Consider the following 461373-nt stretch of genomic DNA (forward strand, 5'->3'; position numbering starts at 1 on the left):
CCGAACGGCATCAGTGTCATTTCCGCCTTCAATCCGGGAGATGTGATCACGAAATCGCCGCAATGGGAAACGCTGAAGCCGTCCATGGACCAAATCAACGACGTATGGAAGCAGGCGATCTTCGCCAAGTCGGACGATGCGGCCCTGAAGGTAATCAACGACCTTCGCGAGCAAATCAAGAACACCGGTTACGATGACGCCATGAAGTATGTAAACGAAGAACTGAAAGGGAAAGAAGTCGTCAAATTGTCGATGCCTAACTAAAGGAGGGTTCACCCTTGAGCAGCCGATTGGGAAGCAAGGGGCCGGAGTGGACGGGATTTCAGGAATCCCGTCCTTACGGGCCGAAGTATGATCTCCGCACGGATTTCGTTATGGTCTACGGCATATCGGATGATTTGCCGGAGCGCATTCAAGGCTGGAAGCAGGCAGGATACACGATTCATCTGATGACCGGCGTATCTTGGGGGGAGTACCAGGATTATTTGTACGGCCGCTTCGACGGGCGCAATCACTGGGATGAAGCCCAGGTCAACCGGGCGGGGGATCAGGTAAGCCACGGCAAGGACGTCCCGTACATGGTGCCGACCGTCTCGTTTGCCGAGTATTTGGCGACCCATATCAAGAAGGCGATCGACAGCGGCGTGGAGGCCATCCATATGGAGGAGCCGGAATTCTGGGCGGCTTCGGGTTACTCTGAAGCCTTCAAGCGGGAGTGGCGGAACTACTACGGTGAGGATTGGATTCCTCCGCACTCGTCGCCTGACGCCCAATACCGCGCATCCAAGCTGAAAGCGTATGTGTACTACCGGACGCTGGACCGGATCTGCAGCCAGATGAAGGAGTATGCGCTTGTTCACTATGGACGCACAGTCCGCTTCTATGTCCCGACGCACAGCCTGATCAACTACACCCAGTGGCGGATCATCAGCCCGGAAGCGCTGCTCGTGAACATGCCGGCCTGCGACGGCTTCATCGCCCAGATCTGGACGGGTACTGCACGGACCGCAAACGTCTATAAGGGTGTCCGTAAGGAACGTACTTTCGAAACGGCATTCCTGGAGTATGGCGTCATGCAAGAGCTGACCCGCGGCACAGGCCGCGAAATGTGGTTCCTCCACGACCCGATCGAGGACAATCCGCGCTATACGTGGAGGGATTACGCGTACAATTACCGCTCGACCGTCGTGGCTTCGCTGCTGCATCCGGGCGTTTCCCAATACGAGGTATGCCCTTGGCCTTGGCGGGTGTTTGAACTAGGGTATCCGAAAGAGGGCGGCAGCGGCAAGGAAGTCATCCCGGCAGGCTATAAAACGTCCCTGCTTACCGTCATGAACGTGCTGCGGGACATTCACCGGTATGACGGGGATGTGCAGGAAGGCAAGGCGACGACCGGCGTCGGCGTACTGCTGGCGAACTCCGCGATGTATCAGCGGGGAGACGTCGATCCGGACGAAGACGGACGCAAACAGGAGTTTAAGTACGACGGCACCTCAGGTGCGGAGGAGCTGAGCGAAGCGCAGCAGGAGCTGCTGGATTGGTCCGCCTTTTACGGGATGGCTCTGCCACTCGTCAAAGCCGGCATTCCGCTGCGGCCGGTCCAGCTGGACAATATCCTGACCTTTCCGGGATATTTGGCGGATTACCGCGTGCTGCTGCTGAGCTACGAGCTGATGAAGCCGGAGCATCCCGGTATTCACCAGGTTCTCGGGCAGTGGGTCCGCGAGGGAGGCGTATTGATCTATTACGGCGACGGGAGCGATCCATTCCACAACGTGCAGGAATGGTGGAACCGCGACGCCGGCCGCGCCTATGACCGGCCGGAAGAGCATCTGTTCGAGTCGATGGGGCTGGGGCGTAACCCGGGCGAAGGAGAGCACCGGGTCGGCGATGGGGCCGTGCTGTACTACCGGCAGCATCCTGCGGAATTGTCCCGCTCGGATGCAGGCGCCGAGCAGGTGCGGAGCAGCGTGCGTCAGGCGCTTCAGTTCCGCGGGGAGCAGGACGCGTACCTTGAGAGCGGCCTGCTTCACATCCGGCGCGGTCCGTATGTGATCGCGCATGCGCTCGACGAGCGCGATGCCGCGGAGCCGGCGGCACAGCTCGATGGGGCGTTCGTCGATCTCTTTGATCCGGAGCTGCCCGTGCTGAGCCGCGTGGAATTTCAGCCCGGTGATGACCGCCTTCTGTATGATCTGGACCATCCAGCGGCACAGTTGCAGGACCAGCCGGTCATTCTTGTCAGCGCATCCCGGATTCGCGGGGAGCAGTACCTCGAAGGCAAGCTGACATTCGTCTCCGAGTCCCCTTCCGAAATGACGGTCAGCACGCGTATTCGCGTTCCGGCTGAACCGTCGGCAGTGACGGCAGGGGGACAGCCGGCAGCCTGTGCCTATGATCCCGGTTCAAAAACGGTCTTGATCCGATACCCCGGCGTACCGGAAGGGATTGAGATCGCGGTGAAATGGGCGGAATAAGCTGATCTGCAAGTTTTTCTGATGAGATTGTGAAGAAAACCGGTGGAACTCCTTGGTTCCACCGGTTTTTTGGTCCTATTGCTGTCTCGGTCATCAACTCTGGAGTTCTGGTATCGAGGCAACCGCTTGCGTCAGCCCTTCAAAATCGATCAAAAATTTTTATCGGGATGTTCTCGGCTTGTCCCGGCTTGTCCATCGGTTTGAAGACATCCTCTAATTTGTGTTAGAATCATCATATATGAATTTTTCACAAGAGGGGGGATAGGATGGCAGCATGGATGAATAGACTTCGGATGATGTTCATTGTCGTTCTGGGTGTCATTCAGATGGCAACCTTTCCCGTTTCCCTGGAAGAAGAAGTGTTTACCTCCCCTGCAAGTTCGACGGAAACCGAGACGGTGTACAGCCGGATCGATCCTCCAAGCAAACCGATGGTACGGAAAACGCCAACCCTCATGCAGAGACTGATCATGCTGGCGTCAGCGCTTCCTCTCTGTTTTGTGCTGCCGCTGCTGCTTGTGCTGCGTATTCCGAAACCGCGGCTACCCTTTGTTCCGTGTGTTTTTCTCCGTAAAAAATATTTACTGCTGCTTCCGATAAAATTTACCTCGAGTTACGTGGCTTAATCTCCTTCCTGAATAGACGGTTCCTTATTGGCATGCGCCGGGGCATTCTCGCACCTGGACTGTAAAAAAGCCGATTAGCGGAACGGTTCGTTTCGTGTACCCAAAAATGGATGAAAGACCGCAGGATGGCTTGGCTCTGTGATAGCCGCTGTTCGCTGCGTGTGGCAATGCCGTTGTTCTGGCCTTTGAGGTATGAAGGGCGTTATTTCAATTTTAGTATTTTTGTCACGATTTATCGTTGAATCGTTTGTTTTTTCTGCAACGTCTGGATTTAGCATGAAAGTAAATCGGTTAGGCATATTTCGTTGTTTTTTTATGGTGGATCAGCCTGGCTTTTTGGGCTTTGATGCAGTGCTGGATTTGCTGCGGATTGCAATGGCTTTGATGGCAAGTTGTACACCTTTGTTACGGCAGCATTTAGTCTGAGGGTGTTTTGTTGCGTTGCCTCGCGCTTTTTCGAAAAACGTGGCATTCTGCCATTTGCATCAACCCAATAATATGTGAAATGTTTCTCAAATATAAACATGTAATTACAGGAGGCTATTCTCATGGATATTCGTGAGTCTGTATTGCCCGGAATCGGGATGAAATATGTAATGGATACCGCCAGCGGCGACCGGATGGTCGTGGTCATTCATGATGACGGCCGGCGTGAGCTGTACCATTTTTCGTACGAGGATTTGGACCAAAGCATCTCGATGGTGACCCTGGAAGATCCGGAGGCACGGCAGCTGGCCGCTCTTGTCGGCGGTATGACGTACAAACCGAAACAGCTCGAACGGGTGGAAATGGCGTTTGACGAGCTGACGATCGAGTGGTACCGGATCGAGCCGCATTATGGATGCACGGGAAAAACGATCGGTGAGCTGAACATCCGGCAAAATGCCGGGGTTTCGGTGATCGCGCTGCTGGATAAACGTAACGGCAAACAAGTGAATCCCGGTCCGGAAGCCGTGCTGAACGCGGAGGCGACGGTTGTCGCCATCGGAGAACGGGAGCAGCAAAAGCGGTTCAAACAAATTCTGATGAACGGAAGCGGGTGAAAGGATGGAGCATTTGGTATTTGAAATTGGTTTAGCGCTAGTCCTCATTGCACTGGGGGGACTGATCTCGGCAAAGCTGCGGTTTTCGGTGATCCCGTTCTATATCCTGATCGGCATGGCGGTAGGTCCGCATGCGATGGAGCTGTGGCATTTCGATTTCCGGTTTATCGACAGCGCGCCGTTTATCGATTTTATGGGCCGGATCGGCGTTTTGTTCCTGCTGTTCTACCTCGGGCTCGAATTCTCCGTCGGCCGGCTGATCAAGTCGGGACGGTCGATCGCCGTAGGCGGTTCAATATATATCGGCATTAATTTTACGCTTGGGCTGATGCTCGGATTTTTCAGCGGGTTTCCGCTCGCCGAGACGCTGATTATCGCGGGAATTACGACGATTTCGTCCAGCGCGATCGTAGCGAAGGTGCTGGTGGACCTGAAACGGACCGCCAATGCCGAAACCGAAATGATTCTCGGCATCATCATGTTCGAGGACGTCTTCCTCGCTGTGTATATCTCGATTCTGTCCGGGTTTGTGCTCAGCGATTCCAGCTCGATCGGCGGCGTGCTGCTGTCGGCACTCGTGTCGCTCGGATTTATGCTTGCCGTCATCATTCTCGGGCGCAAAGCGGTGCCTTATCTGAACAAATGGCTGCGGATTCGTTCCAACGAGCTGTTTGCCCTGGTTATTTTCGGCGCGCTGTTTCTGGTCGCCGGCTTTTCCGAAACGATCCACGTGGCCGAGGCGATCGGGGCGCTGCTTGTCGGGCTGGTGCTGGCTGAAACGGAACACGCGAAGCGGATCGAGCATTTGATCATGCCGTTCCGGGATTTTTTCGGGGCGATCTTTTTCTTCAGCTTCGGCCTGTCCATTGATCCGATGTCCTTGGGCGGAAGTGCCATATGGCTTGCGCTGGCAGCGGTCATTGTGACGCTGATCGGGAACTTTAGTGCAGGCATGCTGGCCGGGCGGACGGCTTCGCTGTCTCCCAAAGCATCGGCCAACATCGGGCTGACGATCGTCTCGCGGGGCGAATTTTCGATCATTATGGCGAACCTGGGCAAAGATGGAGGTCTGATGGAAATCCTCCAGCCGTTCTCGGCGATCTACGTTCTGATTCTGGCCATCCTGGGTCCGCTGCTGACCAAGCAGTCGAAATCGATTTTTACCTTCTTGAACCGCTGGATCAAATTTAAGGACCGAAAACCGGGGATTCAGAAGGAAGAGGCGCTGTAAAAAGCCGAAAGAATGCTGCAAGGCTAGTTCCATTGTTCGCAATGGTGAAGTGGCTGGATAAGACTAACGAATGTTTGGGTAAATGCGATCCCATCCAATGGACTTCCATTTCAGTTTAGGGAGGGAAGGTTATGCATGATCCGATCAAGCAGGCCGTATGGTCATGAGAAAAACATTTGGAGTTTCGAGCAGAAACAGCAAGCATGCCATCTTCAAATCGGTGATCGGCGGCATCGCCGCCTCGGTCGGCGTGGAGCTGTTTCTGCATCCGCACGAGCTGATCGCCGGCGGCGTCACCGGCATTTCCGGCCTGGTGTCGTTTCACACCGATAATCATTTCGGGATGCTGCTGGTGCTGTTCAATTTGCCGCTGCTGTTCTTTTATTCACTTCTGGGCCGAAAAAAAATATTGCTCCAGGTGCTCCCGGGGCTGCTTGCATTTGCAGGGTCGGCGTTCCTGCTGGCGCCGCTGCCAGCCGTCAGCGGCGAGCCGGTCATTGCCGCGCTGGCAGGCGGCCTGTGCCTTGGCTTCGGCGGCGGGCTGGCCGTCAAATCGGGCGGCCTGCTGGACGCGCTCGGCCTTGAAAAAACCGACCGCATCCGATCGGCCGGGATTCAGGCGGGCACCCGCCCGGCCATCTCCGTGGAGCGGCTGCTATTGCTCTGCCACGCCCTGGTGCTGGTCACCGCCGGCGCGGCTTTGGGATGGGAGCGGACGCTGTACTCCGCGTTCGCCTGCCTGGCGGCGTATGAAACCGCCGGGATCGTCATTTTCGGGTTTCGCCGATTGGCCGGCGTGACAACGGCCAATCCCCGGCAGGTGGAAGCCGAAATGAAAAGCCGGCTGCGGCTTGAAGGACTCGCGTGGAATGATGTCGTGAACGGCCATGACCGTGCTCGTGAGATGGATTGTGACAGCGACTACGCGCGGGTTTCCGCTCAGACGCAATTGATGTACCGTGTGCATCTGCTGGATGTGCCGCGCTTCAAGGCGGCAGTTCGCAAAGCCGATCCGCAGGCGGAGATCGTATGGGTGGAGCGGTCCGTAATGAAGCAGGAATAAGGCAGGAATGAAGCAGGAATACAGCAGGAAAAGCAGGAATGCAGCAGGAATGAAGAAAGGTTGAGTGGCAAGGGGCATAATGCCTCGAAGTCTCTGAAATTTACTCTTGTTTGGCAAAACAGAGCATTATAAGCTAACTAGTTGCAGAAGTGCATGCGTAAGTGCAGTTCATTTTCGGTGAAACGGCCGCAAGCCAGTGAATCGGAAATGAACTGCACTTTTTCCGTTGTTCGCCAAAGCAGACTTTTTTACTGCAAATAATTGCTCTTTGCTGTTTTTTGCATCTATTGATGAATGGGGCGGAAGTAGTGATCACAAAATAGCTGTTACTTTTACGCCCTATACGGCACTGATGACACCAGGCACACTGTGCTTATTTTTCCGTACCGCGCCTGCATTTTATGCCACCTGCAAAAATTATCCAATCAAAAACTTTTGAAAGCGCTATTGTCAAACGCAAAGTGATGTGTTACTTTATGTGTGTAACCGGTTCCACATTTCGAGGTGATAATTTCAGATGGTAACGATTAAAGATGTAGCACGCCATGCAGGGGTTTCGGTTGCGACCGTATCCCGGTGCATTAATGAAACAGGATACGTACACGCCGATACACGCAAGAAAGTGGAAGACGCGGTTCGAGCGTTGAATTATGCGCCAAACGAGGTTGCAAGATCATTATACAAACGCAAGTCGAGGCTGATCGGACTTTTGCTGCCTGACATTACGAACCCCTATTTCCCGCAGTTGGCGCGGGGCGTGGAGGACGGCATGCAGGCTAACGAATTCCGCATCATTTTCGGCAACAGTGACGAGAACGAGCAGAAGGAACAGGAGTACATCCAGACCTTCATTCAAAATAACGTGGTCGGCGTCATCTCTTCAACCAACCGTCCGGACTCGGATATATACGCCAAGCTGAACATCCCGGTCGTGTTTCTGGACCGGACGTCCAGCGACAGCCCGTCGGTGTACTCGGACGGACGCAAGGGCGGACGGCTGGCTGCCCAGGAAATGATCGCCCGCGGCAGCAAGCGGATCACGGTCCTGCGCGGACCCGTACATATCCGTCCCGCCCAGGACCGGTTCCAAGGCGCCGTGGAGGTACTTGAGGAAGCGGGGATCGTTTACAACATCATTCAAACTTCGTCCTTTTCCTTTGCGGAAGCGGAAAGCTGGGCCAAAGAGCTGTTCGCCAAGCATCTCGACACCGACGGGGTCATCGCCAGCAACGATATCGTGGCGACCGCCGTTTTGCATGAGGCTCAGCGTCTCGGCAAGCGGGTGCCGGAGGATGTGCAGGTGATCGGTTTTGACGATATCCCGCTCAGCAGCCTGCTCTCCCCGTCGCTGTCAACGATCCGGCAGCCGGCATACGACATGGGCAAGGAAGCGGCGCTGCTGCTGATCCGCCTGATCGAGCAGGGAACAGTGGACAATCGAAATATACAACTGCCCGTATCTTTTGTAGAGCGGGATACGACCAGAAAGGTGGATTAAGATGGCTAACATTTGCGTAATCGGAAGCTGTTCAATGGACCTGGTGGTGACATCGTCCAAACGTCCGGGAGCGGGAGAGACCGTTCTCGGGGAGAGCTTTAAAACCGTGCCTGGAGGCAAAGGAGCCAACCAGGCCGTTGCGGCCGCCCGCCTCGGGGCGAAAGTCAGCATGATCGGCCGGGTGGGAGACGACCACTTTAGCGAAACCATTTTGAACAATTTCCGAGCGAATCAAGTTTCTGTAGACTATGTGGAACCGGTTACAGGTATGGAAAGCGGTACGGCACACATTGTGCTAGCCGAAGGTGACAACAGTATCGTTTTTGTCAAAGCGGCGAACGACGAAGTCACGCCGGCCTATATCGACCAGGCTGTTCAAGCGATCACCGCGGCCGATATGGTGCTGATCCAGCAGGAAATTCCCGAAGAAACGGTGGAGCACGTAAGCCGGATCTGTGCCGAGCGCGGGGTCCCGCTGCTGCTGAATCCGGCGCCGGCGCGTCCGGTCAAGGACGAAGTGATCGAGAACGCGGCGTACATCACGCCGAATCAGCACGAAGCTGCGATCATGTTCGGCGAAGGCAGGGTATCCGAAGCGCTGCGCCGGTATCCGAACAAGCTGTTCATTACCGAAGGCAGCAGCGGGGTACGTTATTTTGACGGACAGGAAGAGGTTGTGATTCCTTCCTATAAAGTCGAAGCCGTCGATACGACCGGCGCCGGAGACACCTTTAACGCCGCTTTTGCCGTGGCGCTGGCTGAAGGCAAGCCCATTGCGGACAGTGTCCGGTTCGCCAACCGTGCTGCTTCGCTGTCGGTCATGAAGTTCGGCGCGCAGGGCGGCATGCCAATGCGTCAAGAAGTGGAGGAGAACCTGTAATGAAAAAACATGGGATGCTGAACAGTCACATTGCCAAAGTCCTCGCCGACCTCGGCCATACCGACACGATCGTCGTGGCCGATGTGGGCCTTCCCATCCCCGAAGGGGTCACCAAAATCGACCTCGCCCTGAAGCTTGGGAATCCGAGCTTTGAGGAGGTCGTGAGTTCCATCGCGGAGGACATGGAAATCGAAAAGGTCATCGTCGCCGCGGAAATGAAAACGGATAACCCAGAAGCGCAAGCTTACATTGACCATACATTTGCGGATTGCCTGATTGAGAACGTGCCTCACGAACAGTTTAAAGCTTTGACCCGCACAGCCAAGGCGGTCATCCGGACCGGAGAAGCCAAGCCGTTCGCCAACTGCATTCTGCAATCCGGCGTCCATTTTGGATAAAGAGGAGGAACCCTTATGCACATACAAATGCAAGGCATTTATAAATCCTTTGGCACCAACCACGTGCTGAGCGGTGTGGATTTTGAGCTTCGGGAAGGCGAAGTTCACGCCTTGATGGGGGAGAACGGCGCTGGCAAGTCCACCCTGATGAACATTCTCATCGGTCTGCATCAGCGGGATGAGGGCGTCATCCGGATCGATGGCAAGAAGACGTATTTTCCAAACCCGAAGGAAGCGGAAAAAGCGGGCATCGCTTTTATCCACCAGGAATTGAACATTTGGCCTGATATGACCGTCATTGAAAACCTGTTTATCGGCAAGGAAATGACCACGAAGTGGGGACTGCTCAGCACCAAACAAATGAAAACGCTGGCAAAGGCCCAATTCGACAAGCTGTCGGTAGACATCCCCTTCCAGCGTGAAGCCGGGGAGTGCTCGGTAGGCCAGCAGCAGATGATCGAGATCGCCAAGGCGCTCATGACCGACGCCAAAGTCATCGTCATGGACGAGCCGACGGCCGCGCTGACCGAGCGGGAGATCCGCAAACTGTTCGACGCCATTGCCGCCTTGAAAAAGGAAGGCGTTTCCATCGTCTATATTTCGCACCGGATGGAAGAAATATTTGAAATCTGCGACCGGATCACCGTCATGCGCGACGGGAAAACAGTGGATACGAAGGACATTCCGCATACCAACTTTGACGAGGTCGTGAAAAAAATGGTCGGCCGCGAGCTGACCGAGCGTTACCCGCACCGGAACCCTTCGCCCGGCGATGTGGTGCTCGAAGTGAAGAACGCCACCCGCAAGGGATTGTTCGAGAACGTCAGCTTCCAGGTGCGTTCCGGCGAGATTGTCGGCTTCTCCGGCCTGATGGGTTCGGGGCGGACCGAGATCATGCGCGCCCTGTTCGGGCTCGATCACTTGGACAGCGGGGAAATATGGATTAAGGGCAAAAAAGCCCATATCCGCAAGCCTGACGATGCGGTCAAACGCGGCATCGGCTTTATTACCGAGGACCGGAAGGATGAAGGGCTGCTGCTCGATTTTTCGATCCGGGAAAATATGGTGCTGCCAAGCTTGTCCGGCTTTACGTCCAAAGGCTTTATCAACGGGAAACGGGAAAAAGACTTCGTCGACCTGCTGGTCAAACGGCTGCAGATCAAAACGCAGTCTGCTGAAACCGCAGCAGGCGACCTGTCCGGCGGTAACCAGCAAAAGGTGGTCATCGCCAAATGGGTTGGCATCGGTCCGAAAGTGCTTATCCTGGACGAGCCAACGCGCGGGGTCGACGTCGGGGCGAAGCGCGAAATTTATCAACTGATGAACGAATTAACCGAACGCGGCGTTGCGATTATTATGGTTTCCTCCGAGCTGCCCGAGGTGCTGGGCATGAGCGACAGGATCCTGGTCGTCCATGAAGGCGAAATCAGCGGGGAACTGAGCAGCGAAGAAGCCACGCAGGAAAAAATAATGACGTTAGCAACAGGGGGACAGTAACATGACAACCATTCAAGACGCTAAAAAGCCAAAAGGCTTCCAACTATCGCAAGTGACGCAAAAGCTGGGCCCGCTGCTGGGGCTGATCATTCTGATCATTATCGTATCGGTGCTGAATCCAAGCTTTTTGGAACCGCTTAACATTCTGAACCTGCTCCGCCAGGTGTCGATCAACGCGCTTATCGCGTTTGGCATGACCTTCGTCATCTTGACAGGCGGCATCGATTTGTCCGTCGGTTCGATTCTCGCATTGTCCAGTGCGTTTGTTGCCAATATGCTGGTGTCAGGCTTTGATCCGATCCTGGCGATCATTATCGGCTGTCTTCTCGGCGGCGTGATGGGTATGGTGAACGGCCTGCTCATTACAAAAGGTAAAATGGCGCCGTTTATTGCTACATTGGCGACCATGACGGTATTCAGAGGCTTGACGATGGTGTACACGGACGGTAACCCGATTACAGGACTTGGCGACAGCCGGCTGTTCCAGTTGTTCGGGCGCGGATACGAGCTCGGTATCCCGGTACCGGCGATCACCATGATCATTACGTTTGTCATTCTGTGGGTCATTCTTAATAAAACGCCATTTGGCCGTAAAACCTATGCCATTGGCGGTAACGAAAAAGCATCGATCGTATCCGGTATCAAGGTACCGCGCGTAAAAATCATGATCTATTCCCTGGCAGGACTGCTGTCGGCTCTGGCCGGCGCCATCCTGACCTCCCGCCTGAACTCGGCACAGCCGACGGCGGGTACATCCTACGAGCTTGACGCCATCGCGGCGGTCGTCCTTGGCGGCACGAGCTTGTCCGGCGGACGCGGACGCATCGTCGGCACCCTGATCGGCGCGCTTATCATCGGTACACTGAACAACGGTCTGAATTTGCTCGGCGTTTCTTCCTTTTACCAAATGGTCGTCAAAGGGATCGTCATTCTGATCGCCGTCCTGATCGACCGGAAGAAATCCGCATAAGAAGGAGTAGATCATCATGAAAAAATTAACGTTAATTGCAGCTGCACTCTTGTTGATTCTGACCACAGGCTGTTCGCTGGAACCGCCTGAATGGGCCAAGCCCAAAACGGGCGGCGACATTAAGGAAATGAAAATCGGTTTGTCCGTCTCCACGCTCAACAACCCGTTCTTCGTCTCGCTGAAGGACGGCGTGGTGGCCGAAGCCAAGAAGCAGGGCATGGAAACGATCGTCGTCGACGCCCAGAACGACTCGGCCAAGCAGAGCAATGACGTGGACGACCTGATCCAAAAAGGGGTCAACGTGCTCCTGATCAACCCGACAGATTCCGCCGCAATTTCTACTGTCGTGCAGAACGCCAACGATTTGGGGATTCCGGTTATTACGTTGGACCGTTCTTCAGACAAAGGGGACGTCAAAGCGCTGGTTGCATCGGATAACGTCAAGGGCGGCAAAATGGCGGCCGAATACATCGTGAAGATGCTCGGCAAAGGCGCCAAAGTCATCGAGCTGGAAGGCGTGCCGGGGGCATCCGCAACCCGCGAACGCGGCAAAGGCTTCCACGAAGTGGCCGACACCGATTTGAACGTCATTGCCAAGCAGGCGGCCGATTTTGACCGGACCAAAGGTCTGAACGTCATGGAAAACCTGCTGCAGGGCAACCCGGACGTGCAAGCCGTCTTCGCCCACAACGACGAGATGGCGCTCGGCGCGATCGAAGCGATCCAAAGCTCCGGCAAAAATATCCCGGTCATCGGGTTCGACGGCAACGAGGACGCGCTGAACTCGATCAAAGCCGGCAAGCTGACCGCCACTGTGGCGCAGCAGCCTGAGCTGATCGGCCAGATGGCCGTGCAGGCGGCGAAGGACGTGCTGCAGGGCAAAACGGTCGACAAGTCGATCCCGGCTCCGCTGAAGCTGGTGACGAAGGATCAGCAGTAAGATCGCAGTTAAGCGGTAACGAATAAACAGGTCAGTAAAGGAACAGATTTTTATATTCAAATGATAGAACAAAGCATCTGAGAATGGTGCTGCCCCTCAGTCTGTCTTACGCCAATGCTGCGTAGGAAGGACGGGGCTTTTTTTATGCTCAACGATTGCTCTAGGCTCAGTAGGCATGAAATTTGGGAGGACGATAGAAAGGCAGCAACTGCCGCCGACATTATATCAGCATGGCACAGAGTGCACTCCGCGAACCGGAACGGAGATATCAGCGTATCTGCACCATTTGGTTTAATGACTCTTCCGTGCGGTTTGGGTTACCCATGGGCTAACGCTGAGGTAACACGGCAAAAGCACACCAATGCGGGCGATGTCACATATTCTATCAGGAATACATCCTCCAAATGAGGTGCATACAGTGAAGCAGCTGGAGAAGTTATTGAAAAAAACGGCCGTCAGCCGTCCGAGTAAAACAACAAGTCGTCAGATCGTCGTGTTCAAAACGCAGCAGGATTACCGGCAGTGCCTTGATATACTCAACGCAAATGGAATCAAACCGGTGAAGGCCGTGGACGGCCACCGGCTGATCTGCTGCCATTTTCACCGCTCCACGGATATGGACAAAATAAAACAGCATCCCTGCGTCGCCTATGTCCAGCGGGACGCGAAAGTGAAGGCGCACGCGATCAAGCCAGCTGCCGCCGCCAAACGCGGCGGTGTGAACAAGGCCACCAAGAAAAGCGCATTGGTGGACACGGCCAAAATTCCCTGGAATGTCAGCCGGGTGAAGTCGCCCGAGCTGTGGAACCGGACGATGGGCCGAGGAGTAAAGGTGGCCATCATCGACACGGGCATCGCCAAACATCCGGATCTGTGTATCGCGGGCGGTGTAAATACGATTACCGGCGGATCGTTTCAGGATGACAACGGCCACGGCACGCATGTGGCCGGCATCGCGGCAGCCACCGGACGGCAAAAAATTTTCGGCAATGCGCCCAAAGTCAAGCTGTTCGCCGTGAAGGTGTTGGACCAAAACGGAAACGGCTTTGTTTCCGACATTGTGGAAGGGATCGACTGGTGCCTCAAACGGGGAATCAAAGTGATGAACATGAGCTTCGGGCTGACCGGATCCGGCAATAACAAGGCGCTGCAGGACGCCATTAAACGGGCAGCCAAGCAAGGGGCCGTCATTTCGGCGTCCGCGGGAAACGAGGGGACGATGTTCAGCCCGCTGATCGACGCCCCGGCCCGCTACCCCGAGACCATCGCCGTTGCTGCGACGGATCGAGCGAACCGGGTCGCCGATTTTTCGAGCCGGGGGAACGGCATTTCTGTCGCGGCGCCGGGCGTCAATATTTTATCAACATTGCCCGGAGGAACGTATGGCAAGATGTCGGGAACTTCGATGTCGGCTCCTCATGTGACGGGGGGAGCCGCATTGTTAAGGGCGCTGTTCCCAAGGATGAGGCCGGCCGAAATTAAGCGCCGTTTTGAAGCCAGTGCGCTTCAGATTCCGGGAGGCAGACAGGCGGTAGGCGCCGGACTGCTGCAGGTCGCACCCGCGGCGGCCATACCCGCGGGGGTTGCTTCAGGGAGCCGGTTCCCAAGCAAGACGCGACGCTTGAAGAAGGCGAGGTCGGCGTCCCGGCCGAAGCTGTTTATCCCTTCCGGACGGAGCAAACGGTAAGAAGGAGCAGGCGAGATGCCTGCTCCTTTTTCATGGATAGCCCGGGGGTTGGATGAATGGTTCATCCACCATTGGATTGCCGCAGCGGCACGGTGGACAGCAGGGGAGTCCAGAATGGATAGGCTTTTGGGTTTTATTTATGGTCAAGCCCTATAGATGGTTGGGGCAGGCAATGTGCTTTTTGGATCATGGGTAAAGGCAGACTTTATTTGAAAAATATGGTATATAGTAAGGGATGGAGCTGTGAAAGGAGCAGTGGAATGGAAACTAGTAAATACCGGATCCTCTATGTATGTTCCATGACCGCGGGGCTGATGCTCCTTCTCTCGGGACTGGCACTCTGGATACCCAGAACGACGAGATCGGATACGCCCGATGCGTATTATATTGTATGGTACTGCCTGAAACTTCTCCTTCCCGCCGCAGGCTTATTGCTGATGGTAATCGGGTCCTTCGTTTATTCTGCTTACAAGGACTTATACCGGGAGATTCGGGAACTAAAAGACCAGGTCCGATCGCTGGAGAAAAAAGTATCCAGTTAAAATAGAGACGGCGGGCAGAAGGTTTACGAGAAAATCCCTTTACCCAGCCCCTGACTCAAAAACAAGGAGGAGTGCATTTTGCGATTGATAATTGCAACGTTCCTGTTTGTCTTCCTGCTGACCGGCTGCAGCGAAGCCAAGAAACAAGCAGCAGGGGGATCGGAAGATTGGCAGCAGAGCCCCTCGTTTAGGATTTCCAAATCTGGACCTGATGGGAATCCGGTGCCATACGGGCTCAAGGGAAGCAAAGACAGATTTGCCATCGTAGATGGCTTAGTACAGGCGAATTCGAACAACAAGCAGCTCCTCCACTTTTGGGGTGACACGCCGGAAGAAACCGGTCGGCTGCTGGATAAAGAAGTGAAAGTCATCGGGACCAGCCGGGAGACGGGAGAGCAGGTGACGGCTTTTGAAGGGAAGACGCAAATCCAGAATGACGATCCTGTGAAGGAGCCGCGGGAGTACGTCGAATCTGTTGGCTATCTGAATCTGCCGGCCAAAGGATTATGGAAGCTGGACGCCTACATCGACGGGAAAGCAAGTGGAAGCATCGTCATCGAGGTACATGACAAGCCCGGGCAGCAGTGACCCGTGGCTCCACACCTCTTCAAAACCAAGATATAATCTTTCATTCTACTTGAAAGGCAGCGGTATAAAACGGGTATATTTTTATTTTCCATTGTGCTCCCGCGCGCTATATGAGTAAATGAAATAGCCGTTTAGGCACGAAAGACCAAAACAAATTCCGATACGACAAGCTGCGGAGGAGATTGCTTATTAAAACGTTATTCCAATATAATTGGCAGGTTCGTGAAGATTGGTTCCGCTGGTGCCAGAACGTACCGGAGGAGGAGCTGCTTCGCACGCGTACAGGCGGAGTGGGCGGTATTCTGCACACCCTGTTTCATATCGTCGATGTGGAATGGAGCTGGGTTCGCTGCCTGCAGGGGAAGCCTGATTTTCAGGAGAGCTTCGATGGGTACCGCAGTCTGGACAAGGTGCTGAAACTGCAGGAATCGTTCAAGCCTGAAGTGGAGGAGTTTGTTTACTCCTGGAATGATGCTTGGGAATACAACGTATTCCGCGATGTCCATCCGGACGGCCACCCTGTTGAGGACCGATGGGGCGAAGTGGTCCGGCATATGATCGCTCATGAGATTCACCATGTCGGGCAGCTGTCCATCTGGTCCAGGGAACTCGGGATCAAGCCTGTCTCCGCCAATTTGATCGGCCGGGGCTTGATGAATCGTCAAGTATAACTGCCGCTTTCAACAAACTATGGATCCCTCGTCACCATCCGTTATAATAGGATGAGAACGTACATTCGGATGGAGGGGACTTAATGAAAAGCTTTCTGGTGTTATTAGGGAATAAACAAACCGGAAGTCTCTGCACGGATTTATTAGAGCAGCATGTTCAGCACCTTGAGGCGATGAGCCGGTTAGGCTGTCTGCGGTTATGCGGACCTTTTACAGACGGGGCCGGTGCGGTGATGGTCTTCAGCGGACGCAGCGCCGAAGAGGTTGAGGACTGGGTTAAACAGGATCCTTTTATTAAGGAGCGTTACTATGGTTCCTACGACATCAAGGAATTTACGGAAGCGAACGAGTCAAACCGCTGGCTGATGGGTGAGCCAGAGGCGTGACAAGCAAGCTGGAGAGTGTGCGGGCAAACCGTGTTTCTATCCGCGTATGACGGTAGAATTCACGGTTTTTTCGTGTTTTGGGGAATTGGATGAGCCTAAACAACGTCTCCAGGGTATGTGGAGCAGAAGCTGATTCTGTCCTTAGGGATAGCCCGGGGTAGCCAATATTCTTATCGGAGGACCGCGGCAAATATCGGTGCAAATACGGGGCATATCCGGTATACTGCTTGTTATGAAGGAGGATGAAACCGATGGGCTACACGGACGAGGTGTCGAAGGAACTGTACAGTTACCTTCCCCCTCTCACCAAGAAAGACGATTTCGACGAGTTTTGGGAGACGACCATCAGGCAGGCCAAGGAGGTTCCGCTGGACCCGGAGCGTACGCTGATCGAATACCCGGCGCGGTATGTGAAGGTATACGACGTTTCGTATTGCGGAATGGATGAGACGAGAATTTACGGCTGGCTGATCGTTCCCGCTTTTGACAACAAAGAGAAATATCCCTGCCTGATCCATTACCATGGCTTTACCGGCAGCAGGGGCAAGCCTTCCGAGCTGATGCACTGGGTAATGATGGGGATGGCCGTATTGTCGGTAGACTGCCGTGACCAAGGCGGACGGACCGGCAACAGCGCTTCATACTCGCACGGGTATGTGGCGAACGTGGCCAGCAAAGGCGTACATAACAAATGGGAATATTATTACCGGTATGCATACATGGATGCGCTGAAGGCGATCGATTTTGCCTGCGCTCAAGCGGATATCGATGCTTCAAAAATCGTGATCGAGGGCGGCAGCCAAGGCGGTGCGCTCGGGACGGCGGTATCCGCCCTGGACGACCGTCCTGTGCTGGCGATGGTTGACGTGCCGAGCAACAGCAATCTCGTCTGCCGGATCGAAGGCAACCACGGGGCTTTTGCTGCGGTAGCCGAGTACTTAAACCGCCACCCGGAGCAGACGGATCTTGTGATGGACAACCTGAGCTATTTTGACACGATGAATATGGCCGATCGTATCGCATGCCGGGTATTAGCCAGCGTTGGACTCAAGGACGAAACCTGCCCGCCCCAGATGTATTTCGCGACATATAACCGGATCCAAAGCGACAAGGACATCGTCATCTATCCTTTCAACGGACATGAAGGCGGCGGGGCTGGCCAGACCGAGGTTAAGCTGCAGTATTTGCGGAAGCATTACCCGGAGTGGTTCACGGAATAGCATAACTTCGCATTGACCAGGAACGTATGTTCCGGTATGATGATTTCAAGACAGCATGCGGATTGAACACAGAGCCAATGAATTCCATCCTGGAAGGGGAAAGCAAAATGAGCAGCGGTACCGCATTATTGGTCATTGACGTGCAGGAAGGCATGTTCGTACCGGAGTATCCCGTTTTCGACGGCGAAGCTTTGTTGGACAAGATCCAAGGTCTTATCACGGAGGCGCGCTCAAGCGATGTACCTGTCGTGTACATTCAGCATAACGAAGAACCGGGCGAGCAGCTGGAGCCGAACAGCTTTGCATGGCAGATCCAGTCCCGAATCGCTCCTGCCAAAGGGGAGATCGTCGTGCAGAAATTTACGCCCGACGGGTTTCATGAGACGGACCTGCAGGAGAAGCTGTCGTCACTTGGTGTAAAGAGGCTGATCGTGTCCGGAATTCAAACCGACATGTGCGTTGAAGCAACCAGCAAGCGCGCGGGACAGCTGGGCTACGAGGTGGTGGTCGTTGAAGACGCGCACACGACGTATGACCAAGGCGGCAGGACCGCCCGGGAGATTATTGAGGAATACAACGGGATGTTCCGAGATTTTGCGAAGGTTCAGCCAGCGGCAGCCATTACGTTCTAAGGAAGTCCAGATCCCGGCTGGAATGAAACAGTCAGCACTCATAATGTTTAGTGTATGGTTGGGAAGGAGCCCACGTTGATCGTAACGGGGCTCTTTTTTTTCTGTTGCGGCGCATGAATAGTGGGGAGGGAAACCTCCAGCTTTCCTGATCGGATGCCGTGGATCACAGTTTTTATAGTTAAAAACTATTAGATCTATATTATTTATATATTAGAACTATAACAGTCCTTTGTGTAAGCTTAATCAGAACCTAATCATCCGGTTAAAAGGAGGCGGCAGCAAATGAATAATGAGCCGATGACCCGGCGTACCGAATTATCCGGCAAACTGACGAATGTTCTTCAGGCCAGAACGCTGGCATTATCGCATCCCATCCTGCAAGGAATGTTAACGAAGGGCATGTCGGTCCTGGATGTTGGATGCGGCACGGGAGCCATTACCCGCGGCATCGCGGAAGCCGTAGGTCCAGAAGGCAGCGTAGTCGGGGTGGATCAAAACCCCCGTTTGATTAAGCAGGCGCAGCAAACGCATGGAAAAGTTGCCGGATTGTCGTTTACGGAAGGGGATATATATTCGCTTGATGAAGCTATAGAGGGTTGTCCTGGGTTTGATATCGTCACCTGCTCAAGGCTCATGGTATGGCTCCCCGATCCATTGACGGCGCTCAAGGCTATGGTAAAAGTGATAAAGCCTGGCGGAAGGATCGTCATTGCCGATTATAACCACGAAAAAATCGCCTGGTCGCCGCAGCCGCCTGCCAGCATGCTCGTGTTCTATTCCGCATATCTGAACTGGCGGGAGGGTGCCGGCCTGAACAACCGGATTGCGGACGATCTCCCGGACTTATTGCAGCAGGCAGGACTTGCACAGATCAAGGACACGCCCTGCCATGAAGAGGTGCGGCGTGATGATCCCGATTATGCGCAGCGGTCTGGCCTGTGGGCGGATACCGCTTCCAGCCGGGGGCCGCAAATGGAGCGGGATGGATTCATAACACGCGAGGAATATGAACGGGCGGAGCGGGAGTACCGCCACTGGGTTCAGTCTGAGGCAGAGTCCATAACGATGTACATGCTTACCGTCGTTGGCGTCAAGCCTTAGGATCCGATACGGCTTTGCCTGCGGCAAAGAAAGGACCCCGGAACGTGAGCAGCGACAGAATGCGTGCCATCTCTGCCGGCGTTTCCTGTCTTCCGCTCATCAGCCACTGCTGGATAATGCCGAGATGGGCGGAAGACACATAGGACAGGAAGTATTCGGCAGGGACCTGCAGGTTCTCTTTGCGGATCAGCGGCGATAAATTTTTCTCCAGCAGATTTTTCCGGAACATCGCTTTCAGCTGCGATTGGAAAGACACGTCGCCCTTTGGCCCCAATATGGCTTTGAGAAAAGCCGCATGCTCCTCGATGTATTCGAACACGGTAACGATCAGGGAGACCGAAATGCCGGTTTCCCGGTACGTTTCCAGATCCTCTGAGGTCGCCTTTGTAATGATTGCGATGATCCCCTCAATCACTTCGGCTTCGCTCTGCTCGAGCAGGTCGAATTTGTCACGGTAATGCAAATAAAACGTTCCCCGGTTAATATTCGCCCGAGTCGTAATATCCTTTACAGATACGGCTTCAAAGCCCTTCTCCTCAATCAGCTCCGTCAGCGCATCGCGGATGACCAGCCGCGTCCGCACGATCCGCCGGTCTGTGTTCCCGTCCATGTGATCACTCCTTGAATCCGAGGTAGACACTTTACAAGAATGTGTCGAGTAATGCGCACATTCCGGATTATTGTTTATTGAACCATCTATGCGCTCTTATTATAATGAGTTTGCCCGAGATAATCAACGCGATGTTCATTATCTTGAACAAACTATAAAGGCATAGGAGTGATACGTGAAATGACTTTGATGAAGCAAAAGCTGGTGTGGGTGCTGCCGCTGATCGTAGCCGCCGTTATATTTGTGTTTAGTTTGGCGATGATTCCGACGATTAATCCGACCCCGGTCCGGCTGCCGATCGCATTGGTCAGCGAGGACCAAGGCGTAACGCTGCCGAACGGAACCGCGACGAATATGGGAGAAACGCTGACCGGTATGATCAAACAGCAGACTTCATCCAAGGCATCAGCAGATGGACCGGCGATTGAATGGGTTCATGTAAACACGGAAAAGGAAGCGATGTCCGGTTTGGATGAACAGAAATATTATGCCGCGCTGGTCGTTCCGGCCGATTTCAGCCAGAATCAAGCGACGCTGCTCACGGAAAAACCGGTGCAGCCTCAGCTGCGCATTTACGTGAACCAAGGCATGAGCGCTTCGGCTTCCACCATGGCCGGTCAGGTGCTGAACCAAATCGTCGACACAATGAATGCGAAGATCCGCGCTGACCTGCTGGCTGCAGCCGGTAAGCAGAGCGGCAAGGTTACGGTGCAGCAGGCATCCGTGCTGGCGGCACCTATTGCGAAGGACGTAAAAAATGTCCATGAGACAGGCACCCATACGGCGAACGGCAACGCACCGGTGTCGTTATTCCAGCCGATCTGGATGGGCAGCATCTTAGGCGGGGTTATGTTCTATCTCGTCATCAGCAAGCTGAACTTTGCCTACCGCCGATCTCTGCTCGCTGCCCGAGTAGTCCAGACCGTCGCGGGAGCTGTTCTGGCACTCATTGCCGGGTTCGGCCTGACCTGGTTTGCCGGGAGCTGGGGACTCCATATTCCGGATGGAACGGCTACAGCGATATTTTTGTCACTATGCTACTTTGCCTTCTTCCTGATGATCTCCGCCGTACTGTCCTGGGCAGGGCTCAAGTCGATGGTGCTGTTTGTCCTGCTGCTCTTCTTCGGGGCTCCCCTGCTGAGCCTTCCTGCCGAGATGATGGGATCGTTCTACCGCGACTACGTGTTCCCTTGGCTGCCGATGCGGTTTATGGTGGAAGGGCTGCGTGAAATGTTCTTCTTCGGCCGGGGCCTGGATTGGAATCATTCGACAGCCGTGTTAACCGGTATTGCCACGGTTAGTCTGGTTGTTCTGCTTGGCTCGGCTCTCAAGGTTCGGCAAAACCGGCAAACAGTAAGAGGTACCGTCGAGACGCAGACCGTGGAGGCGTAATGAAGGCGACCCATGCCAACATCGCGCTCAACCTGCTAAATAGTTTTGCGCTGAAGAAGTACCGTAAATTATAATGAGGCGTAGAGAACCGCTAACCGTTTGAAGAACGGCGGCGAACAGGTGCAGGAGGAAAACGCATTGAAGCTCGAACGCATCATATCGATGATTTACATGTTGCTGAATCACGAAATTATTACCGCGTCGTCGCTGGCTGAGAAGTACAACGTTTCGCAGCGGACCATATACCGGGATATCGATGTCATCTGCGCGGCTGGCATTCCAGTGGTGTCCTACCAAGGGGTCAAAGGCGGTTTCGGCATTATCAAGGATTATAAAATGGAAAAAAGCCTGCTCGGATCGTATGACGTCGGGTCGCTCGTGACGCTGCTCTCCAGCATGTCGACCGTGTTCGAGGACGAAAAGGCGGCCGAAACGATTCAAAAGCTGAAGACGATCCAGCACGAAAAGGATTCGCCGGTGTTGTCGATGAATCTAGCGAGCCGGCAGCTGTATAATGACTCTCTGCGGCTGCTGCGGGCGGCAATCACGGAATGCTGTGTCGTGCGCTTCAAATATATCAACGCCAGAAACGAGAAGACCGAGCGCGTCGTGGAGCCGGTGCGGCTGATTTACGAGTACGACGTCTGGTACCTGTTCGCCTACTGCCGGGACCGCCAGGATTACCGGAAATTCCGGCTGTCCCGGATGGCCGATCTGCAGGCGATGGGTGAGCATTTTACGAAGCATAAGCATGCGGCCCCCGAGGAAGTGACGTTTAAGCAGCTGCATAACCAAGGAAACCCGGTGCATGCGGTAATTCATTTTTCCGCCGACTGCCTGGCGAGAGCCATGGATTATTTCTATGGAGCGGAGAAAACGTATCTCGACGACGGTTCGTTCCTGCTTAGCATTACCCTGGAGCATATGGAGCGAACGCAGTGGCTCATCCCGATGCTGCTCAGCTTCGGCGACGGTGCCGAGGTGAAGGAGCCCCCGGAGCTTCGGGAAGCTGTCCACGCCAAATTAAAAAAAATGATTCGGAAATACTCAGAAGTATGACATACAGTTGTCATACTTTTTTGTTTACACTCAGAATCGGTTACAGAGAAATCAGAAATTTAAAGGAGTGTTTGAGAACGTGAAACCTGCACAAAAAAGCAGTCTTCCGGTCGTCATCGCCGGCCTGCTGCTGGGCATCCTGATGGCCTCGATGGATAACACCATCGTCGCCACGGCCATGGGAAATATCGTGGGCGAGCTCGGCGGCATGGATAAGTTTGTATGGGTCACCTCGGCCTACATGGTGGCGGAAATGGCCGGGATGCCGATCTTCGGAAAGCTGTCGGATATGTACGGCCGCAAAAAGTTTTTTGTCTTCGGGATTATTCTGTTCATGCTGGGGTCCGCGCTGTGCGGCACGGCGACCACGATCACGGAACTGGCCTTGTACCGGGCGGTGCAGGGTATTGGCGGCGGAGCGCTGGTCCCGATCGCGTTTACGATCATGTTCGATGCGGTCCCGCTGGAGAAGCGCGGCAGCCTCGGCGGTTTGTTCGGCGCCGTGTTCGGCATGTCCAGCATTTTCGGACCGCTTCTCGGGGCGTACATAACGGATCATATCGCCTGGGAGTGGATTTTCTACATCAACCTGCCGCTGGGCGTCATCGCCTTCATCATGGTGGCGTTTTTCTACAAGGAGTCGCATGAGCATTCCAAGCAGCCGATCGACTGGTTCGGCGCCTTTACGCTGCTGGGAGCGGTCATCTGCCTCATGTTCGCCCTGGAGCTGGGCGGCAAGGAAATCGCCTGGGATTCCTGGGAGATCCTCTCCTTGTTCGGAGGATTCGCGGTGCTGCTGATCGCCTTCCTGTATGCCGAGACCAAAGCGAAAGAGCCGGTTATTTCGTTCGGATTGTTTAAAAACCGGCTGTACGCTACCAGCGTCCTGGTCGGCCTGTTCAGCGGCGCGGCGTTTATTGCGGCTTCGGTGTACATTCCGATTTTTATCCAAGGTGTGCTGGGCGGTTCGGCCACCAATTCAGGGCTGGTGCTGCTGCCGATGATGGTCGGCTCGGTCGTCACGGCGACGCTGGGCGGCAGTCTGATGAACAAAATGCCGTACCGGAACATTTTGATTCCGACGCTGCTGTTATTCCTGGTCGGCACGGCCTTGGTCGCCACCTTATCGGTAAACTCGACCCGGCTGATCGTGACGATCTATATGATTCTGATCGGACTTGGAATCGGCGCGTCATTTTCGGTGCTCGGAAACGCCGCCATTCATGGCCTGGACTACCGGCAAAGGGGAACGGCCAGCTCGACGCTGAACTTCCTGCGCTCGCTCGGCATGACGATCGGGATCACGACCTTCGGATTGATTCAGAGCCATTCGTTTACACGTGAAATGACGAAAGGGTTCGGCTCTGCGGGGGCTGGCGCAGCAAACGCAGGAGGAGCCGCGGCAATGCCGGCTGGGCTCGACATCAAGGACCCGCATGCGCTGCTGGCTCCGGAGACACGCGCGCTCATTCCGCCTGAAGTGCTGCATAACATTTCCGAGATGCTCGCCTCTTCGATCGTTCAGACGTTCGCATGGGCCTGCGTACCTGCGATTCTGGCCCTGCTTGCGGCACTGTTTATGGGCAGCAAGAAGCTGGATCATACGGCGGAGGTTGCTCCTGCAGGCGGCGAAGGGAAGGAATATTCTCCGGTTCACTAAGTAAAAAATTGAGCTAAGATCACCGCGGCTGCAATCTGGAGGCATCATGGATGCCCTGGACTGCAGCTTTTTTTTGGGAGTGCAGAATGGTTAGGGGTTAGGTGTTTACCAATCCCTAATTGACGCAGCTGCTGTACCTCCATACAATGAAGCTGAGATCTTACCTCGGAAGGGAAACGAAGAGCATGTTTAAAATCAGCGCTTTTGCCAAAATGAGCGGGATATCGATCAAAACGCTGCGTTATTACGATGAGCTGGGGATTCTGAAACCGTCCGCTGTGGACGAGAGTTCCGGCTATCGGTATTATTCCGCCGATCAGCTGCTGACGGTCGAACGCATCCGCGCTTTTAAAGAGCTTGGGCTGACGCTGGAGCAGATCGCTCCGCTGCTTCAAGAGGAGGGAACGCCCGGTACGGCTGCGGATACGCTCGCCATGAAGCGGGCTGATCTGGAGACCGCCATCCACGAAGCACAGCGTCAGCTAAAAGAAATCGACCGGAGAATGCAGCGGCTGGAACAAGTCGGGGCGGCCGCGGTGGATGGACCCGAAGCCGTAACGCTCCGTGAGCTGCAGCCGCAATGGGCCGCTTCGGTCAGGGATACGGTCCCGCGGCAGGACCTCTGCCTGCTGGTTAATGAGGTCAGGGACTATGTCATGGCTGGCGGCTGCGGAACAGCGGATGGACCGCTGATTCTTCTCTGGCATGACGCAGGCGGGGACGGCGAAAGGGAAGTCATTGACATTGAGGTGGCATTTCCGCTGGAGGAACCGACTCCGGAGCGCGGGCGCGTCCGCATCGTAGAGCTGCCCGGCTGTGAAACCGCCGCATCCCTGATTCATGACTGCAACCCCTATGCCGCCCACTGTCCTGCAGCAGCGCATGTCGTGGCATGGGCCGCATCGCAGGGATATGAACCGTTACCCGGTGAACCGGTCCGTGAGGTCTATATTGCCGCCGAACAAGATATGTACGGAAAATTCCGCAGGTCGGAAGTAATCCTCCCGCTGCGCGGTACTCTGAGCCCTTGATTCGTTATTTTTGGACGAAGGCTCACTCCAGGTGTTGACTCTCCCCTTAAGGGGAGGGTGTACAGTGGGTTTACAAACCACAGAAGAGAAGAAGGAGTGAGCAGGGATGAAAAGATTGGAAGGGAAAACAGCTCTCGTGACCGGAGGAAGCCGGGGGATAGGAAGGGGCATTGCACTGCGTCTTGCCTCTGAAGGTGCGCTTGTTGCGGTCCACTACGGCAGCCGCAGGGATGCAGCGGACGAGGTCGTACAGATGATTGAGGAACAGGGAGGCCAGGCGTTTGCCATTGGTGCCGATCTTCAGGACATTCAAGGTGTCCATCGTCTGCTTGAATCACTCGATGCCGAACTGACCCGGCGGACAGGCAGCCGCCAGTATGACATTCTGGTGAACAATGCCGGCATCGGAACATCGAAAACGATGGAAGAAACAACAGAGGCAGACTTCGACGAGGTGTTTGCTGTGAATGTGAAAGCGCCGTTCTTTCTCGTGCAGCAGTCTATGGATCGGCTGCGGGACGGAGGACGGATTATCAATATTTCTTCAGGCGTGACCCGAATCGCATTTCCGCATATCATGTCCTACAACATGACCAAGGGGGCGGTGAACACCTTTACGCTGCACCTTGCGAAGCTGCTGGGTCCTCGCAGCATTACCGTCAACGCTGTGCTGCCGGGCATTATCGACACCGATGTGAACGCCTCTTGGCTGAACACGCCGGAAGCCCGTCAGGGAGCGGCCGAAATGTCCGCTCTTGGACGAATCGGAGAGGCCGCGGACGTCGCGGATGCTGTCGCTTTCCTGGCTTCGCCGGACGGCCGCTGGGTGACGGGGCAAATGCTCGATGCGACCGGAGGTTCGCATTTATAAAGTCACCACCTCCTGATACTTACTAACCTGAATGGTTAACACCAAAATGGCTAAACCGAAAAAGAAACAAGCGGCTAACTAATCCAGCTGCTTGTTTCTTTTCGGCAATTTTTATCCATAGCATTATCCGGGAAATCCGGTCCAGGTACAGTTGCCCTCTCAGCAATTATTGAAGCCCGGTATCAACGCCTTCAATTTTCCCTGTCCAACCGATAACTTTACCCCTGATTCTGTCTTTGGCGATTGGACCGCTCTGAATACTGTTGTTGTAATTTCTCCACCATAGGTCACCAAGAAGGAAATAGCGGCCGGCTGGCAAATGTACCTTTTTCATATTCACAGCTTTTTCAGGCTCCAGCTTGCCGCCTAGATCAAACGATTCATTGCCGTAGAAGGCGCCAAGCTTTCGGTCATCAATCATGATTTGACCCTTCTTGATTTGCACGGTTTCCCCCGGTAATCCGATCACTCGGACGACATCGTATGCCAAATTTCTCATTCGATCGATATCTTCCCGAGATGCGCCCGTTTCGAAATAAACAACGTCACCACGCATAATTTCATGTGTTTGATAATAGTCCGGGTCTACAACCAATTGCGAACGATATGAATACTGTTTTTTATAAACCATTCCATCCGATTCTAAAGCATAAATAATTTGATTACCTTCCAACTGACTTATAACGGGCAGATCATATTCAGTAACTTCATCAACAATAGGTGGTGGGGCTTTACATCCTGATACGAGCAAAATGGATGCCAGCATTCCCGCAATAACCGCCATTCTTGTCCTCATATGATTCCTCCTTGCCACCTTCCCTATGAAGTTATAACGTCAGGTACAACTTTGAGGTTACGCATGATCCATTTCATCTTATAAAAAAAGCAATCCATCCACAAAATTCCTGTGGATGGATTGCTTTGATTTTATATGCGTTTCACCGCAATTACAGCAGCCACGCGCCCAGCAGGCCGCTGATTAGTCCGGTCACGATGACCGCGCCGAACACGAACAGCAGCACTTTACGCGGGAACGACTTGGCCACGATCAGCATGGACGGCAGGCTGACTGCCGGGAGCGTCACGAGGAGCGCAGCGGCTGGGCCCGAACCGACGCCCAGGGACAGAAAGGACTGGATGATCGGAATTTCGGCAGCCGTCGGAATGACGAACAGCGTTCCGACGACGGCGAACAGGATAATAGCAGCGATCCCGCCACCTACCCATACCGGGAACAGGGTGGACTGGAAAGCACCCAGCAGCAGGACGGCAATCAGGTATGCCGGAACGACGCTGAGAATCATCAAGCCGAGGCTCTTGGCCCAGCGGACCAGGAAAGGTCCGCGGTCCGTTTCCTTGACAGCCGCTGCTTCTTCCAGCGGTTCTGGCACTTCGGAGGAACCGGCAAAGCGGTTCGCGAAGTAGCTCACGCCGAACGTCAGGGCCAGTCCCAGAACAATGCGCAGCAGTGTGAATTTCCAGGACAGCACGAAAGCCATGAAGATAAGCGTTGCCGGATTCAGCAGCGGGTTGCCGAGCCAGAAAGCAAGCGCCGCCCCGACGGACACGTTGCGCTTGCGCAGGCCGCTCGCAATCGGGGCGGCACAGCAGGTGCACATCATGCCGGGCAGGGAGGCGACCCCGCCGATCAGGGTGCTCTTAAACGTCGTTTTGCCAAGCAGCTTATACAGCCACTGGACGGGCAGCAGCACCTGGACCAGCGAACCAAGCACAATGCCGAGAACGGCCGCTTTCCACACCGACTTGAAGTACGTCTCCGCATAGGAAACCGCCGAGTGCCAGGAAGGCGCCGATCCGCCTGCTCCAAGAATGGACGATCCGATGCTGTGCTCGGCTGCGGCTTTAAATGCTTTTTGATAGTACGGCCACCATTTGACATAAGACAAGCCGATGGCGGCGATGAGAATAAACAGAACCACAAGCCAAATCGTCTTTCTGTGATTCTGGCGATGAATATTTGGACTAGCGGGTGACATGGTGATCTATCCTCCAAGCGTATTTAAAATGTGAGATGAAGCAATTCCTGCAAATCAACCTAAGTTGCAAGCAATCCATTATATCATAAAACAGGACAAAACGGGGTAAAGGTCCGTGGGTTAGCCGGGACGGAGGTCACATTTATCATTCAAAAATGGAACAAGAGAAGGATGTGGACTGTTTTTGCTGAATTATTGTTCCAGGAGAAAAAAGAAGAATTTTATCGAAAAAAGTAAGTTTTATGAGTATGCTGAGGGCATGCTTATCGGCGACATTGGACTAACGGGGGGAGAGCATGAAGCTGCAGTCTGCGGGAAAAGCATCGCGATGGTACGTGTATCAGAAAATCGTCATCGTTTTTATTTTATTTTTGCTTCCGCTCATTTCGATGAATATTTGGCTTAACTATAAGGGGATGTCCATCACCAAGGATGCGATTTTGAACTCATCTTTGGCAGGTGCTTCCTTCTACAGCAAGCAGCTCGATAAAGAAATGTACTTTATCCGAAACCTGCAGCTCCAGCTGTTAAATGACAAAGATCTGCAGAAGCTCAGCTTCCGCGGCAGCATGCTGGAAAATTATGAAGAGGTGGAGCTGATCGATCAGGTCCGGGACCGGCTTGCGACACTGACCGTTTCCAGCGAATATGTAGTGAATGCGGGCGTGTACGTCGAAGCCATCGGCAAAACGATTTCCACGGACTCGGGTGTGACCAATACGCCCAATGAGGAACTGAAGCTGATCTCGTCGCTCATGGCCGTTACGCCCAAACCATCGTTCTATAGGAGCGGAAGCCGGATTTTTTTCATCGAAACGGAAAATAACGGCGCGGTCTGGTCCTATATCGAGATTTCCAGACCCAAGCTGCTGGAGGCTTTGAGGGAAATCGCCAATTTGTATCCGCAATCCGAAGTGCTGCTCGGGGATAAAGAGGCGGGGACCGTGCTGACGACAGCGCAGGAGCAGGGGGAGTCCGCTGCGGTTTTGGGGCTTTTTGATGATGAAAGCCTGCATAATTCAAACTCTCCCGAGATGCGGAAGATGCACGGCGTGAACTATTTTATTACACCCAATGACGTCAGTTCGCTGCATTTATCGCTCATCATGTATGTGAATCAAAATGAGATCACGCGCCCGTTGAGCCAATTTATTACATGGTTCTACACCCTGTTTATCATCGCGATCATCGTGATGATCCTGTACTCTTTTTCCGTCAATCTCATGATCCACAGGCCCTTATCCAAACTGGTCAAGGCGTTTCATATGATTGAGACCGACAATTTGAACATTATGATCGAATCCAAAACGAAGGATGAGTTCCATTACGTCTTCAACAGCTTTAACAATATGGCGCGCAAGCTCAAAAATTCGATCGAGGATAACTATGAGCAAAAAATAGCGCTGCAGCGCTCCCAGCTGAAGCAGCTTCAATCCCAGATCAATCCGCATTTTCTGTACAACAGCTTTTTTAATATTTACATGATGTGCAAGGTAGGCGATTCGGACAGCGCTGCTGAGCTCTCCCAGCGTCTCGGCAGCTATTACCAGTACATTACGAGAAGCGGTGCGGACGAGGTGCCATTCGATAAAGAGTACCGTCACGCGCTCGATTATTGCGATATTCAGTGCATCCGTTTTTCCAATCGGGTACATTTCGAATACGAGGAGCAGACGGATGTCCCCGCTACAATCACGGTGCCTCGGCTGATCATTCAGCCGATCGTGGAAAATGTGTTTGAGCACGCCTTTGAAGACGGCATGATGGAGGGAAAGGTCTACATCCGGACGGAATACCGGGAAGGGAAACTGTGCGTGACGGTCGAAGATAACGGGAATTTGGCTACCGATGCCATGATCGAACAGTTGAACACCAAGCTCGCCAGGGATTCAAAATCGATCGAGAACACGGGTTTGATCAACGTCAATAATCGCCTCAAGCTCAAGTACGGGCCGGAGAGCGGCTTAACGGCGTCAAGAAGCATGCATGGCGGCTTAAAAATCAACCTGACCATTATACCAGAGACATAAAAGGAGGCAGCATCATGTACCGATTGTTGATCGTGGATGACGAGCCGGTTATCGTAAACGGGCTGATTCAGCTTTTTCAGGAAAATACAGAATTCGAACTCGATGTATGTAAAGCCTATTCAGCCGCGCAGGCGCTGAGCATCGCCAAAAAGATGAAGCTCGACATTTTGGTCAGTGATATCCGGATGCCCCAAAAAACCGGACTGCAGCTGGTCGACGAAATTGCTTATTATTGGCCGCACTGCAGAATCATTTTTCTGACCGGTTACAGCGAATTCGATTACGTGCAGGCTGCGCTGCGGAAGAGTGCGGACAATTACATATTAAAAACCGAGGGGATCGACCCGATTTTTCGGGCCGTTGGGGAAGCCTGCCATAAGCTTGACGAGGAGAACAGCCGCAGAATCCGGGAAGAAAAGGCCAGCATGCATTTTCAAATCGCCGCTCCCGTCTTGAAAAATGAACGCATCAGAAGAATGCTGAAGGGGGAACCTGCAGCCTCGCTTCTGGCCGATCCCCGGTACGAGGAGCTGGATTTCCGGCTGAACGCGGAAGAATCGGCATTTGTAGTCATCGGCAGGATCGACAACCCGGAGGATTTGAAACCGCAGGAAGCGCTGGAATCCGTGCAAAGGGCGTTTCATAATAACCTGCCTGACTCGATCACCTGTGAGTCCTCCATATCGGATGAACATATCGTTGTGTGGCTGCTTCAGCCGCAGGCGGAACTGCTCGGCCGTTTCCTTCACCCTGATCCGGAGGCACAGGCTTGGAAAGGATTCATGGCGTATATGAAGGGGATCCTGGAACTGGTGCAAAATGAATGTGAAGGCCTGCTTGGCGCATCCGTGTCATTCGGCGTTTCCGGCGATTTGAGCAAGGGCTGGGTGACGATCCGCGACCAATACAGCGCGCTGCTTAGTGCACTGGAGTCCCGAGTCTCGTTCGGCCACAAGATGATCGTGATTGATATTGAGCAGGCCCATCAACCATTTTCGCCGGACTCCGGGCAAATGAAGCAGGAAGACATGAAATCCTGGGTGATCAACCAGATTCAGAGCTTCATCCAGCACCATCTGTCCGGTGATGTGTCCCTGACCGCGATCGCGGAGCATGTCCATTTCAATCCGTCTTACTTGTCGCGCTACTACAAACAGATGACCGGTCAAAATTTGCAGGATTACATCCAGTCGAAAAAACTGGAATGCGCGCTTCACCTGATGCAGCACACCAATCTGAAGTTAATCGAAATCGCTGCCCGGGTCGGCTTCGATTCGCATTCCTATTTTACGACCTTTTTCAAGAAAAAGATGGGGGTTTCTCCCCAGGAATACCGAAACTCCAAATAGGTAAAAAAAGTGAAAGCAAAGTAAAAAACTCAAAATTGATAGCGCTTTCCTTCGGAATCTATAATGATGACGTGAAGCGATAACAAGATGACAGCATACAAAGGGGGAAGGCCATCAATATGAAATTACACAAGCCATGGAAATTGCTTTTGCTCGCCACGATTTCTCTTTCGTTATTCACGGCATGCTCGAGCAAGGGGAACGATTCGTCGGCAACCTCAGCCGCAGACCCGGCAGCCAAGGAAGAAACCAAGAGCACAGACGCACCGCCCGAGCCGCTTGGCAAATACCCTGAAACGGTAACTGTAACGGAGGTGCTGGGGTATAACCCGCCAGAGGACCCGCGGACACCGAAAGGCATTACGCCTGACCAAAATGCTTACCTCAAAGATTTGAAAGACATGTTAAACATCGAGGTCAAGTACAAATGGACCGTTCCATCCAGCCAATTCGAGCAAAAATTCTCGCTCGCGATGGCTTCAGCCGACCTGCCGGACATTATGGAGCTGGACCAGAAAAACTTCGAAAAGCTGAAGAAGCAGGGCATGCTCGCTGATTTGACCGCAGCTTACAACGATTACGCTTCGCCGGAATTGAAGAAATACATGGAGTCCGACGGCGGCTTCGCGATGAAGACATTCTCCGAAGACGGTAAGCTGCTCGGTATCCCTGCATTCGAAGACCCGTTTCTGTCAACGCAGCTGCTATGGCTTCGTAAAGACTGGCTCGATAACCTGAAGCTGCAGCCGCCTGCGACGATGGATGACCTGGATAAGGTTGCGAAGGCATTTGTTGAGAACGACCCGGACCAAAACGGACAAAACGATACATACGGCGTATCGCTGCAAAAAAATTTGTTCTTCTGGGCTTATGATCTGCGAGGCTTCTTTAACGGCTTCGGGGCGTATCCGTCGATTGGCGACAATCAATCCGCCTGGATCAAGGACAGCAGCGGCAAGCTGATTCCCGGCTTGATTCAACCGGAAGTGAAGAATGCGCTTGGCAAGCTGCAATCCTGGTATAAAGACGGCATTTTGGACAAAGAGTTCGCTTTGAAGGACGAAAACAAGGCTGTCGAAGACATTACAGCAGGTAAAGTCGGCATCGTCTACGGGGAATGGTGGTATCCGAACTATCCGCTGAACCTGAACGTGGACAAGGATCCGAAGGCAGAGTGGATCGCCATTCAAATTCCGGGTCTGGACGGTCCGGGCAAATCGCTGGTGCCTAAGATCCGGAGCGGAAAAGTGTATGCCGTCAACAAGAAAATGAAAAATCCGGAAGCTGCCATCAAAATGATCAACTTCTACATCGAAAAAGGCAAAAAGAAATACATGGAACAAAACAAAGCGGAAAACGGATACGTCTATAACTGGTTTAATCCGCGGATTTATAACCCGGCCCAGATCGATACGATCTACACGGAAGTCAACAAGGCACTCGATGCGAAGCAGACCGAAATTACGCTGGATGACGAGAACTACAAAAATGTGGCCGATGTGTTCAAAGCAGCCCAGGATTACCTTGCAGGCAACACGGCTAACGCTTCCAAAGGCGTAAACTGGGGCCAATACTTCAGCCGCGCGGCGAAAGACGGCGGTTGGGGGATGACACGGAAGATCAAGGAAAGCGGAGCTTTCGTGAACAACGAGTTCTTCGGATTGCCGACGGAAACGCAGGTCGAAAAGGGCGCCCAGCTCGATAAGCTGATGCAGGAAGCGTTTACGAAGATCATTTTGGGCGGATCCCTGGACGATTTCGACAAGTTCGTTCAGAGCTGGAAATCCCTTGGCGGCGATCAAATTACCAAAGAGGTTAACGACTGGTACAGTCAGCAGGCTGCGAAATAATTCGATTTGCGATTGCCGCTAGCAATCCTGAAATGAAGTGAAACGGGAGGAGGAGCCTGCTTTAGTTCTGGCGATTCCTCCTGTTTACGATTGAACGGGGAGGTCCATCTGTGAGAACGCTGAAAAAGGAATATATCCTTCATCTCATGCTGCTGCCCGGCGTTATCGTGACGCTGATTTATGCCTACGGCCCCATGGCCGGTCTCGTCATGGCTTTCCAGCAGTTTGAGCCGCTGTCCGGCTTTTTTCATTCGAAGTTCGTTGGTTTTGACAATTTCAAATATGTATTTGCCATGCCTGATTTCAAGCAGGTGCTGTGGAATACAATCGTGATCGCAGTCATTAAAATGGTGTTGTTTCTGCTTGTTCCGCTAATTCTGGCATTGCTGCTGAATGAAGTCACCAAGCGGTGGTTTTCCCGCTTTATCCAATCGGCCGTATTTCTGCCCTTTTTTCTGTCCTGGACCGTTCTAGGCGGTGTCATTATCGAGCTGTTTTCCCTTAGTGGACCTGTTAACGGACTGCTGACGGGAATGGGGCTGAAGCCAATTATGTTCATGCTGGATAACGAGTGGTTTCGCGGGATCGTGATCGGGTCCGACGTCTGGAAAGGGATGGGCTATAACATGATCGTCATGCTCGCCGCCATTACTGGAATCAATGCCACGCTGTACGAAGCGGCCGAGGTTGACGGTGCGGGAAGATGGAAGCAGATGATTCACATTACGCTGCCGGGAATGGCGCCGATTTTAATATTACTCGGAGTCCTCAGCCTTGGCGGGATTTTGAACGCCGGATTTGAGCAAATTCTGATCATGTATAACCCGACCGTGTATGAGGGAGCGGATATCATCGATACGTTCGTATACCGGCTTGGTATGTTCAGTCAGCAATTCGGACCTGCCGCCGCCGTCGGACTGTTTAAATCCGCGATATCTTTGGTTTTGGTGTCGCTAACTTATTACGCGGCTTACAAATACAACAATTATCGCATTTTTTAAGCTGGAGGCAGAGAGATGCACAAACCAACTTTGAGCAGAAAAATGTTCGTCATTTTCAATTCGGCGCTGCTGACGGCGATTACGCTTCTTGGCATTATTCCGTTTATCCACCTTCTGTCCGTGTCCCTCAGTTCGAATACGGCGGCGATGGCCGGCGAGGTCAAACTGTGGCCGGTCGGCTTCAACTTTGACGCATACCGGTACCTTGGGCAAAAGGTAGAGTTTTTCCGTTCGCTTGGGGTTTCGATTGAGCGGGTAGCGCTCGGCACAGCGGTCAACATGTTCCTGTGCTTTATTTCGGCTTATCCGCTATCCAAGTCGGTAGACCAGTTTAAGTATCGGACGGTCTATGTCTGGTTCTTTGCGATTACGATGTTTTTCGGCGGAGGTCTTATTCCTACGTATATCATCGTGAAAAATACAGGTTTGATCGATTCCATCTGGGCGCTGATTTTGCCGGGTGCGCTGAACGTATGGAACATGGTGCTGATGCTGAATTTCTTCCGCACCATTCCGCGGGAGCTGGATGAGGCGGCAACGATCGACGGCGCGGGACACTGGAGAATTTTATGGCGGATCTATTTGCCGGTCTCTTTACCTTCGATCGCGACCATCGGTCTGTTTACGATCGTAGGCCACTGGAACTCCTGGTTCGACGGCATCTTATATTTGAATTCGCCGGAGAAATACCCGCTGCAGACCTATTTGTCCACGCTCATTATGTCGATCAATTCCCAAATGACGTCCGTTTCCATTGAACAAATCAAAGCGATGGAAAATTTGAGCGAGAAAACGCTGCAGACGGCGCAGATTTTTATGGGGGCACTGCCGATCATGGTCGTATATCCGTTCCTGCAAAAATACTTCGTCAAAGGGATGACGGTCGGAAGCGTCAAGGAATAACGAAAGGGGGAAGAAGACGTGAAAAAAGTGAAGGTTGCCTTGATCGGAGCGGGTCTGCGCGGCATCAATTACCTGGAATACGCGCTGTCGCATCCGCATGAGCTTGAGGTGGTTGCCGTGGCGGAGCCGGTCAAGGAACGGAGGGAAAACTTTCAGGCGAGGCACGGGCTGGAGGAGTCGATGTGCTTTGAGCATTGGGACGATCTGTTCCAAGCTCCGAAGATGGCCGACGCCGTGCTGATCTGTACCCAGGATCAACAGCATTTCGAGCCGACCATGCAGGCGCTGCAGGCGGGCTATCACGTGCTGCTGGAAAAACCGATGTCACCCGATCCCGGGGAATGCATCCGGATGGGGGAGATGGCTTCACAAGCCGGACTTGTGTTTTCCATCTGTCATGTCCTCCGGTATACGCCGTTTTTCCAGACGCTGAAAAGCTTGCTGGCAGATGGGGCGATCGGGCGGCTGATGTCGATCCAGCATAATGAGAATGTGGGGTACTGGCATCAAGCGCACAGCTTTGTCAGAGGGAATTGGCGCCGCAAGGAGGACTCCAGTCCGATGATTCTGGCCAAGTCCTGCCATGACCTGGATATTCTGCTGTGGCTTGCCGGTGCGGACTGCGTCAAAGTATCTTCCTTCGGCACGCTCAGCCATTTTACGGCATCCGAAGCGCCTGAAGGAGCTCCGCTCCGCTGCCTGGACGGCTGTCCGGTCGCGGATGAATGCCTCTATTATGCGCCTGATCAATATTTAACCGAGGATACGAACTGGCCGACGTCGGCCATCAGTGACGACATGAGCTTCGAAGCCCGTTACAAAGCGCTGCAGGAAGGGCCATACGGCAGATGCGTATATCACTGCGATAACAACGTCGTCGACCATCAGGTCGTGAATCTCGAGTTTGAGGGCGGTATCACGGCTGCGTTTACGATGAGCGCATTTACAAGAGACGTCAGCCGCACGATCAAGCTGATGGGCACGACCGGGGAGATCCGCGGAGCGATGGAGAAAAACGAAATCGAAATCATTCACTTCGGCAGCGGCAAAGTCGAACGGATTACGTTCGGGGACATGGGCGGCCATGTGGGCCATGGCGGCGGTGATATGAAGCTGATGAGCGATTTCCTCAAGCTGGTACGGGCGGACGCCAAGGCTCAAGGCCTTACATCTGCAGACCATTCCGTCCAGAGCCATCTGATGGCGTTCGCCGCTGAAGAGTCCAGAATCGCGGGTGAGGTCATCCGTTTGAAGGAGTTCGAACAGCGTTACGCCGTCCGCGAGCCATCAGTTTAATACGATACCTTCAACCTAACCACAGGAGGAACTTATGTCTACGTTTCGATATTCGGGATCTGCTTTTTATATGAATGATGAGCCGGTTCAAATTTTGTCGGGAGCGATTCACTACTTCCGTGTCGTACCGGAGTATTGGGAGGACCGGCTCATCAAACTGAAAGCCTGCGGTTTGAACACCGTGGAAACGTATGTGCCGTGGAATTTGCATGAACCGCAGAAAGGGGAGTTCCAGTTTGAAGGCATCGCTGATTTGGTGAAGTTTATCGAACTGGCTGGCAACCTCGGACTTTATGTTATCGTTCGGCCGTCACCGTATATCTGCGCGGAATGGGAATTCGGGGGACTGCCTTCCTGGCTGCTGGCGGATTCGGATATGCGCCTGCGCTGTTACCATCAGCCGTTCCTCGACCATGTCGATGATTATTATGATGTGCTCTTTCCTAAGCTGAAGCCTCTGCTCTGTACCCAGGGAGGCCCGGTGATCGCGCTGCAAATCGAAAACGAATACGGGAGTTACGGCAACGACAAGCAGTACCTGAACTATTTGAAAAACGCGATGATCAGCCGAGGGATGGACGTGCTTCTGTTTACTTCGGATGGTCCGGAAGACGCCATGCTCCAGGGCGGGATGGTGGAAGACGTCCTGGCAACGGTCAATTTCGGCTCCCGCGCCAGGGAATCCTTCGAGAAGCTGCGGGAGTATCAGCCGGATGCGCCGGTCATGTGCATGGAATTCTGGGACGGCTGGTTTGACCACTGGCGTGAGGAGCATCATACTCGTCCGGCGGAAGACGCTGCTTTTGTTCTGGATGAAATGCTGAGCCTGGGAGCCTCCGTTAACTTTTATATGTTCCATGGGGGCACGAATTTCGGCTTCTGGAGCGGAGCCAACGGCCATACGGAAGATAGCTATGAGCCAACGGTCACCAGCTACGATTATGATGCGCTGTTAAACGAAAACGGTGAGCCGACGGACAAATATTTTGCCGTTCGTGACATCATCGCAAAGTATAAGCCGCTTGCAGCGGACGGGCTGCCGGACCCCATCGCCAAGAAAGCATACGGTAAAGTGGCAATGACGGAGCTTGCTCCCTTGGCCGGCAATCTGGACCGAATTTCGGCGGCGGTACGCTCTCCCTATCCCGAACCGATGGAGAAGCTCGGCCAGAACTACGGTTTTATTCAGTACAGCACGTTGATCCCCGGCCCGAGGCCTAAGGAGGAGCTGTTCGTTCAGGACCTGCGCGACCGCGCTCTGGTCTATCTGAACGGGGAACTTGCCGGGACATTGGACCGCAGCGAGCCCGATACGAAAATCGAGTTCGCGGTTCCGCCGGGCGGCGTCCAGCTTACGCTGCTCGTGGAAAATATGGGCCGGATCAATTATGGCCCGTACATGAAAGACAGGAAGGGGATTACCGAGGGCGTGCGGCACGGAAGGCAGTTTTTATCGGACTGGACGACGTACCCGCTGCCGTTAACCGACTTGTCCGGTCTCGATTATCACGCGCTGCAGCCGCAGCAAGGCCCTGCCTTTTACCGTGGGCAGCTGCAGGTTCACGAACGGGCAGACACCTTTCTGAGCTTGAACGGCTGGACCAAAGGCGTCGTATTTATCAACGGCTTCAACCTGGGCCGGTATTGGAACATCGGGCCGCAAAAAACGCTGTATGTGCCGGGGCCGCTGCTGCGGGAGGGTGACAATGAAATTGTCATTTTCGAATTATACGGTACGGAGCTGCCGGAAATTGATTTTGGTGAGCAGCCGGATTTAGGATAGCCGCTATATGGGGCTGGAACCCGCTCTTTGCAACTCTAAGCTTGATCATTGATCAGGCTTAGAGTTTTTTTGCGTTGAGCCGGCCCTATGGATGAATTCCAAAGCGTAAGATCCCCCGATGCATCCACCACCGGATCCATGAGGTAAAGAAAGTGAAAGGTTTGTAAAGATCGAGAAATGGATGCGCTTTCTTTCGGGCTTTATAATGATATAACACGTCAAAGATTAAAGGCGATGTTGATTACAGCATGATAAAAAAATAGGCTGGCGAGGGATGCATATGGTTAAAATCATTCATCATTTTGGCAGTCCCAAATGGCTGTTTACGGCCGGATTGTTGGTCTTAGGTTCCGTGATCGTTATATTCACCGCGGGGTCCGGGTTTTCCAAGACGAGGCATCACGCTGAGGTGATCGCGACGGTTAATGGTGTACCCGTTCATATCAACGAATTCCGCAGAGCCATCACTGCAAATAAAGCTGGAGTTATCAGCTATTTTTATGAAAAATATGGCGCCGAGCCGTCGCCGGCGTTTTGGACCACGTCCTACGGAGGAGAATTTCCGCTGGAGATGATCAAAAAAAGATCGCTGGAAACGAGCGTGAACATCAAGATCCAGCAAATCATTGCGCAGGAGCAGGGAGTGCTGGGGGATATCGATGAGGACAATTTTGTACAATCCCTTCAGCGTGAGAATAAGAGAAGGCAAAAAGCGATCCGCGATCATCAGGTTGTTTTCGGACCGGCTTCTTATAGTGAGGAAGCTTATTTTGAATACGTCATGACAAACGCAATCGTATCCGTCAAAAACCATCTGATGGAGCAGGATTGGAAGCCCGATGAACAGCAGCTGAAGCTGTTTTACGAGTCTCGGAAAAGCGCGGTAACGAAGGATCAGGCATTTGACGCTGTGAAAGACCAAGTAGTCAAAGACTACATCGACTATAAATACGAGGGCTATGTCCGTGAACGCATCTCCGAAGCAAAGGTCGTCGTGAACCAGGGATCATACGATTCGTTTCAAATGTAACGATGTAACGCCTAATGGGCTTTACATACATGATAAAACGAAAGGATGATGCTTTTTGAGGAAATGGGGAGGTAAAGTGTTCTGCATGACTTTGATTGTCTCCATGGTATGTTCTTTCTTCACCGCTTTGCCGCAGGCCGCGATGGCATCCGGCACGACTTATTACGTAGACAGTACAGGAGGGGACGACGGGAATAACGGAACAAGCGAAGGTTCTGCCTGGAAGACATTGGACAAAGTCAATGCGACCACCTTTTCCCCGGGGGACAAGATTCTGTTTAAAGCCGGGGAAAGCTGGAATGGCAGGCTGTGGCCCAAAGGCTCGGGCGAAGAGGGAAGTCCCATCATCATTGATAGGTATGGGGAAGGCAGCAAGCCGTTAATCGCCGGCGTGACGTCAGAGCTGGAAGCGGTCTTGTTGAAAAATCAGCAGTATTGGGAGATCAACAACCTGGAAGTGACGAACAGCTCCCCACTGCCATTTGACAGGGACTGGGAAAACCCGCGCGGGCAGCGGCGGGGCGTCTACATCTTAAACGAAGAAGCGGGATTGTTGCACCATATTCATATCAAAAATTTAAATATTCATGATGTAGATGGTTCTTATACGACTCGATCCGGCGGAATTATTTTCGACTCGGTCGGGTCAACGACGCCCAGCGCTTTTGACGACGTCCTGATTGACGGTAATATGCTGACGGACGTCGATGCCTATGGCATTTACATCGGTTCCAACTGCATCTTGCGTAACGGAATGGGCGATTTATGGCCATGGGTGCCGAAGCCTTACGGGCCTTGGACGCCTTCGACTCGTGTGAAAATATCCAACAACACCGTCCTCAGAGCCGCAACGGGAGGAATTGCCTGGAACGTAACCGATGGAGCGGTTGTCGAGCGAAATACGGTAGGGCAGGCTACATATTTGGCGACCAATGCTTCCATTTGGTGGGCTTATTCGGACAACAATTTGGTCCAATTCAACGAATCTTTTGCCAGCGTCAACGGCGCTGAAGACGGTCACGGCTTTGACGTGGACGCAGGAAACATCGGTTCGCTCGTCCAGTACAACTACAGCCATGATAACGCGGGCGGATTTATGCTGTTTGTAAACGATACGTATGACACGATCAATACGGTCGTAAGGTATAACATCAGCCAGAATGATCGAAAAAGTATTTTCCGGTACAGCGGATCAATCGATAACGTGTATAACTACAATAATACGGTTTACGTCGGCAAATCATCCGGCAACCCGGTCATGAGCGATTATTTCACCAAGGCTTCCGGCGCTCCGCGCAACATCAAAAATTATAACAATGTCTATTACAGCTTAGGGGATAAAGGCTGGGATTTGAGGGGGCAAACGTTCGATTATAACGCGTATTACGGCGGGAACACGCTCGTTCAGGCCGATGCCCATGGGGTAACCGGCGATCCGAAATTTGCGAACCCCGGCAGCGGAGCGGAAGGGATGAATACCGTCGACGGCTATAAGCTGCTGGCCAATTCTCCTTTGATCGGTGCAGGCATTCGCATCAATGAAAACGGAGGCAGGGACTACTTCGGCAATCCGTTATACAATGAGGCTCCGGATATCGGCGCACACGAATACGAAGGCAGCGTGCCTCCCGCCGGTTCTATGCCTGATCCCATCGACGTCGTTCAGATCCGGCCGGTCAGCACGCCTGTCGATGACTTGGCTCCGCAGGCTGACGCAAGCACGACATTTCGTTCGTCGTCTTCACAGCCGATTGAGAATATCAACGATAAGTTTTATGATACCGCATGGTCTACCGAGGCTTCGCCTTCTTTTCCGGGATATATCACGCTTGACTTTGGCGGTCAAACCATTTCTGCCAATCAATTGAAGATCAATACGAGATTCGGGCAGGAATCGGGAATAACGGACTTCGATCTGGAATACGACAACGGTTCAGGATGGGTGCCTATCCGGACGAATATTCATCTGTCCTGGGATTTGAATAATGGCTCCAATGAGATCAAATCCATAGAGTTTCCGCTCACCCGTTTTTCCAAGATCCGAATGAAGGTGCATGGAGGAAATGCGCTGTCCGGCAGGATCACGCTGAACGAACTGGAACTATATAACAATCCGGATTTATCCAAAGACATGGTCACCACGTCCTTCCCTACTGGAGCGGGCACGATCACAAACATTATCGACAACAATTTGAACTCGGCATGGGGAAGTGACGTCAACATAACCTTCCCGGGATATATTACGCTCGATTACGGGCAGGATCCGGTACCTGTCAACAAGGTCACGTTGGTTACCTTTTTCGGCATAGGTCAAGGGATTACCAAGTTTGACGTGGAGTATTACGACGGCAGCGGCTGGCTAACCGCATTGCCTGGTGCATCGGTCGAATGGAAACTCAACGACAGCACCAAAGAAAGCCAAACCGTTACGTTTCCAACCATTTATGCTAATAAACTGCGGCTGAAAGTGAATGATGCGAACCGGGTATGGGGCAATATCGCGCTGAATGAGCTTATCGTTGAGCATACCCCTGAACATGTACCCGTCACCGGTATTTCGATCGACCGGCAGGAGATCGTTTTTAATGCGTCTTCCAATCGCAGTGCAGCACTGCAGGCTGCCGTTAGTCCCAGCAACGCGACCAATAAAAAAGTCATCTGGAGTACCGATGATGATCAAGTGGTTGAGGTAGACGCTGAAGGACGGGTGAAGGCAGTAGGGGAGGGGAAAGCTGTTATTACGGCAACGACGGAAGATGGAAGATATCAGGCTGCGAGCCAAATAACCGTCGATTGGACAGCTCCCGAAATCAGGCTCGGCCCTGTAGCTACATCTGATTTAACCACGGGAACATTCCAACCGAGATTTGAAATATCGGATCAATGGACCGGTGTCGACAACGCGAAAACGGAAGTCCTGCTGGATGGAAAAATTCTGACGGATTTAAGCGACACGCCAATGTACGAGCTGGCGTTAGGAGCACACACGTTCACCGTGAAAGCCAGCGATTTGGCGGGGAATACCAGCGCAAAGTCCGTTGATTTTGAAGTGAAAACAAGCAGCGCAGCTCTTGAGGAATTGGTTCAGCGTTTCGCAGAAGCCGGCTGGATTGACAACCAAGGGATTGCGAATAGCTTGCTGAAAAAGCTGCAGAATCAACATGTAAGCAGCTTTATCCATGAAGTCAACGCTCAAAAGGGTAAACATGTATCCGCCGACGCTGCGGAGTACCTGCTTCGCGATGCGGAATCGCTTCTTCATGAATAGAAGTCGTCATCTAACCTTTGAAGGGAGAGTTAATCATGAAAAAACACTTCATCACATCGATCGTCAGTCTGCTGATCGTATCCTTGTTTTCAACGAGCGCCATGGCGGCTGGTCACGGGAATGGCAAGGAAATTCGCACAACCGTGATGTCGTACAACATACATCATGGCGTCGGTTTGGATGAACAGCTTAGCCTGAAACGAATTGCGGATGTGATCCGGGACTCCGGCGCGGAGATCGTTGGCCTTCAGGAAGTGGACCGGTTTTTCGGAGAGCGGAGCGACTTTCAGGACCAAGCCAAGGAATTAGCAGGCTTGCTCGGCTATCACTACGCGTATGGTGCCAATCTGGATTGAGAACCGGCGGAAGGCCAGACGAACAACCGTCAATATGGAACTGCTATTCTGAGCAAGTATCCGATCCTCCGCTCTGACAATGTGCTGCTCAGCAGCTTCGGTGATGAGCAGCGCGGCGTCCTGCATGCGGTGGTCAATTTACGGGGAGTTCATGTGGATGTGTATAATACGCATCTGGGACTCGATGCCGCAAGCCGGAAGGCGCAGGTGCAGGAAATCGTTAACCTGGCTTCCACGGTGAAGGGACCAAAACTTCTCACGGGCGATTTTAATGCAGAACCTGACAGTCCGGAGTTTCAGGCTCTGTTAGCCAGCAAATTATTCGTCAACAGCTTTCAAGGCGTTGAAAATGCCTATACGTTTCCGGCCGACGAACCGTCCGAAACGATCGATTACATCGTAACGTCCCCTGAAGTTCAGCATTCGAATCCACGAGTGATCGCTACGGAAGCTTCAGACCACCGGCCGATCGCTGTCGGCGTCGTGTTCAAGCGATAATGGCCCCCGTGATATGCTTGCTTATAAAAAGCGTGAAAACCCGCCCGAATGGGCGGGTTTTCCATTTTTCATTTGCCAAGGGTTCTTTTGGCAAAGTTCCGTAGTCTATCGGGACCGGCATCAGACTTCCTTTTCCATAAGTACAGGCAAGCCTGTCAGCTTTTGATCGCCCCGGCTGCGATGTCGGAAATAAACTGCTTGCTGACGAACAGGAACAATATGATGAGCGGAATGACCGCGAGCAGCGTCCCCGCGATGACCATCGCATAATCGGTCACATAAATTCCGTTCAGGGAGGAAAGCGCCACCTGCAGCGTAAATTTACGCTCGTCGTTTAGAATGATCAGCGGCCAGAGGTAATCGTTCCAGGAACCGATGAAGGTGAACGCTCCCAGGAATGACAGCGCCGGACGAAGGATTGGAATCGCGACATTCCAATAGAGCCGGAAGAAGCCGCAGCCGTCGATCCGGCCGGCATCCAGCAGTTCGGATGGAACGGATTCCTCCGCGTACTGGCGGATCCAGAAAATACCGAAGGCGTTGGCCATGCCGGGAATGATCAGCGCCTTGAAGGAGCCTACCCACCCGAACTTCGCCATGATGACGAAGGATGGAACGAGCGAGAGCTGCGACGGCGCCATCATCGTGGCGAGCAGCAGGACGAACAGCCACTTTTTGCCGGGAAATTTGAATTTCGCAAACGTAAAGCCTGCAAGGGAATCAAAGAACAGGACCAGCAAGGTGCTGCAGCAGGCCACAAATAGCGTGTTGAGAAACGCGCCGAAGAAATCGATGTTCTGAAACACCCGCGTCACATTGCTGATAAACTGCGTCCCGAACCAGAACTTGGGCGGGAAGCTGTAGATTTCCGCAGTCGTACGCGTGGCCATAACGGCCAGCCAGTAAAAAGGAAAGATGGAAACGATGAGTCCGACGATCAATCCGAAATACAGCAGGATAGAAGACTTCCTTTTAACCATGCGTATCACCCCGTTTATTCATCTTTGGCACCGCCGCCCTGAACTACCCGCCAGTTGAAGATCGAGAAGAGGGCAATCAATATGAACATGCCCCAGCCGACGGCAGAGCCGTAGCCGAAGTAATTGTTCACGAATGCCTCGCGGTACAGGTAGAGAACGATCGTCAGACCTCCGCCGCTGACGCCGCCGTCGTTGCCGACGAGCACCTGCGATTCGGTGAAGATCTGCATGCCTCCGATGGTTGAAGTAATGACGGTAAAAAGAATGATAGGCCGTAAATTCGGGATCGTGATGCGGAAGAAGGACTGGATGCCGGTGGCTCCGTCAATTTTGGCGGCCTCATAGAGGACCGTAGGTATGCTCTGGAGTCCCGCCAAATAAATGATGGCATTGTAACCGACCCAGCGCCAAATGACCATGATGGATACGGCCAGCTGGATGCCCCAGGTTTTGTTCAGCCATTCCACGGGGGAAATCCCGAACAGGGACAGGAAATAATTCAAAAGTCCGTAGTTGTTGGAGAATACGGTACTGAACACAATCGCCACTGCAACGAGTGAAGTGACGTTCGGCAGAAAGTAACCGATCCGGAAAAAGGTACGGAACCGCACGAACGACGCATTCAGCAAAAATGCAATGATGAGCGCGAAGAACAACATCGGAATGGTCGAATAAATCCAGATCAAAAGCGTGTTGCCGACCGCCTTCCAAAATTCCGGATCGGTGACCATGAACTGATAATTGTTCAGACCGTTAAAGGTCATCACGCCGATGCCGTCCCACTTTTGGAAAGAAAGATACATCGAGAACAGGATCGGGAACAAGCCGAAGACGGCAAACAAAATATAGAAAGGGGAGATGGCCAGGTATTCTTTCCGGTGCTTCCATATTTCAGACCCCAATCCCCGCTTCCGCTCCGGCACCTGCATGGAGCTGCCGGGATCGAATTGAGTTCGCTTCTGTAATGGTTGACCCATAAGACTCTACCTCCATTGTCGGGATGGTATGACCGTTTAACGCAGCAGCTCCTTTTTCACTCTGGATAGTGCATCTTCCCATGCTTTATCCGGGTTTTTGCCTTGAAGGGCGACCGATGACAGCTCGCGGCTCACGATCCCGTTCAGGTTGGCGTATTTCGTCCCGAAATAGGAGGGCTTCACGTTGCGCGCGGACTCCGTAAAAATTTCACCGGTAGCCTGGCCGCCGAAAAAGTCCTCTTTCTGCTTCATGACGTCCGAATCGAGTGCCTTGGAGGCGGATGGGAACAGGTTGAGTTCCTTGAAGCTGGTCACCTGGTTTTCGGGATTCAGGAGCCATCTCATCACCTCGAAGGATTCTTTCGGGTATTTGCTCGTTTTCATAATGGCGAGGAAGGAGCCGCCGTTGTTGCCGTCTCCGCCTGGGGCTCTTGCGACGCGCCACTTGCCCGCCGTATCCGGGGCCGCGTCCATCAGGATTTGCTTCGCCCATACCGCGCTCACGAAGGAAGCGATCTTGCCGTTGTTCATCGCGGCGTTCCACTCGGAGGAGAACGTGCTGGCATTGGCGAGCAGCCCCATTTGGGAGGCTTTGACCGCCAGGTCCCATGCCTTTTTCATGGAAGAGGAAGGATCCTCGCCGATGAAATTTTCATTTTTATCAAAATAAATTTTATCCGACTGCGCGTTGACCTGGGTGTAGACTTGGCCGATGTTGTCGAGCAGCTTCACCTTGCCGCCGAGCGCCTTCTGCAGCTTCTCGCCTGCGGCAAAATAGTCCTCCCAAGTGCCCATCATTTGATGAACCTCTTCCGGATCGGTCGGGAGCCCCGCTTGCTCGAACAGGTCCGCACGGTAAAACAATGCGGTTGGGCCCGTGTCGATCGGCATGGCGATCATTTGGCCCTTCGGCGTAACCCCGAGCTGCCATTTCCAATCGAGGTAGTCTCCTTCGATGTCCTTCGCTCCGAGATCGTACAGGTTGTAGAAACGGTCGGCGCTTGGGAACAGCTCGGTAACCCAGTCGTTAAAGGCGACGATATCCGGACCGCCGCTGCCAGCAGCGAGCGTCGTTTTCAGCTTGGATTTGAAGTCGCCCCCGATTTTTTGGGCGTTGATGCGAATTCCCGGAAACTGCTTCTGGACCGCGTTGATCAAATTATCGTCCAGACTCCGGTTCCAGTACCAAAGAGTAAGCGTTTTCACTTTGCTATTAGATGAAGACCCGCTAGAACATCCGCTAACCATGAAAGCAACAAGCAATAAACACGTTAATAAGATTCGGTATTTTGCCATCGTTTTCGGCCTCCCATCGCGGCTATATGGTACTGCAACAGCATCATCACTCCTTTAAATCCCTAAAATGTGTCCGTTCTACGAACATTATAAACGCTTACATCTCATTTTGGAACCGCTTGCTTAAAATAAGAAAGTCGTAGGACATCGCCCCCGCGCCATATATTGAATATGGGTTTATCAGTTGAAGGGAGGGAGTCCGCCACTGTCAGTCTGCAGCCTATATCGCCGTTATGCCGCGGCAGCACTCGTTCTAGTTCTGTCCTTTTGCTGGATGTTTCCGGCCGGGGCCGAGGCAAAAATTGCCTCGCAAGACCTCATTATCGTCAATAAAAAGACGAATAAACTGGCATATTTTAGCAGCGGAAAATTGGTTAAGGAGTTCAGGGTGGCGACGGGCAAGTCGCCAGAGTTGACGCCGGAAGGAACGTTCGAAATCGTCAACAAGATCAAAAACCGTCCCTATTACAAGGAAAAGATCCCGGGAGGCGATCCCCGCAATCCGCTCGGTGACCGTTGGATCGGCCTCAATGTCAATGGGACGATGGGGACGACGTACGCCATCCACGGCAACAGCAACAAAAACTCGATCGGAAAGTACGTCAGCGCGGGATGCATCCGCATGTACAATGACGAGATTCACTGGCTGTTCGAGCAGGTACCCCTGCATACGATGGCTATTATAACAACCTCCAGCCAAAGTTTTGAAACGATCGCCCAAAATCACGGCTATGCAGTGGGCGTGCAGTCGTTTGACGGTAATCTGGTAGTGAATGGAAGGGAAGCTCAGCTGAAGCAGGATTTGATCATGGTCGATTCCCGCATCTACATTCCGCTCCGCGCCTGCTTCGAGCTGCTGGGCGGGACGGTTGAATGGAACGCCAGTACCCAAACGGTGACGGTCTACACGGGAAATCGCAAGATTACCCATAAGGCGCTCTCCGGTAAGGCTGTCGTGAACGGCAAAACGGTAAACATCACCGCCTCCCGGTTCCAGGGAAATTCACTGATGCTTCCGCTTCGCAACATGTCGGAAATATCCGGTTACTCGGTCGTGTGGGACGGAGCCTCCAATACGGTGAACCTAACAACGGGCAAATAAGCCCGAGCCGCGCGCATGCGCGGCTTTTTTTGCGCGGTTAGCCTGGAAAAAACAGGGTTGGAACTGCCTGCCGGGGTGTGTATGATGGAAAGGCACGGAAGCGGCCGCCGCGTAAGTCCGGCCATTGGAGGACAAAACATACGAAAGAGGTGTGCGTGATGGATAGCGTAATCGAAATTGTGGATTATTCGCCGGAATGGGCGGAAGGGTTCGCCCTGGAGAAAGAACGGCTGTCCGGAATAGCGGGCTTGGATGCGGTCGTGTTCGAGCATGTCGGCAGCACGGCCATTCCCGGCCAGCAGGCCAAGCCAGTGGTCGATATGTTCGTCGGCGTGAATCCGTTCCGTCCGGCTGCTTATTACAATGATCTGTTGGATCCGGCCAACTATTCTTACGTGGAGACCGGGATGCGTGGAAGGCATTTATTTGCCAAATCGACAGAGGGGATCTGGACGCACAATGTTCATCTGATGCCCTATGACGAACAGTTCCATACCCGCAATGAAATTCTGCTCCGCGATTACTTGCGCCGCCATCCGGAGCTCGTTGAGGAGTACGGAGCTATTAAAAAGCAGGCAGCCCGAAGCGCTGAATCGATGAATGCTTACACCCGGGCCAAAACGGCATTTATTCAATCGGTCGTCGATGCGGCCAGAGAGGAGAAGGGGCTTCCCCTGGAAGACGTATGGGAGGAATAAGCAGCCTGCTTACGCCCGGACGGCCCGATGAATGATATGGACAAGTTCGCTGCTGTAGGTCTCCAGGTCGACCCTGCCGATGACCGCCGGGTTCAGCATATATTCCCCGATCGCGCCTTGAATCATGTTGGACATGACGGAAAGGTGAAAGTCCCCGAAAACGCCCTGCTCCTGACCCTCACGCAGGATAGTCCCTAATGTCTGCAGCAGAGGGTCTTCCTCCTCCTCATCAAGCTTGTAATACGGGACGTTATCAGGTGTCCTTGCATTAAACACGATTTCGACCAAAGCCGTGTTGTGGGCGGGATGCGTTCCCTGATACGCCAAACTGGCAGTGATGAACGCGCTGAGCTTCTCCTGCGGGGTGCCTGCCTGCTTGACCCGTTCCAAAATATAAGACGTTGACTGCTCCACCAGCTTCATCAGCAGATGATTCATCAAATCCTGTTTGTCGGAAAAATGATACGAGATCAAGGCCGTGCTGATGCCCGCGCGTTTGGCGATTTGGGACAAACTCGCGCTGACGTAGCCGATTTCGTCCAGGGTGCGGATGGCAGCTTCCATGATCTGCTCCCTTCTCGCTTCGGCGATAAACGATGATTTTCCTTGCGTTTTGGTTTCTTCCTTCATGTAATCTCCTTCAGTCATTCTTTGTTCTTGTTATCCATTTTACTGAGCGAACCGAGCAATCCGAGCGCAATGACGATGACGGGAATCATCAGGTTCTTGGGATTGGTAAACAAATGCTCCAGCAAGGGCAGCGCTTTTCCCTGAAACAAACCGAAGACCGCGCGGCTGGCCGCAATGACCAGATTGGACATCAGCATGAGCGGGACAAGAGATAACCCACCCTTTAGCCAATGCCAAGCGGATTTCCGGCCAAGCAGAAATAACAGGGCGGAAATCAGACACAACAATCCGATCAACAGCGTAAATGCAGGCCGTATCCATTCATACCATGGAACATCTGCAATATTCAACATTTCGTGACCTCTAAACCAAGTATACCAAAGAGCTGCCGTGCCGAGAAACAGGCTGACGAGCGGCATGATTCTTGCCAGCCAGTCCGGAAATACCTCCGTTTCCTGAGGGGATGGATCTGTCTGATCTTTCATTGTAAGACTCCTCCATTTCTGAAAATTGATCATTTAATCAAAAAACTGATTGAATGATCAAATCCTATCATAGCAAACTGGAGGAAGTCAATCCGCGTCGGCCCACATGCAAAAAAACGTGCCAGGATAAAATTCCGGGCACGCTTTTTGACGATTAGCGGTTTCGGGACGTATTGGTGGATGTGCCCCCGATATATCGGAAAACGAGCACGCTTCCTCCCAGGCACAAAATGCCTGTCAGCAGCAAGGAGCTCATGACGCCATGGGACAAATCGGGGGCTGCGGCCATGAGGACGCCGGGCAGCGCCACTCCCAGCGTAGCGCCGAGCTGACGGAAGGCATTCAGCGCGCCGGAAGCCGTTCCCGTCTTGCCCTGCGGCGCTGCACTCATCACCACGGAGACGAGCGGCGGCAGGATGAATGAGATGCCGCAGCCGATCAGCAGCAGCGAGATCCCGGTGGGGATATATCCTGTATCTGCAGGAAGGAAAGCCTGGATCAGCATTCCGGTGCATGCCAGGATAAATCCTGTACCGATGGTGCGCGCTGCTCCATACCGGCTGATCAGCCTGCTCATCAGCATGGGATTCACCGCCATGGGGAGCGTCAGCGCAAGAAATGCCAGGCCTGTCCCCATAGCTGAATAACGGTGGAGCTGCTGGAAATACAGCGTCATGACAAACAGCACGTCGGAAAGGCCGAAATTAATAAGCAATCCGGCCGCTAATCCGGTCACGAGCACCCGGCTTTTGAACAAGGACAGGGGCAGCATCGGCGAATGGCTTCGCTTTTCGATCCAGACGAACAAGCCGATCAGCAGGGCGGCGGCGGCAAACAGAACAAGAATGACGGGTGATCCCCACCCGAGGTCTTCGCTTTCCATAAAAGCGCTCGTCAGTGCCGCCACGCCCAGCAGGCCGGTAAGCTGACCGGCCCGATCCATGCCGGACGGTGCGGGTTTCCGGGCTGAAAAGTCCACGTTCGCCCGCGTCCACAGCCAGCTGAGGATGCCAACGGGGATATTCAGCAGAAAAATGCTCTGCCACCCCAGGGTGTCGACCAGAATGCCGCCGATGATCGGACCGGCGGCAAGAGCCAAGCCCGACACGGCTGCCCAAATGCCGAGCGCCTTGGCCCGGCGGGCGGGGTCCGTAAAGGTCTCCGCAATGATCGTCAGGGAAGACGGCAGCAGTGCCGCTCCGCCGACGCCGAGCAGCGCCCGGAAGCCGATCAGCCAGCCGATAGCAGGCGAAACGGCGCAGAGGACCGAAGCCAGCATAAACAGGACAATCCCGCCCAAGAAAACACGGGCTGCCCCCCATCGATCAGCCAGCGCACCCATGCCCAGCAGCATACTGGCAAATACCATCGTATACGCGCCCGTTACCCAGCTCATTCCGTTGAGTCCGCCGCCCAGCGCATCCCGGATGGCCGGGAGCGCGACCGTGACGACCGTCGTGTCCAGCAGCACGATAAAGTAGCCGAGGGACAGCCCTGCAAGCAGCCAGGAAGACCGGTTTCTTTGGTTGGCCGGCTTGGTCCCGGCCGTGATGGATGTTCCATTCATTCCATAAACCCCTCCAATGATCTTTTTCAAACCCATCGATGTGTTGTATAGTGTATATTCAGAAGAAACGGGGATGAAGAGAGCGGTTTATCCTAGGAGTGGTTCTCCTAGGTATCGGTCATCTTGCCCACTTCGGATAGAAAATGGAGGGTCTTTATATGGAGACAACGCATCAGCGTACGAGCCAGCTTGCCGAATTTTTGCAGACCCGGCGGGCCCGTCTGACTCCGGAACAGGCGGGTCTCCCCGGCGGAGGGAGACGAAGAACGCCCGGCCTTCGGCGGGCGGAAGTGGCGCTGCTTGCTGGCGTAAGTGTCGATTGGTACACGTGGCTTGAACAGGGAAGGGACATCTCTGTGTCCACTCAGGTGCTCGAGAGCATCGCCAGGGCGCTGCAGCTGGATGAGAATGAAACGAAGCATCTGTTCCTGCTGGCTTCGAGACTTCTGCCGTTTCATTATCAGCAGCCGGAAATGGCGATCAGCCCGCTCCTGCAGACGTTCCTGGACGAACAGGGGGAACACCCGGCGTTTGTGGCCAATTCCCGCTGGGATATCGTCGGCTGGAACAGGGCGGCACGGCTCGTGTTCGGCGATTATGAGCAGATGACGGTCAGGGAGCGGAACTCGGTTTGGAGAATGTTCGTTTCTCCCTATACGAAGGAGCTTCTGGGCGAGGGCTGGGAGAAGAACGCCCGGCTCCGGCTCGCCCAGTTTCGTGCGGGATACGGACTCAATGTCGAGGATCCATGGTGGAGCGGGATGATTGAAGATTTGAACAAGGAAAGCGAGGAATTCAGGGCATGGTGGCCCCAGCATGATGTGCTGAACGTCAAGGAAGGCCGGAAAAAAATCTACCATCCGCGCGTGGGGCTGCTTGAATTCAGCCATATTACGTTCCAGGTGGAGGATTCTTATGATCTTCGTGCCACGGTGAACCTGCCTTACAATGACGAGACCATACAGAGAATGAAACAGCTGCTTCAATAAAGAGCAAAAGGCAGAAACCCACGTGGTTTCTGCCTTTTTTTGCTGAGTAGGTCCAATATTTCGCCCCCTCCCGTAACTAGCGGCTCTGCGCTGGAATATGATCGTATAGGACGTAATTCAATTGCGGCGGCTGGCGGGCTGGATTCCTGCCGGAAGCCTGACAGGAGGCGAGGACGGTCGAAAAGCATCTGCTTATTTACGATGTCGACTGGTGGATCCTGGGCAAGACGGCCAAAATCATTCAACAGCATCATCCCTGCCTGGATATCATGTCCGCCAAACAACTGGAGGAGAGCATCGGGAGCAGAGGCAGCGAGGCGCTGAACCGGGAATATTCCCGCATCTCCGCCATGTGCCTGGGCCTGGCGGCATTTGCCATCTTTAAGCATATCCGGATCGATTCATCCGCTGCGGTCTCCTATTATTATTTCAGCAAAAATTACGACACGTTCCGTGAATGGGCTGACAAGCCGGAACCCGATCCCGATTTTCTGCGCCTGGTGATTGCCCGCATCGGCTCGATCGGGGCGATGAATCTGAAGCTGACCGAGTGCCTCGCAGCGATGGCACCGGCTGCTTCCGTCCGCCATATCGGACACTTTGTCGACCATGCGCTGTTCCATCCCGTTTCTTCGGACGGGGAGCCCTTGGAGCAGGAAGGCCGGCCGCTCGTCATCGGGTGGGCGGGAGATCCGGGAAAGGCATCCAAACGTTATGCGGCTCTGTATGAGCCGATCAAAAGTCATTTTGCCGGCCGGCCGGAAGTGCGCTTCGTTGAAACGGCCGGAGCGTATGCGCACGAAGAGATGCCGCGCTTCTATCGGGATATTGACCTGCTTCTGATCACGTCGGCGAATGAAGGGGGCGGAGCGACGGCGCTTGAGGCTTTTGCCAGCGGCAAACCGGTGTTGTCCACCAACGTCGGATACGTAAAGGAAGCAGCCCATCCCAGCGGGCATCATTTCATTTTGGACCGTGACGATCCCGGGGCATTTATCCAGGCCATTGACGGCTGCCTGCAGGAAAGATCGCGTTTGAGGGAAATCGGGCGTCTGTGCAGAACGGAAATCGAAGCGCACTGGACCATCGAAGCGGGCGTGAAACGCTGGCTTGGCGTCTTGTTCGGAATTTAGGAGGTGACGACCCACATGGGCACATCAAACTGGCAGAACCTGTCTTATTGCGTGGAACTCATCCGGCAGGCGGCTCCGTCCAGCGTTCTTGACATCGGGGTCGGGTTCGGCCGGTGGGGCATGCTCTGCAGGGAATTTCTCGACGTCTGGCAGGGGCGTGTCTTTCGTGAGCAGTGGCAGACGAGGATCGAGGGGGTCGAAGTTTTTCCGAAAAATGTGGACGACTATCATCCATACTTTTACAACCATATATATATTGGGGATGCCTACGAACTGATGATGAAACGGCAGCTTGGAGTCTATGATCTGATTATTGTAGGCGATGTCCTTGAGCATTTTGAGAAGGAGCGAGGGATCTGGCTGCTTGAAGCCTGTCTGAAGCAATGCCGCAGCCTGCTCTTGAACGTTCCGATTGGGCCTGATTGGCCGCAGGGCGCCGAATACGGCAACGAATACGAAACCCATCTCAGCGTTTGGACGGAAGAGGAGCTGGACCTTTATCCAACCGCCTCTAAGCACATGTTCAAGGATTATATCCAGCGTGACTTTGCCACCTATTTATTCCAGGGCGCACAGCCGCACGGATAAAAGTCGGGGGTTTTGGTCAATATCAACACCGAATGGGGGAAGCGCCAAATGACGGGGCATGGTGCTGGCAGAGATTACGTAGTTACTGAAATCCCTGTGGAGCTGCTGTTCACCGAATTGGATGTCCGGTCGGCCCGTACCGACCATCTGATCGAATCATTTACAGACCGTTGGTACGAACACCATCTTCAGTACGCGGACATTTCCATCATGCGGTTCGTTCCGCACCGCGAGCTATACCGCTACTTTGCCGAGGAGCCGGGCGCCGCACCGGATGCTTACCTGGATTGGTATGAGCAGATTCACGTGACACGGGGAATAACGCCGTTGATGGCCCAAAAAGAGCTGCTGAACCAAAGACGGCTGGAATACGACAATATGCAGTCTGAGCTCCGCAGCGGACCGGACTTTTTTTTCGATCATCCGGTCAAAGCGAAATGGAATCCGGCCGGATATTTCAACGTTTTGGACGGACATCACAGGGCTTGTTTTTTGTACTGCCTCGGCTTTCGGAGGATTCCGGTCCGACTCCCGCTGCAGGATTATACGGTCTGGCTTCACTCCGCGGCAGCGGCTGAGGTCGAGCAAACGATGAAGGACCAGCAGCGAACGCTGATTTACACGCCGATTTTGAATCCACGGTTTTACGATATGCACAGTGAGCGGGACGAAACGTATCCAACGAGGCTTGACCACATTGCCCGGTTTTTGGGGCCAGGGAAGCTGAAAGGGCGGAGCGTCCTGGACATCGGCTGCAACATCGGTTACTATGCCCGGCATTTTGTCAGAGAAGGGGCGGACGTCACCGGGGTGGAACCGGATCCGGATCACCATACCCTCCTCCACAAGCTGAACGCGATGGAGCGGACGGCATTTTCCGTCATAACGGAGCGTTTTGAAGAAACCGAAGCCGTGCAGCAATATGATATCGGACTGCTGCTGACCGTTTTTTATCACATGATGAAAGATCCGGAAGCTTGCAGGCGGTTTCTTGCCCAGCTGGACCGGAGCGTCTGCGGTCTGCTCTTCTGGGAATCCGGGGATGCCATTGAATCGGAGAAGAAGCTGCTGATAGAGAATACCGGTTTTAAGCATTATGAAAAGCTGGCGGATACGTTCGGCACGGGAAAATACCGGGAACTCGGTGTTTTTCGAAAAGCATAGACCGGCAGCCGGTTAATCTATCGGAAGCGGAGGTGAAATGTGAATGCATGACGAATTGTCCGTTCTGATTCCATACCAGCCGGACGGCGGGCCGAGGGATGAGGCGCTGTCCTTTGTCCTTCGGTTTTACAAGCATATTCTGCCCTCGGCGGATATTTGCATCGGGGAGATCGGCGCGGACGAACCTTTCAGCAGATCCAGGGCGATCAACCGGGCAGCATCCCGGGCAAGCGGCAGCATCTTCATCATTGCCGACGGTGATATCGTCTACGACCCGCAGCTGGTGGCCGATTCGGTCCGCTGGATTGAACAGGGGCGGTGGGTGATTCCGTTCAGCCGGATCAACCGGCTGACGCAGCGTATCTCCCGGTTGGTCATAGAGGGAGAAGCCATCTGGCCCCTGGATACCGAACCGGATACCAGGGAAGAACATGCCGCCTTTTTCGTCGGGGGATTAAATATTGTCGGCCGGGGCGCATTTGAACGGATTGGCGGTTACGATGAGCGTTTCATCGGCTGGGGCGGCGAGGACGAGGCTTTTGCTTATACGATGGATACACTGGTGGGCGAGCATATCCGTCTCGACGGACTGATGTACCATTTCTGGCATCCTTTTGTTGGTCCGCAGGGCAACCCCCATTATGAGCATAATTACAGGCTTTTTGAACGATACAGAGCTGCCCGGGGAGATAAGGAGTCGATGAACGATCTGATTCGGGAAAAGCAGGCGGGTAAGCCCTGATTGTAAGACGTTCCGCCGCAATACGGCTAGCATGGGATGAACAGGAAAGGAAGGAGCAGAACCTATGACATTATCGGTCATTGTCCCGATCCTGAACGAAGAGACATTTGTCCCTTTGTATTTGGAGAGCGTGGCAGCCTTTGCCGATGAAATCATTATCGTGGATGGGGGAAGCACGGACGGTAGCCTGGAGCATATTGCCCGGCTTGAAACGAAGTATCCGATCCGGCTGTTTACGATGCCGCAGACAGGTCTTCCCTATACCGAGGACTGGAACGAATCGGAAGTGCGGAACTTTTTGATCGGTCAGGCCACCGGGGATTGGATTATGAACCTCGATATCGATGAAATCATGGACGACGGGTTCCGGGACGTGCTGCCTGAGCTGATGGCGAACACCGCCGTTGATGTCTATCAATTTCCGTTTGTGAACTTTTGGAGGGATACGAACACGATTCGGGTCAATAGTCCAGGGGATGAGCGCTGGTCCAATGACATCACACGGATGTGGCGGGCCGGCAAAGGCATCCGTTACCGGGACGAGAAGCATCACTGCACTTTGGAAGCGGCCGGCGGAGCCAGCATTTGGAACGTTCCGCGCGCCCGGGCCGACGTTAACGTATACCATTACCACTATGCGATTGGCAAGCGGATCAAATATAACGACAACCGCAGAGGAGATGTCAATCTGCTGAACAATGAAGGGGAACCGGACTGGAATTACAGCCATAAGGAGTACCAAATTGCCACGGTCCCTTTTCAAGGAAAGCATCCGTCCGTCATTCAGCGCTATTTGGAACAGTTGAATGGCTAATGGTTAGAGCATTCCAAACCTTTGAAGCATGAAAAGAACTAAAGCCCTCACGTCCGAACCGGGAATGATCCGGGGTCCGGGTGAGGGCTTTATCGTGACATTCCATGTACCGCAAAACGAATGGTTCAGCCATTGTACCTAGGCCTATCATGCAAACGACTGCTGAACAAATCGGGACACTTCAGGCTCTTCGTACAGCTGAACTTCCGGCAATTTGGAGGCAAGCGGCCCGAACTGACCTGCATGGTAGCATTTCCCATCTGCCGCATAACGATCGGCATGAATCTCTTCGAACACCTGCTGCGACCCGCAATAAACGGCTAAATCGAAGCTGAATTGGCTGAACAAATCGATACGGTTGGTCAAATACAGCCGGGGGCCGGCCTTGCGGATGCCGACGACGGGATGCTGAAGATATGTCAGCGTGTAGACAATCACGGTGCAATCGTCCCTTTGGGCCAACTGCTTCACCAGCTGCTGCCATCTTGCAGATTCGTCGCTCCATGACAGTTCTCCAAGCACCAGCACACGTTTTTCCCCTGAATGGAGAGCATCGGCCGCTTCCCGGACTTCTTCTGGGGTTACGGACAGGTTAAAGGGGTTCAGCGGACCTTTGGGCAGCTGCCACGACTTGTTCCATTTTGCTTCATAATAATGTTTATTTCGTTCCCAGAGCGATTGATATTCCTGGCTTTTCAGCTTCTTGATCGTTGCGCTGCCGTGATGGTACACAAAGGCGTCTTCAACGATCACCATCCGGTAGCCCGCTTGCTTGACCCGTTCACAGTAATCGTCGTCTTCAAACATTCCGATGCCGTAATGGCGGTCCAGCGGCCCGATCTCTTCAAATGCGCTGCGCCGGATGGCCACACAGAAAAATCCGAGCAGTCCGGTTTCGCGGGTGCGTCCGCGGTAATTTTCATAAAACTCCTGCAGCCAGCCGGGATCCGCCCCTTGTACGGGGTCACCGATAAAAAAGTCAAGCGCCTGATCATTCCCTACGTGGTTGGACATCGGTCCGGTCATGGCGATATCGCGGTGTTCCTGCAACGGCCGGATCAGCTTGGGAACCCAGGTCGAGTCGGGGACAATCGTATCGTTATTAAGGAGAATCAGATATTCACCGGTGGCACAGCTTGCTCCCAATGAGTTACCCTCGGCAAACCCCAGATTGATGGGTGAAAAGACGGTCTGCACCGGTTTCTGCGCCAACGCCGCAAGCTGCGCACGGGTCTGATCGGTGGAGCCGTTGTCGACTACAATGATCTCCATGTTCGGATAGGCGTCTTTCCGAAGCAGGCTGTTCAGACACTGCCTTGTGAACGACCAGTTGTTATGGGTCACGATGACGATGCTGACCTTCGGAAAAATATGCTGCACAATGGCCCGATGCAGCATTTCGTAACGATGCCCCCACGTATTGCTCATGGCAAATTTACGCCGAAATCTCGCGGCTTCCGGCTGCGCCGCCTCGATGCTGAGCGTCCGCTCCACCGCCGCCTCGAACGCTCCGGGGGAATCCGCGATTTCCACCATGTCCGAGGCGATTTCGGTCAGCTCGGGCAAAGGGGTGGAAACCACCGGCTTGCCCGCCGCCAAATATTCATAGAGCTTGACGGGGTTTGTCGCCTGGGTCAAATTGTTCTGGACGAACGGAATGATCGCGCAGTCAAACCGGTGAAGATAGCCTGGAAGCTCCTCATAGGGCTTCTCCCCGAGCAGCAGGACGTTCGGCAGCTGTTCCACCCCGGAGGTCTCGCAGCCGAACGTATGGCCGATTAAGGCAAAGGTCCATTCCGGCCTGTTTCGGGCCATAGCTTCAATCAAGCCGATATCAAACCAATCCGAGATCGCGCCGTAATAGCCGATCACCGGGCCGGTAATGCTGCTGAGTTCTGCGGGGGCGCTGCCCGCCCAGCCGGCGAAATGACTGACATCAGCAGCGTTGCGCACCAGAATCGATGAGGGATTCAGCTCACGGACGCGCTGATGGAGCACTTGCGAGGAAGTGAGCACCACATTTGCTTTTTGGATCAGCAGGTCTTCCTGATGAATAACGTCGGCATGATTGGTCGAAAACCCGGCATGATCGTCCATGCAGTCATACATGATGTTGTGCCGGTTCATCGCTGTAACAAGCGGAGTCCAAAACGGAAGGTCGACGATGGATACATACGAGGTGACCGCAAATTTGGCAAGGACATGCTCCAGTGACCATTTTAAATATTGGATATCCAAATCGTCCATTTGGTCCTGGTACAAGTTTAAACGTCTATGGGCACAGAGGGTCACCAGCCATACGTTCCGGTCCACCTTTTTGAATTTGACATAGCGGCAGACTTCATCCCTGGCGGCACGCTCCTCCGAAATGGAGACGACGTCCGTCGTTATATAAAAAACGCGGTGACCCCGTGCGGCAAACTGCCGGGACAACTGCTGCGGACGCTGCCAGCGGAAATCCCAGTCAATAACGGGAAACCGGATGATGTCATAGGGTACCGCCGAATCCGGGCCGGATTTTGCTGTACGAAGATCCTGTAAAGGCTCCATTGCAGTAGGCACTGAGATTGGCAAGCGAGGGGGCGAATACGCCCCGAGGTGCTGCCCTGGAAAAGGCTCCATCGGCAGAGAATCGCGCGGTGAAGCAAGCGCGGTTATACGCGGGTCGAGGGCACGTTTTGGCTTGACTGAATGATTGCTTTTTGGTTTATCGGCCGCGGAGGCAGACAATGGGCGGGATGCCTTCCTGGATCGGTTCCTCGGTTTGTTCAAGCGTTATTCTCCTCCCTAACGATTGTCTATGTACAAAATATGTGCCGGGTCAACTTTACGTTTGGGTATATCACCATATGAGCTGATCATTTTTAGGAGAATTGCCCGGGTAAAGGCTTACCGCTGGGCATTTTGATCAACTTCCACTTGGCCTGGTCCCCATCGTTATCTACCTACATATTGTACCAATGACTATAAAGGAGGTAGGTCAAGTGAAATTGGTATTCATGAAAAAACATGCGAAGGATTATGGAAAACATGTCCATCACAAAAAGAAGCGTCATCACCATAAGAAAAAAACGGGTACTCTTCTGAAAGTGATCCATGATATCAAGCACCGGCTGTTAAAACTGAAGCAGCAGTTCGAGAGCGTTGCAGGCACCGTGGCGGAGCTTTCGGCCCGGGTAAGCACGCTGGAGCAGCAGGTCGCCACCCTGAACAGCCGCTTGGGCATCGGTCCAGGACCGGCACCAGGACCGGGACCAGGGCCGACACCAGGGCCGGCGCCAGGTCCAGCACCAGGACCAGGACCAGCGCCGGGTACTGGACCTACAGGCATCGTGGCCTTGCTCACACCGCGGATTAATACGCGAGTCACGCTGGAAACGCCGGTAGGAACCATATTCGGCACCTTGATTCTGATTGGCGAAGACTATGTCCAGGTTCTTGAACCGGATGGAAGCAACGTATTGATACCGTTCCGCAGCTTGTTGGCCGTTTCATAAACCTTAGTAACTTCAGGAGGGAAAACATATGAATTTTGAGGAAGCACTTGCCGTTTTTACCGGGAGACACGTCGAGGTGCTGCAACCCAATCAGTTTATACAGGGCACCCTGGTTTCTTCATCAGGCGGTATACTTGCCGTGGATACGGTGAGTACTAATTATATCCCAACGACGCAGCGCGTAAATATTTCCACGAACAGCGTGGCGCTGGTCCGCATCCTGCCTCAGTAAACAATCATGGTCTCGGTGCAGTCCCATTGTCCCCGGCGTTCATCCAGCTCTGCCATTCCGGGTAATGATCTACATGGCGGTGCGTAATGCTGTGCAGCCGGATTCGCCGATGGTACAGCGCCCTATTGACACACAAAAATTCGGCGGACCCCGACATTCTGGCGAGGATTTCGATGTCTTCGTACAGACGGCCGCCGAACGGGGAATCCGTGTTCCAGCCGGACAACGATCTAAGCTTGGCTGTATTGAACATCCGCGGGGCAATGGGAATGCCGGCTTCGATTACACGGGCTGTAGAGAAAGGATGAACGGCGGTGCGTACACCCTGATAGATCAGCTGCTTGTTTTTCCGTTCCTCCCATTGAACGTGATCGGCATATATAACGCCTGCTTGCCTGTGCAGGCTAGCCTTGCTGTATAACTGTTCCAGGCAGTCGGGGGACAGCCAGTCGTCGGCATCGAGCTCGAGCAGCCAGCTTCCTTTCGCCATGGACAATCCCGAATTCAGAGCATGGGCCTTTCCCGAATTGCGCTCCAGCCGGCAGGTTCGGATGCGTTGGTCCGGATACAGCGATTCCAAGATATGCTCCGTATGATCGGTCGACCCGTCATCGATGATTAAGAGCTCCCAATCGGACAGCGTTTGTGCCATGACCGAACGGACAGCCCAAGGAATATAATCGGCATCATTATAAGTACATAACAGAATGGTTACCAGCGGCACTTTATGTGACGCGTCCGTCCTCGGCTCAACCTGGATCGGTGCAGCGAGCAGCGGACGCAGCAGCTCCCATTCCTCACGCTTTTTTTGCCAGGGTAACGGGGAGGAGACAGCCGGAACCACCGGACAATTGCGGGTAGAAGTCCAGGTGAAAGCGGCGTTAAGCTGGTATTGTTTGTCTAACAGGATGTAGGATTCGAAAGGCAGCAGCGCTGTTTCCGTGAAACCTGGTGAAGGCAGTGCCATGACAGCGTCCGTTCGCCAGATCAGCGGGCCTCTTGGCGACTGAAATCGTTCGCGTCCGCCCTCATCTGGGGTTGTGGGGCTGAAGAGGCAGCCGGCCGACGATTCGGGAAGATGGCAAAGCTCTGTGCGCAGGAAGGCATCCATGCCCGGGAGCAGCCGCTCCCCCGCGTGCAGCGTCAGAAAGTAGGGCTCTTGGTACGAGGCAAGCTCCTGGTTCATCCGGGAACCGAGGCTGCCATGTTCCAGCACGACGACATTCGAATCAGGGAGCTCCTGCTGTACGGAACAGGCGGTTGATTGTGCGTGGCGCAGGTGGAGGGAAGGCAGAATGAAGACGAGCATGGCAGGCTCCTTTCCCAAATCCGTCGTTAACATAGCGTATGTAACAATGGCCCAAGTGACACTGCGAAATTGATAAATCGGCCTGGCCGAAGGAAGAGCCGTAACGAAGAAGCGCAAAGAAGAAGCGTAAAGAAGAGGCGTAATGAGGAAGCGTTAAGAAGACGGCCGCAGGTACGCAAAGCAGCCGCGGGGGATCCCGCGGCTGCTGCGTATGTCGGCTTATTGCCTTAACGGTTGTCGATTTTCTCGGGATACAGATCGTGGTTGATCATGCGCTGCTCCGCCCACTGCTCATACTTGGTGCCCGGGCGTCCGTAATTGCAGTACGGATCGATTGAAATGCCGCCCCGCGGCGTGAATTTCCCCCATACCTCAATATAGCGCGGATCCATCAGCTTGATCAGATCGTTCATAATAATGTTCATGCAGTCTTCATGGAAGTCCCCATGATTCCGGAAGCTGAACAGGTACAGCTTCAGCGACTTGCTCTCGACCATTTTCTGGTCGGGAATGTAGCTGATATGAAGCGTGGCGAAATCGGGTTGTCCCGTGATCGGGCACAGGCTGGTAAACTCGGGAAAATTAAATTTAACGAAATAATCGCGGTAGGCATGCTTGTTATCAAAGCTCTCGAGCAGCTCAGGGTCATATTGGAACACATACTTGGTCCCCTGGTTGCCGAGAAGCGTCAAATCCTTCATTTCGTGCGGCTGTCTTCCAGACATATCGTCATTCCTCCTGGATCGTTTCTAATTTGTTCAATAGGAAAATGTTTTCAGCTGCCATCCGCCCGAATCTGCGAGCTTAAGGCTGCTGCAGATTTGGTCAAACGCCGCGCTTATTTCCCCACACCAGCGCGTGAAGCTGAGGCAGCACGCGGACCGCGTTCAGCTCGGGGGAAGCGACAACGGCGTCGATGAGCCGCTCATAGCGGGTGAGCAGGTCGGCGGCATGGCCCGCGATATCCATCCGCTTTAGGTCGGGGTTGCCGACCTGAAGATACATCGGCACCTGCGGGTACCGGGCATGGACTTTGGCGGCATAGGCCAGATCGGCATCGTCAAAGACGACGACTTTCAAGCTGTACGCATATTCGGCCGGTCTGGCCGCAAGCCGGGTCACGATGCTGTCCAGCATCTCCCAGTCGGTCTCCATTCCGGAGCTCGGCGGCTTCGGCGACAGCGTGACTTCGTGAATGTCGTCGAGCCAATCCTGCCAGCGGGAGCCCTGGGTTTCGACGGCGATCCGGATCCCTTTGCTTTCCAGCAGGCTCACAAGCGAGCCAAGCTGGGGCAGCAGAGCCGGATTGCCGCCGGACAGGGTGACGTGGGAGAAGCGCTCGCCACCGATCCGCTGAAGCTCCTCCCAGATGTCGCCGGCGCTCATTTGGCGGATGTCCGCTTTGGCACTGCCGTCCCATGTAAATGCGGAGTCGCACCAGGAGCAGCGGTAATCGCAGCCCGCCGTGCGCACGAACATCGTCTTCTGGCCGATGACCATGCCTTCGCCCTGAACCGTTGGGCCGAAAATTTCAAGCACGGGAATATTCATTCGTACATCCACTCCCGTCTCGCCTCGGCATAACTCGTCGGCGTTTCGAACAGACGGACGAATTCGGTCCGGCCGCCTTCGATTCGGTAATCCCCGCAGTTAAGCGCCTCTTCCATCCGCTCAAACAGCCAAACGACTATATTCTCGGCGGTCGTATTCATCGGAGGCAGCGTTTCGTTCAAATAGCGGTGGTCCAAGGAAGGTTCGATCCGCTCCTTCCAGATTAGCTTGATCAGGCCGAAATCGGCGGTAATGCCGACCTCGTCCGGATAGGCGCTGATCCCAAAAACGGCTTTATACGTATGGCCGTGCAAGTTTTTGCATTTGCCTTCATAGGCATGCAGGTGGTGCGCGGCGTCGAAGGTAAACTCTTTGCTGACAAGCACCCTCTTATGATGATAACGCAGGTCGGATGCCTGGATGTCTTCCCCCAGCTTTTGCAGCCGGTCCACGATGCGGAATTCGCCGGGAGTCTTGGTCATGGCTGCAGCGCCTCCGACTTGGATTGAAGGTATTTATCAAGACCAGCCTTGCGCAGCCGGCAGGCAGGGCATTCGCCGCACCCGTCGCCGATGATGCCGTTATAGCAGGTCAGCGTGCGTTCGCGCACAAACGGGAAGGCGCCCAGATCGTCGGCAAGCTTCCAGGTTTCCGCTTTGTCGAGCCACATCAGCGGCGTATGGATGACAAAGTCGTAGTCCATGGCGAGGTTCAGCGTCACGTTCAGGGACTTGACGAAAGCATCCCGGCAGTCGGGGTAACCGCTGAAGTCCGTTTCGCATACGCCGGTGACCAGATGTCTGGCGCCGGATTGCTTGCCCAGCACAGCGGCGAAGCTCAGGAACAGATGGTTCCGGCCATCCACGAACGTGCTGGGAAGCTCGCCTTCCTCCTGCGTGATTTCAATGTCGCTTCGCGTCAGCGCGTTCGGGGCGAGCTGATTCAGCAGGCTCATGTCCAGCACGGTGTTCTTCACGCCGAGCTCCGCGGCGATCGACTGCGCGCATTCGATTTCAAGCCGGTGGCGCTGACCGTAGTCGAACGTAACCGTTTCGACTTCCTTGAACTGCCGGAGCGCCCAGAACAGGCAGGTCGTACTGTCTTGGCCGCCGCTGAACACGACGACTGCTTTTTCGTTTTTGAGCATAAAAAAACCTCTCCTTCATGATGTGGTCCGGAAGGGTAGGGCTGGAAAGCACCCGATCTCCGGCAGAAGAGAGAGGATTCTTGAACTGATCCGTAAAAAAACAAGCCCGGTCTTTATGGCCAAAGAGGGCAGTCTTAGTTTTTTATAGAGGGAGTTCGCGAACCTCTCCCGCGCGGGACGCGCGGATTTTCTTCAATTAAGCGCAGAGTGCTGCGCCGGACTATTATATCATATCTTTGCGGATAAGGGAGTTTTGGATTTCAACATTCTCGCTGCTGACCTTTTTACGGAACTGGCTCGGCGAAATGTTCTTGTACTGCTTGAACTGCTGGATAAAGTAGCTTGAGCTCGAAAATCCCGTCTCCTGGGCGATTTCCGTCATGGTCATCTCGGTGGTCAGAAGCAGCTTCTCCGCCTCGGTAATCCGAATGTAGTTCAAATAATTGGTAAACGTTTTGCCCATGATCGCTTTGAAGCGGCGCGAAAAATAGCTGTAGCTCAGGTTGCAGATCCGCGCGGCGGCCTGGGCGTTGATGTCAAAGCGGTAGTTGTCGTCGATGTACTCGAACACTTTCTGCAGCATCTGGATGTCCATCTCCTTTAAGGAGTGGGCAACATCCCAATGGAGGCCGAGGTTTTTCGATTCGCGCAAAAACCACAGGAAGAGCCTGCAGATCAGCGTTCGGACCGCGAGCTCGAAGCCGTAAGACCGGTTCGTGAATTCGTCATAAATTTCGCGCACCAGATCCGGGACGACCGTATCCTTGATTTCGGATTCGGCGAACATCCGCTGATTGTTCGATTCCGCCATCGTAAACGGCAGCACGTACTTCGATTCGAATACGGTTCTGGATGTCGAGTACAAAATTTCAGGATCGAATTTAATGACAATATAAGAGACCAGCTCCCCATCCAGCGCATAGATGGAGTGGGTTTCATGCGAGTGGATCACGATCAGATCGCCTTTGCTCAGGGTATGGGACTCTCCTCCCAGGAACACCTTGGCTTTTCCCGTAAGAAAATAAAGTATCTCGATATACATGTGCCAGTGGGCGTGAACGATCCAGCGGCTGCCGGCGCTTTGATGGATCATGCATTCGTACGGATAGTGGATCGTCCCGATGGATGGGCGGTTCGACTCAAAATAAGGCTCGGTCATTTTCGCACGCTCCCGTTATACAATGACAAATATTTAATATATTAGAATAGGTTCATTGTATAACTTCTCGAGGGATTTTGGTATCGTTACTTTGTATCAACGGAAGGGGTGCAAAGGATGGAAAAGGTGGCATTGCAGTTATATTCAATCAAGGAACTGACAGGAACTGATTTTCTCGGGACGCTCCGGAAGGTTGCGGAGATCGGCTACGATGGCGTCGAGTTCGCAGGTTATTTCAATACTTCCGCCTCGGATCTGAAGAAAGCGCTGGACGAGTATGGCCTGCAGGCGGCCGGCAGCCATATCGGCGTATCCGAGCTGACGGATCACCTGGATCGGACGATCGAGTATTCGCAGGAAATTAATAGCGCTTACATCATCTGTCCCGGTCTTCCGGAGGAAATGAGAAACAGCGCTGACAGCTACAAGCGTACTGCGGAGCTGTTCAACCGCATCGGCGAACGCTGCAAGCAGAGCGGTATCCGCTTCGGTTACCACAATCACGGCATTGAATTTGAGAAATTCGATGGCGAATACGGGCTGGACCTGCTGGTGAACAATACGGACCCTGATCATCTGTTCATCGAGCTGGATACATATTGGGCGGAGCACGCCGGACTGCGCTCGGTGGACTTTATCAACAAATACAAAGAGCGCTGCGCCATTCTGCACATCAAGGATATGAAGAGCCTGGAGGACAAGCGGAATACGGAAATCGGTTCCGGCATCATGGATTTCCGTGCCATTACGGCGGCAGGCAAGCAGTACGGCGTCAACTGGTTTACGGTCGAGCAGGAGGAATATGAAATTCCGCAGCTGGACAGCATCGGCCAGAGCCTGAAGTATTTACGGGAAATTTTGTAATTCTGGTACAATCCCATTTTATATATGAAAAGGAGAATGAGTCATGGCGCAAAATACCGATAGAGTATTGAAGGTAGCAATCGTTGGTTGTGGAGGCATCGCCAACGGCAAGCACATCCCGAACCTGGTTAACCAGAAAAACGTAGAGCTGGTGGCTTTTTGCGACATCATCGAAGAGCGTGCCATCGAGTCCGCCCGTAAAATCGGCAAAGAGGATACGATCAAAATTTACACCGACTACAAAGAACTGCTGAAGGATGAGAGCATTGACGTCGTGCATGTGTGCACACCGAACAAATCGCACTCCTTTATTACGATCGACGCCCTCGAAGCAGGCAAACACGTGATGTGTGAAAAGCCGATGGCCAAGACAGCCAAAGAGGCAAGAGCGATGGTCGAAACCGCCAAGCGGACCGGCAAGAAGCTCACGATCGGCTATGACAACCGCTATCGTCCGGATTCCCTGACTCTCAAGCAAATTTGCGAAAGAGGCGACCTCGGCGACATTTACTTTGCGAAAGCGCATGCGATCCGCAGACGCGCCGTGCCGACATGGGGCGTGTTCCTGAACGAGGATGAGCAGGGAGGCGGACCGCTGATCGATATCGGTACGCACGCGCTGGACCTGACGCTCTGGCTGATGAACAATTACAAAGTAAAGAGCGTCAAAGGCAACGTGTACTACAAGCTTGGCGACAAGGAAAGCCCTGCCAACGCTTTTGGCCCATGGAACCCGGAAGAATTTAATGTGGAAGACTCCGCGTTTGGCTTTATTACGATGGAGAACGGCGCAACCGTCATTCTGGAAGCGAGCTGGGCGCTCAACACGCTTGACGTGGGCGAAGCTCAGGCTTCCCTGTCCGGTACGGAAGGCGGCGCGGACATGAAGGACGGCCTGCGCATCAACGGTGAGGACCTTGGCGTGCTGTATACGAAGAAGCCGGAGCTGAAGACAGGCGGAGTCGCCTACTTCGCAGGCAATTCTGAGAGCCAAGCCGGAAGAGAATGCCGTCTCTGGATCGAGAGCATTCTGAACGATACCGAGCCGATGGTCAAACCTGAACAGGCGCTGGTCGTAACGGAAGTTCTGGAGGCCATTTACGAGTCGGCCCGTACCGGCAAAACGGTATATTTCGACGACCAGCTTGTCACGGCCGAAGGATAAACTTAAATCAATTTGTATCTGAAAACCGCCTGGCGGTGTATACTGCACCCCAATTGTTAGAGCTATGCTAACAGTTGGGGTGCAGTTTTTTTATGATGACAAAAATTGCTTGCATTAAAAACGAGTTTTAAAAGGATCCGAGTCGATTCACCTCCTGATTCAAAAACAGCCCGGTTGTAAAACTTCAAATGTGAAACCTACTTCGCCCCCACACTCCCCAGGGTCAACACATTCGTCTTGCTGTCAAATTGAACGGTAATTCTTTCATTAGGGAAAAACCCAAAGAAACTAATATTTTGAATCGGAAGTCGTACTAAGTTTCCGGGCGGATCATCTTCGAAACTTTCAATAACAAGCAGTAACCTTTTTACTGTGATGAAACGTTCAGCAGGGAGACGAACTCCATTTAAGCCATTTAAAGATATCTCTGGACCGCTTTCCTCGCCAGTCGATAAAAGCATAAAGCATTGCTGTTTTTTTGGCACTTGACAGGATACAGTCTCCTCACGCTTTAAAGTCAACCACAATAGATTCACACGACAATCGCAAGGGAGAGCACGGTATGCCATTAATTAACTGCACGGCGATACGACAAAGAGGCTGGCTTAGTTACTTAGCTCCAACACTTCCCAGCGTCATTGTATTCGTTTTACTGTCAAATTGAACGGTGATTCTTTCATTTAATTGAAAACCGAATAAGGCTATATCTCTATTGTTAAGCCTCAGCAAATTTCCAGGCGGATCATCTTCAAACGAATCCCTCGTGAGGATTAATTTTTTGGATATACCGCCCCTCTTTACTGTTATGGATTTACCTTCTGGCAAGTTAATACCTCGTAGTTCAAAATTAACAGAGACCTCACGGGTTTCGGTTCCGATCGATATAAGCATCGCTGTAGTTTTTGCAGTCGCCATTTTTCATCCTCCCGCTCAAATACATTCTAGTGATCCGTTTCAGTTTATTCATAGGACAGAATTCCGCCACGGCTAACTCAACCTGCTGCGTACTGCAAGAAGAGGCACCTGCTGCGTACTACAAAAAGAGGCACCTGCGGTGTAAAGCAAGACGTAAATAAGTACACATCGTAAAGGAATTGCTAATTTGCCACACATTCTACGAAGCGTGCTGATCATTTTGCGGATCATCCCCAATCCGTACATGGGTAAAAATTGTTGATCAAATTGTGTACAAATGCTAGAAGCTATTAAAAAATAGGAAAAATTGGCCGAATAGTAATAATGAATGTTTGTTTTTCGTAGGAGGTTCATCCTAAAGAAAATGATGAATTAGGGAAAATGTACTAGATTTCGCTTCTTTATTTGGTATCAGAAGCTGCTGTAAGCAGACCTGGTGATTACGAATGGAGCAAAGTGCTCAGGAGGGCTTGATGATCAGACTGTATATGCTTGGGATCAAGAACGTTTCTGCGGCGCATTTCGATCATTTTATGAAACGGGTCTCTCCCGAACGAACCAGACAAGTACGACGAATCAGAAACAGGAGGGATGCTGTAAGAAGCCTGTTCGGCGAGGTCATGGTGCGCTGGGCGGTGAACCAAGTAAAGCCTGCTGCCGCCTTTTCCAAGCGATGGACACGCAGCGAATTCGGCAAACCGGCCTTTGCAGACGAACCGGATATTCACTTTAATCTTTCCCATTCCGGAGATTGGGTGGTAGCCGCCCTCGGCCCGTCTGAACTTGGAGTGGATGTCGAGCAGGTGCTCCCTGTGAACCCGGAAATGGCTGAATCATGTTTTTCACCCGCTGAAATCGGACTGCTTCAACACTTGACCGAAGAAGAGCGGCTGAACCGGTTTTATGACATCTGGACGCTCAAAGAAAGCTATATCAAGTGCATCGGCAGAGGATTAAGTCAGCCGCTGGACTCATTTACGATCACGGTTCGTCCGGACGGAAAAATTGAGTACAGCGGTCCCGACATTGAAGCACGCAATTATCAGTTTATGCTGATCCCGATGGAAGGACCATATAAGCTCGCGGTCTGTACGAAAGCAAAGGGGTCGATCGAAATTTACACGCCGGAAATGGATCAACTGTTGAATATGAAAATGTTTGCAGATTAATTTCTGAAATGAATGGAAATATCCATGAAAATTATGGTAGACTAGGTTTGCGAAATGAACAATTTATAGTTACTAATTATTTATTAGTTTCTATAAAAATGTACATGTAAAATCCATAGGCAAAACTGCTGAAAAGCAGTGACGCAAAGCTATAGGGACTACTTCCGAAACGGGATATGTCAGCCAGTTGCAGATGACTTGGTGAGCTGTGGTTTGCATTCCCATAGGTTGCTATTTTTTTGCCCAGAACATGCTGTTTTCGCCACGGGGAGGTGTGATTCGTACAAAACCAAGATCGTTTCTAGTATGGCCAGATGGATGGTTGCCAGCAAGATTACATAATAGAGATAGACCAAAGGAGAGAAACGAGAATGAGCAAGTCTCAGCAATTTTTCAAGAAGTGGCGGTTTAAAAATTTAAGTATTGTAAGCAGAAGTATGCTGCTGACCAGTCTTTATATCTTCATCACCGGGGCTGTCGTCATTGGCGCAAGCTTTTATATTCAGGGCACCGTCCTGACCCAGCAGCTGCAGTCGGATTCCGGTAAAACGATGGATGCCCTGGTGAAGAGTGTATCGGTACAAGATGTCGAGCAGGCTAAGAATGTAAAGGATCCCAACGCCGCTGTCCAGCAAAAGCTAACGGGTATCTTTGATGAGCTGTCCCGTACGCATCCGAATATTGCCCAAGGGTATATTTTCGGGCCGGAGCTCGAAGGAGGCAATCAAACCTCGATTATTTCGATGCCGTCGGCTGTGCTGGAAATGTTCGCCAAAGATAATTTGCATCTGGGCGACCTGTACGAGCAGCCTAAAATTCATGCCGATGCCGTCCGCGAAATGCTGAAAACGAAAAAACTGGTGTTTACCAAAGCATATACAGATAACTATGGTACATGGATCACGGTCCTGTATCCGTTCCAGGATGCAGGCGGCAACATCTTCGCCTACATGGGCATCGACGTGGATGCCAGCCTGGTCGCTACCGGTCAGAATGATCTGCTGCGCAACACGCTGTTCGCCCTGCTGATTACGCTGGTAATCGTACTGGCGCTACAATATTACACGAACAGACGGACGTTTGCCCCGATCAAATCGCTTATGACGGCGCTGGACAAGCTCAGCAAAGGCGATTTTACCGTACAGCTGAAGGCTGGCGACGATGAGCTTGGGCAGGTTAACGCCAAATTCAACACGATGGTGAACCAAATCAACGAGCTGGTAGGGACGATTAAAAAAGTATCGGAGCAGTCGGCGGAGCAATCGAAGTTCCTGTTCTCGGCTGTGGAGAACAATAACAAAAACTCGTTGGCCATTACGAAAAATATTGAACAAATGTCCGAGCGGGTTGCACTGCAGAGCACATCCATCACGGAGAGCGTCGTTTCGCTGGAGGAAATTTCGTCAGGCGTCAACACGATTGCCGGCAATACGTCCGAGCTGTCGGACATTTCGATGCAGATGAAGGATCAGTCGGAAAAAGGAAACGAGAACGTTGAGCAGGTTATCGAGCAGATGAATTCGATCAACCACTCGGTTAAAAATTCCGTGGACATTATTGAGAAGCTGCAGGTCCGTTCCCAGGAAATCGGCCAAATTGTCCAGGTCATTACGGAGATTGCTTCCCAGACCAATCTGCTGTCCCTGAACGCAAGCATCGAAGCGGCGCGGGCCGGCGAGGAAGGCCGGGGATTTGCCGTGGTAGCCGATGAGGTCAAAAAATTGTCCGAAGAGTCCAGAAGATCCGCCACGCAGATTATCGAGCTGATCCGCTTCATTCAGGATGAGACCGCACTGGCCGTCGAGGCCATCAGCGAAGGCGAGCAGAACGTCGCCAAAGGGATTGAGGTCGTTAAGGAAACCGGCTCCCTGTTTAAAGGCATGATGATCGCGACCGATTCGGTTACGAGCCAAATTCAGGAGGTTTCTGCTGCGACGCAGCAGATGGTTGCCGAAACCGAGCAAATAACGGCTTCCATTAAACAGCTTGCGGAGCTGGCGGAGAAAAACTCGGCCGTATCCAGCGAGATCAAGACGAGTGCCCAGGAGCAGCAGGCTTCCTTTGACAGAATTTATGATTCCGCCAATCAGATGAACCAAGTGGCTGACCAATTGGAAACCTTAGTCGACAAATTGCGGGTGTAATCATGAAGGAGCTGAACATTTTGAACACAACATCGATAAGCGAGCGCAGCAAGGCATACTGGTCCCAGGAACTCGAGCTTCCTCTGCCCGGACTCAATCTCTACACGGATGAGCCGGTGCGGGAAATTCAACCCGATTTGCTGCGGATCACGGAAACGCTGGATTTGGGACCGGAAGAGGCTGCTGAACTGAGCCGGCTGGGCAACCCTCGTGCCTGGTGGCTGGCTGGTTACGCGGTGTTCCTGTACAGGATGAGCGCCGATCAGGATTTGCTGCTTGGCGTGGTGAGCCGGCAAGGAGAACTGCTGCCGCTTCGCGCAGCGATCAGCGGACAAGATACGTTCCGGCAGGTCTATGCGCGGATCGAAGCCAAGCTGGGAGAGCTGGACGCCGCGGATTTGAGTCTGCAGGAGCTTGAAGAAATGATAGGCCAGCCACTCGCCTATCAAGCGGTGTACGGCGAGGTTCATGAGAGCCGTCCGGCTTGGCTGGGCTGGAACGTTCAGGCGAAATCCGGTCGTTGGACGATGAGCATCGCCTATACGCGCCAGCTGTTCCGGGAACAGACCGTGCGCAAGTTCAGCAGGCATTACGCTCAAATCGTTCGCGGTGCGCTGCGGAACGCGGATCTGGAAATCAGCCGCCTGCCTTTTCTGCTGGAGGAGGATCGGGCCGCTTATACTGCTTTGAATGATACGCAGATGGACCTTCCGGAACAGCCGACGATCGTCCGGATGATGGCTTCCACTGTAGCGAAGTATCCGGACCGGATCGCCGTCACTCAAGATGGGCAGCAGTTAACCTACAAGCAGCTTGACCGGCAGTCTAACCAGATTGCGAACATGCTGCTGTCCAAAGGGCTGCAAAAAGGGCAGTTCGTGCCTATTTTCATGAAACGGAGCCTCGAAACGATTGTTTGCATGCTCGGCGTTATTAAGGCAGGCGGGGCTTACATTCCGCTGGATCCTTCCCATCCGGATGAAAGAAATGCCTATATTATTGCTGACACGCAAACCGGGATGATCCTGACACATGCTGAATATGTGGACCGTCTGGAAACGCTGCTTGCCGGTTTCGACAGGAAGCCGGAAATTCTCCCATTGGGAGAACAGGCGGACTCCTATCCGGAAGAAGCATCCCCGGTTGCCATTGAGCCGGATGATCTGGCCTATATCATTTATACGTCCGGTTCCACAGGCAAGCCGAAAGGAGCCCTGATCGCTCATCAAGGCGTCGTCAACTTGGCGGAGTCCACGCGCAGGGAGATGGATCTGACCGAGGAGGACGTGATTCTTCAGTACTCCACCTTCAGCTTTGATGCGTCGGTCTATGACATTTTCGGATCGCTGGCCTGCGGCAGCCGGCTGCATCTGCTCACCGATGAGGAGCGTTTCTCCATCGACGCCTTCACCGCGGCGGTGGTGGAGCAGCAGGCGACGCGCGTCGCCATTCTGCCGACCGTTTTCTTCAACCAGCTTGCAGCCCATTTGCCTGAAGAGGATGCGCCCAAATACGGGAACATCAAGAGCATCATCGTCGGTGGCGAGGCGTTGTCGGGAGAGGCCGTACGCATGCTGCAGAAAAAGCTGCAGGTTCCGATCGTCAATCTTTACGGTCCCACCGAGATAACGGCGGTGGCAACCTCCCATATCGTCGACTATCCGGTTCCGGACGATCTGACGACAGTATGTATCGGAACGCCGCTGAGCAATTATGAATTGTACATTGTCAGCGAGCACGACGAGCTGTGCCCGATCGGAGTTACCGGCGAGCTCCTGATCAGCTCCGTCGGCGTGGGCAAGGGGTATTTGAACCAGCCCGAAAAAACGAAGGAAGCCTTCATCACCGATCCGATTACGCCGGAGTCGGGCAAGAAATTTTACCGTTCGGGCGATATGGTCCGCCTTCTTCCGAGCGGACTGGTGGAGTATCGGGGGAGAAAGGATGCCCAGGTAAAAATTCGGGGCTTCCGGATCGAGATCGGAGAGATCGAGGACAATCTGGCAAAGCATGAGTCCGTCAAGGATATCGCTGTCATTCCAAGAACCGAAGCGGACGGAACCAAAGTGCTCGCTGCCTTTTATACGTCAAATGACGGGCAGCCGGTTGCTTCCAAGGACCTCGCCCAATTTTTAGGCCAAAAGGTGCCCGGCTACATGGTTCCCAAATATATGTGCTTCGTGGATCAAATGCCGCTGTCACCGACAGGGAAAATCGACCGCAAAAAGCTGGCGGCCTTCGAGATCGTGCCGGAAGAGGACGATTCGCCGTATGAAGCCCCGGTCACGGCCATTCAAAAGGAAGTGGCCGCTGCCTGGGAGAAAGCGCTTGGCCAGACGAGAATCGGCATCCACGACGATTTCTTTGAAATCGGCGGCTACTCTTTGAAAATATTGGAGATCCTGGTGCTGCTCAAGCCGAATTATCCGCAGCTGAAGATCAACGATTTCTTCGTCTACCCGACGATTGCCGCATTGGCCGGCCGGATCGAAGTGCTGGCCCATGAAGCGTCCACAGCCGAGGAGGCATTCGGTGAGGACGTTCCGCTGCAGGATTTGGCGGAGTTTCCGCTCAGCTTTTACCCTCAGGATCCTGCCGAAGGGCGGGTATACACGCAGGAGAACATTTTGCTGACCGGCGCGACCGGCTACCTTGGCTCTCACCTGCTGTACGAGCTGCTTCGCCAATCGAAAGCTTCGATTTATTGTCTCGTTCGTCCATCCGGCGTGCAGGAGCCTTATGCCCGGCTGGAACAGACGATGGTCGGATATTTCGGGAATGAAGTCAAACGTCTGATGGACAATCGGGTCATCGCTGTGCAGGGCGATCTGGAACAGGAGCATTTAGGATTGAGCGAGGAAGTTCGGGACATGCTGGCAGATCGCCTGGACTCCATCCTCCATTGCGGTGCGGAAGTCAAGCATTTTGGGGAAGCGGACTATTTTGCCAGGGTCAACGTGGACAGTACGAACCGTCTGCTGGCATTGGCCAAATCCAAACCGGGCGTTCGGTTCCATTTCATCTCAACGCTCGGCATCCCGGAAGATTTGGCGCTAAACGGCCAATGGGCTTCGATCACGGCCGGTTCCGGTTATGACGAAGCCTACGTCGAGAACGTCTATACCAACAGCAAGCTTGCTGCCGAGAAACTCGTCGTGCAAGCCGGCCGGGAAGGCCTTGCTGCTTCCGTGTATCGTGTAGGCAATCTGTCCTGCCGGTCGGATAACGGCTTATTCCAGAATAACATCGACAACAATGCGTTTTACCGCATGCTTAAGGCGATGCTGCTGCTTAAAAAGGCGCCTGATGTGCGCTGGGAAGTCGATATGACGCCGATCAATTACGCGGGAGAAGCCATTACCGCCTTGGCGCTTCAGGATGCGACCATAGGACGGATGTTTCATATCTGCAACCCGGTCACGGTATCGTATCGAGACATGGTGCGGTTCTTCCAGGCATACGGTTATACGATCGACTTGACCGATTGGAAGGAATACGAGCAGTGGCTTCTCGATCCGAAGCAGGCCAAGGACCAGGCGGGTCTGGAGCTGGCCATGGCGCAGCTGGAGGGGGACGGTGCGAAAAACTCCAATTACCGCTACGCATGCCCGCAGACACTCGAGTACCTCGAGGGGACCGGGGTCCAGTGTGCTCAGCCGGATGAGGCTTATTTCCGCAAGCTGATCGCTCATGCCGTCAAGGTGGAGTATTTTGAGCAGCCCGAATAGTCGGGAGAATTGTTATCATTGCGATAATCCCTTGGGGCTGTAATGCGGCCAACGGATCGTCATGAACCTGGCAAGGAAAGAAAAAGGTTAGAACGTGTTCGAAATAAAGACAGAAACGGACGAAGGCGAATAATAAAGCCGGAGCCGTATGAGGAGCTCGAGTTTTGCAAGGCAGGGTGGGCATGGTATTGTGCAATCTGCGACCGCAGGACATAGCAGACAAAAGCGAGATCTCGTATCCTATAGCGCGACAATCAATACACCAGCAATGTTAACAGCAATACACCAGCAATTCGCGAGCAATACACGAGTAATTCACCAGTAATTCATCAGCAAGAGCAAGCTTTAGAAATGAGCAAAAGGGTTGGGGAAGAACCGGACCAGGAATCGCATGGATAAAAGCAAAAGCATGACCAGGAGCAAGACCAAAAGTACGACCCAGGTCCGCGGAATAATAATAAGTAACAATAATAGAAAGACAATAGCTATACGACTGTGAAATTGAAATGAATGAACGGTACAAGAGCAATACAGAAAGACAGATAAGGAACAACAATCTGCGGGACTTAAGCCATACTAAGGGGATTTGCGGAACTTTGCGGGCTCTTTCGGCAAAATGATATTTCCAGTCACATTAGTACTCCTAGTCATACCACTCATCCTTTCTCATGTTTGCTGAATATTGAAATCGAACGACATGATGCCGTTCGATTTTTTTTTTTGCAATCTCTTGAACCTTACGCTGCGTAATGTTTTATATTAGAGCTACCGGTACAAGTCTTCGCGAAGCAAGGGGATGATTATGAACACGCAGTGGAAGGTCGGGGAGCTGGCAGCCATGACGGGACTGACGATCCGAACGTTAAGGTACTACGATCAAATCGGTTTGTTTTCTCCGTCCGGGCATACCGAATCCGGTCACCGGATCTATAACGGGCATGATTTGGCCAAATTGCAGCAAATATTGTCTCTGAAAGAGCTGGGATTGTCGCTGGATGAGGTCAAGGAAATCGTGGACGGGAACGAATTCAGCCCGCTCGACATTGTCCGGATCCAGATGGACCGCCTGAGAAGTACCATCCGGTTGCAGCAGCGGCTCCTGCAGGAGCTGGAAAACGTATCGGCTCTTCTGCAGCATGACCAAACGTTGACGGTCCATGAGTTTACCGCGCTGCTTGAAGTGATGAAGAAGAGCAAGGAAAAGTTCTTTTTGGAAAAACGGACAAGCATGGAGCGCAGCCTCGACCGGCTCGGGGAGGCGCTTGGGGAAAATCAGCCGGATCCAATGAATAGGAACAATCCAGGGAGGCCATGACCATGAATAACGAACGATCTGTCATTCACGAAACATTTGTTATTGAACGCAATTATCAAGCAGCGCCGGCGAAGGTGTTTTCGGCCTGGTCCGATCCCGAACTGAAGTCAGCCTGGTTTCCGAAAGCCGACAGCTTCGAGTTTAGGGTAGGGGGGCGCGAAGTCAATGCCGGCGGGCCTCCGGATGGGCCGGTGTTTACCTTTGATGCCGTCTACCAGGAGATCGCAGAGAACGAGCGGATCGTCTATACGTATACGTTGGACCAAGGCGACAGCCGCATGTCCATCTCGGTCGTGTCGGTGCAGTTCCAGGCGTCGGGGCAGGGAACAAGATTGATTTATACCGAGCATGGTGCGTTTCTCGACGGACTGGATACAGCCTCGATGCGCGAGCACGGGACCAAGATTATGCTGGATAAGCTGGGTGAAGTCGTAGCTGAGTAGCCCGGTCAAGGTGGTCATTGCAAGATGCAGTACTGCATTCAGATACAACGAGGTCGCCTCAGGGATCCTGAGGCGCCTTTTTTGCATTGAAGGGTCGGTCTTCAGTTCAGTTAGAAGTGTCACCGTGCAGAAAAAATCGAATGCATACCGCATGGACTCTGCTATCATATAGATGATGAGGCTTTATACATACAAAAGGAGGGGATTCCATGAACCGAAACGAAGCGTGCAGGGTCGTACCCTTAGGGGAATCGGCGGTTGTGGTGCACCTTGGCGGCACGGTCAGCGAAGATTTGAACCGTGAGGTTCAGGCGCTGACCCGCAGCATAGAGGCAAATCCCTTTCCAGGGTTTGTCGAATGTGTTCCGGCGTTTACGAGCGTGACTGTATTTTATGATCCCTTCAAGCTTGATTTACCGCTGCACGAGACCGGCCGGATGGATTATGTGCAGTCCCTTTTGGAGACTTATATGGCGGACATCCAGGGAACGCCCGAAGCGGAGCCGGTGGTGATCGACATCCCGGTATGCTATGGCGGCGGGTTTGGCCCGGACATAGAAGAAGTTGCCTCCATTAACAACCTGACCACTCAGGATGTGGTCCGCATCCATACAGCACAAACCTATTTGGTCTATGCGGTGGGGTTTGCTCCCGGGTTCCCTTATTTGGGCGGGCTCGACGAACGGATCGCCGCGCCGCGTAAACCGTCGCCGCGGCTTGCCATTCCGGCCGGGTCGGTCGGAATCGCGGGGACGCAGACGGGAATCTACCCGGTGGAAACCCCGGGCGGCTGGCAGATCATCGGCCGGACGCCGCTTCCCCTGTTCAGGCCGGATCAGGATCCGCCCGCGCTCCTGCGGGGAGGGAAATATATCCGGTTCCGTCAGATTGACACGGCGGAATACGAGCGGATCAAGGGGGCGCAAGCATGAGCATAACGGTCATAAAACCCGGTTTGATGGCGACGATCCAGGACTTGGGAAGAGCCGGCTACGGCAAGTACGGGATCATCGTCTCAGGGCCCATGGACCGCTTTGCGCACCGGACGGCCAATTGGCTGGTGGGCAACGATGAGGGCGATGCCCTCATCGAGGTGACCTGGTCGGGGATGTCCGTCCGCATGGAGCGGGAGATGTGGGTAGCCCTGACCGGAGGGGATTTTTCGCCGCAGATGGACGGTGTGCCGGTTCCGATGTGGAGACCCGTCTTCGTCCGGAAGGGCAGTACACTCACATTCACTGGGCCGAGGGCAGGCTGCCGGACGTACCTGGCCGTTGCGGGAGGCATCGATGTGCCCGAGGTTCTTGGCAGCCGCAGCACGTATATCCGTGCCGGGATCGGCGGCATGAAGGGAAGGGCGCTGAAGACAGGGGACATCATTCCAATAAGGACCGGCAATGGCCGGTTACGGCATCCATCCACAAAGGGAACGCAGCCTTTTGATGCGGTGAGGTGGGCGATTCCGGCCTCGGAAAGGCCCGCTTACTGCGAGCACCCTTACGTCCGGATCGTCCGCGGGCCGCAATTTGGCGATTTCGACGATGTGAGCCGGCGCGCGCTGCTTGATCATGATTTCCGGGTTACGCCCCAATCGGACCGGATGGGGTACCGGCTGGAAGGTCCGCGGCTGCAGCTTCACCGCCCCCAGGAATACACATCGGAAGGTGTGACGATGGGGACCGTGCAGGTACCATCCGATGGGCAGCCGATCATTCTGATGGCCGACCGCCAGACGCTCGGCGGCTATCCGAAGATCGCCCAGGTTGCCGGTGCGGACCTGCCGGTGGTTGCGCAGACACCGCCCGGTTCAACCCTCCGCTTCAGGGAAATCAGTCAGACGGAAGCGGAACAATTATGGATGGATCAGGGCATACGGTTAAGGCGGCTTGCCCGGATGATTGCCCTTAAATTAAAGGAGGACGGATGGCTTGATGGGTTGGATTGACTTGAACTGCGATATGGGAGAAGGATTCGGCGTATACCGGATCGGGGCCGACGAAGAGCTGATGGGGGAAATTACGTCCGCCAACATCGCCTGCGGGTACCACGCCGGCGATCCCTCCGTCATGCGGAAGACGGTGAAGCTGGCTTTAAGCCGCGGGGTCGCCATCGGCGCGCATCCCGGTTTGCCGGATCTGGCCGGCTTCGGGAGAAGAAGCATGGATATTTCGCCGGAAGAGGCCATGGATTTGGTGACGTACCAAATCGGCGCACTCCAGGCGATTGCCAAACAGGAAGGCGGGCGCCTTCATCATGTCAAACCGCACGGCGCCCTGTACAACATGGCTGCGGTCTCAGCTCCCCTGGCGGATGCAATCGCCGAAGCTGTCTGCCGCACGGACGAGTCCCTGATTCTCTACGGCCTGGCAGGCAGCGAGATGCTGGCTGCTGGGGCAAGGTACGGGCTCACAACGGCCAGCGAAGTATTCGCCGACCGTACGTATCAGCCCGACGGCACGCTGACGCCCCGCAGGCTGCCTCACGCGCTCATCACGGACACCGATCAGGCGGTTCGGCAGGTGATCCGCATGGTGAAGGAAGGCAGGGTAACTTCCGCGGACGGAGCGGAGGTGAGCATTCAGGCTGACACAGTCTGCCTTCATGGCGACGGCGAGCATGCCACAGCCTTTGCCAGGGAGCTTCGGGCGCGCCTGGAAGCGGAAGGCATTGGAGTCAAGCCTGCAGGAGTATGACCCTGTTATCAATAAAACCAAAAAAGACAGTCCGTCAGGCCTTTATGCCTGATCCGGACTGTCTTTTTGTGGTTCCGCCGCATGATTCAGCATGAGGCCCAGCTGCCTCACGTAAGGTCTCAGCTCGTCGACGGAATCCAGAAAGTTCGTATACACCCGGACCAAAGTCGCGTTCGGTTTATCCTGTTCCAGCTCCCTCCGAAGCAGGTCGATCACTTCCAACAGCTCTTTCTGAATCCGCTCCGGCTGCGGCAGCTCTTGGACCTTTTGGGCAAAATACTGCAGAAACTCACCCAGGTTCGCCCGCCGGGTCGGAAGGTCCACCGGGTTGATGTCGTTAAAATAGGCGCTCGACACCTTGAGAATCGGGACCGGCTCCTTATCGATCATGTCGCGGATAACCGCGTCCATCCGGTCTACGCAAAACCGGGCCAGTTCCGCCATCGGGCAGGCGATGGCGGTTTGGACGGCATGGGATAAATATTCCCGCGACATGCCGCGGTAGATCGCCACGATATCCCCAAGATAAGGGGAGATGGAATCGCCGTATGCTTCGTAGAAGCAGTCGCGGTGCCACGTCAGAAACGCGGCGCGCTTTTTTTTCCATTCCACCTGGAAGTTTTCGTTAGCGGTGATCGGCAGCTCTTTGAACTCGCTCGTAAAAAAGTGGTTTTCCAGCATGTATTGAAGCTGAAACTCGATCTTGCGCCGCAAAATTTCCTTCGGCGGGTCCCCCGCCAGCCGCAGCGAGCGATCCAGCTCCCGGGCTTGCTCGAACATCGTCCGGTGGACGAAGGTGAATACGCCGGTAAAAAGGTCCTCTTTCGAAGGAAACACTTTATAAATGCTGCCCTTGGCCATGCTGCATGCTTCCGCAATGTCCTGCATGGAGGCGGCGAAATATCCTTTTTCTTTAAAAATACGCATTGCCGTATTGATGATCTGCTGCTTTTTGATTTGCTCCATCCTTACCACCCCTACACATTTTGACATGATGTCCGCTAAGGGTCAACAAAGGAATTGACACAAAAAACTCGAAAGTCATATAATGAACTAGCGAGTTTTATGCGGAAGTTTAAGTTGACAGGAGGTGAGCCAAAGCAAAATGCTTTGGCGTGAAGTATGAAAATTTCGGATCAGATCGAAATGCTGGAACTGTCCCTTCCTATGGGCGATCGGGAGATGGTGATTCATCCTGTAGTCATCCGGGATAAGGATTCTTATGTATTGGTAGACACGGGGATGCCGGGCTGCTACGAAAAAATCGTGGAGCTCATCTCTCAGGCTGGGATCGACCCTGCCGCCCCTCACTCCATTATTCTTACCCACCAGGATATCGACCATGTGGGCAGCCTGCCTCAATTTAAGGGCGAGGGCGTGGAGGTATACGCACATGCGGAAGACCAGCCCTACATCGACGGACTCAAACCAATGATTAAATTTAGCGGGGAACGTAAAAAGGGACTGCTTGAGTCGCTGCCGGCCCAATTAGCTGAAGCCTTTGAGGCGACCTTTTCCGGAAAGGTGACCAATGTGACCCGCCTTCTTGCCGATGGCGAGAAGCTGCCTTTTGGCGGGGGACTGACCGTCATTTATACACCGGGCCATACTCCAGGGCATATCAGCTTGTATCACGAGCCGAGCAAAACATTGATTACCGGTGACGCCATGGTCATTAACAACGGCGAACTGCAGGGACCGAATCCGCCGGTGACGCCGAATATGGACGAAGCGATGCAATCGCTCACCAAATTCAAAGCCTATCCGATCGAAAACGTCATCTGCTATCATGGCGGTCTGTACCAAGGGGATGCCGGGGCGCGAATCGCTGAACTGACTGAGAGCCTGTAATGACAGACACCGCAAGCTTGAACAACAGCCGTTTGAGGAACAACAAATGGCTGCGGTTTTTGGTGACCTGCGTGTTTGCCGTCATCGGCGGATTCATCTTCCAATGGATCCATATGCCGATACCATGGCTGCTGGGCTCCATGGTTTTTGTCATGATCGGCTCCAAGCTGTTTAAAGGCGTTTCTTTCTTTTGGCCGGGGCAGGTGCGCAATACGGGGATGATCATCATCGGTTATACGATGGGATTATCCTTCACCATGTCCACACTGAAGCAGATCGGGCATCAGCTGCCGACGATGGTCCTGTTTACGGCGCTGCTGCTGGTCGTTGCTGCGGCAATCGCCTTTATGATCGCTTTTCTGTCGGGAATCCCGTTTCCTACGGTGCTGATGGGCAGCATTCCCGGGGGGCTGAGCCAAATGATCACGCTGGCGGAGGAAGTGGAGGGAATCGATTTGACGGTCGTGACCTTCCTTCAGGTGTCGCGGCTGATCATGATTATTTTCTGTGTGCCCCTTTTGATCTTCAGCCCGCTGTTCCATACCTCGGGATCGCATGCATCAGGAGCCGCAGCTGCGGCGACATCGGCCGATTGGTCCGCCTTGTTTCCGCATATTTGGCTTTTCGCGGTGGTATGCGTCGTATTTGCCTTGGTGGGCAAACGGATCAAATTTCCGACAGCCTTTCTGCTGGGGCCGATGATCGGCACCATCCTGCTCAATTTATCAGGATATGAGGGACATTCGCTCCCGCCGGTGGTCCTGAGCCTCTCGCAGCTCATGATGGGCGGCTATATCGGATTGCTTCTCAAACCGGAAAATTTGAAGCACAAAGTGAAAATCATATTGCTCGCCATATTGAGCGGTGTTGTGCTGATCGCATGCTCCCTCGGGCTCAGCGTGCTGCTGACCAAGTTTCACGCGATTACGGAAGTCACGTCATTTCTCAGCCTTTCGCCAGGCGGCATGGATCAGATGGCGCTGATCGCCAAGGAAGTGAACGGGGACCTGTCGGTCGTCACCTGTTACCAGCTGTTCCGGACCCTGTTTATCTTTTTCGCCGTACCGCCGCTGCTCAGGCTGATCTTCAGATCGATGCTTAAAGGGAAAAAATTGGCCAACAGGCCGATGTGATCTATCAACACGCAACCTACATGTTTTATCTATTCAACCAGCCATCGCATTTCAGCCTTGGCTGTTTTTTTGTATCTTTATGCCGCCAGCCGGCGCTGCGCCAGCTAACCCTGCGAATGCGGCTGTGTTATGCTTTTGCTGCTGCCGAATATCTTCTATACTATAATCATTATCGGGCTGACCTATTTGGGAGGAACAAAGCGCATGAGCATTTCACATGAATCGAGTGACAAGCCCGTCCAGGTATTTCCGTGCCTGACGGCGGTTTCGCATGAGGAGTGGCGGGAGTCCGGCCCGTTTATCCGTCGATTTAGCGCCAAATCGCGAATATTCCACCGGGATGATGCGGCGGCATACGGTATGTTCCTTCTCAGTGGAACCGCGAGGATCACGGTGATTGGCGAAAATGGCTCCGAATCCGTCATCAACCTGCTGACGGCGGGAGAAATTTGCTCACTCTTGGTGCTGAGCGGTCTAAGCGGGCGCGAGTATCCCGGTGAACTGACTGCCGAGACCGAAGTGGAAGTACTGTTTGTGCGGAAAAGCAGCTTTATGCATTGGGTACAGGAGTACGAGTCTATTCGCGCCACGGTGTTCGGCGGGCTGCTTGACGGCATGCTTCGCATGGTGGAACGGACGCAGCAGCGCCAGACCCTCCCGCTTGACAACCGCCTTGCCGGAGCGCTGCTGCGGATGACGGGCGGGGAGGCGCCGACGGTGCGGATCACTCATCAGGAGCTGGCCGAAGAGGTCGGGTCGGTTCGCGAAGTCGTGACAAGGGCACTTGCCCGGTTTCAGCGGAAAGGGTGGATCGAGACCAGCCGGGGAACGGTCCGTATTTTGCAGCGCGAGCTGCTGGAAGAGGAGTTTGGTGACCTGGTCACAGAGGAATCCGGAGCTTCCTGCTAAAGTGGGTTCATGCATCTCATGCATAGAAGATCCATGAGGAGGAATATCCATGACCAACCTGCTAATGACCGGGGACAAAGCCCCGCTCTTCCAATCGATCGACCAGCACGGCGATCCGGTTTCGCTGGACCAATTCCGCGGCGGCAAGGTGCTGCTGTCGTTCTTTCGTAATGCGGCATGCGCTATGTGCAATTTACGCGTTCATCAAATGATCCAGAGGTACCCCGACTGGCGTCGCGAGGGGCTTCAAGTCATCGCGTTTTTTGAATCGCCGGAAGCGAATCTGCAGAAGTATGTAGGCGCGCAGCAGGCACCTTTTTCGCTCATTGCCGATCCGAATGCCGACATCTATAGCCTGTACGGAGTCGAATCGTCGGAATCCAAGACGGAAGCTACATTAGCGCTGCCGAATGTTCATGAACTGGCAGATGAAGCGGCGGCGGCCGGTTTCCCGCTTACGCCTGAAGAGGGGGCCAATTTCCACCGCATTCCGGCCGAGTTTCTGATCGATGAAGAGGGGATCGTAAGGACCGCATATTACGGAAAGCTGATTACCGATCACCTTCCTTTCGAATGGGTGGACCGGTTCGCAGCATCCTCCCCGGAGGAGGCACTTATGAAGCCAGAGAATCGGTCACGCTAAAAGCCGCTGAAATGAGGCGAGACAATCCCTTACCATTGTATAGATTGCTTGGGACCCAAACAGTCATAGCAGGAATTTCCTTGCTTTGGCTGTTTTTATTTTCGTTTTCTCTAAATATTCCTTTGTGGTAGTATTTGGTCAGGAGGCATGAAGATGAACACGACAACTTTGACTGCGCTTGCCGAGCCTAACCGGCTGCATATTATCGAGCTCATTCGCGACCGTGGCCCCCTGACCATTGGAGATATCGCGAATCGGCTTGAACTCAATCAGCCCCAGACATCCAAGCATGTCCGGGTTCTTCACGAGGCCGGCCTCGTTGAAGTGCAGCCTGCCGCCAACCGGCGAATCATTAAGCTGCGTACCGAACCATTTCAAGAGCTGGACCACTGGATTGAGTCTTTCCGATCGATGTGGGATGACCGTTTGGACCGCCTGGATGAATACCTGCGGGATATCCAGGGGCGAGATTCATCGGAATGAGCGATATGAATCCATCATATGAACCGCAAAAAAACATCGCGATATCGTGATGTTTTTTCTTTTGCTTCAAGTTGAACCCCTTTTAAGACTGCATGGATGCCCCTAATTCTTCCAAGTCATGTTTTAACCACTCCATAAAACGGCGGGAGACCTGCGAATGGGTCTTTTCCTTGCGCTGGATGACGCCAAGATAGACAGGGCCGTGATCCGGCAGATCGAAGTCAAGAATCGCGATATTGTCCTTCCGGAAGGCCGGCTCGTTCATGAACGAAAAGTTGAGCCCAATGGTCACGGCGCCATGATTCATGCACGCCCTGAAGATCAGATCCCGGTTATTGGTGGTGAAGAGCACGTCTACCGGGCCATAAAGTGACTGAAAGTCGTCCATATACCACTTCACATAATCGTCGTTATAGAGGACGACGGTCTGCTGTCTTAATTCTTCAGGACCCACCGCGGGCTTCTGGGCGAGCGGCGACGCGCTGCTGATACCGGCGACCATATGCACAGGGAGCAGCCGTTCGAAGGCGAGTCCGGTGCGTTCGATCAACCGGTTTTTGAACAAAATGATGAGTCCGAGATCGCTTTTGTCCTGGTTCACATCGTCAATGATGTCCTGCGAGCCTTTTTCCACGATCTCCAGCTTCACGTCCGGAAACTTCTTTTTAAATTCGATCACGACACGCTCAAGAAGAGACATAGGGCTTGGGATGGTCGCCACCCGCAGCCGGCCCTTGACCGTACCCGAAAATCCGCGGGCGGCCTCCAGCAGATCTTCATATTTCTCCAGCGTTTCATACGCTTTTTTGATAATGATTTTGCCTTCGGGAGTCAGAGTGACTCCGGATTTGGACCTGGTAAAAATACTGATCCCCCACTCCGATTCCAGACTGGTAATGGCTTGGCTGACCGCTGAAATCGTCACGTGAAGCTGCTCGGCCGCTTTGGAAATCGAACCGGCCCGCGCCACCTCCACCAAGTACTCCAGCTTTTCCGTATTCATGAAGCATCGTCCTTTGATCTTTAAGTTTTTCTTAAGCAAAATTCAATAGGTTTAAATTTTGATGAATCTCAAGACATGTTAACATAATGATGTGAGATACGAAAGGAAGGGATTCATGATGAGACTCGAAGGAAAAGTTGCACTGATTACAGGCGCAGGCGCCGGGATCGGCAAGACGACGGCTCTCCGCTTTGCGGAAGAAGGCGCCAAAGTCGTCGTTACCGATATTGATCTCGACAGCGCCAAGCAGACGGCTGCGGAAATCACGCAGGCCGGCGGCGAAGCTGCAGCATTCCGTCATGATGTCAGCAATGAAGACGAATGGAAAGAAATTGCGAATGCCGCGGTTCAGCAGTTTGGCCGCATCGATATTTTGTTCAACAATGCCGGCATTTATTTCATCAAGCCGCTGGCCGACATCGAACTGGCGGAATGGAACCGGATGATGGCGATCAACGTGACCGGCGTTTTCCTTGGGATGAAGCACGTGATGCCGCTCATGGCCAAACAAAAGGGTGGTTCCGTCATTAACGCATCCTCAATTGCGGGGCTGACGGGGGCATCCGGCCATATCGCTTACGGAGCTTCGAAAGGTGCGGTCCGGACGATGACCAAGGACGCCGCGATCGAATACGCAGCCGCAGGCGTTCGGGTGAACTCGATCCATCCGGCCTACATCAACACCGCCATGGGCGCTTACGCGTCGGAGGTGAGCCAAATGTCCGAAGCCGAACTGGGTAAAAAGGTAGCGCCGATGGGCCGTTTCGGTACGGTGGAGGAAGTAGCGAATCTGGTGGTATTCCTGGCATCGGACGAGTCGTCGTATTCCACGGGATCCGAATTTGTCATCGACGGCGGGGCAACGGCTATCTAAGAGTCTGTACATTAAAGTGAATTCATAGGAGCGTGTTTAATCATGAAATTTGATTCCAAAGTAGCGATTGTTACCGGCGGCGCCAGCGGCATCGGGGAAGCGACGGTACGGATGTTTGCTTCCGAAGGGGCGAAGGTCGTTATCGCCGATTTTTCGGACAGGGGCCAGACTCTCTCAGAGGAGCTGAACGCACAGGGATACGATACGCTGTTTGTCAAAACAGACGTCACGCAAGAAGCCGAGGTGCAGCGAATGGTCGAGCAGACGGTCGCCAAGTTCGGCAAGCTGGACATCCTGTTCGCCAACGCGGGTATCGCCAAGGACGGACCGGCGGACCGGTTATCGTCGGACAGCTGGCAGCGGACGATCGACATTAACCTGACGGGTGTATTTTTAAGCGATAAATATGCGATCCAGCAGATGCTGTCCCAAGGCACGGGCGGGGCGATCGTGAACTGCGGATCCATTCACAGCCATGTAGGCAAGGCGGGTGTCACGGCTTATGCGTCCGCCAAGGGCGGGGTGAAGCTGTTGACCCAGTCAATGGCAGCCGATTATGCCGCCAAGGGCATCCGGATCAATGCGGTGTGCCCGGGATATATCGACACGCCGCTCATTCAGGGCAGGGACGAAGCCATTACCGCACATCTGACCGCCCTTCATCCGATGGGACGGCTCGGCAAGCCGGAGGAAGTCGCCAAAGCCGTGATGTTCCTGGCGAGCGAGGATGCTTCCTTCATCACTGGTGCCAGCTTGCTGGTCGACGGGGGATACACGGCGGTATAAGAAGAGTACCTGCTGGGCATGATAGAGTACTAAACCGATACAGCGCAGAATATGGAGTAGGGTCAACCCCCTAATGCTCCTGTTCTGCGCTTTTTTGTATTTAACGATGCCTGAATTCTATTGAATATGTAAAAGAATTTCGCTCATCAACTTGATCACAACGGGTAAGACCGGGTGGGAGTTTTCGATTTTGCTGGTCGGAAATGCCGTGTTTTGGTGGACCCGGTTATTTTTTAAGCGGAAAACAGAGTAAATATCGTGAGCGGCAGAAGGTGAACCAAGTTCTGCTATAGAAATTAGCTGTATGGCTGATATTCCGATGCTTGCACGAAGCGGCATGGATATGCGCAGCACTAAAACAGCAGGGAGGTAGCTCGTTGTGACTAACCATCCATCGCAGACGCCGGAAATTCAGGCTTATCTGGACCGGATCGGATTCCAAGGCAAGCTGGACAATGGGGCGGACACGCTGGCGGAACTGCAGCACTGCCATATTTACAGCGTTCCCTATGAAAATTTGGATATATTAAACGGTGTGCCCCTATCGCTAGACATTCCGGACCTATATGACAAAATTGTCGTGCGCCGGCGCGGCGGATACTGCTTTGAGCTCAATGCGCTGTTTGGCTGGCTGCTGGGCGAACTGGGATTTCCCGTGACCCACTATTTCGCCAGATTTTGGCGCGATGAGGATAACCTGCCCCCGAAGCGCAGGCATCATGTGCTTCAGGTCGAAGCCGAAGGAGCACGGTATTTATGCGATGTCGGGGTAGGCGGAAATGTTCCCGGCAGGCCTGTGCTGATCAAGGAGCATCTGGAACAGCCGCAGGGAACCGAATGTTATCGCCTGGACCGGGATCCGTTCTTCGGCTGGCAGCTGATGGAACGGAAAGGGGAGGATTGGCGGCTCATTTATTCTTTTGCCGAAGAGCCCCAGCTGCCGCGGGATTATGAGATGGCCTCCTTCTGGTGCGAGCATGCTCCGGAATCGATTTTCAGACAGGGTCCGATGGTGTTTATCCGCACGCCGGAAGGGCGAAACACGGTCGCTGGCGACGAGTTCAGGATCTTCGCCGGTAAGGAGGTGCGCATTCTCACTCCCCGGACACCGGAAGAGAAGCGGGAAGCGTTCAGGCAGTATTTTGGCATTGTCCTCCCTGAATAAAATGACTGCTGCTTCCATCAAGATTAGGCGTGGACAGCAGCATCATAATGAAAAGTGCCGTTTCCCTTCGGAAGGGATAACGGCACTTTTTTTACGGTTGGCGGTACAGACTAAAATACGCTCCGGACTAACCCGCCGTCGATCCGCAGCGCGGCCCCGTTGATCGCAGAGGAGAGTGGGCTGCTGATAAATGTGACGAGGTGAGCAATTTCCTCCGGCCGGATCAACCGCTGAATGATCGAGGTCGGCCGGTTTTCCCGCATGAAGCGCTGCTCCGCCTCCCCGATCGTTAACGATTCTCCCGGATACAGGGTATCGAGCATTGTCTCAACCCCCTCGGTCAGAGTGGAGCCGGGCATCACGGTATTAACCGTCACGTTCGTGCCCTTGGTCAGCTCGGCAAGGCTGCGGGAGATCGAAAGCTGCATCGTCTTGGTGGCGCTGTAATGCGCCATCTCCTGCGACGGCATGACGGCGGCTTCGCTGGCAATGAAAATAATTCTTCCGCGGTCCTGCTGCATCATGCGTTTCAGATAATGCCGGCTCAAGCGGACACCGCTCATAATGTTGACCTCAAAGAAGCGGAACCATTCCTCATCCGGGATATCGAAAAATTCGGCCGGCTCAAAAATGCCCAGATTGTTCACCACGATATCGACATCCGGATGCTGTTCCATCATGGTGAGACAGCCTTGTTCCGTTCCCAGATCGGCGACTGCGGGAACGAGTTCGGCTCCGGTATGCCGCCCCCGGATTTCTTCGATCGTTTCGTGGACCTTGTCTTCACGGCGGCCGTTAATCAGAACTTTGGCCCCTTCTGCGGCCAGTGAAGACGCGATAGCCTTGCCGATGCCGGAAGTGGAACCGGTGACAAGCGCGGTTTGTCCAGATAGCTGAAGCTCCATAATGATAACCTCCTCCATAAGAATCCCCAAATAGGATCCCTATAATTTAATCTTTTATACCACTAGTTTCCAGTTCTTCATTCTAACTGTCAAGCCTGCCGCGCATCAAAGGTTCAAAACTTCAGACATCCGTCACTTGCCAGCCGAAACCGAGGCGTTGTTTGCCTTGAGCGGAGTAACGTTTCTAGCAGAATGGCTTTGATCTATGAAAAAATGGGTCTCTTACCAGGAACACATCGATCGTGAGTTTACTATATATATCAATATCAGATAGAAGCAATCTGACAGATAACGGTTTACTCAGAAAGGAGGATCCGCCATTTTCAGATCAACCGGCATGTCCCGCAAAGAAACAATATTGTGGTTTTTCCGCGATCAAGAGGGCAGAATCCAGCTGTTCTGGCGCATTGTGCTCGGCTGGCTGGCGTTTGTGGCCGGGCTGGGTCTGGCCGTGGCCGCTGCAACGGTTGCAGGCTCTTATGGTTTTCCCACTTTGGCCCTGCAGGTGATTCTCGCCGTCGTAACCACAGGCATAAGCGTGCCCCTGATTTATTTGCTGAGGCGGTATGCCGACAGACGGCCATGGAGCGGCCTCGGGCTAAGTTCTCCGCCGTCTGGCCTGCCGTACTTTCTCCTTGGGGCAGTTTTCCTGGCGCTCCTTACCGCAGCCTCTTTGCTGATCGGCAGCGCCTTAGGCTGGCTCGAAGTCGTCGCTTTGCATCTTCCCGTGCCTACGCTGTTTGCGATTTTGATCAATACGGCCATCGCCTTTTTCTATGAGGCTTTTCCCGAAGAGATTTCCTTCCGCGGCTATTTGTTCCGCAATTTGAACACGCGGTTCCCGCGCTGGATCGCTCTGCTGATGCAGGTCGCCCTGTTTGTGCTTGCACCGGTCGCTCTCACCGCAATCATGGTAGCTGCTGGGATTGCCACATGGGATCAAATTACGTCAGACTATATCATCAACTTAATTGCCTTCGGCACGCTGCTGCAAATGTGCCGTATTCTATCAGGCAATCTATGGATGAACATCGGCTTCCACGTGGCATGGCTCGAAATGGTCCGGTACGTCGTCGTTCCGTCTTCTTCGGCGCTCATCGAGGTGCAGTACAACTCTCCGCTCGGCGCATACCTGGTCAATATCGGCTCGGTCGTCATCGGTATCATCGTGCTGCTTACCTGGTCGCTACGCAAGAAAAACAGAGTGGACTGGAACCGCATCGAGCCGGAAGACGCTAAGCAGGTAAGTTAAGTACAAGCATAATCCGGAAAGAAAAACCGATGGAAGGCGGGCTCTGTGGGAGCCCGCTTTTGTCATTCGTGCAGAACGGTGTAGACGTGCGGTATTGTGAGCAATCAGGGGGAATGGCGGGCTGGGAGGATTCCGGGCATGGTTTTCCCGTACATTTCCACCGTTTTCCTGCCTTGTGCGCTCCTTTTGGCTGAGAATATAATCAGCTTATTACACGACATATCGAAGAAGGAGAAGTCATGGGAATATGGGTGCGTGAACGGTCGTTTTACAGCATGTTTATCCGGTTAACCGTGCTGATCGGACTGCAAAATATCATTACGCTTGGCGTCAACTTGTCGGATAATCTGCTGCTTGGAGGATACAGTGAATCCGCGCTGTCCGGGGTTGCGCTTGCCAACCAGATCCAGTTTATTTTGCATATGCTGGTCATGGGCGCGGCCGAAGGGCTGGTCATCCTGTCCTCCCGAAATTGGGGCGCTAAAAATATAGACGCCATCAAACGATCCTCCAGCATTGGGATGCGGATCGCCCTGGCTGTAAGCGCGATCATGTGGGCGGTCGTTTTTTTCTTCCCGCACGGCTGCCTGTCGCTGTTTACGAACGAGCAGAACGTGATCGCTGAAGGGGCGAAGTATTTAAAGATTATTTGTTTTTCGTACATATTTTTTGCGGTGACCAACATTTTGCTGGCGGCGCTCCGCAGCGTCGAGGTCGTGCGGATCGGCTTTCTCGTTTCGCTGTCCACTTTGATCATTAATGTGTGCCTGAATTACCTGCTGATTTATGGCCACCTGGGCTTCCCCCGCCTTGGGGTGAGCGGTTCGGCCATCGCCACACTGACCGCCAGAGTGATCGAATGCGTGATCGTCCTCACCTTCGTGAAGAAGTTCGATCAGCGGATTCGCTTTAGGCTGAAAGATTTTTACAGCATCGACAAGTCTCTGTTCAAGCAGTATCTGCGAATCGGTTCGCCTGTGCTGATGGCCAACCTGCTGTGGGCCGTATCGATGGGAGCGCAGACCGCCATCCTGGGGCATATGGGTGAGGCGGCGATCGCCGCCAACAGCGTGGCAAACACCATTTTTCAGCTGGTCACGGTCATTACTTACGCATCGGCCAGCGCAACGGCGGTCATTATCGGCAAGACGATCGGGGAAGGGAATACGGGAAAGGTCATATCCTACAGCAAAACGCTGCAGCTGCTGTACTTGATCATCGGCGTGCTGACCGCGGTCCTGCTGTTTGCCGTGAAGGACGTCGTCCTCGATCTGTATGCAATATCAGAGAGCTCCAAAACGCTGGCCCTGCAGTTCATGACCATTCTGTCGGTGACGGTCGTCGGTACGGCATACCAGATGCCTGCCTTGACCGGCATTGTCCGCAGCGGAGGAGACACCAAGTTCGTCCTGTACAACGACTTCATTTTCATGTGGCTGATCGTGCTGCCGGCTTCGGCGTTGTGTGCGTTTGTGTTTGATCTGTCGCCAGTTATTACGTTTATGTGCCTCAAATGCGATCAAATCCTGAAATGCTTTGTTGCGATCGTAAAAGTGAACAGGTACCGCTGGATCCGGGTGTTCGACGAGCGGGGCGGGAAGCCGAAGGACGCCGGCGGCAATGTCGCGACCTGATGCAGGATGATCACCATCCGGCGGCGGTCTGAATGAAAGGAGCGATTCGCTTAAGATGATATGGGACTGCGCGATCATCGGCGGAGGACCCGCCGGACTGAATGCCGCGTTGGTGCTGGGGCGCTCCCGCAGGACGGCGGCGCTGATCGATAATGACCAGCCGCGAAACCGGGTCACACGGGTATCACATGGCTATCTGACGCGGGACGGCGTCAGCCCCGAACAATTCCGAAGCTTGGCATATGAGGAGATCGGGAGGTATCCTACCGTTCGCCGGTTCATGGCAACGGCTCTGGAGGTGAATGCGGCCCGCGGTGCTTTCCGCGTTATCACTTCGATGCGGGAAGAAGTGTGGGCCAGAACGCTGATTCTGGCTACCGGGCTGCACGAAACGCTGCCCCGCATTCCCGGCCTGGAGCCGCTGTATGGAAAAAGCATCTTTAATTGCGTTTATTGCGACGGCTATGAGCTGCAGGACCGGCCATTGTTTGTGCTGTCGGATCAGCCGGGACTGTATCACTTCGTCAAGACGGTTCACCATTGGAGCCGGGATTTAATCGTCCTGACAAACGGCAAGCCTGTTCTGACATCCGGGGAAAAGGAAAGGCTCCAGGTCAAGGGGTTGCCTGTTGTGGAGGAGCCGATTCATTCGTTCAGGGGAGACGGGGGGCAGTTAACGGAAGTTGTATTTCACAGCGGTGCATTCGTACCGCGAGCTGGAGGATTTATCGTACCCCATTGGTCGCAGAAGGCTCCCTTCGCGGCGCAGCTGGGCTGCCGGCCCGATGGAGCGGGCGGCATTGCCGTGGATGAACTGGGCAGAACGAGCGTGAAGGGGGTGTACGCTGCTGGCGATACCGCCCGTTTCGGGCCTTCGCAGCTGATCATTGCTGCAGGTCAGGGGAGCAAAGCCGCCATGGCAGTGAATGCGGATCTGATCGATGAGGAGTTTTGATGGGAACGATGCTCGCTGCAGAACCAAGCTCAGCATCTATAAAATCGTACATCGTATCCGTTCCACGGGCCATATTCCCGGTTTCTACTTGGGAATACGGCCTTTTTTAGTATGGATGATCCAACCGATCAAGCAATTGATCCGCCACCTTTCGCTCGTCCTCGGACAGGCTGCCGGTTTGCTTCAACTGTTCCAGTTTCCCTTTAACCTGCGCGGTATCCTGATAACTTAGTCCATAAGCCAGATGGAATACTACGGACTCGATTTGAGATGGAGTTTCCAATCCTGCGACTGCTTCAATGAACTTAACCGGTTCCCGCGTGTACAGCTCGGCCAGGATAGCGTCATAACTCTCGGTAAGCGCGCCATCCGTGCCGTTCTCCCCCCTGATGATGTTAGGATAATCTTCGGTTTCGATCTTATCCAATTGTTTATAGAGATACTCAACGGTCTCAAGCGACTTTTGGCCGCTGATCCGGTTATACGTCGTCCAATTGATCCCCGCGATTTGCCGCATCATTTGAGCCACTTTCTCCTCATCGCCAATGTCTGTCCGGGAATAGATTTCGTACAGCGCTTTTTCCGCGGAGATCTTTCCGCCTCCTTTCGGAATGACGGCCGCTTGCGGGGAACCGTCCGTCCCGGATTGACCGGCCGAATCGTCGGAAGGCTGCTGCCCGGAAGTGCTGGAGCTGCTTGGCGCAGACCCTGTAGCAACGTGATTTGAATCCGAAAAATCGGCACAGGCGCTGAGTGAGCCGCACAGTATCGCACACACGGCAAACAACGCAAATTTGTGGTTCATCCGAAATCTCAACCCTTTCTTGTTTATCTGGATACATATTCCAGACGTTATAAAGGGATAAAAGTTGCTGGGGACCGGTCGAATTAACAAATTTATACAGCGGAGGATGAGAAAATTATCGTAGAGGCATCCGTCAGAAAGGCCTTTTGACAACCCATCTTCCATAGTCAGAAACCAAGCATTACTTACGAACTATCTTCATCTGCTATAATTAGGTCTAATGATGCGTTAAGGAGGCCGCCCTAGTATGGCGAATTCAGTTTTTGAGCTGCTCGAGATCGATGACAGCCTTCCGTTTGACGTATCCCTGCACAGTGTGAATTACGTGCCCAGCCACTGGCATAACAGCGTTGAGATCATTTTTGTGCTGCGGGGAACGCTTGAGGTTTCGATTGACACGGTCAGCCATACGCTCAAGGAAGGGGATGTGCTGCTGATTAACCAGCATCATGTCCATGAAGTCATTGGGCTGGACATGAACATTATTGCCACCTACCAAATTCCAACCGCTTATTTGAAAGAACATATCGCAGGTTTTGAGGGCTTTTCCTTTGCATTTCAGGCCAGTAAGGCCGGGCCGGAATCCCGCGATGCCGTTTCCCGGCTGCGCCGGCTGCTTGCCGAGATGGTCCAGCTCAAATACAAGCAGACAGAGACGTACGAATTGGAGATGCAGGCCGCGATGCTTGGCGTTCTTTCCATCCTGGTCAAGCAGTTCAAGGTTCCGCTGTCCGAAGGCGGTATCAGTGAGCGGTACATGGACCGGATGCTGCGGATTATTACGTATATCGATAACCATTACCGCGAGCCCATCACCCTTCAGTCCATAGCGGATCGTGAGTTTCTGTCCGTGCCTTATTTATCGAAATTTTTCAGCGAAAATATCGGACTGAATTTTCAGGCTTATCTGACCAGCATTCGGTTAAAAAATGCCGTCGAGGATCTGCTGCGCCAAGAGGAAATCCCCATTGCCGACTTGGCCATGTCTCACGGTTTTCCGAACGCCAAGTCGTTCTATTCCGCGTTTAAGAACAGATACCATGTGACGCCGAACGAATATCGGAAACAGTACCGGCCGGAGCCGGGAAAGAAGAAGGAAAAATCGACTTCGAATTATATGGAGTTCAATCAATCCAGCGCACTCGGGATTATCAATCAATACCTGGAGCGGGGCGGATCGCCGGGCGACAGGGAGGTGCATTCGCTGGAAACGCTCACCCGCCAGGTGGATGCGGCCGTGAGGACCCAGGCGATATCGCATACGTGGAAAAACTTGATCACGATCGGCAAAGCCAAGGAAGGACTTCATGCCGACGTTCAGCGGCAGCTCCGTTACGTTCAGGAGCGGTGTCCGTTTCGCTTTTTGCGTTTTCACGGCATTTTTGATGACGGCATGATGGTTTACAACGAGAGGGAGGACGGGCAGCCCGCCTACAATTTCCGGCTCGTCGACCAATTATTTGATTTTCTGCTCTCCATTCATCTGAAGCCGTTTGTTGAGCTGGGGTTTATGCCGTCCGCGCTCGCGGCGGATCCGGAGAAAGGGCTCTATTTTCGCAGAAGCTATACAAGCCCGCCAAAGTCACTCGACACCTGGTGCGAGCTCATTGACCGCTTTATCCGGCACTGCATGAACCGGTACGGTCCGGCAGAGGTCGAGAGCTGGATGTTCGAATTTTGGAATGAGCCGGAGCTCGAGGTGTACTGGCCGGGAACGGATGAGGAGTACTTCGAGTTGTATTCAAGAACTTTCCATACGATGAAGAACATTTCGCGGAATCTGCGGATCGGGGCGCCAGGGCGGATTATAACGCTTCGCTCCAACTTGTTCAGCGAGCGGTTTTTTGCCTTTTGCCGGGAGCGGGATTGCCTGCCCGATTTTATCCCGTGCCATTTCTATCCGCATGAAAATCTCGAGGGCTTCTTCGAGCCGGATGAAGAACAAAGCGAGCTGCGCAAACTGGAGCCGTACCGCATCCTGCTGGAGGAGTTTCGGGGCATTTCGCCGAACCCGGATTATTTACGGGACATGCTGACCCGGGAGAAGCAGCTTCTTGAAAAGGAAGGCCTGTCGGACCGCGAGATATACCTGACAGAATTCAATTCCACGGCATTTCACAGGGAGCTGACCAACGATACGCTGTACAAGGCGGCATACATCGCGAAAAATGTGATCGATAATCTCGACCGGATTCAGGGCTTCGGCTACTGGGTGCTCAGCGACAATATCGAAGAAACGTCGGCATCCCCTGCGTTGTTCCACGGCGGGCTGGGTCTGATCGCCCAATACGGGATTCCGAAGCCGGCTATGTATGCCTACGAGCTGCTGGCCAAGCTGGGGGATCAGCTTATTGAACGGGGCGAAGGGTATATTGTGACCAAGAGCGCGAATGCCTATCAGATTCTGTGCTACAATTACTGCCATTTTGATGACCTGTATGCCCTGGGGGATACTTCGTTCGTAACACCGACCAGCCGGTACAGCGGGTTCAAAAACGAGAGAACCGTCAAGCTGGAATTCCAGCTGGATGGAATAGACAGCGGCAGGTATAAAATCGTCCGCCGATCCTTGAACCGGTCGAGCGGGAGCAGCTTTGACGTGTGGGTGGAAATGGGTGCACCGACTATCATGACCGGGGAGGATCTGCATTACATCAAGCAGAGATCAGAGCCCAGCCGCCATATCACCCACGTCGATGTGGAGAACCGCCATATGACCTGTACATTTACCATGGAACCGCACGCTGTCGAGCTCGTCGAGCTGATTCCGGTCATTTAACGCGGTGGTTATGTCAATTTTTAACCTGAATTTTCGTGGTGTGAAGTGAAACGCTTACAAACGAATTAAAAATGGCCATAAAAGACTGCAAACCGCCGCCTCTCCTGAGCTGGGCGGTTTGTTTTATAATTGGTTTGTAAACGTTTTCAACCAATGAGGAGGTCAACCCATTATGGCTAAAGCAAAAATTATCGGTCAAACGATCACGCCATTCAAACGGCTCACTTTCGGTATCATGTTCGGATATGCCTGCATGATGCTGGCTCTCATGACACCTGCAACGCTTCTATTAACTTTTAAAATGGTCGAAATCGATCCGAACGGCTATACCTCCTCCTACGGTTTGGTATCCGGGATTGGCGCCTTCTTTGCCCTGATCGGCAACCCGCTCGGCGGAGCGATCAGCGACCGGACCAACATCTCCTTCGGCCGCCGGCGCACATGGATTCTGCTCGGCCCGCTGTTTGGCTGTGCCGCACTGCTGTGGGTCGGAATGTCCACGCAGATCTGGCAGATCATTATCGGCTGGGCGATCGCCCAATTGTTCTACAACTTCGGCATGGCCGCGTACACAGCGCTGATTCCCGATCAGGTGAAGGAAGAGAAGCAAGGAACGATCTCCGGGCTGCTGGGTACCGTGTTACCGGTAGCTATGGCGCTGGGCATGGTGCTGATGACGGCCATGACGGACGCCTCCTCGACGACGAAATGGAGCCTGCTTGCGGCGATCGGGATCGTGGGGCCTATCATCAGCCTGTTTATTATCCAGGACGGAAAAGTGCAGATCGAACATATGGCACAGGAAAAGATGACGCTTGGCGAAAAGCTGAGCAGAGTCTACCCAAACCCGCGAAAATTTCCGGCGTTCAGCTGGGCGGTCGTGTCCAAGTTTCTGTTAATGATGGGGTACTGCAGCAGCTTGTACCTGACCGTTATGCTGGTTAACCGCATGGGCTATAGTGAAAGCGCTGCAACCGCAGCCGTGGCTACCATCAACATCGTGTCCATGGTGGCGATGGCGGTCACGAGTATTTTTGGCGGGGTCTTATCCGATAAGTTCCGTAAGCAAAAGCCGTTCCTGTATATCTCGGCACTCATTATTATTGCAGCCATTCTCATCTATGCCTTTATCGCGCATAACACGGCATTTATCGTAGCATCCGCCGTGATGGGACTCGGGTTCGGCTGTTTCACAGCGGTCGATATGGCGCTGGTTTCGCGAATCCTTCCGAACAAGGAAGACGCGGCCAAAGACTTTGGCATTATGAACGTAGCCAACGCGCTGCCGCAGTCGATCGTGCCGGCCATCGCACCGCTGCTGCTGAACATCGGAGGCTGGTCCTTCTTTTATATCGTGCTTGCGGTCTGCGTCGTGGCCGGGGTAGCCGCGCTCAAGCCGCTGCCTGAAGTCGGGGAGCACGCCGGTGAAAGTAATCCAACGAATCTGGAAATGGGGAGAAGCGTATCATGAAACGTAATCTGACAGACATCATCTCTCAAATGACCTTAGAAGAAAAAGCCAGCTTATGCTCGGGGCTGAATATGTGGCAGACCAAACCGGTTGAGCGCCTCGGCATTCCGTCCATTGTGATGACGGACGGTCCGCACGGCCTGCGCAAGCAGGCCAACCCCGGGGACATGTCGAGCAAGACGGTGCCGGCTACCTGCTTCCCAAGCGGAGCGGGTCTGGCCTCTTCCTGGGACCGCGAGCTGATCCGCGAGGTCGGCGCCGCGATCGGCGAGGAGTGCCAGCAGGAGGACGTGCAAATTATCCTCGGGCCTGCGGTCAATATTAAGCGGTCACCGCTATGCGGCAGAAACTTCGAATATTTCTCAGAAGATCCGTTTCTGTCCTCGGAAATGGGTGCGAGCCATGTGAAAGGCGTCCAAAGCCAAGGCGTCGGAACGTCGGTGAAGCATTTTGCGGCCAACAATCAGGAGACACTGCGCAATTCGATTAACGCTGTGGTCGACGAGCGGACGCTGAACGAAATTTACCTGCGCAGCTTTGAGGGCCCTATTATCGAAGGTGATGCCTGGACCGTGATGTGCGCCTATAACCAGGTGAACGGCGATTACTGCTCGGAGAACGATTACCTTCTGAACCAGGTGCTGAAGCAACGATGGGGCCACGGCGGATTGGTCATGACCGATTGGGGCGCCATCAACGAACGGGTGAAGGGACTAAAGGCCGGACTGGAGCTGGAAATGCCTTATGTTGGTCCGGAGCATGACCGGATGATTGTGGAGGCAGTTCAATCCGGAGAACTGGAAGAGGCCGTGCTGGATGAGGCGGTTCGCCGTCTGCTCACTGTCATATTTAAAGGATACGACGGTAAAAAGGAAGGCTTCACCTACGATGCGGAAGTCCATCACCAACTGGCCCGGCGCGCGGCCGCGGACTGTATGGTTCTCTTAAAGAATGAGGGAAGCCTGCTTCCGCTGAAGCCGGAGCAATCGGTCGCCGTCATCGGCGCATTCGCCAAGCATCCGCGATACCAGGGCGGCGGCAGCTCGCACATTACTCCGACCCGGATGGACGCTCCGTTCGATGCAATTGCGGGAATGTCTGCTGACTGTGCGTTTGCCCCGGGCTATCTGCTCAAAGGCGGCGAGGCCGACGACAGCTTGATCGAAGAAGCTGTGAAGCTGGCGCAAAGCAAAGACGTGGCCGTCATCTTTGCCGGCCTGCCGGATTCGTTCGAATCCGAAGGCGTAGACCGCACACGGCTGGATATGCCTTCCTCGCACATCCGCCTGATCGAGGCGGTCGCGGCGGCGCAGCCCAACACGGTTGTCGTACTGTCCAACGGATCGCCGGTGACGATGCCTTGGCTTCCGCAAGTCCAAGCGGTGCTGGAAGGCTATCTGGGCGGGCAGGCGACGGGAAGCGCAGCGGCCGACGTGCTGTACGGGAAGGTGAACCCAAGCGGCAAGCTGGCAGAGACGTTTCCCGTTCGGCTGGAACAGACGCCGGCGTTCCTGAATTTCCCGGGGGGCAAGAGCGAAGTGACGTACGGGGAAGGCTTGTTCGTAGGCTACCGGTATTATGAAGCGAAAAAAGAGGAGCCGCTTTTCCCGTTCGGTTACGGTCTTAGTTACACAACCTTTGCTTATGAGGATATCCGGGCTGACCGAACGTCTATGAAGGATACCGACACTGTCAACGTGTCTGTTACCGTTCGCAACACCGGTACGGTGGCGGGCAAGGAAATCGTGCAGCTGTACGTCAAGCCGCTGGAGAGCCATGTCGTCAGACCGGTCAAGGAGCTGAAGGGGTTTGCCAAAGTTCATCTGCAGCCGGGTGAAGCGAAGACGGTCCATTTTGTGCTGGATCAACGGGCTTTTGCCTACTTCAATACCGATATTCATGACTGGTTTGCCGAATCCGGCGCTTACGACATCGTTGCAGGTCCATCATCGGCGGATACGCCCCTGTCCGTCACCCTGAGCCTGGAATCGACCGGGATTCCATTCCGCAAAGTGGGGCGCAACACCAAGTTCTACGAGCTGATGGCCATTCCCGAAACGGCTGCGTTTGCCAAAGAAGCGATGGAGGGCAGCCTGGAGCGACTGAAACAGATGGGAGCTATGTTTGCAGAGAGCATGGGCGACGACGGAATCGCCGAGCTGTTCGAGGCCGTGGTGAAGTGGCGGAAGTATGACGCCCTGCGCTCGCTGTCCGGTATGATGGGCGGGGGAACGTCGGAAGCGGATTTATCGAAAATCATCGACGATCTGAACACCAAGCTGAAACTGAATTCGTAATTCCGATGATGGAGTGGAGGAAAGAGAACATGTCGAATATAAAAGCTGCGCTAAATATAGAAGAAATTCGTTATGTGAACAATCCCGATGGGCCGACGCTGGGCTATTCGGCTGCCTCGGGCGTAAAGATCCTGGAACAGGACGGCCTTTATTTCAAGGACCTGAGCAGGGACGGCCAACTGGATCCTTATGAGGATTGGAGGCTGTCGCCTGTAGAGCGGGCGAAAGATCTGGCGTCCAAGATGACGACCGAGCAAATAGCCGGTCTGATGCTGTACAGCCGGCATCAGGCGGTGCCTGCGGCGAGCGGAGGCTGGTTCTCCGCAACCTACGGAGGCAAATCCTTTGAAGAGAGCGGCGTCAAGCCATGGGAGCTGACCGATGAACAGCTTCATTTTCTGGCACAGGATCACGTGCGGCATATTCTGGTCACCACTGTGGAGAGCCCGGAGACCGCTGCCAAGTGGAACAATCGGGTGCAGGCGTTTGCCGAAGGACATGGCCTCGGCATCCCGGCCAACAACAGCTCCGATCCGCGGCACGGCTCCGATTCCAGTTCGGAATTTAACGCAGGCTCCGGCGGCGCCATCTCCATGTGGCCGGAAACCTTGGGCCTGGCGGCGACCTTCGAACCGGAGGTGACGCGGAGATTCGGGGAGATTGCCTCGAAGGAATACCGGGCATTAGGTTTGTCGACGGCGTTGTCCCCGCAGATCGATATCGCCACCGACCCGCGCTGGTTCCGCTTCAACGGAACGTTCGGGGAAGATTCGGCACTGGCGGCCGATATGGCCCGGGCGTACGTCGACGGCTTTCAGACTTCGGAGGGAGAACGCGAAATTCTGGAAGGCTGGGGCTATGACAGCGTCAACGCCATGGTGAAGCATTGGCCGGGGGGCGGATCCGGTGAAGGCGGCAGAGACGCCCATTTCGGCTGCGGCAAGTATGCGGTCTATCCCGGGAATAATTTCGGCGAGCATCTGATCCCGTTTACAGAAGGCGCCTTCAAGCTGTCCGGGAAGACGGGCAAAGCCTCGGCCGTCATGCCGTATTACACCATTTCCACGAACCAGGATACCGTGAACGGCGAAAATGTAGGCAATTCCTATAACGCCTGGTTGATCGGAGATCTTCTGCGCGATCAGTACGGATACGATGGCGTTGTGTGCACCGATTGGATGATTACGGCCGACGAGTCCCCTGCCAAGGATTCTTTCCTCAGCGGCAAGCCGTGGGGCGTGGAGGAACTGACCGTCGGTGAACGGCATTACAAGCTGCTGATGGCCGGGGTGGACCAGTTCGGCGGCAACAACGAAATCGGACCGGTGCTGGAAGCCTACGAAATCGGGGTGCGCGAGCACGGAGAAGACTGGATGCGGCAGCGGTTCGAGCAGTCCGCCGTCCGGCTTCTGGTCAATATGTTCCGGCTCGGATTGTTCGAGAATCCGTATCTTGACCCGGATACGAGCGCCCGAGTTGTCGGAAACGCCGAATTTATGCGCGAGGGGTATGAGGCCCAGCTGAAGTCTGTGGTGCTGCTGAAAAATAAAAATGCGGTGCTGCCGCTGAAGGCCGGGAAAAAGGTATATATTCCGAAGCGCTATACGCCGGCCGGAACCGACTGGTTTGGCAACCAAACCCCGGAGAAGCTGGAGTATCCGGTCAGTCTGGAGCTGGTATCCAGATATTTTACGGTGACGGATCAACCGGATGAGGCGGACTTTGGCCTGGTCTTCATCGCCTCCCCGAAATCGGGCTTCGGTTACAGCCAGGAGGACGCGGAGCAGGGAGGGAACGGGTATGTACCGATCAGCCTGCAGTACCGGACTTATACAGCCAAGCATGCACGGGAAGTGAGCCTGGCTGGCGATCCGCGTCCGGAAGACGTGCTGAATCGTTCTTATCAGGGGAAAAGCGTTACGCCTCAAAATACGACAGATCTGGACGCGGTGCTGGACACCCGGAAGGCGATGAAAGGCAAGCCGGTCATCGTGTCGATGCTGCTCTCGAATCCAGCGGTGGTAAACGAATTCGAGTCCGAAGCGGATGCGATTGTAGCCGATTTTGGCGTTCAGGCGCAGGTGATCATGGAGATCCTGACTGGCAGTGCTGAGCCTTCGGGTCTGCTGCCGATGCAGATGCCGGCCCATATGCGTACGGTTGAGGAGCAGCTTGAGGATGTGGCTCACGATATGGAATGCCATGTGGACACTGATGGCAACACGTACGGTTTTGGCTTTGGTTTGAATTGGGGCGGCGTTATCGAAGACGAGCGCACGCGGAAATACCGGAAGCGTTGAACATTGAGAGGGATCGTCAACAAATATAATAGTAGAATCCCTCTCGCAAAAAGAATAGATATCACGAAAAGCACACAATAGCTAAGGATCGCCCGCTGATAAAGCGGGCCTTTTTTTCGGACCTTCAACGCGATCGTCCGTTGGCACAGAGGCACCCCGCAATAGTTGCTTAATTAGACTCTGGTGTATGCTTTCCGTGTCTTTATAAAGTTTAGCTATATTTATTTTTGGCGTTGAGGCGGCCGGAATTCTCTGCTACAATTCCAAGCAGAAAGGCGGTCGATCTCGATGGCAAATCAATTTGCCAGTATGCCAAGCGGCTCATGCAAAGCCTATTCATAGGGCGAACCTTTGCATGGGCGGACGATCAGTTTAACAGTTCGCCCTCAGGACGTTTTATTGGATGGGCTTTGCACCTTATTTTTTCATTTTAAATAATAAGGGAGTTGAATGCATTGACCAATCCATGGATAAACAAACGTCAGCATCTCATCAATCTTCAAACACAGGTCCAGCGGCTGCTGGATGAACTTGCGAAAGACGATATCGGTGCAGGATTCCAAGCCGTAGCCTACTGGCATGGTGAACTGGTGGTGAATGCTTTTTCAGGCAGCGCCGATGCCTTAGGACAAAACCCCGTCCATCCGGATACGCTCTTCGTGATGCAGTCCTGCTCCAAAGGTGTGATTTCAACGGCGATTCATATTCTCGCCGAGCAGGGCAAGCTGGCGTATGATGAGCGGATTTCTCATTACTGGCCCGAGTTCGGGGCGAATGGGAAGGAACAGATTACGCTCCGCCAGGTCCTGACTCATACGGCAGGAGTTCCTTTGATGCCTGCGCACGCGGATATGCAGCTGGTGACCAACTGGCAGGCGATGGTGCACGAGATGGAACAGTTACAACCTATCTGGGAACCTGGCACCAAGGCAGGTTATCACGGCTTGACCTTTGGATGGATTCTAGGGGAAACGGCCGCCAGAGCGGATGGCCGGGCGATTGGCCAGATCATTCAGGACGAGATCTGCAAGCCATTAGGAATGGAGAGGGATCTGTATTTAGGTGCTCCGGCGGAAGCGGAAACCCGGATCGCCGAAATTAGCGGCGAAGCCGTACCTATCGCTTCCATGCCTGATGACATGCTGTTCAAGAGGGTGCTGCCTCCGGCTCTGGTTCCGGTTGCCAATCCGGAGTGGAACTCGGCTTGCTTCCATTCGGCAGCCGTACCAGCCGTCAATGCCGTTGCGAATGCTCAGGCGTTGGCGCGCATGTATGCTTCACTGATTGGCGAGGGCGTGGACGGCAGACGCCTGCTCAAGCCGGCCACCATAACCGAGGCAGCACAGCTGCAATTTGAAGGGACCGACGAAGTTGCGCTCGCTCCCGTTCGGTTGGGGCTGGGCTACTCGCTTAGCCAAGACGGTGATGCCATGGGCGGCAGCCGAGGGGCTTTCGGTTATGCCGGATTGGGCGGCATGATCGGATACGCCGATCCGTCGAACAGCCTTACCGTGGCGGTGCTGTGCAACCGGATGAAGGTTGGGCGGGGAGACCGGTCTCCGGATCGGCTGGTAACGGATCTGATCCGCGAGAAACTTTGTCATACGTAAATTGAATTTTATTCCTTCGTTTGGAGGGCCCGGCTTGTTTCACGGTCGGGCCTTTTATATCATCTAACAGCGGTTTCAAGAGGAATAATCGGCACGAAGCCACTTTATCAGCAAAGCTGATAAAACCTATAAGATCATTCTAATTGACCGTTCCCCCCTGCTGTGATAGGTTCAAGAGAGAAAATATGAGTAATCTACTAGGAATTATCACTAATGCATGCTACGCGAGGTGGATATTTGTTGGAACTTCAAGTAACGAACAGCCCTTTTAACCAAGAGCAGGTCGAGCTGCTCAACCGTCTGCTGCCCACATTAACCGATGCCCAGCGCATCTGGTTGAGCGGATATATCGCAGCGGCCGCCGTAACGGGTAGCGCAGTGCTGGGAACCGCCCCTATTGCGGCTGCCGCAAATGCGCCGGCTGCGTCTCCGGTAAGCACGGCACCGGCTGCACCGAAAGAGGTTACCGTCCTGTACGGGTCGCAGACCGGCAATTGCGGGTCTCTGGCCAAGAAGGTGACCAAGAGACTGCAGGATCAGGGCTTTGAGGTCAAGCTTTCTTCGATGAGCGATTTTAAACCGAACGGATTGAAAAAGGTGGAAAACCTGCTGATTCTGGTCAGCACGCATGGCGAAGGGGATCCGCCGGACAACGCCATTTCTTTTTATGAGTTTCTGCACAGCAAGCGGGCGCCGCAGCTTGAAGGCATGCCGTTCTCTGTACTGGCGCTTGGAGACACCTCCTATGAGTTCTTCTGCCAGACAGGCAAGGATTTTGACAAGCGGCTGGAAGAACTGGGCGGCAAGCGGCTCGTTCCGCGCGTCGATTGCGACGTGGACTTCGACGAACCGGCGGCGGAATGGATCAACAGCGTAGCCAGTGCGTTTGCCGAGCTTGCCGGAGCAGGAGCCGGAGCTGCACCGCAGGCCGTGCCTGTCACGGCAGATTCGCTGCTCGCATCCGCGGAATCGGAATATTCCAGAACCAATCCGTTCCAGGCCGAGGTTCTGGAGAATATCAACCTGAACGGCCGCGGTTCCGACCGCGAAACCCGGCACTTGGAAATTTCGCTGGAGGGATCGAATCTGGAGTATGAACCCGGAGACAGTCTGGGCATCTATCCGGAAAACCATCCGCGGCTTGTCGACGAATTGATCGAGGCGATGGGCTGGTCCGGCGAAGAATCCGTTCCGGTTAACAAAAACGGCGATGAGGCTACGCTGCGCGAGGCGCTGCTCCACCATTATGAAATCACGGTGCTCACCAAGCCTTTGCTGGAAAAGACAGCCGCGCTCATTTCTAACGGTGCTTTGAACGAACTGCTCGCATCGGGTCATGATGAGCTGAGAGCCTACATCGAGGAACGTGATTTGCTCGATCTGGTGCAGGATTATTCCCTGAAGGGCATCCCGGCCAGGGAATTCGTAGCCATTTTGCGCAAAATTCCGGCCCGTCTGTATTCGATCGCCAGCAGCCTGAAGGCGTCGCCGGACGAGGTGCATGTAACGGTCCGAACCGTCCGCTACGAGAACCGCGGAAGAGAGCGGTACGGCGTCTGCTCCGTACAGTTGGCTGAACGAAGCGAACCCGGATCGGCTTTGCCGGTCTATATCCAGCATAATCCGAACTTTAAGCTTCCGCAAAATCCGGATACCCCGATCATCATGATCGGCCCGGGCACAGGCGTCGCTCCATTCCGCGCATTTTTGAGCGAGCGGGAAGAGACCGGAGCCGAAGGCAAGAGCTGGCTGTTTTACGGCGACCAGCACTTCGCGACCGACTTCCTGTACCAGATCGAATGGCAGCGCTGGCTCAAGGACGGCGTCCTGACGCGCATGGACGTGGCATTCTCGCGCGATTCTGATCAGAAGGTTTACGTCCAGCACCGCATGCTGGAGAAGAGCCGGGAACTGTATCAGTGGCTGCAGGAAGGCGCTGTGGTATATGTGTGCGGCGACGAGAAACGAATGGCCCATGACGTCCATTCCACGCTGATTACGATCCTTGAACAGGAAGGCGGTCTCAGTCCTGAGGAAGCTGCCGAATATATGATTCGCATGCAGCAGGAGAAACGTTACCAGCGGGATGTCTATTAAGCGCATCCTATAGGCAAGCGAGAAGGAGAGAGCAAACATGTCTGATAACAATTTGATGTCACCAAACAGCGCGCCCCACAGCGATGTGGAGGATATCAAACGCAGAAGCAACTATTTGCGGGGAAGCCTGGTGGATACGCTGAAGGATCCGATCACCGGGTCGATCCCCGAAGACGATAACCGGCTGATGAAGCATCACGGCAGCTACATGCAGGATGACCGGGACCTGCGCAACGAACGGCAGAAGCAGAAGCTTGAGCCGGCTTACCAGTTTATGCTCCGGGTGCGCGCGTCGGGCGGCGTGGTTACCCCGCAGCAGTGGCTGATGATGGACCGGATTTCCCAGAAGTACGGGAACGGGACGATCCGCCTGACGACACGCCAGTCGTTTCAGTTGCACGGGGTGCTGAAGTGGAACCTCAAGAATACGATCCGCGAGGTGAACGAATCGCTGCTCAGCACGCTGGCCGCCTGCGGCGACGTGAACCGGAACGTCATGTGCAATCCGAATCCGTACGAGTCGGAGATTCATTCGGAAGTGTACGACTGGGCCCGTAAGCTGAGTGCCCATTTGGATCCGCGGAGCCGGGCCTATTATGAGATCTGGCTTGACGAAGAAAAGGTGGTGGACAGCCACGATCATGACGTGGAACAGGAGCCGATCTACGGTCCGGTATACCTGCCGCGTAAGTTCAAGATCGGCATGGCGATCCCGCCTTCCAACGATGTCGACGTATTTTCGCAGGACCTCGGGTTGATCGCCATTGTAGAGGACGGACGTCTGGCCGGATTCAACGTTTCGGTTGGCGGCGGCATGGGGATGACACACGGCGATCCGGCCACGTACCCGCAGGTAGGGCAGGTCATCGGATTCTGCACGCCGGAGCAGGTGATTGATCTGGCAGAGAAAACCGTGACGATCCAACGCGACTACGGCGACCGTTCCGTGCGGAAACATGCGCGCTTCAAGTATACGATTGACGACCGCGGCATCGACTGGTTTATCCAGGAGCTGACCGCGCGTCTCGGTTGGGAGCTGGAACCGGCAAGACCGTTCCATTTCGATAGCAACGGCGACCGGTACGGCTGGGTCAAAGGCAGCAACGGTAAGTGGCATTTGACCCTCTTTATCCAGAACGGACGGATTAAAGATGAAGAAGGGTATGAGCTGATGACCGGCTTGCGCGAAATCGCCAAGGTTCATACGGGGGATTTCCGGCTGACACCGAACCAGAATCTGATCATCGGCAGCGTGAGCAGCCAGAAAAAGAAGAAGATCACCGAATTGGTGCAGCAGTACGGTCTGACCGACGGCATCCATTATTCGGCGCTGCGCCGTAATTCGATGGCGTGCGTGGCCCTGCCGACCTGCGGTCTGGCAATGGCTGAATCCGAACGCTACCTTCCAACGCTGCTCGGCAAAATCGAGCCGATCCTGGAGGAAGCGGGGCTCCGTGAAGAAGAAATCGTCATCCGGATGACAGGCTGCCCGAACGGCTGCGCAAGACCGGCCCTGGCGGAAATCGCCTTTATCGGCAAGGCGCCGGGCAAATACAACATGTACCTCGGCGGCGGATTTGCCGGAGAACGGCTCAACAAGCTCTACAAGGAAAATATCGGCGAGGCCGAAATTTTGGATTCCCTGAAGCAGATTATATTCCATTATGCCAAGGAACGCCGGGACGGCGAGCATTTCGGCGATTTTACCATCCGCGCCGGTTATGTGAAGGAAGTCCGCTCGGGACAATTCTTCCACGCCTGATGGCATAAGCAGCCGAATCGGCAGTGGCTCGGTACGCCGCGGGCGGTCATAACGGCAGCGCAAAAAAGTGCAGTCCCCAGCGGACTGCACTTTTTTGCTGTATATAAACTCATAGATTGATCACGGCGACAGTGAGCACTGCCGTCATGCTGCCGACGAAGCTGCCGACCAGGCAGTCCGAAGGGTAGTGCAGTCCGAGATAAATCCGGGAAATACAGACGATGAGTGCCATAACAAGCAGCAGGACGGCGACCCAAGAGCCCATAAACAGAAACGGCGTAATGATGGAAAAGATGGCCGTCGAATGCCCGGATGGGAACGAGGGGTCCTTCAGCGGGTTTTTGCCAACCCTAACGCCTTCGAGGGCGAGGTAGGGGCGAATCCGCTGGACCTTGCGTTTAATCAGGGTTGTAATCAAAAAGCTGATGGCCAGCGCGGCAAAGCTCTGCAGACTCGTCGTCCGCCACGGCTCGGGAGCAAACAACGCTACCGACAGCGTCAGGGTGATCGTAAACAGCGCGCCGCCCAGGTGAGTCAGCATGCGCAGCATAGCATGGAGCATGGTCGGATTCTGAGTGCGGTTAATCCAGTGGAATACGCGCCGGTCCCAGCCGTGCGCCTGCTCCATATAACGGGTGATGATCATGCATCGGTCCTCCTCAAAAATGTGTTTTTTGCATCGAATGGTCGTCAGCTTCCGAAGCTGAACCCTATTGCCTCATTGCCTCGAATGAACCTTGGTACGCTTGCGCCATTTCAGGTAAACGTAAACGGCCAGAATGGCGAACACGGCGGCCACGACGTATTTCAAAAAATGCTCCGTCCAGGTCAAGACCAGCTGCCACTGATTGCCGAAAATGTAACCGATCCCGACAAAGACGGTAACCCAGAGCGCGGATCCCGTGTAGGCGTACAAGGCGAAGGTGCGATAAGGGACGCGGATGATCCCTGTAAAGTAGCCGATAAACTGCCTGACTCCCGGAATGAAATAACTGAACAGCAGCAGCTTGTTGCCGTATTTGTGATATACCCTGGCGGTCTTTTCCACATGCTCCGGTTTGAGAAACAGCCATTTCCCGTAGCGCTCAATCAGCGGCTGACCCAGCTTGTACCCTAGCACGTAAGTAACCGTCAGCCCGACGATGGAGCCGAGGTAGGCGGCACCTAGAGCCGGAAGCAGGTCCAGTACGCCTTTATAAGACAAATACCCGGTGTAGGTAAGCGTCGTATTGCCTGGCGGGATCGGCAAGGCGATGGCATCTAGCGGAAGTCCGAGAAGCAGGACCCAATATCCGTACTGTCCGAACAGCCGCTCGATATATCCCAGCACATCCATAAGAATCTCCTTATCGTGATTGTAGTTGTGCTTTCCATTTTAATTAGCAAAGATTAAGAACGGATGAACAGAAAGCTTAAGAAAGTATTAAGCCGTCTGCCCGATTTCTTAACAGTCCGGAAGAACTTGTATTTCCATGATACGCAAATTTTTGCCGGAACAAAACCGTCTCCGGTTGGGGCGGAAACCCGTCTTAAGACCAGGTTTTTCTTGCGGCGCGATTTTATATAAAATTGTCGTAATATTATACTGTATTAACGGTTTTTCATGTGTTAGATTAAGGGCATGATGTCTTAATATTAAATACTGAGGAGCGCTGGATATGATCAGAATCGGTAAAATAAGCTATTGGCATGTGCATGCATGGGACTATACGAAACAGGCTGAGGCTCATCCGGGTGCGGAAATCGTGGCTGTGTGGGACGAAAATCCGGAGCGTGGGCAAGAAGCCGCCGATAAGCAGGGTGTAACTTTTTACGCTTCATTGGATGAAATGCTCAGCCGTGACGATATCGATGGGGTCATCGTGGATGCGCCAACGAACATGCACCGCGAAGTCATGATCAAAGCCGCAGAAGCCGGCAAGCATATTTTTACGGAAAAGGTTATTGCCGCAACGCTGAGCGAGGTCAACGACATTATTGCGGCTGTGGAGAAAAATAACGTGAAGCTGACCGTATCCCTTCCCCGACTGAACGACGGCTATACGCTGGCGATCCGGGAACTTCTGGACCAGGAGCTCCTGGGCAAGGTAACTTATGTACGTGTGCGCCTGTCCCACAACGGGGCGACGGCCAATTGGCTGCCAGCGCATTTTTATAAGAAGGAAGAGACGCTCGGCGGCGCCCTGATCGATCTTGGCTGCCATCCAATGTATTTGACGCGACTTTTCTTGAGAGAAGAGCCTGTGGACGTGAGCGCGCAATTTGGATACATAACCGGAAAAGAAGTGGAAGACAACGCGGTTGCGACTTTGTCTACGAAATCAGGCGCAGTAGGCGTCGTTGAAGCCGGATTCGTGAACAACTTTTCGCCGTTTACCGTGGAGGTGCACGGCACTGAAGGAACGATCCTGTTCGGAACGCCGGACAGCAAACTGCTGCTTCGTACGACCCGCAATGAGGAATACAAGGATGCCTGGGTCGAGATTCCGGTTCCGGCCAACCGTGAAAGCGCGTTTGAGCAGTGGATCAGCCATATCGAACAAGGCACAACTGCCGATGAAAACATCGCGATGGCGATCGAATTGACGAAGCTCATGGAAGCGGCCAATCTGTCGAACGCGGAGCGCCGCGCCGTTAAACTGAACGAACTGCAAGGCTAACCATCACAGAACTTATCAGACATAAGGATGTTGCTGCAATGATGAATAATTTTCCATACGAAGCTATGCAGGGACGCCAGGATGCTTTGGAGCGTCTGGATTTACGCATCTATTGGGGAAATTATGAGATTCGGGTGATACGTTTTCATTTGACTTCTTTTCCTCCGGGGAAAATCGTATCCTTTCACAAGCATGCCGAGTTCGAGTTTCACTTTATACCGCGCGGCAAGGGAACGGTGATCCTGGTGGATGAACCCTTTGCTCTTCAGGAGGGTATGTTCTATCTGACGGGGCCGGAGGTGCTCCATTACCAGGAAGCGGATCCCGAGGAATCGATGGATGAGCTGTGCCTGCACGTGGATATCCGGGACCTGTCGCAGGTGCCGGATGCCGGCCAGTCGCCGCGTCCATACGCCGATCCGTGGGAGGCGGCCGAGGCGCATGACTGCATCGAGAAGCTGCGGACGCTGCCGCTGAAGCCCGTGATGGATACGTACAGGGCGATGCCGTTTTTCCTGGAAGCCTTCAACGCCTCACAGCAAAAATATTTAGGTCTGTATACAACGATCAAAAACTGCATCATTCAAATTCTGCTCCGAGCCGTGCGCGCTTACGAGCCGGAACCAAGGGAGGCGGAGCTTCCGTCCCGGGACATGAAGGCCTACCGGTACCAGCTGGCTCTGGAATACATCCATGCCAACTCTTCCGGCGAAGTGGTGCTGGAGGATGTGGCCGACAAGCTGCATATCAGCTCGAGGCAGCTGCAGCGGATCATTAAGGATCAGGGGGGCGGGCGGTCCTTCAGCGAAATTTTGGAGGATTTCCGCCTGCAGGAAGTGTGCCGCCAGCTGGTGGAGACACGCTGGTCCATCGAGAAAATCGCCGTACAGGGCGGATTTTCCAGCGGAAGCTATCTGCATACCGTTTTTCGGAAGAGGTACGGCTACACGCCGTCGGAATACCGGAGAAAGAACGCGAAAGTATAGGAGGATTACGATCACGTGGGAAAAACAATTCGGATTGGCATTATCGGAAGCGGGGGCATCGCCGGAGCGCATGCCCGGGCTTACAAAGGAATCGAGGATGTTCAAATCGTCGGGGTGGCGGATATTCTGCCAGACAAGGCGCAGCAATTCATTGAGCGTTGGGACCTGCCGGATGCGACCGGCTTTGACGACCACCGCAAGCTGCTCGAGCTGGATCTGGATGGCGTAAGCATCTGTACGCCGAACGTGGCGCATTACCGCACAACGGTGGACGCCCTGTCGGCCGGCAAAAACGTCATGCTGGAGAAGCCGATGTCGGTCACGCTGGACGAAGCGGTCGAAATGGTGCAGGTTTCCAAGAAAACCGGAAAGATGCTGAATGTCGGTTTCCAGCCGCGCTACGACCCGAACATGGCCATCATTAAAAATATGGTCCAGAACGGGCAGTTGGGTAAAGTGTATTACGTGGAAACCGGGGGCGGACGCCGCCGCGGCATGCCGGGCGGAACGTTTATCCGTCAAGATATCGCCGGCGCAGGCGCAATGGCCGATATCGGCTGTTATTCGCTGGATCTGGCGCTCAACACGCTTGGCTATCCGAAGCCGCTGACCGTCTCCGCCTATACCTCGAACTATTTTGGCACCAATCCGAAATACCACGCGGAAGCCGGACAATTTGACGTTGAGGATTTCGGTGTGGCCATGGTCCGGTTCGAAGGAGACCTGGTCCTGAACTTCAAGACGTCCTGGGCGATGCATATGGATACGCTTGGTGCGACGATGTTCCTCGGCACAGATGCGGGCATGAAGGTGCTTCCGGCAGGCAGCGGCCCTTGGAGCGGGGTATGGGATGGGCATGTCGGGTCCATCTCGCTGTTCCATGACATCCAGGGACATCATACCGAGAGCAATATTCCGCTCATCAAGCATGAAATTAATGTGTTTGAGGAGAAAATCAAGGATTTTGTCCGCGCGCTGCGTGAAGGGACGCCGGCTCCGATTCCAGGCGAGGAAATTTTGCGGAACCAGGCCATTATTGACGGCATTATCCGCTCCGCGCAGACGAAGAAGGAAGTCGAGATTCATATTCCTGATCTCGTGTAACCGCGCTAATCAAGTCCATTGCTTTAACCAACATGGTTACAGCAGTCCGAATTTCCCGCTCTGGGATCTTCGGGCTGCTTTATTTTTTCGGATTTCCGTCTGGCACAGGTGTTATCTTTTTCGGGAAATAGGCAAACCTGATTTTGGGAGACCTAAAACCAGAATACAGGAGGACGAGTGCAAGTATGAAAAAAATGGTGATGTCCGTCTGCCTCAGCGCCGGATTTCTGCTCGGATCCGCCGCCGCAACACCGGCTGCTTATGCCAATTCGGAAGAGCCGCAGCTGAAGGTGAAAATCGTGGATTCCAAAGGCGGAGAAGTAGGAACGGCGCTTCTGACTCAAAAAGGAGCCGCCGTTCAGATCCATATCGAAGCCGCGAATTTGCCGCCTGGTGAGCACGGCATTCATTTCCACGAAAACGGCAAGTGTGATCCGCCTGACTTTAAAACAGCCGGAGCCCATTTCAACCCGACCGGCAAGCAGCACGGCTTCCATAATCCGAAGGGCTATCATGCCGGAGACCTGCTGAACATTCAGGTGAAGCAGGACGGGACGGTAACCGCCGATTTGGAAACCCAGTCCGTAACGCTTAAAAAGGGAGCCGACAATTCGCTCCTGAAGCCGGGTGGAACCGCGATCATCATCCATGAGAAAGCGGACGATTACGTGACCGACCCGTCGGGGAACTCCGGCAACCGGATCGCCTGTGCGCGGATTGAATAGCTGCGGCCTGCCGTCAGCATTCCTGGCTGCCGATAGCGATGATATACACTCCTGAAGGAAAGATGCCTTCAGGAGTTTTTTTGTGTTCTCGCCATATCACAAGCACACATCGGAACGGGATTGTTATCGCTTGCAAAAAAATCGTTGCCCGGTCCATATTCCTGTGATATATTAAAACTCCTTCCATTTTTTCCACATGATCGGCTATTTCACCGCCAATGATTCTTCAGGAAGCGAAACGACCCCATCATAAAACAGGAGGAACCTCTGTTGTGAACTGGCTTAAATGGGATTTGAACTTGCAAATCCGGCTGATCGGCGACACACTTTTCAATTTGCTGTTTTGGATGTACTTTCCTTACATGACCTTGTTTTTCAGCGACTCGTTCGGCAAGACCGCGGCCAGTATGCTGATGGCTGTTCCCCCCTTGGTCAGCCTGCTCGGGAGCTTGTTCGGCGGGTATCTGGCGGACCGCTTCGGCCGGAGGCCCGCCATGCTGCTCGGGGCCTGCATGCAGTCCTGCATGTTTGCCGCCTTTGCGTTATCCCCGTCCCATTGGCTCGATTATGCCGCATATATCGGACTCGGGCTGGGAGGGGCGATCTATTCGCCGGGAAGCTCGGCCATGGTGGCCGACGTCACTCCGGAAAAGGATCGGCGGATGGTGTTCGCAACCTTCGTGACGGGCAGAAATATCGGGGCGGTCTTTGGCCCGGCGCTGGGTTCGGTATTCTTCTTCCAGTACCGGCACGAGCTGTTGTGGACCTGCACGTCGGTAACGCTTCTGTACTTTTTGACCATTTTATTGTTCAGCAGGGAGACGCTCCCGGCATCGGCAAGGATGAATCGTACCCGCAGCAAGCTGACCGCTATCTTGAAGGAGCAGGTGGTAGGTTACGGCGTCATTTTTAAGGACAAGGTATTTGCGCTCTATATTGCCGCGGGCATCCTGGTGACGATTGCTTTTATGCAGCTGGATATGTATTTGGCGATGTATGTCAAAGAATACGTGCCGGGACAGGCGCTGCTGTCCTTCAGCGGCTGGACGCTCAACCTGAGCAGCGCACAGGTATTCGGGTTGATGCTTGGCCTGAACGGTCTGCTGTTCGTGCTGTGCGTTCTTCCAGTAACCAAGCTGTTCGAGGGCTGGTCCGAACGGAACATCCTGATCATGTCGGCCTTGCTGTTTGGCGGAGGGATGTTCCTGATCGGTTTGACGACGCAGGTGTGGCTGCTGCTGGTGTTTACGTTTGTGTTTACGATCGGCGAGCTGTCGCGGAGTCCCGTCACCGACAGCTTTATCAGCAAATATGCGCCTGAACACGCCAGAGGGCAATACATGGGGGCGGCGAATCTGCAGTTCTCGGTCGGCCGGTTTATCGCTCCGGTCACGATAATGCTGTCGTCGTGGTTTCCGCCGGTGGTCGTGTTCGGCTTCATCTTCCTGGCAACAATCCTCAGCTCGCTTTTGTATGTTCAGGTTTTTAAAATCATTCCGGCAAGCTACTACGAGAAGAAAGCCGAAATCACAGGTTGAACCCAAACAAAGCCGTTCAAGAGCGGAGGCAATCCGCATCGCTTGAACGGCTTTTTTTAGGCTGTTATTCGGCTGCTGCCGGCATTCCCGCCTGAACGGGTCTGCCTGTCGGTGCATGGACAGGCTGGTCGCGTATGACGGACCCGTCCTGCAGATGCAGCCAGGTGTCAAAACTCCGCTCCCCTTGCGTGAGCCGGATGACCCGGGCGCCGGGCATGAATGGCTGATCCAGATAAGCGTTGCGGGTGGTCCGTCCGTAACAGAGGCGGATACCGTGCAGCGTTACCCAAAAATCGTTGCCGTGATCATGGCCGACAAAGGTACCGAGAATGTCCCCCATCTCAACCATGCTCGCAAAAAAACCGGTGTTGATCCAGGGCGCGCAGCAGTGACGGTCAAGCTTGTTCCCATAACAGACCGAGAAATCCCAAATATCGTTATATTCGGGCAGCGGGATATGGAAGAAGGCTAGCGATGGAAGCGGGACTCCGCCGTTGCCTGCCGTAAGACGGTAGGACTGCTGTGTATACCATTCTATCTGGCTGCGGCGGATCCAGTCGTAAAATCCGACGCGCAGATGCTCCAGCGGCGAGTAGCTGCCCGAATCCAAAAAGTAAAGGGCGGCCTCCACGTTGTCCCGGTGTGAATCCCGGATTTCCAGACAATAGTTGCCGGTGCCCTTGACGTGGGGCGGATCGGGAATCGCATAGCAGTATCGGTGGGACAGCTGCAGGGCATGAAGCTGTTCCCGCGTCATATCCGGAGCCTCGGAGTCGTGGTTTCCAAAGACGGCTGCCCAGGGTATGCCCATCTGCTCGGGAACTGATACTGCATCCCGGAACGCTGCGGCCGGGTTGGGGCTTTTATTGCTGGCGATCACGTCACCGGTGTAGACGACCAGATCGGGCTGTTCCGCCTCTATAATCCTTCGCATCATATCCTTCATTTGAAGCTCTTCATCATCAGGCTCGCAAAACTCCGTATCGGTAAATTGGACGACGGTAAACGTGCCGTCCTCGCGAAACCGCAATGTTTTCCTCATCTGCCTATCCTCCCGCTATGCGTTTTCCGGCATGGACCGGGTCTGGAGCAAACCGGCAGGGACTACGGCATCCCAGGCATCCGGAATGTCCAGGCCGAGGGCGGCTGCGGCGACAGCCGCGGTGTCCACGATCGAGATTTCCCCGATGGTTGTTCCCGGCGCGATTCCCGGTCCTACGCAGCCCCAGAACACATTTTTGTCCATTGGATGATCGCTGCCGTGGCTGAATTTGTCGTCGCCCCCGCCGCCGTGGTCGGTTAGTAAAATCACCAGGCTGTCTTCAAGAAGTCCCAGCCGCTCAAGGGTACCGAGCACCTGACCGAACAGGACGTCATTTTGTGTAATCGCATTCAAATATTCCGGAGAGTCCGGTCCATAGCCATGCTTATGTCCGGCCGCATCTGGTTCATCCAGCTGCATGAACAGCAGTTTGACGTCCGGATTCTGTTCCAGATAGTTCTGGATGGCCTGAACCAGATCGGCATCCGGCAGAGATTCCTTATGTATTCCGATGCCATCCTCAACGATCCCGTCATTGATCGGGCTCCAGCTGGTGAAGGAGGCGAGCTTGGCCTCGGGCCATGCCTTCCTTGCAAGCCGGAATACGGAAGGGTAAGGCGATTCGGCAGGATAAGGCTCGCTCGCAGCGACCTCGTTCGTTAGCCCGTGCTTCTCCGGCACGACGCCGTGAAGCACGGAGCCCCAGCATTCCGCGCTGATTGTAGGCGACTGCGCCTGGGCGTCATAGGTGACGGCCCCTTTTGCCAGAAAAGCGTCAATGACCGGTGTAGCCGTGTGCTGAATAAAGCTGCCGGCGCCGTCCATTCCCAGAATGAATACGCGCGAAACGGCATTTACATTGCTCATGGGTCAACCTCCCCAAAGATGATTTCGCTTTCATAGGATCGATCAGCCCCTAGCATAAAGATTCCCGTACGGGGTGTCAACCACCATTTGGGAATTAGGCAAACAAGTCATCAGAGCGTTAGCAGGAAGTCATCATCGTGGTAGCCGGACTTTGCTTGCACCGTATAGAATCGGATTTGTAAGGGGTTACAGGTCACGAAACGACAAAAAGGAGTGAGATCATGCAAGAGGCGGTGCAGCTGGACCGGAATGCGGTGAGCACGGCAAAGATCCGGCGGGTTTCCACGTTCCGGAGACAACTGAAGAAATACAAATGGCTGCTGCTGATGACACTGCCGGGAGTCATTTATTTATTCATCAACAACTATATCCCTATGTACGGCGTCATCCTGGCTTTCAAAAATTACAATTATGTCGACGGTATTTGGGGAAGCGAATGGGCGGGACTGGACAACTTTAAATTTTTGTTTAACTCCCAGGACGCCTATGTCATTACGAGAAACACCTTTCTATACAACTTCGTGTTTATCGTCCTGAATCTGGTGCTGGCCGTCCTCGCAGCGCTGCTGATTAACGAAATCAGGGACAAGGTCATCACCCGGTTCTACCAAAGCACCTTTCTGCTGCCGCACATCATTTCCATGGTCGTTGTGGCGTACCTGGTCTACAGCTTTCTGAATGTGGAAAGCGGACTGGTAAACCGGCTTATCGCCAAATGGTTCGGTGCTGAAGCCGTTTCCTGGTACGGCGAGCCCCGCTATTGGCCGTATATTCTCGTGATCGTTAATGCGTGGAAGAACGTAGGGTACTTGTCGGTCATCTATTTCGCCGCAATTATCGGGATTGACAAGGAGTATTACGAGGCGGCAACCATCGACGGCGCCAGCAAGTGGAAGCAGATGACGCGGATTACGATCCCGCTGATCACGCCTGTCCTTACTACGATGACACTGCTTGCGGTCAGCGGAATCCTCCGAAGCGACTTCGGCTTGTTCTACCAAGTGCCGATGAACACGGGCGCGCTCATCCCGACCACGAATACGATCGATACGTTCGTGTACCGGGCGATGACGCAGTCGGGCGACATCGGGATGTCCTCGGCAGCGGGCTTCTATCAATCGGTCGTCTGCTTTGTTCTGATTCTGGCGGCCAACGCAGCCGTCCGGCGGATCAATAAGCGCGACGCTTTGTTCTAGGGAGCCGCATGCAAGCGTACATTGATTTTTCCAAGAAAGGTAGAGGAACGTCATGAGGACAGCAAGCGTGAAAAAAATCATCGGCCCTTCCTTGATCCACCTGTTTTTCTGGGCTTTTACACTGGCATCATTGATTCCGTTTATACTGATTTTTATGGTGTCGATCTCGAGCGAGGATTCGATCCTACAGAAGGGGTATTCCTTATTCCCCAAGGAAATCAGCTTTGCCGCGTACCAGTTTTTGTTTAACGATTTCTCGGAGATTGCCAAGGCTTACGGTATCACCATCCTGACGACGCTGATCGGAACGGTGGTTAGTTTGCTCATGACCGCGTTGTTCGCCTATCCGCTATCCCGTCCGGATTTGCCCCTGCGGCGTACGTTATCGTTCTATATATTTTTTACGATGCTGTTCGGCGGGGGAATGGTGCCCTGGTATATGACGTACGTCAACATGTTTGACCTGAAAAATACGATTTTCGCCATGATCATTCCCAATCTGCTGCTGAGCGCCTTCAACGTCCTGCTGATGCGAAGCTTCTTCTCATCCACTATTCCGGAGTCGGTCGTGGAGTCGGCGACCATTGACGGAGCCAGCGAAATCCGGATATTTTTCAGCATCGTGCTGCCCCTGTCGCTGCCGATCATGGCGACCATCGGGCTGTTCAACACGCTGTCTTATTGGAACGACTGGTATAACTGCATGCTGTTTATTGATAAGCCTGAGCTGTACAACATTCAGTACTTGATGACCAAAACGTTAACCAATATCCAATACCTGCTGATGAAATCGGGAAGCTCCGCCCAGGTAGGCGAGCTGCTGGCCAAGATGCCCCGGGAAACGGTCCGGATGGCGCTGGCCATCGTCGGGATTGCTCCGCTGCTGTTCGCTTACCCGTTCTTCCAGAAATATTACATCAGCGGGATAACGAGCGGCGCCGTCAAGGGCTGACTCTACATCATTTAATCGTTGAGAGGAGAAGCGTCGACAATGAAAAAAGCCTACCATTTAGTGCTGATCATGATGCTGTGCGGAATGCTTGCCCTGACGGGCTGCGGCAAAGGAGGTGCAGGTGACTCCGGCGAAGCTTCGGGCACGGCCGCCGGCGGCTCCGGTTCGGACAGCGGCACCGGTCTGAAGCCATATAAAATTACGCTGGTGTATCCGGCGTCCGCACCGAAGGATTTGCAGCTGGTCCAGGATGAGATGAGCAAATACCTGACGGAAAAAATCAACGCGACGATCGAGCTGAGGCCGATTGAATGGGCGTCATGGGATGACAAGACCAACCTGATGAAGATTTCCAACGAGCCGTTCGACCTGCTGTTTACGGCAAGCTGGTTCTCGTATGCCAAGGATGTGGCCAAAGGCCAGTTCGTGGAGCTGGACGAACTGATGGCGCAGTACGGCAAGGACATTCCGGGAATTCTCGGAGATGACTTCATTAAAGGCTCGAAGATCGGCGGCAAATTGTACGCGCTGCCGACGAAGAAGGAATTCGGACAGGGCTTCGGTTTCCTGCTCGACAAGAAGCTGGTGGACAAATACAAATTCGATATCAATGGCGTCAAGTCGCTGGAAGATATGGAAGCGATGTTCAAAATGATTAAAGACAACGAGCCAGGCGTGACCCCGATCGTCTCCAGCAAGTTCACGAATACTTGGAGTGCGGCCAATTACGACGGAATCGTGGCGAATCTGGCCGTTCCGCGGGGAAGCAAGGAACTCAAGGCGATCGATACGCTGGAGGATCCCAAGTTCATCGACTTCTTCAAACGGATGCATCAGTGGTATCAGAAGGGCTGGTTCGACAAGGACATTCTGACCTCGGACGCCGACCAGGGAATGAATATGATTAAAGCCGGCAAGGCGTTCGCCGTAGCCCAATCCCTGAAGCCGGGCAAAGACAAGGAGATGAGCGTCACGACGGGCGTGGACCTGGTACAGGTCGAGACGGCGGAACCGTTCACGACGACGGGAGATGCGCAGGGGGCGATGCTCGGCATTTCCCGGACATCCAAGGATCCGGCGCGGGCCATGATGTTCCTCAATCTGCTGTACAACGATCCGAAACTGCTCAACATGCTGGATTGGGGCATTGAGGGCAAGCACTACGTAAAAAAATCCGACCAGGTCATTGATTATCCGGAAGGCGTCACTGCGGACACGCAAACCTACCCGAATCCGGGAGGCTGGATGTTCGGCAACCAGTTCAATTCTTATCTGTGGGCGAACGAGGATCCGAACAAGTGGAAGGAATTCGAGAAGTTCAACGAGCGTGCGGAACGGTCGATCGCCCTCGGATTTGCTTTTGACCAGGAGCCGGTCAAATCGGAGCTGGCCTCCATCGCCAACGTGGAAAAAGAGTTTGACGCCACGCTCCGCTCCGGTGCCGCGGATCCGGAGAAAATCATTGCCAAGTGGAAGGAAAAACGCAAGGCGGCCGGCTTTGACAAAGTCAAGGCGGAAGTAGACAAACAGCTCGCCGAATGGGCGAAGGCGAATCCATAACATCGGCAGTTACGAGGGAATCTCCAACCGGGATGGCTTAAAACCGGGGATGGGGATTCCCTATTCCCCTTCCTGAAACACTTTATTTTGACAAAAAGGACCGACAGAGCTATGAATATCAAACGTTCGCTGCGCAGCAAATTAGTGATCGGCTTCATTGCCATTACGCTTCCGCTCTTCCTGCTTTTGCTCTATAACAATTACTACGCGATGAACACGGTCAGGGAACAGGTGGCCGATTCGAACAAAAACTCGATCATCCTGTATTCAAGCCAGATCGAGGCGGCGCTCAACAAGGAGATCAAGTTTTTGTACAACTTCGCCGTCGAGGATCCCAACATAGCCGCGCTGTCCCAGCTGCTGAACGATGAAGACGAATACGTTCTGGCCAAGGCCCGGATCCTGAACAGCCTTACGCGCTATCACCGCTTCGATAACAGCGTGGACCTTCAGTTCATCTATTCGGTGCAAAACCATGATTTGTTCAATACGCTGATCAAGACGCAGTCTTATGATGAACTGCAGTCGATTCAAATGGCTATTCAGCAAGTGGTGAAAAATGCCCGTCCGGACAGCCCTGTGTTCATGCAGTGGAAGGCGATTCCATACAGCAAGGGCAAATACGCCCTGATCCGGCTTGTGGATGCGGGTGACGGTTTCTATTTAGGGGCGTTCGTTCAGCTGAAAAACTTGATGATCCCGCTCGATCTGGTTCATCTCGGGGAGGACGGCTACGCCGGCTTTCTGAACGAAGCGGGCGAATTGATCACCAGTTCGGCGTCTCCCGATTCGCCCAAGCTGGACACCCCGCCGGTCGAAGATACAACCGATACCTATCAGGCCGTAAAGGCGGAAGGAAGACGGTATATCGTGGTCCAGCACCCGATCCAGAGTACGGAACTCAGCCTGGGCGCCTTTATTCCGGAAGCCCGGATGCTGCAGAATCTGTACCACTTCAGAAGGGGGATCCTGATGATTTCCGTCTTGGCGGTCATCGTCCTGATCATTTACTTGATCTACTTGAACGATATCATCTTGAAGCCGATGAACAGCTTGATCCGTGGTATGCGGAGCATCAAGAACGGCAATCTGGCTTACCGGCTGAAGCCTTCCAAATCGAAGGAATTTATGATCATCAATGAAACCTTTAACAATATGGCTTCCGAAATTCAAGAGCTGAAAATCAGCGTGTACGAGGAGCAGATCAAGGCGCACAAAGCGGAGCTGAAACATCTGCAGCTTCAGATCAATCCCCATTTTCTGCTGAACTCAATCAATATCGTATACAATTTGGCCCAAATACAAAATTACGGCGTCATTCAGCTGATGTGCCTGAATCTCGTTCAATATTTCCGCTTTGCGACCCGGACGAACCAGGTGGCCGTGACGATAGCGGAGGAGATGGAACATTTGGAGAGCTATATCCGGATTCAGCAGGTCCGCTTTCCGGAACAGGTGACATACGCCTGCCATTTGCCGAAGGAGCTTGCCCAGGCGGCGGTTCCGCCGCTGCTCATTCAACCGTTTGTCGAAAATGCGATGAAACACGGATTTGATTTTATGGACCATCCGTTTCATATCGATATCCGCATCGGTCATGCAGGAACGGGAGAGCTGACGATCGTCATTGCCGACAACGGCGCCGGGTTTGACGAAGAGACGCTGCAGCTGCTGCAGACAGGGGCATATATGGAGAGTCGAAGCGGCGAGCATCTGGGCGTTACGAACGTCCTGTACCGCTTGAAGCATTTTTTTGGCAGCGATGCGGGACTGTCATTTGGGAATGCTCCTGAGGGCGGCGCTGTCGTTACGCTGACAATTCCCCTCCGGAGAGTGGAGGAGTTCGCTTCCTAATCTTGAACAGAACTGGAGGGAACCTGATGTATAAAGTGCTGATCGTGGATGATGAGATGTATGCCGTTATGGGAATCAAGAGCGGTGTCGATTGGGAGGCGCTGCAGGTTTCAGAGATTTACGAGGCGTATAATCTCAGGGACGCGCTGAAAGTGTTCGAGCGTACGGCGATCGACGTGATGATCTGTGATATCGAAATGCCGAAAGGAACCGGAATTGAGCTGCTGGAGCGCGTTAATGACATTTCGCCGGAAACCGAAACGATATTTTTGACGGCACACGCCCATTTTGATTTTATGCAGCGGGCGATTCAGCTCGACGGATTTGACTATCTGCTGAAGCCGATTGAGTACGACGTGCTGAAGTCGTCGATCGCCAGGGCGCTGGAGTCTGTCAGGCAGGAGCGGGAGATGACGGAGCTGAGGGCAAGGTACAATGAAACCTGGCAGAAGAGAAAAGGACTGATCACCGAGAAATTCTGGAACGACGTCCTTACCCGGCGCATCAATTGCACACCGGATAACGTGCTTAAAATTTTGCAGGAACATGAGCTGCTTGCTTTATCGGGGACGACCTTCATGCCTGTTCTGGTCAGCGTGGAATCGTGGATGCGGGAGTACAGCACCCGTGATGAGGAAATGATGGAATACAACATCCGCAAAGCAGCGGAGGAGATGCTGCTCGATCCCGGCCGCGGTGAGGTGATCCAAACCAAGCAGGGGGTCAACGTTGTTATTTTGTACGGTCCGGAAGATGGGGAAATACGCGAAGATACATTGTATGACCGCTGCATGGCCTACCTGGAGTCCTGCCGGCGTTATTTTCACTGTACCTTATCCTGTTACATCGGGAAGCCGTCGACATTATTCGAAATTGGCGAAACCTATCAAAAGCTGCTTGAGATGGAATACGGCAATTTGAACAAATCGAATGAGGTGTACCGGCTGGCCGGGTTCGAACCGGAAAGCGGCCAGGTGCCTGCTGCCAAGCTCCGGAATTGGATACAGCTGCTGGAGCTGGGAAAGCTTGAGGATGTAGAGCGGGATCTGAAGACCTGCCTCGCCGCCCAGCGTCTTATCCCCGTAATGTCCGAGAAAGAGAGCCATCCTTCGGTCATTCAACGCGTCCAAGGCTACATTGCCGAGCATCTCCATGAACCGATCACAAGGGAGCAGCTCGCCTGTTGTGTGCATTTGAACCCGGCATACCTATCCCGTCTGTTCAAGCGGGAAACGGGAGAGTCCATTACGGATTACATCCTTCGTGAGCGGATGGAGGCCGCCAAAGAGATGATCAGGGAGTCCAGCATGCCGATTTCTGATGTGGCCAAGTCTCTCGGATACTACAATTTTTCGCATTTTTCCAAAATGTTCAAAAAGGTGCATCACGCCTCACCCCAGCAGGTCAGACGAAAGTCGGTTTGAAAGCGTGGATGCCGTGCGGCATCCCGCCGCCTAAGTTTGCTCGTCGGGATGCGCTGCTGCAGGCGGAAACAGCCGAAACGCCGTATCCACAAACAATCTGACGGCAATGGATGCCTGTTTGAAGGACGGAACGGCAAGATGCAGTTTGCGGTACGCTCTGGGAGTCAACTCCCGGCTCATGACATGTTCAGGCACGCTCTGCAGCGACAGCTCCGACATGATGCAGATGCCCAGTCCTTCGTTGATCATGTTCAGGGCGGTCGGATAGTTGGTCGTAATATGCTTCACGTTCAAATTCGCTCCCCCGGCGCGGAACAGCTCCATAACCGGCAGCTCATAACCGCCCTTGCAGACCAGCATCGGCTCATCCGAGAGATCCTGAATCCGGATTTCCTTGTAATTGCGGAAGGGGTGATCGTCACGGAAAACGACGTGAAGCGCCTCGTTCCGCAGCAGCCTCGTATCCAGATCGTTCAGCGGCGGAATGAGGAAGCCGACATCCACGACCAGCTCATCAAGCCAATGCCGGACTTCCTCCACGGTGCCTTCATACATCTGAATGTTGATGTTCGGATACTTGTCGTTGATGGCCCGGACGATTTTCGGATAATAAAAGGAAGCAGCGGCCGGAAAGGCTCCAACACGGATGCTGCCGGTCTCCAGCCCTTTCTCGGCGGCAACCTCCTGCGAAATTTTCTCATACTGCAGCAAAATTTCCCTGCCGGTGACCACGATCCGTTTGCCGATGTCGGTCAGGACGACACCGTTTCGCGGATGACGGTTCAGGAGGGTAACGCCGAGCTCGGACTCCAGGCTGGATATGGCGCGGCTGACCGCCGGCTGGGTCATATTCATCATCTGGCCCGCTTTCGTAAAGCTTCCCGTTTCCGCGACGGCCACGAATAGTCTGATCTGCGTCTCATTCATAACGGATATGTTATACCTCCTATGAGGAATATGCATTTTATTTATAGTTCAACGTATTGTATCATGGTTATTGACCATGATTCAAGGAGTGACCTTCGGTGCGAATGCAGAAGAATACATTGTTTCTATTAATCTTTTTGATATTAGTATGGGGAATCAACTGGCCATTATCCAAAATAGCTCTGGACTATGCGCCGCCAATCTTGTTCGCCGGCTTGCGGGCACTGATCGGCGGCGTGCTGCTCGTGCTGGTAGCTCTGCCTAAAGCGAAGCACTTGCGGCTGCGTCAGACCTGGCCGATCTATTTGACCTCCGCGCTTCTCAGCATCGTTATATACTATGGTGTCCAAACCATCGGACTGCAGTATACGCCGGCCGGATTGTTCTCGGCGATCGTGTTTCTCCAGCCTGTGCTGCTTGGGCTGTTCTCGTGGTTATGGCTGGGAGAGGCCATGACGAAGCAGAAGATGCTTGGCCTGATCGTCGGCTTTGCCGGCGTCGCCACCATGAGCGCGGGCGGGTTTACAGGGGATGTTTCCGCCGTCGGTATTATTTTGGCGCTGGTCACAGCCCTCTCCTGGGCGCTTGGCACGGCCTATGTCAAGAAGATCGGACCCAAGGTCGACTCGACCTGGCTGACAGCGATGCAAATTACGATCGGCGGTGTCATTCTGCTGCTGGCCGGTTCGGGAATGGAAGACTGGTCGAAGATCCAGTGGAACGGGACGTTCATTTGGGATACGCTGTTTATCGCCGTTTTCGTCATCGCGGCAGGATGGTTCGTCTATTTTAAACTGATCAGCGAAGGGGAAGCGAGCAAAATCGGTTCGTTTACGTTTCTGATTCCGATCGTTTCGATCTTTTCGAGCGTGCTTTTTCTGAACGAGAAAGTGACGATAAATCTTGTAGCCGGCCTTATTCTGGTTCTTGCCAGCATTGTGCTCGTCAACGTACGGTTCCAGCGCAGAAGAGCGACGGCGCTGCCTGCGGTGCCTGAGGGACACGGAGGGCCGGGAGCCCGATGAACCGGGAGAACGGGGCTGGAAATTAAGCAAAATCCGCGTTTATCGCGGATTTTTTTCATTTATTTGCGAGAAATCAGCGATGATAGCAATTTATAAGAAATGCAGGTGTCATTTCCATGATAGAATGCAATTAAGCAAACGGTATCACGATCTGTGAAGGCAGACTAGACTCAGGAATCTCCGCTTGGCGGACCAAATGTTGAGCCTGATCATGCTCAGGTTACCGTGAATATTCCGAGAAAAGGTGGTAATTTTAAATGGCGCTGCAACTGGACAAAATTTTCGTGAATCTCCCGGTTAAAAACCTGAAAAACTCGATCGAATTCTTCTCCAAAATCGGATTTGCCTTTAATCCTCAATTTACGGATGACAATGCAACCTGTATGGTCATCAGTGATCATATCTATGTCATGCTTCTGGTTGAGCCGTATTATCAAACATTCACGAATAAAGAAATCGCCGACGCCTCCAAGACGAACGAGGTCATCGTGTGCGTGTCCGCCGACAGCCGCGAGCAGGTGGACGAAATCGTAAACAAGGCGCTGGAAGCGGGCGGCAAGCCGTCCAATGACAAGCAGGATCACGGATTTATGTACGGCTGGAGCTTCCAGGATCTCGACAACCATTTGTGGGAAGTCGTGTACATGGATCCAAGTGCCGTGCAGCAGCAGTAAGCCATTCATCAGATATAATATAGAAAAGAAGGTGCAGGCTGCCGAGCCTGTGCCTTTTTTTGAAGAGATCAGAAAGTATAAGTTTCGGAGCCTCTGCTTCCTGATCTCGCAAGAAAAACTTCATTTAGAGGCGGTCTGTCTTCTTTGAAGGTACGTCGATAGACGTTTTTCCTAGGAAAACGGTTCCACAGTTTGGTAAAATGATGTACAGGACAAGTCACTTGTGGAGAGGAGCAGCATTGTGAATCTTAAAGGTAACGACCGCCGTTCAGGCAACCCGATTTTTTCCGGATGGTATGCCGATCCCGAACCCCGAATCTTTGAGGGACGGTACTGGGTATATCCTACATACTCGGCAGCTTACGATGACCAGACGTTTTTTGATGCGTTCTATTCCGATGACCTGGTTCACTGGACCAAAGTGGAACGGATTCTGGAGATGAAGGACATTTCATGGGCAAGGCGGGCAATGTGGGCCCCTTCCCCGATCGAGCGAAATGGACGCTACTACTATTATTTTGCGGCAAACGACATCCAGAGCAATGAGGAGCTGGGCGGCATCGGTGTTGCCGTGGCTGACCGGCCTGAAGGACCTTACCGGGACGCCCTGGGGAAGCCGCTGATCGACCAGTTTTACCATGGCGCCCAGCCAATCGACCCTCATGTTTTTATCGATGACGACGGTCAGGCTTATTTGTATTACGGGGGATGGAAGCACTGCAACGTCGTGAAGCTGAACGAAGACATGGTCAGCATCGCTCCATTTTCAGACGGAGAGGTATACAAGGAGATTACGCCGGAGAACTTCGTGGAAGGCCCGTGCATGATCAAGCGCGAAGGCAAGTATTACTTTATGTGGGCCGAAGGCGGTTGGGGAGGTCCGGATTATTCGGTGGGATACGCCGTCTCGGATTCGCCGCTGGGGCCGTTTGTGCGGGAGGCCAAAATACTGCAGCAGGATCCCGAGGTGGCTACGGGAGCGGGACATCACGGCGTCATCCAGATTCCGGGTGAAGACGAGTGGTACATCGTGTACCACCGCCGTCCTCTGACCGAAACCGCAGCGAATCACCGTGAAGTCTGCATCGACCGGATGGAGTTTGACCACGAAGGCCGGATAAGGCCTGTGAAGCTGACCTTTGAAGGGGTGCCGCCAAGAACATTGCCGACACAGGAGAAGAGCGATTCGTAAGGCAGAAGCTTGTTCAATAGACCGTTTTTGCGATATAATAGAACACGTCTTCTACAAGGAACGATAGAATCTGATTTTAGTGAAAGAGAGCGGATCGTATGGGTCGTAAGTGGAATAACATTAAAGAGAAGAAAGCATCGAAAGACGCAAACACTAGTCGTATATATGCCCGCTTCGGGCGGGAAATTTATGTCGTCGCCAAGCAGGGCGAGCCGGATCCGGAATCCAACCGGGCGTTGAAGGTCGTTTTGGAACGCGCTAAGACGTACAATGTGCCGAAGGCGATCATTGACCGCGCGCTGGAGAAGGCGAGAGGTAACTCTGATGAGACCTATGACGAGCTGCGGTACGAAGGCTTCGGGCCGAACGGATCCATGGTGATCGTGGATGCTTTGACGAATAACGTAAACCGCACCGCTTCAGAGGTCCGGGCTGCATTCAGCAAGAACGGAGGCAACCTTGGCGTCAGCGGATCGGTCGCCTACATGTTCGATTCCACCGCAGTCATCGGCGTCGAAGATAAGACGGAAGAAGAAGTTCTGGAGCTGCTGATGGAAGCGGATGTCGACGTTCGCGACATCATCCAGGAAGATGATTCCGTCATCGTATATGCCGATCCGGAGCAGTTTCATGCCGTGCAGGAAGCCTTCCAGAACGCTGGCGTAACCGAATTTTCGGTTGCCGAGGTTTCCATGATCGCGCAGAACTATGTGGAGCTTCCGGCCGAGTCCCAGCCGGCATTCGAGAAAATGATCGATGCGCTCGAAAATCTGGAGGACGTCCAGAATGTGTACCACAACGTGGAGCTTGAAGATTAATCAGCGTGACGCGATTTGCCGGAAGAAGGCCATTGTCTGAGAAGACGATGGCCTTTTTTTCGGTAGGAAAGGAGAAGACGGAATTGTACGAATTAGCGAGAAAATCGAACGGAAGTCAGGAAATCGTCGTCTACGAAGCGCATGAGCTGTTTGGTCAAACAGGCCGCTTCCGTGTACTTCAATTTGGAGACAACGCGGTTCAAGGTGCCATCGACCTCCGGGATCCGGACCGCATCGTGCTGGAGTATCCGCGCGAAATTGTCCGGCTAATTCGTGAGCGGACGCCCGAAACCGGCAGGATTTTTATGATCGGACACGGAATTGGAACGATTGCCGGCCAATTTCGCGAAGATCAATGCCTCGTGGCCGAGGTCAACTCGGATATCGTAGAGCTGAGCAGAAGCTATTTTCAATACGGCTGGAACAATGTCGAGATCGGAGACGGAAGGGCCCTGTTGGAGCAGCAGGCCGACGGCACCTTCGATTATGTGATCTTAGACGCGTTTACACGCGAAGGGACGCCTCATCATCTGACGACCGAGGATTTTTTTGCGTTGGCCCGACAAAAGCTGAGGGCAGGCGGGATGCTGATCATGAACGCAGCAGGCAAGCTGCAGCGTGACCCCGTGCTAAGTGCCATTCATACCACAATGGAGCAGGTATTTGCTTCAGTTCGAGCATTCGCCTTGACAGAAGGGGAACGGGATGCAGAACGGAACGTGTTGTTCCTGGGCTCGGAAATGCCGGCCGCAGCGGAAGTCAATGGTTTGGAAGGTTTTATGCAGGTGCTGCCGGAGCAAGGATACATTCTTAGAGACCGCGTGTAGCTCCAGAGCATGGTTTGAACTGTGTTCAAAAACGATAGAATTTAAAAAACGCCATCCTTCCGAATCCGGAGGGATGGCGTTTTCGTATGGCAGAATGATAATGCAGAATTAGAAATCGAAGTTGTCCGGATCAGGACCCACGCGGCGGTTCTCGTTGAGACCGTCAATCCGGTCCATATCTTCCCGGGACAGTTCAAAATCAAACAGCGATGCATTTTCGACGATACGGTGCTCTTTCGTCGATTTGGGGATGGTCACGACGCCATGCTGCAGGTCCCAACGGAGGATCACCTGGGCGATGGACTTGCCGTATTTGTCCGCGAGTTCTTTCAGCAGCGGATGGTTCAGCAGCTCGCCCTGCATCAGCGGAGACCACGCCTCCAGCTGAATGTTGTGCTGCTTCGTGAAGTCGCGAAGCTCTTTCTGGGTCAGCATCGGATGGAATTCAACCTGGTTGATGACCGGTACGATTTCCGCATCCTTCATTAAATCTTCCAGGTGGTGTACTTGGAAGTTGCTGACGCCGATGGATTTGACGCGGCCGTCCTTGTACAGCTGCTCTAACGCTCTCCACGCCTCTTTATATTTGCCGGCAACCGGCCAGTGGATCAAGTACAGATCCAGATAGTCGAGACCCAGCTTATTCAGGCTTGTCTCGTAGGCGGCGATGGTCGATTCGTAACCGAGGTCTGCGTTCCACACTTTTGAAGTAATGAAAAGGTCTTCCCGCTTCAGTCCGTTATCGGCCAGCGCTTCGCGGATTCCCTGACCAACGCTCGTTTCGTTGGCATAAACCGCAGCGGTGTCGATGCTCCGGTAACCGTGCTTCACAGCGGCCTTCACCGCCTCGACGAGCTCGCTGCCTTCCTCCACTTTGAAGACGCCCAGGCCCAGCCAAGGCATTTCGATGCCGTTATTCAATCGGGTTTTGCTTTGTACATGTTGAGTCATTATAAATTGCCTCCTAGATGTTGTTTGTCATGATATAAATTTGTGTTACCTCCGCAATTCGAAACCCATTCGCTTATCATTACCGGAACTGAATAGAACTTATCCGCATTAGATACGATAGCTAAAAAAGGATCAGGTTTACGCACTGAGCATGTTGTTGTCACTAACGGATGACGCCGTATCCTTGCGTTCGAGGGCCCGGCTCCACCAGGTGAGCAGAACGGCTGCCGCAACCATGATTGAGCCGATCCATGCGGTATGAATCAGTCCGAGATGATCGGTCACGATTCCGCCCAAATACGCGCCGAGCGCTATGCCGGCGTTAAATGCAGCAATGTTCACGGACGAAGCGACGTCGACGGCCTTCGGCGCAAACCGTTCCGCAAGCATTACGACGTATACCTGAAGTCCAGGCACGTTCATGAAAGCAAGGAGCCCCATGCCGAAGATCGTAATCAGCCCGGCGACCTTAAACGGAGCCGTGAATGTGAGAAGAAGCAAAATGACCGCCTGGATCAGGAACATATACAATAAGGCGGATAAAGGCCTGCGGTTGGCCGCTTTGCCTCCGATCACATTACCAATGGCAATGGCGATGCCGTAGAGCAGCAGGATCAGGGCGACGGTTGATTCTTTAAAGCCCGTAACATCATGCAGCAGCGGCGACAGGTAGGTAAATACCACAAAGGTTCCTCCATAGCCAAGCGCAGTAATCAGAAAAGCAAGCAGCAGGCGGCCGTTCGCCACAATTTTGACCTGATCGCGGACGGGCGTCCGGACGCCTTTGCGCAAGTTGCCCGGTACAAGGATCAGGTTGGCAATCAGCGCGATAACGCCGACGATCACGATCGCCATAAACGCGGCTCTCCAGCCGAGCTGCTGACCAATGAATGTTCCCAGCGGCACCCCGGTGACGGTCGCCACCGTCAGTCCGGAGAACATGATGGAAATGGCGCTGGCCCTGCGGTTTTCCGCGACGAGATCGGCGGCAATCGTTGACCCGATCGACATAAACACGCCGTGGGACAAGGCCGAAATGATGCGCGCCGTAAGCAGCAGACCGATCCCGGTGGATGCGGCCGCCAGACTGTTGCCGACAATGAATACCAGCATGATGCCGATAAGCAGAATTTTGCGCGGCACACCTGACGTTAAAGAGGTCAGAATCGGCGCTCCAAAGGTGACACCGAGCGCATATAACGTAACGGTCAACCCGGCAAGGGTTACCGAAATGTGCAGGTCATTGGCGATCAGGGGAAGCAGCCCCACACTGATAAATTCAGTGGTACCAATCGCGAACGCGCTGATGGCTAAAGCTAATAAGGCAAAGGTTGCGCGTTTTTTATCCAAAGACATGGTATGATCTCACTCCTATATATGTTGTTCTATCTATTTGATGCTGCGATCAAGCTACAGGGTAGTCATTACCGGCCGGTGAATGTTATTATGTACCCGTGAAGTAAATTTGAACAGTACGTACTTTTTAGTACGATAGGCACCAAAAAGTGCCCATAGATATCGAGGAGGGTCTTGGATGGAAAAAAAGAAATATAACATTTCGGTTGAAGCGACGCTGGAAGTGATCGGCGGCAAATGGAAGTGTGTGATTTTGTGCCACTTGACGCATGGAAAGAAGCGGACAAGCGATCTGCGGCGGCTGATGCCGTCCATCACACAGAAAATGCTGACCCAGCAGCTTCGTGAGCTGGAGGACGACGGAATCGTAAACCGCATCATCTATCATCAGGTTCCGCCGAAAGTGGAGTATGAGCTGAGCGAATACGGCTGGAGCCTGCAGCCGATTCTGGATTCCCTTTGCGCGTGGGGGGAGCATCATATTATTAAAGAGTATGGTGACAAGTTTGCCGTGCTTGAGGATAACATTCTGAACAACAAGGACATCGGCCTTGCGACAGAAATGGATCAAACTGCGAAAGAAGAGGAAACTTCGTTGTCCAAAAACTGAAATTTGTCTTTTATTTGAAGGGTAGAATATGGTAATATAAACGGGAACAGTTGTTCCTGGTTTGGCGAGGGTTGGCCCATGCTCATCGCGCCCGCATCCATCCGGGACTCAAGGGAGGTAAGGTATGACCAACAAGTTTCCTGAACTGGATGGAGTCATTGCCTATATTCAGAACCGGCTGGATGAACCGCTGGAGCTGAACATGCTGGCGAAGTATGCAGGGTACAGCCCGTACCATTTTGCCCGGATTTTCAAAGCGCGGATGGGGCTTCCGCCGCTCTATTACGTATCATCACTAAGGCTGCATCGAGCCAAAGAGCTGCTGCTGAGCACCAATCTAAGCATTCGTGACATCAGCCTGGAAATCGGCCAGCAGAGCCTCGGCACGTTTACTTCCCGGTTTACGGAAAAGGTTGGGGTTACACCTTCCCTATTCCGCAATTCCATGGACATCGCGGACAACCATTTAAACTCTCTCAAAGCGCTCGAAAGCTGGTATGATCTGCCGGTTTTGACGTCACCTGTGGGAACCGTGGAGGGGTCCATATCCTTCGAGGTACCGTTCGAAGGGGTCATCCTCATTGGATTGTTCGCCAAACCGATCCCTGAAGGACTGCCACCTTACGGTACGCTTATCTCTTCGGCGGCACGTCGATTCCGGTTTACCGGCGTGAAGCCTGGAACCTACTATTTATTAGCGACTTCGGTCTCATGGGGAATGAGGGCTGCCGATTTTCTGGTGCCCCAAACGACGCTTCGCGCTAAACATAAGGTCCCGATCGTCGTCGGTCCTGATAAATCGGTTCCGTTTCAACGGGTAAACATGCGGGTTCCGCATCCGGACGATCCGCCCATCCTAATATCGCTGCCTCTGTTGATGAACAATTTTCTTCATATCAACAGTCAACTCAGCAATCGGTAAGAAATCCGTTCCTGATCGCGGTGTTATAGTAGAGACAGCGGGGCAGGAAGTTATCCATGTACATAACGATTCATACAATGTTGCGCCTTTTCGGACTCCGTAATCCCGAGATTTTTCGGCTGCGGCTTGTTTTCTTGGAAGGGACAAGCATATATTCATCCGCGGCCATGTCACGTGTCAAGGGTACCATTCCTGCTTCTAAATGAACCATTACAGGAAAGGATGAATGACGATGGCCAAGCACATGACTTACATTTTTTCTGAGGATGCCAGAGCACAGGCCGAGTTTTATGTTCAGGCGCTCGGAGGAGAAATTGTATCGGTACAGACCCATGGGGAATTGCCTCACGCTACGGAAGAACACAAAGATAAGGTGTTGCACTTGAGCCTGGTTGCCGCCGGCGTGAATATTCTAATGTCAGACGCGGTATTCGAACCGGTGCAGCAAGGAACAGCGATCAACCTGGTACTGGAATTTGAACAGGAGCCGGAAGCGTATGCTGCATTTGAGAAACTGTCTGAAGGCGGAACGGTTCGCGACCCGATCAAACCGGCTTTTTGGGGTTCTTTATTCGGCCAATTGGAAGATAAGTTTGGCATCCGCTGGATGATTACGACCGGATCTTAACGTCGTTCTCCATAGCAGAGCCCGGCTAACTAACGATATCAGTTGAATTTGTAAGCCAACAGGGGACTTCCGGGATTCATGCGGAGATCCCTTTTTGCATTGGTACAACGGGAGGTTGTAAGTTAAATAACCATGATCCCGGCTGGCGCAAAGAGGATGGCGATTCGAAGGACCAGAAGAGATAGAATGATTATCGAACATCATTTTTTGTTCTAAACCATCATGAAAGCGTTGACACGCGGGAAGCCGCGGAGTTACAATAAACCTGCCTGAAAGATCAAACGTCTTTCATTCTGCAGAATAAGACAAGAGGTATACTTATGAAGGATCATAAAAGACTGACGTTAAAAGGAATCGCCCAGCAATTGGGCATCTCGGTCGCCACGCTGGACCGGGTCCTCAACAACCGCGGCAATGTGAAGCCGGAGACGTACCGGAAGGTTATGGAGAAGCTGGAGGAACTGGAATACACGCCGAACAAATCGGCGAGATTCCTGTCACGGGGGACTGAAATTTCCTTTGCGATTGTGTTTCCGGAGCATCCGGATTATTTCTGGACACAGATTGAGCGCGGCATCCGCCTTGCGTATGAGGAACTGCGGGATTACGGCCTTCGGATTGAAATTTTCAAATCGGAGAGCTACGACACGGAGAAGCAGAGACAGATCGTGCAGGAGATCGTGGACAGCGGCGCCTACGATGCGCTGGCCTTGTCTCCCAACGACTCCCAGCAGATGGAGGATCCCATAGACCAGGCGATCGATAAAGGAATGGCGGTATGCACATTCAATAACGATGCGCCGCTCAGCAAGCGACTGTTTTACGTGGGCTGCGACTATCGGATCGCCGGAAGACTCGCTGCTGACATGCTGTGCAAGCTGATCGGAAAGGGCGGCCGAGCCGGACTCATCACATCGGATGCCAGCAGCCTGCCCTCGGCGACTACGTTTCAGATGCAGCAGAAAATTACCGGCTTCCGGGAAGTCATTGCCGAGCAGGGGAACATCGAAATGGCTCTGCCGCTGAAGCTGAAGCATGAGGAATACGATCATCCGGACCGCTTTGGCGAGTACTTCCGGCAGGTCGACGGCATTTATGTCACGAGCGCCAAGCTGCATGTCATTGCGCGCCATCTGGAAGAAGCGGGTCTTGGCGGCACCGTGGCTCTGATCGGCCATGACATGACGGAGGATATTTATCAGGATCTGGACCGCGGCACGGTCACGGCGACGATCTGCCAGGACCCGGTAAACCAGGGCTATTTGGCGGTCAAGACGCTTTTTAACCATACGGCCAGCGGCGAGAAGGTGAATTTGCGGGAGAACATCTCCAAGTTGGAACTGGTTACGAGGGAGAATGCACGGTACTATATCTAAGGGTATAGGATGCCGTGCTTCTCACGAATAAAATGATGTACGTACATCATTTTGTGATTTTTATAATCAAGAAAGCCTAAATACTAGATCATTTCGTAAGGAGGACATGCTTATGCGCGGCAAAATGAAAGCGCTCTTTCTCGCCTTTTCGCTGTTTGCCTTGACGCTGACCGCCTGCTCTGCAGGTTCCGGTAACGATTCGGGAAAAGTCACCCTGACCTGGTGGGATACGATGACGACGGATGGCAGCGTAACCGCGATCAACAACATCATCAGCGAATATGAGAAGGCCCATCCGAATGTGAAAATCAAACGCACATACGTATCATCTTCCGATATCAAAAACAAGCTTTTGCTTGGTTCGATCGGCAATCAGGGGCCGGATATCGTATGGATCGACAGCGCAGACCATCAGACGTTTGCCGCTGCCGGCATTTTGGCCGACATTACCGCGGAGGTCAAAGCGTGGGGACAGGCGGATCAATATTATGACGGACCATGGTCGTCCACGGTGTACGACGGCAAAAATTACGGGGTTCCGGTCGGAAGCAACAACCTGGCGCTGTTTTATAACAAAGAGTTGTTTGATGAAGCGGGCATCAAGCCGCCCACCAACTGGGATGAGCTGAAGGAAGACGCCAAGCTGCTTACCAAGAAAAATGTATACGGTTTCGCGGTCAGTGCGGTGAAGACGGAAGAAGGGACGTTTCAGTTTTTACCGTTCCTGCTGCAGGCCGGATCGGACGTTCCCAACTTTGATAGTCAGGGCACGCTCGATGCGGTAAACCTGTATGACTATATGGCTAAAAACAACTACATGTCCAGGGAAGTGATCACGCAGAAGCAATCCGACACCGCGACGCAGTTCGCCGCAGGCAAAGTGGCGATGATGGTGAACGGAACGTGGCAGATCCCGTTCCTGCAGAAGGAAGGCAAAGTCAATTGGGGCGTCGTGCCGCTGCCGAAGGGCAAAACGGGAGCGACTGTACTCGGAGGAGAAAACTGGGCGATCTCTGCAGCCTCCAAGCATAAGGATGCTGCCTTTGACGTCATTCGTTTCGCCAACGAGCCGGACCGGCTGAAGAAGCTTCTGCAGACCAACGGCCGTCTGCCGAGCCGCAAAGATTTGCTGCAGGACCCGTTCTGGCAGAAGGATCCGCAGATGAAGGTGTTTGCGGATGCGATGGAGGTGGCCAAAGCACGTGCTTACGGCCCGGATTATGCGGGAATTTCCGAAGCGATCCAGACGATGCTTCAGCAGGTACTGACCGGGCAGGCTTCTCCCGAACAGGCCGTTCAAACGGCCGCCGGCAAGATCAAACCGCTTGCACCCTAAATATTGAGAAGGAGGAGGAACCCTATGTCAGACCAATCCTATCCCGCGGCAGCGCCGAGAACGTCCAAGCGTTTAAGAAGTACAGCATGGACCCGGTATTTGTTCGTTCTGCCCGTCATCCTGTTCCTGCTGGTGTTCATTGTTTTCCCGATCGTGTACAACCTGATTCTCAGCTTTCAAAATGTGACGGTATACAACTTTAAGGGGCATCATGCTTTTGCGGGTCTGGCAAGCTATATCAAGACATTCAAAGATCCGGTCTTTTACACCGCGCTCGGAAACTCGGTATTGTTCACCGTTCTCAGCCTCGTGTTTCAGTTTTCGATCGGCTTTGCGCTGGCCCTGTTCTTCAACCGCAGTTTCCCGGGCCGGGGCCTGATGCGTTCGCTCATGCTGCTCGCCTGGATGCTTCCGGTCGTCATCACGGCCTCGGTATTCCAATGGATGCTGAACGGCGACTACGGGGTCGTTAACTACATTCTGCAAAGCCTCGGGATCATTCACGAGCCGCACAGCTGGCTTAGCGAAAACGGTACGGCGCTGCTTTCCACGATCGTCGCCAACATCTGGGTCGGCATTCCGTTCAACATGATCATCCTGCTGTCCGGACTTCAAGGGCTGCCGGAGCAGCTGTATGAGGCGGCCAAGCTGGACGGCGCGGGGAAAATGCTGCAGTTCCGCCACATTACGCTGCCGCTCATGCGACCGACGATTCTGATTTTACTCATGCTGGGGATCATCAATACGTTCAAGGTGTTTGACATGATCTTCATCATGACGGCGGGCGGACCGGTGAACTCGTCAAACGTCCTGCCGATTTACGCCTACCAGCTGTCCTTCACCAAATTCCAGTTCAGCCAGGGCGCATCGGTATCGATGATCATGTTCGCGATTCTTACCGTGCTGGCCGTGATCTATCTCCGGATGTCCAGTAAGGAGGAGGCTGCATGATGAACCAGCGAGCTCAATGGAAGGGCGCCGGCATGACTGTGATCGGTGCCGTCATCACCCTGTTGTTTTTGTTTCCCGTCTATTGGATGGTCAAAACGTCGATAACCCCAATTACGGACCTGTTCTCGTCACCGCCCCATTTTGGCGTGCTGAACGCGACCTTTACGGCTTACTATGACAACTTCATTCACAACACGGATATGCTCCGGTATATCGGCAACAGCTTTATTATCGCCATCGGGACGATGATCATGTCGCTGCTGTTCGCCACGCCCGCGGCGTATGCACTGGCGAGACTGGATCTGAAAGGCAAATCGCTGATCATGATTCTGCTGCTCGCGATCCAGATGCTGCCCGGTATTATGATGGCGATGCCGCTGTTCATCATGTTCTCGAAGGTTCATCTCGTGAACAGCTACTTCGGGCTCATCCTGGCGGACATGATCCATGCGCTGCCGTTTGCCGTCCTTGTCCTCCGGCCGTCGTTCATGGCACTGCCCAAAGGGCTGGAGGAAGCGGCGAAGATTGACGGCTGCAACCAGTTTACGGCGTTCACCCGAATCATTCTGCCGCTCGTTGTGCCTGGCATGATGACAGTCGCGGTGTTCTGCTTCCTTTTCGGCTGGGGCGACTTCATCTTCGGCCTAACCTTGACGACCGAGGACAGCGTTCGTCCGCTGACGCTTGGACTGTACCGCTTTATCGGGCAGTACGGCACGGAGTGGAACAACCTGATGGCGGTCGCCACGCTGGCTGCGCTTCCGATCATTATCATTTTCATCGGCCTGCAGCGCTACGTCGTAGGCGGCATTACCGCCGGTTCGATGAAAGACTGACGAATTTTAATAGAAGATATAGATAGGAGAGAGACCCACTATGAAATTTACAGACGGCTATTGGCATGTGCGGCAGGGGCTGCAGGTATTGTATCCGGTTGAGGTAAGGGATATTGAGACCGGGCAAGACGAAATGACGGTGTATGCGTCCACCAAAAAAATCGTCCACAAAGGCGATACGCTGAATACGACGCTGCTTACGGTCCGTTATTCTTCCCCGATGGAGAACGTCATCTGCGTGGAATACATCCATCATGACGGCATGGACGACAAAGGACCGGCCTTCCAAATCTACAAGCAGCCGGATCTGAAAGTCCAGATCGAGAAGCGCGACGGCGCCGTGACCCTCACCAGCGGCAAGTTGACTGCCACCGTTCGCCCGGACGAGGGGTGGAACGTCGCGTATGCTTATGACGGACGCCGCCTCACCGGCACCGGCTATAAAGGCCCGGCTTACATCAAATCCTCCGAATCGGCGGATGTATATATGAGGGAGCAGCTGGACCTGGGGGTCGGCGAATACGTGTACGGGTTTGGGGAACGGTTTACGCCTTTTGTGAAAAACGGTCAGGTCGTGGATCTATGGAACGAAGACGGGGGGACCAGCAGCGAGCAGGCCTACAAGAACATTCCGTTCTACGTGTCAAGCGAAGGATACGGCGTGTTCGTGGATCATCCGGAGCGCGTTTCTTATGAAGTCGGGTCCGAAAACGTCTCGAAGGTGCAGTTCAGCGTTCCCGGCGAAAAGCTGAAGTATTACATCATCGGCGGATCCAATCTGAAAGAGGTTCTGCAAAACTATACGGCCTTGACCGGGAAACCGGCGCTTCCGCCTGCCTGGTCTTTCGGCCTGTGGCTGACGACTTCGTTTACGACCAGCTATGACGAGGACACAGTCAACAGTTTTGTGGACGGCATGCTCGAGCGGGACATTCCGCTGCATGTGTTCCATTTTGACTGCTTCTGGATGAAGGAGTTCCAGTGGTGCGATTTCAAATGGGATCCCGACGTGTTCCCGGACCCGCAAGGGATGCTGCGGCGGCTGAAAGACAAAGGCCTTCATATCTGCGTCTGGATCAACCCATACATCGGGCAGAAGTCGTACCTGTTCAAGGAAGGCAAGGAGAACGGCTATCTGGTGAAAAATCCGGACGGCAGCGTCTGGCAGTGGGACCGGTGGCAGTCCGGCATGGGGCTCGTGGACTTTACCAATCGGGAAGCGGTCCGCTGGTACCAGGGCAAGCTGAAGGAGCTGCTCGACATGGGCGTTGACAGCTTCAAAACCGACTTCGGCGAACGGATTCCGACGAACGTCGTTTATCACGACGGCTCCGATCCGGTGAAAATGCACAACTACTACACGTTCCTCTACAACCAAACGGTATTTGAGGTGCTGGAGGAGACGCTCGGTAAAAATGAAGCGGCGGTGTTCGCCCGTTCCGCCACGGCCGGCGGCCAGCAGTTCCCGGTGCATTGGGGCGGAGACTGCTCCGCCTCATACGCATCGATGGCCGAATCGCTTCGCGGCGGCTTGTCCTTGTCGCTCAGCGGCTTCGGGTTCTGGAGCCACGATATCAGCGGCTTTGAAAGTACGGCCACACCGGACCTATATAAGCGCTGGACCGCTTTCGGGATGCTGTCCACGCACAGCCGGTTGCACGGGAACCAGTCGTACCGGGTGCCTTGGCTCTTCGACGAGGAAGCTGTTGACGTATTGCGCTATTTTACCAAGCTGAAATGCACGCTGATGCCATACCTGTTCCGTTCCGCTGTGCAGACTGCTGCAACAGGGGTGCCCGTCATGCGGGCCATGGTGCTGGAATTCCCCGAAGATCCGAACTGCCATGTGCTGGACCGCCAGTATATGCTCGGGGATTCGCTTCTCGTCGCACCGGTCATGAACGACCAGGGACTGGCACGGTACTATGTGCCGGAGGGACGCTGGACCGATTTCGTAACCGGAGAGAGTGTGGAGGGAGGCCGGTGGATCAGCCGGCAGATCGACTACTTTACGGTTCCGCTATTGGTGCGGGCCGGAAGCATCATTCCGGTCGGAGACAATGACCAGCGTCCGGATTACGACTACGCGGACGGCGTGACCCTTCACGCTTTTGAACTTGCGGATGGGACGGAAACGACAAGCGTCGTGAACGGGACGAACGGCAAGGAAGAATTAAAGGTCGCTGTAACCCGGAACGGGGAGCGCATCGATGTCCAGGCGGAAGGAACCAAGCCGTGGAAGCTGCTTCTGCGCGGCATAAGCCAGATCGCTCAAATCGAAGGCGCCGAATCCGCCGTGACCGAGCAGGGGGTACTTTTGACGCCACAAGCAGGCGTTAAGCAGATATCGATTCAATTGTAATGGGCATTGTCTTAAGCAAACAGGAACTATAGCGATACTGACGTCAGGCTCCCGAATACCGCCTTGGGCCGGTTTTTCGGGAGTTTTTACGTTTACTTTTTTTACATTAAGCTTTCTTCTACAATGGCGCGATACGTCACTTTAACGTTAATTTTCTTAAGTTCATTCTATCTGCTTATAACGTTAACGCTTACGTCAACGATGACGCCAACCTTTGGAAAAAGAGCGAATCAACAACCGCTGATATCCATATTTCAACATATGAAAAATTCACAATAGAAAACCAAAAAAATCCGCACTTATCTCCAACCTGCGAACCCATCTTATCGTACAACCTAGACACTACTCACGGGTCACAAGGTAGGTCTGTCCCCTCCGCCAGACCGCCTCTCTGCGGCCATAGTTGCTTCATACGAACTTTTCAGGATATAATCTGCTTGGTAAAAAACGGATTTCAAAGGAGGATCCCTGGTGTTCAAGCGGTGCATACATTCCATTATTGAGAAAACGGCATATGGCAGGAAGCGTTGAACACTAAGGCATAAGCGGCTTTAGTGTTTTCTTTTTGGACTTCTAATTAGCGGTGTTGGCTGAAGGAATTTGGATGTTTCGAAGGTCAATATTGAGGAAGCGTATTTATCTAGGTGGGCGTATCACGATAGTCATTTTTTCGGAACCGAAAGGAGTGTTTGATCCATGGCGGCGTACCAAAGAGTGTTAATTAAGCTAAGCGGCGGAGCGGTGGCAGGAACGAGCCAGTTCGGCTTTGATCCGGGCCGGCTGGAGCATATTGCGGACGAAATTTTATCCGTTGTGTCTATGGGAGTGGAGGTTTCCCTGGTCATCGGCGGCGGCAACATATTTCGGGGGAACATGGCGGAAACCTGGGGCATCGAAAGGGCGGAGGCCGATAATATCGGCACGCTGGCCACCGTCGTCAACAGCCTGATGCTGCGCGGTGTTCTTAAAGCGAAGACGGACAAGGAGGTCCGGGTCATGACCTCGCTCCCCATCGCTTCGGTGGCCGAGCCGTATATTCGCTTGCGCGCCATACACCATCTGGAGAAAGGGTATATCGTCATTTTCGCCGGCGGGAACGGCCAGCCTTACGTCACGACCGATTACCCTTCGGTGCAGCGTGCGATCGAGGTGAACTGCGACGCGCTCCTCGTTGCCAAGCAGGGTGTGGATGGCGTGCTGAGCGCCGATCCGAAGACGGATCCCTCCGCCAGAAAATTCAAGTCGCTGCATTATGACGACGTCATCCGGCACGATCTGAAAATCATGGATCAATCGGCCTTTATTCTGGCCCGGGACTACCATCTGCCTGTTCATGTATTCAACTTTGACAAGCCGGGTTCAATGAGAGAATTGTGCGAAGGGAAGCATCAAGGCACGATCATCAGCCGCGATTCTGTACTGGCTTACGAGTAACTTCTAAACGGTGGAATAATACTTAAATGATTAAAATAATAAATCATTTAAAAAAAGCAATTTATAAGAAACATTTTCATGGAGTTATGTGGTAAAATAGGCTCGCTGATGCCAAATATAGACATATTGCAAGAAACAGGAGGGAGAATATATGAATCCATCAGGTGCCGCAGCTGCATCTGCACCGGCTGATATCAGCCATATCAAGAAGCTGCCTATATTAGTCTCATTAATTGTGGGGGCGTTCTTTTCCATCTTAAATGAGACGCTGCTCAATATCGCTTTTCCGGAATTAATGGTTGAGCTCAAAGTCTCGGCCTCTACGCTGCAATGGCTGGCCACAGGCTACATGCTGGTCGTCGGCGTTCTGGTTCCCGCATCAGCGCTGCTGGTCCAGTGGTTTACGACGAGGCAAATGTTCCTGGGAGCCATGATCATTTTCACGGTGGGAACGTTTGTCTGTGCCTTTGCCCCGGGCTTTGAATTCCTACTGATCGGCCGTTTGCTTCAGGCCGCAGGAAGCGGTTTGATGCTTCCGGTCATGATGAATACGATCCTGATTCTGTATCCGCCGGAAAAACGCGGAGCCGCCATGGGCAGTATCGGTCTCGTTATTATGTTCGCTCCAGCGATCGGACCGACGTTGTCGGGATTGATTCTGGATTCGTTTGAATGGAGATGGCTGTTCTACTTGGTTCTGCCGTTTGCCATCATTTCGATCATCATCGCGTTTGTGTATTTGAAAAATGTCTCGCAGCCTACCAAACCCAAAGTGGACGTTCTGTCGATCATTCTGTCTACGATCGGATTCGGCGGAATCGTCTATGGCTTCAGCAGTCTGGGTGAAGGTGGAGCGGGCTGGTCGCATCCCAAAGTGATTTGGACCATTATTATCGGTGCGGTTGCCCTGCTGCTGTTCGTTATTCGTCAGCTCCGGCTGAAGGATCCTTTGATGGATATCCGGTCCTTTAGATTCCCGGCGTTTACCCTGACGGCGATCATGTTGATCATTATGATGATGACGCTGTTCTCCTCCATGTCGCTGCTGCCGTTCCTGTTTCAGGGCGCACTCGGCATGACGGTGTTCGCTTCCGGTCTGCTGATGCTGCCGGGCAGCTTGCTCAACGGCTTGATCTCGCCGATTACCGGTAAACTGTTTGATAAGTTCGGTCCACGGGCGCTGATCATTCCGGGAACGGCTGCTCTGGTGATCATTATGTGGTTCTTTACGCAGGTATCGGTCGAAACGAGCAAAGTCACGCTGCTCATCCTGCATATCTGTATGATGGTTTCCATCTCTATGATCATGATGCCGGCGCAGACGAACGGAATGAACCAGCTTCCGGCCCGGTATTATCCGCACGGTACGGCGATCTTGAATACGCTCCAGCAGGTGGCGGGTGCGATTGGTGTGGCCTTCTTTATCAGCGTCATGTCCAACGGCCAAGCCAGCTTCCTGAAGGGCTCTTCGGATCCAACCGCGCCTGGGCAAATGGCTGAAGCGATGGTAGCCGGCGTGCATAACGCGTTCGTCATCGGATTTGGCTTCTCCATCGTGGCGTTGATTCTGGCATTGTTATTCAAACGGACCAAAGGTCCTGCTGAATCCTAAACGGCTGATGCCCTTGCCCGCCATGCTTCCGTCCGGTTATCCAATTACATAGCCGTGATTGAAGGGACTTATGCTCCTTCTGCATGGTGGTGCATCTCGCCGCACAGAAAGAATCCGCTCCCGAAGAGGGAGCGGATTCTTTCTGTTGATCAGACGTTGTTTTCATAGATATTAGCGGGTTTCTATAATACAATGATAAAAAAATAATAGATTTCAGGAAGGGAAGGAAGTACACAGATGATGAACTCCAGCATTCCCCAAACGATGCAAGCCGCTGTGATGCACAGCCCACGCCAAATCCGGATTGAAACGGTGCCGGTGCCGGACATCGCACCAGACGAAGTGTTGATCAAAGTGATGGCCGTCGGCATCTGCGGATCCGACCTCCATTATTATACGCATGGGCGAATCGGCAAGTACGTCGTGGAGAAGCCGATTATTCTAGGCCATGAATGCTCGGGCGATGTCGCCGCCGTAGGCGCAGATGTAACCGGATTCAAAGTGGGAGACCGCGTAGCCGTGGAGCCCGGGGTGACCTGCGGCCGCTGTGAAGCCTGCAAGGAAGGGCGGTATAACCTCTGTCCCGACGTGCAGTTTCTGGCGACACCGCCGGTAGACGGGGCTTTTGTCCAGTACATCAAAATCCGGCAGGATTTTGTGTTCCGGATCCCGGACTCGCTGAGCTATGAGGAAGCGGCGCTGATCGAGCCGTTTTCCGTCGGCATCCATGCAGCGGCGAGAAGCAAGCTTACGCCGGGATCCACCATTGCGATCATGGGTATGGGGCCGGTAGGATTGATGGCCGTGGTCGCGGCCAAAGCTTATGGTGCTGCCGAAATCATCGTAACGGATTTGGAGCCGCTGCGTCTGGATGCCGCCAAAAAGCTCGGAGCGGATCACGTGATTAACGTCGCAGAGCAGGACGCGCTGGAGGAAATTCAGCGGTTGACGGACGGGAAGGGCGTCGATGTCGCTTGGGAAACGGCAGGCAATCCCAAAGCGCTGCAAACAGCGCTGGGCTCGCTGCGCCGGGGCGGGAAGCTGGCCGTCGTCGGACTGCCGGCACAGGATGAAATTCCGCTGAATGTTCCTTTTATCGCGGATAACGAGGTCGATATTTACGGAATATTCCGGTATGCCAATACATATCCGAAAGGCATCCGCTTCCTTGAGTCCGGCATTGCCGATGTGATGACGCTGGTCACGGACCGTTATTCGCTCCAGGATACCCAAGAAGCGATGGAGCGGGCCTTAAATCACAAAAGCGAGTGCTTGAAAGTAGTCGTCTACCCGAACGGTGTGCCAGAGGCGGAGTGAGGCGGTTCCTGTTTCTAAGGATAAAAGCACGGCTTAGGCCGTGCTTTTTGGCTTCTTTTTGAACATTCCAAATATTTCTTGTCAGCGACTGGCCTCATCGCTTATGATGACTTTAGAACGATCGTTCTGTAAATAAGGAAAGGTAGATCGCTTTGAAACGACATTATGACAGTGAAGAAACGCGGCGGATTATTGCGGAGAAGGCTGCGCAGCTTTTTTCGCAAAAGGGGTTCGCCGGAACCTCGATCTCGGATATATCCAAAGCCTCCGGGTTCAGCAAGGGCCATGTGTACTACCATTTTGAGAATAAGGAAAAGCTGTTCGTCTATCTCGCGCTGGACGGCATGCGGGCTTGGGGCGAGAAGTGGGCCGGTGTATCTCCGAACTATAAGACAGCCAGGGATAAATTGTATGCGATGTCTACGTTCGTGATGAACAATTATCAAACCCCTCTGCTCAAGGTAGGGCAGGAGCTGGCGGCGAATCCGGCGACCAGTCCGGAGACGGTCCAGCAGCTATACGGACTGGCGGTTACGCCGATGCAGGCATACTCGGACATTTTCCAATACGGGATCGATACCGGAGAATTTGAGATCGACGATCTTCAAGGAACGACATTTTTATTCGGGACGCTGCTGGGGGCGTTGTGCCAGCATATTTACACGATGGAGCATGAACAGCTGCATGGTCTTTTCCGAAAAAGCGTCGATCTTTTTCTAAGCGGAATCCTCAAACGATGAGGTTTTACGCTTAAGCGAATTAGAACGATCGTACTAATTGTTCTAAAGTTAAAATGATGAGGAGGAGTTAAGGATATGGCAGAATGGGGTAAAGTGGCTATTGTCACAGGAGGGTCTTCGGGAATTGGCCGGGCCATTTGCGAAGCGTTGGCAGGGGAGCGTATTTTCGTTGTGGCAGCTGATGTGGACCGAGCAGGCGGCGAGGAGACGGTTCGAAGAATTACCGCTGCGGGTGGGGGAGGGCGTTACGTCCACCTGGACGTGACGGACGCCTATCAGGTGGAAGGGCTGATCGAGAGCGTGTATGAGGAGTTCGGGCGGCTCGACTATATGTTCAACAATGCGGGCATCAGCATTTACGGGGAGCTGTACCACATGACACTTGATCATTGGAACCGGATCATTCAGGTCAACTTGTGGGGCGTCATCCATGGAACTCAGGCAGCCTATCGGGTTATGAAGCAGCAGGGCTTCGGCTGTATTGCGAATACTGCGTCGGCGACCGGACTGGGGCCATCGCCAACCTCCGCTGCGTATGCTGCGACCAAACATGCCGTGGTCGGACTGACCACATCCCTTCACTATGAAGCGGAAGCGTTTGGCGTTCATGTCAGCGCTCTATGCCCCGCCTTCGTGGATACTCCGATCCATCGGACGGGCGAAGCGCTTCATTTGGATCAAGAACTCGTTCTGAAGCAGATGCAGAAACAGAAAATGATGAGCCCCGAGCAGTTCGCCCGAATTGCGATAAAGGGCGTTCACAAGAACGACCCTGTGGTTTGCCCGATGCCGCTGCGCCGCACCATGGATGTCGTATTCACCTTGTTTCCGCAGCTCCACCGCAAACTGATGCGACTCGTGTGCCGCGTCGCCCGCCAAGCAGCGGTTCAGCCGGACCAGACGTAGGAAAAGACTGGAACAGACTTCTCAGACAAGGTAATATAGCGGAAAGGAGGCAAAAAAGTATGAACTATACGATACATGAGCAAGACGGCTCGAAGGTAGCGGTTCTTGACGACCCTCATGCCGTTATTGCCGACGTCCAGACGGCTCTGGATCTGATGGCTGGCATTGGGTGGGATCCATCGGGGCCATGCCATAAGCTGCTGCTGAATCAGTCGAATTTGCCTGATGCGTTTTTTGAGCTGAAAACCGGGCTGGCAGGGGAAATCCTGCAAAAATATCGGACCTATCAATTTAAAATTGCCATTGTCGGTGATTTTGAAGCTTATTCCAGCAAAAGCCTGCGGGATTTCATCTACGAATGCAATCAGGGGGAAGATGTGTTCTTTAAGAAGGACCGGGAGGAGGCGCTGGCCGCCCTTCATCGGGTACCTTAAAAGCCTAGAAATTAGGTAAACGCAAGGAACAGGGAGCTGACAAATCCGATGATGATTGATCTGACCAGGCTGATCCATGATGGACTGCCTGTTTTCCCGGGGGATCAGGAAACTGTGCTTGCCCAGACGAGGCATTTAATAAGCGATTCGTATACCAACCACCAACTGTCCATCAATATGCACGCCGGCACGCATATCGACGGACCGATGCATTTGACGGATTCCGACCGCTATCTTCACGAATTTTCATTAGACCGCTTCATTGGAAACGGGTGCATTCTCGACGTCTCGCACGAACCGTCGGTTGAATATAAGTCTGTGTATGAAGAGAAGATTGGAATGGGACAAATCGTGGTGCTGCATACGGGACATGGCAGGCTGTGGGGACAGCCGGAATACTTTACGGACTATCCCGTCTTGACCCAAGCGTTTGCCGAGTTGCTGGTACGCAAGCAGGCGAAGATGGTCTGTCTGGATATGCCGTCGCCGGATAAGTACCCGTTCGACGTTCATAAATATTTATTTGGACATGGGATATTCATTGCCGAAAACCTGACCAACACCGATCGGCTGCTATCTTTGACCGCCTTTGAAATGATAGCTCTGCCTTTGCTGATCCGGGCGGATTCATCCCCGGCCCGCATTATTGCACGCAGTATAGAGTAAGCGGAATGTGTTGTTAATAACCGTGATATTTAACGCGTTGTGAAAAAGATAAGGGGATGATCCTGGATGAAGGATGTCGTGCTCAGTACGGACCGGTTGATCCTGAGGCAAATGGGACGGGAGGATGTCCCTTTGCTGCAGCAAATTTTTGCCGACCCCGTCGCAATGAAGTACTATCCCTCCACCAAAGACAACCAAGAAACGCTGGAATGGATTGAATGGAACCTGCGAAATTATGAGGAATGCGGTGCCGGCTTATGGATCGTGGAGAACCGGATCAACGGTGATTTTCTGGGACAGTGTGGCATCGTTCCACAGATTGTGGAAGGGGTTCGCGAAATGGAGATCGGCTACCTGTTCGCAAGGCGCGTATGGGGGAACGGCTATGCCACTGAGGCAGCAACGGCTTGCAAGCACTACGGTTTTGAGCAGATGAAGCTTCGCAAAATCGTTTCGCTTCCCGATGCCTGCAATAAACCATCCGCTCGGGTGGCCGAACGGATCGGAATGACGCTGGAAAAACAAATCGTCAAATGGAACAAAGATGTGCTTGTATATTCCGTTTACGCCGATACAGAAGAGGTGGTCGAAAGATGAATCAACATGTGCCCATTATGGGGATTCCTTTCCCGAAATTGACGATGGAGCAAAGCGTAGAGCTTCTTCAAGACGTGATTGACCAAAAGGAGCAGCGGCTGTTTCACGTCGTTACCGGCAATCCGGAGATCGTGATGTCCTGCCAAAAGGATGCGCAGCTGCGCCAAATCGTCGATGAGGCGGGTTTGGTCACTGCGGATGGCATCGGCATCGTCATGGTCTCCCGGGTGCGGGGCGGCAGCCTGCCGGAGCGGGTGACCGGCTGCGATCTGCTGTTTAAGCTGCTTGAGGAGGGCGACCGGAAGGGATGGTCGTTTTACTTTCTGGGTGCGGATGAGGAAACGAGCAGGCAAGCCGTCATCAACATTGGCCAGCAGTATCCGGGCGTCGCCATACGCGGCAGACATCACGGTTTTTTTACGCCGGAAGATGAACCGCGAATCGTACAGGAGATTGCTGATGCCGCGCCGGACTTTCTGATCGTGGCTCTGGGCGCACCCCGGGCAGAGAAGTGGATACATAGCCATAAGGACAAGCTGCAGGCGAAAATTGCCATCGGTGTCGGCGGCAGCCTGGATATCATCGGCGGTAAAGTGAAGCGGGCGCCGGCAGCTTGGCAGCGTCTAAATCTCGAGTGGCTGTACCGGCTGATTTCCCAGCCTTCGAGATGGCGCAGACAGCTGATTTTACCCCGGTTTGCGGTGAAAGCGGTATTTTTTAGAGAGAGATCCAGAAGCGTTTAGCCCGTGTGAGCGGGTGGTTACAAGATACCTGGATAAAGTGAGCGAGATCCGCTGCTTACTTGGGATCTCCATGTAATGATAAGTATAACCGGAAAAGTAACGGAAGGGAGAGGAAGGCATGAGCCAGTCACAGCCACAGAAGCAAGGCAAGCTCCTGATTCAGGAAATCGAGGAAACCTTTGTGCCGTACGGCATGGTCGCGGTATGGCCGCTTGGACAAGCCAGCTTTATCATTAAGGGAGGGGAGACGGTCATTTACATCGATCCGTATGTCAGCCATAACCCGGATCGTATCTACCCGGCGCCGATCGGACCGGAGCATATTACGAATGCGGATTACTGCCTGATCACCCATGAGCATTCGGACCATATGGATCTGGAGGCGATTGCGGACATGTCCAAGGCTAATCCGCAGACCGTCTATATGGCACCGGCATTCTGCCGTGAGGACATATTGAGGCAGGGAGTAGCCCCCGAGAGCTTCGTGATCGCCGATACGGAAAAGGATTATGGCGATGAAGTGATCATACGCCCCATCGCGGCCGCACATGAAGAACTGGAAACGGATGAGCAGGGCTATCATCGTTACGTCGGGTATCTGATCAAACTGAACGGCGTTACGGTGTACCATTCCGGAGATACGGTCATTTATGATGGATTGACGGAACGGCTTCAGGGGGAGTCGATCGACCTCGGGCTTCTCCCGATTAATGGCCGCGACGCATTCCGGAACAGCCGCTGCATTATCGGCAATATGGACTACCGGGAAGCAGCCGAACTGGCGAAGACCGTCGGGATCGGGATGACGATCCCGATGCATTATGACATTTTTGCAGGGAATACTGAGCATCCGGGATATTTCGTGGACTATGTATATGACCACTTTCCTGAAATGCGTATTCATGTGATCGCACGTGGCGAAAGATTTATCCACGTGACGGATGCGGCACTGAGCGCTTTGAAGTCATAGACTGAAGGTGACCATGCGATAACGTCAAAAGATATGGATTAGAGCAGCCACAAACCGCCTTCATTTGAAGGTGGTTTGTTTTTTTAGTAATCTGCATTACAGAAGAGGAAATGATGGTGGTTTATGATGAGTGTAACACTCCGTTATCGGTGTTACATGAGGAACGATGATCGCGGTGAGTGGAGCGGTAGTCGCTTGCAGTAATGAAAGGAGGGGTCACAATGTTACATGATGAGGCGATGGAAAACATAACTTCATTTTTGCCACAAATCAAAATATTTGAATCGCTTCCGGCAGAAATTATGCGTGAAATCGAACAATTGGTAACCAGATCAAATACGTATAAGCTTCCAAAAAACTATATTCTTCAGACGCCCGATGATGAAAGGAATGGCTTATTTTTCGTAATCGCCGGTAAACTGCGCTTATACAAAACCAATTCGGCCGGCAAACAACATACAGTCTGCATCCTCAGCGAAGGCGGCATGTTTGGCGAGGTAGAAACGTTCTCATTGGGCAATAGAGGAACTTATGTGGAGACGATAGAAGACTCGATTGTTTTTTCGATTCCGACTGAACAATTCGAACCGCTTTTACGCAAGTATTCTGAATTGTCTTTGCGATTTTTATCGGAAATAAGCAAACGCCTACGGGATCTGGATGAATTCGTGGAAAAATTGGTTTTTAGGGATCTGCGTGGTAAAGTGCTTTACTTTCTCAACCGATTGTCTAAAAAGTTCGGCATAGAAGAAAATGGATACCAAAAAATCGATATTCCCCTGACTCATCAAGAATTGGCAAATATGATTGGTGCCACAAGAGAAGCGGTATCGCTTACCTTACAGGAACTATCCAATGAAGGTATTATCGTGACCAGCCGCAGAATGGTCATGATTCATATCGAAAAAGCGATGAAAGAACTGGCTTGATTCATGACCCGAAAAACTTCGTAATCTAAATTACTGTCGAATTTTTCATCTAGCGTTATGATAAATGCCGTAACGGAATGACTGTAAAATATGAAGCTTATAGGAGGAGTCAGCATGTCCAATCAACAAGTCCAATTGAATATTCGATTCAAAGTTAAACCAGGGAAAAAAGAAGAATTCCGCAGGGAGCTGTATTCCCTTATTGAGGAGATGTCATCCGAGAAGGCATTCATTAGCGCCATTGTTTCGGATGATCTGGATCAGCCGGATGACTTGATTATTTATGAAACATGGCAAGGCACGAGAGATCGCTGGCTTGCGGAAGAGTTTATTAAACCATACCGCAAGGATTACGAACGAACACTGGGCGATTTCATTGTGGATAGAAGCGTCAGCTGGTTGCAGCCGAAGGGCGAATGGGGAAGTCATATAACGAATGCGTGATGACGTTGATGGGAGGAATATAGATATGGGGAAATTTGAAGGAAAGGTAGTCGTTGTTACCGGAGGAACAAGCGGTATCGGACTTACAACGGCACAACGATTCGTTTCGGAAGGGGCCTACGTATTCATTACCGGCCGTAGGCAAAGCGAGCTGGACGCGGCAGTAAAATTGATCGGTGACCGGGTTACCGGCGTTCAAGGTGATATTTCTAATTTGAAGGACCTAGACAAACTGTACGATACGGTAAAGCAGGAGAAAGGACATCTGGATATTCTATTTGCAAACGCTGGACTTGGCAGCTTTCTGCCCTTGGGTCAGATTACGGAAGAGCAGTACGACACAACATTCAACGTGAACGTAAAGGGTACTTTGTTCACCATCCAAAAGGCTTTGCCGCTGTTTCCAAATATGACAGGAAACATCATCTTAACCGGCTCGACGGCGGGTACGATCGGCGAAGCAGCGTTTAGTGTCTACGGAGGTACCAAGGCGGCTCTCCGTCAGATGGCCAGGAGCTGGATAATGGATTTGAAAGGCACAGGGATACGACTTAATGTAGTGAGCCCTGGCACGGTCCACACGCCAGCGTATAATGATCTTTTTGGCGAATCGCTAAATCAAGTTCTTGATTCGGCGAAGAATGTCGTTCCGCTAAGCCGCTTGGGCAAGACGGAGGAGATTGCCAGCGCGGTGATGTTTCTGGCGTCGGAGGAAAGCAGTTATGTGAACGGCGTCGAATTGTTCGTAGATGGCGGTATGGCTCAAGTTTGACCTTGAATCAGAAGGGATGGGTTGTCATTTAAGCAATTCCTAATAAGCCCATGTATCAAATCAGGCAGAGGAGTCTATATAGGCTCTCTGCCTGATTTTCATACTGCGACGGATTGGGCGAAGCATTCGTGGACGAGCTGTCGCACTTAATTTGACAACCTGTCATTTACCTGACTGATTATTCCTCTAAGCGGAAGCGGACTTCCTTTCCGGTCGGCTCGCCGCCGAAGGGGGATCCGATTTCCTCCCTGAACACGAATTCGAGACCGGAGAGCTTGTCCGGCAGTGCAGGAGATACCACGTAATTATAAGTTGCGTTGCCGGAGCAGCTTACGCCCCGATCCATCCGGCAAACATAATATTCTCCCATATCTAACGCGAAATTGGATATGTCAGTCGAGCATTCCGGGATTGTCACATCACCGTCTACATTTAGCGTCACGACGCTGGCATTGGCGTATTGCCGAACCGAAGTCAGCGTGAAAAAGTATCCCTCATGCTCCTGTGATACTAGCACCGGAACGTGCTTGATGAAACCGGCAGGTTCGACGATCGGTTTGAAAAACTCGTCGGATCGGATGGCACCAAAGACCATTTTTAGAAAGTCCTCATAAAGCCCCGTTTCGGCCGCCCATTGGTCAATGTACGCGAAAGGCGGGTAACCCGGATTTCCTTCCGAAATCTCTTTGCGCTGCTGCAGCAGCTGGCAGATTTGTCTGTCGATGGGGAGCAGGCGTTCATCGTAATGCTCGGTGGGTCGTGTGAAAGGCATCCGTTTCATCATCATTCCTCCTCATATATTCTATTGTACCCCAAAGTGCTAAATGTTGGAAAACGATCAGCGAAGAATCATTCATAAAATAGCAGCCGCTTCGAGTATGCGTTGCGGAATTCCGTCGGGGTCAACCCCACAATTTTTTTGAAGGATTTCATGAAGTGATGCGGGTCGCTGTAGCCGAGCTGACTGGAAATTTCACTTACGTTCTGGTTCGTATCGGTCAGCAGATATTTGGCCAGCTCCATTTTTTGCTGCAAAATGTACTGTTTCAGTGAAATACCCGAGACGGTTGTAAACAGATGGGACAGGTACTTCTCGTTGTAGCCGAAGTGCGAGGCGATTTGGGAGACCTTGATGTTCTCGTGGCGGCTCCATTTGATGTAGTCGAGAATATCGTTGTACAGCTGGGTTTGCTTAAACGATTTACCGGGGTTGTTCTTTTCGAAGAACAGCTGGTTGTAGAGCTCGCAAAGGATGACGGTAGACATGTAATCATTTAATGTCTGTTCGTTGTAGCCGCGCACCGAATCCTGGAGCTGCTTCATCATGACGACGATTTTCTCGGGGTTACGCAGGGTGCCGTATTGGGGAATGACGATCCGCCCATTCTCGTGAACATGGGTATAGTGGGAGAGGTCGAGCTTGGGAAGGTTCTGCGAAGACGAAAAGTGAAGCCAATAAAAGCTGCAATCCGACGGCTTGGCTCCTTTCTGGCGCGTGAACGGGGGAAGCAGCAGATACTCTCCCTGGGAGACCTCGTAGGTTTCATCGTCTCCGGAAATGTACAGCGTTCCATGTGTCATGACAATGAGCTCGTAATCCATCAAGTAACGGCTTAAATGAATCCAATCCGCAGAGGGAGCAACGAACTTGCCGGTAAGCTCCATATGGACTGGACGCTCGATGCGGAGCTGATGAGCATTCATCTAAAGTTTCACCACCATTTCTAACCTTTTTCCACCCATTGAAGGGTCGGTAGAACCTAAAATTATCACACGGCATCAAAAGGCACCATCAGCAAGTGCAAACCTTTTGACACAAATTCGATCGTTGAACTATTTTGCCCCCTCCGGATTGAGTATAAGCTTGTGTAAACGGATTCATAAAACCCAAGGGGAGGATGAAGGATGAAAAAAATACTCGCATCCGTGCTCGCGCTTACACTCGGAACATCACTGCTGGCGGGCTGCAGCAGCGGCGGGAATGAGCCGGAGGAACCAACCGCGCAAGGGGGAAAAGTAAAGCTGAAAGCGATCATGACAAAGCATCCGCTCACGCAAAAGTTCGAGAACATGAAATGGCTTCAGGATGCGGAGGAGAGGGCAGGGGTTGATATCGAATGGCAGGAAGTGTCCGCCGATTGGGATCAGAAGAAGGGAGCCATGCTGGCCAGCGGGGATATTCCCGATTTGATCGTTGGCGTGAACTCCATTACCGATTCGGATTTCGCCCAGTTTCCGGGGTTGTTCCAGGACCTGTCCGGAATGATCGACCCATATGCTCCGAATGTCAAGGCGATGTTCGACGCCAAACCCGAAACGAAAATCATTGCCACGCAGCAGGACGGTAAAATATACGGACTGCCCAAGTATCAGCGGTTCTGGCCCGATACGGCGACCCGGCAGTTTATCAACAAGGAGTGGCTGGACCGGCTGGGGCTCCAGATGCCCACGACATGGGATGAGCTGTTCGACGTGCTGAAGGCGTTCAAAGACAAGGATGCCAACGGGAACGGAGATCCGAACGATGAGATCCCGATGGACTTTGCCCCGACGGGAACCGTCGCATTCGGTTATTTTATGCCGACCGTGCTGCTGGGCAGCGAAGGGATTACGTTGTCCGACGGCAGCGGCAGCGGATATTTTGTAGAGGATGGCCAAGTTAAAAACTTTTTCATCGACGACCGTTACAAAGAGTTGGTCAAATTTTTAAGCAAATGCTTCAGCGCCGGTCTGATAAACCCCGAAGTATTCACCCAGGACTACACCAAATACCAATCCGTGGCGAGGGGCAAAGGAAATACGGCTACCGTTGGCTTTACGTGGGGCTGGGAGGTCACCGATCGTTTCGGCAACACGGTTAGTCCGCAGTATACGGCTATGGCGCCGCTGAAGTTTACAGCGGATTCCACCGTTCAGCAGTCGTGGTCGTACGATTACAACACGCTGAATTACGGTACAAATACTGTTCAAATGTCCGCCGCTTCCAAGCATAAGGAAGCCGCAATGAAGTTCATCAACGAATTGTACAACCCCGAGGTCAGCATGCAGGTGCTCTTCGGTTCGCTTGGCACGAACATCAAGGATAACGGGGACGGATCGTTTGCCGTACTGCCGCCGCAGGATCAGGCCATGGATCCGGGAACCTGGAAATGGACTTCCACCTGGGCCGATAACGGACCGATGTATATCGCCGACTCGCTGAAGCTGACATTGGGTACAGACATGCAGTCGGTCGGCAAGCAAACGGAGCCGCTGCAGAAGGTGCTGGACTCGATTGATAAGGACAACGATGTTTTCCCGAACCTGTTTATTAAATACAGCGCGGTGGACAACAGCACGATGGCTCTCGCCAACACGGCGCTTGTGCCGATGGCCTTGGCCAAATGGTCGCAGTGGATCACCAAAGGCGGCGTGGATAAGGAGTGGGACGCCTATGTGGAAAATTGCAAAAAGACAGGGCTCCTGAAAAATATCGAAATTATGCAGAAATACTATGACGACTATAAAAGCAAGCTGTAAAACGCGATCCCCGGTCCGCTGCAGGCTCCCTGCATCCGGGCCGGATAATCTAGCATGCAAGCACTGCTGTTACAAGGAGGTAATCTGGTCATGATATCGCGATCCGGCCCCAAATTAAAGCGGGCCGCTGCTTTGCCCAAAGCACGCAAACAAACCGTTCTGAATACGTTCAGGCGGGACTATCAGCTGTGGATCATGATTTTTCCCGCCGTTGTCGTTATTTTTATTTTCAACTACATCCCGATGTACGGCATTCAACTGGCTTTTCGGGATTATAGCTTCACTAAGGGGCTGACCGGCGGAGAGTGGAGGGGATTGTTCTACTTCCGGCAATTCTTTGAAAATTACATATTCGTGGATCTGATGAAAAATACGGTGGTCATCAGCGTGGCGACGATTGTGCTCAGCTTTCCCGCACCGATCATTCTCGCCCTGCTCATCAATCAGGTCCGGTTGAAGCGGGCGAAGAAGACGCTCCAGACGACCGTGTATTTGCCGCATTTCATCTCGACCGTCGTCATGGTCGGACTGCTGAGCGTGCTGCTCTCGCCGAACTCGGGAATCATTGGGCACCTGCTGCAGTGGCTTGGCCTCGGGGATGTCAACCTGCTGGGGTCGACCAAGACGTTCGTCCCCGTATATGTACTGTCGGAAATTTGGCAGCATGGCGGATGGAACAGCATTATCTATTTGGCTGCTTTGTCCACCGTGGATCCGCAGCTGTACGACTCCGCAAAGATGGACGGAGCAAGCCGCTGGCAGACGATCCGGTATGTCGACATCCCCGCCCTTGTGCCGACGATCATTATTTTATTCGTACTCAGCATGGGCAGCGTCCTGGGAACGGGCTTCGAGAAAGTATTTCTGATGCAAAACCCGCTCAACTTGCCGGTTTCCGAAGTCATTGCCACCTACGTGTACAAAATCGGGATTATCAGCAGCCAGTTCAGCTATTCAGCTGCCATCGGCCTGTTTAATACCGTCATTAATTTTATCTTCCTGTTTGTCATGAATATGATCGCCAAGCGGTGCTCGGACATCAGTCTGTGGTAGAGACGGCGATCCCGAAAGGAGCATGGAGTATTGATACTTACACATCGTAATCGCAGGAGTGCGGGGGATGTTCTGTTTCAAGTGATGGTTACCGCCCTGTGCGTGCTGATTTTTCTGATCGTGGCCTATCCGCTGTACTTCGTTGTGATTGCATCCGTCAGCGATCAATCGCTGGTGTCGACAGGCCAAGTGACGCTGTATCCCAAACATATCAGCTTTTTTGGCTATCAGGAAATTTTCAAGGATGCCCGCATTTGGACCGGATACAAAAACACGATCATTTACACGGTGCTGGGTACGGCGGTAAACCTGCTGTTTACGCTGCCGGCCGCCTATGTCTTGTCGCGGAAAGAGTTCCGCGCCCGCCGGTTTATCATGTTTGCCTTCGTGGTGACCTTGTTCTTTAACGGCGGCCTGATTCCAACCTACCTGCTGATGAAGCAGTTGCATTTGACCAATTCGATGTGGGTGTTTATCATCCCGTTTTCGGTCAATGTGTACAATTTAATTATCGCACGGTCGTTCTTTGAGCACTCCATTCCGAAAGAGCTGCATGAAGCAGCTTCCATGGACGGCTGCAGTCACTTCACTTTTTTCGTAAAAATCGCACTTCCGCTGTCCAAGGCGGTTGTGTCTGTCATCGCCCTGTATTATTTAGTCGCCCATTGGAACGATTTTTTTACCGGACTCATCTATATCCAGAGCAATTCGCTCCAGCCGCTGCAAATCGTGCTGCGGGACATCCTGCTGTCCAACCAGGTGTTTTCATCCGGAGCAGGCTCCGGCGGAGCTGCCGGGGGGTATGCGCAGCAGTATGCGGACCAGGTCAAATATGCGGTGATCATCGTATCCACACTGCCGATTCTTATTGTGTATCCGTTTCTACAGAAATACTTCGAAAAAGGCGTCATGATCGGCTCGGTCAAAGGTTAGCAGAGCGGGTTCATGCCAGCACGAATGAATAAAGCCGCCGGGCAGCTGTGCCCGGCGGCTTTTGTATCATCGAATCATCATAATGATCGGACCTTTAGAATCGTTTCGATGGCAGGGATCGACGATTAAGCCCCTTCGGTCAATACCGGCAACGTAATCGTGAAGACGGATCCTTCGGATTCCATGCTTTTGACGGTGAGCGTACCGTTGTGATCCTGGATGATTTTATGGCAGATGGATAGGCCGAGGCCGGTTCCTTCTTCCTTGGTCGTATAGAACGGATCGAAGATTTTCGGGAGCAGGTCTTCGGGGATCCCCTTTCCCGTATCGGACACGTCAATGGTTACGACCGAATTCGTTTGCTGCACCTGAATATGGATATGACCCGGCTGTTCCATCGCCTCGATGGCATTGCGCACCAGATTTATCAGCACTTGTACGATTTTATCCCGCTCCATTTCAACCATGACGGAATCACTGACATTCTCCATGCTGATGCTGTGCCCTCTGGAAGTCACCTGCGACTCGGTTAAATTTCTTGCTCTTTCCACGCAATGTGAGATGGGCTCGGGCCGGATGTTGCCAAGATGGGGCTTGGAAAACTGCAGAAACTCCGCCGTCAGCTCGTTCATGCGCGTGATCTCGTTGGTGATGATATCGACCCATGGCCCGATATTGTACGACTGCGATTTGGACAGATGGATGAAGCCTTTCAGCGTTGTGAGCGGATTCCGGATTTCATGAGCCATGCCCGCAGCAAGCTCGCCGACAATTTTCAGCTTTTCGCTTCGGAACATTTCTTCCTCCCGCTTCAGCCACAGCATCCTCTTTTTTTGAAACAGCCGGTCTTCGGCCAGCATGATAATATCATGCGAGGTTGTGCTTTCCCGGGGAAACCGGGCCGTGCTGTAAGTCACCTCATAGCCGAGCTTGCCCGATTCAAGAATATCCTGGGCTTGTCCAAGCGACCCGTCGGTATCCGGGATCACCATGGCGAACCGGTCCCCGGCATAACGGGAAATGGCGAAGGCGCTCGGGAAGTACGTCCGGATGATGAGCGATATTCTCGTCAAAATTTCGTTGCCGCCGCGGATGCTTTCCTTGTTTAGGCTTTTAAAGTCCTGAAAATCCAGCAGAATCAGTACAAACGGCGATTTTTTCTTTTCAACCAATTCGTTGACGGCACTGACATAACCGTCGTAGTTCAAAAAACCGGTCAGCGGATCATGTGATGCGAGAAACTGGTTGCGCCTCAAAAGCCGCTTTCTTTCAATCTCGGTTGTGACGAGATAACGCATTCCAAGGACGATTAATACCAGACTAACCAGATCGTAGACCGAAACCAATAGATTGTAACGGTCCCAGGGGAGGTAGCTTAGCCGGATGACGGTATACAACATGGAATAAGCAAATGCCAGCGACAGCGTATACTTCAAGTTTCTCGTATTTCGGGTTTCCATAATAATTAATATAAAGTAAATGATTTGCGTCCAGTTGAGCTGGGAACTCCAATGGAAGAAAGCGAGGCTTACGGATTGAAGAAGCAAGGAACGGCTGCTGGACTCGGCGAAAAAAATCATCACCCCCGTCAGCATCGCTCCGGAGAGAAATAGCAGAAAGATGCTGTCGGCTTTGCCCAACAGAATGGAAGATAACATGATAAATGTAGTTAAGGAAGGAATCAAGACGTGTCTTGTCTGTTTTACGATCATGTTTATGCTCCTAGAAAAAAAGTAAAATTTCAGTAAGCCCTTATCTACTGCCATTATATCGGATAGGCCATGAAAACAATGTCGAATTTCCGTGTCGCCTTGGAAATGATCATGATTTTTTTTCTCCTATGGAGAAAACAGATTTTATGGTATAAATGACCTCATAGCCCGCCGGATGAATTCGGTGTGGAGGGATGCCGGAAGGATCCGGCACGAACGCAAACCAGGGGGAGTGTCATGCGGACGTATTTTGTCATCAGCCAAATCATCTATGTGTTATGTTTTGTTCCGTGGCTGCTGATTTGGGGAATTTCGTTCATGGGGTTTGACAGTGGAATCAGTGGAGCGGCCATCGCCTTGGTGTCCGTGATCGGCGTTTACCCGCTCGTCACCATTGCCTGTGCCATTATGGCCTGGGCGTTCTACAAGAAGAGGAAGAGAGCCGCGGTCATCGTGAATTCGATTCCGTTCTTGTGGGTGCTGGGCATCGGCGTGCCGGTGCTCGCATTGAATCTTTCGTGAACGATTCAAGAGCATGAACAATGCAAAGCCCGGCAGCTTCAGGATAAATCCTGAGCTGCCGGGCTTTGCATCTTTACAGCACTTGCTATGGCTACCGACCGTCAACCGATGCTCATTCGGACAAAGCCTCATAAAAATATCCCGCAGACTCCACTTTAAAACTATACTTTTCCAGGGATATCCACTATTGTTGACTGTGTATCCATATGGATGACCAGAACAATCGGGGAGTGTGAAACAGTGGAGTCTTATGATTGGGATGAGAAGATGGGGTATTTGCGCCGGAGAATGAGTCTTTATTATAATGACGACTACATCGCGTTTTTGGTCAAATCGGTTTGGAAATGGGAAACTCCGGTTCGGATCGTCGATTTTGGCTGCGGTTACGGGCAGCTGGGCTTGATGATGCTTCCGCACCTGCCGGAAGGCTCAACCTATACGGGGATCGATCCGGGAGCAAGACAGATTGGGGCGGCCAAGGAGCTGTACGCTCACCTGCCCTGGAAGGCCGAGTTCTTTCGGGCGGAGCTGACGGATGCTGACCTGGGCAGCGCCTTTGATGTCGCCGTATCGCACGCAGTGCTTATGCATAGATCCGATCCCCTGCAGCTGCTGGCCAAGATGGCCGAAAGCGTGAAGGACGGAGGAACGGTCATTTGTTACGAGCCTCACGGCTGTGCTTCCATGTCGAGCTATTATTTTGATGATGTTTTATCTACGGAAGTCATGCCGCTCGGCCCACTTCAGAAGCTGCATGAACAGGATGCTTTGCGGACCGGGAAGGACGCCAACATCGGCATGAAGCTTCCGGTTTACTTTTCGCAGCTGGGGCTGCGCCGGATCGAAAGCAGAATCAGCGATAAGGTGAACTATTACGACCCGGCACAGGATTCCGAGGAGACGAGGGCTTTATTCAGCAACCTGCAGTTTGAATGCCCGGCTCAGGAGGAAGACTTTATTCAAGCGCTGATTGAGCGGGGGCTAACCCAGGAGGAAGCAGAACGGCTCTATATCGCCGAGGACCTGTTATCCCAGGTCAATACGCCGTCGATTGCGTTCGCCCATGCGCCGAGCATGAAAATTACATTCGGTACGGTAGTCCGATAAGTCCGTGTAACATAAAAAGGAGCTGTTCCCAAGGGTTCATTGACCTACTGGGACAGCTCCTTTTGCTTACGACCATTTTTAACCAGACCTTATTCAACATCATAACAGAACCGAAAGAAACAGTCTATATTTTCAGCAGGGAACTGGGGTATAGTTGGTGATGCCGGCAATCCAATCATAGAAACGGGGAAACAGTATGGAAAATGCATGTCATCTTTCCGAGTCGGATTTAACGCATTATACCAAGCAGGTATTCGGATCGGGTTACGCGATCTCGCAGGTTACGCGGCTGAACGGAGGGGCCCAGAAGGTGGTCTATCAGCTCGATTTTCTAAACGGTTTTTCCTGTATGCTGTACGTTTGGGATTTATCCATGAATTACTTTCGGGAAGAAATCGAACATTCGGATCATGATATGCGCTCCTATGGAGCCGATTTGTTTGGCGAGAACAACCGGGTATTAACCCAATTGGGCATCCCCACTCCCGAGCTGTATAACCTTAATCTGGAGCGCCGGGAGTATGCGTTTGATTATGCGCTTGTCGAACGTATTGGGGGAGGCAAAGCGGAAGACTATTTTGCACACCCGGATGCGTCGGAGCAGCAGCGATTGTTTCGGCAGATCGGGGAGATGGTAGCCAATATGCACGATAGCGCGAGAGATGTGCACGGGCGGCCCAGTCAAACCAAGCCTCCGCGGAAGTCCTGCCAGCAGGAGCTGGTGGACAATGCCCTCAGGCAGATCACGTATGCAGCCTCTTATTTGCCTGAGATTGCAGCTGCTCAAGAGGGGCTCATCTCCGTCCTTCAGGAATGTTCATCGCGAATTCGTCCAAGGACATCTTACGGACTGATTCATGGCGAGCTTGGACCGGACCACATTTTGGTTAATGCGAATCTGGAGCCGTATCTGATCGATATTGAAGGTGTAACCTATTTCGACATTGAGCATGAGCACAGCTTTCTGGAGTTTCGGTTCGGGGAGCATTACCGGTATTTCCGCCAGGACCATCTGGATCCCGACCGGATGGCCTTCTACCGCCTGCACCACCATATCTCCTTAATCGGAGGCGGCTTAAAACTGCTTCACCGCGGCTTTCCCGACCGGCAGCTTGCCCAGGGTATCGTGGATCACCATCTGAAGTGCGCCTTGAAATATGTTCATAAAACATTCCATTAACCGATTAACTGTAGAAGTCTCTCTCAGAGGCTTCTTTTTTGTTAGGAGCGCCCGGCAGGCAAATTTTATGTTCCCGGGAGTGCCGCGGAAACTGAATCAAGCTATATACAGGAGGATAACCTATCCTTGCAGACATCGTTAAATAAAGGAGGTACAGGTCAGACATGAAGGATTTTCCGCTTGCACCCCATGAATCGATTGATCTTCATGAAGTGCTGAATTTTAAAACGCTCTGCGTCGCCAAATCGAAGCTTATGCAGGGGATGGTTTTTGACAAAGAACTGAAGGCGCTGATGCAAAAGGACGTTGAACAGTCCACGCAGGCCATCAACGAGCTGAAGGCGGTTTATGAACGAGCTCCGTTTCAGGCTCCGGTTCCGGAAAGCAAGCCTGCCCCCATCCTAAATTGAAGGTGATACGCTGATGAACAACGATTATTTAGATCCGATTAATTCGCTCAACATGCCGGAGATGGCCGATATGACTTTTGCTATGGACTTTTTGATTCGGGCGAAGGAAGGGGTTCGTAATACCGCGGTTGCCCTGACCGAAACCGTATCCACAGAAGCGAGGGAACTGCTGAAAAAGCAGCTGAAGCAGGGGATTGCCCTCCATCAGGAAATCACCGAGCTGATGATCCGTAAGAAATGGTTTCACCCGTATGAGCTGCATGAGCAGTACCAGCTGGACCAGCTGTCGGCCAAAAACACGGCCATGATTGCCGGGATGAACCTGTTCCCCGCAGATACTTCGCGCAAAGGGATGTTCGACCGGACGCCCGATGAGCAGACGGAGGAAAGCCGGGCATGATGAAAGCCGTTACGTACCAAGGGGTTAAAAACGTCGTCGTTAAGGACGTCCCCGATCCGAAAATTCAAAAACCGGATGACATGATCGTCAAGCTGACCAGCACCGCTATTTGCGGCTCCGACCTGCATCTGATCCATGGTATGATTCCCAATCTGCAGGAGGATTACGTTATCGGTCATGAACCGATGGGTATTGTGGAGGAAGTGGGGCCCGAAGTCACCAAGCTGAAGAAAGGCGACCGGGTCATTATCCCGTTTACGATTGCCTGCGGTGAATGCTTTTACTGTAAAAATCATCTGGAGAGCCAGTGCGACAATTCGAACGACAACGGGGACATGGGTGCGTATTTCGGCTACTCGGGAACGACCGGTGGTTATCCGGGCGGGCAGGCCGAGTATTTGCGGGTTCCATTCGCCAATTTCACGCACTTCAAAATTCCGGAAAACAGCGAGCGGCCGGATGAGAGCCTTGCTCTAATCGCCGATGTGATGCCCACTGCCTATTGGAGCGTAGACAATGCCGGCGTCAAGCAGGGGGATACCGTAGTTGTGCTAGGCTGCGGACCGGTAGGACTGCTGGCGCAAAAGTTCTGCTGGCTCAAAGGGGCGAAGCGGGTCATCGCCGTCGACTATGTGGATTACCGGCTGCAGCATGCCAAAAAGAACAATCAGGTTGAGACCGTCAATTTCGAGCAGCACGACAATGTTGGTGCATACCTGAAGGAAATCACCAAGGGCGGAGCCGACGTGGTCATTGACGCGGTGGGCATGGACGGGAAGATGAGCGACCTCGAGTTTCTGGCAAGCGGCTTAAAGCTGCAAGGAGGCACCATGAGCGCCTTGGTCATCGCCTCTCAGGCCGTTCGCAAGGGCGGAACGATTCAAATTACAGGCGTGTACGGCGGCCGTTACAACGGATTCCCGCTGGGGGACATCATGCAGCGCAATGTGAACATCCGCTCCGGACAAGCTCCAGTCATTCACTATATGCCTTATATGTATGAATTGGTGGCGTCCGGCAAAGTAGACGTGGCCGACATCATTACGCATGTCATCCCGCTCAGCGAAGCCAAACGCGGTTACGAAATGTTCGATACGAAGACGGACAACTGCATCAAAGTTATTCTAAAGCCGTAAGGGAGTGAAGTTCTTGATAAATCCAACGTATACCATGCATGAATTGTTGGAGGCGCATGAAATTGCCGCCTTCAAGACGGTCTGTATGACGAAGTCCAAAACGATGCAGGCGCTGGTCACAGATCCCGAGCTCAAGCTCATTCTTCAGCAGGATGCCTCGATGTCATCCGATCAGCTGGCCGAGCTTGCAGCCGTTCTGAACAAAGGAAAGGAGACGCTGCAATGAATCCCGTACTGGAATACATGACCGGCATGAACAAATTAACCGACGATGTGATTGCCATGGACTTTCTGGTCACCGCCAAGAGCGGCGTCCGGAATTTGGCGATGGCCGTAACGGAATGCGTTACTCCGGAAATCAAAGGCATCCTGGAGCGGCAATTGGAACAGGCGATCGATACGCATGAGAAGATTACCAAATACGCGATCGCCAAGGGGCTGTACCATCCTTTCAGCGTGCAGGAGCAATTGCGTGTCGATCTGCAGCAGATTCGGACCGCGCAGAGCATTCCTTTTCCCACACCGTAACAGCTTGATTTGTATCAGGCATCTTATCGGTAACTGCATACGCATTAGACAGACAGCCGGCTGTGTCATACAGCCGGTTTTGCTTTTCATGATTTATCTCTGCCGGATCGGCTGACAACTCATGAATCATCCCCCTTCCGGGAATGTTAGCCATATCGACAATTGGCAGAAAGAAGGCAGGAAATCACTATGGAACTGTTACTGATGGTCATCGTTCTTCTTATTCTGATCGGCATATCGAACGTTATCAATCACTTTATCCCGGCGGTCCCGGTGCCTCTGATCCAGATTGCGCTTGGCGTCGCGGTCACGTACATCCCCGGCATGCATCATGTACCGCTGAATCCGGAACTGTTCTTGCTGCTCTTCATCGCGCCTCTGCTCTTTAATGATGGAAAAATGACACCCCGCGACGAGCTGTGGCAGCTGCGGTCGTTCATTCTGCTGCTGGCGCTCGGCCTCGTGTTTGCCACCGTGCTGATTGCAGGGCCGTTCATTCACTGGCTCATTCCGGCCATCCCGCTGTCGGCGGCTTTTGCGCTGGCGGCTATCCTGTCACCGACCGATGCGGTGGCCGTCGGCTCGCTGTCCGGCCGGGTGAAGCTCCCGGGCCGCATCATGCGCCTGCTCGAAGGTGAGGCGTTGATGAACGACGCTTCGGGCCTCGTTGCTTTTAATTTTGCCATTGCCGCAACCGTTACCGGCCATTTCTCCCTGCCGCGGGCGATTGGCAGCTTTATCGTGATCGCGGTCGGCGGGATTGTGATCGGAGCGCTGCTCGGCTTCCTGGCGATTTGGCTCCGGATGCTGCTGCGCAGGCTTGGGATGGAAGATGTCACATTACATATGCTGATTATTATTTTGACACCGTTTCTGATCTATTGGATTGCTGAAGAATTTCACGTATCCGGTATTTTGGCCGTCGTTGCTGCCGGTGTAACCCATGCGATCGAACGGGACCGGATGAGGACGGGATCGGCGCGCCTGCGCGTCGTTTCCGACAGCACGTGGTCGGTCATCCTATTCTCCTTGAACGGTCTCGTGTTTCTGCTGCTTGGACTCGAAATTCCCGGAGTCCTCAGGACGGTATGGCAGGACAAGGCATACAATAACGGCCAATCCATTGCCTATATCGTTCTGATTACGCTGGTATTAATGGTCCTTCGCTTTGTGTGGGTATGGGCATCGAACAGCCAATTCCGTTCCGCCGTGCTGACAGCGTTGTCCGGTGTCCGGGGAGCCCTGACACTGTCGGCGGCCTTCTCCATTCCGTTGACACTGGCCGACAACAGTCCTTTCCCCGAACGGGACTTGATCCTCTTTATCTGTTCAGGCGTCATTCTGCTGACCCTGATCAGTGCCAGCGTGTTACTGCCCATCCTGACCCGCGGTCCCCAGGTGGATCCCGCCCTCGCCGAGGATGCCGAGAGACAAGCGCGCATCCGTGTCATTGAGGCGGGTCTCCGAACGGTCAAAGAGGAGAAAAACGATGAAAACCGGCAGCAGGCTATCGAGCTGATCGCTGCGTATTCCCGCAGGCTGCAGATGTGCAGATTCAGAGATCGTGCGGAAATGAACCGATTATGGAAAGAGGCTGTGGAAATCCGGCTGGAGGCGCTTGAGGCGGAGAAGGAAACCGCGGACCGGTGGCTGCAGGAAGAGCGGATATCGCCAAAACTTGCGGATAGGTTCAAGGCCACAATATCGCGGGTCGAGCTGCTGCTGTCCACCCGTTTCAAGGTGAAGAAGCTGCTGATCGTCGGATGGTCGGCCATCACCCGGCTGTTCCAAGGCAGCAAACACCAAAAAGCCCGCATGACACCAGACCACCCGAAGTGGAATGCTTATAAGGCGCTTAAGCTGGAAGCGATCCGGGCTGCGATAGAGCGGGTCAAGGGGCTCGAGACTGCGGGCAACCGGGACACCATCGCCATGATTATTGCCGATTACCGCGGGCTGGAGCTGCATCTGACACAGGAACCTGCACACGAGGAGCGGGCTGAAGAGATGGATGCGGTCCGCCGGGAGCTTGAGCTCAAGGCCATCCAGTCGGAGCGGAACGAAATTCAAAGGTTGTTCGAAGCGGGTGAGATCAGCCGGGCGCTGGCCAACAATTTAAGGCTGGACGTCAATTATCATGAGGCGCATCTGTTTGAATCGCAAACCGTGCATGAGGAGGAAGGGGAGCATGCTTAGAAAGCTGCTTTGCCTTCCCTGCTGAGAATGGTAAAATAAGCTCATTCCGGTTGGGGAGGGGAAAGTATGGAAGCTTTCGTTAACGGGATCAAGCTCCATTATGTCGATGAAGGAACCGGCTTCCCGATGATCGTATTGCATGGGCTTGGCCTGGACGTTCACTCGATGGAATCCGTCATTCACTCGTTCAGCACTGATTTTCGCGTCATTGCCATCGATGCCAGAGGGCATGGCCTGTCGGATAAGCCGGCAGAATACAGTCTCTCGGATCATGTTCGGGATGTCATCGCGGTGATGGATTTCCTGAAGCTGGACAAGGTATACCTGGTGGGTGGATCGATGGGAAGCTATATCGCGCAAGGAGTCGCCATTGCCGCTCCGGAGCGGGTGGAGAAGCTGGTGCTCGTCACGCCCAAGTCCAACGGCAGGACCTCATCGATGGCCCGTTTATTCAGTGAGCATGCCGAGGAACTGGAAGTTATGGATACCCCGGCAAAGTTGCAGCATTTAAGCCGGTACATGTTTCACAATCTCTCATTGGTCGGAGCGTGGATGCAGCATGTTCAAGAGGGCGGAACTAGGTTGACGGAGGAGCAGAACGCCGCTTCTAACCGGGCGCTCGAAGGGTTTGATTTCCGCCCCGATTATGGCCGGATTACGGCGGAGACGCTGATCATCAGCGGGAAATACGACGGTCTGAATCCGCCGGAGTGGGGCAGGGAAATCGCGGATGCCATTAAGGGAGCACGATTCGTGGAGTTCCTTCACTCCGGGCATGCGCCGCATGTGGAGGAGCCGGAGCGGTTTGTCGAAACGGTAAGAAGCTTCCTGCTTGCGCCTCCGGATCAAAGCTGAAGATTGCACCGACCAAGCAGCAAGGGGAGCGGGGATAAAAGTCATGTTACATAAATTCGGATTTTCACAATATGAGAGCAAGGTGTACGAGGCGTTGGCGTCGGCGGAGCAGCCGATGGACGCCACGATGATCGTGAAGCATTCCGGCGTGCCCAAGGCGAAGATATATGAAGTGATCTCCCGGATGGTAGAGAAGGGGATGGTGCTGGAATCCGTTTCGGAAAAAAAGAAGCTGTATACCGCATTGCCTCTTCCGCTCGTGATCGAAAAATTAACGTCAGAGTTTCAGTCGGACATTCAGGAGCTGGAGCAGCATAAGGTTCAGAAGGCGGTCATCGACGACCATGTCTGGAGCTTGAAGGCAGACTCATCGATCGGATCCCAGTTAAAGCAGATGATGGAGAATGCAGAGCGCTCGATCCGGTTTTCGGCATGGGAGGACGATTTCCACAAGTATCTGCCTATTCTGCTGGAAAAGCAGCAAAATGGCGTCAAAGTGGAAGGTGTCGTGATTGGCGATACGCCTGATGGCCTGCCCCAGATCGTCCCGATGAAGCCTAGCGAGCAGCATGTCATGCTGGAGCGGTTCAGGCTGCTGATCGTAGACGACCGCGAGGTCGTATTCGCCGGCGTGGAGAATGATTCGTGGCAGGCGATCAAGACCCAGTCACAGCCGTTTGTGCGCGTGTTTACGGACTATTTCCATCACGATTTGCTCCTGGCGAAAATAACAGGCAAATACAATGATATTCTGCTGAACGACGAGGAGATTATGACGGAATTGCTTCAGTTGAAATATTAAGCGCGTCACATGAAAAACGGGTGGACCCGGATCCACCCGTTTTTTGTATGCAAAAAATAGGGGTTGATCCTCATTTTGAATTAGGTTACCATTGCAGTAGTAACCAAACACAACGTTGAACAGAGAGATTTTTACAGAGGGGAGTTACATGCTGCATGAATTTTAAAATTTACATTTTAGCGATCGCCTGCTTCGTGACCGGAATGGTGGAGCTGATCGTCGGGGGGATGCTGGACCTCGTTTCATCGGACCTTCATATTTCGGTGAGCACAGCCGGGCAGTTGATCACTTTGTATTCCGTGGTATTTGCCGTATCGGGGCCTGTGCTGCTGGCGGCAGCTTCGAGGGTCGAACGTAAACTGCTGTACCAATGCGCCCTGCTGGTCTTCATTGCCGGCAATGTGCTTTCGGTCGTCAGCCCGAATTTCACGATGATGGTGATCGCGAGAATTTTGTCGGCGGCGAGCGCCGCGCTCATCACCGTGCTGTCTATCACGATGGCTTCCCAGATGGCGGAACCGGCGTACAGAGCCCGGGCGATCGGCGTTATCTTTATGGGAGTCAGCGGCTCACTCGTACTGGGCGTACCTGTGGGCATGATGCTGGGCAACGCTTTTGGATGGCGTGCTCCGTTTGTCATGATCTCCATTCTGGCCGTTATATCGTTCATCGCGGTGCAAATTTTTATTACCAAAACGCCTCCCAGCGAAACCGTGCCGCTGCGCAAGCAGCTGGCATCCTTGAAAAACGGCAAAATCATTTTTGGCCAGCTGATTACGATTTTGATGCTGACCGGTCACCTGACCTTATATGCTTATCTGACGCCGTTTTTGCAGGAGACGCTGCACCTGAGTCCTTCCATGCTCAGCCTGTTTTATTTTATTTTTGGCATCGCGGCTGTTCTTGGCGGCGGGGCAGGGGGCTGGGTTACCGACCGGTTTGGGCCTGAGAAAAGCATTCTGACCATTGTCAGCGTGTTTGCCGTGGCCATGGTGCTGATGCCGGTATCTACGGTTTCGGTGTATGTCTGCCTGATCGTGATGATCGTTTGGAGCATGCTCAGCTGGTCGATCTCTCCTTCGATGCAGAGTTACCTGATCAAAGCGGCGCCGGAATCGCCGGACATCCAGCAGAGCTTGAACAGTTCGGCATCCCATATCGGTATTGCTCTGGGGTCGGCGATTGGAGGCATGGTGATCGAAGGATCGTCGGTGTATTACAATGCCTGGGTTGGCGTTATTTTCGTCCTGCTCGCATTGGGATCCGCGGTGCTGTCGATTACTTGGAAAAAGCGCCGGGTCGAGTCCCGTGCAGCTGCGGGCGTCCAGGAAACATCATGATGGAGGTGAATTCCGCAGTGGCGGCATAGCGGAATGTCAATGGAACAACAGTGGAATATAGAGCCCGCCAAATGCATGGCGTTGACCGTTCAGTTGATGCAGGGTCGAATCTGCCCTGTGACCGGCGGTGATGAAGAAGCAGACGGCTTTTACCAAGAGTTGGGGCGGTTTGCCCAAGACCCTGTCATTCACGAGCTGCTTGAGAGCGGAAGCTTTGAATTGGTTGACGTGGGAGATGCCGATGTATTTGCTTACAAACGAAGCATGGATCAGCATCGGCTGCTGATCGTAGCGAATATGAACAAGGAAGAGGCGGCATTCCGGGGTGACGGAATAACAGGCGGACAGAAAATGGTATCCGTCTATCCGGATACCGTTCCATCCGAAGCGATGCGGCTGCGGCCGTATGAGGCGTTTGCGGTATTGATCAACGGATGAAGGAGGGGGAATAATCCCTCCTTTTTTTGTGCACTGCTGGAGTGTTTTCGTATAAGGGGGTATCTCAATCGGTGCCTAGTTGGAGTTGGATTGTTTAAGGTGGCCGCCCATCGCTTTTTTATAAGAACTGCCCCATTCCCTGATCTGCAGAATGACCGGTTTGATCGTCTGGCCGAACTCGGTCAGCGAATATTCCACCCTCGGGGGGACCTCAGGATAAACCACTCTTTGGACGATTCCGCAGTCCTCCAGCTCCCTAAGCTGAAGTGTGAGCATGCGCTGCGTAATACCTGGAATGATCTGACGCAGTTCGTTAAAGCGTTTGGTGCCGTCCAGAAGGGTGTACAGGATCATTCCCTTCCACTTGCCCCCAATGATATTCAAGGCGACTTCAACAGAGCAGCCCTGGAGATATTCGGCGCGGAGTACGCCATATTCCGGATTTTTCTTCAACCCGATCCCTCCTCATAAGTTACAAGAAGTATACAGTACCACAAAAATGTGCGTACTTACTTCTCTCCATTTTAGCACATATAATCAGATCAGCAGCTGCATACATGGACTAAAGGAGAGAAAAGGATATGGAAAATCAAGCTTTAACAGGCCGACAAGCTTCACCTTCTGTAGCGGGATACCGCTGGTGGTCCTTGACCGTCATCCTGCTTGCGACCTTTATGGCAATTCTTGACGTATTTGTTGTGAATGTTTCGATACCCGATATTAAAAAAGGCCTTTCGTCAACCGACGGGCAAGTTGAATGGGTGGTGACTTCCTATACGATCGCTTATGCTGTTTTATTGGTGACCGGCGGGCGGTTGGGCGATTATTGGGGGAGAAAACGGATGTTTCTCTGGGGAATGACAGGTTTCACCATTGCGTCCGCTCTTTGCGGCATGGCCCCAATTGCTGAGCTGCTGATTGCCGCGCGGGTACTCCAGGGCATGTCGGCAGCTATGATGATTCCGCAGGTTCTATCGACTATTCAGGTGCATTTCACCGGAAGAGAGCGGGGGATTGCGCTGGGCATATACGGCGGGGTGATCGGTCTGGCATCCGTTGCCGGGCAAATTATAGGCGGTTTTGTGCTGGAATGGAACATCGCAGGACTGGGATGGCGGAACGTATTTTTTATTAATATTCCATTCGGAATCATCTCAATCGTCGGGTCCATGATCGTACTAAAAGAATCACACTCGGATTCGCCCGTCGTCAAATTGGACATCATCGGTCTTTCGTCCATTACAGTGGGGCTGCTGCTCCTGATATACCCGCTGATCAGCGGAAGGGAGTCGGGATGGCCCTGGTGGACCTATGCATCCTTGGCATTGGCGGCACTTGTCATCTCGCTCGGTCTGGTCTATGAACGCCATGTGAAAAAGAAAGGAAGGGTGCCTTTCATTCAGCTGTCTCTTTTTCAATACCCTGCTTTTACAAGAGGTCTGCTTGTGACATTAGCCTATTATTCCGGCAACGCCGGCTTATACTTTGTTCTCGTCTTGTTTCTTCAGCAGGGGCTGGGACTATCGCCGCTTGCGTCAGGCTTAACTTTTCTGCCGCTCGGAATCGGGTTCGCCGCATCATCCATGCTTGCCCAAAAGCTGGTCAAGGCTTTTTCCGAAAAAGTCGTATATTGGGGCGCGATCCTGATGCTCGTCAGCGATCTTGCGCTGATCGGTCTATTATATGAATCGGGAGAACATTTAAGCAAAATGCTGCTGTATCTGCTTATGCTCCTTGTGGGAGCTGGCCAGGGAGTCATTGCTCCCCCGCTGCTTCAGACGATACTTTTCAGGATCCGCCAGCAAGATTCAGGGGCTGCCTCGGGGATTCTGACAACGATGACCCAAATCTCTCAGGCATTAGGGATAGCGATATTGGGCGGTGTGTTTTATACTCTGGCGGATCACCACGGGTACATTACTGCGTTCAGAGACGCGCTGTGGGTCCTGCTTGCCCTAGGCACGGCTGTGCTGATTGGTTTAATGAATTTGATTCGCCTCCATAAATGAGAGCTGGGGCTGACTTAGAAGCTCCAAAGGAGAGCTTAAGGGCTTCATCGGAAGGATATACAGAATTCTAGACCTCAGAGATAAGCCTTCCGATGAAGACGATATACAATAGGCAAAAGATCAGCATCATATTTAGCAGCATGGTGCCAAATGAGAGAATCATTTGCTTTCGGCTCCCTCCAGGGTACAGTCCGGCTATGCCCCAAAGAAAAGACAGGGTGGCGGCTATGAGCAGAAAACCGAAAGGGTCCAACCGAATCAGTTGTCCAATGCTGAATGTGAGGTTTGGGGTTGTCATGAGGAGGATAAACGCAGTCCAGCAGACAAGGGCAGCCCCCAATGATAAAGCACCGCTTATTCTCATCTTTCTCGCTCCTGTGGGTGACTTTATACCAAGTATACCCAAAGACGGGTCACTGTCACGAAAAAAACACTTGATAATGAGATTCATTATCACTTATGATACTTAAAGAGATATCTTACACGTAAAACCGGATGGATCGTGGATGTACATATAGGTTTTCGTACAAATAATGAGACTCTAGCCTAGATAGAATGAACTAAAGTTTTGCATTTCTTTAGTTCATTCTATATAGATGAACCAGTGGAGGGGACATACTATCATGAAACTCAAACTTAAAGGATCACTACTGCTCGCGCTGCTGATGAGCTTTACCGTATTGGCCAGCGCCTGCGGCGATAAAGCCGGCAATTCGAATACAACGGATTCGGGGGCAGCGGCAGGAGGTAACAGTACCGCGGATACCAAGCAGGAACGTGTACTGACGGACGCGCTCGGCCACGAAGTGAAAGTGCCAGCGAATCCGAAGAGGATCATCGCATCCTATTTGGAAGATCATCTGCTGACGCTTGGCGTCAAACCGGTTGCCCAGTGGTCGACTGGCAAGGGTTCCGTGCAGTATTACCTGCAGGATCAGCTGAACGGCATTCCGGAAATCTCTTACGACCTTCCCTATGAAGCCGTCATGAGCTTTACGCCGGATCTGATCATTCTGAGCAGTGCGGACATGGCGACGGACGACAAGTACGAGCAGTACTCCAAGATCGCTCCGACCTACGTCGTAGGTAAAGAGAAGAGCAACAATTGGCGCGAAGAACTGAAGGCGGTCGGCGAAGTTCTCGGTAAGAGCAAGGAAGCGGAGGAGGCCGTTCAAGCTTATGATAAAAAGGCTGCGGATGCGAAGGAGCAGCTTCAGAAGGCCGTCGGCACGCACACGGCAGCGGCACTTTGGGTGACGGGCAAAGACATCTACGTGTCAAGCGACCATTTGTCCAGCGGCTCGGTGCTGTATGATGATTTGGGACTCGCGAAGCCTAAATTGGTAGAAGAACTGTCCAAAACCGGCACGGCGAGCTGGAACCAGGTTTCGCTGGAAAAATTCGCGCAAATGGACGCCGATTACCTGTTTATCGTCAACAGCCGCGGCGTATCGAAGGATGAGCTGCTGAAGGATCCGGTATGGGCCAACATCCCGGCTGTCAAGGAAGGTCATGTGTATGAGTTTGACGATCATTCCAGCTGGCTGTACTCGGGAACGATCGCCAATACGCAAATCATCGATGACGTGTTATCCAACGTCGTCAAATAAATCAATGAAAACTTGTAACGCTCTACATTAGAAACTAAGGTTTAGAAGCCTCGGTTCCGGCACCTTCTGTCGGATTCGGGGCTTTTTTCTGTCTTCACCACCGGATGCCACCTGAAATTTAGAAACCTTAACTAAAATTTGAAGACTATTTTTCATAGGAACCGCCGCCTATAATTAGTACCTGAAAGGGCTTACATAAGAGATTTCAGAAACGGGGTGCTTTTCAGAACATGAACGCAAGGGCCGGTATCGAAGCCGAGTGGGAACCTGCCGCCGAGAAGGCGAAAGAGAGGAAGCTGTGGCGGAAAATTGTGGGCCAACGCTATCTGCAGATTATGGCTCTGCTGGGCGTCGCCTGGATGATTGTTTTCAATTATATCCCGATGTACGGGGTCATTATTGCTTTTAAAGAGTTCGACATTATTCACTCGATCTCTTCGGCTCCGTGGGTCGGATTGGATCATTTTAAGGAATTCTTGGAGGACGACAGTCTCGGATACGTGATCAAAAATACGCTCGGGATGAGCCTCCTGAAGCTGGTGATCGGGTTTCCGCTGCCTATCCTGTTCGCACTCCTGCTGAACGAAATCCGTTCGATCGTGTTCAAAAAGTGGATTCAGACGATTTCTTACCTGCCTCACTTTTTGTCCTGGGTCATTCTGGGCGGCATCCTCGCCACCTGGCTGGCGGATGTGGGCATCGTCAACAAGGTGCTGATGGCGCTTCACCTGATCGATCAGCCGATTACATACTTGGCCGAGCCCAAATACTTCTGGTCCATCGTCGTCACTTCCGACATCTGGAAGGAGATCGGCTGGTCGGCGATCATTTACCTGGCGGCGATTTCGAGCGTATCTCCGGAGCTGTATGAGGCGGCTACGATCGATGGGGCGGGCCGGATGCAAAAAATGTGGAACATTACGCTTCCTTCGATCAAAGGCACGATTTCCATTTTGTTCATTCTGGCCGTCAGCGGCATCCTGAACTCCAACTTCGACCAGATTCTCGTGCTGCGCAACTCGCTGAACGAAACGTCAAGCAACGTCATAGACGTCTACGTATACAACGTTGGTCTGGCAGAGAGCCGGTACTCCTACGCGGCCGCGGTCGGACTGATCAAAAACGTGATCGCTCTCGCGCTGCTGCTTGGAGCCAACAGCATTACGAAACGGCTTAACAATACTTCCTTATTCTGATGGGACGGCGGTGACTCTTCGTGTATTCATTCAAACGCCAAAGCGCTTCGAGCGCGATCTTTGAAATATTCAACTCCGTGCTGATGCTGATCGTCTGCTTCGTCACGCTGTATCCGATCTGGTATGTCATCGTGAACGCATTTAATGACGGGGCGGACGCGATGCGGGGCGGCATTTACTGGTGGCCGCGGCAGTTCAGCCTGGACAGCTTCCAGGCCGTATTCCGCAGCGAAGGCATCATGACCGCTATGGGGGTCACGGTGGCCAAGACGCTGATCGGTACCCCGGTTCACGTGTTTTTTACCGCGATGGTGGCGTATGCCTTTTCCCGAAGGGAGCTTGTCGGACGCAAGCTGTACATGTTCATCGGCACGGTGACGATGTTCTTCGGCGGGGGCCTCATTCCGTATTACCTGCTGATCCGGGATTTGCATCTGCTGGACAATTTTCTGGTATACATCATACCTGCTGCGTTCAGTTTCTTCGACCTGATCATCTTCCTGTCGTTTTTCCGGGAGATTCCCCCGGGATTGGAAGAAGCGGCGAAGATCGACGGGGCGAACGATTTTAAAATTTTCTACAAAGTCATCATTCCGGTATCCATGCCGGTGGTGGCGACAATCGCTCTCTTTCACGGGGTGTACCAATGGAACGATTACTTTACCGGGATGATCTTCATTAATGATACGAAACTGCAGCCGATACAGACGTATTTGTACCGCGTCGTTGCGCAGTCAAGCTCCAACCAGATGCTGGCATCCATGCCAAGCGGCATGGCGGTGTCGGTGACGAGCCAATCGCTGAAGCTGGCTACCATGGTCGTTACCACCGCGCCGATCGTCTTCGTGTACCCGTTCCTGCAAAAGTATTTTGTAAAAGGCTTCATGATCGGATCGATCAAGGAGTAACCGGGAATCCGGGTTTATCTATGGTTATCAGTCCCGCCTGGCGGGAGTGTTAATAGATTAACGAAAGAAAAGGGGTTAGAATCCATGAGCAAATCGCGCAGACTCATGACTTCCATGATCGCTCTGACCGTCGTGTTCACGATGGCGCTGTCCCTTGCGGGCTGCTCCGGCGGCAAGAGCGAGACAAACGGCGGCAGCACTGCCGCGACAAGCGGAAGCACGGATGCGAAGAACACGTCGTCCACGGGCGGCGGGGAAGCCAAACCGAATCCGGATGAGCCGGGCTGGAAGTCGGACAACGCACCAATCACGTTTGATTGGTACATGAACTTTTCGTGGTTCAATAAAAAATGGGGCGGCGACGCGACTGCCGAATATGTCACCAAGAAGACGGGCGTCAGCATCAACTTTATCGTTCCGGCGGGTAATGAAAACGAGAAGCTGAACACCATGATCGCCTCCGGCAAGCTGCCGGATTTCATCACGCTCGGCTGGAGCGAGGAAGCCGTCAAGAAGATGATCGAGGGCAAGCTCGTGCTTCCGCTGAACGAACTCGCCGATCAATACGATCCTTACTTCTTCAAAGTAGCCGACCCTGCTAAGCTGGGATGGTACACGCAGCCGGACGGGAACATCTACGGTTATCCGAACGCGTCGTCCTCTCCTGAAGATTACAAAAAGTACGGCTCGAACTTCACGTCAAACCAAACGTTCGAGGTTCGCAAGGACATGTATGAAGCCATTGGCAGCCCGGATATGAGCACGCCGGAAGGGTTCCTGAACGCGCTCAAGCTGGCGAAGGAGAAGTTCCCGGAAGTGAACGGCCAGCCGCTTATTCCGCTCGGGCTGCATGAATTCAGCGAGACCGGCAACTATTCGCTCGAAGGCTATCTCCAGAACTTCCTGGCGATCCCGCAGCAGAAGGACGGCAAGCTGTACGACCGACGCTTGGATCCCGAATACATCTCATGGCTGAAGACGTTCCGCAAAGCCAACGAAATGGGACTGCTCTCGAAGGACATCTTCATCGACAAGCGTCCGCAAATGGAGGAAAAAATCGCACAGGGCCGCTACTTCGCGATGCTGTACCAGCGCTCCGACTTTGATGCACAGAACATGTCGCTGTACCAGAAGGACCCGAATTCTGCGTACATCGCGATCAACGGTCCGGCCAACTCCAAGAAGGACGCGCCGACTCTTTCCGGTCCTGGCATCTCCGGATGGACGCTGACCCTGATCTCCAAGGACGTGAAGGACAAAAAGCGGGCGATCGAGTTCCTGACCTACCTGATCAGCGAGGAAGGCAACAAGGACCTGTTCCTCGGTGAAAAGGGCGTGACCTACGACAACATCGACGGTAAAGACCAGTTCCTGCCGGATGTCGTGAAGCTCCTGAATACGGACCGCACCGCGTTTGACCAGAAATACGGCGCGTCCTACACCTACTGGATGCTGATGGATACGAACATGAACCTCCAGTGGGCACCGCCGGGCGTCGATCCGCAGAAACAGATGGCGGACTGGACGAAGGGCAAATCGATCAGCATGTCCGAATTCGATAATCTGGATCCGCCGAGCACATCCGAAGAGGGAATTGCCGGCAGTAAAAACGCACGAAATTGGGGCAAACTGCTGCCGAAGCTGCTGCTGGCCAAATCGGATGCCGAGTTCGACGAGATGTGGAACAACTACATCGAAGACCGCAACAAGAACAAACAGGACAAAATTGACGCGTATCGCCAAAAGGCATACGAAGAAAACGTTAAAAAACTGGAAGCGCTCAACAAATAAGCGCCTTCTGACACAGGCCTGGAATCCGCGATTTTTTGCTCGCGGATTTTCAGGCTTATTACCATAAATGGGCTGGGTGGTGCTTGCGGCTATGATCAAACTTGCCCGGAATCGAATGGCCAGGCTGTCGACCGCCATCGGACGGATGCCGATTCAATTGAAGCTGATCCTATCTTTTATCTGTATTATTTTGATCCCGATCACCCTGGTTTCCTGGTATTTATTCAACGGGGTATACCTGAATACGATCAAAGATTTGACCAAGAAAAACCAATATATTCTGGAGATCGAGAAAACGAACGTGGCCAACAACATGCAGGTGATGGAACGGACGGCCCAGCTGGCCATCTCCAACAGCGAGATCAATGAGTATCTGCAGAGCCGGGAGGAGCTGGATACGGCCGATTTGATCGATTTTAAGATGAAGACGTTCTCCAGCTTTCAGTACTATCTGTTTAACAATCCGAACATCGCCAACATCCGGCTGTATTCGGAAAACCCGAACGTGAGAGAGTTTTGGCCGGTTATTTTCAAAGAATCCCGAATCAAGAACAAGCCCTGGTACCAGACGGTTCTTCGGCGCAACGGACTGGTCTGGTGGGAGATCAGCGCGACGAATAAGGATGTGATCAAGAACAGCACGGTGGCCAGCGACCAGGTCGGCGATTTTGTCACGCTGCTGCGCGAGATCAAATATCCGAACGATAAGCATAACGGCATCCTAGAAGTGACAATGGAGCTGAACAACTTTTTTATGAAAACCTTCAGCAGCGTACAGGATACAAGCTCGCAAATGATCGTGGTGAACCGGGAGGGCAAGGCGTTTACGAACCCGTCCCTGAGCCTGATGCAAACGCTCCCCGTCGAAACGATCATGGCCGAGTTCGCCAAGCACGGCAAGAAGACGGACCACGAGTTTACCTTTACCTATAACGGGACGCCATATTTGTGCATTCCGAGCGATATGGAGCCGCTGGACAGCTATCTGTTCAACGTCGTTTCGCTTAAAAGCGCTTTGTCGGACGTCAGCAAACGGCGGAATACGATTATCATTGCCACGATTATTCTGATCGCCCTGCTGTCGGCCACGTCCTATATCCTGCATTCCTTGATTTTGAAAAAGCTGAACATTTTGCGCGATTCGATGAAAAAAGTACGCAAAGGCGACTTTAATTTCGAAATTGACATTACGAGCATGGATGAGATCGGAGAATTGGCGCATCATTTCCGCCAGATGCTCAAACGGATGAATGAGCTGATCGTCGAGGCGGTGAACCGCCAGGCGGCAACCAAGGAAGCGGAGCTGAAGTCGCTCAAAAACCAGATCGACTCCCATTTTCTGTACAATACTCTTGAAAACTTAAAGATGCTCGCCGAAATTGAGGGCCAATACACGATTTCCGATGCGCTCACTTCACTCGGACGTATGATGCGCTACAATCTGCAGTGGACCAGCAACCATGTGCGGCTGAGGGATGAACTGGAGCATATCCAAAACTACATCGCCATCATGAACATACGCTACGACAACAATCTGGTGCTCAACATTAACGTTCCGCCGGTCCATATGGAACAGGAAGTGCTGAAGATGTCGCTCCAGCCCATCGTCGAAAACGCCGTTAAGCATGGGATGGGTTCCCGTTCCGAGGGCGAAAAGCTGGAAATCGCTATACATGCTTATGTATCGGGGGACAGCATCATTATCGAGGTCTGTGACAATGGCGACGGGATTCCCGAATCCAAACTGAAGAAGATCAACCTGATGATCCGGCTGGAAGACGCGGACTATCAGCAAATGCGGAAGGAGCTGAACGACGGGGAAAGCAGCGGCATCGGACTGCGGAACGTCGATCAGCGTATCGTTATGTTTTACGGGAAGTCGCACGGGATCCGGGTGGAGAGCACCGAAGGAAGTTTTACGCGAGTCACGATGACGTTGCCTTATTTAATTCTAGCGGGAGGTGTTCCTGCCCATGTGCAATCTGCTAATCGTTGATGATGAGAAAAATATCCGGGATGGCCTGAAAGCGATGATTCGCCGCGAGTTCGGCGACGACTACGCACTGTACTTCGCCGCGAATGGGAAGCAGGCGCTTCAAGTCATGGACGAGACGGAAATGGACTTGGTCATTACCGACATCCGCATGCCGGTGATGGACGGAATCGAGCTCATTAACCGTATACAGGATCTGGAGGCGCGGCCGGATCTGGTTATTCTAAGCGGGCATGACGACTTCCAGTATGCCAAAGCGGCGATCCGCTGCAATGTGAAGGAATACTTGCTGAAGCCGATCGTGCGTGACGAGCTGTTCCGGACGCTGCGGCGTCTTGACGAAGAGCGCATCCGCAAGGGGGAAATCGCCGATCAGCTGCGCGGAACAAAGGCGCTGAAGGAAAATTACGCGGTGAGCCGGCTGCAGTATCTGTTTTTGCAGGAAGGCATGGACGAGCGCGCCATTCGGGATGTGGTCGTTCAGGCGGGACTGGATTGGCTGGATGCGGGCGGATACGCCGCGCTGGTCCTCGTCCCGGAACGCTACCGGGAAGCCGGCTGGGATGAATTCACCGCTTATGTGGACCAGATGATCGGCTGGCGGCCGGGTGAACGTTATATCCGTTTTTACGACAAAGACGGCAAACTCGTAATGTTTACCGACACCGCTGCTCCGTTCAACCGGCTGGGAGAAGAAATCATCCGGCAGTCGTCCAGCGCCATCCGGGCCGGCATCAGCGAACGGATGGCGGGAGCAGGGGAGGTGAAGAAAGCTTACCAGCAGGCCGGCCGGGCGTTGAAGTACTTTTTGTTCCAAAACATGCCGGGACTCATTCGGAGCACTGAACTGTCCCGCAAACGGACGGATTACCGCATCCCGGTGGAAGACATCCGGAAGACGGCCAACCTGCTCGGATTGGATCGGGATGCCGAGCTGAGCCGGCTGCTGCAGCATATTTTCGATATCCGGACGATTCTTCAGTATGATATTGGGTATCTGGAAGGGATCAGCCATGCTTTTAACGAGCATGTATTCGATCAGGTGTTTCAAACCTATGGCGAGGAATCCGTCGACATTTTAAAACTCCACAAGCAGGTGGGGAATCTGTACAACTTCAACCATTTTCATGATTATTTCCATAGTTTGGAGAGCCTGCTCTTTCTGCTGAGCGATTATGTGAAACGGATGCGGTCGATGCATTTTGACCAGAGCGAGATTCAGCGGGCTATCGTCTATATCGAGGAGCATTTTCATGAAAATTTGAATATGGCCGTCGTTTCCAATCACGTCTCATTGAATTATTCGTATTTCAGCCAAGCTTTCAAGGAGTATACGGGGGAGACGTTTGTCAGCTATTTGCGGAAGCTGCGGATCCGTAAGGCCAAGGAGCTGCTCGGCAGCACGGACCTGAAAGTGTACGAAATCAGTGAGCGGGCCGGATTCGAGAACGTGAAGCATTTTACCAAGGTCTTTAAGGAAATGGAGGGCGTTGCGCCGCTCGAATACCGCTCGCAGCAGGAGGCGCTAAGGCGGAGATGAACCAAAAGGGCCGGAACGACAAGCATCCTGTAGCAGAAGGCATTGCCCTTCAGAGACGTGAATTCCGTTGGACGCCAATAAATCAAGCGTAAAAGGCTGCCGAGAGGCAGCCTTTTACCGTTACTGGACGAGCAATGAGGAGTCGTGATGCTATGCATTCAACCAGAATTTTAGGGATCATGATGTGAACTCTGGCCACGGCGAGCCAATCCACGCTTCATCCCGTAAATGAGGAGATCAACCGCCGCACCGATGATGACTGCCATGACAAGGGAGAGAAGATACGCCGGGAACCGTAAGGAGATAAAGTAGCTGTTCGTTACGAAAGCGTGTTTATCGGACATCCAGCCCGAATACACTGGGTCATGCAGCAAGGCTTCAAGCAAGGGATTTAGCCGGATCAGTATGATGTTGGCCAAACCCTGTCCGGAGGCATCCAGTATGCAGGTAAGGATCATAAATAACGTGAGCCAAAAAGAAACGCTTTTTAACAAAGACATTCCCCGCCTTCAAACTTGTTCTTGTCATTTATAACGCATCCTGCCGCAACTAAGTTCTGCACAGCTTACATAAAGCTCGTTTATTTATATCCAACCTTTCTGTTGGTTGGTATAATATGATGGAGAAATAGCGAGTCTTCGGAGGTGGTTGCATGAAAGAGAGGGTACTCGAGGCTTATACCAAGCTCGCCAAGGACTATGAACTGCACACCGATTCGGACAGCGGGGCCAACGCATACTACGAGCGTCCGGCCATGCTGGAGCTGCTGCCAACGGATATGTCCGGCCTCCATGCCCTTGATGCAGGCTGTGCCGCGGGATGGTATACCGAGAAGTTCGTTTCCCGGGGCGCATCGGTATCGGCGATCGATTTCAGCCCCGATATGGTGGAAGCGGCCAAACGGAGAGTCGGCAGTCAAGCGGAGATTCAAATTCATGATCTAAATGAACCGCTGCCATACGGAGCTAATAAGTTCGACTTGATTCTCAGTTCGCTAACGCTGCATTACATCGAAGACTGGGATCCTTTGTTCCGTGAGTTTCAGCGGGTATTGAAGCCTGGAGGAACGTTATTGTTTTCGGTGCATCATCCGTTTATGGACTTTACTGTTTTTAAGAGACCGGATTATTTTGTACGGGAGCTGCTTGTAGACAGGTGGACGAAGAAAGAGGCAGGCAGCGTTGAAGTGACGTTCTTCCGTAGACCCCTGCAGGAAATCGTCAATATGACGTCAAGCTGGTTTGTACTGGACCGGGTTGTCGAACCAAGGCCGGTTCCCGAGTTTCTGGAGCGGCTGCCGGAGTCGGCCGACTTCTACCAGCGGATTCTGCATCACCCGCATTTTTTAATTGTGAAAGCTCACAAGCCGGAGTGAGAGAGGAAGAGTCGCCGCGAGAGGCAAGAAACGATCGGCATAATTTTACTGAGAATGGCTTCATTCCAAAGGCCCTGACCGGCCCAAAATGGAGGGTTTGGCAATGATTGTGATCGACCTTATCTTTTTTCTAATGGAGCTGTGCGCACTGGCAGCCTTTTGCCTGTGGGGATTTAAACTGGATACCGCCTTGTGGATCCGTATCGTGGCAGGAATAGGTTCGCCGGTTGTCGTTGCTGTTTTTTGGGGCATGTATGTCGCACCGAAAGCGACCTTCCCGGTGACGCTTCCCGTCCGGGCTGTGCTGCAGCTGATCGTATTTGGACTGGCCGCGGCTGCGCTGTACGGATCGGGTTATCGAACGGCCGCCGTCATTTATGCGGCTGTCGTCATCGTCGAGATGATCCTTTCTTACGCGTTGAAAAGATAAACACTTGAAGGTGGCAGGAAATCCGCTTAAACGATCGACAAGCTTTTTCCCGGTATCCCGCCAGCAGCTTTTTTTGTTTGACAACACCGGCAAACGGAGCTACAGTTAATCATGAACTTGTAAAATATCATACGAAAATCCACTAGGGGAGCTGCGGAGGCAGCTGAGACAAGTGATCGCTTGGACCCTTTGAACCTGATCCGGTTAATACCGGCGGAGGGAAGTGGAGCAGGCCTATACATACGCATCTTTCTTGATGAGATACATTCAGGATGATACTGCAAATAGCGGCCGCTCCATTTCGGGGCGGCTTTTTTGTGTTGGCTTCCCCGCGCCCCGACAAGCGATTTTCGTCAAAATTTACGGAGGTGCATGATCATGGCCCGGTTTACCGAAGAATTGAGACACGCGGCAGATCCTATTTATCAAGCGATCTTCAAACATCCGTTTGTACGGGGGATTGCGGAAGGTACCTTGTCCAAGGAGCAGCTGATTCACTATGTGAAGCAGGATTTTGAATACTTGAACGCCTACATCCGGATCTATGGCATTGCCATATCCCGATGTGATTGCCGGCAGACGACCGCACTTTTCAACGAACAGATCTCGTTTATTTTGAACAGCGAAACGCATCCCCACCAAAACTTTTGTGATGTCGCCGGTGTTGCATATGAGGAATTGCAAGGCTATCCGCTGGCTCCATCGGCCAATCATTACATCCGGCATATGCTGAACGTCGCCCACGAAGGGGGACTTGAGGATATTGTAGCTGCGCTGTTACCTTGCCCGTGGACCTATACGGAAATCGGCCAACGTCTGCTGGAGGAAGTCCAGCCGGAGAAATCCCATCCGTTTTATGAATGGATGCACTTTTACGGGGACCGGGAAAGCGGCGTGACGGTAGAGCTGCGGCGGCTGCTCGACGAATGGGCGGAGGGTCTGCCTCCCGCAAGAAAAAAACGGCTGATGGAGCATTTTCTGACCAGCTGTCAGCTGGAGTACATGTTCTGGGATATGGCGTTTACGCTTGAGGATTGGCCGGTTTCCCTGGCTGCAGCGGAAGGGGTGGGACGATGACCGCCGATATGTTTCCGTCCGGACTCATCCAGCTTCCTTTACGGATAAAAGAGCAGCGTCCGCTCATTCACAACATGACGAATGTGGTCGTGACCAACTTTACGGCCAACGGCCTGCTTGCCCTTGGCGCCTCCCCGGTAATGGCCTATGCCAAAGAGGAGGTAGCCGATATGGCTCGGGTCGCCCAAGCCGTCGTCCTGAATCTCGGAACGCTGAGCAGCGAATTGGTGGAAGCGGCGATCAGCGCCGGCCGATCGGCGAATGATCATGGCGTTCCGGTGTTCCTGGACCCCGTCGGCGCGGGAGCAACCGCATTTCGCACGGAGGCTGCGCTGCGGATTTTGCGCGAGGTCCGTGTGTCACTGGTTCGGGGCAACGCAGCGGAGGTTGCCCATCTCATTGGTGAATCCGGCGCGATAAAAGGCGTCGACGCAGGGGAGTCCGGGGAGTCCGCTCCCGCCGACTTGGCGGCACGGGCGGCACATCGTCTGGGGACGCTCGTCGCCATTACCGGGCAAGAAGATGTAATCACCGACGGAACGAGGGGATACCTGATCCGGGGCGGACATCCGATGCTGACCCAAGTCACGGGGACCGGCTGCTTGCTGACATCGGTGATCGCCGCTTTTGGAGCGGTCGAACCCGATCTGCTGTCCGCCGGCGCGGCCGCCTTGGCGTACTACGGTGAAGCGGCCGTTCGGGCATTTGAGCGGGCAGGCATGGAGGGGCCGGGAAGCTTCCAAATCGCTTTCCTCGACGCGTTGTCTGTGATGGACCGCCACCCGCTGGAGGAAGGAACCATTACCGCTCTTCTGGAGTCGGCAGGAAGGGGATTTGTGCAATGAGCATCCCGAAAGCTTTGACGGTAGCCGGTTCTGACAGCGGCGGCGGGGCAGGCATTCAGGCGGATATTAAAACGTTCCAGGAGCTTGGCGTATTCGGTATGTCCGCGATTACTGCCATTACCGTTCAAAACACACTCGGAGTACAAGGTGTATATCCGCTTCCTGCGGCTGCGGCAGCCGAACAAATGGATGCTGTGGGCACCGACCTCGGCGTGGATGCGGTCAAAACCGGTATGCTGTTCAGCGCGGATATTATTGAGGCCGTCGCAGGACGTATAGCCGCTTTTGGCTGGAGGAACGTGGTGGTCGACCCGGTTATGATCGCCAAAGGCGGCGCGCGGCTGCTGCAGCAGGACGCTGTTGACGCGCTGAAGAACAAGCTGCTGCCGCTGGCTGCTGTCGTCACGCCGAACATTCCGGAGGCGGAAGTGCTCGCCGGGATGGCGATCCGGTCGATGGAGGAACGCTGCGAGGCGGCCTACCGCATCGCGGCTTACGGTCCGGCGATGGTTGTGATCAAGGGCGGACATGACGAATCGTCTGACAAGGCGGTTGATCTTACTTTCGACGGAAAATCCTTCTCGACCCTGGAAGGAAGCCGGATTGACACGCGTCATACGCATGGAACGGGATGTACCTTCTCGGCTGCGATCGCCGCTGAGCTGGCTAAAGGGAACCCGGTCAACGAGGCCGTGCGGACGGCCCGTGAATTCATCCAGGCGGCCATCGAGAACGCGCTCGGTATTGGAGGCGGGAGCGGTCCGACGAATCATTGGGCCTATCGCAGCCAAAAGGAAGGGGCAGCAAGATAAAGGCAGCCGATACCGGCCTGCTTCACAAGCGATTAGCACCTGTCTATAAAGACAGGTTTTTTTCTTGGAGCTGGCTTCCTTAAGTGGTCGTCGATAGATGGTTTATTGCACCGAGCTTCGGTTAGGCTTTGTCCAATTTTTAGTGTTACAATGGTAGAACGATTCCAACGCTAGAAAGGATGTTAACGACATTGGACCAACTCCTCATCCGTACTCATAATGGCCTGATTCAAGGATATGTTCAGAACGGCGTCCGGACCTGGAAGGCGATTCCTTACGCCGAGCCCCCCGTTGAAGAGCGGCGTTTCCGGAAACCGCTTCCTGCACGGCCGTGGGCAGGCGTCAGATCCGGGGACATGACGGTACCGCTCGCCCCGCAGCGCGTCAACCCTACGGGTGGCGCTTTTAGACTGAAGCGGGATCAGATCCCGCAGTCCGAGGACTGCCTGTACGTCAATGTGTGGGCCCCTGACGAGCCGGCCCCACAGCCGCTTCCGGTCATGGTGTGGATCCATGGCGGCGCCTTCGTGACGGGCGGCGGCGGACTGCCCATTTATGACGGCTCCGAGCTGGCGCGCCGGGGAGGCTTAATTGTCGTCAGCCTCAGCTACCGGCTGGGTCCTCTCGGTTTTACGCATTTTTCCCCATTTTCCGGACAGTCCGAAGACGGTTATGTTAGCAACGCCGGTCTGCTGGACCAAATCGAAGCGCTGCGCTGGGTGAAGCACAACATCGCCGCTTTCGGCGGAGATCCTCAGCAGGTGACCGTATTTGGTGAGTCGGCGGGAAGTATGAGCATCGCAGCGCTGCTCGCAATGCCTGCAGCCCGAGGCTTGTTCACCCGGGCGATTATGCAGAGCGGGGCTTCCCAGGCGATTTCGGACTCCCATGGCAAACTGCTTACGAAGGGACTGCTGGGTATCCTTGGCATTCAGGAGAATCAGCTGGAGCGGCTGCAAGAAGTGCCTGCCGAGGAGATCTTAAGAGCGGCAGACGAGTTAAAACAGGCGGCTGGAGCAAGTGCTGTCATGCTGTTCCAGCCGGTCGTCGACGGGAAGCTGCTGCCCGTCACGCCTTTGGAAGCGGTGGCTGCCGGTTCCGCAGCCGGCATCGAGATCATCATTGGTACGAACCGGGATGAGGGGGCGCTTTTTATACCGGAAGACATGCCGATGCTGACTAAGGAACAAAACGCCAGGGCGTATACAGCGGTGACCGGATCAAAGGAAGCGGCGAGCTGGATCGAAGCATATCCGGCCACCGTGGAGGGACAGCGTCAGGCGATGACCGAACTGTTCTTCTGGAGGTCGGCCCTTCAGTTCGCAGAAGCCCAGCTGCCGCATGCGGCGGTATGGATGTACCGTTACGATTATGCGATGGTGCCGGGCGATCCGCTGCTGGGAACGGCCTTTCATTCCGCCGAAATTCCGTTTGTGTTTAACAATCTCGACTTGCTTGCAGGCGCAGGTATGCCGGTGAACGAAGAGATGAGGAGCGTGGCGGAACGCATGCAGGAGGCCTGGACGTCTTTTGCCAAGCGCGGACAGCCCTCAACGCCTTCTCTGCCGTGGCCTGCGTACGATGCTGAGGAACGCTGGACGATGGTGTTCGGTGCAGACAGCGCGGTTACCCGTGATCCGGACGCGGACAAACGGCGTATGCTGACCGGCGGGTCTGATAGGAGAACAACTTAATCTTCCTATGCCAATAGGTCACGCCTGGGAATCCAGGTGTGACCTATTTTTCATAAACCATGACGGTATTCATTATTCTTCGTTACTTAGCGGTTTGGTTACTTTACGGCTATGTAAATTTCTATTTCTCCGCCGGGGTGGTATTTCTCATAATCATAGGTATAAGCCCGACGTAACGCCCCTGCTTCTTCTTTCTCCCAGATGCTTCTCCACGTTTTCACGATTCCCATTTCATCAGCGGTGTCTACCGTAAAAACCTCGTACGTCGCGTCATCCGGGATTTCTATCCAAGTATCGCCTGGGTCATTCTCGGTTGCGACGCTTAACGAATAGTCTCCCTTGTAATTACTTTCATAATCATAATAAATACCGTATATCATGTCGTGATGCCGCTCAACCTTGTCCGAGGCTTCGTTCCAAATGGCCTGGATTTTTCCCATCATGCCGGGGTCATTAAAATTATTCGTCCGCGTGCTGTTGATCAGGTGCAGTTTCATGGAATTCCCTCCGCTTTCCGTATCGATTCGGTTTCATTCAAGGCATCTTGTTTCATCCATTATAGAACGTTTGTTTGTATTTTTCAAATTTTAACCATTCCGGATGACTTGAGATCGTGCGAAAAAAGCGAATTTGAATAAAAGGGTATCCCGGATGCCGGAACGAAGAATAAGGGAGTGCCGTCCGGCAGTAAGCAACGCTGTCGAATTTTGCTGCGGCACAAGTCAAGAAAACAGCTATTGGAGGGCGAATAGGGCATGAATCCGCGTTTTGAAAGAACGGCAACATTAATGAACGACCGCTTTGGCCTGTTTATTCATTGGGGATTGTATGCGATTCCGGCCAGAGGCGAGTGGGTACGGAGCCAGGAGCGCATCACGAATGAACAGTACCAAGCCTATTTTGAGGAGTTTAATCCGACTCTGTATGATCCGCGTGCATGGGCCAAGGCGGCCAAAGCGGCCGGACAGCGCTACGCCGTGCTGACGACCAAGCATCACGACGGCTTCTGCTTGTTTGACAGCGAGCTGACGGATTACAAAGCAACGAATACGCCGGCTGGAAGAGATCTGATCCGCGAGTATGTCGATGCGTTTCGCGAAGAGGGGCTGCAGGTCGGTTTCTATTATTCGTTGATCGATTGGTACCATTCGGATTATCCTGCCTTCGGCGACCGCCAGCACCCGATGCGTGCGGAAGAATCGTACAAGAACCGGGAGGAGCAATTCGACCGGTATTTGGAGTATATGCACGGACAGGTCCGGGAACTGCTAACCAACTACGGAAAAATCGATATTATGTGGTTCGATTTCTCATATGATGATATGATCGGCGAAAAGTGGCGCGCCACCGAGTTGATCCGGATGATCCGCTCCCTGCAGCCGGACATCGTCATCGACAACCGCTTGGGCGGCAATATTATGGCGGCGGAGCCGGAGGAATACGCGGGCGACTTCTTCTCGCCTGAGCAGATTATTCCGCCGCGCGGCATCGTGAATGACCTGGGCGAGCCGATTCCGTGGGAGGCATGTATCACCCTAAACGACCATTGGGGCTACCATGCGACGGACAAAAACTATAAGTCTCCGAGACAGGTCATCCGTGCGCTGGTGGAATGCGTCAGCAAAAACGGCAATTTGCTCTTGAACGTCGGACCGGACGCCAAAGGGGAAATTCCGAAGGAGTCCCTGGCCATTTTGTCCGTTGTCGGTGAATGGCTGCGCCGGAACGGGGACAGTATTTACGGCTGCGGGATTGCGGCACTTCCCAAGCCGGAGTGGGGGCGGTATACGCAAAAAGGCAATAAGCTGTACGCCCATATTTTTGACCGAGGCATCGGCCCGATCTACTTCCAGGGTCTGAAGGGGAAGATCAAGAAGGCCCGCCTGCTGTCGGACGGCAGCGAGCTGCACGTGGAAACGCCTTGGATGGCCGATCAATATTCGGATACGGACAGCGGCGCGTTTATTCACCTGGCCGGCGGCGATCTGCCGGATGAACTGGATACGGTCATCGAACTGGAACTGACAGAAGAAATTTAACATCAGACCGGAGGGATTACGCGAATGAAGCCTGGAGTAAGTACATACAGCCTTTTGCAAGCGATTAAGGCGGGAGAAATGACCGTACTGGACGTCATCGACTGGATTGCGGAGCAGGGCGGGGAACATATGGAGATCGTGCCGTACGGTTTTACGCTGGAGGATCAGCCTGAGCTGGCCGATGCGGTTCGTGAGCGGGCCGCTGCCAAAGGAATCGAGCTGTCCAATTATTCGATGCCGGCCAACTTCGTGCAGGATACGCCGGAAGCCTTTGAAGAGGAAATTGAACGCATCAAGCGGCATGTGGACACCGTTCACCGATTGGGCATGAAGCATATGCGTCATGACGTGACAGCATTTACGCTGCCGCCGGAGAAGCGGGGCATCGATTATCTCGAAGCCAACCTGGACCAGATCGTCGAAGGCTGCCGGCGGATCGCCGATTATGCAGCAGGGTTCGGCATCACGACCACTGTCGAGAATCATGGCATGAGCGTTCAGGCCAGTGACCGCGTTCAGCGTGTGCTTCAAGCTGTTGACCGTCCCAATTTCAAAACGACGCTCGATATCGGCAACTTCCTCTGCGTCGATGAGCAGCCGCTTGTCGGCGTTAAGCGGAATCTCCCCTATGCATCGCTTGTGCATGTGAAGGATTTCTATATCCGCCCGGCGGACCAAAATCCGGGAGGCGGCGCCTGGTTCCTCACCTCGCACGGCAATTATTTGCGGGGAGCTATCTTCGGGCAGGGCGATATCGACGTACGGCGGGTGCTCCGTTTGATCAAGGAATCCGGCTACGACGGTTACATTACGCTAGAGTTCGAGGGCATGGAGGAGTGCCGGGAAGGCACGAAGCTTGGCCTTGAAAACCTGAAGCGGATCTGGGACGAAGTCTAAAGCACTTCGATAGGGAAGCGGCTGTCGGGCCTGCCCGGCAGCCTTGTTTTTTGCTGAAACATAATCATTTACTTGGAGGTTGATTGCATGATGATGCCTACGCATATCGGAGCCGTCGGAGGCTTTGTTGAGAACGGCCGCGGGGATATCCTCCTGGTCAAGACACGGCACGGCGGATGGGTTTTTCCCGGCGGCCAGGTGGAGAATGGTGAGAACCTGATCGATGCCCTGACCAGAGAAATCAAGGAAGAGAGCGGCATCGACACCGAAGTGTCGCATCTGATCGGGATTTATTCCAATACGGGCAGCTATCTGTGGCATGACGGACAAACCCCGGTTCCGACCAAGCTGATGCTGGACTTTGTATGTACACCGACGGGAGGGGAGCTGTGCACATCCGAAGAGACTTCAGACAGCCGCTGGGTGCCGAAAAGTCAGGTGCTCGACCTCGTAACCGCGCCGGCGATCCGGCTCCGCTATCAGGCTTACCTGGACTTTACCGGTAAAATCCATTATATGGAGTACATCACGAGACCGGAATTTGAGGTTAAGCTGCAAAGAACGCTTTAATCCGAATGTAACGCCCCGGGCTCGGGGCGGGGCCATTTGACCCATACCCGATAGATCGTTGTTTTATCGACGTGCTGCTCGTCGGCAAACACCTCACGCCTCCCGTCACCCGCGGTCTTCGCTTTCATCAGCTCCCATACCAGGGCGCCGGCGATCTTCGGATCGGCCGTCGTGTACCCGTCATACACCCAGCCGAGTTTGTTATAGGGTTCGTCCAATGCCCATACTTGGGCTTCATACATCGAATCAAACGTCATTTCTTCATCGTGCCAGATCAAACCGGACAAATCGTGCTGCTTCAATCCATTGCCCGTACCTTGGGCTACAAGCTCGAAAAATGGCACAGGCTTGTTTCCATCATCCTTCATGTTCTGTCATCCCCCCCAATTATCCATTCAACGAAACGCCGTACTAGCGGTGCATAAGTTTCATGCGGATGCTTATGGTTCGTCCAGCGCAAAAGCTTTGGAATCAAACGTCGTTGACAGCACGGTGATCGTCTGCGTGAAGCCATACTTGCTGCAGGCCATCCGGAACTCCTCCAGCGATTGCATCGAAGCCGCAACCACCTTCAGGATAAAATTATATTGACCGCTGATTTGATGCAGCTCAAGCACGTCGGGAGACTGGGAGCAGAATTCGGTCAATGCGTTGCAATGATCGGCCTGCACGAGAATAAACGCCGTGATCGGTTTGCCTATTTTATCAGGAGACAGCACCGCACGGTAGGATGCTATGACGCCTTTATCCTCCAGCTTGCGGATCCGCTCGGTCACGGCCGGACCGGACATGTTGATCATGCGGCCCAGCTCGGAAATGGAAATCCGGGCATCCTTTTGCAGAATATCTAAAATACGCAGGTCAATTTGGTCCATAAAGTGAACTCCTTTCGTCATTTGAAAAAAACCAGGCAGAGCAAGCCTCATGATTCAGATCCGGACAGAACCTTCAAATTATAAATTCCGGAACGGCGGATAACTTCAAATTCAAAGTATAAGGGTAGGAATAACTTGGTTTTTGTATGTAACGATGCCCCTGTGACTCTTACAATGGAGCTTAAGAAATCCAAACACAAGAGTCTTAGGAGGAGATAACCATGAAAACCATCATATATAGCGAAAAACATATCGGAGAGCTAAAGCTGAGCAACCGATTGATCGTTTCCCCCATGCAGCAGAACCAGGGGACGCCCGAAGCGTTCGCCACTGATTATCACGTGAACCACTACGGCCGGCTTGCCGGCGGAGCCGCGATAGTGATGCTGGAATCGACCGGGGTATCGCCGAACGGAAGGCTGTTCAGCAACGACATCGGCATATTTACGGATGAGCATGTCGCCCCTTTGAAAAAAGTGGTCGAAGCCGTTCACGCCAAAAACACGCCGGTTTTCATTCAACTTACGCACGGCGGCAGAAAGTCGTGGAGAAACGGGGGATCTCGTCTGCTAGCACCGAGTCCGATTGCCTACGACGACGAATACGGGATTCCGGAAGAAATGAGCTTGTCGGATATCCAGAGCGAGATCGACAATTTCCGGCAAGCTGCCAGAAGAAGCCTGGAAGCCGGCTTTGACGGCATCGAAGTGCACGCGGCACACGGCCATTTGGTGCATCAGTTCCTCTCCTCGCTGTCCAACCACCGGACAGATGAATATGGCGGCTCGCCGGAAAAACGAATCCGGTTCCTGCGTGACATTTTGGAAGCCGTCCGCTCGGAGGTGGGACGCGACTATCCGGTACTGATCCGCGTATCCGCGTCCGATTTTACCGAAGGGGGCCTTACGCCCGTAGATGTGGCGAAAATTTCCGCTTCCCTGGAGCCGCTGATCGATGCTGTTGACGTGTCTTCCGGCGGCCTGCTCCCGGTCAATCCCGCCGCGACGCCCGACGGGTATCAGGTACCCTATGCCTCCATTATAAAGCAATACGTGAGTATTCCCATCATTGCCGTAGGTAAAATTTACACCAAAGAACTTGCCGAGTTTATCCTAACGGATCGACTGGCGGACTTTATCGCCATTGGTCGGCCGCTGCTGGGAGATCCGGAGTATATCCGCAGCACTTTTTTTGCTTCTGAGGTGGAAGCTGTCGGTGTTCATTCTAATTGAGCCTTGAGATGAGAGAGTATCGAAGCTATCGTTAAGGGAGGAAGTATATGATACGAGGAGTTGTTAAAAACGGTGCAGCTAACGAATGAACATGCGGTTCCATCGGCGTATCCTGACGCTAGGGGGACGCTTGAAGCCGAAACAGCCCGGCTGATACAGCTGATCTACCTGTATGCTCCGCATGACGGTGCCTTTGATCAGCGCATCCCTGGTTTGTTCATCGGCCGCTATTCACGAGTAGATATGGACAACGTTAAAACCTTTTACTCGCCTTCTTTGGGAATCGTTGTGCAAGGAGCCAAGGACATCACGGTCGGGAAGGAGGTTCATCGGATCGGCCAATCGGATATGTTTGTGACTCCCGCGGCCCTGCCGGTTGCTGTTCAGACCACACAAGCCAGTCATTCCGAACCGCTGCTCGGTGTCAGACTGGATCTGGATCCGCAAAGAATCGCCGAGTTGGTCCTGAAAGTGTATCCCAAGGGACTGCCTCCAATTCATGAACGGAGTGCATGCTACGTCACTCACGCCGACTTAGGCATTGTAAGGACGATGTCGAGACTGATAGAGTATCTATTTCACCCCGGTGATGCCGAATTGTTGGCTCCACTCGCAGTGGATGAGATTTTAATACGGCTTCTGCGCAGCCCCGTCGGCGTTCATGTTGCCGAAATGGGTTTTGCTGACTCGGAAATGCAGCCTGTGGTGAAGGCCATTGCTTGGCTCCGTGACAACTTTTCTCAGCAAATAAAGGTTGAAAACTTAGCGGAATTGGAGCATATGAGTGTGTCTACTTTTTATAAGCATTTTAAGTCAGTCACGTCGATGAGCCCGCTGCAATACCAAAAAGCGCTGCGCCTTCAAGAAGCCCGGCATCTGATGTTATCTCGCCAAATGGACGCAACCACAGCATGCCGGCTTGTAGGGTATGTAAGCGACTCCCAGTTCAGCCGGGATTACAGCGCTTATTTTGGACGCCCGCCAAGAAGGGACGTTTCCAGATTGCTTCAAAGAGAACTAATCATGGACTGATCGAATGGTGTTGTGTGGGTGAGGCAGGGGTTCGATCAGATTAGGGAAGCATATCAGAATATCAGGCAAAGAGTGGCGAGGATCAGGCAAAGATCGGGGTGAGCTGTGGAGTATGCTAAGTTTAGCGTTGAATCGGCGGCAAGGGGATAAGAGATTACCGCCGCAAGAGATGCAGCAGCTAAACTACTCTACAGCTTTAGGAGGACTTTACTATGCGTGTTTTTGTTACAGGAGCAACAGGCTTTATCGGTGCCGCTGTCGTCCGCGAACTCGTGGGTGCCGGACATCATGTGGTGGGGCTTGCCCGCTCAGACAAATCGGCTGAAGCATTGGCCGCCGCCGGGGTTGAGGTGCATCGGGGCAACCTCCATGATCTCGACAGCCTTAAAGCTGGCGCGGAGGCATCGGAAGGTGTCATTCACACCGCTTTTAACACGGATTTTAACAACTTTGACGAAACCACGAACTTTATAGACACCGCCGAAGCGGACCGGCGAGCGATCGAGACGTTGGGCGAAGCGCTCGCGGGAACGAATCGGCCCCTCGTTGTCACATCCGGTACCGCCCTTCTTAGACCGGGCCATCTCGCAATGGAAGAGGACCTAATGGATTCACAGTCGTTCGCAGCGCTTCGGATCCCATCCGAAGAGACGGCATTGTCATTCGCCCAACGAGGTGTGCGTGTATCGGTGGTGCGGCCCCCGTTGTCCGTACACGGCAAAGGGGATCATGGCTTCATCCCGGCACTCATACACCTAGCCAAGACCAAAGGCGTCTCGGCATACTTAGGCAATGGTTCTAATCGCTGGTCCGCTGTGCACCTTCTCGATCTCGCGCACCTGTTCCGGTTGGCCTTGGAAAAGGCTCCTGCCGGCGCACGGCTGCACGGTGTCGGCGAAGAAGCGATCCCGTTTAAAGATATCGCTAATGTTATTGGCCAACACCTTGAAGTGACGGTGTCAGCCATTTCCCCCGAGAAGGCTGATGAACATTTCGGTTTTCTTGCGGCCATGGTAAAGATGGACAACCCGGCCTCAAGCACCTGGACCCAAGAGCAGTTGGGCTGGTCTCCCGTGCAGCCCGGGTTGATTGCTGACATCGATCAGAACTACTTTACAAACTCATAATAATTCGGACCTACCGGCCCAGGCGGTCGACAAACCCTTGTCGGTAATTCATCTAAATTGGTTCTTCCAAAATCGCATGTATTGGCTCTGATCATAAGCCATTTCCCTTATTATAATGAAGCCATACACAAGCGAAAGGGAGGAAATGTTGATGAACAGAACCTTGGGATCATCCGGTATTCCTGTAAGTCCGCTTGGGCTCGGGTGCTGGGCGATTGGCGGAAACTTTACGCTCGGCGGCCTGCCTGACGGATGGGGCGAAGTGGACGATACGGAATCGGAGGCGGCCATTCATACGGCGCTGGATATGGGAGTAACCTTCTTTGATACGGCCGACGCTTATGGAACCGGACATAGTGAAGAAGTGCTGGGGCGCGCGGTCAAGGGGCGCCGCCATCAAGTGGTGATCGCCACCAAATTCGGATTTTTGCAGGACGCCGCGAACAGGGAAGTACATTTGCGTTACGACGTCTCGCCCTCCTATGTCCGCTTTGCCTGCGAGCGTTCGCTCCGGCGGCTGGGGACCGATTACATCGATTTGCTGCAAATTCATCCGGGTTCATTGACCCGCGAAGAGATGGAGTCCGTGATCGATCCGCTGGAACGTCTGCGCGGGGAGGGGCTTATCCGGGCATACGGGTGGAGCACGGGGGATGCGGAGAACGCCGAATTTTTCGCCAGCCGGTCGCATGCAGCTGCCATTCAGCATGAGCAAAATGTTCTCCATGACAACCGTGACGTCGTGGCCGTTTGCGAGCGGTTGGGTCTTGCGAGTATTAACAACACGCCGCTGGCGATGGGGCTTTTGAGCGGCAAATTCCGGCCGGAGACAAGCCTGCCGAATACGGATGTCAGAGGCAGCGGGCATGACTGGGTGAGATACTTTAAAGACGGCAGCCCCCTTCCCGAGTTCATTGAGAAGCTTGACGCCATCAAAGAAATTTTGACGAGCGGCGAGCGGACGCTGGTGCAGGGAGCTCTTGCCTGGTTGTGGGCGAGAAGCGATGCCGCGATCCCGATTCCGGGCTTTAAAACGAGACGGCAGGTGGAGGAACTGGCAGGAGCTGTATCCCTTGGCCCATTATCGGCTAAACAAATGCAAGAAATCGATGCGATTGTGAACAGCTTCTAGCAAAGTTCGCAAGTCGATATAGGTATGATCCGACCCTCACGGTATTTCCGTGGGGGTTTGTCAATTCACAAAATTGTAATGTCAGTATAAAGAGAATGTTAAATTTTCGTATGATTTTAATGTTTTTTTAAGATAATTGGCGTATACTGTTCGCTTGAGAACAGATGGGAGTGATACCGTGCGCCAATTATTTGTGCCGTCCAGGCGGGTGGGGATAACCCTTTTCTCCTTGCTGCTCGGCGGTTTTATTTTGAACTTCTTCATGCAGGCGGCTTCGCTCGGAATGAATATCGGAAGCGTGCTGAACTGGATTTCCCAATATTACTGGCTGTATTTGTCCGGCAGTTTGTTTTTCTTTTTCGTACTGCTGGTCTGTGCCATGATCATTCCGAATGTCTATACGGGGGCGTTGATCGCTTTTCTCGTATGCGTGGTCCTCGGGATCGCCAATTATGAGAAGCTGTCCACAACGGGCGAGCCTCTATTCCCATGGGATTTGATGCAGATCAAGAATGCCCAGGAAATGACGAAAATTACGAAGGGCATGATTTCGCCGACAGCAGTCATCGTATCGGTGCTGCTCGTTGCGGCGTTGATCTATCTGATGCTGAAGCTGCCAAAGGTTAAGGTCCGTCTTCCGCTGCGGATTACGCTTGGCATTATCTCGTTGGTGGCAGTCGGCGGATTTATACAAATGGTCGGAGGCCAGCATGCGCTGGCCACATCGCTGAAGTATCAGAACATTCCGTGGAACCAGAAGGTCAACTACGCCCAGAACGGGTTCGTGTACGCCTTCGCCGGCAACCTGATGCAGAACCTGATCGAAAAACCGGAGGGTTACAGCAAAGAAGCGATCGAAGCCATCGCGCAAAAATACGGAACATCTACCGGTACGCCGCCAACCAAAGCGGTAGAGCAGCCGAATATTATGTATATGATGGACGAGGCTTTTTTTGATCCGACCCGGATGCCGTCCTATACGTTCAGCGAGGATCCGCTGAAGTTCATTCACCAGAACGCCCAATCGACGCCGGATGGTTTTCTGCTGTCCCCTGAGTTCGGTGGCAACACGGCCAACGTGGAATTCGAGGCGTTGACCGGCCTGTCGATGTATTTTTTGAAGGACGGGTCGATTCCGTACCAGCAGCGAATTGTCAAAATGTCCTCACTGCCTTCCATCGTCAGCATTTTGAAGGACCGGGGATACGAGGCGCTGGCGCTGCATCCGTTCGATGACACGTTCTACAACCGCAATCGGGTGTATCCGATTCTCGGCTTCGACCAATTCACGAGCGAGAAGGACCTGCCGAACGCCAAGCGGTATACGCCGAATGGCTACATTTCCGACATGGCCGCCGTGCAGGAAGCCGTCCGTGAGCTGAAGTCGGCGAGCAAGCCGACGTTCCTGCACCTGGTGACGATGCAGAACCATTTTCCGTTTACCAAAGGGCTGAACGGTTCGAACACGATTACGGTTTCCGGCGTCAAACCGGAATACAAAGACGAGCTGGAAACGTACACACATGATACTAAGCTGACGGATGAGGCGGTAGCTTACTTGAGCCAACAGCTGAAGACGATTCAGCGGCCGACGATCGTCGCGTTCTGGGGCGATCACCTGCCGGCATTGTCCTCCGGGGTGTATGCGCAGGCCGGATTTAACGACAACCCGCGCCTGAAGCATGAGACGAAGCTGATCTACTTGGCTAACTTTGATATCGGCAGCAAATCTCCGGGCACGATGAGTCCCGCTTTTATCGGGCCGACCGTGTTCGAGCTGTCCGGCCAGAGCATGCCGGCGTATTACAAGCTGCTGGAGAAAGTGAAGTCCGAAATTCCCGGCTTGAACAAAAGCGTGTTAATCGGCAAGGATAACGCCGTGATCTCTGCCTTGACGCCGGAGCAGCAGAAGCTTCTGAACGATTACAAGCTTGTGGTTTATGATATGCTGGAGGGAGAGCAGTACGGCAAGGATTTGCTGTACTAGGGATTGCGTGCTGCCCTCACCGTTTGAAGAAGGGGATGTCCCGTGGTTATACACCACGGGCATCCCCTTTGCTATATTTATAGCTGTGCCGATACGGTCCGATAATAGGTTTTGACCGTAAACGCATAATAGGCGAGATAGATCAGAAGATAAGCCCCGCCGGAGAGTAGGATCGGAACGGCGAACAGGCCGCTGATCAGGTTAATGCCGGCAAGTGCCTTTAGCATCATGATGCTGTGGACCAGTCCGACAATCAGCGGGAGTCCAAACACGAACAGCACCTGCTTGGCGACCGACCGGCGGATATCTTTACGGCTTACGCCGATTTTTCGCAAAATGCCATAGCTTCCTTTGCTGGCTTCCGCTTCGGTCAACTGATTAAAGTAGATGATGCTCCCGGTGGCTGCCAGAAAGACCAGCCCGAGAAATCCGAGCGTAAAAACGTTGATGCCGGCGTTCTCCACATTCTGGCGGTACTGCTGATAGAATGTTGCCATTCCGCTTCCGTCTCCAGAAAGCTTGATGAGCGCCGTTGCGGTTTCCTTGGTCGTTTCCTGGCCCCTGACTTTAAAGGCCTTGTAGGTGCTGGCTTCGAGGCTCTTGCTCAACTGGCTGAACAGGCTGTCGCTCATGACGACGCACAGATCCGGATAGCCCCAAGGAAGGATGCGTCCTTCAGCAACCCCAGTCACCTCTAAGCTCTCCTGTTCATTCCCCGTGGTGACGGATATTCGATTCCCTTGTACTTCATCAGCCGATAGGTTCGTGTACAATGGGCGAACGAGGACAACATCCCGACCTGAGGGCTGAAGACGTTCTTTATAGCTCAATGTCGAAGCGGCCTGATTATACGTTGATGCAGATATCAGCTTTACGGGAACCTCATTTGGCTCGTAATTTCCCGGATGATAGGCAAACCGGGTCAGATCGGCGTCGGTCTCAATCACAGGAAGGTCGATTTCAGCGATAACCGGATGCTTGGCATCCGAGAGAATGAGTTGTCTGGCCGCGGCATCAAGCCCGTTTTCCGAAGCGGCATAGGTATAGCTGAACGGCATTTCCTGTTCGGCGCTCTGCTTCTGGGTATAAAAAAAGCTGTAGCCTACGCTTACCGCGCACAAGGTCAGGGAACTGAGGAGCGCGATCGTTGTCAGCATGACCGTATTGCTGCGGATGCGGTAGAGCAGCTGGGAAGTCCCGATCATGTTGATGCCGCGGTAATACCTTTTTTTATGATGTGATGACAGCTGTAAGAGCGCAATGACAAGGGAGCGGAACAACAGATAGGTGCCTGCGCCTAGTCCTATAAAAATGATGGAGAAGTTGACAAGGATACCTTGGGTCGTACTTATAGGTTTAAAAGCAGCCCAGTAACCCAGAGCAATGAGGATGACGGACAGCCCTGCAGCGAGCCGAGAAATTCGGGGGGCATGCTCGCCTTTTCGCTCGGCTTGGAATAGCTCCACAAGCTTGAACTTATAGATCAGCCTGTAGCCCTGCATGGAAGTGATCAAAATCAGGATCGCAAATACCAATGTAACTTGACCAATGGCCTCAATGTGAATTTCAAACCCGGCTCGGACCGGGTTATCCAGCAGCTTCAGCAAAATCATCGTGAACAGCTTCGATAAAAGGGTGCCGAGAAAGACGCCCAAGATCAAGGCAACCAGACTCATGATCAGGTTTTCATAGAACAGCATCCGGGCGATCGTTTGTCTTCGCATACCGAGCAGAGCATATAAACCAACCTCCTTCTTTCTTTTTCGGGTAAAGAAGGCATTCGAGCCCCATACGAATATGGCTGTGAATAAGATCAGGATGACGGATGCCTGGGACAGAACGGCCCGGAGGCTTTCGGAGGACTGAAGTCCTTCAGCGAGTGTCTGGCTATATTGAAGCGACACGAAAATATAGTAAATCATGACACTGAAAATCATGGACAGCAGGTAGATTAAATAGTTTTTGGCGTTCCCCTGAATATTTTTCTTCGCTACGTCAAACAGCGTCAATGGCTCCGCCTCCCAGTACGGCCAGTACATCCAGCACTTTTTTGAACATGTCCCTTCGCGACTGGCTTCCCTTGACCAATTCGGTGAACAGGCTTCCATCCTTGATGAAAATCACCCGATTGCAGTAGCTGGCGGCATAGGCGTCATGGGTAACCATCAGAACTGTAGTTCCTTCCTGTTCGTTCAGTTCCTTCAAGCTCTCCAGAAAGTCGGTCGCCGATTTGGAATCGAGCGCCCCGGTAGGCTCGTCGGCCAGCAGCAGCGCGGGTTTCGTCACGATCGCCCGGGAAGCGGCTGTGCGCTGCTTCTGCCCACCCGATATCTGGTACGGATACTTGTCCAGAATCGACTGGATCCCGAACCGGACCGCAACCTCGCTTGCCCGCTGCTCCAGCTGCCCGACATTCATTTTGGCAATGGCCAGCGGAAGCACGATATTTTCCTTAACTGTCAACGTGTCGAGCAGGTTGTAATCCTGAAAAACGAAGCCCAGCCGGTCTCGGCGAAACGAAGACAACTGCTCTTCGTTCATGTTCAGGATGTTTTGTCCGTCGATCACCACCTCGCCCGAGGTCGGGGAATCGATGGTGGCCAAAATATTAAGCAGCGTCGTCTTTCCTGAGCCTGACGGTCCCATAACAGCCACGCTTTCGCCTTCCATGACGGTTAGGTCAATGTGTTGCAGGGCGGATATGACGCTGTCTCCCGAGCCGTATACTTTGGAGATTTGTTTGCCTTCGATGACGACATTCATTGATTGTGTCCTCCTTAATGGGGGTCTGTATTAGACTTCATTAACCCATGCGACCAAACAAAGTGAACAGGGAAATCCCGGCGCAAACGATTAGCGTCCAAGTTCCTATTTTCAACCATCCGGGAAAAGGGGTGCTGCGCAGTATGGTCCACCCGAATGGAATAAAAGCGACGGCAAGCCCTCCGGCTGCCGCGATGGACCATGGCGTCGTTCCTTTCAAAACGCCGAGCGGGAGTGCGCTGGCCAGTGCCAGTGCTGCGGATTGGACCAAGCCGAGCGTTCCGGAACGGTAAGAGCCGATGGCCAGCACGATCCATCCTAAGATGATAGCCAGATTAAAAGTGCTGTAGATGTGGAAGGCACCGTACGCATCTCCGACCGTGTTCACCGCCTGACCAACGCCGCCCGTTTTCACCAGCTGAAAAGCCAGATGGTCGACACCTGCATGGAAGGTGCGGGCAAACAGGCCTGAAATGACGAATAATTCGACCCAAAGCGCGAAGCGCGGTTTCGAAACGCCGATCAACTGGACCAGCAGCAGGACGGCCGGCCAGAGCATGATAATCCCGGCCCCAAACAGGCTGTACGAAGCCGTCATCTGCAGTGGATGCTCGTCATAAGCGGCCAACTGGTCGGGAAAGAAAAAGTGATACGGTGAGCGGAGCAGGATGCCCGCCAGAAGCAGTATGGGCGAAACGATCAAAGCGATTCCCCCGGCCCACGGTCCGGGAAATCTCTGCTTCGCCACTGTTGAGGTCAGCGCTATTTTACCATGTCCTTGCATAAAATCTCTCCTTGTTCTTTGCTGTTACCAAGCCCGGTAGTGTTCATTATAGAGGAGTCAAAATGCATCAAAGCTTACGGTATTAGGAAGAACCTAACGATTTTGTCACATTGGGCGGAAAAGCTGGAGGCAGGGGAGGATGTCGTTTACAATAAGGATACGATATAAGTGCGTGAGCAAAGGATGAACCGGATGAACATGAAAATTTTGGTCGTGGAAGACGAACCCGTAATCCGGGAAATGATCGGGGACTCGCTTGCGAAATGGGGATTCGAACCGATCCTGGTCAACGATTTCGAACAAGTGATGTCTTTGTTCAGTGAACAGGCCCCTGGACTGGTCATTCTGGATATCAACCTTCCAAAGTTCGACGGTTACTATTGGTGCAGCCGGATCAGGGAGGTATCCAAGGTACCAATCCTCTTTTTATCCTCGCGGACAACGCCGATGGACATGGTGATGGCAATGAATATGGGCGGGGACGATTTTATACAGAAGCCTTTTCATATGGACGTGCTGATGGCCAAGATCAACGCAATGCTGCGAAGAGTGTACTCCTACCTTGATGTACAAACCCATGTTATCGAGCATCAAGGCGTACTGCTGAACCTGAACGACGGGGATGTGTCCGTCGGAGAGCACCGGGCAGAGCTGACCAAAACCGAATTTATCATCCTGAACATGCTGATGCGGCATGCAGGCACGATCGTCGGACGAACGAAGATGATGCGGAGCTTGTGGGCGGACGAAAGTTTTATTGACGATAATACGCTTACCGTGAATATTGTCAGGATCCGGAAGAAGCTGGCTGACCTCGGGAAGAAGGATTATATTGTGACCAAGAAGGGGCAAGGGTATCTGATACCATGAAATTTGTGGACTATGTAAAGGTCAAAAGCTGGTTTATCGCGTTCTACATCCTGCTGATGACCGTTGTTACGCTGTTTATGTATATGGATTCGGACGGCTCTTCCGGAATAGGAAACATGGTATATTTGAATATTATCTGTTTTGCCGGTGCCGTGCTGTACCTGGTGATCGGATATTACTACAGAAGGCCTTATTATCAGATGCTTCAACAAATGAAGATCAGCAAAATGGAGGAAGTAACAGCCCTCCTTCCCGAACCACAGCACCCGCAGCAAGCTATCGTTAATGAATGGGTCGGGCAGCTTCAACGCCTGCACTCTGCCCAGCTCCAGCAGCAGCTTCGTGAGAAGAAGGATCATCAGGACTTTATCATGTCATGGATTCATGAAGTAAAGCTGCCGATTACCGCGTCCAGGCTCCTGTTGGAGAACGGTATGACTCACAATGCGGAAGCTGTCATGGACAAGCTGGAGGACGAGATCGACAAAATCGATCATTATGTGGAGCAGGCGCTCTATTATTCACGGATCGACTCGTTCAACCGGGATTACTTGATTACCGAAACCGCGCTGGAGTCCCTGATTAAAGCAAGCGTCAAGAAATACGCCAAGCTGTTCATAAACAAGCGAATCCAGTTTCAGATGGCCGGCAAGCGGCTTATCGTTCATACCGACGGCAAATGGCTGGGTTATATGATCGACCAGATCGTGTCCAACGCGCTCAAATATACCGGCGAGAACGGCCGCATCCTGTTCCGTTGTGAGGAAGATGCCGCCGAGAAGCGGCTGGTTATTGAAGACACGGGGATTGGTATCAAGGCGGAGGATCTGCCTCGTGTTTTTGATAGAGGCTTTACGGGCGGAACGGGCAGAACCGAAGCCAAATCCACAGGTATGGGGCTCTATTTGGCCCATCAGATGGCCCTGAAGCTCAGCCACCGCCTGACGGTTGATTCTGCCGAAGGCGAGTCGACTGCGTTTACGCTGCATTTTCATAAATTTAAGCAGGAATAGCTGACATATATAGCCGGTTATTCATAAGTTTTCTCGTAGAGCTTAAATATAATTTGGGAAACAGGATGGGATTAAGATGAAAAAAAACGCAGCCACCATGTTCAGCAAAATCCGCAACGCCATTAACACCATGATCGTGTCCGAGCTGGAACAGCGCGGCATCGAGGGCATCGTCTCCTCACACGGGGATATTTTGTGGGCGCTGTATATCCAGGACATGCAGCCCATAACCGTCCTTAGCGAAAAAATCGACCGGACGCAGCCGACGGTCACTGTGCTCGTAAACAAACTGGAGAAGCTAGGATATGTCCGCAAAGTGAAGAGCAAGGAAGATAGCCGCATGACGCTGGTTTCGCTGACGCCGAAAGGAAAAGAATTGGAGCCGGTGTTCCAGGAAGTGTCCGCCCGTCTCAACGAGACCATATACGGCGGACTTTCCGACAAGGAGCAGATTCAGCTTGAATCCTTGTTAGAGCAAATATTCAAGAGGTTCTAATGCTTCATTCACAAATACATAGACATCTATATAATATTTCGGTACACTGTAATACATAGATATCTATGTAAATAGCGAGGAGGCATTCTTTATGAAATGCGAGCTGAAACATACGACGATTCACTACGAGATTCACGGCAACGGTAAACCGGTTTTGCTGCTGCATGGGTTTTCCTGTGACCATCACCTTATGACAGGATGTATGGAACCGGTGTTCAAGAGCCAATCCGGCTGGAAAAGGGTCTATCCGGATTTGCCGGGAATGGGGGACAGCACCGTTACGGACGGTATCCAGAGTACGGATGATATGCTGGAGGCGCTCGATGAGTTTGTTGGAGAAATTTTGGGGGATGAACCTTTTATTTTGGCTGGAGAATCTTACGGCGGCTATTTGTCCAGAGGACTGCTCAAGAAGCGTCAGCATCAAATCGAGGGTCTGCTCCTGATTTGTCCGACGGCCGGACAGGCGAAGCACGACGCGCCGGCATTTCAGCTCATTGCCCGGGATGAAGAATTTATGTCGCAGTTGAACCATCCGGACACCGGTGAATTTAGCGGAATGCATACGGTGCAGGACGAGTACAATTGGAATCGGTTTGAACGGGAAATTGTGACCGGACTCAAAAAAGCCAATCGGCCGTTTCTGGAGCGTTTACGCCAGCGTTATGATTTCTCGCCTGAAATGGAGCAGCTGGACACCCCTTATGTGAAGCCCGTGCTTATTCTGGCCGGCCGGCAGGATCATATCGTCGGTTATCGGAATCAGTGGGCGTTTGCGAATGAGTATCCGCGGGCAAGCTTCGTCATGCTTGATCGGGCCGGCCATAATCTGCAGATCGAACAAAGCAGGTTGTTCCACGTCCTGGTGGAAGAATGGCTTGATCGGGTAACCGAAGAGCAGGAAGCCAAGCATAGAAGAGTATAGCCAGAATGCGTTCAATCTAGATTTTATTCACACACAGCATATTTTCACAATGACCAGACTCCCGTTATGGGGTCTTTTTTTTCAGGAAGGTACCTATTCCGGCAAAAGTTTGATCTTTATAAATAACCGTTGCAAGCTTTAGGGACAGTGGGGCTTCCCCAGCGCTTTTCTTGACGGAAACGAAAATATTGATTATCCTTATATTTAATAAACATTAAATTTAATATGCATATAAAGGGTGGTTTTTCTGCAGCTCGATAAACTGGTCAATTATTATAAGGCTTTAGCCGACCGGAACCGGATTCGGATTCTGGTACTCCTGTCTCAAGAAGAAATCAACGGAATGACTCTTGCGGAGAAGCTTGGTGTTACCCCTGCGACGATCACGCATCATATCGCCAAATTAAAGGAAGTCGGGGTTGTCATGGAGCGCCGGGAAAAGAACGTGTCGTACTACCGGATTTCGCAGGACATGATCGAGCGTACGGAAGGCCAGCTGCTGAAGCTGATCCGCAATTATGAGCCCCAGGAGGATCAGCCCGGGACGCAGTTGTCCGCTAAGAACGAGAAGCTTCGGGACACTGTGCTCAAAAGCTTCATCATGGATGACGGCCGGCTGAAGAACATCCCGGCACAGCTCAAGAAAAAGCTGATTGTGCTTGAGTTTATGGTGCGAAACCTGGATATGGGACGAAAATACACGGAGAAGGAAATCAACGAGTTCATTAAAACGTTTCACCCCGATTTTGCCACGATCCGCAGGGAATTCATTATGCATCACTACCTGTATCGTGAAAAAGAAATCTATGAGTTGAACCCGGTGGAAATGTGGGAAAAATGGGAGTATCTCTAGGGAGGCGGTTACGTGCTAGTAGACCCATTGGAAGTTTTGGAACGCTGCGATACCCCGCGCGGTGAAATTCAGCTGCAGCGCCGGGGCGGTGAATACGAATTGATCAGCAACGGCACGTTTCTCATGGCCACCTATAACGGCGAGTCGGAAAAAAGGCTTGTCCGTTCGGCCATCGAGGCCTGTGCCAAAGACGGCATGACCCTGCTCATCGGAGGCTTGGGCGTCGGCTATTCTTTGGGAGAGGCCGTGCATCATCCGCAAACCAGTCAAGTCACTGTCGTGGAAATCGAAGACCAGGTCATCGCCTGGAATCGGACCTATTTGGCGCCATTTTCCGGAAACGCGCTGTCCCACCCAAAGACGAGGGTCATATGCGCCGACCTGCTGAAATGGATATCCGAGACGGACGAGACGTTCGATGCGCTATGTTTCGACATCGATAACGGGCCGGACTGGACGGTGTTTCAAGACAACGAAAGCCTGTATTCTCCGGAAGGTTTGGAGGCGCTTACCCGCCTGCTGAATCCCGAAGGCGTCATGTCATTCTGGAGTGCTTCGGCGTCTCCGGCATTTAAGGCGCTCCTCGAGTGCCGTTTTGCCGGAGTGGAAGAAATCCGCATTGAGCAGCCGCAGAACGTCGAGCCGGATGTGGTGTACATAGCCAAAACTTAAACTAGTAATCGTGCAGCGCTTTATGGAAAAAAAGGTTGAACCTGTGCCTGCGGTATGGTAAATTAAGGGCATTCAAGTCATGAAAGGGTGACCTTAGGCCAATGATCTACTAATCCTATCCACACAAAACAATCGTTTGAAACGATGTTTAGGATAGGATTCGTGCGGGCTTTTTTAAGAAGTCATGCCGGTTGGGCATATGCTTCTTAAATACGGGATCATGGCACACTCTCTTGACGAGAGGATTCAGCGGATTTCCATGCGTATACAGCCTCCTGTCCTGAACATCGGGACAGGGGGCTTTTTTGTGTGGCAATGAGGCGACCGAACAAGCTATCCAATCTGCTGAACAATCGAAAGGAGTGACTTGCGTGCCAGGTCCTAATCCGAACGCGAAGTATCCGATACCCGGGGACAACAATATGCAGTTTATCAAAAACGTGATCACGATGCCGAACCTGATCGCGGGAGATTATTCTTACTACTATGCAATCAATGGAGAGTCGTTTGAAGATCAGGTGTTATATCATTACGAATTTCTCGGCACCAAGCTAATGATCGGCAAGTTTTGCTCGATTGCCGGAGAGGCGCGTTTTATGATGGCTGGAGGCAACCATCGGATGGACGGCTCCACGTTTCCTTTTAACATTTTCGGAAACGGCTGGGAAGCCCACACGCCAACCCTAGATCAGCTCCCGATCAAGGGGGATACCATTGTGGGAAACGACGTCTGGATCGGACGAAGGGCAACCATCCTGCCGGGCGTGAACATTGGCGACGGAGCGATCATCGCGGCCGAAGCCGTTGTGACAAGGGACGTCGAGCCTTACACCATCGTTGGCGGCAACCCCGCGAAGGAAATCCGCAAGCGCTACACACCCGAGGTGATCGCTGAGCTGCTGGAGATCCGCTGGTGGGATCACGACATCGAAGAAATCGAGCGGTTCATGGGCGCCATCGCCAGCGGCGACATGGATCTGCTGCGGCAGATGGGCAAGCCGAAGCAAGAGGAAGGAGGGAGGCCAGATGAGGATTGAAATAGAGGAATTCCTCTTGCCTTTGCCGGACTCGGGCCGTACGGTATCACGGCAGGCAGAGACGGGACCGTGTGGTTCACGGAACAGAAAAGAAACCGGATCGGAGCCCGGGACGAGCGTGGCGGGTTTACAGCTTTTGACGTGCCGACACCCAATGCGGGGGTGATGTCGATCCTGTGCGACCGAAACGGGGACCTTTGGTTTAACGAATATCATGCCGGGCAGATCGGCCGGATGACGCCAGGCGGAGAGTTCACGGAGTATAAGCTGCCGGACCAGGGCTGTGCGCCGTTTGGTCTCGCTGAAGGGCCTGACGGGGCGATCTGGTTCACCGAGATGATGACCGGCCGGATCGGCAGGCTCAGCCCTGGGGGTGAAGTGACCGAGTACAAGCTTCCTCATGAGGGTGCTTTTCCATCCTTCATCACCACAGGCAGTGACGGGAAGCTGTGGTTTACGGAAAACCAAGGGAATCGGATCGGCACCATCGCACCGGACGGTTCAGTTACTCACTATGCGCTTCCAACGCCAGGTTCCGCACCGGTCGGGATTGCGGCGGGGCCTGATGGCGCGCTGTGGTTTGTGCAGATCGCCGGGAATCGGGTCGGCCGAATCACGACGGACGGTGAGATAAGCGAGTATTCGCTGCCTGCCGCAGGGGCGAAGCCTCACGCGATCACGTCCGGAATCGGCCAAGACCTTTGGTTCACGGAATGGGGTGCGAACCGGATCGGCCGCATTACCGTGGACGGTAAACTGACCGAATATGACATTCCGACACAGGGGGCGGAACCGCATGGCATCGCTGTGGCCGCGGACGGCACGGTGTGGTTTGCCGAAGAATGCAATCGACTTGGACGATTGACGATTAAGTAGAGAGTGCGAATCAAAAGTCTCAGGATCATCCGTGACCTGAGGCTTTTTGGTATGAAAATGACATATCTTTTTCTGTCCGTTTATTCGGAACAATGGACTAAGTGGATGCTCCACGAGTACTAATTTTTTAACTATTTTTGTCGAAAGCCTTGTAAAGCAATATTAGATATATTAAATATAGATTGTATAACAGCAATGGAGAACCTCGATTCCGTTCGGCGTTCAGCATGGCGAGGTTTCAAATACGGGCCGGGAGTAGGGTGTTTCTTTCAATTGCCAACCAAATCAGCGTAAAGTTGAGGTGTATTGTTCATGCTTCGAAAGTTCACCACGGTTTGTCTCGCTGCGGTCTGTGCGCTGTCCATCTCCATGGGCGCGTCCGCCGAACCGGCGGCAAACCCCTCATCCTCATCCAGCGGCATCAAATGGCCGGAATCGCAAGCGCTTCCAAGCTTTGCTAAGGTGAAGCATCTGGACGTTGCGGACGTTTATGACGCCCCCGGAGACGTCAAGATCATGCTGGCGACTCTGCAGGGCATCGTCAACCGAAACCAGCCTCGCATCTATTTGCTGGAGAATCAGGAAGAAGGCAAAATGACTTGGCTGAACGATCTCAAGGTGCCTTATACGGTGCATGACGATCCTTGGGAACTGGTAAGCGATTTTAAAAAAGAAGTGAAGGGAATCATCGTCTACGATCCGAAAGTGCCGGACAGCATTAACGTGGCGACAACGCTTGCCGGGCTGAAGGATGCGGTGGTTGCCAGCCCTGAGCTCAGCGCCAAGCTGACAGCGGCTCCTTATGGCCTGAAAGTGCTCGATGATTTGCAGGGCAAGTTTAAGGATAAATTGGATGCCTACACCTGGCAGTACGAAAATTTGTGGAAGCAGACGACGCACCGGATGCTGATCGGGCTGAGCCCGGATACGTCAGTGAAGCTGCCTCCGGGTCTCCCGCAGTCGTTTAAAGTGGTGGCTGAGGAGAAGACGCAGGAGCGGGATGCGAAGAACCGCAAGATCTATGACCTGGATTTGACTTCTTTCCTGGGTACGGATGCGGTATACCTCCGCTTTGAGGATGCGTTCCAGCAGGACGGATGGGGATCGGCCGTTCATGAAGTGACCGTGAAGGCTGATGGCCAGACGATCGCCCAGTTCGTGCCCGGAACCGACGACGAGAAGCCTTTCCTGTACGACGCCCAAGGCTCGCAGCTTTCCACCGGCAGCGGCGGACACCGGTTCGCAGACAATGGGCGGTACTTTGTCTACGAATTTAAAGTACCTGCCGGCACGAAGTCGTTGACCGCTTCGGTGGACATGTGGAACCAATTCAAGGTGCTTGCGGGCAACGAAGCTCCGCCTTCATCGGAACAGAAAGAGCCGTACGGCTATCTCCGCGATTATGCGGTCGCCAATAAGGCGATGGTATTCTGGCTGGGCACCAATACGCCTGAGCAAAAGGCATTGTTTGATAAGATCCTTGCCGATGTTCCTGCAGGAACACCCTACCTCGGCTGGTTCAGCAACGATACCGAAGGCGAGTTCAACGGGGTAGAGCTGTTGTCGAACCACAGCATCTACGTCCTTGCTGCCGACTGGTTCAGTAATCTGACCGTATTTTCCGGTACGGAGAACAAAGGCCAAGGGCCGCTTCCGTCCGACAAGGTCAAGACACCAAAGCTCGAAAATAAAATTTATGTGACATACACCTTCAGCGAAGGCGACAACTTCCAGTACAACCAGCACCGGATGCGCAATTTGTGGGATGATCCGAACCGCGGCAAAGTGCCGATCAACTGGACGTCCAGTCCGATGCTGTACGACGGGGCACCGGCTATGCTGAACTACTACAGAAGCACGGCTACGGCGAACGACCAGCTGATCGCTGGACCTTCCGGCGGCGGGTACTTCTACCCGAACGCTTGGCCGGAGAAGACGCTGCCTGCATTCCTGAAGAAGACTTCCTCCTACCTGAAAAAGACCGGAATGACCGTACCCTACGTACTGAACCGCGTTGCGAACCAAAACGTTCCGCTCAGCGACTCGGTCGTCAAAGCTTATGAGGACAACTACCGTCCAAACGGACTGCTCCTGAGCTGGGAAGATCATTTCGGTGTGGAAATCCTGAATGGAAACCTGCCGGTATCGACGATCCAGGGCATTAGTACCGTACAAGACGGACAAAAGATTTTGGCGGACGCCAAAGCAAAGTGGGATGGCAAATCTCCACTGTTCGTATCCCTCGGGCTGCTGGCCTGGAATATGACACCGACCGATGTGGTGAAGCTGACGGATTCGCTCGGACCGGAATACCAGCCGGTGCTGGCGGACCAATACTTCTCCCTCATTCGGGAGGCGAATCATCTGCCAAAAAATCCGTAAATCAAGGATTATAATAAAAGCGGTCAACGCGAAAAGGCGTTGGCCGCTTTTGGCATCTTATTAGGGAAAAAACTCAGTATACCCATTGACAAAGGATCCAGGAATCCATTATCTTTATGATTAAAGATGAGTGAGTAACTCACTCATTATAAAACGAAAGCGGGGAATTCATATGAGCAATGCTTTGGTTCAAATTGTGATGCGGAAAAGAAATCAACAGAAAAATGCGCGGCTGCTTCGTATAACAGCTTCCGAAGGAATCGCTGAATCCGGCTTTGTACGTATTGGCGGGATTGATCAATGGGTGACCATCCGGGGGGAAAACCGGCGCAATCCGGTGCTGCTGTTTGTTCATGGAGGGCCGGGATCGGTGTACTCCATCTTCAGTCCACTGCTGCGTTCCTGGGAGAAGGATTTTACGATCGTGCAGTGGGATCAGCGGGGAGCAGGAAAGACCTTCCGGCGCAACGGCAAACAAGGCAGCGGATCGTTGACCTTCGACCGGTTGGCGAAGGATGGGATCGAGTTATCCGAATATCTAAGCGGCAAGCTCCAGCAGACCAAGCTGATTCTGGTTGGCAGTTCGGCGGGCAGCCTTACCGGCATCATGATGGCTGCGCGACGTCCGGATTTATACCACGCTTATGTAGGGACGGATCAGAACGCCCCCGATCCCGAACACGTTGGGCATCGATTGCTGCTGGAGGCATTCCGGGCTACGGGCAGCAAGAAGGGAGCCGAACTGCTTGAGCGTATGGGGACCGATCCTTCTACTTGGAACAGCAGGGATGTCGATACACGCAACCGGCTTATGGTGAAGGCAATACGTGGTGTCCCCAATATGATCACGGATTTGATCATGCCGTCGATGCTGTCATCTCCGGAACATACGATGAAGGATATGTCGGATCTGTTTAAAGGAATGAAGTTTTCCGCTGAGGCTCTTCATGAAGACATGGTCCGTTTTGATTTTGACAAGATCGGATACCGCTTCGAGCTGCCTGTGTTTATTGTTCAAGGGGATTCGGACTTTATAACGCCGACGGCAACGGCCAAAGCGTATTACGGCCGCATCGATGCCCCATACAAAGAGTTCGTGCTCATCCATCAGGCCGGCCATTTGGCGTGCTTTTCCCGGCCGGAACAGTTTTACGCATTTCTGCAGAATAAAATCCTCCCCTTGGCGATGACTGCGGAAATAAAGCAAGCACGGTGATCCAAAAGGAACGTCATGGTACAATAGGGATACATTATTTTTGAGAGATTGGAGTTCGGAGTCTATTGTCACCATTAAATAAGGAACAGCTGGCCCATATCCGGGATGAGAGGAAAAATCAAATCAAGCAGGCCGCGACAAAGCTTTTTGCCCGCAGCGGCTTTACAGGAACGAAGACCAGCATGATCGCAGCGGAAGCCGGCGTCAGCGAGGGGCTGATTTATCGTTATTTCACGTCCAAGGATGAGCTGTTTACCAGCATCGTCCAGGAGCTGATGGAGGAAGGGCGGAGAGAGACGGGGAATGTGCCGAGCCTGCCGGGCACGCCATATGAGCAGATTCAAGCGCTGACGGAAAATATGCTGAGCGAGAACAAATTCGCTTTTATGCTCATTCTCCGCGCCGTCCGCAGCCTTGATGCCATTCCCAAGGACGCCGCAGACATTCTGAAGGAGCACTCGGCGGATGCCATGATCGAGCCGCTGATTCCTTTGTTCGTGCAGGGGCAGGAAGCCGGGGAGTTTGCCGAAGGCGATCCTCGCGAGCTGCTTCACTGGTATTTTTACATCGTGAACGCCTTGATCGTCGAGGAAGCGGATGAGAAGCCGTATGGAACACCGTCGGCGGAAATGCTGATGAGGATGCTGAAAAAGTGATCGTATTGAAATGGGGATAAATTCATAACTTCCGGACAACTCCTGCCTGTACACCTCCTATCAATCTAGCATAGGATACCGTATCGGAGGTGGTGAAGGCTATGTTGTACGAAAGTCGCAAACTCGCCAAAGGAACCTCGTTTGAAACAACGATGCACATTTTTGACGGTGATACTCCCGGTACTGTATTCATGATCGTGGCAGGCATTCATGGCAGGGAAGTGGGGAGCATTCGCGCCGCCCAGAAGCTGGTTAGACAGCTGAAAAACGGCGAGTGGACGATTGAACGGGGCACGCTGATCGTGGTCCCTATTGCTAATCGGCCTGCCTTCAAAAAACGGATCCGGGGCAAGCCGGATTTGAACCGGACGTTCCCGCGAGGTCCGTCAGGCCGCGCCACGCATGAAATGTCGCGTGCTTTGTAATAAAATCATGCAAAAGTATAAACCTGCCTGGTACCTGGATCTTCACGAAGCCAACGGCCTGTCGTCCGCGAGCAAAGACGTGCTGGGACAGACGCTGATTACGAATTCAGGAAGCCCGGCTGTACCTGCTGTCCGAAGGGTGATCAAGCATATGAACGGGAGGGTGGTCCGCCGTTCTCATCGTTTTCATATCCGGATGCACAAGCTGAAGGGCTCTTCCCGGACAGCTGCGGCCGATCGGCTAAAGGCCAAAGCGGTAACCGTTGAAACGTGCTGGAGCCTCGACATGAACATACGGATCAATTACCAAACCGAGGTGGTACGATCATTTCTACGGGAGGCGGGCTTAATTTAAGAGATGGTTCAATGCAAAACATCGTTAGACGGCAAACGGCCGGCCAGGATAAACCCTGATCGGCCGTTTTTGATTGTGTGATTTTATGCCAAAACAGCTGTATAGAGCTTATTCCGCATCAACAAAGAAATTCCGGATGCCGATTTGAACATCCTGAACATTTGGTTTTCCATCATTGCCGGTATGGATAAAGAAGACGTAACGTTCAACTGTACCGCCAGTAAACTTGAGGGTAATCGTATTGCCCGAAATGCTGTACGTTCCCGTTCCGCTAGACCCTGCGGAGGTATTGGTTGTTCCTTATAGATACGACATTTCGGAGACGACAACCATGTGTATGCGTAAAATGGCCGATTATTCTCGGACGCTTCCGATTATAGTTCGATTTGGATCTGCATGTGAGGTCCGTTGTTCCTTTTTTTTTACATATTCGTTATAGGTCGAAGAGAAGAATAAATTTGCATATCTGCACACGGCTGCCACGGTTGCAGATGTGCCGGATGTTGATTGACAATGGTGAAAGGAAATGCGGCTAATCCCGGACGGCCGTTACGTCTGTCGTGACTTGCGCCGGCCTGCGGATCACTCGCAGAATGCTGTCCAGATTGGTGATCAGCGTTCCGGCAATAATCGTAATCATGCCGGCGACCGAGAGCCAGGTGATGCGTTCATGATACAGCACGGCCCCTGCCGCCATGGCGATCATGGGCGAGATGTACAGCCATGTCGACGGAAAAACGGGATTCGTCTTGGCAACCAGCCAATAATAGAGACTGTGGGCGACCATGGATCCCATGACGATCAGATAAACTAGCGAACCGAGCGCGGCACCGGCGGGCAGCCCGGCGGCATGTATGGGTTCAGTCAGTAGAGATAGCACAAGCAGAAGGAAACCGCCATGCATCATCTGCGCCGCATTCAGCGCAATGGGCGAAGCTTCGGGGAAGCGTTGGATCACCTTTCGTGAATACAGCGTTCCTGCGGCGTAGCAGATTTCCCCGGCAAGGATGACCAGACCGCCGATGATCCAAGTGCCTCCGGTGGAGGGAGAGAGGTCCGAGAGCAGCAGCAGCAGGACGCCCGCGAAACCTAGAAGGCAGCCGGCGACGGTCCTCGCCGTGCTTTTTGCTTTGAAGACCAGTATTTGGATGAGTAAAATGATCAGCGGACCTGTAGCCGAGAAGACGGCGGCGGATCCGGAAGAAACGTGCTGCTCGGCCCAATAGAGCGGCGCAAAAGTGCCGAAGGTCAGCAGGAGGCCGCTCAGCAGCATTTCTTTGCGCAGCAGAAGACGGAAACGGGACTTTTTGCGCCAAACCATCCACAAAAACAGCGCCATGCCGGCCGCAAAAAAGCGAAGTCCCGCCGAGAAAAAGGGCGGAGCGGACGCGTCCACCCCGATTTTAATGGCCAGAAACGTTGTGCCAAATATAAGACACATCAGCAAGTAGTTGACAAGTATCATGCTAAATCCTCCTTTGATTGTCTCCCCATCATACTAGGAGGATTACAGAACAGATGCATGATAACAGAACAGATGGACGCGGGTTTATAGTACAATGAGTCTACAACCCATTTGATGTGCGGAGGGAAAATGAAAATGCAGACCACACAGAAGGATCATCCGCTGCTGTACCGGCAGGTCTACGATCATATTGTCGCCAGGATTCAGCGGGGAGAACTTGCAGCCCATGACAAGCTTCCTTCGATCCGGATGCTGGCCGGGGAGCTGCAGGTTCATCGGCTCACCGTTTTTCGCGCCTACCAGCTGCTGAAGGAAGAGGGGAAGGCTTACGTAAAGGAAAAATCGGGATATTATGTTGCTCCGATGCATGAAATCACCGGACTGCCAACCTGTGAAAAAAACTTCGCTGCTGCCCGGACTTATCAGAACGAGATGTCCGACATCCAGCGCGTGCCTTCCGTTTATCAATTTTCGCAGGCGCTGATTGATCCCAATCTGCTGCCCAATTTGTATCTGTCCCAATATGTCAAAGAGGTGTTTGACCGCTATCCGAAAATGATCGGCACTTATTCCGATTTGCAGGGGGATGCCGAGCTAAGGGATTTTCTGGGCGATTACATGACGGGAAGACTCAAGGTGAGTATATCGGCGGACGAGTTGATCATTACATCCGGTGCGCAGCAGGCTATTGATCTGTTAGCCCGGCTCTATATTCGTCCGCTGGACGCCGTGATGGTTGAGCGTCCGACTTACAGCGCGGCACTGGATATTTTTCGCGCTCAGGGGGTCCGTTTTCTCCCCGTCGACATTTCGCCTGGCGGATACGACCTTGACCAGGTCGAGGAGATCATGAAGCGGCATAAGCCCCGCTTTTTCTATATGAATCCGACCTTTCATAACCCAACGGGCTATTCGGTCCCTGCCGGTCAGCGGAAAGAGCTGGTCGCCTTGGCCGAGAAATATCAGTGCCTGCTCGTTGAGGACGATACGTTTCGCGACATTTATTTCGGCGAGCCTCCGTCGTTACCGCTCTTTACTTATGACACGGAGGGATGGGTCGTCTATTTGAGCAGCTTCAGTAAATACGTAGCTCCGGGTCTCCGGATCTGTGCTGTGGTGGGCCGGAGCTCGGTCATCCAGCCGCTGTTAACCTTGAAGTCGCTTGCGGATAACGGCTCGCCGCTCGTCAATCAGAAGCTGTTTCTGCACTATTTCGGATCAGAGCGGATGCAGAATCACCTGGAAAAGCTGCGGATTGCCCTTCAGATCCGGCGGGATCTGATGATCGAGTCACTCCAGGACAGCGGCTGGCTGTGGAATGTGCCTGAAGGCGGTCTCAACCTGTGGGTGAAGCTCCCGGATCATCTCTCTGTGGACATGTTATGGCAGCGCGCCACCGCGGAGGCGGTTTCGTTCGTTCCGGGCGCGGTGTTTGACCCGAAGCGCGAAATGCGCTCCTGGATAAGGTTCAGCTACAGCTTTGTCAATGAGGAGCAGATTCGGACCGGCATGCGGCTTCTGACAAACTTGGCGGGCAGCATGCACAATGGATAGCCTCGATCCGACCTTCGTTACACCCAAAAATCATCATGAACTTTTTGCCATGTCGCGTTACAATAATGATGGAGGCCGAACAAACGGATTCCGCTTGCAGCAGGCATTGGAGCAGGCGGGAAGAAATGGCGGCCGATCCAATGGATCGATTATAGAGAGGTGGACTTATATCATGGCTTTGATTCAATGTCACTTTTTTTCGGACGTGCTGCAGCTCAGTACTTCCATGACGGTCATTCTTCCGCAGCAGACCCGCCATCAGATCGGGATGCAGAATAACACATTTGCGGACAAGCATCCAACGCTGTATCTGCTCCACGGCTTGTCGGATGACGATTCCATCTGGCTGCGCAGAACGTCGATCGAGCGTTATGTCGCATCGACGGGACTGGCGGTCGTTATGCCTCAGGTGCACCGCAGCTTCTACGCGGACATGGCTTACGGGAACAAGTACTGGACGTTTATCAGCGAGGAGCTCCCAAGCATTGCCCGTTCTTTCTTCCCGCTGTCGGCGGAAAGGGAGGACAATTTCGTTGCAGGGCTGTCCATGGGAGGTTACGGGGCGTTTAAATGGGCGCTTAGCAAACCGGAAAGCTTTGCGGCTGCCGCTTCATTGTCAGGTGCGATGAATGGTCTCCATGTTCCGGAAAATATGGACCTTTTCACGGACTACAAGCTGATCTATGGCGACAAGCCGGAAAAGAACCGCGAGGAAGACTTGTTCTGGCTGATGGAGCAGTGCGCGAAGTCGGAAGGACCGAAACCGATGCTGTATCAATGCTGCGGCACCGAGGACTTTTTGTACGAGGACAACGTTATGTTCCGTGAAGCATGCAAGCAGTCGGGTCTGGACTATACATACGAGGAGGGCCCGGGAAGCCACGAATGGGGATATTGGGACGCCAAAATTCAAGACGTGCTCGCCTGGCTCCCGCTGAAGAACAACGCATAACCTGAGGATTTGCAACTTTGTAATACAGACCGAGGCATACGACATATGCCAAGGTCTTTTTTTGTAAATGAAAAAAACTTAAGCTTCAAAGACAGAGTTTCCTTATTTTCCACTCTGGGGAGCGATTTGAATCCTCGTGTAGAATAACCTGTCCACGGAAAGGGTAATGTTATACAGAAACAGCCCAAGAAATGGATAAGGAGTGAGCGAAGAATGGGTAACATGACGGCGACGGGAAGTACCAATCAGAAGTCTGGCACCACAGGGAAAAGTCTCGGCCAGTATTTATTCGATTGCTTAAAGCTTGAGGGAATCACCGAAATTTTCGGCGTGCCCGGAGACTATAATTTTACCCTGCTCGATACGCTGGAGAAGTATAACGGCATTGAATTTATCAATGGAAGAAATGAATTGAACTCGGGATACGCGGCAGACGCATATGCCAGGATCAAAGGCATTTCGGCGCTGATTACGACGTTTGGCGTCGGTGAACTCAGTGCCTGCAACGCGATCGCCGGGGCGAACAGCGAGCATATTCCGCTGATTCATATCGTCGGATCCCCTCCGGACAAGGATCAGAAAGAGCATAAGCTGATGCACCACACCTTGATGGACGGCAATTTTGACGTCTTTCGCAAGGTGTACGAGCCGATTACGGCTTATACGGCCGTCGTCACGCCGGAGAATGCCGAGATCGAAATTCCGACGGCTATCCGGATCGCCAAGGAGAAGAAAAAGCCGGTCTATCTGGTGATCGCCGACGACTTGGTCTCAAAGCCTGTTATGGGAAGGGGAGAACCGACACCGCCAAAACCGTCATCCAACCTGACAACTCTTCAAGCAGCGGCGGATCAGGTGCGCCAGCTGCTTGACCGGGCCCGCAAGCCGGTTTTGCTGGTTGACGTGAATGCGATGCGTTTCGGACTTCAAACGGCGGTGCGTCAGCTGGCAGATGCGATGAATATTCCGGTGGCGACGATGATGTTCGGTAAAGGTGCTTTCGATGAGTCACACCCCAACTATATCGGGGTGTACGGCGGCTCGTTTGGTTCGTCTGAAGTACAAACGGCGGTGGAACAAGCCGACTGCGTCATCGCGGTCGGGATGGTGTGGGCGGACAGCAATACGGGCACGTACACCGCCAAATTGAATCCGCTCGTTACCGTCGATGTTCAGCCCAAGATGGTCAAGGTGGGAGGGGCTGAATTCCCGAACGTGCTGGCTGCCGACATGCTGCTTGAGCTGCAAAAGATCGGTTATAAAGGCAGCGGCGCTGCCGGCAAGGGGGCGTTTCCGTATGATCAAGTTACGGGTGAACCCGAAGCACCGCTGCTCGCCTCGACTTATTATCCAAGGATTCAGCGAATGCTGAAGGAAGGCGACATCGTCGTCGCCGAGACGGGAACGTTCTATAACGGCATGGCTTATGTTCGGCTGCCCCGGAACGTTACGTATATTACGCAGGGAGGGTGGCAGTCGATCGGCTATGCCACGCCGTCAGCCTACGGTGCCTGCATTGCCGCCCCGGACCGAAGGGTGCTGCTGTTTACGGGAGACGGATCGCTGCAGCTGACTGCGCAGGAGATCAGCTCGATGCTGTATTACGGCTGCAAGCCGATCATTTTCGTTCTGAATAATGACGGATACACCATCGAAAAATACTTGAACGTGAAAACGGAGAATCAGCGCTATAACCAGATTCCGCGCTGGTCGTACACGAAGCTGGCCGAAGCCTTCGGCGGAGAGGCGTTTACGGCGACGGTGCGGACAAACGGGGAGCTCGAGCAGGCGTTCGCTCAAGCGGACCAGGAGCGGGCTGCAAAGCTCTGCATCATTGAAATGATCGCCGCCGACCCGATGGATGCGCCGGAATATATGAAGCGGATGCGCAATTACATGGAGGAGCAGGCGAAAAAAGGGCAGAAATAAAGCATGGGAACAGTGCTGCAGGAAGGTTCTTGATGAACTTTCCGGCAGCACTTTTTTTGTGTTTATCGAATCCAGCAAAACGACGAAAATCGACGGTATAGACCGGGTCTATGGGCATGTTCAGAATTTGTACAGTTGAATCTAGTAATCTAGTTCTATACACATAGATAAATGGAGTGGTTATTAGGATGCTTGACCGTTATTTTACAGAAATGCGTAAGCTTAGTCATGAAGACGAATTGCGTTACCGTTATTTGATCAGAGGGGTTAAACTGCTGCTGGAGCAGCGAAAGTCGGAGAGTTCCAAAGGATGTCAGCGATAGAGAAGATACCGGCATTCCGAATCGATCCAGCCCGGTACCTGGGATTAAAGTTTGAATGTCGAAAAATTGACATCTTTTTGTCATTTGTTGAATAGGCTTTACACGTTATTCTTTTGGTAGGACTTAAGAGTGTGTCATAAGGAGATATCTATGAAAGTGATGAAAGACTTCTCGCCCAGAAAACCGGCCGGATGGCTGGTGCTCGCGGTTCTGGCAATAAACATGCTGTCAGGATGCTCTTGGATGGGGGGAGACGATACGGACGGCGGCGCGAAAACGTCTGAGGCTGACAAGCCGGTCCAGCGTTATACCGGTGAGATGAGCCAAGCCGTTTCTCTGGCATACACGACCAGCCGGAACCTTGCCTTAACGTTTAACGGGATGGCAGACGCCCAAACGATGAACAAGCTTCTTGATCAGCTGGATGCCTTAGGCATAAAAGCAACCTTCTTTTTGCCGGGGATGCGGGTCGCGGAGGAACCGGACATCGCCCGGCAAATTTTGTCCCGGGGACATGAGATCGAGAACAATACGCTGAATGCGGTCGACATGAGCCGGATGGACTACGGACAGATCTACAAGGAAATCCATTTAGCCGACGATGTCATCCGCAAACAAACGGGGGTCACTCCGAAGTTCGTCCGAACGCAAACGGGAGCGATCAGCGAGGATATCCGGCTGGCTGCGGCACAGAGCGGACAGCAGGCGGTCATATCCTACAGTCTGTTTTTACATAATTGGAAGGCGGAGACCCCTCAGCAAAAAAAGAACTATATCCGGAAATACATCAACCGCGGTGGGATCGTGGCGATTGACCTGGCGGAGAACCGGACTTTGAATGAATCTGTGGACCTGATCGCTGCGGAAGCTTCGGCAGCCGGTTATCATTTCGTTACCTTAGACAAGCTGGTCGCCACAGGCGGCGTACGTAAACCGGCCGACACCGTTCAAGGGTATCAGGCTGCAAAGTATAACAGGGATTACGCCAAAGCGGATTACAATCTCGTGTACAGCCACAAGACCGCCAAGAAGGAAATCGCCCTTACCTTTGACGACTGGGGCACGGATGAAACGATCACGAAGCTGCTCGACATTTTGGACCAGTACCACGTGAAGGGTACGTTTTTTTTGCGTGCGGACGGAGTTGAGAAAAATCCGAACCTGGCGCGGGCGATCGCGCAAGCAGGGCATGATGTCGGAAATCATACTTACAGCCATCCGGTCCTGACCAAGCTCAGCGTCAAGCAGCTTCAGGATGAAGTGGTCAAGGCGCACCGCATCATTACGGATGCGATCCAGCAGCAGCCGGCCATGCTGTTCCGGCCGCCGACCGGCGATATTGACGACCGCACAGCCCGGATTATCGCGGCGGCCGGTTACCGGAATATTGTCGATTTCGATATCGATCCGAATGATTGGAACCGGGAGCGCACCGCTTCACAGATCGTGAACTCGGTTATCCAGCAAAGCCACAGCGGCGGAATTATTTTGCTGCATTCACTGGACGATACCCACACGGCGGAGGCACTGCCGGGCATTATTCAAAACTTGCGGAAACAAGGATACACGTTCGTGAAACTGTCTGACTGGATTTCAGATGATGGAAATCCATCAGGTAATGAAAGATAGATGGAGATGGAAATATGTCAACACCAAATAAAAATGTGCTGTATACTTACAGCCCGGTCGCGGTCATTGGACTCGGGTATGTAGGCCTTCCCCTGGCACGAGCGTTCTCGAAAAAGATGCGGGTGATCGGCTTTGACGTCAACCCGGACAAGATCAGCCGGCTGCAGGAGGAAGCTTCTTCTGACGCGCAGACGTCCGTGGATGACGCAGACCAAGCGTCTGAGGGATTGGAATATACATCCGACGCGGACCGGCTTGGCGAAGCCATGTTTTATGTGATTGCCGTGCCGACCCCGGTGCAGAGCGGTAACGTGCCGGATTTACGGTTTGTGGAAGAAGCGAGCCGCATGGTCGGAAGAAGATTGCGCCAAGGTGCGGTCGTGGTTTATGAATCGACCGTGTACCCTGGCGTCACCGAAGAGATTTGCGTTCCGATCCTGGAGGCGGAGTCAGGCCTGCGCTGCGGAACCGATTTTAAAGTAGGATATTCGCCCGAGCGGATCAATCCAGGCGATGAGGTTCACCGGCTCGACAATATCGTTAAGATCGTGTCGGGAATGGATGAGGAATCGCTCGGGATCATTGCCGGCATGTACGAACAGATCATCGATGCCGGCGTATACCGGGCGGAAAGCATCAAGGTGGCCGAAGCGGCAAAGGTTATTGAAAATGCCCAGCGGGACATTAATATCGCCTTTATGAACGAACTGTCCATGTTGTTCCACCAGATGGGCATCGATACCCGGGAAGTGCTGCGCGCCGCAGGGACAAAGTGGAATTTCCTGAACTTCGTTCCCGGTTTGGTTGGCGGGCACTGCATAGGAATCGATCCGTACTACTTGACATACAAAGCGGAGGATACCGGCATCCGTTCACGGATCATTCTGGCGGCAAGGCATATCAACGACGGGATGGGCAAATATGTCGCCGAGCAGCTGATCAAGCTGCTCGTCCGGCAGCGGCTGGACCTGCGCGACGTGAAGATCGCCGTTCTCGGCTTGGCATACAAGGAGGATTGCGCCGATATCCGGAATTCCAAAGTGGTGGATATCATCAAAGAGCTTCAGGATTACGGCATTGAACCCCGGATCGTCGACCCGCTGGTAGACCCGAAAGCGGCTTATGCCGAATACGGTCTGGAGCTGTCCCGCGTGGAGGAGCTGCTGGACTTGCATGTGCTGGTCACGGCCGTCCCGCATCAATGCTTTGCGGCCATGGGCTATGCGGATATGGATCCGATGTTCAGAAAGGACTCGGTAAAGATCTTGCTGGACGTTAAGGGAATATATGACAAAGCAGAGTTCGAGCGTCAGGGTTACATTTATTGGCGGCTGTAACGAGAGCAGATGGGAGAAATAAGAACCGTGTTCAGACGAAAGAAAAAACAAACCGATGAGGTTCTGACCTTACCCCGTTCGGATCGGCGGATTTTATCGAACGTTCCTGACCCGGAACAAATTCGCCGCTCAGTCGACCGGAGAGGCTCGCGGGATAACGATGCGGACCAGTTCAGCTCGGATTATTTGGAACGGATGCGGAAGTTCAGCCTGCGTTACGAGGCGGATTTTCCCGTGCTTCTGACTTGGGGTAAAGGAAAGAACCGGAGAAAACTGAAAACGAAGGCTGTCGATGTATCTTCAACGGGCCTCCTGCTCGAGCTGCCCTTCACGACGGACCACATCCAGCCGGGAAGCAAAGTGTCCATGCACTTTGAAATTCCGGCAGGCACGATGCCGGAAGGCTTTGAATCCAAAGTGGATATCGAAGGAGTCGTCGTGCGGACCTTTGAGCGCGGAACCGGCAGAGAGGCCGTTACGATGGCTGCTTTTGAGTTCACCAACCCGCTGCATGAATATTTTCAGCGCAGACGCTGGGGGTACTCCGTGTATACGGCCAGCGGCCTGCTGCTGCTTGCCGCCGTTTTTGTGCTGCTGCTTCGGGCGGAGAGCATCATTTATTTTAAGTACAATTTCCTGCTGTATTTATACAGCCTGATCGCCGCGGCATTTTTGTTGACGAGATACTTGTTCGGGTCTCTATACCGTGATGTGCCGGTCAATCCGGATTTTACGCCGGGCGTATCGATCATTATTCCGTGCTTTAATGAAGAGAAGTGGATCCATAGGACGATTATCAGCTGCATCAACCAGGATTACCCAGTGGACAAGCTGGAAGTCATCGTCGTCGATGACCGCTCTACCGACCGGTCCGCGGAGCAGATTCAGAAAACGATCGACCTGCTTCATCAGGAAGCCGACCGCTTTCAAACCAAAGAACGGCTTCGGATGCATATCCTCCCTGAGAACGGAGGGAAACGGGAAGCCTTGGTGCAGGGGGTACGGATGGCAAAGCATGATCTGGTCGTGTTCGTGGATTCGGACAGCTTCCTGGATCCGCTCGCCATCAAGCACTTGGTGCAGCCCTTCCAAGATCCGCGTATGGGCGGGGTTGCCGGGCGGACGGATGTGGAGAACAAGTACACCAACTCCATTACGAAGCTCCAGACCGTGCGCTATTATATCGCGTTCCGGATCATGAAAGCGGCCGAGTCCTGGTTTGACAGCGTCACCTGCCTGTCCGGGCCGTTATCCTGTTATAAAAAGAGGCTTGTGCTGAAGCATGCGGATGCCTGGCTCAACCAGAAGTTTCTGGGACAGCCCGCTACGTTCGGCGACGACCGCAGCATGACCAACTTTATCCTAAAGACACACCGGACGGCGTACCAGGATAAAGCGATTTGCTCCACGATCGTTCCTTCAGAGATGAATGTCTTCCTGAAGCAGCAGATGCGCTGGAAGCGTTCCTGGCTGCGGGAATCCCTTAGGGCGGCCGGATTTATTTGGCGCAAGGAACCGTTTATGGCCCTCTTTTTCTACATCGGTGTCATCGTTCCGATCGCTGCGCCGCTGATTGTGCTCTACAACCTGCTGTATGTGCCTATTTTCCACCATGTGTTTCCGGGAACCTTCTTGATGGGGCTTCTGCTGATGTCCCTGCTGATGAGTCTGGCCCATCTTTTGTTCCGTAAAAGCAAGCTGTGGGTATTCGGCTTCGTCTTTTGCTTTTTCTACGAAATGGTGCTGCTCTGGCAAATGCCGGTCGCCTGGTTCACCTTCTGGAAATCAACCTGGGGGACAAGGGAAACGCCGCAGGACGTCGAGGCGAGAAATAAAAAGGCCGCAAGAAAAAACCGAAAAAATACGAAGACGGAAGTGCCGCTGTAACCCGGCGGAACCGCGAAATTTAAATGAGGATGCAGGATGAAAAAAGGAAAACGCAGCGAAGCGCTTGATGTGAAGCGCAAAAACCGGCGGAAGTGGATCAAAACCTGGATCCAGCTCTTCCTGGTGATCATGGTCATCTTTCTGATCTACCAAGCCGTCGCAAGAACCGACCGCTACGCCGAACCGGACAAGTCGACGTGGCATAATCGAAGCGGGTTTGTCGCACTGTCTTATTTTGGGGTCAGCCGAACCGGAACGCCGCTTCTGATCGATAAAGCACAGCTCAAAGCCCAGCTGCAAACCCTCCATGATCAAGGCTATGTCACGGTGTCACAGCAGGACATCCTCGATTTCTACCATAAAGGGAAGGCGCTGCCGGACAAGGCGTTGTTTTTGTCCTTTGAGGACGGGCGCAATGACTCCAGTCTTTATGCCCAGCCTTTGCTGGAGAGATACAATGATAAGGCGACCTTCCTCACCTATGCCAACAAGATGGGGAACGGGGATCATAAATTCGTGCAGCCCAAGGAACTCCGCCGCATGATGAAAAGCGGATATTGGGAAATGGGGACCAACGGGTACCGTTTGACCTACATCAATATTTTCGATAAAAACGGTGGCTACATCGGCGTCAAGGACGAAAACAAGCTGGACAGCAAAGAGGACATCGAGCATTATAATCACTACCTTATGGATTTTATCCGCGATGAAAACATGATTCCGCTCGAGGACCGGGATACGATGCAGGCGCGGATCAGCAAGGACTATCAGCTGATGGACACGGTCTATACTGACAAACTCGGCTTCGTGCCCGGCGTCTATATGATCATGCATGCCAACGCGATGTACGGGAGCATGAACCCGCTTGTGACGGATGTAAATGACCGCAATATTCGTTCTCTATTCCAGATGCATTTTAACCTGGAGGGCAATGCGTTTAACGGGCCGTCACAGGATGTGTACAACCTGACCCGCGTCCAGCCTGAGCCCTATTGGTCAACCAACCATCTATTGATGAAAATCGGCAAGGACAGCGGCCAGCAAATGACGTACGTGACCGGGGACCAGAAGCAGTCGGGGCAGTGGAAGCAGGCTGGAGGCGCCGCCGAATTCAAGGATAACCGGATCGTTCTGACGTCACCGCCTGCCGGGGAAGGCAAGCTTTTGCTGGATCAAGGTGAACAGGCGCCGGAGGATTTCACCTTAAGCGCGAAGGTTTCCGGCAACGTGGTTGGCAAGCAGTCTTTTTACTTGAGGGACCCTGGAAACGGTCAGCAGTACGTGCGTGTCACGCTGGACCGCAATGAAATCCAGGTGGAGCAGAAGCTGTCCGGGTCGTCTGTAACCACCTTGGGTTCACAAAAGCTGGATCCGGTCAAGTGGTCTTCGGAGGACCTCGCCTTTGACAAGGCAACGGTGTATTCCGCAGAAGAAGCGCAGGCTGGCGCCAATACTAATGACGAGGATGAATATCCCCTCAACATCAAAAATACCCGACAGATTCAAATGAAGGTGTCGGGAAATCGGCTGGAGGTCATCGTGGACGGGCAGCCCGTTCTCCAAGCCCCGGTCGATCCTTCGCTGAAGGGCGGTGCCATTGGACTGGGATCAGCCTATAGTCCGCAAAACACCAAGGACGATATCTATGATGGAATCTTTGAGGATGTCACGGTGACTACGGAAAATGCGGCGGATGGAAAAACCTCGGTGTGGTATACGAATAAGCTGCTCGGCTGGAAAAAAGTCGCTGCGCAGGTTGAGCATGCCATGGACGCGACGATCGATTGGGCCATCGATACGTTCTGACGAAAGAGCAATTTCAAAGGCGAAATGGCGGTGTAATGAGAAGATGGGTATGAAGCAAGTGGCTCAATCCGGATGGACGACTTTGATGCTTGTCATCGTCGCCGTAGGGGTCGGTTTCAGCATTTGGATGAGGCAGCCGGCGATGCAAGCGGCGGCTCCGCCGGCCAGAACTCCTGTGGACCTTACCGCATGGGTGGTGGATTGGCAGTGGGAGTCGGGGCTTGCGGATACAGGAGAGCTGGGCAAGGCTCTGAGCCGTGTTCAGGCGTTTGCCGCCTATTTTGACGAATCGGATCAGCCCTATTTTACGAAGGCGTTCCATGAAGCGCTGCCGCAAATCCGGGAAACGGCGGAGGCTGCCGGCATCGACGAGTTGAACTTGACCCTTGTTAACGATATCGTGCGGCAGGACGGCAGCGAGTCCCCCAAAGACTCGGAGCTGGTCTCGCGGCTGGTATCCACGAAGGTAGCACGGGAGAAGCACATTGCCGAGATTGAAGCGCTGCTCGATCAATACTCGTTTCAAGGGGTGGAGATCGATTATGAGCGCATCCCGGACAAGGACTGGGGTTATATGACCGCTTTTTACCGCGAATTGTATGAGCGAATGCATGCCAAGGGGAAATCGCTCCGCATCGTGCTGGAGTCAATGGCTCCCGTCGAAACGCTGAAGCTGCCCGAAGGGCCTGAATATGTGATGATGGCCTACAATCTGTACGGTACGCACAGCGGTCCGGGACCCAAAGCGGACAAAGCTTTTCTGAAAAAATTAGCCAAGCGGATGACAGCCGTTCCGGGGGTGAAGACGATCGCGATTGCGGCCGGGGGCTTTGACTGGCATGGGGATCAAGTGACTGCCATTACCGAACAGCAGGCCGTAAAGATACGGTACACGAACGGCTCGGAGCTTAAGCGGGACACGGCCAGCGGAAGTCTGCACTATCAGTACACCGATGATAAGAACGTAAAACATACGGTGTGGTATGCGGACGGTTCAACGCTGACTTCCTGGATCGACACGCTGCGCCAAGCCGGGATTAGCCATGTGGCCGTCTGGAGGCTGGGGGAACTCGGAAGCGGCACTTTGGACAAGCTGGTTCAAGCTGCCACAACGGCAAAGTAAATAAAGGCCGCTTCGCGTTTACGCGTCAGCGGCTTAATGATGGATTTCCGGAGCACCCATGGAGGCATGGGTGCTCATGTATTTTTTCGGAGAGATTCCGCAGGCGGACTTAAACGCTTTGCTGAAAGCGTAAATGCTGCTGTAGCCAACCTGCTCGGAGATCGCGGACAAGGATAACCGGCTGTACATCATCAGCTCCTTGGCCCGCTCCATCCGGTACCGGATCTGGAATTGGTGCGGGGACACGTCATACGTCTGCTTGAATACGCGCGAGAAATGATACAGGCTCAAGCAGGCCGTTTTGGACAAGTCCTCCAGCCGGATCACGGTATCGTAATGCTCCATAATGTGGGTCACCGCCCGCTCCATCGCAGCCTGATGCAGCGAGAGCCGACCATGTCCGGCCGCTTTCAGGCCCTTGATGATCAAATACAGAATATCCAGCACGAGCGATTTCTGAAGCAGCGGAAATTCGGCATCCCGGCGCTCGTAGGCGTGGATGAGCCGCATCAGCTCCTGATGAATTTCCGCATGGTTCTGTACCCGGATCAGATGGGGGATTTCCAGCACGGAACCCAGCCAATCCGGCCGGAGCCACGAAAGCTCTTGTTGGCTGCATTCCGCCCGCAGCTTAAAGTTAATCGGTACCTCCTCGTAGTCTTCATAATACAGGGCGTCGAAATGGATATGGGGCATCCAGCAGGGGCCCCTGGAACGGACAAATTCATGCTCTATACCGGGCTTGAACAGCAGCAGGTCGCCTGGAAACACAGTCAGTGAATCCCCGCCAATCCGGATGTCGAGCTCGCCTTGTTCAACATACAGCAGTTCGTAATCAAAAATGATCCGCGGCGCCAGTTTCATACGGTCAACTTTGTGATGCCACGCCCTTCGCACGTAGGGGGATAAGGCTTGCAGCAGCTGTTGCCGGTCCATACGCTTTGACAGCTCCCTCCACTAATGGTCCCGTATCCGGGTTTCCGCTCTTTCAGCGGCTCGGCGGTTCTTTATTCTGACAATAGCAAGAATGGATAACAAATAACAAGTCCCAACATCGATAAAGAGGGGAAACGCCTGTAGAATGACTTGTAACCGCTTTAATGCAAATCCGATTTGACCAATGACAGGAGAGATGAGCATGGAACCTTTTAACGGGCTGAACATGGGCCTGGGCAATCTATTCCGGATGTCCTCGGCACAGACGAGATCGATCAGCGCGGAAAATGTGACGGGAGCTAAAGGAAAAGGCGGCATGGCCACCCAGGGAACCGGAGCGAATGCCGGCCGGGATTTGGGTCAAGGATGGAAAATATCGCCATCGGTGGAGATCAAACCGGGTGAGGTGTTTACCGCCGCAGAAATCGACGGACCCGGGGCCATTCAGCATATTTGGCTGACCTGCTTTCCGGACAGCTGGCGTCATATGATTCTGCGCTTTTATTGGGATGATGAGCCGGAGCCTTCCGTAGAAGTGCCTGTCGGCGACTTCTTCTGCAACGGATGGTGCGAGCGGAGCAATGTCAACTCCCTGCCTGTGGCGGTCAATCCCGCCGGCGGGATGAACAGCTATTGGGTGATGCCGTTTCGCAAGAAAGCCCGGGTTACGGTAGAGAACCGGATGGACAAACCCGTCGTGCTGTATTACCAGTTCACCTATACGCTGACCGAAGTGCCGGAGGATGCGGCCTATTTTCACGCCCAATGGCGCCGGAGCAACCCCTTGCCGTATAAGCAGGACCATGTGCTTCTGGATGGCGTGAAGGGGAGGGGACAGTATGTCGGCACGTACATCGCATGGCAGGTGAACAACACGGGGTGGTGGGGAGAAGGCGAGATCAAGTTCTATATGGACGGCGACCGCGATTTCCCGACGATTTGCGGCACCGGAACCGAAGATTATTTTGGCGGCGCCTGGAATTTTGAGCATCCACAGGGACAGTACGGTGCGTTTTCCACTGCCTATTTGGGCTTTCACCAGCAAATCAGACCGGACGGCCTGTACCGGAGCCAGCAGCGATTCGGGATGTACCGCTGGCATGTGATGGATCCGATCCGGTTTGAACAGGATTTGAAGGTAACGATCCAGGCGCTCGGTTGGCGTTCCGGCGGCCGCTATTTGCCGCTGCAGGACGATATCGCCTCCGTCGCTTTCTGGTATCAGTCCGAGCCGCACACCCCGCATCCGCCGCTGCCGGATAACGATGGCCTGGAGGTTATTTAATCCCCGCCTTTCCGGTTAAAGCATGCATAATGCGGTTTACATTGGCCGAAAATGATGTTAATATGGTCAAAATCAAATCGGAACGAAAACGCGGTGAAGAGAAGAGTAGATGAACGAGCAGCCTTGCAGAGAGCTCCGGCAGCTGTGAAGGAGCAGGCCGCCCGTCATTGAAGCAAGCCTCCGAGCGGCGCATCGGAAGAGGGATCCTCATTTCTTCGGATGGTGCGACAGGAGCTCCTGTTACAGAGCTAGGGTATAAGCATGCGTCCATGCCGTACCCGAAGAGGCGGATGTAGCGATAGATCCGCGAACCGGGGTGGCACCGCGAAATACAATCTCGTCCCCAAGACGTCAGCGTCTTGGAGGCGGGATTTTTTTGTTTTCTTTTTGATTGATATAAGAGCAGGAGGGGACAGTTTATGGAAGGAAAAGTAAGGAAAGAAGAAGCCGTGGATTTTCTAACGTAAACCGTGATGGAGGATGTGGAGAACGAAACGTATTCTAGACCGATCGCGACCCGGTTTCCGCCTGAGCCGAACGGCTATTTGCACATCGGAAGCGCCTATGCCATTCACGTGAACGCAGCCATTGCCGAAGCATTTCACGGGAAGATGAATCTGCGCTTTGACGATACGAATCCGCTGAAGGAAGACATGAAATACGTGGAGGCGATCCGGGAGGATGTCCGGTGGCTTGGTCTGGACTTGCCGGTGTACTTTGGCTCGGATTATTCGGAAGAGATCTTCGAAGCGGCTTTGAAGCTCATCCGTAAAGGAAAGGCTTATGTCTGCGATTTGTCGGCGGAGGAAATGACGGAATACCGCGGAACGCTCACGGAGCCTGGAAGAAACAGTCCTTATCGCGAGCGGTCTGTGGAGGACAATCTATCCCTGTTCCATCAAATGAAGGAAGGCCGGTTCCCGGACGGCGCCAAGGTGCTGCGGGCCAAAATCGACATGTCCTCGCCCAACATCAACTTGAGGGACCCGGTCTTGTACCGCATCATCCACGCTGAGCATTACCGGACAGGGAGTGAGTGGTGCGTGTATCCGATGTATGACTTTGCCCATCCGATCCAGGATGCCATCGAGGGCATTACGCATTCGCTGTGCTCCGCGGAATTCAGGGATCACCGCCCCTTGTACGAATGGGTGCTGCGCGAGCTGGAAGTACCGGAACCCCCGAAGCAGCGGGAATTCGGACGTCTGAACGTTTCCGGAATGGTCACGAGCAAAAGGTACATCAGGGAGCTGGTCGAAGGCGGATTCGTCGACGGCTGGGATGATCCCCGCCTTCCGACCTTGAAGGGGCTGCGGCGAAGAGGCGTTACGCCGGAAGGCCTCCGGCGGTTCATGCAGGAAGTGGGCATGCTGAGGGGGAGCAGCACGGTGGATGCGGCGATGCTCGACCACTTCATCCGCCAGGATTTAAAGGATAAGTCTGTCGCTGTGATGGCTGTGCTTAATCCGCTTAAAGTCGTCATCACGAATTATCCGAAGGATCAGGTGGAAATGCTGCATCTCAACCACAGTGATGCTGATCCGATGCTTGGCGGCAGGGATGTCCCCTTTTCCGGAGAATTGTATATCGAGCGGGAGGACTTTATGGAACATCCGGTACCGGGCTTTCATCGTCTGTTTCCGGGAGGCGAAGCTCGATTGAAGGGGGCGTACTATGTAAAATGCCATCATGCCGTCAAGGATCCGGAGACCGGTGAAGTGAAAGAGCTGCACTGCACGTACGATCCCGAGACAAAAAGCGGGACCGGGTTCAGCGGCAGAAAGGTGAAGTCGACGATACATTGGGTGTCCGCCGCACACGGTGTTCCCGCCGAGATCCGCTTGTACGGCAGCCTGCTGAAAGATGCCGCGTCCGTGGCGGAATCGGACAATGATTGGGCAGAGCTGGTATCTCCCGATTCCCGAATCATTTTCAGGCAAGCGATCATGGAGCCATGGATGAAAAATGCTTCACCGGATGCCAAATACCAGTTTATCCGCCAAGGCTATTTCTGCCTGGATCACAAAGATCTGACCGGGCCGGTACCGATATTTAACCGGATCGTTTCGCTGAAAGATTCGTGGAAGAGGGAAGCATTGCGTTGACCTGCGACGGAAGCGGGCCAGGTCATGTGCCCTACGGTGAACGGGGTATGCCGCATTTTGAAATGCTGCATACGCTGCCGCAGAGCAATACATTGATAATCAGAAGCACATGGAGGTCTTTTACGATGAAAATCCAACAACTTACGATAAATACCCGGCATTTTGCGGAGATGAAGCAATTTTACGCCGGGAAGCTCGGTCTTCCAGTGGCCGAAGAACAGCCGGATAGGGTCACCATTCAAGCCGGCGGCAGCCAGCTCATTCTTCAGAAGGCGGCAGCGCCCGGCGAAAAATCGATGTACCATATTGCCTTTACGATTCCGACGAATCAGCTCGAAGCAGCCAAAAAATGGGCCGCTCAGCGTGGAATTACACTGTTCCGCGATCAGGACGGGGATCAATTTCATTTCGGGAACTGGAATGCCGATGCCCTGTATTTTTACGATCCGGATGAGAATCTGATTGAATTCATTGCCCACCATTCCTTTGATAACGCCGAAAATGAAGACTTTACAAGCAGCCAGCTGCTGCGGATCAGCGAAATCGGGCTCCCTGTTGATGAAGTAGCCGCTGCCGTGGAACAGATTCAAACGAAGCTGGGACTGTCCATGTGGAGCGGCGACGGCCGGCAATTTGCGGCGATGGGCGACGCCGAGGGCTTGTTGATCGTGGTGGACCGCGAACGGCCTTGGTTTCCGGACGGAAGAGCGCCGATTGTCAGCGGGACACGGGTTGTCATTCAGGCACCAGGCAACGAGCAGCTTTTGCTGCAGGCAGATCAGTACGACATTCAGTCCCGGGATGAATAATCCGCTGCGGCTGGTCCACTATCGTAATGAGGACCGGAGTCAGCGTGATATAATAAAGGAACCATTCGAAATGAAAAAGTCAGAAGGCAGGGAGTTATGGCCAACATTCACGAAATCGCCAGACGAGCCGGTGTTTCGGTATCCACGGTATCCCGGGTTCTCAACCAGCATCCGTACGTTTCCGCTGAGAAAAGAGCCGCCGTGCAGCGAGCCATCGACGAACTGGATTACACGCCAAACCGCAATGCGGTTGATTTAATCCGCGGCCGGACCCGCAGCATCGGCGTGATCATCCCGTACAACAACAACCCGGCTTTCGACCGGATGCTAAGCGGTGTATTGAACAAATCGGTTGAGGAAGATTACACCGTGACCGTGCTTCCAACCCGGTATGATCCGGAGAAAGAGCTGGAGTATTTAACGATGCTGAAAACTAAACTGCTCGACGGGATCATCATTACGTCCCGTGCCAACGATTGGTCGTCCATCGTCCCCTTTGCGGGATATGGTCACATCGTAGCCTGCGAGTATACGGAACTGGAGGAAATCGGCTGCGCGTACATTGACCGGTATGCCGCGACGCTCGAGGTGTTTTCCTTCCTGAAAAACTGGGGACACACAGAGGTAGCGTTCACGACAGCAAGAGGGGAGACCAGCATCAGCACCCGGCTGACGATGCAGGCTTACCGGGACGTTTTTGGGGAAGTACCTCCATGCCGGTGCCAGGATAGCTGCACCACATTAAAGGATGGTATGGATGCCGCCCGCCACTTTCTTGAAGGAAAAGTCCGGCCGACTGCCGTGTATGCCAACGGGGACGAGGTGGCAGCCGGAATCCACCAAATTGTTCTCTCTGCCGGGCTGCGTATTCCGGACGATATTGCCATCATCGGACAGGAAAATCAGCCGATTGGCCAAGTCCTTCAGCTTACCACGGTAGACCATCAGCTCTTCCGGGTAGGTGAGGAGGCTTTAAGGCTCGTGACCCGTGGTTCCAGGGAAAAGCTGCAGATCCCGTACCGGATCATATACCGTTCTTCATCCGGATAAAGCCAACAAAAAAGACCCGCAGGAGAACATCAGCGTTACTCCGGCGGGTCTATATTATGTAATTTCATCCAAAAGGCTAAATTCTATGAAACATATTGAAATGTAAATGCGTATATGATATTATAATGTGTACTCCAAAATTAATCACATTATTACCAATTATCGTATCACAACGATTGGTGATTGTCAATATTTTTTACACCTCAGAAAGCCGTATCAAGCGATACAGAGAGATTATTTTCAGGGGGAGGAACGTACAGGATGATGGAAGAACGTGAACGCGATGAAGTGATGAGAAATCAAGCCGAGTCGAATCAACAGGAGCAAGATCAGCCCTACGCTGACGTCGAGCTGCTGCCGACGGGCATGAAGAATGATGATTCTGTGCGTATGTACTTGAAGGGAATTGGCCGTGTCGGCCTGCTGAGCACGGAAGAAGAAATCAAACTGGCCAAGCGCGTCGCCGAAGGGGACGAGGAAGCCAAGAAAATTATGGTTGAGGCGAACCTGCGCCTGGTTGTCAGCATTGCCCGGAGATATGCGGGCCGCGGCATGCAGCTGTTGGATCTGATCCAGGAAGGCAACATGGGGCTTATCAAAGCCGTAGATAAATTCGATTACACGAAAGGCTTTAAGTTCAGCACCTATGCTACATGGTGGATCAGACAGGCGATTACGCGGGCCATTGCCGATCAGGGAAGAACGATCCGGATTCCGGTCCATATGATCGAAACGATTAACAAGCTGGCCCGTATATCTCGGCAGCTGGTTCAAGAGCTGGGGCGTGAACCCGAAGTGGAAGAAATCGCTGCGGCGATGGAGCTCAGCGTAGAGAAGGTCCGTGAAATTATGAAAATTTCGCAGGATCCGGTTTCGCTCGAAACGCCGATCGGGGACGAGCATGATTCCAAGCTGGGTGACTTTATTGAGGATCACGACGCCCCGGCACCGGTTGACTCTGCGGCGTTCACCTTCCTGAAGGAACAGCTGGGCGATGTGCTCGACACGCTGACAGAGCGTGAAGAGAACGTGCTCCGTCTGCGCTTTGGCCTCGAAGACGGCCGCACGCGCACGCTGGAAGAGGTCGGCAAAGTATTCGGCGTAACCCGTGAGCGCATCCGCCAGATTGAGGCGAAAGCGCTGCGGAAGCTGAGACATCCCAGCCGGAGCAAACGATTAAAGGATTATATCGAGTAAACGATAGAGTCTAAGCGAATTCATTCGATTTGGAATTCATTCATCATTTCATATGTCATCATATTCATTTGAAAGCTGTCTGCAGGTCTAACTGCAGGCAGCTTTTTTCGTTTGGCCGTGGCTTGAAGGTCTGAAAACGATCGGCACTGGTTACACTGATTTTCATAGAAGGAGGTTGGAAGATTGTGATCATCAGTATATTAATCGTGACCAATGTCTGCTGGCTGCTGCTCTATCTCCGGCAGAAAGGGATGTTGATACATTACCGATCCAGTGCGATCGATACGCTGACCACCCATGACGAGATGAAAGAAACGCTAAAAATAGGCTTATATCATCGATATAAAAAGGAACAGGGTGAAGACAAGGACGAAGGGTCCCTCGAATTTGAGGCGTTTGTCGCCGAAATGATGGAAGCGGTAAGGGGAGGACGGACCTATGTCACCCGAGCATCACGCAATTACGGAATCGATATCGAGGAGCACACCGACCATGGCTTGTACCTGGGGCTGGCCGTTTGTGCTGACGACCGGAATCCGGTGGATTACGGCCCCATTGCCGTGGTCCATTCCCAGATGGTGAAGCGCGGTGCCGTCGGCGGGTATGTAGCGACGACCGGGGAATTCACGGCGGGTGCGTACCAGTATGCCGATGAACTGAACATCGAGCTGTACAATGGAGACAGGCTGGTGGAGCTGTGGGTGGGAAGCGAAGAAGCCCAGGAAGAAGAACTGACGGAGTTCAGCCCGGCGACGTGACTGTTCCCCTTGATTTCACTGAAGGAAACTGCCGCGTCCATGCTGTTGATAAGACCGCCTACCCCAGGTGGTCTTTTTGCTGCTTTTGCCTAAATTCGTAAGGAGTCATGCCGCATTCCTGCTTGAACAGCCTGGAAAAGTACGAATCGTTGGCGTAGCCAACTTTTCCGGCGATCATATGAACTGGCATTTGTGATGTGGCGAGCCAATGCTTTGCCATCTGAATTCGGGTCTCGATAATGTAGTTGCCTAACGGCACACCCGTTTCCTTTTTAAACAAACGCGCCAAATAATCCGGGTTGAGATAGACGGTTTCGGCAAGGCTGTTCCGCGTCAGATCGTCCCCGATATGCTTGCTGATATACAGCTTGATTTCCTCCACGACCGAGTTGGGCTTTTCTGCAAACGTCCGGTACGCCAGAGCCGTATCTACCAGATAGGCGATATACTGCTCCATATCTTCAATCGATTGGAGCGACTGCTGAAACAATTGATCGTTGGCACTCCCGGAATACAGCTTATGGGCCTGGATTTCCCGCTGCTTCAGAAAAGAGTAAATCATCTGCATCAAATCAAGCCGGAACTGCCGCAGTGCGGACACATTCAGCGCCTGCCGCCCGGTCAATTCATGCAGATACCGGCTTATTTCCGCACAAAATGTGGAAGCGTCACCATCGCTCATCAGTCTTTCCAGCAGCTCTAGGTCGGGCGGGATATAAGCCGCCTCGTCCACCGGCCGTTGATCTATACGGAAGACTTGATTACGGATGTTGATCACTTCTTCATTGAGATGAATCAGCTGCCGGATCATAGGATGCACCGACGCCAAGCTCTCAGTAAGTCCCAAATGACAGTATACGTCGCACTTCAGAAACCGGTTGGCTTTGGGGATGAGGGAGGCGCATGTGTCTTCAATCTGACCGGTAGAAGGCTCGGCGCTCCATTGTAAAATGACAATCCAGTGGTTCTCCGTGTATTCCAGCACCGTTTCGACCTTGTACAAGGGACTCCGCAGCAGTTCGTTCAACACGTTGAGCAAGGCGTAATCAAACAGGTCCTTGTCGTTTTTGCCAAGACTCCCGTCATGAGGAAACACCTTGATGATCAGGGGCGTAAACCGGTCGGACAGTTGATAAGGCAAATGCTGTTCCTCCATAACACGCTGAATGGCCCGGGGTTCCGAGGGAAAGCTTTTGCCCGTGATCAGCTTGCGCCAGAACAGCTCCAGCAGGCGGTTCTGGTTTTTTTTCCACAGCAGCCCCTCGCGCGCAGCCTCCTCAATCGACCGTTCCTCGCTCGCTTTGTTGGCCGCCTTGCGGATAATCAGGGCTAATTTGTCAAACTCGATCGGTTTGAGGAAATAATCGAAGCTCTGCAATTCGATCGCTTTCTGCGCGTAGTTGAAGTCCGCGTAATTCGTCAGGAATATCGCCTGCACCCGGTAGCGCTCCTCCCGAATCCAGGCCAGCAGCTCCAGGCCGCTGCCTTGCGGCATTTCAATATCGCATATGAGAATGTCTACGGCGTGCTGCTGCAAAATTTCCTTCGCTTGGGAAACGTTATAAGCTGTGTAAATTTGCTCAATGGATAGTGCTTGCCAGTCGATTTTGCTTTCGAGCGCCGTTACGACAAAATAATCGTCATCCACCAGTAACACGTTCATGCGATTCCTCCTTAATCAATGGCTTCCGGCGGCGATACGGGGATGGTGATGGTTACTTCGGCTCCGCCTCCCTCGCGGTTAGAAAAGGAGACGTCTGCTTGACCCTTGTAGAGCAGCGCAAGGCGCTGTATCGTGTTCATTATACCGATCCGGTTGCCGTTCTCCGCGTTCAGCGGCCCACCATGCATGAGCTGTTCTAAAATGTCCGGAGGAAAGCCCGGTCCCGAATCCGAAATCGTGATTTTGGCCAGATCATCCGGCATTTCCCTGCAGACCGATAACGTAATGTTTGCCTCGGTGACGCGTGATACGGCATATTTTACGGCATTTTCAATGAAGGTCTGCAGCACGAGCGGGGGAATGCGGATATCTCCGGTTCCTGCATCTTGGGAAATATGATAGGCGAAGGCGTTCCTGTACCGGTGACGCTGGATGTCGAGATAAATGCGGACATGCTCAATTTCATCCTGCAGCCGCACGAAGTTGTGCCCGTTCTGAAAGATGTAGCGAAAGTATTGGGTCGTCGACATGGCCATCCGCTCGATTTCGCCATACATTTGCATTTGGGCCATGCTGTACATGCTCGTCAGACAGTTGAGAAAAAAGTGCGGGTTGATCTGCAGCTTCATGTAATCCAGCTGGATCCGCTGCTTTTCCAGCTCCTGCTCATACATATCGATCTTGAACCTGCGGATTTGCCCGATCAGATGCTTAAACTGCTGGCTGGCCTGCTCCAGTTCGATGATCTTGCTGTTTTTAAAATCCAATGCGGCACTCTCCTCGTTCCACCGGGTGAGCGTATCCGAGAAGCTTTGGATCGGCCGCAGCACCCGTTTGTTGAAATAGAGCATGACGATGCAGAGGACGATCGCGATCATCAGTGCCAGCAGAATGATGACCAGCTGGGCGATCATAATTTTTTCGAACGTGCCGTATCTGGCGATCATTTGAACGCTGAATGAGGCGTCGGAGAACCGGCTGGTCACGGCGGCCCGGGAGTGGGCGAGGCCGAAGGGAGAAGGCTTGGCGTTATCCAGCGCCTGGGTCTCGTCCACGCGGATCGGTGTGGAAATATTGATCCCCTGCTCATCAACAAGAGAGACGGTGCCGTTCTTCCCCATGTCGATGCTCTGCAGCGGACGGATCAGTTCGTCAGCAGAGATGAGGCAGATCAAATAACGGTCATGATAAGGGACGATATTGACAATATAGTATTTATTCCGGACCAGGACCGGCGTCCAGCGGGAATAAAACTTGTCGTATACATTTTTGTCCTCGGCGTAGGAAATGATCTGCCGTTTCAGTTCCAAATAATCGGGATACCCGATGCTTAAGGGAGCGCAGTTCAGGAAAAAATCTTTGTTTTTCAGATAGATGAAAAATTGATAGGCCTGGCCGTAATTTTTCTGCAGCTCGGTAAATCGCTGATGAAGCTGGGTGTTGGACTTTAGAAATTCAGCCGAACCTGAAGCGTTCTCATCCATCGTCTCGATGATTTGGTCATTGGCCAGCGACCAGCCCATGTAGTGATTGATGTAGGCGAAATCATGGTTGATCCGGTTGATGTACAGATCGGCTGTGTCCCGCAGGCTTCGGCCGGACTGCTGCTTGACGATGGAGATCGAAGCATAGCTGATCATAAAATCGAGGACCAGTGCCGTAAATAAAATGACAATCAGCATGTTGACATAATGTTTGACCGGGTAAGGTTTGCCGGTACGGTGGATGATTAGCCGCATGAAAGTTCTGTTCTGACGCCTCCTCTTATGAATGCGCTTTATTTTTCATTATATATAACCCCGGCCCGTAACAAAATGCGAAATACTGCGCATCCGCTCCAAAAGTCCGGAAAGTGACATCCTTACGTCCGGATCGGACGGTTGGCGTGGCTGCGCGGACAGACTTTTCCGTACCCGGGAGTCCGGATAACGGCGGCAAGAGGTCCGATTAAGCTCCTCAAGTCCATTTATAATGAGTCTTGTTCCGAAAGAAAGGAGAGAGGGGGGACCTGCGTTGAAATCAGAGTCATCCGGCTTCCGGCGAACCTGGGGAAGAATCGAAAGGAATTGGGGGCTGTACGTGCTGCTGCTGCCGGCGGCGATCCTGCTGCTGCTGTTCTCCTACAAGCCGATGTACGGCGTCCTCATTGCGTTCAAGGATTACAGTCCGGCGCTGGGCATTATGGGAAGTCCCTGGGCAGGGATGAAGTATTTCGAGAAATTTTTTCATTCCTACCAATTTAACGTCACGATCAAAAATACGCTGATCATCAGCCTGTACAGCATCGTGACCTTCCCGATCCCGATCGTGTTGGCCTTGATGGTCAATCAGATGCGGGCAAACCGGTTTAAACGGTTTTTTCAAACTGTGACGTACATGCCTCATTTTATCTCTACCGTCGTCATGGTCGGCCTGATGCTGATCCTGCTGTCTCCGGGGAGCGGCCTGATCGGCAGCATCTACCGGCTGTTCGGTGCGGAGGCACCCAATATCATGGGATCTGCCGGGATGTTCAGCAGCGTGTATGTCTGGTCGGATGTGTGGCAGCACGCGGGATGGGACAGCATTATCTACATTGCGGCGCTGTCAGCCGTAGATCCGAGCCTCTATGAAGCGGCAACCGTAGACGGGGCCAGCCGCTGGCAGAAAATCCGTTACATCGATATTCCGATGCTGATCCCGACGGCCGTCACCCTGTTTATTTTGCGGATGGGCGGGCTGCTGGGCGTCGGCTTTGAGAAGGTGTATCTGATGCAGAACAACTTGAACATCTCATCCAGCGAAGTCATTTCCACGTACGTGTACAAAATCGGTCTGCTCAGCAGCCAGTACAGCTTCTCATCGGCCATCAACCTGTTTAATACGCTGATCAACTTTGTGCTGCTGATCCTGGTAAACCAGATTTCCAAAAAGCTCAGCAGCAACAGTCTGTGGTAAGGGAGGGAATAACACCGTGGAAGCCATGCAGGCGGCAAGCACCGCCACCGGAAGGGCCGGCGGCCGGTCATCCGACCGCGCTCTGGAAGTTTTGCTCTACATCGTCGCGGTGCTGCTGCTGATCGTCCTCATCTATCCGCTGTATTTTATCGTCATCGCCTCCTTCAGCGACCCCTCGGCCGTGGGCAACGGCCAGGTATGGCTGTTTCCGCGAGGCTTTACGCTCGACGGCTACAAAGAGCTGCTGAAGCATGAGAACATTTGGATCGGATACCGCAATACGATTCTCTATACGGTCGTCGGCACAGCGGTCGGCCTTATCGTGAACGTATCGGCTGCTTACGCATTGTCCCGTAAAGACCTGGTCGGCCGTAAGGCGATTTCCCTGTTTTTTATTTTCACGATGTTTTTTAGCGGCGGCTTGATTCCGACCTTCCTGACCATCCGGGATTTTCACATGTACAATACTTTCCTGGTGATGGTGCTGCCATTTTCGGTCGTCGTTTACGACATCATCGTAGCTCGGACCTTTTTCCAGACCAGCATACCGGGGGACCTGTGGGAGGCGGCCCAGATCGACGGGTGCGGCAACTTGCGCTATTATGTCTTGGTCGTGCTGCCGCTGTCCAAGGCGGTCATCTCCGTGCTCGCTTTGTGGATCGCCGTCGGCTACTGGAACTCCTATTTTAATGCTTTGATTTATTTGAAAAATCCCAATTTATATCCGCTGCAGTTAATTCTGAGAAACATCCTGATCACGAATCAAATGCAGTCGAGCCTCGGCAGCGGGGAAGCGGCCAATATCGCGCTGCGGCTGGCGAACATGATGCGGTATTCGGTCATTATCGTATCGACCCTTCCGATTATGTGCCTGTACCCGTTCGTGCAAAAGTACTTCAACCAAGGGGTGATGATCGGAGCGGTCAAGGAATAAACGGCAAGGCCATTTAATAAATATTAGGGGGATTTCTGGAATGGGCAAAAAAAGAGCCGGTAAACTGTTGGTTACCTTGGGGCTGGTGTCCACGCTGCTGGTCGGTGTGACGGCGTGCAGCGGCGGCGACTCCGGCGGAAAAACGGCCGAAAGCAGCGACAGCTTCAATCAAACAGGCCTTCCTATTGTGAAGGAGCCGATTACGCTGAACGTGCTGACCGTCCGGTGGGGCAATATGGGCGACACATTCACGAAGAACACCTGGCTGCAAAATTTGGAAAAAGAAACGAATATCAAGATCAACTGGCAGGTCATGTCTTCCAACGATTGGGGCGAGCAGAAATCGATCATGCTGGCCAGCGGCACGCTGCCTGATATTGTCTTTGGGGACATCGCTTTCTCCGATTCGGATATCGTGAATAATCTCAGCCTCTTCCAGCCGCTGGACGATTATATTGACAAGTACATGCCGAATTTGAAAGCGGCCATGAAGGAGTCGCCGGAGCTGAAGAAGATCAGCACTTTCCCGGACGGAAAAATGTACTCCCTGCCCGCAAGGCTGCCGTCCCGTCCGGTGACGCAGAATCAGCCGGTCATCAACAAAGCCTGGCTGGACCGCCTTGGGCTTCAGGTTCCCGAGACGATTGATGAGCTGCATCAAGTGCTGAAGGCTTTTAAAGAAAACGATCCGAACGGAAACGGTAAAAAGGACGAAATTCCGTACAGCGGATCCGGCGACATCAGCATGGACCTGCTCAATCCATTCGGCATTACGGACCTGAATGGTACCGGCATGATGATCAAAGACGGCAAACCGGTGTATTATCCGACGTCCGAAGAATACAAGGAAGCGATCAAGTGGGCGCATCAGCTGTTCTCGGAAGGACTGATCGACCAGGAGCTGTTTACCCAGGACAACACAATGCTGACGGCCAAGCAGCAAAATCCGGACGTATCGCTGGTCGGCTTCACCCATCAGTGGACGCCGGATGCGGTGTTCGGCAAATGGAAGGACGAATATGTCACCATTCCGACGATATCCGGACCGGACGGTAAGCGTTATCAAGTCGGCGATCCAAACGGGCTCAGCTACCGGCGTAACGAGCTGCTGATCACCACGACATGCAAATATCCGGAAGCGGCAGCGCGCTGGGCGGACCAGTTCTATACGAACGAAGCCAGCATCCAAAACTTCTGGGGCGCCATCGACACCGTCATTAAGAAAAACGACGACGGCACCTATGCCCTGATGAATCCGCCGGCAGGGACCAGTGCGGATGCGTGGTATTGGGAGTCCTCCGTCCGTGATTTTGGCCCGAAATACGTGAGCCCGAGCTTTGAGAAAAATATTATCCTCGACCCGAGCAACGGGGACGGCCTCAAGCTGACCATCGACAAGCTGGGCAAGGATTACGTTACGACCCCGTTCCCGAATGTCATGTACACCGCTGAGGAATTTCAGGAGCTGCCGACGCTCACGACCGATATCGATACGTATGTGCGGACGACCCGCGCACAGTGGATTACAAAAGGCGGTATCGACGAGCAGTGGGACGCTTACATTAAAAAGCTGAATGAGATGGGTCTGGAACGGCTGGTGACGATCCGGACGGATGCCTATGAGCGTTACAACAGCGTAAAATAGCGCGCCGGACGATTCCAGACCGTCAGTATCGGCTTTTCGAAGGAGTGCTGAACATTATGAAAGTTACGGTCTGGAATGAGTTTCGTCATGAGCAGCGGCATGCCGCCGTCCGCGAGATTTATCCGGATGGCATCCATGGCACGATCGCCGGATTTCTAGAGAAGGCCGGATTGACCGTTGCAACGGCGACGCTGGATGAACCGGAGCACGGATTGACCGATGAGGTGCTTGCGCAGACGGATGTGCTTGTCTGGTGGGGCCACCTTGCCCATCATGAAGTCCAGGATTCGGTCGTGGACAAAGTGTACCGCCGGGTCATGGACGGGATGGGGCTCATCGTACTTCACTCCGGCCATGCCTCCAAAATATTCGGCCGGCTGCTCGGAACGCCGACCGGGCAGCTGAAATGGCGCGAGGCGGACGACAAGGAACGGATCTGGGTCATTAACCCGGCTCATCCCATTGCCGCCGGTCTCGGCGAGTATATCGAACTGCCGAAAGAGGAGATGTACGGGGAGCATTTTAACATCCCGGCGCCCGATGACTTGGTGTTCGTGTCCTGGTTCGAGGGCGGGGAAGTATTCCGCAGCGGAGCCGTGTTCTACCGGGGAAGGGGCAAAATTTTCTACTTCCGGCCGGGTCATGAAACCTATCCGACTTATCATAACGAGGAAATTCAGCGGGTGATCACAAACGCCGTGCAGTGGGCTGTCCCCAGCGGGGCGGCGGCCCCGGTCTACGGCAACCGGGCGCCGCTGGAGCCTATCCAGGTTAAGGGATAAACCGCCCTGCATAACAGCAGCACATATTGGCGGGAACCTTCCTCTTAGCCCGCTCCTCTCCCAGGATCGAATCATAGAATGTGATGTATTCCGATACGAAGGAGGGACTCGCACATGAGTGAAGTAGCTGGTGCTGGATACGGCGGCGGAATGTGGGGGAACAGCGTAGCTGCCATTCTCGTTCTGTTTATTCTCCTGGTCATTATCACCAAGGCGTTTATCTATTAATCTCTCAAAGGGCTTAGCTAATCAGCTAAGCCCTTTGCATTTGTACGGCAGCTGAAAATGGAAGCCCGAAGAAAAGTTGGGTACGTATAACAAGGGAGTCTGTGCGAACAACCCTGTGTTATCGCCCTGATGTTTACATAATCTTCATTACGTAAATCTGCAAACGGATCGCACCTGCTTTCTTTGGACCAAATGGAGTTTTGGCACCGGGGCCAATCCTATTCAGCTTTTTCTTTCCCTGGTTGGTGTCGTCCCCATGTACTTTTTATAGAGCTTCGTAAAATAATTCGGATTATCAAGCCCTACACGCGAAGCGATTTCCGTCACGGATTCGTTGGTTTCGGTCAGGAGCCGGCGGGCTTCCTTTACTCTGCAAATGTTAACGTATTCAACAAAAGTGCGGCCCGTCAGCCGCTTGAACAGCTTGCAGAAATAGTATGGATTCAGGCTGACCTGCCTGGCCGCCTGCTCAACGGTCATTTTATCCGAAAAGTTCGATTCGATATGCCGGATCAGCTGCTTAAACCTCTCCCGGTTGGGAAAATAAGCGTTATGTGCCTCTGCTTCGAGCATGCTCGGATTATTCTCCCTGGCCAGCAGCGTCAAGAAGAGATGCAGTCTGGATTTCACGGTCAGCTGGTAAGCCGGAGGCTTGGAGCTGAGTTCCCGGATGATCTCCTCCAAGTGCGCCAAATAACCGGGATGCCCTTCTTCAAAAGAGCTAATTTTTACAGGGAACCGAAGCCGGCCTTCCAGATAGGGGGCGACGTATTGAATATGTATAGGATCATGCAGCCAGTCATTAAACAGGGAAGCATTGACGACAATGCAGTCATAATGGACGTCGCCTTCGGCGAGGGAGTAGCCAACGTGAAGGCTCCCGCCGGGAATGATGAGGACATCCCCTTCAGCTGCAGCATACGGGCGGCTGTCGATATGGAACACGGCGCTGCCGCGCTTCATGACAAGCAGCTCAAAATGCTCGTGCCAGTGCAGGTACAGAATACAGTGGCCGGCGCGGGCGGCAAGGCAGCGGTTTTGAAAAAGCTGGAACGGATAAGCGGTATTCTCCAGCGCGGTATCTTCCCATAGGTCCCTGGGATAGGTCATTTCCACACCCCCTCAAAATCAGACTAGTATTCCACAAGATCGGTTAGAGAAAACGGCGGTCCTCCCCGCTATAATGGTGATGTTACGAATACTATATGTCAATATAGGAGTGATCACAATATTGGATACCAATATCATGCGTATCGGAACGCTGGTCGGCGGTGCTGACGCGGTCCGGGTGATCCCGCAGATCGTCAAGCACGGCTTTGAATCGTTTAATCTGACTTTTTGGCAAACCTCGGGGGGCACCGATCTGAAGGAGCTTGCTGTGCGAGTGAGAGAGCTGGCGGATGAACATGATTTTGTCATTTCGGCCATCAGTGTGTTCGGCAATCCTTTAACTGGAGAAGGCAACAATGAGGATACGCTGGCGACGTGGGAGCGGCTGATCGATCATGCCCATTTGTTCGGCACTGAAATTGTATCCGGTTTCACGGGCCGTTTGACAGGACGTCCCATTGACGAATCCATCCCGAAATTTGCGGAGGTATTTGGAGAGCTGGCGCGGCGGGCGGCAGGTCAAGGTGTCAAACTGGCGTTTGAGAACTGCGACATGGACGGCACCTGGAAGACCGGGGACTGGAATATCGCCCATGGTCCGGCTGCATGGGAAATGATGTTCAATGCCGTGCCGGCGGACAACCTCGGACTGGAATGGGAGCCGTGCCATCAAATGGTCAGCCTGATCGATCCGATCCCGCAGCTTCGCAAATGGGCCCCGAAAGTGTTCCATGTGCATGGAAAAGACGCCACGATCGCATGGGATGTCGTCAGAGAGCACGGCGTTCACGGCAATCAGCCGTTCGTCTGGCACCGGACGCCGGGATTCGGCGACAGCAACTGGGCGGACATTATCACCATTTTGCGGCAGAACGGATATCAGGGAACGATCGACATCGAAGGCTGGCATGACCCGGTTTACAGGGGCGAACTGGAGATGACGGGCCAGGTACACGCATTGAATTATTTAAAACGGTGCCGGGGCGGGGATTTCATCCCGAATCCGGTGTAGGAGGACAAGCAGATGACTGCGAAGTACAAAGTCGTCGTCGCAGGCTGCGGCGGCATGGCGAATACCTGGGTCGATTACGCAGCCGGGCGGGAAGACACCGAGATCGTCGGATTGGTGGATATTAAAAAGGAAGCGGCGCTGGCGATGGCTGAGCGCAAGTCGCTGAACTGCCCGGTATTTACAGATGTCAAGGAAGCGATTCAGGCCTCGGGAGCCAATCTCGTTTTTGACGTGACCATTCCTTCAAGCCATCATGGTGTAAGTTCGACGGCTCTGGAGCTGGGCTGCGACGTATTTGCAGAGAAGCCGCTGGCTGAAACGATGGAGGACTGTCTGGACATTGTCCGGAGATCGGCGCGGACCGGGCGCACGCATGCCGTGATGCAGAACCGGCGTTACGACCCGCGCATCCGGGCCTTCCGCAAGCTGATTGCCGAGGGAACGATCGGACGGACGGGGTTTATCGGAGCAGACTTCTTTATCGGCGCCCATTTTGGCGGCTTCCGCGAAGCGATGGCCAGCCCGCTGCTCCTGGACATGGCGATCCATACGTTTGATCAGGCCCGCCTCATTACTGGAGCCAATCCGGTCTCCGTATACTGCCACGAATTTAATCCTCCGGGGTCCTGGTATGAGGGGAACGCCATGGCGATCTGCATCTTTGAGATGTCCGACGGCACGGTGTTCAACTACCGCGGCTCCTGGTGCGCCGAGGGGATGCCGACATCCTGGGAAGCATCCTGGCGCGTCACCGGAGAAAAGGGGACGGCCGTTTGGGACGGGCACGGCGAACCTTATGCCGAAGTCGTAGCCGAAGGGGATCAGGACGGCAAGTTTATCCGCGAATATACGCGCGTGCCCGGCGTGCTTGATTCCATGCGCAACACCTTCCATCACGGCTGCCTGGACGAAATGTTCGCGGCGCTTGAAGCGGGGCGCAAGCCGGAAACGGACTGCAGCGACAACATCTACAGCATGGCCATGGTGCTGGCTGCGCTGGAAAGCGCTAAGACGGGCAGCAAGGTGCTGATCCGGGAAGTGATGGAGGCTGGCCCTGCAGTGCAGGCTTAACCAGTTGAATCCAACTTATCAAGGCGGATGAATGGTTATCATCCATTTCGTTTGCTGTTACATGACATGACAAGGACTGCAGGCTTTTGCTGCAGTCCTTTTTTGCTGCGTCAAGTGTAAGAAATACGCCTTCATCGCTTTACCGGACTGAAAGTTTAATGAGATTAATCATCCCTTTACATTCCAATGACATGGCGTAAATAAAAACTCACTACACTGAAGTATGCAGACATCAGGATGCAGACAACATTTCATGAGTGAAGGAGAGACTTACCCATTGAAGAGGACTAGTAAGCTGCAGCGCAGCGTGTCCGCCGTGATGCTTGGCAGTATGCTGATCAGCGCAGCAGCACCCGTCAGCTACGCAGACGGCCTAAACGATCAAACGGCGCCTGTCGTTACGGCGGAGCCGGTGAACGATCCCACCGCCCCCGCAGCAGACAACAGCACGAACACGGAGACCCCGCAGGAGGGTCAGCAGACGCAAAATACGCTGCAGATCGCTCATCAGGCACCTGCTGAAGTTTCGGCAGATTTCACGGTGAGCGCAGCCATCACAGGAACAGCCGCGGCTGGTTGGTCAGGCGTCGTGAAGTATGCGGTGGACGGGAACACCGAAGCATCGGTACCGTTAGTACAGGTCGAAGGCAAGCAGGATACATACAATGCAATCATTCCAGCAGAGGCGCTAAAGGGCACGATTCTGAATTATTCGATAACGCTGCTGGACGAGCAGTCCAAGGTGCTCCAGACAATCGCTTATAGCGCGCCTATTAAGGGCAGCGAAATAGAACCAGGCACCGGGCAGGATACGGTGGCGAACATTTCCGCAGCCGGGCTGCCGCTGCTGATTACCGAGATGGTTCCGGATACAGCCAACGTGGCTGGTGTTTCAGCAGATGCTTACGAATATGTCGAAGTTTATAACAACACGGATCAGAACATCAATTTTAAGGATTATTCTTTCTTTTACAATTATAAAGACAACTGGACGCCGGTCAGCGGCGAGGATATGATCATTTCTGCTCACAGCCCGGCAGTATTCTGGATTATGAACGACAGCAACAAAGGCGAGACCCAGGAAGCGTTTAACGAAAATTACGGGACGAGCCTGGTGGAGGGTCAGAACCTGTTCCGGATCAACGGCGGCGGTGGCATGGCCAACACGGCAGCCAGAACGCTGTCCATTAAGGATAGCGCGGGCAGCATAATTGTGACGGCATCTTATGAGGCCCCGCACGTCAAGATGAATCAGGGGATCCTGTTTCAGCATCCGGCCGAAGGCAGCGTGCAAATGGCAGTGATGCCTGCTTCCGGACAAGTCCCGGCGACACCGGGAACGGTTGACTCCGCACAGCTCGTTCCGGTCGAGGTGCCGGAAGGAAGCGAGACGGTCATCACCCATACGCCGCCAACTTCCGTCGAAGTGAAGGACCTCGAAATTCAGGCGCATGTCGAGAATCCGGGCAAGAACAGCGACGGCACTCCGGCTCCTGTGCAGCTGCTCTACAAAACGCCTGGCCAAACGAGATATACGGTGATCCCGATGGCAGACGCTCAAGGAACAGGCGACTATAAGGCGACCATTCCGGCCTCGGCGCTGGTTGAGCCCCAAATCGATTACCGCATCGCAGCCAGCCAAACGGAGAAAGCATACTCCGTCAAGGTGAACCTGCCCGAGTTTGATCCGGATAAGGCACCTTCGCTGCTGGTCACGGAGCTTGTCCCGAATACTACAAACGTGTCCGGTACGTCGACCGACGCATATGAAGCGATTGAAGTGTACAACAATACGGACCAGCCGGTATCTTTTAAAAACTATAAGCTGTATTACCGCTACCCGGATAATGGGGCGGCCGGTGATGTCGTATGGCCGTCGACGATGGAGGACTATGTCATCCCATCCAAGGAAACGGTCGTTTTATGGATCAAAAACAGCGCCAACCAGTCATACACGGCGGAACAATTCAACGATTTCTACAAAACGAATCTGGTAGAAAACCAAAACCTGTTTATGATTCAGAGCGACGGGATGTCCAATTCCGGGCGCCGTGCGATTGTCATTAAAACGAATACAGGCAGGGAAATTTCGGCGGCTTATTATGACGCGGATACCTTGTACGAGAACGGCACGAAAGGCGACGAAACCAAGGAAAATATGGGGCTGCATTATGCTTACCCTCAGAACGGCAGCACGACGATGATTAAGGCAAGCACCGGGACACAAGCGGCATCCCCGGGGACAATTGCAGCTTCTCAAGTTCCAAGCGAGCCTGTCCATCAGGAAGAGGACAGCAATCCTCCGACGATCGTGGATGTAACGAAGATTAAGGAAATCGAACAGTCGAAGAGCCTCGAGCTGATCGCCGATGCGCAGGACGACAAGGAAGTCCGGTCCGTTCAGGTATACGTGCGCTCCGACAAGCAGAGCGATTTTACATTGCATAATCTGTCCGAGGACTTCAACGATACGATGTACCATTATAAGCTGTCCTCTGCCGAATTGATCGGCCGAAAATATATCGAATATTATTTTGTCGCGTCAGACGGCGTGAACGAAACGAAATCCGACGTGGTCAAAGTAAACGTCACGGGTGGACCGGATTCTTCTCCACTTCGGTTGAACGTGAAGGACCAACAGATCATTAAGGGGACAAGCACTATTAAAGGCACGGCCGAATCCCTAGGATCGGACAAACTGCAGCTGAGCATTGACGATAAACTGGTTGCGGATGGCAGCACGTTCACCCAGCTTGAGCATGACGCTTACTTTGTTTTCGATGCGGTCAATGTCGACTATTACTTCAAAAATGCAGTGACGATGGGACCGGCAGAGCTCGGAGACAAATCGATTCTGTATACGTTCCTGGACCCGATCACAACGTATACGACGCTTTCGTTCCCGATCAGCGCCGATCGTCTTAAGGCGGATGAGGACAATATCATTTATGTTCGCGCCGGTTCCAAAACGGGTCCGTTTGACGATCGACCGGAAGAGAACAAGGACGATTTTGAGATCAAGAACGTAAGGCTCGTGCTGGCGGACGGAACCGAAATCTGGGATCCGGCCTATGCCGTTAAAGATCAAGTGATCAAAATGGGGGATTCCGCCGGAAAAAACGAGTCTGTTGGGTTCAAGTTTAACCTGACTGCCGACCAGCTGAAGTCCAAGGCTTACGCCTGGAACACGCTCGAAGCGACAGACGGCCCGCACGAAATCAAAGTGACGGACGGAACGGATGAATATAAGTCTACCGTCATCGTCGATAATACGCCTCCGGAGATCAAGCCATCGATCGAAAACGGCAAGGAATACCGCGGCGAGTTTACGCTGGATGCCGAAATCGAGGACGCTTATGCGGGTGTGGATAAGGTTGATGTGAAGCTGGACGATCAAAGCATCAAGCTTCCGTATCAAACTTCGTCCGGATCGCTGAAAGGCGGAGAACATTCGCTGACCATTCATGCGGTGGACAAAGCGGGGAATGAAACCACACGGACCGTAAAATTCAAAGTGCCGGACGAGAATCCGCTGGCTCCGGAGCTGATCAGCCCACAGCAAGGACAGACAAACGTGGGAAGCAGTGCCAATTTGACCGTCAAGGTGCAAGACCCGAGCCAGGACCCGATGAATGTGCTCTTTTACAAGGGGTATAAATACGACGGAAGCCGGACGGAGGACTTTACAGGGTACTTGAACGCTTCGGTGACCGAGCCTCCGAAGGAAATGGCTCCTGCAGGCGAAACGCAAATGAATCCGGGAGATTACGCCAAAATCAGTGCGGAAGACGGCAAATATTTGGTGAACGAGTCGGTAGACAAGTTCCCTTACCAGCGGTTCGAAGTGAAGCTTGACCCATCCGTGAAAGCGTCGGACCGCGTGGATATCCACTGGAAAGGAAAGTCGCTCGAAGGCCGCAAGGTCAGCTTGTATGCCTGGAGCCCAGCGCAAAACCAATGGATCCAGCTTGATCATGTGATCGCCGGAACCGAAGACTTTGAGCTGAACGCAACCGTGAAGGCGGGAGATTATGCGTCTGGCCAAGCGATCGACGTCATGGTGCAAGACGAAATCGCCCCGGCGGGTGAGGGTGCGGTCGCAGGCACCAAGCCTTCGCCGGAGCAGGAAGATCCTTATGACTTCTCGTTCGTCTGGATGTCCGACACTCAGTACTATTCGCAGAGCTATCCAAAAATTTATCAGGATATCGTCAACTGGATCGCTGCCCAGAAGGAAAAAATGAATATTCAATACGTCATTCACACGGGCGACGTCGTCGACAAATCCTATGAGGAGTATCAGTGGGTCGAAGCCGACAAGGACATGAAGGTGCTGGAGAATGCCGGCATTCCTTACGGGGTACTGGCCGGTAACCACGACGTGGGCCATCAGGATAACGATTATACGAAGTTCAAAGCGTATTTCGGAGAGGAACGCTTTAAGAACAACTCGACGTTTGCCGGCTCCTATGACAACAATCGCGGTCATTACGATCTGGTATCTTCGAACGGAAACGACTTTATCATCGTCTACATGGGTTGGGGTCTCGGGGACGACGAAATCGAATGGATGAACGAAGTGGTGTCCAAGTATCCGGAACGCAAAGCGATCCTGTGCCTGCATGAGTACATGCTCGTATCGAATAACCGCGCACCGATTGCGGACCAAATTTTCGAAAAAGTGGTGAAGCCGAACAAAAATGTCATCGCTGCGCTGTCCGGGCATTATCACGACGCGGAGCTGAAGGTGGATGAGCTTGATGACAACGGCGACGGCGTGCCAGACCGTAACGTCTATCAGATGCTCGCCGACTACCAGGGAGCGCCTGAGGGCGGGCTGGGCTACATCCGTCTTATGCAGTTCGATATGAAAAACAACAAGCTTCACATCAAAACGTATTCGCCATATTTGAACGATTATAACTACTATGATCCGCAGGAAAATCCGGGTAAGGACGAGTTTGACCTGGACCTGGATCTCCAGCCGAAAACCAAGCAGGTTGCGACGGATTACATTAGCGTCAAAGTGTTCACCGATAGCGAAATCGGAAGCAGCCGTGATGTGGCCAGCGGGTCCCAGGCATCTGTCTTATGGAACGGACTGCCTGCGGACAGCTACCAGCAGTGGTACGTAAAAGCGGAAGACGCGCACAGCGGCAGCACACTCTCCGATATTTGGGGCTTCTATACCGGGAAAAACAATTCCGGCAACCCTGGCGGCGGTAACGGAGGAAACAACGGTGGAAACAACGGGGGCGGCAGTGGAGGCAACGGTGGCGGAAATGGCGGCGGACCAACGCCGTCACAACCGGGTAACGGAAACGCCAATTCCCCTGAAACGCCTTCTGATCCGGGAGCGGGCGGCAATAAGGGAACCGTGGTGCTGAAGCCGGGCACGAACGGAAGCTATCAAGCCGATGTGAAGGCATTGGACCAAGCAATGACCGAAAGCACGAACGGCAAAATCGTCATCACGCTCGACGGAGCGAGCGGCCAAGGACAACAGGCGGCTTCCTTGTCCCTGCCTGCAGCCAGCGTGGCCAAAGCCAAACAAAACGGTCTGTCGCTGATCGTTGCCGCACCGGACATGACGGTTACGGTGCCTGCGGCATCGTGGCCGGGCTCGCTGACCGATGCACAGCAGCTGGTACTGCGTATGGATGCGACGATGAACAGTACAGCCAGCCAGGCTGTACGAGATGCCATTGGCTCCCAATCCGACTATAGTCTCGCCGGACCGGTGTACACACTTAAGCTGGTCAAGGTCAATGGTCAGGCGGAATCCGAAATCCAGAATCTGAGCGGCCCCGTTACGGTTGAGGGTAAGCTCACCACGAAGCAGCTGCAAAAATTGGATACCGATTACGCTGGGGTTTATGAGCTGGGCAGCGGCCAGCCTAAATTTCTCGGAGGTCGCTTCAGCAGCGGCTCCGTGAGCTTTACGGCAGATCACCTTGCTCCGTTCGCTGTGCTGGAGTATCATAAACAATTTGCAGATGTGAACGGCTCCTGGGCGGACGAATACATCGGTAAGCTGGCAGCCAAACATCTGGTCAACGGAATCGACGAGAACCGATTCGGGCCTAAGCTGAACGTCAGCCGTGCGGATTTCCTCACGCTGGCGATGCGAATGATGGGCACGACTTCGCAAGCTTCGGGAAGTGCGGCCTTTACGGATGTTCCGGCGGACAGCTATTACGCCGGTGCGGTGGCTGAGTCCGCAAAACTCGGACTCATCCAAGGAAGCGGCGGCAAATTCAGACCTCAGGATCCGATCAGCCGCGAGGAAGCCGCAGCGATTTTGGTGAAGCTAGCCAAAGCGAAGAACTGGAGCGGCGAATCGGCTGCATCCAGCAGCTTTGCCGACATGCAAAACGTATCCGGATGGGCGAAGCAGGCTGTTACGGAAGCCGGTCAATTCGGTCTGATGAACGGCAAAGGCGGCGGCAAGTTCGATCCGCAGGGTCAAGTCACCCGCGCAGAAACAGCGAAAATGATGTATACGCTCATCGCGCAAAAATAGCATGAATAAAAAGAGGGGGAAAGCGGCGGTTAAGCCTTCCTGCCTGCCGCAAGCCGGCGCCAGAAATTTTGGCGCCGGCTTGCGTGCGTTTCGATTCCGGCCTTGAAACCGGCGAACGTGCGTTCTATAATCAACACATACAATGAAATTGAAATTCCATAAAGTTTCGGGGCTGCCATGATATAATATTTTTAATTCATGATGTTAGTCTTGCAAATCTAGATAGACTGGTTCGGATTTAGTTTGGAAATCACCGGTTAGGGATGGATATACGTGAACAATAACGAAAGAGAACCCATTAAATTTACGGAAATCGACCTGGGCGGAGATGCCGGAGAAGGCATGCGCATTCCCGCCCGGGACCCCGCGGCCGTCACTCCGTCGAAATCCATAACGTTTAGTATGGAGAGCCGGGAGCAGGCCTTTGCTGAGGAAGCGCTTGGAAGAGCGGATGAAGCTGGCGAGCCGGCCCCATTTGTTCCTTTTATGAGCTATTGGGCGACTTATCAGCAGATGACCGAAGCTCAGCGGAAATGGTATTTTTACTGGAGGAGCGAAGTGCGGCAGGGTCGTTATCATCGTACGGATCTGTCCTATATCTTCATATACGTTTATGAGCTGATTCATCAAGTCGGCTGGACCGATCCCAGAGAAGGATACAGGCTGCTGGATGAGATTTGGACGGCTTACCGGGATAAGTTCCCCAGGCTGGATCATTATTTAAAGGAATGGACCGCCGACTTTGTGCTTATTCACAAGCTTGGTATTCCGTTGATTCACATTACGCAAAGGGCGGGCAGCTTGCTGTCCCATGAGCTGATGGATTTGGAGCTCGTGCGATTGTTCCAAGAAAAACCGCTGCAGATTCCGATGGAATTGCTGCTTATTTTAAGCGATTATGATGTCCAGGACAGCAGGTTTTATGTGGAAGCGGGCCAAGAGGATTTAGATTATCATATTCCGCGGATCGTATCGCTGGCTGCCGGTTATTTGCGCGAAAAGGAAAGCGATCAATGGAAGGCATTGTTTGCACCGGATATTCCGCCAAAAACAACTGAACGGTATTTGTTCCACAGAGCGGTGTACGATGCCCGTTTGTATGGGCGTTTACTTCCGGTGACCACCATTCCGATCCGCAACCATGCTCCGCTGCGGAGCTGGGTGACGCAAATTATCCGGTACACGGAAAACAAGCTGCGGGAACACCGCGGATTTAAGGGGCGTCTGAGAGGCGTACAAATCGCCCCCTCGATCGAGCGGCTTGTGGAGCTTTATCTGAAGCGTGAGCTGACCGCTCGGCAGGAGGAAAGACCGGCGATTGTGATCGATTCGGACAAGCTCGCTTCACTGCAAAAGGACACCGAATATGTCCGGAGCATGCTCACCGTTGAAGAACCGGGTACGACAGAGGAGAAAGACGAGGAATCGGTTGCCCCTGCAAATAAGTCGAGCGCCGTCCATTCGGATACGTCTGGTGAAGGTTCGATCAGCGATCCGGTCGTTGCTCTTCATTCTGAAGAGTCAAGGGAACCTGCAAGCGTTCTGAAGACGGATCCCCGGTTGGAGTTGGGATCTGGCCAAGTATTGGATACAGATGTAAGCTCCGATCAGGAACCTGCCCCCGTAACGGAAACGGATCACAGTCCGGAACTCCTGGCAGATGATCATCATGCAGCAAGTACAGATTCGAGGCCCTCAGAATCCGTCGAAGCGACGAATGCCGGCTCGGCAGCTTGGGACACCTCCGGGCTGGATGAGGAATGGGCCCGCTTTGCGGAGATGCTGGCACCATATCAGCTGGAGGCGCTGCGTGTTTTGACAGGATCCATTCCGAATGCAGACTTAAACCAAGTGGCTGACCGTCACGGGACGATGCCCGGTTTGATCATCGATGAGATTAATGACTTGGCCATGGAGACGATCGGCGACCTGGTCATTGACGGGGATCGAATCGCTGAAGAATATATCGATTGCTTTGAGAACTTGAAAGGATGAACCGAATGAATGAAGTGAAGATACCCAAAAGGCTGACCACGGCGCTCGTGAATTCATTGACGGCGGGTGTTGTGCCCCGCGTAGGGCTGGAGCATGTCGCCGTGGGACGCCGGGCCGAAGTGGATGCCATTTTAAGGGATATGGACAACATCGCCGAAGGAGGAGCGGGCTTCAAATTTATTACTGGCCGTTACGGCAGCGGAAAAAGCTTTCTGCTCCAGACCTTCCGCAATTATGCCATGGACCGCGACTTTGTCGTGGCGGATGCCGATTTGTCTCCGGAACGGCGGCTGGTTGGAACGAAAGGCCAGGGATTGGCCACGTACCGCGAGCTGATGACCCATTTGTCTACCCGCACGCGGCCGGACGGGGGTGCTTTGGAAGCGATCCTCCAGAAGTGGATCGCCGGCCTGCAGCAATCCGCGATGCAGGACAAGGGACTCCGTCCGAATGACGCTGGACTCCATGAAGAGGTGGAGCAGCGGATTTTCACGGTGACTTCGCAGATGCAGAGCCTGGTGCACGGGTTTGATTTCGCCAAGGTCCTGTCCGTCTACTGGAACGGTTATAAGCTGGGTGACGACGACCGTAAGCAGGCGGCACTGCGCTGGCTTCGCGGTGAAATCCCGACGAAGACGGAAGCGCGGCGCGAGCTTGAGGTGGGCGTGATCATCGATGACGACAACTGGTACGATTACATGAAGCTGTGGGCGGAGTTTACGGCAAAAATCGGATATAAAGGACTGCTGCTGTTCATCGACGAAGCGGTCAATTTGTACAAAATTACGAACAGCGTTTCCCGGCAGAGCAACTATGAGAAGCTGCTGACGATGTTCAATGATACGATGCAGGGGAAAGCCGAGCATCTCGGCATCTTTATCGGGGGAACGCCCCAGTTTGTGGAAGATGAGCGCAGGGGACTCTTTAGCTACGAAGCGCTGCGCTCCCGCCTGATCGAAGGCCGGTATGCGGGAAGCGGCTTCGCCAATTACTCCGGACCGATCATTAAGCTGGAGATGCTGTCGAGTGAAGAAATTTTCATCCTGCTGGAAAAGCTGACGCGGATTCATGCCATGCATTATGGATATGAGCCTGCTGTAGGCAGCGGCGAAATTATTACGTTTATGGAAAATGCGGCCGGGCGGCTCGGGGCGGATCAGCTGCTGACCCCGCGCGAAGTGATCCGCGATTATATGGATCTGCTTCATACCCTGCATCAGAATCCGGGAATTACCTTTGAGCAGCTGGTCGGGGAGCGCAGCGTGAAGCCGGCGGATGCCGATCCGGACGAAGTCAGCGACTTTTTGGCGGAGTTCGAGCTATGAGCGGCAATCCGTTTTACAAGCTGGCCCCTTTCATTCAGGAGTATATTTACAAAAAAAGGTGGGAGTCGCTTCGTCCGGCACAGGTCGAAGCGCTCAACATCTGCTTCGATACGCGGAATCATCTGCTGATCGCGGCGGGTACGGCTTCCGGCAAGACGGAGGCGGCCTTCTTTCCGGCCATGTCCGAACTGCATGAGCGGCCGGCGAAATCTGTGGGGATTTTGTACATTGGGCCGCTCAAGGCGCTCATTAACGACCAGTTTGAGCGGATGAAGGACCTGCTGATCGAATCGCGGATCCCGGTATGGCATTGGCACGGTGACGTATCTCAGGCGGAGAAAACGAAGCTGATGCGAAATCCTTCGGGCATTCTGCAAATTACCCCTGAGTCGCTGGAAGGGCTGCTGATGAACCGGCCAAATGCGATCCCGGCGCTATTTCAGGACCTCAGATACATCATTATCGATGAGGTCCATGCGTTTATGGGTGCAGACCGTGGGATTCAAGTGCTGAGCCAGATCACCAGGTTAGAGCGGATGGCGGGCTGCCGCCCTAGACGAGTGGGCTTGTCCGCCACTTTGAGCGACTACGATTCCGCAACCGACTGGCTCGGAGCGGGCAGTTCCGAGCAAGTATCCGTGGTCACATCGCCGGGCGGCCGCAAGCTGCGGCTTCGGGTCGACCATTTTTCGTTTCCCGATGCTCGGGACGAGGAGCAGGCGGAGCAGCTGCAAAACGCACGCAAAGCGTACTACGAGTATATTTACGAGACGACGCACCTGAAGAAGGCGCTGATTTTTACGAACAGCCGGTCCGATGCCGAGCTGACGACGCTGGAAATGCGCAGGGTCGCGGCCAGACGCAGCCAGCCGGACGTCTTTTATGTGCATCACGGCAGCATTTCAGCCATGCTGCGGGAGGAAGCCGAAAGCGCGCTGAAGATCGGGCCGGGTCCGGCCGTGGCGGCGGCAACGCTGACGCTGGAGCTGGGCATCGACCTGGGAGAACTGGAGCGGGTGGTACAGCTCGGCGCGCCGTACAGCGCATCCAGCTTCGTCCAGCGGCTTGGCCGGTCCGGACGCAGGGGCGATTCGGCTTCGGAAATGCTGTTTGTCGTACAGGAGGAAGAGGATGAAGAAGCACCGCTTCCGGCCAGAATGCCCTGGACCCTGCTTCGGGCCATCGCGGTCATTGAACTCTATGTGCGCTATAAATGGGTGGAGCCTCATGATATCCGCCGGATGCCTGTCGGGACGCTGTACCACCAAACAATGAGCATGCTGAAGAGCATAGGGGAATCCGAACCCGCCGAATTGGCGCGTGCGGTCCTTACGCTTCCTTCGTTTAAACATGTGACACCTGATGAGTTCAAAGTGTTTCTCAGCTACCTGATCCAGACCGACCACATTCAATGGACCGAGGAACAGACCCTCATCATCGGGCTGACGGGCGAGAAGATCGTGAATAACTACCGTTTTTATGCGGTGTTTAAGGATGACGAGGACCATGTGGTGTATAACGGCTCCGAGGAAATCGGCTCCATCACGACGGTACCGCCGCCCGGTTATTGCTTCTCCTTGGCCGGGAAGCTGTGGAAAGTGGTGGAGGTGGACACCAAGCACAAAGCCGTGTATGTCAAGGCGGCCAAAGGCAAGGTGGACACACTGTGGCTGGGGTCGGGCGGCGACATTCACACGAAAGTGATGCGAAAAATGAGAGAAGTGCTTGCCGATTCCGCGATTTATCCGTACTTGTCGCCACAGGCGGTGAATCGTTTGGAACGAGCCCGGCGCCTGGCTAGAGAAAGCGGACTGCTCCGCGATATCGTCATTCCGGCCGGCGGCGATTCGCTCTTTGTGCTGCCGTGGGTCGGCAGCAAGCAGTTCCGCACGCTGGAACGGATGCTGAAGCACCACTTGGCGGATCGCCTCTCCCTGAGATCCATCGTGCCGATGGAGCCTTACTATATGGTCGTCGCTGGTCACAGCGATGCCGGGACGCTGATCCATGAGATCGCGGCCGAATGCTCCCGGTGCGGCGAAGAACAGCTCCTCGCTCCGGAAGAAGCCCCGTACCTCGGCAAGTACGATGAATTTGTCGCTCCGGATCTGGTTCGCCGCGCGTTCGTCGTCGATGGGCTGGACCTTAAAGGGCTGAGAGAAGGAATATTGGGAGAGACAGCGGAGTTTTCTTCCTAATGGATACGAACGGGGGGACATGAAGTGCCAGCTAACGAGGAGAATCATTTTTATCAACGTCTGCAGGCCGCTCATCAGATCCCGATCGGGATCATCGGGCCTAAACGTTTGGTTGAACAGATCCTGCGCGTGATCGAGACGTTTCCTTCTTTTGAAGCCGTTCCCCGGGTATTTGAGGATGCGGCGGAGGCGTCAATGCTGGCGGAACAGTTAGCCAGTGAGACAGAGGTGCTGCTCCTGTCCGACCCGTTGTCTCACAGGAAGGTCAAGGAAAACCCACGGGTAACCGTTCCTGCCCATTACGTACCGTTAACCGATGCGGGCCTCTATAAGGCGCTGTTTGCAGCGCATCAGCGCAGCCTGCTTGACCGGGGAATCTCGGTGGATACGCTCACCGAAACGATGGTTCGGAGAGCCTGCAGGGATTTAGGGATGACGGATGAACGGTGGAACGTGTATGACGGTCCGGTATATGCGTCGCCGGATAAGCTGATTGCATTCCATCAAGCCGGATTTGAATCCGGCGAATGCTCCGTCGTTTTTACAGGACAGCAGGCAGTGGCTCAGCGCTTGGAGGAAAGGGGCATCCCTTCCGAGTGGCTGCTTCCCTCCGATCAAGACATCGTCGTCGCGCTCGAGAGGGCGCTTCTGTCCACGGAGACCCGGCGCAGCAAAGAGTCCCAAATCGTTGTCGGGATGATCAACGTCGACCATTTCGAACGCGTAGCCATGCAGCGGAGCAATGAGCATGAGGTCCAGAAGCTGAAGCTGGACATCCACCGCATGGTGCTCGATTATGTGGAATCGCTGGACGGATTTCTGGCCCATCAGGGCGGGGACGAATACCTTTTCTTTACGACGCGGGGCATTTTCGAACGCGAAAGCGGCGGATACAAGACGATTCCGCTGGCCAAGGATGTCAATACGACGCACGGCATTTCGCTGAGCATCGGGATCGGCTTCGGCCGTTCGGCCAGTCTGGCCGGCACCCATGCCCGAACCGCAATGCGGAAGGCGAAGGAGGCAGGAGGGAATGCCTGTTTTATCGTCAGGGAGGACGAGACGCTGATCGGACCGCTCGAGATGGCCGATCCGGTCCGGGAGGTGCTGTCTTTCACCGATGCGGAGCTGATGAAGCATGCGGTGGATGCCGGCATGACCAGCGCGTACTTGAGCCGGCTGCTTCATAACCGGGCCAAGTACGGCCAAACCGATTATAAGGTCCATGAGCTGGCGTCATTGCTCGGGATTACGGTACGAAGCGCGCATCGGCTGCTGCTGCAGTGGATCGATCATGGGCTGGTGGCAATTGCCGGCATGGAGAAGGTGCCGCGCGGGCGGCCGCGGCAAATATTCAGGTTCACCTGTTTGGACAGGACTTCGTCCGAAGCAGGAGACGTGCCTGATTGAATTTCTGGGTATTCGGATTTTGTGGTGGAACGAGCGATAACCAACCACCAGTACTTCAAGATAATGGTTATGAGAACAAGTAGCTTTTTTTAACAGGGAAGAAGATGGAATGCCTAACGAACACGAGAACTGTAAATGATGTTTATCTGCGGGGAATCTTTTAAAGAAGATTCTCCTTTTTTGTTTGGGGATGCCAAGGCAGCGGATTTGACGATATGAACGATCCTGTTAGCCTGTTAATTGCGTTTTATACAACTGCACAACTTGCGTTGCTACAGCTTCAATATCACTATCTAATTCTTCTAATACATAGGATTCCAATACTCCCATGGTTGCCGTTCCTAAAAACTTCAAAAAAATATGCTTATCAATAATCGGAAGCGAATCCTCATTAAGCTTTTTGTCTATCTCCGCCATAGTAAAAGACAATAGCTTTTTGCGAAATGTTGAGGCACCTTCACTTTTAAACAAGGCTGCAAAAAATGATTTATGCTGCTCAAAATAAGAAAACCATAATATCGAGCCTTCGATAAGCCCCTTGTCTTGTTTTTGATCACATATCTCTCGCAATTGTGCTATATGGTCGTCCACAATCTTATCTAACAGATCATATTTATCAGTATAATGCAGGTAGAATGTTTTTCGGCCAATATCAGCTTTTTCCGTAAGTTTTTTAACCGTAATCTCATCAAACCCTTCCTGAAGTAACATTTGCAAAAAAGTCGATTGAATCGCTTGCCGAGACTTTAAAATTCTTCGATCTGTTTTAACCATGCAGCAGTCCTCCTTGATGATTGTACACAATGAAAACAACTTGTGTATTAACACGCATATTGCGCGATATGGTCATTGAATCAACAGCCCCCTTATTTTAAAGTAAATATACATGAGGTGAATAATACGCACAAGTGTATATTAAATATAAATAAAGGTGGTTTTAACTGTGACAGTTACCAAAAGGAACGTGAAATTTCATGCACATGGGCTACAAATAGCCGCGATTTTAAATGTACCTGAACTTGCTGAAGACAAGAAACAAAATCCAGCTATAGTTTGCGTTCATCCGGGCAGCAGCTGTAAAGAACAAACGGCGGGCATTTATGCGGAGAAACTTGCTGAGCTAGGTTACGTAACGATTGTATTCGATGCATCTTATCAAGGAGAAAGCGATGGCGAGCCTCGTTATGCTGAATACCCGGCTTCACGTGTTGAGGATATCCGGTCTGCGGTTGATTACCTAACTACTCTGGATTATGTCGATGAAGATCGTATTGGCGTGTTAGGTATTTGTGCAGGAGGCGGGTATGCTGTAAATGCTTCGATGACAGAACGCCGGATCAAAGCTGTAGGTGCAGTTTCCGTTGCGAATATAGGTCGGGGATATCGTGAAAACGATCCAATCAACATGTTAGAGCAGGTTGCCCTGCAACGTACGGCTGAAGCACGTGGAGCCGAGCCTCTGGTTGTTCAGTGGATTCCTAACAGTCATGCTGAAAGAGAAGAAGCGGGAATGACTGAACTGGATCTTGTACAAGCGGTTGATTACTATAGAACACCAAGAGGTCAGAGCCCTAACGCTCCAAACAAATTGAAATTCACCAGTGTAGATTCAATCATTGCCTTTGATGCTTTCCATTTGGCAGAAACTTTACTGACTCAACCTTTGCAAATCATTGTCGGTGGTGTACAAGGAGCGTTTGGATCATATAAGGATGGCCACGAGCTTTATAACCGGGCAGCTTCAGAGAAAAAAGATTTGTTCGTTATTGAAGGGGCAAGCCACTATGACCTGTACGACAGACCCGAGCCAGTGAATAAAGCCGTTGAAAAATTAGGGGCCTTTTATAAAGAAAATCTTTAGCAAACAGTTAAATATGCAGAACCTTAGCGGTACAGGCAATGAACCTGTATCGCTTTTTTTACGCCAAAACCCCGCCTATATAAAGACAATTAAAAGATTTGTCTTTATATAGGCCGAGTCTTTATGATGAAGTGGAAAACGATTGAATGGGAGGAAGAACAAGGATGAAAAGTGTAGCTGAATTGGAAGCACGGCTGGCCCAGCCGTCCGAAGCGCTCATTGCCGACCTCATGTCCGTCGAAGGGGATATTCTCGTGCTGGGCGTTGGTGGCAAAATGGGTCCGAGTCTGGCCAGACTGGCCGCGAATGCGATACGAATGGGGGGCATGAACAAGAAGGTCATCGGGGTATCGCGCTTCTCGAATGAAGAGACCCGCAAGGAACTGGAGGATGCCGGGGTGACTACGATTTCGTGCGATTTGCTGAATGATCAGGAACTCCAGCAGCTGCCTGACGTGCCGAACGTCATTTTCATGGCCGGACATAAATTCGGAACGACGGGAAGGGAGTATTTTACATGGGCGATGAACAGCTATTTGCCCGGCAGGGTCGCCGAGAAATACCGCGATTCCAGGATCGTTGTGTTTTCTTCCGGCAACGTGTATCCCTTCACCCCGGTCGCCAGCGGTGGAGCCAGTGAGCATACTTCACCGGAACCGGTCGGAGAATATGCGCAGTCCTGCCTCGGCAGGGAGCGGATCTTCGAGTATTTCTCGCATCAGTACGGTACACCGATGGCGATTTACCGGCTGAACTATGCGATCGACATGCGGTACGGCGTGCTGTTGGAGCTGGCGAAGTCCGTCAACGAAGGAAGGCCGGTCGATGTGACGATGGGCTACGCCAATGTCATTTGGCAGGGGGATGCGAACGAAATGGCGCTGCGCTGCCTGACCCAATGCGCCAACCCGCCGCAGATCATCAATGTGACGGGACCGGAAACGATGTCGATCCGCTGGGCGGCGGAAGAGCTGGCGCGCCGTTTAGGCAAAGAAGTGGTGTTTACGGGGACGGAAGCGGATACTGCGCTGCTCAGCAACGCGTCGAAGTCCCATCAGCTGTTCGGCTATCCGCAGGTATCCCTCCTGCAAATGATCGACTGGATCGCGGACTGGGTTCGGCAGGGCGGCGCGACATGGAGCAAACCTACGCATTTTCAGGAAAGAAAGGGGAAGTTCTGATATGAAAAATCCGGAGCATTCGCTAACCGCAGAGCAAATCGCAGCGCTGCACGGCGGCCTGGTCATCCCGGCCCACCCGCTGGCACTGGATGAAAACCGGAAGCTGGATGAGCGGCATCAGCGGGCATTGACGCGTTACTATATAGATTCAGGCGCAGGAGGAATCGCCGTAGGCGTCCATTCCACCCAGTTTGAAATCCGGGACCCCGGCGTCGATTTGTTCGAACCTGTCCTTCGGATGGCGGCCGAGGAGGTCCAGCGCGCACAGCTGCAGCGTCCCTTCATTTTGGTGGCTGGCATATGCGGGCCGACCGCCCAAGCGCTCAGGGAGGCGGAAACCGCGCGGAAGCTCGGCTATGATGCAGGTCTGCTCAGCATGGGAGGACTAGCGGATTGGAGCGAGGAAGAGCTGCTGCAGCGCACACGGGAAGTGGCTCAAAGGATACCCGTCATCGGTTTCTATCTCCAACCCTCCGTGGGCGGACGGATTTTCAGCTTCGACTTCTGGCGGGAATTCGCCGAAATCCCCAACGTCGTCGCCATCAAGATGGCGCCGTTTAACCGGTATCAAACCCTCGATGTTGCCAGGGCCGTCTGTTATTCCAGCCGCCGCGACGAAATCGCCATGTACACGGGCAACGATGACAACATCATTATTGATCTTCTCACGTCTTACCGGTTCCGGGTGGACGGTGAGCTCGTGGAGAAGAAGGTTGTCGGCGGATTGCTCGGCCATTGGGCGGTATGGACGCGGAAAGCCGTAGAGCTGCTGGAGGAAATCAAGCGGGTTCGCGGTGGAGGCACCATTTCGGAAGAATGGCTAAGACGGAATGTGGAGGTGACCGACACCAATGCTGCATTTTTCGATCCCGCCCACCAATTCGCCGGGTGCATTCCGGGCATTCATGAAGTGCTGCGGAGGCAGGGACTGATGCGGGGGATCTGGTGCCTGAATCCGGAAGAGACGCTTTCTCCTGGGCAGGCGGAAGAAATCGACCGGATTTATCGGGATTATCCCCATTTGAACGACGACGATTTTGTCCGCGAGCAACTGAATAAGTGGCTGGAAACGAAATCCAATCACGCATAGAAAATGATAAAAACCTGACATCCCGAAAGCGGAGAATTTGATATATTTCTACCGATTTAGCATTTTCCACACCGCTCAAAAGCTTGATGCAGCAGCGTTTTTAGCCATTTCGGTGCTCATGGTTCGGCAAATTCCAAGCTCAAGGAAATCACGCTGTTTACCGCAGGTGGAAGCGTTTTTATGATGGGATTACCGGTGAATCACGAACACCGAAAATCGTAACACCCCCAAGATGAGCCCCAAAACATGAAGGAGGAAAGAGTATGGCAAAGAAGTGGATCAGTATGGTTGCGGCAGTCACGATGCTCATCTTCGTACTCAGCGCTTGCAGCGGTGGAAGCAAAACTTCCAATGAAGGAGCAACACCGGCAGCGGAACCTGCACCAACCGGAGGCGCCGGAGCCGGAAGCAGCACCGAGCAGTATGGCGACACCGGCGGATTAAAGCTGCCGCTGGTTGATAAGCCGACGACGATTAAATTTATGTTGTCGAGCAACTCGGCCAAAATCGGCGACGACAAGCTGATCGTCCAGGAGCTCGAGAAGCGTACGGGGATCAAGGTCGAGTTCCAAACGTATTCCCCGCAAACGTATCAGGACAAATTGAAGGTTGTGGTGGCATCCGGCAAACTTCCGGACATTTTCATCGGGCTGAAGCCGGCTGAACTGAAAAAAATCGGCCAGCAAAAAGGCGTAGTCGCGATCAACGAATATGCCGACATGCTGCCGAACTTCTCCAAATTGTATTTGCAGGAAAACAACTGGGTCATTAAATCGTTTGGCGACGAAAAAGGCAACATTTATACTTGGCCCATCTACGATCTTAACCGGGATGTCAATCACGGCTTCCTGTACCGGAAAGACATTTTTGACAAGAACGGCATCAAGGAATGGACAAATACAGAAGAATTCTACCAGGCTCTGAAGAAGCTCAAGGAAATTTACCCGGATTCTTATCCGTATGCTTCCAAAGGTCTGGCCAACATCTTCAGAGATTGGTCCTTCGGATGGGGCATCGGTAATGGCGACAACTATCCGGCGTATTACGACGAAAAGGACGGAACGTGGAAATATGCGACGGTTCAGCCGGAGCACAAGGATATGCTTGATTTTATGAAAAAGCTGTACAACGAAGGGCTGATGGATCCCGAGTTTCTGACGGATACGCAGGATTCCTGGACGACGAAGATGACGACCGACAAATCGTTTGTGACCTGGGATTGGATCGGCAGACTCGACTTGTTCTACAACCAGGTGAAGGACAAAAATCCGGATTATGATTTAAGATACGCCAACCCAGTCGGCCCAACGGGACATGTCAGAACCCTTCCGAAAGTATCCGACTTCAGCATTGCGGTCGCCAACAACAAGAACAAGGAAGCGGCGCTTAAACTGCTCGATTACCTCACCAGTCCTTCGGGCGGCGAGCTGATGACCGTCGGTGTGGAGGGCGTCAACTTCGAATGGGGGCAGGACGGCCGTCCGGTGTATCCGGAGCTCAAGGATCTCCCGCTCGTCGATATCGGCGTGCTGGAAGACCGCTACGGCATGTGGCTGGAAGGAGCTTACCTCAGACCGGATAAACGCAGCGTGTACTATAAGTTCTCCGAAAAAGAACAGGAAGCCCAGGACAAAATCATGAAAGAGGACAAGAGAGAACCGATGGATCCGATCCTGAACTTCACCGATGACGAAATTTCCACGCTGGCGGAGCTGCAAACATCGCTTCAGAAAGCGGCGGAGGAATTCAACGCCAAATATATTCTGGATAAATCTTACGGCGACGCACAGTTCGAAAATTTCAAGAAGCAAATCGCCAAGCAGGGCCTGGACGACCTGATGAAAATTTATAACGATGCCCAAAAACGTTACGACGCGGCGAAATAAATCAATGAGGATTTGAAGACTTATGAAGAAACCGAACAAGGGACGTTTGACCGAAACGCTGAAGCACATCCGGCGGGACCGTGAACTGCTGCTGCTCTTTATCCCGTGTATTCTCTTTTATATCATTTTTCGCTACGGTCCCCTGTACGGCTTGATTATCGCTTTTAAGGATTACAGCGTATTCTCGGGCGTGATGGGCAGCGATTGGGTCGGCCTGAAGCATTTTATTAAATTTTTCAGCAATCAGGACTTTTGGATGCTGTTCCGTAATACATTGCTGCTTGGATTTTACACGCTGATCTTCGGCTTCCCGTTTCCGATTCTGCTGGCGATCCTGCTGAACGAGGTCCGGACCAAGTGGTTCAAGAAATCGGTGCAGACGCTCAGTTACCTGCCGGCGTTTTTGTCAGTCGTCATTATCAGCAGCATGATCATCGATTTCCTGTCGCCGACGAACGGACTGCTCAACCAGCTGCTGGCTGCGTTCGGCTTTGAGAAAAAGTACTTTCTCGTCGATCCCGGCTGGTTCCGTCCGATCTATGTGATCTCCGAGATCTGGGGCACGATCGGCTACGAGTCGATCATCTACCTCGCCGCGATTGCGGGAATCAATCCGACGCTGTATGAAGCGGCCCGTGTTGATGGCGCATCCCGGTTTCACATGATCCGGCACATTACGATTCCCGGGCTCATGCCGACGATGCTCATTATGTTCATCCTGAAAACAGGCTCGATGATCCGAATCGGCTACGAAAAGGTGCTGCTGCTGTACAATCCGATGACCTACAACGTGGCTGACGTCTTCTCGACATATGTTTATCGGAAAGGACTGCTCGAATCCAATTACAGCTATGCCGCCGCGGTCGGCATGTTTGAAGCGCTGGTGGCCATGACGATGCTCCTTGGCGCAAACGCAATCAGCCGGAAGATCGGAGGGAAAGGGCTATGGTAGGAGAACGCAAAATATCGGTCTTCGGCATCGTCAACGCCCTGATCCTGGCCTGCATCGCGATTGCGACGCTCTATCCGGTGCTCTACATCACGGTCATTTCGTTCAGCGACACGGCTTCGGTTATTCAGGGCAAGGTATTCCTGTTTCCCAAAGGCTTTAATCTCGATGCCTACAAAGAAGTGCTGAGCAACAACACGATTCCCAGAGCTTATCTGAATTCCATTTACTATACGGCATTGGGTACCTTCATCAATCTGCTGTTTACGGCGGTGGCCGCGTATCCGCTGTCCCAGCCCAACTTCTTCGGGCGGAGAGTGTTCATGCTGGGGATCATTGTCACGATGTTTCTCAATCCCGGCATTATCCCCACGTACATCGTCGTTCAGAAGCTGGGACTGACGGATACGGTCTGGTCGCTTGTGCTGCCGAACGCGATCTGGACGATGGAGCTGATCATTCTGAAGAGCTTCTATGAAAATATGTCGTCGCAGATCCGGGAGGCGGCCCTCATCGACGGAGCATCGGAGACGCGGATTCTGTTCCGTATCGTCATCCCGCTTTCCAAGCCGGCGCTGGCATCCATCGGCCTGTTCTTTTTCATGGGCCACTGGAACAGCTTCTTCCTTCCGCTCATTTATTTGAACGACAAGGAGATGTATCCGCTTCAGGTGGTCCTGCGCGATATGCTCATTTTCAACAGCGAAAATGATGCCGGACTCGTGGACCGGGCGGCCCTCGCACCGCAGGCGGTCAAGAACGCCACGATCGTGCTGTCGATGATTCCGGTGCTGCTGATCTATCCTTTTGCCCAAAAGTATTTTGCCAAAGGGGTCATGTTAGGTTCCGAGAAGGGTTAAGCGGACGGATGTGGAATAGTTGTCATCATGAGAGGTGACGCCAATGAATCGGCTGCTTGCAAACCGGGGACTACTGCAAATCTTCTGCTCTCTGCTGTTAGTCATCATGATCATGTCTGCATCAAGCTATGTCGTTTACAAAAAATCCATTTCCGGCATCTATGACAAAGTTACACAAAACAATCGGCTCGTCGTTAAAAATATCATCCAGGCGTTCGACAGCAGCTTTACGACGGTCAACAACCTGATTTTTACGATCCACGGACTGCCGTTTGATCCGGTCAAATCCGGAGACGGCGGCCGCATGGATATGGCACAGGTCTATAATCTGCAGGATAATCTGGCATCGCTGATTTCTTCTGTCGATTATATCGAAGATGTCATCGTTTTTTACGACAACCAGGATCTGGCCATTACGGCCAATGGAACGAGCGACATGAGGCTGCTCTTTCAGAACAAGTACAGGCACGATACGTACAATGCCTCGTATTGGCGCAGCTTTTCCAAATCCAAACGTCCGTTTACGGTATTTCCTTCTTCCGATTACATGATGCAGACGGAAGGGTCCAAACCGCAAAGCCGGCAGCTCATCGCCGTCATGGACGGCAACAAATACAAGCTGTCGGATAAAAACGTGATTATCCTGATCAATGCGGAAAAGCTGCTGCAGCATGTGAACATGTCCTCCATGATTCCGGGATCGTCCATGATCGTGCTGGACGGCGACCGGAAAATCGTGCTCAGCACGGAAAAAAACTGGGACCTGGTCGAAGTGCTGAACGACGTCTATTTTAACCAATCCCAGGAAGACTCACTGACCCGCGGTGACTTCGAGTATCATGTGTACCAGTCGGATTACAACGATTTCATTTACATCGATAAGATGCCTTATCAATTCCAGAATATCGATACCGTGGCCAGCGGCAGCCGGCTCATTATGGTGATCGCCATTGTGAGCGCGGTGCTGCTGTCGGGGCTGCTCAGCGTCTATTTGTACCTTCCGGTCAAAGGCATTCTCCAGCTGTTCGGAGAGGGCCGCGTCAAAGGGAATGACTTTCGGAAAATCTACAGCGGCATCGTCAAAGTCCAACGCGAGAACGAAGCGCTAAGGCAGCGGATGGAGAGAGCCGAGGCTGATATGTGCAGGAACGCGTTCTTCCGGGTGCTGGAAAGCCAACGCTCCAGCGACATCGCGCGGGATGTGCTGAAGTATGAGCCGTTTTTCTTCCGGGACCGCAGCTTTGTGATGGCATCCCTTGATTTGAGACTTTCCCAGAAGGGGGACCGTTCTCATCCGGCGATGGAGCCCCGGCAAATGACTGAGCTGCTGCGCAAGGAACTTGGCAGCATGGCGGGTGCGGGCTATACGGCAGTGTTTCACCAGCGGGAGATGCAGTTTCTTATCCTGCTGGGCATACCGCAAGGCGGCGACCGGCAGACGGTGATATCCGGCTGGGCTGCCTTCATTCAGGAAGCGAACCGCGATGTGCTGCCTGGATATGTGCTCCGTTCCTTTGTCAGCAAGGATTATGAGGCTCATGTCCCGAATCTTCTGTCCGCTTACCAGGACATCTTGAACGGGATGCTCTACCGGAACGTACAGGATGAGGCGCAGACCGTGATCGATACCGCGGCGGTACAGTATGTGGGTGACGTTTATTTTCCACTGGAGAAAATGGATCATTTGGCCCGCTGCCTGACGGCCGGACTGACCGAGGAGAGCATCCAAATCGTGACGGACATTATTCACGAAAATGCACGCCGGAACATTCATCATTACCATCTGGCCCATGTGGCCAAAAGCATGTTCCTCTATCTGATCAAGCCGGCAAGAGCAACTGCCGAAGGCGATCAGGAACTGATGCAGCTGGAGTCCAGGTTCATCCGGCGGATCGAGCAGGCATATGATCACCGCGAAATTACGGAGGCGCTCCTGGAAGTGGTGAAGCGGGTTGCCGGCAGCCGCGGCGGCGAGCCGAAAAGCAAGCTGAATCCTGCCTTTATTTCGCAGTACATCGAACTTCATTATATGAACAACCTGTACCTCGACCATATGGCGGAGGTGCTGGATACGAGCCCGAAATACTTTTCGAATTATTTCAAGAAAACGTTCGGCATCAACTACGTCGAATACCTGAACAAGGTGCGGTTGGCGCACGCCCGTGAATTTCTGAAGAACACCGATTACAACATATCGGAAATCGGGGAAAAGACGGGGTACATGAACGCGTCAACCTTTACCACGACGTTCAAAAAATACTACGGCATCTCCCCCAGCGAATACCGGAAAATGGCGGGGGAGGGGTAGAAGGAGCGAACCATCATCATGAAAGCCGTTGCCGCATTACGAGGAAGCATTGTAGTCACGGATACGGAAGACCCGCCTCTGGAGAGGGGGCATGTCCGGATCCGGACCGAATATTCGGCCATTAGTCCCGGCACGGAGCTGTCTTTTCTGAAAAAGGGAGGCGATCATCCGTCCCTGCTCGGGTACAGCGCGGCCGGCATCGTCGAGGAAATCGGCGAAGGCGTGACCGGCCTGCTGCCCGGTCAAAGGGTGGCATGCTATGGAGCCCCTTACGTCCGGCATGCGGAACGTCTCACGGTTCCGTCCAATTTGGTGGCCGCGGTACCGGACCACGTCCTGCCGGAGGAAGCCGCTTTTGCGGGCCTTGGGGCGATAGCTATTCATGCCCTGCGGACAGCGGATCTGCGGTTCGGGGAGTCGGCGGTGGTCGTGGGACTTGGCATTCTGGGCCAGATCATTGCCCAAATCGCTTCAGCGGCTGCAGTTCGCGTCGCAGCGCTCGATTTGAACGCGCAGCGCGTACTGATGCTGCAGGAACAAGGAATCCGTCACGCATATAACCGGCAGGAACAGCTTGAGGAGCAGCTGCAGATCCTCACGGACGGCCATGGGGCGGACAGTGTCATCTTGTGCGCAGGGGGACCGGGGGAGGAGCTGATCAACCGGTCGCTCACCTGGATTCGCGACCGCGGCAATATCGTGGTTGTCGGTGACTTGACCACTACGTTTTCCCGTGGTCAGATGTTCGGCAAGGAGGCGCAGGTGCTCATCTCCAGGGCCGGCGGACCCGGCAGATATGACAGCGGGTACGAGAAGGATAACCGGGATTATCCGATCGGTTATGTGCGGTGGACCGAGGGCAGAAACGTTGCGGAATACGTCCGCCTCCTCTCAGAAGGACGGATATCGGTACTGCCGCTCATATCGCACCGCTACCCGCTAGGTGAAGCGGAAGCGGCTTACGCCAACTATTTGAATCCTACGGATTGTCTGGGAACGATTCTCGAATACGAATCCTGAAGGAGGATGTGTGAATGCGGAAGTCATGGTTTGCACTATTGGCATGTGTTGTACTGTTAACAGGCTGGACTGGATGGGGAGGCAGCGGCACGGCAAAGGCGGAAGACAGCCGTCTGTCACAGAAAGTGTATGGCAGCCCGGAAGAGCTGCTGCCGCCGCTGAACTACACCGTTTCGATTTTTAACGGAACCGTAGGCTATGAAGAGGGACGGCCGGTCATGTATACCGTGTCTAAAGGGAAACCGGGCCAGCTGAATGTCATTGACCTGGAGGATTACAAGCTGCTGCGCAGCATTCCGATCCCGCCCTCGGAGAGCTCATGGGCGCATACAGTTGCGCCGGACGGCACGCTGTACGTCGCGGCCGACGGCAGCGGGGCCAGATTGTGGAAATATTCTCCGGTGACGCATACCGTGGAACAGGCCGCCTCCTTTGCCGGCGAATCGTGGCCGATCTGCATCACAACGGATGAGGCGGGCCGGGTATACGTCGGTACTTATCCTGGAGGCAAGGTGATTCAGTACGATCCAGCCACCGGCCAAACCAAGGACTATGGCCGCGTGATCGGTAACATTGCCCAAGAATATGTCCGCTCCATCGCATATCAGGGCGGTAACATTTATGCGGGAACGGCGCATCATCAGATTGTCCGCGTTAACCTGGAGACAGGCGAGAAGACGGACATTGCCGCGTCCTTGAATGTTCCGGAAGGGGACGATACGGTATACGATTTAGACACCATCGACAACCGCTACCTGTTCGCCCGTTATACGGATGGCAGCGGTGTACCGGGTCCGGCGTACATTTATGATACACAAACCGGTTCCTGGCTCGATACGGTGCTGGACAACGTGACCGGACTGCACGAGACCGATTCCTTGGACGGCAAAATTTATTTTATGTCCGACAAAAAATTGAAGACCTTCGATCTTGCCACGCATGAAGTCAGCGAAACAGGAATGGAGTACAACAGCGGATTCCGGGGAGCCGATTGGGTAGAGTTTCCGAACAATCCCGACCTCCCGGGTAAAAACCTGGTTACCGTCCGCTATGACGGTGGAGTGGCGATCATGAACATCGAGACCAAGCAAGTGCACCTGATGCCATCCGTCGTTCCGGGATTGCCGGGCGTGGTGAACCGGATCCAGTCCGCGCCGGACGGGAAACTGTTCGTCACCGGGGTACAAACGAGCCGGGGTTCGATTATCGACCCGAATACCCTGACTTCCTCGGCATTCTCCATCGGTCAGGCAGACAGCGTGTATCCGCTCGGCGATAAAATGTATATGGGCGTCTATCCTGAAGGAGCGCTGTTCGAATACGACATGACTCAGCCGCCGGGGACAGAAAACCCGAAGAAGACGTTCGTCCTGGAAAATGGGCAGGAACGCCTGGTGAATATGACATCGGGAGGCGGCAAGCTCTATATCGCGACCATCCCGGGTTACGGTACCCTTGGCGGATCGGTTACGGTATATGATCCCGCTACGGGGGAAAGCCGCGTTCACCGCAACGTCGTGCAGGATCAAAGCGTCCTGAGCCTTGCCTATAAAGACGGCAAATTGTTCGGATCGACGACGATTCGCGGGGGACTCGGTTCGGAGCCATCGGCGGATGAAGCGAAAATATTCGTATGGGACACCCAGACCGAGCAGAAGATCACGGAATTCCCTCTTCGGATCGCCGGACTCGATAAACCGGTCTTCATCGGCGATTTGAGCGTAGGTCCGGACGGACTGATCTGGGGCGCGGCGTATGAATACGTGTTTGCGCTGGATCCAAATACGTATCAGGTTGTAAAGAGCAAAAAGGTGCAGTCTGGCGTTAGCTATACGCAGTGGGCTCATCACATGATCCGCTGGTCGGAAGACGGTCTTATGTACGTTTTGTTCAACAACAAACTGACGGTCATCGATCCGCAAACGCTGGAATCGCGCACGATCACCAATGCCGCCCGGTTCGAGCTCGGCAAGGACGGCAACATCTACTTTACGGACAATGCCACGAATACGATCATGTACCGGATTGAGGTCGATGGGGAAATTGTCGAGCAGCCACCTGGCATTCCGCTTCCGGTTAAAAATCCAGGATTTGAGGATGCCGTGAATGGTACTGCGATCCCAGGTTGGACGTCCTTGTTTGCCACCGGTTCCGATTTGAGCTACGCGGTCAGCACGGACCGGAGCTCCTCCGGCAGTGCCAGCCTGAAGCTGAAAGATAATACCCGTACGGGATCCGTCGCCTTGCAAAGCGATAAGATCACCGTTGAACCGGGCAAGAAATACACGTCCAAAGTCCAGGTGTATATCGAATCGGGACAGCCGGGAACGATGCTGCGCTTCTTTGACAGCAGTAATCAAACACTGGCAACGCAGGAGATCCATCTGGACGAGAGCCGGCTGGCCCAGTGGCAGACCGTGACGCTAAACGCCACGGCTCCCGACAATGCGGCCTACGCCCGCTTGATCGCAGTGGTCAGCCGCTACAACATGGCGTCGGCATATTATGACGACTTCTCCCTGTCCGTTGAAGGGGCGCCTGAACCGGTGGATCAGGCAGCGCCTGTGTCTGCGGCCGAGGTATCGCCCGCTGCAGGCGAGAGCGGCTGGCTGAACCGTGACGCATCCGTGCAAATCCAGGCGGAGGACGAGGGCAGCGGCGTGGCCGCCATAACCTATGCTGCCCGCGGAGCGGGTTCGCTTGAACCGGTTCGAGTAGAAGGAGCAACCGCATCCTTCAATGTGACTGCCGAAGGAGTCACGACGGTGACCTATTCGGCCGAGGACCAGGCCGGCAACAAGGAGGATGCGCGTGAGCTTACGGTCAAGATCGATAAAACGGCACCTGAAATTACGTTTACCGGGGAAGCAGCCTATACGGTAGAACAGAAGGTGTCCATTCAGTGCGCGGCGTCCGACAGCTTATCCGGTGTCGCATCGGAACCGTGCATCGGGACAGACCGACCCGCATATGAGCTGGAGCCTGGCACCAACGTGATCACGGCTTCGGCTAAAGATGCCGCAGGCAATGAAAGCACAAAGGAGTTTTCATTCGAGATTACGGCAACGTACGACAGTCTGGGCGCGCTTGTGCGTTCGTTCCTGCCTGGGGATGCCGACTTTGCCGAGTCGCTGAACGCGAAGCTGCTGGCGGCCAAGGCTTCTGCCGGACGTGATCAGGCTCAAGCGGCACAGGAACAGCTGTCCGCGTTCGAGCAGGAGGTTACTGCCCAAAGCGGCAAGAAGCTGACGCCGGATCAGGCAGCGGTGCTGCTGAAGTGGGTGAAAACGCTGAAATAGAAGGATATTGAAATGAATTGTCGTGTTAAGCGACGTCAAATGAGGAGTCTGCGAGCAAGCGTAGGCTCCTCATTTTTCTTTTCTGAACGATTCTGAATCTTTAGAACTGGTGAGGTTACAGTGTTTGCAAAAATCGGCAACTTTCACTAACGAAAAAGCGTTAAACATGTAGTTCGATCCGGATCGAAAACCGGACAAAGATGATACATATTTGATACAAGGGGCAGGGAGATGAAATAGTTATGGATAAAAAGCGCCACTTTGGCACCTTTGCACGGTCTGCCGTAATGCTGGCGATTTTGGGCGTTACGGTGTTACCCAGTCCTTATGTAGCGGCAGAGGATTTAGCAGTTCAGGATCAGGCTCTGAGCATTCAGAACCCATCCGCAACTGGACAGGCGGCGCAGGTGCCCGTCCAAAAGTCGGCGATCAAATGGAAATTTAGCCCTTCGTTTTATGATCAGGCAACCGGTTATTCCTACTACTCCGCCACCGCCGACCAAATGAGCAGTCGCACCATCTATCTGGATCCGAAGGGGGAGTGGCATGCGTTTGCAGAAGGCGTAACGATACATCGGGACTACACTTTGGAAACACCGGTCGTGGACAGGACGAAATACGGCGATCCTATGGAAGGGCTCTACTCGACCGTATATGACCCATCCAAGGAGACTGCGACGAGAGGGGTATATTTTGCAGGCGGCTCGGACCTCCAGCATGGATTTCGTTACATAAAAAACTATTACAAGCGGCAGGACGCGCAGGGAAAGGAGTATACTGCTTCCGATTTCAGCCTGCTCCTTCGAACCCGTTCCGGAGTGATCCGCGAGATCGAGCGCGTGCCTAACCGTCTGCGTTTTAAGGCGATGTCGGACGGAAATGCACTTGCGGTCCAGTACAGCGTTCCTCATAAACCGGATGAAATACTGATCATCAACACCGAAACGGGGAAGAAGAAGCACGTGACATATGGCCGACCAGAATACTATGACACAAAAGGGGGGCGGCTTCTCATCACCCTCAATAAAACGGTAAGCCCACACGCGGTGTATACGTTAGCCGACGGTAAGCAGCGCCCGGCCACTGAACAGGATTGGAAAGAGTTTGAGAGCATCAGCATGGCCGAAGGTAATCGCGTTAAGATGCCCGACTCTACTACTGTGCCTCCAGCTGATTTGCAGCCACAGGATTTGCCGGTGACATCGATCCAATCTCAAGATCAAATCTTGGTCCGAGCTGCGATTGGCGGTCGTGCGGTGAATTTATCCTTTGCTTTTGTCCAAAACGGCCGGACTCTGTTCCCCGTTCGCGAATTGGCGGAGCAGACAGGCCTGGAGGTTAAGCAAACGAAGGTGTCTGGAAAAGCGGACGGCACATCTTTTACCTTGAAAGGACCTGGGGGCAGCGTAAGTTTAACGCCGACTGACCCTATGATGACTGGTGGCCAGCTCTTTATTGGCTTTGATATCTTGAAGCGGATTGGCCTGCCGGTGCAGGGGGTGAATTGGAATCCCTAATTAAATGAGGGGGGGATATGGAGATTGGCTCATCTTTGAAAAAGGGATTGATCATAGATCCATCTAATGGTTACTCAATCCGAAAAACTAGGAATTACATAGTGAAAGGAGAAAATCAACGATGAACAAGAAGCACAAGCGGAAGGCCTCGTTGTTGTTTGCAGCGCTGCTGACTGCGGCGGGTACGGCGGTGGTGCCAAGCCCCAGCGTACAGGCGGAGGAGGCGCCTGCGGCTGCAGTACAAGCGGATCGTGCACAGAGTAAAGGAGTTTCCGATTCCCAAGCAACGCAGGCACCCGAACTCAAATGGGATTTCAGGGCTGAATTTTATGATAAGGGCACGGGACGTGCCTATTACGATGCGTCCGCTTATGACGGAGAACAATTTTATAACCGCACAATATTCCGCGACGCTAATGGGAAATGGAATGCTCTGGAAGAAGGCATCTCCGTAACTTGGGACTATGATCTGGGGAGACCCGTTTTGATTGGCAAAGGTCTCGGTAATTATTTGAATGGGCTGTTTTCGACTGTATTTGATCCAGCCCAAGGGACGGGAACCACCGGAGTGTTTTTCACTGGCAGTAAGGATAACCGGAGCGGTCTGCATTATATCAAAAATTATGAGATGGGTCAGGATGCACAGCAGAATTGGTATTCCACATCTTATTTCAGTGTATTTTTGCGCACCGGAGACGGCGTGATTAAGGAAGTTGATGGTGCACCATTACGTCCAGGATTTATCCCGATGCCGGACGGACGTGTGCTCGCCGTTCAGTATAGCTCCTCAGCCAAGATGAATGAAATTTTGATCCTGAATCCGGCAACGGGAATTAGGAAGCATCTTGTCTATGCGAGCCTCGGCTACTATGATGTCGAAGGTGGACGCCTACTTGTCAGATATAATCAGCCGAATCGTCCGAGCGAAGTCATAACGCTGTCCAATGGAAAAGCACGCAAGGCAACGGAACAGGATTTCAAGGAGTTTTCCAACCTGGCAATTCAGAGCTACCAGGCACCTATGCCAAACGCATCGACCAAGCCCCCTGCCGATTTACAACCACAAAACTTGCCTGTGACACCCATTCAAATTCGTGATCAGATCACTGCAAGAGCCACGATTGGCGGCAAGGTAGTATATCTCAGTTTTGCCTTTATTCAAAACGGACGCACGATGATTCCTGTACGGGAACTGATGGAGCAGGCAGGTCTGGAAGTGATACAGCAGAAGGTGGCTGGAAAAATGGGCAGCAGCACTTTTACCTTAAAAGGGCCAGAGGGAACAGCGACTGTCACGGGTGCTGACAGCATGATGATCGGTGACCGGCTCTATGTTGGATCTAATGTTTTGAAGCGGATTGGGTTGCCAGTTCAGGGGATGAATTGGAATCCGTAAGCAAGATCGCGGCCCTATCATAAAAAAACGGCATGCTCTCCCATGGTCTACATGGGAGGCATGCCGTTTTCATTACAATCGGTTGGGATTGATTACAAAACAGTTGGTTTGATTACAGGGCAGTTGGTTTGGCTTCGCTGCCGTGCCGCTCCTGCCGGGAAGACCGAGTTACGTACAGAAGCAGCAGCGCGGTGACCACTATTAACGCGATGATCATCCCAATCACCCCGTTCCAGCCGAAACCGGACAGGAAGAATCCCCCGGACCAGCCTACCAGACTGGACCCCGTGTAGTAGAAGAGCAGGTAAAGGGATGAAGCGTAAGCTTTATAGCGCATCGGTGCCGCTTTGCCCACCCAGCCGCTGGCAACGGTGTGTCCCGCGAAGAAGCCGCATGCGAACAGAATCATGCCTGTGATCATAAAGACCACGTTGCCCGCCAGCATGAGCAGGGCACCGACAAGAAGCATGCCCAGGCCGCTGGCAATCAAGCCGGCACGTGAATAACGGTCAGCCAGCTTACCGAACCAGACGGAGGACCAGGAGCCGATCAACTGGAAGACGAACAGGCATCCGATCAACGTTTGACTCAGCTCATAAGGCGGCTGGGACAACGGGAAGTCGATATAGTTAAACAGCGTAACGTACGCGCCGAGCAGCAGAAACCCGATCAGGTACAGGCACAGGAGCCGGGTGTTTGCAAATCCGTTCCGGAAGCCGTCGACCCAGTGGTGCAGCGAAATGCTGACCGGTTTGAAGTGGTTTGATTTGGGCAGGTAGAGCCAAAACATCACACTGCATAGAAGGCTGACCAAGCCTAGGACAAACATCGCAATATGCCAATTGAAAAAATCGGTGATCAGACTGATGATAACCCTTCCTGCAAAACCGCCTACCGCAGTGCCTGCCACATAGAATCCCATGACCTGCCCGATGCTGCGCGGTTCGATCTCCTCGTTGAGATAAGTCATGGCGATGGCCGGAAAGCCCGCAAGGCTGACGCCTTCGAGCAGCCTGGCGGCCAGCAGCAGATGAAAGTTCGTGCTGAACGAAGAAGCCATAGCCAGCACGGATGTAACGAACAGCGACACGCTCATGACGCCTCTGCGCCCCCAGGCATTAGACAGCAGGGAGACAAACAGCATGGTGACCGCTAATGTAATCGTTGAGAAAGAAATGATGAAACTGGCACTGGAAGGGGACACGTGGAATTCCTTCGTAAACGTGCCGATCAAAGGCTGCGGGCTGTACAGGATCGCAAAAGTGACCAGACTGCCCAATAGCATGCTGACCAGTACCCGGAAATAGGCACGGGTACCGATTTGAATGTACTGCACGGTAAACGCCTCTCTTTATTAAGTTCTGTAAACTCCTCTTTCGGTGACGTCCCTAAGTATACGCCTGGTTCGCTTATGTTGTATAATGAATTAAAATTATCAAATTAATGCCTCTGGGTTATGAGGGATTGGGAAGAGGGCAGGCAACCATGGAATGGCAGCAGCTGGAGTATTTCCGCGTCGTGGCCAGGCTGGAGCATTTCATCAAATCGGCGGAGCAGCTGGCTATTTCCCAGCCGGCGCTGAGCCGGTCGATGACGAAGCTGGAAAAAGAGCTTGGGGTACAGCTGTTTGACCGGCATGGCCGATCCGTTCAGCTGAATGAAACAGGAAAGCTGTTTTTGGCTAGAGTAGAGCGGGCTATGCAGGAGATTGAGGATGGGATCGAAGAGATCCGGCAGTTCCACGATCCGTTTGCTGGCAAGGTCTCGATTGCATTTTTGATGTCATTTGGCGTTCACATGCTGCCGGATGTCATCGCAAGCTTCAACCGCAAATATCCGGACGTTGAATTCGCGCTGTATCAAAACCCGACGACGGTTATTCTGCCGAAATTGCTGCGAAGCGAGGTGGACCTGTGCATTATCGGTCCATTCGGCGAAGAGCCCGGTGTCGTCTGGCACAAGCTCGTTGAGGAAGAAATGTACGTCTACGTGCCTGCGGATCACCGGCTTGCGGAACGTGAATCGATCCGGCTGGAAGAGGTAGCGGGCGAACCGTTTATATCCTTTAAGCCGGGTTATGGCGTCCGGACGCTGATGGAACGGTTTTGCGGTGAAGCCGGTTTTGAGCCGAACATCCGGTTTGAGGGCGATGATATTATGACGGCCGCAGGGCTTGTCTCCGCAGGACTTGGAGTTACGATCATCCCGGCTTTTTCGGGTATTGAACATGGAAAGGTCAAGCGGCTGCGCGTGACGGAGCCTTACTGCCGGAGGGAAATTGGACTGGCCTGGGTCGAGGACCGGAAGCTTCCTCCTTCCGCCGACCTGTTTCGCTCATTTATTATCGAGTATTTTCGTGGCCAAGGCGAACTGTAGAATGCCCCTATTCTGAGAAAATAACTACAAGGTACGCAGATTGAAAGCCTGGATATTCAGGCTTTTTCTCTTATCAAATGACCCGTTTTCAAGGGAACAAGACTGGGATTAGCGAAGGTCAATTTTTTTATTTAAGTATTTACTTTATTAAGGAAATGGTTTATTATAACAACAGAGAGAGCTGAACCATCTTTTACCTGATGATCCTTGGGTTCACCAACGTAACAGTCCAGATAACTACATGAACAAACTAAACTTCGCTCAACACAGAGGCAGACCGCCGCAGGGCGGATTCGAGAAGAGGGAGGGGAGACAGCTTCATCTTATGGCAAATGATACGTTTTCCGCACTGGCAGATCCAACACGTCGCGGCATCCTCGAATTGCTGGCCGGGAATCCCGAACTATCCGCCACACAGATCTACGAACGTTTTGATGTAAGCCCGCAGGCCATTTCTCAGCATCTGAAAATCCTTCGGGAAACGCAGCTCGTCCGGGTTGAGAAAAGGGCGCAGCAGCGCATCTACTCGTTGAACATCGATCCGGTCAAAGAACTCGAGCATTGGGCACAAGCCATCCGGCAGCAGTGGGATGGAAGACTTAATGCCATGGACCGTGTGCTCGCTGAAGAGATGGCCAAACGAAAAGCCAATCAGGCGAATCATGAAAATAAAGGAGAATGAATAAATGAATCATCATGCCAGCAAGCAGGAGCTCGTCATTACCCGTGTGTTTGATTATCCGGTCGATTTGGTCTGGGATGCCTGGACGGATCCGAGCCTGGTCATGAAATGGTGGGGGCCTGCCCATTTCAGCTCACCATCGTGCAAGATCGATCTTCGCGAAGGGGGAAGCTACCTGTTCTGCATGCGCGCACCGGAATCCTTCGGCGGGCAGGATTATTACTCTGCGGGAGTGTACAAACGAATCGTTCCGCAGCAGCGTCTTGAATTTACACAGGTTCTGGCCGATGCGGAAGGAAACGCAGTTAAGCCTTCCGATGTCGGCATGCCGGAGGACTTCCCGGCTGTGGTCGATTTCGTCATTGATTTCATCTCGAAGGGCGAACAAACCGAGCTGATCATCAGGGAGTCCAACTGGAGCCCGGGTCCAATGGCCGACAACGCGGTTACGGGCATGAACCAGTCTCTCGACAAACTTGCCGCAAGTTTGACTTAACTATGCTTTCACACATTCAGGAAACGATATATAGAAGAAAAAAACGCCCCAGATTCGTATCTGGAGCGTTTTTTGTGCTGCAATGCCTTCTTGCGGCATGTTGATGAACATCAGCTTTCGCGAATCCAAACCGTCATTTCGCCAGGTTCCCGGTTGCCCCATAGCGTATACGGGACGGCCCGGAGGCGCTGCTGTTCCAGCTGCGGCCGCGACGTGCTGTAGAGATCGTTCGGCGCTTCCGCCGGCGTGCCGGTTCGAAGGCCATCCGCCTCGATTACGGCGACACCTCCGCGCCATTCGTCCATGACGACCTGCAGCTCTGCATCTGCCGGCAGACTTAGAGAAGCGAGCGTGGCTCCGTTGTCGGTCTCCTCCAGGCAGTAGACGAGCGGGCCGCGCTGCAGCGCAACCTTTCCGCTGCTGGCGCGCAGGTTCGGGTGGGCGTAGATCCGCCGTGGCTGCATATCAAGCTCAAGCTCAACTACGTCACCGGCCTGCCAGTCCCGGCGAATATAGGCATAGCCGTCACGCAGCTCGTACTGGGCAGGCTGGCCATTCACGCGGATCGCGCTTGCGGCAGACCAGCCGGGAAGACGAAGTGCGATCGTGAAGTCACCCGCGCCATCCGCTTCCTGCACGTTCAGGCGAACCTTGCCTTCCCAAGGCAAACGGCTCTCCATGTCCAGCTGAACGCTGCGGCCGGCCGCCTCGTGGCTGATTTGGCTGCCAATATACAGATGCACAAAGAGTGCCTCGTCGCTCGCCGAATAAATGTAATGACCGAGCGAGGACAAGAGGCGTGACACGTTTGGCGGGCAGCAGGCGCAGCCGTACCATTTTTGCCGGACCGGCTTGATGTGACGCTTGCCTGGATTGCCTTCGCTGGCCGCCGGCCACACTTCCATCGGGTTCACGTAAAAATAATGCTTGCCGTCGCCGGCAATCCCCGCGGTTACGGTGTTATACAGCGCACGCTCCATCACATCGGCGTATTCGCCCTTCACTTCATTCTGAAGCAGCCGCTGGGCAAAAAAGATCAGGCCGATCGATGCGCAGGTTTCGCTGTAGTTTGTGTCGTTCGGCAGGTCGTAATCAAACGTAAAAGCCTCACCGTGATGCGTGGACCCGATACTGCCTGTGACATACATTTGCTTTTGCACAATGTTGTCCCACAAGCGGCGGCAGGCTTCCAGCAAAGCGTTGTCTCCCTTAAGGAGAGCCAGGTCGGCCATGGCCGTATACATATAGACGGCTCTTACCGCATGGCCTGTCGCGACTTCGTGTTCCCTCACCGGCTTATGCGCCTGGTGGTAGGCAAGATTTACAGGACCCTTCTGAACGACACCGGGTGCCCAGTGCGAAATCCGGCCCCGCCGTTCAAATTCCTCCTCAAAGAAATTCGGCTCCTTCCCGCGTTCATCGATCAAAAAGCCGGCTAGATTCAGGTATCTAACTTCGCCTGTAGCATGGTACAGCTTGACCAGGGCAAGCTCAATTTCCTGGTGACCGTCGTAACCCCGGATTTTGCCTTCTTCCGGCCCAAAACGGTCATCGATATGGTCGGCAATCTTGCGCGCAATGTCGAGAAGCTCGGTTTTGCCTGTTCCGTAAAAATAGGCGACCGCTGCTTCGATCAGGTGGCCGGCCGTATACATTTCGTGGCAGTCCATCAGATTGGTCCAGCGCTGATCGAGCTTGTCAATCGTAAAATATGTGTTCAGGTAACCATCTTCCTGCTGTGCGGCTCCGATCAGTTCGATCGCTTCGTCGGCGACTTTTTCCAGATCGGAGTCTGGGGATTGGGCGAGCGAATACCCGACCGCTTCCAGCCATTTGTACAGGTCGGTGTCCTGAAACACGAATCCGGCAAAGCTTCCTTCCTCGAGTCCTGCGGCAATCCGGAAGTTGCGGATCGCATGGCTGGGTTCAGCATCGGGAACACGGTCATTCAGGGCTTCCCACTGGTAGGGAATCACGGTATGCTTGATAAGATCCACATGATTGGACCAATAGGAATCGGTGATGCGGACGGATTTCAAATCAAGCGGCTGTGGATGGGTTGGCGCATTTTTGGTAGACAAGTTTTCGTTCACTCCTAACATCATCATCTGCAGCTTTATCATATCGAATCAAGCCAAGGATTGTCGGTAGTGGAACGTGCATAAAAAGTGTCATTAGCCCACTAAATTGATTTTTACAGTCGAGCAGGAGGATTGTCATGCTGCCTATTTATCTACAACAACCTTACAAGCTCCAAATGGGTGGACAATTTGTCAGCGATGAGGACTGGTCCCATATGGAACGGACCATTTCCGATTATGAGCTGATTATCGGTGTTGCGGGGGTGGTCTTTCTCGAAGCCGGCGGCCAGCTGTACGAAGTGAAGGCAGGAGACATGCTGCTGCTGCGGCCGGGTGAGAAGCATCGTGGATACAGGCTGTCTTCCCCCGGCGTTTCATTTTACTGGTTTCATTTTTTGCTTCCTCCGGAGACGGGCGGAGAGCCGGACGGGGCCATACCTCATTATGCGCACTGCCCGGAACCGAGCCGCGTTCACATTTTGGCCAGGCAGCTTCTGCACGCGGCGAGCGGGGGATACCGGCTGAAGCAGGCGGGGGACTATTTTCTGACGTCGCTGCTGATTGAATTGGCGGAGCAGCTGCAGGATGCGGGCGCATCTGAAGCGATGGACCCCCGGCTGTCGGAGCTGCTGGAATGGACCCGGCTGCATGCCCTCGAGAGGCATATGTCCGTCGACCGGGTCGCGATGCACATGGGGTATAACCGCAACTATTTGTCCCGGATGTTCAAGCAGAGATTCGGTACGGGGCTCAGGGATTATATTCACCGGATCCGGCTGGAAGCGGCAAGGGAGCTGCTTGTGTCGAGCAAGCTGCATATCAAGGAAATTGCGGACAGGGTCGGCATCGAAGACGACAAGCAGTTTATTAAATGGTTCAAGCGTCTCTCCGGCGTTACACCGACGGAGTACCGTCAGGCGTTTTCGGCAACGCGTCTGAACAAGACGTAGGGATCGATGACATCGGTCCCCTGGATGCCGGCAAATCGGGCTTCACGGGGAAAATGATTCTTCCGGACTCTGTTTTTTTGGGTAACACAAACTATATGGCCCTTTTGGCCGTGTCTGCATCCGGATCATCCGTACGAATAGAGGTGCATGTAATGCTTTAGTACCTCCCAAAAATACATCCTGGGTAAGTCGAGACTCCCATTTGAATCGTGCTATCATTTTTTTAGACCGTTGTTTGCAAGCTGCCGAACATCGTGAACGACGGCCTTCAGAAGAACCTGCATAAGTATATGCAGCAGAATTTGCACACGATTGCACGATACTTGAGGAAAGGATTTGAACTCGATGATCCAGGAAAAATACGCCAACATGCTGAACATGGCCGAGGTTTCGACCCCGGACCGAATGTTATATCCCTTTGATATCCTCCGCCAGCTTAGACAAGAAACGCCAGTGCGCTACGACAGCAGCCGAAACTGCTGGGACGTCTTCCGCTATGAAGATGTGCAGCGCATTTTGAAGGATCCGAAAACATTCTCCTCTCAGCGTGGAGCAGGCGCGGGCGGTTCCATTCTGTTTATGGATCCGCCCAAGCATAAGCAAATGCGCGACCTGGTCAGCAAAGCGTTTACGCCCAAGGCGATTCAAGAGCTGACCCCCCGTATCCAGTCCATCGCCGAGCAGCTGCTCGATTCGGTAACGGATGGAGCCATGGACATTTCCGGCGAATTCGCCACTCCGCTGCCGGTCATCGTCATTGCCGAACTGCTGGGTGCTCCGAAGGAAGACCGGAACAAGTTCAAGCACTGGTCCGATATTCTCGTGGAAAGTGCCGACGACCTCACCGACGAAGCATTCCAGCGGATTACCGACAAGCGGATGAAAGCGATGGGAGAGCTGTCCGAGTATTTTAAAGGAATTATGGCGCAGCGGGCTGAAGAGCCGCAGGAAGATCTCGTAACTGCGCTGCTGAACGCTGAAATCGAAGGAGAGAAGCTGTCGGAAAGGGATATTATCAGCTTCTGCGTGCTGCTGCTGGCTGCCGGAAACGAGACGACGACAAACCTGATCACCAATGGCGTGCGCGTGCTGACCGAAAGACCGGAGCTGCAGGAGCAGCTGTATCAAGCGCCGGACCTCATCCCTTCCTTTATAGAAGAAGTATTGCGCTATTACCCGCCGATCATCGCGATCGGACGCAAAGCCGCGGAGACGGTACAAATCGGAGAGCATACGATTGAGCAGGGAGCGCAGGTCATTTCCTGGGTTGGGGCCGCCAACCGCGACGAGTCCCGGTTCGACGACCCGGACGGCTTCCGTCTGGACCGCAAACCGAACCCGCATATGACGTTCGGCTTCGGTATCCACTTCTGTCTTGGGGCTCCACTGGCCAGGCTGGAAGGGAAAATTGCGATTCAGGCGCTCCTCGATAGATTCAAGGATCTGCGCAGAGCCGCGGACGCTGAACTCCAGCCGATCCAAAGCTCCTTTGTCTTCGGCGTCAAACATTATCCGATCGCGATGAGCCGCAGATAGAGTCAGGTATCCTTAGGAGTGCTCCTTGATTATTTCATAGAGCATAACCGGCATGGGGAACTGACAGATTGCATTTTCGGGAGCTGTCCATATTTCTTGGAGGCTCCCGGATATGCTAGAATAGAAAATAGCAGCTTGTACATAAGCATGATGATCTAAGGCATCCCTTTACTGCGATGGTTCCAGGAACAGCATTTGCAGGGAAGAACGGATGCTTTTTTGCGTAAGCCCGCCGGGATGATCATTTCGTTTTACCGAAGTATAAGGAGTTGAGCGCCCGTGGAAAGGCAAGTCGAAGAATTGTGGCACCAGGTCCTGTCCATGATTCAAAAGAAGATCAGCAAGCCCAGCTATGATACGTGGCTGAAATCGACGAAGGCCGTCAGTCTGCAGGATAACGTCCTGACGATCAGCACGCCCAACACGTTTACGCAGGAATGGCTGGAGAATCGGTATACCAAGCTCATTTTGACAGCGGTTCGCGAATGCATGGATACTCAGCCGGAGCTTCATATCATTACCCAGGATGAGCTGGAGACCGAGAGAAGATCCGCATTACCCGAACCGGCTGCCCTCATAGAGGATAATATCCTGAACGATCCAGCTTTTGCCGCCATGCTGAACCCAAAATACACCTTCGATACGTTCGTCGTCGGACTCGGCAACCGTTTTGCCCATGCAGCTGCACTGGCTGTAGCGGAGGCGCCGGGCAAGGCGTATAACCCGCTGTTTTTGTACGGCGGCGTCGGCCTGGGGAAAACCCACTTGATGCAGGCGATCGGCCACTATGTGCTGGAGCACAATCCGCAGGCGAAGGTGCTCTATTTATCCTCCGAAAAGTTCACCAACCAGTTTATCAATGCCATCATGAACAACCGCGGCGAAGCTTTCCGTAACAAGTACCGCAACATCGACGTGCTTCTGATCGACGACATCCAGTTTATCGCCGGCAAGGAGCAGACACAGGAAGAATTTTTTCATACCTTCAACGCCCTTAAAGAAATGGGGAAGGCGATCATCATTTCCAGCGACCGTCCGCCCAAGGAAATCCCCACCCTGGAGGAACGGCTGCGTTCCCGCTTTGAATGGGGACTCATCACGGATATTCAGCCCCCGGATCTGGAGACCCGGATCGCTATTCTGCGCAAGAAGGCGAAAGCGGAGCATCTTGACATTCCGAACGAAGCGATGGTATACATCGCCAGCCATATTCATACGAACGTACGTGAGCTCGAAGGGGCTCTCATCCGCGTCATCGCTTATTCCTCGCTCGTGAACCAGGACATCACCGTGCATATGACAGCCGAAGCATTAAAAAATATGATTTCACAGTCGCGTCCCCAAATGATCTCGATCCAGGACATCCAGGAGCGGGTGGGAGATTATTATGGTCTGCGCATCGAGGATTTTAAAGCACGGAAACGGACAAGAGCCGTAGCTTTTCCCCGGCAAATCGCCATGTATCTGTCCAGGGAGCTGACCGATTACTCGCTGCCCAAAATCGGGGAAGCTTTTGGCGGCAGGGACCATACGACCGTCATCCACGCCCATGAAAAAATCGCCTCGGTTATTCGTGAAGACCAGGAGATTCATCAAATCGTAAGCCGGTTGTCCGAGAACATTAAAAGCCGCATCCAACCGCGAGTGTAGCCTGTTATTTTTTATACCCGTATAATCTGAACCTGTCTGCCTCATACCCTCCTTGGTAAGATAACGGCATAAACCATCTACCAGGGAGGTTCTTTATATGAAATCCATCGTCATTGAAAGAGCGGGCGGAACAGAAGTGCTTAAGGTCAGGGAAATGCCGGATCTTGCTCCAAGATACGGGGAAATGATCGTGGATGTGGCGTATGCAGGCGTCGGGCTCGTGGATATTTTGATCCGCAAAGGCGGGTTTACGGAGCTGTTTCCGTTTCCGGTGATTCCGGGGCTTGAGGTGTCCGGATTCGTCCGCTCAATCGGGGACGGCGTTGAAGGGTTCCGGATCGGCCAGCCGGTCGCTTCCATGAAGCTGCTTGAGCTTGGCGGATACGCTACTCAGGCCAGAGTGACGCCGCAGCTTACGGTTCCGCTCGATTCGCTCGAGGGAGATCTCGATATGGCCGAGGCGGCAGCCTCCATCGTCAACTTGACGACTGCTTACTTCGCGGTCAAACAGGTGAACCGGATAAGGCAGGGGGACACGGTGCTGGTTCACGCCGCCGCAGGCGGACTCGGCAGCTTTCTGGGGCAAATCGCCAAACGGTTTGGCGCTGGGAAGGTGCTGGGGACGGTAGGTTCGCCGGATAAAATCAAACTGGCCGCACCACTCGGATACGACGAACTGCTGCTGCGCTCCGATTTTGTGAGCGAAGTGAAGCGGATCGCGGGAGTACAGGGAGTCGACGCCGTATTTGACCCGGTTGGGGGCGAGACGCGGGCACGCAGCCTCGAGCTCCTGAGACCGCTGGGACAAATCGTCGCTCTGGGCAACGCCAGCGGAGGCGAGCTGGCGCATCAGAGCAACGAGATTTGGCTCGGCAACCAGAGCATCGCCGGTTTTAACTTGGGGGCGTATGCCATGTATGATCCGGTTGGCGTTGGGCAGGCGGCCAGGGAAGCGCTGCAGCTGCTCGCCAGCAGAGAGGTCCGCTCGGAGGTGCACGGCATTTACCCGATGGAGGACGCCTCTGAGGCGCATCGTCTGCTCGAAAGCGGCCAAACGACGGGCAAACTGGTGCTGCAGATGGGCTAAGCGCGGCAGGTCTTTGCTCTGGCGTTCTATGCCACAGGTATTGTCAGACTACAGCCTATGAATAGCCCCTTGCCTGCCTGAAAGTCTGCATCTGCAACCGTATATATGAGCCTCTTGCCCGCTTGAATGCGGAGCGGAGGCTTTCTTTTACGGCGGGGTGGATGATATCATCTGAATAGTAGAGTTCATGGAACGTTGTACAACTTGGAGGTGCTGCTTCAATGATGCAAACCCGGAATCTGCTCGGGGAATTTTTGAAATCGCGCAGGGAAAAGCTTCAGCCGGCGGACGTCGGGATTAGCGGGGGATATGGCAGAAGAAGAACCCCCGGACTTCGCCGTGAAGAGGTGGCAGAAATCGCTAATGTCAGCACCACCTGGTACACATGGCTGGAGCAGGGGAGAGACGTGGCTGCTTCCAGGGAGGTCATGGAGAACATCGCCAGGGCGCTGCTCCTGTCTCCTGACGAGAAGCTGCATGTCATGCGGCTGGCGGGATTCGGCGATCTTCCGGACTGGTCCGCGCCGGCTGCCGTCCCGAAGTTGGAGCCGGGACTGCAGAAAATCATTGATCAGCTGCGCTATCCCGCCATCTTAGTCAACCGCCGGACCGAAATTATGGCTTGGAACCGCCAGGCTCCCCGGCTGTTGTATGACTTTCTGGAAGATCCGGTCATGGGCCGCAACATGGTCTGGTCCATCTTCATGAATCCGTATTTGCGGGAACGCGTCCTGAACTGGGAAGAGTTTGCCGGTTACAGCGCCGCCATTCTCCGCGCGTATCATGGCCAGTCGAAGGGGGACCCGTGGTATGAGGCGTTTGCCCAGAAGTTGTCCGAAGAAAGCCCGGAATTTGCGGCGCTCTGGGATTCACACGATGTACGGGAGAAGCAGGTACAGCCCTTCGTGCTGAACCATCCGGGCCTTGGGCCATTATCTTTTGAAATCAACACGTTTGCTCATATTAATGGCAATGAAGACCTGCACTGCTGCGTCTATTCTCCGCTGGCCGGAACCGGAACCGAGGAGAAGCTGGATCTGGACACGCAAAAAACGCCGTAGCCGGACGACCGGCTGCGGCGTTTTTAAGAGATAGGAAAGTATGAACTTCCGAGGTCAAACATCCTTATTTCGCTAGAAAAACTTCCTCTAAAAGCGGCTTGTCTCCTTTGAATGTACGTCGATTGGCTACATCGAACGGCTACATCGTGTGAATCCGGGCGGCAGTCCCGATACTTAAATGCTCTTGATCCAGCTGATGGCAGCGGGCCGTTACGGCAAAAGCACCGATCGAAAAAGCCAGTGCCGCCCACGGTAAATAGGCCAAACCGATGCTGTCGACGACCAGGCTGCCGAGCAGGGAGCCACAGGCGATGCCAAGGTTGGAGGCCACCGGCATCAGGGTGGAAGCGAAGTCCTTGGACCCGCCGGCCGATGCGTCGGCGAGATCGATTAGATACAGCTGAACGGCGGCGCTCAGGGCGTAGGAGAACAAGGCGATGAGCATCAGGCAGAGAACGGCTGCCCAGGTGAAGCTCAGGGTCAAGGCAAGGGCCAGCATCATCAGGCTCTGAACGATAAATACGATTTTGAGCTTGGACCTCGAATCCCCTTCGGCTACCTTGGCTCCGATCCAATTGCTCAGGATGGTCAGGCCGCCATAACCGAGCAGCACAGCGCTTGTCCACTGCTTCGGAATGCCGAGCACGTTCTCAAGAATAGGTGTGATATAAGTATAGACGATAAAGACCGAGCCCACGCCGAGCACCGGAATCAAGAAAGCCATCCGGATGCGGCGGTTTGCGAACAAGGCGAACTGCTGTTTCATGGAGCTGACGCTGACGGTATCGCTTTTCGGCAGAACCGATGCGATGATGAACAGCGGAATGATGCCCACCGCGGAGGTGACGATGAATGCCGCCCGCCATCCGAGCAGCTGGCCGATATAGGTGCCGACCGGCACGCCCAGGACGTTGGCGATCGAGAAGCCGCCGATGATCCATGCGACGGCGCCTGCTCGGCGGGAAGCCTGGATGTGTTCGCTGGCCGCGGCAATGGACAGTGACAAGGTCAACCCGCACAAAATGGCTGTGATGACCCGGATCACAAACATCAGGGCGAAATTGCCGGCGAAAATCGTAAGGGCGTTCAGCACGAGCAGGGCAGCATAGCCCGACAATATGGTCACATGCCGGGGGATGCGTCCCAAGAGGCTGACGGCAAACGGTGTGCCGACCGCATAAGCGATGGCGAAGCTGGATACGAGGATGCCGGCGGCCGCCAGGGATACGCCCAAACTGACGCTGATGTCCTTCAGCAGGCCGACGATAACGTATTCGGTCGTCCCCAGCACGAACGCGGCAAAAGTGAAGGCAAAGATCAGAATGGTTTCTTTTTTAGTTGTCATGGTTCTCTCTTCTCCTGGATGTCTGTTTTTTTCTTTGATCTTACAGGATGAAAGGCTTTTCAAGTCAATAAAAAAATTGTCGAACGGTGCGGTGGGCTGAAGGAGCCTCGCTTAAAAGCATGGTATAATGAAAGGAAAAAGCAGGTGGACGGAATTGACGAATCATACATCCAGACCTTGGCGCGCCGATAAGCTGTCGCGTTTAGGTTCCTCTATTTTTGCGGAGGTGGCTGTTTGGAAGAAAGAAGCCGAAATGGCCGGTCGTGACCTGATCGACTTAAGCATCGGCAGCCCGGATCTCGGACCCACGGATGCGGTGCGCCGCGCCCTAAGCGAAGCTGTGCTTGACGAAAAAAACTATACATATCCCGGCTCGGCGGGCAGCGATGCGTTCCGGGAGAAATGTGCCGCATGGATGGAGCATCGCTTCAATGTGCGCCTGGATCCGAAGGCGGAAGTGCTGTCCCTCATGGGTTCGCAGGACGGGCTGGCGCATTTGGCCCAGGCGATCTGCAATCCCGGCGATCTCGCGATCGTCCCGAATCCGGGATATCCGATTTATGCCGGTTCGCTGGCCATTGCAGACGTGAAGGCATATGAATTGCCGCTTCGGGAGGAGCATGATTTCCTGCCCGATTTGGAGAGCATCCCGGACGAAATTTGGGAGCAGGCGGTATTTATCCTATTGAACTTCCCAGGTAATCCGATTGCGGCAACGGCGGACCGGCCGTACTTTGAACGGCTTGTCGCCTTGGCTCGAAAATGGAACGTGTTGATCGTCCATGACCTGGCCTATTCGGAAATGGGCTTTGACGGTTACCGGCCGCCCAGCATTCTGGAAACCCCAGGTGCAATCGAAACGGCCGTCGAGTTCCATTCGTTCTCCAAGAGCTTTAATATGGCGGGCTGCCGGATCGGATTTCTGGCCGGGAACCGCGATGTCCTCGCTTCGCTGTTGGAGCTGAAGAACAACATCGATTACGGCGTCTTCGGACCGATCCAGACGGCGGCGATCGCTGCGCTGGAGCAGGCGATGGCCCCCTCTCAGTCCACTGCCGGGGTGGCCGGTTTGTACGAACGCCGCCGGGACGCGCTGATCGATGCGCTCGCGCGGGTGGGCTGGGCCGTACCCAAGCCGAAGGCGACGATGTTTGCCTGGGCGAAGCTGCCGGCAGCTTTCCTGGAAAGCGCTGAGCACTGGAGCTCCCGGCAGTTCGCCCGGGAACTGCTGCTGGAAACAGGGGTGGCCGTGATCCCCGGGGACGGATTTGGTTCGGAAGGGGAAGGTTATGTGCGGATCGCCCTTGTTCAGGAGGAGGCGCGTCTGCGTGAAGCGGCCGCGCGGATCGGACAATTTATAACGATGCACGGAAACGCAAAATAGCATGTGACATACCTGTCTCTATGACAGAACAACCCTGCTCTTGTGAGCAGGGTTTATTTGTTTATTAATTAAAAACAAAAATTGATTTTTAATTCCTACTTGACAGGTGAGAATAATTGGTTTAATCTTACGTCAAGGAAATCGATTAACATTCATTTAATGAGTAGTCATTATTTTAACATTAAACTAAATATCAGCCGATTGGTCCACCAAAGGCTCCTGTAATCCATACCGCTTCTTGCGGTGATGGCATTCGGGGGCCTTTTTGTATATCAACAGACACGTTGATGCGGATGGCCGCTACTCCATGGGGAGAGCGAGGTGGTGGTTGATGAATGGTGAAAGGAGAGATATGGAAGAGAAGCAGTGGCTTCTGATGGAGGAAGCCGATTGGCATTTTCGTAGGCTGGTTCGGAGATTCGTCAAGGAACGTGACAAAGTATCGATTGAAGGCGTGTCCCTTCCCGGGATGCTCGTGCTGAACGCGATTCTGCATGAAGGCGAGCAGAAGCTTGGGGATCTGGCCGAACGGCTGGATTTCACCACAGGCGCGGTGACCGCGGTTTGCGACAAGCTGGAATCGCTCGGCTTCGCGCAGCGAAAGCGCCTGGAGACCGACCGCAGATCCGTTGTCCTGGACATTACGGATAAGGGCAGGGACATGCTTGCACGCAACCGGGACGCAGGTACATACATGATTGAACGCATCTTTGGAGGCTTTACGGCCAAGGAACTAGAGGAACAAATCGTAAATTTCAAAAGACTCTACGGGCATTTGGAAGGCTTTGCCGACGCCGTGCTGAAGCAGGCGCATCTGCCGGAGAACGCCGAGGAGCCGCCTCCCGGCCACCGGAAGGCAGCGCAGAGACCGAACCGATTTATTTCATATTAAAATCATTGTGAGCAGGGAAGGGAGAACAGATCATATGGGACATCCAACCATTTATCCGACAGGAACGACCGTTTACCAACCAGGAAAGGCATGGAGCGGTTACACCATCTACCAGGCAGCTGACACCGGGGCACTGCTGATCGACATGAACGGCAGAGAAGTGCATTTGTGGAAGGGGCTGCGCGGTTTCCCGAACAAAATATTCCCTGGAGGATATGTGCTGGGCAGCACTGCCGAGCGGGATCCCAAATATGGTTTCCAGGATGAAGCCAATCTGGTACAGGTTGATTGGGACGGCAATGTCGTCTGGAAATTCGACCGGTACGAATGGATCGAGGATCCGGGTCATCCCGCGCAGTGGATGGCACGCCAGCATCATGATTACCAGCGGGAAGGCAATCCGGTCGGATATTATGTGCCTGGAGCCGATCCGAAAGTCGGTTCAGGCAATACGATCATTCTCGCGCATAAAAACGTCAACCGTCCGGAAATTTCGGACGTCGAGCTGCTGGACGACATGATCATCGAAGTGGATTGGGAGGGCAATGTCGTCTGGGAATGGGCCGTCAGCGATCACTTTGAAGAGCTTGGATTTGACGAAGCGGCGAAGGAGGCGCTGTACCGGGACCCGAATACCCGGGCGTTCGGCACCCATTCCGGAGACTGGATGCATATCAACTCCGTCTCGGTGCTCGGTCCGAATAAGCACTATGATGCAGGAGACGAGCGCTTTCATCCGGATAATCTGATTTGGGACGCGCGGGAATCCAACATTATCGCGATCATCGATAAACGGACCGGGAACATCGTATGGAAGCTCGGCCCGGACTATTCCGGAGAAGACACCAAACATATCGGCTGGATTATCGGCCAGCACCATGCCCATCTGATTCCGAAGGGACTGCCGGGAGAGGGCAATATTCTGGTATTCGATAACGGAGGCTGGGGCGGCTATGGCAGCCCGAACCCCGAATCGCCGGATGGCGTCAAGGTGGCGCGCCGCGATCATTCCCGGATTCTGGAGATTCATCCGATTACGCTGGAGATCGAATGGCAGTACACGCCGACCGAAGCCGGATTCCAGGCGCCATTGGACTCTTATCGCTTTTACAGCCCTTATATCAGCTCGGCGCAGCGGCTGCCTAACGGCAATACGCTGATTACCGAAGGAGCGGACGGAAGAATTTTTGAAGTCACGCGGGAGCATGAACTGGTGTGGGAATACATCTCTCCTTATAAAAACTCCAGAGACGCAAATATGGTTTACCGCGCTTACCGTGTACCTTATGAATGGATTCCGCAGCTGGAGAAGCCGGTGGAGACGGAAATCGCTCCGCTTGATGTAGCCGATTACCGGCTGCCGGGTGCGGCACCGCGTGGAGCCGTGACCGCAGTCGAAGTTGAGGGTACCGTATCCTATGGCGATGGAGCCTTCTGCGTAGCGACCACGGACGAAGTCGTCAGGAAGGAACGGGATCAAGATGAGTAGGCATGTGTTTCGACGCATCAGCATAATGACCGCTGCCGTCCTGCTGGTTTCTGTGCTGCTCACCGCATGCGGAACCGCCTCGGGAAAAGACAGCGGGCACCAGCTTAAGGTGAAAATCGCCGATATTTCCACCAACCCGATTTTCCGGGTCGCCGTAAAAAAAGGATTTTTCGAAAAACATGGCATTGATGCGGAGCTGGTCAACTTTGCCACGCCAGCCGAAGGGGTCAACGCCCTGTTCATCAAGCAGGTGGATATTGCCTTTGGCGCAGACTTCCCGTTGTTGAATGCCGTCAGCAAAGGCGACTATGCGATCTTCGCTTCTTCCGGAACGGCAACGGATCTGAGCGCAAGCGAATGGAAAATGTTCGCCCGTAAAGAGATTGCCGGCCCCGCCGACCTGAAGGGCAAGAAACTGAGCTACTCGCGCGGAACGTTCATTCCTTATTTGTGGGACGTTTATTTGCAGCAAAACGGCATTGCCTTGAAAGACGTCACGCTGGTCGGGCAGGGAGGATTTGACGAAACGTATGTGGCGCTGAAAAAGGGCGAGATCGACGCGGCCTGGGTGTACGGCTCGGTGCTGAACGACAAGTTCGCCGCGCTGTCCGAAGCGCATGAGCTGTCGGATATGTCCCAGACGCCTGTCCGGCTCGGTACAGGTCTGATCGCCGGCACCAAACTGATCCAGGACCACCCGGATGAATTGGTCCAACTACTGAAGGCGCTTGACGAAACCTCCGACTACGTCCAGGCACATCCAGACGAAACGGCCGACATTATGTATGACGAAGTGAAGCAGCCGAAAGAGGCCACGCTTAAGGATCTGCCGAAAAATCCGTGGAAGATCGGCTTCACCCAGCAGGCTTACGACGGGCTAGCCGGCCAGAAAAAATATATGGTGGAAACAGGCATTATTGAAAAGGATTTTAACCTGAACGACAAGCTGAATTTGGACCTGGTGCGCAAAGCGTTCCCGGACCGCGTGATTGAGTTGAAATAAGGAGGCTGGGATGATGGGGGCAGTAACCAGACCAAACGAGATTTATATTGAGCGCTTGAATAAAAGCTATAGTCAACAGCAGACGGCAGGCGATCTGCATTATATTATTCAGGATGTCGATCTGGTCGTGAAGGGAGGAGAATTTTTCGTTCTCCTCGGCCCTAGCGGCTGCGGCAAGTCGACGCTGCTCAGCCTGATCGCCGGGTTCGTGTCGAAAACCTCGGGGCATTTGCGGGTGGGCGAGAAAGAGGTGGATCGGCCAGGTCAGGATCGGGCCGTCGTCTTCCAGCAGGCCGATTCCTCGCTCTTCCCTTGGCTGACCGTCAGGGAGAACGTGGAGTTCGGCCTGCGGATGAAGCGCATTCCCGCCGCCCGGCGCAAGGAAATCTCCGATCGTTTTATCGGCATGGTTGGGCTCAAAGGGCATGAAAATAAATTCCCCCGCGAGCTCTCCGGCGGGATGAAGCAGCGGGTGCAGCTTGCGCGGGTGCTGTCCAACGATCCCGGGATTCTGCTGATGGATGAGCCGTTCGGCGCGCTCGACGCGATGACCAGACGAACGATGCAGCGCGAACTGGTAAAGATTTGGCAGGAAACCGACAAGACGGTGATTTTCGTTACCCACGACATACAGGAAGCGCTGCTACTAGGCGGTAAGATCGGTATTATGTCCGCCGGACCCTCTTCGCGGATCACCGATATTTACGAGGTGCCGCTGGCGTACCCGAGAGATTTGGCCGCGCCTGAATTCCATGACCTGTACAACCGCATTCAGGCCCATTTTGACGAATAGAATCCGATCGGAGGAATCACCATGAGCAAGAAAATAAAGAAAGGACCGCTTCAAGTGCTGTTCTGGATCGCTTTGATCGTCATCTGGCAGCTGGTCTCGCTCGTATACGGGCCGGAGATTCTGCCTGGGCCGATTTACACGGCGAAAGGCGGATATGAACTGCTGATGGACGGCACCCTTCTGCAGTACATTGGCATCAGCGCCTATCGAGTCCTTCTCGGATGGACGCTCGGCAGTTTGGTGGCGGTGCCTATCGGGATCATTATCGGTAAGGTCGGATTCATCCGAACCTTCGCTGAGCCGTTTTTGAACTTTATCCGGTTTATTCCGCCGATCGCATTCATCACGCTGTTCCTGGTCTGGTTCGGCATCGGCGAGACGTCCAAAGTTATGCTGATCATGTACGCCACATTTTTTATCGTCATTCTGAATACGTTCACCGGCGTTCTCTCCGTCGAGGAGGATAAAATTCGTTCAGCCCGCAGCATGGGAGCCTCCGAATGGCAGATCGTCGTTCATGTCATCATCCCGGCAACGGTTCCGTACATCTTTACCGGCATCCGGCTGGCCATGGGCACATCCTTTATGGCCATCATCGGAGCCGAAATGATCGCCTCCAATGAGGGAGTCGGGTATCTGATCTGGAACTCGCGCCTGTTTTTCCGGACGGATTGGATTTTCGTAGGTCTGATTTGCTTAGGGCTAATGGGCTTCCTGACGGATCGCGCAGTTGGACTGCTCGGGCGCAGGCTGCTTGCGAGATATGGCGTGGTGAGCACGACGTCCTTGAAGCGGTAGGAGGCAGGACAGCGAAGTCAAAGGACAAACCATTTAAATATCATCGTAAAACGAGGCGAACCGCAGCGGCGGTCCGTCTCTTTGGTTTATCACCGCTCAGCAAGGGGAAGCGAATTGCATTTCGCTTCGTTATCCCCTATACTTCTTAGATAGTGATCAATTACTTACTAATCTGCGTCATGAAAAGGAGTTGCGCCATGGCAAGAGATGCGTCTACTTCGGTCAACCGAAGAACAGATATTATATCGGCCGCCATCGAGGTTTTTGCCGAAACGGGCTATTACCGGGCCACCACGGCACAGGTTGCACAGCGGGCCCACATATCGCAGCCTTACGTCTTTCGTTTTTTCTCAACGAAGGAAGCGCTGCTGCTTGCGGCTCTGGAAGTGTCCTGGTCCCGGATGATCGAGTCGTTTCAGCAAGTCGTGAAGTCGGCGTCGCCGGAGCGGCTTGAAGCGGAGCTGATTACGGAATACGAGAAAATCATGGAGAACCACCGGAACGAAATTCTGCTGCAGATGCAGTCCCAAACGATTCAGGAAGAAGCGATCCAGGAAGCGATGAGAAACGGATTCCGGGAGGTTCGTCAAATCGTACTGCAGGCATTTCGCGAGGCGGGGATTCCACATCCCGAAGAAAGAACGATGCTCTTTTTGGCCAGAGGGATGCTGTGCAACGTAGCGGATGCGATCAGTTTGCCCGAATTAAAAGAAAGATAAGGGGACGAGAGAGAGGTCTCCTTATCGAAATGGATTTTTTTTCATGATTAGTTATTGACCAATCACTAACTGAATGTTATGATGAGTTCAAATTAGTGATTGATCAATCACAATACAAAACAGAGAGGACGATTTCATTATGACGATAAACAAAGCGATGGTGGTTGGAGCAACGGGCGGAACAGGTGCAGCCATTACAGAGGAATTGGTAAAGCGGGGAATTCCTACGATTGCGTTCGGAAGATCACGCCAAAAGCTGGAGCAGCTCGCCGGCAGATTGGGAAACCCGGTGCATTTGAAGCTGGCCATAGGAGATGCCATGCGGCCTGAGGAGATCATCGCGCAAGCTGGGGATGCAGACGTCATGTTTCATTGTGCGAACGTACCGTACCATCAGATGGCCAGCAAGCTGATCCCGCTGGGTGAATCCGTAATGGAGGCGGCAGAACAGCTCGCTATCAAAGTGGTTGCGATTGATGGGATCTATCCTTATGGAAGAAGGCAGTCCGACCCGGTCACCGAAGAACATCCGAAACAGCCGCATACGAGAAAAGGGAAGGTTCGCTTGAACTTCGAACGCATGCTGTTCGATAAGCGCTGGAAAAAGGCAAGGGTTATGATCGTCCGTCTGCCGGATTATTATGGGCCAACAGCGAATGAAGCGTCCTATCTGGGTTCCACGCTCGAAGCGATTGCGGCGGGCAAAATGGCCTTTTTCATCGGCAATATGACTGTTCCCCGCGAATATGTCTACTTGCCGGACGCCGCCGCCATGATTGCCGAAGTCGCGGGTCATGACGAAGCTTACGGTCAAAACTGGAACATTCCAGGGGGCGGGCTGATATCGGGACGGGAGATCGTGCGGATCGCGAGAGCGGCCAGTGGAAGCAGTAAACCGGTCTTTTCGCTGAAGAAAATAGGGTTATCTCTGCTCGGATTAGGCGTGCCCGTGATGAAAGAGATCGTAGAGATGCTTTACTTGACCGAGGAACCGCTGACGCTGAGCGGAGCCAAGTACGAAAAGTGGATCGGGCCGATTATCGCAACACCGTTCGAGGAAGGCATTACCGCGACAGTCAAAGCACTGCAGCAGGCAAACACCGCAGCATCGGTTCAGCCATCACAGACGGCTGACTCTAGAACAGTTTAAGCGTTTGTTATTGATTAATCACTAATCAAAAAAGGCGTCTATGTTAGCAAGGGGTAGTTCATGTTTACGATTCCTCCGGAATTGCTTATAATTGATCGCAAAGTTAGGCGTATCAGAATATTAACGTCTACCGTACAAACGGAGACCTGTTGGCCCATTCAGCCGATAGGTCTCCTTGCGTTTTTTGAGACAGCGAAAGGGAGGTCCATATGGAGCGGAAAAAATTTTCGGAATACGATCGAGGGGAGTATGACGTGTGGATTCAACGCGCTTCCCACGGAAAGCACAACCTGTTCGAAGAACATCTTCATGATTTCGTTGAGCTTATTTATGTTGTCCAGGGACAAGGCATGCATCGGATCAACGGAACGAATTATGCGCTGAACACCGGGGATGTGTTCTTGATCATGCCAGGGGAAAGCCATCATTTTCCTGATGCCCCAAATAGTCATCTTGAAATCGTGAACTGCTTGTTTCGGCAGGAGACGATTCCTGCATATTTGCCGAAAGGCTTGAACGTTCTGACGGACCTTCCCTTTATTAGGCCATTTTGCGGTAGCGGCGAACGCCCTCCGAGGAAACTGTCCTTGACTTCGGCGGAATCGACGGAAGTGCTTGGCCAGTTGGAAGCAGTGCTTCAGGAATTAAAGACAGGCGCCCCAGGCGCCAACGTAATCGCTGTCCAATTGCTAGTGCATTTGCTCATCCGGCTGTCGCGAATCTTACTGCGGCAATCTCCCGATATCTCCCGCACCAAACCCGCGCCGATCCAGCACGAAATCTTGGTTCGAAAGGTGATTGCGTATCTCGAGCAGCACTTCCACCGGAAGCTGTCCATCGAGGAACTCGCCCGGGCGTTCACGATTAGCGGCAGGCATTTGTGCCGTGTATTTCGCGAGCAAACGAACCGAAGTATTCATGAAACGCTTCTGCAAATCCGGGTCGAGCGAGCGAAGCAGATGCTGGCGGAAACGAACCGCAGTGTGGACTCGATTGCATCGTTCGCAGGCTTTAGCGACTCTTCGCATTTTAACCGTACATTTGTCAGACTAGCGGGCTGCACGCCAAGCAGATACCGAAAGGAATGCTTGTGGAAAACGATTTATTAAAGAAGCAGGCACGATCTATGCAGGACGGCCAGTGACGGTCCTTGGCTCAAAGAGTCAATTATCTGTCCCGATTATACAATTACCAAGTCCCATTTTAAGCTAAGATGGTTTCATAAATCCTACTAAACAAGGGTGAATTCTTAGTTATAAAAGGGAGAGGGATAACGGATGAGAGTAAAGCCACGCCTGTTCTTTCAAATTTTCATGTGCACGGTTCTGGTGTCATTGTCTGCTTGCGGGAGATCTGCGGGCTCTTCGAATGACGAAGCCGGTGGGCAAAATTCAAAAGGCGCTCCCGAGCGTGCCGAAATCAGCATTATGACCATAACGCCCAGCACACCTCCGGCATCCGATGATAATGTCATCAAGCGGGAAATTGAAAAGCTGACGGATTCAAAGCTGGACATTCAATGGATTTCCAACAATGTGTATGATGATAAATTGAACATTACACTCGTCTCAGGCGAGATGCCTGATCTGACTTATATCAGCGACCCGTTCGGGCCGTCTTTCCGGAATCTGGTCAAGCAGGGGGCCATTTGGGACATAACACCGTATTTGAAGGATTACCCGAATTTGCAGAAGGGAGTCCCTGAAGTTGCGTGGGAGCTTACCAAAATGGAGGATGGGAAAAACTACGGCATTCCCCGTGGACGCGATGCGAATGACGTATCCTTCCTGATTCTCCGCAAGGACTGGCTGGATAAGCTGGGCCTTCAGACTCCGAAAACGACGGAGGAGCTGTACGGTGTATTGAAGGCATTTGCCGAAAAGGATCCCGACGGCAACGGAAAAGCCGATACGTTCGGACTGTCCGCTGGGATTGATACGCTGACAGGCACGTTCCGTGAAATTTTTACCGGCGTGACCGGCTCCTGGAAGGAAGAAGGCGATGGATTGACCTATGCCCCCTTTCTGCCGGAAGCCCGCGAGTCGCTGGCTTATTTAGCTAAGCTATATTCGGAAAAGCTGCTGCCTGAAGACTTGCTAACCTTGAAAACAACGCAGGTGCGAGACTACTACATCGGCAATCGGGCCGGCGGTGTAATCGACAAGACGGGAACCGGGCCCAAGGTTTATTCTCCCGGTTTGAAAAAGCTCGTACCGTCTTACAAGGAAGCGGATTTTTATCCACTGGCTGCGCTTAACGGATTTGTCCCGAAAGGGACCGGTTTTAATGGCATTCTGGCCATTCCAAAAACGGTGCCGGAAGACAAACTCAAGCAAATTTTGAAACTAGTTGACACCTGGCTGACGCCGGAAGTATCCGCTGTTCAACGGTTTGGCATCGAGGGGATTCATTATCGGGTAGAAAACGTGGTCAAAATCGTCGATCCAGACAAACTCCTGAAGGACAACGCATCCGACTTCAATCAGATCGTCAATTCGATCGATCCTGCGCTGAATCCCCCGCCAGCCAATCCGGAACTGAAGGAGCTGGAGGACCTGAGAAGCCAGGTGGATGCTCAGCGGAGCAAGGAGAACGTACCGGATATCGGGGTAGGCCTGTACTCCCCAGTTGCGGAAAAGCTGCTGCCGGACCTCGAGAAGCGGATCAGCGACCTGACCGCCAAGATCGTCATCGGCCAAGAACCGCTGTCCGCATGGGATGACTTGGTTGCCAAAACGAAAAGCGATCCGCAGTTCATCCAAGCGACGAAAGAAATGTCAGACGCTTATCGGAAACGCAACGGGCATTGATGGGAGGCGGAGTCTTGAATCAAGCGAAAACAATGACTGACAACCATCCTGCATATCGGAACAAAGGCGAGTCCATGTCCAAACGGACGTATTTTCATAGGCTGGTTCGCGATATCGGACGAAACCCGTATCTGTATCTGCTGGCCATGCCCGGCATTCTCTTCTTCATCGTGTTTAAATACATACCGATGTGGGGAACGCTCATGGCGTTTCAGGATTACTCCCCGTTTGCCGGAATGAGGGGGAGCCCTTGGGTGGGTCTGGAGCACTTCCATACATTTTTCGCCACGCCGGATTTTGGGATGCTGCTTCGCAACACGCTGGCGATCAATGTGCTGAACCTAGTCTTTTTCTTCCCGCTGCCGATTGCGCTTGCGCTTTTGTTGAACGAGGTGCGCAGTGGAGGGTATAAGCGGTTGGTGCAGTCTGTATTGTACCTTCCGCACTTTTTGTCCTGGGTAATCATTGCCGGTTTGACGTTCACGCTGTTCGCCAGAGGCGAGGGTCTCGTCAATCACTGGCTGGAGGCAGCAGGGTATGACCGGATCGATTTTCTGACCAATCCCCATAGCTTTTGGATCGTCATTACGCTGCAGTCGATGTGGAAGGACGCGGGCTGGGGGACGATCGTGTTTCTGGCCGCGATGGCTGGCGTCGATCCGCAGCTGTACGAAGCAGCGAAAATGGATGGAGCGGGGAGATTCAGACAAATGTGGCATGTCACACTGCCCGCTTTACGTAACGTCATCGTCGTGCTGCTGATTTTGCGGCTGGGGGATTTGATGGACGTAGGTTTCGAGCAGGTGTTCCTCATGTACAACGGGGCAGTCTCCAATGTTGCGGAAGTGTTCGACACCTACGTCTACCGCATCGGCATTCAGCGCGGAGAGTTCAGCTACAGTACGGCGATCGGACTCTTTAAGTCGGTGGTCGGACTCGTGCTCGTGCTGCTGTCCAACAAGCTGGCCAATAAATGGGGGAATGGTGGGATATTTTAGAGTTTTCTGCAGATCGGAGAGAAAAGTATGAGAATTGGATGGAGAAACCAGGCATTCCAAAGCCTGAATGGAGTCGGACTTGGACTGCTGGGGCTGGCGACATGCTTTCCTATTTATTATGTGCTGGTCGTTTCGCTTGCGGATCCAGCTGAATTTGCCCAGAAACGCTGGCTGCTGTGGCCCGATCACTGGAGCTTCGATGCTTACCGCTACCTTCTCTCAACGGACGCGTTCCTGCGGTCAGTGGGAAACAGCGCTTTTCTTGCGACCGTCGGCACAGCATTATCACTCATTGTGACGGCCATGCTCGCCTACCCGCTGTCACGGCGGAGAATGCGCGGGCGGCGCAAGGTTCTTTTGTTCGTGCTGATTACGATATTGTTCAGCCCGGGATTAATACCGGCTTATATGCTCGTGCGCCAGCTCGGCCTGATCGACAGTATCTGGGCGCTCATTATCCCGTCGCTGGCTAACGGATGGAGCGTGCTGCTGATGAAATCCTTTTTTGAGAGCATTCCTGCCGATCTGGATGAATCTGCAGCGATGGACGGCGCCAACGATGTGCGGATATGGTTTTCCGTCATTCTGCCGCTGTCAATGCCTGCTTTGGCTGCTTTTGGCCTTTTTTATGCGGTAGGGTATTGGAACCAATTTTTTTCGGCACTGATTTACTTGAACGATTCCACCAAATGGCCGATTCAGGTTCTGCTGCAAAATATGCTGCTCAGCGCCAACAACGCGGCTCTAGATGCCTATGATGTGTCCGCTGCGCCTCCGCCTTCCGAAATGCTGAAAATGGCAGCGGTTATCGTGGCGACCGTACCGATTGTGCTCGTGTATCCGTTTTTGCAAAAGCATTTTGCCAAGGGAGCCATGGTCGGCTCTATCAAAGGATGACCGGCAGAGGTAAGCCGTGCAAATAAGGGAGGAGTTAGGGTTCAATGGCTTTAACGAAACCGAATATTATATTTCTGATGACCGACCAGCAGCGCTGGGACTGCATCGGGAGATTCAATCAGCATATCAAAACACCGACGCTCGACCGTCTTGCGGACGAAGGGATCGTATTCAGCCAGGCGGTTTGCCAAGCGCCAATGTGCGTTCCCAGCCGCAGTTCGATGATGTTCGGCCTGTATCCTTCGCAAATCGGGGTAAGAACCAACCGGGACGGCCTTGACGACGAGGACGGTTTTCCCATCCCGCCTTTGCCGGAGCTGCTGCGCAGGCAGGGGTACCAGACGGCCGGTTTCGGCAAAACGCACTGGAATCACGGCCGGCGGTCCCATCCGTCGGCGCGCGGATTTGAGGTTCGGGCTATCGGGCTCGGCCGGGACAGCGGGCATTACGAAGAGAATGCGCTGATGATGGATGAGGATGATCCGGAAGGATTGAGCGCATATTATGAGGAAACCCGCGATTACGGAAGCGGGGAAGAAAATGTGCTCGGATATATCGGCCGCACCAGCGAAGTGCCGATGCACCGGCATCGTGACGGGTGGGTGGCTGAGCAATGCAAAAAGTTTATCGAACACGGGCTGGATGGTTCGCGGCCGTTGTTTCTGTATTTGTCGTTTTTAAAGCCCCATGCGGGCTTTAATGTTCCGAAGGAGTTCGAAGACTGGTATCGGCTCGAGGACATTCCGGACATTGAGCAGCCTCCTTGGGAATTAGAACAGGAAACGCATGTGGAAGAAGAGGCTTTGATCCACGGAGAAGGCGGCAGCCGATATTGGGACAGAAGGCAGAAGTGGGAACGGATGAGCGTGATGGAGCGCAGGCGGACAACGCTGCGTTACTGGGCCAATTGTTCTTGGCTGGACCATTATTTCGGAGAAGTGCTGGACGGTCTGCGTTCTAAGGGATACCTGGACAACGCTCTGATCGTTTTCGTATCGGATCACGGTGAAATGTTGGGAGAGCGCCGGTTCCGCTTCAGTAAATATTGCTTGTTTGAGAGCAGCGTACGGGTTCCGATGATATTGTCCGGCAGCTGGATTCCCGCTGAAATGCGTGGGATAACGGATGACAGGCCGGCCGAGCTGATCGACCTGGTTCCGACGCTGGCGAAAGCATCAGGAGCCGAACTTAATCCTATGCTTCCCGGTCTAGACTTGTTAGCAGGCAAGCGGCGCACAGGAACGTTTTGCGAGTTCCACCGGACGACGGAAGACGGACGATTCGCCGCTCCGTCCGTCATGTGGCGCAAACGGGATTGGAAGCTGATCATGTCTTTACCAGGGCCATTGGACGATGCAGACTCCAGGCTGAACGAGCTTAAGGGGGAGCTGTACCATCTGAAGGAAGATCCTGGCGAGTGGTTTAATTTGTACAGAGATGAACGCTTCACGGCGATCCGGGAACAAATGACCTCGGAATTGCTTTTGCACCTAGCAATAACTTGGACAAGAGGACCATCGTTTGGACGCGCGGAATTCGGAAATGCTGAATTTTATAGACCGTCTCTCGAACCGGGATGACATAACCTAAGATCGAGGTCCGCAGATGAAGATAAACCGCACGTTAGCTGAGCTAACTGACGTGCGGTTTTTTTGTGTCGGAGGGTCTTTATGCAGTCCCGGTCTGCTGTTCAGATTCATTGGCCTGCGGGATTCCATCCATTTGAGGACATATGTCCTATCCTATACCGCCGCGATTGCCTTTTAATAATGACAGAACAAATACAGAAGGAGAGGACCTATGAAAGGCATTATATTTGCACTGCTGGGGGGCGCCTGCATTACGCTGCAGGGTGTCGCCAACTCGCGGATCAGCGGGGATATCGGGACGTGGCAGGCCGCGGCGGTAACCCAACTGACCGGCTGTATCCTCGCGTTGATCATCCTGCTGTTTGCACGGGACGGCAGCCGGGAGGGCTTTACAAGCGTCAAGCCGTTGTACCGCATCGGCGGGGCCTTGGGAGCAGTCATCATTTTCAGCGAAGTGACGTCGATTCAGACGATCGGAGTGACCTTTACGATTTCCGCATTATTGATCGCCCAGCTCTGCCTGACATTTATTGTCGATCTGAATGGCTGGTTTGGCATGAAAAAACGAAAGATCAGCCCCGCACAGTTTATCGGGATCGGGATGATGATTGCAGGCGTCGTCATCCTTAAATTTTGACATCGTTGCCGTACGCCATTATGATGGGCCTAAGTTAGAGGGGGACGTTCAAGATGAGAGAGATTCAGGACCGCGGGCTGCTGGCGGATTACATGCGTCAATATGAGCTGGAGACGATATTTTACGAACCGTTTAGACCACATTTATCGCTTTATGGCTTTGACCAGGGAGAATTCATCTGCTCGCAGGGAGCACCTGCGGAATATTTATATGTGCTCGTCAGCGGGAAAATTAAAATCTATACCACCTCACCCGAAGGGAAAACGCTGATCCTTAACTTTATGAAGCCGCTGGAGATTATCGGAGATATCGAATATCTCAAGGAAACGGATACGGTCAATACCGTTGAAGCAGTCACGACCGTGCATATGATCGGCATCCACCACCGCTGGCTGCGGAAATTTGGACAGGATTACGCTCCTATGCTCCAGTTTCTGCTGGATATGATCACCAATAAGTTTTATATAAAATCCAATTTTCTAAGCCTTAATCTGATGTATCCGGTTGAAGTCCGGCTGGCCAGCTACTTGCTGTCAATCTCTTTCGACGAGGCGGACTCTTTCGGGGAGGAACAGCGGACAGCGATTAACCTGGTGGACGCGGCCAACTTAATCGGAACCAGCTATCGCCACGTCAACCGGGTGATCCAGAAGTTTTGCAAAGACGGACTCGTGGAGCGGGATAAAGGATATATCCGTGTAATCGACAGAAAAGGGCTTAGCGATCTGGCTGGACAAAATATTTATGAAGTCGTAACGAAAGGAGGAGCAAACCAATGATGCTTGGTCTTGTGTTATCACTGATCGCCGGCTCCCTGGTGAGCCTGCAGAACATTTTTAACAGCAAAATGAATCAGCGGATTGGCTCATGGGCGACAACCACGAGGGTGCTGTTCCTCGGGTTTGTCGCTTCGTTTGGCATCGGCTTGGCGGTCGAAGGCAAGGGCATGCTGACGCTCCAGCATATGCAGCCATGGTACTGGTTCAGCGGCATGATCGGAGTGGGGGTTGTGTTCTGTCTGATGCAGAGCATGAAGCTGCTTGCACCCACTTTTGCTATCGCCGTAGTCATGACGTCCCAGCTTGGGTTTGCGCTGATTTGGGACTCGCTTGGCTGGATGGGACTGGAGAAGGTTCCGCTGACTCCGAACAAAGTGATCGGCGTGCTTGTTATCGTGGCCGGAATCGTTGTTTTCAAAATCGGCGAAGGGCGGCTTCCAGCGGGAAAATCTGCTGCCGTTCAAAAAGAGACTGCCGCGTTCGAGCAAGGAAATAGATAAGGAGTGAAGTCGAATATGACGACCATGATTGATAAGGTTGCCTGGATTCAGATTCAGGACGGACGGGTACTCTCCGCACGTTCCAAAGGAAAGGACACGTATTATTTGCCTGGGGGAAAGAGGGAACCCGGTGAAACCGATGAGCAGACGCTGATCCGTGAAATCAGGGAAGAGCTTACGGTTGCGATCGATCCGGAGACCCTTGCATTCGTGGGAACGTTTGAAGCTCAGGCACATGGCAAAGCGGAAAATGTGACGGTTCAAATGAGCTGTTACACCGGCGCTTATTCTGGCGAGCTCCGCCCATCGGCGGAAATCGAGGAGTTTGCCTGGCTGACCTATGCGGATCGCAGCCGCGTATCGCCGGTGTGCCAGCGAATTTTTGACCATCTGCACGAGCGTCAATGGATCTGATCAGGTGTGCCTTGAAAAGTAACGGATATTCACAGGAAACCTCATTCCTGCCGGGTATCCGTTTTTGTTATGCTGTGAAAGTTACTGCAAATTTTTCATAGTAAAACTAATGGTTTACATTTGGTCCGATTTCATATAATCTAATACGGACAATGATTATCCGCTTTAGTCAGTAAAACCAATTTGTTCTGCTCAAATGGGATTAATGAAGACCACATTAATATTGGAGGTGACGACCTATGCATATGAAGACCGGCGTGGAGCAGTGCGTTTATGCGATTTTTCTGCTGAGCATGCTTCCGGACAAGGCGGTTCTGCCCGGCGAGGCGATCAGCCAGCAGCTCGGCACTTCCCCGACGTATTTCCAGAAGCTTTTGCGTAAGCTGGTCAGCGCGGATCTAATCACCTCCGTGCCCGGGGTAAAAGGCGGGTTTAAATTGAAGAAAAAAACAGAAGATATCCGTATCTACGATATTTACATCGCCATTGAAGGGCAGCAGTCCCTTTATTCCTCCAGCGGCATTTTCCGGGATATGCTGGAGCTGCGGGACGATCCTGATCCGTGCTGCCTTCTGGCCAATTTGATGGAAGAAGCAGAATCCGCCTGGAAGACCGTGCTTCAGCGGGAGACGGTAGCATCCATCTATGACGATGCACATCGGGAGCGTTACAGACAGAAGATTGAATCGCTAAAGGATTGGGTTCACGAAAAAATGGTCGTATAACATACGAACAAGAAAAGAGGGAAAAGCATGATTTCGATTTTAAGCCGAATCAATGAGCTTGCCAAAAAGGAAAAAGAAGAAGGGCTCACCAACGCGGAACGCGTGGAACAGCAATCGCTACGCGAGGATTATCTCCGCGAAATCCGCGGGCAGGTACTGGGCACGTTCTCCCGTTTGACGGTGGTTGACCCGCTGGGCAATGACGTTACACCCGAGAAGGTCCGCAAAGTAAAGGCCGAGCAAGAGGAGACGGAAGAGGAAACCCCCGGCGTTGTAAACCGGATTCGCCGCTATTTGGATTAACGGCCGGCGATTGAGCCTTACGCATCTGCACTTTTATCGATCAATATCATTCATTTGCATGACAACTTACGATTCAATTGTCCTACCGACATTCATATAAATTTGCAGGAAAGAAGCTGATACCTATGAGCAACCACGATACGAAAACGCTGGATCAGATCAAGTTTTCCGTTCTTGATTTGGCACCCATCGTCAGGGGTGGAACCGCGGCCGAATCGTTTAAAAATACATTGAACCTGGCGCAGCACGCCGAACGCTGGGGCTATAACCGTTATTGGCTGGCTGAGCATCACAACATGCCGGGCATCGCCAGTTCGGCAACGCCCGTCGTCATCGGGTATGTAGCCGGAGGGACCCAATCGATCCGCGTCGGTTCCGGAGGAATTATGCTGCCTAACCATGCGCCGCTGGTCATCGCGGAACAGTTCGGTACGCTGGAAGCCATGTATCCGGGGCGGATCGACCTTGGACTCGGACGCGCTCCGGGTTCCGACCAGCTGACCGCGGAAGCGCTGCGCCGCGATCCGAGCAACGGGCATTATTTTCCGCAGCATGTTCAGGAATTGATGGGTTATTTCGACGAGAAGTCCAAATATAACCGCGTCCGGGCCATTCCAGGGGAAGGACAGCAAGTTCCGATCTGGCTGCTCGGCTCCAGCGATTTCAGCGCTGCTTTGGCTGCCAAGATGGGCCTGCCGTTCTCCTTTGCCAGTCATTTCTCGCCCGATCATACGCTGCAGGCGCTGGCCATTTACCGGAGACAGTTTCAGCCGTCTGCGGTTCTGGACAAACCTTACGCCATGGTTGGAGTAAATGTGTACGCGGCCGATACAACGGAAGAGGCGGAGTTTATCGCCACATCGCATCAGCAGCAGTTTCTGAGCCTGATCCGGAATACGCCCGGCCAACTCGCGCCGCCGGTTAAATCGCTGGAAGGCAACTGGAACGAGTTCGAGAAGGCGCATGTGATGAAACAGATCCGTTCATCGGTCATCGGCAATCCGGAAGAAGTCAAGCAGCAGCTGCAGACCTTCCTGAATGAGACCCAGGCGGACGAAATGATCGTCAACTCGATGGTCTACGACCCGGCGGCCCGCCTGCGTTCGTACGAAATCGTGGCCGAAGTTACCGGCATGAAAAAGTGAGAGCTATGAATCGCATATGACTCGTGTAAATCAACGTGATTGAGAAAGGCTGGCCTTATTTATAAGGTCAGCCTTTTTTTTGTCCCGTCGGCTCATGGAACTTTATAATGGAGTATGCTTGAACACGGAAATAAGGGAAGGGTGCAACATTTGTCGCTGCGTTCTCGTTCTTTTAACAACAGAATGAAGGCTCAATCAAAAGTTCCAGCCCATCCAGGCGAAAGGGGAAGACGGCGTTATGATTAAATATGCCATGATCATGCTGCTGCTGACAACGGCTTTGCTCAGCGGATGCGAGCATTCAGAGGATACCAAGCCAGCCATTATTTCCGAGGAGCAGGCGGTTCAAATCGTTCAGCAATATGAGGAGCGCAACAACAGGTTCGGTGAGCTCAAAATCGTCGCCGTGGAGCACACCGGGCATCAATATAAGGTAACTTGGGAGCGTAAGAGCAACTGCGAGAGCGGAACGCATATTTTGGAGGACCGTGATGGGCAGATCGTGAACAGTACCGTATCGATCTGTTGAGGGCAGGGGAAGAATCAAAACGGATACGGCTTCAGTACTGGACATTCCCAGGTGATCGGTGAAAACGAGCGACAAGATCGACCGGATCATGTATAATTTTGGCAATATCCTATTCGTTGAAAGGATGAATGCCATGCAATTCCCTTTTGATTATCCTGTGCGTGAAATGACCTACAAAGAGGTAAATGACCGGAAGCTGCGTTTGTATGTGTCCGAACCGGACCAGGAGGCGGCAAACAGGCCGGTGATTTTGTTTTTTCAGGGTGGAAGCTTTCAGCCGAATCCCAAGTTTTCGCCGGCCCAATTTCAGCACCAAGCCCGTTATTTTGCTTCCATCGGCATTGTTTCCATCTGCGTGGACTATAGGACAGGCCGTGATGCGGGATTTACTCCGCTGCAGGCGATCATGGACGTCAAATCTGCCGTCCGATGGGTGCGTCAGCATGCAGAGGAGCTCGGTGTCGATCCGGAGAAGCTGGCCATATGCGGAGCTTCGGCGGGCGGGTATATTTCCGTATCCTCTATCATGTTCGACCGTTTGAACGACGATATGGACGATGTGAGCGTGAATGCCGTTCCCGATAAGCTTGTCATCTTTGCGGCCGGGATGGACGGGGTGGACATTATGTCCCGCCGATACCCCGAGCTGCTGCCTATTGCCGAAGAGATTTCGCCTATCCATCATGTCCGGCGCTGCCTGCCGCAGACGCTCTGGATATGCGGAACCGGGGACGATTTGTATGACCAGAACCGCGGCTTTGTTCGAGAAATGCAGGATGCCGGCAACCCGATTACGTTCAAAACTTATGATGGCATGGAGCATGGCTTTTTTAATTACGGCTGGCATAACAATACCTATTTTCATGAAACCAGGCAGGATATTGAGGGCTTTCTCCGCCCGTGGTTGGAGCATACTGCTGAATAAAAGCTTCAATAACGCTGAAGTTTGGCGCACTTGCCAGGAACGAAAAAAGGTATGTCATCGGATTTTGTCATGCTGACAGCGGGTCAGAGAATCACCGAATTGATTTGATGCCAGTCTTTACTTTTCGACCAGGATATATTACGATAACGTGGATAATGTTTATCCTCTTTAATGCAGGATAAAGAAATAGCGTTCAGGATGATGTTTAACCTGGAAGGGAAGGTAACCTCATGAAATTAAGTGTATTGGATCAAGCACCCGTTACGATAGGAAATACGGCGGAAGGAGCGCTTCACAAGGCGGAAGAATTGGCCGTTCTGGCCGACGAGCTGGGATACACCCGAATGTGGATGGCCGAGCACCATGGGGCGCGAACGTTTGCGAGTTCGGCGCCTGAAGTGACGGCGGCCCGACTTGCGGCCAAAACGCAGTCCATTCGGATCGGCACCGGTGGTGTCATGATGATGCATTATTCCCCTTTGAAGCTGGCCGAGGTGTTCAAGACGCTGAGCGCATTCACGCCTGGCCGGATCGACTTCGGCGTCGGCCGGGCACCCGGCGGAGATACAAGCTCCATGTATGCCTTGTCGGAAGGGCGGCAGCTGATGCTGCACAATATGTACGAGAAGCTGAAGACGACGCTGCAGCTGATGAATGATGAGGTTCCGGAAGATAGCCTGTACGCCAAAAACGCCGCATCCCCGGCTCACATCACCCTGCCTGAGGCATGGCTGCTCGGATCAAGCGGCGACAGTGCGTTAAAGGCCGGAGAGATGGGTGTGGGGTATTCGTTTGCGCAATTTTTCAACGGGGCGATGAGCCGCGAAATTCTCGATATTTATAAAGACCAGTTCAAGCCTTCGGCATTTATGGAGAAACCGCAGATCAGCGTGACCTATTTGGTGACCACCGCTGAGACTAGGGAAGAAGCCGAATATGAGGCGCTGCCGCAGGATCTGTTTCGGCTTATGATGGCTAAGGGGCGGCAGATCACGCAGCTGCTCACTCCGGAAGAAGCGCACAATTACCCGTTAACCGAAATGGACCGGATGCTGATCCAGGACAACCGGAGGCTGCATTTGGTTGGCCCGGTTAAGGAAATTGCCGCCCGCCTGAAGGAAGAGCAGGAGCTGTATGGATTTGATGAGGCCATGATCTGCAGCATCCCGCATTCCCAGGAAAAGCGGCTGCAGGTATATAAGTTGCTGGCACGCGAGCTTTTACAATAGTATATATGACGTAACAATAGCGTACTTACCTCTTGTTATAATTGAGGGGAGTACGCTTTTTCAGATTATATATAGGACTTGGAAACGATATTCATCCCGTCTATAGCTGTATTAAAAATTAATGATGTCATATATATTGATAAATAGCTTAATGTGACGTAATATATAAAACACAATAAAACGAAACGGGAGGAGGCTTGGGTTTTCATTCAGCAGCACACGGCAGAATTAACGGGGCATGGAATAGGAGGAGAGGTAAAGAAATGGAACGTCATATCGCTATGGACATGGTAAGAGTGACAGAGGCGGCGGCGCTTGCCGCCGGACGCTGGACGGGAAGAGGAGACAAAAACAGCGCAGATCAGGCAGCAACGACAGCGATCAGGAAGCAATTCCATTCGATGCCCATTGATGGAACGGTCGTGATTGGCGAGGGGGAAATGGACGAAGCTCCCATGCTCTATATCGGCGAACAAGTGGGGGATCGTCGCGGTCCGAAGGTCGACATCGCGGTGGATCCGCTTGAGGGGACCGAAACGGTAGCCAGCGGTTTAAACAATGCCATATCGGTCATTGCCGCCGCTTCGGCAGGCCAGCTTCTGCATGCGCCGGATATGTACATGGCCAAGCTGGCGGCAGGTCCGAAGCTGGCCGGGCAGCTGTCCCTCGATGATCCGATCGAAACGACGCTTTCCAAAGCATCGGCCATACTGAACAAGCCGGTATCGGATATAACGGTATCGATTCTGGACCGGGAACGCCATCAGGACATCATTGCCAGGCTCCGGACGATGGGGGCGCGGATCAAGCTGCTCAGTCACGGCGACGTCATGGGAGCGATTGAGGCGGCGATGGAAAGCGAAGTGGATCTGTATGTCGGCTCAGGCGGTGCGCCTGAGGGTGTACTGGCCGCCGCCGCCCTCCGCTGCCTTGGCGGGGAGATGCAGGGAAGACTGCTTCCGGCCGGCACTTCGGATTTCGAGCGCTGCCTGCGGATGGGGATTCCGGATCCGCACAAGCTGCTGACGATGGACGATCTCGTAGGTACAAAAGAAGTGCTGTTCGTTGCCACGGGCGTCACTTCCGGATCATTCTTGAACGGTGTGCGGTACCTGCAGGAAGACAAAGCCGAAACCTATTCGGTCGTCATGCATTCGGCCAACAAGACGATCAGCTACCTGCGGACGATTCATGAGCTTCCGGTGCAGGAGGCATTGGTTCAAGGGGCGGCAATGTAACGCTGGGTGCCTTGCAGTGAGCACCGGCATCGAACCAACAAGGACAGGCGGGAAGCTTGTCCTTGTTGGTTTTATTTTTTCTCGGCAGACAGAATGAGGAACATCGGCCGTCGGGTTTCGTCCTTCATGCCGGGGTGGTGCATCAATTTCGGGTCGGGAAGCGGCTCGCGAACCGCCGTGATGGCAAACCCGGTGCGAATTAAATCGTTGATGTAAGTGGAAAGGGTACGGTGATATTTAATGACATGGTCCGTTAAAAACGCTGTGTTGCGAACACCTTCATCCTGATAGTGATCCACCGGCCAGTACAGCGGGCTCCCCTGGTCGTCCAGAATCCATTCCTGCTCGGGCCGAGACGTAAAAATAGGATGCTCCACCGAGAAGACGAAGGTGCCGCCCTGCTTTAAGCAGCTGTGTACTTTTTGGCATACGGCATCAAACGACTGCACGTAATGGAAAGCGAGCGAGCTGAGGACGACGTCGAAATGGCCGTCGGGAAAGTCGATATCTTCGATCGGTGCCTGCAGATAGGTGATTGCCGGATCATCTGTTTGTTCACGTGCGGATTCCAGCATTTTAGCCGAAATGTCTACGCCGACCACCTCAGCTGCATGCTGTTCCCGCGCATACCGGCAGTGCCAGCCAAAGCCGCAGCCGAGGTCGAGAACCGATTTGCCCTGCAGATCCGGAAGCAATGCTTTAAATTCATGCCATTCCCCTGCAGCCCCAAGCCCGCCGATGGACCGGGGCATCTCTTTATACGCCGCGAAAAAAGCGGAATCGTCATACTTGTTTTGTTTCAAAACCGATGCACTCCTTTGTTGGGCTTTTCACCCTTCCTCTTGTTTCATTCTGATCCAACTATAAATTGGGCGTGTCTTCCGGGTCAAGTTGAGGCTCACGAAAACGGCTCCATTTACACGGCACGCTATTTGGTGCTTGTTTTTGTAGTTAGGGAAAGTTTCATATACCTTGTAACCTTTAGGCCAACTTGTCCATCTAATTGGATGAGGGCCCTTAGAAGGAGTGACACGAAAGTGATTCGTATCAGCGATATACAAAGAGCGCAGGAGGGTGACCGCGAAGCGTTCATTCGGTTGATTCAAAAGCTTGAACCTGAGATGTATGGTGTGGCCAAAAGCATTCTCAAGGAAGATGCGGACTGTGCGGACGCGATGCAGGAAACGACTATCAAGGTATTTAATGCTTTGCCGGGCTTAAGAAAACCTAGATTTTTCAAAACCTGGGTCATCAGGATATTAATTAATGAGTGCAATCAACTGCTTCGTAACCGGAAACGGACCATTTCGATGGCTGAAGTGCCTGATAAGAATTCTACAGAAGGGTTCGAGGACTCCCGGCTTGTGGAGCTGCGCGACCGGGTAGAACAATTGGACGACAACCTGCGGATTGTCATAGAGCTTTTTTATTTTCGGGATATGTCCATCAAGCAAATCGCAGTTGCTTTGGAACTAACAGAAGGGGCTGTAAGGACACGCTTGCACCGGGCTAGGGAAAATCTGATGAGAGGTTACTTGGCAGCCAACGAGGGGGAGTTAAACTATGAATCCATTTGATCTGGAAAAACAGCTGCGCCGGTTAAATAAATCCGTTCCGGTTCAAATTCCCGATGTCGTTCGCTTGCGTCAGGACCAGGCTTATCAAGCGATCCGCCGGATAGAGCAGGCGGCGAACGTTCAGAAACATGCTTCGGCGATCAAGCGTCACAGAATGATCCGGCAGTCAGCTGCCGCGTTATCGGCTATTGTGATCATCGGCATTATAAGCGGTGGTTTGATATCCCCCGCTATGGCCGATGCGCTCAAAAACCTGCCGGTTGTGAGCAACGTGTTTAAGCTTGCGGGAGATCGAGGTCTTCAAAACGCGGAGGAACGGGGAATAGTTTTACCTGTGAACGTATTTGATACCCACGATGGGATCACGCTCAGCATTCCGGCGGCGGCTTTTGACGAAACGCGGTTGTCATTTGCTCTTGAACGAAGCGGCACGGGGTATTCCGCTCCTCTTAACGGATCGATCGACAGCGGGACGACGGGCCCTGCGCAGGAGAAAGCCAGTATAAGTGACATAGATCTTCTGATCAATGGCCAGTCGATATTCAGTAAGGAACAATGGGGGAAGGGGCCGTACTTCATGTCTAAACCAACCCAGGACCCCGACAAAATCATCTTTACGTTGGTCGATGGGGCTAATCAAGGAGATACGCAGCTGGCCTTGCCGGATATGATGAATTTGACGGCCTTGATTACGCTGAAAGGCATAGACGATCCTTTCCGGTTAACGGTGCCGATCCAGAAGAATGGGGAGAAGCCGCTCGTGATCGAACCGAAGCTGGTCAAGCAGGCAGGGGGTATTCAGCTAAGCCTGGAGAAAGTCGAATTCACCACGCTATCCACGCGGCTGCATTTGATGACCAAGGGAATTTCGGCAAATGCCAACCAACTGCAGTACGACATTATCGATGATCAAGGCCATGAGCTGAATTTGCTGGTCGGAAATGCCAGACGGAGGGGAAATAACGGGGACGACGACTTGTATACCGATTATCTCGTCGATCCGTTAAACCCGGAAGTCCGTTCATTTACCATCAAGCCGTATTTCCCTGTCTTTGCAGACGAAAAGGTACAAACGGGGCTGTTCAAGCTGGACGCTAACGGCAATATGGTGAAATCGTATGTGAAAGAGCTAGAAATGATAGTACAGGTTCGACCATAAAGGGATTACAGCAATTCTTCAGGATTGGTAATCGATTGGTTAAAAAGCCGCTTTGCAAGCAGCAAAGCGGCTTACTTGCGTGCTGCGAAATGAAACGGGGGAAAGTGGGATTCAGAACATGTTATAACCTGGCATCGACTGGGTATATTGAGAAATAACATGTCTTACAAAAGGTGGAAAAACCATGAGATCTAACGCAACGGAGTCTTCCATACTTTCAGCCCGGATCACGTACGCCAGTCGCAACTTCTGGTCGGGATTTTTGGCCGGCATCGGATTTATCGCTTTTGTGGATGAGGTCGTGTTTCATCAGCTGCTGCATTGGCATCATTTTTATGACAAATCCACGTCGGCCGTGGGGCTTGTGTCGGACGGCCTGTTTCATGCGCTCAATTGGTTCGCGACGGTCGCCGGCATGTTTATGGTATCGGATCTCCGGCGGAGAAACGCCATATGGCCGAAACGCTGGTGGGGAGGCATGCTCCTCGGCGTCGGCGGATTTCAGCTGTATGACGGGACGATTCAGCACAAGTGGATGCGGATTCATCAGATTCGGTACGTTGACAACGTTTTCGTATACGACGTCGTTTGGAATGTCAGCGCCGTCGTCATTCTGATCATCGGCATCATGCTGATCGTTCAAACGGGCAGATTAGCGAAGCGGGAAACGGAAAGGGACGGTTAAGTGAACATGACAGGACATCACGCAGGTCATGCTGCCGGAGGTCACCATGATGCCGGGACTGGGACTCTCCATGATGCGATCTTCATCCTCTTATTTCTCGTGCTTATCGGCCTCTACACTGTGGCAGTGAAAGCTGCGAATCGCCGGTTTAACAGATGGCCCGCCATGCGCACGATCTGCTGGTTCCTCGGAGTCCTTGCTGCCGCAGCGGCGTTAACTGGACCACTGGGGGCAAGAGCGCATGATGACTTTGTCTATCATATGCTGGCGCATCTGCTTCTTGGCATGCTGTCCCCACTATTGATCGCATGCGCTGCTCCCGTGACCCTATTGCTGCGCAGCTTAACGATTTCGTGGGCTCGCCGTTTGTCAACCTGGCTGAAAAGCCGGCCGATGCGTCTGTTGAGCCACCCGGTTACGGCATCTCTTCTGAACGTTGGGGGACTGTGGGTGCTGTATTATTCCGGCTTGTATTCGGCGATGCAGTACCATCCGGTTCTTCACGTTTTGGTGCATGCGCATATGTTCGTCGCAGGGTACTTATACGCCGCAGCACTGCTCTGTATAGATCCCAGTCCTCACCGGGCAGGGTACGGATTTCGTGCAGGCATCCTCGTGTTATCTCTTGCCGGACATGGAATCTTGGCTAAGGTTCTATATGCATATCCGCCGGGAGGCGTCCCCATAGCCCAGGCTGAATCGGGAGCACAGCTCATGTATTACGGGGGGGATGCCGTTGACCTGATCCTCATCTTTTTGTTCTGTCTCCAGTGGTACAAGTCGGCACGGCCTGGCAAAAGGCACAAGACCGCTTCGTCCCCGGCCATTTCATTACCTCGTCCAGAAGGTTAACCAGAATGCAACGCAAGTTGACGGATTTTTTGACCGTTATTTTGTTTGTAGATTCAGTGTATTTAGAAAAGGTTTCAGCTTGTTCACGACGTAGTGGCTGCCGCCGCGTGCATGTACATTTTCGATCAGTGCGGATATCAGGAAAGAAGATTGCTCCGCGTCGAAGGCGACCACGAATCCATTCTCCTCGCCCTGTTCACCTTTTTTGGCTTTCAGCTCGGCTGTACCGGTTTTTGCCGCCAGCTTCAGCTCAGCAGAAGACAGCGCGTGAGCGGTGCCGCCGCTTCGGCTGACGACCTGCGTCAGTGCATCTTTGACCGTTTCGGCAACCTGTGGAGTGATGATTTGGATCGCTTGAGGAGATTCTTGATCTTCCTGCCGTAGAAAGAGGATAGGGGGGACAAGTTTGCCTTGCTGGGCGAAGGGTGTGAATGCGACCGCCACATGGATCGGGGACAACAGCATTTCTCCTTGTCCATAGGATGTATCCGCGAGCAGAACTTCCGATGCCAGGTCCCGGTGGGAGGCGTTGGCATACTGGCTTGGCTTCAGGTTGATCATGTCCAGCCCCCAATTCTCGCCGAAGCCGGATTTGGATATGCCCTCGATAAAGTTGCCGCTGCCCATTTCCAGCGCTTCTTGTGCAAAATAAATGTTGTCCGAATACACGAGGGCGTCCACCATATTCACGGAGCTGACGTCCTTCACCCGCGTGACATAGTACCCGCCCCAGCCCGCGTCTTTTTTCCAATGCAGACCGTCAATGCGGCGGGTTTTATCCGCTTTGGTTATGCCTTCGGTCAGGCCGGCAGCGGCCGTCACCGCTTTAAACACCGAACCCGGCGCATACCGGGCCGCGAACCGGTTAAAGAAAGGAAGCTCTGGATCCTTGGAATAAGCATCCCATTCCTGCTGTGACAGGCCGGTGACCATTTGGTTCGGGTCATACGAAGGGGTGCTGACCAGGGCCAGCAGATCTCCATGCTTCGGGTTCATCAACACTGCCGCGCCGGTATCGCCGGATAGCGTACGGTACAGGTCCCGCTGAAGAGCGGAGGCGACCGTAAGCCGGATGTTCTCGCCGTTTACCGCTGGCTTCTGGGCAACGATGCGTTTACGGTTCCCCTTCGCGTCGGTAATTTCGATCAATCCCCCTTTTCGTCCCCGCAGCTGCTTTTCCAGCGATTGTTCCAGTCCGGCCTTGCCAATCCAATCCCCGGCTGCATAATAGCCGTCTTTATCGTTCTGCAGATCTTCCTGCGTCACCTGACGGACATAACCGGTGAGGTGGGCAGCGGCTTGGCCCATCGGATAATACCTCACTTCTTTCGGTCTGACCGAGACTCCCGGCAGTTTTTGGGACAGATCGGCATCGGGAACATGGGCCATCGGAACAAAATAATCCGGTTTGACCCATTTCTGCGCCAGCTTTTTTTGGATATATTCCACCGGAAGTTTGAAGTAGGCGGCGATGCTTGCGATCGTCTGATCCGGATGGTCGCCGAGCTCGGAAGGGGTAATCCCCCATTCGTATGCGGTGCCGCGGGTAGCCAGCGGGTTCCCGTCCCGGTCCGTGATTTCACCACGCTGAGGCGTCAATACCCGGACCCTTACTTTGTCGCCGGCGGACATCTCTGGTAGAATCAGAGAAGGATGCCACTCGATGGCCCAAACCTTATTATGGTCTAGCTCAACCTGAAGCAGCTTCAAGTGGTAATCCCCATCAACATCGCCGATCTGGGTATGCCAGGTAGCGGTATAGTCCATGGAATAATGATGATCCTCTTCGGACTGGAAGGCAGGCCCCTGCGTCACTTTAACGCCGGTAACGCCCATTCCGCTGAAGATCGATTGGTATTTCTCGACGAACTGCTCGCGGCTCATTCCCGATTGCTCAAGGGATTCAGGCGTCATAAGGTCGTAGAGCCTGTCAAATTTCATTTCTTTCAGACTGTTGAAGTAAGACTGCAGCGTCTGTTCGGGACCGGGTTCATCCCGCCCCTGAATAAACACGTATATCGCCATCCCGCTGGCAACCAGAAAAGCTAACAGCACGTATGTAAAAAATTGTTTTCGCTTTAATCGCTTCATTGCTATAAACCTCGCTTTTGAAATATAATTCACAAGTAAACATGGAAACGGGTATAGGCTAACTATAAAATCAGCCGGGTAGGCAAACAATGGAACAAATCTGACGAATTTATCATTGACGGGAGAAAGAGACAAAGGAAAGTGAGAGGTAGATATGCCGGACAAAATCAAAATCATGATTGATACCGCCGGCCAGAAAGGCCATGGATCGTTTATTTACTTGGAAGAAGGAGAAACCGTGACGGTGGGTAGACATACCGGCTCGGAACAGGGGATGCTCGAGATATACAACCTTCTGGTATCTAAACAGCATTGCCGGATCGCGTGGACCGAAGAGGGGCTTCAAGTCGAGGATTTAGGCAGTAAGAACGGGACCGAGCTGAACGGCCAGCGCTTGAACCCCCATGAACCCGCTGCGGTGTCTCCGGGTGACCGACTAACAATGGTGAACGGACTGGTTGCTTTGGAGCTGGAGACGGTCATGGACCTGGAGGAAACGAGGGAGTATGTTTTTTCGGGGTGGCCTGAAGACGATGTGCGCTTGAATGACGATATGCAGAGCGTTCAGATTGATGAGGAGACGGTCCCGCTATCTAAGAAGGAATACCAGCTGTTTAAGCTGATGCACAGCCGGCTGGACCATTTTGTGACCCGGGACGAAATTATGAGATTTGTATGGCCCGAGCGCTGTATCGATGATACTGAGCTGGTTGGCATTGACGAGGTCAATTCACTGATTTACCGGACGAACAAGAAACTGCAAGGATATTTCGTCATCAAGTCGGTGTACAAAAAAGGCGTATATATGAAACGGGAATATGCCGGTTCTGATTCGGCCTTATCCCGGTGACTTGGCCTAATCGTAATTTTAACAACCTGCCCGGAATGTCCGAGGCGCGTTGCCGTCATTTTTATCGTCCACTGGAACGAAAATGATAAAAACAAACAGCCAGCCTTCCCCTAGCGGGGAAAAGGCTGGCTGTTGTGTTGTTCAAAGAAGCTGCGGTACGCTTGCGTCGGATCTTCAAACCAATGGGCTATGCGGTCCGCCGTATTCTGGTCTGCTGCCGCTTGCATCAGAAGCTCGGCAATATGTCCCGGCAACGGCTGAGTCATGGCGTTAGTCCATTCGGTTACGGCCTTGATATAAGGCTGCGTCCGGTTCCAATATTCGCTGCCGACAGACTCGTCCCAATCAGCATCCGCATGGGCCAGCAGCGTCTCGTACAGCTGCTCGGCAGCGTACGAAGCCGTATTGCAGCCCTGCCCGGTGATCGGGTCGGCAAGGAATACGCTGTCTCCGCATCCAAGAATGAGCGTGCCATTATGCATGACATACGGGCGGTGAACCGCAGGGGTGACAGCCGTGAGCAGATATGCGTTGTCGTCAATCAGCGCGAATTTGGCCGAATCGATCCGCCCGGCTATCTCCGGGAGGTGTTCCTCCACCACACCAAGCATCCGCTCGGCAAAAGCATCCGGTCCCTTCACGCCGACAAAAGCATCCAGTGCTCCGCCCGGAACCGCTTCAATAAACAGTATGGTGGCCCGTCCGTTTGATGTAACGGCAGGAATCTCGAACATTTCACCGGTGCCGGGCATCACCGTAATGGAAATGCCTTCGGGCTCGACCGGACGTATACCGGAAAAATAACCGACGATGCATTTCCGCTGCGGCGTCCGGAAGGGCGTCAGGCTCTCATCGACGGGAAAAGAGGCGACCGGTCCCGATTTGCCGGCTGCATCGATGATCAGGTCGAATGAAGCGGCAAGTGCATCCAGATCACCAGCCGCAATGCGTCCATGCCGGAACCGAACGCCATCCTTGGCCAAATCCTCCATGGCGTCCGCAAACCGGATGCGCTGATCGGTGGAAGTGGCGATGCCCGTCAACTGCCCGGTAAACAGCTTTTGTCCTCCGAGCTGAAAGTGAATGGTCCGGATCTGCGGCGCATCGCTGTTCGCGGGCATTTGCACACGCCGCTCGCGCGCAAGTGTCGGCTGGAAATGAACCTGGGTCGAACGGACTCTGCCGCTGCGGACCTCATCAGGCTCTTCATGATGAAGCACTGTGACGTCAAAATCGTCCTTCAGCGCATAGGCCAGCTGCAGCCCGGCCGTTCCGCTTCCGATAATGCCGATTGTTCTCATGAGTGATCTCCTCCTTGATCTTGGGGACTATTTAAAAAGCATACCTTCGAGCCCGGATGGACCAACAGGGAACAATTGACTAATTTTAGCTTAGACGAAGCGGGATTTCTTTCACCCCGCGCACGATCATGCCGGGTCTCCATTCCAGATCCCCGATCTCTCCTTCAAGTGCAAAGTCGGGAAAACGCCGCAGCAGCGTGTTGACCGCAATCTCTCCCTCCAAGCGGGCGAGCGGGGCGCCAAGGCACAGGTGTATCCCTTTCCCGAACGCCAGATGCGGGCTCTTGCCGCGGGTAATGTCAAACAGGTCCGGGTCCTCAAACTGGGCCGGATCCCGGTTGGCTGCATCGAGCGCGACGATCACGAGGTCGCCCCGCTGGAATGGCTGGCCCCTGAATTCCAAATCCTCGGACGCCCAGCGGGAGGTGCTAAATTCCACAGGGCCGTTGTACCGGAGCATCTCCTCGACGGCTCCCTGGATGAGTTCCGGCCGGTCCTGAAGGAGCTTGCGCTGCTCCGGATATTCGATCAGGGCCAGCACGCCGTTGCCGATCAAATTGACCGTCGTCTCATGGCCGGCGATGATCATCAGCGTGACCACCCCGTACAGCTCTTCCTCCGTTAACCGGTCCCCTTGGTTTTCCGCGATCACCAGCTCGCTGATCATGTCGTCACCTGGCTGCTCGCGGACCTTCGCGAACCATTCTTTTAAATATGCGATAAATTCGTTCATGTGACGGGTGACATCCTCGCCCATTTTCTGATTCGAGGCTTCAATAATAGAGTTTGACCACACCCGAAACTTGTCCTGATCCTCCGTGGGCACGCCCAAAATTTCGCTGATGACGATAATCGGGAGCGGAAAGGCGTAATCGTCAATGAGGTTCAGATGATCCTTGCCGGATACCGCATCCAGAAGCCTGTCCGCAATCTCCTGGATATGATCCCGCATGCTCTCGATCCGCTGGGGTGTGAAGCCCTTTTGCACCAGACCGCGAAGACGTTTGTGATCCGGCGGGTCGGAGAACAGCATGTTTTTGGAGAACACGCTTGGATGCTCCTGCCCGCTGAATTTGGTCATGTCCTTGATGAACCTCGGATCTTTCAGCACGGCTGCCGCATCCTCGTAAGTGCTGATGAGCCAGCCGGTTTGCCCGTTCGGAAGCATGACTTTCACAACGGGATCGCTTTGACGCAGTTTCTCGTACACGGGGTAAGGGTTGCGGGTAAAGTCGCTTGTAAACAACGCATTTTTCGGAGTTTCGCTTGCATGCATAGACCATGGACTCCTCTCGAAAAAATGATAGATTGCCCTTTCATTATAAAAGAATGTGGGAACGATATCCAAAAAGCGCGTTCTAGCCTCTATATCAACCTATGCAGCCCTTCCTGCAATTTTTCGGATAACAACATCAAAACGGTAGTTTTTCGATGATGTTTACCGTTTTAGTTCATTCGATTGGAGAAATCGTCATCAGCCGCAAGTAAAAAGAACATCGTTTTGTATTTTCTGCTCATATCCGGTGGAACGCTGCTTCGATAGTCTGAAAGGGCAAGATTCACCACATATCAAATGGAGGTTGTAGGCATGAAAAAAATCGCAGCTGCGGGTCTGATCATCGCAATGCTGGGCAGTGTGCTGGCGGGCTGTTCATCCGGCGGCAAGAGCGGCGAAGATGCGGCAAAGGGGGCAAGTCCGGGAGGTGCGGCTGAATCAGCGACCTACCCATTAAAAACCGATGAGAAGCTGTCCTACTGGGGCGAGATCAACGGCAACCTGGTCGGAATCAAGGTGACGCATGACGAAATTCCTTTCTTTCAGAAATGGCAGGAAAAAACCGGAGTACCGCTCGAGTTCACTGCGCCGCCGACCGGCCAAGTTAAGGAAGCCTTCAACGTCATGCTGGCCTCGGGGGATTTGCCGGATATGATCGAATACAACTTTATCGGCGATTTTCCCGGCGGACCGGAAAAGGCGATCAAGGACGGTTACATCTTGAAGCTGAACGATCTGATCGACAAGTATGCTCCAAACCTGAAAAAGTACCTTCAGGAGCATCCCGACATCGACAAGATGGTCAAAACGGACAGCGGCAGCTATTACGCGTTCCCGTTCATCCGGGGCGACGAATACCTGCGCGTATTCCAGGGGCCAATTATCCGGAAGGACTGGCTGGACGAGCTTGGTCTGCCGGTTCCAGAGACAATTGATGAATGGACGGCGACGCTGAGAGCCTTCAAGGAGAAAAAAGGAGCGGCAGCTCCGTTTTCGGTAGTGAGCAAGCCGCGCTTTTTCAATGAATCCGGCAACGGCGCATTTATTGGTGCCTTCGGTGTGAACCGCGGGTTCTATCAGGAAGACGGGAAGGTCAAATTCGGCCCCGCCGAGCCTGGTTTTAAAGAGTATTTGAAACTGTTCCATGACTGGTATAAGGAAGGCTTGATCGATAAAAACATCGCGACGGCCGACACGAAGGCAGTTGACGGCAACATGGCATCCGGCGCTACCGGGGCCACGATCGGCAACGCCGGAGGAGGCATCGGCAAATGGCAGCCGCTCGTTGAGGCAAACGATCCGAAAGCCGTGCTTGTTGCGGCACCTTATCCGGTGCTGAACAAAGGGGACAAGCCCAAATTCGGACAGCTGAACCAGGCCTACGCGTCCGAAGGAACGGTAGCGGTCACGACCGCAGCCAAGGATCCCGCGCTCGCGGTGCGCATGCTGGATTACGGGTACAGCGAGGAAGGACATATGTTCTTCAACTTCGGTGAGGAAGGCGTCAGCTACAACATGGAGAACGGCTATCCGAAATTCACCGATCTCTTGATGAAAAATCCGGACAAGCTCGCACCCGCCCAAGCGATCTCCCTGTATGCGCGCAGCAGCTATAACGGGCCGTTCGTGCAGGATAAGCGCTACGCGGAGCAGTTCTTTGCGCTCCAGACGCAGCGCGATGCGGTGGAGGTTTGGAAAAACACCGATGCGGCGAAGTATAACCTGCCATCCATTACGCCGACGCCGGATGAAAGCTCCGAGTATGCCACCATCATGAACGATATCAACACGCTGGTGGATGAAATGACGATCAAGATCATTCTCGGCTCCGAGCCGGTCGATCAATATGACAGTTATGTCGCCAAGATGAAGTCGCTGGGACTGGACCGGGCGATCGAAATTCAAACGGCGGCGCTGCAGCGTTACAACAGCCGGTAAGCACAAAGGAAGGGGAGGGGCTGCTCTCCCCCTAATATAATCGAGGTGAACTTCAGGCATGGCAAATCGGCAATCGTTTCGAAGCCGGCTCGTTCGTGATTTTGTGCTCAACAAGTATTTATACATCATGATGCTGCCGGTGATCGCCTATTATTTGGTCTTTCATTATGCACCCATGTACGGGGCGCTGATCGCGTTCAAAGATTATTCGCCCATGAAGGGCATTCTGGGCAGCGACTGGGTCGGATTGAAGCATTTTCATGACTTTTTCGGCAGCTACTATTTTTGGAGAATTTTAAAAAATACGATCTTGATCAGCCTCTATACGCTGGTTTTTGAGTTCCCGGCGCCGATCATACTGGCTCTTTTGATCAATGAAGTACGCAAGAAGAAATTCAAACGCGTCGTCCAGACGATCACGTACATGCCGTATTTTATTTCGCTCGTCGTCATTTGCGGCATCATCACCGATTTTACGAACGCGGACGGGCTCATCAACCGCCTATTCATGTTCCTGGGCTATGATGGCCAGGCCATGCTGCAAAAGCCCGATCTGTTCCGGCCCATCTACGTGCTGTCCGAAATCTGGCAGCGGATCGGCTGGGAATCGATCATTTATATCGCTGCGCTCATGAGCATCGATCTGGAGCAGTACGAAGCGGCCCGGATCGACGGGGCCAGCCGTCTGAAGCAGATGCTGTACATTACACTGCCCGGACTGCTGCCGACCATTATGATCATGTTCATTCTCCGGATGGGGAACCTGCTCAACGTCGGGTTTGAAAAGATCATTCTTATATATAACCCGGTTACATACGAAACAGCAGACGTCATCTCCTCCTTCGTATACCGCAAAGGCCTGCTGGAGTTCGGCTGGAGCTACAGCTCCGCCGTCGGTTTGTTCAACTCGGTCATCAATCTCGTCCTCCTGATAACGGCCAACGCCATCAGCCGGAGGGTGAGTCAAAACAGCCTATGGTGAGGTGGTAAGCTTGAAAACAGAGAGCGGTTGGGGTGACCGCATATTCAATGTCATCAACTATGCCCTGATGATTTTTCTGGTCGTCGTGACCTTGTATCCACTGGTGTATGTATTGTTCGCATCCTTCAGCGATTCAGCCCGGCTGCTCGGCCACAAGGGCTTTCTGTGGCGCCCGCTCGGCTTCAGCCTCGATGCTTATAAGAGCGTGCTGGACAACCCGGGGATCGGAATCGGTTTTCGCAATACACTGTTCATTCTGATATTCGGGGTAGCGGTTAATTTGCTGCTCACCTCGATGGGCGCTTATGTCCTGTCGCGCAAAAACGTGATGTGGAACAAGGTGTTCATGTTCATCATCGTGTTCACCATGTTCTTCAGCGGCGGTCTGATCCCGCTGTATCTCGTCGTCAAAGGCGTGGGTCTGCTGGACACGCTGTGGTCCACGATCGTTCCGTTCGCTGTCAGCACGTTTAACCTGATCATTATGCGGACGGCCTTCATGGGCATTCCGGACAGCCTGGAGGAATCGGCCAAAATCGACGGAGCGAATCATTTCACCATTTTGTTCCGGATTATCATCCCGTTGTCCATGCCGGTCATCGCCGTCATGATTCTCTATTATGCGGTGGACAAGTGGAACGGATGGTTCTACGCGTCGGTGTTTATCAAAGACAGAAACCTGTTTCCCCTGCAGCTGGTGCTGCGTGAAATTCTGATCTCCAACTCGACCGACAGCATGTCATCGGGCGCTTCGGCGGGAGACCGGTTCCAAATCGGGGAAACGATCAAATACGCAACGATTATGGTGGCGACCGTGCCTATTCTGTGCGTCTATCCGTTCCTGCAGCGGTTTTTCGTGAAAGGAGTCATGGTCGGCTCGCTGAAGGGCTGATGCACGTAGCTGCGAATCAAATTAGGTCAAAAAAGGAGGTCTTCGCATGAAGGACTTTGAAACAGTTAAGCAGGAGATGTGGCGGCAGATCGTCCTCAAGGCGGGACAAATGCTGGAACGAATCGGAGACAAATCGCCGCATGCCGCAGGCCAAGACGGGAAATACGATGATATGCGGATCGATTGGTGGACTTCGGGCTTTTGGCCGGGCTTGCTGTGGCTGATGTACGACATGACCGGTGAGGATAAATACCGGGAGGCTGCCTGGAACTGGGATGAACGGTTGTCGGAACTGTGGCTCGCTCAGAATCATTATGATCATGATGTCGGTTTTCAGTTTTTGCCGACCGCAGTCATCAAGCATAAGCTGACCGGAGACGAAGACGCGGCAAGACGCGCGCTTCTTGCCGCCGGCTTCCTGGCAGGGCGCTTCAACCCTGCCGGCCGGTTCATCCGCGCCTGGAACGGCGACAAGACCGGCTGGTCGATCATCGATACGATGATGAATCTGTCGCTGTTGTTCTGGGCGTCGGAACAGAGCGGCGACCCGCGGTATGCACATATAGCTGGGCTGCATGCGGATACAGTCGTCCGCCATTTCGTCCGCCCGGACGGGTCCGTGCATCATATCATCCGGTTCGATGCCGAAACCGGCGAAGCCGCCGAAGCGATCGGCGGACAGGGCTTTGCGACGGATTCGGCCTGGAGCCGGGGGGCGGCCTGGGCACTATACGGTCTAACGAATGCGTATCGTTATACGGACCGTCTGGATTACCTTGCGGCAGCCCAGCGGGTGGCGAACTTTTTTATTGCGCATCTGCCCGAGGATGGCGTGCCGTACTGGGATTTTCGTGCGGAAGCAGTGGAGGCCGAGGGCGGCATCGTGCGAGACAGCTCGGCCGGCGCCATCGCGGCATCCGGACTGCTGGAGCTCGCGGAAGTGCTTGGCGATATCCGGGGAAGAGGATATCTTGATGCCGCGCAGCGGATTCTGCATTCCCTGTACACGGCGTACGGAACATGGAATGATCAAGATCATGAGGCCGTCCTGCTGCACGGAACCGGCCATAAGCCGGTATCACAAAACGTGGATGTGTCTCTCATTTACGGCGACTACTTTTTTATTGAGGCGGCCGCCAAACTGAACGGATGGAAGCACCGGATCTTTTAAAAAGTATAGCGAGTTGATGCCGGATGCATGACTGCCTGTCTATTTATCCGCGTGAGCCTGGGTAGACCGTGAGGTCTCCCGAGGCTTTTTCGCGTTAATTCCGTATCCAGCAAGGGGATATTACGCTTTTTATCAACCGGATTGCACTTTTTATCTATACGCATCCCAGGCGATATTCGATATAATGGGTGTCTAATCAATCGAGACAAACTATTGAAGTATGGGTGATGGTCTTTTGCTGAACATTCAAAACCTATGGCGGAAACGGGAGAGCATCATTGTCACCTGGCTCGTATCATACAGCGCGGTGCTGTTTGTTCCGATCGTCATCAGCCTGGTGATCTATGCCCAGGCCAGCCATGCGCTGAAGAGCGAAATCCACCGGGCCAACGATTCGCTCCTGAAGCAGATGAGATACACAATCGATAATCAGATCGACCTGATGAAGCGGTTGAATATGGAAATGACATGGAGCCCGAATTTGCAGCATCTGATGTATTCCAGCATGGCGGCTCAGGAAGTGCCGTACACGGCATACCAGCTGGTGAATGAATTCAGGCTGTTTAAAACGTCGTATGCTTCCATTGACGAGTTTTACGTTGTTTCCAGACGGGACGGCTCGGTGTACAGGTCCGGCAATATCCGCGACTTGAAATCCGCTTTCTATACAATTCACCAAACCGGTGCGCTCACATTCGACGAATGGAAGAGCGAAGTATTGAATGGTACGAGCAATTCCTTTATCGTGCTTCCCCATGCCAATGCGGCTGATGAACATACGGCAATCGCCTATATTACGCAGCTGCCGAAAGACATGAACGGGCGGAGCACAGGCAGCGTAGTGGTCATGTCCGATACCCGCCGGTTCCAGGAAGCGGTGGAGGGGATATCGGGTTTCAGCGGAGCGACGCTGCTCATTTTAAACCATAACAACGAGATTCTGATGTCCAACCATCCGGACTCGGAGGAGCTGGCGCCATTTCTGAATGGTAAGCGGATTCAAACGGATTCCGCGCAGGCTGGATCGTCGGAACTGTTCTCAATCAATTCCTCTGTCTCGGACCTGAAGTACGCCCTGATCATCCCGAGCGGAATCTATTGGGAAAAGGCGGAATACGTACGTAATTTTACGTATGTCAGCATACTCGTAAGCCTGGCGGGTGCCGGCGTTCTGACCTGGTTTTTTATGCGCCGCAACTATTCGCCTGTACAGCAGCTGGTCGAGTCCCTCAAGGATGAAAACACCGACCGTAGTTATGCCGATGCGAACGAGTTCCGGTTCATCCAGAAAGTCGTCACCCGCACCCGCACTGAAAATGACGAGATTTCCATGCAGCTGCAGAAGCACCAGCAGGTGCTGCGGTCCAATATGATCAACCGGCTGCTGAAAGGCAAACCGGATACACTGGTACCGTATGAGGAGGCGTTTCGTTCATTTCAGATGAAGCAGGTATCCACGGAATTTGCCGTCATTCTGTTCGTGATCGAGAACGAAGACAAGCTGTACGAATTTTTGCCGGGCATCGACATGAATGAACGGAGTAAGCTGATCCATCTGATCATATCCAATGTCGTGGAAGAGCTGGCGGAAAAGCAGGGACATGCCGGGTATGTGGTCGAAACGGATGACATGATGGCCTGCCTTGTCAATTTGAAAGCGGATACTTCCGGATGGGAGCATGATCTTCATGAGATCGCCGCCGAGGCGCAGCGGTTTCTGGAGCGGTATGACATGGAACTGACCATCTCACTGAGCGGACGTCATGCTTCCTGGATCGGCATCTCCGAGGCGTACCGGGAGGCGGTCGACGCGATGGAATACAAAATGGTCCTCGGCAAAAAAGGGATCATCGCATACGAGGACATCCGTGCCGACAGCACCGCAGACATCGGTTACGGCTATTATTATCCGCTTCAAATCGAGCAGCAGCTAATTAATGTGATCAAGGCGGGGGACCTGGATGAAGCCGCATCGTGTATGAACGAGATCATTGAGAAAAATCTGGACAAGCCTGTCATGCCGCTCACACTGGCAAGATGCCTGATGTTCAATCTCGTCGGGACGATGATCAAGGCGATCAACGAGCTTGGCGAAGGGAGCGGCGGGATCACACTTGCCGACAACCCGCGCTGGATCGACGATATTATGGAATGCGGCACGCTTCGGGAAATGCAGGAGAAGCTGCAGTCCCTCCTTCAGGAAGTGTGTGCCTACGCATCAGCTAAACGTTCATCCCACGTATCCAGGGAGCGGGAGGATTCCTTGCGGAACCTTATTGAGGAAGTCCACCAGTATATCCAAGCGAATTACATGGACATGAACTTGAACGTCAACGCGATCGGCGTGCATTTTCAGCTGAAGGGGAGCTATCTGTCGAAGCTGTATAAGACCCAGACGGGCGAAGGCATACTGGACAGCATTCATAAATACCGGATCGAGCAGGCGAAACGGCTGATGCGGACCAAGCCCGAGTCGGTCAGCGAGATATCCAGGCAGATCGGATACAACGACCCCGCGACCTTCATCCGGGTGTTCAAAAAGTATGAAGGGATCACGCCGGGCAAATACAGAGAAATTATTTGATGTTTATTTTCGGGAGGTACCTATGAAACGGAAAGGAAACGGGAGAGCGGCGGTGTGGGGATGGCTGGTTTGCATGGTTCTGCTCATAACGGTATTGCCGGCTTGCGATCGTGAGCGGACGACGAAGACGGCAAGTTCGTTGCCGACTGCTGAAACAACCCTGATGACGGGAGGAGGCAAAGGTTCGTCCGCCTCGGATGCCAAGCTGACCTATTGGGCTGAACTGAACGGCAACGCGGCGGGGATCAAGTCCACCTTTAACCAGGTGCCGTTCTTTCAGGAATGGCAGCGGAGAACCGGCGTCCAGCTGACGTTCATCCAGCCTCCGGCCAACCAGGCGAAGGAAGCGATCAGCGTGCTGCTGGCATCCGGCGATCTGCCGGATATGATGGAGTACGAATGGATCAACTATCCGGGGGGACCGGAGAAGGCGATCAACGACGGCTATATTTTACGCCTGAATGAAGCGATCGATCAGTACGCCCCGAACTTGAAGCGGTACCTGAAAGCGCATCCCGATATCGATATGCAAATCCGTACAGCCGGAGGCAGCTATTACGCATTCCCGTTTATCCAGGGAGACGACAAGCTGCGGACTTACCAGGGACCGATTATCCGCAAGGATTGGCTGGATGAGCTGGGCCTGGACGTACCTGTGACGATCGACGATTGGCATACGGTGCTCAAGGCATTCAAGGAAAAGAAAGGCGCGGAAGCGCCGCTTACCTTCCTTGGCGTACCGAACCCACTGTTTGGCATCGAGGGCGGAGGGTTTATCGGCGCATTCGGAATTAAGAAAGGCTTTTACCAAGAGGAGGGAAAAGTCAAGTTCGGCCCGGTTGAGCCGGGGTATAAACAATTTCTGTCACTGTTCCGGCAGTGGTACGCGGAAGGGCTGATCGACCCGAACTTTGCTGCCGTGGACTCCGAAACACAGGACACGAGCATGATCCTGAGCCGAAGCGGTGCAGGCATTTGGAATGCGGGCGCCGGCATCGGCACGTGGCTGCCTGTTATGAAAGCGCAGGATTCGTCGGTGGAGCTCGTTCCGGCGCCCTATCCGGTGCTTCAACGCGGAGACCGGCCCGAATTCGGGCAGCTGGCCCCGGCTGTCGGATCCAGCGGGGTGGCGATTTCCGCGAAGAGCAAGCATGTCGAAGAAGCGGTCAAGATGCTGGACTACGGGTACGGACCGGAAGGACATCTGCTCTTTAATTTCGGCATCGAAGGGGTCAGCTACGAGATGAAGGACGGGTATCCGGCGTATACGGACGTCATTTTGCACAACCCGGATAAGCTGGCGCCATCACAGGCGCTGGCGATGTACACCAGGGCAAGTTATTTCGGGCCTTTCGTTCAGGATATCCGTTACATGGAACAGTATTATTCCCTTCCGGAGCAGAAGGAGGCGGTCCGGGTGTGGTCCGAAACGGATGCGGCGCTTCATACGCTGCCTGCGCTTCCGACCACGGAGAAGGAGAGCACCGAGCTGGCGGTGATCATGCAGGAAGTCAACAAGGCCGTGACCGAAATGTCGCTGAAAATCATTATGGGCATGGAGCCGGTATCTTCTTTTGATGAATACGTGAAAAAAATCCGGCTGATGGATATCCAGCGTGCCATCGACATAGAACAGCAAGCTCTGGACCGTTATCGCGCATCCGTATCCAAAACAGGCGGGAACACCACCGGTTGACCGTGGAACGGGCTGTCCCGAAACCTACGATTTTAAGCCTTTCCTGATAGCAGGAACCGCTGCTGACAAGAGCGTGTTAAAGGCAATATAGAACGGAAACACAATCATTTCGAACATTAAAATCAAGCCGGTGACCGGAGCGGGATCATCTCCCGGATTCGTCAGCGGAAACAGCATGCTGAAGTCCCAAATCAACAGGATGAAATACGGGATCCACAGAACGGCAGCGGCATAAGCGGATTTGCGGCCGGAAACGAGACGCTTGCTCAGCCAATAGCAGAGAATCAGTGATACGGCCAGCAGGGCGAAATTTGCCCAGTTCAATGCGTGATAGATGCCAGTCCAATTCGTGATTCTTTCCAGCCTGTACACATTGCCCAAACTTTCCGCATGGAGGAAAAAGAGGAAAGCGTAAATACAGCTCATCGCATTCAATTTGAAAAAATTGCGCATGAAGGTTCATCTCCCATTAGTCCAGCGGTTCGCTGGGCTTCATTGCGTTGACGGATAGGCAAGCCGAGAATTTGTTCAATGCGGCGGATGCCACGTGATGCTGCTCTGGCGCCTTTCACAAAGCCACATCTTTTATGGAAAATACAGGTTTCCATTCATTACCATTATACCTGAATCTAATTTGTACCGGTACAGCTGTGATAAATTCGCATTGTCCCGGCAGAGCGCTCCCTGTACCTTATTAGTAATGGATTTTTTGGATCGCACATCAATCAGCGCAATTCTAATCAAGATTTCACATTCCGAAATGAGGAGAGAGAAGAATGTTTAACCTGGAAAAATACATGAGCAAACTGGGTATGACCCATCAAATCGACAGCATTCCCGATCTGAAGCTCCTGCGTGAACTGCAATATCGGCACGTCATGCATATTCCTTTTGAAAACCTAGATATCATGGATGGGGTCCCTTTGTCGATGAATCCGGACATTCTCTTCAACAAGATCATTGAAGGCCGGCGCGGAGGCGTATGCTACGAATTGAACGGGTTGTTTCACAACCTTCTCAAAGCGCTTGGATTCAGCGTATCGATGGCTGCCTGTACCGTCAAGCAGGAGGAAGGTTGGTTTATCGACGGAACCCATGCCGTAAATGTCGTTCATCTTCCGGGTGGAGATTACCTCGTGGATGTTGGTTTTGGAGGGCGAAGCCCCCGAGTACCGGTTCCGCTGAACGGCGAATGGACTGAGGACTGGGATGGAAAATGGCGCATGCGTCCGTATACAGAAGAGCAGGGCCGATTGGTTTTGGAGAAGGAAACCCCAGGTGAGTGGGAGATGCTGTACCAGTTGGACAGGGAGCCGCGGCTGCTGGAAGATTTCAAAGCCGTGTTCGATATGACGCAGTACGAGCACGAATCGAAATTCAATAAAATACGGGTCGCCATGATTCAGACGGAGCAGGGACGCGTTACGCTGAGCGGAAACTCTTTAACCCAGGTAAACGGAGAGATGAAATCTAAAGAAGACGTCGAGCCGGAACGGATTGGGCAGGTGCTGCGCGAGCTATTCCATATTGAATGGAAGGAATGACGGTTCATTAGCAGCCGGTCTCGTGAGTAGCCCGTATTGAGGCCAAGAAGACTGACTTCGTTAACGAAGGGGGCTGCCGGTTCTTCGATGAATTGGTGTAAGGCTTCGGGCGAATACTAGTTTGGTCAAGGTATTTTCGCTTGCAGAGGAGTCTTCGAATATGGACAGCAACAATCACGAGAAAAGTAAATGGGCGCTGCCTTTCCGAAAAAAATCCGGACCCCGGCTCCATAAGGACGATATCACGGTCGTGGACACCGGCAACGCCAAGAAGGCCGTCGTCGCCACCGCATTGGGAAATGCCATGGAATGGTTCGACTTCGGAATTTACTCTTATTTGGCCGTCATTATGGGCAAGGTGTTTTTCCCGGAGATGACGGGTTCCATCCAGCTGATTTATACCTTTGCCACGTTTTCCATCGCCTTTCTCGTCAGGCCGTTCGGCGGTTTGTTTTTTGGGAGGCTGGGGGACCGGCTAGGCCGGAAAAAAGTGCTCACCATCACGTTGGTCATGATGGCGGTGTCTACGCTGTGCATCGGCCTCATCCCGAGCTACGCATCGATCGGCATTACCGCTTCGGTGCTGCTGCTGCTGGCCCGCCTGGTCCAGGGCTTCTCCACCGGGGGAGAATATTCGGGCGCCATGACCTTCATTGCCGAATCGACGCCCGACAAGCGCCGCGGATTTTTGGCGAGCGGCCTGGAAGTGGGCACCCTGGTGGGATACATTGCCGGATCCGGGTTGGTGACGCTGCTTAGCTACCTGCTCGGGCCCGACCGGATGCTGGCTTGGGGCTGGAGGATTCCTTTTTTTATCGCGGCTCCGATCGGCTTGGTCGGCCTGTACCTGCGGAATCATCTCGAAGAAACTCCCGCCTTTGAGGCGATGGAGAAAGCAGCCCAGGATGAAGGGAGGCAGAAAGTGCCTTTCCGGGAACTGCTAAAGGTTCAGTGGAGAGTCGTCCTGCTCTGCATCGTCATGGTGTGTTCCTTCAATGTCGTGGACTATATGGTATTGTCATACATGCCATCTCATCTTACCGCGGTGCTCGGTTACGGAGAGACGGAAGGGCTGCTGCTCATCCTTATTGTCATGTTCATCATGATCCCGATTGTGCTGTTCATGGGTTACTTCAGTGACCGGATCGGGAACAAACGCATCATCCAAGGCGGTCTGCTGGGGCTGATCGTGCTCTCGCTGCCGGCGTTTTGGTGGATCGGGAGCGGTAAAGGCGGGATGGTCTTTCTCGGTCTGCTGTGCCTCGCCGTGCTGCTGACCTGCTTTGAAGGCACGATGCCGTCCGTGCTTCCGGCCTTGTTTTTTACCAAGGTCCGATATGGAGCCCTGGCGATTACTTATAATATTTCAGCATCCCTGTTCGGCGGGACCACTCCGCTTGTCATGGCTTGGCTGATCAATCTGACCGGGGAGCCCCTGGTACCGGCGTATTATTTGATCGCGGTTTCAATTATCGGCTTCGTCATCGTGACCATGTGGTTTACCGAGACCTCGGGCCGGTCACTTCGCGGTTCTGCGCCCGCGGTGGAGAAGCCGCACGAAGTTCATGAGGTGCTTAAAGAGCCGGAGGAAGCGCTGTGGTGGCATGAGGAACAGTCGGCCATCCACGATCAGCTGTCCGATTCAGATCCGACACGTTAAGGAAATAAGGATTGCGTGATGAAATTTATAAATCTTTAAAAAAGGCGCTGGAACAAGGGTTCCGGCGTCTTTTTTGCTTCTTTTTCCAAATATTTTTGTGAAAGCCTTTTCAATTGTGTTTAAATGTGTTATCTTTGAGGTAATCTAATTGTGTCTAAATTGTGAAAGCAATTTGTCGAAATTGTGAATCATCGCTGATCCATAGCGTATGATATAGCATCCAATGTTTTTAAGGAGGAATTCATCATGACCTTTTTACTGCTGAGTGTGTTTACCGCTGCGTTGATCGGTGTGTTGTTCTTCGGGAAGAAGCACGAGGTGTTGATTGCCAACGTCATGAATACATTGCTGCTCACGGGTCTTGCGATTGCGTCCGGAATGCATTTGAGCTCTGGCGGCTTGTTCTATCTGATTCTGATTTTCTACTACGTGGTGCCGATGTATGCTGTCATTACGCTGTTTGGTGTCATGAAGAAGAACAACAAGAAGAAGCAGAAGGACGTATTTATCAGTTCCTTTGAGCCGTCCCTCCCCGATTTGCGTGGAGAACGCGCCTAATATCCAATAATAATTAACCGCTGGGACAACGAGGTTCCAGCGGTTGTTTTATTTTATGCACTGTTGGCAGGCGCTAGGTCCAGTGAAAAGGTCGCTCCAAATGTGCTGGAATTTTAGTAGCTGCGTTCCCTTTGGCGGCATTGATCTGGAACTGGGTCAGAAAAAGGCTTCCGCTCAAGTCCGCGCCGCGGATGTCGGCGTCCCGGAAGTCGGCGCCGATCAGATCCGTGATCCGGAGGTCTGCGTCCCGAAGGTCGGCCGCGATCAAATATGCGCCTCTAAAGCTCTGGAATTTGAGATCGGCGCCTTTCAGCTTGGCACCGATCAGATCCGCCCCGCGTCCCTTCAGGTTCTTACGAGAAGACGGTCCCTTGTAACGTCGGCGTGCCTCCTCCCGAACGAGTTCACTGGTCTTAAGGAGCAGAAGGTTTACTTCGGCCCGGTGAGCGGGAATATCCAGCTTCAATATTTCTTCTGGCGGAAGTTCGGTGAGACGCTGCGTTTCGTGCAGCTGCGTTCTAAGCTCCTCGTGGATCAGGTGGGCGTCTGCATGGCTTAGCGCTTCGCTTAAATAGGCCAGAAGCTCGTGCAGCTGACGCATGACGGGAAACACTTCGAACATTTGCTTCGCCGTCTCCGGCGCTTGGCGCCAGTCTATGCCGCTATAAGTAAACTGGGAAACTTTTTGTCCGGCCCCGAAACAGTCATAAACGGTACATCCGCGAAATCCCTTTTGGCGCAGGCTGTTATGAATACCGCAGCGGAAATCGGATTGCAGATGGCGGCAGGGCTCTCCCGCCTGCTTGTCCATGGCAAAGTCGGATGAGGCGGCAAAAGGAAGGGAAACGCAGCACAGGCCGAAGCATTTCTCGCAATCTGCCTTCAGGGCAGCTCGTCCGAGGTCTCCTAAGTCTTTAAAATGATATGGGTTTGGTGCACTCAATGTTGATATCTCCTTCATGTAAAATCAGTCCGATTTTCTTTTTACCTATCGTTATCTTACAATAAATTGAAGCATTTATCGATGACGTGATGCTTATCAGCCTGAAGCTTTCGTCAAATTTACTGATACATGGAATCGAGCGGAGATTGGACATCTTATCATCGTGAACTAATTTATCCAACGGGAGTGAAGGAGAAGTGAAGATTAGCGGAAATACGATACTCATTACCGGCGGCGCATCCGGAATCGGGCTGGCCTTGGCGGAGCGGTTCGTTCAGGCGGGTAACACCGTGATCATTTGCGGGCGCCGCGCAGACAAGCTTCAAGAGCTAAAGGAACGTTATCCGGATATACATACGGTGGCATGTGACCTGTCTGTGGAGTCCCACCGGCTTGAATTGTTCCGTAAGGTGACGTCCGAATTTCCTGGTTTGAACGTTCTCATCAATAATGCAGGCATTCAGCAGCGGGTTCATTTGCTCGAAGCGGAGAAAGAGTGGGAGTATTACCGTCAGGAAATTTCAACTAATGTAGATGCGCCGATTCATTTAACGCTGTTGTTTATGCCGCACTTGCTAAAGCAACCAGATCCGGTCATCGTCAATGTCACCTCAGGATTGTCCATTACGCCGGGAGCCTGGGTTCCGATTTACAGCTCTACCAAGGCCGCGATCCATTCCTTTACCGTTAGTCTCCGGATTCAGCTGGCTCAAACGAACGCCAAGGTGATCGAAGTGCTGCCGCCTGCGGTCAACACCGATCTTGGCGGGGCGGGACTTCATACCTTCGGCGCGCCTCTTGACGAGTTTGCCGACTCGGTATTCAGGGAACTGCAAACCGGTAAAGAGGAGATTGGTTATGGCGGTACGGAGGAGAGGCTGCATCTGTCGGCGATACAGGCAAGAGAGACGGCAGCCCGGATGTACGATGGCTTCCGGTCAGGCACATAACATCTTGCACAGATGCAGAACAGGATGAGGACCTGCTGACAGGATCAGCAGGTCCTCTTTGGGTTACATGTTTTCTTTTAAAAATTTGTTGTAGTCGTTTAATGCCCGGTCTAATTTCTGACTGGCCTTGATCAGCTCCGGATCGGTGAGACATCTGCATACGGACAGTTTATTCAATTCCAACCGAAGCTCTTCAATTTTACGAATAATTTTATCCATGGTTGAACAGCTCCTTAGAAATTTTGCATCCTCCTTGCGCTCGCAGCATGCCGCAACGACAGATGCGTCAACACTTTTTTCGATCCAGCACATGATTTTTGAAAAAGAATGATACTACATTTTTCGCTAAATTCCCCTCAAATCCCTTCCGTGAAGCTGACATATTATCGAAATGTTACCCGATGATGAAATTTTTTTTTAGGTTCATAAAACCCTTCCGGCCTGGACAGCGAAATTCGATATAAATGGGTAAAATTTACATGGTATAAGGAACGGGTGTTCGTATATAATAAAAACATACGTTCGGTTAGGAGGGTCTGTTATGTCAGAAAAATATGTTGGGCAAACCGTGGAGATCGTTTATTTAGACCAGGCCGGTAACATTACACAGCGTAAAATCGAAGTGAAAGAGATGCGCGGGAACACCGTCAGGGCAGTATGCCTGAAGACAGGTGCCCCAAGAACCTTTCGGAGGGATCGGATTCTGGCATGGCAGGTAGCAAGAACTGCCTAGGACCGGTTAGGACAGCGTCCTTGACGCAGCTCTATTCGTGCGCACTGCTTCATCAATAATTTGATTCTTCGAAGAGAACCGAACCAAAATAACAAGCCTAACCCGATATGGGCTAGGCTTTCTTTGTAATATCATCAATGTCGGGGATATGATAAAGAACAAGTTCGCCGGCTTTCTGTCTCAGTCCTGGCATATCTTCCCGCTCTCGGCATACCATTAGGCAAAAGCAAAGAGAGAGGGAGGATACGGATGAACGAAAATGAACCGCAAAGTCCGGTACAGCTGGTCAGCACGCACCTGCCGGAAGGGGCTGAGCTGGTTACGATGAATACTCCAGCCGGACAACCTGCCGTGATTGCCGAAGATTTAACTGGGGATCGGGTCCCGGAGATATCCGCCGTCTACCGGTTGAATGATGCGTTGTACTTGCTTGTGCTCCAGTACAGCGAAGGGGCATGGAGAACGATGGCCAGGATCCAAGGCCCAGGCTATGGAGTCACGTTCTTGACCGCTGCACCGGTAACCAAGCCTGGGCGGAACAACCTGCTCGTAGGCTGGCAGATCGGTTCCATTTGGTCGAAGCTGTCCGTGTATGAGTGGACGGAGTATGGTTTGACGGATGTGGCGCCTGCAGAAATGAGCTACAGCTATATTGACGTGGCGGATTGGCCGGGCCCTGGAGGTCCAGACGGCAGATCCGAGCTCTCACTCTGGATCCACGATACGGGCGAAGCCTACCGGACGGAGGTGCTGCGCTGGCGGGACGGGAGTTTTCACCCGGCAGAAGATGTTTACCCCGCCTATTACCCTGAAGTAGCCCGCTACTATGAACGGATGACCGAATCCTATCCGGATTATCCGTTCTACTGGTACTATCTTGCCGAGGCGCAGTATCGGGCCGGTATCCCGCAGGCGGCACTGCATTCGGTACGAAGAGCCTTAGGATTTGCCCAGCCGTATCCTTCCAGGGAAACCCTTTTGACGCTGGAGAGGAAGATCCTGCAGCTGCCCCGCGTGGCGGAGCTGCTGCGGTTTTCGGCCCTGACTGCCGAAGGGCTTCGGTGGGGGTATATCAACACGAGCGGTACGATGGTACTTCCGGCCAGATACGAAGAGGCGGCGGAATTTCAGAAGAACGGCCTTGCCATTGTCCGGGAACGAGGAAAATACGGATTGATCGATCAAGCCGGGATGTGGGTCGTTGCCCCGGTGTATGATTCGATTTCACCGTTTTCAGAACACCGGGCCGTCGTCACGGACGGCGGCGTCTGCAAGCTGATCGATGAACAAGGTAAGGTGGTAACGAAATGCGGGTACTCGTATATCGCCGATATGCGGGAAGGCAGGTCCGTATTTCGTGGAGAGGGCCATCCGGGGGAAACGGTACATATCGGCCGTTACGGCTATCTGGATTCCCAGGGATACGAGATCATCCCGGCAAGATATGAGGAAGCCGGCGATTTTGGCAGTGGAAGAGCCTGGGTCAAAATGAAGGATGGTGCATACGCGCTAATCGGGCTGGACGGCCGCAGTCTATATGAATATGAGTTTGAGTATGCCGGTCCTCCCGGCGGCGGATTGCTCGTTTGTCAGCAGCAGGCCGGCGGAAAATACGGCTATATCGATCTGCGCGGCCAAGTCCGTATACAGCCTGCTTTTACCTCGGCGTCCCCCTTCCGCCGTCAGCGGGCGATCGTGAACATGGGGGAGGGCGGCACGAAGAGATACGGCGTCATCGATGAATCAGGTCAATTCGTCGTTCCACCTGAATATGACGAGATTCGTGATCTCGGTGAGGAAAGGCTGGCACTCGCACACGCCGTGAATCCGGGGCAGCCGTCTATCGGCTTGAACTATGCGATTGCGGATTGGGAAGGCAGGCTACTGACAGACTTTGCGTATACCCGCGTGTCGGCCTATCAAGATGGTCTGGCATCGGTCGCGGATGGGCAGGAAACCTTTTTGATCGATTCTAGCGGTGCAGCCGCGCCCGGATATCCGAAGGTGGAAGGCAGCGGCAGCCTGACTTTGAAGGGGAACGGCCTAATTGAAGTCCAAGTGGACCGGCGGATGTCGTATGTAACTCGTGACGGAAGAACCATTTGGCGGGACCAGGATCCTCTCAAATGACTTCAGCCCGCCAATTACAATAAAACTTGAATTCGACGAACCGCTGCCGTGAAGGCCAGCGGTTTTTTTGGATTGGAAGGTTCAGGATTGGTTGGGAATAATTTTACATGGGATGGGGGAAATTAACCGCAGTCTAACTAGTTATGGCAGGAGGGCAGGCTGTGACCTCACCAGAGCAAACGATCTATCCTTCGCTTGACGGGAACATTTCATACATCCGGGACAAGCTGTGTCACACCGACGATCTGAAGGTCAGGCACCTAACTTACCGTGGACAATCTTCGGCGCTGGTATATCTGGAATCTACGGTGGACCCAATCCTGATCGAGCGCAACGTCATCCGCCCGCTGCGGCAGGGAGGAGATGAGGACTTGTCCCAGCTTTTCCTGACGCTGCGGCTCGAGACCGAACACAAGCTTGATAAGGGCACGCAATCCCTTTTGTCGGGCAATTGCTTGTTTTTTACCCAGGATGACATGAAGCAGTTCTACGTTTTGACCACGCCGGCCAAGTACGAACGCAGCATTACGGAGCCGGAGAACGAAGGCATTATCCGCGGGGCACACAACGGTTTTATCGAGGATTTAACGGTCAATTTGTATCAGATCCGCCAGCAGATCAGCTCGACGGACCTGAAGGTGCATTATCACAATATAGGCAGTACGGCTCCACGCAAAGTAGCGGTAATGTACATGAATAACCTGGCGGACCCTGCCGTAGTCAAAAAAGTGGAAGGCAGGCTGAAGGGCATCACGCTCGATTCCGTCATTTCGACCGGCTTTATCCAAGAATTCATGGAGGATCAGCCGTTTTCGATCTTTCCCCAGTTTTTGAATACGGAACGGCCCGACCATACGGGCGCGTATTTACTGGACGGACATGTGGTCATTATGCTCGAAGGGGATCCGACGGCCTTGATCGTCCCGGTGAGCTTTTTCTGCTTTTATCAAACCCCTGACGATTACAGCAACCGTTGGATGATCGCATCGTTTGTGCGGTTTATCCGGCTGCTCAGCTTCATCACCGCCTTTCAGCTGCCGGCATTCTATATCGCCATCGTAGCGTTTCATTCGAATGTTTTGCCCATTCAGCTGTTCTTTACTGTGCAGGGTTCATTGACCCGGGTACCGTATCCCCCGCTCGTTGAAGCGATGCTGCTCGAGCTGATCTTTGAATTGCTGAGGGAGGCAGGGCTCAGGCTGCCAAGCCGAGTAGGGCAAACGATCGGCATTGTCGGGGGTCTGGTCATCGGAGATGCGATCGTCAAGGCGGGTTTCGTGTCGTATACGATGATTATCGTTGTGGCTTTAACCGCGATTTCGTCATTTTTGATACCGTCCAATGAGATGAGCTCGGCGATCCGGATATTGCGGTTTCCCCTGATGATATGCGCATCCATTTTCGGTTTTATCGGCATTGCTTTCGGACTAACGATCCTGTTCATTCATCTGTGCAAGCTGGAGTCGTTCGGGAAGCCTTACCTGTCGCCGCTGGCCCCATTGAAAATTAAGGGCTTCAAGGATGCATTTCTTCGGTTTCCGATCTGGACGATCCGCGGCAGGCATGGCGAGAAAAAGCACAACTAACATCAGTTGACACGATCCGGGAGGGATGGACAAGGTGGAACAGGCTGAAAAAAAGATGTCCCCGAGACAGCTGTTTTTGTTCATTATCCAAGCCCAAATCGGAGTCGGCGTGCTATCGATTCCCTATGAACTTAGTAAGACGGCAAAAGGCGGCGGGGGCATATCGGTTGTGATCGCCGGAGCGATTACCGAAATCATCATTTTGATGATGTGGGTTCTTCTGCGTAAGTTTCCCGGGATGAACCTTTTTCAGATCTGTTTCCGGCTTGGCGGACCGGTTATTGGCAGGCTGCTGATCGCATGCTACGTCGGATATTTTATTTTGCTGGGCAGCAATGTTTTGCTCAATGCCTACATGGTACTCCAGCGCTGGATTCTGCAATCCACCCCCAAATGGGTGGTACTGCTCCTGTTCTGTATCATGACGTATTACCTGGCCAAGGAAAAGCTCACGGTTTTGGCCCGGTTTTACAGTCTATCGTCCATGCTGTTCATTCCTTTGATCATTTTTGTCAGCTACGGCCTGACACAGGCACGGATCGAATACATGCTGCCGCTAACCGAAGCAGGCCTGATCAACATCCTGAAGGGAACCAAGGATACGACGATTTCGATGTACGGGTTCGAAATGTTCCTGATCATCTATCCGTTCATTGATGCATCTGACGCCAAGAAATTGAAAATGATCAGCTTGTCAAATCTGTTCGTTACACTGTTCTACGTGTTTGTCGTGTGCACCTGTCTCATGGTGTTTAACCAGACGCAGCTGGCGATGATCCCGGAACCTGTCATTTACCTGGTCAAGTCGCTGAATTTTTACATCATCGACCGGGCGGATATTCTGTTCTTGTCGATTTGGTCGATTACCTTGGTATGTTCCATCGCCAGTTATTGCTACGCAGCAACGGACGGGCTTGCGGTCCTGTTTAAAAAGAAGGATCACCATATTTTTGACCTATGGGTTAAAGTAGCCTTTTTTTTTATCGCTCTGCTGCCGACCACGCCGATGGCGATTGAGCGCATCAACAAGATTTCCGAATATGCCGCGTACGTGTTCATTGCGGGCCTTCCCTTCCTGCTAATGCTGTTCTCTTTATTTGTCAAAAAGAAAGCGGGTGGAACCGTATGAAACGATGCCGCGGGGCACTTTGCTGCGCCATGCTGGGTCTGAGCACGGCGCTGCTGACCGGATGCTGGGACCGGGAGTATTTGAAAGACTTGAATTTGGCCTACAGCGCAGGTTTTGATCTGACCAAGGATCATAAGATCAAGGAAACCGTTGAGCTAATCATTCCCCCGAAAACCGAACAGAGCTCCACGACAAATGAAATTCATTCGGCAGTGGGTTTGTCAACACGCGGGGCGAGCAACATCCTCCGGGCTCGCGTAAGAGGGAATATGCGGGTGATCAAGAACAGCGTGCAGCTGATCGGCAAATCTTTGGCCGAAGAAGGGCTCAAGGCACCGATGGACGTCAATTTCAGGGATCCTCGAAACCCTTCTTCTGACGTTCGGTTGATCGTGACGGAGAATGACGCCTCAGAGATTATCGGAAAGAAAAAAATAGGAGAGCTGCAAATCGGCGAATTTCTGTCGCAGAAAATCAGCAGCTTGGAGAAAATGAGCCTGTTCTACCCGCCGGAGACTGTGAATACGGTTTTCCGTTCCTTGACGGATCCAGGCCAGGATTTCGCGCTGCCTTACATCGGGGTACAAGGCTCCGAGATCGTTGCCAAAGGCGTCGCCTTGTTCCACGATCAGAGCTTTAGCGGATCGCTAGGCAAGGATCAGTCGATCATGCTGGTTCTGATGAAAGGAAAATCGGGAGGCAATGCCCGGTTTACCAAAACCGTGAATCTGGATACAACCAAGCCGATTCGCGGATCGATCAGCTACAATGTCGGCAATAAGAAGAGGAAGCGTGAGTTTCACGTAAGCGTCGCCCGGAACGGCGATGTTCACGTAACGCTGAGCCTCAAGCTTCAGGCGGTCATCGAGGAATTCACCGGACCGCAGCTGCTGGATGATAAAGCAGTGACGCGAGTGAACAAGGAGCTGTCGTCCATCATGACCGAGGAAGCCAGGGAGGTCGTGCGGGAACTGCAGCAGGCGAACTGCGATATTTTTGGGGTAGGCCGGCAGCTGATGGCTTATCATCCCAAATTGTGGAAGCGGATCGATTGGAACAAGGAGTACCGTAACGTTCAGTTTCATACCCAGGTTCAGGTGTCCATTATCGATACCGGGGTCATTCAATAACAGCCTGATGTCCATGCCGTACGGGATGCGGTATGGGATGTTTTGCGGTCTTGCCGTTTGCGGCAGGCCGCTTTTTTTGGTTTTCCAATTGGCTGGAAATAGAATGTTAACTTGCGGAAACTCATATATATGTCATGGAAACCGTTATCTGATGACCTGACACGAAGCAGCGTAAAGAGGCAATCGTATAGCGAGCGGCAAAAAAATGTGGTATTAAATAACAAAAAAGGGTTTGCAAAGGTCCGGTGCGGTGTTATAATCCGATCAAGGAAAGCGGTTACCCTAAATGATTCATTGAAATGATATCGTGAGAACAAGGTGGAATGTCCATGAGTAAACAACTGAATATCGGCGTGATCGGAGCAGGGAGGATCGGAAGGCTGCATACCGAAAATCTGCTTAATCATCCTCAGGTTAATGTGAAAGCGATTGCAGACCTGCAGATCGATCATGCCAGGGCATGGGCCAATGGGCTGGGGATCCCTTTGCTGACCCAGGATGCGGAACAGATCATCAGTGATCCGGGCATCGATGCCGTTTTTATTTGCACGTCGACCAATACCCATATTGACATGATCGAGCGCTCCGCCAAGGCGGGCAAGCACATTTTCTGCGAAAAGCCGATCTCCTTCGATGTCCGGGGAACCCGCCTTGCGCTGCAAGCCGCTTCCGACAGCGGCGTCAAATTTCAGCTTGGCTTCAACCGCAGATTTGACCCGAATTTCCGCAGAGTCAGGGAGATCGTCGCTTCCGGCCAGATTGGAGATCCCCATCTGATCAAGATCACTTCGCGCGACCCCAGCCCCCCTCCGCATGACTACATCAAAGTATCCGGCGGGCTGTTTATGGACATGGCGATTCACGATTTTGACATGGCCCGGTTTTTAAGCGGCAGCGAAGTGGATGAGGTGTATGTCCAAGGGGCAGTCCTGGTGGATCCGGTCATCGGAGAGCTCGGAGACGTGGACACGGCGGTCATCATGCTGAGATTCCGGAACGGTGCGATCGGTGTCATCGACAACTCGAGGCAGGCTGCCTATGGGTACGATCAGCGCGTGGAAGTTTTCGGCTCGCTGGGCCAGGTCAACGTGCAGAACGATTTTCCGAACTCGGCGGAAATCAGCACGGCCGGCGGCGTGTACCGGGATAAGCCGAAGCATTTTTTCCTGGAACGTTATGAAGCGGCGTACCGGCATGAAATCGAGAGCTTTATCAAAGCGATCGTGAACAATGAGAACGTACCAGTCAGCGGAGAGGACGGGTATCAGGCGGAGCTGCTGGCGGATGCGGCCAAGAAATCATGGCTGGAGAAGAGACCCGTCAGCTTGTCCGAGTATTCGATGTCTACATCATGAGGTTTTTGTTTGTCTTTAGGGTAAGCGATTAACCTAATGAAATATTCCGCGAAAGGATGGTTATGAATGGGCGTACTTCGATTAACGATGGCTCAGGCCTTGCTCCGCTTCCTGGACCAGCAGTATGTGCAGCTGGACGGAAAGGAGCACAAGTTCGTTAAGGGAGTCATGGGTATTTTCGGTCACGGCAATGTACTGGGCATCGGCGAAGCATTGGAGCGGGAGCCGGGCAGCCTCAGGTTTATCCAGGGAAAAAATGAGCAGGGCATGACGCATGCCGCCGTTGCGTACGCGAAGCAGAAGAACCGGCTGGAAATCTTCGCCTGTACTTCCTCCATTGGCCCGGGGGCGCTGAATATGGTCACGGCCGCCGCGACGGCGACGGTCAACCGGATACCCGTGCTGCTGCTTCCAGGCGATATTTTCGCCTGCCGGCAGCCGGACCCGGTCCTGCAGCAGCTGGAGCATCCGATGGATTATACCGTGTCCGTCAACGATGCCTTCAAACCGGTCAGCCGGTACTGGGACCGGATTACGCGTCCCGAACAGCTGATGAGCTCGATGATCCAGGCGATGCGCGTACTGACTGACCCGGCGGAAACCGGCGCGGTCACCATCTGCCTGCCGCAGGACGTGCAGACAGAGGCGTACGATTATCCTGAGGATTTTTTCCGGAAAAGGGTGCATTACCTTGACCGCAAGCCGGCAAGCCAAGCAGCGATCGAGCGGGCGGCGGAGCTGATTTCGCGCAAGCAAAAGCCGATCCTGATCGCCGGCGGCGGCGTTCATTATTCCTTGGCCTATGAAGAGCTGCGGCAGTTCGCGGAAGCGTTCGGCATTCCCGTGGCCGAGACTCAGGCGGGGAAGAGCGCAATCCCATGGGACCATCCGCTGAATATGGGAGCGATCGGCGCGACCGGATCCCTTGCCGCGAACCGGCTTGCCAGAGAAGCGGATGCCGTCATTTGTGTGGGAACCCGGCTGGGGGATTTTCCGACCGCGTCCAAAACCGCTTTTACGAGTCCCGAAGCAGAATTCATCCATATCAATGTGAGCGGTTTTGACGCGTCAAAGCTGAATGCGTGCCAGGTGGTGGCGGATGCTGGAGCGGGATTAAAAGAATTAACCTCCGCACTCCAGGCAAGGAGCTACAAGTCTGCTCATAACGGACCAGAGCTTGCCAAACTGAAAGCCGAATGGACCCGGGAGGTCGACAGGCTGTACGGCTTGGAGTCGGAAGAAGGCTTGGCGCAAACCCGCGTGCTCGGTGAACTGAACCGTTCCATGGCAAACGAAGTAATCGTAGCGGCGTCCGGGAGTCTTCCGGGCGATTTACACCGGCTGTGGAGATCGGAAGCGCCCAAATCCTATCACATGGAATATGGCTTTTCCTGCATGGGGTACGAAATTGCCGGGGCCTTCGGCGTGAAGCTCGCTGAACCGGACAAGGAAGTCTATGCGCTCGTCGGCGACGGAAGCTACCTCATGCTTCATTCCGAGATTTTAACCAGCATTCAGGAAGGTGTAAAGGTGAACGTGATCCTGCTGGACAATCACGGATTCCAGTGCATACACAGCCTGCAGCGTGAAAATGGGAGCGACGGCTTCGGCAACGAATTCCGTCTGCGCAGCCCGGAAACGGGGCGCCTGACGGGGGACTATGTGCCGGTCGACTATGCGGCCCATGCGCGAAGCATGGGAATCAAGGCATTTTCCGCCACCAGTGTGGATGAGCTGAAGGAAGCCCTCCGGCAGGCCGGGGAGGAGAAGGGCTCTACACTGATCGAAATCAAGGTGCTGCCGGGCACCCAGTCGGGCGGATACGAATCCTGGTGGAGGGTGGATGTTCCGGAAGTGTCGACCAGCGATAAAGTGCGGGCCGCGAGGGAAACGATGAACGAACATGTGAAGCAGGCGCTGAAAATTTAAGTCCAAAGGGAGGTTACGACGTAGATGACGGATATCCGATCGATTAAATTGGGCATTTCACCGATCAATTGGGTTAATGAAGATGTGCTTGAACTGGGCGACCATTATACGTTCGACGACTTGATGCGGGATTTCACGCAGCTGGGGTTCACCGGAACGGAAAACAGCCGGAAATTCCCGAAGGACGCAGCCGTTCTCAAGAAGGCATTGGCTGAGCATGGACTCCAGATGGCTTCTCAGTGGAAGGGCGTCTTGTTCTCCGAGCCGCGCCGCAGGGCGTCCGAGCTGGAATCGTACCGGCAGCATGTTGAATTTTTAAAGTCGATGGGCAGCCGCCATGTCGTCACCTGCGAGCTTGGGGGTTCGATCATCGGCGACCCGAGAAGACCGAAAGGCGTGCAGGACGTGCATCCCCTGACGGACGAGGAATGGAACCACATGGTCGAGGGGCTGCATCAGGCCGGTGAAATCTGCAAACGAAACGGAATGAAGCTCGTCTACCACTATCACATAGGAACTGTGGTCGAACGGCCGGATGAAATTCAAAGGCTGATGGAGACGACGGATCCCGAGCTGGTTCATTTGCTGCTGGATACGGGGCATGCCTATTACGGCGGATCCGACCCGCTGGAGCTGTATGAACGCTATGCAGATCGAGTTGCCTACGTTCATTTGAAGGATGTCCGGAACGATGTGCTGGAGCGGGTGAAAAGGGAGGGGATCCCTTTTCAGCAAGCGGTAATCCAGGGTGTGTTTACCGTACCAGGCGACGGATGCATCGACTTTGCGCCGATTTTACGCAGCTTCGTGCGGCATGGTTATGACGACTGGATGATTCTGGAGGCGGAGCAGGATCCCGGCCAAGCGAATCCTTATGAATATGCCAGCAAGTCCAAGCAATATCTCGCTCAAATTGTTCAGGAATTGAATGCCTGAAAGGAGGAAGGAACATGTCCAAGCTTATCGTTCCCGGCGGAGAGCCGGACGAGAACGGCAGATTGCTCAGCATCACGCCCGAATCGGCGGGGTGGGAGTACGTAGGTTTTGAAGCGTACCGGCTGGAACCCGGTCAAACGATCGAGCAGGAGACGGGAGACCGTGAAGTCTGCCTCGTGCTGCTCAGCGGGCTGGCGAATGTGGAAGCAGGCGGACAAAACTATGAGCGGATCGGCCGCCGGATGAGCGTGTTTGAGCCGCTTGCCCCTTATGCGGTATACGTTCCTGCGGACGACCGTTTCCGGCTGGAAGCCGTTACCTTGACGGAGGTGGCCGTGTGCAGCGCTCCCGGCCAAGGGCGGCTCGAAGCAAGGCTCATCCCGCCGGAGAAGATCGGGGTGGAGCAGCGGGGCTCCGGTTATACGGAGCGGACCGTCCGCAATATTTTGCCGGAGCAGGAGGAAGCGGAAAGTCTGCTCGTCGTGGAAGTCTTTACGCCGGCCGGGCACTGGTCAAGCTATCCTCCGCATAAGCATGACCAACTCGATCTCCCGCATGAGTCCCTGCTGGAAGAAACCTATTATCACAAGGTGTCCCCGGGTCAGGGGTTTGCCCTGCAGCGCGTATATACCGACGACCTGTCGCTGAATGAAACGCTGGCCGTGAAGAGCGGGGACGCCGTCCTCGTTCCCTGCGGTTACCATCCGGTGTCGGCGCCTCCCGGGTACGATGTGTATTACCTTAACGTCATGGCCGGGCCGGTGCGCACCTGGAAGTTCCATAACGACCCTCAGCATGAATGGCTGATGACCCCGGGACAGGAGGTGCCTAAGCGTTGACCACGATTTCATTTCCAGACCATCGTTCCCTGGACTTTATCGGGCTGGGCCGGCTGTGCATCGATCTGAACGCCAACGAAATCCATCGCCCGATGGAGGACACGGTCACCTTTACCAAATACGTCGGCGGCTCCCCGGCCAACATTACGATCGCCATGGCAAAGCTGGGGCTGCGAACCGGTTTCATCGGCAGGGTGTCCGACGACGCCCACGGCCGTTTCATCACTCGGTACCTGCAGGACGCAGGCATCGACACCAAGCACGTTATCGTCGACCGGTCGGGCAGCGTCACGGGACTCACGTTTACGGAAATCAAGTCGCCGACGGACTGCAGCATCCTGATGTACCGGGATAACGTAGCGGACCTCAAACTGGAGCCTGGCGACGTAAGCGAGGATTATATCCAAAGTGCCAGAGCGCTGCTCATTTCAGGTACAGCCCTTGCAAAGAGCCCGTCCAGAGAAGCGGCTTTCAAAGCGATGGAACTGGCCATAAGACACGGAGTCGTCATTGTTTTTGATATCGATTACCGTCCGTATACATGGACCTCGGCCGATGAGATCGGTACGTATTACCGTCTAGCCGCCGAGAAATCGGATATTATTATCGGCGGACGCGAAGAGTTCGACCTGATCGAAGCGCTGGACGGCCCGCTTATGCAGGACGATGAAGCCACCGCGAAGCAGTGGTTCAAGCACCGGGCCAAGCTGGTGGTCGTCAAACGGGGCGGCGATGGGTCGACGGCATTTTCGGCGGACGGACAGAAGCACGTAGGTGCCGTTTTTCCGGCACAGGTGGTGAAAACCTTCGGCGCGGGTGACTCCTTTGCAGGTGCCTTTATTTACGGCCTGATGCAGGGATGGAGTATCGACCGGTGCCAGCAGTTCGGCAGTGCCTCAGCATCGATCGTGGTCTCCAGCCACAGCTGCTCCGACGCGATGCCGACAGCCTCGCAAATCCAGGAGCGGATCGACCGCTTTGTGCAGCAAGGAATCTGACCAAACGATGGAGGTATCTACATGACGGATCAAGTGCAACAGCTTCACAACTACGTCGGGGGCCGGTGGGTTCCTTCGGGCGGAGGAAGATCGGAGCCGGTCTATAATCCGGCCACAGGGGAAGAGATCGCCCGCGTCCCCTTATCCACCCTGGATGATCTGAACCGCGCCGTATCCGCGGCGGCGGAGGCGTTTCCGTCCTGGAGCGGCACTCCGGTGCCGCGCCGGGCACGGATCATGTTCAAGTTCCAGCAGCTTTTGACGGAACACTGGGAAGAGCTCGCCCGGATGATTACGCTGGAAAACGGCAAGAGCTACCAGGAAGCATACGGCGAGGTGCTGCGCGGTATAGAATGTGTGGAGTTCGCCGCCGGCGCTCCGACGCTGCTGATGGGCAGCAACCTGCCGGATATTGCCTCAGGACTGGAGTCGGCCATGTACCGTTATCCGATCGGCGTCGTCGGCGGCATCACGCCGTTTAACTTTCCGATGATGGTGCCGAGCTGGATGTTCCCGCTAGCGATCGTATGCGGCAACACCTTCGTGCTGAAGCCGTCCGAACGGACGCCGCTGCTCGCGAACCGGCTGGCGGAGCTGCTCCAGGAAGCCGGGCTCCCGGACGGCGTGTTCAACATCGTTCACGGTGCGCATGACGTCGTTAACGGCCTGCTTGAGCACGAAGAAGTCAAGGCGATTTCATTTGTCGGCTCCCAGCCTGTGGCCGAGTACGTGTACAAGACGGCAGCGGCTCACGGTAAACGGGTACAAGCGCTGGGAGGCGCAAAAAACCATTCCATCGTCATGCCGGATGCCGATCTCAAGCTCGCGGTGAAAGAGATCACGAGCGCGGCCTTCGGCTCCGCAGGCGAACGCTGTATGGCCTGCTCGGTCGTCGTGGCCGTCGGCGATATCGCCGACGAGCTGGTGAGCGGACTGGCCGAAGCCGCCAAGAATATCCCCGTAGGCGACGGTATGGAACCGGATGCCTTCCTGGGACCCGTGATCCGGGACTCCCATAAGAGCCGGACCATTGGATATATTGAGAAGGGGGTACAGGAGGGGGCGCAGCTAGTATTGGACGGCAGGGATCATGCCTTGGCCAACGCAGAAGGTTATTTTCTTGGCCCAACGATCTTTGACCACGCAGCTCCAGGCATGAACATTTGGACGGACGAAATCTTTGCGCCTGTACTTCAGGTCGTCCGGGTAAACAGCCTCAAGGAAGCCGTAGCGATTGCCAACAAGTCCGAGTTTGCCAACGGGGCCTGTATCTATACGGACAGTGCCAAAGCGATTCGAGAGTTTAGGGAATCGATCGACGCCGGCATGCTCGGGGTCAATGTAGGCGTACCGGCACCCATGGCGTTTTTTCCGTTCTCCGGCTACAAAAAATCCTTTTACGGAGACCTTCACGCCAACGGGAAGGACGGGGTGGAATTCTACACCCGCAAGAAAATGGTTGTGGCCCGCTATTGATCATGGAGCAAATTGCCACAGACTGGAACTTTCCCTATACTTAGAGTACAGAGCAGCGTTAAGGAAGGGGGAACGAGGGTGGCGACGATATACGATATCGCCCGGGAAGCCGGCGTGTCCATAGCCACGGTATCCAAGGTCATCAACCAGACCGGCCGGATCAGCGACAAAACAAGAAAGCATGTGCAGGACGTGATGAAGCGGATCGACTACCAGCCGAGCGTCGTCGCATCCGCCTTGACCAAGAAAAGGACCTATTCGCTCGGACTCCTGATCCCGGATATCGCGAACCCGTTTTTTGCCGAGCTGGCCCGCAGCATCGAAGATCAAGCCCACGAGCTTGGATACAGTCTGGTCATCTGCAGCACGGACAACGATTTGACCCGTGAAGAAAGGTATGTCAACGTTCTCCGGCAAAAGAGCGCCGACGGGATCATCATCGCCACTGGCGCCCGCAACGACGCCATGATGAAGCAGCTGATGAAATACAAGCTTCCGGTTGCCGTCATCGCGCGGGAAATGCCGCTGCTTGCAGTGGATACAGTGCTCGTGGACGATTACTTAGGCGGCTATCTGGCTGCGTCTCACTTGACTGGGCTCGGACACCGGAACATTGCCGTGATTGCGGAGGACTTGGCTGTGATGAGCTCGAAGGAACGGGTTCGCGGTTACCGGAAAGCCCTTGAAGAAGCAGGAATCCCTTATGACGAGAATTTGGTGGCGGTCAGTCCGTTTCATGTCGAGGGAGGGAAGGCGACAGCCAAGGAGCTGCTCAGCAGCTCCAACCCGCCAAGCGCCATCTTCGGATGCAACGATCTGCTGGCGATCGGAGTCGTGCAGGCTGCCCGGGAGCTTGGCCTGCGCGTACCTGAGGATGTTTCGGTCGTCGGCTTTGACAACACGGTGCTGGCGACGATTATCGATCCGCCGCTCACTTCAGTGGCCCAGCCCGTTCAGCAAATGGGAAAAGAAATCGTCCAGCTGATCACAGGCGAAATCGACGGAAGCAAGCCATCCAAGCAGCGCCTGGTTCTGCTGCCGGAACTCGTGGTCCGAGGAACAACCAGCGCCGTGTAACGGCGCTTTTTTTGTTGTTGAATCCCCTTTGTGCTCGCGATGATCCCATCGCATTTTCCCGACTAAGGAGGCAGTTCCAACCATTTTACAAACATAGACATTTTATTACAAAAATAATGATTGCGCTTTCATACCGGAGTAGATTATAATTTCCTCAAGGTAAAGCGCTTACCTCACATTTCCAATCCCAGGGTTGCGACACAGTTCCTAGGGGGAGAGTCCAAAGCCCGTTTCGCTTCAAGTTTATGTTACTAAGCTTTAAGAAGAAGAGAAGAGTCTTAATATGGTATCGATACCATATGCACTGAATAACGATTTAGATATCGATGCCAACAATCGCAATCGTGATGGGATACGGCTTTTCGTTTTAACCGAAGAAATGTAATATTTTACAAAAAGTGCAACCATTTTTGATTTACACCTCATCTTGAGAGACTATATTCCAATTAAAGCTGAAATGAAGCCATTCTTAATAAAAAAGGGGGGATTCTGCTCAAGGAAAACGGATTATGCGATCATGACATCGATTAAGAGTGAGGGGCGGCATGCAAGACACCGCTTCGGTTCATCAGCAATCATCCACAAAAAAGAAGGTGATCCAGTCCATGCAAACCCAGGTGAAAACAGCAGCTGTACCTGGAAAGACACCCGGCAAACGATGGAAAAACATTCTTCTGCATAAATACCTCTACATCATGCTGCTTCCTTGCCTCGCTTTTTTTATCATATTTTCCTACATACCGATGGTCGGCCTGATCTTAGCCTTCAAGGAATACAAGTTCAATACGGGAATCCTCGGAAGCCCGTGGGTCGGTCTGAAGTACTTTGAGCGTTTTTTCAATGATTATCAGAGCGTAATGCTCATCAAGAACACTTTGATCATCTCCTGCATGAAGCTGTTTATCGGCCTGCCTTTTCCGATCCTTCTGGCATTGATGTTCAACGAGATCCGCAACCGTTATTTTCGCAGCATCGCCCAGAGCATCGCCTATCTCCCGCATTTTTTGTCCTGGGTAGTGGTCGTGGGGCTTGCCCAACGCCTGCTAGCTCCGGATAACGGATTGCTCAACCAAGTCGTGTCTTATTTCGGCGGGGACGGAAGCACCTTTTATATGATGGAACCGAATTATTTCTATTCCATTATGTTCGGCAGCCATTTATGGAAGACGATCGGATGGGACTCCATTATCTATCTGGCGGCGATCGCCGGCGTCAACCCGGATATGTACGAGGCGGCCAAAATCGACGGGGCGAACAAGTGGAAGGAACATTGGTACATCACACTCCCTTCCATCCGTCCAACGATCCTCATTTTGTTCATTCTATCACTGGGTAATATTTTGTCCGCCGGATTCGATCAGCTGTACCTCTTGAGAACCCCGGGAAACATGCAGCTCTCTGAAATTCTGGATACTTATGTCATTCGCATCGGTCTTCAGGGCGGCCAATACGGATATGCAACGGCCGTGGGATTAATGCAGGGCTTGATCGGATTGATCCTAGTCGTTACTGCCAACCGTATCTCAAGAAGAGTTTCTGACACATCGGTATGGTAGCGATACCATATGCTTTGCAACAACATTAATGCAACCATAATGCATCCATATTGCATCCATGATTGCATCCGTGTAAAGACAGGGGAAAGGCCATTGACCAATTATTTGAAAAGAGGGATGCCGAAATGCTGAAAGGGAAAACGTGGTTCAAAATGTTATCCATGCCGCTGATCGCCTCCATGCTTCTAGTTGGGTGCAGCGGAAATGATTCAAGCGGTCCAAACAGCGAACCGACGGCGGCTAATCAGGATACGGGTACGGCAAATCACCCTGCGACCTGGATTGCGGACCGTAAAGTAAAAGGGCTTGTCTTTATGGGGACGGATGACTACACGGAGGATATGAATGCGGAGATCAAAGCCAAGCTGAAGGAGATGACCGGCATCGACCTGGAAATCGAAATCATGGTGGCGGACCATTCCATCGACGGACTCATTGCGGGGCTGGCGTCGAACGACCTGCCTGATTTTATAACGTTCTATCTTAACAACAGCGGCCGGCCCGAAATGCAGGTTGTGCTGAAAGCGGCCAGAGAGCAAATGTTTACGGACCTTACGCCGCTGATGAAAGAAACGAAGATCTACAGCAAATATCTGCAGGACGACTACCTTCCGCTTGACACGAAGTATGGCGTCATGTTCCGGCCGGAGTTCGGAGGATCGTCCTATTTCGTCCATATGAACATCGCCAGACAAGGCGGGTACTCGACGCGTAAATATGCCGGCGGTCCTTATATCCGCAAGGATATTGCCGACGCCCTGCACGTCGATCCGCGCACGATTGATACGACCCAGAAGCTGTATGAGCTGGCGCAAAAAATCAAGGCAGGCGGGTTCAAGGACAAGAACGGCAAGGACGTCGTTCCGATCGGTCCTTCTTACTGGGGAGGCAAGGAGGTCGGCGCCTTGTTTAACGACCTGGAGTGGGGCAGCGCCGACCAGCGGATCAATAAGGATGCAGGAGGTAACATTTTGCATGAAAGCCAGACCGAATATGCACTGAAAAAAGTTGAGTATGTGCAGAAGCTCCTGAGCGAGAAACTGCTGCATCCCGAATTTTTCACGATGGACGAAAGCCGGGCGACGGAAGGCGCCCTGAATGGAACGTGGGGAATAATTGGAGATATGCACAATTATCAGGAGTTTAACCGCGATATGCATTACCTGCCGCTGGGACCGATCAATTATGTTGACCGTCCATACCAAATGCAGGTCGATTATAAATCCGGATACTCGGCCTGGGCGATTCCGGCTACGACCAAAGATCCGGAAGACATCATGAAGCTGGCGGACTTCCTGGCAAGCCGGGAAGGAAAGCTGCTGTGGCAATACGGGATTGAAGGCAGGGATTACACCCTGGATGCCAAGGGGAACCCTCTAGCCAACAAGGATATTTTGGATTTGAAGCAAAGCAATCCTGAGGAAGCGAAGAAGCTTGGCTTTGCGGGTGTCGGCAACTATTGGGGTGAGCTGCTGGGATCGACGGATATTGACCGGATGGCCGACTTCGGGGAAATGGAGTACGGCGACGCGGTTGCTCCGGAAGTGAATGCAGGCGCGTTGAAAATCGCCGATTACTGGGGCTGGGATGACAAACGCAAGCAAGCGAATGTTGTGGACGGCTACACACCTTTATCTTTCATCGGAGAATTTGATCAGGGAACCGAGCTAAAGGCGGCGTTCGAAAATTATGACGACAGTCTGATTCGGGCGTATTACGCAAAAAACCTGGATGAGGCGAAGAAGATCCTGGACTCCGCTTCCAAGCAGCTGGATGCCTCCGGACTGCAGGCGTTCCTTGAACTGCTGAAGCAGAAAAATGCCGACGCCAAAACGCATTTGAAATTCTAGATGGGAGGATCATGCGGATGAAGCCATTTTACCGGACGCCGCTGGGTGAAAGAGTATATATCTTCGTAATCTACCTGCTGATCACGCTGCTGTGCCTGTCCATCGTCCTGCCGTTTTTGAACATATTGGCGCTCTCCTTCAACGCAGGGAAGGATGCGGAGCGCGGCGGGATTTACTTCTGGCCCCGGGTATGGTCGATCCAAAATTTCAAGGAGGTGTTCGCCTCCTCGAATATCGTAACGGCTTTCGGCATCTCGCTGTTTCGAACCGTGGTCGGCACGGTCGCTAGCGTATTTCTGACCGCGATGGGCGCCTATGCGCTGAAGAGCAGAACGATGCCCGGAGTACGCTTTTTCACGCTGCTGATCTTCTTTACGATGCTGTTCAGCGGGGGAATGATCCCGTATTATATGCTGCTGAAATCGCTGCATTTGACCAATACGATCTGGGTATATATTATCCCGAGCTTGTACAGCGCCTGGAACCTGATAATCATGCGGACGTTCTTTCAGCAAATTCATCCCAGCCTGGAAGAGTCTGCGCGGATGGACGGCTACAATGACTTCGCCATCTTTATGCGGATCATCATGCCGCTCAGCAAGCCGGTGATCGCCGTCATCGCGCTGTTTAACGCCGTCGGTCACTGGAACGACTGGTTTACGGGCGCTTTTTATGTCCGTTCGGCAAAATTGCGGCCGCTATCGACACTGCTGCAAGAGATGCTCACGCGGGCAGAAGCGATGCGCAGCAAGCTGGAATCCGCCGCAGGCATGAATCAATATGACGCGCTGGAGAAAATGCAGGTAACGGGCGATTCCATGAAGATGGCCACGATCATCATTGTCGTAACGCCGATCATCATCATTTACCCGTTTATTCAAAAGTACTTCGCCCAAGGCGTTATGATCGGTTCGATTAAGGAATAACCGCAGAAAGATGATCAACCAGGGAGGATTTGGCATGCGCATCGAAAACCCTTATGATAAAAGAGGAACGTGGCTTCGCGGAAGCTTTCATAATCATACCAATAACAGCGACGGCTGGTTTCCACTGGAAACGGTGTATCGGATGTACGCCGATTATGATTTTCTCGCGATTTCGGATCATGACAAAATTACTGATTTGGATGGAGAACGCAGCATCCCCACGGTTTTTGAAGCGATCGAGGTCAGCAGCCGCGAGCCTCACATGCTTCTCGTTGCGCCCCCTCGTTCCATTTTGGAGGGCTACAGCAGCGAGTTTTCGATTGTAAATTACCAGAGGCTTGCTGATGTGACCTTGGATAATGGCGGAATCTGCGTTCTCGTGCACCCGAACCGGTATTTTTCGAATTACTGGAATCTGGAGGACATGCTGCAAATGGAGCGGGTGACCGGAATCGAGGTTTACAACGGGGACGGGAACATCGAATACGATATTGCGTTTGATAAATGGGACGCGATGCTTTCGGCGGGACGGCGGGTATGGGGCTTCGGAAACGACGATTCGCATGTGTACGGACAAGAGAAGCAGGCCTGGAACGTCGTGCTTGCCGAAGAAAATTCGCAGCAGTCCATTCTCAGCGCAATCCGAAGCGGCAGTTTTTATGTCTCCACTGGTTTCGGTTTTGAATCGATTCAGACCGATGATCGTCAGATCAGCATCCGCCTGAAGTCGAACAAACTGCTGGACCGGATGTATAAATATGTGACCTTGTTTGGGAAAGACGGCAGGGTGCTGCATGAGGAAACGGGACGGATTACGGAAGTGACTTATTCGTGTATGGGAGACGAAGGGTATGTCCGCGTCAGCGCCTATATTGAAGGAGGCTATGCGGCGTTCTCACAACCCTTGTTCATTAATCAGCGTTAGGGATGAGATGGGTATGAGTGTTAAAATCAAGGATGTTGCCAAACGGGCCGGTGTCTCTACGACAACGGTCTCCCGTGTTTTAAACGGGGAAAAATACGTCAGGGAAGAACTGAAGGACCGCGTCAACCAGGCCATTGAAGACCTGGGTTATGCGCCCAGCCATATTGCCAGAAGCCTGGTCAGGAACAAAACCAATCTGCTGGGGGTCATCGTGCCGGATCTGACCTCCAGCTTTTATTCGACCATTCTGAGCTCCATCGAGCAGACCGCTGCCTCCAATCATTATAATCTGCTCGTTTGCAATATTAGCGAGGACATTGACAAGGAGTTCAAATACCTGAACATTTTCAAGGAAATGCGCGTGGAAGGCATCATTATCATGCACGAGAAGATCAATGAGGATATTCGGAATTTTATCGAGAAATTAAAAATTCCCGTTATCTTCTCCAGCGTGAAGCCGATGGACCAATCCTTCGTATCGGTCATCGTGGACGATTATGCCGCAGCGTATGACGCAACGACATATTTAATCGGACTCGGGCATAAGCAGATTGCTTTTATAGGCGGGGACATGCGTGATATGACTTCCGGCCAAAACCGGTACAGCGGGTACCGGAATGCTTTGGCGGACCATGGAATTAAATTTGTCCATGAACTTGTCCGTTTCGGTGATTACAAGGTGAACAGCGGCTATGCACTGATGGGTGAGTTCCTGCGTTACAAACATAAACCGACGGCGGTCTTTGCCGTTAGCGACGATATGGCGATCGGGGCAGTCAACTGCATCATCGATCACGGCCTGAAGGTTCCTGACGATATTTCGGTGATCGGCTTTGACGGAAGCCAGATGACGGAACTCGTCCGGCCCCGGATCACCTCTATGGAGCAGCCTATTCAGCGCATGGGCGAGGTGACGGTCGAAACGCTGCTTCAGTTCATTGCAGGGGAAAAGCGAACAGCGGACGATATCATATTGGGTCATCGGTTAGCGGTGCGCGACAGCTGCAGATCTCTGTGAAGGTTGTGAACAACCAAGAACCGGGGACGCTTTGAAGCTGTCCATCTCTTTGGTTAGCCTTTATAATAGTAAAAGACTCGTTTGTCATTTCGATGAAAAAAGGAGTGTTAACGTGAAAGACGGCGCAATCATCCATTCGGTCATCTTTTCGCTGAAGCATGAGAAGGGTTCGACTGCTGAACAGCGATTTCTGGAGGACGGCAAGGCTGCACTCAGCTCGATACCTACGGTAAAGGAATTTCAAGTATTCCGGGAAATCAGCCCCAAGAATACATATGACTTTGGTTTTTCCATGAGGTTTGACAGCCGGGCGGATTATGAAGCCTATAACGCTCATCCGCAGCACGTTGCATTTGTGAGGGACCGTTGGGATCAGGAAGTGAGCCAGTTCCTCGAAATCGATTATGCCGGATATGAGCATTGAGGTTAGATTTTCGATAGGACGAGGATGGTGCAAGCTTTGAATATTCAAATTCGAACAGGCCGGAGAGATGAGATGGAAGAGATCATGCAATTGATCTCCAGATGCGTTCAGGTCATGCAGGAAGGCGGCAGCGACCAATGGGACGACGAATATCCGAACCGGGATGTCATCGGGGAAGACTTGAGCCGGGGGACGCTGTTCGCAGCGGAAGGCGACGGACGGATTCTTGGCATCATGGTGCTTGATCAACATCAAGACGAGCAGTATGACAAGATCCCTTGGACGGAGACGGAAGGGCCGCATCTAATGATGCACCGGATCGCGGTGGACCCGATGGCCCAGGGGCAAGGAATCGCACGTAAGCTGGTTGCTTTTGCGGAACAGTTTGCCCAAGAGAATGGATACAAGAGCATCCGGCTTGATACATACGCCAAGAACGCGCCGGCTCTCAAGCTGTACCGGGGTCTCGGCTACGATCAGCGGGGCGAAGTAAACTATCCGGGACGGGAAGCGGGCTTTCCGGCTTTTGAAAAAGTGTTTGTATAATCTTCGGCAAGGTAATCCGATACCACGGCATAAAGAAAAGATCCCCTTTTCTCCATACAATGGAGACTAAGGGGATTTTTGTTCTGTTTATATGCCGATTAAGCTCTAAACTCCGCTGGGCGCTCGGGGCTGGCTTCCGCGAGCGCTTGGCGAAGGCTGTCGGCGTCGTGCTCGCGGTAGCTTGGCGTACCCGGCTGCTGGCGCCAGGACTCATCCAGTCCGCCGGCGTCGATGGCGTCAAAGCCAAGTTCTTCAATCAGGTCAAGCACGACCTGCTTAGAGGCGGGAACGTCTCCAGCCACCGGCAGGGCCAACCGTCCAGGGCTGCCCTTCGGCAGGCCGCGTTCCAGCAGATTTTGGGCGGATATGCCGTTAAAAGCTTTATTCACCGGCCGCTTCAGATGCTGTTCCACCCAGCGGCTCTCCGGCAGACCTGCTTCAATTTCCGCGATGAGCCCGTCGCGCTGGCGGGGGTAATAGTTCCCCGTATCGATAATCACGGCATTTGGTGCAGTATGTTCGAGGATTCCGGCAGGAAGGTCAGGAATGTTTTTCTGAGGAATCGTCACAATGACCACTTCTGCACCCTGCGCCACTTCCGTGACTTCCTTGGGCGCTGCTCCCGTTTCTTCGGCAAGTGCAGCCAAAGTTTGTGGGCCTCTTGAATTGGCGATGGACACTTCATGTCCGAGTTTGGTCAGGCGGCGGGCGAGATTTCCACCGATATTTCCGGCACCGATAATCGCAATTTTCATTTATTCCGACTTCCTTTCCCGAATTAGTTGTATATCATCAAATAAACTGTAACAAAAATAGTTATCGATGTAAAGCGCTGCAAACTATTTTTTTCCAAATTAATGATCCTGCTGCGGGTAGAGCTTTTGCATGGTATCCAAGAAGCCTCGGAGAAGAGGAGAGATGTGGTCCTTTTTCCATACAAAAGACATCCTGTATGCGGATTGGCTAACTCCAAGTACAGGCTTATATGCGAGATCGGGTCGCAGATGCCTGGCAGATTCATGAATCAGGGCAATGCCGAGACCCGATGAAACGAGCGACAACAACGTATGCATTTCGTCGGCCGTTTGAACAATGGCTGGACTGAACCCTGCCTCCATGCATACTTGAATCATGGTATCGTAATAAACCTTTCCTACTTCCCGGTTGGTAGTAATAAACGATTCCCTGCTTAATTCGCCGATATGCACAGTATGGCGGTTACCCAATGGATGTTCGGGAGGGAGTGCGACCCAGAAAGGCTCGCTCCGGATGGAGTATGACATAAGAAGTGGCTCGTTCACGGGAATGCCTGTAATACCGATGCTAAGCGTGCCATCCAACAGAGCTTCGATTTGGGAAGATGAATGTAAATGGCATGGTGTGATTTGGACTTCGGGATATCTTTGACGGTACGCAGAAATGACCTGAGGAAGAATGTCCCAAGTTGCGGATTCCACGAATCCGATCCTGAGTTCTCCGATCATCCCCGAAAATGCGCTCCTAACCTTGTCCACGGCACGTTCCGCGTGGTGGAGCAAATTTCTGGCTTCCTCATAGAATAAACTTCCGGCCGCTGTCAGCGAAACACTACGTTTGGTACGGATAAACAAGGCCCCGCCAAGCTCCTGTTCGAGTTGGCGTATCTGCTGACTAAGAGCAGGCTGGGCGATTCCCACCCGATCGGCTGCCCGTCCAAAGTGAAGTTCTTCGGCCAAAGTGACAAAATATTTGAGCTGCCGCAGTTCCATAACGATCCTCCAATTCCCTTTTTTAATAAGTAAAACTTATTACAGAAATATAAAACCGATATTTCGCTTATGATCGGATTGATATTACAATAGAATTCATCCAAAGTCACACACATGGCGAAGGGAAAGGTGATCAAGATGACTTCAATGAAACGTACAGCGATCGTAACTGGCGGAAGCAGTGGAATCGGATTCTCGATTGCTCAAAGGCTCATACAAGAAGAAATCGGTGTCATGATCCTTGGGAGACACGAAACTTCCCTGAGGGAAGCATGTAAGCGGCTGGGCGAAGGCGCTTCATGGGTACAAGCGGATGTATGCCGTCGTGAAGATGTACAGCGGGCCGTCGAGGAGGTAGTCCACCAAAACGGACGTTTAGATATAGTGATTAACAATGCAGGTTTCATGGGTGAGGCCGTTTCTACCGGAGTGCCTCTTGAAGATTCCGAGCGGTTCTGGGATGACATTATTGGCGTGAACTTGAAGGGGGCATTTTTGATGACGGCTGCCGCAGCGCCATACCTGGCAAGTCCGGGCGGCAGGATAGTCAATATCAGCTCGATCGGCGCGTTTACAGGTGGAAGCGGCCCCGGATCCCTGGCATACGCCGCCTCGAAATCCGGGCTCCATGGCCTTACGTACGCTGCAGCCCGAGAGCTGAGCGTCAGAGGGATAACGGTGAATGCCGTGGCTCCAGGCTTGATTACGGATACCGGTTTTGGCCACCGTGAGGATAAACTGCAGCAGCTGATCCCGAATATTCCCGCCGGACGTCCGGGGACGCCGGACGAGGTAGCCGCCGCGGTCTTGTACTTGATTTCGCCGGATGCATCTTATGTCACTGGAGAAATTCTGAACGTCAACGGCGGATGGCTTTTTGGAAGATGACGTCTTTCATGACGGATATGGCCAACACATACACACGCTAGCGCCCTAAACCAGGGCGCTTTTTTTAATATCAGAAAGTATAAACTCCAGAGCCATGGCTTCCTGATATTGCAAGAAAAACTTCCTTTAGAGGCGGTCTGTCTTCTGTGAAGGTACGTCGATAGACGTTTTTTTTATTTTGTGAAAAATCGGTAATTTCTGAATCAGGTCCACTTAATGGGAAAACCTACCCATGATCAGGTTCCAGAAAGGAAAACTTAATCTGGGAAAATTACAGATTAAACGAATGCAATCACAGCTGACCGGAGTGAACTTAGCACGTATGTTTCCCCTGATGTCATCCTCACCAGGGCCAGAAAAAGCCTGATACATCAAGGGTTTAGGCAGGATTCATAAAGTTTTGTCATCAGGGCTCCTGACAATATAGCGTTTTCATTTTATTGAGTGTCAGGTTGATGTCGGCTAGGATGGATATAGGACGAACGACGTATTGCAAAATACGGTTCGACAAAAGTTTACAAGGAGGTTATCCTCATGGCCCAATCCACATCTTCCTCCGCATCCGGTGCCGCCCGGGTCGGAGTTCAAAAATTCGGGCGCTTCCTGAGCGGCATGGTCATGCCGAACATCGGAGCGTTCATCGCGTGGGGCTTGATCACGGCACTGTTCATACCGACCGGCTGGATCCCGAACGAGTATCTCGCGAAGCTGGTCGACCCGATGATCAAGTACCTGCTCCCGCTGTTGATCGGATACACCGGTGGTACGATGGTGCACAAGCAGCGCGGCGGCGTGATCGGTGCCCTGGTCACGATGGGCGTCATTATCGGAACCGACATTCCGATGTTCCTCGGCGCGATGGCCGTCGGACCAGGAGCTGCATGGGTGCTCAAACAGTTTGACAGAGCGGTCGAAGGCAAAATCAAGTCCGGCTTCGAAATGCTGGTCAACAACTTCTCGCTCGGCATTATCGGCGGTGTGCTCGTCCTGATCGCATATTCGATCGTGGGACGCATCATCGAAGCCGTCACCAACGTGCTCTCCTCCGGCGTCGAGTTTCTGGTTCATCACCACCTGATTCCGCTCGTCAACATTTTGATCGAGCCGGCGAAGGTGCTGTTCCTGAACAACGCTATCAATCACGGGGTGTTGAGCCCGATCGCGATTGAACAAGCGCAGACCGCGGGCAAGTCCATCCTGTTCATGCTTGAATCGAACCCGGGTCCCGGACTCGGTATCCTGCTCGCTTACATGATCGTAGGCCGCGGATCCGCCCGTCAATCTGCACCGGGTGCGGCGATCATTCACTTCTTTGGCGGGATTCATGAAATTTACTTCCCGTACATTCTGATGAACCCACGCCTCATTCTGGCGGCAATGGCCGGCGGCGTGACAGGCACATTTACGTTCTCGCTGCTGAACGCGGGACTCGTTGGCCCGCCATCTCCGGGCAGCATCATTGCTTACCTGGCCATGGCGCCGCGGGGAGAAATCCTACCCGTACTGAGCGGGGTCATCACCGCTGCGATCGTATCCTTCGTCGTGGCTGCACTTCTGCTGAAAACCAGCAAGAAGACGGAAGAAGACCAGGACGATCTTGAAGAAGCAACGAAACGTATGAAAGACATGAAAGCTGCAGGAACTCCGGCTGCTGCGGCGGCCGCTGCGGCAGAAGGGGCGAAAGAAGCAACAGCTCCTTCGGCGGCAAGCACGGCTGAAGGGCAGAAGAGCAAAGACGAGGTTCACAAAATCGTCTTCGCCTGCGACGCCGGCATGGGCTCCAGCGCCATGGGCGCTTCCATCCTTCGCAAGAAGATGAAAGCCGCCGGATCGCCGATCGAGGTCACGAACACGGCGATCAGCGACATTCCGTCCGACGCGGATATCGTTGTCACGCATAAAACGTTGACCGACCGTGCTCGCGGCGTAGCACCGAAAGCAGAGCATATTTCCATCGACAACTTCCTGAAGAGTCCGGAATATGACGAGCTTGTCGAACGCTTGAAATAACTATAAAACGCTTGAGGCGAATGGATGCGGGCATATGTGCCGGCGTCCAAGCGCCTTTTGCGGCCGTTTTGGAGGCTAAGGGGCATGGAATTGTCACACCGTGTAAGACAGATCTTGGATTTGCTGCTGCGAAGCCCTTCGGAGAGTACAGTTGCCGAAATTGCCAGCAGCATTCGGGTCAGCCCGCGGACAGTGCACAGGGAGCTGGACACGGTCGAGAGTTATCTGCATCGGCACGGGATTACGCTTCACCGGAAAGCCGGTTCCGGCCTCAGTGTAGAAGGTGACCCTTCTCAAATTGAACAAGTCCGATCGGAGCTGCTCATGCCCGCCGAGATCGAATATTCGGCGGATGAACGGCAGATATACCTCCTTGCCCGGCTGCTCGGTTCGCGGGAACCGGTGAAGCTGTTTACGCTTGCCCACGAGATGAAGGTCACGGTACCGACCGTAGGAGCGGATCTGGACGATTTGACCGACTGGATCGGCAAACAAGGCTTGCTGCTGATCCGTCGGCGAGGTTATGGAGTGGAAATTACCGGCTCGGAGCCCTTGATCCGCGAGGCGATTCGTACGCTCGTCCGCTTCCGGCTGGATGACTTGTCGCTTATCGGGTACTCGGAGCAGAATCCGCATCATCCAGTGGATGCCCGAATCGCCTCAATGGCCGGGGCGGACCGCATTTCAGCGATCGAAGAAACCTTATGGAAGTGGGAGGAGCGGCATCAGGAAGAATCCTTCAGTGAGGAAGCCTATACCGATCTGCTGATCCGGCTGTCCATCGCGGCAGCCCGCATTCGCAAGGGCATCACAGTCACTGAAGCGGAAGCCGACCGCCTCATCAATCTGCGGCGGTTTGACCGGCCATCTGCTATGCCGGCTCAAGACCATAAAATGAAGTCTGCTGAACTTTTATGCGATGAGTTGAGTGAAGTTCTGAACATGGAATATTCGCTGCCTGAAGTGAGATATACAGCAGAACTTCTTGAAAGAGCCTTGGCTCATTCGACAGGAATGCTTCCGGCGGACGATCTGGAGCTTGCCGGCACGGTCCGGTCGCTCATCCGCAAAATGAGGGAACTGGATGCGAACGACTACACCGCTGACCGCTCCCTTCGGGACGGTTTGTTCATGCATCTGAAAGCGGCGATGGAACGAATCACAGCAGGGCAGCGGATCCGGAATCCGCTGCTGGATACGATCCGCAAGGATTATGCCGAGCTGTTCGGCCGGGTCCGGCAGGCAGCGGACGCCGTTTTTCCTTCCGTCCGCATCCCGGACGAGGAGATCGCTTTTCTGGTGATGCATTTTGGAGCCGCGCGGGAGCGGATCGGCCAGATCCCCCAGCATATGCGTGCGGTGATCGTATGCACGAGCGGGATCGGCTCTTCGAAAATGCTGGCAGTTCGGCTGCGCAAAGAATTTCCGCAGCTCCAAATCGTCGAGCAGGCTTCATGGTATGAGGCCGCAAGGATACCGAGAACGGACTATGATTTGATCATCAGTACCGTCGATTTGCCGCTGCCGGAGGAACAATATTTGAAGCTGAGCCCGCTGCTTACCCCAACCGAAGCGGAGAAGCTCCGGGATTATATCCGGCACCACGGCGTGAAGCCGCTGCCGGACGGACTATCAGCGGATGCCGAGCCGCTGCCCGGATTACTGGAAGATTTGGCACCGGAGCTGAGAGAGTGGCCTGCCGGACGCCGGGAAGCGGCCGGCACAGCCGATATCGACGGCTTGCGTTCATTACACCAAACCCTTCAGCAAAGCATTGAGCTCTTGGAAGCTTTTCGTGTGCTGCCGCTGCGGATCGAAGGGCAGCCGAGCCTTGATCAATGGCTGATTGCCGCCTGTACAGCGCCGGCGCTTCGGGACGTGATCATCGACCCGGAAGCGGTCGCGGCACTGCTGATTCAGCGGGAACAGCACGGGACCCAGCTGATTCCCGGTACGGAGCTGGCGCTGTTTCATACGCGCAGCAATGCGGTGAAACGGCCGGTACTGATGCTCTTTGAACTGGATCAGCGGCTCAGGCTGGATGACTCAGGTGATGTTGAGCTGTCGCGCTTTTTGCTGATGCTGGCTCCGCGGCAGCTCGAGCGGGAAACCCTGGAGGTGCTGAGCGAAATCAGCGCAACGCTGCTGGACACGGATATGATTGAAGCCCTTGCGGAGGGGGATGAAGGGCGCATCAGGGAACTATTGTCCGCCCATCTCCGTGCATACTTAAAAAACAAATTGGAAAGAGAGTGATCATCATGAGTATTTTATCCGCAGATCAAATTCGTGTGAACGTTAAAGTATCCGACAAGTATGAGGCCATTCGCCTTGCCGGACAAATGCTGGTTGATGCCGGACATGTGGAACAGGAATATGTCGATAAGATGATTGAACGCGAAAATGCCTTGTCCACTTATATGGGCGCAGGCCTGGCCATTCCCCATGGGACCAACGAAGCCAAAGGAATGATCAAGTCGACTGGACTGGCCGTGCTGCAAATTCCGGAAGGGGTCGATTTTGGAGGGGATGAGCCGGCGGTACTCGTCGTCGGGATTGCCGCCCAGAACGGTGAGCATATGGACATTCTGACCAGCGTCGCCATGGTTTGCTCGGATGAGGACAGCATGGAAGGCATCCGTACGGCGAAGACCGCCGAGGAAATTTTGAGCATCTTTGAAAGCGGGATGGAAGAATGAAGGCTCTACATTTCGGCGCAGGAAATATCGGAAGAGGATTTATCGGCTTGCTGCTTTCGCAGTCGGGTTACGAGATCGTATTTTCCGATGTGAACGAGTCGTTAGTGCAAACGATCCAGCAGCGCGGTTCTTACACGGTCACCATTGCCGACGAGAGCGGGAAGCAAATCCCGGTAGAGGGCGTTAACGCCATTGACGGCCGGGATCCAGCAGCGGTTGCAGAAGCAGTGGCTTCCGCCGATATGGTTACGACGGCTGTGGGAGTGAACATTCTGAAACATATCGCGCCGGGGATTGCAGCAGGTTTGAAGCTTCGGATGGAGCGCGGAGCAGCTCCGCTGCATGTCATTGCCTGCGAGAACGCCATCGGCGCCAGCACGCAGCTGAAAGAACATGTCATGGGCCATTTATCGCTCGAAGAGCAGCAAAAAGCGGCTTCTTTTGCAGCCTTCCCGGATTCTGCGGTAGACCGTATCGTGCCGCTGCAGCATCATGAGGATCCGCTAGCTGTCACGGTGGAGCCGTTCTACGAATGGGTGATCAATCGATCCCAAATGTTCTCCGGCTCCCAGGAAATTCAAGGCGTTCATTACGTTGACGACTTGATTCCGTATATTGAGCGCAAGCTTTTCACAGTAAATACAGGTCACTGCAGCGCGGCTTATGCCGGATACCGGAAAGGATATGCGACCATCCAGGAAGCGATGAAGGACGAGGAAGTCGCCGGGCTGGTTACCGGTGCGCTTCAGGAAACGGGAAGCATGCTCGTGCGTGCTTACGGCTTTGATCCTGCGGAGCATGAGAACTATATCCGCACGATCATGGACCGCTTCCGCAATCCGTATTTGAGCGACGAGGTTGTCCGGGTCGGCCGGTCGCCGATCCGTAAGCTGTCCCCGGATGACCGCTTGGTCCGGCCGGCCCTTCGTGCCTGGGAGCAGGGCGGTTCCTTCGAGCATTTGACCGAGGTCATGGCGCTGGCTCTTAAATTCGACTTCGCGGAAGATCCGGAGGCCGTCAAGCTGCAGAGCCTGATCGCGGATCAAGGCGCCCGCCAGGCTTTTGCCGAAGTAAGCGGTCTTGACCCAGACCATACGCTGACCGAGAAAGTGTTGAAGGCCTACAATCATCAATAATCGATCGAAAACAAGCATGTTCACGATAGACGAATTCCAACGTAAAATAAGGAGGTATGGCCCATGAGCCAACTGCTGACCGGCGTGCCCGCATCACCGGGCATCGCCATTGCCAAAGCGTACCGGCTGGAAGCGGAGGAGTCCATCCCGCAGCAGAGAAAGGTCGACGATCCTGCCGCCGAGAAACAGCGTCTTCGCAGCGCAGTGGATGCGGCCAAGGCCGATATCGACCGGATCCGGGAAACGACGCTGGAGCGGCTTGGACCGCAGAAGGCCGAGATTTTCGAAGCTCACCTGTTTCTATTGGACGACCCGGACCTGATCGACACGACGCTGGACCAGATAGAGAGCGAAGGCGTCAACGCGGAATATGCCCTGCACGAAGTGGCTTTCAGCATCATCGAAGCGCTGCAGTCCATGGATAACGAGATGCTTCGGGAACGCGCGGCGGACGTTAAGGATATCACGGGACGGGTCATCAGCAAGCTGGAGGGACGGGAGCACAGCGCGCTGTCCGAGCTGAATGCCGAAACGATTCTGATTGCCAAAGACTTGACCCCGTCGGATACGGCCCAGTTAAATCTGGAATTCGTCCAGGGCTTCGTCACAGAGATCGGAAGCCGGACGTCGCATTCCGCCATCATGGCCCGCTCCCTGGAGCTGGCTGCCGTCGTCGGGACCGGTGCGGATGCTTCTGGGATTCGGACGGGGGATATGATCATTCTTGACGCTACGGCCGGGCAGGTCATCGTCAATCCGTCGGATGAGCAGCTCCGCGAATATTCCGTACGTAAGGCAGAATATGAAGAGTATAAGACCCGCATGCGCAGCTACGTGGACCGGCCGTCGGTCACCGCAGACGGCGTTCAGGTGGAGCTGGCCAGCAATATCGGCGGCATTGACGATCTGGAGAAGGTGCTGGCGAACGGGGCGGACGGCATTGGCTTGTTCCGTACCGAATTTCTATATATGGGACGCAGCTCGTTCCCTTCCGAAGAAGAGCAGTATTCTGTCTACAAGCATGTATTGGAGAAAATGAACGGCAAGCGCGTCGTCATCCGTACGCTGGATATCGGCGGCGATAAAGAGCTGCCTTACCTGCAGCTGCCGAAAGAGATGAATCCGTTTCTGGGCCAGCGGGCCATCCGTTTATGCCTGGACAAGGAGGATTTGTTCCGCACCCAGCTTCGGGCGCTGCTTCGGGCCAGCATGCACGGCAAGCTAGCCATTATGTTCCCGATGATCGCCGTCCTGGGTGAGCTTCGTGAGGCGAAGCGGATTCTGGCGGAAGAACGCGCCAAGCTCGAGCAGGAGGGCACGAAGGTGTCCGATACGCTTGAAGTCGGCATTATGATCGAAATTCCCGCTGCAGCGATCGCCGCCGATGTGTTGGCGAAGGAAGTGGACTTTTTCAGCATAGGCACGAACGACCTGATTCAGTACACGATGGCGGCGGACCGGATGAACGAATCGGTTGCCTATCTGTATCAGCCTCATCATCCGTCGATTCTTCGTCTGGTGCAGCTTGTGATCCAGGCAGCTAACCGCCATGGCAAATGGGCCGGCATGTGCGGCGAAATGGCCGGAGATTCGGCAGCGATTCCGCTTCTTCTCGGACTCGGACTGTACGAATTCAGCATGAGTGCCTCGTCCGTACTCCCGGCCAGAGAACTGATTTCCCGCTTGTCCAGAGAGGAATGGGCAGGTTTGGCCGAGCAGGCGATCGGCATGAGCACCCAGCAAGAGGTGCTTGATTTTGTCAACCAACAACTAAGGAGTGAAGCATAAGCTATGGTATCCCAAACTTTTACCGTCATCCACCCACAAGGGTTTCATGCCCGCCCTTCGAAACTGTTCGTAGAGAAGGCAAATACGTTTCCTTGTAAAGTCACACTGTTCAAAGGCGAGAAAAAAGCCAACGGCAAAAGCTCCCTCGGGCTGTTGACCCTGGGCATTGCCGCCGGCGATGAAATCCGGCTGGAAGCCGACGGTGAGCAGGAAGAGCAGGCGCTGCAGGAGCTGGGCCAAATGCTCACCAAAATTTACGAAGAGTAGTCTGAAGCAGCAAAAACCATCCAGAGCCTCAGGGAGAAATCCCTGTTGGGCTGGATGGTTTTTTTTGTAGGGGATCAGCCGGTCACAACTTAAGCTGCATGTTATATAAATGCGCATAGGTGCCGCCCAGTGCCAAAAGCTCTTCATGCGTTCCCTGTTCCGCAATCCCGTCATCGGTCAGCACAATGATCCGCTGTGCATTCCGGACCGTAGACAGCCGGTGGGCGATCACCAACGTCGTACGGTTGTCGGACAGCTTCTCTAGCGACGCCTGTACTGCCTGCTCGCTGTCGTTGTCAAGGGAACTGGTGGCTTCGTCAAAGATGATCACGGGCGGATTTTTGAGAAACACGCGTGCAATGCTGAGCCGCTGCTTCTGACCGCCGGATAACTTGATTCCGCGCTGGCCGATGTCGGTATCATAGCCGTCCGGCAGCCCCATAATGAAATCATGGGCATGGGCCTTTTTCGCCGCCTCGATGACTTCCTCGCGGGTCGCCTCCACGTTGCCGTAACGGATATTATCCATAACTGTGCCGGCAAATAAATAGATATCCTGCTGGACGATACCAATGTTCCGCCGGAGGGAGCGCAAAGTCAATCCGCGGATGTCTTTGCCATCCAGAAGAATGGTTCCTCCGCTGACTTCATAAAACCGGGGGATCAAGGAGCACAGCGTCGTTTTCCCGACGCCGGACGGACCGACGATGGCTACGTATTCGCCGGCTTCGATGGTAAGAGACAGGTCGGTCAGCACTTCCCGGTGATCGTCTTTATACTTGAAGGAGACCTGGCGGAATTCCACCTTGCCTTCGGCATGGCCGAGTTCTGCCGCACCTGGCGCGTCGCAGATATCCGGCTCTACCTCCAAAATCTCCATGAACCGGTCAAACCCCGTCATACCTTCCTGATACAGCCTTGCGAAATTCACCATCCGCTGAATGGGCTCGATCAGAATGCCGATGCATAAAAAGAAGGTCAGCAAGTCCGGAAGCTGCATCGACGAGTGGAGGATAGCGGCACCGCCGAAGACGATAACGGCGACGGTAATCAGCTGTGTAAAGCCGATCATTCCGCCGGAGAAAATGGCTTCGCTCTTGTACCCGTCGCTCCGGCTCTGGAGAAAGCGGGCATTGGCCCGGGCGAATTTGCGGATCTCCACGTGCTCGTTCGTAAACGATTTGACCACACGGATACCGGCGAGGGAGTCTTCCACCTGCTCGTTGATGTCCCCGATCCGGTCCCGGCTGATTCGCAGGGCCGCATTCATTTTCCGGTTAAAATAAAACGCGTACGCAGCCATCACCGGCAAAAACAGAAAGACGATCAAGGTCAGCTTAACGTCGATCGCAATCAAAATGATAAACGCACCGGTAAATTTCAAGATCGAGATGAGCAGGTCTTCCGGTCCGTGATGGTACAGCTCGGCAAGGGATAAAATATCGTTTGTGGTCCGGGTCATCAGCTGGCCGGTTTTTTGTTCGTCATAAAAACGGAACGAAAGCTTCTGCAGATGCTCGAACAGTTCGCTTCGCATGTCGCCTTCCATCATCGCGCCCATCATGTGGCCTTTGTAATCCACGAACACCTCGCAGGCAATATGGAGAATGACCAATGCGAGCATCCCTGTACCGACGGCATAGATTTGGGACAGCGCGTCAGAATGAGCACCGTCAAGCAGCTCGGAGGTAATGTAGCGGACGCCGAGCGGAAGAACAAGCGTAATCGCCGACAAAATAAAGGCGCATGCCATATCGGCGGCAAACAGTCCCTTGTAAGGTCTATAGTAGGAAATGAATTTTTTGATTCTGGAATTCAATTGGATTCCTCCCGTAATGCAGGAGGGTTAAAGTATAGTCGCCCTCCCGTTGGTAGGTAAGACGGCGATTTTTTTCATAGAAAACACCCTTTCCGTAAGAATTACTTTCATCATATCCGAACAGGTTTCCATTTAGGAGTAAAATTTGCCTATATCTAAAAATTACTGAAGTGTGGGTACGTTTTATTAACGACTCATGGGATTGATTCATGAAGGATGGGGCGGGTAATGAAATAAAACGCACTTTCTATAAAAAGATGCGGGCTCCTGTGCAGGCAGTCCTCTTTGTGTTACAGAAAGGAGCTGATTTATTATCCGCCATCATCTCATGGAGTTTGAGCAGCTTAAGACGGATGAACATCACTGGCATTGGGTGGTCAAGTTCCGGCACCACCGGCTTGTGGTCCATGAACCCGGCAAGGTTCTGCGGATCGCGAGCGACATCATCATTTCGCTGTGCTACATTGGTGGCAGCATGCTGTTTTTTCAGAAGTCGATGCAAACGGCGGGCGTGTGGCTGTTCGTCATGGGCAGCTTCCAAATGCTTGTCCGCAGCGTGCTGCGCATTCTGGGCAAAATCGATTGGAAACAGCGCTAAGTCATTACGCAAAAAAAGAGGTCTGGCTGCCATGTGAATCCAGGTCCTTTGGCATGGACCCCGATAATGATCATTCAGATGCAAGAGAAAAAGCCGCATTGCTGCGGCTTTTTCTCTGTTCAGGGAAAGCATGGGCTGTGGAACATAAGCCAATTCATATCTAAACACTTCGGACGTTCTGAATGACAATGTTGCTGTGAGGCAGCGACGGAATATCGCTGAAGCTGTAGCTTAAATCCTGCTGTGGCACGTCATAGCTCATCCGGTTGGCCAGGAAGTCGAGGCTCTCCTTCATGATTTCCAGGGTTAGCCATTCGCCGGCGCACCGGTGCCCTGTATCATGATCTCCTCCGCCTTGAGGAATAAACCTGAAAGGGGATCCTCTCCAATGATGAAAACGGTCCGGCATAAACTTCTCCGGCTTGTCCCACAGGTCCGGGTGGTGATTGGTGCCGTACAGGTCCAGCATGGTTAACGTCCCTTGCTCAAATCGATAACCTTTCCAGACAAAATCCTCTGCCACCCGTGCTGCTGTCACGGGGAAGAAAGGATAGAAGCGGCGGACCTCCTGGATAAAGTGGCCAAGCCGCACCTCATCCGATCCGGCCAGCTTTTCCCGCTCTTCAGGCTGCTGAATGACGGCAAGTGCGGTAAAGGCGATATAAATGGAAACGGCGACGATCGGACGAATAATATTCAGCATTTCTACGGCGGCAGTTTTTAAGTCGAGCAGTTGGCCATTCAGATCCCGGTGAAAAGAGATCACGGCCAGTGCCGAATGTTCCGGCGCTGTGAAACGGTTGGCGCGCACGTCCTCAATCAGGCCGCTGACCCAGGACTCCGCCTTGGTTCTGGCGTTCCGGCCTTTCATATAAGTGATTCCAATGGAGGCGGGAGATTCGAACAACGCACCTAACCAGCCCGTTTTCTCTCGTACTTCTTCCGGTTCAAGCGGAACTCCAGCCCATTCGCAGGCAACCCGGCATAACAATTCCTTGGCTTCCTCGTAAATCTCGACTTCTTTCCGCGTTTCAAAGTTTTTCGCTGCAATCTCCCAATATTTTCGGGTCAGCTCCCGTATACGCTGCATCGCGTCGTCGGACATGAGGGACATGAACATCGCTTTCCGGTGGCGATGGGCTTCGCCGTCCAGCGTTTGAACCCCGTTTTCACCGAACAGCGTTTTAATCACGCGTTTGGGTGCCGCACCGAACCGGATAAATTTGTCCTCGTCATAAAACAGCCTTGCGGCTTCTTCCCCGCGCATGCAAATGGTCCGTTCGCCAAGCAAACGCGTCTCGAATACATCCGATTGAAATCCGAGGGTTCGGTTCGTGATGTACAAATAGCCTTCTTTAAGAAAAGCTAAACTATGGTCCAAGCCTTCTTCTGCCGGCATCGGTCTGTTTTCTTCCAACATGAGTGCAACCTCCTTTTACTAATAAACCGCATCATATATACATACCCGAACTGTACTCGATTGATCGTACCCGGCATGGATATGAGAAGGATCTGGATAAACAGGGGTACGAATCAAAGTATTCCCATTCTCACCGAAGGATAACAGGCAGCCGCAATCCAAGATGCTTTGGAGGAAGCGGTCAAAGACCCTTTATTATTCCGGAGTCCTGGGTCGTTCGGAAGGGGTTTGGTCGGTTTTTTGCTGCTTTTTTTGCGAGGATCTTGGATCATTGTTCCTATCGTACAGTCGATACAACGGAGGAGGATATGTAGAGAACTTTGTCGAATTAAACCTAACTAGTAAATAACTTCCATGAAGGCGGTGGTTCTTCCCGGGTTAGTGATTGGGTGGTAGAGATAAGGGGGCAGGGGATTGTATGGCTGGAAGGAAACTGATTATGGGTATCGACGGAGGGGGCTCCAATACCAGAGTGATCATCGCAAGTCCGGATGGAGACATCGCTGCGTACATCGAGGATCAGAAAGCGGCATCGCAGCATCGGGATAACCAGGCTACGGATAATTTCAAGACGGCGATCCGCAAAGCCCTTTCCGTAGCGGGGTGTTCTCCGGGGGAAATTTGCGGCATGGCCGCAGGCATCGCCGGTTACGACCGGGATCAGGATTTAGAATGGGTGAAGGAACTGACCCATTTACCGGAAATGACATGCCCCAAGTGGCACGTAAACGATGCGGTCGCCGCCCATTATGGTGCATTGATGGCAAAGCCAGGCGTCGTGGTGATTTCCGGTACAGGCTCAATTATTTTCGGTATCAATGAAGAAGGGCAATACATACGTAATTACGACTATCATCACTATGCTGCAAGCGCAGCCAGGTTTCTGGCCTATGACGCCGTTTATGAAGCAATTGCCGGACATACGGACGATACTGACGGGCGCCTGGTTCATGATATGCTCTCGCATTGGAATGCAGCCGACCTTGGGGAACTTGCACTCCTGGGCAGGAACGGTTTCCATGATGACCGCCGCGAAAGGGACCGGGGTTTTGGAGCCTTTGCTCCTTATGTTACGGAGGCGGCAGCGGCAGGCAGTTCATTAGCCCAAGCGGTTTGCGACCGGTCCATTCACCAGATCGTGGTCGGCATCCGCTTGCTCGGACGGCATTTTCAGGCCGAAACGCTGCGGGTTGCGTGCATTGGGAGCGTGGCGAACAGCACTTATTTTCAGGGAAAGCTTAAGCGTATCTCCACAGATGATCCGGGAAGACCATTCCGTTTGATGGATCCGCATTTTCCTCCCGTTGTAGGCTCGTTCTTGTATGCAATGGAGCAGCTGGGAATTCCGGTTACAGACAGCGTCCTCAGCAAGCTTGAGCGCACTTTAAACGTAACAAATAGGGGCATCGTAGAATCATAATGCTCGTTCCCTATCGAGTATACAATATCTGGCGTATGAGTAAGGAAATTTGAAAAAACTTGCGAAAGTATACCATGTATTGGCTTTCATGGCGGATACTCATTCATTTCCGCGAGTATTCACTATTGAAAGCAAGGAACGAATTCGTTATTAGTATTAATAGCAGCCTATTTAGGTGAGTGCTAATAATCTGAAGCGGGAGGGGGTTATATTTATATGACCATTCTGTTCGATGATGCGGCACTTGATCCCACCGAGGGGCAAAAGGTCATAGCGGACGGGCTTTAGCGCATAGCGGCTGAAGACCAGACAACTCCAAAACAGAAGTCGTTGATGAATGAATTTTTTACGCTCATGGTGCCATGATCGAGAAAAGGTTCGCCATGCGCCGGCTTCTTTTTTTATGACCGAAAACCGAACTGGAGGGTGATCAACCGATGAAAGCGTTGCTGTTGGCCGGGGGACTGGGCACACGTCTGCGGCCGTTAACCGAACAAATGCCGAAACCGATGGCGCCAGTAGGAAATCGTCCCTGGATCGAACACTTGGTAAGGCAGCTTAGAGATCAAGGGGTGAGGGAATTTGTCCTGGCGCTCAAGCATTACCCGGACCTGATTCGAAACCATTTGGGAGACGGCAAAAAATGGGGGGTCTCCATCGAGTATGTTATAGAGAACGAGACGCTGGGTACTGCCGGCGCCATTAAAAACGCGGAATCGCTGCTTGGCGACTGCTTCCTGGTGTTTAACGCCGATATCGTACAGCATATGAATATTAAACCGCTCATTCAATATCATCAGGAACGGCAGGCGACCGTTACCATCGGGCTGACCGAGGTAGAGGATCCCAGTTCTTTTGGCGTTGTAGACATCTCGGAAACAGGCCGCATAGCCCGGTTTGTGGAAAAACCGAAATCGGGGGAAGCACCTTCGAAACTGATCAATGCCGGAATCTATGTCATGAACAAAGAAGCCTTGAGCTACATACCGGCAGGCCGCGAGGTATCGATCGAAAGGGAAACCTTCCCTCTTCTCATCGAAGCAGGGGAAGGCGTGTATGGCTTCACGATGACCGGATATTGGCTCGATATGGGCACCCGGGAGCGTTACCGGCAGGTGCATTGGGACCTTCTGGATCGGAAATTGAAGCTGCCTCTGCCGGGTAAAGAAAAGACTTCGGGAATCTGGACCGGGAACAGCTGCCGGATCGGCGACGGTGCCCTTTTGATCCCGCCGGTCGTGATCGGAAACCGCGTGCAAATCGGCGATAAAGCCATCATCGGACCGTATACGGTCATCGGGGACGACTGCCGGATTGCCAATAACACCCGGTTATCGGAGACGATTCTGTGGGACGGCTGTCACGTGAGGGAAGGAGCACAGCTGTACCAATGCGTATTCGGATTCGGCTCGGAAATCGGATCCCGGCATATCCTTTACGAAGCTTTTGCGCACCGCATCAAAGAGGAGGAGGAGATTACGGTATGAATCGGATCGCTTATATAGGCACTTATGTGCCTCAAAAATGCGGGATTGCCACCTATACGCATCACTTGCGGCAAAGCGTGAACGGAGCCAGAGGCTGGAAGGGCCAAGATGAGGTTTACGCCGTCAAGCCGGCGTTCAGTTTGTTGGGAGATACGGATCCGATGATCCATGAAGTCGAGAAGGAGGACCGCAAAGCATACCGAAAGCTTGCCGAGCGGTTGAACCGGAGCGACGTGTCCGTCGTTTCGCTTCAGCACGAATTCGGAATTTTCGGCGGGGAAGCCGGAGAATATGTGCTTGATTTGGTCGATCATCTCGATAAGCCGCTTGCCGTTACCTTCCATACCGTATTCGAACATCCGGAAGAGCCGTATCTAAGCATTCAAAAGCGGATTGCCCAGCGGAGCGATCTGATATTGGTTATGAACCGGCTGGCTGCCGGCTACCTCCACCGATCGATGGGTGTGCCGATGGATAAAATCCGATGCGTGCCTCATGGAACACCGGAGCCTGCGGCCGGTTTGCGCGAACGGACGCGGCAATCCATGGGCTGGGACGGACGCAAGGTCATGATGTCCTTTGGTCTTCTCAGCCGGGGGAAAGGATTTGAGTTGATCCTTCGTGCTCTTCCGGATGTCGTTCGAAAAGTTCCGAACGCCTTGTATGCCATCGTGGGGCAGACGCATCCTGAAGTGCGCAAATGGGAAGGCGAGGCGTACCGGCAGGAGCTCGAATCCCTTGCCTGTGAACTGGGGGTGGATGGCCATGTCGTCATGATCGACAGGTTCGTGGAAGAGAACGAGCTGGCTGGGCTGTTATCGGCCGCCGACCTGTACGTCACGCCTTATCCGGGTATGCAGCAAATTACGAGCGGAACGCTCGCTTATGCTGTTGGCTTGGGCCGGCCGGTTCTGACGACGCCGTATGCCTATGCCAAGGATTTGCTGGGGGATTATCCGGAGCTGCTGATTCCTTTCAATGATACGAAGGGATGGTCGGAGCAAATGGGAGCTATTCTTTCCGAAGAGGAAACGGCGAGAAGATGGGAACGGGAAATAGGGCGGATTGGAGGGGATATGCATTGGTCCAAGGTCGGTCAGCTCCATCTGGAGCTGTTCAATGGATTAGCCGCTTCCGTTCCGGAAATCATGAAAGCGAACTGAGGGAGGGGGACCCTTGAATAGTTACCGCATCTGTCCTAGACATCTGGAAAGGATGACTGATGATACAGGTCTGCTCGAGCATGCATTGGGTTCAGTTCCTAGGAGACAGGAAGGATATACAACGGACGACAATGCCCGTGCCCTTTGGGCTTGTTCGGTTATTCAGCGCATGGAACCGGATGCCAGCGAGCGCTGGCTGAAGCTGGCAGACATCTACCTGGCTTTTCTGCTGTGGCTTCAAAAAGAGGACGGAACGTTCCATAACAATGTTGCTTATGACCGTTCTCCTGAACCGGAAACGGCATCGGATGACTGCCATGGGCGCGCCGTATGGGCTGCGGTGAATGCATGGGCCGAGCTGCCGGACGAGGGAAGCAGGTGGGCTGCCGAAACGATCCTGCTCGGGTCGGCCGCTGCCACGCAGCAGCTGCAGTTCCCCCGGGGATGGGCGTATACACTTGCGGCCTACTCCCGGCTCTGGACGGCGAAGGAACGCTATCCGCTCCGAATGACAAGGCCGGAGCTGCTCGAGAAGCTTCAGGCGTGGACGCTGATCGAGCGTTTAGAGGGAAATTTGATGGACCTCTACTCCACGTCGGCTGAGCCGGGCTGGCACTGGTTCGAGCCGCAGATGACCTACGGAAACGGCGTACTTCCATGGGCACTCTTTTCCTCCTATCAAACCACGGGACGCGAAACCGTCCGGCGGGTGGCCAAGGAATCCCTTGATTTTCTTGCCGAACAAATGACGGCAAAGGAAGGCTGGATCCGGCCGATCGGCAACCGGGGCTGGGCCGACCGCGGCCACCGCAGCCGGTGGGATCAACAGCCGCTCGAAGTGATGAAGCTGGCTCTGGCCGCCAGGGAGGCATATCGGGTGGAAGGCAGTCAGGAATATAAGGAGCTTATCCGGCGCTGCCGGGAGTGGTTCCACGGTGAAAATGACTGCCACCGGCCGCTCGCCGATCCTTCAGACGGCAGCTGCTGCGACGGACTGACGCCGAACGGGCCGAACCGGAATAAGGGGGCGGAATCCACGATTTCTTTTTTGCTGACAGAGTATATGTACGCCGAGTTGTATTGTGGTCAAGACGAATTAGAAAAGCGTGCCGAGATGCTGAACATTTAAATCTATGGACGTTTGAATACAAATCCATAGTCTCCATAAGGAATGGAATTCCATGTTTGCGATCAAGCAATAATGTCGAAGAGAAGCAGGTATTGTACGAATGTTTCATATGAAGCGTCAGCTGTGATAGGTCACGGCTGGCGCTTTTTTGGGGTTGGGGATGGCAGTTTTCGTATTCAGCTTTTTCGAAGAGGGCGTAACTTTTTTAAAGTTCTCGAAAGAAAAATATTGAAATCCAGGAAAAGGTCCATTACAATAAAAACAGCTCAACTACCATACTAGTTATACTAGTATTCCAATTTTCTTCTGAACTGCCTCACCATTTTTATTCCGGTCTATCGTTTTTCTAGGTTCAAAAAGCTTTGGAGAACAGAGGTATTAAGTTTTTTTGAAGGTTACTTGTAAGCGCTTTAAGAAAGGGGAGGTCTTTTTCAGGGTTCGACGACCGCACTAAAGCCACACGAATTGTAAGCGGTTTATCCGTTTGCCTGGACCGGGATGAATGTTCATATGTGAAATGGTTGCGCGAGACATCAGACGGATTGGTACGAGAAGTGCAAAAATAACAGCGACATGTTCTGCGCGGATTGGAGTGATCTGAAGAATGGAAACGAAGGCCGCAAGCCCCGTCTTGCCCCAAGAAAGAGCCGTCAAAAAACAGAAGCAGCGTTCTGTAGGAAGGCTTCTTCGCAAAGATTGGCAGTTGTATTCGCTCTTGGTATTACCGGTCATTTACCTGCTCATTTTTAAATACGGGCCGATGATCGGCAACGTCATCGCTTTCCGCCGTTTTGTTCCCGGGGGGAGCATTTATGGAGAGAAATGGGTAGGGTTTCACTACTTCCAGATGTTTATCCAGGATCCGAACTTCTGGAAGGTATTTACGAACACGCTGATTCTCGGTGCTTTGACCCTGCTGTTCACGTTCCCGATTCCGATTATCTTTGCGTTATTGCTTAATGAAGTGAAGAACAAGAAATTCAAGAAATTCGTTCAAACCGCCTCTTACATGCCGCACTTCTTGTCGATCGTCATCGTGGCCGGCATGATCCTGCAGATGACTTCGGCGAGCGGGTCGATCAATGCGCTCATCCGTTTCTTCGGCGGAGACGGTATTAATTTCATGCAGCGGGCTGAGTGGTTCCGGGCGATTTACGTGACCTCCGAGGTGTGGCAGGGCATGGGCTGGGGAGCGATTCTGTATCTGGCCGCATTGACGACGATTGACGAGTCCCTGTACGAGGCCGCGAAAATTGACGGCGCCAACCGCTGGAAGCAGACGCTGCACGTGACGATCCCAGGGATCCTGCCGACCATCGTCACTCTGCTGATCCTCAACATGGGCAGCTTCCTGGCCATCGGTTTTGAAAAGATACTGCTCCTCTACAATCCGGTCATCTACGAAACGTCCGACGTCATTTCTACATATTTGTACCGGGTCGGCCTGCAGTCCAGCAGCTTCAGCTACGCCACGGCCATCGGATTGTTCGAATCGATCATCGGGCTCATTCTGGTGTTTTCAGTCAACGCGATTTCCAGAAAAGTAACGGAAAGAAGCCTATGGTAAGGAGGTCCTCAAGTGAAAGATTCCGTTTCCTATAAAGTGTTCAAAGTCGTCAACACGATCATTTTGCTGCTGGTTGTCTTCATTACGGTATTTCCTTTTATTAACGTGCTTGCCCAGTCCTTCAGCAGCGAGGCTTATATCAATGCGGGGAAGGTCAACCTGATCCCGAGAGGCTTCAATATCGACACGTACCGGACGGTGGCCAAGGACGCGATGTTCTGGACGAACTACAAAAACACCGTCGTTTATACGGTGGTCGGAACGGCCATTTCGATGTTCATGACGACGATCTTTGCCTATGCCTTGTCCAAGAAAAGGCTGATAGGGCGCAAATTTTTGACGATGTTCGCGGTGTTCACCATGTTCTTTAACGGCGGGCTGATCCCGAACTATGTGCTCATTAACAGCCTTGGCTTTGCCAATTCGATCTGGGCGATCGTCGTTCCGGGTGCAATCAGCATCTACAACATGCTGATCATGAAATCATTTTTCGAGAACATGCCGGAGGAGCTGGAAGAAGCGGCTTCGATCGACGGTTTGAACACGTTCGGGATTCTGTTCCGCATTATTCTTCCGCTCAGTAAGGCGATCATGGCCACCATGATGCTGTTCTATGCGGTGGGACATTGGAATTCATGGTTTTCCGCTTTCCTGTACATGGACCAGAAGGAACTGTTCCCGGTCACCGTATACTTGCGGAACCTCATTGCCGGGGCAACAGGTGGCGCCTCCGCGGGGGCGACGTCAGCGGATAACCTGACCCAAATCTCTGCGAACATTAAATCCGTCACGATGGTTCTTACTATTTTGCCGATTCTGCTGATTTACCCTTTTGTCCAAAAGTACTTTGTATCGGGTGTTATGCTGGGTTCCGTGAAAGGATAAATCCGGTCCGGATCGCCGCATTCATTTCATAGCTTTACAGTTCTTTGCAGTTCCGACATTCATTCATGGGGGGAGTAAACAAATGTTCAAGCGTTCTCGTAAAAAATGGGGAATGACGCTGATGGCCGCAGTGATGAGCCTGTCCGTGGCTGCCTGCAGCAACAATCTTGGCAGCAGCGGCGGAGAAGCCAAGGACCAATCCAAAGGCGCGATGGAAAATTACGGCGTTAACGTTTCTTTCAAGGCAACCGAGCCGTTTAACCTGCCGATTCTTTTCAGCGACCAGCCGGCCTACCCTTACAAGAAGGACTGGATGCTGTTCCAGGAAATCACGAAAAGAACGGGCGTCACGCTTCAGCCAACGATCGTTCCGATGAGCGATTACAGCCAGAAGCGCTCGCTGCTGATCAGCTCGGGAGACGCTCCGCTGGTCATTCCGAAAACGTATCCCGGGGAAGAAGCTTCTTTTGTGTCATCCGGTGCGATTTTGCCGGTAAGCGATTACATTGATATGATGCCGAATTTTAAGGATAAAGTCGAAAAATGGGGCATGGAAAAGGAGCTGGACGGACTCCGGCAGGAGGACGGTAAATACTATGTGCTCCCTGGCCTGCATGAAGAGGTATGGCCGGATTACACGCTGCTCGTGCGGACCGACATTTTTGAGAAGAACAACATTCCGATTCCTGCTACCTGGGATGAGCTGTATACCGCTCTCAAGAAGCTGAAGGAAATTTATCCGGACTCGATTCCGTTCTCCGACCGGTTCCAGTTCAACAGTACGCTGAACATCGCGGCGACCGGATTCGGAACGAAGGCCGGCTGGGGATTCGGCAACGGTCTCACTTACAAAGCGGACAAGGACGAGTTCGTGTACACGTCCACGACGCCGGAATACAAAAATATGCTGACGTATTTTAACAAGCTTGTATCCGAAGGCCTGCTGGACAAAGAAAGCTTTACGCAAACGGACGATCAGGCGACTCAGAAGTTCGTATCCGGTAAATCGTTTGTGATCAACGGCAACTCCCAGACCGTCGTGCTGCATCGCACGGACATGAACAAATCGCTCGGAGAGGGCAAATTCTCCATCGCCAAAATCACGGTGCCAGGAGGACCTGCAGGTCAGCTGATGTCCGGCTCCCGTCTGGAGAACGGCGTGATGATTCTGGCCAAAGCCAAGGAAAACCCGAACTTTAAGGCGATCCTTCAGTTCATTGACTGGCTCTACTACAGTGACGAAGGCGAAGAGTTTGCCAAGTGGGGTGTTGAAGGGGTAACGTATACCAAAGAGAACGGCGTCCGGAAGCTGGTCGACGATATCAACTATAACGGCCTGAACCCGAAAGGAACGAAGGACCTGCGTATCGATTACGGCTTCTCCGGAGGGGTGTTCGCCTACGGCGGTACAACGGAGCTGCTGCAATCGATGTTCAGCGACGAAGAGAAAAAGTTCCAGGAAGATATGAAAAAGACGAAAACCGTCGTACCGGCCGAGCCGCCGATCCCGTATTCCGTAGAAGACCGCGAGCAGGCGACCCTGCTGAGCACGCCGCTGAAAGACTACTCGGATCAAAACACGCTCAAATTTATCCTCGGCGAGCGACCGTTGTCCCAGTTCGACGCATTTGTGAACGAGCTCAAGGGACAGGGTCTGGATAATTATGTTAAGCTTGCCAACAAGACGTATAAAGCTTATAAAGAAAAGAAGTAAGTCGGTAAGTCGTCATAAACACGAACTAATCTGAAGTTACACGAATCGGGTTGCCGTTTCGCCAGCGAAATGGCAGCCTGTTTTCAACTCGCCGGGCGTTATGCCGTATTAGCATGACATCCACCACGAACATCCATGCTTTTCATGGTCCGAAGGAGTGAATGGTTTGCGTGTTACCGCTCAGGAGGTCGTAACGTATTTAACGGAACCCGCCGGGGATTTGGAATCCCGGATCGACCGGATCATCGCCGGATCTCTCGAAGCGGAGGTCCGCGGAATCGGGGTCGCTTTCATCGCTTCCCATGATATTGTCCTTGAGGCCATCCGGCTTGGGGTGAATCTGCTGGTTACGCACGAAGGGGCTTTTTACAGTCATCAGGAACAGAAGGGCTTCGCTCCGGAAGATCCCGTTCATGCGGCAAAGCGGAAGCTGATCGAATCGGAGGATATGATCATTTACCGGTTTCACGATCATCCGCACAGTTATCGGCCGGATATCATCACGGCGGGACTGATCGAAGCATTGGGATGGCAGGATTATGAGCACCGGGATCTCGGAACGGCTTCCGTTGTGCAGCTGCCGCAAAGCCGTAGATTATCTGACATCGCCGAGCATGTAAAACAGAAGCTGAATCTGCCCTATCTGCGCGCCGTCGGCGATCCCAAGACAGTCTGCGGGCAAATCGGAGTTGCTGTCGGGTACAGGGGAGGTGGACAGCACGCGATCCCGTTATTCGAGCAAGAACGTCTGGATTTGATGATCATCGGTGAAGGGCCGGAATGGGAAACACCCGAATATGTCCGGGATGCATCCGCGCAGGGACGAGCCAAAGCGCTGCTTATGCTGGGTCATGCCGCCAGCGAGGAACCGGGGATGAAGCTGATCAGCGAACGGCTTGCCGGCAGATTTCACGGACTTCCGGTCCACTTTATTCCAAGCGGTTCGATGGTAGAAATCCTGTAAGTGTCCGCAGTGTGTCCGACTAAATTATTTTTAAAAAAAGAATGTTTGGCAGTCATTTCAACCTTCGCGTGTTGTGAAATGAAAGCAAGTAGAAAGAGGTAACCGTAATGTCGACAGAGCAGAAAATCAAGGGTTCCACCAGGGCTTATTCCTATAACCTGCTGAGGGAAAGAATTCTTCATTTGGAGCTCGAACCCGGCACCAAAATTTCGGAGAAGGAAATCGCAGACGAGCTGAACGTCAGCAGAACGCCCGTCAGGGAAGCGTTTATGAAGCTGGCGGAAGAAGAACTGCTGGACATCATCCCGCAGAGCGGCACCATTGTGTCCCGCATTAACCTGAAGCATGTGGAGGAAGGCCGGTTTATCCGCGAGAAGCTGGAAAAAGAAATCGTGGCGCTTGCCTGCGACCAATTGGATAAAGACGCCCGGTTCAAGATTGAAGCGAACATTGCCATGCAGGATGTTTGTGCAGGGCAGAACAATTTCTACAGGCTGTTTGAGCTGGATGAAGAGTACCATCAGATCCTGTTTGACGCCACCGGCAAACAGCGGACGTGGAAAATGCTGCAGCAGCTGAACATTCATTTTAACAGGCTGCGGCTGCTCCGGCTCTCCAAAGACTCCAACTGGGAAAATATTATTCGTCAGCATAAGGAAATCTACCAGCTGATCATTCAGCAGGATAAAGAACACGCGATGAAGGTGATGGAGCAGCATCTCCGCCTAGTCGTCGTGGAGCAGGACTTTTTAAAAGAGAAATATCCGCATTATTTTATATAAAGATCATCGGGAGGGACGAGAAGCTCATGGCGCAAGAGGCAAGGCTTCCATACTCGTCAGCGGATCAGGGCTGGCTCAGCTATACGAAAAATGAATCACTCGCCGGGATGAAGGAACTGACCCAAATCGCGGTATATGGCAATTCGGATGTGATCGATTCCGCGCTCGCCGAACTCACGCACGGCATTCGCGAAATGACAGGCACCCTTCCTACCATCGTGTCAGACCCGGATCGGCAGGCATCGAACCTGATCCGGCTTGCTTTACTCGAGGAGATCGGTGTACCGGAAGAATGGATGGATGCAGCACGAATCAAGGATCTGGGGGAAGAAGGGTATGCCATCCGGCGTCATCCCGAGAACGGCGGCGGTTCGCTGTATGTGATGGCGAATACGGACAGGGGCCTCTTGTACGGCACATTTCATCTGCTGCGGATTCTGCGGACCGGACAGGAACTGGACCAACTGGATGTGACGGACAGCCCGCGGAATCCGCTGCGCATGATGAACCATTGGGACAATATGGACGGTTCCATTGAGCGGGGGTATGCCGGCAGATCGATCTTTTTTCATGATAACCGGTTTGTTGAGGATGACGCCCGTATCCGGGATTATGCCAGGCTGATGGCCTCCATCGGCATCAACGGCATCGCGATAAACAACGTCAATGTCCACCGAACGGAAACGCAGTTGATTACTCGGCAGTTTCTGCCGGACGTGGCGAACGTGGCCGGGATTTTCCGCCGTTACGGCATTCGATTGTTTCTCAGCGTCAACTATGCAAGCCCGATGGAGCTTGGCGGACTGGACACGGCCGATCCGTTGGACTCCCGGGTGGGCGATTGGTGGAAGGAAAAAGCAAAAGAAATATACGAATATATTCCCGATTTCGGCGGATTTGTCGTAAAGGCGGATTCGGAGCATCGTCCGGGCCCGTTTACATATGACCGTACGCATGCGGACGGTTCGAACATGCTGGCGGAAGCGCTGGAGCCGTTCGGCGGGCTCGTCATTTGGAGATGCTTCGTGTACAACTGTCTTCAGGATTGGAGAGACCGGTCAACGGACCGGGCCCGCGCAGCTTACGACCATTTTAAACCACTGGATGGACAGTTCAAAAACAACGTCATTCTCCAAATCAAAAACGGTCCGATAGACTTTCAGGTCCGTGAAGCGGTATCCCCGCTCCTTGGAGCCATGCCCGGCACGAATCAGATGCTGGAGTTTCAAATCACGCAGGAGTATACGGGGCAGCAGAAGCATCTGTGCTATCTTGTTCCCCAGTGGAAAGAAATCCTAGATTTTGATACGTTCGCCCATGGCCAGGGCACCGAGGTCAAGAAAGTGGTTTCCGGGGGGATCTACCCTTATCGAGCCTGCGGGATTGCCGCCGTCATTAACGTGGGAGATGACCACAATTGGACCGGGCATACGCTGGCGCAGGCCAACCTTTACGGGTACGGCCGCCTCGCCTGGAATCCGGATCTGACCGAAAAGGATATCACGGACGAATGGATTCGTCTTACATTTGGCGATGATTCCTCGGTTTTTGAGGAAGTGAAGCGCATGCTTGCAGACTCATGGCATATTTACGAGAGCTACACCTCACCGCTTGGCGTCGGCTGGATGGTCAACCCGGGGCATCACTATGGACCGAATGTCGACGGGTACGAGTATTCGGTGTGGGGAACGTATCATTTTGCCGATTGTCACGGCATCGGCGTAAACCGGACGGTCAAGGACGGAACCGGCTATGTCTCCCAATATTTCCCCGAAAATGCACAGCGGTATGAATCGCTGGATTCGTGCCCGGATGAGCTGCTGCTGTTCTTCCATCACGTTCCGTACAGCCATGTGCTTCATTCCGGCAAGACGGTGATCCAGCATATTTATGACACCCATTTCGACGGTGTGGAGGGTGTGGAGCAGCTGATCGGGCGTTGGAGCAAGCTGGAAGGTCATATCGATGAATGGCGCTACCGGAATGTCTGGGAGCGGCTGCATATTCAATTGGACCATGCCAAAGAATGGCGGGATGTCATAAATACGTACTTTTACCGAAAATCCGGTATTCCGGATGCAGCCGGCAGAACCATCTATTAGTCATTCAACGATCATATTCCTAACGAGTAGAGCAGGAGGTTGGCTCATGGCAGAACTGACAATGGAAGCGGGAACCCGAAGCAGGAAGATGAGCTCATTCAATTCGGGCTGGTTGTTCGCCCTGGGAAATTACGCAGGCGCCCAACAGCCGGATTTTAAAGATCAGGAGTGGCGGAAGCTGCAGGTTCCGCATGACTGGAGCATCGAGCAGCAGGTGGATCCCGCCATGGCATTCGGCGGCATGCAGGCTTACTTGCCGCGATGGAACGTGGGATGGTACAGAAAGCACTTCCATATCAAGTCGTCATCCGACAAGGAGCGCCTCTATATTCAGTTTGATGGGGTTCATCATAACAGCGAGGTTTGGATCAACGGTCATTTCGCCGGAAAACGGCCATACGGGTATGTCAGCTTTCAGTACGACCTGACGCCTTACATCAAGTGGGATCAAGACAATGTGATCGCGGTCAAGGTGGACAATACGCCGATGCCATCCGACCGGTGGTATTCGGGCTCGGGTATTTACCGCAACGTATGGATGATTCGGACGGATGAGCTGCATGTTGCAGCGTGGGGAACTTTCATAACAACACCGGAGATCCACCCGGATAAAGCAACGGTCCACGCGCAAATCCGGGTAAACCATCATGGCGAAGAGCCTGCGGATTGTACGGTTATTACCGAATTCGTGGACAGCCGGGGGGTGGTTTTGGGGAAATGTGAGTCTCCTGTGACCGTATCTGCTTCTGAAGAGGTTACGGTCAATCAGGAAACGGTGATCCCCTCTCCGCATTTGTGGTCGCCGGAGCAGCCGGACTTGTATTATGCCCGGACAACGATTGTTCGGGACGGAGCCGAAACTGATGAATATATTACGCCGTTTGGTATCCGGGAAGTCGTGCTGGACCCGAACCGGGGCCTCATTCTCAACGGGGTGCCTTTGAAGCTGAAGGGCGTGTGCATCCACCACGATCTGGGCTGCCTGGGTGCAGCCTACAATAATCAGGCCATGAAGCGCAGGCTGGAGAGGCTGAAGGAAATGGGCTGCAATGCGATTCGCTTTGCCCATAACCCGATGGCCCCGGAGCTGCTTGATCTATGCGACCGCATGGGCTTTCTGGTCATTGATGAAGCGTTCGACAAGTGGAAATCGCTGTATTATGAGCACCTGTATGATGATTGGTGGGAAAAGGATCTGGAGGCGATGCTGATCCGGGACCGGAACCATCCGAGCATTTTTCTGTGGAGCGTCGGCAATGAGGTCGAAAATCAAGGGCAGCCATCCATGCTGGTTATGCTGAAGCAGCTTACCGACTACTGCCGCAAGCTGGATCCGACTCGCCCTGTCACCTGCGCGCTCGAACCGCATAATGTGCCGATCAGCCTGCGAGAAGGCCCGATTGAAGACAAGGTCCTGCATACGAAAAAGATGGCGGAGCTGGTCGATATTCTGGGGCTTAATTATCAGGAGCAGTGGTATGAGCATTACCGGGAAGCTATGCCGGATACGCTGATCGTCGGCACCGAGACGTTCCCCTACTACCGGGGGGAAGGCAACCGCGTGAAAGGCTACCTTCCGGTCAATCCTTGGTTTGATGTCGAGAAGTATGACTATGTGATTGGGCAATTCGTTTGGGCAGGGATTGATTATCTGGGAGAGGCTTCATACCCGTACAAAGGCTGGGCATCTGGACTGATCGATACCTGCGGCTTCCGCAAACCGATCTCTTATTTGCAGCAAAGCTTCTGGTCGGAAGAGCCGATGGTTCATATCGCCGTGTTCGATCCGGCACAAGAAGATGCGGGCGCGCAGTGGACGCTGCATTGGAAATCGCCGGGGCTCGCGAGCCACTGGACCTTTCCCGAGCAGGCGGGCAGATTGATGAGGCTTGTTACGTTCACCAATTGTGAGAGCGTGGAGCTGTTCATCAACAACGAATCGTATGGCGTGCGGAAGCTGACGGATTACCCGAACCGCCTCATGGAATGGCATGTGCCATACCATGCCGGCACCATTCGTGCGGTCGGCCGTAACGGCGATGCGATCGTATCCGAGTATGAGATGAAAACGGCAGGAGCGCCGCATCGGATCGTACTGGACACCGACCGCTCCCTGCTGAGGGCGGACGCCCGTGATATCGCGCATATCGAAGTCAGCGTCGTGGATGAGCAGGGGATCGTCGTCCCGAATTCGGACTTCGAGTTAAGCTTCGACGTTCAAGATAAAGGCGAGATCATTGGCGTAGATAACGGCGATTTGCGCGACCACGAGCCTTATAAGAGCAGCCGCAGGAAAACGCGCGGAGGCCGGTGCCTCCTAGTCGTTCATTCGGGACTGGAGACCGGCGAAGTGGTGATCACCGCAGCTGGGGACGGTTTGGCAGTGGGTGAACTGCGGATTAAGGTGGAAGAATGAAATGAATGCAGGTTTCATGATGAACTTGTTTGCAAAATATCGAATCTTTTAATGTACTCGTTGTTAAAGCCTGCACCGCAGGCTTTTTTTCTGTTCACGGAATGTTTCCTGTGTCTTCGAAGGGGCGATTCGGTCGCCGCCACCATTCTAGATAAACATTAGGTGCTGCATTCCATACTTCGATGAACACCGAATAAAAAGGAAGTTATAATGCAAACAACGCGCGACTACAAGACAACATCGACAGGAGGAGCGAAAAATGGACTGGACGGAACAAAAATGTAAAGCAATCGATTTCAAAGAGCTTCATACACAGACCTTCCTTCTGCCCAACGCTTGGGATGCGGCAAGCGCCAAGGTCTTCGAGCAGTGCGGATTCAAGGCCGTAGGCACGACCAGCGCAGGCATTGCCGCCGCCCATGGTTACACGGACCGGAGCATGCCGTTTGACACGATGTTAGCCGCGGTCCGGGAGATCGTTCAGGCCGTGAGCATCCCGGTTACCATAGATATGGAAGACGGGTATGGATCGACGCCGGAAGAAGTCGCTAATTCGGTCAGACAAGTGATCGAATCAGGCGCAGTAGGGATCAACCTGGAAGACAGCAAGATGAATCCCCGAGACGGGCTGTATGATATCTCTGACCAGCAGAAAAAAATAGCCGCCATCCGACAGTCCATCAACCGGTTGGGCATCCCGGTGTTTATGAACGCCCGGACGGATTCTTATTGGATTCGAAAGGGAACGCCGGCGGACATGCTGGAGGAAACGCTTAAACGAACTAAGGCTTACAGGGAAGCGGGGGCCGACGGCGTCTTTGTGCCCGGCGTTACAGATATTGCTGCGATCCGCATCCTTCGGAAAGAAATCGGTGGTCCGGTCAACCTGCTGGCCGGCGCCGGTATGCCGTCCCTTCATGAGCTGCAGTCGATGGGGATTGAACGGATCAGCACCGGATCCGGCCCTTTCCGCGCCGTGATATCGATGCTCCACCGGATCGGAAGCGACCTGCTGGAACACGGCTCGTTTGAGCGAATGACATCAAATGTCCTCACGTATGATGATTTATTGCAGCTCTAACGATGAAGGGCATGTTCCTTAAAATACTCCGCTGCAAACTGCTGAAGATATTGAACGCTATAGCGGATTTCACCGGGTTCCAGATGACCGTAGCCAAGCAGCAGCTTGTCGGTGTGCCTTCCTTTCCGGATGCAGTGATGCTCCACGGGGACCGTGCGTATCCCGCTCCGGCGTGCATGATCCCGAAACGAATCATCGAAGGCCATGCCGGTAAACTCAACGGCCAAATGCAGCCCTGCCGCATCGCCCCATGGACGCCATTGCTCTTCAAAACAGTCCGTCAGCGCATCGAGGAGAGCCTGGCGCCGTTCTCTGTACAGCTTCTTCATCCTTGCGATATGCCGGTCGAATTTGCGGGTACGCAAAAACTCGGCCAGCGCCGCTTGTTCAAATGGCGGATTTTGCACGTCCGTATAGGTGCGCAGCCTTCTCCAGCGGCTTTGCAGCTCGCGGGGAACAAGAACATACCCGATCCGGAGCGCAGGAAACAGAACTTTGCTGAACGTGCCGATATAAATGACCCGGTCCGGGGCCATCGCATACAGTGGTGCTGCCGGTTCCCCGTAATATCTGTATTCGCTGTCATAGTCGTCCTCAATGACATAGCTTCCGCAGCGGCGCGCAAAGCGGATCAGCTCGGCTCGCCTGGTTGCAGGCAAAATACCCCCAAGAGGAAATTGATGCGATGGTGTAACGTATATCGGCCCGTGGTGATCCAAGGATAAGGCATCGGTCTGAATCCCATGGGCATCGACGGGAACCGGCGTCACCGTGTATCCTTTTTGAATAAAAGTCTGGATCATCTCAATATTACAGGGATCCTCGGCCAACATTTCCGGATGGTCCGTATGGAGCAGGTCGGCAACCAAGTGAAGCGCCTGCGTGGCGCCTGCGGTAATATAAATATCACCGGCGTCAACCGTCAGTCCTTTGCTGCGCAATAGCCAGGCGGCAATCTCTTCGCGCAGCTGTACCAGGCCTTGAGGGCCGCCATATCCCAGAAGCTCCACCGGCATTTCGTCCAAGGCCTTCTGGAATACCCGCTGCCAAGCGTAACGCGGAAACTGGCGCAGATCCGGCTGGCCTGTTTTGAAGTCCGCCCGAAAGGAAGGAACAGGGATCGCTTCTTGATGCTGCTGAAATGCGGTCTGCTTCGCTTGATCCAGAATTAACCCTCCAACAACCCGGGTAGGCGCCCCCTGCCGGCTTTCTGCGTACCCTTCGGCGATCAGCATGTCATACGCTTCATTCACGGTATTCCGTGACACGGCCAGCGTCTGGGCCAATTCACGGGTCGAAGGGAGGGGCGAGCCCTCCTTCAGAATCCCGTTTATCATTTGATCCCTCAGCCTCTGATAAATCTGACGTTTCAATGAAATGTCCAAGCTCCGGTCCAACTCGATTCCCCACATGGCATCCTCCAACTGGTTGGTATTAATTCGGGATGAACTGGTCCTTTTCCGTACCAGTTTGTTCCACTATGATTGTAACAGCCTTTTGGAAACGAAACTACTGAACCGGGGATGATGCTGAAAATGGATCGAATCAAAGGATATGTGTATCTGCTATGCGCATTTGGGCTTGCCGGCACCTCTGTCGTGGCGGCTTCGTTTGTAAACGGTAAGCTTGGAACGTTTACGATTACTTCCATGGGCCTTTTGTTCTCGCTGGTTTGTCTACTGCCGTTCTGTATGGAGCAGCTGCTGAGAACGATCCGGGCCCTGTCTGCCAGGCAGTGGCTGCTGCTGTTCTGCCAGGCAGTGTTCGGCGTCCTGCTGTTCCGCATGTTTTTGCTTTACGGTCTCACCCGTACAAGCTCGGTGGAGACTGGTATATTAACCGGCGCCACTCCCGCAATTACGGTATTGTTGGCCGTGCTGTTCCTGCGCGAAAAGATGAAAGCCGCCCATTTTTTAGGCGTCGCCGGCACGGTTTGCGGCATATTGCTGATCCAGGGCGTGTTTATGCCGGAAAGCCGTTTCAGCAATGAACATATGGTTGGAAACATTCTGGTTCTGGGTGCCGCCGGCTGCGAGTCGCTGTTCAACGTTCTGTCCCGCGCAGCAGCAGTCCAAAGCAGCGGGAAACACGAAGCTATACATCCTGTCGTGCAGACGACGCTCGTCTCCGCGATGGCATGGCTGATCAGCCTGGCCCCCTGTTTGGCGGAGCAGCCTTTAGCGGCTCTCTCCGGAATGGGATGGCAAGGTTGGCTGGCTCTTGTCTGGTATGGTCCTGTGGTGACCGCCTTGGCGTTTATTTGCTGGTATGCCGGCATCCGGCGCTGCAGAGCTTCGACCGCGGCCGCCTTTTCGGGTATGATGCCGTTCACTTCCCTGACGCTATCCGTGTGGCTGCTGCACGAACAGGCCGGATGGCCGCAGTGGGCAGGGGGCTTGCTTGTCATTGCCGGCATGGTTCTGATCGGCATGGATTGGGAATCCAAGCTTGTAAGGCAGACCCAAATGCCTGCAGGTTTACCTAAAAAAAGCGGGACATAAATTCATCAATGGCCGTCGTGTCTTCATAACTGCCGATAATGACGAACAGCAGGAATGGAACGGCGATGACCGCGATCAGCAAGCCTTTGCCGAAATAGAGGAGAAATCTGGTCAGCATATTCATTTTCGATCACTCCTTCAAAATTTTGAATGCGCAGGGATGAAAAAAGACCCTGATCAGAATCGCTTCTGATTAGAGTCGGAGCCGCTGCGGTCTATCCATCCGCAAGGTTCTGGTTCATTCTTCTGGTTCAGTATATGACTGAAAATAGGGAGTAAGAACAGCAGTCCCGCCGCCAGAATCCTGCACGTGGCATATGAAAAGATGATTGACAGTTTAAAACCCGGATGATATGTTTACCGGCAAAACCGAAGAAATCAGGAGGCTGAAGCATTCATGTCCTTTGATCCTCTATATCATCCGTATCCTTCCTACAGGCTGCCGGTTTACGCGAATAAAGGCATGGTGGCCACTTCGCAGGCGCTTGCCTCAGCGGCAGGCTTGGACATTCTGAAACGCGGGGGCAACGCCATCGATGCGGCGATCGCTACCGCAGCAGCGCTGACGGTAGTGGAGCCGTGCTCGAACGGAATCGGCGGTGACGCCTTTGCCCTCGTGTGGACGAAAGGCCAGCTGCACGGGCTGAACAGCAGCGGCCCGGCTCCGGCCTCGATCTCGATCGAGGCGGTGAAAGCGCTGGGGCATCACGAGATGCCGCGCTACGGCGCGATTCCGGTGACCGTGCCGGGCACGCCGGCCGCCTGGGCGGAGCTATCGCGCAAGTTCGGCCGGCTGCCGTTAGCCGAGTCGCTGGAGCCGGCCATCCGCTATGCGGAGGATGGCTACCCGGTATCGCCAACGGCCGCCGCCAACTGGCACGCCGCCTTCCGGCGCTACAGCACGCTCGAAGGCGAGGAATTTGCGCCGTGGCTGAGCGTGTTTGCGCCGGGGGGCAGGCCGCCTGCGGCCGGCGAGATGTGGCGCTCGCCCGACCATGCGCGGACGCTCCGCCTGATCGGATCGACGGAAGCGGAAGCGTTCTACCGCGGGGAGCTGGCCGAGCGGATCGCCGGATTTATTTCCCGATCCGGCGGTTTTTTGAGCGAAGAAGATCTGGCTGCCTTCAGGCCGGAGTGGGTGAAGCCGATGTCGGTTCCGTACCGCGGCTACGACATTTGGGAGATCCCTCCGAACGGGCAAGGCTTGATCGCCTTGATTGCGCTCAATATTTTAAAGGGATTTCCGGCGGCATCCCAGGAATCGGCCGATTCATATCACCGTCAGATCGAGGCGATGAAGCTGGCGTTTGCAGACGGTGCCCGTTACATAACAGATGCTGCGCATATGTCCGTCGATCCTCATGAATTATTGACGGAAGAATACGGAGAGCTGCGAAGAGGGCTGATCGGCGGCGAAGCGATGGTTCCGGCGGCAGGCGAGCCGCGCGCAAGCGGAACGGTGTACTTGGCGGCGGCAGATGGTGAAGGCAACATGGTTTCTTTTATTCAGAGCAACTATACCGGCTTCGGATCAGGGATCGTCGTTCCCGGTACGGGGATCGCCCTGCAAAACCGCGGGCTGGAATTTTCGCTGGAGGAGGATCATGCCAACCGCCTGGTGCCGGGAAAAAGGACGTACCATACCATCATCCCGGGTTTTATCACCAAAGGAGAACAGCCGGTGGGGCCTTTTGGCGTGATGGGCGGGTATATGCAGCCACAGGGACATGTTCAGGTGGCGATGAACCTGATTGATTACGGCCTTCATCCGCAGGCCGCGCTCGATGCCCCGAGATGGCAGTGGGTAAAGGGCAAGACGGTGACGGTCGAGCCTCACTTTCCGATGCATATGGTCAGACGGCTCCAGCGTATGGGACATGACGTTCAGGTTGCGCACGACTTCGGCTCGTTTGGGCGGGGGCAGGTCATCTGGAGAGATCCGGATACCGGTGTGCTGTGCGGAGGAACCGACCCCCGGACCGACGGGGGCGTTGCCGTCTGGTAAGAGCATTTCAGCATTTAGTTCGGCCGACCTCAGACCATATAGAAAGGGATACGAAGCTCGCCAATCTGGATGTTGGCGGGCTTTTTCCGTTGGATACACATGATTAGCCATGGCGTTCACGGCTTGGCAGTACCTAGAGCAATATCATACAATCCTTACGGGTGAGCCATCGGTTACCCTTACAGAGAAACAAAGAAGGAGGTGACGGCATGCCGGACGAAATTCGAACCGTTTATTATGACGCCAGCCTGCAGGTCGAGGCATACCGATTTGTGGGTGTCAAACAGAAATTTCCCCCTCATTTTCACGACTATTACGTGATCGGATTTATAGAAGGCGGGCAGCGCTATTTGGAATGCCGGCAGCGGGAATATATTATCAATCCTGGCGATATCATCATTTTCAATCCGCGTGATGTTCATGCCTGCGAGCAAGTGGACGGCCGTGCCCTGGATTACCGCTGCATAAATATCCAGTCTCAGCGGATGATGGAAATCGCACAGGAAATTACGGGCCGAAGCTATTTGCCGGCGTTTGCGCAAACCGTTCTGTACCAGAGCGACCTTGCTCCTTCGCTGAGAGAACTTCATGCCATGATCTGCGAGGGAGAGTCTGATTTTATCAAGGAAGAACAGTTCTTTTTGCTAATGGGACAGCTGATTCATGAATATACGGATGTCTCGGCCTACGAGGCTTATGAGGGGAGAGCGGGCTTTCAGGACGTGTGTGATTACATGGAGACGAACTTCGCAGGGGCCATTTCACTGGATGACTTAAGCGCTTTGGCAGGGCTCAGCAAGTACCACTTTTTGCGCTCGTTTACCCGGGAAAGGGGCATATCCCCATACAGCTACCTGGAGACGGTGCGGATCGGACACGCCAAGAAACTGCTGGAACAGGGAACGCCTCCGGCTGATACGGCACTGCTGACCGGGTTCAGTGATCAAAGCCATTTCAGCAACTTTTTCAAGCGGTTTATCGGTCTAACGCCGCGCCAGTATATGCGTATTTTTTCGAATGAAAGACAGATGGAGCCTGTCCTGCCAACTAAGGGGGACCAAGGCATATGAAGCTGTCTGAAAGCCGGAACGCTGGCCATATGACCGCCTTCTTAACGATTCTGATTTGGGGGACGACGTTCATATCGACCAAAGTGCTTCTGGACGATTTTGAACCCTTCGACATTTTGCTGCTGCGTTTCGCAATCGGATATGTGGCACTGCTCGCCGTTCATCCCCGAATGGTTCCATTCCGGCGGATCCGGGAAGAGCTGCTGTTTGCGGGGGCGGGCCTTTGCGGGGTAACCTTGTATTTTTTGCTGGAAAATGTGGCGTTAACCTATACGCTTGCTTCCAACGTCGGCATCATCGTTTCGGTCGCCCCTTTTGTGACAGCGGTAACGTCCAGGCTTTTCTTAAAAGAAGGGAGGCTGGATGGGCTGTTTTTCGTTGGCTTCGCGGTGGCCATGAGCGGAGTGGTCCTGCTCACGCTGCAAGGAAGCACTGTGCTGAAGCTGAATCCGATCGGGGACTCCCTGGCAGCACTGGCATGCGTGTTTTGGGGAATCTATTCGATCCTCACGCGCAAAATAAGCCGGCTGGGGTATCACACCATTGCTTGTACGCGGCGGATCTTTTTCTATGGGCTTCTGTTTATGCTTCCGGTCTTGCTCACTAAGGGTCTCCCCGGTAACCTCGAGCGTTTGTCTGACGGCGCCAATGTAGCCAATCTGCTGTTTCTTGGGCTGGGCGCATCGGCGGTATGCTTTGTCACCTGGAACTGGAGCGTTGGTGTACTTGGGCCCGTGCAGACCAGTGTATATATTTATCTCGTGCCGGTCATCACCGTTGCATCGGCGGCCTTGATCCTCCACGAGGAGATCACAGCAGCTGCGGTCTGGGGCGCGTTGTTAACCGTCGCCGGACTGGTTCTTTCCGAACGAAGGGGGATACAAACGAGAGGCAGATTGGACAAAGGAGCATCGAACTAGTCACTGTAAAACAGATTCCTTAAAAAATGAATTGCCACCTCCGAAGTGTCATGCTATATTGATAATGATTATCAATATCAAATACATAGGGGTGGGTTCATTTGTTTAAATTTATAAAACCATACACACTGATGGTCTGTGTGTTAGGAATAGCCCTGCTGCTGGCGGCATGCGGCGGGAACGGATCCAATGCAGGGTCGGGGACGTCGGGAAGCGGAGGAGAGGCCGCTGGAGCTGCTTCAGCAGGATCATCGTCTGACACGTCTTCATCCCAAGCCGGGGGGGATGAGTCCTCCGGAACGGGTAAAACGGTTACGTTCCATGCGGGCAACGGCGATGTTCAGGTACCCGAGCATCCGCAGCGGATCGTCGATTTGACGAATTTCTATACAGGGTACTTTCTCGCGCTAGGCGTCAAGCCGGTCGGCGTGTTGGAAGGAGCCATGGAGAATCCGTATTTCGAGGGCATGCTGGACGGCGTCGAAAGCGTCGGCAGCGAGCCATCGCCCGAGAAAATTTTGTCGCTGAAACCGGATCTGATCATCACCTATACCGGGACGGACGGAATCGATCAGCTGGAGCAGATTGCACCGGTTGTTGCCATCGAATATGGTAAAAAGAATTACAAGGATCAGATGATCGACTTCGGAAAACTGACCGGTAAAGAAGCAGAAGCGAAGGCTTGGGTCGAGCAGTGGGAAAACAAGATTAATGAACTGAAGCCCAAGATTCAGGAAGCGGTAGGCAGCAAAACGGTGTCCATCCTGAACCCTTATGCCAAAGGGCTGTACGTGTTTGGACATAACTTCGGCCGCGGCGGAGAAATCATATATGACGAATTCGGCTTGAAGGCGCCGCCGGAAGCACAGAAGGAAGCGATTGACAGCGGGACCGGCTGGGCCACGATCTCTATGGAGAAGCTCCCGGAATTTGCCGGAGATATCATTTTCACATGTCCGTGGTCAGGAGACACAAGCGACCCGAACATCGTCTATGACAACCCGGTATGGAAAAGCTTGCCCGCGGTTAAAGCAGGTCATGTATTTCAGCTGAATCCGAAGGCGGACACGTACAACGACCCGGTATCTTTGGAAGCTCAGCTGAAGTTCATATCGGACAGTCTGCTGTCCGTTAAATAAAGTATGGATAAAGCTCTGCAGCTGCGGGTAAACAAGCCGCCTGTGGAGCTTATTTTTGTTAGAACAAGAGCGGTCGTTATAGCTTGCGGCTATAACTAGATATAGTTATTTCCAGTTATACGGCAGAAGACGTCACGTGTTATCTTTTTGGTAACAATTTGCAAAGGGGTAACGAAGATGGCATACAGCAGCAGTTTGGGATATCCGCGCATCGGCGCAAACCGGGAATGGAAGAAGGCGCTGGAGGCGTTTTGGTCCGGTAAAATCGAAGAATTGGAGCTGCACACGCAGCTGCAGGACATTCGTTTGAATCATCTGAGCAAACAGCGGGACAAAGGAATCGATCTGATCCCGGTCAACGATTTCAGCTATTATGATCATGTGTTGGATACGGCAGCTATGTTCGGGATTATTCCGGATCGTTTTGAATACAAAGGCGGGCCCGTTTCCGTATCCGTCTACTTCGCGATGGCGAGAGGAAACAAAGACGCCACTGCCTGCGAAATGACCAAATGGTTCAATACGAACTACCATTACATCGTGCCGGAACTGGGCGGCATCACGCCGGTCCTTACCGAGAACAAACCACTTGCGGCTTACCGTGAAGCCAAGGACAAGCTTGGCATCGAAGGAAAACCGGTGATCGTCGGACCGCTCACTTTCCTGAAGCTGTCCAAAGGGTATGCCGCATCGGAAACGGACGCCTGGCTTGATCGGCTGCTGCCGCTGTACGCTCAGGTTCTGAAGGAGCTGGAGCAGGAAGGCGTCAACTGGGTGCAGGTGGATGAGCCGATCCTCGTAACGAAACTAAGCGATGCAGACATTGGCCGACTGCAGAAGATTTACCAAACACTCAAAGCTGCGGCGCCAGGCGTCAAAATCATGCTGCAGACCTATTTTGAAGCAGTCGAACGTTATCAAGAGGTTACACAGCTGCCAGTCGACGGAATCGGACTGGATCTGGTCCACGGAGGAGCAGGGAACCGGCAATCCATCCGTGACTTCGGGTTTCCGCAGGATAAAGTGCTTGGAGCGGGTGTCATCGATGGACGCGGCATTTGGAAAGCATCCCTGCGCGAAAAGCTCGATCTGCTGAACGAGATCGCGGCGACCGTGCCGTCTGAACGGCTGGTGATCCAGTCCTCCTGCAGCCTGCTGCATGTACCGGTCACGGTTCAGGCAGAAGCGAAGCTTCAGCCCGAACTTCTGGGTGCATTGGCTTTCGCCGATGAGAAGCTGGAAGAAATCGTGCTACTAAGCAAGGCCGTTCAATCCGGAGCATCGGTAATCTCTGCTGAGCTGGAAAAGAGTGAAGCGGCGGTAACCGCGCTCAAGCGTTCCGGCGAACGCAACCGCACCGATATCCAGCAGGCGGTGGCCGCTGTCAGCGCGGAGCCTGCGCAGCGTGGGGTTGCTTTTGCGAAGCGCCTCGACATCCAGCAGGAACGGTGGCAGCTGCCTATTCTGCCAACGACAACCATCGGCAGCTTCCCGCAGTCAGCGGAGGTGCGCAAGGCACGCCAGCTGTGGCGCAAAGGCGAATGGAACGCCGAGCAGTACATGAATTTTATACAGGAACAAATCGACCTCTGGATTCAGCTGCAGGAGGAAATCGGACTTGATGTACTCGTTCACGGCGAATTTGAACGGACGGACATGGTCGAATTTTTCGGGGAAAAGCTGGCGGGGTTTGCCTTTACGCAGAACGGCTGGGTTCAATCCTACGGTTCCCGCTGCGTCAAACCGCCGATTATTTTCGGCGACGTCGCTTGGGAGAACCCGATGACGGTCAAGGAGACCGCGTATGCCCAATCCAAGACGAAGCTGCCGGTCAAGGGCATGCTTACCGGGCCGATCACCATAATGAACTGGTCATTCGTCCGCGATGACATCAGCCGCGAGCAAATCGCCTACCAATTGGCTTATGCATTGCGGCAAGAGGTCGAGGCGCTGGAGAGTGCGGGGATTGGCATGATCCAGGTGGATGAGCCGGCCGTCCGTGAAGGGCTCCCGCTGAAGGAAAAGGACCAGAAAGGCTATCTCGAATGGGCGGTGAAGGCGTTCCGGCTGACTACGTGCACGGTGCAGAATTCAACGCAAATCCATACCCATATGTGCTATTGCGAATTCCATGACATGATCGATTCGATCATTGCCATGGACGCGGACGTCATCTCCATTGAAACCTCGCGGAGCCACGGGGAGCTGATTCAGAGCTTCGAAGAGAATACTTACCCGCTGGGTATCGGCCTCGGCGTTTATGACATTCACAGTCCCCGCGTTCCGGACGTAGAGGAGATGACCCGGATGATCGACCGGGCTCTGCGGGTGCTGGATCCGAAACTCTTCTGGATCAATCCGGACTGCGGACTCAAAACCCGGGGAATCGGAGAGACCGTAGCCTCGCTCCGGAACATGGTTGAAGCTACGCGCCTTGCCCGCGAGAAATACGCTTTGCAGGTGTAAATTGATATAACCCAAATTGCGTTAATCGCTTGTGTTACTGCGAAGACAATAGGCGCGGTAAAGCTGGCTATGAAACTACCGCTGTTTTCATACATTTTTCTAGACTTGCCCTCACTTCTCTGATCCTATCGCATCTATTGATAGAGAAGGGAGGTGAGCAAGGATGCCTATTGTAACACCATACCAGAACAGCCTGCGGTATACGTCCACGATCGGTTCGGGGACCGGAACAGGAGCTGCGTTCACCGTGGCCGCCACGGCATTTACGAATGATGCAGGCACGGCGGCCACAGCTTTTCCTGGAGCGTATAAATATTACAATCTTTTTATCAACGGAATGCTCCAGACGGCGGACACGTCCTCGGTCACGACGACCGCCATCACCATTCCAGGAGGTGATGCACTGGACGGAGGAACTCCTCTCGTCGTTCAGTTCGTCGTCTCCTAAAGATTATCGCGGTATAAGCGCAGTGCAATGAATCGTCCGGATCCTTCCGGGCGGTTTTTTGCATCCATCCGGTATCCCCTTTCATGATATATTAATAGAATACTGAAGCAGATTCGGGGGTTGGCATATGGGAAAATTGGAGATCAGAAGACCAAAGGCAGCGGATGTCGAGGCAATACATACGTTTTTTAGCCTGGTGATCACGGATACGTTTGAGAAGGAAGGCATAGCCGACCTGCACGATGATATCGAGCATGAAATCGCCTCTAAGCAGGATTACCTCAGACAGGATTTGGAATCGCAAGGCCGCCAGCGTTATTTTCTCATCGCATGGATGGAAGGCAAGATCGCAGGAACGATCGAGTATGGGCCTTCCAGCTCCCTGATCGATGAATCCACCGGCCATGCGCTGAGAGATGTGATCGAAGTCGGGACCGTTCTAGTGCACCCTGAGCTTCACGGCCAAGGTATCGGCAGCACGCTCTGGAGCACCATACTGCTCACTCTGCAGGCAAGAGGCATCTCACAATTCTGCCTGGACAGCGGGTATCGTGACGCCCAGCGGATCTGGACCCGGAAATTTGGCGAGGCGGACTATGTGCTGAACAACCATTGGGGAGAGGGGCAGCATCATATGATCTGGTCCCGAAAAGTCGAGGATGTATCCATCTCGTTCAAAATATAATATCGCTGAATCGCTGCAAGTTTGTTGGGATCGCCCTATCAAGCCGGTTACCGGCCTGATGGGAGCGGTCTTTTTTTGGCGCTATTTAAAAAGCGTGGCCGGATATTTTTTAGCTATAAGCATTTTATACCCGTTCCGGATGTCCGGAACAGGGATACAATAAGTTTACAAATTATACAGGAGGCGGTACGCATGCGGCAACGCTATATCGACACGAAACCGAAAGGATCCAATCTAATGAAACCTGTGAGGTTAGAGCGATATGAACGATACGATAAACATTGGAGTTTTGGCCCATGTTGACGCCGGCAAAACGACTTTGACGGAGCAAATTCTGTATCAGGCAGGGGTAATCGAGGAGGCGGGATCGGTCGACCAAGGCAGTACGATCACCGACTCGTTGGACATGGAACGGAGAAGGGGGATCACCATCAAAGCGGCAGCCGTGTCGTTTATGCTGGGCGATCTGAAGGTGAATGTCATCGATACGCCGGGGCATGCGGACTTCATCTCCGAAGTCGAACATTCCCTTGGCGTTCTGGACGGCGTGATTCTGGTCGTATCCGCGGTTGAGGGAGTGCAGGCACAGACACGGGTGCTGATGCAGACACTCAAGGAACATGGGATCCCGGTCATTTTCTTTATCAATAAAATCGATCGGCTTGGGGCGGATTTCATTCGGGTGCGGGACTTAATCCGCAAGCTGCTGGATGAACGCATATGTGAGGTGTCAGTTGCCCAGCAAGAGGGAACCGAGTCTGTTCAAGTGGTTCCGGCGGATCCCGGAGGTTCCGGCTGGATCGAAGTGCTGACTTTGGGCAGCGAAGCGCTGATGGAGGATTTCGCAAATAATGAGGTTATAACGGAAGAACGGCTGAGGCAGGAGCTGAGCAGACAAAGCCGGCAGGGACTTGCGTTTCCGCTGTTTGCCGGATCGGCAGCGAGAGGCTTGGGGGTTCGGGAGCTGCTCTCCGGGTTGGACCGTTATTTTCCTGTCCAACGATCGCAGACGCTGTCCGCTCTGCCGTTGTCAGGACTGGTCTTCAAAGTGGTTGTCCAGGCGGGCGGGGAGCGGCTCGTTTTTGTCCGATTGTTTGGCGGACAGCTGCAGGCCCGGGCTGATGTGACGGTCATCGCGCAGGATGGCCTGTCGGAACGGATAAAAATCAAACAGCTGTACGGGCTGAAGGATGGCGAAAGGAAACCGGTTCAGCACGTCGATGCCGGGGATATCGCGATTTTTGGCAGCGAGCAGTTGAAGGTAGGGGACGTGATCGGCTGCGTGTCGGAGAGCATGAAGGTATTCCGTTTTCAGAAGCCTCCGATTCAAGTGACGGTATCCGCGGTCCGGCCGGAAGACGGTCACCCGCTTCATCAGGCGCTGAGCGAACTGACCGTGGAAGACCCGTTTCTGCAGTATGTATACGACTCTCATACCCACGAAAATATCATCCATGTCTTCGGCAAGGTGCAGCAGGAAGTGCTGCTCGAAACGCTGAGGGAGAGGTATGCGATTGAGGCTGCTTTCTCGGCACCGCAAGTGATCTGCATCGAAAAGCCGGTATCTTCCGGGGAGGCGTCGGAAAGCATGGGCGAGCCGGACAACCCGTTCTGGGCGACGGTCGGCTTCCGCGTTGAGCCGGGGCCTGTAGATTCCGGTCTGGTATACCGCCTGGAGGTTGAACTGGGATCGCTTCCGCTGTCGTTTCAAAAGGCGATCCGGGAAACCGTAACGGAGGTCCTCCAGGAGGGGCTGTACGGGTGGGGTGTTACCGATATCACGGTTACCCTGACCCACAGCGGTTACAGCAGTCCCGTATCCACGGCAAAGGATTTCCGCCTGCTGACACCGCTTGTTCTGATGAAAGCGCTGGAAAGAGCGGGGACCCAGGTGTACGAACCGGTCAGCGAACTGCAGATCAGTCTTCCCGAATCGAGCATCAGCAAAGTGCTGTTTCGGATCACGGCGCTGGACGGGACGTTTGAAGAACCGAAGTTCGATCACGGCAGCGTGTATGTCACGGGAACGATTCCGGTGCGAAATGCCGACATCTTAAAAACCGAGCTGCACGGGCTCACTGGGGGAGAAGGTGTGATGTCAGTAAAGCCGGGCGGATACATCGCCGCTGCATCACCGATCCCCGTCAATCAACGGAGGCAGCTGAATCCGCTCCAGCGCGGTGAATACATGCTGCATATCAACAAAATAAAATAAACGGTACATCCACAATCCGAGGTTCCGGGCGAACGTCGGATTGTTGGCATGACCGCAAGCCGTCATGCAAGATCTGATTCTGAACGCCGAATATGACACATATCGTTAGATGGCACAACGTTTCATCTGCTGCAGATTAGCCGAAACCATCCATTTTGTGTAGAGAGGTGAACTGGTTTGAAAGGAAAAGCATTCAAAGCGCTCATGAGCTGCCTTCTGTTCCTTGGACTGCTGCCTTGGAGCGCATCGGCAGAGACGGTACCCGAATCCGTGATTTATGGCGGCGGTCCGTTCTATGCAGGGGGAACCGATACGATGAACACGCTGAAAGCTTCCGGGTTCACGACGGTCATGCTGTGGACTATCCATGTCAACAGCAACGGGGATCTGGTGTATAACGATCAGCCGGTGGTTTCTAACGGCACCTATATCGGTAAAGCGTCATGGCCTGCCGAGCTGGCTTCGCTCAAGCAGGCGCCCACCTCGGTGAAGCGCCTTGAGATCAGCGTCGGTTCATGGGGCGTGAGCGATTTCCAGAACATCAAAAATCTCGTGGCCTCTCAAGGGACGGGAACCGGAAGCATTTTGTACAAAAACTTTGCTGCGCTCAAGTCGGCGCTTGGGGTCGATGCGGTGAGCTTTGACAACGAGGACTTATACGACGTAAATTCGGCGGTCGCCTTTGGCAAGATGCTGTCCGGGATGGGCTTAAAGATCACGCTGTGTCCTTATACCAACTTCAGCTATTGGCAGAGCGTCAAATCCCAACTGGGATCCAGCGTGGACCGTGTGTATTTGCAGGTATACGACGGAGGAGCGGGGAATGATCCGGCTGCTTGGAGCAGCCAGCTCGGGATGACGGTAATGCCTGGATTGGACAGCAAAACGTCCAGCGGCGGCAACACCCCGGCTCAAGTCAACAGCCGGATGAGCGCGTGGAAGTCGTCGGCGGGCATCCAGGGAGGTTTTATCTGGTATTATGACGCCATTTTGAACAATCCGGGCGGAGGGTCGGCGGCGGACTACGCGGCGGCAATCAACAGTGCGCTGGGCACGCCCGCTAACGGATCGCTGACGAAGGGCGGCACGGTATCCGCCAGCGCAATGGGAAGCCCATCCGGCGAAGAGAAGGAGAAGGCGTTTGACGGGAGCAGCTCAACGAAATGGCTTATTTTCACGAATGCGGGCTGGATCCAGTATCAATTCGGCGGCGGAGCATCCCATATCGCCACTTCCTACTCGGTAACGTCAGCTAATGATTTTCCAGCCAGGGATCCGAAGAATTGGTCGCTTCAGGGATCGAATAACGGCACGAGCTGGACGACGCTGGATACCCGTACAGGCCAAACTTTTGCAAGCCGTTTTCTGACGAAAACGTATACCTTTAGCAACACGACCGCTTATTCGTATTACCGTCTCAACGTGACGGCGAACAATGGAGGTGCAGAGCTTCAAATCGCCGAGATTGGCCTGTATCCATAAACCGCTAACTTCGAATGAGCCGTTCAACACCGTCAGCTCTCGTTTAGAGGCTGGCGGTGCTTTGCCGTCAATCGCGTTTGATTTTGCCGAGCTCATCCGTTAACCTGTCCAGCTTACGATTTAATGCTTCCAGCTTCTTATCGTAATGGCGGTAGGTGAAATAACCGAGAACCGCTTTGAACAGAAAAAAGACGACCGCGGCGATGACGATCAAAAAGTAATTGTGGGCGAGCTGCCTGAGCCAGCTGTTAATCGCATGCATATCCATGGGCCAGCTTCCTTTGTCCTTGTAATGAGTATATATCAGCTTTTTCCATATCGGAGCTATTATATCCGCTTATCATCGAGCGTTTAGAAAATAAGCGGCTGACAGAAGTAATAGCTTGAGTTTCAAAAGTGCCGCTTTTCTGTGAAATCATGACAGGACGGCCGTCAAGTTGTCGTTATATTGCATTGTTCGGATGCGCTTTCATTTCTATAATGGGGATGACATAAAATACTGCTGAGATGAAGCCGGCAAGCCGTATGGAAGTATCCTTACTGTACCGTATTTTATTGAGGAGGCTGTGTACATGAGCAAAGTTCGCGTAGGCATCATCGGCACGGGAGGCATCGCCGCTTGGCATGCCAGACAACTGCTGGAACTACCGGAGGTTCAAATTACAGCTTTGACGGACACCAGTGACAAGAATCGGAATGCATTTGTGGAAAAATTCGAGCTTCGTGAAGCCCGCCAGTATTCGAATTACGAGGACATGCTGGCACAGGCAGAGCTGGACGCGGTGGTGATCTGTTCACCGCACACCCAGCATTTCCAGCAGGCGCAGGATGTGCTCAGCAGTGGTCTGCATGTTCTGATCGAGAAGCCGATGACCTGCTCTTCGGCAGAGGCCGAGCTGCTGATTCATACCGCCGAGCAGGCGGGGAAAATTTTGCAGGTATCGTATCAGCGCCACTTTCAACCCGAGTTCCTGTACATAAGGGATGCCATTGCGAGCGGCGTCATCGGCAAGGTCACCTCGGTTACCGCTTCGCTGTATCAGGAATGGAGACAGGGGACGCCCGGTTCCTGGCGGCAAGACCCGGCGCTCTCCGGGGGCGGCTTCCTGATGGATTCCGGCAGCCACATTATCGATGTGCTGCTCTGGACCACCGGGCTGACGCCGGTTGACGTCAAACCGCAGCTGCATATGCATGGCGCGCCGGTCGAGATCGATACCTTCACCTCGATCCGGTTTGCGGAAGGTGCAGTGGCTGGATTGAATCTGGTCGGCTATGCACCCTGCTGGCATGAAACCTTCGTGTTCTGCGGCGAGGACGGCGGTATCTTCTATGACAACGGAAAAATCACGCTGCGGCGGCTGAAGCAGGAACCGATCGTCCCTGATCTGCCGGAGCAGACGACGAATCAGGACAAAAGCTTCATCGACGCGATCTTGGGACGGCATGAAGTATTGGTGCCTGGAGAATTCGCTCTGAAAGTTGTTAAGTTATCCGAGATGATCTACCAGGCGGCCGGCTATGTCCCGCAGGCAGCGGCTATGACAGAGGAGGAAAACGTCTAATGAGCAATCCCATCGGAATGCGAATTCCGCCTAAAATTGGTGCGGAAGGAATCCGGCAAACGGCTCTCTGGGCGGCGGAAGCCGGACTGGATATTCTGGATGTCCCGCAGCTGACTCCAGAAGTAAAGCAGGCGTGCGAGGAGGCCAGCATCGGGATCGGATCGGTCGATGCCCAGCAGACGGCAAAGCTTCTCAGCCGCGACGACTCTGTAAGAGAGGCGGCTGTGACCTCAGTAAAACAGCAAATGGACGGAATATCGGAACTCGGTGGCAGTGTCATGTTTATGTGTCTCGTCCCGGAAGACCATACGCTCCCACGCAGGGAGGGCTTTGCTATCTGGAAGGATACGTTTCCAGAGCTGGTCCGCCATGCCGAGGAGAAAGGCGTCTATATGGCGATCGAGGGCTGGCCCGGCCCAGCGCCGTATTATCCGACGCTGGGATGCACGCCGGAAATGTGGAGAGCGATGTTCGAAGCGATCCCTTCGCGGCATTTCGGGCTCAACTATGATCCTTCCCACCTGGTCCGGCTGGGCATTGATTATCTCCGCGCTTTGAGCGAATTCGGGGACCGAGTCGTTCACTGCCACGGCAAGGACACGGAAATTTTACACGATGAGCTGTACGAGTGCGGCGTCATCCCGGCAACCTTTGGGGAGAAGTATGGCTTCTCCGAAGGGTCATGGCGCTACACGATCCCTGGGCATGGCGAAGTGGAATGGAGCAAGGTTGCCGTAAGGCTTGACCGGCTTGGTTATCAGGGTGCAGTGAGTATCGAGCTCGAAGATCATCGGTTCTGGGGATCGATCGAGGCGGAGCGGCAGGGGATCGTGAAGGCTGCCGAACATTTGGCTCAGTATTTTAAATGATTTGGACCGGCATTTATATCGGGCCGTCTTGAATGAAAGGCATCTGGGGATTCAATCCCGTCATCATCCCGCCATCTTGGATGGCGGGATGATTATTTTTCTGTATCCTTGCCCTTATTTCCTGTGGTAACATCGGGATAAGAATGACCGGACCGCGACGGCTCCGGCTAACCACACATGATTTGGAGCCTGCAACCTTATGGGAACACCTTACTCCGCTGTCCTGACTCTGATCGTTTCCGCCGGTGTGTTAAATCTTCTGATGGGATTATATGCCTTGTCGGGAAGGTCCAAGCTCACCATGGTAAGAACCTTTTTCGCGTTCAGCCTTTTGGCAGCCATTTATACGTTTGGGTCCGCGCTTGAACTTGCCAGCGGCTCGCTTGAAGAAATCAAGTTCTGGATCAAGTTCGAATACTTGGGCATGCCGTTCCTGCCGCCGCTGAATCTGCTCATCATCATGTCCTATCTCGGTATGGAGCGTTATTTGGGAAGGCGTCTCAAGATAGCCATGTTCATCATTCCCACGGTCACACTGCTGCTGGTTATGACGAACGATTGGCATCACCTCTATTACCGCGACATTGTCCTGCGGGCAGGCGGGTCAAGCCTTAAGGCGGACGTGGTGGGAGGTCCCTGGTATATTATTCAAGGTGCCTACACGTTCGGCTGCATGATCGGCGGTGTCGTGCTTCTGCTGAGGCATTGGCGGAGAATGCCTTCTTACCGCTTTCAGCTCGGCACGATGCTGATCGGCCTGGTGCTGCCGCTTGCCGGAGACTTTCTTTACCTGGGCGGCATAACCCCTGAAGGGATGGATCCGATACCGGTGATCATGACGGTGACTTCAGCGCTTTACTTATGGGCGCTTGTGTCCAAAGGATTGTTTCACGTCGCTCCGATTGCCCGGGACAAGCTGTTTGCCAGTATGCGCGACGGGGTGCTGGTACTCGACAGGGACAACCGGCTGGTCGATTACAACCCTGCCGCCGGCGCCATGATTCCAGAGCTCGGTATCTCGTCCATCGGGGAGCCGCTGGAAGGGCTGTGGGAAAAACACGCCGGGGGACCGCTGCTTCATTACGATCCGGATACGGATATCGGTTCAGGAGCAGATATCCAGGAATTGAGCTGGCATATTGGAGAGAGGGACTTCAACTATCAAATCCGGACGTCTGTCATCCGCAATCAGGGCGGGCAGCCGGCCGGACGGCTGATCGTGCTGATCGATGTCACCGAGAAAGCGCGTCTTCAGGAGGAGCTTCGCCAGCTTGCTTACTATGACGGGTTGACGCGGATTTACAACCGTGCCCATTTTATGAAGCTGGCCAGCGGCCTGCTGTATGACTGCCTGAAACGGGAGGAGCCGATGTCGCTGCTGCTGTTCGACATCGATCACTTCAAGCGGATCAACGATGAGTTCGGGCATGATACGGGCGATGACGCCCTAATGCACATCGTCGGGGTATGCCGTGAGCAGCTGCGCCCCGAGGACGTGTTTGGCAGGTACGGGGGCGAGGAATTTGTGGTCGCCCTTCCGGGGCTCAACCCGGTAGAGGCTGCCAGAGCAGCGGAGCGCATACGCGCCAGCCTTGCCTTGCAGCCGCTTGAGACAGCGGGCGGCCCACTGTCGATGACGGCAAGCTTTGGCACCGCCGGCTTTCCTGCGGCGGGCCTTGCGAGGACGGAAGCAGCGGCGAGCGGGGAGGTGGGCGATACCGGCCCGTCGCTAGTCAAGGTCCATGGTGGATGCCCCGTGCCAGGAATGGAAGACACAGCCGCGGGAGTGCTCCCTATAGGAGGCCAATGGCCGGATGCCGAGCTGCGGCGGCTGCTGAAGATGGCCGACCGGGCGCTGTATGAGGCCAAGCGGGCCGGAAGAGACACGGTGCGGATTGCCGCGGAAACGTCCTGAACAATATGGAATGAAGGAAGCCAGCCCCTTGGGGACTGGCTTTATTGGTGTATATGCATAGTGTATATGAATATTTACAATGTCTCACTAATCTTCCGTTCCGGCGGCCGTACTCGTTATGGATGCGTGTGACTGCCGGTATTCCCTTGGCGTCATGCCGGTAATCTTCTTGAAGAGCGCGTTGAAAAACGCGATGTCCGTATACCCCACGGCGCCAGAGATATCGTGAATCCGGCGGTGACTTGACCGAAGCAGGCGGCAAGCCTCTTGAATCCGGATCCGCTGAAGATACTTGATGGGTGTGAGTCCGGTATGTTTGACGAACAGCCTCTGAAACTGCCGCTCCCCAATCCCGAGCTCACCGGCTAGCTCCTCTACGGTAAACGGACGGCTGTAATGGCCATGAAGCATGGACAGCACATGGTCCATACCTACGGCGGGCGGTGGTGCCCCTTCCACTGTGGCTTCGTGAATCCGGATGATGCAGATCATCAGCTGAAGCATGCCTGCATACAAGGCGGTTTCCCTTCCGCTACGCTCCACCGAATACTCGCGATAGAGCCGTTCGAACCAGCCTTTGGCTTCGCCGTCACGGTCGCGGTAGTGCATGATTTCGTTAAAAGCCAGAAGCCTTCCAAGCTCATCGCCTCCAGGCACCATTTCCAAAATTTTGGTGGCATTCTCCATCGAAGTCAGGCAGTTATACACGATCAGCTGACGGTCCTTGGCCGTTGACCCCGGGCGGAACACATGCGAAGCGCCGATCGGAATGACAAACAGGTCCCCCGCAGATACGGGCATGACCTCATCACCTGTATGGTGGTACCCGGTTCCTTCACTGACATAACTCATTTCCAGAAAATCATGGTGATGTTCGGTTAACTCATAGGACTCGGCGTTGCGGTTTACGAAAATCGAGAAGTCATCCCAATTGTTGAAATACTCCCTGCCGCTCAGCAGCCTTACCGTACGCTTAGGCATGATGATTATCCTCGCTATGTCGGAATTACCGGGTAAAATGTCGCTTTCACCTAAATTACCCGGGGTGTTAATCATTTTATGATAAATAGGAGGATAGAACAAGATCTGTTCATGGAACGCCGGGAAATGACGCACGAGAAGGTGTATGGAAGCAACCGAAAGGCTGGCGGCAGAATCTATTCCTGATATGGCAGTGCGTTTCGAAAGCGTTTCCATGGAGGAGGACGAACTTGGTTTAGAAAGGGGATGGAGGTATGGATGCTCATATCGCCGTTGACATCGGGGCATCAAGCGGGCGCCTTGTTCTCGGAAGGCTGAAGGATTCCAAGCTGGCGCTGGAGGAAATCCACCGATTCGACAACAGTTTCCGTGAGCTGGACGGCTCCCTGTATTGGGATATCGAGCATTTGCTGGAGCAAATCGTTGCAGGGCTGCAGGCAGCCAAGAAGGCCGGCGTCGAGTCCTGTACTTTGGGGATCGATACCTGGGCGGTGGATTATGCACTGGTCGACCGGGAAGGCAGGAGGCTTAGGGAAGTCTATGCGTACCGTGACCGGCGGACGGATTCGGCCCCGGCGGAGCTGGGAAAGCTGATATCCCGCGAAGCCCTGTATGAGAAGACAGGCATCCAGCAGCTGACGTTCAACACGATCTACCAGCTGTTTGCACATGACCGGGAAGAACGGGCAAGGGCGGACCAGGTTCTGCTTGTACCGGATTATTTGTATTACCGTCTGTCAGGCAGGCGGATCAACGAAGTGACTAACGCTTCCACCACCCAGCTGCTGAACTTGCAGAGCCGGGATTATGATGCAGAGCTGTTGTCCATTCTCGGGATGCGGCGGGAACAGTTTGCCGCGCTGACCGAGCCGGGAACTCCCCTTGGAGGGCTGGACCCGGCACTTCAGCAGCGGTACGATTTGCCGTTATGCAGCCTCGTCGTTGCGGCAACCCATGATACCGCTTCCGCGGTGCTTGGAGTGCCCGCCCGCGAGGGGAGTTCCTGGGCCTACTTAAGCAGCGGCACTTGGTCCCTTCTGGGCGTGGAGCGAGATCAGCCCCTGAACACGAAGGAAACGATGGCAGCGAACTATACCAACGAATGGGGCGCTTACGGAACATATCGTTTTTTGAAAAATATAACAGGCCTCTGGTTAATACAGGAGGTCCGACGGCAGAGCGGAGAACGGTGGAGCTTTGCTGAGCTGGTTCAAATGGCGGAGCAGAGCGAGCCATACCGCAGCCTGATCGACTGCAACGACGACCGGTTCTTAAATCCGCCGGACATGGCGGAAGAGATCCGCAGCTTTTGCAGGGACACCGGGCAGCAGGTGCCGGAGTCGGTTCCCCAAGTGGCGCGCTGCATCTTCGACAGCTTGGCTTTAAGCTACGGCACGTACTTGGATGAGCTGGAGGCACTGACCGGGGAACCCGTCGAAGTCCTGCACATCGTGGGCGGTGGAGCGAAAAACGAGCTGCTCTGCCAGCTGACGGCGGACGCCATAGGCAGGGAGGTCTGTGCAGGCCCCGTCGAATCCACGGCGCTCGGCAACCTGATGGTCCAAATGATCCAAACTGGAGTGTTCAGGGATATTCACGAAGCCAGAAAAACCGTTGCCGAATCTTTTGAAGTGACCCGTTATAAACCGGGCCCCCTCGCGGCCGGCGTGAAGGAATGCTGGAATAGGATCGTGAAGAAATGATCATTTACCAAATCCAATTTTCGGGAGGCAAGTAACATGGATCAACAAATTCGGAAGAGCTATGAGGATGCCAAAACGCTATATTCCCAGCATGGGATCGATGTCGACCAGGCACTGGAAAAGCTGGCGCAAATTAAAATTTCGCTCCACTGCTGGCAGGGGGACGATGTGCGAGGTTTTCTGTTCAGAGACGCGGAGCTTAGCGGAGGAATTGCGGTAACCGGCAGTTATCCGGGACGCGCGGCCACGCCGGATCAGCTGAGAGACGATCTGGAGAAAGCCTTGTCCTTGATCCCCGGCAAGCATAAAGTGAATCTCCATGCAATATATGCGGACACCGAAGAGAAGGTTGACCTTGACGAGCTCGAGCCCCGCCATTTTCAGCGTTGGGTCGATTGGGCCAAAGATCAGGGACTCGGTCTGGATTTCAATCCTACGTATTTCTCCCATCCGAAAGCGGCCGACGGTTTTACGCTCAGCCATGCGGATGAGGAAATCCGCCAGTTCTGGATCCGCCACGGCAAGGCATCCCGCAAGATTGCCGAGTATTTCGGCCGCGAGCTGGGTCAGCCCTGCGTGACCAACAGCTGGGTACCCGACGGGTACAAGGATACGCCGGTCGACCGCCTGTCGCCGCGCCAGCGGCTGCGCGATTCGCTTGACGAGATTTTCAGCGAAGAGATCGATCCGTCCTATAACATCGATGCGGTGGAGAGCAAATTGTTCGGTTTGGGTTCCGAGAGCTACGTTGTGGGTTCGCACGAATTTTATATGGGTTACGCGCTGTCACGGGGGAAATCGGTCTGCCTCGATGCCGGGCATTTCCATCCGACCGAAGTGATCAGCAACAAGCTGACTTCCATCCTGATGTTCAGTGAACATTTGCTGCTGCATGTGAGCCGTCCCGTGCGCTGGGACAGTGACCATGTCGTAACGATGGATGATGAGCTGCTCGAAATCGCCCGCGAGCTGGTCCGGGGTGATTTGCTGCCGAGAACGAGCATCGGCCTGGATTTCTTTGACGGCAGCATCAATCATATTGCAGCGTGGGTCATCGGCACCCGCAACACGATCAAAGCGCTCCTCCGGGCCATGCTGGAACCGGTGGATGAGTTGAAAAGGATCGAGCTTGCAGGCGATTTCACCTCACGGCTGGCTTTGACCGAAGAGTTCAAATCCTACCCTTTCGGGTCCGTGTGGGATTACTACTGCGCTTCGCAGGGTGTGCCTGTGCGTGAGCAGTGGCTGCATGAAGTGAAACGCTATGAGGAGCAAGTGTTATCCGCTAGATACAGCCTAGTTCAGAATTCTTAAATTCTGGCAGAGATGAGAATGAAGTGCTTTAAATATACAGTAGCGACGCCGCATCCGGCGTCGTTTTTTTTACGTCGGCAATAAACGTATCGTGTGGCCTGGCAGGGCAGAATTATTCTCGCATCATATATCTCGCTAAGTTTAGTCCATGCGAGCGGCTGGACCGATTTAATGGGATGTCCGCGCAAGGGGCTAATTCGTTCTATATCTGTTTTCAGCTGAATGAAAAGACGTGATTTTGTTCTATGGGATGCATCAATTTGTGTATGACACGGGGGTCGAGCCTCGTGCTACGATAACCGTGCGCATGAGCTTCCAACTATATTGAAAGCGCTTCAGATTACTGACTGGATAGAGTCTCATGCTTCAGGCATAGGAAGGGGTTACTTTACCTAAAGGAGGCCGATGATATGAAAAAAGGAAGACCGTGGAAAATCGGAGCGGCGGCGTTGATGCTGGCTTCGCTACTCCCATCCGGGACGGGCAGCGCTGCCGCGGCATTGACCGAGGTGCCATATGCCATGGATTCAAGCAACCAAGCGGGTTGGTGGACGCCCCTCGAAACGTATGGAACGGGATTGGAGTACGCCTACATGGCGTATAACGCTCCCGGAAGCGCCGAGTCAACGCATAAAGTATATATCGCCAGGCGGGACGGGAACGGAGTATGGTCCAATATTCCTGTCATGAACGGCAGCTCGGTTGCGGAATACAATGATGATTTGGGACATAATCAGCCCTCGATAGCGCGGGACGGAAACGGCAGGTTTCATGTGTTCGCTTCGATGCACCACGAAGCCTGGCATTATTTCCGGTCCGACACGGTAGGGGGAGCGCCGCAAAACCATTCCGCCGATATGCCAACGCCTTCGACGTTTCAAGGCACCTATCCCGTCTTGACCACGGCACCGAACGGAGACGTATACCTGTTGATCCGGTCCGGCGAAGACGCCGCCGGCTACCGGTCAGGGCAGCTGTTCCGGTGGAATAACGCGGCTTCCACATGGTCCAAGGTGGCCGTGATCGGCTCGTCCTTGAACAAATCGTTCTACCCTGATGATCTTGTGTTTGATGCAAACGGCGACCTTCACATTTTGTTCGAGTGGTCCGCATTTGCGGCCAGTCCGCTGCGGCATGAATTGTCTTACGTCAAATACAGCCCATCGACAGGCAGCTTCTACAAGGCCGATGGCAGCGCCGTTTCCCTGCCGCTGACTCCGGGAACCGCGGACATCATTCAGCCGCTCGCGCCGACCGAAGCGTATGTTCAGACGGGAAGCGACCCCGGTGGCCCCGGTGTGCAGAGCGCCAAACTGGCCGTCGATTCGTCCGGAAATCCCGTCGTAGCCTACCGCTACCGGGAGGAAGGCAGCACGACCTTTTCCGTGAAGTATGCATCCTATGGAGTCGACGGCTGGAACCTGCAAACCGTGTATAACGCTTCCGAGACAAAGGCAGCCATTGATATCACATGGGCAGGCTCGGTGCCGCGGGTGTACTACGCCAAGAGCAGCGGTACGGACCGCGCATTTATGGCCGTCCCGTCAGGCGGCGACTGGAGTCAAACGTCCATCGCACCAGGCAAGCCGATAGAGCGTCTAAGTGTTGAGCGAAATGATAACGATATTGATATTTTGTACCTTGTGGACGTCACGAACCGCAAGCTGTATTACGGTAGAAACTGAGCCTGCGATCTAGCTGAAACGATATCAAAGTATACGTATAAATCCCCTGAAGAACCGCATAAGGGTGCGGTTCTTTTTTCGTTAACTGGCAGGATTAACAGCATCGTGTCAATAGAACGATTTGATGTTTTTTGCAGGCTTGCACGCTACAAAATTACGCTCTTGTACGAACATTGTTATCTAGGGACATCGTGTGAGATATAATGGGAGCACCAAGTGTAAAAAAGGAGTTCTCGTTATGCGGAAATGGCTCGGTCACCTCATTCCCCACAAGCTGAAATACCGGTTGTTTGCCCTGTTCGCGCTCGTCATTTTGCTTCCGTTTAGCGTGCTGAATTTGTACAACTACCAGAAAATCGAATCGCTTGTCCAAAATAAAATAAGCGAGCAGAGCCACGAGCAGCTGGACAATCTGCACCGGTCACTTGAGGATCAGCTCAGCATCGCGTTCAAGACGCTGATTTTCCTGGAACAGGATTCCGAGGTGAGACGCATTCTGCAGAAGCCGGAAGAACGGTCGGTCCTGGACAATAAAGAGATCATGGAGGACAAGTTCAAAGGGCTCAACAACAGCTTTTTCCTGTACAATCCGTCCGTCTATTTCACGCTTCTCGACAACAGCGGCCATGTGTATACATCCTATCCGCCGAATACTTCCCTGAATTACAGCCAGATTGCATCTAACGCATCTTTTAAGGCGCTTAAGGAATCCAAGTCCTCTTATCTCTGGGTGTCCGACGATGTCAATTACGTGTCACGGGATATCAGTAAAAGCCCGAGCCTGCTGTCTTTGTACGCAGAACTGCGCGACAGAAGCAACAAGGCCTACGGCTTGGCACGCATCAGCATCGATTTCTCCTTCTGGTTTCAATCTATGCTGCAAAAATCCGAAAGCGATCAAGCCTACTTCATCATGACCCGTACCGGTGAGGTGATCGCAAGGTCGATTCCCGATTCGTCATTGTCTGTTGCAGCCGTCAAAGAAATCGCAGACATGCCGCAGAGCGGTCATTGGACGGATCAGCAGTCCGACACGCTGGTGAATTACAGCTATTTGTCTTCCCTGGATTGGTATCTGGTGGATCGAATACCGCTTCATCTGCTGTTCCGGGAAATCGAAACGCTGAAGAAGCAATACTTTGTAACCTTTTATGCCATTACCGCCGCGTTTATTGCGGTTGCGTTCATGATTGCCCATGCGTTTACAAGGCCGTTGTCGCATATGCAGATCAAGATGAAGGAGGCGGTTCGCAAGGATCTGCGGATCCGGCTGCCCGAGAAGCGGTACAAGGGAGAAATTTTGGAACTGACCCGGACGTTCAACACGATGATGGTCGATATGAACGGTTTGGTCCAGCGGCTGCGGGCCGAAGAGCGGCAGAAGGATGCGGTGCATTTTCAAATGCTGCTGGCACAGATGAACCCCCATTTTCTGCTGAATACGCTGAATACGATCAAGTGGATCGGCCTGCGGAGCGGTAGTGAAGAAATTGTCGAGATTTGCCTGTCGCTCGGAAAGCTGCTGGAGACGAGCCTCAACTCCGACGTAGACTTGATTCATCTCCGGGATGAAATCGAGCTTACGCGTGCCTTTCTTTATATTCAGCAGGTGAGATATGGGAACCGCTTTCAAGTGGAGTTCAGCTATGATGAGGAACTGGTGTATGCGCTGGTGCCGAAGCTGAGCCTGCAGCCCTTGGTGGACAATGCAATCAAGCACGGCATCGGCAATATGGCCGAAGGCGGACGGATTCTGATCCGGATGGGGCGCAGCCCGCTGCTGCAGGACCGGCTCACTCTGGAAGTCGAAGACAATGGCGTCGGCATCGAGCAGTCCACCAAAAATCAGGGCGAAGCCCGCAAGCGTCCGAGTATCGGATTGCAAAATGTGAGGGAGCGGCTGCGCCTTTTGTTCAAGGACAAAGGGGAGCTTGAGGTTATCCCGCTTGAGCAGGGAACGCTGTGCCGGATGCACCTGCCGGTGCTGCTGTCCGAGCCCTACGAGAATACGCGTCAATCGATATCATGAACGATCTAAATGGAACTAAAATGATGATCCGGCTGATTTCTTGGGATGTGCAACTGTTCTAAGTCTGAGCTGTGACTTTCTTTGGTTCCTTCTATCTAGCTGTTAAGGAGTGAACGCGCATGTGGAAAGTGCTGCTGGTTGAAGACGAAACCTTCGTGAGGGAGTCGGTCAAGGAGATCATCCGGTGGGAGGAGATGGGCTTTACGCTCGCGGGCGAGGCGAGCAATGGTTTGGAAGCCCTGCCGATGATCAAGAACGACCCGCCGGATCTGGTGTTGTGCGACATCGTCATGCCGCAGATGGACGGCCTTGAACTTCTGCAGGAAACACGGAAAGCCGGCATCGGGTCCAAATTCGTCATGCTGACCTGCATCGGGGACTTTGAATCCATGCGCCGAGCGATGGAGTACGGGGCTTCCAACTATATTTTGAAGCTGTCCATGAGCGTGAAGGATCTTCGGGAGACGCTGTCCAAAGTGAGCAGGGAGCTGTCAGCCCGGCAGCCGCAAGTTGAACGTCCGGTTCGGCAGCCGGCGGCCCGGGAGAAGATTACGCACCCGGAAGTGAACAAAATTATGGAGTATATCGAACAAAACTACGATCAGGACATTACGCTCAAATCGCTCGCCCGTTATGTCATGATGGGAGAAAACTACGTCAGCGCCTTGTTTAAAAAGAAAACCGGGGAGACCTTGATCCACTATCTGCACCGGACGAGGGTCGAGAAGGCCATCGAATACTTGACGACGACGGACCTTCCGGTCAATCGGATCTGCCAGAACGTTGGTTTTATGAACGACAACTATTTTATTAAAATTTTTAAACGGATGACGGGGATGACCCCGAGCCAATACCGGATGAAGCAATAGAACAAAATGTATGTTCAGTATCTGTCACGAGCCGCCGAACTGTGTATTTCTGTTCCATGGGAATCATGATTCTGTTACTTACGGCGGGGCCCGCCGCTTTGCTATCCTTGAGCTGCAACAAACAATTCATTTTGATACGGGGGGCTTCAATTGAGAAAAAAGGGTTGGCTTGCGGGATTCGTATCGCTGGCGCTGATCGCGGGCGTGGTATCGGGCTGCTCCGGCGGCGGAAGTAAGGGGGACGCCGAGGGGGCGGCGGGCAGTGCAAAAGCCGCTTCGTCCGCTTCAGGCGGCGCCGTCAAACTGAAAATGTGGGGCGGGGTTCCCCCGGAGGCCGGTCCGCAGGAGGTGGTGGATGCCTGGAACAAGGATCACCCGGACATTCAAGTGGAGTATGTGCGCTTTGTCAATGACGATGAAGGCAACTTGAAGCTGGATACGGCGATTATGACCGGACAGGATGTCGATCTCTTCGTCAACTATTCCGCTTCCCAGGCGTCAAAACGGGTTGCTTCGGGGGCTGCGGCTGACCTGAGCGCCTTCACGGACTATAATATCGACGAGAAAATGGGGCCCGAAGCGGCTGGCTGGAAGATCGACGGCAAATATTATGGCGTACCGACGACAAAAAGCTCCTTTTTCGTCGCGCTGAACAAGGATGCCCTGGATGCAGCCAACCTCCCGGTTCCGAAGGACTGGACCTGGGACGAGATGAGGGAATACGCCAAGAAGCTGAAGAAGGGCGAAGGCTACGGTTTTATCCAGAATACCGAGCCGTTTGTCGACCCGATCGACTCCGTGCTCGCCAAAGAAGGCTATACCAAGGCAGACGGCAGCTCCAACCTGGATCATCCGCTTGTGCGTAAATGGCTGGAAAGCTTGTACGGCATGATGAAGGATGACAAGACGACGCCTCCGCTCGGCGAGCAGCTGACGTCCAAAATGCCGGTCGAGCAAATGTTCCTCAGCGGTGAAGTGCCGATGCTGAACATCGGGGCCTGGCTGCTCCGCAGCTCCAACAACTTTACCGATTATCCGCGCGATTTCAAAATTGCGTTCGCACCGGTACCGCGGCTGGAAGAAGACGCCGCAAACTACGTGACCCGCGGCGGGCTGGGCGATTATATATCGATCAACGCCAAGTCCAAGTATCAGAAGGAAGCGTGGGAGTTCCTGAAATGGTACGCGGACGGCGGCATGGCACCGATGGCAGCCGGCGGGCGTCTGCCTGCATCCAAGGATGCGGATCAGGATACGGCGCTGAAGAGCATGCTGGGCGACAAGGGAGACACCTACGATCAGGAATCCTTGATGTACGTCATGTTTGACAACAAGACGCCGACCTTCGTCCGTACCGTGCCGCAGGAGGTGATGGATCTGCGCTCGCAGGAATACGAGAAGTACTTCCTGGGGTCCCAGGACCTGGACGCGACGGTAGCGGCCATGGTGAAACGCCATGACGAATATTTAAAATCCAATCCGCAGCAGTGACCTATTGCCACGAAGGTGGTATGCTCATTTGAACACAAGGGATGGCCAAGTCTATTGGCTGTCCCTTGCCGCATTCTGGATAACTTCTTGCCCCCTTTATTGATCCGATTGCCCGATTATAGATAGAACGATTTGATGAACAAGCGCAGCGAGTCGTCCTCGAAGCGCTTTTTTTGCATCATTTTGTGATATGAAGACGATGGTTTTGTTCCTTCTGCGAAACGTCCCGGCTTGCTAGACTGAGGACATCAAAAATATGAAAGTAGGCGAAACGCATGAACAACCATTGGATGAGAAGGCAGCGCAGGCTGGGTTACGTCTTCATCGGGCCCAGCATGATCGGCGTGCTGCTGTTCTTTCTCATACCGGCCGCATACTCTCTCGGTTTGGTCTTCACGGATTACAAATTCATGAATCCCAAGGTCGGGTTTGTCGGTCTCGATAATGTAACCCGGATGCTGCACGACAAGCTGTTTTACCTGTCCTTGAAGAACACCGTGCTGTTCCTCGTGGCGGTGCCGGTGTCCATCGCGCTCGGCTTTGTCGTCGCGGTCATCCTGAACCAGCGGATCTACTTGAAAAAGCTTCTGCGCGCCCTGTACTTTATGCCGTACATTACGAGCGGGGTGGCCGTCGCGTTTGTGTGGATGCTGCTGTTCCAGCCGAAACAGGGGCCGATTAACGGATTCCTCCGCGGCATCGGCATCGATCATCCGCCGGGCTGGCTGTCGACGACAACCTCTTCGATGTTTGCGATCGACATCATCTGGATCTGGTTTCTGATGGGGTATAACATGATCATTTATTTAGCGGCACTGCAGGAGGTATCGCCGGAGCTGCTCGAAGCCGCGAAGATCGACGGCGCCCGGGCGGGACAGCTGCTCCGCAAAATCATCTGGCCGCTCGTCAGCCCAACGACGTTTCTGCTGCTGGTGACCGGAATGATCATGACGATCAAGACGTTTGGCATCATTCAGGCCACGACGCAGGGCGGCCCCGGGAACAGCACGACCATTTTGTCCCTGTACGTCTACCAGAACGCCTTCAGGTACTATGACATGGGCTACGCCGCCACGATATCGTGGGCGCTGTTCATCATCATCCTGATCATTACGGTGATCCAATGGATCGGCCAAAAACGATGGGTTCATTACTAAGAGAAAGAGAGGCCTGAAGCATCATGGAACTCCAAAAACGACTGCTGGCCGGCACGCCGGGCAGGCTGCTGGTGACGCTGATCATGCTGGCGCTGGCCATCGTGATGGTTATGCCTTTTCTATGGATGATCAGCACGTCTTTGAAAACACCGACCGAAGTATTCAAATACCCGATCGAGTGGATTCCCGCGCATCTGACATGGGAACACCACCTCAAGGTGTGGACCGGACCGAAAAGCTTCGGTACTTACTACCTGAATTCGCTAAAAATTGCCCTGATCGGCATGGCGGGCGCCACGTTCCTGTCCGCGTTTGCGGCTTACGGTTTTGCCCGGATCGAATTCAAGGGAAGGAACACGCTGTTCATGCTATATTTATCCATGATGATGATTCCCCCGCAGGTACTGTTCGTGCCCAAGTTCATCATGTTTGAATGGGCCGGCATTTATAATACGCATCTCGCGCTGATTCTGCCCGGCTTGTTCACGATTTTTGGTGTATTCATGCTGCGCCAGTTCTTTCTGTCCATCCCCCATGAGATTTCCGAATCGGCCTTTATCGACGGGGCAGGGCATTTCCGGATTTTCTTCCGGCTCATTCTGCCTCTCGCCAAACCGGCACTGGCCACCTTGGCTATCATTGATTTTTCCTGGCAGTGGAACGATTACGAAAACGCGCTGGTCTTCCTGATCGATGAGCGGCTGTACACCATTCCGCTTGGACTTCAGAACTTTATCCTGGAAAATACGGTGGACTACAACGGCATGATGGCCGCGGCGTCTGCGGGCATAATCCCGATGATCGTCGTGTTTGCGATCGGCCAGCGCTACATTATTCAAGGGTTGACGAATTCTGCGGTGAAAGGGTGAGATGATGAAGAACGAGACGATACGAAGCGACGTAACCGTCATTGGCGGCGGGCTGGCCGGCGTATGCGCCGCTATTGCGGCGGCAAGGCTCGGCAGCCAGGTCGTGCTTGTGAACAACCGCCCGGTACTCGGCGGCAATTCAAGCAGTGAGGTTCGGGTGTGGGTGTGCGGGGCGACCGCGCACGGCATCAACCGGTACGCTAGGGAGACCGGCATTATGGGCGAACTGTTCGTCGAGAACCAGTACCGTAATCCGGAAGGTAATCCATACCTGTGGGATTTGGTGATCCTGGAAGCGGTGCGGGCGGAACCGAACATTACGCTGCTGCTGAACACCGATGTGCATGAAGTCGAGGCGGACGGTCCGGAGGAGAACCGGACGATCCGGTCGGTGATCGGCTGGATGATGGGCTCCGAGCGGCGCATCCGCATGGAAAGCCCCGTCTTTCTCGATTGTACCGGCGACGGTCTCGTCGGCTTTATGGCGGGCGCCCGTTACCGGATCGGCCGGGAAGCCTCCCGTGAATACGGGGAAGCGTGGGCGCCGGAGGAGGCGGACGGCATCACCTTGGGCAGTACGCTGTTGTTTTACACGAAGGATGCGGGTCATCCCGTCCGGTTCGTACCGCCTTCATTCGCCAAGGACATTACGCAGACGCCGATTCCGATCAAGCGGGTCATCCGCAGCGGCGACTCGGGCTGCCATTACTGGTGGATCGAGTGGGGAGGCGAATTGGACACGGTCCATGACAACGAAGTCATCCGGGACGAACTATGGTCGGTCATCTATGGGATCTGGGATTATATTAAAAATTCAGGGAGGTTCGATGCCGACGCCATGACGCTGGAATGGGTCGGTTCCATTCCGGGAAAAAGGGAATATCGCCGCTTTGTCGGCGACTATGTGCTGAACCAGAACGACATCATAGGGCAGGAGCCGTTCCCTGACCGCATCGCCTTCGGCGGCTGGTCCATCGATCTGCACCCGCCGCAGGGGATGTATGCCGAAGCCAGCGGATCCAAGCATATGCACGCGGACGGCATCTACCATATTCCGTACCGCAGCCTGTATTCGGCGAACGTCTCTAACCTGCTGTTCGCCGGCCGCAACATCAGCGCTTCCCACGTGGCTTTTGGCACAACGCGCGTCATGGCGACATGCGCGGTGATGGGGGAAGCGGCTGGAACCGCGGCTGCCCTGTGCGCGGCCAAGGACGTGTCGCCGCGGGCCGTTTACCGCTCGCATCTGCACGAGCTGCAGCAGACGCTGCTGCGCCAGGACGCGGCCGTCATCGGCCTGCGGCATGAAGACGACCGGGATCTCGCCCGCCAGGCAAAGGTATCGGCCTCGTCGGTCCGAAGCAGCATCAGCGTCACCAAACCGCATTCAGCCTTCCGGCTGGAGCGGGATGCCGCGATATTGTTTCCGGTGGAGCCGGCGATGCAAGGACTGGAACTGCTCGTAGACGCGAGCGGGGATACCCGGCTGATGGTGGAGCTGTGGGACACCGGCCGTCCGGAAAATTATGTACCCTGCACAAAGGTGGCTGAAGCTGAAGCAGCTGTTTCCAAGGGTGAAGCGCAGTGGATATCCCTTCCGCTGGCTTGGGCACCGGACTCGCCGCAGAATGCTTTTGTCATCATCCGCGGGAATCCGGACATCAGCCTGCACCGGGCGGCTGAACCCCTTACCGGCGTCCTCGCATTTGAGAAGGGGGCGATCCCGAACGCTTCAGGTGATTTGGAGGACCATGACGAGAATCAGCCCGTCGTAGCCTGGAGCATGAAGGCTCTGGTCCGGCAGCCGTTCTGCTTCAAGGTTCTGGGTACGACCGCTGCCTATTCGTCGGCGAAGGCGGTCGGCGGATACAAGCGGCCATTCGGCGGACCCAATCTGTGGGCGTCGGATCCGATTGGGCCTGAAGACGAGGCATGGCTGCAGTTGACATGGGAGAGTGAAGTCGTGCTGCAGGAGGTGCGGCTGACATGGAACGACGACGTCAACGAAGACCTGATCAATCTGCATCATCACCGAACGCCGTTCGAAATCATCCCTGAACTGGTCAAGTCATACCGGATTGAGGCACGCATCCGTGGGGAATGGGGCACGATCGCCAGTGTTAAGGATAATCGGCGAAGAAGCAATCGGATCGCTTTGAACGAGCGCATTTCCACCGACGCGCTGCGCCTCGTGATCGAACAAACGAACGGTGCTCCTGCCGCCGAACTCGTGGAGATTCGGGTATACTGATTGGAAGGTCAACGGAACCAATCATCGCAAAAGTACGGTTTGAGGCAGCCATCCACCAAGATGGCTGCCTTTTCGAGTTAGCGCAAGCTAGATAGTTGGTCCTATGTCGAACCGCAGTATGAGACGATGTTCCCTTTTTGTTGGAAAACTGAACCAAATTCGGGGTGATGAACGTAGTACCGAATAGTCCAACAAAAGGAGGTTCATTCATGAAAAAAAGGATGGCATGGCTTCTGACCGCCGCACTGACATTGACCCCGCTGGTTCCCACCGCAGCGATGGCGTCCGGCACGGAAGCGACGGTTCCGGCCGCCAAAGGGCTTGAACAAATCGCCGCAGAGAAAGCGGAACTGCTCACGAAGCAGTACGGGACGATCAGCGTGCAGTACGCGCTCATCGACCAAGGGAAGATCCGAGTTTCCAGCCAAACCGGAACGAATGATAAAGAGGGCAAGGTTCCGCTAACGAGCGGCACGATGTACGGCATCGGTTCAACGAGCAAAATGTTTACGACCGCCGCCGTCATGAAACTGGTTGACGAGGGGAAGATCAACCTGGACACCCCGATTGTACAGTACATACCGGAATTCAAAATGAAGGATGAGCGCTACAAGCAAATTACCCCGCGCATGCTGCTGAACCATTCCTCCGGGATTCAAGGTTCCAGCCTGAATAATGCGTTTTTGTTTGAAGACTCGGACCCTTACGCGCACGACACCCTGCTTGAGCAGCTGTCCAAGCAAAGCTTGAAGGCCGATCCGGGCGCTTTCTCGGTGTATTGCAACGACGGCTTTACGCTGGCGGAGATCTTGGTGGAACGTGTAAGCGGGATGAAATTTACCGCCTTCGTTCATCAATATTTCACCGGACCGCTGGACATGAAGAATACCAAAACTTCGCAGGATATGGTGGATCCTTCCCAAACGGCAGGCCTCTATTATCCCGGCATTCAGCAGCAGCTGCCGAACGAAACGGTGAACGTGATCGGCACGGGAGGTATTTATTCAACAGCGGAGGATTTGGCGCGGTTCTCGCAAATCTTTACCGGACAACAGCAGGGCATCCTGTCAGCCAAGTCGGTGGAAGCTATGGGTCAGCCTGAATACAAAAAAGGATTGTGGCCAAAAGATGCGGACAATTCCTTTGATTACGGCCTGGGCTGGGACAGCGTAAGGCTGTATCCGTTTAACGATTATGGTATCAAAGCAGTCGTCAAAGGCGGGGACACGATTCTGTACCACGCTTCGCTGATCGCCCTTCCGGAGCAGAATATGGCTGCGGCTGTCGTATCATCAGGCGGAAGCAGCTCGACGAACCAGCTCCTTGCGACACAAATCCTGCTGGAAGCGCTGAAAGAAAAAGGGACGATCAAAGAGATCAAGCCGGACAAATCGTTCGGGAAGCCGGTTCCGGCCAGCATGCCGGAAGATCTGAAGAAGGAAGCCGGATATTACGGCTCGACCAATCAACTGGTCAAGGTTGATTTGAAGGATGGAATGATGTCCGTCACGGTTCCGAATGTTCCTGAGTATCCTGCGGAGAAATATGTGTACACTTCGGACGGAACGTTCGTGAACGAAGCGGGTACCGCGAAAGTCAGCATTGTGAAGGAAAAGAATGGCTTGACTTACCTATGGGTCCAGGAATACAGCAGCGTTCCAGAGCTTGGGCAAATAGCGTTGTCCCATTACCTGGCCCAAAAGCTGGACAGCAACCCGCTTTCAAAGGACACGGCCAAAGCTTGGGATCAGCGTGAAGGTAAAACCTATTATCCGGTGAACGAAAAATACACGTCAGTCATGTATTTGATGAAGCCTACGCTGGAGATCAAGCGGGCCCAAGATTTCCAAGGGTATTTGAACGACAAAAAAATAACCGGACCGAATACGGCAGCCAGCGTTCTTCAGGTTCCGGGCATGGGCGGCCGGGACACGTCGGAATACAGCTTCTATAAAAAAAACGGAGCCGAATACCTGGAAGCCGCGGGCAGCGTATTCGTCAGCGAGGATCTGGTGAAGCCGCTGTACCATGGCAAACAATCGACTGTCAGCATCAAGGCGGATGGTTATGCAAGATGGTTCACGGTTCCGAAGCAAGCCGCCGGAAAAACGATGACAGTGAAGCTTCCGGTTGAAGGAGGATTCGTCGTTTATGACGCCGAAGGCAAGCTCGTAAATATGAGTGAAGTCAGCGGATCTAACCAAGTTGTCCTGCCTAAGGACGGAACCGTTGTTTTCGCAGGAGACGCCGGATCTTCGTTCGACGTCAAACTCGATAAAAAGTAAGGTATAATACGTAACCTGCTATCATCATTCATCATTTTATAGCTATTGAATGCAGAACCACCGCATCCTTCATCCACTAAAGGGGCGGTGGTTTTATATTACAGAGGGAGCGAAATCCTTAACTATAACCAACGAGCCTGCCATTCACTTGGATTACCCGGCTCAAATACAGTAGAATAAGTAAAACCTAAGCTCGCAGGGGGCGGTCGAACAATGAACAACAGTAAAGAGTGGAAGCAGGCCGAACATGCTCTATCCCGAATGGAAGTGCTGAAACAAGGCAGCAACGAGCCGGTGGCGATAACCGGTGAATCGGAGGATTTAGTCTGTATCGGCATCGGAACCGACGCGGCTGTGTTTGTATACGAACCGCTTCCAGCATATGCATATAAGCTGTACACGGAAGCTGCGCTTCCAAAGAAGCAGGCGGAAATTCATGTCTACAGCCGGCTGGAAGGCAGTCCGTTTTTTCCTGTGTTTTACGGATCAGGAGAACGCTATGTCGTCATCAGCCGGGAAGAAGGTATGACTCTGTATGATTGCCTCCTGTATGGAATCCCGGTGCCAAGGCAGGTCATCGACGACGTGGATGCCGCTCGTGCATTTGTAAGGAGCAAAGGGCTTAACCCCAGGGACATTCATCTGAAAAATGTGCTGCTTCAGGACGGGCGCGGGAAAGTCATTGACGTGTCTGAATATATCCAGAGCGGAAACGATAAGCGGTGGGAGCATCTGGAATGGGCGTATGATAACGTGTATCCGCTACTGGAAGGCAAAAGGATCCCCTTATGGCTGATTGAAGCTGTGAAGACGGCTTATAACCATCTCGATCCGTTGAACATTAATTTACAGGAATTTTCCGAACGCATACGAAAGCTTTTTATAAAAAAATAATTGGCCTGCCTCTTGACCCTCACATTAGTGTCAGGGTTTACAATAAAGACCTACCGGGCAGGAAGGAGGAGATGGAGCCTTGAACATTGGAGAATTGGCGGAGCGGACCGGTGTTAGCATTCGCTCCCTTCGTTACTATGAACAAAAGGGGCTGCTTACGCCACTGCGAAAGGAGAACGGGTACAGGGAATATACCCCGTTTGCGGTCGAGCAGGTGCAGGCCATTCAGCTGTATTTGAACCTCGGATTGTCCACAGACGAAATATCCGGAATTCTGCAGTGCGTCTTGCAGAACAAGGAAGCTTTTTGTAAAGACGTGCTGCCGATTTACCAGCAAAAGCTTCAGGAGATCGATAAACAGATTCAGGTGCTGACCAGCATCCGGGCCAATTTGACCGAGCGCATCGATTCCATCCTGTTCGAACGATCCCTATCCGGTCAGGAGGAAGGTTAAATGAGTATTCAAGCGGTTAACGATACGACGTTTGCGTCGCAAATAAGAGCCCAGGGAACCACATTGGTGGAATTTGGAGCGGTATGGTGCCCTCCCTGCAAGAAGCTGCTCCCCATGCTGGACGAATTGTCTGAAGAGATGGGGGATCAGGTGCAATTTTTGAAGGTGGACTGCGATGAGTCTCCTGCTGCCGCCAGCCGATATCAGGTGATGTCCGTTCCGACGGTCATCGTGTTCCGCGACGGTGAGGCTGTCGAGAAGCTGGTCGGCCTGCGGCCGAAGAGCGTTTACGAGCAGGTTGTATCCAAGCATAGCTTATCAAAAGCATGAGTGGTAAGCGAAGATGGGCCATACTTCCCGGCAAGAGGGATGGATCGTGGATCGTGGCCTCTGCGGTGAGAATTGATATTTAGCATGGATGTCACAAATAGACGGCGGTTCCGGAAGCATGGTTCGCATGTTGGCCGGTCGCCGTCTTTGTGTGTTTAGAGGAAGGAATAAGAAAACACAAACCGATCGATAAAAATGACATGTTAAACAGTGGAAAGCCTTGTTAATATGTAAGCGATTTCAAAACAAGAAAGGTGGGATATGATTTGACGGGTTGGAGGAAAAGGGTCAGCGCAAGTCTGATTGTATTGATGATCTGCTCCCAAGCGGCAATGGCCGGTGGGAAGCAGGCAGTTGACGCTGCTGCGGCCGAGGACGGAAACTTGGCGGTTGGCAGTACGGCGACGGCAAGCTCGGGCAGCGCAGCGAACGCGGTGGACGGCAAAGGCGAAACCGTATGGCAGCCATTAGCCGCCGACAGAAAGGATGATATGAACGTGTGGCTTTCCATCGACTTGGGTAAGGAGAAAACCTTCAACAAGGTGATGTTCAACTTGAACCGGGCAGACAATCTGAAGGATTACCAGCTGCTCTATTCGAACGACCAGACGAATTGGAATGAAGCATTCAGCAAAAACAAGGATTTAAGCGCATCGGAAACCGCCAGCTTTGAGGCGGTCAGCGCACGGTATTTGAAGCTGAGCCTGAATCTCAGCAAAGACCTGAACGTGCAGCTATCCGAGCTGTCCGTGTATAACAGTACGGAGGAACCTGCACCGGCAGACCTTCAGCGGATCTATTTTACTGATGCGGCCGGGAAGGAATACCCGAACAACAGCGAAATCCGGCTGAACAAAGGAGAAGAAGCTGCGCTGTTTTTGAAAGGTGAACTGAAATCCGGCAGCGTCGTGGATTTAAGCGAAGTGGCGAAAACCTTTAAATCTTCCACCATGGACGTGTCCGTATCCCCTTCGGGAACCGTGACGGCGAACCAGGTCGGGGCTTCGCTGATGCAGGCGGTCGTACATACAACAGAAGACTTGAAGACAAGCGACCTCTGGGTGGTGGTTGATGATCCCGCAGCTTTTCAAGGCGAAGCCTATGTCGTCAACTCCAAACTGACGCATCCGTGGATGAAGACGGAGATCGGACAGCCGGCCGTCATCGAACCGCAGGACGTTTATCCGACCGTGTCCCTGACGCCTACCGTAAACGGAAATGTCACAGGCGAGTTGATTTATAACGGAAATAAGACCATTGATGCCTTGCCAAAGACAGCGTTGACTAAAGGAGAAGCGGTGGAATGGACGCCTGTGGGGAAAGCGGACCAGCAAGGGTCCTATCAGCTGCGGTTGACGATTGAACAGAGCGGCAAAGAACCTGTGTACGAATCATATTATTTTACCGTGCTTGATCCCAAAAGCGTTCCTGCGGGACAGAGCCCAATCGCTTTCCTGGGTAAAGACGGGAAAATGGTATACATCGGCGATTACCGCGGCAACCAAATTCTCGACTTCTCGAATGTCGGCTATATGGGCGGTGGTGTAAAGATACCGAACGTGCCCGTAAAAGCCACCGTATCTCCGGGAGACGGAGATGACACGGCACGAATCCAGGCAGCGATCGATGAGGTGGCCCGGCTTCCGCTCGGCAAGGACGGGTTCCGTGGCACGGTCCTGCTGAAAAAAGGCAGATATGACGTCGGCGGCACACTGACCGTCAAAGCCAGCGGGATCGTGCTGCGGGGCATGGGTCAGGACGAAAAAGGAACGCTTATATACGGCACCGGGGCCAATCCACGCAATTTGATCGAAATCGGGGAGAATGTTGGCCTTACTTTGGATAGTGGCTCTAAGCAGACGATCTCCGATTTGTACGTGCCATCGGGTGCGCGAACCTTTCATGTGGAAGATGCCAGTGCCTATCATGTAGGCGACCAAATCGTCGTCCGCCGGATCGGGGATAAAAACTGGATTCATGCGATCGGCATGGATTACATTTACAACCGTCCGGGCGGCACGGCAACCCAGTGGTCTCCGTTCAACCTGGATTTTGACCGGGTTATCACGGCCGTCGACGGCAATTCGATTACGGTCGATGCGCCGCTGGCAAGCGCGATCGAGCGCCAGTGGGGCGGCGGTGAAATCTACAAATACACGGATGAGGCCCGCATTCAGCAGGTAGGCGTCGAAAATATGCGGGTGGATTCGGACTTCGATCCAAGCGTCATCGATACCGTCATGGATAACGATACGACCGACCCGTATTATGCGGACGAGAAGCATGCCGAGCGCTTTGTTGTATTTAACAGTGTTAAAAACGGCTGGGTCCGGGATGTAACAGGGTATCATCTGTCGTACTCCCTCGTTCAAATGAGCCGCAACTCCAAATGGATCACCGTGCAGGACAGCAAAATGTACGACATGGTCAGCATCATCACCGGCGGCCGCCGGTACGTGATCCATCAGATGGGCCAGCTGAATTTTGTGCATCGGATCTACACGGAGACTGCGCGGCATGCGTTTGTCGTTGACAGCAGGGTGCAGGGGCCAAACGTGTTTCTGGATGGTGAGGCGGTCAAAAATTATAACACCAGCGAACCGCATCACCGCTGGTCCGTAGGCGGACTGTTCGACAACATCAAGGCTCCGATTTCCATCCGGGACAGAGCTTGGCTCGGCAGCGGCCATGGCTGGGCCGGGGCCAACTATGTGAGCTGGAACACGGAAGGAGAGCTCACCTCCCAGCAGCCGCCGACAGCGCAGAACTATGCCATCGGACATGTCGGCGAGAAGGTGCCCGGTCTGGTTCCGAGCGACTACGATCCCCGTCCACGCAGCGACGGATACTGGGACAATTACGGCCAGCATGTGACCGTTGAGAGCCTGTATAAGCAGCAGCTGGAGGAGCGGCTGGGCAAAAAAGCGCTGAACAACATACAAAAGTAACCAACAGCTAGTTCCGGCTTAGCAGCATCCACAATTTGTTGAATGATGCCAGACGATGAAGCCATGATTCCCATCCTATTCTCTATTGAGTAGGACGGGCGGAATCATGGTTCTTTTTATCTAAGCATAAAAAAACACAACCGCCAGGAATCTATGCCATGGAGAGACGGGCGGATGAGGAGTAGCATGGAGGCTGGAGTTACGTAATGTGCGGAATATATCTGAAAAGATGTTTTCCATAAAAGGAGGCCTATTTATGAAAGCGCTTCTCGTTGGTTTGGGAGGTTTTGGCGGCGGCTGGTACCGGAAGCTCCGGTCCCAGTATGCGGATATAGAACTCGCCGTTGCAGATATAGACTCTGGTAAAAGGACGGCGGTAGAGGCGGATGGAATCCCTTTTTACGAAAATGTACGCGAAGCCATCGAGCGGGAACAGCCAGATCTGTTGATCAACGTTACCCCAAGGGATGTTCACAAGCGCATTAACGAGCTGGCATTTGATCATAAACTGCCGGTATTTTGTGAAAAGCCGATCGCCGACAATTATGAGGATGCCGCCGCGATGGTGCAGCGCGCTGAACAGGAGCAAATTCCGTTTATGATCGCGGAAAACTACCGTACGTTTCCAGCGGTTCGCAGGCTGAAACAGCTTCTGGACGAAGGGGCGATCGGTGAACTGCGGTCCATGGAATGCGATTTTTTCAGGCAGCGCCAAAAAATAACGCTGGAACGGGACGAGGTGCTGGAAGAAGTCATCATTCACCATTTTGACCTGCTGCGGTATTTGTCCGGCCGCGAAGTGAGTAGGCTGTATGCTTCACGCAGGCATGTGTTTCATATTGTTATGGACCTGCAGGCCGGAATCCAGGCCTCGTTTCGCTGCTCCTTGACCAGCCAGGGGCGGGAAACGCAGTGGGCCGGCGATTGGCGGATCGAGGGATCGCTGGGCAGCTTGACCTTTGCGGGCGGCGTGCTCGAGCTCGTGACGGCGGAAGGCGTCCGGCGGATCGAGGATTTTAGCGATGTGGACGCCCCGGGGCCGTTCACCGAGTTTTTGCGGTCACTGGAGGAACACCGCCCGGGTGAAACGAATGCCAGGGATTATTTGAAAAATCAGGCTTTGGCGGATTACACGAGAAGGTCTCTCCGGACAGGCGTCCCTGTGGATCCTTCGGACAGCTGGGGATACGGGCCGGCCGTTATCCGCAATTTTCTTCGGGCCGAACTTACAGGCTCTGTAAGCCATGGAGGTGAAGGCTTGGTGCATGGCAGCAAGCTGTTCGGGAGCGACGATTTCGATACGCCGCTGAAATTTTTGCATTACACAATCATCCCGCCGGGGTCATCCATCGGCCTGCATGGTCACCGTGAGGATGAAGAACTGTACGTTCTGCTCGAAGGCAGCGGCTTGATGACGGTGAACGGAAGAACGTACCGGGTGGAAGCCGGGGACATCGTTCTGAACAAGCCTTGGTGGAGGCACGGCCTGCGAAATGACGGGGATGTGCCGATGAAAGCGATCATTTTTGAGGTGGGTATACCCAAATAGATGTGTATGCAGCAAAGGCCGGAGGAAGAGGAGAGGTGAAGCATGTGGTCAAACAGGATGTCAGCTTGCAAGAGCGTACAACTACAACTACGAGGGACCTTCGATTATGGTACACCCGGCCGGCAGCCGGGTGGAATGAAGCACTGCCCATAGGGAACGGGCGGCTGGGTGCAATGGTGTTCGGCACGCCGGGTCTGGAAAAAGTCCAGCTCAATGAGGATTCGATTTGGTACGGCGGTCCGGGACGGGCGGCCAATCCCCGGTCCCAGCCCTATTTGTCTGAGATCCGGACGCTGCTTAAGGAAGGAAAGCAGGCAGAAGCGGAGCACTTGGCGAGAATGGCGATGACGGCTTCCCCTAAATATGAGCAGCCATACCAGCCTCTAGGGGATCTGATGATCAAATTCCTTGATCAGGAAGGGCCTGCGGAAGACTACGAGCGGCAGCTGGATTTGGAGCAAGCCGTTGTGGACGTTCGATACCGGCACAAGGGCGTCCGGTATCGGCGGAGCTATTTCGCCAGCGAACCGGATGGGGTTCTGGTCATCCGATTGACCGCGGACCAGCCGGGACAGCTTACGCTGGCCGTCAACCTCATGCGCCGGCCGCTCGATTATGGCTGCCGGACCGACCCTTCGGGAGCCATCGTCATGGACGGGGAATGCGGAACGGACGGCGTCCGGTTTAGTGCAGCCTTTCGTGCCGTAATTCAGGGAGGACGGCAGCGGGTTATCGGTGATTACCTTTCGATCGAAGGAGCGGATGCTGTGACCCTGCTGCTGGCGGCGCACAGCACGTTTCGGGTGAAGCAGCCGGCAGAAGTTTGCCTGGAGCAGCTGGAGAGAGCAGCGGCGAAACCGTTTGAAACGCTGCTGAAACGGCATATAGACGAGTATGCGTCCCGGTTCGGCCGCTTTGCGATCGATCTGACGCCGGACGGGGATCCGCTTGCCGCTCTTCCTACAGACCAGCGGTTGCTCCGGTTGCAGCATGCGTTGGGACATGAAAGCGGCGAAGGAAACAGAAACGATTTGCTGCCTAATGAAGCGGAGATTGAAGATCCCGGTCTGGCGGCCCTCTACGTTCAATATGGGCGCTATTTGCTCATATCCTGCTCCCGGCCGGGCACCTTAGCGGCCAATCTGCAGGGGATTTGGAACGACAGTTATACCCCGCCGTGGGAATCCAAATATACGATCAACATCAACGTTCAGATGAATTACTGGCCGGCTGAAGTGCTCCATTTATCCGATTGCCATGAACCGCTGTTTGATCTGATCGACCGGATGCGGCCTAACGGACGGGCTACCGCTCGCGAGATGTACGGCTGCCGGGGCTTTACTGCCCATCACAACACGAATCTGTGGGCTGAAACCCGGCCGGAAGGGATTCTGATGACCTGCACGGTGTGGCCGATGGGCGCCGCGTGGCTGTGCCTCCATCTATGGGAGCACTACCGTTTCGGGGGTGATCTGGCTTTTCTTACCGAACGGGCATACCCGGCGATGAAGGAAGCGGCGCTATTTCTTCTCGATTACATGATCGAGGAGGACGGTTATCGGGTTACGGGACCGTCTGTTTCTCCAGAGAACCGGTTCGTTCTCCCGGACGGCGGCAGCGGCAGCCTGTGCATCGGTCCGGCGATGGATTCACAAATCGCGTTGACGCTGCTGTCCGCCTGCTTGGAAGCGGCGGCGATCATCGGCGAGGAGGATCAGGCATTTCTCGGCGAATTGCGGGAGACGATCGAACGCATTCCGCGCCCGGCTGTTGGTAAACACGGACAAATTATGGAATGGCTGCGCGATGATGAGGAGGCCGATCCCGGACACCGGCATATTTCGCAGCTGTTCGCCCTGCATCCGGGTGAGCTGATTGATGTTCGGCGCACGCCGGAGCTGGCGGCTGCTGCCGAGCGGACGCTCGCGCGGCGCCTCGCCGCAGGCGGCGGCCATACGGGCTGGAGCCGGGCCTGGACCGTCAATTTCTATGCCCGGCTTGGCAGGGGGCAGGAGGCTTACGGGCATTTGATGAAGCTGTTTGCGATCTCCACGTATCCGAATTTGCTGGACTGCCATCCGCCTTTTCAAATCGATGGCAACTTTGGCGGAGCGGCGGGAGCGGCGGAAATGCTGCTGCAATCCCATGCAGGGGAGATCCGGCTGCTGCCGGCCCTGCCGAAGGCGTGGCGCTCCGGCCGTGTTGAAGGCCTGCGGGCAAGAGGGGGGTATACCGTAGGTCTGTCTTGGAGTAAAGGGACGCTTGACGAGGTGACGATCCGCTCCTCCAAGGCGGGCTTGTGCCGCCTGTGGTCGCCCGTCCCCTTGGAGCTCGCTGTTTCCGGTCACCTGGGAGCCGGTGCCTCGGGCGATAAGTCCGACGATGACCCTTCCGGTTTTGAATATGTGATCACCTTGGCAGCTGGGGAAAGCTGCTGCATTCGGGCACGCAAAGGATGAACGCCACCGTAATAAAACACAAGTGAAGCGACAAATCCCCATTCCGAGGGTCCGGACAAAAAGATTAACATTAGCGATGAAGCGATCTATACAAAAAGGAGCGATATTTATGCCAGAACAAGCGCCAGCTGCCATCTCAGCCTCCAGTCCGGCCTTACCCGTACCCAAAAGGCGGATGAGCAATCTGCGCAAATACAAGGCGCTGTACCTGATCTCACTGCCTGGAATCATTTATTTTATCGTGTTTAAATACCTGCCCCTGCTGGGGTCCGTCATGGCGTTTCAAAACTACAACATCTTCAAGGGCTTTACAGGCAGTCCATGGGTCGGACTCGACCAGTTCCGCAGGATGTTCACTTACCCGGAATTTCTGCGGATTCTTGAAAATACGGTTCTGATCGGATTTTATGATCTGATCTTTGCCTTTCCGGTTCCGATTATCTTTGCGCTGCTCCTGAACGAATTGAGGAAAGTCGTGTACAAGCGGATTCTCCAAACGGTCGTCTATCTGCCTCACTTCCTCTCCTGGGTCATTATCGGAGGGATCATGATCGGCATATTATCGCCGACGACAGGAATCGTGAATCAGGTATTGAATGCATTCGGACTCAAATCGATTTACTTTCTGGGCGAGGATTCGTATATCCGGAGCATCCTGGTCGGAACGGGGATCTGGAAAGACAGCGGCTGGGGCACGATTGTGTATTTGGCCGCACTAGCCAGCGTCAATCCTGAGCTGTATGAAGCCGCCCGCATCGACGGTGCCAGCCGCTGGAGACAAACCCTGTCGATCACGATCCCGGCCATCCTGCCGACCATCACCATTATGTTCCTGCTCCATATCGGAAACTTCCTTGATTTCGGCTTTGAACGCGTATTCGTCTTCGTCAATTCGCTGAATGAAAGCAAGGGCGACATCCTCGACACCTACATTTACCGGGTCGGCCTCATTGATCAGCAGTACAGCTACACGACGGCGATCGGCCTCTTCAAATCGGTGGTCGGACTGGTGCTTGTCATGATCGGGAATACGCTGAGCAAGCGGGCTTCGGGCGAAGGACTATACTAGAAAGGAGAAGGATGGCACAATGAAAAATAAAGGCAGCTTATTCGACGGATTTAATTATATTTTCTTGACGCTGGTCGGATGCTTGATGGTGTTCCCTCTTCTCCATGTGCTCGCCAAATCGTTCAGCAGCAGCCAGGCGATCAATGCGGGCAAGGTCAAGCTGATCCCGGTCGATTGGACGCTGACAAACTACCATGTCATTTTGGGAGACAGCTCCATCTGGCGAGCGTTTATGGTAAGCGTATTCATCACGGTCGTCGGGACGCTGATCAACTTGATCCTGACCGCATCACTGGCGTATCCGTTGTCCAGACCCGAGTATTCGTTCCGCAAAGTCGTGCTGATTTTTATACTGATTACGATGATCTTTCAGGCGCCGCTGATCCCTAACTATATGGTGATCAAAAACCTGCATCTGATCGACTCGTTATGGGCCTTGATCATTCCGTCGGCCATCAGCGCATACAACCTGTTCATCATGCGCTCCTTCTTCGTCGCCCTTCCGTCGGAGCTGATCGACAGCGCTCGGATCGACGGGGCGGGAGAGCTGCGCACGATGTGGAGCGTCATTCTTCCGCTGTCCAAACCGGCCATGGCAACCATGGGGCTGTTCTATGCGGTATCCCACTGGAATTCGTATTCGTCGGCGCTGTATTTTATCAACAACCGGGCGCTTTACCCGCTGCAGCTTCGCCTCCGGGAGATCGTTCTGAGCAATGACCTCGGTCAGGCTGGCAACTTGCTTGAAAATGTGAACCAGATCTCTCCGGCTGGCGTGCAAATGGCGGTCATCGTCGTTTCCGTTGTACCGATCATTATCGTGTACCCGTTCCTGCAGAAGTACTTTATCAAAGGGATGCTGATCGGGTCGATCAAGGCCTGATACTATCTTTTTACAGCTAGAAAAGTATACGTTTTCATAGATGTGAAATGTGATAAGATATTAAACATCAGTGTCATGCTATTTGCTCGGCGAGCGCTCAAGTATAGGTTGGCAGGCAAGAGTTTGGACCGGTGAGTGAATTTGGTTTTGCGTGCAGCTCAAAAACAGGAGAGCGAAGCCGAGTCAAACAGGAGTCAAATGGATGCAGGGAGGAGAGACGGCATGAAAAGAGCAGCTTATTTCATTCTGGCAGCGGCCGTTATTCTCCTGTTCTGTTATCTGACTGGAAGCGCGGATCGATTAGCCTCTCCTTCGCCGCAGCCGGCTCAGGAAGGTGTGACAGAATCCTCTACTCAGCCGACGGCCTTCAGCTTGGCGATATCCAACGGTGCCAGCCCTTATGCGGTGAATATGGCGGATCCGTCCGCGGACCGCTGGGTCAAACAATTGGAAGCGCTGACAAATACGAAGCTGTCCATATCTTTGATCTCGCTGAAAGATTTCGACCGGCGCATGCCGGTTATTCTTGCAGGCGATACCTATCCGGATGTCGTGCAGATGATTGGCGGGGCAAGCTCGGCCGCCATGGCCGGATCGGTCCAGGCGGGACTGTTCCTTCCGCTAGATGACTGGATCAAGACTTATGCTCCGAATTTGTGGAAAGCGGTGCCGCCTGAAGCCTGGAAGGAAACCAGCTTTGAGGGGCATATTTATGGAATTCCGGCCTGGCTCGGCAACCCGTCGCGCAGGGCAACGTATATCCGATCGGACCTGCTGGCGCAAACGGGTCTGCCCGTACCGAGAACCGTCGACGAATTTTTGGATGTGCTCCGAGCCTTCAAGAAGCTGGGGGTCGAAATACCCTATGAGATGCGGGAGAATTTCAAGTATGCAGACGTCATTTTCGGCGCGTACGACGTGCTGGGTTACCAGTTTGAAGTCCGAAACGGTGAGGTGGTTCCGAAATTTTTGGATGCAGAGCATATGATGAAGGCGCTGCAGGTATACCGGACGATGCTGATGGAGGGACTCATCCCGGAGGATTTTGCGACAGTCTCATCAACCGAATATACCCATGACATCGAAGCAGGCCGAGTGGGAAGCTGGACGGCGAACGCCGCCGGATTGCTGGACTTCCGCACCAAGCTCAGGGCATCGGTTCCCGGGGCCCAAATCGATATCATCCCCTCACCGGAAGGACCGGAAGGGACGAAAGGCTACGGCTTGTACAGCTCCGTCATCAATTCGTTCTACATTAATAAGCATGTGTTCAAGGAAAAATTGATCGGCATTCTCCAGTTTTTTGATTGGATGGTTTCGGACGAAGCTCAGCGTTTTTTTTCGTTCGGGATCGAGGGCGACACCTATACAGAAGACCATGGGACGATTGCGTATCATTTTCCGAAGACAAGGGAGGAGCAGGACGAGGAGACCTTCCGCGAACTGCTGTGGCTGACGCACGATCTGACGATCAACCGGGCCAGAACGGAACTGGTGCCGGGCGGGAAGGATCTGCTCCATGCTTTGGACGTGACGCTGCCGAAGGAAGGGCTGGGAAGCATCGTCTTTGTTCCCGAGCTGGAGTCCTTCAGTGCCTACCCCGATCTTGCTTCGGAGCGGCCGAACCAGGCGCCGCCCGTGATCGTTGACCATATGGTCAAAATGATTTACGGCAAGGAACCGATCTCGGATTGGCCGAAGGTCGTCCGGGAATACCGGGAACGCGGCGGAAATGCGATTATTCAGGAAGCGACGGCGAGGTACCGGGCCAAGCAAGGGGTGCTGATCCAGCACAACCGATAGGATGCGACATTTCTTTCTCTTTTCGATAATGCAGCTGCGCTTTTTCTATCCGCTCTAGGAAGGGGTTTGATACAAGTGCGAGTTTTGATTGTGGAAGATGAGCCTGTCATTCAAAAAGGATTGGTTAAGATGGTTCAACGTTATCCGGCTTCCTTCTCCGCGATTTATACCGCCGATGACGGGGAGGCTGCTTTCGAGACGATCCGGAATCTGGAACCGCACCTGGTGCTGACGGATTTGCGGATGAAGCGGATGGACGGACTAGAGCTGTGCGAACGGATACACCGGGAATTCAGTCATGTTCAGGTTGTCGTCATATCCGGTTATAATGACTTTCAGTATGCACAGCGGGCTATGGCGTACGGGGTCAAGCGCTATTTGTTGAAGCCGGTGACCCAGCAGGACGTACACGATACGCTGAAGGAGCTGATATCAGGGATGACCGGCAGCATTATTCCTGTGCAAAAATATGTGGAGTGGGCGCATCAGCTCGAGCAGAGCATCTGGCTGCTGCAGCGGGACGAAACGATTCGCATCATTGAAGAGGGCGAACGGTCGGGCTTGTTCGATGGGCTGAACGTGATCAACATGGAAGCGGTGCTGAGCGACTGCCTTGGCATGATCACAGAACGGCTGGAGAGCCGCGGCTGGAAGCCGCGTTCCGGTTGCAGGGGTACACAAGGCGCGTCCAATACGAAGAAGGAAGTCATGACCGCTTTTACCGCCAGCATGGACCGGATTCTCGAGGAGCTTCAGCTGACACGGAAAGGCAATTTCAAGGATCCGATCGAAGAGGCCAAAGCCTTTATCGACCAGCATCTGTCGGAGGACATCACACTGGAGGAAGTGGCCAAGCGGGTGGGGCTCGCCAGGACCTATTTCAGCGCTCTTTTCAAGAAAATGACAGGGGAGACATTTGTGCATTACCGGATCAAGAAACGGATGGAAGAAGCGCGCAGGCTGCTTGCCGTACCGACCCTGACGATCACCGATATCGCGGTCAAGGTGGGGTACGAGGATTATCCCCATTTTACGAAGACCTTCAAAAATTTCGTCGGCGTATCCCCGTCGGAGTACCGGTCTTCCTTTGGCATTGAATGATGAGAGTATCCCTGAGGCTGAAGCTGCTTTTGTATTTTACCATCGTGATTCTTCTTTCCCTGTCTGCGGTTGGCATCGCCTTCTACAGCATTTCAGCCAAGCAGCTGCAAAAAAGCGCAAAGAGCCAAATGGTCCAGATCGTGGACAATGCCGTACACCATACCAACCTGTATTTGTCGTCTTATCAGCGGTCGATGGTGGCGCTGCTGACCGACCTCAGGGTCAAACGGTACATCGATCTGCCGGCTGACCGGGAGGAGTACGAAAATTACCGCTACATGACCGATATCCGGGATGCGATCGTGGATCCGGTGTGGATCCGCAATCCCGAGATCGAAGCACTGTACATCATCGGTTACTCCGGGAATGCGCTCTATTATTATAACGGCGGATCGGAACCATCCTTTAAGCCGGAAGATACCGCCAAACAGATCCGATATTTTAAGGAGCACACGGATGAAAGCGGCCGGCTGACCATTATGAATTACAGCATTTTGGGCGAAAAGACGCCGATGATGACGCTGATCCGCCGCATCCGCGGACTTCGTTCCACGGACATGAAAGGTTTTGTGGGGATCGAGGTCAAGGCGGAGGAGCTGTCCACCCTGTGGAAGGGGATCGATCTGGGGAAGGACAGCTATTTTTTCATTGTGGACGGCGAAGGCAGGATACAATACCACAACGATCAGAACAAGGTAGGATCGATCGTTCCGTCCAGCCTGGGCAAGCAAATCAGCGAGGCCGGCACCGAGATGTTCCGCAGTTCGGCGGAGGGAATGGACCGGGTATATATCAGCCGCAAAGCCGAATACTCCGGGTGGAATCTGGTGGTATCCATTCCGTACAGCCAGCTGCAAAAACCGCTTAACACGATTCGCAGCTCCATTATCGTCGTTGCGGTCATTACGTTCCTGACGGCGTTATTCCTGGCGAGCCGGTTCGGCAAGTCGATTACGACCCCGATCCGGACGCTCATGAAGGGGATGAGCCAGACGGAGAAGGGAAACTGGAAGTTCATTCCGCTTCCGAAGCACCGGGACGAAATTACCGAGCTGATGATCCGCTACAACCTGATGGTGAACCGCTTATCGGAGATGGTCGACACGGTGTACCGCGCGGAGCTGAGGAACAAGGAAATGCAGGCCGAACGGCAGAAGGCCGAGTTTCAGTCGCTCCAGCTGCAGATCAACCCGCATTTCCTGTACAATACACTGGAAACGGTCGTATGTTACGCGGTTATTCAGGACTCGGACGAAATTACGGAGATCGTCGGCGCTCTGTCATATATGCTGCACTATTCGGTGCGGACCAATCTGGAAGAGATCACGGTAGCGAATGAGCTCAAGCACGTCATGTACTTCATGGTCATTATCAATCACCGGATCGGCCGGACGTTCGAGATTGATGTGAGGGTAAGGCCGGAGCTGCTTCTGCGGAAGATGGTCCGGCTCACACTTCAGCCGCTGGTGGAAAATGTGTTCCAGCACGCCTTCAGGCAAGGGGTGGAGGATCATCATACGATCGTCATTGATGCCGGCGAAGAGGGAGATTCCTTCTGGGTCAGTGTGCAGGACAACGGCTGCGGCATGGCCCCAGAGCGGCTTGAGGAGCTTCGCGCCAAGCTGAGCGAGAACCGGCTTGCCGACGAGGAGGACCGGGGCAGCGCGGGCGGGATCGGCGTACCCAATGTGCACAGACGGATTCAGCTGGTGTTCGGCGAGGACTACGGCGTAACTGTGGAAAGCAGTCCCGAGTTGGGAACCCGGATGATGATGCGGATGCCGATTTCCGGCGTAAAAGAGCTGAGCAGCCCAGCGGGGCAAGAGGCAGCCGCGCCTATGCAGGCCCTGCCCATGGCGGGCAGCGGCTAGGCGCAAACAAAGAAGTAAGTTAAGCAAATCCTGTATTCCGGAGCATGGAATACGGGATTTTTTTATGGTCAGACAGCCGTAAAAAACCGCAAAAAAACACATCACGACAATAATCCGCCCCATGGGAGCTTCCCTGGTTAAGCCTTATGATGGGGACAGCAGCAAAGAGAATATCTTTTGCACTTTGCATGAAGAGAGGGGATTATAAGATGAAAAAATGGGTCAGTCTGATCCTCGCGGCAGCGCTTGTCACGGGTCTGACCGCAGGCTGTGGAAACAAAAGCGCCTCGAGCGGCAGTGACGATGCGGCCGACGCATCGAAACCGGTGAAATTCAGCATCTCTTTAACCACAAGTGGAAACGCTTACGCGGAAGGCTCCAAGGACATCAACAACGAGAAATGGGTCAAGGAGGTCGAGAAGAGAGCCAACGTGGATTTGGACATCAGGCTGATTCCCTTGAAAGACTTCGATGCGAAGATGGCCGTCATGTTCGCCGGCGGCGATATTCCGGACGTCGTGCAAAACGTCGGCGGGGCAACGGATAAGTCTATGGCCGGTTCGGTTCAGGCCGGCGTGTTTATGCCGCTGGACGACTTGCTGAAAGAGTATGCTCCGAACCTGATGAAAGCCGTTCCGAAGGAAGCGTGGGACGAGGTGAGCTACAAGGGGAAAATCTACGGCGTGCCGACCTGGCTCAGCAACCCTTCCCGCCGCGCCACTTACATCCGGACCGACCTGCTGGAAAAAACGGGCCTGCCGGCGCCCCAAACGATGGACGATTTCCTGAACGTCCTGCGTGCGTTTAAAAAACTTGGCGTGAGCGCGCCGTATCAGATGAGGGAGAATTTTAAATACGCGGACATCGTATTTGGTGCGTATGACGCCCTGGGCTATCAGTTTACCGAAATGAACGGCCAGGTCGTACCGAAGTTTTTTAACGCTGAAAATATGGAAAAGGCGCTGACCGTCTACAAAACGATGTATGACGAAGGCCTGATCCAGAAAGATTTCGCGACGATCCAGGCGCCTCAGTACAGCGAAAATATCGAAGCTGGCAATGCCGGCATGTGGACAGCCAATGCCGCCAGCCTTCTCGATTTCCGTACGAAGATCGGTGCGGCGGTTCCCGGCGCCAAGGTCGATATCATCCCGTCACCGATAGGGGACAACGGACAGAAGGGTTATGGATTGTACAGCTCGGTTAACACTTCGCTCTATATCAACAGCAAGGTCAGCAAAGAGAAAGCAGCCCGGATCATCCAAATGTTCGAGTGGATGCAGACGCCGGAAGCGAAAAACTTCTACAGCTTTGGCATCGAGGGCGAGGATTACACGGTTAAAGACGGAAAAATCGATTACAAGCTGCCGGAAGGCAAAGCCGCTCAGGACGAAGCCGGATTCCGCTCGCTGCTTCGCTGGGTCGGTGACGGAACGATCAACCGTGAACGGACCGAATTGCTCCCAGGCGGACAAGACGTGCTGAAGGCGCTCGATGATACGCTGGCCAAAGAAGGCGTGGGAGGGATCGGATTTGTGCCGGACCTGGAATCCTTCAGCCAGTTCCCTGACTTGGCTTCCAAGCGTCCGGACCAGGCGCCGAAGCTCATCATCGACCACATGGTCAAAATGATCTACGGCAAAGAGCCGATCAGCGATTTTCCTAAAGTCATCGAGGAGTATAAGCAAAAGGGCGGCGATGAGATCGTCAAAGAAGCCACGGAGCGTTACAACAACAAAGACGGAATTATCGATCAGCAAAGCCGCAAATAGGTTGATTTCAGGGAAGCCTTTCACGCGAAGGGCTTCCTCCTGTTAGGAGGGGAATATATGGGCAGGAAAACCGGAGACGGACGGAATAAGCTGAAGCTTCTGACCCCTTCATCCTGGTGGGGAGCCAAGTGGAGGGAGGCGCTGCCGGCAGGCAACGGAATAACCGGAGCAGCCGTGTATGGCGGAGTCCATTTGGAAACGGTCATGCTCACGCACGGCGGCTTGTGGTGGCAGAGCCGCACGCCGGATCTGCCCGACGTGAGCGGCCGGCTTGGAGAGATGCGCCGATTGATGATGGAGGGGAAGGAGGCACTTGCCGAAAATGTATTGGTCGACGGTTTGAAGAAGCAAGGCTACGATCCGGTCATGGCTGTTCCGCTGCCGCTTGGCGACCTGAACTTGAGTATGGACGTGAGTGAAGGCTTTAAAGACTACAGCCGGGAACTGGACATGGAAACCGGTGAAGTAATGGTGCGCTGGCAGGACGGGCATACGCGTTATGAGCGGGCGTTGTTCGTATCCCGGGCGGACGATTTGATCGTCTATGAGCTGCGGTCGTCAGGGCCAGGCCCGATATCGGCGAAGATCGCCCTTGACCTGCATCATCGCGGGGATGTCAGGCGTCCCCTTGGCAGACCTGACGCTCCATTACCGACAGGAAGCGAATCAGCGTCCGACGGTGAGTTCATATGGTATGCCGCATGCCATGACGACGGCAGCGATTTCGGTGCCGTCGCCCGGGTGGTCACGATCGATGGCAGGATAAGCAGCACAGGCAGCGAGTCCGTTCTTGAAGGCGCCATGCAGGCACTGATCCTGGTTAAACTGTTCGTTCATGAACCGCGTCAAGCGGCCTGGAAACGGTTGAAACACGAGCTGGCCGCAGAACATCGGTCTTACACCGAGCTGCTGCAGCCGCACATTGAGGAGCATGAACGCTTGTTTCAGCGGATGACGCTGAATCTGGATGCTCCCGGACGAGAGGCCACAAACGAAGAGCTGCTGCTGCAAGCCTACCGCGGCGAAGCCCCGCTGGCCATGCTGGAGAAGATGTGGGCCTATGGGCGTTATCTTCTGATTTCAAGCTCGCGCGAAGGCGGGGATCCCTGCCATTTATACGGCTTATGGTGCGGGGAATATCGCGGCTTCTGGGCGTTCCATATGGTCAACGAGAACCTGCAGATGATATATTGGCAGGCGCTCAAGGGACATATGCCCGAGCTGCTGCTGCCCGTATTCGATTACGTGGAGCGGCAGATGGACGATTATCGCCGCAACGCGCGCTGTATATACGGCTGCAGGGGGATCTGGATCCCCGCACCGACCGCGCCGGATTCCGGCCTGCTGAAGACGATCGCGCCACACATTATCCACTGGACCGGGGCGGCGGGCTGGATCGCGCAGCACTATTATGATTATTACCTGTATACAGGGGACAGGGAATTTTTAAGAAACCGGGCCCTGCCGTTCCTGCGGGAGGTGACTTTGTTCTATGAAGACTTCCTGATTACCGGGGACGATGGTCTGTACATCAGCTGCCCATCCAATTCGCCCGAGAACCGGCCGGGTAACGGCGCGGGTGGGCCAAAGGGAACGGCGATGAATGCGACGATGGATTTTGCCATCGCCAAGGAAGTGCTGACCCGGCTGGTTGAGGGTGCCGCTCAGGAAGGTTTGTATGCTGAGGAAGTCGCGGGCTGGAAAGACATGATCGCCAAAATCCCGGCGTATCAGGTTAATGCAGACGGCGCAGTCCGTGAATGGATGCATCCTGCCTATGAGGATCAATACCATCACCGGCATCAGTCGCACCTCTATCCGGTGTTTCCGGGCAAAGAGGTAACGCGGGAGACCGATCCCGGTTTGTTTGCAGCCTTCGAGACCGCGTTAAGAAAGAGGCTGGTCGTTGGATTAAAGGAGCAGACGGGATGGTCACTTGCTCATATGTCCAATTTGTACGCCCGCATGGGCGAAGCGGATAAGGCGCTGGAGTGCTTGGATCTGCTGGCAAGATCAGCCGTGATCAATAATTTCTTCACGCTTCACAACGACTGGCGCGGCATGGGCATCGGCCTTGATATGGAGTGGGCTCCGTTTCAGATTGATGCGAATATGGGGATGACGGCTGCGCTTCAGGAAATGCTGCTGTATTCCGATCTCAACATGATCCGAATCCTCCCAGCACTGCCGAAGCGATTCCTCTCCGGAAGCGCCGCTGGAATGCTGGCATGCGGTGGCTACGAGGTAGACATCGCCTGGGACAGGAAGGATGGCACGCTTGATGTTCGGCTCCAATCTTTGAGGGCTGGAGGCCCCGTTACCCTCGTACTGCCCGAAGCTTGCAGCGGCTTCCGGGACGGGGGCAGACTGCCTGAGAATCGGCAAATCGCCGTCATGCTTGAACAGGGGGAATCACTGACCTTGCAAGTGACATTCAGCTAAGGAGAGGAGAGAGACAAGGGTCATGAGTATATCTTCAATATTTGAAGAAATTATGCGTCTGCCTGTGATCGATACGCATACGCATTTGATAGGCGACAAGCTGTGCGCGGCCGACTTTTGGGAGATCGCCGATTATTTCTGGTTGAACCAAGAACTGCAGACGGCGGGATATCCGAAGGATGCGGCACAGCTGCCGGTTCCGGAGCGGGCGGAGGCCTTCGTCAGAGCGTACAAGGCTACCCGTAATACGATGATGAACCGTGCTTTTACGGCGATCATGGGGGATTTATACGGAATCACCATCCATGACACGGCGTCTGTGCTTCAGGCGGACGAAGCTGTACGCGCGCAGAGAAGTACTTCAGGCTGGGCTCAAAGCGTGGCCGACCGGCTGCATGTGAAGCGGTTTGTTGTGAACCGCCCTGAACATGCCATATTTGACGGTATGCGGGAGGATGCCCTGCTGCTGCCCCGGATCGACGGATGGCTGCCGGAGCTTGCCGCCGGCATCGTCTCCTCCGCAGCCCATGAACGCCAGGACCGTTTCGCGCAGGCAAAAGCGTTCATTTCCGAGCAATTGAAGTCCTATCATGAGATGGGCTGTCCGGGGATCATGACGACGCTCCCCCATTATGAGGCTGCGGCGCATGAGGATTATAAGCTTGAAACCGCGGGGCGGACCGATGAGGTCATGATGCTGCTGCTCCATGAAATCTGCTCCGGCCTGCAGGAGCGGGGCATGTTCCTTCAGCTGTTCCTCGGCGTGGAACGAAGATGGGGGAGCAGTTCGGCCGCCCCTGTGAACGATCCACTCCGGATCGTAAAGCTGTATGGCTTGTTTGAGCGTTACAATATCCCGTTTGAGCTGGTGGTTGCATCGGAACTGAACAATTTGGACGTCGTACAGGCGGCCTGGAATTTTGCCAATGTTCACGTAGGCGGCATGTGGTGGTATAACTTCCGTGCCAGCACATACACGCAGAGCATGCAGTACCGGCTCGAGGCGTTATCCCCGCTCAAAAGCTCGCTGATCGTCTCGGATGCGCGCTGCATCGAATGGACGTACGGCAAGCTGCTGATCGTGAAGCAGCTGCTGGCCCGTTTTCTGGATGAACAGATCAAGGATGAATGGCTGAGCCGTGAGGATGCGCTGGCACTGGCGGCGGAATGGCTGCACGGCAGCGCGGCGAAACGGTACGGGTTGGCGGAGTCGACGGTCTCATCGTGTAACCGGGATCACTGAATCGTGAATGACGCGTGCCATTTGGCAAAGACAGATGGTCGAGAAACTTAATGATGAACGGAGGGAGAACGTGACAATTTCACTGTTTGACCGGATGCTGCCTGCCCCCATGGAAGGGGGCTTTCGGATGGAAGGCTGGTGGGTATGGTGCGGGTCGGTCGTTCGCGGAGAGGACGGACGCTTTCATATGTTTGCGTCCCGGTGGCCGAAGTGGATGCCGATGCACCCGGGCTGGCTGCTCCGTTCGGAAATCGTCCGAGCCTCGTCCGATACCCCGGAAGGACCCTATACCTACGAAGAAACCGTGTTCCCAGCGCGGGGAGCGGAGTACTGGGACGGAAGGAGTACCCATAACCCGCACATCATCCGGTATGGAGACAAATATTTGCTGTATTACATGGGATCGACGCATCCCTTCCCTGAGCCGCGGCCAGGAGAGACGGTGGAGGCGGACGACTGCCGCGTCATTGCGGCAAGGGCGAACAAGCGTGTCGGCTTGGCCGTCGCCGACAGCGTCTATGGGCCGTGGAAGCGTCTCGATACGCCGATTCTGCCGACGAGGCCGGGCAAGTTCGACAGCTTCCTGACCTCGAATCCGGCGCCATGTATCCGGGAGGATGGCTCCGTGCTGCTGGTTTATAAAGCCCGACGGTATGAGGGCACAGCCCATGGGCAAATGACGCTGGGCGCAGCAGAGGCAGCAGGATATGAAGGACCTTATCGCGTAATCCAGGATGCGCCGCTGTTTCCGATGGAGCGGTTTCATATCGAAGACCCGTTCATTTGGCGTACAACGGAAGGGTATGCCATGATCGCGAAAGACATGGATGGGAAGCTGTGCGGAGAGAAGCACGGCGGCATTCTGGCACTTTCTCCGGATGGCAGGGACTGGAGGCTCGCGGACCAGCCCAAATCCTATTCCCGGCGCGTCCGATGGGAGGACGGATCGGAGCGTTGGATGGGCAGCTTCGAACGGCCTTTCCTTCTGTTTCAGGAAGGACAGCCGACGCATCTGTTCGCCGCTGTTGCGGACGGACCGGGGGGCTTCCGGCAAGCCGAACATACCTGGAACATGGTGATTCCGCTGCGGACTTCGCCTTGAATTTAGAATTGAACAATCAATTACAGGAGGAGATCATATGGGAGAGATCGTTTCGAAACAAAAGGGTAGAGAAGGGAGCTCGGCGCTTATTTCGGAATCCGTTCAGCAGTGGGCGGAGGGGGCCTGGCAGCAAATCGTAAACAAAGTGGAGCGCACCAGTCAGCGGATTGGCGTCAGTTTTCCGCATGCATCCGTTAACGGGGTCTATGACAACATGCGCCCGTCCTGGTGGACAGCCGGCTTCTGGCCGGGGATCTTGTGGCATATTGCCAAAGACGGGCACCATCCGGGGCTGCAGGGGATTGCCGAGCTGATCGAGGAGAAGCTGGACGAACCGCTGTATTCGCTCGCTGTGCATCATGATGCAGGATTTATATGGATGCTTTCAGCCGTGGCCGACTACCGGATTACCGGAAGCGAGCGTTCCAAACACCGCGGGCTGATGGCCGCCGCCCAGCTGGCAAGCCGCTTTAATGTAAAAGGCAGCTTCATCCGCGCCTGGCATGACCTGGAGCAGGTGAACCGGGCAGGCTGGTCCATCATCGACACGGTGATGAATCTGCCGCTGCTGTATTGGGCTTCTGAAGTAACGGAGGATCCCCGGTTCCGCCATATTGCCGCGGAGCATGCCGATACGGTGCTGGCGCATTTTCTGCGTCCGGACGGATCCAGTTATCATATCCTCGAATTTGATCCCGAGTCGGGCGAACGAATCGGTGCCATGTCCGGTCAGGGGTATGCGGAAGAATCCGCCTGGTCCCGAGGCAGCGCCTGGACCATCTACGGACTCACCCTGTCTTATATTTACACGGGAGAAGAACGCTTTTTGACCGGCGCCAAGCGGGCCGCCCATTTTTTCCTGGCGAATCTGCCGGAGGACCATGTGCCGCACTGGGATTTCCGGGCGCCTGAAGAAGGGGGCAAGCCGCGGGATACTTCGGCCGGGGCCTGCGCGGCATGCGGGCTGATCGAGATGTCCCGCCTGGTACCCGAGGCGGAAGCGCGGCTGTATCTCCGTTCTGCGGAACGCATCGTGCGCTCCTTGCATGAGCATTACGGGACATGGGATATGCCGGGGGAAGAAGGCCTGATCCAGTCCGGCACATCCAATCTGCCGGGTGGTGTGCATATCGATACACCGCTGATTTACGGCGATTATTTCTTTGTTGAGGCGGTATCCAAGCTGCGCGGCTCGGCGCTGAGATTGTGGTAATATGTATCAGCGCTGAGGCAGTAATTCAGCGTGAAAGGAGATATGACGAATGAAACGACAGGCCGAACAACAGGCCCAACAGACAGCAGCAGGGTCCGCGCCGGAGAACCTGCTCGATGATCCTTTTCATATAGTGACAGTCCCTGATGGCCCTCAGTCTGAGGAGCACAATCACCGGATGGAATGGTGGAGGGAAGCCCGGCTGGGCCTGTTCATCCATTGGGGACCCTATGCACTGCCAGCAGGCGAGTGGAAAGGGGAGGAGATCCAAGCTTCCTACAGTGAGCACATCATGCTGCGCGCAAAGATTCCGGCCGCCGAATATGAAGAGATGGCCGCAGGCTGGAATCCTTCTTCTTTTGACGCGCTGAAGTGGGTGCGTACCGCTAAAAGGGCCGGCTTGAAATATATCATTTTCACGGCCAAGCATCATGACGGATTCGCCATGTATGATTCGCATGTGTCCAATTACTCCATCGTCCAGCATGCGGCCTTTCGAAGAGATCCGCTCCGGGAGCTGGCGGAAGCATGCGAGAAGGAAGAAATGGTGCTGGGTATTTACTACTCGCACGCCATGGACTGGCATGATCCCGATTCCCAGGGGAACACCTGGGACTACCCCGGCAATATCGGTGCTTATGACGACGTGGAGAGCTGGGTGCACGATCCGGATAAGCGAAGCCGCTTCGAGCGCTATCTGAATCATAAATCGATACCTCAGGTTCGCGAGCTACTGACGGATTACGGGAAGGTCGGCCTGATGTGGTTCGACTGCGGCGGCAAACTGACCCGCGAGCAGGGGGAGCAGTTTCTGGACGCCGTATACTCGCTGCAGCCGGACTGCCTGGTGAACAGCCGGGTGTGGAAGGCTCCCCTCGGGAATTACTCCAACACGTCCGATAATCAGCTGACCACGCGGAATTTGCGCCAGGATTGGGAGAACATTATCACGCTAAACGATTCATGGGGGTACAAAAAATCGGATCATAACTGGAAATCTCCCGCATCCATCATCCGGCAGATGATCGATGTCGTCAGCAAAAACGGCAATTTGGTCATCAATATCGGACCGACAGAGACGGGAGAGTGGGATCCGGTATCCGAATCGATTTTGCTGGAAATCGGCGGTTGGTTAGATACATACGGAGACAGCATTTACGGGGCGGGGGCATCCCCGACGGCAAGGCCGTCATGGGGCAGGTGCACCGTTAAAGGAAACACGCTGTATTTGCATGTCTTCGACCGGCCAACGGACCGGAAGCTGGTCGTTCCCGGCCTGAAGACGGACGTTCTGCGGGCCTATATGCTGGAAGACGGCAGGGAACTGAAATTGACCCGGTTATCCGAACAGGATTTGGAGATTGAACTGCCTGAATCGGTGCTTTCCGAAGCGAACGAATTTTCCAAACCACAAGTCATCGCCGTCCTCTGTTCCGGCCCGGTCGATGGCAATCCGGTGGGACTATTGGACTCACGGGAAGGCTGCATCCTTGAATTAGGCGTATTCGATGCCGAAATATCCGGAGCCGGACTGAAGTATGATACCGGGAAAAAGGGCCGTGACAACCTCCTGGATTGGACAGACGAAAGTGCCGAGGCGGTCTGGTCTGTCCGGACCTTGGGGGCCGCAGATTTCGACGTGTGCATCGAATATGGCAGCGGTGACGCCGAGGGGGGAGGAGGCGGGACCTACCTGGTGACCACCGGAGACCAGTCTCTGCGTGCTCAGGTGCAGCCGACCGGCGGACCGTATGACTTCCGTGAGTTTTACGTGGGGAAGCTGCGTTTTCCTGAAGCAGGGGAGTATTCGATCCGTCTTCAGGCGGAAAGAATTACGGGCCAATATTTAATGCAGCCTAGATGCTTGAAGCTGCAGCGTTAACCCGAACCGGATTGTGTTGAATTACGGAAAAGGAACCATTGCCTCTGCAAGCAGAAGACGGCGGTTCCTTTTTTCTTGACTTGGCTTCCTTATATCGCAAGAGAAACTGCCGCTTTAAGCGGCCTGTCTTCCTAGAATGTACTTCGATCGATGTTTCTCTCAAGATCTTCTCGACAGCTTTCCTTTTCGGGAAAAAAGCCTCTTCATCAGGACAACGGCTGCCAAAGCAAGGGGAATCCCGATTTGAAAAACCGGAAAGTCGTATAATAAGTTTCGATTAAAACCGATCCAAGTATGGTAAATAAAATTGGGTGCAGCAAAAGAAATGGTATAAATAAACGCGCCGACGATGACCGTTGATTTTTTATGGCTCATCTTTACCAGGTAAGAAAGGCCAATAACCGCCCCCAAGTAAAAAGCCGTCATTTTCACAAAAATGCCGATATAAATCAGCAAAATAATGACCGGATCGAGCCGTTCGAGAAAATCAGCGATTTCGATCAAGCGGACCGATCTGAGCATGGGGAGGGTGGTAATGCTTAAGATTTGGGGGCTCAATATCGTTAAATTCAACAAGTTGAAGATCAGCAGCAGGATTCCCACGAACAGGTAGGAAAAGATCGACAGCTTGGACAGATTTTTTTTGTTGTTCAAATGCTTCCAAAATGCAAGAAACACGACGACCTCACCGAACGGGAAGCTGATGACTTTCGGAATGGCTTCCCTGATCACAGGCATGATGCCATGCTCCAGCACCGGCTGAAGCCGCTCCAGATGAATATTTTTAGAGACGATGAACATCAAGAAAATCAGGAAATAACCCAAGATGGTAAAGGGGAGCAGAAATTCGACGACGCGAAAAAAAACTTCCGTTCCCTTGGAAATCGCATAGGCGGACAGCAGAATCATGATCAGCATCAGGACGGACAGCGGCGTTTTGGGAAGAAAGGAAATGTTGATAATGTCCCCAAACTCCCTGGTGTTTCTCATGGACTCATAGGAAAAATAGAAAATATAAGCGATGGTGACGATCGTTCCGAGAATACGACCCAGATGTTGGTTCAGGATTTCGAAGAGATTGCGGTCCTCGTTCCCCTTTTGGATGAAAAGGTAAACCAGGAGCAGCAGCAGTCCGGCCAGCATCGCGACAATGACGACCAGCCAGGCGTCCTGCTTGGCTCCCACGCCCAATTCGTATAACGGGGAAGTTCCGATCAAAAACAGGATCATCATCGCGATCAGCTCGTATTTGTCTATTTTTTGCAAGTAGGGGCACTCCTTCCGCTAGAATTTTTGGTCTTTGAGCAAGCTGGAGTACGGCTTGGTAATCATGTTCGTATGCTCAATGTTAATCTTGACCTGCACGCGCAGGCTGATTTCCTCGATAGGACGCTTCGTTTTCATCAGGTTTCTCCAAGTAGAGGGATCTTTACGGTGTATCGCGTTCATGAATCCGGCTAGATCCACGTTCATTTCCTGCAGATGGCTCCAGGTCGCCATGACATCGCCGCCGATTTGTTTGCTTATCGTACGTTCTAAGTCCCGAACGACCCCAGGATTCTTTAAGTCCAGGTTGCAGCCGGATTCGTCGATCACTCCCGTTGCGGAAATTTTGGCGTGGATGACTGATTTCCCATGGATGACCTTCGGTTCAAGTTTGGTAGACGATTTCAGCACTCGATAGCTGAGCAGCTGATTTTCTTGGCCTTTTGCGGTGCACGGAAACACGACCATCATGCTGCTGACACGGTCGGAGAGCCAAGCTACGGAACGGCTATCTTTTTGATCGATCCAACCAACCAGCTTGTCCTTACGGAATACGCCCAGCTCTCCGAGCTTAATGACCGCATCATTACGCGTCGATTTCAGGGCATCGAGGGAGGACTGCTTGGTCAAATCTCCGGATACCTCAAGTTCTGGCGCCATGGCGCTTTCATCCAGACTGGCAACCATTCTGGCGAAATCGATGAGCCGCATGTTTTGAGCTTGGGACAGATTTTTCTGGCTTTGATCGATGATCCGCTGGATGGCGTTGCCGGATATTTTCTCCAAAGGGATCAGCACTTCAAGCAAATTGGAAGCTTTGCCCTTGGTCAAGAGGACGGACATGGTCTCCCTGCTCTCGAACGGACGAAGGAAAAAATCAAGAATTTCTCCGACACCTTCTTTCCGTGCCACATCTTCGCTAAGAATAAGGACGGAGTTATGGGCGAAAAAAAGCTTCCTTGATGTTTCCAGGCTGGCATTCTGCATCGCCTCGGCAATTGAGCGCCCCTTGGTTGAGAAAATGGTCGTCGGAGACTGGCTTCCTGCACTGCCGCCGCCTGTCTGGGTGGCAATCGACTGTGGAATCACGACCTGGAACGAAATCTCCCATTTCCCGTTGCTCCGGTCGATGGACGTCGCAGAAATGATGCTCAGCGTATTCAATTCTTGGCTGTCCCAGCATCCGCTCGTCAGCAGCGTGACCGACAGCATGAGAATCATAAGGCCCAGTCTCCGGAGCATCTTTTCCACCTCTTCGTTTGATCTGGATGTTCACTGCTCTTGTTCATCTTTCGATGGCGACGGTTTTTGGATTGATTTTTGGCGTTTGATATTTTTTTGACTGATTAAGGTTGGACGTTTAAGCATGGCCCACCAAGGCACGCGTACTAACGAGTCCTTCTGGTCGGAAGTAGTAAAGGGCGCAAGCGGAATCAAATACGGGATTCCGAAGGAGCGCAGCCCCGCCAAATGGATGAGCATCGCCATTAATCCTGCAATGATCCCGAACAGTCCCAGCGTGGCCGCTAGCAGCATGAATCCGAAACGGAGCAGCCGAGCCGAATTGGATAAGCTGACCGACGGAGCGACGAAGCCGGCAATGGCGGTAAAAGCGACGATAATAACCATCGCTGCGGATACCAAACCTGCCTGAACCGCCGCTTGCCCTAGAACGAGCGCACCGACGATCGAAATCGCGGACCCGATCGCCCTTGGCATCCGCACCCCGGCTTCCCGCAGAACTTCGAAAGTGATTTCCATGGCAAGCGCTTCGACAAAGGCCGGAAAGGGGACGCCTTCCCGCTGGGCCGCGAGGCTGATGAGCAGAGTCGTCGGCAGCATCTGCTGATGAAATGTTGTGATCGCGATGTACAGCGAGGGCAGGAGCATGGAAAACACAAATGCAATGATCCGCATCAAGCGCAGAAACGTCGCAATATCGAATTTTTGGTAATAATCCTCGCTGGACTGAAACAGCTTAAAAATCGTAATGGGGGCAATGAGCACAAAGGGGCTCCCGTCCACGAGAATGGCTACTTTCCCTTCCAAAATAGCCCCGGCTATGGCGTCAGGACGTTCCGAATTCGTAAGGGTCGGAAAAGGCGTAAAGGTGGCGTCCTGGATAAATTCCTCGATATATCCGCTCTCTAGAACGCTGTCGATGTCAATCCGGTCGAGCCTTTGTAAAATTTCCTGCACCACGTTATCACTAGCGATACCATGGATGTACATGACGGCTACGTTCGTTTGGGTTACGCGGCCGATCGTTCGGTCGACGATCCATAGATTCGGATTTTTGATTTTGCGGCGGATTAATGACGTATTGATCCGAAGGTTCTCCGTAAAGCCTTCCCTTGGTCCCCGGATGACGGTTTGGGACTGGGGTTCGTCTACACCGCGCTGTTCCCCACCGGCTGAGGATGCTGATATTCCCTTGGCTGTGCCATCTACCAGAATGACCGTATTGCCGGCAAGAATGGCGTCAAACAGTTTCTTCATGGTATCGATGTCCGTGACTTGGCCAATGGCTAAAAACCGGTGTTTGATCCAACCCAGTACCTGTTTTGGCGGGTCCAGCGAACAATCCGCATCGGCCTGGATCTGCATCAAAGATTTCAAAATGGAATTGTTGATAATCTGCTCATCGGCCAAACCGTCGGTGTAGATGACGGCGACATGGACAGGTTTTCCCAGGGCCTGGTCCAACCGACGGATTATAATATCGGAACTGTCGCCCGTCATTTCCTTGATCATTTGGACGTTAACATCCAAGTATTTGGAAAGAGCCGTTTCAGGCATATTAAATTCCGAAGACTGCTCGTTTTTGTCATGATTTGGGTTGGAATCACCGCTGGAATCTTGTTTGGATTTGAAAAAAGGCCGCATCCTAATCCTCACCTTGAAATTTATATTCTGCTTCATCGTTGCCTTTTTCGGAGGAACTTAAACTAGGGGCATCGATAGAGGATTGTTCTTCAGAAAACGTGCCGGAAAAAGCAAAACAGACGGCTGGCGGCCGCCTGTCGCGATTTATAAACAAGCAATAGACTGAGGGGAAATCATTACCTTTCGGCGTCCACAACTTGCGGGTCACTGCGCAGCGGGAACCAGCCGGGAATACTCATCATGAGGTTCCACAGCGGTTCGGAAATCGATAATTCCTGCAGGTCCAGAGGGGAGATGGACGTCCGGATCTGCTGTTCACGGCCTTCCAGTACCAACTGTACCCAATCCGGTTCCATAATAAGCTCTCGTCCCAGGGCGATGAGCGGGATGCCGGAGGACAGCGCCTCCAGCGCATCATCGGGCGTGTAAATGCTGCCGACGCCAATAATGGGGATACGCGAGCCGACGCGCTCCTGAAGAATCGCCAATCGTGACCGGTTGTCCTGAATCCCCCTTCGCGGCGCGGAACGGAAGCTGGTCAAGGATACATGAAGGTAATCGATTCCGGTACCCGTCAGTGCATCGACGAACGAGAGGGTGTCGGACATCGTAATGCCTGGCGTTCCCGCCTCTTCAGGCGAAAACCGGAAGCCGACCAGGAAAGGTTTATCAGACTCTTTGCGAACGGTTTGAAGGACCTCGCGAATAATGGCTAAGGCCAGCGTCATTCGATTCTCCAAGCTCCCTCCATAACGGTCCGTGCGGCGGTTCGTCATCGGGGAAAAAAATTGATGCAGCAAATTCCCGTTGCCGCCGTGAATTTCCACCCCGTCAAATCCGGCGTTAACCGCTCTTCGGGCTGCTTCTGCATAAGCATGAATGATGCCTTCCATTTCCTGCTCGGTGAGACTGCGCGGGACGGGGGCTCCTTCCCGGTCTTCCGGGATGTTTCCGGCGCTGACGTAATCGCCTGTCTTGGAGCCTTGTCTGCCTGCGTGGAAAATTTGCAGCACGGCCTTGGCTCCGTTCCCCTGGATCGTCGTGGCAAGCCGGCGGAGTCCGGGAATGAGGCCGTCGTTGTCGGCGCCGGGCGCACCAGGCATTCCTCCTTGCTGCAATACATACGTTGCCGCTGTGATGACCATGGCAGCACCATGAGAACGCCGTTTGTAGTATTGAATTTCCTGTTCGGAAATGGAGCCGTCCGCATTGGAACTCATAAGGGTCATCGGAGACATCACGATCCGGTTTTTTAAAGAAATGTTGGCTGACGGAAAATGAAATGGATCAAAAAGGGGGGAATACGATTTCTTCATTCGGGTGACAACTCCTTCGTAACGATTCTTTTATTGAACTTGTTATGATTATAAGAGGAGAAGCAACAACCCGTAAGAACGCAAAATCTTTGGATATAATCCAAGTACCTGGACCAACTAACATAAAGTAAGCTGATGTGGTAGAGATGCTCAAAGAAATGATGCATTCATAGGTAGGAAGCTTGATTTATCATCCTGTTCTGCATATAATGGACATTACAGGTCCATAATAAATGCGCTGTTATGGTTTGCTGCTTGAAAAGGAGGAATCCAGCATGCAATTTTCAAAAAGTACTGCATACGGTTTACACGCCTTGATGCTGCTGGCGAAATCGGAACGGGGCCGCAACGTGGGAATTAAAGAACTGTCCTCATCCCTGGGCGCTTCCGAGAGCTATTTATCCAAAATTATGTCCAAGCTGCGGCAGGATGGGCTTGTTCGCGCAGTTACCGGTGTGAACGGCGGCTATGAGCTTGCCCGGGCCGCCAGTGAAATTACTTTTCTGGACGTGGTTCAGGTTCTCGAAGGACGACAGCACTTGTACGAGTGCTTCCACGGGAGCGACCATTCGCTGCCGGTCCTGGAAGCTGCGGGGGACAATCCCGAAACGCCGGAATTTGCTTTCGGCGAAGGGTGCCCGGTCAAACAAGTGATGGATGCCGCGGAACTGCAGATGAACCGTTATCTTCAGCAGCATACGATCCAATCGGCGCTGAACCAGGCGGGCTCTTGTGATGCCCATGCAGCAGGCAAGAAGTAATAGACTTCTTGCGTGTTTATTATGGATAAAAAGGATCTATAAAGGGAGGAATTAAAATGTCAGAAGTATTGTTGGATGCGGTTATTATCGGAGGCGGGCCAGCCGGCATGAGCGCAGCGCTTGCGCTGGGCAGATCAAGACGTTCCGCGGTGGTCATTGACGAAGGCCGCCCGCGCAATCGGGTAACCCATGAGATGCATAACTTCCTGTCTCGGGACGGTATCGCTCCCGCGGAGTTCCGGCGGATCGCCAGAGAACAAATCAGTCAGTACCCTGCAATCAAGTTTGTCCAAGGGAAGACGGAATCCGTGGAAGGAAGCGACGGCGACTTCCGGATCCGTACGGTTGATGGAAAGGTGTACCGCAGCAAGAAGCTGTTGTTTGCAACCGGCAAGCGAGACCTGCCTCTGGACATTTCCGGGTTGAATGAGGTATACGGAAAAACCGCGTTTGTCTGCCCCTATTGCGACGGCTGGGAACTGCAGGACCAGAAGCTCGTAATGATTGCCAAGGGCGAAGGAGCGATGCATTTATCCAAAGTGCTGATGGGATGGTCTACAGATTTAACGCTATGCACGAACGGACCGGATGAATTGATTGCGGAGCAGCGCGAAGAGCTGGAACGACACGGCATTACCGTTAAGGACTCGCCGATTCACAAGATTGAGTCTGAAGAAGGCAACGTGAAGCAGGTTCTCCTGGAGAACGGCGAATCCGTTGCCTGCACCGGGATTTTCTTTGCGCCGAAACTGGCTGCTGCCACTGACCTGCCG

General features: G+C 53.5%; 391 protein-coding genes, 3 pseudogenes, 3 riboswitches and 1 other annotated feature (2 of these 398 cut by a window edge). Of the genes and pseudogenes, 325 read left to right on the forward strand and 69 right to left on the reverse strand.

The features are described 5' to 3' along the window. The 20 genes from ABID47_RS15275 to ABID47_RS15370 form a co-directional block, all read left to right on the forward strand. A protein-coding gene (locus ABID47_RS15275; RefSeq protein ID WP_354497880.1) for an extracellular solute-binding protein crosses the window boundary here: on the forward strand, positions 1 to 264 show its final stretch. The gene continues 1395 nt to the left of window position 1, outside the view; only the last 264 of its 1659 coding nucleotides appear in the window; its start codon lies beyond the left edge, outside the window; it ends in the stop codon at positions 262 to 264. Between the two features lie 14 nt (positions 265 to 278). Further along, positions 279 to 2477, forward strand: a complete 2199-nt coding sequence (locus ABID47_RS15280) for a hypothetical protein (RefSeq protein WP_354497882.1) — start codon at positions 279 to 281, stop codon at positions 2475 to 2477. A 278-nt stretch (positions 2478 to 2755) separates the two neighbouring features. Beyond that, complete coding sequence (locus ABID47_RS15285) at positions 2756 to 3103, forward strand: hypothetical protein (protein ID WP_354497884.1); 348 nt, start codon at positions 2756 to 2758, stop codon at positions 3101 to 3103. Positions 3104 to 3651: 548 nt separating this feature from the next. Continuing rightward, positions 3652 to 4146, forward strand: coding sequence for a cation:proton antiporter regulatory subunit (locus ABID47_RS15290; protein WP_076167379.1), 495 nt, complete (start codon positions 3652 to 3654; stop codon positions 4144 to 4146). A gap of 4 nt (positions 4147 to 4150) precedes the next feature. Next, the gene (locus tag ABID47_RS15295; RefSeq protein WP_076167377.1) at positions 4151 to 5377 is read left to right on the forward strand and encodes a cation:proton antiporter; all 1227 of its coding nucleotides are present in this window, start codon (positions 4151 to 4153) and stop codon (positions 5375 to 5377) included. Between the two features lie 163 nt (positions 5378 to 5540). Next, positions 5541 to 6440, forward strand: coding sequence for a YitT family protein (locus ABID47_RS15300; RefSeq protein WP_354497887.1), 900 nt, complete (start codon positions 5541 to 5543; stop codon positions 6438 to 6440). Between the two features lie 517 nt (positions 6441 to 6957). Next, the gene (locus ABID47_RS15305) at positions 6958 to 7938 is read left to right on the forward strand and encodes a LacI family DNA-binding transcriptional regulator (protein ID WP_354497889.1); all 981 of its coding nucleotides are present in this window, start codon (positions 6958 to 6960) and stop codon (positions 7936 to 7938) included. 1 nt (position 7939) lies between these two features. Further along, on the forward strand, positions 7940 to 8818 hold the full coding sequence (gene rbsK, locus ABID47_RS15310) for a ribokinase (protein ID WP_354497891.1): 879 nt from the start codon (positions 7940 to 7942) through the stop codon (positions 8816 to 8818). Continuing rightward, positions 8818 to 9216: a D-ribose pyranase gene (gene rbsD / locus ABID47_RS15315; protein WP_354497893.1), complete on the forward strand. Its 399-nt coding sequence runs from the start codon at positions 8818 to 8820 to the stop codon at positions 9214 to 9216. Before rbsK ends, rbsD begins: the two co-directional genes overlap by 1 nt. A 15-nt stretch (positions 9217 to 9231) precedes the next feature. Then, positions 9232 to 10713, forward strand: coding sequence for a sugar ABC transporter ATP-binding protein (locus ABID47_RS15320; RefSeq protein WP_354497895.1), 1482 nt, complete (start codon positions 9232 to 9234; stop codon positions 10711 to 10713). A 1-nt stretch (position 10714) separates the two neighbouring features. Beyond that, a complete protein-coding gene (rbsC, locus tag ABID47_RS15325; protein ID WP_076167363.1) occupies positions 10715 to 11683 on the forward strand; it encodes a ribose ABC transporter permease RbsC in 969 nt (322 codons plus the stop codon). A 16-nt stretch (positions 11684 to 11699) separates the two neighbouring features. Beyond that, positions 11700 to 12623 (forward strand): ribose ABC transporter substrate-binding protein RbsB, encoded by a 924-nt coding sequence (gene rbsB / locus ABID47_RS15330; RefSeq protein WP_076167360.1) that lies wholly within the window; start codon positions 11700 to 11702, stop codon positions 12621 to 12623. A gap of 418 nt (positions 12624 to 13041) precedes the next feature. Further along, entirely contained in the window at positions 13042 to 14310 is a 1269-nt protein-coding gene (locus ABID47_RS15335; protein ID WP_354497898.1) for a S8 family peptidase, read from the forward strand. A gap of 260 nt (positions 14311 to 14570) precedes the next feature. Continuing rightward, positions 14571 to 14852 (forward strand): hypothetical protein, encoded by a 282-nt coding sequence (locus tag ABID47_RS15340; protein WP_354497900.1) that lies wholly within the window; start codon positions 14571 to 14573, stop codon positions 14850 to 14852. Positions 14853 to 14930: 78 nt separating this feature from the next. After that, positions 14931 to 15440 carry a hypothetical protein gene (locus tag ABID47_RS15345; protein ID WP_354497902.1) on the forward strand — a complete coding sequence of 170 codons (510 nt, stop codon included), beginning with the start codon at positions 14931 to 14933 and terminating at the stop codon, positions 15438 to 15440. 188 nt (positions 15441 to 15628) lie between these two features. Next, complete coding sequence (locus tag ABID47_RS15350; RefSeq protein WP_354498769.1) at positions 15629 to 16111, forward strand: DinB family protein; 483 nt, start codon at positions 15629 to 15631, stop codon at positions 16109 to 16111. An 83-nt stretch (positions 16112 to 16194) separates the two neighbouring features. Beyond that, positions 16195 to 16497 carry a YciI family protein gene (locus ABID47_RS15355; RefSeq protein WP_354497904.1) on the forward strand — a complete coding sequence of 101 codons (303 nt, stop codon included), beginning with the start codon at positions 16195 to 16197 and terminating at the stop codon, positions 16495 to 16497. Positions 16498 to 16748: 251 nt separating this feature from the next. Beyond that, positions 16749 to 17717: an acetylxylan esterase gene (locus tag ABID47_RS15360; RefSeq protein WP_354497906.1), complete on the forward strand. Its 969-nt coding sequence runs from the start codon at positions 16749 to 16751 to the stop codon at positions 17715 to 17717. A gap of 107 nt (positions 17718 to 17824) precedes the next feature. Next, entirely contained in the window at positions 17825 to 18349 is a 525-nt protein-coding gene (locus ABID47_RS15365) for a cysteine hydrolase family protein (protein WP_354497908.1), read from the forward strand. A 282-nt stretch (positions 18350 to 18631) separates the two neighbouring features. After that, entirely contained in the window at positions 18632 to 19450 is an 819-nt protein-coding gene (locus tag ABID47_RS15370) for a class I SAM-dependent methyltransferase (RefSeq protein WP_354497910.1), read from the forward strand. Here the strand turns inward: ABID47_RS15370 and ABID47_RS15375 are convergent. Next, positions 19440 to 20060, reverse strand: a complete 621-nt coding sequence (locus ABID47_RS15375; RefSeq protein WP_354497912.1) for a TetR/AcrR family transcriptional regulator — start codon at positions 20058 to 20060, stop codon at positions 19440 to 19442. The two genes, ABID47_RS15370 and ABID47_RS15375, sit on opposite strands and share 11 nt — an antisense overlap. Positions 20061 to 20246: 186 nt before the next feature. Here ABID47_RS15375 and ABID47_RS15380 point away from each other — a divergent pair, with 186 nt between their 5' ends. The 5 genes from ABID47_RS15380 to ABID47_RS15400 all read left to right on the forward strand — a co-directional run bounded on the left by ABID47_RS15380 (position 20247) and on the right by ABID47_RS15400 (position 26073). Beyond that, positions 20247 to 21452 carry a YhgE/Pip domain-containing protein gene (locus ABID47_RS15380; RefSeq protein WP_354498771.1) on the forward strand — a complete coding sequence of 402 codons (1206 nt, stop codon included), beginning with the start codon at positions 20247 to 20249 and terminating at the stop codon, positions 21450 to 21452. Between the two features lie 138 nt (positions 21453 to 21590). Beyond that, positions 21591 to 22511, forward strand: coding sequence for a helix-turn-helix transcriptional regulator (locus ABID47_RS15385; RefSeq protein WP_354497914.1), 921 nt, complete (start codon positions 21591 to 21593; stop codon positions 22509 to 22511). Between the two features lie 142 nt (positions 22512 to 22653). Continuing rightward, positions 22654 to 24171, forward strand: coding sequence for an MDR family MFS transporter (locus ABID47_RS15390; RefSeq protein ID WP_435530636.1), 1518 nt, complete (start codon positions 22654 to 22656; stop codon positions 24169 to 24171). 185 nt (positions 24172 to 24356) lie between these two features. Next, positions 24357 to 25202, forward strand: coding sequence for a MerR family transcriptional regulator (locus ABID47_RS15395; RefSeq protein ID WP_354497918.1), 846 nt, complete (start codon positions 24357 to 24359; stop codon positions 25200 to 25202). 106 nt (positions 25203 to 25308) lie between these two features. Then, positions 25309 to 26073, forward strand: a complete 765-nt coding sequence (locus ABID47_RS15400; protein WP_354497920.1) for an SDR family oxidoreductase — start codon at positions 25309 to 25311, stop codon at positions 26071 to 26073. 166 nt (positions 26074 to 26239) lie between these two features. Here the strand turns inward: ABID47_RS15400 and lepB are convergent, their stop codons facing one another. Together lepB and ABID47_RS15410 are read right to left on the reverse strand one after the other, a co-directional pair. Continuing rightward, on the reverse strand, positions 26240 to 26869 hold the full coding sequence (lepB, locus tag ABID47_RS15405) for a signal peptidase I (protein ID WP_354497922.1): 630 nt from the start codon (positions 26867 to 26869) through the stop codon (positions 26240 to 26242). A gap of 151 nt (positions 26870 to 27020) precedes the next feature. Next, on the reverse strand, positions 27021 to 28070 hold the full coding sequence (locus ABID47_RS15410; protein ID WP_354497924.1) for a permease: 1050 nt from the start codon (positions 28068 to 28070) through the stop codon (positions 27021 to 27023). 296 nt (positions 28071 to 28366) lie between these two features. Between ABID47_RS15410 and ABID47_RS15415 the strand changes: the two genes are divergently transcribed. The 11 genes and pseudogenes from ABID47_RS15415 to ABID47_RS15465 form a co-directional block, all read left to right on the forward strand. After that, entirely contained in the window at positions 28367 to 30100 is a 1734-nt protein-coding gene (locus ABID47_RS15415; protein ID WP_354497926.1) for a histidine kinase, read from the forward strand. Between the two features lie 14 nt (positions 30101 to 30114). Further along, positions 30115 to 31449 carry a response regulator transcription factor gene (locus ABID47_RS15420; RefSeq protein ID WP_354497928.1) on the forward strand — a complete coding sequence of 445 codons (1335 nt, stop codon included), beginning with the start codon at positions 30115 to 30117 and terminating at the stop codon, positions 31447 to 31449. Between the two features lie 119 nt (positions 31450 to 31568). After that, positions 31569 to 33299, forward strand: coding sequence for an extracellular solute-binding protein (locus ABID47_RS15425; protein ID WP_354497930.1), 1731 nt, complete (start codon positions 31569 to 31571; stop codon positions 33297 to 33299). Positions 33300 to 33409: 110 nt separating this feature from the next. Further along, positions 33410 to 34300, forward strand: coding sequence for an ABC transporter permease (locus ABID47_RS15430; protein WP_084203737.1), 891 nt, complete (start codon positions 33410 to 33412; stop codon positions 34298 to 34300). Between the two features lie 15 nt (positions 34301 to 34315). Then, a complete protein-coding gene (locus ABID47_RS15435; protein ID WP_145946332.1) occupies positions 34316 to 35203 on the forward strand; it encodes a carbohydrate ABC transporter permease in 888 nt (295 codons plus the stop codon). 18 nt (positions 35204 to 35221) lie between these two features. Next, a complete protein-coding gene (locus ABID47_RS15440; protein ID WP_354497933.1) occupies positions 35222 to 36499 on the forward strand; it encodes a Gfo/Idh/MocA family protein in 1278 nt (425 codons plus the stop codon). A gap of 34 nt (positions 36500 to 36533) precedes the next feature. Then, complete coding sequence (locus ABID47_RS15445) at positions 36534 to 38282, forward strand: glycoside hydrolase family 35 protein (RefSeq protein WP_354497935.1); 1749 nt, start codon at positions 36534 to 36536, stop codon at positions 38280 to 38282. Between the two features lie 280 nt (positions 38283 to 38562). Then, complete coding sequence (locus ABID47_RS15450; protein ID WP_354497937.1) at positions 38563 to 39312, forward strand: hypothetical protein; 750 nt, start codon at positions 38563 to 38565, stop codon at positions 39310 to 39312. Between the two features lie 85 nt (positions 39313 to 39397). Then, positions 39398 to 42580 (forward strand): Ig-like domain-containing protein, encoded by a 3183-nt coding sequence (locus ABID47_RS15455; protein ID WP_354497939.1) that lies wholly within the window; start codon positions 39398 to 39400, stop codon positions 42578 to 42580. Positions 42581 to 42615: 35 nt separating this feature from the next. Further along, positions 42616 to 42936, forward strand: coding sequence for an endonuclease/exonuclease/phosphatase family protein (locus ABID47_RS15460; RefSeq protein ID WP_354497941.1), 321 nt, complete (start codon positions 42616 to 42618; stop codon positions 42934 to 42936). A 30-nt stretch (positions 42937 to 42966) separates the two neighbouring features. Beyond that, a pseudogene (locus ABID47_RS15465) lies at positions 42967 to 43434 on the forward strand (endonuclease/exonuclease/phosphatase family protein); the annotation flags it as partial. 155 nt (positions 43435 to 43589) lie between these two features. Here ABID47_RS15465 and ABID47_RS15470 read toward each other — a convergent pair. From ABID47_RS15470 to ABID47_RS15480, 3 genes are read right to left on the reverse strand one after another with little or no spacing between them, the layout of a single operon-like run. Beyond that, entirely contained in the window at positions 43590 to 44414 is an 825-nt protein-coding gene (locus ABID47_RS15470; protein ID WP_116230973.1) for a carbohydrate ABC transporter permease, read from the reverse strand. Between the two features lie 14 nt (positions 44415 to 44428). Continuing rightward, positions 44429 to 45391 (reverse strand): carbohydrate ABC transporter permease, encoded by a 963-nt coding sequence (locus tag ABID47_RS15475; RefSeq protein ID WP_435530627.1) that lies wholly within the window; start codon positions 45389 to 45391, stop codon positions 44429 to 44431. Positions 45392 to 45427: 36 nt separating this feature from the next. Then, complete coding sequence (locus ABID47_RS15480) at positions 45428 to 46549, reverse strand: ABC transporter substrate-binding protein (protein WP_354497943.1); 1122 nt, start codon at positions 46547 to 46549, stop codon at positions 45428 to 45430. Between the two features lie 322 nt (positions 46550 to 46871). Here ABID47_RS15480 and ABID47_RS15485 point away from each other — a divergent pair, with 322 nt between their 5' ends. Further along, complete coding sequence (locus tag ABID47_RS15485; protein ID WP_435530628.1) at positions 46872 to 47789, forward strand: L,D-transpeptidase family protein; 918 nt, start codon at positions 46872 to 46874, stop codon at positions 47787 to 47789. 158 nt (positions 47790 to 47947) lie between these two features. After that, a complete protein-coding gene (locus ABID47_RS15490) occupies positions 47948 to 48487 on the forward strand; it encodes a GrpB family protein (RefSeq protein ID WP_354497945.1) in 540 nt (179 codons plus the stop codon). 9 nt (positions 48488 to 48496) lie between these two features. Here ABID47_RS15490 and ABID47_RS15495 read toward each other — a convergent pair whose 3' ends face one another. From ABID47_RS15495 to ABID47_RS15505, 3 genes are all read right to left on the reverse strand, one after another. Then, positions 48497 to 49117 carry a TetR/AcrR family transcriptional regulator gene (locus ABID47_RS15495; RefSeq protein ID WP_251674977.1) on the reverse strand — a complete coding sequence of 207 codons (621 nt, stop codon included), beginning with the start codon at positions 49115 to 49117 and terminating at the stop codon, positions 48497 to 48499. A 14-nt stretch (positions 49118 to 49131) separates the two neighbouring features. Then, positions 49132 to 49602 (reverse strand): hypothetical protein, encoded by a 471-nt coding sequence (locus tag ABID47_RS15500; protein ID WP_354497947.1) that lies wholly within the window; start codon positions 49600 to 49602, stop codon positions 49132 to 49134. Positions 49603 to 49756: 154 nt separating this feature from the next. Continuing rightward, complete coding sequence (locus tag ABID47_RS15505) at positions 49757 to 51169, reverse strand: MFS transporter (RefSeq protein WP_354497949.1); 1413 nt, start codon at positions 51167 to 51169, stop codon at positions 49757 to 49759. A 158-nt stretch (positions 51170 to 51327) separates the two neighbouring features. Here ABID47_RS15505 and ABID47_RS15510 point away from each other — a divergent pair, with 158 nt between their 5' ends. The 6 genes from ABID47_RS15510 to ABID47_RS15535 all read left to right on the forward strand — a co-directional run bounded on the left by ABID47_RS15510 (position 51328) and on the right by ABID47_RS15535 (position 56599). Further along, a complete protein-coding gene (locus ABID47_RS15510) occupies positions 51328 to 52158 on the forward strand; it encodes a helix-turn-helix transcriptional regulator (RefSeq protein WP_076167287.1) in 831 nt (276 codons plus the stop codon). Between the two features lie 269 nt (positions 52159 to 52427). After that, complete coding sequence (locus ABID47_RS15515) at positions 52428 to 53291, forward strand: glycosyltransferase family 4 protein (RefSeq protein WP_354497951.1); 864 nt, start codon at positions 52428 to 52430, stop codon at positions 53289 to 53291. Positions 53292 to 53306: 15 nt separating this feature from the next. Beyond that, positions 53307 to 53879, forward strand: a complete 573-nt coding sequence (locus ABID47_RS15520) for a class I SAM-dependent methyltransferase (protein WP_354497953.1) — start codon at positions 53307 to 53309, stop codon at positions 53877 to 53879. Positions 53880 to 53927: 48 nt separating this feature from the next. Continuing rightward, positions 53928 to 55043, forward strand: coding sequence for a class I SAM-dependent methyltransferase (locus tag ABID47_RS15525; protein WP_354497955.1), 1116 nt, complete (start codon positions 53928 to 53930; stop codon positions 55041 to 55043). 43 nt (positions 55044 to 55086) lie between these two features. Beyond that, positions 55087 to 55785, forward strand: coding sequence for a galactosyltransferase-related protein (locus ABID47_RS15530; protein ID WP_354497957.1), 699 nt, complete (start codon positions 55087 to 55089; stop codon positions 55783 to 55785). Between the two features lie 64 nt (positions 55786 to 55849). Then, positions 55850 to 56599: a glycosyltransferase gene (locus ABID47_RS15535; RefSeq protein ID WP_354497959.1), complete on the forward strand. Its 750-nt coding sequence runs from the start codon at positions 55850 to 55852 to the stop codon at positions 56597 to 56599. Between the two features lie 147 nt (positions 56600 to 56746). On the opposite strand, the gene ABID47_RS15540 is transcribed toward ABID47_RS15535, so the two are convergent. After that, on the reverse strand, positions 56747 to 59149 hold the full coding sequence (locus ABID47_RS15540) for a glycosyltransferase (RefSeq protein WP_354497961.1): 2403 nt from the start codon (positions 59147 to 59149) through the stop codon (positions 56747 to 56749). A gap of 434 nt (positions 59150 to 59583) precedes the next feature. Here ABID47_RS15540 and ABID47_RS15545 point away from each other — a divergent pair, with 434 nt between their 5' ends. Then, on the forward strand, positions 59584 to 60096 hold the full coding sequence (locus ABID47_RS15545) for a hypothetical protein (RefSeq protein WP_354497963.1): 513 nt from the start codon (positions 59584 to 59586) through the stop codon (positions 60094 to 60096). Between the two features lie 28 nt (positions 60097 to 60124). Continuing rightward, positions 60125 to 60328 carry a hypothetical protein gene (locus ABID47_RS15550; protein ID WP_354497965.1) on the forward strand — a complete coding sequence of 68 codons (204 nt, stop codon included), beginning with the start codon at positions 60125 to 60127 and terminating at the stop codon, positions 60326 to 60328. 4 nt (positions 60329 to 60332) lie between these two features. On the opposite strand, the gene ABID47_RS15555 is transcribed toward ABID47_RS15550, so the two are convergent. From ABID47_RS15555 to ABID47_RS15580, 6 genes are all read right to left on the reverse strand, one after another. Next, on the reverse strand, positions 60333 to 61637 hold the full coding sequence (locus ABID47_RS15555; protein ID WP_354497967.1) for a glycosyltransferase family 2 protein: 1305 nt from the start codon (positions 61635 to 61637) through the stop codon (positions 60333 to 60335). Positions 61638 to 61864: 227 nt separating this feature from the next. Next, a complete protein-coding gene (gene queF, locus ABID47_RS15560) occupies positions 61865 to 62362 on the reverse strand; it encodes a preQ(1) synthase (RefSeq protein WP_076167270.1) in 498 nt (165 codons plus the stop codon). A 100-nt stretch (positions 62363 to 62462) separates the two neighbouring features. Beyond that, positions 62463 to 63188: a 7-carboxy-7-deazaguanine synthase QueE gene (gene queE, locus ABID47_RS15565; RefSeq protein WP_354497970.1), complete on the reverse strand. Its 726-nt coding sequence runs from the start codon at positions 63186 to 63188 to the stop codon at positions 62463 to 62465. Continuing rightward, entirely contained in the window at positions 63185 to 63670 is a 486-nt protein-coding gene (locus ABID47_RS15570; protein ID WP_354497972.1) for a 6-pyruvoyl trahydropterin synthase family protein, read from the reverse strand. Before ABID47_RS15570 ends, queE begins: the two co-directional genes overlap by 4 nt. Beyond that, positions 63667 to 64335 (reverse strand): 7-cyano-7-deazaguanine synthase QueC, encoded by a 669-nt coding sequence (queC, locus tag ABID47_RS15575; protein ID WP_183579364.1) that lies wholly within the window; start codon positions 64333 to 64335, stop codon positions 63667 to 63669. Before queC ends, ABID47_RS15570 begins: the two co-directional genes overlap by 4 nt. A 128-nt stretch (positions 64336 to 64463) precedes the next feature. Beyond that, positions 64464 to 64507: riboswitch (PreQ1 riboswitch) on the reverse strand. 51 nt (positions 64508 to 64558) lie between these two features. Further along, a complete protein-coding gene (locus tag ABID47_RS15580) occupies positions 64559 to 65494 on the reverse strand; it encodes an AraC family transcriptional regulator (RefSeq protein ID WP_354497974.1) in 936 nt (311 codons plus the stop codon). A 117-nt stretch (positions 65495 to 65611) separates the two neighbouring features. On the opposite strand from ABID47_RS15580, the gene ABID47_RS15585 reads away from it, so the two are divergent. Together ABID47_RS15585 and ABID47_RS15590 are read left to right on the forward strand one after the other, a co-directional pair. After that, the gene (locus tag ABID47_RS15585; protein WP_116230953.1) at positions 65612 to 66358 is read left to right on the forward strand and encodes a sugar phosphate isomerase/epimerase family protein; all 747 of its coding nucleotides are present in this window, start codon (positions 65612 to 65614) and stop codon (positions 66356 to 66358) included. A gap of 43 nt (positions 66359 to 66401) precedes the next feature. Continuing rightward, complete coding sequence (locus ABID47_RS15590) at positions 66402 to 67523, forward strand: Gfo/Idh/MocA family protein (protein WP_076167255.1); 1122 nt, start codon at positions 66402 to 66404, stop codon at positions 67521 to 67523. Positions 67524 to 67720: 197 nt separating this feature from the next. Here the strand turns inward: ABID47_RS15590 and ABID47_RS15595 are convergent, their stop codons facing one another. Beyond that, positions 67721 to 68008 carry a hypothetical protein gene (locus tag ABID47_RS15595; protein WP_354497977.1) on the reverse strand — a complete coding sequence of 96 codons (288 nt, stop codon included), beginning with the start codon at positions 68006 to 68008 and terminating at the stop codon, positions 67721 to 67723. A gap of 124 nt (positions 68009 to 68132) precedes the next feature. Next, the gene (locus ABID47_RS15600; protein WP_354497979.1) at positions 68133 to 68438 is read right to left on the reverse strand and encodes a hypothetical protein; all 306 of its coding nucleotides are present in this window, start codon (positions 68436 to 68438) and stop codon (positions 68133 to 68135) included. Positions 68439 to 68911: 473 nt separating this feature from the next. On the opposite strand from ABID47_RS15600, the gene ABID47_RS15605 reads away from it, so the two are divergent. The 8 genes from ABID47_RS15605 (at position 68912) to ABID47_RS15640 (ending at position 79930) form a co-directional block, all read left to right on the forward strand. Beyond that, entirely contained in the window at positions 68912 to 69607 is a 696-nt protein-coding gene (locus ABID47_RS15605) for a 4'-phosphopantetheinyl transferase family protein (protein ID WP_354497981.1), read from the forward strand. A gap of 108 nt (positions 69608 to 69715) precedes the next feature. Next, a riboswitch (cyclic di-GMP riboswitch) is annotated at positions 69716 to 69802 on the forward strand. Between the two features lie 176 nt (positions 69803 to 69978). Further along, the gene (locus ABID47_RS15610) at positions 69979 to 71751 is read left to right on the forward strand and encodes a methyl-accepting chemotaxis protein (RefSeq protein WP_354497983.1); all 1773 of its coding nucleotides are present in this window, start codon (positions 69979 to 69981) and stop codon (positions 71749 to 71751) included. Between the two features lie 20 nt (positions 71752 to 71771). After that, positions 71772 to 75479, forward strand: a complete 3708-nt coding sequence (locus ABID47_RS15615) for a non-ribosomal peptide synthetase family protein (protein ID WP_354497985.1) — start codon at positions 71772 to 71774, stop codon at positions 75477 to 75479. An 802-nt stretch (positions 75480 to 76281) separates the two neighbouring features. Further along, positions 76282 to 76794: a MerR family transcriptional regulator gene (locus ABID47_RS15620; protein ID WP_354497987.1), complete on the forward strand. Its 513-nt coding sequence runs from the start codon at positions 76282 to 76284 to the stop codon at positions 76792 to 76794. Between the two features lie 2 nt (positions 76795 to 76796). Further along, positions 76797 to 77237: an SRPBCC family protein gene (locus tag ABID47_RS15625; protein WP_354497989.1), complete on the forward strand. Its 441-nt coding sequence runs from the start codon at positions 76797 to 76799 to the stop codon at positions 77235 to 77237. A gap of 209 nt (positions 77238 to 77446) precedes the next feature. Beyond that, positions 77447 to 78169, forward strand: coding sequence for a 5-oxoprolinase subunit PxpB (gene pxpB, locus ABID47_RS15630; RefSeq protein ID WP_354497991.1), 723 nt, complete (start codon positions 77447 to 77449; stop codon positions 78167 to 78169). Beyond that, positions 78166 to 79182 (forward strand): 5-oxoprolinase subunit C family protein, encoded by a 1017-nt coding sequence (locus ABID47_RS15635; RefSeq protein ID WP_354497993.1) that lies wholly within the window; start codon positions 78166 to 78168, stop codon positions 79180 to 79182. Before pxpB ends, ABID47_RS15635 begins: the two co-directional genes overlap by 4 nt. Further along, positions 79169 to 79930 carry a LamB/YcsF family protein gene (locus tag ABID47_RS15640; RefSeq protein WP_354498777.1) on the forward strand — a complete coding sequence of 254 codons (762 nt, stop codon included), beginning with the start codon at positions 79169 to 79171 and terminating at the stop codon, positions 79928 to 79930. Before ABID47_RS15635 ends, ABID47_RS15640 begins: the two co-directional genes overlap by 14 nt. A gap of 42 nt (positions 79931 to 79972) precedes the next feature. Here the strand turns inward: ABID47_RS15640 and ABID47_RS15645 are convergent, their stop codons facing one another. After that, on the reverse strand, positions 79973 to 80896 hold the full coding sequence (locus ABID47_RS15645) for a TetR/AcrR family transcriptional regulator (protein ID WP_354497995.1): 924 nt from the start codon (positions 80894 to 80896) through the stop codon (positions 79973 to 79975). Positions 80897 to 81052: 156 nt separating this feature from the next. On the opposite strand from ABID47_RS15645, the gene ABID47_RS15650 reads away from it, so the two are divergent. The 5 genes from ABID47_RS15650 to ABID47_RS15670 all read left to right on the forward strand — a co-directional run bounded on the left by ABID47_RS15650 (position 81053) and on the right by ABID47_RS15670 (position 84949). Next, positions 81053 to 81781 carry an MBL fold metallo-hydrolase gene (locus ABID47_RS15650; protein ID WP_354497997.1) on the forward strand — a complete coding sequence of 243 codons (729 nt, stop codon included), beginning with the start codon at positions 81053 to 81055 and terminating at the stop codon, positions 81779 to 81781. After that, on the forward strand, positions 81781 to 82914 hold the full coding sequence (locus ABID47_RS15655; RefSeq protein WP_354498000.1) for an AbrB family transcriptional regulator: 1134 nt from the start codon (positions 81781 to 81783) through the stop codon (positions 82912 to 82914). The genes ABID47_RS15650 and ABID47_RS15655 overlap by 1 nt, the downstream gene beginning before the upstream one ends. Positions 82915 to 83118: 204 nt before the next feature. Further along, entirely contained in the window at positions 83119 to 83823 is a 705-nt protein-coding gene (locus ABID47_RS15660; RefSeq protein ID WP_354498002.1) for a Crp/Fnr family transcriptional regulator, read from the forward strand. A gap of 49 nt (positions 83824 to 83872) precedes the next feature. Then, entirely contained in the window at positions 83873 to 84466 is a 594-nt protein-coding gene (locus tag ABID47_RS15665) for a redoxin domain-containing protein (protein ID WP_354498004.1), read from the forward strand. 153 nt (positions 84467 to 84619) lie between these two features. After that, positions 84620 to 84949, forward strand: a complete 330-nt coding sequence (locus ABID47_RS15670) for an ArsR/SmtB family transcription factor (protein WP_435530629.1) — start codon at positions 84620 to 84622, stop codon at positions 84947 to 84949. Between the two features lie 82 nt (positions 84950 to 85031). On the opposite strand, the gene ABID47_RS15675 is transcribed toward ABID47_RS15670, so the two are convergent. Beyond that, positions 85032 to 85952, reverse strand: a complete 921-nt coding sequence (locus tag ABID47_RS15675; protein WP_354498008.1) for a LysR family transcriptional regulator — start codon at positions 85950 to 85952, stop codon at positions 85032 to 85034. A 118-nt stretch (positions 85953 to 86070) separates the two neighbouring features. Between ABID47_RS15675 and ABID47_RS15680 the strand changes: the two genes are divergently transcribed. The 3 genes from ABID47_RS15680 (at position 86071) to ABID47_RS15690 (ending at position 88777) form a co-directional block, all read left to right on the forward strand. Continuing rightward, positions 86071 to 86826 (forward strand): SDR family NAD(P)-dependent oxidoreductase, encoded by a 756-nt coding sequence (locus ABID47_RS15680; protein WP_181152945.1) that lies wholly within the window; start codon positions 86071 to 86073, stop codon positions 86824 to 86826. A 42-nt stretch (positions 86827 to 86868) separates the two neighbouring features. After that, positions 86869 to 87612: an SDR family NAD(P)-dependent oxidoreductase gene (locus tag ABID47_RS15685; RefSeq protein ID WP_354498010.1), complete on the forward strand. Its 744-nt coding sequence runs from the start codon at positions 86869 to 86871 to the stop codon at positions 87610 to 87612. Positions 87613 to 87991: 379 nt separating this feature from the next. Then, positions 87992 to 88777 carry an arylamine N-acetyltransferase family protein gene (locus ABID47_RS15690; RefSeq protein WP_354498012.1) on the forward strand — a complete coding sequence of 262 codons (786 nt, stop codon included), beginning with the start codon at positions 87992 to 87994 and terminating at the stop codon, positions 88775 to 88777. A 110-nt stretch (positions 88778 to 88887) separates the two neighbouring features. On the opposite strand, the gene ABID47_RS15695 is transcribed toward ABID47_RS15690, so the two are convergent. Continuing rightward, the gene (locus ABID47_RS15695) at positions 88888 to 89682 is read right to left on the reverse strand and encodes an SDR family NAD(P)-dependent oxidoreductase (RefSeq protein WP_145157014.1); all 795 of its coding nucleotides are present in this window, start codon (positions 89680 to 89682) and stop codon (positions 88888 to 88890) included. Between the two features lie 337 nt (positions 89683 to 90019). On the opposite strand from ABID47_RS15695, the gene ABID47_RS15700 reads away from it, so the two are divergent. From ABID47_RS15700 to ABID47_RS15710, 3 genes are all read left to right on the forward strand, one after another. Beyond that, positions 90020 to 90934, forward strand: coding sequence for a CPBP family intramembrane glutamic endopeptidase (locus tag ABID47_RS15700; protein ID WP_354498014.1), 915 nt, complete (start codon positions 90020 to 90022; stop codon positions 90932 to 90934). Positions 90935 to 91173: 239 nt separating this feature from the next. Then, positions 91174 to 92568, forward strand: a complete 1395-nt coding sequence (locus ABID47_RS15705; protein WP_354498016.1) for an MATE family efflux transporter — start codon at positions 91174 to 91176, stop codon at positions 92566 to 92568. Between the two features lie 55 nt (positions 92569 to 92623). Then, a complete protein-coding gene (locus tag ABID47_RS15710; protein ID WP_354498018.1) occupies positions 92624 to 93523 on the forward strand; it encodes an NAD(P)/FAD-dependent oxidoreductase in 900 nt (299 codons plus the stop codon). A 106-nt stretch (positions 93524 to 93629) separates the two neighbouring features. On the opposite strand, the gene ABID47_RS15715 is transcribed toward ABID47_RS15710, so the two are convergent. Continuing rightward, positions 93630 to 94328, reverse strand: a complete 699-nt coding sequence (locus ABID47_RS15715; RefSeq protein ID WP_354498020.1) for a hypothetical protein — start codon at positions 94326 to 94328, stop codon at positions 93630 to 93632. Positions 94329 to 94575: 247 nt separating this feature from the next. Between ABID47_RS15715 and ABID47_RS15720 the strand changes: the two genes are divergently transcribed. From ABID47_RS15720 to cysI, 7 genes are all read left to right on the forward strand, one after another. Next, on the forward strand, positions 94576 to 97107 hold the full coding sequence (locus tag ABID47_RS15720) for a GH39 family glycosyl hydrolase (protein WP_354498022.1): 2532 nt from the start codon (positions 94576 to 94578) through the stop codon (positions 97105 to 97107). A 172-nt stretch (positions 97108 to 97279) separates the two neighbouring features. Then, the gene (locus ABID47_RS15725) at positions 97280 to 98578 is read left to right on the forward strand and encodes an MFS transporter (RefSeq protein WP_354498024.1); all 1299 of its coding nucleotides are present in this window, start codon (positions 97280 to 97282) and stop codon (positions 98576 to 98578) included. After that, positions 98575 to 100875 carry a beta-glucosidase gene (locus tag ABID47_RS15730; protein WP_354498026.1) on the forward strand — a complete coding sequence of 767 codons (2301 nt, stop codon included), beginning with the start codon at positions 98575 to 98577 and terminating at the stop codon, positions 100873 to 100875. Before ABID47_RS15725 ends, ABID47_RS15730 begins: the two co-directional genes overlap by 4 nt. 29 nt (positions 100876 to 100904) lie before the next feature. Further along, on the forward strand, positions 100905 to 103175 hold the full coding sequence (locus ABID47_RS15735) for a glycoside hydrolase family 3 protein (protein WP_354498028.1): 2271 nt from the start codon (positions 100905 to 100907) through the stop codon (positions 103173 to 103175). 455 nt (positions 103176 to 103630) lie between these two features. Further along, positions 103631 to 104785 carry a serine hydrolase domain-containing protein gene (locus ABID47_RS15740; protein ID WP_354498030.1) on the forward strand — a complete coding sequence of 385 codons (1155 nt, stop codon included), beginning with the start codon at positions 103631 to 103633 and terminating at the stop codon, positions 104783 to 104785. 240 nt (positions 104786 to 105025) lie between these two features. Beyond that, positions 105026 to 106882, forward strand: a complete 1857-nt coding sequence (locus ABID47_RS15745) for an assimilatory sulfite reductase (NADPH) flavoprotein subunit (RefSeq protein WP_354498032.1) — start codon at positions 105026 to 105028, stop codon at positions 106880 to 106882. A 37-nt stretch (positions 106883 to 106919) separates the two neighbouring features. Then, a complete protein-coding gene (gene cysI, locus ABID47_RS15750; protein WP_354498034.1) occupies positions 106920 to 108644 on the forward strand; it encodes an assimilatory sulfite reductase (NADPH) hemoprotein subunit in 1725 nt (574 codons plus the stop codon). A gap of 109 nt (positions 108645 to 108753) precedes the next feature. Here cysI and ABID47_RS15755 read toward each other — a convergent pair whose 3' ends face one another. Then, positions 108754 to 109290, reverse strand: coding sequence for a phosphatase PAP2 family protein (locus ABID47_RS15755; protein WP_354498036.1), 537 nt, complete (start codon positions 109288 to 109290; stop codon positions 108754 to 108756). A gap of 72 nt (positions 109291 to 109362) precedes the next feature. After that, on the reverse strand, positions 109363 to 109980 hold the full coding sequence (locus ABID47_RS15760) for a DedA family protein (protein ID WP_089546886.1): 618 nt from the start codon (positions 109978 to 109980) through the stop codon (positions 109363 to 109365). A 322-nt stretch (positions 109981 to 110302) separates the two neighbouring features. Here ABID47_RS15760 and ABID47_RS15765 point away from each other — a divergent pair, with 322 nt between their 5' ends. The 5 genes from ABID47_RS15765 (at position 110303) to ABID47_RS15785 (ending at position 115657) form a co-directional block, all read left to right on the forward strand. Continuing rightward, positions 110303 to 111304 carry a Gfo/Idh/MocA family protein gene (locus ABID47_RS15765; RefSeq protein ID WP_076167175.1) on the forward strand — a complete coding sequence of 334 codons (1002 nt, stop codon included), beginning with the start codon at positions 110303 to 110305 and terminating at the stop codon, positions 111302 to 111304. Between the two features lie 38 nt (positions 111305 to 111342). Then, the gene (locus ABID47_RS15770; RefSeq protein ID WP_354498038.1) at positions 111343 to 112290 is read left to right on the forward strand and encodes a helix-turn-helix domain-containing protein; all 948 of its coding nucleotides are present in this window, start codon (positions 111343 to 111345) and stop codon (positions 112288 to 112290) included. Positions 112291 to 112305: 15 nt separating this feature from the next. After that, complete coding sequence (locus ABID47_RS15775; protein ID WP_076167171.1) at positions 112306 to 113394, forward strand: Gfo/Idh/MocA family protein; 1089 nt, start codon at positions 112306 to 112308, stop codon at positions 113392 to 113394. 185 nt (positions 113395 to 113579) lie between these two features. Further along, complete coding sequence (locus ABID47_RS15780) at positions 113580 to 114119, forward strand: superoxide dismutase family protein (RefSeq protein ID WP_116230924.1); 540 nt, start codon at positions 113580 to 113582, stop codon at positions 114117 to 114119. 272 nt (positions 114120 to 114391) lie between these two features. Further along, positions 114392 to 115657, forward strand: coding sequence for an MDR family MFS transporter (locus tag ABID47_RS15785; RefSeq protein WP_354498041.1), 1266 nt, complete (start codon positions 114392 to 114394; stop codon positions 115655 to 115657). A gap of 64 nt (positions 115658 to 115721) precedes the next feature. On the opposite strand, the gene ABID47_RS15790 is transcribed toward ABID47_RS15785, so the two are convergent. Beyond that, a complete protein-coding gene (locus ABID47_RS15790) occupies positions 115722 to 116699 on the reverse strand; it encodes a metallophosphoesterase family protein (RefSeq protein WP_354498044.1) in 978 nt (325 codons plus the stop codon). A 15-nt stretch (positions 116700 to 116714) separates the two neighbouring features. Continuing rightward, entirely contained in the window at positions 116715 to 117566 is an 852-nt protein-coding gene (locus ABID47_RS15795) for an alkaline phosphatase family protein (protein ID WP_354498046.1), read from the reverse strand. 221 nt (positions 117567 to 117787) lie between these two features. Between ABID47_RS15795 and ABID47_RS15800 the strand changes: the two genes are divergently transcribed. The 5 genes from ABID47_RS15800 to ABID47_RS15820 all read left to right on the forward strand — a co-directional run bounded on the left by ABID47_RS15800 (position 117788) and on the right by ABID47_RS15820 (position 124552). Continuing rightward, positions 117788 to 118762 carry an ABC transporter permease gene (locus ABID47_RS15800; RefSeq protein ID WP_435530630.1) on the forward strand — a complete coding sequence of 325 codons (975 nt, stop codon included), beginning with the start codon at positions 117788 to 117790 and terminating at the stop codon, positions 118760 to 118762. A 52-nt stretch (positions 118763 to 118814) separates the two neighbouring features. Further along, a complete protein-coding gene (locus ABID47_RS15805; protein ID WP_145946275.1) occupies positions 118815 to 119714 on the forward strand; it encodes a carbohydrate ABC transporter permease in 900 nt (299 codons plus the stop codon). A 39-nt stretch (positions 119715 to 119753) separates the two neighbouring features. Further along, positions 119754 to 121274: an ABC transporter substrate-binding protein gene (locus ABID47_RS15810; protein WP_354498048.1), complete on the forward strand. Its 1521-nt coding sequence runs from the start codon at positions 119754 to 119756 to the stop codon at positions 121272 to 121274. A gap of 111 nt (positions 121275 to 121385) precedes the next feature. Continuing rightward, positions 121386 to 123128: a sensor histidine kinase gene (locus ABID47_RS15815; protein ID WP_354498050.1), complete on the forward strand. Its 1743-nt coding sequence runs from the start codon at positions 121386 to 121388 to the stop codon at positions 123126 to 123128. A 26-nt stretch (positions 123129 to 123154) separates the two neighbouring features. Then, positions 123155 to 124552, forward strand: a complete 1398-nt coding sequence (locus tag ABID47_RS15820) for a helix-turn-helix domain-containing protein (protein ID WP_354498052.1) — start codon at positions 123155 to 123157, stop codon at positions 124550 to 124552. 30 nt (positions 124553 to 124582) lie between these two features. Here the strand turns inward: ABID47_RS15820 and ABID47_RS15825 are convergent, their stop codons facing one another. Next, positions 124583 to 125479: a LysR family transcriptional regulator gene (locus ABID47_RS15825; RefSeq protein WP_105443352.1), complete on the reverse strand. Its 897-nt coding sequence runs from the start codon at positions 125477 to 125479 to the stop codon at positions 124583 to 124585. Between the two features lie 104 nt (positions 125480 to 125583). Between ABID47_RS15825 and ABID47_RS15830 the strand changes: the two genes are divergently transcribed. The 5 genes from ABID47_RS15830 to ABID47_RS15850 all read left to right on the forward strand — a co-directional run bounded on the left by ABID47_RS15830 (position 125584) and on the right by ABID47_RS15850 (position 130015). Next, positions 125584 to 126504, forward strand: a complete 921-nt coding sequence (locus ABID47_RS15830) for a DMT family transporter (protein WP_354498780.1) — start codon at positions 125584 to 125586, stop codon at positions 126502 to 126504. A gap of 257 nt (positions 126505 to 126761) precedes the next feature. Then, a complete protein-coding gene (locus ABID47_RS15835) occupies positions 126762 to 127178 on the forward strand; it encodes a VOC family protein (RefSeq protein ID WP_145134353.1) in 417 nt (138 codons plus the stop codon). A gap of 241 nt (positions 127179 to 127419) precedes the next feature. Further along, on the forward strand, positions 127420 to 128370 hold the full coding sequence (locus tag ABID47_RS15840; protein WP_354498055.1) for a glycoside hydrolase family 43 protein: 951 nt from the start codon (positions 127420 to 127422) through the stop codon (positions 128368 to 128370). 98 nt (positions 128371 to 128468) lie between these two features. Beyond that, positions 128469 to 129188 (forward strand): YebC/PmpR family DNA-binding transcriptional regulator, encoded by a 720-nt coding sequence (locus ABID47_RS15845; RefSeq protein ID WP_076167139.1) that lies wholly within the window; start codon positions 128469 to 128471, stop codon positions 129186 to 129188. Positions 129189 to 129271: 83 nt separating this feature from the next. Next, positions 129272 to 130015, forward strand: coding sequence for a spermidine synthase (locus ABID47_RS15850; RefSeq protein ID WP_354498057.1), 744 nt, complete (start codon positions 129272 to 129274; stop codon positions 130013 to 130015). 108 nt (positions 130016 to 130123) lie between these two features. Here ABID47_RS15850 and ABID47_RS15855 read toward each other — a convergent pair whose 3' ends face one another. Continuing rightward, positions 130124 to 130966 (reverse strand): aldo/keto reductase, encoded by an 843-nt coding sequence (locus tag ABID47_RS15855; protein WP_354498059.1) that lies wholly within the window; start codon positions 130964 to 130966, stop codon positions 130124 to 130126. 138 nt (positions 130967 to 131104) lie between these two features. After that, entirely contained in the window at positions 131105 to 132322 is a 1218-nt protein-coding gene (locus tag ABID47_RS15860; protein WP_354498061.1) for an MFS transporter, read from the reverse strand. Between the two features lie 178 nt (positions 132323 to 132500). Here ABID47_RS15860 and ABID47_RS15865 point away from each other — a divergent pair, with 178 nt between their 5' ends. The 21 genes from ABID47_RS15865 to ABID47_RS15965 all read left to right on the forward strand — a co-directional run bounded on the left by ABID47_RS15865 (position 132501) and on the right by ABID47_RS15965 (position 152907). Then, on the forward strand, positions 132501 to 132932 hold the full coding sequence (locus tag ABID47_RS15865; RefSeq protein ID WP_354498063.1) for a winged helix-turn-helix transcriptional regulator: 432 nt from the start codon (positions 132501 to 132503) through the stop codon (positions 132930 to 132932). Between the two features lie 124 nt (positions 132933 to 133056). Continuing rightward, the gene (locus ABID47_RS15870; RefSeq protein WP_354498065.1) at positions 133057 to 133854 is read left to right on the forward strand and encodes a helix-turn-helix transcriptional regulator; all 798 of its coding nucleotides are present in this window, start codon (positions 133057 to 133059) and stop codon (positions 133852 to 133854) included. A gap of 232 nt (positions 133855 to 134086) precedes the next feature. Next, the gene (locus ABID47_RS15875) at positions 134087 to 134482 is read left to right on the forward strand and encodes a VOC family protein (protein WP_354498067.1); all 396 of its coding nucleotides are present in this window, start codon (positions 134087 to 134089) and stop codon (positions 134480 to 134482) included. A gap of 320 nt (positions 134483 to 134802) precedes the next feature. Continuing rightward, on the forward strand, positions 134803 to 135858 hold the full coding sequence (locus ABID47_RS15880; protein ID WP_354498069.1) for a LacI family DNA-binding transcriptional regulator: 1056 nt from the start codon (positions 134803 to 134805) through the stop codon (positions 135856 to 135858). Between the two features lie 112 nt (positions 135859 to 135970). Continuing rightward, entirely contained in the window at positions 135971 to 137194 is a 1224-nt protein-coding gene (locus tag ABID47_RS15885; protein WP_354498072.1) for a sugar ABC transporter substrate-binding protein, read from the forward strand. Positions 137195 to 137218: 24 nt separating this feature from the next. Further along, positions 137219 to 138145 (forward strand): carbohydrate ABC transporter permease, encoded by a 927-nt coding sequence (locus tag ABID47_RS15890; protein WP_354498074.1) that lies wholly within the window; start codon positions 137219 to 137221, stop codon positions 138143 to 138145. Then, a complete protein-coding gene (locus ABID47_RS15895; protein WP_244169174.1) occupies positions 138142 to 138981 on the forward strand; it encodes a carbohydrate ABC transporter permease in 840 nt (279 codons plus the stop codon). Before ABID47_RS15890 ends, ABID47_RS15895 begins: the two co-directional genes overlap by 4 nt. 40 nt (positions 138982 to 139021) lie before the next feature. After that, on the forward strand, positions 139022 to 141343 hold the full coding sequence (gene yicI, locus ABID47_RS15900) for an alpha-xylosidase (RefSeq protein WP_354498076.1): 2322 nt from the start codon (positions 139022 to 139024) through the stop codon (positions 141341 to 141343). Between the two features lie 696 nt (positions 141344 to 142039). Next, positions 142040 to 142777 carry a UMP kinase gene (gene pyrH, locus ABID47_RS15905; protein ID WP_354498078.1) on the forward strand — a complete coding sequence of 246 codons (738 nt, stop codon included), beginning with the start codon at positions 142040 to 142042 and terminating at the stop codon, positions 142775 to 142777. Positions 142778 to 142928: 151 nt separating this feature from the next. Further along, positions 142929 to 144389, forward strand: a complete 1461-nt coding sequence (locus ABID47_RS15910) for an MDR family MFS transporter (protein ID WP_354498080.1) — start codon at positions 142929 to 142931, stop codon at positions 144387 to 144389. Between the two features lie 240 nt (positions 144390 to 144629). Further along, entirely contained in the window at positions 144630 to 145706 is a 1077-nt protein-coding gene (locus tag ABID47_RS15915; RefSeq protein ID WP_145134334.1) for an NAD(P)-dependent alcohol dehydrogenase, read from the forward strand. A 152-nt stretch (positions 145707 to 145858) separates the two neighbouring features. Next, complete coding sequence (locus ABID47_RS15920) at positions 145859 to 146446, forward strand: TetR/AcrR family transcriptional regulator (protein WP_116230905.1); 588 nt, start codon at positions 145859 to 145861, stop codon at positions 146444 to 146446. 75 nt (positions 146447 to 146521) lie between these two features. Next, a complete protein-coding gene (locus ABID47_RS15925; protein ID WP_354498083.1) occupies positions 146522 to 147352 on the forward strand; it encodes an SDR family NAD(P)-dependent oxidoreductase in 831 nt (276 codons plus the stop codon). Positions 147353 to 147411: 59 nt separating this feature from the next. After that, positions 147412 to 147786 carry a DUF4180 domain-containing protein gene (locus ABID47_RS15930; protein WP_354498085.1) on the forward strand — a complete coding sequence of 125 codons (375 nt, stop codon included), beginning with the start codon at positions 147412 to 147414 and terminating at the stop codon, positions 147784 to 147786. Between the two features lie 48 nt (positions 147787 to 147834). Then, the gene (locus tag ABID47_RS15935) at positions 147835 to 148452 is read left to right on the forward strand and encodes a cyclase family protein (protein ID WP_354498087.1); all 618 of its coding nucleotides are present in this window, start codon (positions 147835 to 147837) and stop codon (positions 148450 to 148452) included. Between the two features lie 66 nt (positions 148453 to 148518). After that, positions 148519 to 149049 (forward strand): GNAT family N-acetyltransferase, encoded by a 531-nt coding sequence (locus ABID47_RS15940; protein WP_354498089.1) that lies wholly within the window; start codon positions 148519 to 148521, stop codon positions 149047 to 149049. Then, the gene (locus tag ABID47_RS15945; protein ID WP_354498091.1) at positions 149046 to 149792 is read left to right on the forward strand and encodes a WecB/TagA/CpsF family glycosyltransferase; all 747 of its coding nucleotides are present in this window, start codon (positions 149046 to 149048) and stop codon (positions 149790 to 149792) included. The genes ABID47_RS15940 and ABID47_RS15945 overlap by 4 nt, the downstream gene beginning before the upstream one ends. Positions 149793 to 149910: 118 nt before the next feature. After that, entirely contained in the window at positions 149911 to 150762 is an 852-nt protein-coding gene (locus ABID47_RS15950; RefSeq protein ID WP_354498093.1) for an MBL fold metallo-hydrolase, read from the forward strand. Between the two features lie 221 nt (positions 150763 to 150983). Continuing rightward, on the forward strand, positions 150984 to 151691 hold the full coding sequence (locus tag ABID47_RS15955; RefSeq protein WP_354498095.1) for a Crp/Fnr family transcriptional regulator: 708 nt from the start codon (positions 150984 to 150986) through the stop codon (positions 151689 to 151691). A gap of 114 nt (positions 151692 to 151805) precedes the next feature. Beyond that, positions 151806 to 152135 carry a putative quinol monooxygenase gene (locus ABID47_RS15960; RefSeq protein ID WP_116230899.1) on the forward strand — a complete coding sequence of 110 codons (330 nt, stop codon included), beginning with the start codon at positions 151806 to 151808 and terminating at the stop codon, positions 152133 to 152135. Positions 152136 to 152160: 25 nt separating this feature from the next. Then, positions 152161 to 152907 carry an SDR family oxidoreductase gene (locus ABID47_RS15965; protein ID WP_354498098.1) on the forward strand — a complete coding sequence of 249 codons (747 nt, stop codon included), beginning with the start codon at positions 152161 to 152163 and terminating at the stop codon, positions 152905 to 152907. 178 nt (positions 152908 to 153085) lie between these two features. Here ABID47_RS15965 and ABID47_RS15970 read toward each other — a convergent pair whose 3' ends face one another. Together ABID47_RS15970 and ABID47_RS15975 are read right to left on the reverse strand one after the other, a co-directional pair. After that, complete coding sequence (locus ABID47_RS15970) at positions 153086 to 153688, reverse strand: hypothetical protein (RefSeq protein ID WP_354498100.1); 603 nt, start codon at positions 153686 to 153688, stop codon at positions 153086 to 153088. A 68-nt stretch (positions 153689 to 153756) separates the two neighbouring features. Next, positions 153757 to 154611, reverse strand: a complete 855-nt coding sequence (locus ABID47_RS15975; protein ID WP_105443338.1) for an AraC family transcriptional regulator — start codon at positions 154609 to 154611, stop codon at positions 153757 to 153759. A gap of 201 nt (positions 154612 to 154812) precedes the next feature. On the opposite strand from ABID47_RS15975, the gene ABID47_RS15980 reads away from it, so the two are divergent. The 3 genes from ABID47_RS15980 to ABID47_RS15990 all read left to right on the forward strand — a co-directional run bounded on the left by ABID47_RS15980 (position 154813) and on the right by ABID47_RS15990 (position 158412). Beyond that, positions 154813 to 156426 carry an extracellular solute-binding protein gene (locus ABID47_RS15980; RefSeq protein ID WP_354498102.1) on the forward strand — a complete coding sequence of 538 codons (1614 nt, stop codon included), beginning with the start codon at positions 154813 to 154815 and terminating at the stop codon, positions 156424 to 156426. Between the two features lie 195 nt (positions 156427 to 156621). Beyond that, positions 156622 to 157479, forward strand: coding sequence for an ABC transporter permease (locus ABID47_RS15985; protein ID WP_435530637.1), 858 nt, complete (start codon positions 156622 to 156624; stop codon positions 157477 to 157479). Positions 157480 to 157563: 84 nt separating this feature from the next. After that, positions 157564 to 158412, forward strand: a complete 849-nt coding sequence (locus ABID47_RS15990; protein ID WP_354498782.1) for a carbohydrate ABC transporter permease — start codon at positions 157564 to 157566, stop codon at positions 158410 to 158412. Between the two features lie 125 nt (positions 158413 to 158537). Here the strand turns inward: ABID47_RS15990 and ABID47_RS15995 are convergent, their stop codons facing one another. Then, on the reverse strand, positions 158538 to 160124 hold the full coding sequence (locus tag ABID47_RS15995; protein WP_116230895.1) for an ATP-binding protein: 1587 nt from the start codon (positions 160122 to 160124) through the stop codon (positions 158538 to 158540). A 237-nt stretch (positions 160125 to 160361) separates the two neighbouring features. Between ABID47_RS15995 and ABID47_RS16000 the strand changes: the two genes are divergently transcribed. From ABID47_RS16000 to ABID47_RS16060, 13 genes are all read left to right on the forward strand, one after another. After that, positions 160362 to 160646: a hypothetical protein gene (locus ABID47_RS16000; RefSeq protein WP_354498106.1), complete on the forward strand. Its 285-nt coding sequence runs from the start codon at positions 160362 to 160364 to the stop codon at positions 160644 to 160646. A gap of 240 nt (positions 160647 to 160886) precedes the next feature. Continuing rightward, positions 160887 to 161753 (forward strand): class I SAM-dependent methyltransferase, encoded by an 867-nt coding sequence (locus ABID47_RS16005; RefSeq protein ID WP_354498108.1) that lies wholly within the window; start codon positions 160887 to 160889, stop codon positions 161751 to 161753. A 196-nt stretch (positions 161754 to 161949) separates the two neighbouring features. After that, positions 161950 to 162933, forward strand: coding sequence for an aminoglycoside phosphotransferase family protein (locus tag ABID47_RS16010; RefSeq protein WP_354498110.1), 984 nt, complete (start codon positions 161950 to 161952; stop codon positions 162931 to 162933). A gap of 164 nt (positions 162934 to 163097) precedes the next feature. Then, positions 163098 to 163343 (forward strand): spore gernimation protein GerQ, encoded by a 246-nt coding sequence (locus ABID47_RS16015; protein ID WP_105443330.1) that lies wholly within the window; start codon positions 163098 to 163100, stop codon positions 163341 to 163343. A gap of 13 nt (positions 163344 to 163356) precedes the next feature. Then, positions 163357 to 163743: a spore coat protein gene (locus ABID47_RS16020; RefSeq protein ID WP_192714491.1), complete on the forward strand. Its 387-nt coding sequence runs from the start codon at positions 163357 to 163359 to the stop codon at positions 163741 to 163743. Next, positions 163743 to 164879: a zinc-dependent alcohol dehydrogenase gene (locus ABID47_RS16025; protein ID WP_116231716.1), complete on the forward strand. Its 1137-nt coding sequence runs from the start codon at positions 163743 to 163745 to the stop codon at positions 164877 to 164879. The genes ABID47_RS16020 and ABID47_RS16025 overlap by 1 nt, the downstream gene beginning before the upstream one ends. 34 nt (positions 164880 to 164913) lie before the next feature. Next, the gene (locus ABID47_RS16030; RefSeq protein ID WP_354498784.1) at positions 164914 to 165105 is read left to right on the forward strand and encodes a hypothetical protein; all 192 of its coding nucleotides are present in this window, start codon (positions 164914 to 164916) and stop codon (positions 165103 to 165105) included. Then, a complete protein-coding gene (locus ABID47_RS16035) occupies positions 165102 to 165407 on the forward strand; it encodes a spore coat protein (RefSeq protein WP_076167052.1) in 306 nt (101 codons plus the stop codon). Before ABID47_RS16030 ends, ABID47_RS16035 begins: the two co-directional genes overlap by 4 nt. 189 nt (positions 165408 to 165596) lie before the next feature. Next, positions 165597 to 167603, forward strand: coding sequence for a Na+/H+ antiporter (locus tag ABID47_RS16040; RefSeq protein WP_354498113.1), 2007 nt, complete (start codon positions 165597 to 165599; stop codon positions 167601 to 167603). A gap of 66 nt (positions 167604 to 167669) precedes the next feature. Further along, positions 167670 to 168458, forward strand: coding sequence for an alpha/beta fold hydrolase (locus ABID47_RS16045; RefSeq protein WP_354498115.1), 789 nt, complete (start codon positions 167670 to 167672; stop codon positions 168456 to 168458). 43 nt (positions 168459 to 168501) lie between these two features. After that, a complete protein-coding gene (locus ABID47_RS16050) occupies positions 168502 to 169260 on the forward strand; it encodes a TrmB family transcriptional regulator (protein ID WP_116230887.1) in 759 nt (252 codons plus the stop codon). Positions 169261 to 169415: 155 nt separating this feature from the next. Beyond that, the gene (locus tag ABID47_RS16055) at positions 169416 to 170600 is read left to right on the forward strand and encodes an MFS transporter (protein WP_152403708.1); all 1185 of its coding nucleotides are present in this window, start codon (positions 169416 to 169418) and stop codon (positions 170598 to 170600) included. Between the two features lie 33 nt (positions 170601 to 170633). After that, positions 170634 to 171038, forward strand: coding sequence for an alpha-glucosidase C-terminal domain-containing protein (locus ABID47_RS16060; RefSeq protein WP_354498118.1), 405 nt, complete (start codon positions 170634 to 170636; stop codon positions 171036 to 171038). A gap of 75 nt (positions 171039 to 171113) precedes the next feature. Here the strand turns inward: ABID47_RS16060 and ABID47_RS16065 are convergent, their stop codons facing one another. After that, positions 171114 to 171491 (reverse strand): winged helix-turn-helix transcriptional regulator, encoded by a 378-nt coding sequence (locus ABID47_RS16065; protein ID WP_234489216.1) that lies wholly within the window; start codon positions 171489 to 171491, stop codon positions 171114 to 171116. Positions 171492 to 171619: 128 nt separating this feature from the next. On the opposite strand from ABID47_RS16065, the gene ABID47_RS16070 reads away from it, so the two are divergent. The 7 genes from ABID47_RS16070 to ABID47_RS16100 all read left to right on the forward strand — a co-directional run bounded on the left by ABID47_RS16070 (position 171620) and on the right by ABID47_RS16100 (position 182085). Next, positions 171620 to 173047, forward strand: a complete 1428-nt coding sequence (locus tag ABID47_RS16070) for an MFS transporter (protein WP_354498120.1) — start codon at positions 171620 to 171622, stop codon at positions 173045 to 173047. A 623-nt stretch (positions 173048 to 173670) separates the two neighbouring features. Continuing rightward, complete coding sequence (locus tag ABID47_RS16075; RefSeq protein ID WP_354498122.1) at positions 173671 to 174657, forward strand: iron-hydroxamate ABC transporter substrate-binding protein; 987 nt, start codon at positions 173671 to 173673, stop codon at positions 174655 to 174657. Between the two features lie 230 nt (positions 174658 to 174887). Further along, a complete protein-coding gene (locus ABID47_RS16080) occupies positions 174888 to 175853 on the forward strand; it encodes an ABC transporter permease (RefSeq protein ID WP_105443321.1) in 966 nt (321 codons plus the stop codon). Positions 175854 to 175936: 83 nt separating this feature from the next. Next, a complete protein-coding gene (locus ABID47_RS16085) occupies positions 175937 to 176761 on the forward strand; it encodes a carbohydrate ABC transporter permease (RefSeq protein ID WP_435530638.1) in 825 nt (274 codons plus the stop codon). A gap of 84 nt (positions 176762 to 176845) precedes the next feature. Continuing rightward, positions 176846 to 178552: a type 2 periplasmic-binding domain-containing protein gene (locus ABID47_RS16090; protein WP_116230880.1), complete on the forward strand. Its 1707-nt coding sequence runs from the start codon at positions 176846 to 176848 to the stop codon at positions 178550 to 178552. A 91-nt stretch (positions 178553 to 178643) separates the two neighbouring features. Further along, the gene (locus tag ABID47_RS16095) at positions 178644 to 180548 is read left to right on the forward strand and encodes a cache domain-containing sensor histidine kinase (protein ID WP_354498126.1); all 1905 of its coding nucleotides are present in this window, start codon (positions 178644 to 178646) and stop codon (positions 180546 to 180548) included. Continuing rightward, on the forward strand, positions 180526 to 182085 hold the full coding sequence (locus ABID47_RS16100; protein ID WP_354498128.1) for a response regulator transcription factor: 1560 nt from the start codon (positions 180526 to 180528) through the stop codon (positions 182083 to 182085). The genes ABID47_RS16095 and ABID47_RS16100 overlap by 23 nt, the downstream gene beginning before the upstream one ends. A 170-nt stretch (positions 182086 to 182255) precedes the next feature. On the opposite strand, the gene ABID47_RS16105 is transcribed toward ABID47_RS16100, so the two are convergent. Continuing rightward, positions 182256 to 182585: a hypothetical protein gene (locus ABID47_RS16105; RefSeq protein WP_354498130.1), complete on the reverse strand. Its 330-nt coding sequence runs from the start codon at positions 182583 to 182585 to the stop codon at positions 182256 to 182258. Positions 182586 to 182737: 152 nt separating this feature from the next. On the opposite strand from ABID47_RS16105, the gene ABID47_RS16110 reads away from it, so the two are divergent. From ABID47_RS16110 to ABID47_RS16135, 6 genes are all read left to right on the forward strand, one after another. Next, a complete protein-coding gene (locus ABID47_RS16110) occupies positions 182738 to 183460 on the forward strand; it encodes a class I SAM-dependent methyltransferase (protein ID WP_354498132.1) in 723 nt (240 codons plus the stop codon). Positions 183461 to 183563: 103 nt separating this feature from the next. Beyond that, positions 183564 to 183890, forward strand: coding sequence for a YrdB family protein (locus ABID47_RS16115; RefSeq protein ID WP_145020736.1), 327 nt, complete (start codon positions 183564 to 183566; stop codon positions 183888 to 183890). Positions 183891 to 184024: 134 nt separating this feature from the next. Beyond that, positions 184025 to 184129: riboswitch (TPP riboswitch) on the forward strand. 139 nt (positions 184130 to 184268) lie between these two features. Continuing rightward, positions 184269 to 184967: a thiaminase II gene (tenA, locus tag ABID47_RS16120; RefSeq protein ID WP_354498133.1), complete on the forward strand. Its 699-nt coding sequence runs from the start codon at positions 184269 to 184271 to the stop codon at positions 184965 to 184967. Continuing rightward, positions 184964 to 185812: a hydroxyethylthiazole kinase gene (gene thiM, locus ABID47_RS16125; protein WP_435530631.1), complete on the forward strand. Its 849-nt coding sequence runs from the start codon at positions 184964 to 184966 to the stop codon at positions 185810 to 185812. Before tenA ends, thiM begins: the two co-directional genes overlap by 4 nt. Beyond that, positions 185809 to 186624, forward strand: coding sequence for a bifunctional hydroxymethylpyrimidine kinase/phosphomethylpyrimidine kinase (gene thiD / locus ABID47_RS16130; protein ID WP_354498134.1), 816 nt, complete (start codon positions 185809 to 185811; stop codon positions 186622 to 186624). The genes thiM and thiD overlap by 4 nt, the downstream gene beginning before the upstream one ends. A 191-nt stretch (positions 186625 to 186815) precedes the next feature. Then, positions 186816 to 188318: a carboxylesterase/lipase family protein gene (locus ABID47_RS16135; protein ID WP_354498136.1), complete on the forward strand. Its 1503-nt coding sequence runs from the start codon at positions 186816 to 186818 to the stop codon at positions 188316 to 188318. Positions 188319 to 188416: 98 nt separating this feature from the next. Here the strand turns inward: ABID47_RS16135 and ABID47_RS16140 are convergent, their stop codons facing one another. Further along, positions 188417 to 188815, reverse strand: coding sequence for a GyrI-like domain-containing protein (locus ABID47_RS16140; RefSeq protein ID WP_354498138.1), 399 nt, complete (start codon positions 188813 to 188815; stop codon positions 188417 to 188419). Positions 188816 to 189073: 258 nt separating this feature from the next. On the opposite strand from ABID47_RS16140, the gene ABID47_RS16145 reads away from it, so the two are divergent. The 3 genes from ABID47_RS16145 to ABID47_RS16155 all read left to right on the forward strand — a co-directional run bounded on the left by ABID47_RS16145 (position 189074) and on the right by ABID47_RS16155 (position 191824). After that, positions 189074 to 190357 (forward strand): alpha-L-fucosidase, encoded by a 1284-nt coding sequence (locus ABID47_RS16145; protein ID WP_354498140.1) that lies wholly within the window; start codon positions 189074 to 189076, stop codon positions 190355 to 190357. A 24-nt stretch (positions 190358 to 190381) separates the two neighbouring features. Further along, entirely contained in the window at positions 190382 to 191254 is an 873-nt protein-coding gene (locus ABID47_RS16150; protein WP_089546936.1) for a sugar phosphate isomerase/epimerase family protein, read from the forward strand. Positions 191255 to 191341: 87 nt separating this feature from the next. Then, the gene (locus ABID47_RS16155; RefSeq protein WP_354498142.1) at positions 191342 to 191824 is read left to right on the forward strand and encodes an NUDIX hydrolase; all 483 of its coding nucleotides are present in this window, start codon (positions 191342 to 191344) and stop codon (positions 191822 to 191824) included. Here ABID47_RS16155 and ABID47_RS16160 read toward each other — a convergent pair. Both ABID47_RS16160 and ABID47_RS16165 read right to left on the reverse strand, forming a co-directional pair. Continuing rightward, the gene (locus ABID47_RS16160) at positions 191821 to 192192 is read right to left on the reverse strand and encodes a hypothetical protein (protein ID WP_354498144.1); all 372 of its coding nucleotides are present in this window, start codon (positions 192190 to 192192) and stop codon (positions 191821 to 191823) included. The two genes, ABID47_RS16155 and ABID47_RS16160, sit on opposite strands and share 4 nt — an antisense overlap. A gap of 72 nt (positions 192193 to 192264) precedes the next feature. After that, positions 192265 to 192699 carry an Lrp/AsnC family transcriptional regulator gene (locus tag ABID47_RS16165; protein ID WP_076166974.1) on the reverse strand — a complete coding sequence of 145 codons (435 nt, stop codon included), beginning with the start codon at positions 192697 to 192699 and terminating at the stop codon, positions 192265 to 192267. Positions 192700 to 192920: 221 nt separating this feature from the next. On the opposite strand from ABID47_RS16165, the gene ABID47_RS16170 reads away from it, so the two are divergent. The 5 genes from ABID47_RS16170 to ABID47_RS16190 all read left to right on the forward strand — a co-directional run bounded on the left by ABID47_RS16170 (position 192921) and on the right by ABID47_RS16190 (position 199209). Then, positions 192921 to 193931: an oxidoreductase gene (locus ABID47_RS16170; protein ID WP_354498146.1), complete on the forward strand. Its 1011-nt coding sequence runs from the start codon at positions 192921 to 192923 to the stop codon at positions 193929 to 193931. Positions 193932 to 194003: 72 nt separating this feature from the next. Beyond that, the gene (locus ABID47_RS16175; RefSeq protein WP_354498148.1) at positions 194004 to 194963 is read left to right on the forward strand and encodes an AraC family transcriptional regulator; all 960 of its coding nucleotides are present in this window, start codon (positions 194004 to 194006) and stop codon (positions 194961 to 194963) included. 212 nt (positions 194964 to 195175) lie between these two features. After that, positions 195176 to 196090, forward strand: a complete 915-nt coding sequence (locus ABID47_RS16180) for an SDR family oxidoreductase (RefSeq protein ID WP_354498150.1) — start codon at positions 195176 to 195178, stop codon at positions 196088 to 196090. A gap of 151 nt (positions 196091 to 196241) precedes the next feature. Next, entirely contained in the window at positions 196242 to 197222 is a 981-nt protein-coding gene (locus tag ABID47_RS16185) for an aldo/keto reductase (protein ID WP_354498152.1), read from the forward strand. Between the two features lie 178 nt (positions 197223 to 197400). Continuing rightward, a complete protein-coding gene (locus ABID47_RS16190) occupies positions 197401 to 199209 on the forward strand; it encodes an LTA synthase family protein (protein WP_354498154.1) in 1809 nt (602 codons plus the stop codon). A 77-nt stretch (positions 199210 to 199286) separates the two neighbouring features. On the opposite strand, the gene ABID47_RS16195 is transcribed toward ABID47_RS16190, so the two are convergent. Genes ABID47_RS16195 through ABID47_RS16205 form a run of 3 tightly spaced genes read right to left on the reverse strand, consistent with a single transcriptional unit; the run spans position 199287 to position 202756 of the window. Further along, on the reverse strand, positions 199287 to 201218 hold the full coding sequence (locus ABID47_RS16195) for an ABC transporter permease (RefSeq protein WP_354498156.1): 1932 nt from the start codon (positions 201216 to 201218) through the stop codon (positions 199287 to 199289). Next, a complete protein-coding gene (locus ABID47_RS16200; protein WP_354498158.1) occupies positions 201205 to 201972 on the reverse strand; it encodes an ABC transporter ATP-binding protein in 768 nt (255 codons plus the stop codon). The genes ABID47_RS16195 and ABID47_RS16200 overlap by 14 nt, the downstream gene beginning before the upstream one ends. A 40-nt stretch (positions 201973 to 202012) precedes the next feature. Next, positions 202013 to 202756, reverse strand: coding sequence for a hypothetical protein (locus tag ABID47_RS16205; protein WP_354498160.1), 744 nt, complete (start codon positions 202754 to 202756; stop codon positions 202013 to 202015). A 198-nt stretch (positions 202757 to 202954) separates the two neighbouring features. On the opposite strand from ABID47_RS16205, the gene ABID47_RS16210 reads away from it, so the two are divergent. The 13 genes and pseudogenes from ABID47_RS16210 to ABID47_RS16270 all read left to right on the forward strand — a co-directional run bounded on the left by ABID47_RS16210 (position 202955) and on the right by ABID47_RS16270 (position 214532). Continuing rightward, positions 202955 to 203626: a response regulator transcription factor gene (locus tag ABID47_RS16210; RefSeq protein ID WP_354498788.1), complete on the forward strand. Its 672-nt coding sequence runs from the start codon at positions 202955 to 202957 to the stop codon at positions 203624 to 203626. Then, positions 203623 to 204639 (forward strand): sensor histidine kinase, encoded by a 1017-nt coding sequence (locus ABID47_RS16215; protein WP_354498162.1) that lies wholly within the window; start codon positions 203623 to 203625, stop codon positions 204637 to 204639. The genes ABID47_RS16210 and ABID47_RS16215 overlap by 4 nt, the downstream gene beginning before the upstream one ends. 76 nt (positions 204640 to 204715) lie before the next feature. Then, positions 204716 to 205135 (forward strand): MarR family winged helix-turn-helix transcriptional regulator, encoded by a 420-nt coding sequence (locus ABID47_RS16220; RefSeq protein WP_354498164.1) that lies wholly within the window; start codon positions 204716 to 204718, stop codon positions 205133 to 205135. A gap of 91 nt (positions 205136 to 205226) precedes the next feature. Further along, a complete protein-coding gene (locus ABID47_RS16225) occupies positions 205227 to 206060 on the forward strand; it encodes an alpha/beta fold hydrolase (RefSeq protein ID WP_354498166.1) in 834 nt (277 codons plus the stop codon). 247 nt (positions 206061 to 206307) lie between these two features. Beyond that, the gene (locus ABID47_RS16230) at positions 206308 to 206913 is read left to right on the forward strand and encodes a DUF2087 domain-containing protein (RefSeq protein ID WP_105444076.1); all 606 of its coding nucleotides are present in this window, start codon (positions 206308 to 206310) and stop codon (positions 206911 to 206913) included. A 12-nt stretch (positions 206914 to 206925) separates the two neighbouring features. Further along, a complete protein-coding gene (locus ABID47_RS16235) occupies positions 206926 to 207585 on the forward strand; it encodes a spermidine synthase (RefSeq protein ID WP_354498169.1) in 660 nt (219 codons plus the stop codon). Between the two features lie 362 nt (positions 207586 to 207947). Then, positions 207948 to 208622: a streptogramin A O-acetyltransferase Vat(I) gene (vat(I), locus tag ABID47_RS16240; RefSeq protein ID WP_435530639.1), complete on the forward strand. Its 675-nt coding sequence runs from the start codon at positions 207948 to 207950 to the stop codon at positions 208620 to 208622. Beyond that, positions 208612 to 209498 (forward strand): annotated as a pseudogene (locus ABID47_RS16245) (Vgb family protein). The gene vat(I) and the pseudogene ABID47_RS16245 overlap by 11 nt, the downstream one beginning before the upstream one ends. Positions 209499 to 209810: 312 nt before the next feature. Then, a complete protein-coding gene (locus ABID47_RS16250; RefSeq protein WP_354498173.1) occupies positions 209811 to 211880 on the forward strand; it encodes a GxGYxYP domain-containing protein in 2070 nt (689 codons plus the stop codon). A 172-nt stretch (positions 211881 to 212052) separates the two neighbouring features. After that, on the forward strand, positions 212053 to 213096 hold the full coding sequence (locus tag ABID47_RS16255; RefSeq protein ID WP_354498175.1) for an alpha/beta fold hydrolase: 1044 nt from the start codon (positions 212053 to 212055) through the stop codon (positions 213094 to 213096). A 65-nt stretch (positions 213097 to 213161) separates the two neighbouring features. Next, positions 213162 to 213752, forward strand: a complete 591-nt coding sequence (locus ABID47_RS16260; protein WP_354498177.1) for a TetR/AcrR family transcriptional regulator — start codon at positions 213162 to 213164, stop codon at positions 213750 to 213752. 101 nt (positions 213753 to 213853) lie between these two features. Further along, positions 213854 to 214177, forward strand: coding sequence for a succinylglutamate desuccinylase/aspartoacylase family protein (locus ABID47_RS16265; protein WP_354498178.1), 324 nt, complete (start codon positions 213854 to 213856; stop codon positions 214175 to 214177). A gap of 7 nt (positions 214178 to 214184) precedes the next feature. Continuing rightward, positions 214185 to 214532, forward strand: coding sequence for a M14 family metallopeptidase (locus ABID47_RS16270; protein WP_354498180.1), 348 nt, complete (start codon positions 214185 to 214187; stop codon positions 214530 to 214532). Between the two features lie 108 nt (positions 214533 to 214640). On the opposite strand, the pseudogene ABID47_RS16275 reads toward ABID47_RS16270, so the two are convergent. Further along, a pseudogene (locus ABID47_RS16275) lies at positions 214641 to 214805 on the reverse strand (stalk domain-containing protein); the annotation flags it as partial. A gap of 259 nt (positions 214806 to 215064) precedes the next feature. Beyond that, positions 215065 to 215997, reverse strand: coding sequence for a DMT family transporter (locus tag ABID47_RS16280; protein WP_354498182.1), 933 nt, complete (start codon positions 215995 to 215997; stop codon positions 215065 to 215067). A 129-nt stretch (positions 215998 to 216126) separates the two neighbouring features. Between ABID47_RS16280 and ABID47_RS16285 the strand changes: the two genes are divergently transcribed. The 8 genes from ABID47_RS16285 to ABID47_RS16320 all read left to right on the forward strand — a co-directional run bounded on the left by ABID47_RS16285 (position 216127) and on the right by ABID47_RS16320 (position 228537). Then, positions 216127 to 217551, forward strand: a complete 1425-nt coding sequence (locus tag ABID47_RS16285) for an aminotransferase-like domain-containing protein (RefSeq protein ID WP_354498184.1) — start codon at positions 216127 to 216129, stop codon at positions 217549 to 217551. 172 nt (positions 217552 to 217723) lie between these two features. Continuing rightward, complete coding sequence (locus ABID47_RS16290; protein ID WP_076166906.1) at positions 217724 to 218503, forward strand: alpha/beta hydrolase; 780 nt, start codon at positions 217724 to 217726, stop codon at positions 218501 to 218503. A 213-nt stretch (positions 218504 to 218716) separates the two neighbouring features. Then, entirely contained in the window at positions 218717 to 220432 is a 1716-nt protein-coding gene (locus tag ABID47_RS16295; protein WP_354498186.1) for an alpha-keto acid decarboxylase family protein, read from the forward strand. A gap of 473 nt (positions 220433 to 220905) precedes the next feature. Continuing rightward, positions 220906 to 222384 (forward strand): polysaccharide deacetylase family protein, encoded by a 1479-nt coding sequence (locus tag ABID47_RS16300; protein ID WP_354498188.1) that lies wholly within the window; start codon positions 220906 to 220908, stop codon positions 222382 to 222384. A gap of 14 nt (positions 222385 to 222398) precedes the next feature. Continuing rightward, positions 222399 to 223721, forward strand: coding sequence for a nucleotide sugar dehydrogenase (locus tag ABID47_RS16305; protein ID WP_354498191.1), 1323 nt, complete (start codon positions 222399 to 222401; stop codon positions 223719 to 223721). Between the two features lie 9 nt (positions 223722 to 223730). After that, entirely contained in the window at positions 223731 to 225608 is a 1878-nt protein-coding gene (locus tag ABID47_RS16310) for a glycosyltransferase family 2 protein (protein WP_354498193.1), read from the forward strand. A gap of 36 nt (positions 225609 to 225644) precedes the next feature. Continuing rightward, on the forward strand, positions 225645 to 227414 hold the full coding sequence (locus ABID47_RS16315) for a polysaccharide deacetylase family protein (protein WP_354498195.1): 1770 nt from the start codon (positions 225645 to 225647) through the stop codon (positions 227412 to 227414). A gap of 49 nt (positions 227415 to 227463) precedes the next feature. Continuing rightward, a complete protein-coding gene (locus ABID47_RS16320) occupies positions 227464 to 228537 on the forward strand; it encodes a glycosyl hydrolase family 18 protein (protein ID WP_354498197.1) in 1074 nt (357 codons plus the stop codon). Positions 228538 to 228570: 33 nt separating this feature from the next. Here ABID47_RS16320 and ABID47_RS16325 read toward each other — a convergent pair whose 3' ends face one another. Then, positions 228571 to 229473: a helix-turn-helix transcriptional regulator gene (locus tag ABID47_RS16325; RefSeq protein ID WP_354498199.1), complete on the reverse strand. Its 903-nt coding sequence runs from the start codon at positions 229471 to 229473 to the stop codon at positions 228571 to 228573. A gap of 202 nt (positions 229474 to 229675) precedes the next feature. On the opposite strand from ABID47_RS16325, the gene ABID47_RS16330 reads away from it, so the two are divergent. The 6 genes from ABID47_RS16330 (at position 229676) to ABID47_RS16355 (ending at position 236677) form a co-directional block, all read left to right on the forward strand. Next, on the forward strand, positions 229676 to 230758 hold the full coding sequence (locus ABID47_RS16330; protein ID WP_251675167.1) for a glycoside hydrolase family 172 protein: 1083 nt from the start codon (positions 229676 to 229678) through the stop codon (positions 230756 to 230758). 84 nt (positions 230759 to 230842) lie between these two features. Further along, positions 230843 to 231106: a binding site (T-box leader), on the forward strand. A gap of 125 nt (positions 231107 to 231231) precedes the next feature. Continuing rightward, entirely contained in the window at positions 231232 to 232863 is a 1632-nt protein-coding gene (locus ABID47_RS16335; protein ID WP_354498790.1) for a glutamine--tRNA ligase/YqeY domain fusion protein, read from the forward strand. Between the two features lie 125 nt (positions 232864 to 232988). Then, positions 232989 to 233672: a VOC family protein gene (locus ABID47_RS16340; RefSeq protein ID WP_354498201.1), complete on the forward strand. Its 684-nt coding sequence runs from the start codon at positions 232989 to 232991 to the stop codon at positions 233670 to 233672. A gap of 96 nt (positions 233673 to 233768) precedes the next feature. After that, positions 233769 to 234722 carry a LacI family DNA-binding transcriptional regulator gene (locus ABID47_RS16345; RefSeq protein ID WP_354498203.1) on the forward strand — a complete coding sequence of 318 codons (954 nt, stop codon included), beginning with the start codon at positions 233769 to 233771 and terminating at the stop codon, positions 234720 to 234722. Between the two features lie 291 nt (positions 234723 to 235013). Then, positions 235014 to 235919, forward strand: a complete 906-nt coding sequence (gene rpoD, locus ABID47_RS16350; RefSeq protein WP_240913186.1) for an RNA polymerase sigma factor RpoD — start codon at positions 235014 to 235016, stop codon at positions 235917 to 235919. 185 nt (positions 235920 to 236104) lie between these two features. Next, positions 236105 to 236677, forward strand: a complete 573-nt coding sequence (locus ABID47_RS16355) for a restriction endonuclease (protein ID WP_354498205.1) — start codon at positions 236105 to 236107, stop codon at positions 236675 to 236677. A gap of 58 nt (positions 236678 to 236735) precedes the next feature. Here the strand turns inward: ABID47_RS16355 and ABID47_RS16360 are convergent, their stop codons facing one another. Together ABID47_RS16360 and ABID47_RS16365 are read right to left on the reverse strand one after the other, a co-directional pair. Next, positions 236736 to 238340 (reverse strand): response regulator, encoded by a 1605-nt coding sequence (locus ABID47_RS16360; protein WP_354498207.1) that lies wholly within the window; start codon positions 238338 to 238340, stop codon positions 236736 to 236738. A gap of 11 nt (positions 238341 to 238351) precedes the next feature. Further along, positions 238352 to 240079 (reverse strand): sensor histidine kinase, encoded by a 1728-nt coding sequence (locus tag ABID47_RS16365; protein WP_354498209.1) that lies wholly within the window; start codon positions 240077 to 240079, stop codon positions 238352 to 238354. Between the two features lie 232 nt (positions 240080 to 240311). On the opposite strand from ABID47_RS16365, the gene ABID47_RS16370 reads away from it, so the two are divergent. The 5 genes from ABID47_RS16370 to yjcZ all read left to right on the forward strand — a co-directional run bounded on the left by ABID47_RS16370 (position 240312) and on the right by yjcZ (position 244866). Further along, on the forward strand, positions 240312 to 241277 hold the full coding sequence (locus ABID47_RS16370) for an ABC transporter permease (RefSeq protein WP_076166856.1): 966 nt from the start codon (positions 240312 to 240314) through the stop codon (positions 241275 to 241277). A 25-nt stretch (positions 241278 to 241302) separates the two neighbouring features. After that, on the forward strand, positions 241303 to 242211 hold the full coding sequence (locus ABID47_RS16375) for a carbohydrate ABC transporter permease (protein WP_354498793.1): 909 nt from the start codon (positions 241303 to 241305) through the stop codon (positions 242209 to 242211). A gap of 40 nt (positions 242212 to 242251) precedes the next feature. After that, positions 242252 to 243856, forward strand: a complete 1605-nt coding sequence (locus ABID47_RS16380) for an extracellular solute-binding protein (RefSeq protein WP_354498211.1) — start codon at positions 242252 to 242254, stop codon at positions 243854 to 243856. 53 nt (positions 243857 to 243909) lie between these two features. Continuing rightward, entirely contained in the window at positions 243910 to 244638 is a 729-nt protein-coding gene (locus tag ABID47_RS16385) for a ThuA domain-containing protein (protein ID WP_354498795.1), read from the forward strand. A gap of 114 nt (positions 244639 to 244752) precedes the next feature. After that, on the forward strand, positions 244753 to 244866 hold the full coding sequence (gene yjcZ, locus ABID47_RS16390; protein ID WP_084203718.1) for a sporulation protein YjcZ: 114 nt from the start codon (positions 244753 to 244755) through the stop codon (positions 244864 to 244866). Between the two features lie 222 nt (positions 244867 to 245088). On the opposite strand, the gene ABID47_RS16395 is transcribed toward yjcZ, so the two are convergent. Next, positions 245089 to 245976: a helix-turn-helix transcriptional regulator gene (locus ABID47_RS16395; RefSeq protein ID WP_354498213.1), complete on the reverse strand. Its 888-nt coding sequence runs from the start codon at positions 245974 to 245976 to the stop codon at positions 245089 to 245091. 136 nt (positions 245977 to 246112) lie between these two features. Between ABID47_RS16395 and ABID47_RS16400 the strand changes: the two genes are divergently transcribed. From ABID47_RS16400 to ABID47_RS16430, 7 genes are all read left to right on the forward strand, one after another. Continuing rightward, the gene (locus ABID47_RS16400) at positions 246113 to 246988 is read left to right on the forward strand and encodes a sugar phosphate isomerase/epimerase family protein (RefSeq protein WP_354498797.1); all 876 of its coding nucleotides are present in this window, start codon (positions 246113 to 246115) and stop codon (positions 246986 to 246988) included. A 12-nt stretch (positions 246989 to 247000) separates the two neighbouring features. After that, positions 247001 to 248059, forward strand: a complete 1059-nt coding sequence (locus ABID47_RS16405; RefSeq protein WP_354498215.1) for a Gfo/Idh/MocA family protein — start codon at positions 247001 to 247003, stop codon at positions 248057 to 248059. A gap of 277 nt (positions 248060 to 248336) precedes the next feature. Next, positions 248337 to 254582 (forward strand): S-layer homology domain-containing protein, encoded by a 6246-nt coding sequence (locus ABID47_RS16410; RefSeq protein ID WP_354498217.1) that lies wholly within the window; start codon positions 248337 to 248339, stop codon positions 254580 to 254582. A 273-nt stretch (positions 254583 to 254855) separates the two neighbouring features. Further along, complete coding sequence (locus ABID47_RS16415) at positions 254856 to 256577, forward strand: TerB N-terminal domain-containing protein (protein ID WP_354498219.1); 1722 nt, start codon at positions 254856 to 254858, stop codon at positions 256575 to 256577. Between the two features lie 5 nt (positions 256578 to 256582). After that, positions 256583 to 257902 carry an ATP-binding protein gene (locus ABID47_RS16420; RefSeq protein ID WP_354498221.1) on the forward strand — a complete coding sequence of 440 codons (1320 nt, stop codon included), beginning with the start codon at positions 256583 to 256585 and terminating at the stop codon, positions 257900 to 257902. Next, positions 257899 to 260100 (forward strand): DEAD/DEAH box helicase, encoded by a 2202-nt coding sequence (locus tag ABID47_RS16425; protein WP_354498223.1) that lies wholly within the window; start codon positions 257899 to 257901, stop codon positions 260098 to 260100. Before ABID47_RS16420 ends, ABID47_RS16425 begins: the two co-directional genes overlap by 4 nt. 24 nt (positions 260101 to 260124) lie before the next feature. Continuing rightward, complete coding sequence (locus tag ABID47_RS16430; RefSeq protein WP_354498225.1) at positions 260125 to 261510, forward strand: hypothetical protein; 1386 nt, start codon at positions 260125 to 260127, stop codon at positions 261508 to 261510. 228 nt (positions 261511 to 261738) lie between these two features. On the opposite strand, the gene ABID47_RS16435 is transcribed toward ABID47_RS16430, so the two are convergent. After that, on the reverse strand, positions 261739 to 262284 hold the full coding sequence (locus ABID47_RS16435; protein WP_105443273.1) for a TetR/AcrR family transcriptional regulator: 546 nt from the start codon (positions 262282 to 262284) through the stop codon (positions 261739 to 261741). A gap of 169 nt (positions 262285 to 262453) precedes the next feature. Between ABID47_RS16435 and ABID47_RS16440 the strand changes: the two genes are divergently transcribed. The 11 genes from ABID47_RS16440 to ABID47_RS16490 all read left to right on the forward strand — a co-directional run bounded on the left by ABID47_RS16440 (position 262454) and on the right by ABID47_RS16490 (position 278877). After that, entirely contained in the window at positions 262454 to 263371 is a 918-nt protein-coding gene (locus tag ABID47_RS16440) for an alpha/beta hydrolase (protein WP_354498228.1), read from the forward strand. A 164-nt stretch (positions 263372 to 263535) separates the two neighbouring features. Continuing rightward, on the forward strand, positions 263536 to 264552 hold the full coding sequence (locus ABID47_RS16445) for an NAD-dependent epimerase/dehydratase family protein (RefSeq protein WP_354498230.1): 1017 nt from the start codon (positions 263536 to 263538) through the stop codon (positions 264550 to 264552). A 1-nt stretch (position 264553) separates the two neighbouring features. Beyond that, positions 264554 to 265642: a dihydrodipicolinate synthase family protein gene (locus tag ABID47_RS16450; protein WP_354498232.1), complete on the forward strand. Its 1089-nt coding sequence runs from the start codon at positions 264554 to 264556 to the stop codon at positions 265640 to 265642. A gap of 263 nt (positions 265643 to 265905) precedes the next feature. Further along, on the forward strand, positions 265906 to 267528 hold the full coding sequence (locus tag ABID47_RS16455) for an extracellular solute-binding protein (RefSeq protein ID WP_354498234.1): 1623 nt from the start codon (positions 265906 to 265908) through the stop codon (positions 267526 to 267528). A 22-nt stretch (positions 267529 to 267550) separates the two neighbouring features. Then, positions 267551 to 268480, forward strand: a complete 930-nt coding sequence (locus ABID47_RS16460; RefSeq protein WP_163873616.1) for an ABC transporter permease — start codon at positions 267551 to 267553, stop codon at positions 268478 to 268480. Further along, entirely contained in the window at positions 268474 to 269337 is an 864-nt protein-coding gene (locus ABID47_RS16465) for a carbohydrate ABC transporter permease (protein WP_116230834.1), read from the forward strand. The genes ABID47_RS16460 and ABID47_RS16465 overlap by 7 nt, the downstream gene beginning before the upstream one ends. Positions 269338 to 269380: 43 nt before the next feature. Beyond that, complete coding sequence (locus tag ABID47_RS16470) at positions 269381 to 271645, forward strand: helix-turn-helix transcriptional regulator (RefSeq protein WP_354498237.1); 2265 nt, start codon at positions 269381 to 269383, stop codon at positions 271643 to 271645. Between the two features lie 18 nt (positions 271646 to 271663). Continuing rightward, positions 271664 to 272665 (forward strand): zinc-dependent alcohol dehydrogenase, encoded by a 1002-nt coding sequence (locus tag ABID47_RS16475; protein WP_354498239.1) that lies wholly within the window; start codon positions 271664 to 271666, stop codon positions 272663 to 272665. A 14-nt stretch (positions 272666 to 272679) separates the two neighbouring features. Further along, positions 272680 to 275964, forward strand: a complete 3285-nt coding sequence (locus ABID47_RS16480; protein ID WP_354498241.1) for an OmpL47-type beta-barrel domain-containing protein — start codon at positions 272680 to 272682, stop codon at positions 275962 to 275964. A gap of 242 nt (positions 275965 to 276206) precedes the next feature. Then, a complete protein-coding gene (locus ABID47_RS16485; RefSeq protein ID WP_354498243.1) occupies positions 276207 to 277481 on the forward strand; it encodes a hypothetical protein in 1275 nt (424 codons plus the stop codon). Positions 277482 to 277602: 121 nt separating this feature from the next. Next, positions 277603 to 278877: a hypothetical protein gene (locus tag ABID47_RS16490; protein ID WP_354498245.1), complete on the forward strand. Its 1275-nt coding sequence runs from the start codon at positions 277603 to 277605 to the stop codon at positions 278875 to 278877. A gap of 112 nt (positions 278878 to 278989) precedes the next feature. On the opposite strand, the gene ABID47_RS16495 is transcribed toward ABID47_RS16490, so the two are convergent. Then, positions 278990 to 280213, reverse strand: a complete 1224-nt coding sequence (locus tag ABID47_RS16495) for an MFS transporter (RefSeq protein WP_354498247.1) — start codon at positions 280211 to 280213, stop codon at positions 278990 to 278992. 149 nt (positions 280214 to 280362) lie between these two features. Here ABID47_RS16495 and ABID47_RS16500 point away from each other — a divergent pair, with 149 nt between their 5' ends. The 3 genes from ABID47_RS16500 to ABID47_RS16510 all read left to right on the forward strand — a co-directional run bounded on the left by ABID47_RS16500 (position 280363) and on the right by ABID47_RS16510 (position 282431). Further along, complete coding sequence (locus ABID47_RS16500) at positions 280363 to 281253, forward strand: LysR family transcriptional regulator (RefSeq protein WP_354498249.1); 891 nt, start codon at positions 280363 to 280365, stop codon at positions 281251 to 281253. Positions 281254 to 281578: 325 nt separating this feature from the next. Next, entirely contained in the window at positions 281579 to 281935 is a 357-nt protein-coding gene (locus ABID47_RS16505) for an ArsR/SmtB family transcription factor (RefSeq protein ID WP_076166780.1), read from the forward strand. A gap of 4 nt (positions 281936 to 281939) precedes the next feature. Continuing rightward, positions 281940 to 282431, forward strand: a complete 492-nt coding sequence (locus ABID47_RS16510) for an SRPBCC family protein (protein WP_354498252.1) — start codon at positions 281940 to 281942, stop codon at positions 282429 to 282431. A gap of 110 nt (positions 282432 to 282541) precedes the next feature. On the opposite strand, the gene ABID47_RS16515 is transcribed toward ABID47_RS16510, so the two are convergent. Beyond that, positions 282542 to 284512, reverse strand: a complete 1971-nt coding sequence (locus ABID47_RS16515) for a glycoside hydrolase family 127 protein (RefSeq protein ID WP_354498254.1) — start codon at positions 284510 to 284512, stop codon at positions 282542 to 282544. Positions 284513 to 284649: 137 nt separating this feature from the next. On the opposite strand from ABID47_RS16515, the gene ABID47_RS16520 reads away from it, so the two are divergent. From ABID47_RS16520 to ABID47_RS16540, 5 genes are all read left to right on the forward strand, one after another. Then, positions 284650 to 285462 (forward strand): helix-turn-helix domain-containing protein, encoded by an 813-nt coding sequence (locus ABID47_RS16520; protein WP_145134158.1) that lies wholly within the window; start codon positions 284650 to 284652, stop codon positions 285460 to 285462. Between the two features lie 345 nt (positions 285463 to 285807). Then, entirely contained in the window at positions 285808 to 286998 is a 1191-nt protein-coding gene (locus ABID47_RS16525; RefSeq protein WP_354498256.1) for a cytochrome P450, read from the forward strand. A gap of 279 nt (positions 286999 to 287277) precedes the next feature. After that, positions 287278 to 288648, forward strand: coding sequence for a chromosomal replication initiator protein DnaA (gene dnaA / locus ABID47_RS16530; RefSeq protein WP_354498258.1), 1371 nt, complete (start codon positions 287278 to 287280; stop codon positions 288646 to 288648). A 97-nt stretch (positions 288649 to 288745) separates the two neighbouring features. Next, positions 288746 to 289735, forward strand: a complete 990-nt coding sequence (locus ABID47_RS16535; RefSeq protein WP_354498260.1) for a quinone oxidoreductase family protein — start codon at positions 288746 to 288748, stop codon at positions 289733 to 289735. Between the two features lie 221 nt (positions 289736 to 289956). Beyond that, a complete protein-coding gene (locus tag ABID47_RS16540; protein ID WP_354498262.1) occupies positions 289957 to 290796 on the forward strand; it encodes a helix-turn-helix transcriptional regulator in 840 nt (279 codons plus the stop codon). A 139-nt stretch (positions 290797 to 290935) separates the two neighbouring features. Here ABID47_RS16540 and ABID47_RS16545 read toward each other — a convergent pair whose 3' ends face one another. Further along, positions 290936 to 292141: an MFS transporter gene (locus tag ABID47_RS16545; RefSeq protein ID WP_354498264.1), complete on the reverse strand. Its 1206-nt coding sequence runs from the start codon at positions 292139 to 292141 to the stop codon at positions 290936 to 290938. Positions 292142 to 292268: 127 nt separating this feature from the next. Between ABID47_RS16545 and ABID47_RS16550 the strand changes: the two genes are divergently transcribed. The 24 genes from ABID47_RS16550 (at position 292269) to glpX (ending at position 315087) form a co-directional block, all read left to right on the forward strand. Next, on the forward strand, positions 292269 to 293525 hold the full coding sequence (locus ABID47_RS16550; protein ID WP_354498266.1) for an aminotransferase class I/II-fold pyridoxal phosphate-dependent enzyme: 1257 nt from the start codon (positions 292269 to 292271) through the stop codon (positions 293523 to 293525). A gap of 352 nt (positions 293526 to 293877) precedes the next feature. Further along, positions 293878 to 294417 carry a MarR family winged helix-turn-helix transcriptional regulator gene (locus ABID47_RS16555; RefSeq protein WP_435530640.1) on the forward strand — a complete coding sequence of 180 codons (540 nt, stop codon included), beginning with the start codon at positions 293878 to 293880 and terminating at the stop codon, positions 294415 to 294417. A gap of 34 nt (positions 294418 to 294451) precedes the next feature. Further along, entirely contained in the window at positions 294452 to 295906 is a 1455-nt protein-coding gene (locus ABID47_RS16560) for an aryl-sulfate sulfotransferase (RefSeq protein ID WP_354498270.1), read from the forward strand. Next, positions 295899 to 296909, forward strand: a complete 1011-nt coding sequence (locus tag ABID47_RS16565) for an ABC transporter substrate-binding protein (protein WP_354498272.1) — start codon at positions 295899 to 295901, stop codon at positions 296907 to 296909. Before ABID47_RS16560 ends, ABID47_RS16565 begins: the two co-directional genes overlap by 8 nt. 13 nt (positions 296910 to 296922) lie before the next feature. Beyond that, entirely contained in the window at positions 296923 to 297702 is a 780-nt protein-coding gene (locus ABID47_RS16570; RefSeq protein WP_354498799.1) for an ABC transporter ATP-binding protein, read from the forward strand. 21 nt (positions 297703 to 297723) lie between these two features. After that, entirely contained in the window at positions 297724 to 298500 is a 777-nt protein-coding gene (locus ABID47_RS16575) for an ABC transporter permease (protein WP_076166739.1), read from the forward strand. A 197-nt stretch (positions 298501 to 298697) separates the two neighbouring features. Next, on the forward strand, positions 298698 to 299219 hold the full coding sequence (locus ABID47_RS16580) for a TetR/AcrR family transcriptional regulator (protein ID WP_145134137.1): 522 nt from the start codon (positions 298698 to 298700) through the stop codon (positions 299217 to 299219). Between the two features lie 139 nt (positions 299220 to 299358). Continuing rightward, on the forward strand, positions 299359 to 300369 hold the full coding sequence (locus tag ABID47_RS16585; protein WP_354498275.1) for an NAD-dependent epimerase/dehydratase family protein: 1011 nt from the start codon (positions 299359 to 299361) through the stop codon (positions 300367 to 300369). 209 nt (positions 300370 to 300578) lie between these two features. Next, positions 300579 to 301478, forward strand: a complete 900-nt coding sequence (locus tag ABID47_RS16590; RefSeq protein WP_354498277.1) for an AraC family transcriptional regulator — start codon at positions 300579 to 300581, stop codon at positions 301476 to 301478. 168 nt (positions 301479 to 301646) lie between these two features. Next, positions 301647 to 303179 carry a type 2 periplasmic-binding domain-containing protein gene (locus ABID47_RS16595; RefSeq protein WP_354498279.1) on the forward strand — a complete coding sequence of 511 codons (1533 nt, stop codon included), beginning with the start codon at positions 301647 to 301649 and terminating at the stop codon, positions 303177 to 303179. Between the two features lie 74 nt (positions 303180 to 303253). After that, positions 303254 to 304177 (forward strand): ABC transporter permease, encoded by a 924-nt coding sequence (locus ABID47_RS16600; protein ID WP_354498801.1) that lies wholly within the window; start codon positions 303254 to 303256, stop codon positions 304175 to 304177. A gap of 27 nt (positions 304178 to 304204) precedes the next feature. Continuing rightward, the gene (locus ABID47_RS16605; RefSeq protein ID WP_354498281.1) at positions 304205 to 305074 is read left to right on the forward strand and encodes a carbohydrate ABC transporter permease; all 870 of its coding nucleotides are present in this window, start codon (positions 304205 to 304207) and stop codon (positions 305072 to 305074) included. Between the two features lie 44 nt (positions 305075 to 305118). Next, positions 305119 to 306654, forward strand: a complete 1536-nt coding sequence (locus ABID47_RS16610) for a sulfatase family protein (RefSeq protein WP_354498283.1) — start codon at positions 305119 to 305121, stop codon at positions 306652 to 306654. A gap of 220 nt (positions 306655 to 306874) precedes the next feature. Beyond that, on the forward strand, positions 306875 to 307300 hold the full coding sequence (locus ABID47_RS16615; RefSeq protein WP_076166721.1) for a DMT family transporter: 426 nt from the start codon (positions 306875 to 306877) through the stop codon (positions 307298 to 307300). A gap of 53 nt (positions 307301 to 307353) precedes the next feature. Then, positions 307354 to 308079: a Crp/Fnr family transcriptional regulator gene (locus tag ABID47_RS16620; protein WP_354498285.1), complete on the forward strand. Its 726-nt coding sequence runs from the start codon at positions 307354 to 307356 to the stop codon at positions 308077 to 308079. Continuing rightward, the gene (locus ABID47_RS16625; RefSeq protein ID WP_354498287.1) at positions 308076 to 308579 is read left to right on the forward strand and encodes a DMT family transporter; all 504 of its coding nucleotides are present in this window, start codon (positions 308076 to 308078) and stop codon (positions 308577 to 308579) included. Before ABID47_RS16620 ends, ABID47_RS16625 begins: the two co-directional genes overlap by 4 nt. 15 nt (positions 308580 to 308594) lie before the next feature. Then, positions 308595 to 308993 carry an NUDIX hydrolase gene (locus ABID47_RS16630; protein WP_076166708.1) on the forward strand — a complete coding sequence of 133 codons (399 nt, stop codon included), beginning with the start codon at positions 308595 to 308597 and terminating at the stop codon, positions 308991 to 308993. Positions 308994 to 309232: 239 nt separating this feature from the next. Continuing rightward, a complete protein-coding gene (locus tag ABID47_RS16635) occupies positions 309233 to 309718 on the forward strand; it encodes an RrF2 family transcriptional regulator (protein WP_089547005.1) in 486 nt (161 codons plus the stop codon). 27 nt (positions 309719 to 309745) lie between these two features. Next, positions 309746 to 310021, forward strand: coding sequence for a DUF896 domain-containing protein (locus ABID47_RS16640; protein ID WP_145134125.1), 276 nt, complete (start codon positions 309746 to 309748; stop codon positions 310019 to 310021). Positions 310022 to 310146: 125 nt separating this feature from the next. Beyond that, complete coding sequence (locus ABID47_RS16645) at positions 310147 to 311166, forward strand: LLM class flavin-dependent oxidoreductase (RefSeq protein ID WP_354498290.1); 1020 nt, start codon at positions 310147 to 310149, stop codon at positions 311164 to 311166. 238 nt (positions 311167 to 311404) lie between these two features. Beyond that, entirely contained in the window at positions 311405 to 311695 is a 291-nt protein-coding gene (locus ABID47_RS16650; protein ID WP_105443239.1) for a hypothetical protein, read from the forward strand. A 133-nt stretch (positions 311696 to 311828) separates the two neighbouring features. After that, the gene (locus ABID47_RS16655; protein ID WP_354498292.1) at positions 311829 to 312620 is read left to right on the forward strand and encodes an alpha/beta hydrolase; all 792 of its coding nucleotides are present in this window, start codon (positions 311829 to 311831) and stop codon (positions 312618 to 312620) included. A gap of 230 nt (positions 312621 to 312850) precedes the next feature. Beyond that, a complete protein-coding gene (locus ABID47_RS16660) occupies positions 312851 to 313849 on the forward strand; it encodes an LLM class flavin-dependent oxidoreductase (protein ID WP_354498294.1) in 999 nt (332 codons plus the stop codon). A 263-nt stretch (positions 313850 to 314112) separates the two neighbouring features. Then, complete coding sequence (gene glpX / locus ABID47_RS16665; RefSeq protein WP_354498296.1) at positions 314113 to 315087, forward strand: class II fructose-bisphosphatase; 975 nt, start codon at positions 314113 to 314115, stop codon at positions 315085 to 315087. Positions 315088 to 315158: 71 nt separating this feature from the next. Here the strand turns inward: glpX and ABID47_RS16670 are convergent, their stop codons facing one another. Then, positions 315159 to 315890, reverse strand: coding sequence for a class I SAM-dependent methyltransferase (locus ABID47_RS16670; RefSeq protein ID WP_354498298.1), 732 nt, complete (start codon positions 315888 to 315890; stop codon positions 315159 to 315161). Positions 315891 to 316124: 234 nt separating this feature from the next. Here ABID47_RS16670 and ABID47_RS16675 point away from each other — a divergent pair, with 234 nt between their 5' ends. The 4 genes from ABID47_RS16675 (at position 316125) to ABID47_RS16690 (ending at position 319360) form a co-directional block, all read left to right on the forward strand. Next, complete coding sequence (locus tag ABID47_RS16675; protein ID WP_354498300.1) at positions 316125 to 316664, forward strand: RNA polymerase sigma factor; 540 nt, start codon at positions 316125 to 316127, stop codon at positions 316662 to 316664. Next, positions 316651 to 317823 (forward strand): DUF4179 domain-containing protein, encoded by a 1173-nt coding sequence (locus ABID47_RS16680; RefSeq protein WP_354498302.1) that lies wholly within the window; start codon positions 316651 to 316653, stop codon positions 317821 to 317823. Before ABID47_RS16675 ends, ABID47_RS16680 begins: the two co-directional genes overlap by 14 nt. Positions 317824 to 318007: 184 nt before the next feature. After that, positions 318008 to 318508 carry a DUF2243 domain-containing protein gene (locus tag ABID47_RS16685; protein WP_354498304.1) on the forward strand — a complete coding sequence of 167 codons (501 nt, stop codon included), beginning with the start codon at positions 318008 to 318010 and terminating at the stop codon, positions 318506 to 318508. Between the two features lie 6 nt (positions 318509 to 318514). Then, positions 318515 to 319360, forward strand: coding sequence for a cytochrome c oxidase assembly protein (locus ABID47_RS16690; protein WP_354498306.1), 846 nt, complete (start codon positions 318515 to 318517; stop codon positions 319358 to 319360). 36 nt (positions 319361 to 319396) lie between these two features. Here ABID47_RS16690 and pbp4 read toward each other — a convergent pair whose 3' ends face one another. Continuing rightward, positions 319397 to 321451, reverse strand: coding sequence for a penicillin-binding protein PBP4(5) (pbp4, locus tag ABID47_RS16695; RefSeq protein WP_354498308.1), 2055 nt, complete (start codon positions 321449 to 321451; stop codon positions 319397 to 319399). A gap of 154 nt (positions 321452 to 321605) precedes the next feature. Between pbp4 and ABID47_RS16700 the strand changes: the two genes are divergently transcribed. Then, positions 321606 to 322301 (forward strand): FHA domain-containing protein, encoded by a 696-nt coding sequence (locus ABID47_RS16700; protein WP_354498310.1) that lies wholly within the window; start codon positions 321606 to 321608, stop codon positions 322299 to 322301. Positions 322302 to 322411: 110 nt separating this feature from the next. Here ABID47_RS16700 and ABID47_RS16705 read toward each other — a convergent pair whose 3' ends face one another. Further along, positions 322412 to 323602 (reverse strand): styrene monooxygenase/indole monooxygenase family protein, encoded by a 1191-nt coding sequence (locus ABID47_RS16705; RefSeq protein ID WP_354498312.1) that lies wholly within the window; start codon positions 323600 to 323602, stop codon positions 322412 to 322414. Between the two features lie 85 nt (positions 323603 to 323687). Then, entirely contained in the window at positions 323688 to 324878 is a 1191-nt protein-coding gene (locus ABID47_RS16710; protein ID WP_354498314.1) for a cytochrome P450 family protein, read from the reverse strand. Positions 324879 to 325190: 312 nt separating this feature from the next. Between ABID47_RS16710 and ABID47_RS16715 the strand changes: the two genes are divergently transcribed. From ABID47_RS16715 to ABID47_RS16740, 6 genes are all read left to right on the forward strand, one after another. Further along, positions 325191 to 326816: a type 2 periplasmic-binding domain-containing protein gene (locus tag ABID47_RS16715; RefSeq protein WP_354498316.1), complete on the forward strand. Its 1626-nt coding sequence runs from the start codon at positions 325191 to 325193 to the stop codon at positions 326814 to 326816. A 58-nt stretch (positions 326817 to 326874) separates the two neighbouring features. After that, positions 326875 to 327798 carry an ABC transporter permease gene (locus ABID47_RS16720; protein WP_354498319.1) on the forward strand — a complete coding sequence of 308 codons (924 nt, stop codon included), beginning with the start codon at positions 326875 to 326877 and terminating at the stop codon, positions 327796 to 327798. 67 nt (positions 327799 to 327865) lie between these two features. After that, on the forward strand, positions 327866 to 328690 hold the full coding sequence (locus tag ABID47_RS16725; RefSeq protein WP_435530641.1) for a carbohydrate ABC transporter permease: 825 nt from the start codon (positions 327866 to 327868) through the stop codon (positions 328688 to 328690). Positions 328691 to 328736: 46 nt separating this feature from the next. Beyond that, positions 328737 to 329861: a glycoside hydrolase family 88 protein gene (locus tag ABID47_RS16730; RefSeq protein ID WP_354498323.1), complete on the forward strand. Its 1125-nt coding sequence runs from the start codon at positions 328737 to 328739 to the stop codon at positions 329859 to 329861. Positions 329862 to 330096: 235 nt separating this feature from the next. Next, the gene (locus ABID47_RS16735) at positions 330097 to 332445 is read left to right on the forward strand and encodes a helix-turn-helix domain-containing protein (protein WP_354498325.1); all 2349 of its coding nucleotides are present in this window, start codon (positions 330097 to 330099) and stop codon (positions 332443 to 332445) included. 22 nt (positions 332446 to 332467) lie between these two features. Next, positions 332468 to 334141, forward strand: coding sequence for an extracellular solute-binding protein (locus ABID47_RS16740; protein ID WP_354498327.1), 1674 nt, complete (start codon positions 332468 to 332470; stop codon positions 334139 to 334141). A gap of 24 nt (positions 334142 to 334165) precedes the next feature. Here ABID47_RS16740 and ABID47_RS16745 read toward each other — a convergent pair whose 3' ends face one another. Then, the gene (locus tag ABID47_RS16745) at positions 334166 to 334594 is read right to left on the reverse strand and encodes a hypothetical protein (protein WP_354498329.1); all 429 of its coding nucleotides are present in this window, start codon (positions 334592 to 334594) and stop codon (positions 334166 to 334168) included. Between the two features lie 323 nt (positions 334595 to 334917). On the opposite strand from ABID47_RS16745, the gene ABID47_RS16750 reads away from it, so the two are divergent. From ABID47_RS16750 to ABID47_RS16760, 3 genes are all read left to right on the forward strand, one after another. Continuing rightward, positions 334918 to 335685: an arylamine N-acetyltransferase family protein gene (locus tag ABID47_RS16750; protein ID WP_354498331.1), complete on the forward strand. Its 768-nt coding sequence runs from the start codon at positions 334918 to 334920 to the stop codon at positions 335683 to 335685. Between the two features lie 160 nt (positions 335686 to 335845). Further along, on the forward strand, positions 335846 to 337345 hold the full coding sequence (gene proP, locus ABID47_RS16755; protein ID WP_354498333.1) for a glycine betaine/L-proline transporter ProP: 1500 nt from the start codon (positions 335846 to 335848) through the stop codon (positions 337343 to 337345). A gap of 246 nt (positions 337346 to 337591) precedes the next feature. Further along, a complete protein-coding gene (locus tag ABID47_RS16760; RefSeq protein ID WP_076166622.1) occupies positions 337592 to 337903 on the forward strand; it encodes a hypothetical protein in 312 nt (103 codons plus the stop codon). Positions 337904 to 337976: 73 nt separating this feature from the next. On the opposite strand, the gene ABID47_RS16765 is transcribed toward ABID47_RS16760, so the two are convergent. Then, positions 337977 to 338846 carry a pentapeptide repeat-containing protein gene (locus tag ABID47_RS16765; RefSeq protein ID WP_354498336.1) on the reverse strand — a complete coding sequence of 290 codons (870 nt, stop codon included), beginning with the start codon at positions 338844 to 338846 and terminating at the stop codon, positions 337977 to 337979. A gap of 197 nt (positions 338847 to 339043) precedes the next feature. On the opposite strand from ABID47_RS16765, the gene ABID47_RS16770 reads away from it, so the two are divergent. Continuing rightward, positions 339044 to 339796, forward strand: coding sequence for an SDR family oxidoreductase (locus tag ABID47_RS16770; protein WP_354498338.1), 753 nt, complete (start codon positions 339044 to 339046; stop codon positions 339794 to 339796). Positions 339797 to 339859: 63 nt separating this feature from the next. Here ABID47_RS16770 and ABID47_RS16775 read toward each other — a convergent pair whose 3' ends face one another. Continuing rightward, a complete protein-coding gene (locus tag ABID47_RS16775; protein WP_145946142.1) occupies positions 339860 to 340015 on the reverse strand; it encodes an aspartyl-phosphate phosphatase Spo0E family protein in 156 nt (51 codons plus the stop codon). A 322-nt stretch (positions 340016 to 340337) separates the two neighbouring features. Between ABID47_RS16775 and ABID47_RS16780 the strand changes: the two genes are divergently transcribed. The 19 genes from ABID47_RS16780 to ABID47_RS16870 all read left to right on the forward strand — a co-directional run bounded on the left by ABID47_RS16780 (position 340338) and on the right by ABID47_RS16870 (position 362359). After that, positions 340338 to 340529: a hypothetical protein gene (locus ABID47_RS16780; RefSeq protein WP_105443220.1), complete on the forward strand. Its 192-nt coding sequence runs from the start codon at positions 340338 to 340340 to the stop codon at positions 340527 to 340529. 249 nt (positions 340530 to 340778) lie between these two features. After that, a complete protein-coding gene (locus ABID47_RS16785; protein ID WP_354498341.1) occupies positions 340779 to 342659 on the forward strand; it encodes a WG repeat-containing protein in 1881 nt (626 codons plus the stop codon). A 161-nt stretch (positions 342660 to 342820) separates the two neighbouring features. Next, positions 342821 to 344245, forward strand: a complete 1425-nt coding sequence (locus ABID47_RS16790; RefSeq protein ID WP_354498343.1) for a spore germination protein — start codon at positions 342821 to 342823, stop codon at positions 344243 to 344245. A gap of 34 nt (positions 344246 to 344279) precedes the next feature. After that, positions 344280 to 345374, forward strand: a complete 1095-nt coding sequence (locus ABID47_RS16795) for a GerAB/ArcD/ProY family transporter (RefSeq protein WP_354498345.1) — start codon at positions 344280 to 344282, stop codon at positions 345372 to 345374. Further along, positions 345371 to 346504: a Ger(x)C family spore germination protein gene (locus tag ABID47_RS16800; RefSeq protein ID WP_354498347.1), complete on the forward strand. Its 1134-nt coding sequence runs from the start codon at positions 345371 to 345373 to the stop codon at positions 346502 to 346504. Before ABID47_RS16795 ends, ABID47_RS16800 begins: the two co-directional genes overlap by 4 nt. 329 nt (positions 346505 to 346833) lie before the next feature. After that, positions 346834 to 347859, forward strand: coding sequence for an inositol 2-dehydrogenase (gene iolG, locus ABID47_RS16805; protein ID WP_354498349.1), 1026 nt, complete (start codon positions 346834 to 346836; stop codon positions 347857 to 347859). Positions 347860 to 347925: 66 nt separating this feature from the next. Beyond that, positions 347926 to 349788 carry a 3D-(3,5/4)-trihydroxycyclohexane-1,2-dione acylhydrolase (decyclizing) gene (gene iolD / locus ABID47_RS16810; RefSeq protein ID WP_354498351.1) on the forward strand — a complete coding sequence of 621 codons (1863 nt, stop codon included), beginning with the start codon at positions 347926 to 347928 and terminating at the stop codon, positions 349786 to 349788. Between the two features lie 24 nt (positions 349789 to 349812). Further along, positions 349813 to 350724 (forward strand): myo-inosose-2 dehydratase, encoded by a 912-nt coding sequence (iolE, locus tag ABID47_RS16815; protein ID WP_354498353.1) that lies wholly within the window; start codon positions 349813 to 349815, stop codon positions 350722 to 350724. 14 nt (positions 350725 to 350738) lie between these two features. After that, entirely contained in the window at positions 350739 to 351563 is an 825-nt protein-coding gene (iolB, locus tag ABID47_RS16820) for a 5-deoxy-glucuronate isomerase (RefSeq protein ID WP_354498355.1), read from the forward strand. After that, positions 351560 to 352561: a 5-dehydro-2-deoxygluconokinase gene (iolC, locus tag ABID47_RS16825; RefSeq protein ID WP_354498357.1), complete on the forward strand. Its 1002-nt coding sequence runs from the start codon at positions 351560 to 351562 to the stop codon at positions 352559 to 352561. Before iolB ends, iolC begins: the two co-directional genes overlap by 4 nt. A gap of 21 nt (positions 352562 to 352582) precedes the next feature. Beyond that, complete coding sequence (locus ABID47_RS16830; RefSeq protein ID WP_354498359.1) at positions 352583 to 354037, forward strand: CoA-acylating methylmalonate-semialdehyde dehydrogenase; 1455 nt, start codon at positions 352583 to 352585, stop codon at positions 354035 to 354037. 78 nt (positions 354038 to 354115) lie between these two features. Next, complete coding sequence (locus ABID47_RS16835) at positions 354116 to 355114, forward strand: LacI family DNA-binding transcriptional regulator (RefSeq protein ID WP_354498360.1); 999 nt, start codon at positions 354116 to 354118, stop codon at positions 355112 to 355114. A 605-nt stretch (positions 355115 to 355719) separates the two neighbouring features. Beyond that, a complete protein-coding gene (locus ABID47_RS16840) occupies positions 355720 to 356670 on the forward strand; it encodes an ABC transporter permease (protein WP_163873756.1) in 951 nt (316 codons plus the stop codon). Positions 356671 to 356795: 125 nt separating this feature from the next. Continuing rightward, positions 356796 to 358520 (forward strand): extracellular solute-binding protein, encoded by a 1725-nt coding sequence (locus ABID47_RS16845; RefSeq protein ID WP_354498363.1) that lies wholly within the window; start codon positions 356796 to 356798, stop codon positions 358518 to 358520. A 17-nt stretch (positions 358521 to 358537) separates the two neighbouring features. After that, positions 358538 to 359446: a carbohydrate ABC transporter permease gene (locus tag ABID47_RS16850; protein WP_354498365.1), complete on the forward strand. Its 909-nt coding sequence runs from the start codon at positions 358538 to 358540 to the stop codon at positions 359444 to 359446. A gap of 34 nt (positions 359447 to 359480) precedes the next feature. After that, a complete protein-coding gene (locus ABID47_RS16855; protein ID WP_354498367.1) occupies positions 359481 to 360371 on the forward strand; it encodes a CehA/McbA family metallohydrolase in 891 nt (296 codons plus the stop codon). A gap of 13 nt (positions 360372 to 360384) precedes the next feature. Next, a complete protein-coding gene (locus ABID47_RS16860; protein WP_354498369.1) occupies positions 360385 to 361389 on the forward strand; it encodes a LacI family DNA-binding transcriptional regulator in 1005 nt (334 codons plus the stop codon). 112 nt (positions 361390 to 361501) lie between these two features. Continuing rightward, positions 361502 to 361813 carry a Dabb family protein gene (locus ABID47_RS16865; protein WP_354498371.1) on the forward strand — a complete coding sequence of 104 codons (312 nt, stop codon included), beginning with the start codon at positions 361502 to 361504 and terminating at the stop codon, positions 361811 to 361813. 36 nt (positions 361814 to 361849) lie between these two features. Next, positions 361850 to 362359, forward strand: a complete 510-nt coding sequence (locus ABID47_RS16870) for a GNAT family N-acetyltransferase (protein WP_116230767.1) — start codon at positions 361850 to 361852, stop codon at positions 362357 to 362359. A gap of 98 nt (positions 362360 to 362457) precedes the next feature. On the opposite strand, the gene ABID47_RS16875 is transcribed toward ABID47_RS16870, so the two are convergent. Both ABID47_RS16875 and ABID47_RS16880 read right to left on the reverse strand, forming a co-directional pair. Next, a complete protein-coding gene (locus ABID47_RS16875; RefSeq protein ID WP_354498374.1) occupies positions 362458 to 363114 on the reverse strand; it encodes an NADPH-dependent F420 reductase in 657 nt (218 codons plus the stop codon). Positions 363115 to 363213: 99 nt separating this feature from the next. After that, positions 363214 to 364107: a LysR family transcriptional regulator gene (locus ABID47_RS16880; RefSeq protein WP_354498376.1), complete on the reverse strand. Its 894-nt coding sequence runs from the start codon at positions 364105 to 364107 to the stop codon at positions 363214 to 363216. 138 nt (positions 364108 to 364245) lie between these two features. Between ABID47_RS16880 and ABID47_RS16885 the strand changes: the two genes are divergently transcribed. From ABID47_RS16885 to ABID47_RS16915, 7 genes are all read left to right on the forward strand, one after another. Next, complete coding sequence (locus tag ABID47_RS16885; RefSeq protein ID WP_354498378.1) at positions 364246 to 364995, forward strand: SDR family NAD(P)-dependent oxidoreductase; 750 nt, start codon at positions 364246 to 364248, stop codon at positions 364993 to 364995. A gap of 534 nt (positions 364996 to 365529) precedes the next feature. Further along, positions 365530 to 367005, forward strand: a complete 1476-nt coding sequence (locus tag ABID47_RS16890; RefSeq protein WP_354498380.1) for a PTS mannitol transporter subunit IICB — start codon at positions 365530 to 365532, stop codon at positions 367003 to 367005. An 84-nt stretch (positions 367006 to 367089) separates the two neighbouring features. Further along, on the forward strand, positions 367090 to 369261 hold the full coding sequence (locus tag ABID47_RS16895) for a BglG family transcription antiterminator (protein WP_354498382.1): 2172 nt from the start codon (positions 367090 to 367092) through the stop codon (positions 369259 to 369261). A 5-nt stretch (positions 369262 to 369266) separates the two neighbouring features. Beyond that, on the forward strand, positions 369267 to 369704 hold the full coding sequence (locus ABID47_RS16900; RefSeq protein WP_354498384.1) for a PTS sugar transporter subunit IIA: 438 nt from the start codon (positions 369267 to 369269) through the stop codon (positions 369702 to 369704). Beyond that, positions 369701 to 370840, forward strand: coding sequence for a mannitol-1-phosphate 5-dehydrogenase (locus ABID47_RS16905; RefSeq protein WP_354498386.1), 1140 nt, complete (start codon positions 369701 to 369703; stop codon positions 370838 to 370840). The genes ABID47_RS16900 and ABID47_RS16905 overlap by 4 nt, the downstream gene beginning before the upstream one ends. Before the next feature lie 63 nt (positions 370841 to 370903). After that, the gene (ptsP, locus tag ABID47_RS16910; RefSeq protein ID WP_354498388.1) at positions 370904 to 372628 is read left to right on the forward strand and encodes a phosphoenolpyruvate--protein phosphotransferase; all 1725 of its coding nucleotides are present in this window, start codon (positions 370904 to 370906) and stop codon (positions 372626 to 372628) included. Between the two features lie 3 nt (positions 372629 to 372631). After that, positions 372632 to 372895, forward strand: coding sequence for an HPr family phosphocarrier protein (locus ABID47_RS16915; RefSeq protein ID WP_076166519.1), 264 nt, complete (start codon positions 372632 to 372634; stop codon positions 372893 to 372895). 82 nt (positions 372896 to 372977) lie between these two features. On the opposite strand, the gene ABID47_RS16920 is transcribed toward ABID47_RS16915, so the two are convergent. After that, positions 372978 to 374714: an ABC transporter ATP-binding protein gene (locus ABID47_RS16920; RefSeq protein ID WP_354498390.1), complete on the reverse strand. Its 1737-nt coding sequence runs from the start codon at positions 374712 to 374714 to the stop codon at positions 372978 to 372980. Positions 374715 to 375042: 328 nt separating this feature from the next. Between ABID47_RS16920 and ABID47_RS16925 the strand changes: the two genes are divergently transcribed. Continuing rightward, positions 375043 to 375312: a YrhK family protein gene (locus ABID47_RS16925; protein ID WP_105443203.1), complete on the forward strand. Its 270-nt coding sequence runs from the start codon at positions 375043 to 375045 to the stop codon at positions 375310 to 375312. 160 nt (positions 375313 to 375472) lie between these two features. Here ABID47_RS16925 and ABID47_RS16930 read toward each other — a convergent pair whose 3' ends face one another. Beyond that, on the reverse strand, positions 375473 to 376729 hold the full coding sequence (locus ABID47_RS16930) for a cytochrome P450 (protein ID WP_435530642.1): 1257 nt from the start codon (positions 376727 to 376729) through the stop codon (positions 375473 to 375475). A gap of 421 nt (positions 376730 to 377150) precedes the next feature. Here ABID47_RS16930 and ABID47_RS16935 point away from each other — a divergent pair, with 421 nt between their 5' ends. The 12 genes from ABID47_RS16935 to ABID47_RS16990 all read left to right on the forward strand — a co-directional run bounded on the left by ABID47_RS16935 (position 377151) and on the right by ABID47_RS16990 (position 393442). Next, the gene (locus tag ABID47_RS16935) at positions 377151 to 378152 is read left to right on the forward strand and encodes a BadF/BadG/BcrA/BcrD ATPase family protein (RefSeq protein ID WP_354498394.1); all 1002 of its coding nucleotides are present in this window, start codon (positions 377151 to 377153) and stop codon (positions 378150 to 378152) included. A gap of 437 nt (positions 378153 to 378589) precedes the next feature. Further along, positions 378590 to 379639: an NDP-sugar synthase gene (locus tag ABID47_RS16940; RefSeq protein ID WP_354498396.1), complete on the forward strand. Its 1050-nt coding sequence runs from the start codon at positions 378590 to 378592 to the stop codon at positions 379637 to 379639. Next, on the forward strand, positions 379636 to 380802 hold the full coding sequence (locus ABID47_RS16945; RefSeq protein ID WP_354498398.1) for a glycosyltransferase family 4 protein: 1167 nt from the start codon (positions 379636 to 379638) through the stop codon (positions 380800 to 380802). The genes ABID47_RS16940 and ABID47_RS16945 overlap by 4 nt, the downstream gene beginning before the upstream one ends. 13 nt (positions 380803 to 380815) lie before the next feature. Continuing rightward, positions 380816 to 381931: a glycosyl transferase gene (locus ABID47_RS16950; protein WP_354498400.1), complete on the forward strand. Its 1116-nt coding sequence runs from the start codon at positions 380816 to 380818 to the stop codon at positions 381929 to 381931. Positions 381932 to 382535: 604 nt separating this feature from the next. Further along, positions 382536 to 383498, forward strand: a complete 963-nt coding sequence (locus ABID47_RS16955; RefSeq protein WP_354498402.1) for an ABC transporter permease — start codon at positions 382536 to 382538, stop codon at positions 383496 to 383498. 12 nt (positions 383499 to 383510) lie between these two features. Beyond that, entirely contained in the window at positions 383511 to 384383 is an 873-nt protein-coding gene (locus tag ABID47_RS16960) for a carbohydrate ABC transporter permease (protein ID WP_354498404.1), read from the forward strand. 82 nt (positions 384384 to 384465) lie between these two features. Next, positions 384466 to 386097, forward strand: coding sequence for an ABC transporter substrate-binding protein (locus ABID47_RS16965; RefSeq protein ID WP_200630766.1), 1632 nt, complete (start codon positions 384466 to 384468; stop codon positions 386095 to 386097). A 157-nt stretch (positions 386098 to 386254) separates the two neighbouring features. After that, entirely contained in the window at positions 386255 to 387061 is an 807-nt protein-coding gene (locus ABID47_RS16970) for a Nif3-like dinuclear metal center hexameric protein (RefSeq protein WP_354498407.1), read from the forward strand. Positions 387062 to 387168: 107 nt separating this feature from the next. Next, positions 387169 to 387843, forward strand: coding sequence for a GntR family transcriptional regulator (locus ABID47_RS16975; RefSeq protein WP_076166482.1), 675 nt, complete (start codon positions 387169 to 387171; stop codon positions 387841 to 387843). Between the two features lie 26 nt (positions 387844 to 387869). Beyond that, positions 387870 to 389945: an alpha-glucuronidase family glycosyl hydrolase gene (locus ABID47_RS16980; RefSeq protein ID WP_354498409.1), complete on the forward strand. Its 2076-nt coding sequence runs from the start codon at positions 387870 to 387872 to the stop codon at positions 389943 to 389945. 46 nt (positions 389946 to 389991) lie between these two features. Next, positions 389992 to 392361 (forward strand): glycoside hydrolase family 2 TIM barrel-domain containing protein, encoded by a 2370-nt coding sequence (locus ABID47_RS16985; RefSeq protein ID WP_354498411.1) that lies wholly within the window; start codon positions 389992 to 389994, stop codon positions 392359 to 392361. A 259-nt stretch (positions 392362 to 392620) separates the two neighbouring features. Further along, positions 392621 to 393442, forward strand: a complete 822-nt coding sequence (locus ABID47_RS16990) for an isocitrate lyase/PEP mutase family protein (RefSeq protein WP_251675361.1) — start codon at positions 392621 to 392623, stop codon at positions 393440 to 393442. Here the strand turns inward: ABID47_RS16990 and pdxR are convergent. Further along, positions 393439 to 394854, reverse strand: a complete 1416-nt coding sequence (pdxR, locus tag ABID47_RS16995; RefSeq protein ID WP_354498414.1) for a MocR-like pyridoxine biosynthesis transcription factor PdxR — start codon at positions 394852 to 394854, stop codon at positions 393439 to 393441. The two genes, ABID47_RS16990 and pdxR, sit on opposite strands and share 4 nt — an antisense overlap. 123 nt (positions 394855 to 394977) lie before the next feature. On the opposite strand from pdxR, the gene ABID47_RS17000 reads away from it, so the two are divergent. Beyond that, positions 394978 to 395943, forward strand: a complete 966-nt coding sequence (locus ABID47_RS17000; protein ID WP_354498416.1) for a DMT family transporter — start codon at positions 394978 to 394980, stop codon at positions 395941 to 395943. On the opposite strand, the gene ABID47_RS17005 is transcribed toward ABID47_RS17000, so the two are convergent. Further along, positions 395924 to 396067, reverse strand: coding sequence for a hypothetical protein (locus ABID47_RS17005; protein WP_163873822.1), 144 nt, complete (start codon positions 396065 to 396067; stop codon positions 395924 to 395926). The genes ABID47_RS17000 and ABID47_RS17005 overlap by 20 nt on opposite strands. 273 nt (positions 396068 to 396340) lie before the next feature. Between ABID47_RS17005 and ABID47_RS17010 the strand changes: the two genes are divergently transcribed. The 9 genes from ABID47_RS17010 (at position 396341) to ABID47_RS17050 (ending at position 408373) form a co-directional block, all read left to right on the forward strand. After that, positions 396341 to 397948, forward strand: a complete 1608-nt coding sequence (locus tag ABID47_RS17010) for a gamma-glutamyltransferase family protein (protein WP_354498418.1) — start codon at positions 396341 to 396343, stop codon at positions 397946 to 397948. A gap of 209 nt (positions 397949 to 398157) precedes the next feature. After that, a complete protein-coding gene (locus tag ABID47_RS17015; RefSeq protein WP_354498420.1) occupies positions 398158 to 399018 on the forward strand; it encodes an AraC family transcriptional regulator in 861 nt (286 codons plus the stop codon). Beyond that, positions 399015 to 399938, forward strand: coding sequence for a DMT family transporter (locus tag ABID47_RS17020; RefSeq protein WP_354498422.1), 924 nt, complete (start codon positions 399015 to 399017; stop codon positions 399936 to 399938). Before ABID47_RS17015 ends, ABID47_RS17020 begins: the two co-directional genes overlap by 4 nt. Before the next feature lie 101 nt (positions 399939 to 400039). Further along, positions 400040 to 401077 (forward strand): iron-hydroxamate ABC transporter substrate-binding protein, encoded by a 1038-nt coding sequence (locus ABID47_RS17025; protein WP_354498424.1) that lies wholly within the window; start codon positions 400040 to 400042, stop codon positions 401075 to 401077. A 177-nt stretch (positions 401078 to 401254) separates the two neighbouring features. Beyond that, complete coding sequence (gene metE, locus ABID47_RS17030; RefSeq protein WP_354498426.1) at positions 401255 to 403543, forward strand: 5-methyltetrahydropteroyltriglutamate--homocysteine S-methyltransferase; 2289 nt, start codon at positions 401255 to 401257, stop codon at positions 403541 to 403543. Between the two features lie 163 nt (positions 403544 to 403706). Continuing rightward, on the forward strand, positions 403707 to 403991 hold the full coding sequence (locus tag ABID47_RS17035) for a DUF4183 domain-containing protein (protein ID WP_076166384.1): 285 nt from the start codon (positions 403707 to 403709) through the stop codon (positions 403989 to 403991). Between the two features lie 127 nt (positions 403992 to 404118). After that, positions 404119 to 404676: a GNAT family N-acetyltransferase gene (locus tag ABID47_RS17040; RefSeq protein WP_354498429.1), complete on the forward strand. Its 558-nt coding sequence runs from the start codon at positions 404119 to 404121 to the stop codon at positions 404674 to 404676. 262 nt (positions 404677 to 404938) lie between these two features. Beyond that, on the forward strand, positions 404939 to 406891 hold the full coding sequence (locus ABID47_RS17045) for a translation factor GTPase family protein (RefSeq protein ID WP_354498431.1): 1953 nt from the start codon (positions 404939 to 404941) through the stop codon (positions 406889 to 406891). A gap of 177 nt (positions 406892 to 407068) precedes the next feature. Next, the gene (locus tag ABID47_RS17050; RefSeq protein WP_354498433.1) at positions 407069 to 408373 is read left to right on the forward strand and encodes a discoidin domain-containing protein; all 1305 of its coding nucleotides are present in this window, start codon (positions 407069 to 407071) and stop codon (positions 408371 to 408373) included. A 67-nt stretch (positions 408374 to 408440) separates the two neighbouring features. Here ABID47_RS17050 and ABID47_RS17055 read toward each other — a convergent pair whose 3' ends face one another. Then, complete coding sequence (locus ABID47_RS17055) at positions 408441 to 408641, reverse strand: hypothetical protein (protein WP_258875176.1); 201 nt, start codon at positions 408639 to 408641, stop codon at positions 408441 to 408443. Between the two features lie 304 nt (positions 408642 to 408945). Between ABID47_RS17055 and ABID47_RS17060 the strand changes: the two genes are divergently transcribed. The 3 genes from ABID47_RS17060 (at position 408946) to ABID47_RS17070 (ending at position 412722) form a co-directional block, all read left to right on the forward strand. After that, positions 408946 to 409938 carry a Gfo/Idh/MocA family protein gene (locus tag ABID47_RS17060; protein WP_105443175.1) on the forward strand — a complete coding sequence of 331 codons (993 nt, stop codon included), beginning with the start codon at positions 408946 to 408948 and terminating at the stop codon, positions 409936 to 409938. After that, positions 409938 to 410807 (forward strand): sugar phosphate isomerase/epimerase family protein, encoded by an 870-nt coding sequence (locus ABID47_RS17065; protein ID WP_354498435.1) that lies wholly within the window; start codon positions 409938 to 409940, stop codon positions 410805 to 410807. Before ABID47_RS17060 ends, ABID47_RS17065 begins: the two co-directional genes overlap by 1 nt. Before the next feature lie 199 nt (positions 410808 to 411006). Further along, on the forward strand, positions 411007 to 412722 hold the full coding sequence (locus ABID47_RS17070; RefSeq protein WP_354498437.1) for a histidine kinase N-terminal 7TM domain-containing diguanylate cyclase: 1716 nt from the start codon (positions 411007 to 411009) through the stop codon (positions 412720 to 412722). Positions 412723 to 412809: 87 nt separating this feature from the next. Here ABID47_RS17070 and ABID47_RS17075 read toward each other — a convergent pair whose 3' ends face one another. Then, positions 412810 to 413703, reverse strand: a complete 894-nt coding sequence (locus ABID47_RS17075; RefSeq protein ID WP_354498439.1) for an AraC family transcriptional regulator — start codon at positions 413701 to 413703, stop codon at positions 412810 to 412812. 254 nt (positions 413704 to 413957) lie between these two features. Between ABID47_RS17075 and rhaB the strand changes: the two genes are divergently transcribed. The 27 genes from rhaB (at position 413958) to ABID47_RS17210 (ending at position 454371) form a co-directional block, all read left to right on the forward strand. Then, positions 413958 to 415406 (forward strand): rhamnulokinase, encoded by a 1449-nt coding sequence (gene rhaB / locus ABID47_RS17080; RefSeq protein ID WP_354498442.1) that lies wholly within the window; start codon positions 413958 to 413960, stop codon positions 415404 to 415406. A 36-nt stretch (positions 415407 to 415442) separates the two neighbouring features. Further along, a complete protein-coding gene (gene rhaA / locus ABID47_RS17085; protein ID WP_354498444.1) occupies positions 415443 to 416720 on the forward strand; it encodes an L-rhamnose isomerase in 1278 nt (425 codons plus the stop codon). Positions 416721 to 417130: 410 nt separating this feature from the next. Then, positions 417131 to 418405, forward strand: coding sequence for a BNR-4 repeat-containing protein (locus ABID47_RS17090; RefSeq protein ID WP_354498446.1), 1275 nt, complete (start codon positions 417131 to 417133; stop codon positions 418403 to 418405). A gap of 238 nt (positions 418406 to 418643) precedes the next feature. Next, positions 418644 to 420434 (forward strand): sensor histidine kinase, encoded by a 1791-nt coding sequence (locus ABID47_RS17095; RefSeq protein WP_354498448.1) that lies wholly within the window; start codon positions 418644 to 418646, stop codon positions 420432 to 420434. A gap of 119 nt (positions 420435 to 420553) precedes the next feature. Next, positions 420554 to 421303 carry a response regulator gene (locus ABID47_RS17100; RefSeq protein WP_076166342.1) on the forward strand — a complete coding sequence of 250 codons (750 nt, stop codon included), beginning with the start codon at positions 420554 to 420556 and terminating at the stop codon, positions 421301 to 421303. A gap of 150 nt (positions 421304 to 421453) precedes the next feature. After that, positions 421454 to 422794 (forward strand): extracellular solute-binding protein, encoded by a 1341-nt coding sequence (locus ABID47_RS17105; protein ID WP_116230719.1) that lies wholly within the window; start codon positions 421454 to 421456, stop codon positions 422792 to 422794. 275 nt (positions 422795 to 423069) lie between these two features. Next, positions 423070 to 423951: a carbohydrate ABC transporter permease gene (locus tag ABID47_RS17110; protein ID WP_145946094.1), complete on the forward strand. Its 882-nt coding sequence runs from the start codon at positions 423070 to 423072 to the stop codon at positions 423949 to 423951. Between the two features lie 23 nt (positions 423952 to 423974). Continuing rightward, positions 423975 to 424820: a carbohydrate ABC transporter permease gene (locus ABID47_RS17115; protein WP_354498452.1), complete on the forward strand. Its 846-nt coding sequence runs from the start codon at positions 423975 to 423977 to the stop codon at positions 424818 to 424820. Between the two features lie 4 nt (positions 424821 to 424824). Beyond that, entirely contained in the window at positions 424825 to 427071 is a 2247-nt protein-coding gene (locus ABID47_RS17120; protein ID WP_354498803.1) for an FAD-dependent oxidoreductase, read from the forward strand. A 209-nt stretch (positions 427072 to 427280) separates the two neighbouring features. Then, positions 427281 to 429356 carry a serine hydrolase domain-containing protein gene (locus ABID47_RS17125; protein ID WP_354498454.1) on the forward strand — a complete coding sequence of 692 codons (2076 nt, stop codon included), beginning with the start codon at positions 427281 to 427283 and terminating at the stop codon, positions 429354 to 429356. Positions 429357 to 429569: 213 nt separating this feature from the next. After that, positions 429570 to 430250 (forward strand): serine/threonine protein kinase, encoded by a 681-nt coding sequence (locus tag ABID47_RS17130; RefSeq protein WP_354498456.1) that lies wholly within the window; start codon positions 429570 to 429572, stop codon positions 430248 to 430250. Between the two features lie 79 nt (positions 430251 to 430329). Beyond that, positions 430330 to 430704: a MerR family transcriptional regulator gene (locus ABID47_RS17135; RefSeq protein ID WP_116230713.1), complete on the forward strand. Its 375-nt coding sequence runs from the start codon at positions 430330 to 430332 to the stop codon at positions 430702 to 430704. After that, on the forward strand, positions 430705 to 431034 hold the full coding sequence (gene trxA / locus ABID47_RS17140; protein ID WP_354498458.1) for a thioredoxin: 330 nt from the start codon (positions 430705 to 430707) through the stop codon (positions 431032 to 431034). A 266-nt stretch (positions 431035 to 431300) separates the two neighbouring features. Then, complete coding sequence (locus tag ABID47_RS17145; protein ID WP_354498461.1) at positions 431301 to 433982, forward strand: discoidin domain-containing protein; 2682 nt, start codon at positions 431301 to 431303, stop codon at positions 433980 to 433982. Between the two features lie 256 nt (positions 433983 to 434238). Further along, entirely contained in the window at positions 434239 to 435531 is a 1293-nt protein-coding gene (locus ABID47_RS17150) for a cupin domain-containing protein (protein WP_354498463.1), read from the forward strand. A gap of 44 nt (positions 435532 to 435575) precedes the next feature. After that, positions 435576 to 437990, forward strand: a complete 2415-nt coding sequence (locus ABID47_RS17155) for a glycoside hydrolase family 95 protein (RefSeq protein ID WP_354498465.1) — start codon at positions 435576 to 435578, stop codon at positions 437988 to 437990. A 109-nt stretch (positions 437991 to 438099) separates the two neighbouring features. Then, positions 438100 to 439059 carry an ABC transporter permease gene (locus ABID47_RS17160; RefSeq protein WP_116230709.1) on the forward strand — a complete coding sequence of 320 codons (960 nt, stop codon included), beginning with the start codon at positions 438100 to 438102 and terminating at the stop codon, positions 439057 to 439059. Between the two features lie 19 nt (positions 439060 to 439078). Then, entirely contained in the window at positions 439079 to 439942 is an 864-nt protein-coding gene (locus tag ABID47_RS17165; RefSeq protein ID WP_116230708.1) for a carbohydrate ABC transporter permease, read from the forward strand. Between the two features lie 222 nt (positions 439943 to 440164). Next, a complete protein-coding gene (locus ABID47_RS17170) occupies positions 440165 to 441745 on the forward strand; it encodes an extracellular solute-binding protein (protein WP_354498467.1) in 1581 nt (526 codons plus the stop codon). A gap of 75 nt (positions 441746 to 441820) precedes the next feature. Further along, positions 441821 to 442846, forward strand: coding sequence for a response regulator transcription factor (locus ABID47_RS17175; protein ID WP_354498469.1), 1026 nt, complete (start codon positions 441821 to 441823; stop codon positions 442844 to 442846). Positions 442847 to 442875: 29 nt separating this feature from the next. After that, the gene (locus ABID47_RS17180) at positions 442876 to 444717 is read left to right on the forward strand and encodes a cache domain-containing sensor histidine kinase (RefSeq protein ID WP_354498471.1); all 1842 of its coding nucleotides are present in this window, start codon (positions 442876 to 442878) and stop codon (positions 444715 to 444717) included. A 209-nt stretch (positions 444718 to 444926) separates the two neighbouring features. After that, a complete protein-coding gene (locus ABID47_RS17185; protein WP_251675421.1) occupies positions 444927 to 446489 on the forward strand; it encodes an extracellular solute-binding protein in 1563 nt (520 codons plus the stop codon). A 57-nt stretch (positions 446490 to 446546) separates the two neighbouring features. Further along, the gene (locus tag ABID47_RS17190; RefSeq protein ID WP_354498474.1) at positions 446547 to 448931 is read left to right on the forward strand and encodes a glycosyl hydrolase family 95 catalytic domain-containing protein; all 2385 of its coding nucleotides are present in this window, start codon (positions 446547 to 446549) and stop codon (positions 448929 to 448931) included. A gap of 22 nt (positions 448932 to 448953) precedes the next feature. After that, entirely contained in the window at positions 448954 to 450174 is a 1221-nt protein-coding gene (locus ABID47_RS17195; RefSeq protein ID WP_354498476.1) for a glucuronate isomerase, read from the forward strand. Positions 450175 to 450244: 70 nt separating this feature from the next. Then, entirely contained in the window at positions 450245 to 451276 is a 1032-nt protein-coding gene (locus ABID47_RS17200) for a glycoside hydrolase family protein (protein WP_354498478.1), read from the forward strand. A gap of 37 nt (positions 451277 to 451313) precedes the next feature. After that, complete coding sequence (locus ABID47_RS17205) at positions 451314 to 452489, forward strand: glycosyl hydrolase (protein WP_354498480.1); 1176 nt, start codon at positions 451314 to 451316, stop codon at positions 452487 to 452489. 49 nt (positions 452490 to 452538) lie between these two features. Continuing rightward, positions 452539 to 454371 (forward strand): alpha-L-fucosidase, encoded by a 1833-nt coding sequence (locus ABID47_RS17210; RefSeq protein ID WP_354498482.1) that lies wholly within the window; start codon positions 452539 to 452541, stop codon positions 454369 to 454371. A gap of 159 nt (positions 454372 to 454530) precedes the next feature. Here ABID47_RS17210 and ABID47_RS17215 read toward each other — a convergent pair whose 3' ends face one another. The 4 genes from ABID47_RS17215 to ABID47_RS17230 form a co-directional block, all read right to left on the reverse strand. After that, on the reverse strand, positions 454531 to 455637 hold the full coding sequence (locus tag ABID47_RS17215) for a GerAB/ArcD/ProY family transporter (RefSeq protein WP_354498484.1): 1107 nt from the start codon (positions 455635 to 455637) through the stop codon (positions 454531 to 454533). A gap of 18 nt (positions 455638 to 455655) precedes the next feature. Beyond that, positions 455656 to 456879, reverse strand: coding sequence for a Ger(x)C family spore germination protein (locus ABID47_RS17220; protein ID WP_354498486.1), 1224 nt, complete (start codon positions 456877 to 456879; stop codon positions 455656 to 455658). A gap of 30 nt (positions 456880 to 456909) precedes the next feature. Further along, the gene (locus ABID47_RS17225) at positions 456910 to 458523 is read right to left on the reverse strand and encodes a spore germination protein (protein WP_354498488.1); all 1614 of its coding nucleotides are present in this window, start codon (positions 458521 to 458523) and stop codon (positions 456910 to 456912) included. 176 nt (positions 458524 to 458699) lie between these two features. Beyond that, a complete protein-coding gene (locus ABID47_RS17230; RefSeq protein ID WP_354498490.1) occupies positions 458700 to 459839 on the reverse strand; it encodes an NADH-dependent flavin oxidoreductase in 1140 nt (379 codons plus the stop codon). 275 nt (positions 459840 to 460114) lie between these two features. On the opposite strand from ABID47_RS17230, the gene ABID47_RS17235 reads away from it, so the two are divergent. Next, the gene (locus tag ABID47_RS17235; RefSeq protein ID WP_354498492.1) at positions 460115 to 460600 is read left to right on the forward strand and encodes an RrF2 family transcriptional regulator; all 486 of its coding nucleotides are present in this window, start codon (positions 460115 to 460117) and stop codon (positions 460598 to 460600) included. Positions 460601 to 460656: 56 nt separating this feature from the next. Continuing rightward, positions 460657 to 461373: the 5' portion of an NAD(P)/FAD-dependent oxidoreductase gene (locus ABID47_RS17240; protein ID WP_354498494.1), read on the forward strand. The gene runs 201 nt beyond the window's last position; 717 of the gene's 918 nt are visible here — the first part of the coding sequence; it begins with the start codon at positions 460657 to 460659; the stop codon falls past the right edge of the window.

Source organism: Paenibacillus favisporus (assembly GCF_040545415.1).
In the GTDB taxonomy this organism is placed as follows: domain Bacteria; phylum Bacillota; class Bacilli; order Paenibacillales; family Paenibacillaceae; genus Paenibacillus_AQ; species Paenibacillus_AQ favisporus.

Excerpts from the sequence above, each read along its gene's own strand:
- ABID47_RS15285 (WP_354497884.1), top strand. The coding sequence starts at position 2,756 with ATGAATAGACTTCGGATGATGTTCATTGTCGTTCTGGGTGTCATTCAG.
- ABID47_RS15290 (WP_076167379.1), top strand. The coding sequence starts at position 3,652 with ATGGATATTCGTGAGTCTGTATTGCCCGGAATCGGGATGAAATATGTA.
- ABID47_RS15295 (WP_076167377.1), top strand. The coding sequence starts at position 4,151 with ATGGAGCATTTGGTATTTGAAATTGGTTTAGCGCTAGTCCTCATTGCA.
- ABID47_RS15300 (WP_354497887.1), top strand. The coding sequence starts at position 5,541 with ATGAGAAAAACATTTGGAGTTTCGAGCAGAAACAGCAAGCATGCCATC.
- ABID47_RS15305 (WP_354497889.1), top strand. The coding sequence starts at position 6,958 with ATGGTAACGATTAAAGATGTAGCACGCCATGCAGGGGTTTCGGTTGCG.
- rbsK (WP_354497891.1), top strand. The coding sequence starts at position 7,940 with ATGGCTAACATTTGCGTAATCGGAAGCTGTTCAATGGACCTGGTGGTG.
- rbsD (WP_354497893.1), top strand. The coding sequence starts at position 8,818 with ATGAAAAAACATGGGATGCTGAACAGTCACATTGCCAAAGTCCTCGCC.
- ABID47_RS15320 (WP_354497895.1), top strand. The coding sequence starts at position 9,232 with ATGCACATACAAATGCAAGGCATTTATAAATCCTTTGGCACCAACCAC.
- rbsC (WP_076167363.1), top strand. The coding sequence starts at position 10,715 with ATGACAACCATTCAAGACGCTAAAAAGCCAAAAGGCTTCCAACTATCG.
- rbsB (WP_076167360.1), top strand. The coding sequence starts at position 11,700 with ATGAAAAAATTAACGTTAATTGCAGCTGCACTCTTGTTGATTCTGACC.
- ABID47_RS15340 (WP_354497900.1), top strand. The coding sequence starts at position 14,571 with ATGGAAACTAGTAAATACCGGATCCTCTATGTATGTTCCATGACCGCG.
- ABID47_RS15355 (WP_354497904.1), top strand. The coding sequence starts at position 16,195 with ATGAAAAGCTTTCTGGTGTTATTAGGGAATAAACAAACCGGAAGTCTC.
- ABID47_RS15360 (WP_354497906.1), top strand. The coding sequence starts at position 16,749 with ATGGGCTACACGGACGAGGTGTCGAAGGAACTGTACAGTTACCTTCCC.
- ABID47_RS15365 (WP_354497908.1), top strand. The coding sequence starts at position 17,825 with ATGAGCAGCGGTACCGCATTATTGGTCATTGACGTGCAGGAAGGCATG.
- ABID47_RS15370 (WP_354497910.1), top strand. The coding sequence starts at position 18,632 with ATGAATAATGAGCCGATGACCCGGCGTACCGAATTATCCGGCAAACTG.
- ABID47_RS15375 (WP_354497912.1), bottom strand. The coding sequence starts at position 20,060 with ATGGACGGGAACACAGACCGGCGGATCGTGCGGACGCGGCTGGTCATC.
- ABID47_RS15390 (WP_435530636.1), top strand. The coding sequence starts at position 22,654 with ATGGCCTCGATGGATAACACCATCGTCGCCACGGCCATGGGAAATATC.
- ABID47_RS15395 (WP_354497918.1), top strand. The coding sequence starts at position 24,357 with ATGTTTAAAATCAGCGCTTTTGCCAAAATGAGCGGGATATCGATCAAA.
- ABID47_RS15400 (WP_354497920.1), top strand. The coding sequence starts at position 25,309 with ATGAAAAGATTGGAAGGGAAAACAGCTCTCGTGACCGGAGGAAGCCGG.
- lepB (WP_354497922.1), bottom strand. The coding sequence starts at position 26,869 with ATGAGGACAAGAATGGCGGTTATTGCGGGAATGCTGGCATCCATTTTG.
- ABID47_RS15410 (WP_354497924.1), bottom strand. The coding sequence starts at position 28,070 with ATGTCACCCGCTAGTCCAAATATTCATCGCCAGAATCACAGAAAGACG.
- ABID47_RS15415 (WP_354497926.1), top strand. The coding sequence starts at position 28,367 with ATGAAGCTGCAGTCTGCGGGAAAAGCATCGCGATGGTACGTGTATCAG.
- ABID47_RS15420 (WP_354497928.1), top strand. The coding sequence starts at position 30,115 with ATGTACCGATTGTTGATCGTGGATGACGAGCCGGTTATCGTAAACGGG.
- ABID47_RS15425 (WP_354497930.1), top strand. The coding sequence starts at position 31,569 with ATGAAATTACACAAGCCATGGAAATTGCTTTTGCTCGCCACGATTTCT.
- ABID47_RS15435 (WP_145946332.1), top strand. The coding sequence starts at position 34,316 with ATGCACAAACCAACTTTGAGCAGAAAAATGTTCGTCATTTTCAATTCG.
- ABID47_RS15445 (WP_354497935.1), top strand. The coding sequence starts at position 36,534 with ATGTCTACGTTTCGATATTCGGGATCTGCTTTTTATATGAATGATGAG.
- ABID47_RS15450 (WP_354497937.1), top strand. The coding sequence starts at position 38,563 with ATGGTTAAAATCATTCATCATTTTGGCAGTCCCAAATGGCTGTTTACG.
- ABID47_RS15455 (WP_354497939.1), top strand. The coding sequence starts at position 39,398 with ATGACTTTGATTGTCTCCATGGTATGTTCTTTCTTCACCGCTTTGCCG.
- ABID47_RS15460 (WP_354497941.1), top strand. The coding sequence starts at position 42,616 with ATGAAAAAACACTTCATCACATCGATCGTCAGTCTGCTGATCGTATCC.
- ABID47_RS15470 (WP_116230973.1), bottom strand. The coding sequence starts at position 44,414 with ATGGTTAAAAGGAAGTCTTCTATCCTGCTGTATTTCGGATTGATCGTC.
- ABID47_RS15475 (WP_435530627.1), bottom strand. The coding sequence starts at position 45,391 with ATGGGTCAACCATTACAGAAGCGAACTCAATTCGATCCCGGCAGCTCC.
- ABID47_RS15490 (WP_354497945.1), top strand. The coding sequence starts at position 47,948 with ATGGATAGCGTAATCGAAATTGTGGATTATTCGCCGGAATGGGCGGAA.
- ABID47_RS15495 (WP_251674977.1), bottom strand. The coding sequence starts at position 49,117 with ATGAAGGAAGAAACCAAAACGCAAGGAAAATCATCGTTTATCGCCGAA.
- ABID47_RS15500 (WP_354497947.1), bottom strand. The coding sequence starts at position 49,602 with ATGAAAGATCAGACAGATCCATCCCCTCAGGAAACGGAGGTATTTCCG.
- ABID47_RS15505 (WP_354497949.1), bottom strand. The coding sequence starts at position 51,169 with ATGAATGGAACATCCATCACGGCCGGGACCAAGCCGGCCAACCAAAGA.
- ABID47_RS15510 (WP_076167287.1), top strand. The coding sequence starts at position 51,328 with ATGGAGACAACGCATCAGCGTACGAGCCAGCTTGCCGAATTTTTGCAG.
- ABID47_RS15515 (WP_354497951.1), top strand. The coding sequence starts at position 52,428 with ATGTCCGCCAAACAACTGGAGGAGAGCATCGGGAGCAGAGGCAGCGAG.
- ABID47_RS15520 (WP_354497953.1), top strand. The coding sequence starts at position 53,307 with ATGGGCACATCAAACTGGCAGAACCTGTCTTATTGCGTGGAACTCATC.
- ABID47_RS15525 (WP_354497955.1), top strand. The coding sequence starts at position 53,928 with ATGACGGGGCATGGTGCTGGCAGAGATTACGTAGTTACTGAAATCCCT.
- ABID47_RS15530 (WP_354497957.1), top strand. The coding sequence starts at position 55,087 with ATGCATGACGAATTGTCCGTTCTGATTCCATACCAGCCGGACGGCGGG.
- ABID47_RS15535 (WP_354497959.1), top strand. The coding sequence starts at position 55,850 with ATGACATTATCGGTCATTGTCCCGATCCTGAACGAAGAGACATTTGTC.
- ABID47_RS15540 (WP_354497961.1), bottom strand. The coding sequence starts at position 59,149 with ATGGAGCCTTTACAGGATCTTCGTACAGCAAAATCCGGCCCGGATTCG.
- ABID47_RS15550 (WP_354497965.1), top strand. The coding sequence starts at position 60,125 with ATGAATTTTGAGGAAGCACTTGCCGTTTTTACCGGGAGACACGTCGAG.
- ABID47_RS15555 (WP_354497967.1), bottom strand. The coding sequence starts at position 61,637 with ATGCTCGTCTTCATTCTGCCTTCCCTCCACCTGCGCCACGCACAATCA.
- queF (WP_076167270.1), bottom strand. The coding sequence starts at position 62,362 with ATGTCTGGAAGACAGCCGCACGAAATGAAGGATTTGACGCTTCTCGGC.
- queE (WP_354497970.1), bottom strand. The coding sequence starts at position 63,188 with ATGAATATTCCCGTGCTTGAAATTTTCGGCCCAACGGTTCAGGGCGAA.
- ABID47_RS15570 (WP_354497972.1), bottom strand. The coding sequence starts at position 63,670 with ATGACCAAGACTCCCGGCGAATTCCGCATCGTGGACCGGCTGCAAAAG.
- queC (WP_183579364.1), bottom strand. The coding sequence starts at position 64,335 with ATGCTCAAAAACGAAAAAGCAGTCGTCGTGTTCAGCGGCGGCCAAGAC.
- ABID47_RS15580 (WP_354497974.1), bottom strand. The coding sequence starts at position 65,494 with ATGACCGAGCCTTATTTTGAGTCGAACCGCCCATCCATCGGGACGATC.
- ABID47_RS15585 (WP_116230953.1), top strand. The coding sequence starts at position 65,612 with ATGGAAAAGGTGGCATTGCAGTTATATTCAATCAAGGAACTGACAGGA.
- ABID47_RS15590 (WP_076167255.1), top strand. The coding sequence starts at position 66,402 with ATGGCGCAAAATACCGATAGAGTATTGAAGGTAGCAATCGTTGGTTGT.
- ABID47_RS15600 (WP_354497979.1), bottom strand. The coding sequence starts at position 68,438 with ATGGCGACTGCAAAAACTACAGCGATGCTTATATCGATCGGAACCGAA.
- ABID47_RS15605 (WP_354497981.1), top strand. The coding sequence starts at position 68,912 with ATGATCAGACTGTATATGCTTGGGATCAAGAACGTTTCTGCGGCGCAT.
- ABID47_RS15610 (WP_354497983.1), top strand. The coding sequence starts at position 69,979 with ATGAGCAAGTCTCAGCAATTTTTCAAGAAGTGGCGGTTTAAAAATTTA.
- ABID47_RS15620 (WP_354497987.1), top strand. The coding sequence starts at position 76,282 with ATGAACACGCAGTGGAAGGTCGGGGAGCTGGCAGCCATGACGGGACTG.
- ABID47_RS15625 (WP_354497989.1), top strand. The coding sequence starts at position 76,797 with ATGAATAACGAACGATCTGTCATTCACGAAACATTTGTTATTGAACGC.
- pxpB (WP_354497991.1), top strand. The coding sequence starts at position 77,447 with ATGAACCGAAACGAAGCGTGCAGGGTCGTACCCTTAGGGGAATCGGCG.
- ABID47_RS15635 (WP_354497993.1), top strand. The coding sequence starts at position 78,166 with ATGAGCATAACGGTCATAAAACCCGGTTTGATGGCGACGATCCAGGAC.
- ABID47_RS15640 (WP_354498777.1), top strand. The coding sequence starts at position 79,169 with ATGGGTTGGATTGACTTGAACTGCGATATGGGAGAAGGATTCGGCGTA.
- ABID47_RS15645 (WP_354497995.1), bottom strand. The coding sequence starts at position 80,896 with ATGGAGCAAATCAAAAAGCAGCAGATCATCAATACGGCAATGCGTATT.
- ABID47_RS15650 (WP_354497997.1), top strand. The coding sequence starts at position 81,053 with ATGAAAATTTCGGATCAGATCGAAATGCTGGAACTGTCCCTTCCTATG.
- ABID47_RS15655 (WP_354498000.1), top strand. The coding sequence starts at position 81,781 with ATGACAGACACCGCAAGCTTGAACAACAGCCGTTTGAGGAACAACAAA.
- ABID47_RS15660 (WP_354498002.1), top strand. The coding sequence starts at position 83,119 with ATGAGCATTTCACATGAATCGAGTGACAAGCCCGTCCAGGTATTTCCG.
- ABID47_RS15665 (WP_354498004.1), top strand. The coding sequence starts at position 83,873 with ATGACCAACCTGCTAATGACCGGGGACAAAGCCCCGCTCTTCCAATCG.
- ABID47_RS15670 (WP_435530629.1), top strand. The coding sequence starts at position 84,620 with ATGAACACGACAACTTTGACTGCGCTTGCCGAGCCTAACCGGCTGCAT.
- ABID47_RS15675 (WP_354498008.1), bottom strand. The coding sequence starts at position 85,952 with ATGAATACGGAAAAGCTGGAGTACTTGGTGGAGGTGGCGCGGGCCGGT.
- ABID47_RS15680 (WP_181152945.1), top strand. The coding sequence starts at position 86,071 with ATGAGACTCGAAGGAAAAGTTGCACTGATTACAGGCGCAGGCGCCGGG.
- ABID47_RS15685 (WP_354498010.1), top strand. The coding sequence starts at position 86,869 with ATGAAATTTGATTCCAAAGTAGCGATTGTTACCGGCGGCGCCAGCGGC.
- ABID47_RS15695 (WP_145157014.1), bottom strand. The coding sequence starts at position 89,682 with ATGGAGCTTCAGCTATCTGGACAAACCGCGCTTGTCACCGGTTCCACT.
- ABID47_RS15700 (WP_354498014.1), top strand. The coding sequence starts at position 90,020 with ATGTCCCGCAAAGAAACAATATTGTGGTTTTTCCGCGATCAAGAGGGC.
- ABID47_RS15705 (WP_354498016.1), top strand. The coding sequence starts at position 91,174 with ATGGGAATATGGGTGCGTGAACGGTCGTTTTACAGCATGTTTATCCGG.
- ABID47_RS15710 (WP_354498018.1), top strand. The coding sequence starts at position 92,624 with ATGATATGGGACTGCGCGATCATCGGCGGAGGACCCGCCGGACTGAAT.
- ABID47_RS15715 (WP_354498020.1), bottom strand. The coding sequence starts at position 94,328 with ATGAACCACAAATTTGCGTTGTTTGCCGTGTGTGCGATACTGTGCGGC.
- ABID47_RS15720 (WP_354498022.1), top strand. The coding sequence starts at position 94,576 with ATGGCGAATTCAGTTTTTGAGCTGCTCGAGATCGATGACAGCCTTCCG.
- ABID47_RS15725 (WP_354498024.1), top strand. The coding sequence starts at position 97,280 with ATGGCTAAAGCAAAAATTATCGGTCAAACGATCACGCCATTCAAACGG.
- ABID47_RS15730 (WP_354498026.1), top strand. The coding sequence starts at position 98,575 with ATGAAACGTAATCTGACAGACATCATCTCTCAAATGACCTTAGAAGAA.
- ABID47_RS15735 (WP_354498028.1), top strand. The coding sequence starts at position 100,905 with ATGTCGAATATAAAAGCTGCGCTAAATATAGAAGAAATTCGTTATGTG.
- cysI (WP_354498034.1), top strand. The coding sequence starts at position 106,920 with ATGTCTGATAACAATTTGATGTCACCAAACAGCGCGCCCCACAGCGAT.
- ABID47_RS15755 (WP_354498036.1), bottom strand. The coding sequence starts at position 109,290 with ATGATCATCACCCGTTATATGGAGCAGGCGCACGGCTGGGACCGGCGC.
- ABID47_RS15760 (WP_089546886.1), bottom strand. The coding sequence starts at position 109,980 with ATGGATGTGCTGGGATATATCGAGCGGCTGTTCGGACAGTACGGATAT.
- ABID47_RS15765 (WP_076167175.1), top strand. The coding sequence starts at position 110,303 with ATGATCAGAATCGGTAAAATAAGCTATTGGCATGTGCATGCATGGGAC.
- ABID47_RS15770 (WP_354498038.1), top strand. The coding sequence starts at position 111,343 with ATGATGAATAATTTTCCATACGAAGCTATGCAGGGACGCCAGGATGCT.
- ABID47_RS15780 (WP_116230924.1), top strand. The coding sequence starts at position 113,580 with ATGAAAAAAATGGTGATGTCCGTCTGCCTCAGCGCCGGATTTCTGCTC.
- ABID47_RS15790 (WP_354498044.1), bottom strand. The coding sequence starts at position 116,699 with ATGAGGAAAACATTGCGGTTTCGCGAGGACGGCACGTTTACCGTCGTC.
- ABID47_RS15795 (WP_354498046.1), bottom strand. The coding sequence starts at position 117,566 with ATGAGCAATGTAAATGCCGTTTCGCGCGTATTCATTCTGGGAATGGAC.
- ABID47_RS15800 (WP_435530630.1), top strand. The coding sequence starts at position 117,788 with ATGCAAGAGGCGGTGCAGCTGGACCGGAATGCGGTGAGCACGGCAAAG.
- ABID47_RS15805 (WP_145946275.1), top strand. The coding sequence starts at position 118,815 with ATGAGGACAGCAAGCGTGAAAAAAATCATCGGCCCTTCCTTGATCCAC.
- ABID47_RS15810 (WP_354498048.1), top strand. The coding sequence starts at position 119,754 with ATGAAAAAAGCCTACCATTTAGTGCTGATCATGATGCTGTGCGGAATG.
- ABID47_RS15815 (WP_354498050.1), top strand. The coding sequence starts at position 121,386 with ATGAATATCAAACGTTCGCTGCGCAGCAAATTAGTGATCGGCTTCATT.
- ABID47_RS15820 (WP_354498052.1), top strand. The coding sequence starts at position 123,155 with ATGTATAAAGTGCTGATCGTGGATGATGAGATGTATGCCGTTATGGGA.
- ABID47_RS15825 (WP_105443352.1), bottom strand. The coding sequence starts at position 125,479 with ATGAATGAGACGCAGATCAGACTATTCGTGGCCGTCGCGGAAACGGGA.
- ABID47_RS15830 (WP_354498780.1), top strand. The coding sequence starts at position 125,584 with ATGCAGAAGAATACATTGTTTCTATTAATCTTTTTGATATTAGTATGG.
- ABID47_RS15835 (WP_145134353.1), top strand. The coding sequence starts at position 126,762 with ATGGCGCTGCAACTGGACAAAATTTTCGTGAATCTCCCGGTTAAAAAC.
- ABID47_RS15845 (WP_076167139.1), top strand. The coding sequence starts at position 128,469 with ATGGGTCGTAAGTGGAATAACATTAAAGAGAAGAAAGCATCGAAAGAC.
- ABID47_RS15855 (WP_354498059.1), bottom strand. The coding sequence starts at position 130,966 with ATGACTCAACATGTACAAAGCAAAACCCGATTGAATAACGGCATCGAA.
- ABID47_RS15860 (WP_354498061.1), bottom strand. The coding sequence starts at position 132,322 with ATGTCTTTGGATAAAAAACGCGCAACCTTTGCCTTATTAGCTTTAGCC.
- ABID47_RS15865 (WP_354498063.1), top strand. The coding sequence starts at position 132,501 with ATGGAAAAAAAGAAATATAACATTTCGGTTGAAGCGACGCTGGAAGTG.
- ABID47_RS15870 (WP_354498065.1), top strand. The coding sequence starts at position 133,057 with ATGACCAACAAGTTTCCTGAACTGGATGGAGTCATTGCCTATATTCAG.
- ABID47_RS15875 (WP_354498067.1), top strand. The coding sequence starts at position 134,087 with ATGGCCAAGCACATGACTTACATTTTTTCTGAGGATGCCAGAGCACAG.
- ABID47_RS15880 (WP_354498069.1), top strand. The coding sequence starts at position 134,803 with ATGAAGGATCATAAAAGACTGACGTTAAAAGGAATCGCCCAGCAATTG.
- ABID47_RS15885 (WP_354498072.1), top strand. The coding sequence starts at position 135,971 with ATGCGCGGCAAAATGAAAGCGCTCTTTCTCGCCTTTTCGCTGTTTGCC.
- ABID47_RS15890 (WP_354498074.1), top strand. The coding sequence starts at position 137,219 with ATGTCAGACCAATCCTATCCCGCGGCAGCGCCGAGAACGTCCAAGCGT.
- ABID47_RS15895 (WP_244169174.1), top strand. The coding sequence starts at position 138,142 with ATGATGAACCAGCGAGCTCAATGGAAGGGCGCCGGCATGACTGTGATC.
- yicI (WP_354498076.1), top strand. The coding sequence starts at position 139,022 with ATGAAATTTACAGACGGCTATTGGCATGTGCGGCAGGGGCTGCAGGTA.
- pyrH (WP_354498078.1), top strand. The coding sequence starts at position 142,040 with ATGGCGGCGTACCAAAGAGTGTTAATTAAGCTAAGCGGCGGAGCGGTG.
- ABID47_RS15910 (WP_354498080.1), top strand. The coding sequence starts at position 142,929 with ATGAATCCATCAGGTGCCGCAGCTGCATCTGCACCGGCTGATATCAGC.
- ABID47_RS15915 (WP_145134334.1), top strand. The coding sequence starts at position 144,630 with ATGAACTCCAGCATTCCCCAAACGATGCAAGCCGCTGTGATGCACAGC.
- ABID47_RS15925 (WP_354498083.1), top strand. The coding sequence starts at position 146,522 with ATGGCAGAATGGGGTAAAGTGGCTATTGTCACAGGAGGGTCTTCGGGA.
- ABID47_RS15930 (WP_354498085.1), top strand. The coding sequence starts at position 147,412 with ATGAACTATACGATACATGAGCAAGACGGCTCGAAGGTAGCGGTTCTT.
- ABID47_RS15935 (WP_354498087.1), top strand. The coding sequence starts at position 147,835 with ATGATGATTGATCTGACCAGGCTGATCCATGATGGACTGCCTGTTTTC.
- ABID47_RS15940 (WP_354498089.1), top strand. The coding sequence starts at position 148,519 with ATGAAGGATGTCGTGCTCAGTACGGACCGGTTGATCCTGAGGCAAATG.
- ABID47_RS15945 (WP_354498091.1), top strand. The coding sequence starts at position 149,046 with ATGAATCAACATGTGCCCATTATGGGGATTCCTTTCCCGAAATTGACG.
- ABID47_RS15950 (WP_354498093.1), top strand. The coding sequence starts at position 149,911 with ATGAGCCAGTCACAGCCACAGAAGCAAGGCAAGCTCCTGATTCAGGAA.
- ABID47_RS15955 (WP_354498095.1), top strand. The coding sequence starts at position 150,984 with ATGTTACATGATGAGGCGATGGAAAACATAACTTCATTTTTGCCACAA.
- ABID47_RS15960 (WP_116230899.1), top strand. The coding sequence starts at position 151,806 with ATGTCCAATCAACAAGTCCAATTGAATATTCGATTCAAAGTTAAACCA.
- ABID47_RS15965 (WP_354498098.1), top strand. The coding sequence starts at position 152,161 with ATGGGGAAATTTGAAGGAAAGGTAGTCGTTGTTACCGGAGGAACAAGC.
- ABID47_RS15970 (WP_354498100.1), bottom strand. The coding sequence starts at position 153,688 with ATGAAACGGATGCCTTTCACACGACCCACCGAGCATTACGATGAACGC.
- ABID47_RS15975 (WP_105443338.1), bottom strand. The coding sequence starts at position 154,611 with ATGAATGCTCATCAGCTCCGCATCGAGCGTCCAGTCCATATGGAGCTT.
- ABID47_RS15980 (WP_354498102.1), top strand. The coding sequence starts at position 154,813 with ATGAAAAAAATACTCGCATCCGTGCTCGCGCTTACACTCGGAACATCA.
- ABID47_RS15985 (WP_435530637.1), top strand. The coding sequence starts at position 156,622 with ATGATTTTTCCCGCCGTTGTCGTTATTTTTATTTTCAACTACATCCCG.
- ABID47_RS15990 (WP_354498782.1), top strand. The coding sequence starts at position 157,564 with ATGGTTACCGCCCTGTGCGTGCTGATTTTTCTGATCGTGGCCTATCCG.
- ABID47_RS15995 (WP_116230895.1), bottom strand. The coding sequence starts at position 160,124 with ATGATCGTAAAACAGACAAGACACGTCTTGATTCCTTCCTTAACTACA.
- ABID47_RS16000 (WP_354498106.1), top strand. The coding sequence starts at position 160,362 with ATGCGGACGTATTTTGTCATCAGCCAAATCATCTATGTGTTATGTTTT.
- ABID47_RS16010 (WP_354498110.1), top strand. The coding sequence starts at position 161,950 with ATGGAAAATGCATGTCATCTTTCCGAGTCGGATTTAACGCATTATACC.
- ABID47_RS16015 (WP_105443330.1), top strand. The coding sequence starts at position 163,098 with ATGAAGGATTTTCCGCTTGCACCCCATGAATCGATTGATCTTCATGAA.
- ABID47_RS16020 (WP_192714491.1), top strand. The coding sequence starts at position 163,357 with ATGAACAACGATTATTTAGATCCGATTAATTCGCTCAACATGCCGGAG.
- ABID47_RS16025 (WP_116231716.1), top strand. The coding sequence starts at position 163,743 with ATGAAAGCCGTTACGTACCAAGGGGTTAAAAACGTCGTCGTTAAGGAC.
- ABID47_RS16030 (WP_354498784.1), top strand. The coding sequence starts at position 164,914 with ATGCATGAATTGTTGGAGGCGCATGAAATTGCCGCCTTCAAGACGGTC.
- ABID47_RS16035 (WP_076167052.1), top strand. The coding sequence starts at position 165,102 with ATGAATCCCGTACTGGAATACATGACCGGCATGAACAAATTAACCGAC.
- ABID47_RS16040 (WP_354498113.1), top strand. The coding sequence starts at position 165,597 with ATGGAACTGTTACTGATGGTCATCGTTCTTCTTATTCTGATCGGCATA.
- ABID47_RS16045 (WP_354498115.1), top strand. The coding sequence starts at position 167,670 with ATGGAAGCTTTCGTTAACGGGATCAAGCTCCATTATGTCGATGAAGGA.
- ABID47_RS16050 (WP_116230887.1), top strand. The coding sequence starts at position 168,502 with ATGTTACATAAATTCGGATTTTCACAATATGAGAGCAAGGTGTACGAG.
- ABID47_RS16055 (WP_152403708.1), top strand. The coding sequence starts at position 169,416 with ATGAATTTTAAAATTTACATTTTAGCGATCGCCTGCTTCGTGACCGGA.
- ABID47_RS16060 (WP_354498118.1), top strand. The coding sequence starts at position 170,634 with ATGTCAATGGAACAACAGTGGAATATAGAGCCCGCCAAATGCATGGCG.
- ABID47_RS16070 (WP_354498120.1), top strand. The coding sequence starts at position 171,620 with ATGGAAAATCAAGCTTTAACAGGCCGACAAGCTTCACCTTCTGTAGCG.
- ABID47_RS16075 (WP_354498122.1), top strand. The coding sequence starts at position 173,671 with ATGAAACTCAAACTTAAAGGATCACTACTGCTCGCGCTGCTGATGAGC.
- ABID47_RS16080 (WP_105443321.1), top strand. The coding sequence starts at position 174,888 with ATGAACGCAAGGGCCGGTATCGAAGCCGAGTGGGAACCTGCCGCCGAG.
- ABID47_RS16085 (WP_435530638.1), top strand. The coding sequence starts at position 175,937 with ATGCTGATCGTCTGCTTCGTCACGCTGTATCCGATCTGGTATGTCATC.
- ABID47_RS16090 (WP_116230880.1), top strand. The coding sequence starts at position 176,846 with ATGAGCAAATCGCGCAGACTCATGACTTCCATGATCGCTCTGACCGTC.
- ABID47_RS16095 (WP_354498126.1), top strand. The coding sequence starts at position 178,644 with ATGATCAAACTTGCCCGGAATCGAATGGCCAGGCTGTCGACCGCCATC.
- ABID47_RS16100 (WP_354498128.1), top strand. The coding sequence starts at position 180,526 with ATGTGCAATCTGCTAATCGTTGATGATGAGAAAAATATCCGGGATGGC.
- ABID47_RS16105 (WP_354498130.1), bottom strand. The coding sequence starts at position 182,585 with ATGTCTTTGTTAAAAAGCGTTTCTTTTTGGCTCACGTTATTTATGATC.
- ABID47_RS16110 (WP_354498132.1), top strand. The coding sequence starts at position 182,738 with ATGAAAGAGAGGGTACTCGAGGCTTATACCAAGCTCGCCAAGGACTAT.
- ABID47_RS16115 (WP_145020736.1), top strand. The coding sequence starts at position 183,564 with ATGATTGTGATCGACCTTATCTTTTTTCTAATGGAGCTGTGCGCACTG.
- tenA (WP_354498133.1), top strand. The coding sequence starts at position 184,269 with ATGGCCCGGTTTACCGAAGAATTGAGACACGCGGCAGATCCTATTTAT.
- thiM (WP_435530631.1), top strand. The coding sequence starts at position 184,964 with ATGACCGCCGATATGTTTCCGTCCGGACTCATCCAGCTTCCTTTACGG.
- thiD (WP_354498134.1), top strand. The coding sequence starts at position 185,809 with ATGAGCATCCCGAAAGCTTTGACGGTAGCCGGTTCTGACAGCGGCGGC.
- ABID47_RS16140 (WP_354498138.1), bottom strand. The coding sequence starts at position 188,815 with ATGAAACTGCACCTGATCAACAGCACGCGGACGAATAATTTTAATGAC.
- ABID47_RS16145 (WP_354498140.1), top strand. The coding sequence starts at position 189,074 with ATGAATCCGCGTTTTGAAAGAACGGCAACATTAATGAACGACCGCTTT.
- ABID47_RS16150 (WP_089546936.1), top strand. The coding sequence starts at position 190,382 with ATGAAGCCTGGAGTAAGTACATACAGCCTTTTGCAAGCGATTAAGGCG.
- ABID47_RS16155 (WP_354498142.1), top strand. The coding sequence starts at position 191,342 with ATGATGATGCCTACGCATATCGGAGCCGTCGGAGGCTTTGTTGAGAAC.
- ABID47_RS16160 (WP_354498144.1), bottom strand. The coding sequence starts at position 192,192 with ATGAAGGATGATGGAAACAAGCCTGTGCCATTTTTCGAGCTTGTAGCC.
- ABID47_RS16165 (WP_076166974.1), bottom strand. The coding sequence starts at position 192,699 with ATGGACCAAATTGACCTGCGTATTTTAGATATTCTGCAAAAGGATGCC.
- ABID47_RS16170 (WP_354498146.1), top strand. The coding sequence starts at position 192,921 with ATGAAAACCATCATATATAGCGAAAAACATATCGGAGAGCTAAAGCTG.
- ABID47_RS16180 (WP_354498150.1), top strand. The coding sequence starts at position 195,176 with ATGCGTGTTTTTGTTACAGGAGCAACAGGCTTTATCGGTGCCGCTGTC.
- ABID47_RS16185 (WP_354498152.1), top strand. The coding sequence starts at position 196,242 with ATGAACAGAACCTTGGGATCATCCGGTATTCCTGTAAGTCCGCTTGGG.
- ABID47_RS16200 (WP_354498158.1), bottom strand. The coding sequence starts at position 201,972 with ATGAATGTCGTCATCGAAGGCAAACAAATCTCCAAAGTATACGGCTCG.
- ABID47_RS16205 (WP_354498160.1), bottom strand. The coding sequence starts at position 202,756 with ATGCAAGGACATGGTAAAATAGCGCTGACCTCAACAGTGGCGAAGCAG.
- ABID47_RS16210 (WP_354498788.1), top strand. The coding sequence starts at position 202,955 with ATGAAAATTTTGGTCGTGGAAGACGAACCCGTAATCCGGGAAATGATC.
- ABID47_RS16215 (WP_354498162.1), top strand. The coding sequence starts at position 203,623 with ATGAAATTTGTGGACTATGTAAAGGTCAAAAGCTGGTTTATCGCGTTC.
- ABID47_RS16220 (WP_354498164.1), top strand. The coding sequence starts at position 204,716 with ATGAAAAAAAACGCAGCCACCATGTTCAGCAAAATCCGCAACGCCATT.
- ABID47_RS16225 (WP_354498166.1), top strand. The coding sequence starts at position 205,227 with ATGAAATGCGAGCTGAAACATACGACGATTCACTACGAGATTCACGGC.
- ABID47_RS16250 (WP_354498173.1), top strand. The coding sequence starts at position 209,811 with ATGCTTCGAAAGTTCACCACGGTTTGTCTCGCTGCGGTCTGTGCGCTG.
- ABID47_RS16255 (WP_354498175.1), top strand. The coding sequence starts at position 212,053 with ATGAGCAATGCTTTGGTTCAAATTGTGATGCGGAAAAGAAATCAACAG.
- ABID47_RS16265 (WP_354498178.1), top strand. The coding sequence starts at position 213,854 with ATGTTGTACGAAAGTCGCAAACTCGCCAAAGGAACCTCGTTTGAAACA.
- ABID47_RS16270 (WP_354498180.1), top strand. The coding sequence starts at position 214,185 with ATGCAAAAGTATAAACCTGCCTGGTACCTGGATCTTCACGAAGCCAAC.
- ABID47_RS16280 (WP_354498182.1), bottom strand. The coding sequence starts at position 215,997 with ATGATACTTGTCAACTACTTGCTGATGTGTCTTATATTTGGCACAACG.
- ABID47_RS16285 (WP_354498184.1), top strand. The coding sequence starts at position 216,127 with ATGAAAATGCAGACCACACAGAAGGATCATCCGCTGCTGTACCGGCAG.
- ABID47_RS16290 (WP_076166906.1), top strand. The coding sequence starts at position 217,724 with ATGGCTTTGATTCAATGTCACTTTTTTTCGGACGTGCTGCAGCTCAGT.
- ABID47_RS16295 (WP_354498186.1), top strand. The coding sequence starts at position 218,717 with ATGGGTAACATGACGGCGACGGGAAGTACCAATCAGAAGTCTGGCACC.
- ABID47_RS16300 (WP_354498188.1), top strand. The coding sequence starts at position 220,906 with ATGAAAGTGATGAAAGACTTCTCGCCCAGAAAACCGGCCGGATGGCTG.
- ABID47_RS16305 (WP_354498191.1), top strand. The coding sequence starts at position 222,399 with ATGTCAACACCAAATAAAAATGTGCTGTATACTTACAGCCCGGTCGCG.
- ABID47_RS16310 (WP_354498193.1), top strand. The coding sequence starts at position 223,731 with ATGGGAGAAATAAGAACCGTGTTCAGACGAAAGAAAAAACAAACCGAT.
- ABID47_RS16315 (WP_354498195.1), top strand. The coding sequence starts at position 225,645 with ATGAAAAAAGGAAAACGCAGCGAAGCGCTTGATGTGAAGCGCAAAAAC.
- ABID47_RS16320 (WP_354498197.1), top strand. The coding sequence starts at position 227,464 with ATGAAGCAAGTGGCTCAATCCGGATGGACGACTTTGATGCTTGTCATC.
- ABID47_RS16325 (WP_354498199.1), bottom strand. The coding sequence starts at position 229,473 with ATGGACCGGCAACAGCTGCTGCAAGCCTTATCCCCCTACGTGCGAAGG.
- ABID47_RS16330 (WP_251675167.1), top strand. The coding sequence starts at position 229,676 with ATGGAACCTTTTAACGGGCTGAACATGGGCCTGGGCAATCTATTCCGG.
- ABID47_RS16335 (WP_354498790.1), top strand. The coding sequence starts at position 231,232 with ATGGAGGATGTGGAGAACGAAACGTATTCTAGACCGATCGCGACCCGG.
- ABID47_RS16340 (WP_354498201.1), top strand. The coding sequence starts at position 232,989 with ATGAAAATCCAACAACTTACGATAAATACCCGGCATTTTGCGGAGATG.
- ABID47_RS16345 (WP_354498203.1), top strand. The coding sequence starts at position 233,769 with ATGGCCAACATTCACGAAATCGCCAGACGAGCCGGTGTTTCGGTATCC.
- rpoD (WP_240913186.1), top strand. The coding sequence starts at position 235,014 with ATGAGAAATCAAGCCGAGTCGAATCAACAGGAGCAAGATCAGCCCTAC.
- ABID47_RS16360 (WP_354498207.1), bottom strand. The coding sequence starts at position 238,340 with ATGAACGTGTTACTGGTGGATGACGATTATTTTGTCGTAACGGCGCTC.
- ABID47_RS16365 (WP_354498209.1), bottom strand. The coding sequence starts at position 240,079 with ATGCGGCTAATCATCCACCGTACCGGCAAACCTTACCCGGTCAAACAT.
- ABID47_RS16370 (WP_076166856.1), top strand. The coding sequence starts at position 240,312 with ATGAGTCTTGTTCCGAAAGAAAGGAGAGAGGGGGGACCTGCGTTGAAA.
- ABID47_RS16375 (WP_354498793.1), top strand. The coding sequence starts at position 241,303 with ATGCAGGCGGCAAGCACCGCCACCGGAAGGGCCGGCGGCCGGTCATCC.
- ABID47_RS16380 (WP_354498211.1), top strand. The coding sequence starts at position 242,252 with ATGGGCAAAAAAAGAGCCGGTAAACTGTTGGTTACCTTGGGGCTGGTG.
- yjcZ (WP_084203718.1), top strand. The coding sequence starts at position 244,753 with ATGAGTGAAGTAGCTGGTGCTGGATACGGCGGCGGAATGTGGGGGAAC.
- ABID47_RS16395 (WP_354498213.1), bottom strand. The coding sequence starts at position 245,976 with ATGACCTATCCCAGGGACCTATGGGAAGATACCGCGCTGGAGAATACC.
- ABID47_RS16400 (WP_354498797.1), top strand. The coding sequence starts at position 246,113 with ATGCGTATCGGAACGCTGGTCGGCGGTGCTGACGCGGTCCGGGTGATC.
- ABID47_RS16405 (WP_354498215.1), top strand. The coding sequence starts at position 247,001 with ATGACTGCGAAGTACAAAGTCGTCGTCGCAGGCTGCGGCGGCATGGCG.
- ABID47_RS16420 (WP_354498221.1), top strand. The coding sequence starts at position 256,583 with ATGAATGAAGTGAAGATACCCAAAAGGCTGACCACGGCGCTCGTGAAT.
- ABID47_RS16425 (WP_354498223.1), top strand. The coding sequence starts at position 257,899 with ATGAGCGGCAATCCGTTTTACAAGCTGGCCCCTTTCATTCAGGAGTAT.
- ABID47_RS16435 (WP_105443273.1), bottom strand. The coding sequence starts at position 262,284 with ATGGTTAAAACAGATCGAAGAATTTTAAAGTCTCGGCAAGCGATTCAA.
- ABID47_RS16445 (WP_354498230.1), top strand. The coding sequence starts at position 263,536 with ATGAAAAGTGTAGCTGAATTGGAAGCACGGCTGGCCCAGCCGTCCGAA.
- ABID47_RS16450 (WP_354498232.1), top strand. The coding sequence starts at position 264,554 with ATGAAAAATCCGGAGCATTCGCTAACCGCAGAGCAAATCGCAGCGCTG.
- ABID47_RS16455 (WP_354498234.1), top strand. The coding sequence starts at position 265,906 with ATGGCAAAGAAGTGGATCAGTATGGTTGCGGCAGTCACGATGCTCATC.
- ABID47_RS16460 (WP_163873616.1), top strand. The coding sequence starts at position 267,551 with ATGAAGAAACCGAACAAGGGACGTTTGACCGAAACGCTGAAGCACATC.
- ABID47_RS16465 (WP_116230834.1), top strand. The coding sequence starts at position 268,474 with ATGGTAGGAGAACGCAAAATATCGGTCTTCGGCATCGTCAACGCCCTG.
- ABID47_RS16470 (WP_354498237.1), top strand. The coding sequence starts at position 269,381 with ATGAATCGGCTGCTTGCAAACCGGGGACTACTGCAAATCTTCTGCTCT.
- ABID47_RS16475 (WP_354498239.1), top strand. The coding sequence starts at position 271,664 with ATGAAAGCCGTTGCCGCATTACGAGGAAGCATTGTAGTCACGGATACG.
- ABID47_RS16480 (WP_354498241.1), top strand. The coding sequence starts at position 272,680 with ATGCGGAAGTCATGGTTTGCACTATTGGCATGTGTTGTACTGTTAACA.
- ABID47_RS16485 (WP_354498243.1), top strand. The coding sequence starts at position 276,207 with ATGGATAAAAAGCGCCACTTTGGCACCTTTGCACGGTCTGCCGTAATG.
- ABID47_RS16490 (WP_354498245.1), top strand. The coding sequence starts at position 277,603 with ATGAACAAGAAGCACAAGCGGAAGGCCTCGTTGTTGTTTGCAGCGCTG.
- ABID47_RS16500 (WP_354498249.1), top strand. The coding sequence starts at position 280,363 with ATGGAATGGCAGCAGCTGGAGTATTTCCGCGTCGTGGCCAGGCTGGAG.
- ABID47_RS16505 (WP_076166780.1), top strand. The coding sequence starts at position 281,579 with ATGGCAAATGATACGTTTTCCGCACTGGCAGATCCAACACGTCGCGGC.
- ABID47_RS16510 (WP_354498252.1), top strand. The coding sequence starts at position 281,940 with ATGAATCATCATGCCAGCAAGCAGGAGCTCGTCATTACCCGTGTGTTT.
- ABID47_RS16520 (WP_145134158.1), top strand. The coding sequence starts at position 284,650 with ATGCTGCCTATTTATCTACAACAACCTTACAAGCTCCAAATGGGTGGA.
- ABID47_RS16525 (WP_354498256.1), top strand. The coding sequence starts at position 285,808 with ATGATCCAGGAAAAATACGCCAACATGCTGAACATGGCCGAGGTTTCG.
- ABID47_RS16535 (WP_354498260.1), top strand. The coding sequence starts at position 288,746 with ATGAAATCCATCGTCATTGAAAGAGCGGGCGGAACAGAAGTGCTTAAG.
- ABID47_RS16540 (WP_354498262.1), top strand. The coding sequence starts at position 289,957 with ATGATGCAAACCCGGAATCTGCTCGGGGAATTTTTGAAATCGCGCAGG.
- ABID47_RS16545 (WP_354498264.1), bottom strand. The coding sequence starts at position 292,141 with ATGACAACTAAAAAAGAAACCATTCTGATCTTTGCCTTCACTTTTGCC.
- ABID47_RS16550 (WP_354498266.1), top strand. The coding sequence starts at position 292,269 with ATGAAAGGAAAAAGCAGGTGGACGGAATTGACGAATCATACATCCAGA.
- ABID47_RS16555 (WP_435530640.1), top strand. The coding sequence starts at position 293,878 with ATGGAAGAGAAGCAGTGGCTTCTGATGGAGGAAGCCGATTGGCATTTT.
- ABID47_RS16560 (WP_354498270.1), top strand. The coding sequence starts at position 294,452 with ATGGGACATCCAACCATTTATCCGACAGGAACGACCGTTTACCAACCA.
- ABID47_RS16565 (WP_354498272.1), top strand. The coding sequence starts at position 295,899 with ATGAGTAGGCATGTGTTTCGACGCATCAGCATAATGACCGCTGCCGTC.
- ABID47_RS16570 (WP_354498799.1), top strand. The coding sequence starts at position 296,923 with ATGGGGGCAGTAACCAGACCAAACGAGATTTATATTGAGCGCTTGAAT.
- ABID47_RS16575 (WP_076166739.1), top strand. The coding sequence starts at position 297,724 with ATGAGCAAGAAAATAAAGAAAGGACCGCTTCAAGTGCTGTTCTGGATC.
- ABID47_RS16580 (WP_145134137.1), top strand. The coding sequence starts at position 298,698 with ATGGCAAGAGATGCGTCTACTTCGGTCAACCGAAGAACAGATATTATA.
- ABID47_RS16585 (WP_354498275.1), top strand. The coding sequence starts at position 299,359 with ATGACGATAAACAAAGCGATGGTGGTTGGAGCAACGGGCGGAACAGGT.
- ABID47_RS16590 (WP_354498277.1), top strand. The coding sequence starts at position 300,579 with ATGGAGCGGAAAAAATTTTCGGAATACGATCGAGGGGAGTATGACGTG.
- ABID47_RS16595 (WP_354498279.1), top strand. The coding sequence starts at position 301,647 with ATGAGAGTAAAGCCACGCCTGTTCTTTCAAATTTTCATGTGCACGGTT.
- ABID47_RS16600 (WP_354498801.1), top strand. The coding sequence starts at position 303,254 with ATGTCCAAACGGACGTATTTTCATAGGCTGGTTCGCGATATCGGACGA.
- ABID47_RS16605 (WP_354498281.1), top strand. The coding sequence starts at position 304,205 with ATGAGAATTGGATGGAGAAACCAGGCATTCCAAAGCCTGAATGGAGTC.
- ABID47_RS16610 (WP_354498283.1), top strand. The coding sequence starts at position 305,119 with ATGGCTTTAACGAAACCGAATATTATATTTCTGATGACCGACCAGCAG.
- ABID47_RS16615 (WP_076166721.1), top strand. The coding sequence starts at position 306,875 with ATGAAAGGCATTATATTTGCACTGCTGGGGGGCGCCTGCATTACGCTG.
- ABID47_RS16620 (WP_354498285.1), top strand. The coding sequence starts at position 307,354 with ATGAGAGAGATTCAGGACCGCGGGCTGCTGGCGGATTACATGCGTCAA.
- ABID47_RS16625 (WP_354498287.1), top strand. The coding sequence starts at position 308,076 with ATGATGCTTGGTCTTGTGTTATCACTGATCGCCGGCTCCCTGGTGAGC.
- ABID47_RS16630 (WP_076166708.1), top strand. The coding sequence starts at position 308,595 with ATGACGACCATGATTGATAAGGTTGCCTGGATTCAGATTCAGGACGGA.
- ABID47_RS16635 (WP_089547005.1), top strand. The coding sequence starts at position 309,233 with ATGCATATGAAGACCGGCGTGGAGCAGTGCGTTTATGCGATTTTTCTG.
- ABID47_RS16640 (WP_145134125.1), top strand. The coding sequence starts at position 309,746 with ATGATTTCGATTTTAAGCCGAATCAATGAGCTTGCCAAAAAGGAAAAA.
- ABID47_RS16645 (WP_354498290.1), top strand. The coding sequence starts at position 310,147 with ATGAGCAACCACGATACGAAAACGCTGGATCAGATCAAGTTTTCCGTT.
- ABID47_RS16650 (WP_105443239.1), top strand. The coding sequence starts at position 311,405 with ATGATTAAATATGCCATGATCATGCTGCTGCTGACAACGGCTTTGCTC.
- ABID47_RS16655 (WP_354498292.1), top strand. The coding sequence starts at position 311,829 with ATGCAATTCCCTTTTGATTATCCTGTGCGTGAAATGACCTACAAAGAG.
- ABID47_RS16660 (WP_354498294.1), top strand. The coding sequence starts at position 312,851 with ATGAAATTAAGTGTATTGGATCAAGCACCCGTTACGATAGGAAATACG.
- glpX (WP_354498296.1), top strand. The coding sequence starts at position 314,113 with ATGGAACGTCATATCGCTATGGACATGGTAAGAGTGACAGAGGCGGCG.
- ABID47_RS16680 (WP_354498302.1), top strand. The coding sequence starts at position 316,651 with ATGAATCCATTTGATCTGGAAAAACAGCTGCGCCGGTTAAATAAATCC.
- ABID47_RS16685 (WP_354498304.1), top strand. The coding sequence starts at position 318,008 with ATGAGATCTAACGCAACGGAGTCTTCCATACTTTCAGCCCGGATCACG.
- ABID47_RS16690 (WP_354498306.1), top strand. The coding sequence starts at position 318,515 with ATGACAGGACATCACGCAGGTCATGCTGCCGGAGGTCACCATGATGCC.
- pbp4 (WP_354498308.1), bottom strand. The coding sequence starts at position 321,451 with ATGAAGCGATTAAAGCGAAAACAATTTTTTACATACGTGCTGTTAGCT.
- ABID47_RS16700 (WP_354498310.1), top strand. The coding sequence starts at position 321,606 with ATGCCGGACAAAATCAAAATCATGATTGATACCGCCGGCCAGAAAGGC.
- ABID47_RS16705 (WP_354498312.1), bottom strand. The coding sequence starts at position 323,602 with ATGAGAACAATCGGCATTATCGGAAGCGGAACGGCCGGGCTGCAGCTG.
- ABID47_RS16710 (WP_354498314.1), bottom strand. The coding sequence starts at position 324,878 with ATGCATGCAAGCGAAACTCCGAAAAATGCGTTGTTTACAAGCGACTTT.
- ABID47_RS16715 (WP_354498316.1), top strand. The coding sequence starts at position 325,191 with ATGAAAAAAATCGCAGCTGCGGGTCTGATCATCGCAATGCTGGGCAGT.
- ABID47_RS16720 (WP_354498319.1), top strand. The coding sequence starts at position 326,875 with ATGGCAAATCGGCAATCGTTTCGAAGCCGGCTCGTTCGTGATTTTGTG.
- ABID47_RS16725 (WP_435530641.1), top strand. The coding sequence starts at position 327,866 with ATGATTTTTCTGGTCGTCGTGACCTTGTATCCACTGGTGTATGTATTG.
- ABID47_RS16730 (WP_354498323.1), top strand. The coding sequence starts at position 328,737 with ATGAAGGACTTTGAAACAGTTAAGCAGGAGATGTGGCGGCAGATCGTC.
- ABID47_RS16740 (WP_354498327.1), top strand. The coding sequence starts at position 332,468 with ATGAAACGGAAAGGAAACGGGAGAGCGGCGGTGTGGGGATGGCTGGTT.
- ABID47_RS16745 (WP_354498329.1), bottom strand. The coding sequence starts at position 334,594 with ATGCGCAATTTTTTCAAATTGAATGCGATGAGCTGTATTTACGCTTTC.
- ABID47_RS16750 (WP_354498331.1), top strand. The coding sequence starts at position 334,918 with ATGTTTAACCTGGAAAAATACATGAGCAAACTGGGTATGACCCATCAA.
- proP (WP_354498333.1), top strand. The coding sequence starts at position 335,846 with ATGGACAGCAACAATCACGAGAAAAGTAAATGGGCGCTGCCTTTCCGA.
- ABID47_RS16760 (WP_076166622.1), top strand. The coding sequence starts at position 337,592 with ATGACCTTTTTACTGCTGAGTGTGTTTACCGCTGCGTTGATCGGTGTG.
- ABID47_RS16775 (WP_145946142.1), bottom strand. The coding sequence starts at position 340,015 with ATGGATAAAATTATTCGTAAAATTGAAGAGCTTCGGTTGGAATTGAAT.
- ABID47_RS16780 (WP_105443220.1), top strand. The coding sequence starts at position 340,338 with ATGTCAGAAAAATATGTTGGGCAAACCGTGGAGATCGTTTATTTAGAC.
- ABID47_RS16785 (WP_354498341.1), top strand. The coding sequence starts at position 340,779 with ATGAACGAAAATGAACCGCAAAGTCCGGTACAGCTGGTCAGCACGCAC.
- ABID47_RS16800 (WP_354498347.1), top strand. The coding sequence starts at position 345,371 with ATGAAACGATGCCGCGGGGCACTTTGCTGCGCCATGCTGGGTCTGAGC.
- iolG (WP_354498349.1), top strand. The coding sequence starts at position 346,834 with ATGAGTAAACAACTGAATATCGGCGTGATCGGAGCAGGGAGGATCGGA.
- iolD (WP_354498351.1), top strand. The coding sequence starts at position 347,926 with ATGGGCGTACTTCGATTAACGATGGCTCAGGCCTTGCTCCGCTTCCTG.
- iolE (WP_354498353.1), top strand. The coding sequence starts at position 349,813 with ATGACGGATATCCGATCGATTAAATTGGGCATTTCACCGATCAATTGG.
- iolB (WP_354498355.1), top strand. The coding sequence starts at position 350,739 with ATGTCCAAGCTTATCGTTCCCGGCGGAGAGCCGGACGAGAACGGCAGA.
- ABID47_RS16830 (WP_354498359.1), top strand. The coding sequence starts at position 352,583 with ATGACGGATCAAGTGCAACAGCTTCACAACTACGTCGGGGGCCGGTGG.
- ABID47_RS16840 (WP_163873756.1), top strand. The coding sequence starts at position 355,720 with ATGCAAACCCAGGTGAAAACAGCAGCTGTACCTGGAAAGACACCCGGC.
- ABID47_RS16845 (WP_354498363.1), top strand. The coding sequence starts at position 356,796 with ATGCTGAAAGGGAAAACGTGGTTCAAAATGTTATCCATGCCGCTGATC.
- ABID47_RS16850 (WP_354498365.1), top strand. The coding sequence starts at position 358,538 with ATGAAGCCATTTTACCGGACGCCGCTGGGTGAAAGAGTATATATCTTC.
- ABID47_RS16855 (WP_354498367.1), top strand. The coding sequence starts at position 359,481 with ATGCGCATCGAAAACCCTTATGATAAAAGAGGAACGTGGCTTCGCGGA.
- ABID47_RS16860 (WP_354498369.1), top strand. The coding sequence starts at position 360,385 with ATGAGTGTTAAAATCAAGGATGTTGCCAAACGGGCCGGTGTCTCTACG.
- ABID47_RS16875 (WP_354498374.1), bottom strand. The coding sequence starts at position 363,114 with ATGAAAATTGCGATTATCGGTGCCGGAAATATCGGTGGAAATCTCGCC.
- ABID47_RS16880 (WP_354498376.1), bottom strand. The coding sequence starts at position 364,107 with ATGGAACTGCGGCAGCTCAAATATTTTGTCACTTTGGCCGAAGAACTT.
- ABID47_RS16885 (WP_354498378.1), top strand. The coding sequence starts at position 364,246 with ATGACTTCAATGAAACGTACAGCGATCGTAACTGGCGGAAGCAGTGGA.
- ABID47_RS16890 (WP_354498380.1), top strand. The coding sequence starts at position 365,530 with ATGGCCCAATCCACATCTTCCTCCGCATCCGGTGCCGCCCGGGTCGGA.
- ABID47_RS16895 (WP_354498382.1), top strand. The coding sequence starts at position 367,090 with ATGGAATTGTCACACCGTGTAAGACAGATCTTGGATTTGCTGCTGCGA.
- ABID47_RS16900 (WP_354498384.1), top strand. The coding sequence starts at position 369,267 with ATGAGTATTTTATCCGCAGATCAAATTCGTGTGAACGTTAAAGTATCC.
- ABID47_RS16905 (WP_354498386.1), top strand. The coding sequence starts at position 369,701 with ATGAAGGCTCTACATTTCGGCGCAGGAAATATCGGAAGAGGATTTATC.
- ptsP (WP_354498388.1), top strand. The coding sequence starts at position 370,904 with ATGAGCCAACTGCTGACCGGCGTGCCCGCATCACCGGGCATCGCCATT.
- ABID47_RS16915 (WP_076166519.1), top strand. The coding sequence starts at position 372,632 with ATGGTATCCCAAACTTTTACCGTCATCCACCCACAAGGGTTTCATGCC.
- ABID47_RS16925 (WP_105443203.1), top strand. The coding sequence starts at position 375,043 with ATGGAGTTTGAGCAGCTTAAGACGGATGAACATCACTGGCATTGGGTG.
- ABID47_RS16935 (WP_354498394.1), top strand. The coding sequence starts at position 377,151 with ATGGCTGGAAGGAAACTGATTATGGGTATCGACGGAGGGGGCTCCAAT.
- ABID47_RS16940 (WP_354498396.1), top strand. The coding sequence starts at position 378,590 with ATGAAAGCGTTGCTGTTGGCCGGGGGACTGGGCACACGTCTGCGGCCG.
- ABID47_RS16945 (WP_354498398.1), top strand. The coding sequence starts at position 379,636 with ATGAATCGGATCGCTTATATAGGCACTTATGTGCCTCAAAAATGCGGG.
- ABID47_RS16955 (WP_354498402.1), top strand. The coding sequence starts at position 382,536 with ATGGAAACGAAGGCCGCAAGCCCCGTCTTGCCCCAAGAAAGAGCCGTC.
- ABID47_RS16965 (WP_200630766.1), top strand. The coding sequence starts at position 384,466 with ATGTTCAAGCGTTCTCGTAAAAAATGGGGAATGACGCTGATGGCCGCA.
- ABID47_RS16975 (WP_076166482.1), top strand. The coding sequence starts at position 387,169 with ATGTCGACAGAGCAGAAAATCAAGGGTTCCACCAGGGCTTATTCCTAT.
- ABID47_RS16980 (WP_354498409.1), top strand. The coding sequence starts at position 387,870 with ATGGCGCAAGAGGCAAGGCTTCCATACTCGTCAGCGGATCAGGGCTGG.
- ABID47_RS16985 (WP_354498411.1), top strand. The coding sequence starts at position 389,992 with ATGGCAGAACTGACAATGGAAGCGGGAACCCGAAGCAGGAAGATGAGC.
- ABID47_RS16990 (WP_251675361.1), top strand. The coding sequence starts at position 392,621 with ATGGACTGGACGGAACAAAAATGTAAAGCAATCGATTTCAAAGAGCTT.
- pdxR (WP_354498414.1), bottom strand. The coding sequence starts at position 394,854 with ATGTGGGGAATCGAGTTGGACCGGAGCTTGGACATTTCATTGAAACGT.
- ABID47_RS17000 (WP_354498416.1), top strand. The coding sequence starts at position 394,978 with ATGGATCGAATCAAAGGATATGTGTATCTGCTATGCGCATTTGGGCTT.
- ABID47_RS17005 (WP_163873822.1), bottom strand. The coding sequence starts at position 396,067 with ATGAATATGCTGACCAGATTTCTCCTCTATTTCGGCAAAGGCTTGCTG.
- ABID47_RS17010 (WP_354498418.1), top strand. The coding sequence starts at position 396,341 with ATGTCCTTTGATCCTCTATATCATCCGTATCCTTCCTACAGGCTGCCG.
- ABID47_RS17015 (WP_354498420.1), top strand. The coding sequence starts at position 398,158 with ATGCCGGACGAAATTCGAACCGTTTATTATGACGCCAGCCTGCAGGTC.
- ABID47_RS17020 (WP_354498422.1), top strand. The coding sequence starts at position 399,015 with ATGAAGCTGTCTGAAAGCCGGAACGCTGGCCATATGACCGCCTTCTTA.
- metE (WP_354498426.1), top strand. The coding sequence starts at position 401,255 with ATGGCATACAGCAGCAGTTTGGGATATCCGCGCATCGGCGCAAACCGG.
- ABID47_RS17035 (WP_076166384.1), top strand. The coding sequence starts at position 403,707 with ATGCCTATTGTAACACCATACCAGAACAGCCTGCGGTATACGTCCACG.
- ABID47_RS17040 (WP_354498429.1), top strand. The coding sequence starts at position 404,119 with ATGGGAAAATTGGAGATCAGAAGACCAAAGGCAGCGGATGTCGAGGCA.
- ABID47_RS17045 (WP_354498431.1), top strand. The coding sequence starts at position 404,939 with ATGAACGATACGATAAACATTGGAGTTTTGGCCCATGTTGACGCCGGC.
- ABID47_RS17055 (WP_258875176.1), bottom strand. The coding sequence starts at position 408,641 with ATGGATATGCATGCGATTAACAGCTGGCTCAGGCAGCTCGCCCACAAT.
- ABID47_RS17060 (WP_105443175.1), top strand. The coding sequence starts at position 408,946 with ATGAGCAAAGTTCGCGTAGGCATCATCGGCACGGGAGGCATCGCCGCT.
- ABID47_RS17065 (WP_354498435.1), top strand. The coding sequence starts at position 409,938 with ATGAGCAATCCCATCGGAATGCGAATTCCGCCTAAAATTGGTGCGGAA.
- ABID47_RS17070 (WP_354498437.1), top strand. The coding sequence starts at position 411,007 with ATGGGAACACCTTACTCCGCTGTCCTGACTCTGATCGTTTCCGCCGGT.
- ABID47_RS17075 (WP_354498439.1), bottom strand. The coding sequence starts at position 413,703 with ATGCCTAAGCGTACGGTAAGGCTGCTGAGCGGCAGGGAGTATTTCAAC.
- rhaB (WP_354498442.1), top strand. The coding sequence starts at position 413,958 with ATGGATGCTCATATCGCCGTTGACATCGGGGCATCAAGCGGGCGCCTT.
- rhaA (WP_354498444.1), top strand. The coding sequence starts at position 415,443 with ATGGATCAACAAATTCGGAAGAGCTATGAGGATGCCAAAACGCTATAT.
- ABID47_RS17090 (WP_354498446.1), top strand. The coding sequence starts at position 417,131 with ATGAAAAAAGGAAGACCGTGGAAAATCGGAGCGGCGGCGTTGATGCTG.
- ABID47_RS17095 (WP_354498448.1), top strand. The coding sequence starts at position 418,644 with ATGCGGAAATGGCTCGGTCACCTCATTCCCCACAAGCTGAAATACCGG.
- ABID47_RS17100 (WP_076166342.1), top strand. The coding sequence starts at position 420,554 with ATGTGGAAAGTGCTGCTGGTTGAAGACGAAACCTTCGTGAGGGAGTCG.
- ABID47_RS17110 (WP_145946094.1), top strand. The coding sequence starts at position 423,070 with ATGAACAACCATTGGATGAGAAGGCAGCGCAGGCTGGGTTACGTCTTC.
- ABID47_RS17115 (WP_354498452.1), top strand. The coding sequence starts at position 423,975 with ATGGAACTCCAAAAACGACTGCTGGCCGGCACGCCGGGCAGGCTGCTG.
- ABID47_RS17120 (WP_354498803.1), top strand. The coding sequence starts at position 424,825 with ATGAAGAACGAGACGATACGAAGCGACGTAACCGTCATTGGCGGCGGG.
- ABID47_RS17125 (WP_354498454.1), top strand. The coding sequence starts at position 427,281 with ATGAAAAAAAGGATGGCATGGCTTCTGACCGCCGCACTGACATTGACC.
- ABID47_RS17130 (WP_354498456.1), top strand. The coding sequence starts at position 429,570 with ATGAACAACAGTAAAGAGTGGAAGCAGGCCGAACATGCTCTATCCCGA.
- trxA (WP_354498458.1), top strand. The coding sequence starts at position 430,705 with ATGAGTATTCAAGCGGTTAACGATACGACGTTTGCGTCGCAAATAAGA.
- ABID47_RS17150 (WP_354498463.1), top strand. The coding sequence starts at position 434,239 with ATGAAAGCGCTTCTCGTTGGTTTGGGAGGTTTTGGCGGCGGCTGGTAC.
- ABID47_RS17160 (WP_116230709.1), top strand. The coding sequence starts at position 438,100 with ATGCCAGAACAAGCGCCAGCTGCCATCTCAGCCTCCAGTCCGGCCTTA.
- ABID47_RS17165 (WP_116230708.1), top strand. The coding sequence starts at position 439,079 with ATGAAAAATAAAGGCAGCTTATTCGACGGATTTAATTATATTTTCTTG.
- ABID47_RS17170 (WP_354498467.1), top strand. The coding sequence starts at position 440,165 with ATGAAAAGAGCAGCTTATTTCATTCTGGCAGCGGCCGTTATTCTCCTG.
- ABID47_RS17185 (WP_251675421.1), top strand. The coding sequence starts at position 444,927 with ATGAAAAAATGGGTCAGTCTGATCCTCGCGGCAGCGCTTGTCACGGGT.
- ABID47_RS17190 (WP_354498474.1), top strand. The coding sequence starts at position 446,547 with ATGGGCAGGAAAACCGGAGACGGACGGAATAAGCTGAAGCTTCTGACC.
- ABID47_RS17195 (WP_354498476.1), top strand. The coding sequence starts at position 448,954 with ATGAGTATATCTTCAATATTTGAAGAAATTATGCGTCTGCCTGTGATC.
- ABID47_RS17205 (WP_354498480.1), top strand. The coding sequence starts at position 451,314 with ATGGGAGAGATCGTTTCGAAACAAAAGGGTAGAGAAGGGAGCTCGGCG.
- ABID47_RS17210 (WP_354498482.1), top strand. The coding sequence starts at position 452,539 with ATGAAACGACAGGCCGAACAACAGGCCCAACAGACAGCAGCAGGGTCC.
- ABID47_RS17220 (WP_354498486.1), bottom strand. The coding sequence starts at position 456,879 with ATGCTCCGGAGACTGGGCCTTATGATTCTCATGCTGTCGGTCACGCTG.
- ABID47_RS17225 (WP_354498488.1), bottom strand. The coding sequence starts at position 458,523 with ATGCGGCCTTTTTTCAAATCCAAACAAGATTCCAGCGGTGATTCCAAC.
- ABID47_RS17230 (WP_354498490.1), bottom strand. The coding sequence starts at position 459,839 with ATGAAGAAATCGTATTCCCCCCTTTTTGATCCATTTCATTTTCCGTCA.
- ABID47_RS17235 (WP_354498492.1), top strand. The coding sequence starts at position 460,115 with ATGCAATTTTCAAAAAGTACTGCATACGGTTTACACGCCTTGATGCTG.